General features: G+C 55.8%; 408 protein-coding genes, 8 tRNA genes, 3 rRNA genes and 22 pseudogenes (1 of these 441 cut by a window edge). 172 read left to right on the plus strand and 269 right to left on the minus strand.

The window, feature by feature from the left end:
- Positions 1-854, plus strand: partial view of an organic solvent ABC transporter permease gene (locus tag RVM24_RS06965; protein ID WP_431475157.1) — the 3' portion only. Its footprint begins 265 nt before the window's first position; 854 of the gene's 1119 nt are visible here — the last part of the coding sequence; the start codon falls outside the window, past its left edge; it ends in the stop codon at positions 852-854.
- On the opposite strand, the gene RVM24_RS06970 is transcribed toward RVM24_RS06965, so the two are convergent.
- From RVM24_RS06970 to RVM24_RS06980, 3 genes are all read right to left on the minus strand, one after another.
- A complete protein-coding gene (locus RVM24_RS06970) occupies positions 844-2151 on the minus strand; it encodes an HD-GYP domain-containing protein (protein ID WP_106695902.1) in 1308 nt (435 codons plus the stop codon). The two genes, RVM24_RS06965 and RVM24_RS06970, sit on opposite strands and share 11 nt — an antisense overlap.
- A 177-nt stretch (positions 2152-2328) precedes the next feature.
- Positions 2329-2925, minus strand: a complete 597-nt coding sequence (locus RVM24_RS06975) for a hypothetical protein (protein WP_431475158.1) — start codon at positions 2923-2925, stop codon at positions 2329-2331.
- 74 nt (positions 2926-2999) lie between these two features.
- Positions 3000-3278, minus strand: a complete 279-nt coding sequence (locus RVM24_RS06980) for a PilZ domain-containing protein (protein ID WP_058091120.1) — start codon at positions 3276-3278, stop codon at positions 3000-3002.
- 180 nt (positions 3279-3458) lie between these two features.
- Between RVM24_RS06980 and RVM24_RS06985 the strand changes: the two genes are divergently transcribed.
- On the plus strand, positions 3459-4472 hold the full coding sequence (locus tag RVM24_RS06985; protein ID WP_138437558.1) for a Fe(3+) ABC transporter substrate-binding protein: 1014 nt from the start codon (positions 3459-3461) through the stop codon (positions 4470-4472).
- A gap of 167 nt (positions 4473-4639) precedes the next feature.
- The gene (locus tag RVM24_RS06990) at positions 4640-6328 is read left to right on the plus strand and encodes an ABC transporter permease (RefSeq protein ID WP_061332109.1); all 1689 of its coding nucleotides are present in this window, start codon (positions 4640-4642) and stop codon (positions 6326-6328) included.
- Positions 6329-6415: 87 nt separating this feature from the next.
- On the opposite strand, the gene RVM24_RS06995 is transcribed toward RVM24_RS06990, so the two are convergent.
- A complete protein-coding gene (locus tag RVM24_RS06995) occupies positions 6416-8083 on the minus strand; it encodes an AMP-binding protein (protein WP_061332107.1) in 1668 nt (555 codons plus the stop codon).
- A 252-nt stretch (positions 8084-8335) separates the two neighbouring features.
- On the opposite strand from RVM24_RS06995, the gene RVM24_RS07000 reads away from it, so the two are divergent.
- From RVM24_RS07000 to RVM24_RS07010, 3 genes are all read left to right on the plus strand, one after another.
- Positions 8336-9310, plus strand: a complete 975-nt coding sequence (locus RVM24_RS07000; protein ID WP_152438302.1) for an ABC transporter substrate-binding protein — start codon at positions 8336-8338, stop codon at positions 9308-9310.
- A gap of 66 nt (positions 9311-9376) precedes the next feature.
- Positions 9377-10279 carry an ABC transporter permease gene (locus RVM24_RS07005; protein WP_431475159.1) on the plus strand — a complete coding sequence of 301 codons (903 nt, stop codon included), beginning with the start codon at positions 9377-9379 and terminating at the stop codon, positions 10277-10279.
- A gap of 9 nt (positions 10280-10288) precedes the next feature.
- Positions 10289-11083 carry an ABC transporter ATP-binding protein gene (locus RVM24_RS07010; RefSeq protein WP_061332101.1) on the plus strand — a complete coding sequence of 265 codons (795 nt, stop codon included), beginning with the start codon at positions 10289-10291 and terminating at the stop codon, positions 11081-11083.
- Positions 11084-11147: 64 nt separating this feature from the next.
- Here the strand turns inward: RVM24_RS07010 and RVM24_RS07015 are convergent, their stop codons facing one another.
- Complete coding sequence (locus RVM24_RS07015) at positions 11148-11957, minus strand: DUF6160 family protein (RefSeq protein ID WP_152438303.1); 810 nt, start codon at positions 11955-11957, stop codon at positions 11148-11150.
- Between the two features lie 573 nt (positions 11958-12530).
- On the opposite strand from RVM24_RS07015, the gene RVM24_RS07020 reads away from it, so the two are divergent.
- The 5 genes from RVM24_RS07020 to RVM24_RS07040 all read left to right on the plus strand — a co-directional run bounded on the left by RVM24_RS07020 (position 12531) and on the right by RVM24_RS07040 (position 18265).
- Positions 12531-14669 carry an adenosylcobalamin-dependent ribonucleoside-diphosphate reductase gene (locus RVM24_RS07020; protein WP_061332097.1) on the plus strand — a complete coding sequence of 713 codons (2139 nt, stop codon included), beginning with the start codon at positions 12531-12533 and terminating at the stop codon, positions 14667-14669.
- Positions 14670-14699: 30 nt separating this feature from the next.
- A complete protein-coding gene (locus RVM24_RS07025; protein WP_058091128.1) occupies positions 14700-15398 on the plus strand; it encodes an NrdJb in 699 nt (232 codons plus the stop codon).
- Between the two features lie 325 nt (positions 15399-15723).
- Complete coding sequence (locus tag RVM24_RS07030) at positions 15724-16734, plus strand: hypothetical protein (RefSeq protein ID WP_230714193.1); 1011 nt, start codon at positions 15724-15726, stop codon at positions 16732-16734.
- Positions 16731-17786 carry a DUF262 domain-containing protein gene (locus RVM24_RS07035; protein ID WP_230714191.1) on the plus strand — a complete coding sequence of 352 codons (1056 nt, stop codon included), beginning with the start codon at positions 16731-16733 and terminating at the stop codon, positions 17784-17786. The genes RVM24_RS07030 and RVM24_RS07035 overlap by 4 nt, the downstream gene beginning before the upstream one ends.
- Before the next feature lie 110 nt (positions 17787-17896).
- A complete protein-coding gene (locus tag RVM24_RS07040; protein WP_230714189.1) occupies positions 17897-18265 on the plus strand; it encodes a hypothetical protein in 369 nt (122 codons plus the stop codon).
- A gap of 45 nt (positions 18266-18310) precedes the next feature.
- On the opposite strand, the gene RVM24_RS07045 is transcribed toward RVM24_RS07040, so the two are convergent.
- A complete protein-coding gene (locus RVM24_RS07045; RefSeq protein WP_058092935.1) occupies positions 18311-19564 on the minus strand; it encodes an IS256 family transposase in 1254 nt (417 codons plus the stop codon).
- Between the two features lie 793 nt (positions 19565-20357).
- Between RVM24_RS07045 and RVM24_RS07050 the strand changes: the two genes are divergently transcribed.
- The 10 genes from RVM24_RS07050 to RVM24_RS07095 all read left to right on the plus strand — a co-directional run bounded on the left by RVM24_RS07050 (position 20358) and on the right by RVM24_RS07095 (position 28388).
- Positions 20358-20903, plus strand: coding sequence for a DUF6624 domain-containing protein (locus RVM24_RS07050; RefSeq protein ID WP_431475160.1), 546 nt, complete (start codon positions 20358-20360; stop codon positions 20901-20903).
- Positions 20904-21244: 341 nt separating this feature from the next.
- Positions 21245-21778 (plus strand): GNAT family N-acetyltransferase, encoded by a 534-nt coding sequence (locus RVM24_RS07055; protein ID WP_230715977.1) that lies wholly within the window; start codon positions 21245-21247, stop codon positions 21776-21778.
- Positions 21779-21838: 60 nt separating this feature from the next.
- Positions 21839-22222 (plus strand): tautomerase family protein, encoded by a 384-nt coding sequence (locus tag RVM24_RS07060; protein ID WP_431475161.1) that lies wholly within the window; start codon positions 21839-21841, stop codon positions 22220-22222.
- Between the two features lie 80 nt (positions 22223-22302).
- The gene (locus RVM24_RS07065) at positions 22303-23604 is read left to right on the plus strand and encodes an IS1380 family transposase (RefSeq protein WP_431474077.1); all 1302 of its coding nucleotides are present in this window, start codon (positions 22303-22305) and stop codon (positions 23602-23604) included.
- 316 nt (positions 23605-23920) lie between these two features.
- Positions 23921-24646, plus strand: coding sequence for a hypothetical protein (locus RVM24_RS07070; RefSeq protein ID WP_286921813.1), 726 nt, complete (start codon positions 23921-23923; stop codon positions 24644-24646).
- 121 nt (positions 24647-24767) lie between these two features.
- Positions 24768-25670 (plus strand): class A beta-lactamase, encoded by a 903-nt coding sequence (bla, locus tag RVM24_RS07075; protein WP_431475162.1) that lies wholly within the window; start codon positions 24768-24770, stop codon positions 25668-25670.
- A 102-nt stretch (positions 25671-25772) separates the two neighbouring features.
- Positions 25773-26234 (plus strand): hypothetical protein, encoded by a 462-nt coding sequence (locus RVM24_RS07080; protein WP_286921812.1) that lies wholly within the window; start codon positions 25773-25775, stop codon positions 26232-26234.
- A 55-nt stretch (positions 26235-26289) separates the two neighbouring features.
- Positions 26290-26832 (plus strand): DinB family protein, encoded by a 543-nt coding sequence (locus tag RVM24_RS07085; protein ID WP_286921811.1) that lies wholly within the window; start codon positions 26290-26292, stop codon positions 26830-26832.
- Positions 26833-26903: 71 nt separating this feature from the next.
- The gene (locus RVM24_RS07090) at positions 26904-27806 is read left to right on the plus strand and encodes a glycosyltransferase (RefSeq protein ID WP_286921810.1); all 903 of its coding nucleotides are present in this window, start codon (positions 26904-26906) and stop codon (positions 27804-27806) included.
- A 45-nt stretch (positions 27807-27851) separates the two neighbouring features.
- The gene (locus RVM24_RS07095; protein WP_286921809.1) at positions 27852-28388 is read left to right on the plus strand and encodes a zf-TFIIB domain-containing protein; all 537 of its coding nucleotides are present in this window, start codon (positions 27852-27854) and stop codon (positions 28386-28388) included.
- Positions 28389-28443: 55 nt separating this feature from the next.
- Here the strand turns inward: RVM24_RS07095 and RVM24_RS07100 are convergent, their stop codons facing one another.
- Genes RVM24_RS07100 through RVM24_RS07110 form a run of 3 tightly spaced genes read right to left on the minus strand, consistent with a single transcriptional unit; the run spans position 28444 to position 29684 of the window.
- Positions 28444-28680, minus strand: coding sequence for a tautomerase family protein (locus tag RVM24_RS07100; RefSeq protein WP_061332810.1), 237 nt, complete (start codon positions 28678-28680; stop codon positions 28444-28446).
- A 3-nt stretch (positions 28681-28683) separates the two neighbouring features.
- Positions 28684-29058: a nuclear transport factor 2 family protein gene (locus RVM24_RS07105; RefSeq protein WP_061332808.1), complete on the minus strand. Its 375-nt coding sequence runs from the start codon at positions 29056-29058 to the stop codon at positions 28684-28686.
- Positions 29055-29684 (minus strand): glutathione binding-like protein, encoded by a 630-nt coding sequence (locus RVM24_RS07110; protein WP_061332806.1) that lies wholly within the window; start codon positions 29682-29684, stop codon positions 29055-29057. The genes RVM24_RS07105 and RVM24_RS07110 overlap by 4 nt, the downstream gene beginning before the upstream one ends.
- A 175-nt stretch (positions 29685-29859) precedes the next feature.
- Here RVM24_RS07110 and RVM24_RS07115 point away from each other — a divergent pair, with 175 nt between their 5' ends.
- Both RVM24_RS07115 and RVM24_RS07120 read left to right on the plus strand, forming a co-directional pair.
- Entirely contained in the window at positions 29860-30171 is a 312-nt protein-coding gene (locus RVM24_RS07115; protein WP_197463848.1) for a winged helix-turn-helix transcriptional regulator, read from the plus strand.
- Positions 30172-30292: 121 nt separating this feature from the next.
- A complete protein-coding gene (locus tag RVM24_RS07120) occupies positions 30293-31036 on the plus strand; it encodes a hypothetical protein (RefSeq protein ID WP_431475163.1) in 744 nt (247 codons plus the stop codon).
- Between the two features lie 146 nt (positions 31037-31182).
- On the opposite strand, the gene RVM24_RS07125 is transcribed toward RVM24_RS07120, so the two are convergent.
- Both RVM24_RS07125 and RVM24_RS07130 read right to left on the minus strand, forming a co-directional pair.
- On the minus strand, positions 31183-32565 hold the full coding sequence (locus tag RVM24_RS07125) for a PepSY-associated TM helix domain-containing protein (protein ID WP_431475164.1): 1383 nt from the start codon (positions 32563-32565) through the stop codon (positions 31183-31185).
- Positions 32566-32605: 40 nt separating this feature from the next.
- Positions 32606-32989 carry a DUF2946 domain-containing protein gene (locus tag RVM24_RS07130; protein ID WP_431475165.1) on the minus strand — a complete coding sequence of 128 codons (384 nt, stop codon included), beginning with the start codon at positions 32987-32989 and terminating at the stop codon, positions 32606-32608.
- 201 nt (positions 32990-33190) lie between these two features.
- Between RVM24_RS07130 and RVM24_RS07135 the strand changes: the two genes are divergently transcribed.
- The 9 genes from RVM24_RS07135 to RVM24_RS07175 all read left to right on the plus strand — a co-directional run bounded on the left by RVM24_RS07135 (position 33191) and on the right by RVM24_RS07175 (position 40953).
- On the plus strand, positions 33191-33874 hold the full coding sequence (locus RVM24_RS07135) for a DUF899 domain-containing protein (protein WP_431475166.1): 684 nt from the start codon (positions 33191-33193) through the stop codon (positions 33872-33874).
- 234 nt (positions 33875-34108) lie between these two features.
- Positions 34109-34570, plus strand: coding sequence for a carboxymuconolactone decarboxylase family protein (locus RVM24_RS07140; RefSeq protein WP_431475167.1), 462 nt, complete (start codon positions 34109-34111; stop codon positions 34568-34570).
- A gap of 112 nt (positions 34571-34682) precedes the next feature.
- The gene (locus RVM24_RS07145; protein ID WP_431475168.1) at positions 34683-35333 is read left to right on the plus strand and encodes a helix-turn-helix domain-containing protein; all 651 of its coding nucleotides are present in this window, start codon (positions 34683-34685) and stop codon (positions 35331-35333) included.
- A gap of 207 nt (positions 35334-35540) precedes the next feature.
- Positions 35541-35912, plus strand: coding sequence for a hypothetical protein (locus RVM24_RS07150; RefSeq protein WP_431475169.1), 372 nt, complete (start codon positions 35541-35543; stop codon positions 35910-35912).
- A gap of 104 nt (positions 35913-36016) precedes the next feature.
- Positions 36017-37015, plus strand: a complete 999-nt coding sequence (locus RVM24_RS07155) for a serine hydrolase domain-containing protein (RefSeq protein WP_431475170.1) — start codon at positions 36017-36019, stop codon at positions 37013-37015.
- A gap of 3 nt (positions 37016-37018) precedes the next feature.
- Entirely contained in the window at positions 37019-37930 is a 912-nt protein-coding gene (locus RVM24_RS07160) for a histone deacetylase family protein (RefSeq protein ID WP_431475171.1), read from the plus strand.
- A 143-nt stretch (positions 37931-38073) separates the two neighbouring features.
- Positions 38074-39411, plus strand: coding sequence for an NTP/NDP exchange transporter (locus tag RVM24_RS07165; protein WP_431475172.1), 1338 nt, complete (start codon positions 38074-38076; stop codon positions 39409-39411).
- Positions 39398-40345: an aldo/keto reductase gene (locus RVM24_RS07170; RefSeq protein ID WP_431475173.1), complete on the plus strand. Its 948-nt coding sequence runs from the start codon at positions 39398-39400 to the stop codon at positions 40343-40345. Before RVM24_RS07165 ends, RVM24_RS07170 begins: the two co-directional genes overlap by 14 nt.
- 122 nt (positions 40346-40467) lie before the next feature.
- Entirely contained in the window at positions 40468-40953 is a 486-nt protein-coding gene (locus tag RVM24_RS07175; RefSeq protein ID WP_058090570.1) for a GNAT family N-acetyltransferase, read from the plus strand.
- A gap of 52 nt (positions 40954-41005) precedes the next feature.
- Here RVM24_RS07175 and RVM24_RS07180 read toward each other — a convergent pair whose 3' ends face one another.
- Entirely contained in the window at positions 41006-41884 is an 879-nt protein-coding gene (locus RVM24_RS07180) for a metal-dependent hydrolase (protein WP_431475174.1), read from the minus strand.
- Between the two features lie 126 nt (positions 41885-42010).
- Positions 42011-44065, minus strand: coding sequence for a dehydrogenase (locus tag RVM24_RS07185; protein ID WP_431475175.1), 2055 nt, complete (start codon positions 44063-44065; stop codon positions 42011-42013).
- Between the two features lie 147 nt (positions 44066-44212).
- Here RVM24_RS07185 and RVM24_RS07190 point away from each other — a divergent pair, with 147 nt between their 5' ends.
- The gene (locus tag RVM24_RS07190) at positions 44213-45232 is read left to right on the plus strand and encodes a class I fructose-bisphosphate aldolase (RefSeq protein WP_058090567.1); all 1020 of its coding nucleotides are present in this window, start codon (positions 44213-44215) and stop codon (positions 45230-45232) included.
- 6 nt (positions 45233-45238) lie between these two features.
- On the opposite strand, the gene RVM24_RS07195 is transcribed toward RVM24_RS07190, so the two are convergent.
- The 8 genes from RVM24_RS07195 to RVM24_RS07230 all read right to left on the minus strand — a co-directional run bounded on the left by RVM24_RS07195 (position 45239) and on the right by RVM24_RS07230 (position 54153).
- Positions 45239-46222 carry an MBL fold metallo-hydrolase gene (locus RVM24_RS07195; RefSeq protein WP_431475176.1) on the minus strand — a complete coding sequence of 328 codons (984 nt, stop codon included), beginning with the start codon at positions 46220-46222 and terminating at the stop codon, positions 45239-45241.
- A 95-nt stretch (positions 46223-46317) separates the two neighbouring features.
- Entirely contained in the window at positions 46318-47295 is a 978-nt protein-coding gene (locus RVM24_RS07200) for a tRNA dihydrouridine synthase (RefSeq protein ID WP_431475177.1), read from the minus strand.
- Positions 47296-47428: 133 nt separating this feature from the next.
- Positions 47429-49600 (minus strand): catalase/peroxidase HPI, encoded by a 2172-nt coding sequence (katG, locus tag RVM24_RS07205; protein ID WP_072677118.1) that lies wholly within the window; start codon positions 49598-49600, stop codon positions 47429-47431.
- A gap of 387 nt (positions 49601-49987) precedes the next feature.
- The gene (locus RVM24_RS07210) at positions 49988-50206 is read right to left on the minus strand and encodes a DUF2835 domain-containing protein (protein WP_061332772.1); all 219 of its coding nucleotides are present in this window, start codon (positions 50204-50206) and stop codon (positions 49988-49990) included.
- Between the two features lie 13 nt (positions 50207-50219).
- Complete coding sequence (gene htpG, locus RVM24_RS07215) at positions 50220-52112, minus strand: molecular chaperone HtpG (RefSeq protein ID WP_061332770.1); 1893 nt, start codon at positions 52110-52112, stop codon at positions 50220-50222.
- Positions 52113-52492: 380 nt separating this feature from the next.
- Positions 52493-52927 (minus strand): PaaI family thioesterase, encoded by a 435-nt coding sequence (locus RVM24_RS07220; RefSeq protein ID WP_058090563.1) that lies wholly within the window; start codon positions 52925-52927, stop codon positions 52493-52495.
- Positions 52924-53394 (minus strand): PaaI family thioesterase, encoded by a 471-nt coding sequence (locus tag RVM24_RS07225; RefSeq protein ID WP_431475178.1) that lies wholly within the window; start codon positions 53392-53394, stop codon positions 52924-52926. Before RVM24_RS07225 ends, RVM24_RS07220 begins: the two co-directional genes overlap by 4 nt.
- Before the next feature lie 18 nt (positions 53395-53412).
- Positions 53413-54153, minus strand: coding sequence for a DUF599 domain-containing protein (locus RVM24_RS07230; protein WP_431475179.1), 741 nt, complete (start codon positions 54151-54153; stop codon positions 53413-53415).
- A 229-nt stretch (positions 54154-54382) separates the two neighbouring features.
- Between RVM24_RS07230 and RVM24_RS07235 the strand changes: the two genes are divergently transcribed.
- From RVM24_RS07235 to RVM24_RS07250, 4 genes are all read left to right on the plus strand, one after another.
- Complete coding sequence (locus RVM24_RS07235; protein ID WP_431475395.1) at positions 54383-55618, plus strand: M48 family metalloprotease; 1236 nt, start codon at positions 54383-54385, stop codon at positions 55616-55618.
- A gap of 161 nt (positions 55619-55779) precedes the next feature.
- Positions 55780-56325, plus strand: a complete 546-nt coding sequence (locus tag RVM24_RS07240; protein WP_058090560.1) for a hypothetical protein — start codon at positions 55780-55782, stop codon at positions 56323-56325.
- The gene (locus RVM24_RS07245) at positions 56325-57512 is read left to right on the plus strand and encodes an iron-containing alcohol dehydrogenase (protein WP_061332764.1); all 1188 of its coding nucleotides are present in this window, start codon (positions 56325-56327) and stop codon (positions 57510-57512) included. The genes RVM24_RS07240 and RVM24_RS07245 overlap by 1 nt, the downstream gene beginning before the upstream one ends.
- Positions 57513-57683: 171 nt before the next feature.
- Complete coding sequence (locus RVM24_RS07250; RefSeq protein ID WP_230715039.1) at positions 57684-58463, plus strand: substrate-binding periplasmic protein; 780 nt, start codon at positions 57684-57686, stop codon at positions 58461-58463.
- 4 nt (positions 58464-58467) lie between these two features.
- Here the strand turns inward: RVM24_RS07250 and RVM24_RS07255 are convergent, their stop codons facing one another.
- On the minus strand, positions 58468-60954 hold the full coding sequence (locus tag RVM24_RS07255; RefSeq protein ID WP_230715037.1) for an ABC transporter permease: 2487 nt from the start codon (positions 60952-60954) through the stop codon (positions 58468-58470).
- Positions 60954-61673: an ABC transporter ATP-binding protein gene (locus RVM24_RS07260; RefSeq protein ID WP_058090592.1), complete on the minus strand. Its 720-nt coding sequence runs from the start codon at positions 61671-61673 to the stop codon at positions 60954-60956. Before RVM24_RS07260 ends, RVM24_RS07255 begins: the two co-directional genes overlap by 1 nt.
- A gap of 69 nt (positions 61674-61742) precedes the next feature.
- Between RVM24_RS07260 and RVM24_RS07265 the strand changes: the two genes are divergently transcribed.
- Positions 61743-62402, plus strand: coding sequence for an arylesterase (locus RVM24_RS07265; RefSeq protein WP_230715035.1), 660 nt, complete (start codon positions 61743-61745; stop codon positions 62400-62402).
- Here the strand turns inward: RVM24_RS07265 and RVM24_RS07270 are convergent.
- The gene (locus RVM24_RS07270; protein WP_230715033.1) at positions 62345-63223 is read right to left on the minus strand and encodes a YheT family hydrolase; all 879 of its coding nucleotides are present in this window, start codon (positions 63221-63223) and stop codon (positions 62345-62347) included. The genes RVM24_RS07265 and RVM24_RS07270 overlap by 58 nt on opposite strands.
- Positions 63224-63391: 168 nt before the next feature.
- Between RVM24_RS07270 and RVM24_RS07275 the strand changes: the two genes are divergently transcribed.
- Positions 63392-63467, plus strand: a tRNA-Asn gene (locus RVM24_RS07275).
- A gap of 52 nt (positions 63468-63519) precedes the next feature.
- Here RVM24_RS07275 and RVM24_RS07280 read toward each other — a convergent pair.
- Complete coding sequence (locus tag RVM24_RS07280; protein WP_230715031.1) at positions 63520-64809, minus strand: M18 family aminopeptidase; 1290 nt, start codon at positions 64807-64809, stop codon at positions 63520-63522.
- A gap of 115 nt (positions 64810-64924) precedes the next feature.
- On the opposite strand from RVM24_RS07280, the gene RVM24_RS07285 reads away from it, so the two are divergent.
- Positions 64925-65410, plus strand: coding sequence for a hypothetical protein (locus tag RVM24_RS07285; protein ID WP_286922095.1), 486 nt, complete (start codon positions 64925-64927; stop codon positions 65408-65410).
- Between the two features lie 105 nt (positions 65411-65515).
- Complete coding sequence (locus RVM24_RS07290; protein ID WP_431475180.1) at positions 65516-66121, plus strand: outer membrane beta-barrel protein; 606 nt, start codon at positions 65516-65518, stop codon at positions 66119-66121.
- 162 nt (positions 66122-66283) lie between these two features.
- Here RVM24_RS07290 and rlmKL read toward each other — a convergent pair whose 3' ends face one another.
- Complete coding sequence (rlmKL, locus tag RVM24_RS07295) at positions 66284-68458, minus strand: bifunctional 23S rRNA (guanine(2069)-N(7))-methyltransferase RlmK/23S rRNA (guanine(2445)-N(2))-methyltransferase RlmL (protein ID WP_061332752.1); 2175 nt, start codon at positions 68456-68458, stop codon at positions 66284-66286.
- Positions 68459-68783: 325 nt separating this feature from the next.
- Between rlmKL and rmf the strand changes: the two genes are divergently transcribed.
- The gene (gene rmf / locus RVM24_RS07300) at positions 68784-68996 is read left to right on the plus strand and encodes a ribosome modulation factor (RefSeq protein ID WP_058090550.1); all 213 of its coding nucleotides are present in this window, start codon (positions 68784-68786) and stop codon (positions 68994-68996) included.
- 180 nt (positions 68997-69176) lie between these two features.
- Here the strand turns inward: rmf and RVM24_RS07305 are convergent, their stop codons facing one another.
- Positions 69177-70202 (minus strand): quinone-dependent dihydroorotate dehydrogenase, encoded by a 1026-nt coding sequence (locus RVM24_RS07305; RefSeq protein WP_374814895.1) that lies wholly within the window; start codon positions 70200-70202, stop codon positions 69177-69179.
- Between the two features lie 403 nt (positions 70203-70605).
- On the opposite strand from RVM24_RS07305, the gene RVM24_RS07310 reads away from it, so the two are divergent.
- Complete coding sequence (locus RVM24_RS07310) at positions 70606-71769, plus strand: cation diffusion facilitator family transporter (protein WP_286922091.1); 1164 nt, start codon at positions 70606-70608, stop codon at positions 71767-71769.
- 13 nt (positions 71770-71782) lie between these two features.
- On the opposite strand, the gene RVM24_RS07315 is transcribed toward RVM24_RS07310, so the two are convergent.
- Entirely contained in the window at positions 71783-73282 is a 1500-nt protein-coding gene (locus RVM24_RS07315) for a RimK family protein (protein ID WP_138437592.1), read from the minus strand.
- 198 nt (positions 73283-73480) lie between these two features.
- On the opposite strand from RVM24_RS07315, the gene rimI reads away from it, so the two are divergent.
- Positions 73481-74596: a ribosomal protein S18-alanine N-acetyltransferase gene (gene rimI / locus RVM24_RS07320; RefSeq protein ID WP_230715016.1), complete on the plus strand. Its 1116-nt coding sequence runs from the start codon at positions 73481-73483 to the stop codon at positions 74594-74596.
- Here rimI and uvrB read toward each other — a convergent pair whose 3' ends face one another.
- Positions 74597-76654, minus strand: coding sequence for an excinuclease ABC subunit UvrB (gene uvrB / locus RVM24_RS07325; protein ID WP_431475181.1), 2058 nt, complete (start codon positions 76652-76654; stop codon positions 74597-74599). It abuts the gene before it with no gap.
- A gap of 191 nt (positions 76655-76845) precedes the next feature.
- Here uvrB and RVM24_RS07330 point away from each other — a divergent pair, with 191 nt between their 5' ends.
- Positions 76846-78030: a pyridoxal phosphate-dependent aminotransferase gene (locus RVM24_RS07330; protein ID WP_431475182.1), complete on the plus strand. Its 1185-nt coding sequence runs from the start codon at positions 76846-76848 to the stop codon at positions 78028-78030.
- Positions 78031-78101: 71 nt separating this feature from the next.
- A tRNA-Asn gene (locus RVM24_RS07335) sits at positions 78102-78177 on the plus strand.
- A 522-nt stretch (positions 78178-78699) separates the two neighbouring features.
- Here the strand turns inward: RVM24_RS07335 and pyrF are convergent.
- From pyrF to purU, 12 genes are all read right to left on the minus strand, one after another.
- Positions 78700-79410, minus strand: coding sequence for an orotidine-5'-phosphate decarboxylase (pyrF, locus tag RVM24_RS07340; RefSeq protein ID WP_431475183.1), 711 nt, complete (start codon positions 79408-79410; stop codon positions 78700-78702).
- A 30-nt stretch (positions 79411-79440) separates the two neighbouring features.
- Positions 79441-80610: a lipopolysaccharide assembly protein LapB gene (lapB, locus tag RVM24_RS07345; protein WP_061332744.1), complete on the minus strand. Its 1170-nt coding sequence runs from the start codon at positions 80608-80610 to the stop codon at positions 79441-79443.
- Complete coding sequence (locus RVM24_RS07350; protein ID WP_061332743.1) at positions 80610-80912, minus strand: LapA family protein; 303 nt, start codon at positions 80910-80912, stop codon at positions 80610-80612. Before RVM24_RS07350 ends, lapB begins: the two co-directional genes overlap by 1 nt.
- A 70-nt stretch (positions 80913-80982) precedes the next feature.
- Positions 80983-81279 (minus strand): integration host factor subunit beta, encoded by a 297-nt coding sequence (locus tag RVM24_RS07355; RefSeq protein ID WP_061332742.1) that lies wholly within the window; start codon positions 81277-81279, stop codon positions 80983-80985.
- A 132-nt stretch (positions 81280-81411) separates the two neighbouring features.
- Entirely contained in the window at positions 81412-83103 is a 1692-nt protein-coding gene (gene rpsA / locus RVM24_RS07360) for a 30S ribosomal protein S1 (RefSeq protein ID WP_058090540.1), read from the minus strand.
- A gap of 131 nt (positions 83104-83234) precedes the next feature.
- The gene (gene cmk, locus RVM24_RS07365) at positions 83235-83915 is read right to left on the minus strand and encodes a (d)CMP kinase (protein WP_061332741.1); all 681 of its coding nucleotides are present in this window, start codon (positions 83913-83915) and stop codon (positions 83235-83237) included.
- Positions 83915-86143: a bifunctional prephenate dehydrogenase/3-phosphoshikimate 1-carboxyvinyltransferase gene (locus RVM24_RS07370; protein ID WP_156471763.1), complete on the minus strand. Its 2229-nt coding sequence runs from the start codon at positions 86141-86143 to the stop codon at positions 83915-83917. Before RVM24_RS07370 ends, cmk begins: the two co-directional genes overlap by 1 nt.
- Position 86144: 1 nt before the next feature.
- Positions 86145-87269 carry a histidinol-phosphate transaminase gene (gene hisC / locus RVM24_RS07375; RefSeq protein WP_061332739.1) on the minus strand — a complete coding sequence of 375 codons (1125 nt, stop codon included), beginning with the start codon at positions 87267-87269 and terminating at the stop codon, positions 86145-86147.
- A gap of 33 nt (positions 87270-87302) precedes the next feature.
- Positions 87303-88400, minus strand: coding sequence for a prephenate dehydratase (gene pheA, locus RVM24_RS07380; protein WP_061332738.1), 1098 nt, complete (start codon positions 88398-88400; stop codon positions 87303-87305).
- A 2-nt stretch (positions 88401-88402) separates the two neighbouring features.
- Positions 88403-89485, minus strand: coding sequence for a 3-phosphoserine/phosphohydroxythreonine transaminase (serC, locus tag RVM24_RS07385; RefSeq protein WP_061332737.1), 1083 nt, complete (start codon positions 89483-89485; stop codon positions 88403-88405).
- On the minus strand, positions 89482-92055 hold the full coding sequence (gyrA, locus tag RVM24_RS07390) for a DNA gyrase subunit A (protein ID WP_138437600.1): 2574 nt from the start codon (positions 92053-92055) through the stop codon (positions 89482-89484). The genes serC and gyrA overlap by 4 nt, the downstream gene beginning before the upstream one ends.
- 126 nt (positions 92056-92181) lie before the next feature.
- Positions 92182-93036 carry a formyltetrahydrofolate deformylase gene (gene purU, locus RVM24_RS07395; RefSeq protein ID WP_058090533.1) on the minus strand — a complete coding sequence of 285 codons (855 nt, stop codon included), beginning with the start codon at positions 93034-93036 and terminating at the stop codon, positions 92182-92184.
- A gap of 140 nt (positions 93037-93176) precedes the next feature.
- Here purU and ggt point away from each other — a divergent pair, with 140 nt between their 5' ends.
- The 3 genes from ggt to ftsH are packed head-to-tail and all read left to right on the plus strand — an operon-like array spanning position 93177 to position 97131.
- Positions 93177-94940 (plus strand): gamma-glutamyltransferase, encoded by a 1764-nt coding sequence (gene ggt, locus RVM24_RS07400; protein ID WP_431475184.1) that lies wholly within the window; start codon positions 93177-93179, stop codon positions 94938-94940.
- A gap of 44 nt (positions 94941-94984) precedes the next feature.
- Positions 94985-95233, plus strand: a complete 249-nt coding sequence (locus RVM24_RS07405) for a YkoF family thiamine/hydroxymethylpyrimidine-binding protein (protein WP_061332734.1) — start codon at positions 94985-94987, stop codon at positions 95231-95233.
- Positions 95230-97131 (plus strand): ATP-dependent zinc metalloprotease FtsH, encoded by a 1902-nt coding sequence (gene ftsH / locus RVM24_RS07410; RefSeq protein ID WP_431475185.1) that lies wholly within the window; start codon positions 95230-95232, stop codon positions 97129-97131. The genes RVM24_RS07405 and ftsH overlap by 4 nt, the downstream gene beginning before the upstream one ends.
- 13 nt (positions 97132-97144) lie before the next feature.
- Here ftsH and RVM24_RS07415 read toward each other — a convergent pair whose 3' ends face one another.
- The 7 genes from RVM24_RS07415 to RVM24_RS07445 all read right to left on the minus strand — a co-directional run bounded on the left by RVM24_RS07415 (position 97145) and on the right by RVM24_RS07445 (position 103610).
- Positions 97145-98002, minus strand: a complete 858-nt coding sequence (locus RVM24_RS07415) for a universal stress protein (RefSeq protein WP_431475186.1) — start codon at positions 98000-98002, stop codon at positions 97145-97147.
- Complete coding sequence (locus RVM24_RS07420; RefSeq protein ID WP_431475187.1) at positions 97992-100391, minus strand: Lon protease family protein; 2400 nt, start codon at positions 100389-100391, stop codon at positions 97992-97994. Before RVM24_RS07420 ends, RVM24_RS07415 begins: the two co-directional genes overlap by 11 nt.
- 9 nt (positions 100392-100400) lie before the next feature.
- Complete coding sequence (gene yghU, locus RVM24_RS07425) at positions 100401-101273, minus strand: glutathione-dependent disulfide-bond oxidoreductase (protein ID WP_061332729.1); 873 nt, start codon at positions 101271-101273, stop codon at positions 100401-100403.
- A 225-nt stretch (positions 101274-101498) separates the two neighbouring features.
- A complete protein-coding gene (locus tag RVM24_RS07430; RefSeq protein ID WP_286922077.1) occupies positions 101499-101702 on the minus strand; it encodes a hypothetical protein in 204 nt (67 codons plus the stop codon).
- Positions 101703-101769: 67 nt separating this feature from the next.
- Positions 101770-102471, minus strand: a complete 702-nt coding sequence (locus RVM24_RS07435) for a class I SAM-dependent methyltransferase (protein ID WP_431475188.1) — start codon at positions 102469-102471, stop codon at positions 101770-101772.
- A gap of 197 nt (positions 102472-102668) precedes the next feature.
- Positions 102669-103094 carry an N-acetyltransferase gene (locus RVM24_RS07440; protein ID WP_286922075.1) on the minus strand — a complete coding sequence of 142 codons (426 nt, stop codon included), beginning with the start codon at positions 103092-103094 and terminating at the stop codon, positions 102669-102671.
- Between the two features lie 69 nt (positions 103095-103163).
- Positions 103164-103610 carry an NUDIX hydrolase gene (locus RVM24_RS07445; protein ID WP_286922074.1) on the minus strand — a complete coding sequence of 149 codons (447 nt, stop codon included), beginning with the start codon at positions 103608-103610 and terminating at the stop codon, positions 103164-103166.
- A gap of 125 nt (positions 103611-103735) precedes the next feature.
- Between RVM24_RS07445 and RVM24_RS07450 the strand changes: the two genes are divergently transcribed.
- Together RVM24_RS07450 and vapC are read left to right on the plus strand one after the other, a co-directional pair.
- Positions 103736-103930 carry a type II toxin-antitoxin system VapB family antitoxin gene (locus RVM24_RS07450; protein WP_138437612.1) on the plus strand — a complete coding sequence of 65 codons (195 nt, stop codon included), beginning with the start codon at positions 103736-103738 and terminating at the stop codon, positions 103928-103930.
- Positions 103927-104328 carry a type II toxin-antitoxin system VapC family toxin gene (gene vapC, locus RVM24_RS07455; protein WP_138437613.1) on the plus strand — a complete coding sequence of 134 codons (402 nt, stop codon included), beginning with the start codon at positions 103927-103929 and terminating at the stop codon, positions 104326-104328. Before RVM24_RS07450 ends, vapC begins: the two co-directional genes overlap by 4 nt.
- Positions 104329-104412: 84 nt before the next feature.
- Here vapC and RVM24_RS07460 read toward each other — a convergent pair whose 3' ends face one another.
- The 3 genes and pseudogenes from RVM24_RS07460 to RVM24_RS07470 all read right to left on the minus strand — a co-directional run.
- Entirely contained in the window at positions 104413-104763 is a 351-nt protein-coding gene (locus RVM24_RS07460) for a VOC family protein (protein ID WP_431475189.1), read from the minus strand.
- Between the two features lie 96 nt (positions 104764-104859).
- Positions 104860-105354 carry a hypothetical protein gene (locus tag RVM24_RS07465; RefSeq protein ID WP_431475190.1) on the minus strand — a complete coding sequence of 165 codons (495 nt, stop codon included), beginning with the start codon at positions 105352-105354 and terminating at the stop codon, positions 104860-104862.
- Positions 105355-105422: 68 nt separating this feature from the next.
- Positions 105423-106010: pseudogene (locus RVM24_RS07470) on the minus strand (IS3 family transposase); the annotation flags it as partial.
- 234 nt (positions 106011-106244) lie between these two features.
- Here RVM24_RS07470 and istA (RVM24_RS07475) point away from each other — a divergent pair.
- Positions 106245-107789, plus strand: coding sequence for an IS21 family transposase (istA, locus tag RVM24_RS07475; RefSeq protein WP_431474019.1), 1545 nt, complete (start codon positions 106245-106247; stop codon positions 107787-107789).
- A gap of 14 nt (positions 107790-107803) precedes the next feature.
- The gene (gene istB / locus RVM24_RS07480; RefSeq protein WP_011783959.1) at positions 107804-108559 is read left to right on the plus strand and encodes an IS21-like element helper ATPase IstB; all 756 of its coding nucleotides are present in this window, start codon (positions 107804-107806) and stop codon (positions 108557-108559) included.
- Positions 108560-108631: 72 nt separating this feature from the next.
- Here the strand turns inward: istB (RVM24_RS07480) and RVM24_RS07485 are convergent, their stop codons facing one another.
- From RVM24_RS07485 to RVM24_RS07575, 19 genes and pseudogenes are all read right to left on the minus strand, one after another.
- On the minus strand, positions 108632-108895 hold the full coding sequence (locus RVM24_RS07485; RefSeq protein WP_431475191.1) for an IS3 family transposase: 264 nt from the start codon (positions 108893-108895) through the stop codon (positions 108632-108634).
- A 20-nt stretch (positions 108896-108915) separates the two neighbouring features.
- On the minus strand, positions 108916-109200 hold the full coding sequence (locus RVM24_RS07490) for an IS3 family transposase (protein ID WP_022993518.1): 285 nt from the start codon (positions 109198-109200) through the stop codon (positions 108916-108918).
- Between the two features lie 656 nt (positions 109201-109856).
- A complete protein-coding gene (locus RVM24_RS07495; protein WP_431475192.1) occupies positions 109857-110228 on the minus strand; it encodes a hypothetical protein in 372 nt (123 codons plus the stop codon).
- Positions 110229-110322: 94 nt separating this feature from the next.
- Positions 110323-111502 (minus strand): annotated as a pseudogene (locus tag RVM24_RS07500) (IS3 family transposase).
- A gap of 77 nt (positions 111503-111579) precedes the next feature.
- The gene (locus tag RVM24_RS07505) at positions 111580-112092 is read right to left on the minus strand and encodes a hypothetical protein (RefSeq protein WP_431475193.1); all 513 of its coding nucleotides are present in this window, start codon (positions 112090-112092) and stop codon (positions 111580-111582) included.
- A complete protein-coding gene (locus tag RVM24_RS07510) occupies positions 112089-112421 on the minus strand; it encodes a hypothetical protein (protein ID WP_138437615.1) in 333 nt (110 codons plus the stop codon). The genes RVM24_RS07505 and RVM24_RS07510 overlap by 4 nt, the downstream gene beginning before the upstream one ends.
- Before the next feature lie 146 nt (positions 112422-112567).
- A complete protein-coding gene (locus RVM24_RS07515) occupies positions 112568-112870 on the minus strand; it encodes a type II toxin-antitoxin system RelE/ParE family toxin (RefSeq protein WP_061332717.1) in 303 nt (100 codons plus the stop codon).
- On the minus strand, positions 112858-113115 hold the full coding sequence (locus tag RVM24_RS07520) for a type II toxin-antitoxin system Phd/YefM family antitoxin (RefSeq protein ID WP_431475194.1): 258 nt from the start codon (positions 113113-113115) through the stop codon (positions 112858-112860). Before RVM24_RS07520 ends, RVM24_RS07515 begins: the two co-directional genes overlap by 13 nt.
- Positions 113116-113393: 278 nt before the next feature.
- Positions 113394-113627 (minus strand): hypothetical protein, encoded by a 234-nt coding sequence (locus RVM24_RS07525; protein WP_431475195.1) that lies wholly within the window; start codon positions 113625-113627, stop codon positions 113394-113396.
- A gap of 122 nt (positions 113628-113749) precedes the next feature.
- Positions 113750-114148, minus strand: coding sequence for a DUF6930 domain-containing protein (locus RVM24_RS07530; RefSeq protein WP_431475196.1), 399 nt, complete (start codon positions 114146-114148; stop codon positions 113750-113752).
- A 1229-nt stretch (positions 114149-115377) separates the two neighbouring features.
- Positions 115378-115719: a hypothetical protein gene (locus RVM24_RS07535; protein ID WP_431475197.1), complete on the minus strand. Its 342-nt coding sequence runs from the start codon at positions 115717-115719 to the stop codon at positions 115378-115380.
- An 88-nt stretch (positions 115720-115807) separates the two neighbouring features.
- Positions 115808-116107, minus strand: a complete 300-nt coding sequence (locus RVM24_RS07540; protein WP_016914159.1) for a helix-turn-helix domain-containing protein — start codon at positions 116105-116107, stop codon at positions 115808-115810.
- The gene (locus RVM24_RS07545; RefSeq protein ID WP_286250317.1) at positions 116100-116414 is read right to left on the minus strand and encodes a transcriptional regulator; all 315 of its coding nucleotides are present in this window, start codon (positions 116412-116414) and stop codon (positions 116100-116102) included. The genes RVM24_RS07540 and RVM24_RS07545 overlap by 8 nt, the downstream gene beginning before the upstream one ends.
- A 243-nt stretch (positions 116415-116657) precedes the next feature.
- Positions 116658-118229, minus strand: coding sequence for a transposase (locus RVM24_RS07550; protein WP_431475198.1), 1572 nt, complete (start codon positions 118227-118229; stop codon positions 116658-116660).
- Between the two features lie 153 nt (positions 118230-118382).
- Entirely contained in the window at positions 118383-118814 is a 432-nt protein-coding gene (locus RVM24_RS07555; RefSeq protein WP_431475199.1) for an acetyltransferase, read from the minus strand.
- A 97-nt stretch (positions 118815-118911) separates the two neighbouring features.
- Complete coding sequence (locus RVM24_RS07560; RefSeq protein ID WP_405338793.1) at positions 118912-119331, minus strand: GFA family protein; 420 nt, start codon at positions 119329-119331, stop codon at positions 118912-118914.
- Between the two features lie 97 nt (positions 119332-119428).
- On the minus strand, positions 119429-119815 hold the full coding sequence (locus RVM24_RS07565) for a RidA family protein (RefSeq protein ID WP_431475200.1): 387 nt from the start codon (positions 119813-119815) through the stop codon (positions 119429-119431).
- Positions 119816-119926: 111 nt separating this feature from the next.
- Positions 119927-120334 carry a VOC family protein gene (locus RVM24_RS07570; RefSeq protein ID WP_354449542.1) on the minus strand — a complete coding sequence of 136 codons (408 nt, stop codon included), beginning with the start codon at positions 120332-120334 and terminating at the stop codon, positions 119927-119929.
- A 55-nt stretch (positions 120335-120389) separates the two neighbouring features.
- Positions 120390-120803, minus strand: coding sequence for a GNAT family N-acetyltransferase (locus RVM24_RS07575; RefSeq protein ID WP_354449541.1), 414 nt, complete (start codon positions 120801-120803; stop codon positions 120390-120392).
- 117 nt (positions 120804-120920) lie between these two features.
- Here RVM24_RS07575 and RVM24_RS07580 point away from each other — a divergent pair, with 117 nt between their 5' ends.
- Positions 120921-121946, plus strand: a complete 1026-nt coding sequence (locus tag RVM24_RS07580; protein ID WP_431474888.1) for an IS110 family transposase — start codon at positions 120921-120923, stop codon at positions 121944-121946.
- A 363-nt stretch (positions 121947-122309) separates the two neighbouring features.
- On the opposite strand, the gene RVM24_RS07585 is transcribed toward RVM24_RS07580, so the two are convergent.
- The 3 genes from RVM24_RS07585 to RVM24_RS07595 all read right to left on the minus strand — a co-directional run bounded on the left by RVM24_RS07585 (position 122310) and on the right by RVM24_RS07595 (position 123237).
- Positions 122310-122594, minus strand: a complete 285-nt coding sequence (locus RVM24_RS07585) for a hypothetical protein (protein ID WP_431475201.1) — start codon at positions 122592-122594, stop codon at positions 122310-122312.
- Positions 122595-122665: 71 nt separating this feature from the next.
- Positions 122666-122959 (minus strand): HigA family addiction module antitoxin, encoded by a 294-nt coding sequence (locus RVM24_RS07590; RefSeq protein WP_431475202.1) that lies wholly within the window; start codon positions 122957-122959, stop codon positions 122666-122668.
- Complete coding sequence (locus tag RVM24_RS07595; RefSeq protein ID WP_031211838.1) at positions 122959-123237, minus strand: type II toxin-antitoxin system RelE/ParE family toxin; 279 nt, start codon at positions 123235-123237, stop codon at positions 122959-122961. Before RVM24_RS07595 ends, RVM24_RS07590 begins: the two co-directional genes overlap by 1 nt.
- A gap of 138 nt (positions 123238-123375) precedes the next feature.
- On the opposite strand from RVM24_RS07595, the gene RVM24_RS07600 reads away from it, so the two are divergent.
- Complete coding sequence (locus RVM24_RS07600) at positions 123376-124401, plus strand: IS110 family transposase (RefSeq protein WP_058091130.1); 1026 nt, start codon at positions 123376-123378, stop codon at positions 124399-124401.
- Positions 124402-124753: 352 nt separating this feature from the next.
- Here RVM24_RS07600 and RVM24_RS07605 read toward each other — a convergent pair whose 3' ends face one another.
- The 11 genes and pseudogenes from RVM24_RS07605 to RVM24_RS07655 all read right to left on the minus strand — a co-directional run bounded on the left by RVM24_RS07605 (position 124754) and on the right by RVM24_RS07655 (position 132405).
- Positions 124754-125170 (minus strand): VOC family protein, encoded by a 417-nt coding sequence (locus RVM24_RS07605; protein WP_431475203.1) that lies wholly within the window; start codon positions 125168-125170, stop codon positions 124754-124756.
- A gap of 109 nt (positions 125171-125279) precedes the next feature.
- Positions 125280-125456 carry a DUF6429 family protein gene (locus tag RVM24_RS07610; RefSeq protein WP_431475204.1) on the minus strand — a complete coding sequence of 59 codons (177 nt, stop codon included), beginning with the start codon at positions 125454-125456 and terminating at the stop codon, positions 125280-125282.
- Positions 125456-127021 carry an IS66 family transposase gene (tnpC, locus tag RVM24_RS07615; RefSeq protein WP_061333257.1) on the minus strand — a complete coding sequence of 522 codons (1566 nt, stop codon included), beginning with the start codon at positions 127019-127021 and terminating at the stop codon, positions 125456-125458. The genes RVM24_RS07610 and tnpC (RVM24_RS07615) overlap by 1 nt, the downstream gene beginning before the upstream one ends.
- 75 nt (positions 127022-127096) lie before the next feature.
- Positions 127097-127432 (minus strand): IS66 family insertion sequence element accessory protein TnpB, encoded by a 336-nt coding sequence (tnpB, locus tag RVM24_RS07620; RefSeq protein WP_061333258.1) that lies wholly within the window; start codon positions 127430-127432, stop codon positions 127097-127099.
- Entirely contained in the window at positions 127429-127803 is a 375-nt protein-coding gene (gene tnpA, locus RVM24_RS07625; protein ID WP_061333259.1) for an IS66-like element accessory protein TnpA, read from the minus strand. Before tnpA (RVM24_RS07625) ends, tnpB (RVM24_RS07620) begins: the two co-directional genes overlap by 4 nt.
- 250 nt (positions 127804-128053) lie before the next feature.
- Positions 128054-129245 (minus strand): annotated as a pseudogene (locus RVM24_RS07630) (IS3 family transposase).
- 257 nt (positions 129246-129502) lie between these two features.
- Positions 129503-130635, minus strand: a protein-coding gene (locus RVM24_RS07635; RefSeq protein WP_431475205.1) for an IS3 family transposase whose coding sequence is annotated in 2 segments (ribosomal slippage) — positions 129503-130365 and positions 130365-130635 — 1134 coding nt in all. Because the reading frame shifts where the segments join, the coding sequence is not laid out codon by codon here.
- A gap of 65 nt (positions 130636-130700) precedes the next feature.
- Positions 130701-130964, minus strand: coding sequence for a glyoxalase (locus tag RVM24_RS07640; RefSeq protein WP_431475206.1), 264 nt, complete (start codon positions 130962-130964; stop codon positions 130701-130703).
- A 125-nt stretch (positions 130965-131089) separates the two neighbouring features.
- A complete protein-coding gene (locus RVM24_RS07645) occupies positions 131090-131500 on the minus strand; it encodes an immunity 70 family protein (RefSeq protein WP_061334055.1) in 411 nt (136 codons plus the stop codon).
- Positions 131501-131612: 112 nt separating this feature from the next.
- Positions 131613-131921 carry a hypothetical protein gene (locus tag RVM24_RS07650; protein WP_431475207.1) on the minus strand — a complete coding sequence of 103 codons (309 nt, stop codon included), beginning with the start codon at positions 131919-131921 and terminating at the stop codon, positions 131613-131615.
- A gap of 100 nt (positions 131922-132021) precedes the next feature.
- Positions 132022-132405 carry a hypothetical protein gene (locus RVM24_RS07655; protein ID WP_431474407.1) on the minus strand — a complete coding sequence of 128 codons (384 nt, stop codon included), beginning with the start codon at positions 132403-132405 and terminating at the stop codon, positions 132022-132024.
- 136 nt (positions 132406-132541) lie between these two features.
- Between RVM24_RS07655 and RVM24_RS07660 the strand changes: the two are divergent.
- From RVM24_RS07660 to RVM24_RS07680, 5 genes and pseudogenes are all read left to right on the plus strand, one after another.
- Positions 132542-133153 (plus strand): annotated as a pseudogene (locus RVM24_RS07660) (IS110 family transposase); the annotation flags it as partial.
- 134 nt (positions 133154-133287) lie between these two features.
- Positions 133288-134754 carry an IS21 family transposase gene (gene istA, locus RVM24_RS07665; RefSeq protein ID WP_374787886.1) on the plus strand — a complete coding sequence of 489 codons (1467 nt, stop codon included), beginning with the start codon at positions 133288-133290 and terminating at the stop codon, positions 134752-134754.
- On the plus strand, positions 134751-135506 hold the full coding sequence (gene istB / locus RVM24_RS07670; protein WP_374813366.1) for an IS21-like element helper ATPase IstB: 756 nt from the start codon (positions 134751-134753) through the stop codon (positions 135504-135506). The genes istA (RVM24_RS07665) and istB (RVM24_RS07670) overlap by 4 nt, the downstream gene beginning before the upstream one ends.
- A 76-nt stretch (positions 135507-135582) precedes the next feature.
- Positions 135583-136005, plus strand: a pseudogene (locus RVM24_RS07675) (transposase); the annotation flags it as partial.
- A gap of 838 nt (positions 136006-136843) precedes the next feature.
- Positions 136844-138006, plus strand: a protein-coding gene (locus RVM24_RS07680; protein WP_431475208.1) for an IS3 family transposase whose coding sequence is annotated in 2 segments (ribosomal slippage) — positions 136844-137099 and positions 137099-138006 — 1164 coding nt in all. Because the reading frame shifts where the segments join, the coding sequence is not laid out codon by codon here.
- Positions 138007-138214: 208 nt separating this feature from the next.
- Here the strand turns inward: RVM24_RS07680 and RVM24_RS07685 are convergent.
- The 5 genes from RVM24_RS07685 to RVM24_RS07705 all read right to left on the minus strand — a co-directional run bounded on the left by RVM24_RS07685 (position 138215) and on the right by RVM24_RS07705 (position 145940).
- On the minus strand, positions 138215-139786 hold the full coding sequence (locus RVM24_RS07685) for a transposase (protein WP_431474885.1): 1572 nt from the start codon (positions 139784-139786) through the stop codon (positions 138215-138217).
- Between the two features lie 600 nt (positions 139787-140386).
- Positions 140387-143998 carry an ATP-binding protein gene (locus RVM24_RS07690; RefSeq protein WP_286250320.1) on the minus strand — a complete coding sequence of 1204 codons (3612 nt, stop codon included), beginning with the start codon at positions 143996-143998 and terminating at the stop codon, positions 140387-140389.
- A 371-nt stretch (positions 143999-144369) separates the two neighbouring features.
- A complete protein-coding gene (locus RVM24_RS07695) occupies positions 144370-144768 on the minus strand; it encodes a hypothetical protein (protein WP_431475209.1) in 399 nt (132 codons plus the stop codon).
- Positions 144769-144851: 83 nt separating this feature from the next.
- Positions 144852-145232, minus strand: coding sequence for a hypothetical protein (locus RVM24_RS07700; RefSeq protein WP_431475210.1), 381 nt, complete (start codon positions 145230-145232; stop codon positions 144852-144854).
- Positions 145233-145331: 99 nt separating this feature from the next.
- Positions 145332-145940 (minus strand): hypothetical protein, encoded by a 609-nt coding sequence (locus RVM24_RS07705; protein ID WP_431475211.1) that lies wholly within the window; start codon positions 145938-145940, stop codon positions 145332-145334.
- 364 nt (positions 145941-146304) lie between these two features.
- Here RVM24_RS07705 and RVM24_RS07710 point away from each other — a divergent pair.
- Positions 146305-146583, plus strand: a pseudogene (locus RVM24_RS07710) (site-specific integrase); the annotation flags it as partial.
- A gap of 24 nt (positions 146584-146607) precedes the next feature.
- A pseudogene (locus RVM24_RS07715) lies at positions 146608-146808 on the plus strand (tyrosine-type recombinase/integrase); the annotation flags it as partial.
- Here the strand turns inward: RVM24_RS07715 and RVM24_RS07720 are convergent.
- Positions 146805-147140, minus strand: coding sequence for a 4a-hydroxytetrahydrobiopterin dehydratase (locus tag RVM24_RS07720; RefSeq protein ID WP_061332708.1), 336 nt, complete (start codon positions 147138-147140; stop codon positions 146805-146807). The pseudogene RVM24_RS07715 and the gene RVM24_RS07720 overlap by 4 nt on opposite strands.
- A gap of 126 nt (positions 147141-147266) precedes the next feature.
- Here RVM24_RS07720 and imuA point away from each other — a divergent pair, with 126 nt between their 5' ends.
- Genes imuA through RVM24_RS07735 form a run of 3 tightly spaced genes read left to right on the plus strand, consistent with a single transcriptional unit; the run spans position 147267 to position 152496 of the window.
- Positions 147267-147956, plus strand: coding sequence for a translesion DNA synthesis-associated protein ImuA (imuA, locus tag RVM24_RS07725; protein ID WP_061332707.1), 690 nt, complete (start codon positions 147267-147269; stop codon positions 147954-147956).
- 5 nt (positions 147957-147961) lie between these two features.
- Positions 147962-149380: a Y-family DNA polymerase gene (locus RVM24_RS07730; protein ID WP_431475212.1), complete on the plus strand. Its 1419-nt coding sequence runs from the start codon at positions 147962-147964 to the stop codon at positions 149378-149380.
- The gene (locus tag RVM24_RS07735; protein WP_374787841.1) at positions 149380-152496 is read left to right on the plus strand and encodes an error-prone DNA polymerase; all 3117 of its coding nucleotides are present in this window, start codon (positions 149380-149382) and stop codon (positions 152494-152496) included. The genes RVM24_RS07730 and RVM24_RS07735 overlap by 1 nt, the downstream gene beginning before the upstream one ends.
- Positions 152497-152754: 258 nt before the next feature.
- Here RVM24_RS07735 and RVM24_RS07740 read toward each other — a convergent pair whose 3' ends face one another.
- From RVM24_RS07740 to dbpA, 4 genes are all read right to left on the minus strand, one after another.
- Positions 152755-154077 carry a sodium ion-translocating decarboxylase subunit beta gene (locus RVM24_RS07740; RefSeq protein ID WP_061332704.1) on the minus strand — a complete coding sequence of 441 codons (1323 nt, stop codon included), beginning with the start codon at positions 154075-154077 and terminating at the stop codon, positions 152755-152757.
- 13 nt (positions 154078-154090) lie between these two features.
- Entirely contained in the window at positions 154091-155869 is a 1779-nt protein-coding gene (gene oadA / locus RVM24_RS07745; RefSeq protein ID WP_061332703.1) for a sodium-extruding oxaloacetate decarboxylase subunit alpha, read from the minus strand.
- A gap of 41 nt (positions 155870-155910) precedes the next feature.
- A complete protein-coding gene (locus tag RVM24_RS07750) occupies positions 155911-156162 on the minus strand; it encodes an OadG family protein (RefSeq protein WP_061332702.1) in 252 nt (83 codons plus the stop codon).
- Between the two features lie 223 nt (positions 156163-156385).
- Positions 156386-157759 carry an ATP-dependent RNA helicase DbpA gene (dbpA, locus tag RVM24_RS07755; RefSeq protein ID WP_431475213.1) on the minus strand — a complete coding sequence of 458 codons (1374 nt, stop codon included), beginning with the start codon at positions 157757-157759 and terminating at the stop codon, positions 156386-156388.
- Positions 157760-157863: 104 nt separating this feature from the next.
- Between dbpA and RVM24_RS07760 the strand changes: the two genes are divergently transcribed.
- Complete coding sequence (locus tag RVM24_RS07760; RefSeq protein ID WP_319634287.1) at positions 157864-158400, plus strand: DUF2058 domain-containing protein; 537 nt, start codon at positions 157864-157866, stop codon at positions 158398-158400.
- Positions 158401-158646: 246 nt separating this feature from the next.
- Here RVM24_RS07760 and RVM24_RS07765 read toward each other — a convergent pair.
- The 6 genes from RVM24_RS07765 to alaS all read right to left on the minus strand — a co-directional run bounded on the left by RVM24_RS07765 (position 158647) and on the right by alaS (position 163439).
- A tRNA-Arg gene (locus tag RVM24_RS07765) sits at positions 158647-158723 on the minus strand.
- A gap of 20 nt (positions 158724-158743) precedes the next feature.
- Positions 158744-158820: transfer RNA gene (locus RVM24_RS07770), tRNA-Arg, on the minus strand.
- Positions 158821-158878: 58 nt separating this feature from the next.
- A tRNA-Ser gene (locus RVM24_RS07775) sits at positions 158879-158968 on the minus strand.
- A gap of 125 nt (positions 158969-159093) precedes the next feature.
- Positions 159094-159291: a carbon storage regulator CsrA gene (gene csrA, locus RVM24_RS07780; RefSeq protein ID WP_022989559.1), complete on the minus strand. Its 198-nt coding sequence runs from the start codon at positions 159289-159291 to the stop codon at positions 159094-159096.
- 171 nt (positions 159292-159462) lie between these two features.
- Positions 159463-160701 carry an aspartate kinase gene (locus RVM24_RS07785; protein WP_072677054.1) on the minus strand — a complete coding sequence of 413 codons (1239 nt, stop codon included), beginning with the start codon at positions 160699-160701 and terminating at the stop codon, positions 159463-159465.
- 107 nt (positions 160702-160808) lie between these two features.
- Positions 160809-163439: an alanine--tRNA ligase gene (alaS, locus tag RVM24_RS07790; RefSeq protein WP_431475214.1), complete on the minus strand. Its 2631-nt coding sequence runs from the start codon at positions 163437-163439 to the stop codon at positions 160809-160811.
- Between the two features lie 159 nt (positions 163440-163598).
- Here alaS and RVM24_RS07795 point away from each other — a divergent pair, with 159 nt between their 5' ends.
- Complete coding sequence (locus RVM24_RS07795) at positions 163599-164156, plus strand: RDD family protein (RefSeq protein ID WP_431475215.1); 558 nt, start codon at positions 163599-163601, stop codon at positions 164154-164156.
- A gap of 19 nt (positions 164157-164175) precedes the next feature.
- Here the strand turns inward: RVM24_RS07795 and lptG are convergent, their stop codons facing one another.
- Together lptG and lptF are read right to left on the minus strand one after the other, a co-directional pair.
- Complete coding sequence (lptG, locus tag RVM24_RS07800; protein ID WP_431475216.1) at positions 164176-165237, minus strand: LPS export ABC transporter permease LptG; 1062 nt, start codon at positions 165235-165237, stop codon at positions 164176-164178.
- The gene (gene lptF / locus RVM24_RS07805) at positions 165230-166333 is read right to left on the minus strand and encodes an LPS export ABC transporter permease LptF (RefSeq protein ID WP_244178167.1); all 1104 of its coding nucleotides are present in this window, start codon (positions 166331-166333) and stop codon (positions 165230-165232) included. The genes lptG and lptF overlap by 8 nt, the downstream gene beginning before the upstream one ends.
- Positions 166334-166559: 226 nt before the next feature.
- Between lptF and RVM24_RS07810 the strand changes: the two genes are divergently transcribed.
- Together RVM24_RS07810 and RVM24_RS07815 are read left to right on the plus strand one after the other, a co-directional pair.
- Positions 166560-168050: a leucyl aminopeptidase gene (locus RVM24_RS07810; protein ID WP_106693712.1), complete on the plus strand. Its 1491-nt coding sequence runs from the start codon at positions 166560-166562 to the stop codon at positions 168048-168050.
- Positions 168040-168549 carry a DNA polymerase III subunit chi gene (locus RVM24_RS07815; RefSeq protein ID WP_431475217.1) on the plus strand — a complete coding sequence of 170 codons (510 nt, stop codon included), beginning with the start codon at positions 168040-168042 and terminating at the stop codon, positions 168547-168549. Before RVM24_RS07810 ends, RVM24_RS07815 begins: the two co-directional genes overlap by 11 nt.
- A 66-nt stretch (positions 168550-168615) precedes the next feature.
- Here the strand turns inward: RVM24_RS07815 and RVM24_RS07820 are convergent.
- The 3 genes and pseudogenes from RVM24_RS07820 to RVM24_RS07830 all read right to left on the minus strand — a co-directional run bounded on the left by RVM24_RS07820 (position 168616) and on the right by RVM24_RS07830 (position 171338).
- Positions 168616-169904, minus strand: a pseudogene (locus RVM24_RS07820) (ISL3-like element ISPpu12 family transposase).
- A 21-nt stretch (positions 169905-169925) separates the two neighbouring features.
- Positions 169926-170438 carry a signal peptidase II gene (gene lspA / locus RVM24_RS07825; protein WP_004863699.1) on the minus strand — a complete coding sequence of 171 codons (513 nt, stop codon included), beginning with the start codon at positions 170436-170438 and terminating at the stop codon, positions 169926-169928.
- Positions 170439-170441: 3 nt separating this feature from the next.
- Entirely contained in the window at positions 170442-171338 is an 897-nt protein-coding gene (locus RVM24_RS07830) for a cation transporter (protein ID WP_072676343.1), read from the minus strand.
- Positions 171339-171433: 95 nt separating this feature from the next.
- On the opposite strand from RVM24_RS07830, the gene cadR reads away from it, so the two are divergent.
- The 4 genes from cadR (at position 171434) to RVM24_RS07850 (ending at position 176612) form a co-directional block, all read left to right on the plus strand.
- Positions 171434-171841, plus strand: coding sequence for a Cd(II)/Pb(II)-responsive transcriptional regulator (gene cadR / locus RVM24_RS07835; protein WP_004364961.1), 408 nt, complete (start codon positions 171434-171436; stop codon positions 171839-171841).
- 446 nt (positions 171842-172287) lie between these two features.
- Positions 172288-175140: a valine--tRNA ligase gene (locus RVM24_RS07840; protein WP_431475218.1), complete on the plus strand. Its 2853-nt coding sequence runs from the start codon at positions 172288-172290 to the stop codon at positions 175138-175140.
- A 4-nt stretch (positions 175141-175144) separates the two neighbouring features.
- On the plus strand, positions 175145-176029 hold the full coding sequence (locus tag RVM24_RS07845; protein WP_230714629.1) for a ketopantoate reductase family protein: 885 nt from the start codon (positions 175145-175147) through the stop codon (positions 176027-176029).
- A gap of 25 nt (positions 176030-176054) precedes the next feature.
- Complete coding sequence (locus RVM24_RS07850) at positions 176055-176612, plus strand: cob(I)yrinic acid a,c-diamide adenosyltransferase (RefSeq protein WP_138435524.1); 558 nt, start codon at positions 176055-176057, stop codon at positions 176610-176612.
- A gap of 32 nt (positions 176613-176644) precedes the next feature.
- Here RVM24_RS07850 and RVM24_RS07855 read toward each other — a convergent pair whose 3' ends face one another.
- The 4 genes from RVM24_RS07855 to RVM24_RS07870 form a co-directional block, all read right to left on the minus strand.
- Positions 176645-178675, minus strand: a complete 2031-nt coding sequence (locus tag RVM24_RS07855) for a methyl-accepting chemotaxis protein (RefSeq protein WP_061332691.1) — start codon at positions 178673-178675, stop codon at positions 176645-176647.
- A gap of 115 nt (positions 178676-178790) precedes the next feature.
- A complete protein-coding gene (gene ampE, locus RVM24_RS07860) occupies positions 178791-179678 on the minus strand; it encodes a regulatory signaling modulator protein AmpE (protein WP_374814631.1) in 888 nt (295 codons plus the stop codon).
- Positions 179679-180299 (minus strand): 1,6-anhydro-N-acetylmuramyl-L-alanine amidase AmpD, encoded by a 621-nt coding sequence (ampD, locus tag RVM24_RS07865; RefSeq protein ID WP_374814681.1) that lies wholly within the window; start codon positions 180297-180299, stop codon positions 179679-179681.
- A gap of 96 nt (positions 180300-180395) precedes the next feature.
- A complete protein-coding gene (locus tag RVM24_RS07870) occupies positions 180396-182717 on the minus strand; it encodes a DUF1631 domain-containing protein (RefSeq protein ID WP_431475219.1) in 2322 nt (773 codons plus the stop codon).
- 224 nt (positions 182718-182941) lie between these two features.
- Between RVM24_RS07870 and nadC the strand changes: the two genes are divergently transcribed.
- A complete protein-coding gene (gene nadC / locus RVM24_RS07875; protein ID WP_431475220.1) occupies positions 182942-183781 on the plus strand; it encodes a carboxylating nicotinate-nucleotide diphosphorylase in 840 nt (279 codons plus the stop codon).
- A gap of 21 nt (positions 183782-183802) precedes the next feature.
- On the opposite strand, the gene RVM24_RS07880 is transcribed toward nadC, so the two are convergent.
- The 5 genes from RVM24_RS07880 to RVM24_RS07900 are packed head-to-tail and all read right to left on the minus strand — an operon-like array spanning position 183803 to position 187554.
- Positions 183803-184129, minus strand: coding sequence for a YqcC family protein (locus RVM24_RS07880; protein ID WP_431475221.1), 327 nt, complete (start codon positions 184127-184129; stop codon positions 183803-183805).
- Between the two features lie 10 nt (positions 184130-184139).
- Positions 184140-184937, minus strand: coding sequence for a ParA family protein (locus RVM24_RS07885; protein ID WP_431475222.1), 798 nt, complete (start codon positions 184935-184937; stop codon positions 184140-184142).
- Between the two features lie 39 nt (positions 184938-184976).
- Positions 184977-185675, minus strand: coding sequence for a DnaA regulatory inactivator Hda (gene hda / locus RVM24_RS07890; RefSeq protein WP_061332686.1), 699 nt, complete (start codon positions 185673-185675; stop codon positions 184977-184979).
- Entirely contained in the window at positions 185672-186232 is a 561-nt protein-coding gene (locus tag RVM24_RS07895; RefSeq protein WP_431475223.1) for a CDP-alcohol phosphatidyltransferase family protein, read from the minus strand. The genes hda and RVM24_RS07895 overlap by 4 nt, the downstream gene beginning before the upstream one ends.
- 20 nt (positions 186233-186252) lie before the next feature.
- Positions 186253-187554 carry a DUF2066 domain-containing protein gene (locus tag RVM24_RS07900; RefSeq protein WP_330165892.1) on the minus strand — a complete coding sequence of 434 codons (1302 nt, stop codon included), beginning with the start codon at positions 187552-187554 and terminating at the stop codon, positions 186253-186255.
- 191 nt (positions 187555-187745) lie between these two features.
- Between RVM24_RS07900 and purM the strand changes: the two genes are divergently transcribed.
- The 3 genes from purM to RVM24_RS07915 all read left to right on the plus strand — a co-directional run bounded on the left by purM (position 187746) and on the right by RVM24_RS07915 (position 190291).
- Complete coding sequence (gene purM, locus RVM24_RS07905; protein WP_061332683.1) at positions 187746-188810, plus strand: phosphoribosylformylglycinamidine cyclo-ligase; 1065 nt, start codon at positions 187746-187748, stop codon at positions 188808-188810.
- Positions 188807-189469, plus strand: coding sequence for a phosphoribosylglycinamide formyltransferase (purN, locus tag RVM24_RS07910; RefSeq protein ID WP_374814636.1), 663 nt, complete (start codon positions 188807-188809; stop codon positions 189467-189469). The genes purM and purN overlap by 4 nt, the downstream gene beginning before the upstream one ends.
- Before the next feature lie 72 nt (positions 189470-189541).
- Positions 189542-190291 carry a DUF3108 domain-containing protein gene (locus tag RVM24_RS07915; RefSeq protein WP_374814638.1) on the plus strand — a complete coding sequence of 250 codons (750 nt, stop codon included), beginning with the start codon at positions 189542-189544 and terminating at the stop codon, positions 190289-190291.
- A gap of 23 nt (positions 190292-190314) precedes the next feature.
- On the opposite strand, the gene RVM24_RS07920 is transcribed toward RVM24_RS07915, so the two are convergent.
- The 4 genes from RVM24_RS07920 to apbC form a co-directional block, all read right to left on the minus strand.
- On the minus strand, positions 190315-191586 hold the full coding sequence (locus RVM24_RS07920; protein WP_061332680.1) for a valine--pyruvate transaminase: 1272 nt from the start codon (positions 191584-191586) through the stop codon (positions 190315-190317).
- Positions 191587-191651: 65 nt separating this feature from the next.
- Positions 191652-192251 carry a YjaG family protein gene (locus tag RVM24_RS07925; RefSeq protein WP_061332679.1) on the minus strand — a complete coding sequence of 200 codons (600 nt, stop codon included), beginning with the start codon at positions 192249-192251 and terminating at the stop codon, positions 191652-191654.
- The gene (gene dcd / locus RVM24_RS07930) at positions 192248-192814 is read right to left on the minus strand and encodes a dCTP deaminase (RefSeq protein ID WP_011784457.1); all 567 of its coding nucleotides are present in this window, start codon (positions 192812-192814) and stop codon (positions 192248-192250) included. The genes RVM24_RS07925 and dcd overlap by 4 nt, the downstream gene beginning before the upstream one ends.
- Positions 192815-193114: 300 nt before the next feature.
- Complete coding sequence (apbC, locus tag RVM24_RS07935) at positions 193115-194215, minus strand: iron-sulfur cluster carrier protein ApbC (RefSeq protein WP_431475224.1); 1101 nt, start codon at positions 194213-194215, stop codon at positions 193115-193117.
- 180 nt (positions 194216-194395) lie between these two features.
- On the opposite strand from apbC, the gene metG reads away from it, so the two are divergent.
- From metG to nth, 8 genes are read left to right on the plus strand one after another with little or no spacing between them, the layout of a single operon-like run.
- Entirely contained in the window at positions 194396-196432 is a 2037-nt protein-coding gene (gene metG / locus RVM24_RS07940; protein ID WP_374814641.1) for a methionine--tRNA ligase, read from the plus strand.
- 24 nt (positions 196433-196456) lie between these two features.
- On the plus strand, positions 196457-197038 hold the full coding sequence (gene rsxA, locus RVM24_RS07945) for an electron transport complex subunit RsxA (protein ID WP_058090326.1): 582 nt from the start codon (positions 196457-196459) through the stop codon (positions 197036-197038).
- Between the two features lie 15 nt (positions 197039-197053).
- On the plus strand, positions 197054-197632 hold the full coding sequence (gene rsxB, locus RVM24_RS07950; RefSeq protein WP_061332676.1) for an electron transport complex subunit RsxB: 579 nt from the start codon (positions 197054-197056) through the stop codon (positions 197630-197632).
- Complete coding sequence (gene rsxC, locus RVM24_RS07955; RefSeq protein WP_431475225.1) at positions 197632-199458, plus strand: electron transport complex subunit RsxC; 1827 nt, start codon at positions 197632-197634, stop codon at positions 199456-199458. Before rsxB ends, rsxC begins: the two co-directional genes overlap by 1 nt.
- Positions 199459-199479: 21 nt before the next feature.
- Positions 199480-200532: an electron transport complex subunit RsxD gene (gene rsxD / locus RVM24_RS07960; RefSeq protein ID WP_286921494.1), complete on the plus strand. Its 1053-nt coding sequence runs from the start codon at positions 199480-199482 to the stop codon at positions 200530-200532.
- Positions 200533-200535: 3 nt separating this feature from the next.
- Positions 200536-201237: an electron transport complex subunit RsxG gene (gene rsxG / locus RVM24_RS07965; protein WP_106693695.1), complete on the plus strand. Its 702-nt coding sequence runs from the start codon at positions 200536-200538 to the stop codon at positions 201235-201237.
- Positions 201238-201239: 2 nt separating this feature from the next.
- Positions 201240-201956: an electron transport complex subunit E gene (locus RVM24_RS07970; protein ID WP_061332672.1), complete on the plus strand. Its 717-nt coding sequence runs from the start codon at positions 201240-201242 to the stop codon at positions 201954-201956.
- A 20-nt stretch (positions 201957-201976) separates the two neighbouring features.
- Positions 201977-202615 (plus strand): endonuclease III, encoded by a 639-nt coding sequence (gene nth, locus RVM24_RS07975; RefSeq protein WP_138435509.1) that lies wholly within the window; start codon positions 201977-201979, stop codon positions 202613-202615.
- A 55-nt stretch (positions 202616-202670) separates the two neighbouring features.
- Here nth and RVM24_RS07980 read toward each other — a convergent pair whose 3' ends face one another.
- The 17 genes from RVM24_RS07980 to RVM24_RS08060 all read right to left on the minus strand — a co-directional run bounded on the left by RVM24_RS07980 (position 202671) and on the right by RVM24_RS08060 (position 221434).
- Entirely contained in the window at positions 202671-203246 is a 576-nt protein-coding gene (locus tag RVM24_RS07980; protein WP_058090333.1) for a chalcone isomerase family protein, read from the minus strand.
- Positions 203247-203441: 195 nt separating this feature from the next.
- Positions 203442-204440 (minus strand): RNA polymerase sigma factor RpoS, encoded by a 999-nt coding sequence (gene rpoS / locus RVM24_RS07985; RefSeq protein ID WP_106693692.1) that lies wholly within the window; start codon positions 204438-204440, stop codon positions 203442-203444.
- Between the two features lie 193 nt (positions 204441-204633).
- Positions 204634-205389 (minus strand): peptidoglycan DD-metalloendopeptidase family protein, encoded by a 756-nt coding sequence (locus RVM24_RS07990; RefSeq protein WP_286921490.1) that lies wholly within the window; start codon positions 205387-205389, stop codon positions 204634-204636.
- A 312-nt stretch (positions 205390-205701) separates the two neighbouring features.
- Complete coding sequence (locus RVM24_RS07995) at positions 205702-206679, minus strand: DUF368 domain-containing protein (RefSeq protein WP_374814649.1); 978 nt, start codon at positions 206677-206679, stop codon at positions 205702-205704.
- The gene (locus tag RVM24_RS08000; protein ID WP_061332668.1) at positions 206679-207335 is read right to left on the minus strand and encodes a protein-L-isoaspartate(D-aspartate) O-methyltransferase; all 657 of its coding nucleotides are present in this window, start codon (positions 207333-207335) and stop codon (positions 206679-206681) included. Before RVM24_RS08000 ends, RVM24_RS07995 begins: the two co-directional genes overlap by 1 nt.
- Positions 207332-208102 carry a 5'/3'-nucleotidase SurE gene (surE, locus tag RVM24_RS08005; protein ID WP_061332667.1) on the minus strand — a complete coding sequence of 257 codons (771 nt, stop codon included), beginning with the start codon at positions 208100-208102 and terminating at the stop codon, positions 207332-207334. The genes RVM24_RS08000 and surE overlap by 4 nt, the downstream gene beginning before the upstream one ends.
- An 11-nt stretch (positions 208103-208113) precedes the next feature.
- Complete coding sequence (gene truD / locus RVM24_RS08010) at positions 208114-209178, minus strand: tRNA pseudouridine(13) synthase TruD (protein WP_374814651.1); 1065 nt, start codon at positions 209176-209178, stop codon at positions 208114-208116.
- Positions 209175-209654, minus strand: a complete 480-nt coding sequence (gene ispF / locus RVM24_RS08015; protein ID WP_061332665.1) for a 2-C-methyl-D-erythritol 2,4-cyclodiphosphate synthase — start codon at positions 209652-209654, stop codon at positions 209175-209177. The genes truD and ispF overlap by 4 nt, the downstream gene beginning before the upstream one ends.
- 45 nt (positions 209655-209699) lie before the next feature.
- Entirely contained in the window at positions 209700-210401 is a 702-nt protein-coding gene (ispD, locus tag RVM24_RS08020; protein ID WP_431475226.1) for a 2-C-methyl-D-erythritol 4-phosphate cytidylyltransferase, read from the minus strand.
- 143 nt (positions 210402-210544) lie between these two features.
- A complete protein-coding gene (locus tag RVM24_RS08025) occupies positions 210545-210817 on the minus strand; it encodes a septum formation initiator family protein (protein WP_022990067.1) in 273 nt (90 codons plus the stop codon).
- Positions 210818-211016: 199 nt separating this feature from the next.
- A complete protein-coding gene (gene eno / locus RVM24_RS08030) occupies positions 211017-212312 on the minus strand; it encodes a phosphopyruvate hydratase (RefSeq protein ID WP_022990066.1) in 1296 nt (431 codons plus the stop codon).
- Positions 212313-212515: 203 nt separating this feature from the next.
- Entirely contained in the window at positions 212516-213361 is an 846-nt protein-coding gene (kdsA, locus tag RVM24_RS08035; RefSeq protein WP_374814655.1) for a 3-deoxy-8-phosphooctulonate synthase, read from the minus strand.
- 2 nt (positions 213362-213363) lie between these two features.
- Positions 213364-214992, minus strand: a complete 1629-nt coding sequence (locus RVM24_RS08040; RefSeq protein WP_106693685.1) for a CTP synthase — start codon at positions 214990-214992, stop codon at positions 213364-213366.
- A gap of 88 nt (positions 214993-215080) precedes the next feature.
- Positions 215081-216418 carry a tRNA lysidine(34) synthetase TilS gene (tilS, locus tag RVM24_RS08045; RefSeq protein WP_374814657.1) on the minus strand — a complete coding sequence of 446 codons (1338 nt, stop codon included), beginning with the start codon at positions 216416-216418 and terminating at the stop codon, positions 215081-215083.
- On the minus strand, positions 216402-217355 hold the full coding sequence (accA, locus tag RVM24_RS08050; protein ID WP_061332660.1) for an acetyl-CoA carboxylase carboxyl transferase subunit alpha: 954 nt from the start codon (positions 217353-217355) through the stop codon (positions 216402-216404). The genes tilS and accA overlap by 17 nt, the downstream gene beginning before the upstream one ends.
- Before the next feature lie 102 nt (positions 217356-217457).
- Positions 217458-220940, minus strand: coding sequence for a DNA polymerase III subunit alpha (gene dnaE, locus RVM24_RS08055; protein WP_374814659.1), 3483 nt, complete (start codon positions 220938-220940; stop codon positions 217458-217460).
- Positions 220941-220942: 2 nt separating this feature from the next.
- Positions 220943-221434, minus strand: coding sequence for a TlpA family protein disulfide reductase (locus tag RVM24_RS08060; protein ID WP_374814660.1), 492 nt, complete (start codon positions 221432-221434; stop codon positions 220943-220945).
- 69 nt (positions 221435-221503) lie between these two features.
- Here RVM24_RS08060 and arsC point away from each other — a divergent pair, with 69 nt between their 5' ends.
- Genes arsC through RVM24_RS08080 form a run of 4 tightly spaced genes read left to right on the plus strand, consistent with a single transcriptional unit; the run spans position 221504 to position 224717 of the window.
- Positions 221504-221857: an arsenate reductase (glutaredoxin) gene (gene arsC / locus RVM24_RS08065; protein WP_286250432.1), complete on the plus strand. Its 354-nt coding sequence runs from the start codon at positions 221504-221506 to the stop codon at positions 221855-221857.
- 19 nt (positions 221858-221876) lie between these two features.
- Positions 221877-222482, plus strand: coding sequence for an NAD(P)H:quinone oxidoreductase (gene wrbA, locus RVM24_RS08070; protein WP_230714624.1), 606 nt, complete (start codon positions 221877-221879; stop codon positions 222480-222482).
- 41 nt (positions 222483-222523) lie between these two features.
- On the plus strand, positions 222524-222883 hold the full coding sequence (locus tag RVM24_RS08075; protein ID WP_061332656.1) for a DUF2069 domain-containing protein: 360 nt from the start codon (positions 222524-222526) through the stop codon (positions 222881-222883).
- A 28-nt stretch (positions 222884-222911) separates the two neighbouring features.
- The gene (locus tag RVM24_RS08080; protein ID WP_138435498.1) at positions 222912-224717 is read left to right on the plus strand and encodes a GspE/PulE family protein; all 1806 of its coding nucleotides are present in this window, start codon (positions 222912-222914) and stop codon (positions 224715-224717) included.
- Positions 224718-224724: 7 nt separating this feature from the next.
- Here RVM24_RS08080 and RVM24_RS08085 read toward each other — a convergent pair whose 3' ends face one another.
- The 8 genes from RVM24_RS08085 to smrA form a co-directional block, all read right to left on the minus strand.
- Positions 224725-225786, minus strand: coding sequence for a DUF3080 domain-containing protein (locus RVM24_RS08085; protein WP_138435497.1), 1062 nt, complete (start codon positions 225784-225786; stop codon positions 224725-224727).
- Between the two features lie 11 nt (positions 225787-225797).
- On the minus strand, positions 225798-226490 hold the full coding sequence (gene mtnC / locus RVM24_RS08090; protein ID WP_106693675.1) for an acireductone synthase: 693 nt from the start codon (positions 226488-226490) through the stop codon (positions 225798-225800).
- Positions 226487-227047, minus strand: coding sequence for a 1,2-dihydroxy-3-keto-5-methylthiopentene dioxygenase (locus RVM24_RS08095; protein ID WP_374787563.1), 561 nt, complete (start codon positions 227045-227047; stop codon positions 226487-226489). The genes mtnC and RVM24_RS08095 overlap by 4 nt, the downstream gene beginning before the upstream one ends.
- Positions 227044-227670 carry a methylthioribulose 1-phosphate dehydratase gene (locus RVM24_RS08100; protein WP_431475227.1) on the minus strand — a complete coding sequence of 209 codons (627 nt, stop codon included), beginning with the start codon at positions 227668-227670 and terminating at the stop codon, positions 227044-227046. The genes RVM24_RS08095 and RVM24_RS08100 overlap by 4 nt, the downstream gene beginning before the upstream one ends.
- Positions 227671-227758: 88 nt before the next feature.
- Complete coding sequence (locus tag RVM24_RS08105; RefSeq protein ID WP_431475228.1) at positions 227759-229957, minus strand: molybdopterin cofactor-binding domain-containing protein; 2199 nt, start codon at positions 229955-229957, stop codon at positions 227759-227761.
- 1 nt (position 229958) lies between these two features.
- The gene (locus RVM24_RS08110; RefSeq protein WP_061332650.1) at positions 229959-230447 is read right to left on the minus strand and encodes a (2Fe-2S)-binding protein; all 489 of its coding nucleotides are present in this window, start codon (positions 230445-230447) and stop codon (positions 229959-229961) included.
- A gap of 39 nt (positions 230448-230486) precedes the next feature.
- Positions 230487-230750 (minus strand): hypothetical protein, encoded by a 264-nt coding sequence (locus RVM24_RS08115; RefSeq protein ID WP_286921477.1) that lies wholly within the window; start codon positions 230748-230750, stop codon positions 230487-230489.
- Entirely contained in the window at positions 230737-231318 is a 582-nt protein-coding gene (smrA, locus tag RVM24_RS08120) for a DNA endonuclease SmrA (protein WP_286921476.1), read from the minus strand. The genes RVM24_RS08115 and smrA overlap by 14 nt, the downstream gene beginning before the upstream one ends.
- Before the next feature lie 197 nt (positions 231319-231515).
- Here smrA and RVM24_RS08125 point away from each other — a divergent pair, with 197 nt between their 5' ends.
- The 9 genes from RVM24_RS08125 to RVM24_RS08165 all read left to right on the plus strand — a co-directional run bounded on the left by RVM24_RS08125 (position 231516) and on the right by RVM24_RS08165 (position 243795).
- Positions 231516-233432, plus strand: a complete 1917-nt coding sequence (locus RVM24_RS08125) for a putative nucleotidyltransferase substrate binding domain-containing protein (protein ID WP_286921475.1) — start codon at positions 231516-231518, stop codon at positions 233430-233432.
- 14 nt (positions 233433-233446) lie between these two features.
- Positions 233447-234154, plus strand: coding sequence for a 3'-5' exonuclease (locus RVM24_RS08130; protein WP_106693665.1), 708 nt, complete (start codon positions 233447-233449; stop codon positions 234152-234154).
- 210 nt (positions 234155-234364) lie between these two features.
- Complete coding sequence (locus RVM24_RS08135; protein ID WP_058090360.1) at positions 234365-234628, plus strand: DUF4212 domain-containing protein; 264 nt, start codon at positions 234365-234367, stop codon at positions 234626-234628.
- 6 nt (positions 234629-234634) lie between these two features.
- Positions 234635-236404, plus strand: a complete 1770-nt coding sequence (locus RVM24_RS08140) for a sodium:solute symporter family protein (protein WP_106693663.1) — start codon at positions 234635-234637, stop codon at positions 236402-236404.
- Positions 236405-236507: 103 nt separating this feature from the next.
- Positions 236508-237014, plus strand: coding sequence for a hypothetical protein (locus RVM24_RS08145; RefSeq protein WP_286250458.1), 507 nt, complete (start codon positions 236508-236510; stop codon positions 237012-237014).
- 27 nt (positions 237015-237041) lie between these two features.
- Complete coding sequence (locus tag RVM24_RS08150) at positions 237042-240560, plus strand: PAS domain-containing hybrid sensor histidine kinase/response regulator (protein ID WP_431475229.1); 3519 nt, start codon at positions 237042-237044, stop codon at positions 240558-240560.
- Entirely contained in the window at positions 240557-242200 is a 1644-nt protein-coding gene (locus tag RVM24_RS08155) for a response regulator (protein WP_431475230.1), read from the plus strand. The genes RVM24_RS08150 and RVM24_RS08155 overlap by 4 nt, the downstream gene beginning before the upstream one ends.
- Complete coding sequence (locus tag RVM24_RS08160) at positions 242197-242877, plus strand: sensor histidine kinase (protein WP_431475231.1); 681 nt, start codon at positions 242197-242199, stop codon at positions 242875-242877. The genes RVM24_RS08155 and RVM24_RS08160 overlap by 4 nt, the downstream gene beginning before the upstream one ends.
- Positions 242878-243042: 165 nt before the next feature.
- On the plus strand, positions 243043-243795 hold the full coding sequence (locus RVM24_RS08165) for a response regulator (RefSeq protein WP_431475232.1): 753 nt from the start codon (positions 243043-243045) through the stop codon (positions 243793-243795).
- A gap of 57 nt (positions 243796-243852) precedes the next feature.
- Here the strand turns inward: RVM24_RS08165 and rrf are convergent.
- The 9 genes from rrf to RVM24_RS08210 form a co-directional block, all read right to left on the minus strand.
- Positions 243853-243966 (minus strand): 5S ribosomal RNA (gene rrf, locus RVM24_RS08170).
- Between the two features lie 106 nt (positions 243967-244072).
- Positions 244073-246964 (minus strand): 23S ribosomal RNA (locus RVM24_RS08175).
- Positions 246965-247274: 310 nt separating this feature from the next.
- Positions 247275-247350 (minus strand) — tRNA-Ala (locus RVM24_RS08180).
- A gap of 117 nt (positions 247351-247467) precedes the next feature.
- Positions 247468-247544, minus strand: a tRNA-Ile gene (locus RVM24_RS08185).
- Positions 247545-247789: 245 nt separating this feature from the next.
- Positions 247790-249330 (minus strand): 16S ribosomal RNA (locus RVM24_RS08190).
- Together the 16S, 23S and 5S rRNA genes with 2 tRNA genes alongside form the textbook arrangement of a ribosomal RNA operon.
- Positions 249331-249826: 496 nt before the next feature.
- Complete coding sequence (gene purT, locus RVM24_RS08195) at positions 249827-251029, minus strand: formate-dependent phosphoribosylglycinamide formyltransferase (RefSeq protein WP_431475233.1); 1203 nt, start codon at positions 251027-251029, stop codon at positions 249827-249829.
- A 22-nt stretch (positions 251030-251051) separates the two neighbouring features.
- A complete protein-coding gene (locus RVM24_RS08200) occupies positions 251052-251234 on the minus strand; it encodes a DUF1289 domain-containing protein (RefSeq protein ID WP_072676999.1) in 183 nt (60 codons plus the stop codon).
- A gap of 2 nt (positions 251235-251236) precedes the next feature.
- A complete protein-coding gene (locus RVM24_RS08205) occupies positions 251237-251764 on the minus strand; it encodes a gamma carbonic anhydrase family protein (RefSeq protein WP_431475234.1) in 528 nt (175 codons plus the stop codon).
- A gap of 17 nt (positions 251765-251781) precedes the next feature.
- On the minus strand, positions 251782-252363 hold the full coding sequence (locus RVM24_RS08210; RefSeq protein WP_061333144.1) for an NUDIX hydrolase: 582 nt from the start codon (positions 252361-252363) through the stop codon (positions 251782-251784).
- A gap of 95 nt (positions 252364-252458) precedes the next feature.
- Between RVM24_RS08210 and RVM24_RS08215 the strand changes: the two genes are divergently transcribed.
- Entirely contained in the window at positions 252459-253007 is a 549-nt protein-coding gene (locus tag RVM24_RS08215) for an NUDIX hydrolase (RefSeq protein ID WP_061333143.1), read from the plus strand.
- On the opposite strand, the gene RVM24_RS08220 is transcribed toward RVM24_RS08215, so the two are convergent.
- The gene (locus tag RVM24_RS08220) at positions 253008-253319 is read right to left on the minus strand and encodes a YqfO family protein (protein ID WP_061333142.1); all 312 of its coding nucleotides are present in this window, start codon (positions 253317-253319) and stop codon (positions 253008-253010) included.
- A 434-nt stretch (positions 253320-253753) separates the two neighbouring features.
- Positions 253754-257659: a phosphoribosylformylglycinamidine synthase gene (purL, locus tag RVM24_RS08225; protein ID WP_431475235.1), complete on the minus strand. Its 3906-nt coding sequence runs from the start codon at positions 257657-257659 to the stop codon at positions 253754-253756.
- A 253-nt stretch (positions 257660-257912) separates the two neighbouring features.
- On the opposite strand from purL, the gene mltF reads away from it, so the two are divergent.
- Positions 257913-259445 carry a membrane-bound lytic murein transglycosylase MltF gene (mltF, locus tag RVM24_RS08230; RefSeq protein WP_286921706.1) on the plus strand — a complete coding sequence of 511 codons (1533 nt, stop codon included), beginning with the start codon at positions 257913-257915 and terminating at the stop codon, positions 259443-259445.
- Between the two features lie 21 nt (positions 259446-259466).
- Here mltF and RVM24_RS08235 read toward each other — a convergent pair whose 3' ends face one another.
- On the minus strand, positions 259467-259961 hold the full coding sequence (locus RVM24_RS08235) for a regulatory protein RecX (protein WP_431475236.1): 495 nt from the start codon (positions 259959-259961) through the stop codon (positions 259467-259469).
- A gap of 146 nt (positions 259962-260107) precedes the next feature.
- Between RVM24_RS08235 and RVM24_RS08240 the strand changes: the two genes are divergently transcribed.
- Complete coding sequence (locus RVM24_RS08240) at positions 260108-262573, plus strand: DUF349 domain-containing protein (protein ID WP_431475237.1); 2466 nt, start codon at positions 260108-260110, stop codon at positions 262571-262573.
- 2 nt (positions 262574-262575) lie between these two features.
- On the opposite strand, the gene RVM24_RS08245 is transcribed toward RVM24_RS08240, so the two are convergent.
- Positions 262576-262839 carry a late competence development ComFB family protein gene (locus RVM24_RS08245; protein WP_058090209.1) on the minus strand — a complete coding sequence of 88 codons (264 nt, stop codon included), beginning with the start codon at positions 262837-262839 and terminating at the stop codon, positions 262576-262578.
- Between the two features lie 190 nt (positions 262840-263029).
- On the opposite strand from RVM24_RS08245, the gene RVM24_RS08250 reads away from it, so the two are divergent.
- The 4 genes from RVM24_RS08250 (at position 263030) to RVM24_RS08265 (ending at position 269623) form a co-directional block, all read left to right on the plus strand.
- Positions 263030-264238, plus strand: coding sequence for an acetyl-CoA C-acetyltransferase (locus tag RVM24_RS08250; RefSeq protein WP_431475238.1), 1209 nt, complete (start codon positions 263030-263032; stop codon positions 264236-264238).
- Between the two features lie 29 nt (positions 264239-264267).
- Positions 264268-266418, plus strand: a complete 2151-nt coding sequence (locus RVM24_RS08255; protein WP_431475239.1) for a 3-hydroxyacyl-CoA dehydrogenase NAD-binding domain-containing protein — start codon at positions 264268-264270, stop codon at positions 266416-266418.
- Positions 266419-266684: 266 nt separating this feature from the next.
- Positions 266685-268859, plus strand: coding sequence for a carboxy terminal-processing peptidase (locus RVM24_RS08260; RefSeq protein ID WP_431475240.1), 2175 nt, complete (start codon positions 266685-266687; stop codon positions 268857-268859).
- Positions 268860-268864: 5 nt separating this feature from the next.
- Complete coding sequence (locus RVM24_RS08265; RefSeq protein WP_138436155.1) at positions 268865-269623, plus strand: helix-turn-helix domain-containing protein; 759 nt, start codon at positions 268865-268867, stop codon at positions 269621-269623.
- On the opposite strand, the gene mtnA is transcribed toward RVM24_RS08265, so the two are convergent.
- Positions 269612-270667 carry an S-methyl-5-thioribose-1-phosphate isomerase gene (mtnA, locus tag RVM24_RS08270; protein ID WP_061333134.1) on the minus strand — a complete coding sequence of 352 codons (1056 nt, stop codon included), beginning with the start codon at positions 270665-270667 and terminating at the stop codon, positions 269612-269614. The two genes, RVM24_RS08265 and mtnA, sit on opposite strands and share 12 nt — an antisense overlap.
- A gap of 194 nt (positions 270668-270861) precedes the next feature.
- On the opposite strand from mtnA, the gene RVM24_RS08275 reads away from it, so the two are divergent.
- The 8 genes from RVM24_RS08275 to rdgC all read left to right on the plus strand — a co-directional run bounded on the left by RVM24_RS08275 (position 270862) and on the right by rdgC (position 276672).
- Positions 270862-272190, plus strand: a complete 1329-nt coding sequence (locus RVM24_RS08275) for a TRZ/ATZ family hydrolase (RefSeq protein ID WP_374787700.1) — start codon at positions 270862-270864, stop codon at positions 272188-272190.
- 23 nt (positions 272191-272213) lie between these two features.
- Positions 272214-272930 (plus strand): bifunctional 2-polyprenyl-6-hydroxyphenol methylase/3-demethylubiquinol 3-O-methyltransferase UbiG, encoded by a 717-nt coding sequence (gene ubiG / locus RVM24_RS08280; protein WP_061333132.1) that lies wholly within the window; start codon positions 272214-272216, stop codon positions 272928-272930.
- Positions 272920-273585, plus strand: coding sequence for an HAD family hydrolase (locus RVM24_RS08285; protein ID WP_374787701.1), 666 nt, complete (start codon positions 272920-272922; stop codon positions 273583-273585). Before ubiG ends, RVM24_RS08285 begins: the two co-directional genes overlap by 11 nt.
- 65 nt (positions 273586-273650) lie before the next feature.
- Positions 273651-274403: a YciK family oxidoreductase gene (locus RVM24_RS08290; protein ID WP_374787702.1), complete on the plus strand. Its 753-nt coding sequence runs from the start codon at positions 273651-273653 to the stop codon at positions 274401-274403.
- Entirely contained in the window at positions 274403-274636 is a 234-nt protein-coding gene (locus tag RVM24_RS08295; RefSeq protein WP_374787703.1) for a glutaredoxin family protein, read from the plus strand. The genes RVM24_RS08290 and RVM24_RS08295 overlap by 1 nt, the downstream gene beginning before the upstream one ends.
- A 12-nt stretch (positions 274637-274648) precedes the next feature.
- Positions 274649-275419: a peroxide stress protein YaaA gene (gene yaaA, locus RVM24_RS08300; RefSeq protein ID WP_072676986.1), complete on the plus strand. Its 771-nt coding sequence runs from the start codon at positions 274649-274651 to the stop codon at positions 275417-275419.
- Between the two features lie 26 nt (positions 275420-275445).
- Complete coding sequence (locus RVM24_RS08305; protein ID WP_058090221.1) at positions 275446-275646, plus strand: DUF2788 domain-containing protein; 201 nt, start codon at positions 275446-275448, stop codon at positions 275644-275646.
- Positions 275647-275745: 99 nt separating this feature from the next.
- Positions 275746-276672 (plus strand): recombination-associated protein RdgC, encoded by a 927-nt coding sequence (rdgC, locus tag RVM24_RS08310; RefSeq protein WP_072676985.1) that lies wholly within the window; start codon positions 275746-275748, stop codon positions 276670-276672.
- A gap of 15 nt (positions 276673-276687) precedes the next feature.
- On the opposite strand, the gene RVM24_RS08315 is transcribed toward rdgC, so the two are convergent.
- Complete coding sequence (locus tag RVM24_RS08315) at positions 276688-279435, minus strand: GNAT family N-acetyltransferase (RefSeq protein ID WP_374787704.1); 2748 nt, start codon at positions 279433-279435, stop codon at positions 276688-276690.
- 207 nt (positions 279436-279642) lie between these two features.
- Between RVM24_RS08315 and RVM24_RS08320 the strand changes: the two genes are divergently transcribed.
- Positions 279643-280569, plus strand: a complete 927-nt coding sequence (locus RVM24_RS08320) for a histone deacetylase family protein (RefSeq protein WP_072676983.1) — start codon at positions 279643-279645, stop codon at positions 280567-280569.
- A 15-nt stretch (positions 280570-280584) separates the two neighbouring features.
- Here the strand turns inward: RVM24_RS08320 and RVM24_RS08325 are convergent, their stop codons facing one another.
- Positions 280585-281511 carry a flagellar protein MotY gene (locus RVM24_RS08325; protein WP_374787705.1) on the minus strand — a complete coding sequence of 309 codons (927 nt, stop codon included), beginning with the start codon at positions 281509-281511 and terminating at the stop codon, positions 280585-280587.
- 159 nt (positions 281512-281670) lie between these two features.
- Here RVM24_RS08325 and pyrC point away from each other — a divergent pair, with 159 nt between their 5' ends.
- Positions 281671-282702, plus strand: a complete 1032-nt coding sequence (gene pyrC / locus RVM24_RS08330) for a dihydroorotase (protein ID WP_431475241.1) — start codon at positions 281671-281673, stop codon at positions 282700-282702.
- 37 nt (positions 282703-282739) lie between these two features.
- Complete coding sequence (gene rnt, locus RVM24_RS08335) at positions 282740-283405, plus strand: ribonuclease T (protein WP_072676981.1); 666 nt, start codon at positions 282740-282742, stop codon at positions 283403-283405.
- A gap of 57 nt (positions 283406-283462) precedes the next feature.
- Here rnt and RVM24_RS08340 read toward each other — a convergent pair whose 3' ends face one another.
- On the minus strand, positions 283463-285448 hold the full coding sequence (locus RVM24_RS08340) for an SDR family oxidoreductase (protein WP_431475242.1): 1986 nt from the start codon (positions 285446-285448) through the stop codon (positions 283463-283465).
- Positions 285449-285826: 378 nt separating this feature from the next.
- Between RVM24_RS08340 and RVM24_RS08345 the strand changes: the two genes are divergently transcribed.
- The gene (locus RVM24_RS08345) at positions 285827-286126 is read left to right on the plus strand and encodes a hypothetical protein (protein ID WP_061333122.1); all 300 of its coding nucleotides are present in this window, start codon (positions 285827-285829) and stop codon (positions 286124-286126) included.
- Positions 286127-286162: 36 nt separating this feature from the next.
- Positions 286163-289015 carry an insulinase family protein gene (locus RVM24_RS08350; RefSeq protein WP_431475243.1) on the plus strand — a complete coding sequence of 951 codons (2853 nt, stop codon included), beginning with the start codon at positions 286163-286165 and terminating at the stop codon, positions 289013-289015.
- On the opposite strand, the gene RVM24_RS08355 is transcribed toward RVM24_RS08350, so the two are convergent.
- Entirely contained in the window at positions 289012-289653 is a 642-nt protein-coding gene (locus RVM24_RS08355) for a TIGR04282 family arsenosugar biosynthesis glycosyltransferase (RefSeq protein WP_431475244.1), read from the minus strand. The two genes, RVM24_RS08350 and RVM24_RS08355, sit on opposite strands and share 4 nt — an antisense overlap.
- Positions 289640-290359 (minus strand): TIGR04283 family arsenosugar biosynthesis glycosyltransferase, encoded by a 720-nt coding sequence (locus tag RVM24_RS08360; RefSeq protein ID WP_431475245.1) that lies wholly within the window; start codon positions 290357-290359, stop codon positions 289640-289642. The genes RVM24_RS08355 and RVM24_RS08360 overlap by 14 nt, the downstream gene beginning before the upstream one ends.
- A 94-nt stretch (positions 290360-290453) precedes the next feature.
- On the opposite strand from RVM24_RS08360, the gene RVM24_RS08365 reads away from it, so the two are divergent.
- The 5 genes from RVM24_RS08365 (at position 290454) to RVM24_RS08385 (ending at position 293200) form a co-directional block, all read left to right on the plus strand.
- A tRNA-Arg gene (locus RVM24_RS08365) sits at positions 290454-290530 on the plus strand.
- A 294-nt stretch (positions 290531-290824) separates the two neighbouring features.
- Complete coding sequence (locus RVM24_RS08370; RefSeq protein ID WP_431475246.1) at positions 290825-291082, plus strand: hypothetical protein; 258 nt, start codon at positions 290825-290827, stop codon at positions 291080-291082.
- Between the two features lie 15 nt (positions 291083-291097).
- Complete coding sequence (locus tag RVM24_RS08375) at positions 291098-291313, plus strand: hypothetical protein (protein WP_431475247.1); 216 nt, start codon at positions 291098-291100, stop codon at positions 291311-291313.
- A gap of 291 nt (positions 291314-291604) precedes the next feature.
- Positions 291605-292876, plus strand: coding sequence for a hypothetical protein (locus RVM24_RS08380; protein ID WP_431475248.1), 1272 nt, complete (start codon positions 291605-291607; stop codon positions 292874-292876).
- A 42-nt stretch (positions 292877-292918) separates the two neighbouring features.
- Positions 292919-293200, plus strand: coding sequence for a hypothetical protein (locus RVM24_RS08385; RefSeq protein WP_431475249.1), 282 nt, complete (start codon positions 292919-292921; stop codon positions 293198-293200).
- 143 nt (positions 293201-293343) lie between these two features.
- On the opposite strand, the gene istB (RVM24_RS08390) is transcribed toward RVM24_RS08385, so the two are convergent.
- Positions 293344-294099 (minus strand): IS21-like element ISSpu5 family helper ATPase IstB, encoded by a 756-nt coding sequence (gene istB / locus RVM24_RS08390; RefSeq protein WP_061334047.1) that lies wholly within the window; start codon positions 294097-294099, stop codon positions 293344-293346.
- Between the two features lie 11 nt (positions 294100-294110).
- Entirely contained in the window at positions 294111-295652 is a 1542-nt protein-coding gene (istA, locus tag RVM24_RS08395; protein WP_061334049.1) for an IS21 family transposase, read from the minus strand.
- Here istA (RVM24_RS08395) and RVM24_RS08400 point away from each other — a divergent pair.
- Positions 295630-296964 carry a hypothetical protein gene (locus tag RVM24_RS08400; protein WP_431475250.1) on the plus strand — a complete coding sequence of 445 codons (1335 nt, stop codon included), beginning with the start codon at positions 295630-295632 and terminating at the stop codon, positions 296962-296964. The genes istA (RVM24_RS08395) and RVM24_RS08400 overlap by 23 nt on opposite strands.
- A gap of 110 nt (positions 296965-297074) precedes the next feature.
- Here the strand turns inward: RVM24_RS08400 and hsdR are convergent, their stop codons facing one another.
- The 9 genes from hsdR to RVM24_RS08445 all read right to left on the minus strand — a co-directional run bounded on the left by hsdR (position 297075) and on the right by RVM24_RS08445 (position 310135).
- Entirely contained in the window at positions 297075-299477 is a 2403-nt protein-coding gene (hsdR, locus tag RVM24_RS08405; protein WP_431475251.1) for an EcoAI/FtnUII family type I restriction enzme subunit R, read from the minus strand.
- Positions 299474-300478: a virulence protein RhuM/Fic/DOC family protein gene (gene rhuM, locus RVM24_RS08410; RefSeq protein WP_286921677.1), complete on the minus strand. Its 1005-nt coding sequence runs from the start codon at positions 300476-300478 to the stop codon at positions 299474-299476. The genes hsdR and rhuM overlap by 4 nt, the downstream gene beginning before the upstream one ends.
- 9 nt (positions 300479-300487) lie before the next feature.
- Positions 300488-301798 carry a restriction endonuclease subunit S gene (locus RVM24_RS08415; RefSeq protein WP_431475252.1) on the minus strand — a complete coding sequence of 437 codons (1311 nt, stop codon included), beginning with the start codon at positions 301796-301798 and terminating at the stop codon, positions 300488-300490.
- Positions 301795-303270, minus strand: a complete 1476-nt coding sequence (locus RVM24_RS08420; RefSeq protein WP_431475253.1) for an N-6 DNA methylase — start codon at positions 303268-303270, stop codon at positions 301795-301797. The genes RVM24_RS08415 and RVM24_RS08420 overlap by 4 nt, the downstream gene beginning before the upstream one ends.
- A gap of 94 nt (positions 303271-303364) precedes the next feature.
- On the minus strand, positions 303365-303790 hold the full coding sequence (locus RVM24_RS08425) for a hypothetical protein (protein WP_431475254.1): 426 nt from the start codon (positions 303788-303790) through the stop codon (positions 303365-303367).
- Between the two features lie 61 nt (positions 303791-303851).
- Positions 303852-306227 (minus strand): DEAD/DEAH box helicase, encoded by a 2376-nt coding sequence (locus RVM24_RS08430; RefSeq protein WP_431475396.1) that lies wholly within the window; start codon positions 306225-306227, stop codon positions 303852-303854.
- A gap of 449 nt (positions 306228-306676) precedes the next feature.
- A complete protein-coding gene (locus RVM24_RS08435) occupies positions 306677-308341 on the minus strand; it encodes a tetratricopeptide repeat protein (protein ID WP_431475255.1) in 1665 nt (554 codons plus the stop codon).
- Between the two features lie 288 nt (positions 308342-308629).
- Positions 308630-309169 (minus strand): PEP-CTERM sorting domain-containing protein, encoded by a 540-nt coding sequence (locus RVM24_RS08440; protein WP_431475256.1) that lies wholly within the window; start codon positions 309167-309169, stop codon positions 308630-308632.
- Positions 309170-309361: 192 nt separating this feature from the next.
- Positions 309362-310135 (minus strand): SDR family oxidoreductase, encoded by a 774-nt coding sequence (locus tag RVM24_RS08445; protein WP_431475397.1) that lies wholly within the window; start codon positions 310133-310135, stop codon positions 309362-309364.
- A gap of 160 nt (positions 310136-310295) precedes the next feature.
- Between RVM24_RS08445 and RVM24_RS08450 the strand changes: the two genes are divergently transcribed.
- Positions 310296-310970, plus strand: coding sequence for a spermidine synthase (locus tag RVM24_RS08450; RefSeq protein ID WP_431475257.1), 675 nt, complete (start codon positions 310296-310298; stop codon positions 310968-310970).
- Between the two features lie 64 nt (positions 310971-311034).
- On the opposite strand, the gene RVM24_RS08455 is transcribed toward RVM24_RS08450, so the two are convergent.
- Complete coding sequence (locus RVM24_RS08455; protein ID WP_431475258.1) at positions 311035-312066, minus strand: hypothetical protein; 1032 nt, start codon at positions 312064-312066, stop codon at positions 311035-311037.
- Positions 312067-312280: 214 nt separating this feature from the next.
- Between RVM24_RS08455 and RVM24_RS08460 the strand changes: the two genes are divergently transcribed.
- The gene (locus RVM24_RS08460; protein WP_374787769.1) at positions 312281-314125 is read left to right on the plus strand and encodes a diguanylate cyclase domain-containing protein; all 1845 of its coding nucleotides are present in this window, start codon (positions 312281-312283) and stop codon (positions 314123-314125) included.
- A gap of 6 nt (positions 314126-314131) precedes the next feature.
- Here the strand turns inward: RVM24_RS08460 and RVM24_RS08465 are convergent, their stop codons facing one another.
- Genes RVM24_RS08465 through RVM24_RS08480 form a run of 4 tightly spaced genes read right to left on the minus strand, consistent with a single transcriptional unit; the run spans position 314132 to position 319885 of the window.
- Positions 314132-314755, minus strand: coding sequence for a condensin complex protein MksE (locus RVM24_RS08465; protein WP_374787768.1), 624 nt, complete (start codon positions 314753-314755; stop codon positions 314132-314134).
- Positions 314756-314765: 10 nt separating this feature from the next.
- Positions 314766-316175, minus strand: coding sequence for a hypothetical protein (locus RVM24_RS08470; protein WP_374787767.1), 1410 nt, complete (start codon positions 316173-316175; stop codon positions 314766-314768).
- Entirely contained in the window at positions 316168-319110 is a 2943-nt protein-coding gene (locus tag RVM24_RS08475; protein ID WP_431475259.1) for a hypothetical protein, read from the minus strand. The genes RVM24_RS08470 and RVM24_RS08475 overlap by 8 nt, the downstream gene beginning before the upstream one ends.
- Positions 319103-319885: a Wadjet anti-phage system protein JetD domain-containing protein gene (locus tag RVM24_RS08480; protein WP_061333113.1), complete on the minus strand. Its 783-nt coding sequence runs from the start codon at positions 319883-319885 to the stop codon at positions 319103-319105. Before RVM24_RS08480 ends, RVM24_RS08475 begins: the two co-directional genes overlap by 8 nt.
- Positions 319886-319944: 59 nt before the next feature.
- Here RVM24_RS08480 and RVM24_RS08485 point away from each other — a divergent pair, with 59 nt between their 5' ends.
- Positions 319945-320592, plus strand: coding sequence for an MBL fold metallo-hydrolase (locus RVM24_RS08485; protein WP_286921664.1), 648 nt, complete (start codon positions 319945-319947; stop codon positions 320590-320592).
- Positions 320593-320616: 24 nt separating this feature from the next.
- On the opposite strand, the gene RVM24_RS08490 is transcribed toward RVM24_RS08485, so the two are convergent.
- Positions 320617-322233, minus strand: a complete 1617-nt coding sequence (locus tag RVM24_RS08490; RefSeq protein ID WP_431475260.1) for a methyl-accepting chemotaxis protein — start codon at positions 322231-322233, stop codon at positions 320617-320619.
- Positions 322234-322500: 267 nt separating this feature from the next.
- Here RVM24_RS08490 and RVM24_RS08495 point away from each other — a divergent pair, with 267 nt between their 5' ends.
- Positions 322501-323163, plus strand: a complete 663-nt coding sequence (locus tag RVM24_RS08495; RefSeq protein ID WP_061333111.1) for a hypothetical protein — start codon at positions 322501-322503, stop codon at positions 323161-323163.
- A gap of 27 nt (positions 323164-323190) precedes the next feature.
- Here the strand turns inward: RVM24_RS08495 and RVM24_RS08500 are convergent, their stop codons facing one another.
- Positions 323191-323814 (minus strand): L-threonylcarbamoyladenylate synthase, encoded by a 624-nt coding sequence (locus RVM24_RS08500; protein ID WP_286250543.1) that lies wholly within the window; start codon positions 323812-323814, stop codon positions 323191-323193.
- Positions 323811-324167, minus strand: a complete 357-nt coding sequence (locus RVM24_RS08505) for a BolA family protein (protein WP_342630680.1) — start codon at positions 324165-324167, stop codon at positions 323811-323813. The genes RVM24_RS08500 and RVM24_RS08505 overlap by 4 nt, the downstream gene beginning before the upstream one ends.
- A 148-nt stretch (positions 324168-324315) precedes the next feature.
- Here RVM24_RS08505 and RVM24_RS08510 point away from each other — a divergent pair, with 148 nt between their 5' ends.
- The 4 genes from RVM24_RS08510 to RVM24_RS08525 all read left to right on the plus strand — a co-directional run bounded on the left by RVM24_RS08510 (position 324316) and on the right by RVM24_RS08525 (position 331551).
- On the plus strand, positions 324316-326460 hold the full coding sequence (locus tag RVM24_RS08510; RefSeq protein ID WP_431475261.1) for a DNA topoisomerase III: 2145 nt from the start codon (positions 324316-324318) through the stop codon (positions 326458-326460).
- Positions 326461-326591: 131 nt separating this feature from the next.
- Complete coding sequence (locus tag RVM24_RS08515; protein ID WP_106695239.1) at positions 326592-327320, plus strand: response regulator transcription factor; 729 nt, start codon at positions 326592-326594, stop codon at positions 327318-327320.
- Complete coding sequence (locus tag RVM24_RS08520; RefSeq protein ID WP_431475262.1) at positions 327313-328950, plus strand: FecR domain-containing protein; 1638 nt, start codon at positions 327313-327315, stop codon at positions 328948-328950. Before RVM24_RS08515 ends, RVM24_RS08520 begins: the two co-directional genes overlap by 8 nt.
- A 33-nt stretch (positions 328951-328983) precedes the next feature.
- Positions 328984-331551, plus strand: a complete 2568-nt coding sequence (locus tag RVM24_RS08525) for a CHASE2 domain-containing protein (protein WP_431475263.1) — start codon at positions 328984-328986, stop codon at positions 331549-331551.
- Between the two features lie 14 nt (positions 331552-331565).
- On the opposite strand, the gene RVM24_RS08530 is transcribed toward RVM24_RS08525, so the two are convergent.
- The gene (locus tag RVM24_RS08530; RefSeq protein WP_227510239.1) at positions 331566-331859 is read right to left on the minus strand and encodes a fibronectin type III domain-containing protein; all 294 of its coding nucleotides are present in this window, start codon (positions 331857-331859) and stop codon (positions 331566-331568) included.
- A gap of 616 nt (positions 331860-332475) precedes the next feature.
- On the opposite strand from RVM24_RS08530, the pseudogene RVM24_RS08535 reads away from it, so the two are divergent.
- Positions 332476-333583 (plus strand): annotated as a pseudogene (locus RVM24_RS08535) (IS3 family transposase); the annotation flags it as partial.
- Between the two features lie 94 nt (positions 333584-333677).
- Positions 333678-339146 (plus strand): hypothetical protein, encoded by a 5469-nt coding sequence (locus RVM24_RS08540; protein WP_061333104.1) that lies wholly within the window; start codon positions 333678-333680, stop codon positions 339144-339146.
- Here RVM24_RS08540 and RVM24_RS08545 read toward each other — a convergent pair.
- Positions 339134-339997: a hypothetical protein gene (locus RVM24_RS08545; RefSeq protein WP_431475264.1), complete on the minus strand. Its 864-nt coding sequence runs from the start codon at positions 339995-339997 to the stop codon at positions 339134-339136. The genes RVM24_RS08540 and RVM24_RS08545 overlap by 13 nt on opposite strands.
- A gap of 944 nt (positions 339998-340941) precedes the next feature.
- Between RVM24_RS08545 and RVM24_RS08550 the strand changes: the two genes are divergently transcribed.
- Positions 340942-342258 (plus strand): IS1380 family transposase, encoded by a 1317-nt coding sequence (locus RVM24_RS08550; protein ID WP_061333766.1) that lies wholly within the window; start codon positions 340942-340944, stop codon positions 342256-342258.
- A 321-nt stretch (positions 342259-342579) separates the two neighbouring features.
- Here the strand turns inward: RVM24_RS08550 and RVM24_RS08555 are convergent, their stop codons facing one another.
- The 9 genes from RVM24_RS08555 to RVM24_RS08595 form a co-directional block, all read right to left on the minus strand.
- Complete coding sequence (locus RVM24_RS08555) at positions 342580-342894, minus strand: MbcA/ParS/Xre antitoxin family protein (RefSeq protein WP_061333767.1); 315 nt, start codon at positions 342892-342894, stop codon at positions 342580-342582.
- Between the two features lie 4 nt (positions 342895-342898).
- On the minus strand, positions 342899-343138 hold the full coding sequence (locus tag RVM24_RS08560) for a hypothetical protein (RefSeq protein ID WP_061333770.1): 240 nt from the start codon (positions 343136-343138) through the stop codon (positions 342899-342901).
- Between the two features lie 28 nt (positions 343139-343166).
- Positions 343167-343487, minus strand: coding sequence for a hypothetical protein (locus RVM24_RS08565; RefSeq protein WP_227510303.1), 321 nt, complete (start codon positions 343485-343487; stop codon positions 343167-343169).
- Positions 343456-343803, minus strand: coding sequence for a metallophosphoesterase family protein (locus tag RVM24_RS08570; RefSeq protein ID WP_227510304.1), 348 nt, complete (start codon positions 343801-343803; stop codon positions 343456-343458). The genes RVM24_RS08565 and RVM24_RS08570 overlap by 32 nt, the downstream gene beginning before the upstream one ends.
- Entirely contained in the window at positions 343800-344012 is a 213-nt protein-coding gene (locus tag RVM24_RS08575) for a hypothetical protein (RefSeq protein ID WP_061333772.1), read from the minus strand. The genes RVM24_RS08570 and RVM24_RS08575 overlap by 4 nt, the downstream gene beginning before the upstream one ends.
- On the minus strand, positions 344005-344706 hold the full coding sequence (locus RVM24_RS08580) for a metallophosphoesterase (protein ID WP_197463894.1): 702 nt from the start codon (positions 344704-344706) through the stop codon (positions 344005-344007). Before RVM24_RS08580 ends, RVM24_RS08575 begins: the two co-directional genes overlap by 8 nt.
- 131 nt (positions 344707-344837) lie before the next feature.
- On the minus strand, positions 344838-345260 hold the full coding sequence (locus tag RVM24_RS08585) for a hypothetical protein (RefSeq protein ID WP_061333776.1): 423 nt from the start codon (positions 345258-345260) through the stop codon (positions 344838-344840).
- Positions 345261-345333: 73 nt separating this feature from the next.
- Entirely contained in the window at positions 345334-345501 is a 168-nt protein-coding gene (locus RVM24_RS08590) for a hypothetical protein (protein ID WP_227510305.1), read from the minus strand.
- Positions 345501-345740, minus strand: a complete 240-nt coding sequence (locus RVM24_RS08595) for a hypothetical protein (RefSeq protein WP_061333778.1) — start codon at positions 345738-345740, stop codon at positions 345501-345503. The genes RVM24_RS08590 and RVM24_RS08595 overlap by 1 nt, the downstream gene beginning before the upstream one ends.
- Positions 345741-346101: 361 nt before the next feature.
- On the opposite strand from RVM24_RS08595, the gene RVM24_RS08600 reads away from it, so the two are divergent.
- From RVM24_RS08600 to tnpC (RVM24_RS08615), 4 genes are all read left to right on the plus strand, one after another.
- Complete coding sequence (locus RVM24_RS08600; RefSeq protein ID WP_061333779.1) at positions 346102-346725, plus strand: hypothetical protein; 624 nt, start codon at positions 346102-346104, stop codon at positions 346723-346725.
- A gap of 118 nt (positions 346726-346843) precedes the next feature.
- Positions 346844-347161: an IS66 family insertion sequence element accessory protein TnpA gene (tnpA, locus tag RVM24_RS08605; RefSeq protein WP_061333781.1), complete on the plus strand. Its 318-nt coding sequence runs from the start codon at positions 346844-346846 to the stop codon at positions 347159-347161.
- A complete protein-coding gene (gene tnpB / locus RVM24_RS08610) occupies positions 347158-347502 on the plus strand; it encodes an IS66 family insertion sequence element accessory protein TnpB (protein ID WP_061333783.1) in 345 nt (114 codons plus the stop codon). Before tnpA (RVM24_RS08605) ends, tnpB (RVM24_RS08610) begins: the two co-directional genes overlap by 4 nt.
- Positions 347503-347529: 27 nt before the next feature.
- On the plus strand, positions 347530-349182 hold the full coding sequence (tnpC, locus tag RVM24_RS08615) for an IS66 family transposase (RefSeq protein WP_197463895.1): 1653 nt from the start codon (positions 347530-347532) through the stop codon (positions 349180-349182).
- A gap of 132 nt (positions 349183-349314) precedes the next feature.
- On the opposite strand, the pseudogene RVM24_RS08620 reads toward tnpC (RVM24_RS08615), so the two are convergent.
- Positions 349315-350423, minus strand: a pseudogene (locus tag RVM24_RS08620) (IS3 family transposase); the annotation flags it as partial.
- 53 nt (positions 350424-350476) lie between these two features.
- On the opposite strand from RVM24_RS08620, the gene RVM24_RS08625 reads away from it, so the two are divergent.
- On the plus strand, positions 350477-350713 hold the full coding sequence (locus RVM24_RS08625; RefSeq protein WP_227510306.1) for a hypothetical protein: 237 nt from the start codon (positions 350477-350479) through the stop codon (positions 350711-350713).
- Between the two features lie 31 nt (positions 350714-350744).
- Here RVM24_RS08625 and RVM24_RS08630 read toward each other — a convergent pair.
- From RVM24_RS08630 to ltrA (RVM24_RS08790), 33 genes and pseudogenes are all read right to left on the minus strand, one after another.
- Positions 350745-351101 (minus strand): annotated as a pseudogene (locus tag RVM24_RS08630) (IS1634-like element ISCARN23 family transposase); the annotation flags it as partial.
- Between the two features lie 115 nt (positions 351102-351216).
- Entirely contained in the window at positions 351217-351609 is a 393-nt protein-coding gene (locus RVM24_RS08635) for a ketopantoate reductase family protein (RefSeq protein ID WP_227510307.1), read from the minus strand.
- Positions 351610-351688: 79 nt separating this feature from the next.
- Complete coding sequence (locus RVM24_RS08640; RefSeq protein WP_061333794.1) at positions 351689-352132, minus strand: GlcG/HbpS family heme-binding protein; 444 nt, start codon at positions 352130-352132, stop codon at positions 351689-351691.
- Between the two features lie 5 nt (positions 352133-352137).
- Positions 352138-352824 (minus strand): hypothetical protein, encoded by a 687-nt coding sequence (locus RVM24_RS08645; protein ID WP_061333796.1) that lies wholly within the window; start codon positions 352822-352824, stop codon positions 352138-352140.
- A gap of 37 nt (positions 352825-352861) precedes the next feature.
- Entirely contained in the window at positions 352862-353053 is a 192-nt protein-coding gene (locus tag RVM24_RS08650) for a 2-hydroxymuconate tautomerase (RefSeq protein ID WP_061333798.1), read from the minus strand.
- 9 nt (positions 353054-353062) lie between these two features.
- Positions 353063-353857: a 2-oxo-3-hexenedioate decarboxylase gene (gene dmpH, locus RVM24_RS08655; RefSeq protein ID WP_061333800.1), complete on the minus strand. Its 795-nt coding sequence runs from the start codon at positions 353855-353857 to the stop codon at positions 353063-353065.
- Entirely contained in the window at positions 353854-354891 is a 1038-nt protein-coding gene (dmpG, locus tag RVM24_RS08660) for a 4-hydroxy-2-oxovalerate aldolase (protein ID WP_061333802.1), read from the minus strand. The genes dmpH and dmpG overlap by 4 nt, the downstream gene beginning before the upstream one ends.
- 12 nt (positions 354892-354903) lie before the next feature.
- Positions 354904-355839, minus strand: a complete 936-nt coding sequence (locus tag RVM24_RS08665; protein WP_061333804.1) for an acetaldehyde dehydrogenase (acetylating) — start codon at positions 355837-355839, stop codon at positions 354904-354906.
- Positions 355840-355863: 24 nt separating this feature from the next.
- Positions 355864-356649, minus strand: coding sequence for a 2-oxopent-4-enoate hydratase (gene dmpE, locus RVM24_RS08670; protein WP_061333806.1), 786 nt, complete (start codon positions 356647-356649; stop codon positions 355864-355866).
- A complete protein-coding gene (locus RVM24_RS08675; RefSeq protein WP_061333809.1) occupies positions 356649-357509 on the minus strand; it encodes an alpha/beta fold hydrolase in 861 nt (286 codons plus the stop codon). The genes dmpE and RVM24_RS08675 overlap by 1 nt, the downstream gene beginning before the upstream one ends.
- A gap of 7 nt (positions 357510-357516) precedes the next feature.
- Complete coding sequence (locus RVM24_RS08680) at positions 357517-358977, minus strand: 2-hydroxymuconic semialdehyde dehydrogenase (protein WP_061333811.1); 1461 nt, start codon at positions 358975-358977, stop codon at positions 357517-357519.
- 46 nt (positions 358978-359023) lie between these two features.
- The gene (locus tag RVM24_RS08685) at positions 359024-359947 is read right to left on the minus strand and encodes a catechol 2,3-dioxygenase (RefSeq protein WP_061333813.1); all 924 of its coding nucleotides are present in this window, start codon (positions 359945-359947) and stop codon (positions 359024-359026) included.
- Positions 359948-360020: 73 nt separating this feature from the next.
- Positions 360021-360281 carry a 2Fe-2S iron-sulfur cluster-binding protein gene (locus RVM24_RS08690; protein ID WP_431475265.1) on the minus strand — a complete coding sequence of 87 codons (261 nt, stop codon included), beginning with the start codon at positions 360279-360281 and terminating at the stop codon, positions 360021-360023.
- A gap of 12 nt (positions 360282-360293) precedes the next feature.
- Positions 360294-360431 carry a hypothetical protein gene (locus tag RVM24_RS08695; protein WP_156471795.1) on the minus strand — a complete coding sequence of 46 codons (138 nt, stop codon included), beginning with the start codon at positions 360429-360431 and terminating at the stop codon, positions 360294-360296.
- An 835-nt stretch (positions 360432-361266) separates the two neighbouring features.
- A complete protein-coding gene (locus tag RVM24_RS08700) occupies positions 361267-362268 on the minus strand; it encodes a hypothetical protein (RefSeq protein WP_061333819.1) in 1002 nt (333 codons plus the stop codon).
- A 97-nt stretch (positions 362269-362365) separates the two neighbouring features.
- Positions 362366-363079, minus strand: a complete 714-nt coding sequence (locus RVM24_RS08705; protein WP_061333821.1) for an ABC transporter ATP-binding protein — start codon at positions 363077-363079, stop codon at positions 362366-362368.
- Positions 363076-363852 carry an ABC transporter ATP-binding protein gene (locus RVM24_RS08710; RefSeq protein ID WP_061333823.1) on the minus strand — a complete coding sequence of 259 codons (777 nt, stop codon included), beginning with the start codon at positions 363850-363852 and terminating at the stop codon, positions 363076-363078. Before RVM24_RS08710 ends, RVM24_RS08705 begins: the two co-directional genes overlap by 4 nt.
- A gap of 1 nt (position 363853) precedes the next feature.
- Positions 363854-364810, minus strand: a complete 957-nt coding sequence (locus RVM24_RS08715; protein ID WP_061333825.1) for a branched-chain amino acid ABC transporter permease — start codon at positions 364808-364810, stop codon at positions 363854-363856.
- Between the two features lie 13 nt (positions 364811-364823).
- On the minus strand, positions 364824-365687 hold the full coding sequence (locus tag RVM24_RS08720; protein ID WP_061333827.1) for a branched-chain amino acid ABC transporter permease: 864 nt from the start codon (positions 365685-365687) through the stop codon (positions 364824-364826).
- 107 nt (positions 365688-365794) lie between these two features.
- Positions 365795-366967: an ABC transporter substrate-binding protein gene (locus RVM24_RS08725; protein WP_061333829.1), complete on the minus strand. Its 1173-nt coding sequence runs from the start codon at positions 366965-366967 to the stop codon at positions 365795-365797.
- Positions 366968-367235: 268 nt separating this feature from the next.
- A pseudogene (locus tag RVM24_RS08730) lies at positions 367236-367406 on the minus strand (transposase); the annotation flags it as partial.
- A gap of 108 nt (positions 367407-367514) precedes the next feature.
- A complete protein-coding gene (istB, locus tag RVM24_RS08735; RefSeq protein ID WP_061334047.1) occupies positions 367515-368270 on the minus strand; it encodes an IS21-like element ISSpu5 family helper ATPase IstB in 756 nt (251 codons plus the stop codon).
- Between the two features lie 11 nt (positions 368271-368281).
- Entirely contained in the window at positions 368282-369823 is a 1542-nt protein-coding gene (gene istA / locus RVM24_RS08740; protein ID WP_061334049.1) for an IS21 family transposase, read from the minus strand.
- A 177-nt stretch (positions 369824-370000) separates the two neighbouring features.
- Positions 370001-370477 (minus strand): annotated as a pseudogene (locus tag RVM24_RS08745) (transposase); the annotation flags it as partial.
- A 578-nt stretch (positions 370478-371055) separates the two neighbouring features.
- Positions 371056-372093, minus strand: coding sequence for an IS110 family transposase (locus tag RVM24_RS08750; RefSeq protein ID WP_061333416.1), 1038 nt, complete (start codon positions 372091-372093; stop codon positions 371056-371058).
- 181 nt (positions 372094-372274) lie between these two features.
- Positions 372275-373228: an AraC family transcriptional regulator gene (locus RVM24_RS08755; protein ID WP_431475266.1), complete on the minus strand. Its 954-nt coding sequence runs from the start codon at positions 373226-373228 to the stop codon at positions 372275-372277.
- A gap of 154 nt (positions 373229-373382) precedes the next feature.
- Entirely contained in the window at positions 373383-374534 is a 1152-nt protein-coding gene (locus RVM24_RS08760; RefSeq protein WP_156471779.1) for an IS1634 family transposase, read from the minus strand.
- Between the two features lie 285 nt (positions 374535-374819).
- Positions 374820-375605, minus strand: a complete 786-nt coding sequence (locus RVM24_RS08765) for a 1,6-dihydroxycyclohexa-2,4-diene-1-carboxylate dehydrogenase (RefSeq protein WP_061333417.1) — start codon at positions 375603-375605, stop codon at positions 374820-374822.
- Positions 375606-375615: 10 nt separating this feature from the next.
- Positions 375616-376629, minus strand: a complete 1014-nt coding sequence (gene benC, locus RVM24_RS08770) for a benzoate 1,2-dioxygenase electron transfer component BenC (protein WP_061333418.1) — start codon at positions 376627-376629, stop codon at positions 375616-375618.
- A gap of 68 nt (positions 376630-376697) precedes the next feature.
- Positions 376698-377192, minus strand: coding sequence for an aromatic-ring-hydroxylating dioxygenase subunit beta (locus RVM24_RS08775; RefSeq protein WP_061333419.1), 495 nt, complete (start codon positions 377190-377192; stop codon positions 376698-376700).
- A 3-nt stretch (positions 377193-377195) separates the two neighbouring features.
- Entirely contained in the window at positions 377196-378554 is a 1359-nt protein-coding gene (gene benA, locus RVM24_RS08780) for a benzoate 1,2-dioxygenase large subunit (protein WP_061333420.1), read from the minus strand.
- A 212-nt stretch (positions 378555-378766) separates the two neighbouring features.
- Positions 378767-380135: pseudogene (ltrA, locus tag RVM24_RS08785) on the minus strand (group II intron reverse transcriptase/maturase).
- Between the two features lie 456 nt (positions 380136-380591).
- Positions 380592-381869 (minus strand): group II intron reverse transcriptase/maturase, encoded by a 1278-nt coding sequence (ltrA, locus tag RVM24_RS08790; protein WP_061333421.1) that lies wholly within the window; start codon positions 381867-381869, stop codon positions 380592-380594.
- 989 nt (positions 381870-382858) lie between these two features.
- Between ltrA (RVM24_RS08790) and RVM24_RS08795 the strand changes: the two genes are divergently transcribed.
- Both RVM24_RS08795 and RVM24_RS08800 read left to right on the plus strand, forming a co-directional pair.
- Complete coding sequence (locus tag RVM24_RS08795; RefSeq protein ID WP_061333422.1) at positions 382859-384175, plus strand: IS1380 family transposase; 1317 nt, start codon at positions 382859-382861, stop codon at positions 384173-384175.
- A gap of 232 nt (positions 384176-384407) precedes the next feature.
- Positions 384408-385013 (plus strand): annotated as a pseudogene (locus RVM24_RS08800) (IS630 family transposase); the annotation flags it as partial.
- A gap of 53 nt (positions 385014-385066) precedes the next feature.
- Here the strand turns inward: RVM24_RS08800 and RVM24_RS08805 are convergent.
- From RVM24_RS08805 to RVM24_RS08825, 5 genes and pseudogenes are all read right to left on the minus strand, one after another.
- Positions 385067-385609: a YqiA/YcfP family alpha/beta fold hydrolase gene (locus RVM24_RS08805; protein ID WP_061333423.1), complete on the minus strand. Its 543-nt coding sequence runs from the start codon at positions 385607-385609 to the stop codon at positions 385067-385069.
- A 165-nt stretch (positions 385610-385774) separates the two neighbouring features.
- Positions 385775-387144, minus strand: a pseudogene (gene ltrA / locus RVM24_RS08810) (group II intron reverse transcriptase/maturase).
- A gap of 545 nt (positions 387145-387689) precedes the next feature.
- Positions 387690-388643 carry a TraI domain-containing protein gene (locus tag RVM24_RS08815; RefSeq protein WP_061333425.1) on the minus strand — a complete coding sequence of 318 codons (954 nt, stop codon included), beginning with the start codon at positions 388641-388643 and terminating at the stop codon, positions 387690-387692.
- Complete coding sequence (locus RVM24_RS08820) at positions 388630-389853, minus strand: tyrosine-type recombinase/integrase (RefSeq protein ID WP_061333426.1); 1224 nt, start codon at positions 389851-389853, stop codon at positions 388630-388632. The genes RVM24_RS08815 and RVM24_RS08820 overlap by 14 nt, the downstream gene beginning before the upstream one ends.
- Positions 389846-390079, minus strand: a complete 234-nt coding sequence (locus RVM24_RS08825) for a hypothetical protein (RefSeq protein ID WP_008170356.1) — start codon at positions 390077-390079, stop codon at positions 389846-389848. The genes RVM24_RS08820 and RVM24_RS08825 overlap by 8 nt, the downstream gene beginning before the upstream one ends.
- Positions 390080-390207: 128 nt before the next feature.
- Between RVM24_RS08825 and RVM24_RS08830 the strand changes: the two genes are divergently transcribed.
- Both RVM24_RS08830 and RVM24_RS08835 read left to right on the plus strand, forming a co-directional pair.
- Positions 390208-390465 (plus strand): helix-turn-helix domain-containing protein, encoded by a 258-nt coding sequence (locus RVM24_RS08830; RefSeq protein ID WP_061333427.1) that lies wholly within the window; start codon positions 390208-390210, stop codon positions 390463-390465.
- Between the two features lie 329 nt (positions 390466-390794).
- Positions 390795-396320 carry a site-specific integrase gene (locus RVM24_RS08835; RefSeq protein ID WP_058091378.1) on the plus strand — a complete coding sequence of 1842 codons (5526 nt, stop codon included), beginning with the start codon at positions 390795-390797 and terminating at the stop codon, positions 396318-396320.
- On the opposite strand, the gene RVM24_RS08840 is transcribed toward RVM24_RS08835, so the two are convergent.
- A complete protein-coding gene (locus RVM24_RS08840; RefSeq protein ID WP_058091377.1) occupies positions 396298-397158 on the minus strand; it encodes a hypothetical protein in 861 nt (286 codons plus the stop codon). The two genes, RVM24_RS08835 and RVM24_RS08840, sit on opposite strands and share 23 nt — an antisense overlap.
- Positions 397159-397422: 264 nt before the next feature.
- On the opposite strand from RVM24_RS08840, the gene RVM24_RS08845 reads away from it, so the two are divergent.
- On the plus strand, positions 397423-397674 hold the full coding sequence (locus RVM24_RS08845) for a hypothetical protein (RefSeq protein ID WP_058091376.1): 252 nt from the start codon (positions 397423-397425) through the stop codon (positions 397672-397674).
- 159 nt (positions 397675-397833) lie between these two features.
- Here RVM24_RS08845 and RVM24_RS08850 read toward each other — a convergent pair whose 3' ends face one another.
- Genes RVM24_RS08850 through RVM24_RS08865 form a run of 4 tightly spaced genes read right to left on the minus strand, consistent with a single transcriptional unit; the run spans position 397834 to position 399810 of the window.
- On the minus strand, positions 397834-398301 hold the full coding sequence (locus tag RVM24_RS08850; protein ID WP_082888517.1) for a nucleotidyltransferase domain-containing protein: 468 nt from the start codon (positions 398299-398301) through the stop codon (positions 397834-397836).
- A 4-nt stretch (positions 398302-398305) separates the two neighbouring features.
- Positions 398306-398545, minus strand: coding sequence for a hypothetical protein (locus tag RVM24_RS08855; RefSeq protein WP_058091375.1), 240 nt, complete (start codon positions 398543-398545; stop codon positions 398306-398308).
- Positions 398546-398575: 30 nt separating this feature from the next.
- The gene (locus RVM24_RS08860; RefSeq protein WP_068351597.1) at positions 398576-399208 is read right to left on the minus strand and encodes a metallophosphatase domain-containing protein; all 633 of its coding nucleotides are present in this window, start codon (positions 399206-399208) and stop codon (positions 398576-398578) included.
- Positions 399205-399810, minus strand: coding sequence for an exonuclease domain-containing protein (locus RVM24_RS08865; protein WP_412535733.1), 606 nt, complete (start codon positions 399808-399810; stop codon positions 399205-399207). Before RVM24_RS08865 ends, RVM24_RS08860 begins: the two co-directional genes overlap by 4 nt.
- Positions 399811-400074: 264 nt before the next feature.
- Between RVM24_RS08865 and RVM24_RS08870 the strand changes: the two genes are divergently transcribed.
- The 7 genes from RVM24_RS08870 to RVM24_RS08900 all read left to right on the plus strand — a co-directional run bounded on the left by RVM24_RS08870 (position 400075) and on the right by RVM24_RS08900 (position 405891).
- Positions 400075-400317 carry a hypothetical protein gene (locus tag RVM24_RS08870; protein WP_374815468.1) on the plus strand — a complete coding sequence of 81 codons (243 nt, stop codon included), beginning with the start codon at positions 400075-400077 and terminating at the stop codon, positions 400315-400317.
- Positions 400314-401168: a metallophosphoesterase family protein gene (locus tag RVM24_RS08875; RefSeq protein ID WP_068351594.1), complete on the plus strand. Its 855-nt coding sequence runs from the start codon at positions 400314-400316 to the stop codon at positions 401166-401168. Before RVM24_RS08870 ends, RVM24_RS08875 begins: the two co-directional genes overlap by 4 nt.
- Before the next feature lie 101 nt (positions 401169-401269).
- Positions 401270-401605: a HipA N-terminal domain-containing protein gene (locus tag RVM24_RS08880; protein WP_058092321.1), complete on the plus strand. Its 336-nt coding sequence runs from the start codon at positions 401270-401272 to the stop codon at positions 401603-401605.
- A gap of 5 nt (positions 401606-401610) precedes the next feature.
- Positions 401611-402573 (plus strand): type II toxin-antitoxin system HipA family toxin, encoded by a 963-nt coding sequence (locus RVM24_RS08885; RefSeq protein ID WP_156471740.1) that lies wholly within the window; start codon positions 401611-401613, stop codon positions 402571-402573.
- A gap of 330 nt (positions 402574-402903) precedes the next feature.
- Positions 402904-403407, plus strand: a complete 504-nt coding sequence (locus RVM24_RS08890) for a hypothetical protein (protein ID WP_061331783.1) — start codon at positions 402904-402906, stop codon at positions 403405-403407.
- Positions 403376-404538 (plus strand): IS3 family transposase gene (locus tag RVM24_RS08895; RefSeq protein ID WP_156471739.1). Its coding sequence is split into 2 segments (ribosomal slippage): positions 403376-403631 and positions 403631-404538, totalling 1164 coding nucleotides; the frame shifts between segments, so codons are not numbered across the junction. Before RVM24_RS08890 ends, RVM24_RS08895 begins: the two co-directional genes overlap by 32 nt.
- A 138-nt stretch (positions 404539-404676) precedes the next feature.
- On the plus strand, positions 404677-405891 hold the full coding sequence (locus RVM24_RS08900) for an IS256 family transposase (protein WP_058092339.1): 1215 nt from the start codon (positions 404677-404679) through the stop codon (positions 405889-405891).
- A 656-nt stretch (positions 405892-406547) separates the two neighbouring features.
- Here RVM24_RS08900 and RVM24_RS08905 read toward each other — a convergent pair.
- The 7 genes and pseudogenes from RVM24_RS08905 to RVM24_RS08935 all read right to left on the minus strand — a co-directional run bounded on the left by RVM24_RS08905 (position 406548) and on the right by RVM24_RS08935 (position 418107).
- Positions 406548-407679, minus strand: a pseudogene (locus tag RVM24_RS08905) (IS3 family transposase).
- Between the two features lie 65 nt (positions 407680-407744).
- Positions 407745-410000 (minus strand): AAA family ATPase, encoded by a 2256-nt coding sequence (locus RVM24_RS08910; protein ID WP_431475267.1) that lies wholly within the window; start codon positions 409998-410000, stop codon positions 407745-407747.
- Between the two features lie 83 nt (positions 410001-410083).
- On the minus strand, positions 410084-410983 hold the full coding sequence (locus tag RVM24_RS08915; protein ID WP_227510129.1) for a hypothetical protein: 900 nt from the start codon (positions 410981-410983) through the stop codon (positions 410084-410086).
- A 170-nt stretch (positions 410984-411153) separates the two neighbouring features.
- Positions 411154-412005, minus strand: coding sequence for a hypothetical protein (locus RVM24_RS08920; protein ID WP_058092328.1), 852 nt, complete (start codon positions 412003-412005; stop codon positions 411154-411156).
- A gap of 413 nt (positions 412006-412418) precedes the next feature.
- Entirely contained in the window at positions 412419-415541 is a 3123-nt protein-coding gene (locus tag RVM24_RS08925; protein ID WP_058092329.1) for an efflux RND transporter permease subunit, read from the minus strand.
- The gene (locus RVM24_RS08930; protein ID WP_058092330.1) at positions 415538-416833 is read right to left on the minus strand and encodes an efflux RND transporter periplasmic adaptor subunit; all 1296 of its coding nucleotides are present in this window, start codon (positions 416831-416833) and stop codon (positions 415538-415540) included. The genes RVM24_RS08925 and RVM24_RS08930 overlap by 4 nt, the downstream gene beginning before the upstream one ends.
- A 5-nt stretch (positions 416834-416838) precedes the next feature.
- Positions 416839-418107 (minus strand): TolC family protein, encoded by a 1269-nt coding sequence (locus tag RVM24_RS08935; protein ID WP_227513210.1) that lies wholly within the window; start codon positions 418105-418107, stop codon positions 416839-416841.
- 266 nt (positions 418108-418373) lie between these two features.
- Between RVM24_RS08935 and RVM24_RS08940 the strand changes: the two genes are divergently transcribed.
- Together RVM24_RS08940 and RVM24_RS08945 are read left to right on the plus strand one after the other, a co-directional pair.
- The gene (locus tag RVM24_RS08940; RefSeq protein WP_058092332.1) at positions 418374-418658 is read left to right on the plus strand and encodes a hypothetical protein; all 285 of its coding nucleotides are present in this window, start codon (positions 418374-418376) and stop codon (positions 418656-418658) included.
- Positions 418659-418807: 149 nt separating this feature from the next.
- Positions 418808-419068, plus strand: coding sequence for a hypothetical protein (locus RVM24_RS08945; RefSeq protein ID WP_058092333.1), 261 nt, complete (start codon positions 418808-418810; stop codon positions 419066-419068).
- A 132-nt stretch (positions 419069-419200) separates the two neighbouring features.
- Here RVM24_RS08945 and RVM24_RS08950 read toward each other — a convergent pair whose 3' ends face one another.
- The 4 genes from RVM24_RS08950 to RVM24_RS08965 are packed head-to-tail and all read right to left on the minus strand — an operon-like array spanning position 419201 to position 421638.
- Positions 419201-419623 (minus strand): c-type cytochrome, encoded by a 423-nt coding sequence (locus RVM24_RS08950; protein WP_227513209.1) that lies wholly within the window; start codon positions 419621-419623, stop codon positions 419201-419203.
- Entirely contained in the window at positions 419620-420285 is a 666-nt protein-coding gene (locus RVM24_RS08955) for an isoprenylcysteine carboxylmethyltransferase family protein (RefSeq protein WP_058092341.1), read from the minus strand. Before RVM24_RS08955 ends, RVM24_RS08950 begins: the two co-directional genes overlap by 4 nt.
- Entirely contained in the window at positions 420278-420526 is a 249-nt protein-coding gene (locus RVM24_RS08960) for a DUF2933 domain-containing protein (RefSeq protein ID WP_076657267.1), read from the minus strand. The genes RVM24_RS08955 and RVM24_RS08960 overlap by 8 nt, the downstream gene beginning before the upstream one ends.
- Positions 420527-420567: 41 nt before the next feature.
- Positions 420568-421638 carry a YncE family protein gene (locus RVM24_RS08965; protein ID WP_058092334.1) on the minus strand — a complete coding sequence of 357 codons (1071 nt, stop codon included), beginning with the start codon at positions 421636-421638 and terminating at the stop codon, positions 420568-420570.
- Between the two features lie 188 nt (positions 421639-421826).
- Between RVM24_RS08965 and RVM24_RS08970 the strand changes: the two genes are divergently transcribed.
- Entirely contained in the window at positions 421827-423119 is a 1293-nt protein-coding gene (locus RVM24_RS08970) for a hypothetical protein (RefSeq protein WP_058092335.1), read from the plus strand.
- 60 nt (positions 423120-423179) lie between these two features.
- Here the strand turns inward: RVM24_RS08970 and RVM24_RS08975 are convergent, their stop codons facing one another.
- The 9 genes from RVM24_RS08975 to RVM24_RS09015 all read right to left on the minus strand — a co-directional run bounded on the left by RVM24_RS08975 (position 423180) and on the right by RVM24_RS09015 (position 431804).
- Positions 423180-423638 (minus strand): hypothetical protein, encoded by a 459-nt coding sequence (locus RVM24_RS08975; RefSeq protein WP_058092336.1) that lies wholly within the window; start codon positions 423636-423638, stop codon positions 423180-423182.
- Between the two features lie 176 nt (positions 423639-423814).
- Positions 423815-424201: a DUF302 domain-containing protein gene (locus RVM24_RS08980; protein ID WP_058092337.1), complete on the minus strand. Its 387-nt coding sequence runs from the start codon at positions 424199-424201 to the stop codon at positions 423815-423817.
- A 24-nt stretch (positions 424202-424225) separates the two neighbouring features.
- Positions 424226-426586 (minus strand): heavy metal translocating P-type ATPase, encoded by a 2361-nt coding sequence (locus tag RVM24_RS08985; protein ID WP_068351591.1) that lies wholly within the window; start codon positions 426584-426586, stop codon positions 424226-424228.
- On the minus strand, positions 426579-426806 hold the full coding sequence (locus RVM24_RS08990; protein WP_022990675.1) for a hypothetical protein: 228 nt from the start codon (positions 426804-426806) through the stop codon (positions 426579-426581). The genes RVM24_RS08985 and RVM24_RS08990 overlap by 8 nt, the downstream gene beginning before the upstream one ends.
- 27 nt (positions 426807-426833) lie before the next feature.
- Positions 426834-428186: an APC family permease gene (locus tag RVM24_RS08995; RefSeq protein WP_076657265.1), complete on the minus strand. Its 1353-nt coding sequence runs from the start codon at positions 428184-428186 to the stop codon at positions 426834-426836.
- An 11-nt stretch (positions 428187-428197) separates the two neighbouring features.
- Entirely contained in the window at positions 428198-428551 is a 354-nt protein-coding gene (locus RVM24_RS09000) for a hypothetical protein (protein WP_058092398.1), read from the minus strand.
- 158 nt (positions 428552-428709) lie between these two features.
- Positions 428710-429459 (minus strand): copper resistance protein B, encoded by a 750-nt coding sequence (locus tag RVM24_RS09005; RefSeq protein WP_058092399.1) that lies wholly within the window; start codon positions 429457-429459, stop codon positions 428710-428712.
- A complete protein-coding gene (locus RVM24_RS09010; RefSeq protein ID WP_058092400.1) occupies positions 429456-431189 on the minus strand; it encodes a copper resistance system multicopper oxidase in 1734 nt (577 codons plus the stop codon). Before RVM24_RS09010 ends, RVM24_RS09005 begins: the two co-directional genes overlap by 4 nt.
- 87 nt (positions 431190-431276) lie before the next feature.
- Positions 431277-431804: a cupredoxin domain-containing protein gene (locus tag RVM24_RS09015; protein WP_058092401.1), complete on the minus strand. Its 528-nt coding sequence runs from the start codon at positions 431802-431804 to the stop codon at positions 431277-431279.
- 204 nt (positions 431805-432008) lie between these two features.
- On the opposite strand from RVM24_RS09015, the gene RVM24_RS09020 reads away from it, so the two are divergent.
- From RVM24_RS09020 to RVM24_RS09030, 3 genes and pseudogenes are all read left to right on the plus strand, one after another.
- A complete protein-coding gene (locus tag RVM24_RS09020; RefSeq protein WP_058092402.1) occupies positions 432009-432674 on the plus strand; it encodes a response regulator transcription factor in 666 nt (221 codons plus the stop codon).
- Positions 432661-434016, plus strand: a pseudogene (locus RVM24_RS09025) (ATP-binding protein). The gene RVM24_RS09020 and the pseudogene RVM24_RS09025 overlap by 14 nt, the downstream one beginning before the upstream one ends.
- 209 nt (positions 434017-434225) lie before the next feature.
- Positions 434226-434912, plus strand: coding sequence for a response regulator transcription factor (locus RVM24_RS09030; protein WP_004581714.1), 687 nt, complete (start codon positions 434226-434228; stop codon positions 434910-434912).
- A gap of 123 nt (positions 434913-435035) precedes the next feature.
- Here RVM24_RS09030 and RVM24_RS09035 read toward each other — a convergent pair whose 3' ends face one another.
- The 3 genes from RVM24_RS09035 to RVM24_RS09045 form a co-directional block, all read right to left on the minus strand.
- On the minus strand, positions 435036-435764 hold the full coding sequence (locus tag RVM24_RS09035) for a TorF family putative porin (RefSeq protein WP_004581713.1): 729 nt from the start codon (positions 435762-435764) through the stop codon (positions 435036-435038).
- A 529-nt stretch (positions 435765-436293) separates the two neighbouring features.
- Positions 436294-436524: a hypothetical protein gene (locus RVM24_RS09040; RefSeq protein ID WP_004581712.1), complete on the minus strand. Its 231-nt coding sequence runs from the start codon at positions 436522-436524 to the stop codon at positions 436294-436296.
- A gap of 357 nt (positions 436525-436881) precedes the next feature.
- Entirely contained in the window at positions 436882-438183 is a 1302-nt protein-coding gene (locus tag RVM24_RS09045) for an IS1380 family transposase (RefSeq protein ID WP_431474077.1), read from the minus strand.
- Between the two features lie 214 nt (positions 438184-438397).
- On the opposite strand from RVM24_RS09045, the gene RVM24_RS09050 reads away from it, so the two are divergent.
- Both RVM24_RS09050 and RVM24_RS09055 read left to right on the plus strand, forming a co-directional pair.
- Positions 438398-439330 (plus strand): hypothetical protein, encoded by a 933-nt coding sequence (locus tag RVM24_RS09050; RefSeq protein WP_227513206.1) that lies wholly within the window; start codon positions 438398-438400, stop codon positions 439328-439330.
- A 6-nt stretch (positions 439331-439336) separates the two neighbouring features.
- Entirely contained in the window at positions 439337-439765 is a 429-nt protein-coding gene (locus RVM24_RS09055) for an ATP-binding protein (RefSeq protein ID WP_227513205.1), read from the plus strand.
- Between the two features lie 87 nt (positions 439766-439852).
- Here the strand turns inward: RVM24_RS09055 and RVM24_RS09060 are convergent, their stop codons facing one another.
- From RVM24_RS09060 to RVM24_RS09075, 4 genes and pseudogenes are all read right to left on the minus strand, one after another.
- On the minus strand, positions 439853-443050 hold the full coding sequence (locus RVM24_RS09060; RefSeq protein WP_068351588.1) for an efflux RND transporter permease subunit: 3198 nt from the start codon (positions 443048-443050) through the stop codon (positions 439853-439855).
- 14 nt (positions 443051-443064) lie between these two features.
- Positions 443065-444315, minus strand: coding sequence for an efflux RND transporter periplasmic adaptor subunit (locus tag RVM24_RS09065; protein WP_068351585.1), 1251 nt, complete (start codon positions 444313-444315; stop codon positions 443065-443067).
- Positions 444316-444339: 24 nt separating this feature from the next.
- Positions 444340-445557 carry a TolC family protein gene (locus RVM24_RS09070; RefSeq protein WP_058092801.1) on the minus strand — a complete coding sequence of 406 codons (1218 nt, stop codon included), beginning with the start codon at positions 445555-445557 and terminating at the stop codon, positions 444340-444342.
- Between the two features lie 333 nt (positions 445558-445890).
- Positions 445891-447190, minus strand: a pseudogene (locus RVM24_RS09075) (IS1380-like element ISMaq4 family transposase).
- Between the two features lie 144 nt (positions 447191-447334).
- Between RVM24_RS09075 and RVM24_RS09080 the strand changes: the two are divergent.
- Entirely contained in the window at positions 447335-448648 is a 1314-nt protein-coding gene (locus RVM24_RS09080; RefSeq protein WP_058091787.1) for an ATP-binding protein, read from the plus strand.
- 159 nt (positions 448649-448807) lie between these two features.
- On the opposite strand, the gene RVM24_RS09085 is transcribed toward RVM24_RS09080, so the two are convergent.
- The 5 genes and pseudogenes from RVM24_RS09085 to RVM24_RS09105 form a co-directional block, all read right to left on the minus strand.
- Positions 448808-449473: a hypothetical protein gene (locus tag RVM24_RS09085; protein WP_227510125.1), complete on the minus strand. Its 666-nt coding sequence runs from the start codon at positions 449471-449473 to the stop codon at positions 448808-448810.
- 38 nt (positions 449474-449511) lie between these two features.
- Positions 449512-450219 (minus strand): hypothetical protein, encoded by a 708-nt coding sequence (locus RVM24_RS09090; protein WP_227510124.1) that lies wholly within the window; start codon positions 450217-450219, stop codon positions 449512-449514.
- Between the two features lie 73 nt (positions 450220-450292).
- Positions 450293-450751, minus strand: coding sequence for a hypothetical protein (locus tag RVM24_RS09095; protein WP_227510123.1), 459 nt, complete (start codon positions 450749-450751; stop codon positions 450293-450295).
- Between the two features lie 270 nt (positions 450752-451021).
- Positions 451022-451690, minus strand: coding sequence for a hypothetical protein (locus RVM24_RS09100; RefSeq protein ID WP_227510122.1), 669 nt, complete (start codon positions 451688-451690; stop codon positions 451022-451024).
- Positions 451691-451938: 248 nt separating this feature from the next.
- Positions 451939-452271 (minus strand): annotated as a pseudogene (locus RVM24_RS09105) (porin); the annotation flags it as partial.
- A 91-nt stretch (positions 452272-452362) separates the two neighbouring features.
- Between RVM24_RS09105 and RVM24_RS09110 the strand changes: the two are divergent.
- A protein-coding gene (locus RVM24_RS09110) for an IS3 family transposase (RefSeq protein WP_156471733.1) occupies positions 452363-453525 on the plus strand; the annotation gives its coding sequence in 2 pieces (ribosomal slippage) (positions 452363-452618 and positions 452618-453525; 1164 coding nt in all).
- 30 nt (positions 453526-453555) lie between these two features.
- Here RVM24_RS09110 and RVM24_RS09115 read toward each other — a convergent pair.
- Complete coding sequence (locus RVM24_RS09115) at positions 453556-453840, minus strand: KR domain-containing protein (protein WP_058091789.1); 285 nt, start codon at positions 453838-453840, stop codon at positions 453556-453558.
- 184 nt (positions 453841-454024) lie between these two features.
- Between RVM24_RS09115 and RVM24_RS09120 the strand changes: the two genes are divergently transcribed.
- The 10 genes and pseudogenes from RVM24_RS09120 to RVM24_RS09165 all read left to right on the plus strand — a co-directional run.
- A complete protein-coding gene (locus RVM24_RS09120; RefSeq protein WP_058091790.1) occupies positions 454025-454921 on the plus strand; it encodes a cation transporter in 897 nt (298 codons plus the stop codon).
- A gap of 4 nt (positions 454922-454925) precedes the next feature.
- Positions 454926-455441, plus strand: a complete 516-nt coding sequence (gene lspA, locus RVM24_RS09125; protein ID WP_011786687.1) for a signal peptidase II — start codon at positions 454926-454928, stop codon at positions 455439-455441.
- Positions 455442-455538: 97 nt separating this feature from the next.
- A complete protein-coding gene (locus RVM24_RS09130) occupies positions 455539-456447 on the plus strand; it encodes a cation diffusion facilitator family transporter (protein ID WP_008169406.1) in 909 nt (302 codons plus the stop codon).
- 75 nt (positions 456448-456522) lie between these two features.
- Complete coding sequence (locus RVM24_RS09135; protein WP_041657040.1) at positions 456523-457482, plus strand: bile acid:sodium symporter; 960 nt, start codon at positions 456523-456525, stop codon at positions 457480-457482.
- A gap of 44 nt (positions 457483-457526) precedes the next feature.
- Positions 457527-458165, plus strand: coding sequence for a DsbA family protein (locus RVM24_RS09140; protein WP_058091791.1), 639 nt, complete (start codon positions 457527-457529; stop codon positions 458163-458165).
- A gap of 22 nt (positions 458166-458187) precedes the next feature.
- Positions 458188-458793, plus strand: a pseudogene (locus RVM24_RS09145) (cytochrome c oxidase assembly protein); the annotation flags it as partial.
- A 205-nt stretch (positions 458794-458998) separates the two neighbouring features.
- A complete protein-coding gene (locus RVM24_RS09150; protein WP_058091792.1) occupies positions 458999-459406 on the plus strand; it encodes a TetR family transcriptional regulator in 408 nt (135 codons plus the stop codon).
- 330 nt (positions 459407-459736) lie between these two features.
- Positions 459737-460033, plus strand: coding sequence for an ArsR/SmtB family transcription factor (locus tag RVM24_RS09155; RefSeq protein ID WP_058091793.1), 297 nt, complete (start codon positions 459737-459739; stop codon positions 460031-460033).
- A gap of 55 nt (positions 460034-460088) precedes the next feature.
- A complete protein-coding gene (locus RVM24_RS09160; protein ID WP_058091794.1) occupies positions 460089-461099 on the plus strand; it encodes a zinc-dependent alcohol dehydrogenase family protein in 1011 nt (336 codons plus the stop codon).
- Positions 461100-461195, plus strand: a pseudogene (locus tag RVM24_RS09165) (transposase domain-containing protein); the annotation flags it as partial.
- Positions 461196-461373: the final 178 nt, after the last annotated feature.

Below are 461373 nucleotides of genomic sequence, written 5' to 3' on the forward strand. Positions count from 1 at the left end.
AATACGTAACCTTTCTCGAATTTCTGCCAGAGACCCGGGACGCCCTCAACACCCCCGGCGTGAATGACGAGGAACTTCGGGATCACACCATCAGCGAACAACAGCAGCTCAACAACATCACCCTGCTGAACATGACGCGGTTTCTGATGGCCCTGAACTGGACAGAGAATGTACCTGAAGGCTCAGGCATTGATATACGCACAAGAGTCGTCGACCAGTTAAACGCCGCCCTGGACAACCCGGACCTGCCCAACGCCCTGAATTTTAACGTCAACCAGGCGGAGTTCACCGCAGAAGACTCACCCGCCAATCAACTACTGGCGCAGATCTGCTTCTACCCGGAGGACGACGAGCTTTGCTCCGCCCCACCCACAGACGACGACATCAACAACGCACCGCCACGGCCGGAAAACGACGACGACATTGATCCGGATACCGACTACCGGGAAGACCTGGATAACCTGCGTAACCGGATTCTCCAGGCCGTACGGACCCTGGAAGATGCAGACAACGAACGGGCCAGAACCTATCTACGCCGGGAGCTGAATGCCATCACCCGGGAAATCGGGCGCCGCTATTACCTGGCAGACCATAAAGCCAACCATGCCGCCAGCGACACCGAAATCAAGACGGTTGCAATCCGCAAGATCGGTGGGGAGCCAGAACTAGCTCAGTTGGAGGCAATCAGCAAACGGGAGCAGGATGTCGTTGTCCACTCCTGGAGCTGGCAAGACGCAGACGTAGACTACTTTGTGGCCGGGCCCAGTGGCGGAGAATCGGAGCTGCTTATCAACTTCAGACCAGGCAACACCTACCGCTGGGTACGCAAACAATTGCGGGTTGTTATCGATTGATCAGACTGTTCAGCGACCACCGGAATTCGCCACCGGTAACATCGTAAAGGGCTGGGTCCAATCCCTCTGTTCCGTGGGGCAGGCAGTCCCTTACAGTCACCGCTTCAGAGGCGGGACGGGATTGGTTGAATTTCGCCAGATCAATAATCCTGGCGGTTTTCAGGGGCTGGCAATCCGGGCCTTGCATCACCATCACCCGGGGCCATAGACGACGCTCTGGCGAGTGGGAAACCACCACACCCCGCTGGCCGTCGGACAGCTCCACCAGTGAACCGGTCGGGTAGATACCAATGGCCTGAATAAAGGCCTCAACCAGGTCCTCCTGGAATTCGATATTGCGCATGTCGTACAGCAGGGAAACCGCTTTAGCGGGGGTCAAGGGCTGCTGATCATCACGGGGTGCCGTCATCGATTCAAAAAACTCAGCGATGCCAGCCACCTTGGCCAGCAGCGGAATACGGTCTCCACGGATCCCCTGCGGGAAACCGGAACCGTTGTGACGTTCCCGATGCCCCTGCACCACACTCATCACCGCACGTGACAAGCCGGCGTGTTCAAGCAGTTTCACGCCCCGGGTTACGTAGCTACGATACTCCGCGTATTCCTCCGGCCCGAGTTGATGCTCACGCATCAGCAGGTCTTTCGGCAGCTCGGTCTTGCCCACCTGAGACAGCAAACAACCGGTGCCAAGATGGTTCAGCAGGCCCTCATTCAGACCAAGCTGACGACCACAGACCAATGCCCAAACGGCGGTATTGATCGCATGGCGATAGATGTAATCGTCATACTGACGGGTGCGGCTCAGCCACAACAACGCATCCGGCTGGCGGGCAACACTTGCCACCATTTTACGGGCCACCTCGGCAGCCGGCCGAAGATCCGGCATCTGGCCAGATTGAGCTGTCGCGAATGTCTCCTTAAGCGCTTTCTCAGCATCCGCCAGCAAGCGGCGGGAAACCTTTACTTCTCTCTTGAGCGTGGTGGCGGTCTGGTAGATGACTGGCTCACGAATACTCAACGGAGCCAGTTGCAGCTCCTCCCGGCCGTTGGTACGGCTGGTGGACGCCTTACGGAAGGATTTTCCGGTCTCTTTACTCAGGGCGGCAGAATCCCGGCTCTCAGCCACATCGACCATCACCCACTTACAGTGGGAAACCAGCGCCCGAATGTCGTTCTGGGAGCGGATATAGAAGCCCTGAATGGGGAACGGGGTCTGATGCCACGGCCGATCCAGGTCAGACACGAACATGCCGACCTCCAGATCATGAACCGCGATTTTCTTCTGCTGGACTCCCACCGCACACCTCAGAAAACTGGATTATTGGATATCAACCAGTTTGCCACTCTGGTTAAAAGACACCATTACAGTTTGGTATCCAAACACCACAGAAAGGAAACAAGGAGTAACGCAAGTTATCAAACCGCAACGAAATGTAGCATCGTGAACGGCATCACAGGCTGAATGCCACACTCGTCAGTCTTCTTTACACTCACTTTCGTTGAACGATGGCAGGCGGGCGCTGAGCGTGCCCCTGGGAACTTTTCTGGCGTGAACGGTATAAGCAACCGGCGACGGACGCAGATAATCCATGTTTACCTCGTCATCACCCCGCTTAACCACTACAGATTCCGGCCGGCAGCTCACCAGCAGGCCGAAACTCGACCCTATATCGGCGACACCCTGCAGGGTCGCTCCCTGCTCAACCGCTACACACACATCCTTGCCCGTAGCCGGCTGGCCAGTGGCTGCGATTCGGTCTTTCCCAGGCTCACCACAGGCCCTGATACCCTCGCCACAGGCGCCGCTGTCACTGTGGTTCTGGTCAGTGATACGCCACACCCTTTCGCTGCACTGGGTTTCCAGCCGGATAGGCGTCGCCTTGTTGTTGGCCAGCCACCAGCCGGGGTATTCGGCACTTTGCCAGGACACCCTCACCTGGCGGGTTTCGCCTGCGGAGGTCTCGGCCGGGAACATCGCATAGTGTGTGTAGTAACTGGCGCAGCCGTTCAACACAAGCAATGAACACAACACCGCCACTAACCCGGAACGCCCTGAAAAAGCGAAAGTCATCAGTAAAGCCGTCCTTTTCAAAACTCAGACTCGAAGGCTTCCATTATCGGGATTGGGCGGGGACATTCCACGGACTATTCATCATTCTGGTCAAACTGCAGGCCAAAACCGTCGTTGGTCTGCCGCACCACCACCATATCGAGTGTAGGTGCCGGCACCGGCAAACCCTGCACCTGCACGGTTACCTTGTCGCCTAACTGCGGCGCAAAAGGCTCGTCGTTGAGTACGATGAATACGCCTCCGTCCGAGATATCCCGGGTTGAAAACACGAATTCACCAAACTGTTCGTGTACCACCTTAACTTTCGCACTCAAAGCGGTGCGGCTGTGCACTCTGCGATCGTTGTCTACCATACCCCGGGAACCCTGCTTTTGGCCTGTTTTTTATAGTGTTATCAAGCATAACACCATTTTTACACAAATATCCCTCCGGCGTTATTGACTCAAACCGTGATAGCAATGAGAATAGTTGTCGTTTTTAACTGCCTGTGAGTTTATCTATCAGGTGAGCCAGACAAAAGGAAGGAAAACACTATGCGAATGAAACTAGCAGCCGCTGTTGCCATCGCCCTGACCGCCACACCGATGGCTGCCACCGCCGATGGCGAAGTAAACATCTATTCCTACCGCCAGGCTTATCTGCTGGAGCCGCTGTTGAATGCCTTTACCGATGAAACCGGCATCAAGACCAACGTTGTCTTCGCCAAGCAGGGTCTGGCAGAACGTCTGGAACGTGAAGGCCGTAACAGCCCGGCCGACGTGGTTATGACGGTCGATATCTCCCGCATCAACGAGCTGGTTGAAAAAAACCTGGTCGCGGAAGTAGACAGCGACACCGTTAACAAGAACATTCCGGAAAACCTGCGTCACCCGGACGGCAAGTGGTTTGCCCTGACCACCCGTGGCCGCCTGATCTTCACCTCCAAAGACCGGGTTGAAGAAGGCGAGATCAGCACCTACGAAGACCTGACCGATGCAAAATGGAAAGGCCGTATCTGCACCCGTAGCGGCAAGCACCCGTACAACGTAGCGCTGGTGTCTTCCATGATCGCCCATCATGGCGAAGAAAAGGCTCAGGAGTGGCTCCAGGGCGTTAAAGACAACCTGGCACGCAAGCCCCAGGGCGGTGATCGTGACCAGATCAGAGCTATTGCCGAAGGCGTGTGCGACCTTGCCCTGGGTAACAGCTATTACTACGGCAACATGCTGATGGACGAAAACCAGCGCCCGACCGCCGAGCAGGTCAACCTGGTGTTCCCGAACGCTAACGATCGTGGCACCCACGTGAACATCAGTGGTATTTCTCTGACCCAGAGTGCGCCCAACAAGGACAACGCCATCAAGCTGATCGAGTTCCTGTCCTCACCGAGCGCACAGCGCATCTACGCCGAGGCCAACTCTGAGTACCCGGCAAACCCGGAAGTCAAGCCAACCGGCATGGTTGCTGAGTGGGGCGAAATGAACCCGGACACCCTGTCGTTGCAGGAAATCGCCAACAACCGCAACGCAGCCGTTCGCCTGATTGATCGCGTCGACTACGACGGCTAACCAATTGGCGCCGACATCAGGCGCCTATCAGAAAGGGTACCAACAGCACGTTGGTACCCTTTTTAGTGTCTGTTTCAGAGACAGAAATGACCCCCGTCATTGCAGTGAGCCCCCTCAGTATCTAAAATCGCAATTCTTCTCATCACCACTTCCATAACGGGACAAGCATGACCGAGGTCGTTTCCAGTGCCAATCCGGGGCTTTCGCAACCACTTCTGGCCAAACGCACCTCGAAACGATGGATGATCAGTGCCCTGATCACCACGGCCATCGTCGCTTTACCGGTCTTCTCTGTGCTTTACCTGGCCTTGTTCCCTGATGAGAACATCTGGCCACACCTGATGGAAACCACCCTGCCCCGCTACCTCACAACCACCATCAAACTGATGATTGGCGTGGGCATCCTCACATTGATCATCGGGCTTTCCACCGCCTGGGCGGTCACCATGTGCGAGTTCCCGGGGCGAAAATTCTTCGAGTGGGCCCTGCTGCTGCCCTTTGCGGTGCCGGCCTACGTGATTGCCTACGTTTATACCAGCCTGCTCGACTACGCTGGGCCGGTCCAGAAAGCCCTACGGGAATGGTTTGGCTGGCAAAGCGCCGCAGACTACTGGTTCCCGGAAATTCGCAGCCTGGAAGGGGCGGTCCTGATGATCGGCCTGGTGCTGTACCCTTACGTTTACCTATTGGGCCGCGCTGCCTTCATGGAGCAATCGCCGTCGCTGTTTGCGGTCAGCCGCAGCCTTGGCCATTCGGCCATCAGTACGTTTTTCCGGGTAGTATTGCCCATCGCCCGGCCCGCCATCGCGGTAGGCTTGTCACTGGTACTGATGGAAACCCTGAACGACTTCGGCACCGTCGACTTCTTTGCCGTACAAACCCTCACCCTGGGCCTGTTCGATACCTGGATGAACCTGGGCAACCTGGGCGGAGCGGCCCAGATCGCCACCACCATGCTTATGTTCGTGGTGATCCTGGTGACACTGGAACGCTACTCTCGCCGGCGCCAGCAACAATTTGCCGCCCGCGATAACCGCGACCCCATCCACCGCTTTACCATGTCTTTTCCGCGGCAGATGATTTGCCTGGCCGTATGCGCCGTCCCACTGGTATTCGGGTTCATCATTCCGGGCGCCACCCTTGGCTACTACGCCTGGGAATACTTTGATGAAAGCTGGAACCCGAACTTCATTCGCAACACCTTTAACAGCCTGTTCCTGTCTGGTACCGCAGCGCTGACCACCCTGCTGATTGGTGTTACCCTCGCCTACAGCCGCCGGCTGCACAATACCCGGGGCATGCAGGTGCTGATGCGCCTTTCCAGCCTGGGTTACGCCATGCCCGGCGCGGTGCTTGCGGTTGGGGTCATTATTCCTTTGGCCGGTTTCGACAACTGGTTCGATGGCCTGATGCGGGATTACTTTGGCTTCAGCACCGGCCTGCTGCTGAGCGGCACTGCGTTTGCCCTGGTGTTTGCCTACACGGTTCGCTTTTTGGCGGTTTCCGCTGGCAGTGTGGAAAGCGCCCTGCAAAAAATCACACCCAGCATGGACATGGCCTCGCGCTCGCTGGGTCACACACCCGGTAAAACCCTGGTGAAGGTGCATCTGCCCATGCTCAGGGGCACCTTGGTGACAGCGGCCCTGGTGGTGTTTGTAGACTGCATGAAGGAACTGCCCGCCACCCTGATACTGCGTCCATTCAACTACGAAACCCTGGCCACCTACGTGTACCAGTTTGCTTCCGATGAGCAGCTGTACCACAGTGCACTGCCCTCCCTGATCATCGTGCTGGCGGGCATCATTCCGATCATTCTGATGAGCCGGTCCATCTCCAATTCCAGGACCATGACCTGATTTCGGCTGGCTCAGTTGCGGATTCAGAAACAAGAAGGCCCGGCAATTTGCCGGGCCTTCTTGTTTACCGCGTAGAGCGTTCTGCCATTACTGCCAGATAACCGGCTGCTTCTTCGCGTACCAGCTATCCACTTTCTCCTGGTAAGCGTCTTCAACCACGTTACGCTTGAGCTTCAGCGTCGGGGTCAGGAAGCTGTTCTCGATGGACCACTCATCGCTGACCACAGTAATGAACGCCAGTTGCTCGTGGGGATCAACGGTTTTGTTCACGTCTTTGATCAGCTGAGTGAAGCTCTCTTCAATTTCCTTGCGGAAGCTTTCATCGGCCATCTTCGGGCGAATCTCCTCACCCAGCAGCACCAGGGCATGGGGCTGGGTCTGGTTGGCACCAGACACACACACCATTTCAATGGCGTCATGGGACATCAGACGATTCTCAATCGGCGCAGGGGCAATGTACTTGCCCTTGCTGGTCTTGAAGATCTCCTTGATGCGGCCCGTCAGCTTCAGGCGGCCCATCTCATCGATCTCGCCCTTGTCGCCGGTCTTCAGGAAGCCATCCTCGGTAAAGGTTTCCTTGGTTTTCTCTTCGTCCTTGTAGTAACCCATCATGGTGGCCGGGCTCTTCACCAACACTTCGCCCTGCTCGCTGATTTTCACCTCAACACCCGGCAGCGCCTCGCCCACGTAACCGGTACGGGTACGGCCCGGCTTGTTCATGTGCGAATAGGCAAAGTTCTCAGACATGCCGTAGCCTTCCAGCAGCTCCAGGCCCAGGTTGCGGTACCAGTCCAGCACATCGTTGGACAGCGGCGCGGAGCCGGAGCCAGCCAGCTTGACCTTGTCCAGGCCAAGGCCTTTGAGGACTTTCTTCTTGATCAGCTTGTTGACCAGCGGAATCTTCAGCAACCGCTCGAGCTTCTGCTTGGGCACCTTCTGCAGCACACCGTGCTGGAACTTCACCCACAGGCGCGGCACAGACAGGAACAGCGTCGGCTGCGCCCGCTGCAGATCCTGGACAAAGGTATCCAGGGACTCAGCAAAATACAGATGGAAGCCGGCATACAGAGAGCCCAACTCTACAAAGGTACGTTCGAACACGTGGGCCAGCGGCAGATAAGACAGCATGCGCTCTTCGGGGCCCACACCCAGAGTCTCAATGCCACCAGCAGCGGCAAACGCCATATTTTCGAAGCTGAGCATTACACCCTTGGGCCGACCAGTACTGCCAGAGGTGTACACAATGGTTGCCAGCTCTTCCGGCTCACGGTGCACCTGACCTTCCAGCGGCGGGTACTTGGCCACGATGTCGTCCCAGGTCTCGAAATCGTTGGGGGGGCTCAGGGGGTAGGAAATGCAACGCACGGAATCCGGAACGCCCGGCTTCATGCTGTCCCAGTCGTCCAGCTTACCCACAAACAGAACCTCGCATTCGGCGTGGTTCAGGATGTAGTTGACGGTATCCGCATTCAGGGTCGGGTACAGGGGTACGGATATATGGCCAGCCAACCAGATTGCCCAGTCGGTCATGATCCATTGCGCGCAGTTCTTCGAAATAAGACCAATACGGCTCTTTTCCGGCAGGTTAAGGGACTTCAGGTAAGACGCCATCCTGCGGGCTTCATCAATTGCCCGGCCCCAGGTGTATTCAACCACCTTGCCGTTGCCAATCGGCTGAGTCATGTAAGGGGAATCAGCTTTCGTGGCTTCCCAGTGGTACAGCATATCGAGGGGAAGTTTGTTTGTTGTGTCCATGGACCTTCCTAGTTTGTCTTTATAGTTGGGGGGTATCGTATTATTAGACTTTCGTAGCCTATTTCAACACACCCCTGCACGTCAAAACGTGACAAAACCAAAATATCTGCATTTCAGACAAATGCGCAATAGCAACTGATAAAGTATCGCCCATCCCTACCCCGAAACCTATATCCCTGTGGTAAACTTGCGCACTTTCATTTTTCCGCCCCGGCAAACGGGGACCTCAGTCACTGACTCGGAGATGGGCATATGGCCAAGAAGACCTTGCGCACCCTGATCGGCGCTTCGCTGCTGGCAGCAGCAAGCCTGGTTCAGGCTGAAGAAACCCGTGTAGTTGCCATCACGCAGATTGTTGAGCACCCGGCACTGGATGCCGCTCATGAAGGCATCAAAGATGAACTGGCCGAGCGCGGCTACCGCGTGGGTGAAAACCTTCGCCTGATGCACGAAAGCGCCCAAGGCAACTCAGCGATTGCCTCCCAGATTGCCCGCAAGTTTGTGGGTGAAAGCCCGGACGTGATTGTTGCCATCGCTACCCCGTCTGCCCAGACCGTAGCAGCCGCAGCCCGCAACATTCCGGTTGTCTTCTCAGCAGTGACAGACCCCGTGGCGGCCAAACTGGTCCAGAGCCTTGAGACACCGGGCGCCAATATCACAGGCGTAAGCGACATGCTGCCTATTGAGAAGCATTTGGACATGCTCCAGCGCATCATGCCGGATGCCAAGCGCATCGGCACCGTTTACAACCCCGGTGAAGCGAATGCCGCCGCCCTGATTGATCTGCTTGAAGAGCGCCTGGCGGCCCGCGACATGCAACTGGTTAAAGGTGCTGCCACCAAGACCTCTGAAGTGCTGGGTGCGGCCCGCTCGCTGGTCGGCAAGGTAGATGCCATCTACCTGACCACCGACAACACCGTGATCAGTGCCGCCGAGGCGGTCATTTCCGTTGGCGAACGTTCCAAGATTCCGGTATTCGCGGCAGACACCGCCACTGTTGAGCGTGGCGCGGTTGCCGCTCTCGGTTTCAACTACTACAACCACGGCCGCCAGACCGGCGCCATGGTTGTGCGCATTCTGGAAGGTGCCGGCACCGCCGACATGCCCGTTGAAACCATGGAAGAGCTGGACCTATACGTAAACCCGGCCGCCGGTGAGCGCATGGGTATTACCCTGTCCGAAGACCTCATCCAGGACGCAAAAGAAGTCGTCAAAAGCGACAAGTAACGCCTGACCAACACGGGCGGACCCCACAAGGGCCCGCCCGTTTTCTTTCACGGTGATTAACTACCCATGCTCAGTGAAATTGCATTCTACGGTGCTCTTGAAACCGGCCTGATCTACGGCCTGGTTGCCTTTGGTATTTACCTCTCTTTCCGTGTTCTCGACTTCCCCGACCTGACAGTGGACGGCAGCTTCCCCCTGGGTGCCGCTGTGGCCGCCGTTCTGATCCTGGAAGGCTGGAACCCGTGGGTTGCCACCGGCTTCGCCGTGCTGGCAGGCATGGCGGCAGGTGCTGTAACAGCCATCCTGAACGTCAAACTCAACATCCTGAACCTGCTGGCCTCCATCCTGACCATGATTGCGCTGTACTCGGTAAACCTGCGCATCATGGGCCGGCCGAATATCGCATTGCTATCAGAAGAAACGGTGCTGACGCCCTGGTATTCCCTGGGCCTGGAGTTCCATCAGGTACCGGTGATTCTGTTCCTGATCGTTGTGGCGGTATCCCTGGTGCTGCTGTGGCGCTTCATGAAATCGGAAACCGGCCTGGCCATGCGCGCTACCGGCTCCAACGCCCGCATGGCGCGGGCACAGGGCATTGCCACCGGCGGTATGATTATCCTCGGCGTAGCCCTGTCTAACGGCCTGGTTGGCCTGGCCGGCGCCCTGTTCGCCCAGAGCCAGGGCGCCGCCGATGTCACCATGGGTGTGGGCGTGATTGTTATTGGCCTGGCTTCCCTGATTGGCGGCGAGGCGGTACTCACCCCGTCTACCGTTATGCGTGCCCTGCTGGCCTGCGTGATCGGCGCCATCATCTACCGTTTGGCCATTGCCTTCGCACTGAATGCAGACGTACTTGGCCTGCAGGCCCAGGATCTGAACCTGATTACTGCGGTACTGGTTACCCTGGCGATTGTTCTGCCCGGCGTTCGTACCAATCTCACTAACCGCTTCAGCCGCAAAAAAGCCTGAGGAGGCACTATGATCAGCGCAACCGATCTACGGCTTACCTTCGGCAAGGGTACGCCACTGGAAAACCCGGCACTGCGGGGTATGAGCCTGACCGTTAACCAGGGTGAGTTTGTGACCGTTATCGGCAGTAACGGGGCCGGCAAATCCACCTTCCTGAACGCCCTCTCGGGCGAGGTGATGGTGGACAGCGGCCAGATTATTGTCGACAACCAGGACGTTACCCGCCTGCCCACCCACAAACGGGCTTCGCGAGTGGCGCGGGTGTTCCAGGACCCCCTGGCCGGCACCTGTGAGAACCTGTCCATCGAGGAAAACCTGGCACTGGCCATCAAGCGCGGCCAGCGCCGTGGCCTCACCACAGCGGTAAAAGGCAAGTACCTGCCGCAATTCCGGGACAGCCTGGCCACGTTGAAGCTGGGCCTGGAAAACCGCCTGGGCGACAAGATGGGCCTGCTCTCCGGTGGCCAGCGCCAGGCCGTTAGCCTGCTGATGGCCAGCCTGACACCGTCCAGCATCCTGCTGCTGGACGAGCACACCGCTGCCCTCGACCCGAAAACCGCCAACTTTGTTCTTGAGCTCACGCAAAAGATCATCGAAGAACAGAAGCTGACCGCCCTGATGGTCACCCACAGCATGAAGCAAGCTCTGGAAGTGGGCAGCCGCACGGTCATGCTGCACCAGGGCCAGGTGGTGTTCGACATTGCCGGTAAAGACCGGGAAGGCCTGGAAGTAAAAGACCTGCTCGGCCTGTTCGAGAAACAGCGCGGGCTGGAAGTGGACGACGACAGCCTGTTACTGGGCTAAACCATTTCCGCAATAAAAAACGGGGCCACGAAGGCCCCGTTTTTTATTGCACAGTTTAAAGCCGTTAGTGGCCGTAAATGCGCATCGAGGTATTGGTAATCGCCAGGTCGTCCAGCATGACCGACCCAATCGACGTGCCACCAATCAACACACCACCAATGCTCAGGTCAGCCCGGAAGCTGTCCATCTCGATGGCCAGAACCTCCGTACCGGCCGCATTGGCACCCTTGAAGATATCCAGATCCACATTGGCGAACAGCCGCAAAGGCTGGGGCGCCTGCAGATCATAATCCGCTCCGGTGAGCCGGAGATCCCGGATACCCATGGCCAGGAACGGAATGTCAAAGTCCAGGTCATCAATGGCGAAATCCGTTAACAGCCTCAGGGTATCCGTGGCGGTATCCACCCGGATGGTGCCAGAGCCAATCAGCATGTCCATCTGGAAGTTATCCATAATGGTGGTGCTGCCATCGGTGCCGGTCAGGTCCCAGGCCCCGGTGGTGATGCGCATATCCACAGCCCCGAAGGTCATCGGGAGAATGTTGATGATGGCATCGCCGTCATTGGCAATGTCGATATTGATCCGCACGTTGTCCAGCTTGTCGCTGGGCCCGGCTCCCGTCAGGTTAAAGCCCAGTTCCGGGAACAGGTCGATACGGTTGGCACCACCCACAGAGATATCGTTAATCACCAACGATCCCTCATCCGTGTAGATAAACCGATCAATATTCAGCCGGGTTTCCAGCTCAATAGTGACACCCGCCTGACCGGTGATGTTACCCATCGAGATTTCATCCAACGGCTGGAACGCCATGGCGGCAGGGGCGGCCCCCGCAACACACAGCGCTAGCATGGTAGGTTTCAGGCCTTTCATTGTTCTTTTCCTTTTATAGTAGTTATCACTTCCTGTGGGCCACTGCGGTGTTACGACGCCACCCTCATACTCTACCGACACGTCGCATCTCGATACGTGCAGACATCACAAAAACTTGCACATCACAACAATTTTCACTGAACGCTTTTTAACCACAACATCTAGTGATTCCCCCGAAATCACGCTGAACGCCCGCACAGCAGGGATTTTGCGCGTTGCAAGTATTCTTCCATTGATTTTCTTTGCACTCAAAGCTCATTCAATAGTTGCTCTCTTATTCACAGACCACTATATCCTGTTATACTTCACGAACAAGAAGCCCATATATAGGGCAAATAACAACCACACAGCCCGCCGCGCGGGCGCCGGGAAAGCCGGCAAAAGCAACTCCGACAGCAAGATAAAGGCAATTCACCGGCTCTGAACAGGCGGCACCTTCCGCCAGGCAAATACCATATCTAGTGTTTTTGACCAAAAACAGGCCGGCAGTAAGAACGCAACACCATTAAAAAAGGGGCATGGCGCCGGGGACGGCACCATCAAAACGAGACATACTGGAAACCGAGGGTGGCAATGAACGCTAAGGCACAGGCAGTGATCACAACGATTCCCATGCAGGAAGCGTCGCTTGATATCTGGCACAGCAAATACCAGCTGAAGACCAAAACAGGCGAAGCGGTCGACAAAGACATCAACGCAACTTACGAGCGCGTTGCCAAGGCCTTGTCGGAAGTGGAGAACAAGAATGTACGCAACAAGTACATGAAGGAGTTTCTCTGGGCCCTGCAAAACGGTGCCATTCCGGCTGGCCGGATCACCTCCAACGCCGGTGCGGAAGCCCACAAGCCTGCCACCTCCACCATCAACTGCACGGTATCCGGCAGTATCCAGGATTCCATGAACGACATCCTGGAGAAAAACCACGAAGCGGGCCTTACCCTCAAGGCCGGTTGTGGTATCGGTTATGAGTTCTCTACCCTGCGCCCCCGCGGTGCCTACGTCGCTGGTGCCGGCGCCACCACCTCTGGCCCGCTGTCGTTCATGGATATCTTCGACCGCATGTGCTTCACCGTGTCTTCTGCCGGTGGCCGCCGCGGTGCCCAGATGGCCACCTTCGATGTACACCACCCCGACGTCATCGAATTCATCCAGGCCAAGCGTGAAGACGGCCGCCTGCGCCAGTTCAACCTGTCTCTGCTGATCACCGAAGACTTCATCGAAGCCGTACGCAACGGTGACGACTGGCACCTCTCCTTCCCTGTCACCAAGAAGGAAGTGGAAGACGAAGGCCTGGACCTGAACAACGCCGAGCAGTTCCTGTACCGCGATTTCCCGGTTCAGGACGGCTACGTGGTAAACGAAGAAGGCAAGGTGGCCTGCCGCATCTACAAGACGGTGAAAGCCCAGTTCATCTGGGACACCATCATGACCAGCACCTACGACTACGCCGAGCCGGGCTTCATCCTGATCGACAAGGTCAACCAGATGAACAACAACTGGTTCTGCGAAGACATCCGCGCCACCAACCCCTGTGGCGAGCAGCCCCTGCCCCCTTACGGCAGCTGCCTGCTGGGCTCCGTGAACCTGACCAAGTTCGTGGACTACCCGTTCACCGACAAAGCCAGCTTCAACTACGAGAAGTACCGCAAGGTAGTGGGCATCTTCACCCGCATGCTGGACAACGTGGTAGAAATCAACGGCCTGCCGCTGGCAGAGCAGCGCCACGAAATCACCTACAAGCGCCGCCACGGCATGGGCATCCTGGGCCTGGGTTCCACCCTCGCCATGCTACGCATGCCTTATGGTTCTGACGAATCGGTGCAGTTCACCGAAGACGTGGTTCGGGAAATGGCCGTGGAAGGCTGGCGCCAGTCCCTGGCCCTGGCTGAAGAGAAAGGCCCGGCCCCGATCATGGAAGACGAGTTTGAAATTACCCCCAAGATGATGAACAAGTGCCCGGACCTGGCCAAAGACGGCTACAAAGTGGGCGACATCCTCAAGGGCAAATTGCTGCACGCCAAGTACAGCCGCTACATGCAGCAGATTGGCCACGTAGAGCCGGAACTGGTGAAAAAGCTGGCCGAAAAGGGTGGCCGTTTTACCCACCACACGTCCATCGCGCCCACTGGCACCATCAGCCTGTCGCTGGCCAACAACGCCAGTAACGGCATCGAGCCAAGCTTCTCGCACCACTACGCCCGGAACATCATCCGTGAAGGCCGTAAAACCAAAGAGAAAGTGGACGTGTTCAGCTTCGAGCTGCTGGCCTACCGCCACCTGGTTAATCCCGGCGCTATGCCCTTCTCCGAAGACGAAGACAAAAAGCTGCCCAGTTACTTCACCACCTCCGATGACGTAACGCCCACGCAGCACGTAGATATTCAGGCAGCGGCACAGAAATGGGTAGATTCCTCCATTTCCAAAACCGCCAACGTGCCCACAGACTTCGCGTACCAAGACTTCAAAGGCATTTACCTGTACGCCTACGACAAGGGCCTGAAAGGCTGCACCACCTTCCGCTTCAACCCGGAAGCCTTCCAGGGCGTACTGGTTAAAGAGAAAGATCTCGAGAACACGCTGTACGAGTTCACCCTGGATGATGGCAGCAAAGTGACCCTCAAGGGCAACGAACAGGTAGAGTACGACGGCGAAACCCACACCGCCGCCAACTTGTTTGATGCGCTTAAAGAAGGCACTTACGGTAAATATTGATCCCGGGAACCGACAGACAGGACAACGAACATGACAGTGAAAATCAGCAACAAGATTGTCGGCTACCGAGTCAAGAAAGCCGACACCGAAACCCCGAACGAGCACCAGGCACCGGTGATAGCTGAAACCAAGCCGGTGGAGATGAACGAAAACATCGAACGGCCGGATTTCTTGCTGGGCACCACCTACAAGATCAAACCGCCGGTGGCCGAGCACGCGATGTACATTACCATCAATGACATCCTGCTGAACGAAGACACCGACCACGAAAGCCGGCAGCCATACGAAGTGTTCATCAATTCCAAATCCATGGAACACTTCCAGTGGGTTATCGCCCTCACCCGCGTAATCTCTGCGGTATTCCGCAAAGGTGGCGACGTAACCTTCCTGGTGGAAGAGCTGCGCAGCGTGTACGACCCCAACGGCGGCTACTTCAAGAAAGGTGGCGTGTTCATGCCCTCACTGGTTGCCGAAATCGGCGCCGTGATCGAGAAGCACCTGAAGGCCATCGGCCTGCTGGAAAGCGACGAGCTGAGCGAAACCACCAAGCGCATCCTCGCCGAGAAACGCGCCGAGTTTGAAGCCAGCCAGAACAAAGCCACCAACGACGACAGTGGCAGCGACTACCCCGCCAACGCCACCATGTGCGGCAAGTGCAGCACCAAAGCGGTGATTGTGATGGACGGCTGCGCCACCTGCTTGTCTTGCGGCGATAGCAAGTGCGGTTGAGGTGATTGACCGCTGAGTGACGAAAAGGCCTGGTTGCGGAAGCTGCCGGGCCTTTTTGTTGGGCGGGAAATTAACACCGTTTCGTGATTGGTGAAAATGCGGCTACGTTGATATTACTAAGCGGGATCGGGATTGCTTCTTTTTTAGGGGTGTAGTTACATGATCATTAACATTTTTTGACATCGGTTACGAGATTTTTTGTATTATTGATGCGGAATAATGAAGCGCTCGGACAATTACAATAAAGACAACTGCTATCTAATACCCTGTTAGGGCTACGAAGAAACCCTTCGAAAAATTGGTGTTTGCGGAAGGTCAGATTTTAATGAAAGTAATTTTGGTTGCAGGTAACGGACTCTCGCTCTCGATGCTCTCGGATTGCTCCGAGAGTGAGATCGACCTCTTAAACCTCTTCAGATGTGGTGCAGACGTCCCATGGCCAGCCGACGGGACACCGGGTTTCCTTAGTTATGAGCATTGCCCAAATTTGTGGGCGCTCGGAGCTAGGCCAAACTCAACAAAGGAAGAGTCTTATCAGGTAATTGAGAAAATCATCACGGCTGTTAATGCCTGCTGTATGGCCGATCCCGCGACTTTAGATGACGGAATTTACATCAGGGCCTATAAGGAACTGGTATCTTATCTTAGATACCTTTTTGTTTATTATGACGATATCCTAGTGAGCAATGATTTTTTCAAAAAATCAATCGAGTCGTCCGTCATTAACTTAATAAAGGAAATTGAGTCAAGCGAGAGTGTCGATTCATTAGATGTTATTACCTTTAACTATGATGCAATGTTAGAGCGATGCTTACACGAGGCTGACGTTAAATTTTCAATACCTAGGTTAGGTGAAGAAAAAACAGCAAAGTTTTCGTTACACAAACCTCATGGCTCTATTACTTTTTGCGGCCATACTTCAGTTGACAGCTCTGCTTTTGAAATCAATTATTCAGCTCAGTTTACTGAAGGTGGGCTAGAAGATATCTGTGTGCGGTATGACTCACTATCAGAAAATTATCCTATGGTTGGGATGTTACCACCAGCAGGTGAATCGGAACGATATAAGCACCGGTGGATAAGAGAGGTCTGGGATAGTGCAATCGAAGCAACATCCAGTCTCGGAGAACATGATTTAGTTATACTGTATGGGTTAAGCTACTGGCACGTAGATAGGAAAGAAATTGATTATCTACTCGCAAATATATCAAGGCGGGCTAGAGTGATTTCAGTGAATCCCTATCCAAATGAGCAGTTTGATGCAGTCTGCTGCAGCCTTTTCCGTTCATATCAATCTTATTCCCACCCCAATTCGCTTAGGAAGGTGTTCAAATGACTAGCAAGATGCTTGACCGCCGTACTGCAACATTGTCAATTGCTGGATTCCATGAGCAAAACCAACTATCGAAATTTAATTACAATCCACCGTACCAAAGAAGATCGGTTTGGAGTGACGAAAAGCAAAGCTATTTTATCGATAGCCTCTTAAGAAACTTTCCAATTCCACCGGTTTTTTTACATCGAAAGATCGATGAAGATACCGGCAAGACCACTTTTGATGTAATTGATGGTAAGCAGCGATTGACTGCTATTGGCCGGTTCATTGCGGGTGAAATTTCAGCTTCAAACGAGTACGGCAGTGAAGAAGATGACGATATACTTAGTGGAGTAACTTTTTCGGACCTTGGGAAAAGAGAAGATTTGAAAAATTATAAAACCTCTTTCTGGAAATACGATTTACCTATTGAATATATAGATCCTTCTGATGAAGGCTTAATTGAGATGGTTTTTGACCGGCTCAATCGAAACGGTGAACCATTGAAAGGTCAAGAGCTAAGAAATGCACAGTATCATAGCAGTAATATAACAGCCGCTGTTGATGTGCTTTCAGAAACCCCTTTCTGGAAAACTAGACTGGAAGTTACAGACAGAAATCGCATGGAAGACAAGGAGTTCTGTGCTGAGTGTTTGCTGTCCGTTTATATGAATGATGTCATAGGTTCTAGCCAAAGAATTTTGGATGATCTTTACGAGCGGCATGCTAACTCAGATTTTACCGATGCTTCAAATAGTGCAAAAAGCTTAACCTCGCAAATAGCTGACATCGGTATTGACTATGCACAATATAAAATTATGGGTGTTTCACACCTCTATGGTATATGGGGGCTGGCACTCACTCTCGCTAAACATGGTGATTCTATTTCGAACTATTCAGACGAACTCATTGAGTTTTTCGCGGCATTGAGAGATAGATCCATCGAGGATGATGAAATCAAATCGGAGTATCGAAAAAGCATGAACTCTCGAACTAAAGAACGATTTATGAGAGTGAAACGTGTCAATTCGCTTCTTCAAGCTTGTAATAGAGGCGACTTGGTTACGAGGTAAAAGCCCTAACCAATGTAAAGTCTACCGGTACTCTACGCTGCGCTCCCCACCGGCGGCTTACCCGAGGTGTTATACGCCGAAATTTCTGCACGAGAATAGGATCCATACTAATGTATAGAACCCTAGCATTTTCCTTTTTGACTCTTTTGTCTCAAGGAGCATTTGCGCAATCAAGTCCAGCCATTGATCTGAAAAATCAGGCTAGTGAGGCGAGATCATGCGTCAAAGGATTTTCTACTGCAAGCCAAATGCTGGGAAAAGACCGCTACAAAGGCCCCGACAATGTAATGGCTCTATCTTTAGTAAAAACTCTATGCGCATCTGACAGTTTAGTAGTGTCTTTCTATAGCGCTCAAAGAAATAGCAAAAACGCTAAACCACTTGATGAAATCAAGAGCTCTGTCGAAGATATGATTGTAAATTGGTTCACGGAAGATGTTGAGGTCCTGCAAGCAGCAGAAAAGACAGCTAATCAATAATGTATAACCCGGCAAAGAGTTATTGTCAAATCTGGTGTATGACCATCAGGCAGCGTTCCTGTCAGATTGATCTTCCACCTGTATTCCATCCTGAAACTGTACGTTATCCACGACCAGCTTCAGTTGGTCGAACCCCTTGATCCGCTTCCAGCGTTTCTGGGCGGATTGGAGCAGTTTGAACACCATCGATAACGTGGTGTCCCGGTTGCCACAGGAGCGGCTCCGCTTGGTTCTGAGCCTCACCGTGGCAAACGTGGATTCAATCGGATTGGTGGTCCGCAAGTGAATCCAGTGAGTCGCCGGAAAATCGTAGAAGGCCAGCAGCTCATCCCGGTCCTTCTCCAGGTTTTCCATGGCCTTCGGGTACTTGTCTCGGAATCGTCTCAAGGTGCTGTCGAACGCCTTGTGGGCGCTGTCTCGGGTCTCCGCCAGGTAGATTTCATGCAAGGCTGACTTCACCTTCGGTTGTACCGACTTGGGCAGCTTGTCCAACACGTTGGCGGTCTTATGCACCCAGCACCGCTGATGCCGGGTGTCCGGAAACACCTTGCTCAGAGCCTTCCAGAAGCCCAGTGCGCCGTCGCCAACAGCCAGCTTGGGCGAGGGCTCCAAGCCACGTTCCCGCAAATCCGTGAGTAGCTCTCGCCAGCTGGCTTCGGACTCCCGGTGGCCGTCCTCGACAGCCACCAGCTCCTTGTGACCATGCTCGGTCACGCCGATGATCACCAGCAGGCAGAGCCGGTCATCCAGACGGACGTTGCTGTACACGCCGTCAGCCCACCAGTACACATAGCGTTTCTGACTCAGGTCCCGTCGCTGCCAGCCCTTGTGCTCATCAAGCCACTTCGACTTGAGCCGGGAGACCGTGTTCGCCGACAGGCCATTGGCCTGCTCGCCGACCAGCGCGCTCAGGGCCTCCTGGAAGTCACCGGAGGAAACGCCACGCAGGTAGAGCCAGGGAATCAGTTCCTCCAGACTCCGGGCGCGCTTCAGGTACGGTGGCAGCAGGTGGCTGTTGAAGCGAATACCGGAGCCACTGCGATCCCGGACTTTGGGAACCTGGACTTCTACGTCGCCGACGCCTGTCTGAACAGCGCGTTTGGGAAGGTGCCCATTACGCACCACAGCACGGCGGCCATCCGGCGTCTTGACGTCCGCGTACTGCTTCAACAGGCTCTCCAGCTCCGTCTCAACGGCCTGTGCGATCAGGTCCCGGGCACCCTGCCGGATCAACTCGTGCAACGGGTCGTTGCTGGCTACCTCTGGTTGTGAAAGAGCATGCAGGTTAGACTCGGACATGGCGTATCATTCCTCTGTTGGTTGTGATCTTGGCGGTGATCAACCAACAGGATACGCCACCCCTTCAACCTGCTTCCATACACCAGAAATCACCATAACTCCCCGGCAAATCACGGCTTTTTCGTTGCGGCACTGCCGCCATTGCAAAGCCGCGCGTGTTGGCGGCATAAATCTTATGAGGAGTTTTGATTGTTCCCTAAAGTTTTGGCGATAGTGGTTTCGTTACTAGTGACGGCATCTTATGTAATCGGGTTTATTTACGATGCCTCATTCTTGGAGGAGTTTGGGATCAACTACTACGAGATGATAGGTTCACCGTTGGACTACCTCTCAATAGGTGGAATGTATCTTCTATTCTCGTACTCGAAAAACTTGAGCTACTTGGTGTTTGGGTTGGGGATAATCGGAATATGCTATGTCCCATTAAAACGGAAGCTCTCGCGCCGATCAGTCGAAAATTATGTGGACATTGAGAGTGTTCCGTATGTGACATTAAGTCTTCTTCCGCTATTTCTACTGTTTTTTCTACCGATCGTTTCTGACGCACAAACTGCTGCCAGAGAGGTGAAAACTAAGCAGGAAGACTCTGTCTGTCTAGAAGGAAAGCAACAATGCCTGCAAGGCTCGGTTCTCAGATATCGAGAATCGAAGGTCATTTTTTTTGAGTCGGAAGCGGCAGAAACCAGAGTGTTTCCAGATAGGGTAATAATAAGCATCAAACAGGGTTAACCAATCATGGAAGTCCAAAGCGTGAGACGCGCCGCTCCCTTTCGATTTAACTGCGAAGGAGTCCATGAATCAAATTCTTGCGGATCTGCTAGTTGCGATGATGATGGAGGACCAGCGGTTGTTGGAGCAACTCTTTAATTCCGGAGAGCTGCCATCTGAGTCATATCATCCCCGGATGAAAGCCCTACATGAGCACAATGCTTCCCAATTGAAAGAAATTATTGGTACTCACGGCTGGCCTGGCGTTTCGTTAGTCGGAGAAGATGCTGCCAAAGCTGCCTCGTTGGTCGTCCAGCACTCTGTTTCAGATCCCGAGTTTATGGATGAGTGTGTGTCCTTACTAGAGGATGCCTTTGCGAAAGAGGATTTAGCGGGCTGGCAATTTGCATTTCTTCAGGATCGGGTGCTTACGCTATCTGGCAACCGTCAATACTACGGTACCCAGTTTGATGTTAATGAAAACGGTTGGCCAACACCGTTTCCTATTGAGGATTTTGCTACGGTTAATGAACGCCGTGCGCGTCTTGGGCTTAACTCCATAGAGGAGCGCCTGGAACAAATGACTGTGCAGGACCGGAAGCGTCGTGCCGATATTCAGCACCCCGGTTAACCCGACGCGGCACTCGGACGCCCTTGTCTCCGCTTCGCTACGCCAAGAACGCCGGTGCGCTCTGCGTAATTCACTACATAGATGATGAGCCGTGAGTAAGATTTTGAATTTACTGCTAGTGAGTATTTTCGTGGCTGGGTGTAGTAGCAAAGCAGTGTATGACAATATGCAGCGGAATAACCGACAGGAATGCGTCAGCGCGCCACCCGCTCAGTATGAAGAGTGCATCGAACGTTCCAGTAAGTCATACGAAGAATACAAGAGGGATCGTGCGGAGGTGCTCAAGTCCGAATAATAGTGCTTCTGGCGCTCACGCCAGCGCTATGCACAGGGAGAGATCAGTGCCACTGTTTGAAACAGAGAGGTTGGTTGCAAGGAAGCTATCCCATCAGGATGTTCCGGTGCTCACCGCCATACTCAGTGATCCGGAAGTCATGAAGTATTCCGTACGTGGAGTTTACGACGAAGAAGCTACCCGAAAGTTCGTTGATTGGTGCCTTGAGTGTTACGCCTCTCATGGAATCGGGCCATGGGCTCTGTATGAGAAAGAATCAGGCGAATTTATCGGCTTCTGTGGCGTTGGGCCGGAGTTGGTTGGCGAAGTTGAAGAAATCAATCTGGGTTATCGCCTGGCGCGCAGGTTCTGGCATCATGGGTATGCGACAGAGGCTGTCAAAGGTGTTCTCCGGTATGCTTTCCGGAAAAAACACTGTGAGTCGGTCATTGTTATTATCGAGCCGGAGCATACAGCCTCAGTTAGGGTAACGGAGAGGGTCGGGTTCGGAGACTTCGCGCTTCAAGAGTTTCATAACCGACTGGTGCGGGTGTATCGAATGACATGCGAAGATTGGGCATTGCACAACAAATTGTTGTAGTGCGCCCATTACCACTGGTTTTGGGAGATAAGGACATCCGTAAACATTGCAGGAGGCATCGTGATAGTCATCTATGGAATCAAAGAACATCTTAATCCGATCAAGGCTCAGCTCTCCGAGGTTATTCACGGATGTATGCAGTCCGTACTCGGTATGCCGGAAGACAAGCGGGCTCATCGTTTTATCCCCATGGAACCCGAGGACTTTTATTACCCCGGGGGCCGGACGCCCGCCTACACGGCCATCGAGATTAATATGATGCAGGGCCGAACGCCCGAGACCCAGAAAGCTCTGATCAAGGAGCTCTTCAGCAAGATTGAGTCCCTGACTGGCATCTCACCCGTGGATGTTGAGATCACGATCAAGGAACAACCGCCCCACTGTTGGGGCTTTCGGGGCATGACTGGAGACGAGGTGCGTGACCTTAACCCGAATTTCTCATGAGGGGATAAAAGAAAGCGGCTGAAAGTGTTAAAATTTCAGGACCTTACACCATCAATCAACACCAACAACCGCTATCCAAAATGGTACCTGAAAAACTGACCTTCTCGCCACTGTCTCGCCGTCAAATTGAAGCCGATTTCTCCGGTGGCCATATCACCTCCGATGCCGGCCTGCTCCTGCTTCGCGAAGTCGACAATCAACACCAGCTCACTCAGCGCCTGGCTACGGTTCTGAACGATGCCCGTAATCCGGTACTGGTTCGCCACAAGCTTCAGACCATGATCCGGCAACGGGTCTTTGGCGTGGCCGCGGGGTACGAAGACCTGAACGATCACGAGGCGCTACGCGCTGATCAGGCACTTCAGACCGCGACCGGTGAAGAGGCCATTCTGGCGGGCAAATCGACCTTGTGCCGCATGGAACAGCGCGTAGACCGGCAGGCCGTGGTCAAGGCCCACGAACTGCTGTGGCATCACTTCATTGAACAGCACGAGACTCCACCCAAGGAAATTGTGCTGGACTTCGATGGCACTGATATTCCAGTGCATGGCGACCAGCCCGGCAAGTTCTTTAACGCCTACTACGATCACCATTGTTACTTCCCACTGTACGTGTTCTGCGGTCGTCATCTGCTGGTGAGCTACCTGCGCACCAGCAACCGAAGCGACAGCCGCCACAGCTGGGCCATTCTGGCCTTGCTGGTGAAGTTCATTCGGCAGTACTGGCCGGATACCCGCATCGTGTTCAGGGGTGACAGCGGCTTTTACCGTCCCCGATTGCTGAGCTGGTGCGACCGGAACAACGTGGACTATCTGGTCGGCATCAGCAAGAACAGCCGGCTGCTCAAGGAGGTAGATGTAGCCTCGATGCTGGTTCGCAAGGCTCACAACGAACTGGGTGAAAAAGTCTGCGCCACCTACCGGTTCCAGTACCAGGCCCGAACCTGGAAACACCCCCGCTGGGTGATCGCGCGTCTGGAGGAGGGCGAACTGGGTGCCAACCCCAGGTTCATTATCAGCTCCCGTTACGACGACGGCGTTAAACTCTACTACGAGCAATACTGTGCCCGGGGTGACATGGAAAACCGGATCAAGGATCAGCAGTTGTGTCTGTTCGCAGATCGCACCTCCAGCACGCGGTGGTGGACCAATCAGTGGCGGCTGCTTCTGTCGGGCTTTGCCTACACGTTGTTCGAACGATTACGGGCCCACCTGAAGAAGACACCCTTCGAGAGAATGAGCGCCAGTAACCTGCGGCTGAAGCTGATCAAGGTGGGCGCGGTCATCATTCGCAACACTCGGCGCATACGGGTGTTGATGAGCGATGCCTATCCTTACAAAGACGAACTCTCTGACCTGGTACGTCAACTGGTTCCGGGATAGAAGCCCGGGCTCCCCCGGCCCGACTCAATGGGGGAAAGGGGGCCGTGTGTCCGGACAACAGAAATTGATCAGTTATTAATCATTCGCGGCCGCAAATGAGCGATAATGGCGGTAACCTGCACAGTCTGCGAGACTTGCCGGGGACCTATGAGAAATCCGGGTTAAGTACTCGGTCAATGTGTAACAATGTTGTCAACGTGACGTCATTGCTAGTAAGGCTTCACCGCCAGTAGTGGCGCGTGTTGACAGGCGAAAATGGGACTGCGTTGATTTTACTTATCGGAGTTTCGTCAGCCAATTTAACGGAGAGGACTGCATGACAAGGATCAGTTTAATAATCGGTATGACCTTTACCTTCCTGCAAGGTTTTGGTTTAGCTGTATCAGCTGAAGAAAACATCAAAGCTATGCCAATAATTATGGCTATAAAAGAAACCGAGTCCCCAGAGAATAGGATGGCTCGGCTAGGAAGAATTGATAATCTAGTGGAGAAATACAAATTAAACCTAAATGAAAAGTACATTTATACTGGTGAAGGCTTAGCTGGCAGTCTTCATAATCTTGGAGTGGTATATAAAATATCGGACAACGGATCTTCGAGCAATGTCATACAACTAAATTTTCGAAACGGCTTCGGCAGAAAAAAAGTCGTAGCCAATTCTAAGTTGATACCCGAGGCCAGCTTATCCAGAAATGATTACAATCAAAGAATTGCATCTCGTGTAATACTGAAAGACGAGCCAGGGTCTAAGGCCAGAAAATACTATAAAGATTGGTATGATGAATATTTTTCCTTGAGAGCTACTCTAGCTAAAAAGGTCTTGGATACTGGCAGGTGTGATACGGTTGTCAGCGCAGATATGTACCTAGTCAATGGAAATTCCTTCACAGCGTTTTGCGGTAATGGTTTTCGTTATAGCCAGAACGAAAACCAAATAAGGAATGATAAACCGTTAGATAGCGAGGTAGTATATTGGACGGCAACAGGGATCACTGTGCCTGATCAAGAACCCCATCCAAATCCAGACTTATACACCCAATAAACTGGGCGCGCATCGACAACTCCACTTAATTAACAAAAAACCGGCGATAGGAAAAGGAATTCATAACAACCGATTGGTAAACCGATTGAACTTCCCCCACTTCAGTGGACACGCATAGCCTATGATGAAGGTTGAACCGTTGATGAAATTTCATACGCTTATCGCAGCTACTTTACTTACCCTGTTCACCTCAGTTGCCGCTGCTGACCAACATAACGCCCTGATTAAAACAGTCGAGAAAGTCGCTGACGACCTGGAGGCCCATGTTGGCTTTGCTGCTTATGACCTGGAGTCGGGCCAGAGGTGGGAATATCGCGCTGATCAGCGTTTTGCGATGTCCAGCACGTTTAAAACCCTGGCTTGTGCCTCCCTGCTCCATCGGGTCGATACGGGACAGGCGAACCTCGGCAGAAAGGTGCATGTTTCAGAATCCGATCTCGTGTCCTACTCGCCCATCACGGAGAAGCACGCTGGTGGTGAGGCGATGACCCTGTCAGATCTTTGCGAGGCCACACTGACAACGAGCGATAATACGGCCGCAAATCTGGTTTTACGAGAATTGGGCGGGCCAGAAGCAATAACCTCGTTTGCGAGGCATTTGGGAGACGACGTAACGCGTCTCGACCGGTGGGAAACGGAACTGAATGAAGCGTTACCAGGCGATAACCGAGATACCACAACGCCAAATGCGATGGTCAGGAATCTTCAAACCTTGCTGTTGGGTGACGCCTTATCCGAACCGTCCAGAGAGCAACTGCGTGATTGGCTCGAGGGCAATCAGGTTGCGGACGGGCTTTTTCGGGCTGCTGTACCAGAGGGCTGGACTGTCGCAGATCGAACCGGGGCGGGAGGTTTCGGGTCGAGGTCTATTACGGCCGTCATCTGGCCACCTGAGCGCCAACCTATCATTGTGGCGCTGTATCTGACTCAGACGGAGGCTTCCTTCGAAGAGCGGAATGCGGCAATTGCTGAGATAGGTGAAGCGATTGTGTTGACGGTGCCGTTTGCCCCCAGCCGCCGCTAAGGGTTCATCTATGGAGCTAAGTAAGCCGGCTTGATAGAATTTTCGTGACATTGGGATAATGCCAAAGAGTCATCCGCGAACCGGCAACAGGAAAAGGAATTCATGTCAACAGATTGGAAATTGGTTCGTAGGCTCGTAAATTCTGCGCTTGATGCCTGCGAAGCTTTGGATCACTTAGAAATTTCGGATGATGAACGAAGCACCCCTGTTCGAGCTACCAACAGACAGACCACCGGCACGGTATGGGACGCTTTACAGAGTGCGCATATCTTCCCGGAAAACGTTCGGTATATGGTTATTAGGGGCCGAGGGCAGTTAGGCGACTCCGCCCCATTTGTTCAACCGGTCAGCCGCGTACTCCAACAAACGGGATTGCTGGCAGCTGAACTCGTTGGTTCGCAGCAGCTGCAAGCACCAATAAAGGGTATCGACTTCTACTCACCAGAAAGGGAACAATCCCTGGAATCGGTAATCGAGAACCTTGCAACATGGTACAAGAGCCATCTGGTGCCCAATGTTGAGATCGCGCTTGCCAATGCGCGTGGCGGTGACCACTCGCCATAACGGGCGTTGCAACCTGATGCAGTAAAGTTGGCACTTTGAATGAAACGGAATTCCAATGAACGTGAAAAACCATTTTGAATTGCTCGCCACATACAATCAGTGGATGAACGCAAAGGTCTATGAGGCGGCGGGAAAGCTGTCGGCCGACGAATTAACGAAAGACCGCGGCGCTTTCTTTGGCTCGATCCTGGGCACCCTGAACCATATTCTCGTTGGCGATACCATCTGGCTCAAGCGTTTTGCTACTCACCCGTCGTGCCAGGAATCGCTGCGAGGAGTCGCGGGCCTTGATACTCCGACTAGCCTGGACCAAGTTCTCTTTGGTGATATTGGGCGCTTAACTGAGCATCGAATCTGGCTGGATCGACAGATCATCGATTGGATAGCTCAGCTTACCGAAGAAGACCTGGATGTAGTTCTCACCTACCACAACACCAAAGGGGTTCCGGCAAAAAAGCGGTTTTCGAGCCTGGTGCTTCATTTCTTCAACCACCAAACTCATCATCGTGGGCAGGTGTCGACGTTGCTGTTCCAGGCAGGGGTGGATATCGGGGTGACTGATCTATTGGTTCAAATTCCGGAAGAGTCTCAAGCATGACCCATCGCTTCAGTTCCGCGGCCTCCCCTGCGGCACCTCAGCCCCGCAATGGGCACCAATAAGGACAGCTTGTGCCTGCGTCAGCCCCCCTGGTCAGCATCATCACCCCCACCTTCAACCGTGAGCGCACCATCACGCAAGCGGTCGAGTCTGTGTTGGCCCAGTCATATCCCCACTGGGAGCTGATCATCGTTGATGATGGCTCCCAGGATGGCACCAGCGAGAGTCTGGCCAGTTACCTGGATGATGACCGCATCCACTACCATTTTCAGGAGAACCAGGGCCAGAGCATTGCCCGGAATCTGGCGCTTCAGTACGCCCAGGGAGAGTTAGTCTGTTTTCTCGATTCTGATGACCTGTGGGTTCCAGAGAAGCTGGAGCGGCAAGTGGCGCTGATGGGGGCTCACCCGGAGGTGGACGTGCTTCACAGTGATGAAATCATGATCGATGAACAGGGCCGCGAGTTGTCCCGCAAGAATATGCGCCGTTACTCCGGGCGGATTGCCCGGCAGATGCTGGTGGACAACAGCGTGAGCATCAACACGGTCATGGCGCGGCGGGAATGTTTCGATACCATGGGCGGGTTTTCCGGCCGTTACGGCGTTGCCGACGATTACGACATCTGGCTGCGTTTTTCGGCCCGGTTTACGTTCACTTATGTACCCGAGTATTGGGGCTATTACCGGGTGATGGCAGATCAGATTTCCAGCGACAAGAAACGCCGATTTGCCGCTAACGAAGCGATCATTCGTGATTTTATCGAGGAGTACGGAAGCACGCTCGAACCCGGTGACATCCGCTGGGCTCTGGCACGCTTCTATTGCCGGAAAGCCCGTCATTTTGCATCAGTAGGAGACTCTGCGACGGCCTGGGGCGCGGTTGCTCAGGCGTTGCGGTATGCTCCCCTGGATTCGGTGGTATGGCGCGCGGTTTATCGGGTGATATTTCCCCGCCGTGGTGCGAGACAAGATTAACATTGGCAGCCTCTCAGACTGGCTTTCATCAAAAAAGGAATGACCATGAAATGCCCCAAATGCAGAACCACTGACCTGACACCCACCAAAATTGAGGATGGCCTCCCGGTTATGGGTTGTCCAGGCTGTGAAGGCGCTTCTCTGTCACTGCTCTACTACCGCGACTGGGCGGAAAGAAATGAGCCCGTCGAGCAGAGCGATCACTTTGATGCAGATGTAACCGTCGAGAACGATGCTAAAACCGCCCTCTCCTGCCCCAAGTGCAGCAAGCTGATGACCAAGTACTCGGTATCCAGCGAGCACAAGAACCGTATTGATCTTTGCGGTTTCTGTGATGAGGCCTGGCTGGATGGCAGCGAATGGACGTTGCTCAAATCCCTCGAGCTGGCACACAAACTTCCCAAGGTCTTTACCGACCAATGGCAGCGAAAGGTGCGGGATGAAAAAATGGAGAGCAAAAAAGTCGACCGTTTGAAGAGGCTGGTTGGGGAAAGCGATACCGCAAAGGCCGTAGAAGTCAGGGATTGGCTGAAGAACCACGAGAGAAAGATGGCTATTGTTCAGTTTATTGGCTCGGAATAACGGTGGCGCGGTTATCGCGCCACCTTGAGCACACTCGTTGTGAAGGAATCATGGCTCATTGATCGGTGGTCTTCGTGTCACCATCCAGGTTAGCTTTCCTGCGCCTGTATTCATTTACCGGAAGACCGCCGATCCCCCAATTCTCCATGTCGACCTCATCAATGACAACCATCGTGGCTGCCGGTGTTTTTTGCAGCACTTCAACAAGAAGATTAGTTACTCCTTCAATCAGGGACGCTTTCTGTGATTCTGTTACGCCTTCACGTGTAACCTTGATATTAACATAGGGCATTGCTCACTCCTTGTTTTCAATGATTTGAAATATTTTGGCGATAATAAGCCAGCGACCTTCGGTACGGACCAGTGACAGCATGTCTAGAAAGTCCCTCTCACCGATGGAACAACGAACTCGGGCAAACGCTGTGTTTTCTCCTGCAACCTCAATGGCCTCCACGATGTCTCTACGCTGTTCATTACGAGACGCCGGCGAACGGCGTGACGCAATTACCTTGCGGTATTCGGGCATGCTCCTGTGGAGCAACGGCGCCTCGTCAGCCGTGGCGTATATTGCCTGGGGGTGGAAAACCGCATCGAATTTTTCAAGATCACAGAAATACAATGTGTCGAAGTACTGGCCTAGCACCTCGTGGATTTCTGAGAAGGCACTCATTGCGCCCCTCCCTCAGGCAGCAACCCTTCCGCCTCAAGCGCCTTCACTACACTCGGATGTGAGCCGAGCCGCTTCCAGAATGCATAGGTGGATGGCCATGGGCTTAGCGAGAAAGAAATGAATTGGGACCAGTTGAGAATTACGAATGCATAGAAGTCCGCAACACTGAGTTGCCCGCCCAGAAGGTTGGCACCGGTATGCGAGAGCCGGGCTTCGATACGGTCGACCCGCTTCGCTATTTTGGATTCTGCCACCTGTCGCTCTTCAACCGTAAGCTCCTCACCTGAGAAAAACGGGCTGAATGCCTTATGTAACTCTGATGACAAGAAGGCGAGTAATTCACGCAGGCGCGTACGTTCGAAAGAGCCTTCCTGCGGGGCTAAGCCTTGCGCTGGAACAAGATCCGCGAGGTATTCAAGAATTGCGGGATTCTCAGTGAGTACCACGCCGGGCTCCAGTTCCAAGGCGGGCACGTAGCCGTTCGGATTGATATCACTGTACTTCAGCCCATTCTCTGTGACGCCCTGAGCGGTATCGGTTCGCTCAAGAGAAAAGGCAATGCCCAGTTCGTTGAGTACGATGTGCGAGGCCATGGAGCAGGCACCAGGTTTGTAGTAAAGCTTCATGCGTTGTGATTCCTTATGTTTCGTGGTCGACACACCAAGGATATCCATTGGTTATGTAATTACTAGAAGTAACCAGGCATTTATAGATAGAATTGGGTTACCTCAAGGAAACCTGGTTACTCTCATGTCGCTGAAAGTTCGTCTAAACAAAAGCCCGGAACCACCGGAGCCGTGCATGCTGACTGAGTGCATGGCTGTCATCGCAGGGGCTTGGGCGCCGAATGTAATCTGGTGTTTGCGCGCCGGGCCACGGCGCTTCAATGAGCTCAAAATCGACATTCCGCCTGTTTCGGCAAAGGTGCTTTCTACCCGGCTGGCCGAGTTGACGAAACGCGGCGTGGTCCAACGTAACGTCCGGGATACGTCACCACCGTCGGTTGAGTACGAGTTAACGGAGCTTGGTCAGGAGCTGGTCCCTGCTCTGGATGAAATCGTTAAGGTTGGTCACAAACTGAAGGCCAAGGGGTATCTTCACGGCAATGAATGAATCGTTGCTTAAATGGCGTTTTGCTCTCTGAAATTCCCACGAACCGCAATCACCTTCTATAGTTAAGTTTGCCACTAGCGCGGAGATTGACCACCACAAAATATCTGATCAAGGATTGATAATGGACAGCGTTATTGACCTTCTCAACGAACGAGCAACAGAACTTCTAGAAGGTGCGCGCGCATTAGACACTGAACTTAGCGACAGTGACAGCGAACCAAGCATTGAAGTAGCGGCCGAACAGTTCCGACACCTCTGTGAAACTCTGACTTTCATCGTATCCCAACTTGAACAAAGGGATTCATTGCTCCATCGATTGGTTCGCACGATCGACGGTGTGAAACTAAGTCATTCAGTCGAGAAGCTATCAAAATATCTCGCGGATCATCGCGCAACACTCATCCGCCTTCAAGTTCCGGAACATCTCGTTTCAGGAACTATTGATGCGCTCTCATTCGAAGCAACCAATGGAGAAAACGCCCTCGACCAGCCGCAATCACTGGGATTTGATGATGCATTGGAGCCACTACGACAGCTCCGCAATGTGGTCTGCGAGATCGCGAACTCAGCCGAGGTGGCAACGATAGTTGCGGATCACCGTATTCTCAAACAAGTGGCTGCTGGCTGTATTGGAGCCGCAACCGTCATATTGGATATCACGGCGGCAATCACCGCCGCACCAAGCGACCCAAGCGCTTGGGTTCTATTCAAGGCTGTGAAGTCCATTTGGGGCGGTGGTAATTCCATTTATAAAGCCGTTCGTGAGTTGCGCGGAATGTTGACAACAATCCTGCAGCATTCAAGGACTGAAAGTAATCAAGAGAAGCTCAGGCGTATCAGGCCCAGAAGACTCAAGAAGGAGTGATGAAGTTAACTGTTTCCGGCAGGCAGAGGAACCGTATTGATCTATGCGGATTCTGTGATGACGACGGGCTGAATGGCAGCGATTGATCATTGCACAACTCATTGGCTCGGAATAACGGTGGCGCGGTTGTCGCGCCACCGTGAGGATCAACTCGCTGACTTCTTCGCTGAACCGGTCAGGCTCAGGATTGCATCAACCATCAGGAAGACCAGTAGACTAACGCCCATCACAGGCGCAAACAGCCCCAGGGCGACTGCGATACCTGCCATGGTTACCAGCGCCAGTGGCGATGCCTTTCTGAGTTCAGCGAATACCCGCCGTGGGTTTGGCCTGGTATGGGCGGTGCGTGCGGGGCGGCGCAGCCACCAAATGCGATAACCCAGTACGATCAGCACACACAAACCCAGCGCACAGGCAGCCACAAGTAATTGGTTTGGCAGTCCAAAAAGAATCCCCATGTGGGCATCAATGCCCCATCGTGTGAGTTTCGCGGCCAGCGGAAAGTTCTCGAATTTCACGTGATCAGTCACGGCCATCGATCGGGGATCAACAGCCACCATATCCACCTGGGTTGGCCAGCTACGATCAATTTCCCTGACGACCCAAGCCCGCTCCGGGGTAGTGCCCGGCCGGATTTCGAGAATGCTGGCGTCAATCCCTGCTCTTCGCGCGCGCTCCAGTACGGCATCGTAAGTGGAGGCGTTATCACCACTGCCCGGCACCGGCCCCGCCACCTCGTGCCCTGCGTGTTCACCGTGGGAGTGGCTCACCTCGCTGGAAACCGCGTCAAGCTGGGTATCCAGTCCTGGTGTGGCCCAATTCAGCTGGGTGCGTAGCTCGGCGATGTTGGCGCCGGCCCATTTCGACCAGGTAAGCCCGGTAACAGAAAAGAACAGGAATGCGACCAATAACACCAGTCCAATCCGGCTGTGCCAGTTGCGTAGGCTGCTGTTCCTGGTGATCTGTCCGTTTTTAACCACTGAACGCCTTCGCCACCACAGCGCCAGTCCGCCCAGTGCCACAAGCCACAGCCAAGACGCAGCCAGCTCACTGTAATACCTGCCGGGTTCTCCGAGGTGTAAGTGTCGGTGGACGTAGTCAATCCAGATGCGAAAAGGCAGCGTGCCACTCGTTCCATAGACCACCAGTTCGCCATGGATACCCAGGTTGACCGGGTCAACAAACACCGCTTTGTGTTCAAAGGGCTGAAGGCCGTCAACCAGAAACATAACCCGTGTGGTCTGCCTTTCCGCAGGTGCAGGTCGAACGGCAGCCAGGGTGGCGTCGGCGCCTATATGCGCCCGGGCCGCGGTAATCTGATCGGCCAGGGGCTGAGGGTTACCGGTGGTGTTGGTGGTCAATTCAGTTTGATAAAGCCAGTTCTCTATCTGGGGTGTCATCGCAAACAACGCGCCGGAGAGCGCTGCCACAAAAATAAACGGCCCAACAAGAAGGCCTGCGTAGAAATGCAGACGCAAAAGCAAAGCATAGCCCCAGCGCGGTGCGCCGGTGGACGGGGAATCGTTCATGGTCTTCCTCAATACAGAGTTTTAAGGGAATGTGTAACGTTCAGACCATGATCGGTGGTGCGCGTACCGGCGCGTTCGGGAAACGGGGGATACCACGGGGAAATAAATTCAGGCGACCCAGGACAGCATGGGGACTGGCAATACTCCCGGTAGATACTGATGTACTCTGCTGAGACAGCGCAGGTAACTTGCTGAGGAGCACGCAGTAGCCACACTCTCCGTGGGCCAGATGCTGTAGCGGGTCGGAATGATCAGTTTCTTCTGACGGCGGCGAACTGTTGTGGTGGCCGTGGTGGCCGGAGTGAGCATTGGGCGCTTCGTGCTGTCCTGACTGCGCTTGAGTAAGCAGGGGACCTAAATAGATCAGCACCATGGACAATAAAGCAATCCATGCAGGCCATCGATTGTGGCGTTGTGCTGTCAAATGTCACCTGTTTACCAATGTGAATGGCTAACTATTCTAGCAAGGCTCAAAGCCGGTGCCAGCAGAACATGCATTTCCACAATAATGGCAGTGGGTGCTATGGTAAAGGTTCATCAGGCCTGCTTCCTTTCAGTGCTTGGTCGCCAGCGGGCAACCGGCAGGTTGTGGGGGCAGGCTCATCCAGCAAGAGGGACCTTACATATGCCGGACGCCAAACAACCATTACCGCCAATTGTTTCGAATAAGGAATGGGAAGCCGCCCTCAGCCAGTTACTGGTTAAAGAAAAAGAGGCCACCAGAGCGCGGGATGCCTTGAGCGCTGAACGCAGAAGGCTGCCAATGGTCAAGGTAAAGAATGATTACCTGTTCCAGGGCGAAGAAGGCAGTGTGTCTTTTCTTGACCTGTTCGGCGGGCGCCGCCAGCTCATTGTTTATCATTTTATGTTCGCACCCGACTGGAAGGCCGGTTGCGACGGATGCTCCTGGCTCGCCGACGCCATGACCCACCCTGCCCATTTGCATGCCCGCGATACGTCGCTTGTGATGGTGTCACGCGCACCTTACCAGAAGCTTGCGCAGTACAAAAAGCGTATGGGCTGGTCGATGCCCTGGTACTCGTCTTTCGAAAGTGACTTCAACTATGATTTTGGCGTAACGACAGCTGACGGAGAAAGGCACGGCGCAAGCGTATTCCTTCGTGACGGGAATGATGTATACCGCACTTACTTTACGGGTGCCCGTGGCGTCGAGTACCTGGGTAGCCTCTGGACGTATCTGGATTTGACTCCGTATGGTCGCCAGGAAACCTGGGAGGATTCGCCGGAAGGTTGGCCACAGACAAAGCCGTATGTGTGGAATCGTCGTCACGATGAATATGACTTGTGAGGATGCACCGCAAACAGGATACCGGTGTCAGGTAATGGCCAAAATGACCTTTATCGTTTTTATCCTGGGGCTCTACCTTCCATTGGATTGGCCTAGACTGAACAGCACTTTTACTTGTGCTCGTCGTTAAAACGGGTCGCATTACTGGGATCATCGCTAGTGTCGAAAATCTTCAATACCGATCCCGGGCCATTTATTACCGTGTAACTCCACAACAATTGGAGGACATGGATCATGACGGCACGCGCGAATTACATCGGCCTGGCGCCGAAAGCCATGCAGATTCTGATGAATCAGGAAGCATATTTGAGGGAGCAGTTCCGGGCGTCAGACACCCTCAGCACGGCTGTTTGGGAGCTGGTAAAGCTAAGGGTGTCGCAAATCAATCAGTGCGCCTTCTGCATCGACATGCATAGCAAAGATGCCAAGGCGCAGGGTGAAACCCCGGAGCGAATGTTGGGCTTGAGCGCCTGGCACGACATGCCTTTCTATTCTCCCATAGAGCGAGCTGCGCTTGATTGGGCGGAGCATCTTACCTATGGCAAACCGGTAGACGACCAGAAATATCAGGATGTAGTGAAAGCTTTGGGTGAGCAGGCTCTGGTGGATTTGACCATCGCGGTTAACGCCATCAACAGTTGGAACCGGATTGCCAAAACGTTCAAGCCAGAGGTAGGCAGCTATAAACCACAATAGCCTTTCCAGACCAGCGTTCGATTTTCAGCTGTCCTGCCCGTCAGGACAGTTGTCGGCGTTTGTGCAAGGGATTTGGTCAGCGTCGGTATCCGGGCTGGCAAACGAGCCGGTGGTGAAGTTGCTGCATTCTGAGGCGTGCAGCAGCATCTGGTTTAGTCTGGCGGGTGACGTGAAGATCGGCGACACCCCCATTCCGGAGGGTGTCATCCTGCTACCGGTTGAGAAGGTATCAGAGAATGTTTCCCTGTTTCCCAAATCGCAGCTCGCGGGTATTCGGTTTCAACCCGCGATTGGCTATGCGGTAATCGGGCAACACTTTGATCAGCCCACGGCCCTGACCGCAGACCCAGCGCATCTACCCGGCCTTAGCCAGCTCTACTCCAACCTCAAGTCAGACCATGACAACGTAAGCCGGGTGAACACTCTGCAACGATGGCTGAGCAGGCATTTCCGTCTCACAAAGACCATCCCCGGGCCGCTGAAGCAGGCCCTGGAAAGCTTCAACGAAAACGCAACACCGGGGATGCTTAACGAACAAATCAGCATCAGCCAGCGGCATGTGGAGCGGCTTTTCAAACACTGGATGGAAATGACACCCAAGCAGTACCAGCGCATCCTGCGGGTGAAACGAGCCATCGACTACATCCGCGAGCACAGCCGGGCAAACCTGGCAGAGGTTGCCCATCAGTTTGGCTTTAGTGATCAAGCTCATATGACGAGGGAGTTCCGTGCCATTGCGCGCATTACGCCCGGGAAGGTGTGAGGTATAGCTAAGAGACCAGGCGACCTTGAGTTGGGATTCAAAACAGAATAACTTGGGTGTTTCTGGGTAATCACCATATGGAGTTCAATCATGCAAAGGATCGCGTCATCCGTCTTCACTCTACTTGGCCTTACCGCACTGGTACTGTTTCCCGGATTTACACATGCCGGCGGCCCAGCTCCCGAACACTTCCTAGATAGCAGTTCGATGATTTTGGAGATTCGCTATTGCGAATGCCAGGCGACAGAGCCCGATGGCAGCCCTTCGGAACTGCGCCCGGAGTTTCTGGAACGTTCTCACCTCTTGCGGGTAGGTCTTGCCGATGAAGGCCGGGGGTACGCGTCTTCACCGGAACTGACGATTGGCTTCAAGTTAACGCCACTGCCGGAATCCCCTGGCGCTTTCGCCTTCAACTTTGCCGGCCGTTATGCGGCAGGAAATCAGAGCAGCACCGGTAGCGGAGAAGTGTTGCTAAGCGGCGACCAGTGGATCAACCTTTTCGGTTCACATCATGAGGGCCAGCAAGGCTCGCAACTCAGTGGTGTTGCGGTGAGATTGGTCGAAGTGGGCGATTTCTGAGGCGAAATCGATTAGCGGAAGTGAGCCCCTTCTAATCTTGTAGCGTAAAGTCGTTATCCAGCAATGATTTTCACGTTTACATCAACGAAGGGTATCCCAACGCTATGCAGAGGTTATCCAGGTGGGCTCGAACGTTTCTGATCCTCGCTATCCCCTCACTTTCCTACGCACAGCCCACAGATTGGCAAGCCGAGGTCGAGCAAGAAGCCGCACAACTTGACCGCCTGCACACCCTGATTGTTGCCCACAAGGGTGAAGAAATTCTGGCACTGGATTTACGGGGCCAGGGCCTGGATACACCCGTCAACATCAAGTCTTTGTCTAAAACGGTGTTGGCTGCGCTGGTGGGTATGGGTATCGAAAACGATGTACTCGAGGGAACCAATCAGCCTGTGGTAGAAACTCTGGGCAACCGGGTACCTGCATCGGCTACCGAGGGTATTGAGCGCATTACCCTCGGGCACCTGCTGTCTTTACAGGCAGGTCTGCAGCGTACCTCTGGGGCTAACTATGGGCCCTGGGTGGCCAGTAACAACTGGGTAAGCCATGTGCTCACCCGGCCGTTCGTGGATGAGCCAGGCGGGCGCATGCTGTATTCCTCAGGCAGCAGCCACCTGCTCTCTGCAGCTTTAACAGAAAGTGCTGGTCGCAGCACCCTTTCCCTGGCTCGGGAGTGGCTGGGGAAACCTCTGGACATAGATATCCCGCCCTGGGACCAGGACCCGCAAGGGGTTTATTTTGGCGGTAACAACATGCTGCTCTCACCTCGTGATTTGGTAAAAGTCGGCGAGCTGTATCGCAATAACGGGCGTGTGGGCGACCAACAATTATTCCCGGAGAACTGGGTAAATGAATCCTGGAACGGTCGCGGCGAATCCGCTTACACTGATGATCCCTATGGCTACGGCTGGTTCCTGCGGCCCATGGCGGGTGAGATGGGGTATTACGGGCGCGGTTTTGGCGGCCAGGTGCTCTATGTAGTGCCGACCCTGGAACTGACGGTAGTGATGACCTCAGACCCGGCCCCACCGTCGCCGGGTTCCCGTTACCTGCGCCAACAGTTTCAATTAATTGAAGACCACATTATTCCGGCACTGCCCTAGCGAATGACCATACCCATCGTTCACCACCCGGATTACAGCTTTCCTTTCCCGCAGAAGCACCGCTTCCCCATGGAAAAGTTCGGGCTTCTGGCGGAATATATGCGATCCACGGGGCTGCTCATGCGCCGCAACAGCTTCCGCCCTGCCCCTTGCCGCCAGGGCTGGCTGACCCAAACCCATTGCCCGGATTACCTTGCCCGTTTTGCGCAAGGCCGGCTGACGGCGCGGGAGCAAAGGCAAGTGAACCTGCCGTGGAGCACCGGCCTGGTGCGGCGTACATTTCTGGCGCCCTCCGGTACAGTGCTTGCCGCGCAGCTTGCCTTACAGCACGGCATTGCCTGCCATCTTGCTGGCGGCACCCATCACGCCCATTTCGATTACGCCTCCGGGTTCTGCATCCTCAATGACCTGGCAATTGCTGCCAACGTGCTGCTTGGGCAAGAAGGCATCAAAAGGGTGCTGGTCTTCGATGTGGATGTGCATCAGGGGGACGGCACTGCAGCCCTGCTCGCCAACACACCCAGGGCATTCACCTGTTCCATCCACTGCGAACGTAATTTCCCCTTTGAAAAACAAATGAGTGATCTGGACGTGGCGCTGCCCGATGGCATGGGTGATGAAGACTATCTGACGGTTGTTCACGAAACCCTGCAACAGGCGTTGGCGCTGTCCAAGCCAGACATCGTGCTTTACGACGCCGGTGTGGATGTGTACGAGGGCGATCCCCTTGGCAAGCTCAACATATCGGAGCAAGGTATTCGTCAGCGGGACCGGCTTGTGCTGGGGGAACTCAAGCGCCGGGGTGTTCCCGTGGCTACAGTGATTGGTGGTGGCTATGATGACAACCGGGCCAACCTCGCAAGACGGCACGGGATTGTGGTGGAAGAGGCCTGTCGGGTATTTACGGGCAGCTGATGAGGAAGCGATGCTGTCTCCACCCCATCCAGCGGAACTTTGGCCTATGATTACCATCAGAGTCCCTTAAACGCGATAACAAGAATTCACAGCCGCAGGGAGCACCAACTCGCATTTCCCCCGGCCCCATCGGGAGCCAACACGTGCGCCACCCGTTTCAGGAAGCCTTCAACATTCGCCGCCACGAGATCATTCCGGTGTTCCTGGCTGTGTTCTATTTTTTCTGTGTACTGACGGCGCTGATGGTATTGCGCCCTGCCCGCGAAGCGTTGGGGATGCAGGGCGGCATTGATGCAGTGCGCTGGCTGTTTGTTGGCACCGCAGTGATAACGCTGGCCGTTAACCCGGTCTTTGGCTGGCTGGTCAGCCACCTGCCTCGCCGCTTGTTTATAACCGCTACTTACCTGTTTTTCAGTTTCACCCTGCTGGTGTTCTTCAGCTTGATGACGCTAACCCCGGAGGTGATCGGGGTGACCACCGGGCAGGTGTTCTATGTTTGGTTCAGCGTGTTCAACCTGTTTGTCACCATGGTTTTCTGGGCCTTGATGGCCGACCGTTTCTCGTTTGACCAGGGCAAGCGTTTCTTTGGTTTGATTGCAGTGGGGGGAACCCTGGGCGCCATATTTGGGCCATGGTTGGCGGGGCGACTGGCAGAGCCTATAGGCACTCCGGCTCTGCTGCTGGTCTCGGCCGGGTTTCTGGTGCTGGCGCTGATTGCGGCGTGGGTGCTCACCGGCCTGCAACCCCATAACCCGGCAGAACGCAAAGACCCGGAAGATCCGCCCGCCGTTGATGAACATGAACGCATTGGTGGCAGTGCCTGGGAGGGCTTCCGGGCAGTGTTCAAGTCCCGGTATTTGATGGGGATTGCCGCCTATGTGGTGATTCTGGCCATCATGGCGACGTTTATCTATTTCACCCGCCTGCATATGGTGGCAGCCATGGAAGACAGTACAGACCTGCGCACCACCATGTTTGCCCGCATCGACCTGATTACCCAGGTGGCGACCCTGGTGATGCAGGCGCTGGTGGCCGGGCACCTGATGAAGCGTTTGGGGGTTTCCCTGACCCTGGCCTTGCTGCCGCTGACTGCTGCCCTGGGCTTTATCGGGCTGGCCATTGTTGGCTCCTTTGCGGCGCTGGTGGTGCTCGAAGCCTCGTTCCGGGCTGTTCAGAGAGCCTTGATGCGGCCCGCCCGGGAAACCCTGTTTACCGTGACCACACGGGAAGAAAAGTACAAGGCAAAGGCGTTTATCGACACCTTTGTTTACCGGGCCGGTGATGTGGTCGGCGCCCAGACCGAAGGCCTGCTGGCCCGGCTGGGCATGGGCCTGGCGGCCATTGCCACCGTGGCTGTGCCACTGGCCCTGGTTTGGGCCGGCCTGGCGCTCTGGCTGGGTAAGAGCCAGCGGCAGAAAGCCATTGCGGCTTCACCAATGATCCAAGGAACACGAGGAGAACCACGCCATGATATCCCGTAGAGCTTATCTGAAACTGGCCATGGCCGCCGGCGTTACACTGGCAGCCAGGCCCAGCCTGCTATGGGCTGAGGCAGACCGCAAACTGGAGCTGATTACCCGCCCCATTCCCTCATCCGGCGAGCGTTTGCCGGGGATTGGCCTTGGCAGTTCCGCAACTTTTTCCAGCACTGCCCGTAGTGAAGACCTGGATGCACTTCGGGAAGTGCTGGGAGCCCTGGTGAAGGAAGGCGGTACCGTATTTGATACCGCCCCCAGTTATGGTGCTTCCGAAGCAGTCGCTGCGCGTATCGCCAATGAGCAGGGCATCGCCAACAAGCTGTTCTGGGCCACGAAACTGAATGTGGCGGGGCGCGGCGGTGGCAAGGCAGACCCGGATCAGGCACGGGCGCAACTGGAAACGTCATTCGAGCGGATCGGAAAAGACCCTATTGATCTTATCCAGGTGCACAACATGGCGGACATTCCCACGCAGTTGGGCATGCTTAAGGAATACCGGGCTGAAGGCCGGGTGCGTTATATCGGCGTGACCACCACCTTCCCCCAGCAGTACCAAGGCCTGGAACGGGTAATGGAGCAAGAGCCCATCGATTTTATCGGTGTCGACTACGCGATTGACAACCGCACCATGGAGGAGCGCATTCTGCCTCTGGCGCGGGACAAGGGTATTGCTGTACTGATCTACGCACCCTTTGGTCGCACTCGCCTGTGGGACAAGGTTCGGGGCAAAGAGGTGCCGGGGTGGGCGGCAGAGTTCGATGCCCATACCTGGGCCCAGTTCTTCCTCAAGTTTGTGCTGGCACACCCGGTGGTGACCGCTGCCACACCCGCTACAAGCAGAGCTCGCCACATGATCGACAACATGGGCGCAGCAATGGGCCGGGTGCCGGATGATGAGATGCGACAACGGATGATTGCGCACATGGAAAGCCTGTAACAAGGCGCTTGACTAAGGCAATTCAAAGGCTGGATTTTCCTGCGGTTGTCGGTATGCTGACTGGAGTAGCGGGTTTATGGATTATTAACCCGCGCTCCAACACAGGTACACACTGAGTCATCATGAGCACAATCACGTCGATCACTATTCGCAAGTACCGTATTCAGGATCTGAGCCCGGTGGTTCGCCTGTTTACCGATTCCGTGCATGAACTCACGGCCGGCGCCTATGACGAAACCCAGCGGTTTGCCTGGGCCTCCCGTACGCCGCACCTGGATACCTGGCGGCAAAGGCTGGAGTCACTGGAAACCCTGGTGGCGGAAGAAGGCCAGGACCTGGCCGGGTTTATCTCCTACGATGACGACGGCACCATTGATCTGGTGTTTACCGCCCCAAACTATGCCCGCCGTGGCATTGCCTCCACGCTGTATCATGAGGCGGAACAGCAACTGATTGCCAAAGGCGCAAAAGAGTTGAAAACCGAAGCCAGCGTAGTGGCCAAGCCCTTCTTTGAACGCCACGGTTTTGAGGTGGTGGATGAACAACGGGTGACGGTTCGCGGGGCACAGTTCCTGCGCTACAACATGCGCAAGGACCTGACGGCATAATCAGACGGGCAGCCATTGCGGCTGCCCCCTCAACGAATGCAAATGGTGCTGTTCAGCCTTGAAGTGAGGCCGGCAACCAACGCTTCTTGGCCTTATCCACCAGATCCCGGGCATCGTTGTCCCAGGGGTGGAAGGTCGGGCTGTAATACTTCAGGTAGGACGGAATCAGTTTGCGGAAGACCCCCGGTTTGCCCCACATGTAGTTCAGGCCCTTGGCCCAGGATTTCAGGTTGCCCAGCTGGCCATCGGCTTTCATCAGTTGGATCAGGTGAATGCTGCTGAACAACGGAAACATCACGCTGACAAACATCATTTCCGTTACGCGAATGAACTCACTGCCGCCCACGCTTTTATAGACATCAAATGCCACGGCCTTATGTTCGGATTCCTCAATGGCGTGCCAGGCCCAGACCGGTGCGATGCGAGGGTCCATCTCATCCAGGGCATCGTATTTCAGCAGGAATTCTTCGGCCATCAGGGCGGTAAAATGCTCCACTGCCACGGTGTGGGCCAGCTGTCTCTCCGGTGTGAAGCGCTTACGCATCCAGTTCATAAACCACTGCACTTCCCGCTCCAACCGGCTGAGGTTAACCCCCCGCTCTTCGAGGAAGCCGTTCATCATTTTATGCTCTTTCGAGTGGTGAGCTTCCTGGCCGATGAACGCGCGAATCGCTTTTTTCAGTTCAGGGTCGGTAATCTGGTTCTGGTAGTGGCGAACGGTATCAATGAAGAATCTCTCTCCCGGCGGGAAGCTGGCAGACAACGCCGCCAGCAAAAGGGTTTTTGCCGGGTCGTTGTCCCACCAGTACCTTGGCAGGTCTTCCGGAAACTCGAAATCCGGGCTGCGCACTTCCGGTAGAAATCCAGGGGGCGTTGCGGTCCGGTAAGCTGCATTGCTGGTTTTCTTGATCTGTGACACTGGCGCGTTCATGGCAGAACTCTCCCGAAGCCATTTGGTTATTGCGTAGTCAACAGGCTACGCTGCTCCGGGAGTGGGCGGCAGGTGTTTGTGGGCCAAAATCCTCCGTTACCCGCACACTTCAGGCCTTTGCCTGGTTCAGGCCGGTTCGGTGGCGTGGGCGGCCAAGGTGCGCACTCTCTCGAAATCTTCCTCGGTAAACACCCCGTTAACGCCGGATACAGCCGCCAGCTCCATGCCGTGTTTCAGGCCCAGTTTGTATATTTCCCGCACCTTTTCCCATTCAATGTTCCGGCCCAGGGTGAAATTCTCGAACCTTGCCTCGAGCGCCAGCACGATGGTTTCTGCCAGGCAGGCATAGGCAATGCCCTTGGGCAGGCCGATGTCTTTCATTTTCACGATGCCAGGCAGTTTGATCTCTCCAGATTCAATCACCAGCACATCGGGCCGCTTGGCCACGTCTTCCGCCGGTATATCCAGGGGCCTGGCCACGTCTGTGATCACGCAACCGGGTTTCACCTGCATGATGTCCAGAATACGTTTACCGGCGCCGGAGGTGGCAGTGACCACCATGTCCATATCACCCAGGTCACGGTTGGTGGTGGCGGCCACATGTACGATGGCGCCGGGGGTTTCCTGTTCAATGCTTTCTTTAAGGGATAACAACTTGGCCGCTTCCGGTGCCACCAGGTAGATTTCATCCACGGCCTTGGCCAACAACCGGGCGCAGACAGAGCCGATAGCGCCAGTGGCGCCGACAACCATGGCTTTGCCGGCCATCTTCCCGCTCTTGCCAATGCTGACACGGCCAATCCTCTTCGCCGCATCGTGGGCCGCCCAAAGTGCGCCCGAGGCGCTGTAGCTGTTGCCAGTGGTGATGGGCAGCGGTGCCCGCTTTGCCACGGTGATCCCCGCATCGCCCACTACCTTGGTGAACGCCCCCAGCCCCATGATCTGGGCGCCCAGTTTCTTCGCCAGATTCGCCGCCGCCAGCAATCGGCTGTAGGTGAATTCCGGGTCGTGGGCCATGATTTCCCTGGGTGTGCCGCCTACGGTGATCAGCCAGCCTTCCACCTCATCGCCGGTGGGCGACTGGATGCCCGAAACCTTGGAGTAAACAAACGGAGGAGTGTAGGCAATGGCCTTTTCCACAAGGTTCATCACCGCCGGTGGCGACACGCTCGCTACCCAATCCAGGGGCGGGGTTTTGGTCAGGTAGTGCTGAGACAACGGGTGAATCACAAAGGCAAAGCGGTTGATCCGACGGTAGCCGTTCGGGTACAGGATGCGGGGCTCTACGCCCAACTGTTCAATCACGTCCAGGAAATCGTCCGCACCCAGTTGCTCCGGTGTGCGAGACAGAGCCGCGCTGATCATCGCCTCCATCACGTTGACCCCCACGGGGCGACCTGCCAGCCAGGGGCTGTAATCCACCACCATGGCCACGCGCCGGGAGCGGAACCAGTCCAGGGCGGATGCGGTGACTCTGGAGGTAATCACAGTTTTGCCATCCAGTTCCTTCTCGGAAAACACTTCAAGATCACCCATGGCGCCAACGATCACATGGCAGTCTTTTACCGCCTCATGCAACGAGCCGCTGATCAGCTTCTCCCCCATGCGGTACAGGGGGCTTCGGTGCAATCGTTCTATAACCCTGACGGCGTTGGGGCTGAACATCACCGGGGCCGTGAGCTTGGTATAGGCTTCGAGCTGGTTCAGCGAATTGAGTAGCCGGGGCACGCCAAAGTCCAGGTATGGATCGGCGAAGAACAGGTTGTCGGTATGCTCAGACAAGGCCCTGGCAATGCGGAATCCGGCCTGGCCATTGAGGAACAACACCCGGGCGTTATCGAAAAAGTGGCCCAGCTCCGTCTGGGTATGGCGAACCGCCCATTCCTGGAGGATGCCCCGCAATCCCGCCCCGGTGGTGATCGGTTTGTCTGGCACGCAGGCTTCCAGCCTGGCGGTATCCGGGTGTTCAAGCTGCTCACGGCCCACCTGGTAGTGGTCGTGAATCATGCTCAGGCCAATGGCATCAGCCTGTGCGCGAATCGAATCGAGAACAGCCTCGGCGCGATCAAGATTGCCATCGGTGCCCACTCGCACCACGCGAAACGTATGACCCAGAAATTCGGTTTCCAGCTCATAGTCGTACTCAGACGATCCCTGGCTGACGCTGACGACGGTTTTCATGGCGGGCTCCAGTATGATCTTGTTATGCCTTAAGTCTAGAAGCTGCGATGCGTTCCCGCCTTAGCCCAGATCAAATAACAGCCGGGCTTTTTGAGACTACACTGAATACATCTCGACCACTGCAGAATCAGCAACCAAGGAGGAGCCATGAGCGTTAAACAGGAGCTGTTAGCCACCATTGCCGACCTGGTCCAGCCGGGCAAAGGTATTCTCGCGGCAGATGAGAGCGCCCCAACCATTGCCAAGCGGTTCAAGGCGGTGGGCGTTGAATCCACGGAAGCCACCCGGCGCGAATACCGCAGCATCATCTTTTCCACACCAAGGCTTGGAGCGCACGTAAGCGGCGTTATTCTGTACGAAGAAACGCTGGAGCAACTGAGCCTGGACGATGTGGCCATCCCCAAGCTGCTGGCCAGCCAGGGCATTGTTCCTGGCATCAAGGTGGACCAGGGCAAAGGCCCGCTGGTAAACGCCCCGGGCGATGAAATCACCTACGGGCTGGATGGCCTTGGCACGCGCCTCGAGCACTACAAATCCATGGGCGCGCGCTTTGCCAAGTGGCGGGATGTGTTCCATATCTCCGACACCCTACCCTCGTTCCAGGCGATCAAATCCAATGCCGAGGTGCTGGCCCGCTACGCCGCCGTATGCCAGTCCATGGGCATAGTGCCCATTGTGGAACCGGAGGTTCTGATCGATGGCAACCACAGCATCGAACGCGCGGCAGAAGTCAGTGAAGATGTGTTGCTGGAAGTGTTCAAGGCACTGCACCGCCACCGGGTGGACCTGGAAACGATGGTGCTGAAACCCAGTATGGTGACACCGGGCAAAGAAACGGGCAAAGCCAGCCCGGAACAGGTTGCCGAAGCGACCCTGAGCGTGTTCCGGAGGGTGGTGCCGGCGGCTGTACCGGGCATATTCTTCCTATCCGGTGGCCAAACCCCGGAGGAATCCACCGAAAACCTGAACGCCTTGAACAGCATGGGTTATCACCCCTGGGAGCTTAGCTTTTCCTACGGCCGGGCCCTACAGGAACCAGCCCAGAAAGCCTGGGCCGGCAAACTGGACAATGCAGACAAAGCCCAGGCGGCCATGAAAAAAAGAGCCAGGCTTAATGGCCTGGCCCGTTCCGGCAGTTACTCTCCAGAGCTGGAGAGCTCTGACTAAAGCGCCTCAATTACAGCCGCTGATGCAACCGGCCGCACCATTGAATGCCATGGTCCGGCCACTAAGGGGCACGTGGACGGCCGCAGACACCAGTTCGGTGAACCGGGCCGTGCGCGTGCCGGCTACCACCTTGCCGTTCTCGGTAGCGGCTTCATTGGCGTGCGAGGCGATCACCGCAGCCGGGCTGATCAGGTCGTTGATCACATAGGCCGCTTCCGTGGGCCCGGTGGTGAAGGTATCACCAATGTTTATAACCACCAGTTGCGCGCCGTAGTGCTCCTTCACCACAAGCTTCTGCTCTGCAGTAATGCCGGTGTCGCCAGACAGGTATACGACGAGCCCGTTAGAGAATGTCAGCACATAGCCAGTTGGTGGCCCAACACTGGCACTGACCCCGGCAGCGGCCAGGTAATCCGCCAGCGGGCCGGTCAGAAACGACGGCGAAACACCGTTGCTGTGCACGGCCGGAACCGTGGTAATGGAGACGCCACCCACATCCCGACTCCCGCCAAAACGAACCAGAAGTGACTTACCGGGATCACCGCCGCCCTCTTTCAGCTTGGCGGCAAAGAACGCGGGCATCTCACTGCCAGTGACGATGGTTGAATTCTTTTTCAAGGCGATATCAACGGTATTGGACTGGGGCAAGCTGGAAACCGAGGTCTCCGGGTTGCCACAGCTCCCTTGATTGGTTTTGTCGATTCGCTGGTCGCCCACGTGGTCCCCGTGCATGTGGGACACCAGGATAACGTCGATATTACCCAGGCGTTGGTCGTCCGGGCCGGCGACGGTGCGGCCGGCATCGTACAGAATGCGGGTGCCGTTCGGGTCTTCAAAGATCAGTGCGCGGTCGCGGCTGCAGAATTCACCATCGTGGCTGCCCAACGGGGTAACTTTGACCACAGCGTCGTCGGCCTGGGCTGAAGCGGTCAAAGCCAACCCTGCCGCCATTACCAGGCCAAGGGGCAAGTGGCGTTTCTTTGTTTTCATCGTGCCATCCCTCTCGTTTTTCAAAACCGAAAAGATTTACGACAACTACACCGATTCGTACCAGTGTAGTCGAGGGGGAAAGCACGGGGGGAGAGTCAGGCAGCGTTGGTGCGCTGGGTGGGTAAGTCTACCGGCTGGCCCAGGCAAGCCAGCATGGGCGCCACGTCCCGGAGCTTCCGAGCCTGGGGCCAAAGCGCCTCGGCTTCGGCAAAGCCCTGGCGCAGGTAGTTAAGCCACTGTTTGATGCGACCGGTCACGTATTTGTCTTCCAGGCGGGTTTGCAGGGCTGCCGCATATTCACGCACAAGGGCAACCGCTTCCGGCCAGGCCATGGGTTCGATAGAGTCACCCTGCTGTGAGGCTTTGATCTGTGCCGCCAGGTCTGGCCGGGAAATCAGGCCACGGCCAATCATCACATCATCGCAGCCAGAGACTTTGCGGCAGCGCCAGTAGTCTTCCACTGTCCAGATTTCGCCGTTGGCGATGACGTGGCTTTGGACCGCTTCGCGCACTTTGGCAATCTCTTCCCAGTAGGCGGGCGGTTTGTAGCCATCCACTTTACTGCGGGCGTGGATCACGATCTCCGATGCCCCGGCGGCTTCCAGTGCCTGGCCACAGGCCACACCCATGGAGCGGTCGTCGTAGCCCAGGCGCATCTTGGCGGTTACCGGAATATTGGCAGGTACTGCTTTGCGCACGGCCTCGGTGATGTCATACATCAACTCTGGCTCCCGCATCAGCACGCAACCACCTTTGTGCTTGTTGACGGTTTTGGCGGGGCAGCCAAAATTGATATCCACCTGCCCTGCTCCCAGTTCAGCGGCCTTGGCACCGTGGCGGCCCATCATTTCGGCGTTTGAACCCAGCAACTGCACGGCCACGGGTGTGCCCACTTCGGTCAGCGCGTTGTTGTAAAGTTCCGGGGCGTACTTGTAGAAAATCCGGGGCGGCAGCATGCCGTGGGTCACGCGAATGAATTCGGTTACGCACCGGTCGATCCCGCCCACTTTGGTCAGGGTTTCGCGGATGGGTGCGTCGACCAGCCCTTCCATCGGGGCAAGGATGATTCGCATGAAAGCTCCAGATACTGAGAAGAAAAGATCAAAGACGGCTGATCAAAAATCAGGCGGAGCGGATTGTAAGGAATTCGGGGGCAAATAGGTAGCCGGGCATCCCGAAACAGGATGCCCGGCTGGTTACTGCAGCTTACTTCTTAACGTCGAAGCGGTCTGCGTTCATTACCTTGGTCCAGGCGGCTACGAAGTCTTTCACGAACTTGGCTTCGTTGTCGTCCTGGGCGTACAGCTCTGCGTAGGCACGCAGGATCGAGTTGGAACCGAACACCAGGTCAACACGAGTCGCCGTAAACTTGGTATTGCCGCTCTTGCGATCCACGATGTTGTAGGAGTTCTTGCCTGTCGGCTCCCAACGGTTAGCCATGTCGGTCAGGTTCACGAAGAAGTCGTTGGTCAGCTGACCAACGCGATCTGTGAACACGCCGTGCTTGGTGCCACCGTAGTTGGTACCCAGCACCCGCATACCGCCCAGCAGAACCGTCATCTCCGGCGCAGTCAGGCCCATCAGCTGGGCACGGTCCAGAAGCATCTCTTCCGGTTTGACCACGTAGTCTTTCTTCTGCCAGTTACGGAAGCCATCAGACAGCGGCTCCAGCGGCTCGAACGATGCCGCATCGGTCATTGCGTCGGTGGCATCGCCACGGCCTTTCAGGAACGGCACGTGCACGTCATGGCCAGCGGCCTTGGCGGCCATCTCGATACCCAGGTTACCGCCCAGCACGATGACATCAGCGATGCTCGCGCCGGTGTCGGCTGAGATTTTCTCATAAACCTTCAATACCTTGGCCAGGCGCTGCGGCTCGTTGCCTTCCCAGTCTTTCTGAGGGGCCAGGCGGATGCGGGCACCGTTGGCGCCACCACGCATGTCCGAGCCACGGAAGGTGCGTGCGCTATCCCAGGCGGTGGTGATCAGCTCGTTCAGGCTCAGGCCAGCGTCAGCGATTTTCTCTTTGACCACTTCCTCAATGTAGTTAGTCTCGCCCTGGGGAACCGGGTCCTGCCAGATCAGGTCTTCAGCGGGAACGTCCGGGCCGATGTAACGGGACTTCGGCCCCATATCCCGGTGTGTCAGCTTAAACCAGGCACGGGCGAAGCAGTCTTTGAAGTACTCCGGATCTGCCATAAACTTCTCACAGATGGCGCGGTACTTCGGGTCCATTTTCATGGCCATGTCGGCGTCGGTCATCATCGGCTTGACGCGGGTCTTCATGTCGGTCGGGTCAACCGGCATATGCTCTTCTTTGATGTCGACCGGCTCCCACTGGTTTGCGCCAGCCGGGCTCTTGGTCAACTGCCAGTCGTAACCGAACAGCAGGTCGAAATAACCCATGTCGAATTTGGTCGGGTTGGTGGTCCAGGCGCCCTCGATGCCGGAAGTGATGGCATTGGTGGCCTTGCCCTGCATGTTGGGGTTGATCCAGCCGAAGCCCTGATTCTCTACATCTGCTGCTTCCGGTTCCGGCCCAAGCGCGTCCGCATCGCCGTTACCGTGCGCTTTACCCACGGTGTGGCCACCGGCGGTCAGTGCAGCGGTTTCTTCGTCGTTCATGGCCATACGGGCGAAGGTTTCGCGAACCTGCTCACCGGTCTTGAGAGGATCGGGATTGCCGTTTACCCCCTCCGGGTTCACGTAAATCAAGCCCATTTGAACCGCGGCCAGCGGGTTTTCCATGGTGTTTGGCTTGTCTACGCTCTCGTAGCGACTGTCAGAGGGCGCCAGCCACTCTTTCTCTGCGCCCCAGTAGATGTCTTTCTCGGGGTGCCAAATGTCCTGACGGCCGTAGGAGAAGCCAAAGGTTTTGAAGCCCATGGACTCATAGGCAATGTTACCGGCAAGGATAAACAGGTCGGCCCAGCTTACCTTGTTGCCATACTTTTTCTTGATCGGCCACAGCAGGCGGCGGGCCTTATCGAGGTTGCCGTTATCGGGCCAGGAGTTCAGAGGAGCAAAACGCTGGTTGCCGGTGCCACCGCCACCACGGCCGTCGGCCAGCCGGTAGGTGCCTGCCGCGTGCCACGCCATACGGATCATCAGACCGCCATAGTGACCCCAATCTGCCGGCCACCAATCCTGGCTGTTGGTCATCAGCTCGTGCATGTCCTTTTCGAGCGCTTCGTAATCGAGTTTTTTGACTTCTTCGCGGTAGTCGAAGTCTTCGCCCATCGGGTTAGTCTTGCTGTCGTGCTGGTGCAGGATGTCCAGATTCAGGTTCTCCGGCCACCAGGCCGCCACATTGCCCTGCTCCTGCGTATTGGACCCGTGCATGACCGGGCACTTACCACCACTATTATTCTCAGACATCGTATTCTCCTGTTTCTGCGTCATTGGCAAAAAAACATTTCACGATCAAGGGCATCACTAAATATAGATCATTCACAGGCCGCTGCTTGAATGTTTACTACCGCCTGTATAGTGAATCCCTATGGACTTCCCGCAGCCCGGGCAAAGCGACAGAACGATCACTGGGCGATTGCGTAATCCTGATAGTAGTCCACCAGAATCCCGAGCAAGTCCTTCCATGCTACCGGTGCAAATTCAATTGACACTGACATGGCGCAACTCCTTGATTGCGAGAACACCTTCACCTTAACGCGGGGGAGCGACCAACAGACAATTAATTAAAAATAAGCTTTTGAAAGTTTTTCTTTATCGTTAAAGGCACAGGAAGGCCAGTCTTGAAGGGGGGCGTTACAAACGCTCGATAGAGGCAAACTTGCCCTGATCGTCAAACAGGATACGAAAACTGCCCTGAATGCCGTCCTTGAGGAAGAATCTGGAAAGGATACGGGCCGGGAAACGGACAGAGCGTCCGTCCCGGGCCGTGGTGCGAACATCGGTGGCAACGCCCTGATAGAGCTTGATCCACTCATCAGGGCTGATGCTGATGTCCACAATAATCTGCTGCATGGTCAGGGCCGGCTCAGTTAGCCAGCTCCAGCAGCAGACGGTTCAGGCGGCTGACATAGGCGCCGGGATCTTTCAGTTGCTCGCCACTGGCCAGGGTGGCCTGGTCGAACAACACTGCAGACAACTCGCCGAAGCGCTCATCTTTGGCTTCCTGCTCCAGGCGCTGCACCAGAGGATGGTCCACGTTGATTTCAAAGATCGGCTTGCTGTCGGGCACTTTCTGGCCAGCAGCTTCCATGATCTTCTTCATCTGGGCGCCCATATCGAACTGGCCGGTTACCAGGCAGGCGGGTGAGTCCGTCAAACGGTTGGTTACCCGAACCTCCTGCACGCGGTCTTCCAGCGCTTTCTGGATGCGCTCGATCAGATCCTTGTGCTCCTTGGCGGCTTCTTCCTGGTGCTTCTTGTCTTCCTCGGTTTCCACTTCACCGAGATCCAGATCACCACGAGCTACGTCCTGGAACTGCTTGCTGTCGTACTCGTTGAGGTAACCCATCATCCACTCGTCAATACGGTCAGACAGGATCAGAACCTCGATGCCCTTCTTGCGGAACACTTCCAGGTGCGGGCTGCTCTTGGCCGCCATGAAGTTGTCAGCGGTGATGTAATAGATCTTGCTCTGGCCTTCCTTCATCCGGGCGATGTAGTCATCCAGGGAAACGTTCTGGGTAGACTCGCCGGTATGGGTGGAGGCAAAACGCAACAGGCCGGCAATTTTCTCGCGGTTGCTGAAGTCTTCTGCCGGGCCCTCTTTCAGAACGGTGCCAAACTCGTCCCAGAAGCCCTGGTATTCGTCGCCGTCTTTCTTGGCCAGCTTGGACAGCATATCCAGTACCCGCTTGGTCAAGGCAGTGCGAATGCTTTCTACCGTGCTGTCGTTCTGCAGAATCTCCCGGGACACGTTCAGGGACAGATCGTTGGAATCGATCACACCCTTGGTGAAGCGCAGGTACAGCGGCAGGAACTGCTCGGCATCGTCCATGATGAACACGCGCTGAACGTACAGCTTCAGGCCACGGGGTGCCTCCCGGTTGTACAGATCAAACGGCGCGCGCTTGGGGATATACAGCAGGCTGGTGTAGTCCAGCTTGCCTTCCACTTTGTTGTGGGACCAGGTCAGCGGGTCTTCGAAATCGTGGCCGATGTGCTTGTAGAATTCTTTGTACTCTTCGTCCTTGATCTCGTTACGGGGCAAGGTCCACAGGGCGGTGGCGTCGTTGACGGTTTCCTCTTCGCCCTTCTTGTCTTCTTCCTCTGACTCGGCCTTCATTACGACTGGGAAGGAGATGTGGTCGGAGTACTTCTTGACCAGGCTGCGCAGTTTCCAGCCATCGGCGAATTCCTTGGCGTCGGATTTCAGGTGCAGAACAATCTCGGTTCCACGCTGCTCACGGGTCACCGGCTCGATGGTGAACTCGCCATCGCCCTTGGATTCCCAGTGCACACCTTCTTCTGCCGGTGCGCCGGCACGGCGGGTGAATACGTCGACTTTGTCGGCAACAATAAAGGCGGAGTAAAAGCCCACACCAAACTGGCCAATCAGCTTGCTGTCTTTTTTCTCATCACCAGACAGTTGCTTGAGGAATTCGGCGGTGCCAGAACGGGCGATGGTGCCGAGGTTGGAGATAACGTCGTCACGGGTCATGCCGATGCCGTTGTCGGCCAGGGTAATGGTGCCGGCGTCTTTGTCGTAATCAAGGCGGATTTTGAGGTCGGAGTCGCCTTCGTAGAGTTTGTCGTCTTTCAGGGCGGCGAAGCGGAGTTTGTCTTCGGCGTCTGAGGCGTTAGAGATAAGCTCACGAAGGAAGATTTCCTTGTTCGAGTACAGAGAGTGGATCATCAGGTGAAGCAGTTGCTTCACTTCGGTCTGGAATCCCAGGGTCTCTTTGTTTGTTTCTACCGTCATGGCTGTGTTTTTCTCCTGCTCGGGTCTTAAAGTTCGGGGGAGCGGCGTGGTCAGGTAGTCCTTTCCAAAACACGCTCCTTGCGGCACATCCATGTGGCGCTTGGGCTCCGCCATCCATGGCTCCGCACAGTTTTGGAAAGGACTACCTGACCACACCACCAGACTACTCAGTTAGGCCGGCTTTGCACGGAGTCTGGGCTAGCGTGTGGGGGTGCCCTTCCGAAACCGTGCGGAGCCATGGATGGCGGAGCCGAGCGTACACGGACGTATTCACAGCGTGTTTCGGAAGGGCACCCCCACACGCTTGCCTGCACCGAGGCCAGATCTTGAACCAGAGATGGGGGGTCGACCGGGGCATTTCAACCCCAGTCAGAACCAATTCAGTCTTCGAGGAGGAAGTGGGCCCGGGCCGTGGCAATGGGTTGGGAACGGGACTTCTGCCAGGCCGAGATCATCACATTGGCAACCCGGTTGCCCTGGCGGGTCAGGCGGCATTCGGCATAGGTTTCCCGGTTAAGGCCCGCGCGCAGGTAGTCCAGGGAAAAGTCGACAATTCTCGGCATCCGCAAGGTGTCTTGAGACATGATCAGGTAGATCGCTGCCGACATTTCCATGAAGCCACCAATCACCCCACCGTGAATCGCCGGCAAAATCGGATTGCCCAGGTTCTCTTCTTTCTTTGGCAACCGGAAAATCAGGTCGTCTCCAAAGCGGTCGCATTGCAAACCAATCCAGGTGGCGTAGGGAATGCTCTCCAGCATGCGGGAGAAGTCGCCGGTTTGCTGGGTGTATTTGAGGATTTCCGGGTCGGTCATTCCTCGCCTCCGGTGATCAGGTCTCGGTAGGATTTCGGGGTGGCTTCTTTGCCGATTCTCATGAACGTGCCAACACAGTTGGCAATGGTTTCACCGCCTTCCTGATAGGCCTCGCAGCGGGTGAAGATGATGTTCTTGGTGATCTTGTAGGTTTCAGCCCGGGCGTAGACAGGTTTTTGGGGTTCGGCCGGGCGCATGTAGTCCACCCGCAAATCCAGGGTTGGGCAAAGTTCGAAGTCTTCCAGGGCACAGATCATCACGGAGCCGGAGGCGGTATCCATTAATGTGGTAATGGCACCACCGTGGATAACGCCGGTATCCGGGTTACCAATGATCCTGTCGCTGTACGGCAGTTCCATGACCAGATAACCCTCGCCAGCTTCCTTTGCACTCAGGCCCAGTTGACGGGCCTGGTTGAGGGTGTTCACAAACCGGTTAACCCGGTTGATTCGGGTTTCATCATTCATTAAGGAAAATCCTGAAAATCAGCTTTTCGAGGTGGTTTCTGCCGCCTGTTTGACGGGTACCGGTTCTTCGAACACTTTACCGGCCCGCAAGGCAGTCAACGCATCAGACTGGAATTCTCGGCGGTAAAGTACGATGACCACCAAGGTAGAAGCAGCAATGAACACAAGTGGATGGATAAACCACGCCACTACCGCAAGCGCGTAGTAATAGGACCGCAACCCGAGGTTAAACGCGTCCCCTGCCAGGTTGCAGATGTTGCCGGCACTGCGGGCAAAGGCCTCCCGGGCGGCGGGGCTGGTTTTGGTGTCGTCCGGTAGGGGCGCGCTGCCTATCATCACCGCCACAAAGTTGTACATGCGCATAGACCAGGTGAACTTGAAGAAGGCATACACGAACACCACCAGCAACACCACCAACCGCAGCTCCCAGATTTCCCGGCTGGGTACGGCGCTGAAGGGCATGGTGGCGAACACTTCCATGGCCTCACGGGTATAGCCGAGTGCAGTGATGATACCGGCCAGTATCAGCAGGCAGCTGGATGCGAAGAAGGCGCCATTGCGTTCGAGGTTACCGACCACGGAAGCGTCCGATATCCGGTTCTCCCGCTTGAGCATTACCCGCATCCAGTCTTCACGGTACATATCCAGCGTGTTCGAGAGGCAGGCGCGAGTACTTGCCCGATTTCGGGAATACCAGGTGTAGCCTACCCAGCACACCAGAAACCAGAACAATGCGATGAGTTCCAGGTAATAGCCCATGCGTGGTTGTCGATCCGTTGTAACGTATATGGCAGAGAGGTTGCGTGACAATGATACGCGAAGGTGCATGAACCGGCCACAACCCGGGTGGTCTGACACTAAAACACCGGTCGTACTGTGCTATATAATGAAACACCCAAATCAACAATTGCGCGTCCACGGAACCGGTCGCCCAAAGGAGTCGGATGTGAACCCCGGACAAATTCTGAGACTGACGTTACTCTCGGTGATGTTTCTTGCCATTGCGGGCTGTGCCGTAAACCCGGTCACCGGCAAAAAGCAGCTGTCTTTGATCGCTGAAAGCCAGGAATTGGCGCTCGGGGCCGAGCACTACACCCCAACCCAGCAAACCCAGGGTGGGCAGTTTTATCTGGACCCGGAATTGACAGTCTATGTTCGCGAGGTCGGCATGAAGCTGGCTCGGGTTAGTGATCGCCCCGATTTGCCGTACGAGTTTGTGGTACTCAATAGCAGCGTACCCAATGCCTGGGCTTTGCCTGGGGGCAAGATCGCCATCAACCGGGGCCTGCTGGTCAAGTTTGAGGATGAGGCCCAGTTAGCCGCGGTGATGGGGCATGAGATTGTCCACGCTGCTGCGCGGCACAGCGTGCAACGCATGCAACAGGGCATGCTGATCAGCGCTGGCGTAGCCGGCCTCGGTTTTGCGCTGTCGGATAACGAATGGGCCGGGCTGATTATGGGCGGCGCGGCCGTGGGCGCCCAGCTGGCTCTCGCACAGTACAGCCAGGGTGATGAGCTGGAATCCGACCACTACGGCATTCGTTACATGAAAGCCGCCGGTTACGACCCTCAGGCAGCGGTTGAGCTGCAAGAGCTGTTTCTGGAATTATCCCAGGGCCGGCAGAGCAGCTGGCTGGACGGCATGTTCGCCACCCACCCGCCTTCAGCCAGGCGGGTTCGGGAGAACCAGGCCCTGGCCTCAGAGCTGGGAACCGGTGGCTTCCGGGGCCGCGACATTTACCAACGGCGCATTGCCAAGCTGAAAGAACTCCAGCCCGCCTACGATGCCCACGATAAGGCCATGGAACTGGCATCCAAAGGTGATATGAAAGCCGCCCTTGATGCCATCAACAAGGCGATAGAGCTGGAACCGCGCGAGGCCATGTTCTTCGCCCTCAGGGGGCGGATCTACAAAGAACAGAAGCAAACAGAGAAAGCCCAGGCGGATTTCGACAAGGCGGTGTCGCTGTACCCGGAGATGTTCCAGTACCAGCTATACAACGGCCTGAACTCACTAGCCATGAATAATCTGGACAAAGCCCGTGGGCACCTTGAACGGGCCAATCAGGTGGTGCCCACTTCAGTTGCCTATCTGCGGCTTGGCGATATTGCCAGCCGTCAGAACCGTCGGAATGACGCCATCGGGCATTACTCGAAAGCCGCCGAAGCCGGTGGCGATGTGGGTGAGGAAGCAAAAAGAAAACTAGCCGATCTGTCCCAATAGCATACACCTGGCGGGGACAAAAACCGGGGGCTAAAAGCTCCCGGTTTTTTTATGGCCGAGCCATTTGCCACGTTGACGCAAAAAAGCCGTCACAGATTGCATTGACATTTAGAGCAATAACTCTAAAAATCAGTCAAACAAACAACAATCGGATGGCGATCATGCTCGTAAAGCGACTTCAACCGATGATTTCCCACGCAAGACGGTCCTATGTGGAACTGATGTTCCAGGTAATGGGCCGGGCCCTGCAGGCAATCAGCGAAGTAGACGAACAAACCCGAAACGAAACTCGCGCCCTGCCCGAAGGATTTCTGTTTGAAATGCAGGTGATGCCCAATGGCCCCAAGCTGATCGTTGAGCACACCGGAGATGGCAAACTGCATTTCCACGGCGACAGTGCTCCCCGGCCGGTGGACCTTTCCATTCAGTTCAAGCATATGGCTCATGCGTTCCTGGTACTGTCATTCCAGGAAAAGACCTCGGTGGCCTTTGCCAACGACCGCATGCTGGTAGATGGTGATGTCAGTTACGCCGTGCGTATGACCCGGGTGCTTAACCGCCTGGAGTCGTTCATCCTACCGAAACTGGTCGCGCAGCGAGCGGTCAAGGAATACCCGGCCAACCTGCATCTGCCTGAAAAACTGATCAGCGGAGCCCGCATTTACCTGAAAGTCGCCACCAACTTTGTCGAGACAGTGAGAGCATAATGACCAACAAATACTACGAGTTCTTCTGCCCGGTAAAAGTGATTGCCGGCAAAGCCGCCCTGGAACACATTCCGTTTGAATTGACCGGCCTGGCCGCCAAGCGTCCAATGATTGTTACCGATAAGGGCGTTCGGGCGGCAGGCCTGCTTGACCCTGTGATTGCCGCTTGCGAAGAAAGCGGACTGGAAATCGTCTCTATTTATGACGACGTACCCCCGGATTCCTCCACAACGGTTGTTCGCGATATCGCCACGGTTTACCGCAAGGAAAAGTGTGATTCCATTATTGCCGTGGGCGGCGGTTCCGCCATTGATACCGGCAAAGCCGTGAACATTCTGGTCTCCGAAGGTGGCGACGACATCGCCAGGTACAGTGGCGCAGGTATTCTGAAGCATCCCCTGAAGCCGTTCTTCGTGGTACCAACCACAGCCGGAACGGGCTCTGAAGTCACATCCGTTGCCGTGATTACCGATGAGAAAAAAGGCGTGAAGCTGCCGTTCACCTCATCGTTCCTGTTGCCGAATGCGGCGATCATCGACCCACGGATGACGCTGACCCTGCCTCCCCATATCACCGCCGCAACCGCCATGGATGCCATGACTCACGCGGTCGAAGCGTTTACCTGCATGGCCAAGAATCCGCTGAGCGATGCCTACGCCACGGCTGCTATCAAAAAGGTGAGCCAGTCACTTCTGTCGGTAATGGACAACCCCAAAGACGAGAACGGGCGGCTTGAACTGGCCCAGGCCTCTACCATGGCCGGCATTGCCTTCTCCAACTCCATGGTTGGGCTTGTACACTCCCTAGGCCACGCAACCGGCGCGATCTGCCACCTGCCCCATGGCCTGTGCATGAGCCTGTACCTGCCGTATGTGCTTGAATTCAATATTGAAAGCATCCGTGAACCCCTGGGTGAACTGCTGCTCTACCTGGAAGGCCCGGAAGTATTCTCGGCAACTCCTGCAGCCCGCCGTGCCGAGGCCAGCATTTCCGCCATCCGCAAGCTCAGGGACGCCCTGCATAAACGCTGTGAGCTGCCCCGTACCCTGAAAGAAACCGGCAAGGTGCTGGAGAGTCAGCTGGAGGCCATCGCCGAAATGGCGCTGGACGACGGCTCCATCATGTTCAACCCGCGGGAAGTCACCAAGGAAGATGCCCTTTCGGTGCTGCGGCGCGCCTGGGCCTGATCCGAGTTAGCTGGGCTGACCCATCGCCCGATGGGTTAGCCTAAAGTCAGATTCACAATGATTGATTTATAGGAGGAAGTCGTTACTATTTAGCAACGTTCTGGCAGGGAGTTGGCCGGGTAAGTTTGATCGTTATACCGCAGTGGCCTGCAACAACCTGAGTTTCTTTGAATGAAAGATCTATTGTCCAGAGCATCGCTTTTTTCACGCCGTAGCCTTGCCATTCTGACGGCGGGCCTGTGCCTGTCCATGGCAGCACACAGTGGCGAAGACCAATCCGGGACCTTCCGTTTCAACATATCCCCCAACGGCTACCCCCCATACCTGATCGTGGATGGCGAGAAGCCCTCCGGCATCATGTGGGACGTGGCCGCACTGATTGTGCCGCGCCTCGGTTACAATCTTGAGTTCATGAAAATTCCAAGAAAGCGGGTCGACCAGATGCTGGCCGACGGTTTCCTGGACGGCACCCCCCGTGCCATCGAATGGACGGAAGAGCCCGAACAGTTTCTGTTCACCAACCCGGTTGTCCATGTAGAAGAAGTGTTCTTCTTCGCAAACGGCGCCGAATTTGAGTACAACCACCCGAGCGACCTGTTCGGAAAAACCGTGGTTACTCACCTGGGCTACATGTACCCTGCCCTTGATTCCTACTTCGAAAGTGAACAAATTCGGCGTTTTGACGTCTCCCGTGACCGGGATATGTTCCGGTTTCTGCTGCACGGCGAACGGTTTGACACGGCCCTGGCTGACCGACTTGTCGGCCAGTGGATTCTGAAAACCGAAGGCATGGCAGAACATTTCAGCAGCTCCGAGACTGCCATCAGCCAGTATGGTTTCCGGATCATGGTTCGCCCGGAGTGGACGGAGTTCGTGCAGGCCTTCAACGAAGAGCTGCAGAAGATTCGCGAGAACGGCGAGCTACAGGCCATTCTCGCTAACTATCGCTGACCAACTACTCCAGCCGCCGCAACAGCAGCATGGGTGACACACTCAGAACCGGGCGCAACTGCCAGCGCCCGAACAATGCCAGCAGCGCTGCACTGATGAAAGGAATGGGCAACATCACCTGCCAGTGCCAGCGGAAAGTACCCTCAAACATTCTGACTTGAAGCGCATAGACCGCCGCCTCTGCCGCCAACACACCCATAATACCCGCGACGAACCCCAGCAGGGCAAACTCCAGCATGGTACTGCGGGCAAGCAACGACTGCTGGCCGCCCAGGGTGCGAAGCAAAGCGCCCTCCCGTTGACGATCCCGTAGCGTGGCACTGACCACCGCCGCCATGACCACCAGAGCCGCCGCCAGGATCAGCGCAAGAATGGCTTCAATGGCCTGGGTAACCTGGCGCACAATCTGCTGGATACGCTCGATGATATGATCGATCTCCAGAACCGAGACGGTCGGGAACCGGCGTGAAAACTCATTGAGCGCCACCTTGTTACCCTCATCCAGATGGAAACTGGTAATCCAGGTACCGGGCATATCCGTCAGGCCACCGCCGGGCGGGAAGGCCATGTAAAAGTTGGGCTTCATGCTGTCCCATTGCACAGTACGAATACTGGTGACCGGTTCTGTCACCGTTTCCGAACCAATGGTGAAGGTCAGGCGATCCCCCATGACCAGCCCCATGCGTTCCGCCAGCTCTGCCTCAACCGACACGCCGATGGTGTCACCGGGGGCAAACCACTCGCCGGCAACAATCTCATTATCTTCAGGCAGTTCTGCCATCCAGGTCAGGTTCAGTTCACGGTTCAGGGCACCAATGCGTTCATCCTTGCTCACGGCCTCCAGAACCGGCTGATCATTCAGTTCCGTCAAGCGCCCGCGCACCATGGGATAGACCGTATCCAATGGGGCGTCACGCTCTGCCCAGAAGGCTTCCACTTCGTCCACCGCATCCGGTGCGATGTTAATCAGGAAGTGATTGGGGGCATTATCCGGTAACTGGGCCTGCCAGTCGTCGAGCAACGAGGTGCGCACCAGGATCAGGGTGGCCGCCAGCATCAAGGTCATGGCAAACACCGCCATTTGCGCCATGCTGGCCTGCCGATGCCGGTAAAGACCTACCAGGGCCAGGCGCCAGGCATTACCGCCGCCCCGTACACGGCGCAGGATGGCCACCATAAACCCACCAACCAGCGCCAACACCGCCAATAAGAGAGCCAGGCCGCCCAACAAGGCAAACACCAGAGCAACCTCGCCCGCGTATAACCAGACCAGACCAAACACGGCCAGAATGGCAATCGCAATATCGGGGATCGCGTCTCGCCCACTTTCCCCGGGCTGCGCCCGCAAAACACGCATGGCAGCCACATTACGCAGCCGGCGAATGGGCGGATAGGCAAACGCGAACAGGGAAACCAGGGCCGTGAGCAAGGCCGGCACCAGGGCCGAAGGCGCCAGATGGAAATCGACCGGTTGCTCCAATACGTCACTCAACAGGCGAACCAGAATCCAGAACAGCGGCAGCGCCACCAGAAGACCGCCAATCACCCCGGCGATACCCCACAGCGCCAACCGGCGCAGGTAAAGGCCGCCAATTCCCCGGCTAGACAGCCCCAGGGTTTTAAGAAGTGCCACGGTATCTCTCTGAGACAAGGCGTACTGACGGCTGGCAACCGCCACGGCCACCGCCGCCAGCAGAACCGCCAGGCTGCCACCGAGCAACAGGAAACGTTCAGCACGCTCAAGGGACCGGGAGAAGGTTTCGCCATCGCGCACACTTTCCCATTCATGGCTCGGTTCGAGGCGTGGCTCCAGCCATTGATAGTAGTCGTCAAGCAAGTTGTCAGGCCCGGCAAACAGATACACATATTCAGCACGGCTGCCTTCCTGTATCACGCCGGTGCCGGGCACGTCGTCCACATGAATCATCACGCGGGGCGCCAGGGAAGACAGCCGGAAGCCGCCGTCCGGCTCCCGTATCAGCAGGCTGGTGATCTCCAGTTCAAGATTGCCCACCTCGAGCGTTTCACCGATTTCCAGCTCCAACAATCGCAGCAACCGGGGGTTAACCCAGATCTCGCCCCGCCCGGGGCCGGCCCCTACGGTTTGGCGCGGGGCATCAGAACCTGGCTGGATTTCGATCTCGCCACGCAAGGGGTATTCGTCGCTCACGGCCTTGACCGACACCAGCTGGAACCCACCTTCACCGAATACCATCGTGGAGAATTCAATCAGCTGACCGGTCTCCAGGCCCCGATCACGGGCTTCGTCAATCCATTCAGCCGGCACTGGCCGGCCATTTTCCGCCTCAAGCTGACGGTCCGCGGCCAGAAAGGAGCTGGCCGAAGACACCAGGGTTCGCTGCAGCTGGTTGGCGAACAGGGCAATGGTGGCCACGGTGGCCACGGCAATCACCAGGGCCACCAACACAACCCGTACATCACGTTCGCGCCAGTCCCGGCGCACCGACATCAGTTTTTTTGCAGCCGCCATCAGTCAGCCAACTCCCGGGCCGCTTCCGGCTCTGTCAGCACACCGGCTTCAATGTGAAGTTGCCGGCCACACCGGGCTGCCAGGTGTTCATCGTGGGTGACCATGACCAATGTAGTGCCCTGCTCCCGGTTCAGGTCCATCAGCAGATCCGACACCGCCTGGCCCGTGCGGTTATCCAGATTGCCGGTGGGCTCATCGGCAAACAGGATCACCGGGTCTGAAGCAAAGGCCCGGGCAATGGCGACCCGCTGCTGCTCACCACCAGACAATTGCCGTGGCGTGTGGCTCAGGCGCTCACCCAACCCTACACGCTCCAGCAGCTCTTTGGCCCGCGCCTCCGGCGATTCCATCCCCGCCAGTTCGAGGGGCAGCATGACATTCTCCAGCGCGCTCAGCGCCGGCAACAGCTGGAATGACTGGAACACGAAGCCAACCCGGCTCGCCCGGAGCTGGGCGCGTTGGTCTTCCGTCAGGCTGCTGATTACAGCACCGTCCAGCTCTACTTTACCTTCGGTCGGGGTGTCCAGCCCGGCAAGCAATCCGAGCAAAGTGGTTTTTCCGGAACCGGAGCGGCCAACAATGGCTACGGACTCTCCCCGATTGATTTCCAGACTGACCCCCTGCAAGATCGTCAACGTATCAGTTTCCAGGCTCACCCGGTGAGTAAGGTCGGTCACCCGTAACATGGGGTTTGTGGCGGCTAGCTTGGGGTCCGTCATCTGGTTCACGGTGGCTCCGTTGTCTGGTGCTGTGTTTTATTGAATCTGTAAAGGGTATACGAATTTACTATGCATACGGTATCGGCGTTGGTCAGATCATTTGCCCTCTCAGCACTGATGTTGCTGTCGCTCTCCGCCCTGGCCAGCCAGAACACACTACTGGTGGTCGGCGACAGCCTCAGTGCCGCCTATGGCGTGCCGTCCGACACCGCCTGGGTTCAGCTGCTGAGGGACAGGCTTGATGAACAAGGCCTGAACTGGGACGTTGTGAACGCCAGCATCAGCGGCGAGACCACCGATGGCGGGCTTCGGCGATTGCCTGACCTGCTTCAGAAAAACCAGCCAGACGTTGTGATCATCGAGCTTGGCGGTAATGACGGCCTGCGCGGCTTTCCGCCGGATGTGATCGAATCCAACCTGGCTGACATGATCGAGCAGGTACGGGATATCGGTGCCACCCCGGTGCTGGTGGGCATGCAGATTCCACCGAATTACGGCCAGCGTTACACCCGCATGTTTGCGGACATCTTCCCGAAGCTGTCTGACCGCTACGACACGCCTCTGGTTCCCTTTTTTCTTGAAGGCATTTACAACGAGGATGGGTTAATGCAGGAAGACGGCATTCACCCCACCGAGGCTGCCCAGCCGGTACTGCTGGACAACCTATGGCCTCAACTAGAGCCATTAATTCTGGACAGGAACCCCAGCGCCCTGCGCTCAGACCAGTAATAACCATCACGGGCGTGTTCAACAAACCCCACATGCCCGCCCCACTTTGGCGCTTCAACGGTAACGTAGGCGCCGAGAACCTTACGGCCTTCCGGGAAACACCGGGCTGACAGGAAGGGATCGTCTACCGCATTAACCATCAACGCCGGTACCCGTATGTCCTTCAACCGAAACAGTGCCGAGCAGCTGGCCCAGTAGTCCTGGGCATCCCGGAAGCCATGCAGGGGTGCGGTGTAGCGGTTATCAAATTCGTGAAAGTTGCGGATGTTGTCGAACCCGGTTACGTCAATCAGGTCCGGAAACCGACGGGCCTTTTCCTGCATTTTGCCGTGCAGATCCCTCAGAAAGCGCTGCATGTAGATCCTGCGACTGGGCAGGGCCAGCATATCCGCGCTGCCAGCCAGGTCTGCGGGCACTGAGTAGGCAACGGCACCGCTGATGCGACTATCAACCCGCTCGCCCTGCTGGCCGAGGTAAAGCAGGGTGAGGTTGCCGCCCATACTGAAGCCAGACAGGAACAGGTTGCTGTAGTGGCCTTCCAGCGCGTGGGACACCACCGTATGCAGGTCTTCCGTGGCGCCGCTGTGGTAGAACCGGGGTTGGTGGTTCATCACCCCTCCGCAAGATCGGAAGTTCCAGGCCAGCACATCCCAGCCATCCGCCATTAATGCCCGCGCCAGCCCGAGCACATAGGGGCGCCTGCTGTGGCCCTCCAAACCATGGGACACGATGGCCAGGCGGTCACTGCCCTGACGGTACCAATCCAGGTGCAGTTCGTCGTTATCCGGCGTGGCCAGAACAGCGGTTTCCGGCTGTGGCATAGCCACGTTCCGAAACAGCGTTGGCCACACAGACTGGATGTGCCCGTTACGTAACCAGACCGGTGGGCGGTAGCCCGATTGACTGCGCTTGTGCAAATTTTGACCTTTCTTTTCAGGGGGTTGACGAACACTATTAAAGAACTTAATATGCCCGCCACTTGATGCTGTTCCCCGATAGCTCAGTTGGTAGAGCAACGGACTGTTAATCCGTTTGTCCCTGGTTCGAGCCCAGGTCGGGGAGCCACTTATTCCGAGAAAGCCGCTGATTCAACATCAGCGGCTTTTTCATTTCTACCTCAGAAAACCTCTTCCCGCTGCATGAATTCCCTCAGGACCTGATACAGGGTATAGCCATCCTGGCTACCGATCATTTCCCGAATAGAGTGCATGGCAAACTGCGGCACACCGATATCCAGCGTGGTCACGCCCATATTACCGGCGGTCAGCGGCCCGATGGTGCTGCCGCATCCCATGTCACTGCGCACGACAAAGGTCTGGTGCGGCAGGCCAAGCTCATCACTGATATGCCGGTACAAAGCGGCCGACCGACTGTTGGTGGCGTAGCGCTGGTTGTGGTTAACCTTGATGACCGGCCCCTGGTTCAGGATCGGGCCGTGGTTTTCATCGTGTTTGTCCATGAAGTTAGGGTGCACGCCATGGGCGTTATCCGCAGAGATCATCATGGAGCGGGCAATCGCCCTACCCTTGCCAGCGCCACACCAACGCTCCAGCACGGCTCCCAGGAATGGCCCCTGGGCACCCTCCGCCGACATGCTGCCGACTTCTTCGTGATCATTGCACACCAGCAGCGCGGCTTCATCACCAGAGGTGTTCAACAGCGACTGCAAACCGATATAGCAGCTCAACAGGTTATCAAGCCGGGCAGAAGCCAGAAACTCTTCACGCAGCCCCACGAAAGACGCGCCCTGGGCATCGTAGAAACTCAACTCATAGCCCAGCACCTTACGAATCTTCAGGCCGGATTCACTGATCAACTGCTCACGCAGCAAGTCAGCGAATGACGTTGTATCGGTTTCCGGCAGTTGCATAACCACCGGAGGCAGGTCTGTCTGGGCATTCACCGACCGATTGCTGTTGGCTTCCCGGTCCAGGTGAATGGCCAGGCTGGGAATAATCGCCACCGGCTTACGGAAGTCCACCAGAGTGTCCCGAACCTTACCGTCCTCATCCAGAACCGTAACCCGGCCGGCCAGCGACAGATCCCGGTCAAACCACGGGTTCAGCAACACGCCGCCGTATACTTCCACACCCAACTGGAAAAAGCCCTTGCGGCGGATTTCGGGGTTTGGCTTTACCTTCAGGCAGGGGCTGTCGGTATGGGCACCCACCATCCGGATGCCGGAAGTCACTACGTCATTCTGGCCGGTACGGAAGGCAATAAGGGAGGAGCCATTGCGAATGGCGTAATAGCCCCGGCCCTGCTCCAGCGCCCACTCTTCCCGCTCATCCAGCTGCTGAAAACCGGCGGCATCAAGCCGGGATTTCATGGTACTGACTGCATGCCAGGGTGTTGGTGAGGCATTCAGAAATTCAATCAAGTCATTATTAAATTCAGTGTGTTCCATGATCTTCCTGATTGCATGATAATGGCTGCTACAGTATGGCATGAAGCCGGCCCAGCTCCTACCAGGCTGCCGGTTAGTCCCTATACGCACCCACTGATCAACGCCGGAGCCCACTGTGTCGATACCCCGATTCCTGGACATCGAATACTGTCAGACTGACGACGCCCTGTTCCCCGTCGCCATGGCCTGGTCGCTGGCAGACGGCCAGATGAAAACCGTGGTTATTGCCCCGGAGGAAGCCTGGCTGCCAGATGACGGCGACCTGGGGGACTTTGACCTGCTGTACCTCGAAGAACAGGGCGTGCCACTGCTCGAACTGGTTCAGGAACTCCATCAGGACCTGCCAGACCAGACCGTATACGTGGATGGTATAGACCCGGATGAAATTCTGATCGACCTGATTTTCAGTGCCGTCAGCCAGGATGCCCCTTTCGAGATTGCTCCAGTTTCCGAACTGATTATCGGCATCGACAGCGACACCCTTGAAGACCGCCGTCGGCAACTGATGTTCGACGAAGGCCTGGAACCACAACTCCCGGAGAATGGCGTTTACGCCCTGCTGATGCTCGCGCAGGAGGAAGGTCTTCTGGCTGACCTGTAACCGGGCCGGCTGACACGGGGAAGTGTGACCGGCGTCTGCGTAACAAAGCGTTACACAAGGCAGAATCTGGCGTCAGCAACGTTACTGACAGGAAGCCGGATAATAATGAACAAGGTCGCACTACGTTTCCTCAGCTCCAGCCTGATGGCCATCAGCCTCGCCCCATTGACGGCACAGGCACAAGATACTCCTCGTTCTGACAAGCGCTACGTTGGCCTACTGGTGACCGCTCTGGAGCACCGCTCTATCGGTGAGCGCACCAAGGAGGATGCCTGGGGCCAAGCCGGTACGCTGGTTATCGGTGGTCACCTGAACGACCTGATTCACGCCGAGATCCGTCTGGGTGGCGGCTTCAACGATGCCGATGTTTCCGGTGGCGACCTGACCCTGGCTGTCGATTACTTCGCCAGCTGGTACATGGGCCTGCACTACCCGATTACCGATTATGCCAACGTGTATGCGCAGGCCGGTTTTACCCACGTAAAAGGCGAGGCAACCCTGCCCAACCGTGAGGAAAGCTACAACGCGCAGTTCCGGGATCTCGAGGGCGATTACCCCGACAGCAGTTTCAGCATCAGCTGGCTGGCCGGGGTGGACTTCGAGGTGTTGAGCAACACCTTCCTGGTGTTTGAGGGTGGGCGGTTGTTCAAAGACACTGGCAGTAGTGCCAATACGTTTCAGTTTTCTACGGGGCTGCGTTACGAATTCTGACCCGCGTTGGATTTCCAACGAATCCAGCGCCAGAGTCTGGCGAGGCAGGTGGGGCCTTCTTTCCTGGAATCTCGGAGGCCATGGATGGCCGGAGCGAAGCGCACATGGATGTGCTCGTAGCGTTTCCAGGAAAGAAGGCCCCACCTGCCTCCTCCCCCGATATCAGGCGCGGTGCTGAATGTGCCAGCAGCGGTGAATCTTCTGATTTCTCTGGAAGTCTTTATCCAGCGTACTGGCGGTCACTTCCTTCACTTCGAATTCTGCCGCCAGGTCTTCGTCCAGTTTAAACTTCCGAAAGTTGTTGGAGAAGATCAACAGACCATCGCTGGATAACCGCTCCATACACTGACGAACCATGGTGCCATGATCCCTTTGGATATCCAGAACACCGGCCATTCGGGCGGAATTGGAGAACGTGGGCGGGTCCATGAAGATCAGGTCGAAGGTCTGGTTGGCGGTTTTGCGGTCCGCCAGCCAGGACAGGCAGTCCGCCTGCTCTACCACGTGCTTGCGCAGGTCGGCGCCGTTCAGGGCCAGGTTGTCCTGGGCCCAGCTCACGTAGGTTTTTGACATATCCAGGCTCAGGGACCGGCTGGCGCCGCCAACGGCTGCGTGTACCGTGGCTGCGCCGGTGTAACAGAACAGGTTCAGAAAGCGTTTGCCACGGGCATGCTGCTGAATCCAGTGGCGCACCGGGCGGTGATCCAGGAACAGGCCGGTGTCGAGGTAGTCTTTCAGGTTTACCTTCAGGGTGCAGCCGTGTTCGTGCACGTTGAAGTATTCGCCGGTTGCGGCCTGTTTCTCATACTGTTTGGTGCCGGTTTGACGCTGGCGTTGTTTGCACACCAGATTCTCGGGGGCAACGTCCAGCACCTCCGGTATGACCGCCAGAGCCTCGGCCAGACGTTCCCGGGCGGCTTTTTCATCGATAGACTTCGGGGCCAGGTACTCCTGCACGTGCACCCTGCCATCGTATAGGTCGATGGCCAACGCGTATTCAGGCATATCGGCATCGTAAAGCCGGTAGCAGCTGACATTCTGCTTCCGCGCCCACTGGCCGATGGTTTTCAGGTTCTTCTTAAGGCGATTACGTAGCATGTCTGCCCGTTCGGGGTTGGCGATGCGTGGCATAACCTGCCCGGGCGCAGCCGGGTCTCGCGGTGTGCGGGCGTTTTCAGGCTGCACCTCGAACAACAACAGCTGCGCTGGCAACTTGCCATTAAACAATTTGTATTGCTTGAAGCTTCGCAGGCCAATGGATTTACCGAATTCCGGTGCACCGGTGAACACGGCCAGGCGCCACCCCGGCAGTTCACGCAAGACGGTTTCACCGAGGGTTTGATAAAGCGCGGCCAGCTCTTTGCGCTCGCTCAGGCGTTCACCATAGGGAGGATTGGTCAGCACCAGGCCCTTATCCGCCCAGTCCAGCTGCCGCTCAAACGCCGATACCGGCCGGGGCTCTACGCTTACGATGTTGTCCAGACCAGCCCGGCGCAGGTTGTTGCGGGCCGTGTCGATCACCCGGTCGTCCTGATCGAAACCGGCAAACGCCGGTATGCGCTTGTTTTTGCCTTCATGTGCGCGGCGCTCGACTTCCTGGCGCAATGCCAGCCAAAGTTCCGGCTGATGCCCTGGCCATTTTTCAAAACCAAAACGCTCAATCTTTCGGCCCGGCGCAATGTCCAGCGCCATCAACGCTGCTTCAATCACCAGCGTTCCGGAGCCACACATGGGATCAACAAAGTCGCCGCCGGCGGCGGCAATTTCCGGCCATCCGGCCCGCAGCAGCAACGCGGCCGCGAGATTTTCCTTCAACGGCGCAAGACCCTGTTCAGTACGGTATCCCCGCATGTGCAAGCTATGCCCGCTAAGGTCCAGCCCAACCGACAGCCGCCCCCGGTTCAGGCGAGCAGAGATGGTGACATCCGGATCTTTTGGTGCGACCGAGGGCCGCGGCAGGCCTGCGCCCCGAATGCTGTCTACGATACCGTCTTTGACTTTCTGGGCACCGAACTGTGTGTTCCGAATTTCTTCGTTCTGCCCCAGGAAAGTCACTCGAAAGCTGCCGTTGACGGGAATGTGCGATTGCCAGTCCAAAGACACCACGCCCTCATAAAGTTCGTCAGCACTACGGGCATCCACCTCAGCAATGTGCAGGATGACCCGGTTGGCCAGCCGGGACCACAAACAGGCGCGATATCCGGCTTCCAGCTCCCCTTCTACCCAGACGCCCGCCGGCGCGTTGCGCACATGAGCCAGGCCAAAGCTTTCCAGCTCATCGGCCAGGAGATACTCAACACCCTTGGGACAGGTTACGAAAAAGACATGCTTGGACAAAATCAACTCCTGGTTTTCTGGATAGAGCCGGTAAGCCGCCGGAATAGCAGCAAAACCCGAATTCGGGCCGTCATCGTTATTTCACAAACCTATAAGAAAAGCTTCATATAGATGAAATAAATAGTGTACATCCGCGCAAGGTTCGTCTTACCTTGTAGTTGACGCGTCGTTCTGGAAGCCAACATAACCGTGCTTCCGTTAACAGGATCCTGACTGCTCTGGCCGGAACTGGCAATAGTGGGTTATCCCGGACGGGTGCCTTCTTTACCATGGCCACGGCAGATGTGTACACGCTTGTTCTGTTAATCCATCAGTGAGGAACGGCATGAAAAGACAGAAGAGAGACATGTACGCTCGTGCATTCAAGCGGGGTTATCTCGCTGGCGTGTCCGGCAAATCCAAAGACAGCTGCCCGTTAGACCAAGCAGAGGTGCGCCAGGAATGGCTGAACGGGTGGCGAGAAGGCCGCACAGATAACTGGGAGGGCATGACCGGCGTCTCCGGCATCCACAAACTTGCCAACGTAACCGCAACGTGACCGCGGTGTTGGCATACCCCGTTTAACCTGATCTCTTTTTAGTTGTAGCTACACCACAATCTGACGCAGTAACCAGAGCAACCAAAACGGGGCCTCCCGCCCCGTACCATGCGAAGAAGCGCTACGGGGTTCGTTCCCCGCAAGGGCCCGCTCAGCGGGCCCGCCTTCTTTCTGGCCTCACTACTTATGCTGTTCTTTCCTGATCGCTTCTACTGCTTCGTTAATCAAAGCTGGGCCTTTGTAAATAAAGCCGGTGTAGATTTGCACCAGTTTCGCCCCTGCCCGGATTTTCTCGGCCGCACTCTCGCCATCAGTGATACCGCCAACGCCAATAATCGGTATTCTGTCCCCCAACTCGGCGTACAACCCCTGAATAACCCGTAAAGACGCCTCGCGCACCGGTGCACCACTCAAACCGCCAGCTTCCTGCTCGTGCTTGTGTCCTTGAACCGCTTCCCGGCTGATAGTGGTGTTTGTGGCAATCACACCATCCAGGCCCGCCTCGAGTAATGCCCCGGCGACAAAGCGAATGCCTGCATCATCCATATCCGGGGCAATCTTCACAGCCACCGGTACATAACGACCAATATTTTTCTCGCAGATCGCCTGTTCGTCTTTGATCGCGTGCAATAGCTGCTTCAACGAGTCGCCGAACTGCAGATCACGCAGCCCCGGGGTATTTGGCGACGACACGTTTACCGTGATGTAGTCGGCATGGGGGTAAACTGCGGCGATGCCCTTACGGTAGTCCTGTTCGGACTGCTCGTTCGGGGTATCTTTGTTCTTGCCCACGTTAATGCCCAGGATACCGCGATAACGACGCTTCTCAACATTGCTCACCAGATGACCAAGGCCTTCATTATTAAAGCCCATGCGGTTGATGATGGCCTGGTTTTCGGGCAGGCGGAACATCCGCGGCTTGGGGTTGCCCGGCTGTGCCAGGGGTGTGACGGTGCCCACTTCAATGAACCCGAAACCCAGGGTTCCCAGGGCATCCAGGTGGTCAGCATTTTTGTCCAGGCCGGCGGCCAGGCCTACCGGATTGGGGAACTCCAGCCCCATGACATTAACCGGGCACGGCTCCGGGCGCTTTGAAATAATATTTATAATGCCGGTTTTGTAGGCCAGATCCAGCCCCCTGAGGGCAGCATTATGGGCCTGTTCCGGGGGCAGCCGGAAAAGTAAATTACGTAGCATGCTGTACATCTTGGAGCTCCTTGCCGAGGGGTGGCCGGAGTATACCGGAAGTTTTCCACACCATCCTCCCGAACCTTCAATACAACGTAAAAGCCCATGCCTCAGCGGCTGGCGGGGCTTTTCCACGGAATCTGTGGATAACTCTGTTGAAAATGTCGGGGCAAGCGTCTCGACCCCTTGATAACTGCGCCAGCCTACAAATTGATCATTTTTTGATCAGTTAATTTTTATTTTAAAATCAATGACTTAAAAAGACAAAATAACCATTTGACGACTTTGGTTACAAAGTGGTAGTGGGTAACGACTTTGTCATCATGTGCATAAATCGACCTGCGTTTCCCGATTAATTCTCCCCAAATTTTCCATTCCTGCTGCTATACTGGCTACCAACAGAATGATCGGAGCCTGAGCCATGGATCAGCCCCCAAAGGCCCATCTACGGACTGACAAGGACTTGCAACAGGAAAAACACGCCGCCTCCCGGGTCACCATTATTGGCATGGTCCTGGATGCAGTCCTTGGTGTGATAAAAATTATTGGCGGCACTCTTTTTCATTCCCACGCCCTGGTGGTGGATGGCATCCACTCGTTTACCGACGTTGTCTCCGACTGGGTTGTTCTCGCAGTGATGCGGCTGTCACGTAAAGGCCCGGATGATGACCATCCCTACGGACATCAGCGCATCGAGACGCTCGGCACACTCCTGCTGGGGAGCATACTGATCGCCGTGGGCGCAGCCCTGGCCTGGGAGAACATTCTGCGCCTGGTCTCCGGAGAGGATCTCGCGGTACCGGGCTGGCCGGTTCTGGTTGCTGCGGGGATATCGGTCGCCTCCAAGGAATGGATCTACCGTTATACCCGCCATGTGGGCATCAAAATTCGATCCGACCTGCTGATCGCAAACGCCTGGCACAGCCGGACAGACGCATTTTCATCGGTCGTTGTTCTGGTTTCCACTGTCGGTGCAATGGTCGGATATGTTTGGCTGGATACCCTTGCCGCTGTGGTTATCTCCGGCATCATTATTCATATTGGCTGGAAATTCACCTGGGACAGCGTCAAGGAACTCGTCGATACCGGACTGTCTGCGGAAGATACCCGGGTGTTGCGAGCCATTGCCATGGACACAGACGGCGTGCGTAATGTTCACGAGCTACGCAGCCGGCGTATGGGTCACGACATACTACTGGATGTCCACCTGGTTGTTCGGCCTGAGATAAGCGTTTCTGAGGGACACCAGATCGGCATGAAGGTGGTTTCCGGCATGAGGGACGCCATCGATAATATCCGGGACATCAACTTTCATATCGATGCCGAGAACGACGAACACACACCGCATCAGACCGACCCACACTTACCCAGCCGCGAGGATATCCGCCACCTGCTGTCGCAGCAGCTCGGTGAGCTGCCACCACATAGCCGGCTGAGACTGCATTACCTCAAAAACCGGGTTCATATCGAAGTCTTCCTGGACGAACAGCATCCCGCACCCGCGTTGACCACCGAAAGCGTCCGGGAGGTGCTGGCACCCTATCCCTGGTTTGGTTCAGTCCGGGTTTGGGTGTCTGCAAGCTGATCAAGCGCCGGTATTACCGGCGCCGGTTTTCTTCCATGCGGGACAGGAACTCCTGCATTACCAGGGTATAAAGCTCGCCGCCCAGGAATTTGTCTTCCACACCGGAATCGATGCTGGGGTTGTCGTTTACCTCAATGACGGCCACCCGGTTGCCGGCCTGTTTGATGTCCACCCCATACAGTCCATTACCGATCAGTCGGGTGGAGTTCAGCGCCGCCTGGATGACATTCCGGGGCACCTCATAGGTAGGCATGGTTTCAAACCCGCCGCTTTCCACCGCCGCGCCACCGTGTTGGTAGATCTGCCAATGCCCCTTCACCATCATGTATTTGCAGGCATAGATGGCGCGGCCGCCCAACACACCAATGCGCCAGTCGTAATCGGTGTAGAAATACTCCTGGGCCAACACCAGTGCTGATTGCTTGAACAGCTCTTTAAGGCCCGCCCTCAGCTCTTTCTCATCCTTGGCTTTGGCCACGCCCCTTGAGAAGGCGCCGTCCGGAATCTTGATGACCACCGGGAAACCCAGCTCACTGACCACCTGATCAACCGCATCTTTCTGATCTTTGGACAGGATCAGTGTTTTTGGGGTTGGCACCTTGTTGTTCTTCAGCAGGTCCGCCAGGAACACCTTGTTGGTGCAACGCAGTATCGAGACCGGGTCATCAATAACCACCATACCTTCCGCCTCTGCCTTGCGGGCAAACCGGTAGGTGTGATGATCAATCGCGGTGGTTTCCCGAATGAACAGGCCATCGTATTCCGGCAACCGCATGTAGTCCCGACGGGTAATTCTTTCTACATTGATACCCAGCTTTCGCCCTGCCCGCTCAAATCTTTTTAGGGCGGCCTCATCACTCGGGGGCATTTCCTCTTCCGGGTTCACCAGCATGGCCAGATCAAAACGATAGCGCCGACGCGTTCTCGGCTTGCGCCAGATCATGCTGCTGAAACGGTCGAGCGCCGCCGCAAACACATCCTGTTCGCGCTCATCCAGATCCGCCGGGGCGGCCGGTTTCATGGATTCGATCTGCCACTGCTTGCGGTGGCGGAACACCACTTCCAGAATTGGGCAGGGAAAGCGCTCAAACAAGGCCCGGGCTACCGGCTTGAGATCCGCATGCTCTGCCTGGCCAAAATAGGTGCGAATGCGCACTTCGTGGGTGGCATCCCGCTCATCAGTGGCCGGGTCAATTTCCCGGGCTTCCTGCTCCAGCCACTGAATGACACTGTGATCCAGCTCCTCCAGCTCCAGCGAGAACAAGCCCTTGCGGCTCAAATCGTTCAAGGTCATCACCGAGGGCACCACATGGTGGCCCCGGGCCTCTGCCAACAAAGAACAGTAATAACCCCGGCTCAGGTATTTCGCGCTCTGGCAAAGGTTGATCACACGCACCCGGCTATTGGCGGGGGCGGAAAAATTCAGATACTGATCAAAGGTCAGTACATCCTCGCTGGGGTAATAGGGTGACCAGTCTTTGGCACGGTCCACAACGATTAACAAACGGGACATTAAAGGCGTTCCTCCCTGAAAGGTTCAGCCGGGTAATGGGCGCAACAATACGCCGCTGTGACGTCTGGTACAATCCAGGCTGGATGCGTGCTTTTACGCATGATCGCCCGCTATCGAAACCAACCTGTCTCTACCATAATAGCTGCGGTGGAAGTGCTCGCCAGCTTCTGCGATTTTCGCGACCGGGATTTGTTAACCATGCATGATGTTTTGCTTCGACAAGCAGTCGCCGACGATCTGACTGCCCTGGTGCAGTTGGAAAATCGTTGTTTTACCGATGACCGTATTTCCCGACGCAGTTTCCGACGGTTCCTGGAAATGCCACGGGACCGCCTGATAGTGGCGGAGCAAGGCTCCGAGCTGGTGGGCTATTGCCTGGTGCTGATGAATGCCGCCACCCGTCTGGCACGGATTTATTCAATCGCGGTATCGCCAACCGTGCGCGGCAGGGGCGTGGGCGAGCAATTGGTGCGGGAGGCAGAGAAGGAAGCCGTAGAAGCAGACCGCATCATCATGCGCCTGGAGGTTCGGGAAGATAACGCCGGTGCCATCAATCTATACAAACGATTGGGCTATCGCCAATTCGGTACCTACCGGGACTATTACGAAGACCATGGCGATGCCCTGCGCTTCGAACGGCGTATTCTCTATTACGAGCCTTCCCGGGAGTATCTCCCGGTACCCTATTACCCCCAAACCACCGAGTTTACCTGCGGCCCCTCTGCCCTGATCATGGCCATGGCTGCCCTGGACGAAGACCAGCAGCTGAACACCCTGGAAGAATTGAAGATCTGGCGAGAGGCCACGACGATCTTCATGCTCGCCGGTCACGGTGGCTGCGGGCCCCATGGCCTGGCCTTGTCAGCATGGCACCGAGGCTTTGAGGCCAGCGCCTGGATCAGTCAGGAAGGCGCCCTGTTTAAGGATACCGTGCGTAACGACGATAAAAAGCGGGTATTGGAACTGGTGCACGAAGGCTTCCTGCACGATATTGGCCAGACCGGCATCCAGCTGCACCATGACCCACTGACCCTGGAAGCCATGGAAGCCGCCCTGCACGAGGGCCGCATCCCGGTCATCCTGATCAGTACCTGGCAGCTCAACCGCAGTCGTGTACCCCACTGGGTGACCGTGTGCGCTATGGATGAAGACTTTGTGTACCTGCACGACCCGGAGATCGATACTGACGTGGGCGAGACCGTCGCCGACAAACAATATTTGCCTGTCGACAAACGGGTATTTGGCAAGATGTCCAGCTACGGCCGCAACCAACCCTTGCAGGCGGCCGTGATCGTCGGGCCGAAACGGCCCTGATCAGCCGGTACGAATCGCCGCTTCCTTGAGTTCGGAGATCTGGTCCCGCAATCGCGCTGCGGTTTCGAAATCCAGGTCGGCGGCGGCCTTGTACATGTCATCCTCCAGGCGCGTCACTTCCTTGAGCAACTCTTCCGGAGAGCGCTTGCCTGCCTTGACCATATAGCCTTCCGCCTCTTCCGCGGCCTTCTGGCCCGGACGTTCCGCCTTACGGCGACCGCGCCCACCGCCAGTGGCTCCCTCCATGACATCGGCGATCTTCTTGTTCAGGCCTTTCGGGGTAACACCGTGCTCTTCGTTATGGGCCGTCTGCTTCGCTCGCCGGCGTTCGGTTTCGTCAATGGCCCGCTGCATGGAACCGGTAATGCGGTCCCCGTACAGAATGGCTTTACCGTTGAGGTTACGGGCGGCACGGCCGATGGTCTGGATCAACGAGCGTTCGCTGCGCAGGAAGCCTTCCTTGTCTGCGTCCAGAATCGCCACCAGAGATACTTCCGGCATATCCAGGCCTTCCCGCAACAGGTTGATGCCCACGAGCACATCAAACTCGCCCCGGCGTAAATCCCGGATAATCTCAACACGCTCTACGGTGTCGATGTCTGAGTGCAGATACCGAACGCGAATGTCGTGTTCCATAAGGAAATCGGTAAGGTCTTCGGCCATGCGCTTGGTCAGGGTAGTGACCAGCACCCGCTCCTCCACCGCCACCCGTGCGTGGATTTCCGAGAGCAGGTCATCCACCTGGGTAGACGCTGGCCGCACCTCGATCACCGGGTCCAGCAGGCCGGTCGGCCGAACCACCTGCTCTACCACCTGGCCGGCGTGCTCCGCCTCATAGTTACCCGGCGTGGCCGACACGAAGATCATCTGGGGGGCAATTCGCTCCCACTCCTCAAACCGCATGGGCCGGTTATCCAGTGCCGACGGCAGGCGAAAACCATACTCCACCAGCGTTTCCTTCCGGGAACGGTCGCCCTTGTACATGGCGCCGATTTGCGGAATGGTCACGTGGGATTCGTCCACCACCAGCAAGGCGTTCGGCGGCAGATAATCAAACAGGGTGGGTGGCGGCTCACCGGGCGCCCGGCCAGACAAATAGCGGGAGTAGTTCTCGATGCCGTTGCAGTAACCCAGCTCCATCATCATTTCCATGTCGTAGCGGGTGCGCTCCTCAAGGCGCTGGGCCTCCACCAGCCGGTGGTTATCCCGCAACTGCTGCAAACGCACGTCCAGCTCCGCCCGGATATTCTCGACCGCATCCAGCACCTTCTGCCGGGGCGTCACATAGTGAGACTTCGGATAGATGGTTACCCGTGGCACACGGCGCAGTACCTCGCCGGTCAGCGGATCGAAGTAGCTGAGGTTCTCCACTTCATCGTCAAACAACTCGATACGAATGGCTTCCCGCTCCGATTCCGCCGGGAACACATCAATCACATCGCCCCGAACCCGGTAGTTGGCGCGGTGGAACTCTATGTCGTTACGGGTGTACTGGAGCTCTGCCAGCCGGCGCAGAATCGAGCGCTGATCTATCTGATCACCCCGGTCAAGGTGCAGCATCATCTTCAGGTAAGATTCCGGATCACCCAAACCGTAGATGGACGACACCGTCGCCACGATGATCGCATCCGGCCGTTCCAGCAACGCCTTGGTGGCAGACAAACGCATTTGTTCAATGTGTTCGTTGATGGAGGCATCTTTCTCGATGAAGGTATCAGACGACGGCACATAGGCTTCCGGCTGGTAGTAATCGTAGTAAGACACGAAATACTCCACCGCGTTATCCGGAAAGAACTCCTTGAACTCGCCGTACAGCTGCGCCGCCAGGGTCTTGTTATGGGCCATGATGATGGTGGGCCGCTGCACGTCCTGGATCACATTGGCAATGGTGAACGTCTTGCCTGAGCCAGTCACCCCCAGCAACGTCTGGTGCGCAAGCCCGGAATGAATGCCGTCCACCAGCCCGGCGATCGCCTTGGGCTGGTCACCGGCCGGCTGATATGGGGAATCAACTCGGAACACACCTTCACGGGAAACAGTGGCTGATTTACTGGCCATAACTGGCGATTAACCTCCGGGTTCGGCGCCGGCCGCAATACGGCACAACCCCTACAAGAAATTTAGTGTTCTGGCTGCTTCATGATACCATCTGTGCGATCGACGGCTGGGAGAAAAACAGCCAGCACCTTTGGCTCCATAGTTGCCCGGCCGATCGCAGCCCATAAGACGCAGCTTTAAGGAGCTCAAGTTTGGACCTTCAACTTTCCAGCCGAGTACAGGCGATCAAGCCTTCCCCCACCCTCGCAGTCACCAACAAAGCCGCAGAACTCCGCGCGGCCGGTCAGGATATTATTGGCCTGGGTGCTGGCGAGCCGGACTTCGACACCCCCGAGCACATCAAACAGGCAGCCATTGAAGCCATTAACAACGGCCAGACCAAGTACACCGCCGTTGATGGTACGCCGGCCCTGAAGAAAGCGATTATTGCGAAGTTCAAACGGGACAACGGCCTGGAATATGAAGCCAACCAGATCCTGGTAAGCAGTGGTGGCAAACAGAGCTTTTTCAACCTTGCCCTGGCCACATTGAACCCGGGCGACGAAGCCATTATCCCTGCGCCTTACTGGGTTTCCTACCCGGACATGGTGCTGGTGGCTGAAGGCAAGCCGGTGATTATCGAAACCTCTGCCGAGACCCGCTTCAAGATCACCCCCGAGCAGTTGGAAAACGCTATTACCGAGCGCACCCGCCTGTTTGTGATCAACAGCCCGTCCAACCCCAGCGGCATGGCTTACACCCTGGAAGAGCTGCAGGCGATTGGCGAGGTGCTGAAAAAGCACCCGAATATCATGATTGCCACCGACGACATGTACGAGCCGATCCTGTGGACTGGCAAACCGTTCTGCAACATCCTGAACGCCTGCCCGGAGCTGTATGACCGTACCTTCGTACTGAACGGTGTGTCCAAGGCCTACTCCATGACTGGCTGGCGTATCGGCTACGCCGCAGGCCCGGCGAAGATCATCGGCGCGATGAAGAAAATCCAGTCCCAGAGCACCTCCAACCCGGCCTCTATCTCCCAGGCCGCCGCCCAGGCAGCCCTGGACGGCCCGCAGGAGTGTGTGGGCGAGATGGTCAAGGCGTTCAAGGAACGCCACGACTGGCTGGTAGCCGCCCTGAACAAGCTGCCTGGCGTTGAATGCCTGAATGGTGACGGCACCTTCTATGTGTTCCCAAGCTTCCAGGGCGCAATCAATGCCACTGACGGCGTGAACACAGACGTTGAGTTTGCCGAGAAGCTGCTGACCGAAGCGGGCGTAGCCCTGGTTCCGGGTTCTGCCTTCGGCAGCCCGGGCCACATGCGTCTGAGCTTTGCCACCAGCATGGATAATCTGCAGAAGGCGGTTGAGCGTTTGCGGAAGGCGCTTGGCTAAAAATTTTTAGTCAGAGGGTTGACGAGGCGGTATAGCCAACTTAATATACGCGCCTCGTCACATGACGACGTTCCCCGATAGCTCAGTTGGTAGAGCAACGGACTGTTAATCCGTTTGTCCCTGGTTCGAGCCCAGGTCGGGGAGCCACTATTCCGAAAGCCCGCTAGCTCTTTGAATTAGCGGGCTTTTTTTCGTTCGCTCTCGTTTGTTTCTATTGCCTGCAACATTTGGCGGTTTGCCGAACTCCCGCCCTAGCCTGCTTGTTTTGGTGGCGTGTCAGGGTGGGATAGCCTTTCCAAAAAACGCTACGAGCACATCCATGTGCGCTTCGCTCCGGCCATCCATGGCCTACGAGATTTTTGGAAAGGCTATCCCACCCTGACACTCAGCGAACGCAAGTATAGGCGATCAAGAATCGGGAACCTGGGAACAGAAAAAAGCTATTACCACTGAAAAGAATCCAGAAAGCTCCTTCAACGTACTTTGACTACACCTCCATTTGCCTGAAGGGCGCGGATGGGTGTCCCTCCCGAAAATCTCGGAGGCCATGGATGGCCGTAGCGAAGCGCACATGGATGTGCTCGTAGCGTTTTTCGGGAGGGACACCCATCCGTGCCCGGTCCGCCACCTCGGAAGGCTAGGGCCAGGACCTGGGACAGAGCCCGAAAGTCAGACCGAAACCACCTCAGCGTGAATCGCCTCCAAGGCGGCCAGAGGGTCGGGCGCCTGGGTAATGGGGCGGCCGATGACGAGGTAGTCAGAGCCGGCTTTGAGGGCGTCGGTTGGGGTCATGATGCGCTGTTGGTCACCTTTATCGGCGGTCAACGGGCGGATTCCCGGGGTGATTAGCTGGAAGTCGGCGCCCTGCTCTGTTTTCAGTCTGGGCGCCTCCTGGGCGGAGCAGACGACGCCGTCCAGGCCGCAGTTTCTGGTCAGGGTGGCCAGGCGGGAAACGTGGACCTCTGCGGAACCGGTGATGCCGATACCGGCCAGGTCCGCATCGGACATACTGGTCAGCACCGTGACGGCGATCAGCAGCGGCTTATCCGCCCCGAACGACTCCAGGCGCTCGCGGCAGGCAACCATCATTTTCTCACCACCCGAGGCATGCACATTTACCATCCACACACCCAGATCCGCCGCCGCAGCAACCGCCGCGGAAGTGGTGTTCGGGATGTCGTGGAATTTCAGATCCAGGAACACGTCAAAGCCCCTGCCCTGCAGTGATTTGACCAATTCCGGGCCGGAACGGGTGAACAACTCTTTGCCTACTTTCAACCGGCATTTGGCCGGGTCCAGCTGATCAGCCAGCGCCAGGGCCGGGTTCTGGGAGGGGAAGTCCAGGGCAACGATGATTTTCGGGTCATTAAGGTTTTGCACGGTCAGGTTCCGGTTCAAAAGGTTAAAACATTATTCGGCTTCAACGCCCTGGATGGGACGCACCGTTTCCCACTGCTTACAGCTGGGGCAAAGCCAGTGCAGCTGCTGGCCTGAGAAACCGCAACTGACGCAACGGTAAACCGGCCGGTTGGCGAGAATCAGGTGGCCAATACGGCTGACAAGGCGGCCTTCGTCTGTGGTCATGCCTTTTTCATAGCCGGCCATTTCCACCAGCCGGAGCAGGCCACGAACAGAAGGCCGAATTTCCAGCTCCTGCCGGAGCAGATCAATAGCAGCGGGGCGACCAAAGGAACGCTCCACCGATTCCACCAGCGCCAGCAACAAACTGGTACTCGGATACTGCTCATAGAGTTTGCGGAGTTTTTTGACCAGCCTGCCTACATCACCGTGTTCCCGCTCGAGCTTCATCAGGCGGTCGATGGCCTCCGGACCAAACTCCGGGTTCTGTTCAAACACCTTCAGGCTTTGATTGCCGGCTTCGCGGAAGTTGCCCTGGCGGATCTGCTGTTTCATCAGCAACAAGGTTGCGCGAACACAGGAGCGGTCGTAGTCGAGGGCCTCCTTGGCCAGTTTCTGGGCAGTCCAGCGATCGTCTTTGGCCAGGGCCGCATCGGACAACTCGCAGGTAATGTACGCCAGTGTTTTGACCATCGCAGGATCTGCGTCGCTACGGGTAAGGGTCTGTGCCACCTGGGCAGCCTTTTCCCACTCCCGCTCCTGCTGATACAGCTCGATCAAGGCCGTAGCAGCGCGGCGGCCGTACTCCCGGTCTCCCATCAACTGATGCAGCAGGGCTTCCGCCCGATCGTGCAGGCCGGCATTGAGATAATCCATTGCCAGCTCCAGGGTAACCTGGGGCGTATAGCGCGCCGGCAGTTCGGGCCGGGCCAGCAGGTTTTGGTGGATCAGAATGGCGCGATCGGTTTCGCCCTTATTGCGGAAATGGCTCCCGATAGACAGATGCAGGCTAACGGTATCTTTATTGACGGCCAGGGACTGCACAAAGTTGTCCACAGCCTGGTCAGAGTAGTTGGTAAACAGGAATTGCAGACGGTCGCGAACGGAATCTTCATCGGAAATGGCCCGGGAGCGGCGCTTGCCCTGGCTACCAAACCTGCCGACCACCCAGCCGGCAGCGACCGCTACCGTCAGAAGCAGCCACTGTAGAACTATTTCCATCAAATTGCCCGGTCGTTCTGTGCCCTGGATTTCTCTAATGCGTGCTCAGCACGCTCGAGTCTTTTTTTGAGAGTCCGCCGGGACACCGACGTACGGAATGTGGCAAGTAAGGTAATCAACACCCCCACAAGGGCGCCAATCACAAACGACATGATAATCCAGACGGCAACACCATGGGGCTGCGTTTCAAACAACAGGAAATTGAGCGAAACGGCCATCTGATTGTTCAGAGAAAACACCAGCGCCAGGAGTATCAGAACCAGAACCAGAACGGTGATTAGGATCTTCTGCAGTCCTGCCATGTCAATATCTCTCCAGACGGGCGCCAGGCCCGATAGTGCGGTGTTCCATCAGCATTGCCTGGAACCGGGTTTAAAAACCCTTCTTCAAGCTGTCATTCACCTGCTCACGCAATTCTTTGCCGGGCTTGAAGTGCGGAACATACTTGGCAGGCAGTTGCACCGCTTCACCAGTTTTCGGATTACGCCCGGTTCGGGCTGCCCGGTGGTGCAGGGAATAGCTGCCAAATCCCCTGATTTCAATACGCTGACCATCGGCAAGGGCCTGAGACATATGCTCGATGATGGTCTTAACCGCTAACTCCACATCCTTGACGGAGAGCTGTGTTTGCTTGGAGGCAATCAGTTCAACCAGTTCGGACTTCGTCATGAGGCGTTTCCCTCTGTCATTATTATTCCGCAGTCAATTACCGGGTCCCAGTGCCTCTAGTTTAGCCAAACCAGAAAAAAACACAAAAAAAACGGGCTCTTAGAGCCCGTTTTTTTGATGCCAACCGGAAAATTAATCCTTATTGGCGTTTTGCTGCTGCATCTGCTCTTTGATCAGATCACCGATGGTGGTCGCACCAGAGGATTCTGCAGTTTTGCTACGTACGTTTTCCAGAGCCTGCTTGTCGTCTTCAACGTCTTTGGACTTGACAGACAGGTTGATTACGCGGTTCTTGCGATCGATGCTGATGATCTTCGCTTCAACTTCTTCGCCTTCTTTCAGAACGTTACGCGCGTCTTCAACGCGGTCACGGCTGATTTCAGAAGCCTTCAGTACCGCCTCAACTTCCTCGTTCAGGGCAATGGTAGCGCCTTTGGCGTCTACTGCAGAAACAGTACCCTTAACGATGGAGCCCTTGTCGTTCAGCTGAACGAACTCGGCGAACGGATCGCTTTCCAGTTGCTTGATACCCAGGGAGATGCGCTCGCGCTCTGGATCAACAGACAGGATAACGGTTTCAACTTCGTCGCCTTTCTTGTACTCGCGAACGGCTTCTTCGCCAGTCTCGTTCCAGCTGATGTCAGACAGGTGAACCAGACCGTCGATGCCACCGTCCAGGCCGATGAAGATACCGAAGTCAGTGATTGACTTGATCTTGCCGGAGATACGGTCGCCCTTGTTGAACTTGCCGGAGAAGTCTTCCCACGGGTTGGCAACGCACTGCTTGATGCCCAGGGAAATACGACGACGCTCTTCGTCGATATCCAGGATCATCACTTCAACTTCGTCGCCTACCTGAACAACCTTGGACGGATGGATGTTCTTGTTGGTCCAATCCATTTCGGATACGTGAACCAGACCTTCAACACCCTCTTCCAGCTCGGCAAAGCAGCCGTAGTCAGTCAGGTTGGTAACGCGTGCAGTAACCTTGGCACCTTCAGGGTAACGGGCCTTGATTTCTACCCACGGATCTTCACCCAGCTGCTTCAGACCCAGAGATACGCGGTTACGCTCGCGATCAAACTTCAGGACCTTAACATTGATTTCGTCGCCCACATTCACGATTTCGCTCGGATGCTTGATGCGCTTCCAGGCCATATCGGTGATGTGCAGCAGGCCGTCAACACCGCCCAGATCTACGAACGCGCCGTAGTCGGTCAGGTTCTTGACGATACCCTTGATTTCCAGACCTTCGGTCAGGGTTTCCAGCAGAGCTTCGCGCTGCTCGCTGTTTTCAGCTTCCAGAACGGCGCGGCGGGAAACAACCACGTTGTTACGCTTCTGGTCCAGCTTGATAACCTTGAATTCGAGTTCTTTGTTCTCCAGGTGCGCAGTGTCGCGAACCGGACGAACGTCTACCAGGGAACCCGGCAGGAAGGCACGGATGCCAGCCAGATCAACAGTGAAACCACCTTTGACCTTGCCATTGATAATACCCTTGACCACTTCTTCCGCTTCGAAGGACTTCTCAAGTACCTTCCAGGCTTCAGCGCGCTTGGCCTTCTCACGGGACAGACGGGTTTCACCGAAACCGTCTTCAACTGCATCGAGAGCCACATCGACAACGTCGCCGATAGCTACTTCCAACTCGCCTTTTTCGTTCAGGAACTGGGAGGCGGGGATAACGCCTTCGGACTTCAGTCCGGCGTTAACGGTGACCCAGTCGTTATCGACGTCTACAACGGTTCCCTGAACAATGGAACCTGGTTGCATATCGATTTCTTTCAAACTTTCTTCGAAAAGATCCGCAAAGCTCTCGCTCATTATGTGCCCTATATGATCAACGCAAGTGTGCTCCGTGCCGCCAGCAACACGGTCTGTTAACGATTTCCGGAATCAGCCAGCGGCTGGCAATTTAGCGCTGTTTCCGGCATTCCAACAACAAAAAGGTGTAGTCAGGCCTGACCTGCTGCGGCCATACACCTGTCTAACACCTCTTCTATACTCAAACCCGTAGAATCAATGACTTGCGCATCATCTGCAGGCTTGAGAGGGGCCGCTGACCGGTTCATATCCCGATCGTCACGCACCCGTATCTCTTCCAAAAGGGCGTCAATGTTAACATCGACCCCTGCTTGCTTCAACTGATTATAACGGCGCCGCGCCCGCTCCTCGGCACTGGCGGTCAGGAATATCTTTACCGGCGCATCGGGGAAAACCACCGTTCCCATATCCCGACCATCTGCCACCAGCCCGGGCAGCTGCCGAAAATCCCGCTGGCGTTGCAACAGCGCATCCCGCACCGGCTGTATCACCGCCACCTTTGAGGCATTGTCGCCACAGGTTTCAGTGCGGATTTCCGAGGTTACGTCCTCACCTGCCAGCACCACCTTTACCGGGTGGCCTTCGCCGGTGGGCTCGAAAGCCACATCCAGGGTGGCCGCCACCTTTACCAGACCGGCTTCGTCATTCAATGCCACGCCCTGTCGCATAGCCGCCAATGCCGTCAACCGATAAAGCGCCCCACTGTCGAGCAGATGCCAGCCAAGCTTTCTGGCCAGCATCTGAGTGATGGTACCTTTACCGGAACCTCCGGGACCATCAACGGCGATTACCGGTGCCTTGCTTTGGGTCATTAAAACTCGCCTTCTGTACTGATTTGAATGCCAGTCTGTTTGGCCAGGTCAACAAAGCCCGGGAACGACGTAGCCACATTTGCACAATCGTTGATGCGGATAGGGCCAGTGGCTCGCAGAGAGGCAACGGCGAACGACATGGAGATCCGGTGATCTTCATGGCTTTCAACCGTGCCGCCACCAATGGTCTGGCCGCCCTCGATGACAATACCATCCGGAGTAACCGTGGTTTCAACGCCCAGAGCCGCAAGCCCGTCCGCCATGACCTGAATCCTGTCACTTTCTTTTACCCGAAGCTCTTCTGCCCCACGCAACACGGTGCGGCCCTTGGCGCAGGTTGCAGCAATAAACAGCACCGGAAATTCGTCGATCGCCAGCGGCACCTGGTCTTCCGGAATATCAATACCGCGCAGCTCTGCGGACCGAACACGCAGGTCAGCCACGGGCTCGCCGCCAATCACCCGCTCTTCGAGTACCTCAATGTTGGCACCCATCTGGCGAAGGATATTGATCACCCCTACCCGTGTCGGGTTCATGCCAACATGGCGCAGGGTCAGGTCGGAATCCGGTGCGATACTCGCCGCCACCAGGAAGAATGCCGCCGAGGAAATATCCGCCGGCACGTCAATGGCGCAGGCAGTCAGCTTGCCACCACCGGTGACGCTGGCTGTGGCACCATCGCGGTGAACGTGGTAACCGAAGCCCTCCAGCATTCGTTCGGTATGGTCACGGGTCGGTGCGGGTTCAGTTACCGACGTCACGCCTTCGGCGTACAGGCCCGCCAGCAGCAGGCAGGACTTGACCTGGGCACTGGCAACCGGCATTTCATAGTGGATACCGGTCAACGGGTTACCGCCGCGGATCCTGAGCGGTGGGCGACCACCCTCGGCGGTATCAATCACCGCACCCATCGCACGCAGCGGGTCAGCAACCCGGCCCATTGGGCGCTTGGACAAGCTGGCATCGCCGGTTAACTCGGAGTCAAACGGCTGCGCCGCCAGCAGGCCAGAGAACAGGCGCATAGCCGTACCGGAGTTACCCAGGTACAGAGGGCCGCGCGGTGCCTGGAGCCCGTGCATACCCACGCCATGAATGCGCACGAAGCCGTCTTCCGGGCCCTCAATGGTTACGCCCATATCCCTGAATGCCTGCAAGGTGGCCAGGCTGTCTTCGCCTTCCAGAAAGCCCTTCACCTCGGTAATACCTTCGGCCAGGGCACCCAGCATGATCGACCGGTGCGACATGGATTTGTCACCCGGAACCCGAATGTCACCCCGAACGGTACCGCCGGGCTGCATAGAAAAAATAACCTGCTTGTCGGTATTGTTAGTCACGTAAGCCTGTCCTGAAAGCATCTTCGAAAAATGTTCCCGCGCCGCTTTGGCGCGACTGAAAACCCGCAGCAGGGTTGCGCCATCGCCATTGGCAATGGCCGCCCTGAGCTGATCCAGGTCTTGGGTAAAATGATCAATCACGCGCAACACGGCATCGCGGTTTGACAAAAAAATGTCATGCCACATTACCGGATCACTGGCGGCAATGCGGGTGAAGTCCCGGAAGCCACCGGCGGCGTACCGGAAAATGTCCATATTCTGGTCTTCGCCCGCCAGGGTGTCCACCAGGGAAAAAGCAATGAGATGGGGCAAATGACTGGTGGCCGCCAACACTTCGTCGTGATACGCCACCGACATGGTCAGGACCGTTGCACCGGTGCCCTCCCACAGAGCCGTTAGCCCTGAAAGCGCCGCCGCATCGGCATCGTCGGCCGGGGTCAGAATGACTTTGTGATTGGCGAACAGGTCCGGGTTGGCCGCCCGGATACCACTTTTCTCTGAGCCGGCAATCGGATGCCCGGGGATCACTCTTGGCGACAGTTTGCCGAATACGGCTTTAACATCTGCGACGAAACTGGACTTGGTGCTGCCGACATCGGTCAACACTGCGTCACTCGCCAGCCAGGGTCTTATCTGTTCAAGCACCACCCGCGTTGCCCGCACCGGCACGGCCAGGACCACCAGATCACTGCCTCGCACCGCCTGTTCCAGGGTGGTCGCTGCCTGGTCAATAACACCGAGGTCCACGCCCAGTGCCGCGTCTTCCGGTTTTTGATCAAAGCCCACGACAACCCGCGCCAGGTTGTGGCTGCGAATGGCGCTGGCGAGGGAACCACCTATCAGCCCAAGGCCAATGACAGCAACACGCTGAAAAAGAGGCTGGTTATCAGCCACCTCAGCCCCCCTGCCCGGCAGCCGCCAGGGACTGGGACAAGGCATCCAGGAATCGCTCGTTTTCCTCTGGGAGCCCCACCGACACCCGCAGGTGAAGCGGCATGCCATAGCCGGCAATCGGGCGAACAATCACACCATGAGACAGTAGCGACTGATAGATTCCCTGGGCCTGATCACCCACTTCAACGGCAATAAAATTACCCGCAGATGGGATATAAGGCAGGCCTATTAATTCAAAGGCTTCCGATAGCTGACGCAGGCCAGCCGCATTCACTTCCCGGGAACGATTCAGATAGGCTTCATCCTGCAAAACCGCCGTGGCCGCCGCAAGGGCGACCGAGTCAACATTAAACGGCTGCCGCACCCGGTTCAGGATATCAGCAATGGCGGGCGAGCTTATGGCATAGCCAACCCGTAACGCGGCCAGGCCCCAGGCTTTGGAGAAGGTGCGACAGACGATCAGGTTCGGATAACGTTCAAGTAGCTTGATGCCATCCGGGTATTCCTCGCCGGTCAGGTACTCGCAGTAGGCTTCATCCAAAACCACCAGCACCCGCTCCGGGATTTTATCCAGAAACGACTCAATGGCTCTGGCGGTATGCACGGTTCCGGTAGGATTGTTGGGGTTGGCCACAAACACCAGCTTGGTGCGTTCGGTCACCGCCGCCGCCATGGCATCCAGATCGTGCCCCCACTCTTTGGCGGGAACCGGCACCCCTTTGGCACCAATGGCCTGGGTAACGATGGGATAAACCGCAAAGGCATATTGGGAAAACACCACTTCACTCTCGGTGTCGGCAAAACAGCGGGCAATCACCTCGAGCACATCATTAGAGCCGTTACCCAAGGTAATCTGATCCATACCCACGCCGAACCGGTTGGCCAGTGCCTGTTTCAGCTCAAAGCCGTTGCCATCAGGGTACAGGCAAAGTTCTTCCAGCGCTTTACGAGCGGCCGCCAGGGCCTTCTCGCTGGGCCCCAGAGGGTTCTCGTTGCTGGCCAGCTTGATGATCTCCGCGGGATTCAACCCCAGTTCCCGGGCAAGCTCCTCAATGGGCTTACCGGGCTGATACGGAGACAGAGCCTGAACACCTTTTACCGCAAGACTCTGGTAATCCACTGCCATTCAACTTTCCTCCCGTTGAGGTCTGTTCAGGAATCAAAGCACGCCGATGGGATAGGAGCCCAGGCGCTTCAGCTCCACGGCTTCCTGGTCGATTTCTGACAACACTTTCTTTACCTGCTCATCTTCCACGTGCCCCTCGAAATCGATGTAGAACACATAGGCCCAGGTACCACTGGGCGACGGCCGGGTTTCGATGCGAGTCAAGCTGATGCCATGGCGATGGAAAGGCTCCAGCACCGCATACAGGGCGCCAGGTTTGTTGCGCATGGACACCAGTACGGATGACTTGTCCTGGCCGCTGGCCGGCACCTCTTCGCGCCCGATAATAAGGAAGCGGGTGGTGTTGTCCGGGCGGTCCTCAATGCTGCTGGACAGCTTTTCGAGGCCGTACAGCTCGGCGGCCATATCGCCGGCAATCGCGGCGGAGCCGGGCTCCTCCGCCGCACGGCGGGCTGCTTCCGCATTGCTGGAAACGGTGATTCGCTCAATGCCGTAGCGGTGCGTATCCAGCCACTGGCGGCACTGGGCAAACGACTGCTGATGGGAATAGATGCGGGTAATGTCCTGGTCTTTGTGTTTGGGGGCGACCAGCAAATGGTGGTGTATGCGCAGCTGCACCTCACCGCAAATCTTCAACGGCGAGGAAATAAACATATCCAGCGTGTGGTTGACCATGCCTTCGGTGGAGTTCTCCACCGGCACCACACCGTATTGGGCCGCACCGGATTCCACCTCACGGAACACTGCGTCAATGGCTGGCAGCGGGACGCTGATAACCGAATGGCCAAAGTGTTTGAGCGCCGCCGCCTGGGTAAAGGTGCCCAAGGGCCCCAGGAACGCGATGTGCATCGGTTTTTCCAGCGCCAGGCAGGCAGACATGATTTCCCGGAACAATCGGGCCATCTCTTCGGCCGGCAGCGGCCCCGGGTTCTGCTCCTTGATGCGGCGCAGCACCTGGGCTTCCCGTTCGGGACGGTAGAAGAACACGTTCTGGCCAGGATTGGCAGCCATCTTCACATTGGCCACTTCCTGGGCACACTTGGCGCGAGCGCTGATCAACTGCATGATCTGCTGATCAAGGCTGTCTATTTCGTCCCGCAGTTCGCCCAGGCGGGTCTTCTCATCCGTCATGATCAGCCCCGCTCCTTCGCAAATTCCGCCATATAGTCAATCAACGCATCCACGCCCTCTTCCGGCATGGCGTTGTAGATACTGGCGCGCATACCACCCACAGAGCGGTGCCCCTGCAAGTTGAGCAACCGGCGCGCTTCTGCACCTTTCAGGAACTCACCATTGAGAGTATCGTCCGCCAGGGTAAACGGTATGTTCATCCAGGAACGGAAGCGCGGCTCAATGGGGTTGGCGTAGAAATCATTGGTGTCGATAAAGTCATACAACTTCCGGGCTTTACGGGCGTTGATTTCGCCCATGGCCTTGACGCCGCCCTGCTCTTTCAGCCATTTGAACACCAGGCCAGACAGGTACCAGGAATAGGTGGCCGGGGTGTTGTACATGGAGCCGTTATCCGCGATGACCTGATAGTTCATCATGGTCGGCGTTTCCTTACGAGCCTTACCCAGCAAGTCTTTGCGGATAATGACCACCACCAGGCCCGACGGCCCGATGTTCTTCTGGGCGCCAGCGTAAATCAGCCCGAACTTGTTGATATCCACCGGGCGAGACAGCATGGTGGACGACATATCCGCCACCAGCGGCACCCTGCCGCTGTCCGGAATGAAGTCGTATTCCAGGCCACCGATGGTTTCATTGGGGGTGTAGTGCAGGTAAGCGGCGTCGGCACGGGTGTTCCAGGTTGACTGATCCGGAATGGAGGTAAACCCGCCATCCTCGGAGCTGGCCACCACATTCACGTTACCATAGCGCTTGGCCTCAGCAATGGCCTTTTTGGACCAGATACCGGTGTTCACGTAATCGGCCGAGGACTTGTCACCCAGCAGGTTCAGCGGAATGGTGGAGAACTGACTGGAAGCTCCACCCTGCATGAAGAGTACGGCGTAATCATCTGAAATGCCTGCAAGTTCCCGAAGGTCCTTCTCAGCCGCATCGGCAATGGCCACAAACTCGTCACTACGATGGCTCATTTCCATAACCGACATACCGGTGCCACGCCAATCCAGCATCTCGTCACGAGCCTGCTTCAGCACGGCTTCCGGCAAGGTGGCCGGTCCGGCACAGAAATTAAACGCCCTGCTCATTCTTCGGTTTCCTCGCCTTCTACTTCGACGTCGTCGTCATCAGACTCTGCAATACGCTCCACACCCACCAGGCGCTCATCTTCCTGAGACAGGCGAATCAGGCGCACACCCTGGGTGTTGCGGCTGAGCACCGAAACCTCATCAGTGCGGGTACGCACCAGGGTGCCCTTGTCGGAGATCAGCATCATCTCGTCGCCTTCAAACAGCTGAAGCGCCGTCACCAGGTTGCCGTTACGCTCTGAACACTGCATGGCGATAACGCCCTGACTGCCACGGCTGTATGCCGGGAACTCATCAATGGCGGTACGCTTGCCATAGCCGTGCTCACTGGCAGTAAGAATCACACCGCCTTCCTGCGGGATGATCAGGGACACCACATGGTGGCCTTCCGGCATCTTGATACCACGTACACCACGGGCGGTCCGGCTCATCGGGCGTACCTGCTCCTCCTGGAAACGAACGGCTTTGCCCGCAGTGGAAAACAGCATCACTTCGGCGGAACCATCGGTAATGGCCGCGCCAATCAGGGTATCGCCTTCGTCCAGGTTCAAAGCAATCAGACCACTGCTGCGCGGACGGGAGAAGTTCGGCAGCGGGGTTTTCTTGACCACACCGGCAGAGGTGGCCATCAGCACAAACTGATCTTCCGGGTAATCCCGCACCGGCAGGAACGTAGTGATACGTTCATCTTCTTCCAGCGGCAGAATGTTGACCATCGGCCGACCACGGGAACCACGGCTGCCCCGGGGAATCTCGAACACCCGCAGCCAATACACTTTGCCACGGTTAGAGAAACACAAAATCGTATCGTGGGAGTTGGCCACCAGCAGCTTCTCGATAAAGTCTTCGTCTTTCATCGAGGTTGCCGCCTTGCCCCGGCCTCCACGGCGCTGGGCCTGGTAATCTTCCACGGCCTGGGTCTTGGCGTAACCGCTGTGGGAAATGGTGACCACCAGGTCTTCTTCATCAATCAGGTCAGCAATGGTCAGGTCGCGCTGCGAGCTGGTGATCTCGGTGCGGCGTTCGTCACCGAACTCGGCTACCACGGCTTCCAGCTCTTCACGGATGACCTGCATCAGGCGGTCCGGGTCTGCCAGGATTTCCAGCAGGCCGGCGATCTTCTCGAGGATGTCCTTGTACTCGTTCTGGAGTTTTTCGGTTTCCAGACCGGTCAGGCGGTGCAGACGCATATCCAGAATGGCCTGGGTCTGCTCCGGAGACAGGTAATACAGGCCATCGCGCAGGCCGTAGATCTCCGGCAGATCATCCGGGCGGCAGGCGTCTTCACCGGCACGCTCCAGCATGGCCAGAACATCACCCGGCACCCAGCCCTTGGACATCAGCTTTTCTTTGGCTTCCACAGAGCTCGGTGATGCCTTGATCAGCTCGATCATTTCATCGATGTTGGCGAGGGCAACCGTCAGACCTTCCAGGATATGGCCGCGCTCGCGGGCCTTGCGCAGCTCATAGATGGTCCGGCGCGTCACCACTTCACGGCGGTGGCGAACGAACGCATCGAGCATTTCCTTCAGGTTCAGAATCTTCGGCTCGCCGTTGATCAGCGCTACCATGTTGATACCGAACACGGTTTGCAGCTGAGTGTGGGCGAACAGATTGTTCACGATCACTTCGGGGTTTTCACCACGACGAAGCTCGATTACCACCCGGATGCCTTCCTTGTTGGATTCATCACGCAGCTCCGTGATGCCTTCCAGGCGCTTTTCCTTGACCAGTTCAGCAATCTTTTCGATCAACCGGGCCTTGTTCAGCTGGTACGGCAGTTCGGTGATGATGATGGCGTCACGATTGGTTTTCTTGTCGTGCTCAATCTCGTGGCGGGCGCGGATGTAAATGCGGCCACGACCAGTGCGGTAGGCTTCAACGATACCGGCACGGCCGTTGATGATGCCCTGGGTCGGGAAATCCGGGCCCGGAATGAACTCCATCAGCTCGTCGATGGACAGGTCCGGGTTATCAATCAGCGCCAGACAACCATTGACCACTTCGGTCAGGTTGTGGGGCGGAATGTTGGTCGCCATACCTACGGCAATACCGGAAGAACCATTGACCAGCAGGTTCGGTACACGGGTAGGCAGGACTTCCGGAATACGCTCGGTGCCGTCGTAGTTGTCGACGAAATCCACGGTTTCCTTGTCCAGGTCCGCCAGCAGCGAATGGGCAATTTTCTCCATGCGGATTTCGGTGTAACGCATCGCGGCGGCGTTGTCGCCGTCGATGGACCCGAAGTTACCCTGACCATCCACCAGCGGGTAGCGTAAGGAGAACGGCTGGGCCATACGAACAATGGTGTCGTAAACGGCTGAGTCACCATGGGGGTGATATTTACCGATAACGTCACCCACCACACGGGCGGATTTCTTGTATGCCTTGTTCCAGTCGTTACCCAACTCGGACATGGCGAACAGCACCCGACGGTGCACCGGCTTGAGGCCGTCACGCACGTCTGGCAGAGCCCGGCCGACGATAACGCTCATGGCGTAATCTAGGTAGGACTGCTTCAATTCGTCTTCAATATTGACCGGCAGGATCTCTTTGGCTAACTCACCCATCGAGAAAGGTTCCTTTGCGTTATCTGGAAGTCGTACCGGGGCCGTTTCCGGGCCCCGTCTTTATTCTTCAACAAGCCGCCAAGCATACCACAGTCCACTGCCCCGAGGGGCGACTGTGGCACAGCCTTAATCGAACACTACGGTCTTGTTTTCGTAGGTAATCACGCGGTCTTCGATATGAGACCGAAGACCACGGGCCAGCACGTTCTTTTCAACGTCTTTGCCCAGGCGAACCATGTCTTCAATGGAATCGCTGTGGCTGATGCGAATCACGTCCTGCTCAATGATCGGACCTTCGTCCAGGTCCTGGGTCACGTAGTGGCAGGTGGCCCCGATCAGCTTCACACCCCGACTGTAGGCCTGGTGATACGGGCGGGCCCCGGCAAACGACGGCAGGAAGCTGTGGTGAATGTTGATCACCTTGCCAGCGTACTTTTCGCAAAGCTCCGCCGGCAGAATCTGCATGTAACGGGCCAGCACCACCACGTCGGCATCGTACTTCTGGAAAAGCTCTTCAATGTGAGCAAAAGCTTCTGCCTTGTTTTCCTTACTGACCGGTATATGGTGATAGGGAATATCGTGCCATTCCACCATCCGGCGAAGGTCATCGTGGTTGGAAATAACCGCCACCATTTCGGCGTTCAGTTCCTTGCTGTGCCAGCGGTGCAGGAGGTCCGCCAGACAGTGTGATTCTTTGCTGCACATCAGGATGACGCGTTTGGGCCGGGCGGAATCGGCGATGTGCCAGCGCATGTTGAATTCGCGGGCAATCGGTTCGAACGCGGCGCGGAACTGATCAAGCCCGAAGGGGATCGACTCAGCCTTGATCTCGTGACGCATAAAGAACCAGCCAGACTGAGTGTCTGAATGGTGGCTCGCCTCGGTAATCCAGCCGTTGTAGGTGGACAGAAAATTACTCACCTTGGCAACAATCCCTACCCGGTCCGGGCAGGAAATAACAAGACGATAGGTATGCTCCATTAAGCCTTTCCTTAACTTGAATCCGGGAAAGCGGGTGCGCCGGAAAACCACAGACATCCGCCTGCGGTGGCGTGCCTGAGCGCACCGGTAAAAATGACCGGCTATGATAGCCTATCTGGCAGCCAGAAACGAGGAATCCAATGACACACAGAGTGATCCACAGCCCCCGGCCAAGAATTCCACTGAGGCGCCTGTGGGGCCTGACAACAGCATTGATAGCGTTACTGGTACTGAATGCCGCCTACGCCAGCAATCAGGCCATCCTTGAGGGCGAGCGATTCCACCCGGTTCAGGCCACTCAGGGCATGGTAGCCACCAGTCACACCCTGGCCAGCGAGGTGGCCCTGCAGGTTCTCAAAGACGGTGGCAACGCCATGGATGCCGCGGTCGCCGCCGGTTTTGCTTTGGCGGTAACCCAGCCCCGCTCCGGCAACATCGGTGGTGGCGGCTTTCTTTTATATGCGCCCGGTGACGGCAGCGCGCCAGAAGCCATCGACTACCGGGAAACCGCCCCGGCCGGCGCCAGCGAAACCATGTTCCAGGATGACGAGGGCAACGTCATCAGCCAACGCAGCCGCTTCAGCCACCAGGCCGCTGGCGTTCCCGGCACGGTCGCCGGCCTGGCCCTGGCATTGGAACGACACGGCACTCTCTCATTAAAGGAAGCCTTGGCCCCGGCCATCCAGCTTGCGCAAGAGGGCTTCGTGGTTCCCCATCGTTTCACCGAAGGCCTGGAACAAGCCAGAGAACGCCTGCAACGCTGGCCCGCTACCAAGGCGACCTTTTATAAGGAGGACGGTTCGGCACCGCAACCAGGTGAACTATTCAGACAACCCGACCTGGCTGACACCCTTAAACGCATTGCAGAGCATGGCCCAGCGGGTTTTTACCAGGGGAAGACCGCCCAGTTGATTGTTGATGAGATGCAACGCCACGATGGCCTGATCACCCTGGATGACCTCAAAGCCTATCGGCCCGCCGTCCGGCAACCGGTACATGGCCAATATCGTGGTTACGACATCTACTCCATGTCGCCACCCTCCTCCGGCGGCACCCATATCATCCAGATCCTCAACATCCTGGAGGGCTTCCCTATCTCAGATATGGGCCACAATTCCGCTGCGACCATTCATCATATGGCCGAGGCCATGAAACTGGCCTACGCCGACCGGGCAGAATACCTGGGCGATACCGATTTCGTGGATGTCCCCCTGAACGGGCTGACCAGCAAGGCCTATGCGGCTGAGCTGAGAAAGGGCATCAACCCCAAAAAAGCACGGCCCGCCAGCGACATTAAACCCGGCCAGCCGGCTGCCTTCGAAAGCCCCGAGACAACGCATTTTTCCGTAGTCGACCGCTGGGGCAATGCGGTATCCAACACCTACACCATCAACTTTAGCTATGGGTCCGGCATTACCGTGGCCGGAGCCGGCTTCCTGTTGAACAATGAAATGGACGACTTCAGCGCCAAGCCCGGAGAACCCAACGCCTACGGCCTGATTGGCGGCAAGGCCAACAAGATCGAACCGGGCAAACGCATGCTCAGCTCCATGTCTCCGACCGTGGTGCGCAAAGACAACCGCAACGTCCTGGTAACCGGCAGCCCGGGCGGCTCCCGCATTATCACCACCACCCTGCAGGTTCTGATGAATGTGATAGACCACAACATGAACATCCAGACCGCTGTTGCCGCGCCCCGCATCCACCATCAGTGGCTGCCTGATGAAATCCGCATGGAACAGGGCATCAGCCCGGACACCATCCGCCTGCTGGAGGCCAAAGGCCATGAGGTCACCACCAGCGCCGCCATGGGCGCTATCCAGAGTATTATGATTGGAGACGATGGCACCCTCTACGGCGGTGCCGATCCACGCCGGAGCACGTCATCGGCGATGGGCTTTTAACCGGGCGGGAATTGACCCGCCTCAGACTGTTTGGGAGGCAAATCATGTATCTTTCTGTACAGCTGAGCTGTTATCCGCTTAAAGACGATTACAAGCAACCGATCTGGGATCTGATTGATCGCCTGAAACAAACCGGCCTGGAAGTCTATCCTGGGCGTATGAGCACCGAAATTTTCGGCGACTATGATGAAGTAATGACTGTGCTGTCCGATACCATGAAGTGGTCTTTCGAAACCTACGGAAAATCGGTGTTCGTGGCCAAGATCATGGAGGGCGACCGGAGGCCGAGATGACCAACCCGAACGAACCAGGCAAACCCGATAACAACGACAAGCCTCAACCAGCCATACCGAACCAGTATTCATTCCTGTGGCTGAGCGCTGCCTTTTTCCTGATGTTTTTGTGGCTACAGGACACCGGTCGCCCGCAGCAGCAGGAACTGGCCTATTCCGAGTTTAAAGAAGCGGTACTGAACGGGCAGGTGCAGGAAGTCACCCTGCGCAACGAAGAAATCCGTGGCCGGTTTACCGAGGCCGGTGCCGCCCGGTTCAGTTCCGATACCGGGCGCAGCACAGAGAATTTCCTGACGTTACGGCCACCGGTTGACGATCCGGATCTGCTGTCATTGCTGGAGCGGCAAGAGGTTGTCATTCGTGGTGCGCCATCGGGCCGGCCCTGGTGGCAGGACCTGATTCTTGGCTTCCTGCCCTGGATACTGTTGCTGGCGCTGATGTTCTGGTTCTGGGGGGCGGCACAAAAACGAATGACCCAAGGTGGCGGACCATTCGACTATGCCAAGTCCCGGGCCCGCCGGGCTCGCAAGGAAACCTCAACTACCACCCTGGATGACGTGGCAGGCATAGAATCCGCCAAGCGCGACATTGCGGAGATCATCGACTTCCTGAAATCGCCCGAGAAATACCGGCGCCTCGGGGCGGTCATGCCCAAAGGCGTGCTGCTGGTGGGGCCGCCTGGAACCGGTAAAACCCTGTTGGCGAGGGCCATTGCTGGCGAGGCGGAAGTACCCTTCTTCAGCATCAGCGCCTCGGAATTTATCGAGATGTTTGTTGGCGTGGGTGCCGCACGGGTTCGGGACATGTTCCAGAATGCCCGCAAGGAGGCACCCGCACTGATCTTCATCGACGAGCTGGATGCCATTGGCCGCTCCCGGGGCGCAGGCCTGGGCGGCGGACACGATGAACGGGAACAGACCCTGAACCAGATCCTGACCGAGATGGATGGCTTCGAAGCCCACGAGAATGTTTTGGTGCTGGCAGCCACCAACCGCCCGGACGTACTGGACAGCGCCCTGCTCCGCCCCGGCCGGTTCGACCGCAAGATCACCCTGGATCGCCCGCACAAAGAGGCCCGGGAAGCCATCCTCAAAGTGCACGTGCGCAAAGTGCCGCTGGCCGCCGATGTGGACCTTGCGCAGTTATCGACCCGCACCACCGGTTTCTCCGGCGCAGACCTGAAAAACCTGGTCAACGAAGCGGCCCTGACCGCCGCCAGGGAAAATCTGGACGAGGTTAACGCCCACTGCTTTGAGCAGGCCCGGGACCGACTGATTCTGGGCGAGGAGCGGGATGCCCAGCTAACGCCGGAAGAACGGGAAGTGGTGGCCTACCACGAGTGCGGACACGCCATCATGGCCTATTACATGCCCAAGGCCGACCCACTCACCAAGATCACCATTATCCCCCATGGCATGGCCATGGGCGTAACCGAACAAACTCCTCGGGAAGACAAATACAACTACACCGAAAGCTACCTGCGGGATCGCATCAAAGTGATGCTGGGCGGCCGCTCCGCCGAGAAAATCATCTATGGCGAAGTCAGCACCGGTGCCCAGAACGATCTTAAAGAAGCCACAAAATTGCTGCGCCGAATGATCGGCCAGTGGGGCATGAGTGAGAAAGTGGGCCCACTGGGACTGGGTATCGGTGAGGAGCATGTATTCCTGGGACGGGAGATGGGTGCCCCCCGGGAGTACAGTGAAAAGCTGGCCGACCTGATTGATTCGGAAATCCAGTCGCAACTCATGGACCTGGAATCCTACACCGTCAACTTCCTCAAGGAACACCGCAAGGAGTTGGACGCCTTGGCCAAGGCGGTGATGAAACACGAAACCCTGTCAACCGAGGAAATCACCGAGGTGTTGAGCAAAGCCGGCGACCGGAAAATCGCATGATTCTCCTCTGGCTTCAGGGTGTTACCGTCACCGGCAGGTTCATTTCAATCAGCAGGGTGTCTGCACCCTGCTCACGGAACAGACTGCACTGCCGGCTAAGCACCAGTTGCGAGGCGCCTTCCTCCCTGATCACCCGTGCAACAGCTCCGGCACTGGCCATGGGCAAGAAACTGACCCGGGCGGTAATACCTTCGCTTTCCATATAGGCCCGCAAATCCTCGGTGATACGCTCATCACGGCCGGTTTCGGTTCGCACCAGGATCGTCAACGGCTGCCGGTTATGCCTTGCCAGCTCAGCGCCAACCCTGACAGCCCGATGGTTCGCCCCTTGATCGTGATTCAGCAACACCACAATGCGATTTCGGGACCGCATGGGCGGATCGGCCCACAACAACACATCCCCGAGCGCCTGGCTCACCAGAACCCTGGCCGTGGACCCAAGGCGAGAGCCCGGACTGCCAGACCAGCCCACGCGGCCTAACACCAGCAAATCCCCCGGCCGCGCCAGATTCAGTACTTCATCTGCCACACGGCCACGACACAAGGTTAGCGCCTGGGCAAGCCCCCGTTGCGCCATGGCACGCTCCAGCGATCTTTTCGCCTGCTCAGCCAGCGAGCGCATCCGGGCCTCAATAGCCGCAAGGTCCATTGGCCGCGCGACGCCGGAATTTCTGCCCACTTCCCTTGTGAACCCATAACCCGCGCTACGCAACAGGTTCACCTCTTCGACGAACACCCCCAGCACTTCGGCTTTGCGCGCATGAGCAATGTCCGCCGCGGCTTCCAGAGCCGCCAAACTTAACCTTGAACCATCCAACAGAATCAGCACCCGGCCCACTGGCTCAACCGGTAGCTGTTGCTCAGCGGTCACCGTTCTTGCCTCCGCTGTCGTTATCCTGGGCGTCTTCCTTCTTTTGCCCTACCTTTGCATACTCAGCCAAACGATCAGCCACGCGACGGTTGAAGCTCCCATCCGGATAACCGCCCTCATCATCAGGCGAGCCTGGCGCCATGCCGGTCATCAGCTCAATGGCCTGATCAATGTGGGTCATCGGGTAAATAGCAAACACGCCCTCCCTAACCGCCGTGCGCACCTCTTCATTCAACATCAGGTGCTCAACGTTACTGGCGGGCAGCAAAACGCCGTGGCCATTTACCCCACCGTTTTTCTTGCAGACATTGAAGAAACCCTCGATTTTCTCATTCACCCCACCCACTGCCTGAACCTCACCGTGCTGGTTCATGGAGCCGGTCACCGCCAACGACTGTTTCAACGGCACACCGGTAATAGCCGATAACAACACGCAGGTTTCCGCTACCGAGGCGGAGTCGCCTTCCACGCCCCCGTAGGATTGCTCGAAGGCCAGGCTCGCAGACAGGGATAAATCACCCATGGGCGCATAGCGGCCTGCCAGAAAGCGGGACAAGATCATCACCGCCTTACTGTGAATGGGCCCGCCAAGTTTCGCCTCACGCTCAATATCCACCACCTGGCCTTTGCCGGGCCGGGCGGTGGCCGTGATGCGGGTAGGCTGACCAAAACGGGTGGCACCTATCTGCAACACAGACAAGCCATTCACCTGCCCCGCCTGCTCACCGTCTGTGGCAATCATCACCACACCCCGGTAGATCTGCTCCAGGCTTCGTTCCCGAATGCGGCTGGCGCGGAACTCCCGCTCATCAATCGCCTGTTGAATGTGCCCGATGCCAATGTGCTTGCTGTCGGCACGGGCAGCCCAGTGATTTGCCTCGCTGAGCAGGTCTTTCAATACGCGGTCATGGGCGGTCAGTTTATTCTGGTCACCAGCCAGGCGACTGGCATGCTCAATCAAACGCCCCACGGCGGGCTTGTCCATTGGCCGGGCCTTTACAGATTTGGCCATGGTGGCAAGCATTCTGGCGTAGAGCTGATAGCTCTCTCCATCCCGGTCCAGATCATCCTCAAAATCTGCCTCAACCTTGAACAGGTCCAGGAAGTCCGGGTCGTAGTGTGCCAACAGGTAATACAGGGTCCGGTCGCCCACCAGCACCACTTTCACTTTAAGCGGGATCGGTTCAGGCTGCTGACTGACGGTAGTGGCAAGGCCGTACAGGCGCTCCAGGGATTCAATACGAATTTCATTGGAAAACAGAATACGCTTCAGGCTTTCCCAGGCCATGGGCTGGGTCAGAATGCGGCGGGCATCCAGGATCAGAAAACCGCCATTGGCCCGATGCAGCGAACCGGCCCGGATCAATGTGAAATCCGTGTACAGGTTACCCTGGTGAGCACGATGCTCAATTTGACCAGTCAGGTGCTGGTGATTGGGCAGGTCCTCATACACCACCGGAGCCCCCTGCGTTTCCGAATTGTCCACCAACAGGTTCACCCGGTAACGATTGAGCAACCCGGCGGGGGCGCCGTTTTCACTATCCTGGAAGGCTTCCGCGTGTTCTACCACGTCTTCCCGAACCGCATCCAGGTAGGCAACCACCTCCGGCAGGTGAGACCACTTCTCGCGCAATTCGCCAATGGGGCCGCCCAGGGTCAGCTGAACCATCTCTTCGTTCAGAGCGTGGATACGCTCCCGCACTTCCTTGCGCAGCCGCGGCACTTGCTGGATAGCCTGCTGCAGTTTCTTCTGCAGGTCTTCAACCTTGGCCTCCACCAGCGCCTTCTCATCATCAGAGAAGGTCTTGTATTCCTCCGGCTCAATCACTTCGCCGTTACGCATGGGCGCAAAGGTAAAGCCGGCCGGAGTTGTGATCATGGCAATGTTGTTGGCGTTGGCTTCTTCCTGAATGGCGAACAGGCCTTTCTGCTGGCGACGGGTCACCTCTTCCTGAAGCTCCTGAATGCGAGCCTGATACTCCTCACTTTCAAAGGTAGCCGGAATAGCCGTTTTAAGTTCTGCCGCCAGGTCACTCATATCACGCTTGAACTGCCGGCCTTCACCCGGCGGCAACTCAATGGCGTTCGGCTTATCGGATTGCTGGAAGTTGAAAACATGGCACCAATCAGAAGGCACCGGCTGTCCTGAGGCATGTTTATCGAGGAACTGCCTGACCAGTTCATGCTTGCCGGCCCCGGACGGGCCGAGCACAAACAGGTTAAAACCATTGGCCTCCATGCTGGCGCCAAACTCCATCGCGCGCAGCAGGCGCTCCTGCCCAAAAGGAAGTTCCAGTTCCTCCAGCGTTGCCGTTGTCTCAAAGTTCAACTTGTCCAACGGGCAACGGTGGTAAATCTGGTCTTCGGTTAACGCCGCAGGTAGCGCCATTGTTCCTCCTTACTTTTCGCCGTCCAGCTTGTCCTGGGTACGCAAATCAAAGTCACTGGCATCATGCCGCTCGTGCAGCTGGGAAGACAGCTCACCCCAGGCCCGGTTTACCATGCGGCCACGCTGCACTGCGGGGCGCTTGGCCAGCTCATCTGTCCAACGCAAAATGTTCGTGTAGGTGTGGGCCTCCAGGAACTCCGCCGCCTCGTACACCGTGTTCTTCACCAGCGAGCCATACCAGGGCCAGATTGCCATATCGGCAATGGTATATTCATCACCGGCGATGTACTGGTTATCCGCCAACTGGCGATCCAGCACATCCAGTTGCCGCTTCACCTCCATGGTGTAACGGTTGATCGGGTACTCGTATTTTTCAGGGGCATAGGCATAAAAATGCCCGAAACCACCACCCAAAATCGGTGCGCTGGCCATCTGCCAGAACAGCCAGTTCATCGTCTCTGTGCGCCGGGCCCGGTCTGTTGGTAAAAAGGCACCGAACTTTTCCGCCAGATAGAAAAGAATAGATCCGGATTCAAACACCCGCACGGCCGGGTTCTCGCTGCGGTCCAGCAACGCCGGAATCTTGGAATTCGGGTTTACCTCAACAAACCCGCTGCTGAACTGATCTCCTTCCATGATGTTGATCAGCCAGGCATCGTACTCTGCCTCTTTGATACCCTTCTCCAGCAACTCCTCAAACATCACCGTCGCTTTCACGCCATTGGGCGTGGCCAGGGAATACAGCTGGAATGGATGCTCCCCCACCGGCAACGCTTTGTCGTGGGTAGGCCCGGCAACGGGACGATTAATGTTGGCAAACCTGCCACCGTTACTGCTGTCCCATTTCCAGACCTTTGGAGGCGTATAGGTTGAATCACTCATGTTTGGTCTCCGATTGACGGTGAGTAAGCTATTGGCCGACTTTACCTGATTGCCCCTGCCGTTAGCACCTGTGTTCGCATTGAGAATGCGCCGGATCAAATCCGGGAGATATCACTGGGCTATACTGGTGGGACTCAAGGAAGGCGACCGGGTTGAGCGGCACATCGGGGCATGGGCTGTATAATAGGAATGGGGTCAGGGTTCATTAAACCGCTCAGAAGCCAATCAACCCTCCCCAATCACCGCCTCACGCTCCCGCTTGTACTCTTCGTATGTCTTACTGGAGCGCTCTATACATTCCTCATATTGGGCAGGAGGGGCACTGTTACATTCCTGTCGATTATTGTGCTGGATATTGTCATACACAGCCTTGCTGCTGCACCCAGTCGTCACAACAAATACGGCAAAAACAATCCAGATCTTCTTCACGATGTATTGCTCCTTCTCAGCATAGCGCGCGGCGGAAAGCCGTCACCGCTCCGCCATTCGTTGGCATCTATGTTTTTCTAGCGACTAAGAATATCGATTCATGACTGGTCTGCCACTCTCGTTCAATAGTAAATCCTGATTTCAGTAGCTTGGAAGTAAGCTGACTCTTGGTAAGTCGGCTGACATAAGGAGCCAGACCGAACAACTGCATGCCAGAGATCATCAACCGAAAAACCAAGTTGATTTCTGCGATTAGCGATGTGCTGGAAACAAAAACACCACCTTCTTTTAGAAGTCGACGAATGTTAACAATTGCGCCATCAACATCCTCCAAAAGATGCAACACATTGAGCCCCAAAACAGCGTCGAAGCTTTCATCCTGAAATTCGAGGGTGTCTAGCGTGCCTTGCTGAAAAGTGACATTTTCAGCACCCGCCTCGGCGGCTTTTCGTCGGGCCGCCTCTATCATCTTGCCGGATATATCCGTCGCGACAACGTGTTTCACATAAGCGGAGTGCCAAATAGCGGTCGCGCCACTGCCACATCCGAACTCGAGTACCTTCCAGTCCGATTTCAGGAACGCTTGAGTAATGGCCAACTTCTGCTGATATGTAGCTTCATCTTTGATAGGGCTTTTTATGTATTTCTCTGCACAGTTGTCCCAAAATTTCTTTGAATCTTTCATGACGCTTGCATCCCAGTCGCGCTTCGGACCCATATGACTTGCTAAGTGTTTACGTATCGCAGCCAACGTAAACTTCACTGCCATGTATTTCGCCGAATCAAAAAGGTTCGTGGTCCTCAGGGCCAAAGAACCGGCCCCATCAATGGTGACTGTAGGTTCAGGCTCTTCCTTTTTTCCGAACAGATTTTAAAAAAATTGCACTGTATTTCCTCAGTCACTTAACACCGTGGTAATTGGCGGCAACGGAGCGCAGCGGATTACTTATCCGACCGAAGAACATTTTAGGAGTGATACTCCATGATCAGTTCAGGGTGACCAGTATGCTCGTCGACTTGCTCATCAAGGAAAATAAACCCATGTTTTTCATAGAAATTGAGACCAGGAACATTCTCTTTGTAAACGGAGAGCCGCAAGCTGTCTCGCCTATTTTTAGCGTCATCAAGCAATGCCGTTCCCATTCCCTTGCCCTGTGAATCTGGAGCTACAAAGATCGCAGCCAGAGTGTTTCCGTATAGGCTATAGAATCCGTTAATTTTCTTCTCATATTCCAGTACAAATGTCTCCGATGCAGGAATGTATACATCCCGCATCTCACTGACCTTTGACTCCCAAAATTGAGGTTCGATGAAATTATGAGCTTCGATCGAAGCAGTAAGCCAAATCGCTAAGACTTGATCGATATCAGCTTGCCTATACTCGCGAATCATCTGACTATTTCCTATTACTCACACCATCTGGCTCATTTGCGCCACTTTGCGCTCAAATGGAGCTACTTGTTAATCGCTTTCACGTAGCACGGAACGAAGTAAATCAGGAATCCACTCTGGCTTGAACTGAGACGCTTTTTCTTCTCGCATTTCAGCTAAACTCCACCATCTCCATTTTTGAATGGTACTCTTTTCCTCATCCGTCCATTTCGCTGCGAATACATCTGCACCTGAGGGCCATTTAACTAAGAAGTATTTTTCGAGCCAGCGAGCTGGTACCGACCTCGCTACTGCGTATACTTCATCACGATCTCTTAGCACCTCTCCAACGTCCTGTATTAGCCCCGTTTCCTCATAGAGCTCTCGCTTAGCAGCATCGACATAGCCTTCGCCAGGCAACAGCTCTCCTCCCACTGTTGCCCAAAACGGAGACTGGTGCTCGTCATTGTATAAAAACAGCAATAACCGTCCTGATTCGTCAACGATTATGAGCCGTGATGATTTTCTTGTTTCCATTGTCTACAGCTCCATGACCGCTTCGAACGTTTAACGCCCTGCTCACGCTGTGCAGCCGATTGTTGTGCTCTCTTTGAAGTGCTAGATTGTGTATAGAAATCGAACCTTATACACATAGGTGCCCTATGAGAACGAACATCGTAATTGACGACCAATTGATGGCCGAAGCCCTCAAAGCCTCCGGCTACAAAACCAAAAAAGAAGCCGTTGAGCAAGGCCTGAAACTTCTGGTCCAACGTAGCAAGCAGCAGGAGATTCGAAAGCTGCGAGGCAAGATCAAGTGGGAAGGCAACCTGGATGAAATGCGGAGCGCTGGATGACAGTGGTTGATACCAGTGTCTGGATCGACTATTTCAACGGTGTCAAAAACCCGCACACTGACCTGTTGGATGCCTCAATAATTCACGGATCCGTCGCTATAGGCGACCTCATATTTCTGGAAATCCTGCAAGGCATCCGCGACGACAAACACTATCGTCAGACCAAACAAAGCTTGCTCTCGCTGGAACAGTATGAAATGTTTGGCAAAGACATGGCAGTTGTTTGCGCTGACAATTACCGGGCACTCCGCAAAAAGGGCATCACAATCCGAAAAACTGCCGACGTGATCATCGCGACCTTCTGCATAGAGAAAGAGCTACCACTGCTGTTTCTAGATCGCGACTTTATCCCTTTTGTCGATCACCTTGGACTTGAGCCTGCTCTGAGAGAAGCCTAACGCGGAGCGGACCGGCGACCTTGACGAAGCGAAGCGGAGACAAGGGCGTCCGAGTAACGCGAATTGTTAGAGCAGGCCCGATGGTTACTCATGCTGTAAGACATTGATGAGCTTGCCGAAAGGGTCACGGATGTAGAACCGGCGGACACCCCAAGGCTCAGTTACCGGCCCGTACTCAATCTTTATACTTTCGTTTTTCACCCGCTCCAAGGCGGTCTCCAAGCTATCAACTTCTATAGATAGATCGGGAACGGGTGTGCCAGAGCCACCTTCTGAGGCAACACTTATCTGAGTGGTCATTTCCTCGCCTGAGCTATAGGTCCTTATCCACCCGTGATCCATCACGACCTTGAGCCCAAAAATAGCTGAGTAAAATTTCTCTGCATCTGAGGGATTGGCTGCCGCAATGTTTGAGACTATGCGTTTTACCTTCATTTTGCCTCCCGTTGGCTGCGGCTCGTCTAGCTTGGACTTACCCCGGTGCAGTGGACACTAGATCGGGGGAAATCCAGAACGAATTGCAACTGTTGGTTAGGCATCGGTTCCAAATTTCCCCATAAGCTTCTTGGCCGCTTTAAAGTTTTCAGCGGCAACCAAGCACATGATGGCAATCAAGAGCAGAGAGCCGGAGAAAGCAACCATAGGCAACTCACCTAAGGCCGAAATGCCTTTAATGTACACGGGGATGAGCCCCAAAAACGCGGTGATGAAATACCAAAAGTAATACCATTTCACTCCGTGTTTTTGGGCAAACCTACTCTTGAACCGGCCTTTCCATTTGTAGTGGTTTTCATCTAGCCTGAACTCCACAAATCCTGCGGCATCAGACCTTTCGTTTATTGATGAGCTTGGGTCTTTGCTGCTCAGGAGTAGCTTTATTTCTTCGACCGGATAAACTTTTCCGGTAAGCGCCAAGAATCCCTTTTCAAGGCTGAGTCTGTGTATGCTCTCGTTGTCCAAGTCACTGATGAACTGTTTAGAAAATTCGTACTCATCTCGCCTTTTACTGGAACGAGAAACGACCACTGAGGTGGACCCAATCAGTTGGACAACCTGATGGTGTCCCTAAGCTATGATCCGGTTGTTTCCCTGGCTCAGGCTGCCAGAGATATGGGTTGCCCGTAGTACACCTCATCGGGCGTTTGGTAATCAAGGGTTTGGTGGTACCGGGTCTGATTGTAATGCCGGAAGTACCGGTGGAGCGCCTGCTTCAAGTGTTGACCATCCTCGAAGGCAGTGAGGTAGACGCACTCGTGTTTGACGCTGCGCCAGAGCCGTTCCACGAAGATGTTGTCATGGTAGCAGCCCTTGCCGTCCATGCTGATTCGGATGCCATGCTCTTTGAGAACGCTTGTGAAGGCCTCGCTGGTGAACTGGACGCCCTGATCGGTGTTGAAGATTTCCGGCGTTCCATGGCGCTGTAGAGCCTCCTCCAGGGCATCGACGCAGAAGTCTGTGTCCATGGTGTTGGAGATCCGCCAGGACAGCACCTTGCGGCTGTACCAGTCGATGATGGCAACCAGATACATGAAGCCCCGCGCCAGCGGCACGTAGCTGATGTCAGTTGCCCAAACCTGATTGGGACGATCGATCTTCAAGCCCTTGAGCAGGTACGGGTACACCTTGTGCCCGTCGCCCGGAACACTGGTTCTTGGTCGCGGGTACACGGCCTGAATGCCCATGGTGCATATTCCGGCCCATCGTGACCGCCCATTCCGTTTGAACGTGACCGCCTGTTCCGGGTGATCGTGACCGCTCATTCCGTTTTATCGTGACCGATTTCGGGTGTTTTTCCGGAATCGCCGGTCACGATGCCGGAATCACCGGTCACGTTCCTCCGGAATCACTGCCAACACGCTGGAATTCTTCAACTTTATCCGGCATACCCGTTTCTTTTTCATCACGAGGAAGGGCGGATGCCGGCAGCGAGGATTTCCATGCGACAGATCATCGAGGTCTTGCGCCTCAAGTACGAAGCGGGCCTGAGCCATGAGCGCATTGCCCGTGCCTGCGGACTCTCCAAAGGCGTGGTCGGCAAGTACGTCAGCCTGGCCACCGCGCAGGGCATCACCTGGCCGTTGCCGGAGGGCACGGATGAAGTACGGTTAGAGGCCCAGCTGTTCCCGGCCAAGACACCCCCATCTCGATTTGCTGAACCCGACTACTTCCAGGTCCACCAGGAACTCAAGACCAAGGGCGTGACCCTGCAACTGCTGTGGGCCGAGTACGTGGAACGTCATGGCGACAAAGCCCGCCGGTACAGCCAATTCTGCCATCATTACCGGCTCTGGCGAGGCCGGCAGCGGCGCAGCATGCGCCAGGTCCACCGGGCCGGTGAGAAGATCTTTATCGACTACTGCGGTCCCACCGTGCCGGTGGTGGACCGCAGCACCGGCGAGATGCGCAAGGCCCAAGTCTTTGTGGCCGTGCTGGGCGCGTCCAGTTATACCTTCGCCGAGGCCACCTGGAGCCAGAGCCTGCCGGACTGGATCGCCTCTCACCAGCGGATGCTGGCGTTCTACGGCGGGGTAGCTGAGCTGTTGGTGCCCGACAATCTGAAGGCAGCGGTCACCAAAGCGGACCGATACACCCCGAAGATCAACGAGACCTACGCAGAACTGGCGACCCATTACCAGACGACGGTATTACCGGCACGCCCCTACAAGCCTAAGGACAAGGCAAAGGCCGAAGCCGCTGTGCTGCTAGTTGAACGCTGGATCCTGGCCCGGTTGCGGCACCGAACGTTCTTCTCACTGGCCGAACTGAACTCGGCGATTGCAGACCTGCTACCGGCACTGAACCAGCGCCCGTTCCAAGGGCGCTCCGAGAGCCGCCAGAGCCTGTTCGAAACACTGGATCGACCCGCGCTGAAGCCACTGCCGGCAACGCCCTACGTCTACGCCGAGTGGCGCAAGGCGCGGCCAGGCATCGACTACCACATCGAGATCGACAAACGGCTGTACAGCGTGCCTCACGCTCTGGTGGGTGTGAAGCTGGATGTTCGGGTTACCGATACGTCCGTAGAGGTCATGCACAAAGGCCAGCGGGTGGCTCTGCACCCTCGGCATGGCAAGGGCCGCTTCGTCACCTTGACCGAGCACATGCCCAAGTCCCATCAGGCCCATCAGAACTGGTCGCCGGGGCGGTTCCTTAACTGGGCCACTGACATCGGTCCCGCCACGCTGGACGTGGTGCAGCGACAGCTCAAGGATCGCCCTCATCCAGAGCATGGTTACCGGTCATGCCTGGGTCTACTGAACCTGAGTCGACGTTACAGCCGTGACCGGTTGGAGCAGGCCTGTAGTCGAGCACTGGCTATCAACTCGGCCAGCTACCAGAGCATCAGCTCGATCCTGAAACAGGGGCTGGATCAGCTCCCGTTACCCCTGGCCGAGGAAGAACCGGAACTGGCCGATCTGCCTGTTCACACCAACGTTCGCGGTCCCCACTACTACCACTGATCCCGGAGAAACTGATGCTGACTCAAAACACCCTCGATACCTTGCGACAGCTCAAGCTGACCGGCATGTGCGATGCCCTGGAACAGCAGCGGGCACAGCCCGACACCCACGACCTGGCGTTCGAGGAACGCCTGGCCTTGCTGATCGACCGGGAGGTGCTACATCGTGAAAATCGCCGTCTGGATCGGCTGCTGAAGGCGGCCCGGTTGCGGGTCCCTGCCTGCGTGGAAGACGTCGATTACCGCCATCCACGGGGGCTGGAGCGCTCCCGTATGGCGGGGCTGGCCAGCTGTGACTGGATCCGCCAATCCCTGAACCTGTGCATCACCGGCCCGACCGGTTGCGGCAAGACCTGGCTGGCCTGCGCCCTGGGCAACCAGGCCTGCCGGCAGGGGCTCTCGGTTCGCTACTTGCGCGTGCCGCGGCTGTTCGAGCAGGTGCGCATCGCCCACGGCGATGGCAGCTACGCACGGCTGATGAACCAGTTGCTGAAAACCGACCTGCTGATCCTGGACGACTGGGGGATGCAGAAGGTCACGGCGCAACAGCGTCAGGATCTGATGGAGGTGATCGAAGACCGGCACGGGCGAGGCTCAACGCTCATCGCCAGCCAGTTACCAACCGAACACTGGCATGACTACATCGGCTCCGCCACGCTGGCTGACGCCATCCTGGACCGGCTCCTGCACGGTGCTCACCGACTCAATCTGAAGGGGGAATCACTGCGAAAAGCCAAAGCACAAAATACGGAATCAGTTGACCCATCGTGACCGCTCAGAGTACAAAACTGACTCCAGCGTGAGGGCCGTGTGCAAATCGGTCACGATCCCCGGAATGACCGGTCACGTTCGCCGGAATACGCACATGGTGCGCATCAGCCGCTGCACCCGCTTCCGGTTGATGCGGTAGCCCTGGTGATGCAAGTGGACCCGCATCTTGCGAGAGCCATAATACGGCGTTTTCAGGTGCTGCTGATCAATCAGGTACATCAGATCCAGATCCTCCTGACATTGCTCACGAGGGACGTAGTACACCGATGAGCGGCTCAGCTTGAGCAGCTCGCACTGGCGCGAAAGACTGACTTGGGGATGACCACGCTCGATCATCGCCAACCGCTGTTGACGGCTTACTGATCGAGCTTGCGCGACAAAAAATCGCGTTCCACCGTCAGTCGGCCGATCTCCCGGTAAAGCTCGTCTGTGCTGGGCTCATCGGATTGCTTGCCGGCCTTCCTCTTGCCTTCGAAGAGGTCGGGAGCGTTCTCCAGCAGCTCGCGCTTCCAGGTACTGACCATGGTGGGGTGAATCTGGAAACGGGCGGCAATTTCGGATGTGGTCTGGTCACCCTTGAGGGCGGCCAGAGCAACTTTGGACTTGAATGATGCGCTGTATTGCTTGCGTTTCTTGCTCATGATTCTCCTCCTTGTGGAGATGATGAATCAGAGCTTAGGCACCTGTCCAAAATTTGGGGGCCACTTCACACCTCAATGATGATTTTGTATAGGGCAAATAGGCTGACTAGTATCCCAACTATCTTTACTGCGAGTTCCATATTTTCCTTGCCTAATGCTTGGCACAGCGGACATTTTGGAGCGACGCAGGAGCGGAAAAACGTTCCGACTGCTGCCACCGGTTATGAAGACGACTAGCACGCACTACTGAACCACGAAAATATGGTACGTATACCGATCGCCAGAACAACGAGCACTGTGATACCTACTGACCAACCTATAATTTGGGAACCACGACTCACGTCATACTTTTGGTTTTCAAAGAATGACGTATCCAAGCATCGAACTCCAACGAACTCACCGGAATCTATTTGTGACTCCCCGTTTTCGAGCGCTTCACTGATGGCCAGTTTCAGCTTTTCCAAGCCTTCACGATTTCCGACCAGAAAGTCTTCGTGCTCCGGCCAATCACTTCCGTGACAAGCATGATCCTGCGCTTGTTTAGTGCTCATACTCACCTATTATTCATAACGCGAAGGTAACAGGCGCCGGAGCGCCAGCGGTGGAGACCAAAAGCGGCACGCTTTTGGTCTCCGGTTGAACGCTTGGTTACCTGGTTAGAAGGATTCATCTTCATACTCTGGATTCTCGAACGATAAAAAGCTGCCGGACTGAGCCTCTTCATACGTGGCTGTTGTGCCGTCATAGCAGTAATTCCCGTACTCGTGATAAGTATGAACGATAATGCGCTCATCGCTGTCTCTTGGAATTAAAGGCCCCTTCGCTAGACTTAACAGCACAACCTGTCTTTCTTGATTCTCGAGAATGCTAATGGGCTTGTTGCCGCTGCGTATCTCACACAAAGCTATGGTGCGCAGAGACTCTGGAAGCCTCTCCCATAGATCTTGTGCAGCGGCCTCAATAAATCCGTCACCTGTCCAAATTAGCTGTGTGTATTGCAGGGTGGAACCGAGGTTATGAGTTTCCATCTCTACCTTCTAACGCGGAACTCACCGGTGGCCTTTACAGAGCGGAGCGGCGTAAAGGCCATTGGACTTCCCCCAATAAAATGGACACGCCCCATCAGTTAATTCCCTCGAACTCTATCGGAGTCCGGTAACCAAGGCTACTGTGCAGCCGTAGGCTGTTATAAAAGCATTCAATATAGTTACATATATGTTTCCGTAACTGCCGCATTGTCACGAAGCTGGTGGCATGCAGCAATTCTCCCTTCAACGTCTTGAAGAAGGACTCCACCTCCGCATTATCCGTGCACTGTCCAGGTCGGTTCATGCTGTGTCGTACCCGATGCTGATTCAGCAGCGCCTGGGTCTTGTGAGCGCGATATTCGATGCCACGATCCGTGTGGAACAACAGATTGGGGCTGGCTTTCGCGATATAAAAGCTTCCCTTAGGGTTGCCTTAGTAAAGTCTGCACTCAGGTTTTCGCCCAATCGCCAGCTGATGATGCGTCGTGAGTAGAGGTCCAGCACTACCGCCAGGAACACATACTTCTTTCCCAGCTTGATGTAGGTGACATCGCTGCTCCAGTGCTGATTTACAGCAACCGGCTTATCCGCATCTAGCCGATGATTTGGAAGGGCTTTTAAATCCTCTCTGAGCTTTGTCATACGGCGGTATACGCGCATGACTCGAGCTTTCATACCCCATTCCTGCATTAACCGGGCAACCCGATTCTCACCAACCACTTCGCCTTCATGGCGCAGCGCCTGATACACCCTGGGACTGCCGTAGCGCCCCTTGCTGTCGTTGTAGACTCTACGGACCTTCAACAGCAAATCGGCATTCGCAGCGGCTCTCTGGCTGGGCTTCCGGCTTGCCCAGGCATAGTAACCAGAGCGGGAGATGCTCAGGTGGCGACACAGAGCCTTTACCCCATGTTCTCCCCGGTGTTTCCAGACGAATCTGAACGCTTCCGTCGTTCCTCGGCCTGAAAACGTTGAAACTTTTTTAGGATGTCGTTTTCCTCCTGAAGCTCCGATACTCGGCGTTTCAGGCGATTGATCTCATCCCGCTCCTTCATCAGCTCTTTGGCTCCCGCCGGAGCTTTCTTGACCCGTTTCATGGCGAACTTTCCCTCTCTGTATTCCTTTCGCCAGCGTGACAGCATGAAGGGGTGAATATCCAGCGCTTCCGCTACCCCTTTCACGCTCCGGTGCGCCTGGTAGCTCCATTCCACTGCTTTGACTTTGAACTCGACACTATAGCGTTGGGTCTTCTTCCCCGTGAGCATCTTTGGCATCGCTCTTCTCCTGTTGCGGAGTTATCGATGCGTGTCCACTGAAGTGGGGGAAGTCCACATCCGTGTGCAGCGAATTGTTATGGCCTGTTCGCGGACTCCAATTTTTCGATTATCGGAATATTACGAAAAGGCTTCTGAAAGTACGGTATTGACTCTAGCTCTTCCCGCATACTTTCCGGCAATTGAAAATATTTTTCTTTGAGCGCCCACGTTTCTTTTCCATACATCAGCGGTTTAACGCCAGCGATTAAATCCTCCACCTCGGTGTGAGCTGTGGATGCTTCCAGCATACCGATTGTGTATGCCAAGTCAGTGAGGTGCGGCTTTTGACACTCTTCAGCCATCGCCGCACTTCGAGTGATGAGGAAAACACGAACGTCCTCATACTCATACTGTCTCAGCAAATCCAACACCTCGGAATCTGGCATGGCTCGCGCCGAAGCAATTGAATCACACTCCACGATAGCGGCCTCCAGCCGCTGTATGCTTGTCTCAATGTACTGCAAAGAAACTGGCTTGCCATCCTCCGCTTGGCACGCTGCCGAAAACAAGCCCAGACAAACGACTATAGCTGTTCTCAAGATTTTCATGGCTGGCACCCCGCCTCGACGGCCCGCCAGAACTGTGTCTGCTCATAGGACAAGCCCGCCCGTAAACGCTGCATCTGAGAGATAGTTTCGATTCGTTTTTTAACCATTGGTGAGATTCGGGTCATTGCGTCGGCAAACTGTACCCAATCCGTTGAATGGATGTTGTATGCAGCCTGCGCGGAATTATTACCAAGAAAGATTGTGGTCATAACACCAGTGGGCAACATGATTTCCAGCATATTTCCGTTACGCTGGGCTTTTCGGATGGCTTCGATGGCTTCCAGATCTTCAGAGTCCAGCCGAAGTCCAGAAATGGTCGGACATTCCATACGTCCCTTTCTCCTTTCCTTGGGTTAGCTAAGAACAAAAAATACTATCTCAAATCGCGGCAATGCTCAAAAGCCATAACGCCGAAGCGCACCGGTGACTTTGACGTAGCGAAGCGGAGACAAAGGCATCCGAGTCACGCGCCTGGTTAGCTGTTCCCAAGCATGTACGCACGAAGCTGCCGCTCCTCTCGCATGACATAGAGGACGAGAACCCGCTTCTTATCCTCACGATAAAAAATGCGACACGGTGGAACCACTACCTCCCTGTATACCGAATTAGGGAGCTCTGGAGGAATCCGTCCGGATTGGGGAAAATCTTCCAAACGCTCGGTCTTATCGAAAACTTCCTGGACCAGATGACTTGCGGCAACAGGATTATCCAGAGCAATGTACTCAGCTATGGCATCCAGTTCTTGAAGGGCAGGCTCCGTCCAGATTACTTCAGCCATTTACTCATTTTCTCCCTGGCCTCACTTTGGCTGTACGTTCTTCCCTCAAGTACAGCACGCTCTCCCCGTGAGAGCCCCTCAAGCAGCTCAAGTCGGCTCTGCATAAACTCATAATCCTGCACATCGACAAGATATGCCGATGGCTGACCATGCTCCGTGATCAGTATCGGCTCCTTAGACAAGTGCAGATCTGCCAGAATCTTTGTGGCTTGGCGCTTGAGGTTCGTAACAAGCTCAACTTTCATGGGCTCACCCTAAATCAGACTAATAGTGACACTATAGTATCACTTTTCAGGTGGGGCAATCACAGCTAACGCCTGCAGCATGCGCGGCTTTGGAATGGAGGCGAAGCCGCAATGGAAAAGGCGTCGCCGTACCTGCGTTTGTTATGACTTGTTCTGGCGTGATGAAAAGTAAAATCCCACCACAGACCCGATGATGGCACTACCGAATGCCAGAAGCTCTGAAAAATATTGGCTCTTGAGCAATGCAGCGCCCGAAATCATTACCAGCAAAAAAATGGTTAAAAATATACTAGCATCGGCGCAATGCGTTTATTCATCCGCTCCGTCAGTGGCTCTGCTTGCCCGATACCACCACACGAACCACACATCAGGCCACGCTGGCCGCGCTGCTGCCAAAAAGGAAGATCATGCTTTTTAGCACAAGCCAGACATGAAGCTTTGTCCTCGCCATTTGTGCAGGTGCCAGTACCCGAGCAATGCTTGCATTCGTAAAGGGTGGATACCACTTCCAAAATCGACTACTCCTTAGTCATAACGCCGTTGTTCAGCGGCAGCCTTGGCAGAGCGAAGCGGCGACAAGGCTGTCTGGTGGAGGGCCGTTAGGCCCGGAACGAACTGAAACACTTGGTTAGATTTACTGGACCCTTCCACCTGAAACATGGGCCGCGAAACCCTCCCTCGCTTCCCGCGTGATGGCGGATAAATTTTTGCCTGGAACTCGCTCAACATCAATTCCCATGGCCTTAGCAACTTTAGCCAGATCATCCGCGTCGTACTCAGACGCTACAAACAATTTTTGCGGTCTTGAGCCAGCTTGGCCTTCAGCGTCGGCCAACAATTTCCGTGATAAGAATTCCGGCAAACCAGGCAGGCTTACTTGAACAAGCTCCATGCCAAAGATCATCCCCGTTGCCACCTCCATGATGGCCATGGCGTTGAAATCACCATCGGCCTCCGTCAGCACCGGCGCTTCGTTCAATTGGAAAAGCAGCCAAGCTTCATTGTGGGCAAAATCAGACGGTTCAATTGGCAAGGTACTCTCCTGATTTTTGAATCTAACGCCAATATTAAGCGGCCGGCTTGGCGGAGCAACGCGTAGGCAAGGCGGTCCGGTGGAGGCCCGCCAGGGCCGGAACGAACTGCAACTACTGGTTATGTGTAAGCCTGCTTAATCGCAAAAGCATAGTCCAAACTGCTGAGAACTAAAGGCTTCCACTTGCAGAGAAACCATCTAAACTTACTAGTGACAAGCTCGAAATTTTCGACATAAGGCTCATTCGCCCATATGTAGATATTCTTGTAGACCTCTCGATCAGTGTCAGAACCAAAAGAGTCCATTAGCAAAGTGCAGTAACTTTCCCGGTCTGAGGCAGCTACAAGCATAAAAGTCGCTCCACATTCGAAACTCGCCGAGTGCTTATCGTATGTGGCCCTGACCTTCTCATCACTGGGGAACCCATTCAGAGCATAGATATAAAGTCCGTTCTTCGTAAGTCGGATTTGCTCGCAATGCAGCCACACGATTCGCTGAGAAAAGCCGTGTTTCTCAAGCTCCACTCGGAATTCTTGTAAGAGACTGTCACCATTCATAAAGACACATAACGCAAAGCTAAGCGGCGGCCCGTCAGGGACGTCCGGTGGACGGCCGTTAGGCCGGGAACGTACTTAAGCGATTGGTTATGTGTTTTGCCCACGATTACGGTTTTCCCGAAGTTTCTCTCGCACCTCCTCCCTGTGCTTTTCATAGTTCAGATCGAGAGTCTTGAAGTGACCTAGCGCCACCGTGGTAGCCACAATTGCGGTAGACGCAACCCAAGTAACCTTATCCTCAAATAACCTCGTCATTTCGAAAACGGTCCCGCCTGGTTCCAAAAATCTCAGATCAAATATCGCCGCCATGTTGTCAGACAGTGTTATTGCCGCCCCAAAAAAAATTACCACTACGAAAAACCTGCCGAGCCAATGGAAAAGGTGTACGGCGATATCAATAGACTTGATCGCGACGTCGATACACCAAAATAATGCTCCCTGAGCAAATAGCAGTACATTGCTGGACCATTCGCGAACCCAGGAGGGTGCGAAGAGTAAATACCATATTAGCAGGCCGAATGGCCCTAATACCTTGATTGCGCTAACTATTATTTCCATGATTTCAACACATAACGCCGATATTCAGCGGCGGCCTTTGCGTAGCGAAGCGGAGAAAAGGCCGTCCGGTGGAGGCCCTTCAGGGCCGGAACGAACTGGAATGTATAGTTAGAGTCATTCAGGCTCAAAACCCGGAAATCCATTGTTGGAATACTCTTCGAGTGACCCAGGCTTGGCTCCTCGAACCGTCCAGCTCGAGAGGTAGTCGGGGTCGACAACAAATTCTCCAGTCGACCTGAGACGATACTCGCCCTCATCCGCTGGCAGGATATTCGAGAAATCGGGAGGCAAGTAGAACTCGGTTCCGCTGCCATTTCTCTTTATGATAATACCGCTCCCATCTACGTGGGTGATAGGACCATATACTTGCACTTGGCCAATAAGCTGCTCTTCATCATCCATTAAAGTGATTCCGACGAGCAAAATCTTCCCTATCAAACTTCCAATTTCTTCCATTTTTTAAAACTCTAACGCCCGCCAACATGCGCGGCTACGAAATGAAGGCGAAGCCGCAATGCAGTAGGCGTCGCCGTGATTGGCCTTGTTAACCCCTGAGCTCGAGGTCTTCCCGAATCACCTCCGGATGGCGAAACGCAATCTCGATGAGCGCTTTTGCCGGCCCGGAAGGTTTACGTCGCCCCTGCTCCCATTCCTGTAGCGTGCGCGGGGAAATGTGGAGCACCTCGGCAAACTCTCGTTGTGTAAGGCCAGTCTTGCCGCGCGCCTCTGCGACCTCATTTGGCTCCACACGACTGACTCGTGCGGCTTTGCCTGCTTTCATTTCTTTAACAGATTGGAGCAGCTTGTTACCAAGCTCCTCAGCACTCAGAGTCTCATTACTCATTTTCCAATACCTCACGAATCGACTTCAGGATATGCGCGGGTATGTTCTCCTTGACGGCCTTCTTGTAGATCACCAACAACCAGATCTCACCATTTGCCAATCTGGTGAAGTAGATGACTCGCACTCCACCACGCTTCCCTGAACCCGCCACCGACCAACGAACCTTTCTACATCCACCGCTACCTGGAATGGGATCGCCAATTTCCGGATTGGCTGCCAGCCAGGCAAAGAACGCATTCCGTTCCTCCTCAGTCCAGATCTTTCTGGCATCTGATTCGAATGTAGGGGTTTCGATGATGGTAAACATGATGATCAATATACGTCATTGACGGAGTTTTGCAAGGTGGCGGGTGGAAGGGTTAACGAGGCTGTAGAAAAACCCGATTCCGAGCCGTCCCCAGCACCTGGTTTCTAAAATTTTCTTAGCGGCCATCAGGTAGCCGATTATCATCGTTCCGATTATCAGCCATAAGTTTCGGTCCTTTTGACGGTGTCGGTGCCGGTATAGCTGGCATCCAGCAGACACATTTGTAACCGTCTGATCCCGGCATCACGCTGCTAACCGCCCGTAATTCGCCAACTTCTCAATATTGTGCACCAGGCAGTATAGCTGCCATTGGCCTTGCACCTTCTTCTTGCCTCGCAAGCTGAAGCGATTCAGCCGCTTGTTCGTACCGATGTTGCCGAACACCGGCTCCACCACCGACATTCGGTGGCTGTATATCTCTTTGCCCTGTTGGCTGTCGACCCGGTGCTTCATCCAGTCCGTGTAGTTCGGCAGACGCTTGTTCTCAATGGTGAACGAAACCTGTCGGCCAGACCCATTTCGGTGGTTAGCGGATGCAGGGTTCTGCATGCATTGGTGCTTCTTGGGGCAGTGGCGACATTGCAGCAATCGACCTTCGAAGTGCACTCGGACCTTGCCATTCTCGGCTTCCCTTTGACCCCGATAGGTAAGCTCTTCGCCAGTCGGGCAGACGCAGATCAGGTTCACGGGATCGAACTGGAATTCACTGGCCGGAATGATGTCTTTCCAACCTTTGTCCGGCAGGTTTTGATGCCGCTTGCCGTACTTGTCTTTCTGGTTTGTGAACTTCGGGTCCCGGCTGCGGAACTGGTTGTCTGGCACAAAGCCGTTGATCTGACGGTCATGCAGGTACTGCATGTTGGCCTCGTTGGCGAAGCCGGTGTCGGCAGTGACAATAGCACCAGACTGGTAGATGTTGTCAGCGATACCCAGTTTCTTGAAACGGGCTTCGACGGTTTCCAGTACCGGTTGCAGGGTGTGATGTTCCTGGCCTTCGCCAAAGGCCTGGGCGTCGATGATGATTTGGTGTTTCTTATCCACCGTGGCGACCCCATTGTAGCCCTGGATCGTGCCTTTGCTGGTGGTCATCTTGGCGCTTTCGTTATCGGTGACGTTGCTCTTCACTTCCTTGCTCCGTTTCCCCCGGCCCATCCGTGGGCGGCTCGTCTTTAGGAAACGATCAATCTTTTTAGCGGCCTCATCCAACGACAGAATGGTCTTCGCTCGGCGGATGTCGCGGTCCAGTTCGGCCTCGGTGTCTGCCTCGTCCCGCTCGTAATGCGCCCTGAGGTGATGTCGGATCAGTCGTCGCAGTTTCTCCCGCTTCTCGCCCAGCTCTTTAAAGGTGCCGGACCATTCCTTGGCCGCGTTGGAGGACATTTTGCAGCCGTCGATGGCAAACAGCTCGTTACCCAACAGACCTTCTTCGTGGCACACCAGCAGAACTTGTTCGAACAGCGCTTCGATCTCATCGGCGTGGCTGCTGACAAACTTGGCCAGGGTCGTGAAATGCGGAACGGTATCGCAGGAGAGAGCTTTGAAGAGGATGTTGGTCTCGCAACACCACTGCATTTCGCGACTGGAGGTGATGCCCTTGGAGTAGGCAAACAGGATGATCTTCAGCAGGATGGCCGGATCGTAGGCCAGCCGGCCAGTGTCTTCGTTGCGGTACTTGGGATGAAACACCGTCAGGTCCAGCTTGTGCTCGATCAGGTAGTGCACCGCGTGTTCAAAGGTGCCGGGCTGGAGCTGTTCGTGGTAGTTGATGACGACCATGGTGTCCTGGTCGTAGTTGTAGTGCTTGAAGCGGGGCATCTGACCACTCCTTGTCCGTTTGCCTGATCCTATCAAAACACAGGGGGATTTCGGGGTTTTTCTACAGCCTCAACGCCGCCAGCACGCGCGGCTTTGTAGTGAAGGCGAAGCCGCAACGAAAAAGACGTCGCCGTGCCTGGCCTTGTTAAATTTTTATAGCGCCATATGCAACAGCGGATAAGGCTTACCCTGACCATCGACTGGTGACCGATCTATCACTTTAAAGCCAATATGCTGATAAAAACCTACCGCCTGTTCATTCTGCTCGTTTACATCGACCTTTGATGCTCCCTGCTCTTTGATAGCATGGGCCGCTAACATGGCACCAATGCCTTTTCCGCGTGCATCAGGTGAGATGAACAACATCTCAATATTACCGTCATGTACTCCACAGAATCCCTGAATTTCACCGTTACCGTTTTTAGCGCACCTTAAATCAACTGCGTCAAAATACTGCCCCAGAATTAACGGCTTTAACTCCTGTAGATCATCTTCAGACAGAAAATCATGCGTTGCCCTGACCGACGCTTCCCAGACTTCTATCAGATTAAGGTGATCTGCTTTTTCTACGATCTCAATATTCATCAGTAAACCCAATTGAAAATTTAACGCTTTTGTTTAGCTGCGCACATGTAGCGCAGCGAAATGGGCGTCCGGTGTAGGGCCGGAGGCCCGGAACGCACTACAACAATTTGTTAAGTGATTCCAGGCTCTCAGGGCCGCCCTCCAATCGAACGCACTCAGCGGATTCTTGCTCCCATGGCGCGGCGGAAGCTGTGTGGAGGTGAACAGAAACCCTTGATACGTCGAGTTCATCGAGCAAACCGGCTGGAACCCAAACCATCCCGGTGCCCCGCAGGCTATTTGGAACCGGACTCCCACAACTTGAGCAAAAATCGCTCCGGAAACCACTTGGCTTTTGGTACGACCGGATCTCGCTTTGACCTGAGACCCAACGAAAACTAGAACCCTGCACAAATGTGGCAGCGTTAGCGGCAGCCCCTGTGGCTTTGCGGCACAGCGAGCAGTGACACTGATAGAGATTCCGTATCTCCCCATCAATTTCGAATTTCACGCTTCCGCAGAGACACTCACCTTGCATCGATCAATCCTTTGGCACTTAACGCCAGCCATAAGCGGCGGCCCGACAGGGACGTCCGGTGGAGGGCCACCGGCCCGGAACAGACTTAATGGCTTTGTTATACCTGACCCAGGACACAATCGATCTCCGTTTCTACAAGCCAGTCCGGATTGATGAAGCGGCTTACTTCAACAAACGTACACGCGGGCTTTATTGCAGAAAATAGCTCACCATGTGCTTTGGCGGCTTCCTCCCAACGAGAAATGTCAGTGAGCATGATGCGAGTTCTAATTATATCTGTCGGTTTTCCTCCAGCCTCTTCGATAGCCCGAATAGACAGTTCCAAGCAATACTTGGTCTGCCCATAAACATCCCCAACGCAGGTAGTTTCACCATTCTCTATGGGTGCCGTGCCGGCGACAGAAATCATGTTTTCAACTCTGCATGCTCTGGAAAACCCAATCGGTTCTTCCAAAGGAGAGCCTGAACTTACCAGTTTTCTCATATGCTCCTCCATGAGGTATAACGCCGCGCACACCGGCGCGAGCTTGCGAGCGTCCGGCAGCCGGAGGCTGCGTAGTGCTGCGCTTGGTTATGTGTTGACTTTTCCGCCACGTTAATCCGTTAGGTTGAGTTGCCAAGACACTCCATACCTATCCTTCAGCCACCCAAACTTCTCGCTAAAGCCATAGTTATCCAAAGGCATCAGCTCCGAGCCGCCGTCGGCTAAGGCCCGAAAAGCCTCCTCGATTTCGTTCGAGGACTCACACTCGACATACAATGACATGGAGGGAGTAAAACTAAATTGGTGATCAAGGTGACTGTCCAGCGCCATTAACTCAGTTCCGTTTATCGTAAACCGAGCCATTTTGGTAGAACCTTCTGGTTCATGCTCACCGGCTCCGTAGCGCTGAATATCGGTGATCTGTGAACCAGGAAATAAAGAAGTATAGAACCTAATTGCCTCCTCGGCTTTCCCGGCCTGCTCTCCGACAAACATGAGCGAAGTCGTGATGGATTTCATCTGCTCCTCCAATCCGATGGGTACACATAACGCCACCGCGTATTGATGCGCCTTGTTATAAATCAGTGACTTTGGTGCTCATGAGAGCACTGTTTCCAGTGAACCCAAACTGCTCGTAGAGCCCTTGTGCATCTCGGGTTTGCAACACCATCTGGGTTCCCTTTATGGCCGGGTGCACTAGCAAACACTCCATGATCCACTTACCGAGGCCGCTACCGCGAAATTTGGGTTCAACCACAATATCTGCCACCCAGGTAAAAGTAGCACTATCGGTGACTGCCCGCCCAAAACCGATCTGTGTAGAACCATGATAAAGGCTGAAGCAGATGGAGCCTGAAACCATGCGATCTACGATTTCTCGAGGGCGGCGGCCACCCCAATAGGTTGCGGCAAGCAAGCGGTGGACGACATCCAGTTGCACCTTGGATCTGTCATCAGTGATTAGGTAGTCGTCCTTGCGCCATTCCATCGATGGCTACTCCCTGATTTATAACGAATGATATGGACTCCCCCTGCTCCCACGGCATCAGTCATGTGCCACATTGAAGGTGTCTGGCATCTTCAATCCGAAGCAGGAGGAGTCACCATGAATGTTACAACCATTGGCATCGATCTGGCGAAAACTGTGTTCAGTATTCATGGCACCAATCAACACGGCAAGGTCGTGGTTCGCAAACGGCTCAATCGCCCTAAACTGTTGGCGTTCTTCGCACAACTGCCACCATGCCTGGTTGGCATGGAAGCCTGTTCCGGTGCCCATTACTGGGCTCGGGAGTTAACCAAACTCGGCCACGATGCCCGGATCATTGCGCCCCGATTTGTCGCTCCGTATCGCAAGAGCAGCAAGAACGACGACAACGATGCCGAGGCCATCTGCGAAGCCGTCAGCCGGCCCAATATGCGCTTTGTTCCAGTCAAGACTGAGGACCAACAAGCGGTACTGTGCCTTCACCGCATTCGCCGTGGGTTAACCAAAGAGCGCACAGCCCAGATCAATCAGATTCGCGGGCTGTTAGCCGAGTTCGGACTGATCATCCCCCAGGGGCGCTATCATGCCCGACACCGGATTCCCGAAATCCTGGAAGATGCCGAAAACGGTTTGCCCATGCTCGCACGGCGTTTACTCAACAACATCAACCAGCGCATTCTCCAGCTCGATGAAGAGATCCTGGCCTATGACCGGGAAATCGAAGCCATGGCCCGGCGCGACGAGCAGGCCAAACGGCTAATGGCCATTCCAGGAATAGGACCACAAACTGCCACCGCGATCTTGGCCAGTGCGCCCGATCCCAGACAGTTCAAAAGCGGACGACACTTCGCCGCCTGGCTGGGGCTTGTACCCAGGCAGTACTCGACCGGAGGCAAGCCCCGGCTGGGTAGAATCACCAAGCGCGGGGACAAGTACCTGCGAATGTTGCTGATCCATGGCACCCGAGCGGTGATTGCCAAACTCGCCGACAAACACGATCAACTCAGCGAGTGGGCTAAAGAGTTGGTGGAACGCCGCGGCTACAAACGAGCCGCCGTAGCATTGGCCGCCAAGAATGCCCGGATTATCTGGGCGCTGTTGATGAACCAAACCGAGTTTAAAACACAGCCTATGGAGGGCTGATAACCAGGCACCAACGACAGGCAGAACATGCCTGCCAGCCGAGTCTAGCAACGGCAAGCGATGACGGAACGGTCAGACCGAGAGTGATTGAACCTGTTAAGCCTTGCGGCTGATACAAGCCGACTAACGAATGAGGTCATCACTCACACGCATCATCATCCTGGCCCGGGCAAAAGCGCCCAACAAGAGGCCGAATGTAGAGCTGCAGTCTCAAACCGCTTCGAAATCAAATGGCGTTGCTTGACCGCAGGGGGAGTCCATGTAGCCCTGGTTTAGCGGCGCCCATGAAGCGCAGCGAAATGGGCGTCCGGTGGAGGGCCGAAGGCCCGGAACGAACTACAACAGATTGTTAAAATTTCTCGATCAGGCCAGCTTAAAGTACACCAACGCCCCAACTGGAATCACAATGAAAAAGTACAGGGTAAGGCGGACCCAATCCCTCGCCATAGTCCAGATAAACGCTGGCAAAAATACGTAAACGCCCACGCCAAGGTAGAAAGACCACAGAACTACGGCGTCGTCTGCGACCCGCGCAGCCAAATTATTGCCTGTGGCGGCATAGGAAAGCATCACGATCACAACAACCGCGGTAAATATGTAAAAACCTCTCGCCCAGAGGCGGAAAACTCTATCTGCTGTATCGCTCATCTAAACTTTTAACGCTTGGCTTTGCGGCGTGCCGGAGCGCCAGCGCAGGCGCGTCCGACAACAGCCACTGGTTAAGCTGCTTCGAAGTCCAGGCGATGAATACCATCCAGATTGACTGTGCCGCGAGCCACCCATAGGTCGTACATATCTTGCATCGCCAACCAGCTCTCAGGAGTACGCCCGAGAACCTTAGACAGCCGCAAAGACATTTCAGGGCTAATGCCACTATCCCCTCTGAGCAGCCGAGACAAAGTAGAAGGTGAAACACCCAGACTGGAAGCGAGCTGACGAGAGCTGATACCGAAAGGCTCCAGGTACACCTCGCGAATGAATTCACCAGGATGCGGCGGATTATGCATAGTCATTAGTGATAATCCTCATAATCAAGAATGTAGGCGTTGCCGTCCTGGAATTCGAACGTCATGCGCCAGTTTCCGTTAACCCTAATCGACCATCGGCCTTTGTCTTTGCCCTTCAATGGATGAAGCCGAAAACCAGGGATATCCATGTCTTCCACTGAAGTCGCAGTATCCAGAGCAGCCAGCTGCATACGCAGCTTCTTGGCATGGTCGGGTTGTATGCCAGACGTGTGCCCGGTCGAGTAGAACCGCTTCAGTCCTTTGTGGCGGAATGATTTAATCATAAGGGAATTTTAGCATGTTGCGCACCACGCAACAACAGGGCTTAACGAATGATATGGACTCCCCCTGCTCCCACGGCATCAGTCATGTGCCACATTGAAGGTGTCTGACATCTTCAATCCGAAGCAGGAGGAGTCATCATGAATGTTACAACCATTGGCATCGATCTGGCGAAAACTGTGTTCAGTATTCATGGCACCAATCAACACGGCAAGGTCGTGGTTCGCAAACGGCTCAATCGCCCCAAACTGTTGGCGTTCTTCGCACAACTGCCGCCGTGCCTGATCGGCATGGAAGCCTGTTCCGGTGCCCATTACTGGGCTCGGGAGTTAACCAAACTCGGCCACGATGCCCGGATCATTGCGCCCCGCTTTGTCGCTCCGTATCGCAAGAGCAGCAAGAACGACGACAACGATGCCGAGGCCATCTGCGAAGCCGTCAGCCGGCCCAATATGCGCTTTGTTCCAGTTAAGACTGAGGACCAACAAGCGGTACTGTGCCTTCACCGCATTCGCCGTGGGTTAACCAAAGAGCGCACAGCCCAGATCAATCAGATTCGCGGGCTGTTAGCCGAGTTCGGACTGATCATCCCCCAGGGGCGCTATCATGCCCGACACCGGATTCCCGAAATCCTGGAAGATGCCGAAAACGGTTTACCCATGCTGGCCCGGCGTTTACTCAACAACATCAACCAGCGCATTCTCCAGCTCGATGAAGAGATCCTGGCCTATGACCGGGAAATCGAAGCCATGGCCCGGCGCGACGAGCAGGCCAAACGGTTGATGGCCATTCCCGGCATCGGCCCACAAACAGCCACTGCGATATTGGCCAGTGCGCCGGATCCCAGACAGTTCAAAAGCGGACGACACTTTGCCGCCTGGCTCGGGCTCGTGCCCAGGCAGTACTCGACCGGAGGCAAGCCCCGGCTGGGTAGAATCACCAAGCGCGGGGACAAGTACCTGCGAACACTATTAATCCACGGCACTCGAGCGGTGATTGCCAAACTCGACGACAAACACGATCAACTCAGCGAGTGGGCCAAAGGGTTGGTGGAACGCCGCGGCTACAAACGAGCCGCCGTGGCATTGGCCGCCAAGAATGCCCGGATTATCTGGGCACTGTTGATGAACCAAACTGAGTTTAAAACACAGCCTGCAGAGGGCTGATAACGGGCAACAACGACAGGCAGAACACGCCTGCCAGCCGAGTCTTGCAACGGCAAGCGATGACGGAACGGTCAGACCGAGAGTGATTGAACCTGTTGTGCTTTGCGGCTGATACAAGCCGACTAACGAATGAGGTCATCACTCACACGCATCATCATCCTGGCCCGGGCTGAAACGCCCACACAGAGGCCGAATGTAGAGCTGCAGTCTCAAACCGCTTCGAAATCAAATGGCGTTGCTTGACCGCAGGGGGAGTCCATGTAGCCGAAGCACAGCGGCGCCCTTTTAATGGAGGCGCAGCCGCAATGAAAAGGTCGCCCGGCGGCCCTCGGCCGCGAACTGCTGCGATTGGTTATGCGGGTTCATCGGAAGGACCGACCCAGAAAAACGGATTGTGTGCGATTTCCCAAAGATAGCCGTCAGGGTCTGAAAAGTAGCCTGCATAGCCACCCCACTCCGTCTTTCGGGCGGACTTCGTGACAACAGCGCCCGCGGAAGCAGCCTGAGACATGACCTGGTCAACTTCATCTTCTGAACTTACATTGTGCGCCAGACTGAACCCAGCGAAGCCTCCGGAAACTGCACCTACCTGCGCATCTTCCGCTAGTGCGTCACGACCGTACAAACCCAGCCATGTGCCGTTTAAAGTAAAAAAGGCTACTTCCGGCGGAGAGTCCATTCGGGGAAAGCCAAGCCCCCTTTCATAGAACTCAGTCGAACGCTGTATATCACTCACGCCCAAAGTAATCATACTGATCCGTGGCTTCATGATTCCTCCCTGCATAACGCTGATGGTAACCGGCGCCGGAGCGCAGCGGAGAGAACCAAAAGCGGCACGCTTTTGGTGTCCGGTTGGTTAAAAGGCCTGGCACTCAAGTTCACGAGTCCTTGGCGAAAAGTTTCTGGAACAGGCGCTCTGACTCTTTTAGACCGTCCTCAGTGAACAGGACAGACTTGGCCTTACCAACCGGGTTCTCAATGAGACCCTTTTCATGAAGCCTATTCATGGCATCCCAATCAAAAGATTTCCACGCCCGACGTAAGCGTCCGGCCATCACACCTTGTCAGGTATAGCCGGGGTCCAGTTGTGGGGCAATAGCTCGTTGATGGCGTTGTTCTTCTGCGTCGGCAGTCGGGTCAGCACATCCTTCAGATAGGCATACGGATCATGCGCGTTCAGCTTGGCCGACTGGATCAGCGTCATCACCGCAGCCGCACGCTGACCACTGCGCAGTGATCCCGCGAACAGCCAGTTGCTGCGCCCCAGCGCCCAGGGTCGGATCTGGTTTTCCACCCAGTTATTGTCGATGGGCACAGAACCATCGTCCAGATAGCGCGTCAGCGCTGCCCAACGTTTGAGGCTGTAATCCAACGCTTTGGCGGTGCCGGAGCCATCCGGTACTTTCTGGCGATGCGCCAGCATCCATTGATGCAGGGCGTCAGCAAGTGGTTTGGCTCTGGTTTGTCGGATTTTCCGGCGCTTATCCGGCGGCAGGTCTTTGGTATCCCGCTCGATCTCGTAGAGTCCGCCGATGTAGTCCAATGCTTTGGCTGCCAGTTCGCTTTTGTTGGCTTCGTGCAGGTCGTAGAACTTGCGCCGGGCGTGGGCCATACAGCCGATTTCAGTGATGCCATTACCGAACCCGGCCTTGTAGCCGGCGTAGTCGTCACAGACCAGCTTGCCCTGCCAGTCACCCAGGAAGGTGCGGGCGTGTTCACCCGCCCGGCTTGGGGCGAAGTCATAAACGGTGGCTTTCAGATCCGAGAACGGTGTGGTGCAGTAGGCCCAGACGTAGGCCTTATGGGTTTTCTTCTTGCCCGGAGCCAGCATGCTGACCGGCGTTTCATCGGCGTGCAGAACGTTGTGTTCCAGCAAGGCGTTTCTCAGTGCATCGACCAGGGGCTGCAACTGCACACCGCAGGCACCGACCCATTCGGCGAGTGTGGAACGGGGTATTTCCAGGCCAGCACGGCCGAAGATACGTTCCTGACGGTACAGAGGCAGATGGTCCGCGTACTTGGCCACCAACACCTGAGCCAGCAGGCCGGCGGTGGGGATGCCCTTGTCGATCACCTGCGGTGGTACCGGTGCCTGGACCAAGGTCTCGCACTGGTTGCAGGCCCACTTGCCCCGGATGTGGCGTTCCACCGTGAACTCACCGGGGACGTAGTCCAGCTTCTCACTGACGTCTTCGCCAATACGCTTGAGCTGGCAGCCGCATTGGCAGTGGGTATTGTCCGGTTCGTGGTGGATCAGGGTACGGGGCAGTTCCGGTGGCAGCGGGGTGCGCTTAGGCTTCTGCTTGGGCTGGGCAGCCTTCTGCTCCTCAGTCATCGCCTGGTCCAGCTCGGCTTCGATCGCCGCCAGGTCGCTGTCGATCAGCTCATCCAGGAGCTTGCCCTGAACGGCATCGAGTTGCTCACTGCGGCGGGCGAACTTGTGACGTTTGAGGATGGCGACTTCGTGGGTCAGTTTCTCGATGACGGCATTCCTGCGCACCAACTCCCGCTCCTTCCGGCCCAAGGCTTGATCCTTGGCGTCCAGGGAGTCCATCAGTTCCGTCGCCAGAGCGCGGAGCTGATCGGCTGAGAGTTGGTTGATATCGGGGCGCTGAGTCATGCCGCCTAGTATGCCAAGCCCGTATGCCACAAGCGATTCGCGGTTCTGGTTATAGCGAGACCGCAGGGCTTGTGGTTACAGGATAGAGATCACGCCTTCAGCGCCTATGCGCTGCCAGGGCAGGCCCTGAACGAGGGCGGACAACTGTTCTTCGGTCAGGCGCAATTGGTCACCACGCCAGGCTTCGCCCCAGTGGAATTTGCCCCGGTTCAGCCTGCGGGCACACAACCAGATGCCGAGCCCATCATGGATCAGCACCTTCATCCGATTGCCTCGCTTGTTGGCGAACAGGTAGGCGCAATGGGGTTTGGCCGAACCGAATACCTGAATAACCCGCGCCAGGGCCTTGTCGGGCCCGGCCCGCATATCCAGCGGTTCGGTGGCCAGCCAGATCTCGTCAATGCGGATCATCCCAACAGATCCCGAAGCAAAGCCGCACACTGATGGGCTTGCTCCGCAGGCCACTCCACCACAACCGTGCCGCCGGCGCGGGGGATTTCGATGCGGATGGTGCTACATTGACTCGAGACTGACGGAGTGTCCGGCACAGGCGCTGCGGCTGGCAGACGGACCGGAACGAATCCAGGTGTTTCCGGTGTTTTACCCGCTCTTCGCGCTTCGCTCATCCAGCGCCGGACCATGTTGGCGTTGAGGCCATTATCCAGCGAAATCCGGGAAACAGACGCTCCGGGCTTCAGGCATTCGGCGACGATACGAGCCTTCAGCTCTTTGGAGTAACGACGACGTTTTTGGTAGGGCTTGGTTACGCTTATGTTGGTCATATTAAGTGTCCACTTAAAAATAAGTGGACACTATCCTGACGGCCGCAGCGCCTGGCTCAAGATGGGTTTACCGGACGGTTACCGCCCGACCACCGTCATGCAAAGTCAGGTACAGCAAAGCCAATACGGCCTCATCGATTTTCTCTTCATCAATCTCCATGGCTCATCCTCTGGTGATGTGCCCTTTTAACGCAAAGCTCAGCCGCCGAGGTACGAGGTGGACTTCCCCCAATAAAATGGACACGCCCCATCAGTTAATTCCCTCGAACTCTATCGGAGTCCGGTAACCAAGGCTACTGTGCAGCCGTAGGCTGTTATAAAAGCATTCAATATAGTTACATATATGTTTCCGTAACTGCCGCATTGTCACGAAGCTGGTGGCATGCAGCAATTCTCCCTTCAACGTCTTGAAGAAGGACTCCACCTCCGCATTATCCGTGCACTGTCCAGGTCGGTTCATGCTGTGTCGTACCCGATGCTGATTCAGCAGCGCCTGGGTCTTGTGAGCGCGATATTCGATGCCACGATCCGTGTGGAACAACAGATCGGGGGCTGGCTTTCGCGATATAAAAGCTTCCCTTAGGGTTGCCTTAGGGTTGCCTTAGTAAAGTCTGCACTCAGGTTTTCGCCCAATCGCCAACTGATGATGCGTCGTGAGTAGAGGTCCAGCACTACCGCCAGGAACACATACTTCTTTCCCAGCTTGATGTAGGTGACATCGCTGCTCCAGTGCTGATTTACAGCAACCGGCTTATCCGCATCTAGCCGATGATTTGGAAGGGCTTTTAAATCCTCTCTGAGCTTTGTCATACGGCGGTATACGCGCATGACTCGAGCTTTCATACCCCATTCCTGCATTAACCGGGCAACCCGATTCTCGCCAACCACTTCGCCTTCACGGCGCAGCGCCTGATACACCCTGGGACTGCCGTAGCGCCCCTTGCTGTCGTTGTAGACTCTACTGACCTTCAACAGCAAATCGGCATTCGCAGCGGCTCTCTGACTGGGCTTCCGGCTTGCCCAGGCATAGTAACCAGAGCGGGAGATGCTCAGGTGGCGACACAGAGCCTTTACCCCATGTTCTCCCCGGTGTTTCCAGACGAATCTGAACGCTTCCGTCGTTCCTCGGCCTGAAAACGTTGAAACTTTTTTAGGATGTCGTTTTCCTCCTGAAGCTCTGATACTCGGCGTTTCAGGCGATTGATCTCATCCCGCTCCTTCATCAGCTCTTTGGCTCCCGCCGGAGCTTTCTTGACCCGTTTCATGGCGAACTTTCCCTCTCTGTATTCCTTTCGCCAGCGTGACAGCATGAAGGGGTGAATATCCAGCGCTTCCGCTACCCCTTTCACGCTCCGGTGCGCCTGGTAGCTCCATTCCACTGCTTTGACTTTGAACTCGACACTATAGCGTTGGGTCTTCTTCCCCGAGAGCATCTTTGGCATCGCTCTTCTCCTGTTGCGGAGTTATCGATGCGTGTCCACTGAACTGGGGGAAGTCCAGCGTCCGAGTGACGCGTCTTGTTAGAGCATGTCCGATAGCTATTCATGCTGTAAGACATTAATGAGTTTGCCGAAAGGATCACGGATATAGAACCGACGAACACCCCAAGGCTCAGTGACCGGCCCGTACTCTGAGGTGGACCCAATCAGTTGGACAACCTGATGGTGTCCCTAAGCTATGATCCGGTTGTTTCCCTGGCTCAGGCTGCCAGAGATATGGGTTGCCCGTAGTACACCTCATCGGGCGTTTGGTAATCAAGGGTTTGGTGGTACCGGGTCTGATTGTAATGCCGGAAGTACCGGTGGAGCGCCTGCTTCAAGTGTTGACCATCCTCGAAGGCAGTGAGGTAGACGCACTCGTGTTTGACGCTGCGCCAGAGCCGTTCCACGAAGATGTTGTCATGGTAGCAGCCCTTGCCGTCCATGCTGATTCGGATGCCATGCTCTTTGAGAACGCTTGTGAAGGCCTCGCTGGTGAACTGGACGCCCTGATCGGTGTTGAAGATTTCCGGCGTTCCATGGCGCTGTAGAGCCTCCTCCAGGGCATCGACGCAGAAGTCTGTGTCCATGGTGTTGGAGATCCGCCAGGACAGCACCTTGCGGCTGTACCAGTCGATGATGGCAACCAGATACATGAAGCCCCGCGCCAGCGGCACGTAGCTGATGTCAGTTGCCCAAACCTGATTGGGACGATCGATCTTCAAGCCCTTGAGCAGGTACGGGTACACCTTGTGCCCGTCGCCCGGAACACTGGTTCTTGGTCGCGGGTACACGGCCTGAATGCCCATGGTGCGCATCAGCCGCTGCACCCGCTTCCGGTTGATGCGGTAGCCCTGGTGATGCAAGTGGACCCGCATCTTGCGAGAGCCATAATACGGCGTTTTCAGGTGCTGCTGATCAATCAGGTACATCAGATCCAGATCCTCCTGACATTGCTCACGAGGGACGTAGTACACCGATGAGCGGCTCAGCTTGAGCAGCTCGCACTGGCGCGAAAGACTGACTTGGGGATGACCACGCTCGATCATCGCCAACCGCTGTTGACGGCTTACTGATCGAGCTTGCGCGACAAAAAATCGCGTTCCACCGTCAGTCGGCCGATCTCCCGGTAAAGCTCGTCTGTGCTGGGCTCATCGGATTGCTTGCCGGCCTTCCTCTTGCCTTCGAAGAGGTCGGGAGCGTTCTCCAGCAGCTCGCGCTTCCAGGTACTGACCATGGTGGGGTGAATCTGGAAACGGGCGGCAATTTCGGATGTGGTCTGGTCACCCTTGAGGGCGGCCAGAGCAACTTTGGACTTGAATGATGCGCTGTATTGCTTGCGTTTCTTGCTCATGATTCTCCTCCTTGTGGAGATGATGAATCAGAGCTTAGGCACCTGTCCAAAATTTGGGGGCCACTTCACTCAATGCCGATGTTTTCGCTCTTAACCCTCTCCAGCGCTGCATCTAAACAGTCAACCTCTATGGATAGATCAGGAACGGCTGTTCCGGAACCTCCCTCGGAGGCGACACTTATCTGTGTGGTCATTTCTTCGCCAGAGCTATAGGTCCTGATCCACCCGTGATCCATCACTACCGTTAGCCCAAAAATGGCGGAGTAGAACTTATCAGCTTCCGAGGGACTGACTGCCGCAATGTTGGAAACGATACGTTTTACCTTCATATTTCCCTCCTGCAGGCTGTGGGCCAAATAGCTCTAACGCTGAATATTAAGCGGCGCCTTCGTAGCGCAGCGTAGTAGGCGTCCGGCGGACGGCCGCGAGGCCGGTAGCGAACTTGAATGATTTGTTAGCCAAGTTTCGCGTCCTTCTGCTTATCTACTGATAACTGCAAGACCTCTTCTAGTAACGCAAACAAATCCCGACCAGTGCTAGAGACAAAGTAATTACCAAGACTCGTGATATCAGGGGATATGCTGGTACCCCATGGCGGTTGAGCATCTCGGTTTTCTATGTCCCACACAACATCTGAAGGTGGAATCCTATCGAGCACCGCCTTTGCGTCACGAAGCTCTTCGAGCGCTGCAGCTGCATGGGAGTGGGGCAGATAGCCTTGATAAAGCTCGTTCATTAAATGGGGGTATCGACTGCCCCAACCATGTGGTTCACAGTGAATGGTGACTGTAGAAAAAAATGAGTGAACAAAACTTCCGGCACCAATTTCAGCGGTAATTGATCCTACCGTAATCCCTACTGCCATGACTTCTCCTATTGGCTAACGCCAATATTCAGCGGCGGCCTTTGCGTAGCGAAGCGAAGAAAAGGCCGTCCGGTGGAGGCCCGTCAGGGCCGGAACGAACTGGAATGAATGGTTATGCATGTTTCCCATACCGCTCCATTAACTCTTTTGCCAGCGCCTCACTACTGACACCAGATTGATAACCTGACCACAGGAGTTGGAAAAGCTCCGAAGATTCCTCTCGATCAAATATGGAGGCCACATCTTGCTCGAACAGCTCTGCTAACGTGAAACTTGAGCCTCCGAACCCCCAGCCTGATCCTTCGGTCACGACAAACGGTTTCGATTCTCCCGGGCTGACGGAAAACACCTTGGGGTACTGACCGTGATGACCGCCTTCCCAATCTCCATTAATAGTGACGAGCTCAATATAGTGATTCACTGCCCACCTAGTGCATAACGCTGCCAGCATGCGCGGCTTTGTAGTGAAGGCGAAGCCGCAACGAAAAAGGCGTCGCCGTGCCTGGCTTGGTTAAAGGGTGCTAGTGAAGCAGAGAGTTATGCGCTCTACCAAAAGCTACGAGGGCTATTACCAGGCCAAGCATCAATGGGATAGCCAACCACAGACTCATGTTTACAGCCAATGTTGTTAGACCTATAAAAAATGAGGTAAACCCAGCAGTAGTAACCAAGGAATGAATGCTCTCTGCTTTTTCATCCTCTTTCTTGGCATCCGCAATCAACTTTCCGATTGCCGTTGCCGCGACCAAGGTCAACATGGCGAACAGGAAAAGGCACGCCGAAAAGATTTTTAAGCCAGCACTGCTTGTATTCACCGAAGGAACAAACACGAATAGAGCCAATGATGCCGCGGCTGCACCAGAGGTCATCCATTGAAAAAAATCTCGATACTTCTCAAATTTCATGATCCACCTTTAACGCCGAAAGCAGCGGCGCGTTCAGCGTCCGCTGCCTTGACTTGATACTGATTGAGCCTTCTCCCCAGCCCAGCGGTTACCCGCTAAGCTGGAAGGCGACCAAGCACTACAAGGGAGAAGACTCATGAACTTTTACCATAGCACCCACCGCCATTATTGTGGAATCGATCTGCATGCCCGCAGCCTGTATGTCTGCATCATCGACCAACAGGGCGAGGTACTTCTGCACAAGGAAATCAAAGCGCGCCCAGAACCGCTACTGGCCCTGCTCGAACCGTTTCGTGATGATCTGGTGATCGGTGTCGAATGCATGCACTGCTGGTACTGGATATCAGACCTGTGCGAAGAACACGGCATTCACTTTATCCTGGGCCATGCCTTGTATATGAAGGCCATTCACGGTGGTAAAACCAAGAACGACCGTATCGATTCTTTCAAAATCGCCATGCTCATGAAGGGCGGCAATTTCCCCCTGGCCTACGTTTATCCCAAGGAGATGCGGGCAACCCGGGATTTACTGCGCCGACGCACCCGCATCGTCCAGCACGGAGCCATGCTCAAGGCCCATGTGGTCAACACCACGAGCCAATACAACCTGCCGCCCAACAAGGTCAACCTGAAGAATGTGGGGGCCCGGGAACAGGTTCAGGCGGCCTTTGCCGGGCAGGATGTTCAGCGCAACATCGATCTCGACCTGGCCATCATCGAATGCTATCACCGGGAACTCAGCAAGCTGTTCGGCGACAATTAGGATGACCGGTTAGCGACAATTATCTTGGCCGGTTGGGTGTAACAATTGGCCCCTTGTTTTCCATGGTGGAGCAATGGGTGCCAGGCCAACACATAACCAACCGACAAGAGGAGCTGTTCATGCAGCACCGACAAAATGGCGCAAGCCAGGAAGTGGCTGCCGCCAAGGCGGGCATTTCCGTTCGATCCGGACGACGCATCGAGACGTCAACACAAAAACCCCGCGTTAACACCGAGCGGCAGTGGCGCACCCGAGAAGATCCACTGGAAGCCGTTTGGGAGACAGAGTTGCTCCCCTTGCTAGAAGCCAAGCCGGATTTGACCGGAACAACCCTGCTTGATTACTTGCAAGAGCAGTATCCTGAGCACTACGACCAGACCATTTTGCGCACACTGCAACGCCGGGTGAAGCAATGGCGAGCACTGCATGGGCCGGAGCGAGAGGTCATTTTTCGCCAACAGGCCGTTGTCGCACAGCAGGGATTCTCTGATTTTACCCACCCCGATAACCCGATTACGATTCAGTCCAAGGCCTTTCCACACCTGCTCTATCAATTTCGACTGGCCTACAGTGGCTGGCGCTCGGTCACCGTGGTTCAGGGCGGTGAGAGTTATGCGGCTCTGGCGACGGGATTGCAGCGAGCCCTACAGCAAGCGGGTGGCAGCCCTGTTGAGCACCGCACGGATAGCCTGAGTGCGGCACGCAATAACCGGCAGAACGTGTGGACTGACGCTTACAGCGAGCTGTGCCAGCATTACCGCATGACGCCCACCCGGAATAATCTGGGGCAGTCCCATGAGAACGGTGTCGTGGAGTGTGCCAATGGCTCGCTCAAGAAACGCCTGGCACAACAGCTGTTACTGCGCGGCCACAATGACTTCGAGAGTGTCGAACAGTATCAGGCGTTTATCGATTGTGCTGTCGACAAACTCAATCGGCGCAACCGAGCACGTGTGGTTGAAGAGCAGGCCGCCTTGCAGCCACTGCCGGAGTTTACAGCCGCCGAGTATCAGACCCTCCATCTCAAGGTGACGCGCAGCTCAACGATCGAAGTCCGCCGCGTTGTCTACACGGTGCCATCGCGCCTGATTGGCGAATCGATACAAGTCAGGCTGCATCACGACAAGCTGGTGCTGTTCGTTGGTCAGCAGCCTGCATTGACCCTGGTGCGTGTTTACCCCAAGCCTGGCGAGAACCGTGCCCGCAGCGTCAATTACCGGCACGTGATCTGCTCGCTGGCCTCCAAGCCACAGGCTTTCCGTTACTCTCAGCTGCGTGATGACCTGCTGCCGGACGACAACTACCGCGAACTCTGGCAACTCGCGGATGAGCATCTTGAACCCCGTGAAGCCTGCAAGTGGATCGTGACAACACTGCGGCTGGCCTTCGAATACGATGACGAGCAATCACTGGGGGAAGACCTGTTGATAGAAGCCCGGGCCGGCCGGTTCGCGTCAATTACCGAGATCCAGTCACGCTACCTTGGCGGTAATCCCGACCTCGAATTCTCGGCTTCAAGTCAACACACCCTGGTCAGTTATGACGACTTGCTGTCTTCGATCCGCAGCCAGGAGGCGTCGATATGACCGACTCCGTCGCCTTACTGCTTAAAGAACTCCGCCTGCCGGCCTTCCACCGTCACTATCAATCGCTCTGGGAAACAGCCGTTGAAAAGAACTGGTCACACCCGGATTACCTGGCCGCCCTGTGTGAGTACGAACTCTCAGACCGCTACCAGCGTCGTACCCAGAAATGGCTACGGGAGGCAAAGCTTGCGGCCAACAAAACCTTCTCGGCGTTGGATCAGAGCGGCTTTAGCCGCCCCTGCAACGCGGCACTGGCCAAGCTGCAACAAGACAGTGACTGGGCACACCATGCCGACAATGTGCTGTTGATCGGCCCCAGTGGCACCGGCAAAACCCACATCGCCAATGCCCTGGGCCATCAACTCACCGAACAGGGGGTGCGCTGCAAGCTGTTCCCGGCCATCGCCCTGGTTCAGCACTTGCAGCAGGCTAAGCGCGATCTTGATCTGATGACCGCCATGACACGACTGGACAAGTACCGGGTCATCATCATTGACGATATTGGCTACGTGAAAAAAACGGATGCAGAAACCCAGGTTCTGTTCGAGTTCATCGCCCACCGCTATGAGAGTGGCAGCCTGATCGTCACCGCCAACCAGCCATTCAGCGAATGGGATCAAATCTTCCCGGATAACATGATGACCGTAGCCGCCGTAGACCGCCTGATACACCACGCGACAATTATCGAATTAGAGGGGGAAAGCTACCGACGACAGCAACAGCTTAAGCAAGCTTCAAAGAGCAAAAAGTAAGACCACCCAACCGGCCATCATAGTTGTCGCGGACCGGACAAGATAGTTGACGCCAGACAGCAAGCTGGAAGAACACCTGGAACGGCAAGCCAAACAACATGATCCCGCTTCCCTGAGTGTGCTGAGGACCATTCCCGGTGTGGGGCGCATCCTGGCGCTGACCATTCTCTACGAAGTCGGCGATGTTCAACGCTTCGAATCGGTCCAGAAATTTGCTTCTTACGCCCGGCTCATCAAGTGCAAAGCCGAGTCTGCCGGCAAGGTCTACGGCACCCAGGGCAACAAGATTGGCAACGCCCATCTGAAGTGGGCATTCTCGGAGGCCGCCGTGCTGTACCTGCGGGGTAATGACAAGGCCCAGCGCTATCTACAGAAACTCCAGAAACGAATGAGCAAACCCAAGGCGCTGTCCGCGCTGGCCCACAAGCTGGGCCGGGCTGCCTACTTCATGCTCAAGCATCAGAGGGTGTTCGATGAACAACGATTCCTGAAGGGTTAGTCACGCCACGGGGTGAGCATGACGTCTAACTGGATCAAACAGGATGATGACCGAAAGCCGGGTGTCCGCTGACTGGTACCCGATACCGAACCGGCCTTCTATCACCGCCGTTGAAGCCAGTCGCTTTGATTAGCCACCCCGTGGGCGTGCCTTAATACCATGAGCCAGTGCGCTTACACCGGTCCTGAGCCTGAAACTAACTGGAGCCATGCAGCCCGTCGTTTGAATAGTGCCAGTGACCGGTTAACCGATGAATGTCTGGTGCCCCTGACCCACCGATGGAACGACCGGTCAGGCCGTGGTCTAAAGCCACGTAAGAGAGCCCCTATATGTGTTTGCTGTGAGTGCCTGACAGCCCCGCGAGACTGACGAAGCAGGCGTTCTCGCTCATGGATTTAGGTTGGCCGCTGGCGCGGCCAAAAAAATCACTATTGCCTATTGATTCCGAGAAGGCTCATATGGGTTAACTGATTAATCTGCCCGAATTATCGCCGTAACTGCTGACTCTGGAACCTTTATCTTGTCTCCGTGGGACCAGCCTTGGTATTCCCATCTGGGATCTGGGCCAATACCCACTAGTTCACCGCTAACGAGATCGGGGCGCATTCTTCGACAAGGATATAGAAGTCTGTGGAATCTCCCGCCCGAATCGTCACGGTGTCATTTGGTCTCGGCGGCCCCTGGTTCAATTTCGCATCGTTGCCAACAAACATTCGGCCGAATTTAGGCGGAAGCGGATTTTCAAACTCCTTGTAAATGGCATATTCCTTTTGTAGTGGTTCAATGATTCCGGACACCAACGTAGGTGGTAAGATCGCCACCATAAACGAGGTGTCTGATGACCAGAAAGCGACGTTCTTTTTCTCCTGAGTTCAAACAGGAAGCAGCCAGCTTGGTGCTGGATCAAGGTTACACGATTCCGCAGGCCAGCGTGTCTCTGGGAATTGGTGAAAGCGCTGTTCGGCGTTGGGTTCAACAACTGACGGACGAGCGTAAGGGCGTCACTCCGAAAGGCAAGGCGTTAACCCCGGAGCAGCGACGTATTCAGGAGCTGGAAGCCCGTTGCAATCGCCTGGAGCGAGAGAAAGAAATATTAAAAAAGGCTACAGCTCTCTTGATGTCGGACGAGATGAATCGTACGCGCTGATAGACCGGTTGGGGGAGCAGGAGCCAATTGAACTGGTCTGTGAAGCGTTTGATATCAGTCGTTCCAGCTATTACGAGTACCGCCAACGGCGGAACCGTGTAGATGTGGAGCGCCTGGCCCTGAGGGCTCAGGTAAACCGCCTGTTTACCAAGAGCCGCAGCTCTGCCGGCAGTCGTACAATCAAAGGCTTGCTCCGCGAGGAAGGCGTTGTCGTTGGTCGCTTTAAAGTTCGACGACTGATGAGCGAGTTGGGGCTGATCTGTAAGCAGCCAGGCCCTCATGCCTACAAGCAGGCTACCGTTGAACGACCAGATATCCCGAACCATCTGGACCGGGAGTTTGCAGTAGAACGGCCTAACCAAGTCTGGTGTGGTGACATCACCTACATCTGGAGCGGCCAGCGATGGAGCTATCTGGCTGTGGTGCTGGACCTATATGCCCGGCGAGTTGTTGGCTGGGCAATGTCATCCAGTCCGGATGCGGACCTGGTTGTAAAAGCTCTGGATCACGCCTGGGAACAGCGTGGTCAGCCAGAGAAAGTCATGTTCCACTCGGATCAGGGCAGTCAGTACGCCAGTCGCAAGTTCCGTCAGAGGCTCTGGCGCTATCGAATGACACAAAGCATGAGCCGGCGTGGCAACTGCTGGGACAACGCTCCGATGGAGCGACTGTTCCGAAGCCTGAAATCTGAGTGGATACCGGCCCTGGGTTATCGAAATCTGCCTGAGGCAAAAAGAGATGTTGGTGGCTATCTGATGGACTACTACAACCGGCAGCGGCCTCACGCATTCAACGGCGGCATTTCGCCTGTTGCAGCTGAGGAAAATCTTAAAATACTGTCCGGGATTAGTTGACCACTACATTTTGACAGTTAACGAGGCTGTAGAAAAACCCGATTCCGAGCCTTCCCCAGCACCTGGTTCCTAAAATTTTCTTAGCGGCCATCAGTTAGCCGATTATCATCGTTCCGATGTTCAGCCATGAGTTTCAGCCCTTTTGACGGTGTCAGTGCCGGTATAGCTGACATCCAGCAGACACATTTGTAACCGCCTGATCCCGACATCACGCTGCTAACCGCCCGTAATTCGCCAACTTCTCAATATTGTGTACGAGGCAGTATAGCTGCCATTGGCCTTGCACCTTCTTCTTGCCTCGCAAGCTGAAGCGATTCAGCCGCTTGTTCGTACCGATGTTGCCGAACACCGGCTCCACCACCGACATTCGGTGGCTGTATATCTCTTTGCCCTGTTGGCTGTCGACCCGGTGCTTCATCCAGTCCGTGTAGTTCGGCAGACGCTTGTTCTCAATGGTGAACGACACCTGTCGGCCAGACCCATTTCGGTGGTTGGCGGATGCAGGGTTCTGCATGCATTGGTGCTTCTTGGGGCAGTGGCGACATTGCAGCAATCGACCTTCGAAGTGCACTCGGACCTTGCCATTCTCGGCTTCCCTTTGACCCCGATAGGTAAGCTCTTCGCCAGTTGGGCAGACGCAGATCAGGTTCACGGGATCGAACTGGAATTCACTGGCCGGAATGATGTCTTTCCAACCTTTGTCCGGCAGGTTTTGATGCCGCTTGCCGTACTTGTCTTTCTGGTTTGTGAACTTCGGGTCCCGGCTGCGGAACTGGTTGTCTGGCACAAAGCCGTTGATCTGACGGTCATGCAGGTACTGCATGTTGGCCTCGTTGGCGAAGCCGGTGTCGGCAGTGACAATAGCACCAGACTGGTAGATGTTGTCAGCGATACCCAGTTTCTTGAAACGGGCTTCGACGGTTTCCAGTACCGGTTGCAGGGTATGATGTTCCTGGCCTTCGCCAAAGGCCTGGGCGTCGATGATGATTTGGTGTTTCTTATCCACCGTGGCGACCCCATTGTAGCCCTGGATCGTGCCTTTGCTGGTGGTCATCTTGGCGCTTTCGTTATCGGTGACGTTGCTCTTCACTTCCTTGCTCCGTTTCCCCCGGCCCATCCGTGGGCGGCTCGTCTTTAGGAAACGATCAATCTTTTTAGCGGCCTCATCCAACGACAGAATGGTCTTCGCTCGGCGGATGTCGCGGTCCAGTTCGGCCTCGGTGTCTGCCTCGTCCCGCTCGTAATGCGCCCTGAGGTGATGACGGATCAGTCGTCGCAGTTTCTCCCGCTTCTCGCCCAGCTCTTTAAAGGTGCCGGACCATTCCTTGGCCGCGTTGGAGGACATTTTGCAGCCGTCGATGGCAAACAGCTCGTTACCCAACAGACCTTCTTCGTGGCACACCAGCAGAACTTGTTCGAACAGCGCTTCGATCTCATCGGCGTGGCTGCTGACAAACTTGGCCAGGGTCGTGAAATGCGGAACGGTATCGCAGGAGAGGGCTTTGAAGAGGATGTTGGTCTCGCAACACCACTGCATTTCGCGACTGGAGGTGATGCCCTTGGAGTAGGCAAACAGGATGATCTTCAGCAGGATGGCCGGATCGTAGGCCAGCCGGCCAGTGTCTTCGTTGCGGTACTTGGGATGAAACACCGCCAGGTCCAGCTTGTGCTCGATCAGGTAGTGCACCGCGTGTTCAAAGGTGCCGGGCTGGAGCTGTTCCTGGTAGTTGATGACGACCATGGTGTCCTGGTCGTAGTTGTAGTGCTTGAAGCGGGGCATCTGACCACTCCTTGTCCGTTTGCCTGATCCTATCAAAACACAGGGTGATTTCGGGGTTTTTCTACAGCCTCAACGCTCGGCTCTGCGGCTGGGAAAAGTGGAGGCGAAGCCGGAGCTTTTACCAGTCCGACAGAAGCCATTTGTTAGCTCTTTGGCTTTAGTGATTATATTTATCAATATAAAAAACACTCTAATTTCGACTAAAAATTATACTGCTTTGATTGATATTAGTTCAATTCCGAGAAATTCCGTTACTTCGTCGTCAAGATCAAAGTCATCACTATCAAGGGCGAAGTATACTCTTCCTTCATTTGTATCCACTAAGAACTCCTAGAGAGCTAACATTTTAATACTGAGCCTGCGCGTTTTCTGCCTTACCCTGCGTATCATATCGCAACGGCCATTCCATAATGGCTTGATCTTGGACCATTTTCTCCCGAGCTGTCAGTAGTAAGGGGCAACATATACTGTTGCTCTGTCCGCCAAGCCGCTTCAATTACCAGCATTGCAAGAGTTGGCCCGAAGCGGTCGTTCGGTGTGTGGCGCTCCAGGCGGGGTAACGCCGACGCCGAGACAGTGCGGAATTTTGGAAGCCGCTTATCAGCGTCTATAGAGATTCACTTTTATATCATTATTGAATAATTTACTCTCACTCCATGACGAAATAATGTTTCTTGAGTCAAGCCACCTAACCAACTCTATATTCTCGGAACTGTTCTTCAGTTTCGGCGCCATATACCCAGTTTTTATTTCGGAAAACGGTCGCGGTAGATTGGCCAAGACTTGACGCACTTCATTATCATTTAAATGAGCATGACATTTATTTAGAAGTGAGATTTGCGTCTCTATAGGTCTAGAATGCTCAATTAAAGATCGTACTATACCGACATCAAGGTCGAAAATTTCGACGTCGGTATTTTGAATGATTGGACCAATAAGTGCTGCTCTGTTGGGTAAATTTACGAGTGCTCCAAGGTCCATCAACTCAACTATCCGGAGTTTGGCTGCATGATCAATTTCAGATCGAAGAAGATCTTCCAAGAAATCTTCGTCCAGCGCAAAGCTGTCTGGGTCCGCCAAATATGTGTCGATATTGGCCGCGACAAATAGTACCTGCAAGTCCCTATTGTCAGTGAGCGCGTCGAGACTCTCCTTAGTGAATGTGATTTTTCCTTCATCTATCAGGATTCGAAGCTTGGCTGGCTCGAGTCCTTCGGGTGGCTTTTTGAACGAGTTCGGCAGGGCGTGAGCATATTCTCTGTAGGCGGCATGAGACAGCGAGCCTGCCCCGACGAGGAATTGACGCAGCTGCAGTGAATCTGAGTCACTTGGTATGGGGTATTTCAGGATAGCCGCACGGACAACATCCCGATCAAGATAGCCAACCAGGCTATCTGCTTCGAACCCTTCACCTTCCATAAAATCAAGACAGTTCACCCAAGTTGGTTCGATCACATTTAGCTTGAACAGCATTGCGTGCAATCTCTCGGGCACATCTTCTAGAGTTGGCAGCAGGGTCGTCTGCCGTTCAAGAAACTCCCGAAGATCATCCTCATCAAGCGTATCGTGGCGAACCACGGCAAGAATAGCAGGCGCATCCTCTTTAGAATTTTCTTCAAGCTCCAAAAGTACATCGATAAAGTAGCGGTCGAAATCGCGTTCGACCCGCTTCATCAAGGTTGTGTTATTCGTCGAACGTATGGCCGTGAAGTTCCGCTCGCGTAGTGGCTCGAGATCGTTCTCTCCCAAAATCGCTTGGTAGACGTACTCCAGGTTCGGGATCGTGAGTTCGAAAAGCCCCTCCTCGAACATGACGCGTACAATTTCAGAGTGTTCTTTGATTGCAGCCAGATCTTTGATCTCAAAGTCGAGACATGCAAGGCGTTCCGGTTCTAGTTCGGGTGAATTCACCAGAATCTCTGGAAGGTTCGCCGAAACAAATTCCGGTAACTCATCAAAATCCCTTGCGAGCGTTTTGAGCGAGGTTTCCGGTAGGTTCGAGACCAGTTGGGTGACGTGGGAGATATTGTTAGGGCTGGCAATGACAGTTGGGACTAGACTTTTCCAAGCTTTGACTAGTCCCGAAAGAAGTCCTACAACATCGCGGCCGCTGGTGTAATAGGCATCGAAAAAGTCCTCGCAGCTCTCGAATTCGGACGAGAGAAACTCGAAAAGCTTCTGCGTTTGGTCGAGGTAACTGCTCCGGTCACCCAGGAGACTATCGACAAGCTTGACGTTCAAGACATAGCTTTGCCGGAAGTCTTCATCTCGCATCGCTGCGATGACCTCTTTCGGATTGTCGATCGGAAAACCCGGCTCAGGCGTGACGAATGCCCGTATCTGGATCAGAAACTTATTGTCATTGGGCGACAAACGGCCTGAGTGAAAGAGTGAAGTGTATTGGTAGTAGGTATCGTCGAGATGGCCTTCCAGAATCAGAAAACGGGCAAGCTCTCCGTTTTCCCCGAAGTTCCCGAAAAGATCCTGCACGTGGTCGGCGTTCAAACGCAACAGCTCGTTGAGCTTAGTCGTGCGAAGCGCTGCGATCTTTGATCTTAGGTCGCGTATTTGGCGCAAGCTCTTGTTCTTATTATCAGCCGCCTTGCTTTCGATCTCCTCCTTGCGTTGCTGGTAGGATTTCTGGGAGTCCACCTCGCTTTGCAATTTGGAAACATCGACCTGATGTTGTTGACCATTGATGTTGCGGCCGATAAGACGGGAAGCCTCTATAAGTTGCTCAAACGCATCGTGGCTGACCAACTGTGGAAGGGGGATCCATTGTGACCCATCAATACGAACGCTGTTAACATTCGCTGGAAGCTTCTCAATCAGAGCCATAGCGTAGATTTGCCGCAACTCTCTCAGGTCCGAAGGCGTCTGTCGCTCGGCGACTTCAAGCCGCTTTTCGAGTTCCGCGATCTCGGTCCTATACGTGGCCTCACCATGCCCAATGAGCTCGTCTTGGCGGTTCAATATTTCAGCGAGAGTCCCCGCGCCGCGGTGCAGTTGCTCAAAGTCCCTTGGATAGACGTTTTTATAGATCAGGATCGCGAGGAGCTTGTTGGCGTCGAGCAGATTCTCTCCATCAGTTTCCAAATTAGCCACATAAATGGCGTATTCATTAAAGATGTTCTGAATCAACCTCAGGTCGTTCAGGTATCGTGAGACCTCTCTCAGAAACTGCCGATCAAGGCGGCCGTCGAGCTCAAGTCTCCTTCCCTGCTCCAATACCATGTCGATCGAATTCGATGTGTTGATGATCGGTATGACGGGAATGATGAATTCGAAGAACTTGGTTCGATCGGTGTTGACAAACATGTCGTCGCGCAGGGCGTAGAGGAATCTGATGGTGCGTTTCACGCCTGCGTTCTCGTTCACGAGGCTATTAATTTCGCGCAGTGTGACGAAAATTTCGGCATTTTCAAATCGATCTATATCCTCAATGACTACAAGGTCGTAATCGGTTGATTGGAAGAAGTAGACTATTTCGTCTAGGTGACGGTTCAATATGGACGCCTGGTCATCATGTGCAGGCTTTATCTCAACGTCCTTCAACGAGATGCTCTTGAGTGACAGACCGAAGCTCGCGACATAAAAATGATGCAGTGTCACCCAGAGGAATGTTGCCGCGAGCACGAAGGTCCCCAGGTTGAGCCAATTGCTGAGCGCGAGCGGAACGAAAAAGGGGCCGCTGATGATGTCTTCTCGCTGATGAAACACGTACCAAAGCGCGAGAATTCCAAGCATTATGTAAAGAGATTTAAAAATCGACCAAACACCGGGCGACTGAATTCTTTTGAACCGCGATAGCGGAAGCTTGTTTGCGTCAGCACCATACAGCATCTGCTGCAGGATGCTTCTCTCAATCTCTTGACGGCTCACCTTCTCGCCCCCGGAATCGGCCTCGGGAACGAACGCAGCAAGAGAAATATGAAGCGCAGGCCGCCGATACTTCTTCAAGAAGGATTGGATGATGCTGCTCTTTCCCGACCCATAGGGACCCGTTAGGGCAATGTTGGAGACCTTCGCATTGTTCGTCGCAAACAAAATCGCTTCGGAATATACGCCAGCCTTGTCTGCCTCATCAGTTGGCGCGAGGTCCACGAACTTCGATTGCATGTCGGCGGAGCGGTCTTTGCTTTCCAGCCAAGACACGATGCTATAGAGGCTATTGGCAAGCCAGCGTGTTAGTGAGGTGATGGTCTTTATCATACGATGCTGAACTAACCTAACCTTCAAGAAACGAAAATGCACGAAAGGCTGACTTAAATCAGCCCACTTTTGCCTGGGCACTCTTGCTTATTTAAATTCTATGTTTGGATTTGGACGTCCGATTGAACCTAAGGTTTCATATTGAACCACTCAGATCGCTGATACCAGTGACCGTCGAATCACCATTTCGGATCGATAGCGAGTCCGTCCCGCCCCTTCTAACGTCCGCTCTGTGCGCGAAGCTGCTTCCATTACCAGCATTGCAGGAAGTGGCCCATACCGGTCGCTAACGCCCGGCTTTGGGGCGGACTTGTAGCCGCGCAGCGGCGGAAAGGCCGTCCCAGCCCCGAAGGGGCGACAACAGCCGCTTGTTATGCATACTCCCTCTCGACTTCACCAAGAACGGACTTGAGCTGACTCCCTTTGAAGCCAGCAGTGCTACCGCATGAACCGCAAACAAAAGGCATGAAGTCCTCCAGAGCAAACATACCGCCACTACACTTCAAGCAATATGGTGAATCTTCAAATCCGCCAGAAGGTTTACGTTTAAATTTCACACCCTTGTATTCTATATACGCCTGCTCAATTTTCTGTGTATTAACTTGAGCCTTCATAAGCTCCAGCTCCTGACGAAGAAGCTCGTTCTCTTTTTCCGAGTTTTCGAGCTTTTCCTCAAGAGCTTCATACTTGTCATTTATGAGCTCCAGCCTCTCCTTGAGAATTGCTGATGAGCCATGCTCATTAATCAGCTTCTCTATCATAGATAACATGACTGACTCCTCGTCTTTGCATAACGCCTTGAATAAGCCGCCGCTTGGAGCGTCAGCGGAAAACGGTCGGCATGATTCATTGGTTATGTGTCTTGTTCCAGCAGTGTAATCAGTTCGAAATCCTCAGGCTTCAGTTTAAGTAAGTCGAGGCTTTCTAGGATATTTGAAGTATCGATTTCATATCCTTTGGCACGAAAATAATCAGCGTGTGCTCTCGGTATTTCTGTGCCACTAGATCCGTCATGACCTGAACCATCTAGGTTGACTGAATACAGTTGCCTTCCCCTGCCTTTAGGCTTTGCATATGTGTGGGCGTGTTTTTGTGTCATCGTGTTCGTGTTTGCGGGATCTTCCCGATATGAGCACTTAGTTCCAGGTATGTTCTTATATGTCTTGTGCTCAAAAAGATCCATTAGTCTCATTGTCCCGTCCTTTTCTTTCAGAAAATCTTTGAACGACTTCATTTGACCCTCTCATAACGCTGAGGTAACTGGCGCCGGAGCGCCAGCGGAGGGAACCAAAAGCGGTACGCTTTTGGCGTCCGGTTAACCGCCTGGTTAGCCCTAAATTTCAAAGCACTTATCTAGCGATGGAACAGCCAAGAACGCGCGCTTTGCGCGATAGGCCATTTGCTTCAATCTGTACGCGAATTCGACACACTGTTGTTCTAAGTTTGGCAGCTCTTCATCGAACGGTGGATCAGTTGACGCCACAAGTACAAGAGTACAATCACTGTAGTCCTTGAGTGCTTTGTTTTCTGCAGTACTAGCAATCCAAGGTTTCAGTGCGTCCAACTGGCTCCCAAAATCACAAACCCGAATATGACCGAACCCCCGCTCTTTCAGGAGACGGTTATTTTCTGCGTTAGCCTGGCCATCATGCGGTTTAGCGATTTCAATTTTATCCAGGGGCTCACCCTCGCCGTCGAAAACTTCAACGTCATAACCTTGGTTTCCAAGCACCGGAAGAAATAGCGTCTCAGGCGGATAAAGTAAGTGAGCGAATTGTGAGAGCGGCCAGACCTCGTTGATAAATTCTCTGTAGCGACCTTCGCCGCCCTGAGCGCGTCGCAACTCTTCTGGGCATGACTCAACTCGTTCGCGAACTTCTTTCACGAATGCTCTCAACTGGTCTGATGTCCTACGCTGCTCAATTTCCACTGCCGAGATCATCGCGGTGCTTCCTTTAGGGCTAACACTGAAGCATTTAATGGTCGTGCGTTCGTATAACTCCACCCAAAATGCACCCAAAATTTCATGCTTTTTCTTTCAAAAACAAAAGGATAAAAGCATTTTACAACGGCTACCGCCGGAGTTACACGCCCTCTTTCGAGCCACCCCAGCCCCTACATAGGGGCGTATAACTCCACCCCTGAAAATCCTAGTTTCTAACCATATCAGAAGGTTACAAACATTTCCTATCCATTTTTCCGGAGTTTTGCGAACGCGTTCGTATAACTACAGCCTCTATCAGGGATTGACAAATTTCCACACCAATATACTGTATATCCATACAGGCAAAGAGAGAGTTCAGGATATGGATATCCGCATCCCTATTTCACCGCAATCTACCCGTTTTCTTGATCAACTCAGGAACTTTATCCGGCTACGGGGCCTGGCCTATAAAACCGAGATAACCTACGTTTTCTGGATTAAACGCTTTATCCGGTTCCATGGCCGAAAACACCCGGGAACGATGGGCGCTGCGGAGGTAGAGGCATTTTTGTCACATCTGGCATCGCAGGCAAATGTCAGCGTGGCTACCCAGCGAGTCGCACTGAATGCCCTGATTTTCCTGTACCGGGAGTTTCTGGGTACACCCTTGGAAGAGCTTCAGTATGAGGCAGCCAGTATTCACAAGCCCGCCGGGATCCACACCTTCAGGCACAGTTTTGCTACGCGGCTTCTGGAAGCAGGCTACGACATTCGCACCATCCAGAAGCTACTCGGCCATTCCGATGTCCGTACCACCGAAATCTACACCCATGTTGTCCGTAAAGGCGGCTTTGGTGTGCGCAGCCCGGTGGACGAGGCCTTTTAATAAAGCTCGTCTGTTCTGGCGGCCATAATGAAATCATTTTTGTGCAAACCGCCGATTTTGTGAGTCCACCAGCGCACGGTGGCTTTGCCCCACTCCAGCAGAATCGCGGGGTGATGGTTTTCGGCTTCGGCCAGGTCCGCCACTTTGTTGGTGAAGGCTTGCGCTTCCACGAAGTTCTTGAAGGTGAAGACCCTGCGTAGCTGTTCCTCGCCGTCTACCATCACATCTTCCCAGTCTGGGATCACGCTCAGCAGTTCCTGCTTCTCCTGGCCGGTCACTTTCGGTGCGTCTGAACGGCAGGCTTCACAGGCGTGTTGGCTCAGTTTTGTCATGGCTGTTTCTCCTCTCCTAGTTACTGTGTCCAGCGTGGGTGGCGTGAGCGGTTTTATCAAGTGGGTAGTTGAAATTCCGCCCCCACAATAATACTGTATATATAAACAGTGTTCAGAGATTTCCCCATGAGTGACCTTCTCAGCAGTCTTCTGCAGGATGCCCGCGTATGGCAGGGCCACAAGCACAGAAAAACTACGCAGCCAGCAGAGCCGACAGGCTATCAGGTTCTGGACAATCAACTGGGTGGCCTTGGTTGGCCCCGGGGCGCGTTGAGCGAATGCCTGCTGGATGCCCTCGGCATTGGTGAGTTGCACCTTGTTTTGCCATTAATGCAGCGCTTGTCTGAGCAGGGCAAGACCGTTTTCTGGCTGAACCCGCCACACACGCCCTATGCCCCTGCCCTGGCCCGGGAAGGCGTGAATCTGGACCATCTGGTGGTGATCAACACAGACGATCAGGGCGATTTCCTGTGGACACTTGAGAACTGCCTGCGCTCACCGGTAACCGGGCTGGTGCTCGCCTGGCCTGGCAAGCTTGCCAGCCGGGATATCCGGCGGCTACAGCTGGCATCAGAAGCCGGCGGCAATGTGTGTGTGCTGTTCCGTAGCCGCCGGCAGGCGGATCAAAACTCACCTGCGGCTTTGCGCCTGGAACTGGTGCCAGGGGATCACCAGGACCTCAAAGTAAATATCATCAAACGCCGTGGCAGCTGGCCTGGCCAGCGTTGTTCCCTGGCGTTAGGGCACCGGGCAGACATCACCACTCAGGATTCATCCCGTGTGGTTCAGGGGCCGTGGCCCCGTTCGCAAGGGTAAGCTGCATGCTCTGGCTTTACCTGCACTTCCCGCATTTGCTGCTGGACCACATCCACCGGAATCAGCCATCCACAGGAGCCCTGGCGATTGTGGATGGCGCCGGGCATACCGTGGTTCAGGCCTGCCCAAACGCCAGGGATCTTGGTATTGAAGCCGGTATGCGCCTGAAGACTGCCCTGGGCCTGGCACCAGAACTGAGCATCATGCGTACCGAAGCCAGGCAGGAAGCCTGGCTTTTGGAAGACCAGGCGCGCTGGCTATACCGCTATGCAGCACACATTACCCTCTCACCGCCAGACGGTATCTGGGCAGAAGTCAGCAGCCTGCAGAAACTGTATGGCGGCTTGCCTTCTATCTGGCAAACCGTGGAGCAGGCGCTGGCCGAACGTAAACTGACCGCCTGGGTCGCCATTGGCCATACGCCCCTGGCCGCACAGTTACTGGCCCGGGCCGGCAAAGGGGAATGCACGGCAGACAAACACCACATTCTTACATCGGTGGGAAGCCTGCCCTTGCCGGCCGCAGGGTTTGATGAAAAGTCCTGCACCCGCTTACAACGCCTGGGGCTGAACACCCTGGCAGAGGTGTTTGCCCTGCCCCCCACAGAGCTGGCCCGGCGACTGTCACCAGAACTGCTGGCCATGGTCCAGAAAATCCAGGGCACCCGGCCAGACCCAAAAGCCCCCTGGCAACCACCCCACAGTTTCCGGCAAAAAGCCGACTTCATTCACGAAGTGGAGCACACCGAGGGGCTGCTGTTCTCACTACAGCGGATTCTGTCAGAACTGGAGGAAGACCTGTGCTGGCGCCAGCAAGACACGGATACCCTGTTACTGATTCTGCAGCACCGGCATCAGCAAGCCACCCGTTTACGCATTCGCACTACCGGGCCGGAACACCGGGCCGAGATGTTTCTGAAACTGATACGCCTGAAGCTGGACCAACCCCCCTTGAGCGCACCGGTCACCGGCCTGATTCTGGCAGTCAAACGCTTCACCGGCCGGGAAGCCCCGTTAGGCCGGGACCTGTTGGGCGAAACGGAAGACCTGGACGAAGCCTGGCACACACTGATCAGCCGCCTGCAAGCTCGCCTGGGCGAACAGTCCCTGAAACGGCTTGCGGCCAGGGCTGATCACCGGCCCGAATGTGCCTGGTCTGCCAACAATCCGGGCAAACCCGGTAAACTCCGGCCACAGGCTTCAGTGACACTGCCACGGCGTCCCTTGTGGCTCCTGAAGGCTCCCCGGCCTCTGGCTCAGCCCCCGGAAACCTGGCATTCCGGCCCGGAGCGCATCAGCAGTGGCTGGTGGGATGGCCAGCGGGTTCACCGGGATTACTACATCGCCCAGTTGCCGGGCGGCGAACTGGCCTGGGTGTTCCGGGATGTTCAGGGTGGCTGGTTCATACACGGATGGTTTGGCTGATGGCTACCGGCTACGCAGAGTTATTCTGCTTCAGCAATTTCACCTTCCTGACCGGGGCCTCACACCCCCACGAGCTGGCCGAGCGTGCCCTGGAGCTGGGCTACAACGCTATCGCCATCACCGATGCCTGCTCCGTTGCCGGCATTCCCAGAGCCTGGGCTGCCCTGAAAGGCAGCCCGGTAAAGCTGATTACCGGTAGCTGGTTTGAACTGGAAGATGCGCCCCCCGGTGGTGCAGCTCCCAGCTTTATACTGCTGGCCCAGTCCCGCAAGGGCTACGGCCAGCTGTGCCAGTTGATCACCACCGGCCGGCGCCGGGCAGAGAAAGGCCAATATCAGCTGTTTACCCGGGATATCGAAACCCAAGAGCTGGATAACTGCCTCTGCCTGTGGCTACCACCGGCATCGTCGGCTGCCAGCTACGAGCAAGCCGAGGTTTGTGGCGAATGGTTGCAACGGTTGTTTGAGCAACGCCTGCGCATTGGCGCTACCCGCACCCTGGAAGCGGGCGAAGAGCAACAGCTGGCTCGTGTACGCAAGCTGGCCGATCAGCTCAAACTTGCCATTGCCGCAACCGGCGAAGTACACATGCACGCCAGGGAGCGCCAGCCCCTGCAAGATGTACTCACGGCACTGCGCCATCACTCCACGGTCGAAAACGCTGGCCACTGCCTGTTCCAGAACGGCGAGCGTTACCTGCGTCCGCTCCCGGTACTGCAACGCCTGTTCCCCCAGGCCTGGCTTCAGGAAACCGTCAACATTGCCAACAGCTGCCGTTTCGAGCCCGGCAGCCTGCGCTATGAATACCCGCCTGACCTTGTACCGAAGGGCGAAACCCCGGCGGCCTACCTAAAACGCCTGACCCGGGACGGCGAACGCCGCCGCTACCCCAGGGGCACGCCCATGAAGGTGCAGGCATTAATCCACAAAGAGCTGGGTTTGATCTCGGAGCTCAACTACGAGCATTACTTCCTCACCATCCACGACATCGTGGCCTTTGCTCGCAGCCGCGGTATCTTGTGCCAGGGGCGAGGATCGGCCGCCAACTCGGCCGTCTGTTACTGCCTGGGCATCACCGAAGTGAACCCCGCCAAGGTGGAGCTGCTGTTCGAACGTTTCATCTCGAAAGACCGGGACGAGCCACCGGATATCGATGTGGATTTTGAGCACCAACGGCGGGAAGAAGTCATCCAGTACATCTATCAACGTTATGGCCGGGAACGGGCGGCACTGGCGGCAACGGTTATCCGCTATCGCCCCCGCAGCGCCATCCGCGATGTCGGCAAGGCCCTGGGGTTCGACGCCGCACTGGTGGAAAAGCTGCTCGATGGCATCGACTGGCGCGACAAGGCCACCAACTGGCGCCAGCAAATTCTGGATAAAGGGCTCACCCGAAACCCGAAAGTGGCAGACCAGTTCTTTACCCTGGTCAACACAATACTGGGCTTCCCCCGGCACCTGTCCCAGCATGTGGGCGGGTTTGTGATCAGTGCCGGGCCATTGGCTGAACTGGTGCCGGTAGAAAATGCTGCCATGGAAGGCCGCACCGTGATCCAGTGGGACAAAGACGACCTGGAAAGCCTGGGATTGATGAAGGTGGATGTACTGGCCCTGGGCATGCTCACCGCCATCCGCAAGGCGCTGGCCTTAATCAGCGAGGAAAAGGGCCAAACCTTCACCATCCAGGATGTGCCCCAGGAAGATCCGGCCACCTACGTCATGCTACAAAAAGGCGACAGCATCGGCGTGTTCCAGGTGGAATCCCGGGCCCAGATCAACATGCTCCCGCGTCTGAAACCGGAAACCTGGTATGACCTGGTGATTGAAGTGGCCATCGTCCGCCCCGGCCCTATTCAGGGCGACATGGTGCACCCTTACCTGCGCCGAAAACACGGCCTGGAAGCGGTGGACTACCCGAACGACGCCGTCCGCCAGGTACTGGAACGTACCCTGGGTGTGCCGATCTTCCAGGAACAGGTCATCAAACTGGCCATGGTGGCGGCAGGCTTCAGCGCCGGCGAAGCCGACAAGTTGCGCCGCGCCATGGCCGCCTGGAAATCCCACGGCGACCTCACCCCGTTCCGGGACAAACTGATCAGCGGCATGCTGGAACGGGGCCACGATCCGGACTTCGCCGAACGCTTATACCAGCAAATCTGCGGTTTCGGCGGCTACGGCTTCCCGGAATCCCACGCCGCCAGCTTCGCCTTGCAGGTGTACGTCTCCGCCTGGATCAAACGCCACCACCCGGCCGCCTTCTACTGCGCCCTACTCAACAGCCAGCCCATGGGGTTCTACTCCCCCAGCCAGTTGGTACAGGATGCCCAGCGCCACCAGGTAACCGTGCTGCCACCGGATGTGAATCACAGCGCCTGGGAACACACCCTGCAAGGCAAGGAAAAACACCTGCGCCTCGGCCTCAGAATCATACAGGGCCTGTCCTCCAGCGGTGCCGAACGCATTCAGCAGAACCGCCCCGTAAGCGGCTACCAAAGCGTCGCCGAGCTGCGCACCCGCGCGGGCCTCAACCAGCGCGACATGGAACTCCTCGCCGGCGCCAACGCCATGCCCGGCTTCACCAGCAACCGCCACCAGGCTTACTGGCAGTTACTCGAACACGAAGAACCGGCAGGACTCTTCGCCAACGAAACCATGGCCGATTACACCCCGGAGCCCTGCCACCTGCTCCCCGAACCCACCGAAGGCCAGAACGTACTGGCCGACTACAGCAGCCAGGGCTTAACCCTACAAAGGCACCCCCTCGCCCTGCTCCGCGAACAAGGCCACCTGCGCTACTGCCTCACCGCCGACCAACTCAAAACCACCCGCCCCGGCATCCCCGTACAAGTCGCCGGCCTCGTCACCGGCCGCCAACGCCCCGGCACCGCCTCTGGCGTCACCTTCGTCACCCTCGAAGACGAAACCGGCAACATCAACGTCGTCGTCTGGCTAGACACCGCCCGCCGCCAACGAAAACCGTTACTCACCGCCCGGTTGTTACACGTAAAGGGGATTATCGAAAAGGAGGGAGATATCGTTCATATCATGGCCGGAAAGCTGTCTGACCTGAGCCATCTGATTAACGCGTTACCGGTCAGTTCCAGAGATTTTCACTGAACAGCTGGGAACGACCACCACAATGCAAACTTTTCCGCACTCTTAAGGCTGACAACTCGGAGCTCAGAAGCAGCAGGGTGGCGGGGCTTTCCAAAAATGTGCGGAGCCATGGATGGCGGAGCCCAAGCGCCACATGGATGTGCCGAAGGAGCGTTTTTTGGAAAGCCCTGCCACCCTGCTGCCAGCACCAAACTAGCAGGCTACAAAAAAGAAAACCCCGCCGAAGCAGGGTTCTCTCAATACAGCAGCGAACAACAATCAGCCAAGCAGTTTGATCATCACACCCGCTGCAACCGCAGAGCCGATAACACCAGCCACATTCGGGCCCATCGCGTGCATCAGCAGGAAGTTCTGCGGGTTCGCCTCCAGGCCAACCTTGTTGGACACCCGCGCCGCCATCGGCACCGCAGACACCCCGGCAGAACCAATCAACGGGTTGATCGCTTCCTTGGTCACCTTATTCATCAACTTGGCCATCAAGATACCGGCAGCGGTACCAACCGCGAAGGCCACCATGCCCAGCACCAGGATACCCAGAGTCTGGCCATCCAGGAACTTGTCCGCCACCAGCTTGGCGCCAACAGACAGCCCCAGGAAGATGGTCACAATGTTGATCAGCGCGTTCTGGGCCGTGTCGCTCAAACGCTCGACCACGCCACACTCACGCATCAGGTTACCGAAGCAGAACATACCCAGCAGCGGAGCCGCATCCGGCAGGAACAGAACCACCGCGATCAGTACCACGATCGGGAAGATGATCTTCTCTTTCTTGCTCACCGGGCGCAGCTGCGACATCTTGATGGCGCGCTCTTTCTGGGTGGTCAGCGCCTTCATGATCGGCGGCTGGATCATCGGCACCAACGCCATGTAGGCGTAGGCAGAGACCGCGATAGCACCCAGCAGATGCGGAGCCAGAACGCTTGATACGTAGATCGACGTCGGGCCATCCGCACCACCGATAATACCGATGGCCGCTGCTTCACGAATGGTGAACTCAAGAACACCGGTCCAGTCCAGCAGCGCCGCACCAATCACGGTACCGAAGATACCGAACTGAGCGGCGGCACCAAGCAGCAGCGTCTTGGGGTTAGCCAGCAAGGGGCCAAAATCGGTCATCGCGCCAACGCCCATGAAGATCAGCAGCGGGCCAATGGTAGAACCGATAATCACCATGTAGAAGCTGTGCAGCATCCCGTGGCTGTAACCAAGGCTTTGAGCGATGGAATCCGCAGCACTCACCGTGCCGTAGCCAGCCGACTCATAGGCTTCCTTGAAGGCCGCCTTTACCTCAGGGGTAACTGTCTGGCCAGCCTGATAGGCTACATCTAGTGTGCTCGCCAATGCCGCATACACTTCCGGCTTCGCGAAATGGATGGCGTTCTCGGCCGCAGACAGGGCAAGCCCTGCCTCCGGAATATTCGCCAGAATGCCACCGAACCCAATGGGTACCAGAAGCAATGGCTCAAACTTCTTGTTGATCGCAAGATAGAGAAGCACAAGGCCAACGATGATCATCACCACCTGGCCCGGCTCTATGTTGAACAGGCCACTACCTGTCCACAACGTCAGTAACTTTTCCATGGAATGCTGGCCCTTATGCGATTGTCAGCATTTCATCATCAACGGAGACGGCGTCCCCCTCCTTGATGAAGACTTCACCGATGGTACCGGCCTTGGGTGCGCGAACCTCGGTTTCCATTTTCATGGCTTCGAGGATAATCAGCACATCGCCCTCTTCCACGGTATCACCCGGAGAAACGTGAACCTTCCAGATGTTACCGCCCAGAGGCGCCACCACAGGCTCGCCCTCACCGGCAGCCGGAGCTGCAGCAGCGGCAGGCGCAGAGGCGCCACCCTGGCCTTCAATCTGGCTGATCTCACCACCTTCGTTAACAGCAACCACGTACTTCTTGCCGTTAACTTCCACGGTGTAAGTCTCAGGGCCAGCGGCCTTCTTGGCGGGGGCAACGTCATCGGCACTCGGTACCGGCTCAAATGCATCCGGATTACCGCGGTTTTCCAGGAACTTCAGGCCAATCTGCGGGAACAAGGCGTAGGTCAGAACGTCATCAACTTCCTGCTCGGCCAGTTTGATGCCCTTCTCTTTGGCGATGTCCTTCAGCTCAGCGGTCAGCTTGTCCATTTCCGGTTCAAGCACATCCGCCGGGCGGCAGGTCATCACTTCCTTGCCATCCAGAACACGATCCTGCAATTCTTTGTTCATGGGTGCCGGCGCTGCGCCGTACTCACCCTTCAGGATCGCAGCCGTTTCCTTGGAGATCGACTTGTAACGCTCGCCGGTCAGAACATTCAGTACCGCCTGGGTACCGACAATCTGAGAGGTTGGGGTCACCAGCGGGATGAAACCCAGGTCTTCGCGAACCTTGGGAATTTCTTCCAGAACCTGATCAAACTTGTCGCTTGCGTTCTGCTCACGCAACTGGTTTTCCATGTTGGTCAGCATGCCGCCCGGCACCTGGGCAATCAGGATGCGGGAATCGGTTCCACGGAGGCTGCCTTCAAATTTGGCGTACTTCTTACGCACTTCGCGGAAATAAGCGGCAATTTCTTCCAGCAGGTTCAGGTCCAGGCCGGTGTCACGGTCGGTACCTTCCAGAATGGCCACGACTGCCTCAGTGGGCGAGTGGCCGTAGGTCATACTCATGGAGGAGATTGCGGTGTCCACGTTATCAATGCCGGCTTCCGCAGCCTTGATGGCGGTGGCGGTAGACATGCCGGTGGTGGCGTGGCACTGCATGTGGATCGGGATATCCAGCTCTTTCTTCAGACGACTGACCAGCTCATACGCTACGTAGGGCTTGAGAATGCCCGCCATGTCTTTGATCGCGATGGAATCGGCACCCATGTCGGCCACTTCTTTCGCCAGCTCTACCCACATGTCGACGGTATGCACGGGGCTGGTGGTGTAGGCAATGGTGCCCTGGGCATGCTTGCCGGTCTTGCGAACGGCTTTGATGGCACGGTCCATGTTACGAGGATCGTTCATCGCGTCGAAGATACGGAACACGTCAACGCCATTTTCGGCGGCACGCTCACAGAAACGATCAACCACATCATCCGCGTAATGGCGATAGCCCAACAGGTTCTGACCACGCAACAGCATCTGCTGTTGGGTGTTGGGCATGGCTTTTTTCAGCTCGCGGATGCGCTCCCATGGGTCTTCGCCCAGGTAACGGATACAGGAATCAAAGGTAGCACCACCCCAGGACTCCAGAGACCAGAAACCGACTTTGTCGAGTTTCTCGGCAATGGGCAGCATGTCATCAAGCCGCATACGGGTGGCAAGCAGGGATTGGTGGGCGTCACGCAGAATTACGTCCGTAATCCCCAGCGGTTTCTTGGTATCAGTCATCGTGTCAGCCTTCTGTTAAAAGGTTCTAATCGTGCAACGGGTCACTTCTTGTGGCGTGCCCGGTATTGTGCAATCGCCTTCTTGATGGCCTCGGCGGTGTCAGGATCAACCGACGCGGGCGCCTTCGGCTTGGCACGTGGCGTTTTGGCCGGGGTTGCCGGCTCTGGCGGCGCAAACCGTCCAATGAGTTTGGACATGAGCAGTGTCGCGAATACCAGAACAACCAGGAACGCGAACACAAAGCCCATACCAGCAATCATCAACTCGACGGCTTGTGACATCAGCTCATTCATATCGAATAGCTACCTGTATTGATTTGTGTGATTTCCCCGCTTCGCCGCCTTCAGCCGTCAGACCAAAGTCTAATGGCTGGAACGAACAAATCGGGAGGCAAAATCCTGCGTAATTTACCGTTTTCATTGATCAGGAGCAACCTGAAGTAAACATTTCTATAGGGACTTTCCGAGCTTCCTGGCCTGATCTGACACTCACCCGACCGGTCTCCAACAACCGGAATCAAGCATAACGAACCCTGATTTTGCGGCCTTTGACCTTTCCTTTCTCAAGCCGAGCCAAAGCTTTATCTGCCCAGGCTTCATCAACGGCCACAAAACACTGGAAATCGAACAGATCTATTTTTCCCACTGCCGTACCCGGAATACCCGCATCCCCGGTCAAAGCGCCCAACACGTCGCCAGGGCGCACTTTGTCTTTTCGACCACCGGCCAGGCACAGGGTTTTCATGGCCGGGCGAACCGGGCGTAACGTTTGCGCCAGCAGGCTTTCGGAATCGCCCCAGACAACAGACGCACCCCGGGCTGATTCAAGCCGCGAGACTTTATGGCCCTGGCTGGGCGCGCACAGCGTAATCGCGTGCCCCTGTTCACCGGCACGCCCAGTACGGCCAATGCGATGGGTGTGTACTTCCGGGTCGCGGGCAGGCTCGGCATTGATCACCAGGGGCAACGCTTTGATATCCAGGCCACGAGCAGCCACGTCGGTGGCGACCATAACCGTACAACTCTGATTGGCGAATTTGACCAACGTGCTGTCCCTGTCTTTCTGCTCGAGATCCCCATGCAGTGACATAGCCGCAAAACCGAGTGCCTCAAGCTCCTGCGCCAGCTCGTCGCAGTCCCGCTTGGTTGTACAGAAAACCACAGACGACACCGGCTGATAATGAGACAACAGGGCTGCAACTGCGCGAACTTTCTGGTCTGGCGATATTTCGTAGAACACCTCAGAAATACTGCTGGTAGCGTCTTCTGCCTCGATCCTGACGTCCACCGGCTCAACCTGGAAGCGCTCGCTCATGGCCCGGATCGGTTCTGGCCAGGTTGCGGAAAACAGGAGGGTTTGTCGGGCGGCCGGCGTTTGCTCAAGAATGGACAACACCACCTCTTCAAACCCCATATCCAGCATTCGGTCTGCTTCGTCCAACACCAGCGTGTTCACGCGGTCCAGGGTCAGCGTACCCTTGCGCAGGTGGTCATCAACCCTGCCCGGCGTGCCTACCACGATATGGGCGCCATGACTGAGCGAGCCGATCTGGGGCCCTATGGGAACACCCCCACAAAGCGTGAGCACTTTCACGTTGTCTTGTGCCCGCGCCAGCTCTCTCAGAGCCTTGGCCACCTGATCAGCCAGTTCCCGGGTCGGGCATAACACCAGCGCCTGCACCGCAAATTGTTTTGGTTTCAGTCGTTCCACCAGCGGAATGCCGAATGCAGCCGTCTTGCCACTGCCGGTCTGCGCCATGGCAATCACATCCTTGCCGGCCAGCGCTGGTGGCAATGCCTTGACCTGTATGCCTGTCGGCTGCTCAAAACCTAACCGCTGCAGATTTGCCTGCATGGCCGGAGACAGCCCCAGTTCCTTAAAAGAAGACATAGAAAAATCCACGAGGTAAATGTTTGTGGGTTATTGCGGGAATAACGTCGGCGTATACTAGAGGTTCATAGATTGCAGTTTATCACGAATCCATGGAGTCACTGATGGCGTCTTTGCAGGACCAACTACTCAAGGCCGGACTGGCCGACGAAAAGAAAGCCAAAAGCATACGAAACGAAAAGCGCAAGCAACGCAAACAGCAACCCAAAGGTGCGGTTCAGGTGAATGAAGCCGAGGAACGCGCTCGCCAGGCCCGCCTTGAAAAGGCCGAGCGTGACCGCCAGCTGAATCTGGAACGGCAAAAGGAGGCGGAAAAGAAAGCCATTCAGGCTCAGATTCGGCAACTGATTGAAACAAACCGGCTGGACCGCAGCCGGGGCGAAACGTCTTACCAGTTTGTTGACGGAAAGAAGATCAAGAAAATTCTGGTGGATGACACCATGGTCGACCAGCTCTCCCGTGGCCGGCTTGCGATTGTGGCAATTGGAGATAACTACGAAGTGGTCCCGGACAAAGTAGCCCGTAAGATTATGGAGCGAGACGAAACCGCCGTGATTTCGATGCACGATCGCAAGCAGGATGATGCCGGAGAGGACGACCCTTACGCGGGGTATGAGATTCCGGATGATTTGATGTGGTGAAAGCAAAACGCCCCAGCTTGTGAGATATACAAGCTGAGGCGTTTTGGTCTTTATTTGGCGCGGCTGGGAGGATTATTCGGGCCTACGGCCCTTACCCCTTCGGGGCCGTCGTCGCGCTGCTCCGACGTTCCTCAGCACACTGCGTGTGCTTCGGTCGAACCTCTTTCGGTTCAAATTCTCCCAGCTATACAAAGCAAAACGCCCCAGCTTGTGAGATATACAAGCTGAGGCGTTTTGGTCTTTATTTGGCGCGGCTGGGAGGATTCGAACCTCCGACCGCCTGGTTCGTAGCCAGGTACTCTATCCAGCTGAGCTACAGCCGCTTAAAACAGGTTTGCGATAGTGGCGCGGCTGGGAGGATTCGAACCTCCGACCGCCTGGTTCGTAGCCAGGTACTCTATCCAGCTGAGCTACAGCCGCGCATCTTTCGCATTGGTTGAATGCTGCTTCAACCTGTTCTCGTTTCCCCAAAAGGAAATGGCGGAGAGGGAGGGATTCGAACCCTCGGTACGATTGCTCGTACGGTTCCTTAGCAGGGAACTGGTTTCAGCCACTCACCCACCTCTCCTTGAGAACGGGGCGTATACTACCATAATTTTTCTGTTTTCATAGGGTTGACACGAGTTTTTTCTACTCGATTTTCCCCACCATCAAAAAAGCCGCTCAGGTTTCCCGTGAGCGGCTTTTTATCGATCAACGATTGCCCGGTTCCGGCTCGTCTGAGCCTTTTTCGGACTGAATCCGCTGATAGATTTCTTCACGGTGAACCGCGACGTCTTTGGGCGCGTTAACACCGATACGTACCTGGTTCCCCTTCACTCCCAGAACGGTAACGGTAATCTCGTCGCCGATCATCAGAGTTTCGCCAACACGGCGGGTCAAAATCAACATATCCCTTTCTCCCTATTCCAAACCAACCTGTTCCGACAACAGAATGTTGTACTTATAGCTTTTATAAAGAGATCACCGATCATACTAAAGACGCAATAATACTTATACCCCTTCGCATCTCGATAGCTATTATCAATGACTCAAAAAGGCGCGCTTGCGAGCATCCTGCTGTTAAGCGCCCTCGTCCACCCCGGCCTGATCCAGCTCAAATGCACTGTGCAGTGCACGAACCGCCAGCTCGAGATACTTCTCATCGATCACCACCGAAATCTTGATTTCCGAGGTGGAGATCATCTGAATATTAATACCTTCTTTGGACAGCGCCTCAAACATTTTAGTTGCCACGCCAGCGTGCGAGCGCATGCCTACGCCCACAATACTCACTTTTGCAATCTTGCTGTCGCCACCCACTTCGCCAGCGCCAATTTCGCTGGAGATACCACGCAGAACTTCCTGGGCCCGTTTGAAGTCGTTACGGTGGACAGTGAAGGTGAACGCGGTTTTATTATCTTCGCCCACGTTCTGCACAATCATGTCCACTTCAATATTGGCATCGCTGACCGGCTTCAGAATCCGCAGGGCACTGCCCGGGGTATCCGGCACACCGGAAATGGTCAGTTTGGCTTCATCACGATTGAAAGCAATGCCGGAAACAACCGGTTGTTCCATGGCGTTCTCATCCTCAAAAGTAATCAGAGTGCCTTCACCTTCCTGGAAGCTGGAAAGCACTCTTAATGGAACATTGTATTTACCTGCAAATTCGACGGCGCGAATCTGGAGCACTTTCGAGCCCAGGCTGGCCATCTCGAGCATTTCTTCAAATGTAATTCGATCGAGCCGGCGAGCACTGTCTACCACCCGCGGGTCGGTTGTATAAACACCGTCCACATCCGTGTAGATCTGACACTCGTCAGCCTTCAGGGCAGCCGCCAGTGCCACCGCGGTAGTGTCTGAACCACCGCGACCGAGCGTAGTGATGTTGCCGTGCTCATCGATACCCTGGAAGCCCGCAACAACCACTACCCGGCCGGCTTCCAGATCTTCGCGCATGCGCTGCTCATCAATCTGCTTGATCCGCGCCTTGGTGTGACTGCTATCCGTCAGGATGCGCACCTGTGAGCCGGTGTAAGACCGGGCATCACAGCCACGCTTCTGCAGCGCCATAGACAACAACGCGATGGTCACCTGCTCACCGGTAGACACCAGTACGTCCATTTCCCGGGGTACCGGATCTTCCATAATGTTGTTGGCCAGGGCGATCAGCCGGTTGGTTTCTCCGCTCATCGCCGAGACCACAACCACCACATCGTGCCCGTCTTTACGGAACTGACACACCTTGTCAGCCACCGCCTCAATCCGCTCGGTTGTGCCAACGGACGTACCACCAAATTTCTGAACCAACAGAGCCATGTTTTGCCAAACTCCGAACCGGGGACTCAAAGCGGAACACCGATTGCCCGCCCATCAAATAAAGCGGGCGGAATTATAAACCTCCGCCCGCGTCCAAAAACAGTTGCTTAACCGATATTTTGTTCAACCCAGGCCGGAACGCCTGCCAGGGCATCCGCCAGCTTGGACGGGTCGTTACCGCCACCCTGTGCCATGTCCGGACGGCCACCACCTTTACCGTCCACTTGCGCCGCCAGATGCTTCATCAGATCGCCCGCTTTAATACGACCAGTGGCAGACTTGGTAACCCCGGCAACCAGGGTAACCTTGCCGTCGTCTACAGTGGCCAGAACCACCACACCTTCGCCCAGCTTATTCTTCAACTGGTCGGCGGTTTCCATCAGCGCCTTGCGGTCAGCACCTTCCAGCTCTGCCGCGACCACTTTGAGCCCGGCCACCTCTACGGCATTTCCAGCAAGATCACTGCCTGCGGAACTGGCGAGCTTGGCCTTCAGGGTATCAACGTCTTTTTCAAGCTGGCGGTTGCGGTCGAGGACCTGCTGAACCTTGTCCACGACGGTCTCACGGGTGCCTTTAACCAGGCGCGCCGTTTCGCGCAGGGTTCGTTCAGTGGCGTCCAGCCATTCCAGCGCACCAAACCCGGTCACCGCCTCAATACGGCGAACACCAGAGGAGATACCGCTTTCCGAGGTTATCCTGAACAGACCAATATCACCGGTGCGAGACACGTGAGTACCACCACAAAGCTCCACGGAATAACTATCGGTGCCCATGCTCAACACACGCACCACATCACCGTACTTCTCACCGAACAGGGCCATGGCGCCTTTCTCTTTGGCAGACTCCATGTCGGTCACGTCCACCTGAACCGGGGTATTCTCCAGAACCTGTTCGTTTACCTGACGCTCGATCTCTTTCAACTGTTCCGGGGTGACCGCTTCAAAATGGGAGAAATCGAAGCGCAGTTTGTCCGGATCTACCAGCGAGCCTTTCTGGGTGACATGCTCGCCCAGAACCTTGCGCAGTGCTGCGTGCAGCAGGTGCGTGGCGGAATGGTTGCGCTTGGTACGCTCACGGCGGGCGTGATCAATCCGGGCATCCACTTCCAGGCCCGGGAACAACTCGCCCTCTACCAATGTGCCCACGTGCAGGTGGTTGTCGCCTTCCTTGCGGGTATCGGTTACCTGGAAGCGACCACCGCTCCAGGTCAGCAGGCCGGTATCACCCACCTGGCCGCCGGATTCCGCGTAGAACGGCGTGCGCTCCAGCACCACCACACACTCGTCCCCAGCCTCGGCGGTTTTCTCTTCACCGTTGACCAGAACCGTGCGGATGCGCTCATGGCCGTCAATATGGTCGTAGCCGGTGAACTCGGTCTTACCGTCAATGGTGATGCCGGCGGCGTTGTAATCGATGCCGAACTTGCTGGCCGCGCGGGCACGGTCACGCTGGGCGTCCATGGCCTTTTCGTAGCCTTCGTAGTCCAGGGTCAGGCCACGCTCACGGGCGATGTCGTTGGTCAGGTCTACCGGGAAGCCGTAGGTGTCGTACAGGGTAAATACGGTTTCACCAGGAATTTCCGTACCCTTCAGTTCGGCGATGTCCTGCTCCAGCAGGCGCAAACCCTTGTCCAGGGTCTTGGCAAATTGCTCTTCTTCCTGCAACAGCACCTTTTCGATCTGTTTGCGGCTGCTGACCAGTTGTGGGTAGGCCTCGCCCATCAATTCCACCAGGGCGCCGGTCAGTTTGTAGAAGAACGGCTGGGTTGCGCCCAGCTTGTTACCGTGACGGGCTGCACGGCGGATGATCCGGCGCAGTACAAAGCCGCGGCCTTCGTTTGACGGCATCACACCATCGGCAATCAGGAAGGCACAGGAGCGAATATGATCCGCCACCACCCGCAGCGACGCTTCGGTGGTCGCCGCACCGCCCAGAATTTCAGATGCAGCCTTCAGCAGATCCTGGAACAGGTCAATCTCATAGTTGCTGTGAACGCCCTGCAGCACAGCCGCAATCCGCTCCAGCCCCATGCCGGTATCCACGGAAGGCTTGGGCAGGTTCAGCATCTCGCCATCGGCGGTGCGGTTATACTGCATGAACACCACGTTCCAGATCTCGATGTAGCGGTCGCCGTCTTCTTCCGGGCTGCCGGGAGGTCCGCCAGCCACATCCGGGCCGTGGTCGTAGAAAATCTCGGTACAGGGGCCGCAGGGGCCGGTGTCGCCCATCTGCCAGAAGTTATCGGAAGCGTAGCGGCCGCCTTTGTTGTCGCCGATGCGAATAATCCGTTCAGCCGGAACGCCAACCTCTTTGTTCCAGATATCAAAGGCTTCGTCGTCTTCGGCGTACACGGTTACCCAGAGCTTTTCCTGGGGCAGGTTCAGGTGCTGCTCACCGGTCAGGAAGGTCCAGGCAAAATTGATGGCTTCACGCTTGAAGTAATCGCCAAAGCTGAAGTTACCCAGCATTTCGAAGAACGTGTGGTGGCGGGCGGTGTAGCCAACGTTTTCCAGGTCGTTGTGTTTACCACCGGCGCGCACGCACTTCTGGGATGAGGTCGCTCGGGTGTAGTCGCGTTCTTCCCGGCCCAGGAAGGCATCCTTGAACTGGTTCATACCAGCGTTGGTAAACAGCAGTGTGGGATCGTCTGCCGGCACCAGCGAACTGCTCGGCACAATGGTGTGACCCTGCTGCTTGAAATATTCCAGAAACGCCTGTCGCAACTCTGCGGTTTTCATAGACCTTTGATACCTTTCGACCTTTAACACCTTGCCTGAAACCCGCCGGAATAGCCGGCAAGTCCGCGATTGAAATACGAATACTTACATGCGTGTGCAAATCCGCTACTCTAGCACACGCCGAGAACAGGAAAAACGTGAAACCTCACAGGAGACTCCATGCCCCGAAGCTTTCATAACGCCGAGGAACTTTTACCGCCAGCCACCGCACTGAAGCGGGCCCTGGCCATTACCTACGATGGATTGATCAGTATTGCCGTGCTGCTGGTTGCCACCTGGGCTTACACCATGATCGCAGGCTGGATTACCGGCTGGGAACAGTACGAACAGATGGCGGAAGCCGGCGAACTCGAGGGCGGCCCGGGCCTCACCTTCACCCTGTTCCTGGTGCTCTACCTTTTCTTCGCCTATTTCTGGACCCGTATCGGCCAAACCCTGGGCATGCAGGTATGGCGCATTCGAATCGAGAACCTGGATGGCACGTCCGTCAGTTGGACCCAGGCCCTGCTCCGTTATGGCAGCGCAGCGGCAGTCATCGTGTTGACCATGATTGCCGCCTACTACGTCGGCTCCCTGACGCTCCTGCTCACGGTGCCCGCTGTGATCGCCCTGTTCTACCCAATCAACGGCTTGTCGCTGACCGATCGCGCATCCAACAGCGTGGTTGTAGCCGTGCCCGCACCGGACAAATCAAAAACCGCCAAAAACAAAAAGTAATGCGCCCGGGCCGGCTATCTCAGCCGGCCCGTCTCATCAACACAGCCCCCACCAAAGCGTTCACCAGAATCGGCACCAGCACCGCCAAGAGCGGATTAAACCCGTATACCATGCTCATGGGCCCCAATAAATCCTGCATGTACTTGAACAACAGGCCCACCAGCAGGCCGGTGAACACGCGGAACCCCATGGTTACAGAGCGCAACGGACCAAAGATGAAGGAAATGGCCACCAAGACCATCACCGCCGTACCCAACGGCATCAACGCCTTTTTCCAGAATGCGAGCCAATAACGGGCCGCCGTCAGCCCCTGTTCGCCCAGATAGGTGGCGTAGGTGTAGAGGCCGGCCATGGAAAGGTTTTCTGGTTTAACGATCAACACACTCAGCACTTCCGGTGACAGCCCGGTCTCCCAGCGCAAGGCGGCATGCTCATTGCGCAGGGTGCGTTCGTCCTCAATGCGAGTGGACACCACCTTCTCCAGCAACCAGTGATCACCCTGGAAAATCGCTCTTTCAGCAAAGCTGGACACTTCCAGCTGCCGGTCGCCTCCAAAACGGAACAAAGATACGCCGTGCAATACGCCGTTTGGCTGAACGGCATTCAGGTGCATGAACGTGTTCCCCTCCCGGTGCCAGACACCGTGGGCCGACGCAACATTCCTGCTCGCCCCCAGGGCCACAGCTTTGTCGCTCTGCGCCATGCGCTCCGTGGTCGGCGCAACGTATTCACCGATGGCCAGCCCCAACACAACAACCACCAGGGCTGGCTTCATCGCCGACCAGACAATCCTGCGAATGGAAACACCGGCAGCCCGGATAACCGTCAGCTCCGAAGAGCTGGCCATGGCACCTAGCCCTACCAGGCACCCCATGAAAGCACCCAGCGGCAGATAATCGTATATTCGCCTTGGCAAGGTCAGAAATACATACCAGAGCGCCTGCAGGGTCTGGTAATCGTTTCGGGTGTCGTCCAGCTCGGCAATAAAGGCGAAAATCACATCCAGTGACAGCACCACCATCATCACCAGGAACATCGCACCGCCCACCGTGCGCATGACGTAACCATCGATTCTACGCATGGGCACGGGCCTCCTTTTCCAGGCGCCGCTTATAAAGCCAGGCAGGGCCAAACTGCAACCAAAGCCCCAGCGCCAGGAAAATCACATGCACCCACAACATGCCTATCCACTCCGGCACCTTGCCATCCGCCAGGGCATCCCGCGCTACAATCAGCAACCCGAGGTAGGTGATGTAAACCAGCATCGCCGGTAGTAGATGGAAGAAACGGCCCTGGCGCGGGTTAACCCGACTAAGACGGACCGCCAGCAGGGTCACGATCGGCACAATCAACGGTAGCGAGAAACGCCAATGTAGCAGAGCCCGGTCCTCCGGCTTATCCGATTGCCAGAGCGCCCTGGTGCTGATGCCCTCCTCGAGCTCCCGGTTACCTGCTTCTCCACCCATGATCTTAAGGCCATAGGCTTCGAACCGGGTAACATTGTAATCAAGTCTGCCAGGTTGCCCCTGAAACCGCCCACCGTTCTCCAGAATCAGGAACCGGCTACCGGTTTCCTGATCGATCAACTGGGAACCAGACTCGGCGGTGATCAGAGTCACGCCTTGCCCGTTACGATCATACTCGGCGATGAATACTCCCTGGAGCTGCCGCTTATCTTCGCTCAGGGCCTCGGTGTAGGTAACCCGGCTACCAGACGTAAAATCCTGAAATCGCCCCGGCGCCAGCATCTCGAACTCTGTGGCGGTGCGCGCTTCGTTGAAGATAGCCTCCACCTGCTTCATACCCCACGGCGACACATACAGGCTCATGCTGGCCACAACCAGCATCACCGGTACACAGCCAATCAGGGTTTTCGCCAGCAACTGCCTGTCGCTGACACCACAGGCGAACAACACCGTCATTTCGCTTTCAAGGTACATCCGCCCGTAGGCCAGCAGGATGCCGATAAACAGCCCCAGAGGCAGAATCAGCTCCAGGAATCCCGGAAAGCGGTAGGCCATGATGGAAAACAGAACGCCGGCGGGAATCTCGCCTTCTGCGGCATTGCCCAGGTACTTGATAAAGCGACCACTCATAAACACCAGCAACAGGATGCCGGAAACGGCAACCATGCTGACCATGATCTGGCGAATGAGGTAACGGAAAACGATGTTCAAATCAGTCTCTCTGGCAGCGCCGAAGCGTGAGATGGTCGATAACGGAAACTGCGGGTATTCTATGTAACCTTGGCGATGAATGACAGTATAAGCCTGATACGATAAAGCCATCGTAACGATACAAGCCTGCCGCTTGATTAATCGAGCTTTTGCCCCAATCCTATGGGCATCGGATGAACAACGCCTACCACATTCAACAAAGCACAACCTGACAACGGGAGTTGCCATGAATTTCAGCCTGAGCAGCAAAGCCATCACCGCCACCAAAACCGATTGCCTGGTTATCGCGGTGCCTGAGAAGGGCGAGTGGCCGGAAACCACAAAAGCAGCAGACGAAGCACTGGGAGGGCTGATCAAGCAACTTGAAAAAGCGGGCGACCTGACTGGCAAAAACGCGTCTGTAAACACCCTGCCCCTGGTCGATCAACCATGGCAGCGCGTGGTTGTGGTCGGCACCGGCAAAGACAGCGACCGCACGCCAGCCAACTTTCGCAAGGCACTGATCGCCATGATGGGAGCCCTGAAAGACGGCCCGTCCAAGAGCGCACTGATCTGCCTGGCCGACACCAGCCTGCAGGGTGAGGACGCCGTCAGCTCCGAAGAAGCCCGCCTGAACCTGATCGGGCGTGTTCTGGAAGACCAGCTCTACACCTTCACCGAATTCAAGAGTGAAAAGCCAGCTGCCCGTAAACTCAAGAAGGTGGTGGTGCAGGCTTCCGGTTCCGCTAAAGCCTTGAAAGACGCCTTCAACCAAGGCCTGGCTACCGGGCGCGGCATGAATTACACCAAAGATCTGGGCAACACCCCGCCCAACATCTGCCACCCGGTCTGGCTCGCCGAGCAGGCCAAGAACATGGCCAAGGAATACGACTGCATCAAGACCGAAGTGCTTGATGAAAAGCAGATGGAAAAGCTGGGCATGAACACCATCCTTGCGGTGGGCAAAGGCTCCAAACAGCCCCCGCGCCTGATCGTAATGGAATACCGGGGTGGCAAAGCCAAAGACAAACCCTACGTATTGGTGGGTAAAGGCATCACCTTCGATACCGGCGGCATCAGCCTTAAGCCCGGCGAAGGCATGGATGAAATGAAATACGACATGGGCGGCTCCGCCAGCGTGTTCGGCACCATGAAAGTGCTGGCCGAAACCAAACCCAAAATCAACGTGGTTGCCGTAATCGCCGCTGCCGAAAACATGCCTGACGGCGGCGCCTCCCGCCCCGGCGACATTGTCACCACCCTGAGCGGCATGACCGTTGAAATCCTCAACACCGACGCCGAAGGCCGCCTGGTGCTGTGCGACGCCCTCACCTACGTGAAAAAATTCGACCCGGAAGCCGTGGTCGACATGGCCACCCTCACCGGCGCCTGTATCATTGCTTTGGGTAACCAGGCCACCGGCCTGCTGTCCAATAACGACGAACTGGCACACGAACTGCTGGCCGCTGGCGAACGCACCGGCGACCGCGCCTGGCGCCTGCCGCTGTGGGACGAATACCAGAGCCAGCTCGACAGCAACTTCGCCGACATGGCCAACATCGGCGGCCGCCCCGCAGGTACCATCACCGCCGCCTGCTTCCTGAGCCGCTTCGCCAAAGACTACCGCTGGGCCCACCTGGACATCGCCGGCACCGCCTGGAACTCCGGCAAAGCCAAAGGCGCCACCGGCCGCCCGGTCCCCCTGCTTGTCGACTACCTGATGACCCATGCAGGATAACCAGCCAACCCCACCGGAACCCGGCAGCCCCACTGCCGGCCCCTCCGGCCGGGACGATAAAAACCAGCGCTACTGGTTCCACATCCTCGCCCAGAACACCCCAGCCGCCCGCAACCTCCACGCAGCCAAACTCGTGGACAAAGCCTGGCAGCAGGGCGACCGCGTGTGCATCCTCTGCGACACCGAAGAACAGGCCCAAGAACTCGACGACCTGCTGTGGAACATCGCCCCCGATGCCTTCATCCCCCACAGCATCGCCCAAGACCCAACCACGCCCTGCCCCGACCCCGTCGGCATCCTCCTCTACCCGCCGGCCGCTGTAGACTGGGATACCGTTATCGTCCTGTCCTCAACACTGCCCGACGATGCCGACCAGTACCGCCGGCTGGCTCTAGTCGCCCACAACGACCCGGCCGTGTTGAACCAGGCTCGGGGGCACTACAAGCAACTCAGGGCTATGGGAATTGAGGCTCGGGTGCACGACATGCGAAAGCGTTAATTTTTTTAGGGTATACGGATTTAATGGTTGATGGGGCACCTTCACCCCATCAATCTGATACCACCCTCAGATGGTTGATAGATCGACTCCGTAGTTGAGTTCCTCTGCGAAGTCCGGCAGTCCGTAACCGATGGTTTTCTTGTAGAAAGGAGAGACCTTCGCAGTCGGTGCCTTCTTCTTGTGCTTCGTGGTGTAGAGCATTCGTGCCCGCATCACCTCGAAGGAGTAACCGCGCCCTTCACGGTTCTTGTCCTTGGCCAGTCGGTTGATGGACTCCGTGTAAGCGTTGGTGACGGGCATGTCCGTCTCGAAGTAGGTCATGGTCTCTTCGCGCCAGTTTCCCACTGCCCTGACCAGATCGCTCCAGACTTCCTTTTGGCCCTTCGGGATGGTGGCTATCCACTCGTCCAGGGCGGCTTCTGCCTGGAGCCGTGTGGTGGCGTCCCAGATGCCGTAGAAGCGCTCCTTGTGCTCGTAGGCGGCCAGCAGTTGCGGGAACGCGCCTGTCCAGGTCTCCATGATGAGGCGCTCCCGGTCTGAGACTTCGTGAGCGCGTTTCAGCAGGATTTTCCGGTCTCCCTTGAGAGTCCGGCTCTGGGACGGTTTCAGCTCCTTTCTGAGGCCCTTGCGCACTCTCTCTAGGGCATCGTTGGCCATGCGCACCACATGGAACTTATCGACCACGATACGGGCCTGGGGCAGCACAGCCTTGACCGCTGCCCGGTAGGGGTTCCACATGTCCATGCTGACGATCTCGACCTTCTGCCGGTCTTTCAGCTTCATCAGGTAGTTGGTCACCACGTCCTGGCGGCGGGTGGCCAGCAGGTCGAGCAGGGTTCGCTCCTCAATGTTGGTCAGAATGCAGCGGTAGCGCTTGTTCAGGTATAGCTCGTCAATGCCCAGGATGCGGGGCGTCTCGAAGCGGTGCCAGCGCCCCAGGAACTCGGCGCGGGCGTTGAAGATGTCGCGCACCGTCTTCTCGTCCAGGCCGGTCTGTGCCGCCACAAAGGTGTAGGGGTGGTTGAAGGATTCCTTCTCCACGTACTCATGCAGCCGCAGTGTCATACGGAATCCGTCTACCATCTCCGGTAGCTGGGGCCTGAATGTTGTCTTGCAGGCCCGGCAGGTGTATCGGCGGCGGACCACCCAGAGAGTGACCCGCTTGCCGTGGATGGGCAGATCACGATAGGGAACGTCACGCTTGCCGAACCGTACGAACTCACCCTGCACGCCGCATTCCTCGCAGGCGATGGGATCGGGCACGTCCACCTGGAAGTGCATTTCGTCGTCGGTTGATTTGCAGCCCAGTACTTGGTATTGCGGAGGTGAAGGATGTTGTCGGGAAGTTCGGTCATGGTGTTGTATAGGCGTAGGTGTCAGTCAGATCCATCCGGCTCGGCATTGGTGTTTGCTTTTTTACCCAACAAGCTGCTGGAAACGAAAAGTAAGGCACCGAGGACAATTGCAATATCAGCCAGGTTGAAGGCCGGCCAATGCCAGTCTCGCCAATAGAAATCAAAGGAATCCACAACATAGCCGCGAAAGACCCGGTCAATCAGGTTGCCCATGGCGCCACCGAGGATAAGACTGTAAGCGATGGCTTCTCCTTTATGACGATTTTCAAGGATCAGCTTGATCAGAAAAATCGAGACCACTACCGCGATTCCGATAAAAAAGTAGCGCTGCCAGCCTCCACCATTCGCAAAAAGACTGAATGCGGCACCGGTGTTCCATAGGTGCACCCAGTTAAAGAACGGGGTCACCGAAACATACTCGCCATAGGCCATTGATTGCTGCACCAGCCACTTTACAGCCTGATCAGACGCTGCCAGCAGGCCCGATATGGACAATAGGGCATACGGCGAGAGCTTTTTGCCAATAATGAGCATTATTTAACCCTTCAACGCCAGAATGCGTCTGGCACCGTTAAGTACAATGACCCCCGCGATGGTGCCGATAATCAGATCCGGATAATTGGACCCGGTCCACGCGACCAGGGCGCCGGCGGTGATGACCCCCAGGTTGATCACCACGTCGTTGGCCGAAAATATCCAGCTAGCCTTCATATGAGCTCCGCCCCCTCGATGTTTGGATACCATCAGCAGACAGGCGGTATTGGCAATCAATGCGACGAATGCGATGGCTATCATCACCAGCGATTCAGGCTCACTACCGAATACAAAGCGCCTCACCACCTCTACGAGTACGCCAACAGCCAAAACCAGTTGGACCACACCAGCAACGTGCGCAACACGGACCTGCCTTTTCACGCTATGCCCAACCGCATAAAGAGCGAGTCCGTACACTGCCGCATCAGCAAAATTGTCCAGGGACTCTGCAATGAGGCCAGTTGACTGAGCCATCAGACCGGCAGTCATTTCCACCACGAACAGAAGTGCATTGATGCCGAGCAACCAGCGCAGGGTCCCGGATTCTTGCTTAGCAGAAGCTGCCGAAAACTCGGCGGCCTTGATGGTCTCCGGATTTGCAGCGACGGTTTCCTGAAGCGAGGCGCCTAGCCCCAAGGTCTTCAGTTTCGAGGTGACGGGCTCGACCTCGCCGTCATGCACGACCTTCAGCCGGCGGTTCGACAAGTCGAAGGACAGCGCCCGAATCTCCTCAAAGCCGTTCAGGGCTAGGCGAATCATTCGTTCTTCTGATGGACAGTCCATCTTCGGCACGGCATAAACACTGACCCATCTCCCTGGCGCCTCGGAGGAGGCCTGTATATCGGTATCCGCTGCGGACGTTGCATCACCGCCACAGGCGCCACCACAGGATTTGCTCATGATACGACTCCACTTGAACAATGTTGTGGTACCATTTAAAACTATAAAGCTACTATAAGGTCAATAGAGTAAAGAATCCGTTGGGGAGGAGGCTGATGCGCATTGGTCAGTTGGCGCAGTTGGTAGGGGTCGAAACACAGACGATCCGCTTCTATGAACAGCAGGGCTTGTTGCCGCCGCCTGATCGGCAGGACAACGGTTACCGTGTCTATACCGAGAAGCATGGTGAGGGGCTGGCCTTCATCCGTCGCTGCAGAATCCTGGGCCTGTCACTGGCTGAGATTCACGAACTACAGAGCTATCAGGACGACCCTCATCAGCCTTGTACCGCCGTCAACGCCTTGCTCGATGATCACATCTCTCATGTGCGGTCGCAGATAACCGCTCTGCAAGCGCTTGAGAAACAACTCGTTTCACTGAGAGCGAGTTGCAACGATGACCGGGAAGTTGAGGCGTGTGGGGTTCTTGCTGGAATTAGCGAAGGAAACATGCACCAGCAGTAGGTGAAGCATCAACCAGATAATCCGATGAGATGCCGGTCTGTCTCACTCTCATGCAAAGGTAAGATCAACCATTTAATCCGCTTACCCTTTTTTTATTAGCCACGGACACTCACGGACTTACACGGACAAGAAGCAGATTTGGCAATCTGATTGAAGCAAAGAGTTGAGGGGCGGACAGCACAAGGCCATATCTGTGGGGTTGGGGACAGGCTTTCCAAAAATTTCGTAGGCCATGGATGGCCGGAGACAAGCGCCACAGGGATGTGCCGCAAGGAGCGCTTTTTGGAAAGCCTGTCCCCAACCCCACACCGCACCGATCTAGCAGGCTACCGAAACCGAAGCCCCAACGAGCCTCGAAGGTTCGCCGCAACCAAAGCGACCATGTATAATCGGCCCACTCAGAATTTCCCTATGTGAATCAACCAAAACGGTCACTGCATAATCCCATGGAAAAAACCTACCAGCCAGAAAACATCGAGCGCCAGTGGTACGAAAACTGGGAATCCAAAGGCTATTTCCGCCCCAGCGGCGAAGGCGATTCCTACAGCATCGCCATCCCGCCACCCAACGTGACCGGCAGCCTGCACATGGGCCATGCGTTCCAGCACACCATCATGGACACCCTCACCCGCTTCAAGCGCATGCAGGGCCGTAACGCACTGTGGACCGTCGGCACCGACCACGCCGGCATCGCCACCCAGATGGTGGTCGAGCGCAAACTGGCCGCAGAAGAAGACAAAACCCGCCACGACCTGGGCCGGGAAGAATTCATCAAGCGCATCTGGGACTGGAAAGAACACTCCGGCGGCACCATCACCCGCCAGATCCGCCGCCTCGGCAACTCCGTCGACTGGGACAACGAACGCTTCACCATGGACGACGGCTTCTACAAAGCCGTACAGGAAGTGTTTATCCGCCTGTACGACGAAGGCCTGGTGTACCGCGGCAAACGGCTGGTGAACTGGGACCCGAAACTGCACACCGCCATCTCCGACCTTGAAGTCGAGAACAAGGAAGAGAAAGGCTACTTCTGGCACCTGCGCTACCCGCTGGCAGACGGCCAGAAAACCCAGGACGGCAAAGACTACGTCATCGTAGCCACCACCCGCCCGGAAACCATGCTCGGCGACACCGCCGTCGCCGTCCACCCGGACGACGAACGCTACCAGCACCTGATTGGCCAGCACGTACTACTGCCGTTGGTAAACCGCCGCATTCCCATCGTGGCCGACCACCACGCGGACCCGGAAAAAGGCTCCGGCTGCGTGAAGATCACCCCAGCCCACGACTTCAACGACTACGCCGTGGGCAAGCGCAACAACCTGCCCATGATCAACGTCATGACGCAAGACGCCAACATTCGCGAGGTGGCCGAAGTCTTCAATGCCGACGGCACCGAGAATTCCGAGATCAACAGCGCCCTGCCGGCCGCCTATGCTGGCCTGAGCCGGGAAGCGGCCCGCAAGCAGATTATCGCCGACATGGAACTGGCGGGCCTGGTCGAAAAAATCGAAGACCACGTGCTGAGCGTGCCCCGCGGTGATCGCTCCGGACTGATCATCGAACCGATGCTGACTGACCAGTGGTTTGCCGACGCCAAGACCCTCGCCAAGCCGGCTATTGAAGCGGTAGAAGATGGCCGCATCCAGTTCGTACCCAAACAGTACGAAAACATGTACTTCGCCTGGATGCGCGACATCCAGGACTGGTGTATCTCCCGTCAGCTCTGGTGGGGCCACCGGATTCCGGCCTGGTATGACGCCGATGGCAATATTTACGTAGGCCGGAGCGAGGCGGAGGTGCGCAGCAAACACCAGCTTTCAGACACACTGGAACTCAAGCAGGACGACGATGTACTGGACACCTGGTTCAGCTCCGCCCTGTGGACCTTCGGCACCCTGGGCTGGCCGGAAATCACCGAACGCCTGAAAACCTTCCACCCCACCGACGTACTGGTGACCGGTTTCGACATCATCTTCTTCTGGGTTGCCCGGATGATCATGATGACCATGCACTTCATGAAGAACGAAGACGGCACCCCACAGGTACCCTTCCATACCGTGTATGTAACCGGCCTGATCCGGGACGAGCACGGCGACAAGATGTCCAAGTCCAAGGGCAACGTGATCGACCCGCTGGATATGATCGACGGCATCAGCCTGCCCGAGCTGCTGGAGAAGCGCACCGGCAACCTGATGCAGCCGAAGCTGGCCGAAAAAATCGGCAAGCGCACCGAGAAAGAATTCCCCGAAGGCATCGCCGCCCACGGTACCGATGCCCTGCGCTTCACCCTGGCGGCCATGGCCACCACCGGCCGTGACATCAACTGGGACATGAAGCGCCTGGAAGGCTACCGCAACTTCTGTAACAAGCTGTGGAACGCTGCCCGCTACGTACTGATGAACACCGAAGGCGAAGACTGCGGCGTGAACGACGAGCCGGTGGAGCTATCCCTGGCCGACCGCTGGATCATCAGCGAGCTGCAGCACTGCGAGCAGGAGGTCATCCGCCACCTGGACCAGTACCGCTTCGACCTGGCCGCCTACGCTCTGTACGAGTTCATCTGGAACGAATACTGTGACTGGTACCTGGAACTGTCCAAGCCGGCCCTGAGCGACGACAACGCCAGTGCCGAGGCCAAGCGCGGCACCCGCCGTACCCTGGTTCGCGTGCTGGAAGCTGTACTGCGCCTGGCACACCCGATGATGCCGTTCATCACCGAGGAAATCTGGCAGCGCATTGCGCCGCTCGCTGGCAAACAGGGCGACAGCATCATGCTGCAACCCTACCCGCAGCCAGATGCCAGCAAGCAGGATGCGGAAGTCGCTGCCGATATCGAATGGCTCAAGGGCGTTATTCTGGCCGTGCGCAACATCCGTGGCGAAATGAACATCTCTCCGGCCAAACAGGTTCCGGTACTACTGAAAGGCGGCAATGCTGATGATGAGCGCCGCCTCAACGCCAACCGCCAGTTCCTGATATCCCTGGCCAAGCTGGAGAAACTGGAATGGTTCGAGGGCGACAAGGCTCCCATGAGCGCCACCCAGTTGGTGGGCGAAATGGAAGTGCTGGTGCCCATGGCCGGCCTGATCGACAAAGATGCCGAGCTCAAGCGCCTGGACAAGGAACTGGAGCGCCTGAACAAGGAAATCGGCCGCCTGGAAGGCAAGCTGAACAACGAGAAGTTTACCGCCAAGGCCCCGGCTGAAGTGGTCGAGAAAGAGCAGGAGAAGCTGAAGGATGCGCAAGGCAGCCTGCAGCGGCTCAGCGCACAACGGGCTGAAATCGAGGCCATGTAAGGCCATGATTGCCATCCTCGGCGCCGGCTCCATGGGCCGGCTCTGGGCCGCAACGCTACCTGCCGGGCAGGTAGCGTTTGTGCCCCGCCCGGGCAAGGCGCCCGACCCCGCCTGCTACCGTTTTCAACCCCTTGAAGGCGAATCCTTCAGCGTCACTGTTCCCTGGCTACAACGCGGTCAGTCACCTGAATTGTTGTTGGTGACCACCAAAGCCGGCGATACCCTCGAAGCCCTCAAAGATGCCCTGCCCTCGATTGCCAGTTCGACACCCATTGTGCTGTTCCAGAACGGCCTGGGCAGCCAACAGCAGGTTTCAGAAACCTGGCCGCAACGCCCGGTGCTGGCCGCCTCCACCACCGAGGGCGCCAACCGTCCGGAGCCAGCCCTGACGGTTCACGCGGGCCGTGGCGCCACTTGGGTAGGTGCTTTAAACACTGTAGGGCAGCCTCTGGTGGGCCGGGTTGCGCAGCAACTTGCCGAAAGCGGCCTTGAGGTTCACCCTGAACAGGACATACTTGGCCGACTCTGGCAGAAACTGGTGATCAACGCCGGCATCAACGCCTTTACCGCCGTACTGGATTGCCCCAACGGCGAGATACTGGAGCGACCGTTTTACCAACAGTGGATTAACCCCTTGTGCAGGGAAATCAGCCACCTGTTGGCTGCCGCCGGGCAACCGGAACATACGCCGGAAGCTCTGCGCGAAAGCATTGAGGCGGTGGCCCGCAGAACCGCCGCCAACACCTCCTCTATGCGCGCAGATGCGCTCGCAGGGCGCCCTACGGAAATCGACTTCATTAACGGTTATCTGGCCAGGCTTGGCCAGCAGCACGGCATTGCAACACCGGTGAACCAAATGCTCACCGAACAGGTACAACAACTGAACTGATCATTTATCAACGGGAGTACAATTCATGGGCAACCGCCTGTCTAAGATCTACACCCGCACCGGTGACGACGGCTCTACCGGCCTGGCCGATGGCAACCGCATCGCCAAGAATGCCCAGCGCGTGGAAGCCATGGGCATGGCGGATGAACTTAACTGCCACATCGGAGTGTTGATTGAAACGCTACCAGCCGGTGACAGCCTGATCGAGACGTTCCGGCGGATTCAGCACCACCTGTTTGATCTTGGCGGCGAGTTCGCCATCCCTGGCAGCAAGGTCATCAGCGACGACCATATTGATTGGCTGGAACAGACCCTGGATGAGCATAATGCCGGCTTGCCGCCATTGAAGAACTTCATTCTGCCCGGAGGTTGTCCTGCAGCCGCACAATGCCATCTGGCCCGGGCCGTTTGCCGTCGTGCGGAGCGGGTGGTGGTAGCGCTGGGCCACGAAGATTCCATCAATACCGCGTCCCGTCACTACCTGAACCGGCTGTCTGACCTACTGTTTGTCATTGCCCGCGTGCTGGCCCGCCGGGATGGCAGCCAGGAAATTCTCTGGGAACAAAAAAAATCCGGCCTCTGAGGGCCGGATTTTTCTGATCAGAGGCAACTGCCTTATACCTTGAACGCCTCTACCAGCCGCTGAAGCGATGCCGTCAACTCCGACATCTGGCGGGAAGACGCCAGCGTCTCTTCGGCGTTGGAAGCGGTGCTCTGCCCCAATTCGCCGATACGCTCCACGTTGGCATTCACATTCTTGGCCACCGCAGACTGCTCTTCTGCGGCCTGAGCAATCTGGTGGCTCATGTCGACAATCTCGGAGATACCCGAAGCAATGCGGTCCAGGGCTTCTGTCACCTCGCCGGATTTCTGAACCGTTTGCTCCGTGGCATCGTGGCTGGAGGTCATGGCAGAAACCGCCTCTTTAACACCACCCTGCAGCCGCGAGATCATACCCTCAATCTCTTCAGTCGATTTGTGGGTGCGCTGAGACAGTGAACGCACCTCATCAGCCACCACCGCAAAACCCCGACCCTGTTCACCGGCCCGGGCCGCTTCAATGGCCGCGTTCAGAGCCAAGAGGTTGGTCTGCTCGGCTATGGCCTTGATCTCGACCAATACCTGGCTGATGTTGTCGCTGTCTGAACTGACCCTGTTTATCACCGCTACCGCACCAGCGATTTCTTCCGCAAGACGGTTAATAGTTTGCACGGTAGCCGCCACAACCTGTCGGCCCGTCTCGGTATCACGCTCTGCGCTACCGGCGCTGTCCGCTACCCGATGGGCACTCTCAGTCACCTCGTTGACCGCCTCCACCATCTGCCCCATGGCTTCGTTTATCTGGCCGGTCTCTTCCATCTGGCGGGCAACCGCTTCACTGTTGGCTGCTGCAGTCTCATTAACCCTCACCGCCTGACTGTCAACATCATTCGTGGTCCCGCTGACAGAGCGGATCAGTTCGGCAATCCGGTCCGTCATATTATTGAATTCGGTGGTCAGCTCGCCCAGCTCATCACGATTGTTAAGCTGGATGTGCGCCGTCATATCACCAGCGGCGACGCTGCGAGCTGCCTCACTAAACCGGTTGATGGCGGTTCTTACTGACATAAAGAAGCCAATGTAGAGGTACACCACAAGAAGCATCACGCCGATCAGAGCCCCTACAATCAACCTGCGCTGGCCGGTCTCCCGCTGCAGTCGCTGTTCAAGGTTGCCGGAAACCACACTGAAAATGCTGTCATTGAGTGAATCGTAGTAGTCCAGCTGGGAGGATACGGTGGCGTCAAATTCCTGCCAGGGCTGTTCCAGACGCATCGGGGTGATGATGTTCAGGTCCAGCTGCTCGCGCAGCGCCATCAGGCTTTCATCGACCCGCGTCACAGCGCCGCCGGCTCTGCCTGAAAGTTTGGGAGAGGTTTCAACCGCAACCGACAAGGCAGGCGACAACAGGGAGCTGCGGTTGGTCAGCTGGTCATAGATTTCATTCAAAATCTCGCTCAGGTTATAACCCACCTGGCCATCCACCAGGGCAAAGATACCGTAAGATCGGGCCCTGCCAACAACGGTCCTCGCCTCAGGCAGCGCATTACGCACCAGCCCAAGCAGCAACAAATTTTCCCGCGAGGCGTCTTGTCCAAGTCCCGAAATTTCAATCGTAGCCGGCAACAGGGCCAGCACCTTCTGAACAAACTCGTGGTAATACTTGAACTGAGGGTCTATGTTGCCCTGGTAGTTGTCGTCCTGCTTCAGTTGCTCCCACTCCGCCTGCAAGGCCAGAACCTGATCCTTCCAGGAACCAGAGGTATCGAACGAGCGGTTGTTCCCCGCAAGGTCTGAAAGCAGGCCATCAATCAGCTCGGCAGCCTCACCTGCCTTACCCAGGAGTTCGTCTTCATCCTTGAGCACACCCGGCGCCTGGTAGTCGCGGTAAGCCATAGACGAAGACAACAGCTGGTCTACCTTGCGAAGTTCGGCAAGGCCCTCGATACCGCGAGTCATGGTTTGAACGGATTGATTGAGGCTGGAAATAACCAACCACGACAGGACAATGATCGGGCCCAGGAACAAGATGCTGATTAGGCTGAACTTGTAGACCATGGGCAACCGATTCATCAGGCTAACAGCTGGATTGATCAAATATTTCACGGCGCCCTCTCGCTGATTCTAATAACTGAATCTTTATTCTTTGTTTGATTATCGCCCAAGGTCGGAAAAACTTAATCACCTTTAAGTGTTATTCTGTAATGTTTTATGACACTCCTCAGACCACCCCGGCAATGACCAGCAACGCGGCAACGCAGATCCACACCAGCATGCTCCGGTTCAACAATCCCCGTATGGCCGCCAGGCTACGCCCGCCAAAACTTGTCCACTCATCCGGGTGCAACCGCGCAAACTGGGCTGGATCAAGCGCATAACCGGTTAACGACCCGTTTGCGGAAATCATGAGGACTTCCGAGGTTTTTCTTCCAAAACCGGGCAGGACTTTCTTCGCCTCCTTCGACCAGCCCGCGAGATCACCGGCCAGCCCCAGCGTGCAGGACAGTAGGCGAGCAGGAATCCAGCTGGCCAGGTTGGCCAGAGTCCGGAATCGGGCGCGGGCCGCTTGCTGCGGCCATTGCTCAGACAACGCCACCAGGCCTCGGGCAACCAGGGCAGCACCTATTCCACCCACCACATACCAGAAAGCCACCAGAAAGAACCGCTCGAAAACCCCGATCACCAGAGCCTTGGATAACGACAGATGCATGGCCTCTGGTGACAGCGCGGCGCCCCGCTCTTCCGGTGGCAACCGGTTCTGGATATGTCGCCAGGCAGCCTGCATGTCGCCCCGACTCCAGGCTTCCGAATAGTCACGTAACTGATGCCGCCAACCCGGCGCGCCCATCAGCAACACCAGCACGATCAGCTCTAGCGGATAGGCCGCCAGCCTGAATCCATACCATTCCAGCAAACACACAACGCCCACCAACACCAGTCCGGGCAGCAGAACCCAGATCAGCCCGGAGGTAATGGCATCCTCCTTTCCGGCCTGAATTTTCGCGCCCCGGTGAAACCAGGCACGCCAAAGCACGTCGCCATCAAGCCGGTTCCGGCTATCCAGCTGACGCCGAATAAGGTAGGCCAAAAGAAACACGACAAACACCATTCAGGCGATCTCCTCATGGGCCAACAGCCGGGAAAAATACCGCCAGTCGAACGCTGGACCAGGGTCAGTTTTCCGGCCAGGCGCAATATCGCTGTGGCCGGTAATGCGCTCGGTGCTGATTTCGGGCCAGGCCATCATGGTCAACCGCGCCATGTCTGCGAGTGTCCGGTACTGTTCGGGCGTATAGGGAACATCGTCTGCCCCCTCCAGTTCGATACCGATAGAGAAATCGTTGCACTCTTCCTGGCCGTCAAAACAGGACCGGCCGGCATGCCAGGCCCGGTCCAAACAACTGACAAACTGCACCACTGAACCATCGCGACGCACCAGGGCATGAGCGGAGACCTGCATGGCGGCGATGGATTCAAAATAGGGATGGGCGGCTGGGTCAAGCCGGTTGCAGAAAAAGTCTTCAATCTCCGTTCCCCCGAATTGCCCGGGAGGCAGGCTGATGTTGTGAACCACCAGCAGGGAAATGGCAGAGCCCTCAGGCCTTGCACCAAAATTCGGCGAGGGCACCCATCGGCTGCCAGGGTAACGGCCGGTCAGCCTTAACTGTTCAGCCTGGCTGGAGAGGGAGTCGTTGTTATGCTTGTTGTCGTGATTGAAAGGGTCAGAGATTGGCAAGGCGTATCCACTGTCGCTTTATGATGTTCAATCGATTGAATCACAAAGCGACGGTGGATGCTATGGATGGAACGGTGCGGATTCGCGCCTTCAATCCTTTCGACTATGGCGAAGGTTATCGATGATGGATTCCAGCGCCCGATCAAAAATCAGGCCGTCGTCCAGAAGCGTAATAACGCCGTCCTGCAGCGCCACCGCCAGATCATCCCGATGGTACTCTGCCACCTTGGCGCCGCTGCGATTAACAAAAATGTACTTTCCGGTTGCCTTTATGAAGGCCGCCAGTTTGCAGCGAACACGGTTATCATCGCGCACCATCTCGATCCACGAGCCAACCCTGAGCTGATCTGCCCGGGCCAACCATTCCGCCGCAACAACCGAGGCAGACGGCGCTTCTTCAGCAGCCACCGGCGCTTCCGTTGCCGGCTGCGCGTCACTTTGAACGCTCTCCGCCACGACCGGTTCGGTTTCAGATTGCGCGATTTCCTCTGGGGCACCGGCATCCACCGGAGGTTCCGGTGGCGCCAGCATTTGCTCCGGCTGATCCAGCTCCTCTTCGGCCAGGGCAGGGTCTTCCGGCGCCTTCTCGACATCACTGACCGGAGCTGTTACCAGTTTCTGGAAAACATCAACATGAGCCAATTCCAGGTCACGAATGGCAGCGTCGGTTGAGAACGGGTCCCAGGAAATTTCCTGCAAAGCACTGCGAAGGTCCTCGACCACCTCCGGTATTGCTCGAAGCAGCTCAGAGCGGGTTTCATCCGATACCGGCCTTGGGTCCACACTCCAGATCAGTCGCTCGGTTACCGCGCAGGCGGATTGCCACTGCTCGCTTTCTTCGCCCTGACGCAGTACCACCCATTGCAGGTAACGAGTCCAGGGCTCGCTGAGAATCTGCATCACCGCAGCTGGTATTTCACGGCCGGCTGTTTCTTCCTGAATGAGGTTGGTGGCCGCCTGGCTTGCACGTTCCTGGCGAGCCCGACCTTCCTCAGCGTCCCGAAGACGCTGCTCAACCAGCTCACGACGGCGCCGGTCCAGATCCATAAAGTGCCCGAAATCCTTGAGCAACTCCTCGAACAATTCGACATTGTCGGTGAACTCATTCAGGACACGATCAACCACTTCTTCAATTTTTTCCCGGAGCGGGTCCCGCATGCCCTGGCGCTTTTCGGACCAGCCAATGGCCGACAGTGCGAGTTCATTCAACAATTTGCGAACCGGATGACCGCCACGATTGAAGAAATTACGATCGCTCAGGGCAACCTTCAGGACCGGAATCTGCAAGCGCCCGATCAGCGCCTTCATCACCGGATGTAATTGCCGATCTTCCAGTATGAAATCAAACAGCATCGAGACGAGATTGACGACATCGCCGTCCACCTGGCCCAAAGTAGCTTTCTTGCCGCCCGGCTCCTGCAGGACCGAGACAATCTGCTGGCGCAATGGCACCACTTCTGCCCCGGATACCTGGGTGAGAGAACCTTGCAGATCACTGAGCCGGGCCATCAACCCGCCAGTATCGAGTGTCACGCCACCCGCGGGCAGGCCGCCCGCGGCGGACGATGTCTCTCCCTGATGCAGCAGCGCACTCAATTCCGAAAACGTGGGGAAACTGGCAGCACCACTCGACCCGTGCTCGGCACCTGCCTGCCCTGGCGACAAAGCCGGGGCTCCAGCCTGTGGCACCGGCCTCTTCGGCTGGGGCGACGAACCGCCGACAGGTGCCCGGCGCATATCTGGCAACACGCCTTCGGCTACCAGGGTTTTATTGGCCTGGTCATACAGGGCTGCAAGCTTATCCACCAGCAGGCGCTCAAAAAGCTTGAGTACAACCAGCTTGGCACGAATATCGATATCCAGGTCAGAACAGGCCTCGGCAATTCCGCCACAGATAACCTCGGGGCTCAGGGGCATCTGATCATCAGACATCTGAATCTCGGGCATCAGGTGGCGCACGCGAGCGGCCAGCATCCGGACCGGCTCCTGGTAACGATTGCGCAGCTTGGTCACCAGGTTATCAATGGCGACCTGTTGCTCGAGTTCGGAGTGATCCAAAAGGCTCAGGGAATCCTGATCGACTTCCTCAAGGGCAGAACCGGAGTGCGAGGGTTTGAAGCGCCCAAAGTCATTGAAGGCCTGGCTGACATACTGAAGCATCGAGACCGCCATGGATTTGCGGCGCAGTCTGAGCTCCCGCATGGCATCGAAATACGCTGTCTGGTCCTGATTAGAGCCAGCCCGATCCGCAAGGGCGAACAGGCTGTCGTCTGCCTGCTCGAAGAAAGACCCCAGCACAGATTTCAGAGACTGACCGGATGCGTCACGTAACCGTATAAGAGCAGGCGGAAGCGAAAACCGGCCCACCGGTTTCTGGCCGGATAAATGGACAACCTTGTTATCGTGCGCCATGGAGATGCTCCGGTGTTGATCGGCAATATCGCTGGGAATTTCTATTAATGACATGATACGGCCGATCATCGTCACCTTGTGTCAGAATTTGTCACCTTTTGTGTAACAACGACCTGCGTCACATTTTAGCAGTTATTGGCCAGGGCATTTTGCGAAACGGCAGGCTGGCAGTAGAATTGCCGGGCTCGCAGATTTCAACTCATCCAGACCGCCGGAAACCCGACATGATCGCCCCTGAACTGCTCCGCCAGGCCCGAATTGAATCCGTTGCCCAAAGCCTTCGCGAGGACATTGGTGACGGCGACATTACCGCCATGCTGATTCCGGCGGACAAAACCGCAACCGGCCGGGTGATCACTCGCGAACCGGCACGCCTGTCAGGACGAGCCTGGGTTGAGGAGGTATTCCGCCAGGTAGACCCCGCCATGGAACTGACCTGGTTCTTCAAGGACGGCGATGATCTGGCGGCCGATGACGTTATCTTCCGGATGGCTGGCCCGGCCCGATCACTCCTGACCGCAGAGCGAGCCGCCCTTAACTGGCTGCAAACACTGTCTGGCGTTGCCACCACCTGCGCAGCCTACGCGGCGAAGGTCGCCCATACCGGTGTGCGATTACTGGATACCCGGAAAACCCTGCCAGGCATGCGCCTGGCGCAAAAATACGCGGTCACCTGCGGGGATTGCCACAATCATCGCCTGGGTCTGTGGGATGCCTTTCTGATCAAGGAAAACCACATTGCCGCATGCGGCTCGATTGCCAACGCCATCAGTGAAGCCCGGCGCATTGCACCGGGCCGCCCGGTGGAGGTAGAAACGGAATCGATGGACGAGCTGAATCAGGCCCTGAGCGCGGGCGCCGACATCATTATGCTGGATGAATTCTCACTTGGGGACATGGTTGAAGCCGTGCGAATTACCGCCAGCAAGGCAAAACTGGAAGCTTCCGGCGGCATCAATGCCCAGACATTGGTACCGGTGGCGGAAACCGGGGTGGATTACATCTCCATCGGCGCCCTGACCAAAGACGTCAGAGCGATCGACCTCTCCATGCGGCTGGACTGATTCCACCGCCTGGCGTCGAACTCAACGACCAGACAACAACCGGTCTATCTCTTCCAGCGCCTCAACAAGGCGCTGGCCTGACTGCGCCCGCCCCAGGAAATGCTCTTCCGCCATGGGCGCAATGCCAGATACCGAGGGTAACGGTTGCCCCGCCTCCACCAGCGCTTTCATTTTCTGTAAGAAGACAAACTGCAGCCACTGGGTGAACTCCATAGTGTCGAGACAGAACGGCTGGGTGCTCCGGAACGCATGCTCCGGTGGTGGGCTCGCCTCCCAGACGTCCATCCGCCGGAGCTCAATCTCGATTCTCAGCAGGCTGTCGGTTACCTGGTCCACTCGATTACTCATGGTCACCCGATCAGTCGGCCAAGGGCTCAAGTTCAACCGACTCACCATGCAATACCCGGTACAGGTCTTCAAACTGGCGGGTCAATGCGTGCTTGGGTGCCATATAAATCAGCGGCTGCCGGCTTTGATGGGATTCTTTCATTTTCACCGAGCTGGATAGCCGCACCGGCAACACTGGCAACCCCTCCTCCGTGAGTTCTTTCACCAACTGTTTGGGCAGGCTGGCACGCGGCTGGAACTGGTTGGCAATGATACCCTCCACCACCAGCTCCTGATTGTGATCTTCCTGCAGCTCTTTGATTTCATGAAGAATGTTGTACAACGCCTGGCGTGAGAAATCATCACAGTCGAAAGGAATCAAACACCGCTGAGCCGCAATCAAGGCCGAGCGGGTGTAGAAATTCAGGGCGGGCGCGGTATCGATGTAGATCTCATCGAAAGAATCGCTGAGCTTTTTCAGAAATTCACGAAGCTTGTAGATCTTGTGCTTGGCTTCGAGTTTGCGCTCCAGGAAGTCCAGCTCCGGGCTGGACGGCAGAACAAACAGATTATTGAAAGATGAGGCATGCACAAACTCATCCGGGCGGCGGGTGAACATACTGAAGGCAACGGTCTGCTCCAGAAGATCCGCTGCGGTATCTTTCAGTTCAGATGCCGGCTTACCCAGCAGATAGTGTGTTGAGTTACCTTGCGGATCCAGATCCACCACCAGGGTGCGCTTGCCCCGGGCCGCGCTGATTGCCGCCAGGTTACAGGTGATGCTGGACTTACCCACACCGCCTTTCTGATTGAATACAACCCGTCTCATGTCGTCTCTCCAATGGCCTTTATCGTTATAAATCCGTCACTACCATCCCATTACCGACTTCACAAACGGAATGGTCAATCTCCGCTGGGCCTGCAGGGAGTTCTCATCCAGCGTGTCCAGAATCCCAAGCAGTTGACCAAGGCGGCGCGGAGCCCGGCGCATGATAAATCCGGCCACATCATCGCTCATCACCAGACCACGCTGCTCGGCCCTGGCCATCAAAATTCTTGACCGGTCTTCATCCCGGTAAACACCAAGCTGAACCAGTAAGCCGTGTGCCAGCCGGGAACCAAGGTCAGCGAGACCGAACGGCAACGCCGCCGGCACCTCCGACAGGGTCACCATCAACAGCCCCTGGCGGTCCAGAATCCGGTTGTACAGATGGAAAACGGCTTCCTCCCAGTGCGCATCACCCGCTATCAGGTCAAGATCATCCAGGCAGACCACGTCATGCCCTTCCAATCCCGCAAGCGCCTCAGGCCCAAACGGCATCAACTCACCGATACTGATACACACAGCGCTCTGGCCCCGCTGCTCGGCAAAATGACAGACCGCTTGCAACAAATGGCTTTTGCCGGTATCGGAGTCGCCGCAGATCACCACAACAGGTGCTCCGGCCGGCTGCGTGCAAACCGCCTCCAGCCGGAGCGCCGCATCTCGATTGCGATCGCCATGGAAGTTATCAAACCGGGCGTCGTCACGGAGCTTCACCCCGAGAACCATCTGTGACGTGGTCATGAGCGTTTGGCTCTCCAGGCGCGCGCACCCCAAATCAGAATGTAATGGCAGCCGCTGAATATGGCCGACAAGGCAACCAACCATATACCAACGTCCATTACCCAGGGCTGTATTGGCAAGTCCGCCATCAGAATGATAATCGCCAACGCCACGAGAATCTGAATAAAGGTATTGATCTTGCCCGGAATACTCGGCTCCATCTCAAAACGGCCAACACCATAGTGATACATCAATGCACCGCCGACAATGACCAGATCGCGACCAAGCACCAGTGCGAAGAGCCAAAGCGGAATAATTCCGGTGATGGTCAGCATCAGGTAAGCGGTGATCAGCAATGCCTTATCAGCCAGCGGATCGGCAATGGCCCCAAGCCGGGAACGCCAGTTAAACTGCCGTGCCAGAAAGCCGTCCAAAGCATCAGTTGCGGCAGCAAGAAAGAAAATCAACAGCGACTGGCGATAATTCCCCTCCAGCAATGCCCACGCGAACGGAATAATGAGCAGTATCCGCAGGAATGTCAGGGCATTGGGAATCCATCGCCAACGCTGCAAAGTCACGCGCAGACCTCCGCCGTCGCCTAGCTGCCGCCACCACGGACAACCGGAGCCGGCTGCCAGCGATAGTAAAGCACCTGGTACAGGGATTCGAACGCCTGCTCGGCATCCTGTTCGTCGCCGTCATCGAGCGGCTGGTAAACGAACATGGCACCCTCCGGGTACTGGTCGCCGGCCTCGCCCGGTTCCTCAGCACCGTTCGGTTCGGCAACTGGCGCTACTGCGGTCGCACTGCGCGGTGCCGGTACGGTTTCCTCTGGCTGCCCGTCCATGACCACAAAGCGGGGATCAAGCGCAATGTACTCTTTCAGCTGGTCCAGTTCCCCTGTGAAGGTCACCTGAACGGTCATACGCTCATTACGCACCCGGGAAGCACCCACAGACACCACTGGCGTAAAGCTGTTCAGTGCTTTTCCGACATTGCCGTAGTCCGCTAAGGAATTGACGCCCTCAAGCACGATATCCACTCGCGGCGCCTCACCTACCTCGCCGGCAGCAACCGCGTAGCGGCTGGCATAGGCATCGGCCCAGCGACCAACAGCACGCCGTGCCAGTTCTTCCGGGTCTGCCGCGGTCACCGATTGCTCCGAGGCATCCATGCTCATACCGTCGAATACCCAGCCTGCGCGCCATTGACCACCAGAGCGACTAATACGCATCAATGCCAGGGCATCATGAGACAGATCCGACGATGCCTCCTTTATACGGCCCACAAACTGGCCCCAGAGATCCGACAGCAGCGCCCGGTCTCCCTGGACACTCTGCGGCGGGAAGGCCAGGGGTAAGCCGCGCTCTTCCGCTGCCGCCAGGAACGCCCTGCGCCAATCAGCAACGGCGCTGTCACCCTGTTCGCCATCATCCGCTGCTGCAGTCAGCAGCTTGCGTTCACCGCGGTCTTCAATAGCAGCCCAAACCAGTGTGAGTGGTCGATTTGCACCCCAGACCGGGGCATTAATCGAAGCCAGGGCGCGATTGACGCCAACCGCCCCAAAGCTCATCTGCAACCTGGACTCCCCACTCTCACGACGTACCTGGTAGGACAGCAGCAGGGATTCTGCATCTTTGAGCACATCGTCTATGCCCTCAAGTTGCAGTACGTCCCGCGTACCGGAAACCCTGACCATCACCCGCCGCAAACCCTCGGCATAACCTGCCTGAAGATCATTCGTGCCAGTACCGTCGACCGCTACCTCAATATTATACAATCCCGACACCGTGACTGCCGACGCAGTCCCGGCCAACAGCATTGACAATGCCCCGGCCATCACCAGCCACAGAGTCATTGCCCGGAAAGTCCGAACGTCATTTTTTTCCGTTCCAGTCATGTAACACCCTGCCGTTCCCATGATTGGCGCACAGGATACACCATCACCACAGGCGTGAGTAGCAAGGCCCCGTTGCAGGTTGGCAATGATGTACCCTGAATATTTGCACGCATTGCCGAATTCCGGTTGGAGCGCCCGTGCGCACCTGTTAAAATCCGCCGCCTGACCCACAGGCCAACGGTTACATTTCCATGAGCGAACAGAAGCCTTCCCTCACCTATCGCGATGCCGGCGTTGATATCGACGCAGGTAACGATCTGGTCAACCGCATCAAGAACACGGCAGCCCGTACCCGCCGCCCCGAAGTCCTCGGCGGGCTTGGCGGCTTCGGCGCCATGGTTTCCATCCCGGCCGGTTACCGTGAACCTGTACTGGTCTCGGGCACCGACGGCGTTGGCACCAAACTGCGCCTGGCCATGCAACTCGAGAAGCACGACAGCATCGGCATTGATCTGGTCGCCATGTGCGTGAACGATTTGATCGTAGGCGGCGCAGAGCCCCTGTTTTTCCTGGATTATTACGCTACCGGCAAGCTGAACGTGGATATTGCCGCCCAGGTCGTGGACGGCATCGGCAAGGGCTGCGAGTTGTCCGGCTGTGCACTGGTGGGTGGCGAAACCGCCGAAATGCCGGGCATGTACGAAGGCGAAGACTATGACCTGGCCGGTTTCTGTGTGGGCATTGTAGAGCGTAGTGAAGTCATCGATGGTAGCCGCACCCAGCCGGGTGATGTGATGCTGGCCCTGGGCTCCTCCGGCCCGCATTCCAACGGCTACTCACTGATTCGCAAGATCATTGAAGTCAGCGGTGCCGACCTGAGCCAGCCCATGGGCGACAGCACCCTGGCTGACGCTCTGATGGCGCCCACCCGCATTTACGTGAAGAACATACTGCAACTGATTCGTGAAGTGGACGTGCGGGCCCTGTCTCACATCACCGGCGGCGGCCTGCCTGAGAATATCCCCAGAGTGCTGCCGGCTGGCACAGTTGCCGCCATCGACACCCAGAGCTGGGAACTGCCACCGGTATTCCAATGGCTGCAAAACTCCGGCGGTGTCGCCAGCGAGGAAATGTACCGCACCTTTAACTGCGGTATCGGCATGATTGTCTGCGTTCCCGCCGACCAGAAAGAGCTGGCCATGGATGCCCTGAATGCCATGGGCGAGAAAGTATGGCAGGTAGGCGTCATTGAAGCGGCCAGCTCAGCCGATGATGAGCCGAAAGTGCGCTACGCACCGGGACTACTCACAGCATGAAGGCTGATCCCGCGCCACTCCCGACCATCCTGGTACTGGCCTCCGGCAGCGGCACCAACCTGCAGGCGTTGATTGACGCCTCGCGGGACCGGGACTTCCCGGGCGACATTGTGGCCGTAGGCTGCAACAAACCCGGTGCCCTTGCCCTGGAACGGGCAGCCCAGGCGAATATCAAAACCTTTGTGATCAATCACAAGGACTATGGCAGCCGTGAGGAATTCGACGGCGCCCTAATGGCCGAGATCCGCCGCCACAACCCGGATCTGATTGTGCTGGCAGGCTTCATGCGGATTCTGACCGAAGACTTTGTTCGGGCCTTCCGCGGCAAGATGCTGAACATTCACCCGTCCCTGCTGCCAGCTTATACCGGCCTGAACACGCACCAGAGAGTACTGGAAGCTGGCGACAAAGTGCATGGCGTGTCCATCCACTTTGTGACGGAAGAACTGGACGGCGGGCCGGTGATTGCCCAGGCCGAGGTAGCCGTGCAGGAAAACGATACGCCTGACTCACTGGCGGAGCGGGTTCAGCAACAGGAGCACGTGCTATACCCGATCGTGGTTCGCTGGTTCTGTGAAGGCCGGATTCAACTGGCGAGTGACGGCGTGCTCTTTGATGGCGCCCCCCTGTCACAACCCATGCGCTTACCCGCCAGCTGAACAGATTGTCATCCCCCTCGGGCTTTTGAAAAGCTACACTGTCGCAAACACATACAGTGAAAGAGGCTCCGGATGAAGACACTCAGAGCGTCCTTGCGCATCGTTACCTGGCTGGCCGGACTCTGGTTCGGTTTGGTCTCGATAACTGTTGCCGCCGCCGATACTCAAGACACGACCCCAGCCCTCTTCCCCCACGAGGCCACCTACTCTGCGTCCATGTCAAAAGGCATCAGCCTCAGTGGCGCTGGCAAACGCAGCCTGACCGATCAGGGCAATAATGTGTGGCTGTATCGCACAGAGGTAAGGTCGTTTATTGCAGATATAGACGAATCGGTGGTCCTTCTCTGGGAAGATGACCGCGTGGTTCCGCTTCGCTACCGCTACAGCCTCAAAGGCCTGATGATTCGGAATCGGGAGCAGTCCATAGATTTCGACTGGCAGACAGGTATTGCAACAGGGAAATACCGAGGCAAATCCTTTGAACTGGAACTCCAGGACGGGGCGCTGGACCCACTGGGCTTCCAGCTACAGATGCACCAGGATCTAAAAGCCGGTGAACGGGATCTGACCTACAACATCATTGATAAAGGCCGTTATAACGAGGATCGTTTTGCGGTTGTTGACGACGACAGCACCATCAACACCAATGGCCAGACAACGCAAACCCTGAAGGTGGAAAAGGTGCGAGGCGAGGATTCCAAGCGCCAGACGCTGATGTGGATAGATCCAAACCAGGGCCACCTGCTGCTCAGATTACTGCAGGTGGAGCCGGATGGCAGCGAATACGAGCTGAAGCTGAAAGACGCGACCATTCGGGACTGATTACCCGTCGAGCGGCTCCGGCCCTAGCGGCCGGATTCCGCCCAGACCACTTTGACCTCATCTGCGATAATCCTCAGCCCTTCTGCCACCTGCGCGTCGTCCTGAGAGTAGGTTACGCGCAGGCATTCGTGACGGTGGCGCCAGTCATCCTCTGGCAAGCCCGGGAAGAAATAGTGGCCAGATACCACCAGCACCCCTCTCTGCTTAAGCCGCTGATAAAGCTCCAGGCTGGAAATCGGCAGATCAGGAAACCACAGCCACAGGAACATGGCGCCTTCTGGTTTGTGGATGTACCAGCGGCAACTGTCCTCACCCATGGCGTCACGAAACGCCTCCACAGCTCTTTCCATCTTGGCTTTATAGAACGGACAAACCACATCACGGCTCAGTGACAGGATCTCACCAGAGCGCACCAAAGGCTCGGCCAGCATGGCACCAAAACTTCCGGTCGCCAGGTTCATGATGGCGTTAATGCCAGACAACGCCTTGATAATCGGCTCCGCCGCAATCACGATACCAGTGCGAGCCGCCGGCAGACCCAGCTTGGACAAACTCAGGCACAGAATAATCTGCTCGTTCCAGGTGGGCTGGGCGTCCACAAACAGTAGGCTCGGGAAGGGTGTGCCGTAGGCGCCATCGACAATCAACGGAATATCGTGTTGTCGGGCCAACCCCTCCAGCCTCGCCAGCTCTTCATCAGTAATCACATTGCCGGTCGGGTTGGTGGGGCGGGATACGCAGATGGCGCCGGTTTCACCGGTCACTTCCACCGCATCAAAATCCACCCGATACTTGAACTCATGGGCGTCGGTGAAGGAAATGTCGGGCCTTACCGCCTGAAACAGACCGGGCTCGATACCAGCATCGGCATAGCCAATGTATTCCGGCGCCAGGGGCAGCAGGATGTGTTTACGGTGGCCATCGCCATAGTCGCCGCCAAACATGTTGAACAGCATGAAGAACGCCGCCTGGCTGCCATTGGTCAGGGCGATGTTCTCGGGCTTCAGCCCCCAGTTGTATTCCTTGTTCAGCAATTCCGCCAGCGAGGCGATAAATTGCTTCTCACCCTGGGGGGGATCATATATCCCGACCAGCCGGCGCATCTGCCCCTCATCTGCCGCGATACCCGCCAGAATTTCCTGCACCCGCTCCTGAATCTCGGGAATATGCCCGGGATTACCGCCTCCCATCATGATCATCCCTTCACCGGAGGCCATGGCGTTACCCAGGTCATCCATCAGGGAAGTGATACCGGCGTCGGCGGTGAACTTACGACCAAAAGCAGAGAGTTTCATGGCGCTGATCCGTTCTACAGGCAATTCAATAGGTAGCTGATAAGTGTAGCGTGAGCCGGAGCGGCTCAGCTATCGAGGGAAATACCGAGATTGCTGACGCCGTCGCTGGCGGCATCCGCCTTGAGTTCGGCGATAAAGTCTTCCAGTGGCGTGCGCTGGCGCTTGAGGGCCAGCACGGTGTCGCGTTGGAAGATTTTATCTTCCTTGAGCAGCGGATGCTGTTCAAACAGGCGCACCAACTGGTCTTCATCCAGCTCTTCACCCTCGGACATTTCAACGAAGTCCATTATGGTCCTGGTGGCCAGCTGGGATGCGTCGGTTGCGCGGTGTTTGTTGGGGTTCAGGCGGTTGAGCAGTGCCTGTTCCAGCAACTGGCAAAAGTCGAAGGCCGGGTAAACACCGTAAGCGTCGTAGTCGTCAACGTTGGGGCTCAGGCTCTCGAGCTTGGTGAGCAACTGGGGGATGGCCGCTTCGGTGGCCTCCTGCTGGAGTGTATCCCAGGCCAGGTCAAGCAGCTGGCGCATTTTGCCACCGCTTTTCATGCCAACGGCGTCAGCGAACAGGGCGTAGTTGGGGAAGGCCCGTTCGGCCAGGGCCAGCAGGAAGGCGCATTCGCGCCAGCCCTGCAGTTGTGAGACGGCTTTAAGAAACTGGTTGGCGTTCATGTCCTGGGCAGGGTCACGCCGGTCTGGCCAAGGTACTTGCCGCCCCGGTCTTTGTAGCTGGTTTCGCAGATTTCGTCGGATTCGAAGAACAGCATCTGGGCGACGCCTTCGTTGGCGTAGATTTTCGCTGGCAGGTTGGTGGTGTTGGAGAATTCCAGGGTGACCTGGCCTTCCCACTCTGGTTCCAGCGGGGTAACGTTCACGATGATGCCGCAGCGGGCGTAGGTGCTTTTGCCCAGGCAGATGGTGAGTACGCTTCTGGGGATGCGGAAGTATTCCACGGTGCGCGCCAGGGCGAAGCTGTTCGGGGGGATGATGCAGACGTCGCCGGTGTAGTTGACGAAGCTGTTTTCATCGAAGTTCTTTGGGTCTACGGTGGCGCTGTGGACGTTGGTGAAGATTTTGAATTCGTTGCTGCAGCGTACGTCGTAGCCGTAGCTTGAGGTGCCGTAGGAGATGACGCGGCCCTTTTCGCTTTCCCGAACTTGGCCGGCTTCGAAGGGTTCGATCATGCCGTGTTGTTCGGACATCCGGCGGATCCACTTGTCGGATTTGATGCTCATGGTGAATTCTCGTTTCCAGCTGGGAAAAATTGGGGCGTAGTTTACCTTGTACTTCAGTGACTGTCGAAGCCTCGGCGTTCGTGCTCGCTGTAGCCTGTGAGCTTGGAGTCAGAGGAAGTGAGGGGCGCTTTCCAAAAAACGCTACGAGCACATCCATGTGCGCTTCGCTCCGGCCATCCATGGCCTCCGAGATTTTTGGAAAGCGCCCCTCACTTCCTCTACGCAGACTGCTCAGGAATCGCCTTACGACGGGCCTGATTAATCAGACAGGCTTAGGGCAAGACTAACTGAACAGGCGGCTCAGTGTTCCGTTACAGAAACACTGGAGATAGTCCCACCAAGGTTCCGCTCCCGGGTAGACAGCTCCGCCCCTACCCTTCTGGCGATATCGAGGTACCGCCGGGCCACTTCGGAATCCGGTTCAGCCGCGACGGTCGGGGCGCCGCTGTCGGTTTGTTCGCGGATGGTCATGTGCAGGGGGAGCTGGCCCAGGAGGTTGGTTTCGTATTCTTCTGCGATGCGTTCACCGCCGCCGTGGCCGAAGAGGGGTTCTTCGTGGCCGCAGTTGGAGCATATGTGCACGCTCATGTTTTCGACCACGCCCAACACCGGGATGTCGACTTTGCGGAACATTTCGATGCCTTTTTTGCCGTCCAGCAGGGCGATGTCCTGGGGGGTGGTGACGATGACGGCGCCGGTGACCGGGACTTTCTGGGCCAGGGTGAGTTGGATGTCGCCGGTGCCGGGGGGCATGTCGATGATGAGGTAGTCGAGTTCATCCCACAGGGTTTGCTGGAGCAGCTGCATCACCGCGCCACTGACCATGGGGCCGCGCCAGACCATGGGGGTTTTGTCGGTGGTGACAAAGGCCATGGAGTTGGCTTGCAGGCCGTGGGCCTGCATGGGGACGAAGTATTTGTTTTCTCGCACGTCCGGGCGTTTGCCTTCGGGTACGCCGAGCATCATGCCGATGCTGGGGCCGTAGATGTCGGCGTCGAGGATGCCAACCCGGGCGCCTTCGGCCTGCAGGGCCAGGGCGAGGTTGACGGCGGTGGTGGATTTGCCGACGCCGCCTTTGCCGGACGCCACGGCGATGATGTTTTTCACGCCAGGCACGGCCGGGAGGTCTTTGTTGGTTTTGTAGCTGTGGATCTTTTGGGCCACGTGAACTTCAGCGCTTTCCACGCCATCCACAAATTCCAGGGCGTTGGCGACGATCTGTTTCAGGCCGCCGGCGATGCCCTTGGAGGGGTACGGCAGTTCCACCATGAGGGTGACCTTGCCGTTGTCGTCGGCGGTCAGGCTTTTCACGGCACCCAGTGCGTACAGGTCCTTGTTGAGATAGGGGTCTCGGTATTCTTTGACGGCAGTTTCTAGGGCCTGTTGGGAAATCTGGGTCATCGGGGTCTCCGGAATAAGCTGATAAGCTTGAATGCAGGTGAAAAATGATGGCTTGGAAGGTATCATCTGTGCCCGTTTCTGACCATATGGGGTCTTTACCTGGAACAATCAATTGCGATTGTCGCCGAAACCCCGTTTTTGTCTTTCCAACCCGACTCAACATAAGGTTCGGACATCACCATGACGCAAGCGAGCAAGCAACAGCGCGATATCCTGGTTACCAGCGCCCTGCCCTACGCCAACGGGCCCATTCATCTGGGGCACCTGCTGGAATACATTCAGACCGATATCTGGGTGCGCTACCAGAATATGCGTGGCCACAACTGCTACTACGTTTGCGCCGACGATGCCCATGGCACTGCCATCATGCTGCGGGCCGAGCGTGAGGGGATTACCCCGGAGCAGCTGATTGACCGGATTCGCCAGGAGCATCAGGAAGACTTCGCCGGCTTCCACATCCGTTTCAACAACTACTATTCCACCCATTCGGAGGAGAACCAGTTTTTCTCCGAGTACATTTACCGCCAGATCCAGCAGAACGGGAATATCGCCACCCGCAATATCACCCAGTTCTATGATCCTGAAAAGCAGATGTTCCTGGCGGACCGTTTCATCAAGGGCACATGCCCCAAGTGCAAGGCGGAAGATCAGTACGGCGATAACTGCGAAGCCTGTGGCGCCACCTACACCCCTGCCGAGTTGATCAATCCCCGCTCTGCGGTGTCGGGCGCTACGCCGGTTGAGAAGGAGTCCGAGCACTATTTCTTCAAGCTACCGGAGTTCCACGATTTCCTGAGCAAGTGGACCCGCAGTGGTGCCCTTCAGCCGCAGGTGGCCAACAAACTGGCCGAGTGGCTGGATGCGGGCCTGCAGGAGTGGGATATCAGCCGGGATGCGCCCTATTTCGGGTTCGAAATTCCTGACGCGCCCGGCAAGTATTTCTATGTCTGGCTGGACGCCCCCATTGGTTACCTGGCCAGCTTCAAGAACCTGTGTAACCGCGAAGGCATTGATTTCGAGCATTTCTGGAAGAAAGATTCCACCGCCGAGGTGTACCACTTCATCGGCAAGGACATCATCAATTTCCACGCCCTGTTCTGGCCGTCGATGCTGCACGATGCCGGCTTCCGCACGCCAACGGCGGTCTGGGCCCATGGTTTTGTCACGGTCAACGGCAAGAAGATGTCCAAATCCCGCGGCACCTTCATCATGGCCCGCACCTACCTGGACCATCTGGACCCGGAATACCTGCGCTACTACTTCGCCGCCAAGCTGACCGGTGGCGTGGATGACATGGACCTGAACCTGGAAGACTTCGCCGCCCGGGTGAACTCGGACCTGGTGGGCAAGGTGGTGAACATCGCCAGCCGCAGCGCCGGGTTCATCACCAAGCGCTTTGACGGCAAGCTGGGCAAGGTCACCGAACAGGACAAGCTGAAAGAGTTTATCGACGCCGGCGAGCAGATTGCCGAGTTCTACGAAACCCGAGAGTTCGGCCGCGCCATGCGCCGGATCATGGAGTTGGCCGACATTGCCAACCAGTACGTGAACGACGAGCAGCCATGGGTGATCGCCAAGCAGGAAGGCCAGGATGACAAGCTGCAGGCCATCTGTACCAACGCCATCAACATGTTCCGCCTGCTGATCACGTATCTGGCACCGGTGCTGCCCAAGATGGCCCAGGCCTCCGAATCGTTCCTGAATGACCGGCTTAACTGGAATCGCCGCCATGAACTTCTGGAAGATCATGGTATCGACAAGTTCAAGCCCCTGATGAACCGGGTCGACATGGTGCAGATCGAGAAAATGCTGGATGCCTCGAAAGAAGAGCTGCCAGCGGCACTGGGCGACACCAATAAACAGCCTGCGCAGGATCTGGAGCCAATTGCAGACGAGATTGAGTTCCCGGATTTCGCCAAAGTGGATCTTCGCGTGGCAAAGATTGTCAAAGCCGAACATGTTGAGGGCGCCGACAAGCTTCTTCGCCTGACTCTTGATGTGGGGCATGGCGAGCGCAATGTGTTTGCTGGTATCAAGTCAGCTTACAAACCGGAGGATCTGGAAGGCCGTATGACCGTGATGGTGGCCAACCTGAAACCCCGCAAGATGAAGTTTGGCATGTCCGAAGGCATGGTCCTGGCGGCGGGCCCCGGGGGTAAAGAAATTTTCATTCTGTCGCCCGATTCCGGTGCCACGCCCGGCATGCGGGTCATGTAAGCAGCAACAGGCAGAGACACTCCGATGACAGAGTATTTGCTGATACTGGTCAGTACCATTCTGGTGAACAACTTCGTGCTGGTGCAGTTCCTGGGGCTGTGTCCGTTCATGGGGGTTTCCGGCAAGCTGGAAACCGCCATGGGTATGTCCCTGGCCACCACGTTTGTGCTGACGCTGGCATCGGTGTGCAGTTACCTGGCGTATACCTATCTGCTGGAACCCCTTGATCTGGCGTTCCTGAGAACCATCACGTTTATCCTGGTGATTGCCGTGGTGGTTCAGTTCACCGAAATGGTGGTCCGCAAGACCAGCCCCCTGCTCTACCGCGTACTGGGCATTTTCCTGCCGCTGATCACTACCAACTGTGCGGTGCTTGGCGTGGCCCTGTTGAACATCAACAAGAACAACAACTTCGTTGAATCGGTTTTGTACGGCTTCGGCGCTGCTGCAGGCTTCTCGCTGGTGCTGGTGCTGTTTGCCGCCATGCGGGAACGGATTGCCGTATCTGATGTACCAGTGGCCTTCAGGGGGGCGTCTATCGGCTTGATCACCGCAGGCTTGATGGCGCTGGCATTCCTGGGTTTCACTGGCCTGGTTGCGGTCTGACGGAGCGGTTGATTTATGTGGACAAGTTTCCTGATAGCCGTTGTGGTGCTGCTCGCCCTGGCTCTGGTGTTCGGCGGATTGCTGGGCTTTGCTTCTGAGCGCTTCAAGGTTGAAGGTAACCCCCTGGTCGAGCAGATAGATGCTCTGCTGCCTCAAACCCAATGCGGCCAATGCGGTTTCCCCGGCTGCCGCCCCTACGCCGAAGCCATCGCCAACGGTGATGCCATCAACAAATGCCCGCCAGGCGGTGAAACCACCATCAAGGCGCTGGCCGACCTGCTGGATGTGGAACCTCAGCCGCTGGACGCCGAACATGGTGTGGCTCAGGCCAAGCGGGTTGCGGTTATTCGAGAAGACGAATGCATTGGCTGCACCAAATGCATTCAGGCTTGCCCGGTGGACGCCATTCTTGGCTCCGCAAAACATATGCACACCGTTATTGAGAGCGAGTGCACAGGCTGTGACCTGTGTGTGGAGCCCTGCCCCGTGGACTGTATTGACATGGTCACCATTGAGCCAGACATACGAAGCTGGACCTGGTCTCCCCCGGAACCAACCATTATTGCTACTGATCGCCAGGGAGCCCGTGCCTGATGACGCAACTATGGGATTTTTCCGGCGGTGTTCATCCGTCTGAAAACAAACACCAGTCCACCAGCCGCCCCATTCGCATGGCCGGCATACCGGAACGTTTGGTACTGCCGCTACAACAGCACATCGGTGAGCCGGCTGAAGTCATTGTTGAGGTTGGCGAGCGTGTACTCAAGGGCCAGAAGATTGCCGATGTCACTACTGGCATGGGCGTGCCGGTGCATGCGTCTACATCTGGCGTTATCGAAGCCATTGAACTGCGACCGGTTCCTCACCCTTCTGGCATGTCTGACTGGTGCGTGGTGCTGAAACCCGATGGCGAAGACCAGTGGTGCCAACTTGAGCCCATCGGCGATTATCACAAACTGGACCGGGAGAAGGTACTGCACTTGATCCGGGAAGCGGGCATTGCCGGTATGGGCGGCGCCGGCTTCCCTACCGACATCAAATTGCGCCCGCCCCGGGATCGCAAAGTCGAAACCCTGATTCTCAATGGTGCAGAGTGCGAGCCGTACATCACCGCCGACGACATGACCATGCGCGAACACGCCACAGAGGTCGTCAATGGCTTGAAAGTGATGGCCTGGATTCTTCGGCCGTCCCGCTGTGTGGTCGGTATCGAAGACAACAAACCCGAAGCCATTACCGCCATGCGGGAAGCGATTCAGGGCACCCAGATTGAGATTGCGGTGATACCCACGAAGTATCCGTCCGGCGGGGAAAAACAGCTGGTCCAGATTTTGACTGGCCTGGAAGTGCCCAGTGGAGGCATTCCCGCCGATATCGGCGTGATGTGCCAGAACGTCGGCACCGCAATGGCGGTGTCCCGGGCTGTTTTCGAAGGCAAGCCCTTGATCTCCCGCATTGTCACAGTTACTGGCAAGGCCGTTGGTGAGCCGGGCAACTTCGAAATACTGGTAGGGACACCGGTCAGTTACCTGCTTGAGAGTGCCGGGCTGCAAAAGAGCCAGCTGAACAGGCTGGTGCTTGGCGGGCCGATGATGGGGTACACCCTCACCACAGACACCATACCGCTGGTTAAAACATCCAACTGCATCATTGCCGCCACTGTTGACGAGTTGCCCGCACCACCACCGGAACAGCCCTGTATCCGCTGCAGCCAGTGTGCCGAGGCCTGCCCGATGGAACTGCTACCCCAGCAGCTTTTCTGGTACTCGAAGGCCTCGGAATTCGAGAAAGCGGAACACCTGAACCTGTTTGATTGCATCGAGTGTGGCGCCTGCTCCTACGTCTGCCCAAGCTCCATTCCCCTGGTTCAATACTACCGCTACGCCAAGGATGAGATCCGTAAGCAGCGTGCGGAGCAGCTGAAATCCGATCACGCCCGCGAGCGCTTTGAAGCCCGCCAGGCCCGGTTGGAGCGGGAACAGCAGGAGAAAGAGCTGCGGCGCAAAGAACGGGCAAAGGCGGCCGCCGAAGCCCAGGCCCAGAAACAGGCCGAAGCGGAACAATCGGTTGCCGAGGGTGAAGCCACCGATGAGCGGGCGGCAAAGGCGGCGCTGGTGCAACAGGCCCTTGAGCGCAAGAAAGCCAAGGCTGCCCAGACAGCGGAACCGGCGCCGGCAGCTGCGCCCGCCGCTGAACAGCCCGATATTGAAACGCTGGAAAAGCAGCTGATGCAGGCCGAAACCAAACTCAGCACCATGCAGGGCATGCTGGAGGAAGCCAGGGCCCAGCAGGCCGACAACGTGGAGAAGCTGGAACGAGCTGTGGCCAAGAATCACGACCGGGTGGAACGGGCCCGCGAGGCCCTGGCCGAAGCCCGGGGCCAGATGGCCACCAACACCTCGGATGCGTCCTCCGAGTAACCCACTGCAGGCTTATCGTTTATGGCATTAGTTCAACAGTCATCACCCCATGCCCGAAATGCCCGGCCGACATCCCGGGTTATGCTCTGGGTTATTCTGGCGGCCATACCTGGCCTGATCGCCCAGACCCTGTTTTTCGGTTGGGGCAACCTGATCAATGTGGTCTGGTGTATCGCCCTGGCCCTGGCTTCAGAAGCGGCGATCCTGAAACTGCGCGGCAAACCCATTTCGTTCTTCCTCAAAGACAATACCGCCGCGGTAACCGGTCTGCTGCTCGGCTTGTCGCTGCCACAGTTCGCGCCCTGGTGGGTTTCCGCCATCGCGGTGATTTCCGCCATTGTCGTAGCTAAACAGCTATACGGCGGGCTTGGGTCGAACCCATTCAATCCGGCCATGGTGGGCTATGCCCTGGCACTCATTTCCTTCCCGGTGGCAATGACCACCAACTGGGCCCAGGCGGCAACCCTGTGGGGTGGCGCACCGGGTTTTGGTGAAACCCTGGCCACTATCTTCTCCGCCAGCCAGACCACCATCGATGCCTGGACCATGGCGACGCCACTGGACGAATACAAACACAAGATCGCCACCCACACCGCCGCCGAAGTGCTGCAGCACCCAACCTTTGGCGACCTGGTTGCCCGTGGCTGGGAATGGGTCAACCTGGCCTTTCTGGCTGGCGGCCTGTTACTGATCTGGCTCCGAATCATCACCTGGCATATACCCGTCGCTTTCCTGGCCGCCATCGTTGTGATGAGTCTGGCATTCGGTAGCAATGCCGACCTGTACGCACCATTACAACTTCACCTGCTGGCCGGCGGCACCATGCTGGGTGCTTTCTTTATCGCCACCGACCCGGTCTCCGCCGCCACCAGTCACCAGGGCAAGCTGATCTATGGCGCCGGCATTGGCGTGCTGGTTTATCTGATTCGAACCTGGGGCAATTACCCCGATGCAATAGCCTTCAGTGTGCTGCTGATGAATTTCGCGGTGCCGTTTATCGACCACTACACCCCGCCCAGAACCTACGGTCATCACAAGGCCAAGCGTGGCGTGCCCAGCAAGAGTGGAGGTTAAGCGATGAATGCCATTACGACCTCTATCCGTCGCAGTGCCATCGGCCTCGGGCTGTTTGCCGTCATCACGGGTGGCACCATTGCCCTGACCCAGGGCATCACCAAAGACCGCATTCAGGAACAGGCCGAGCGGGCCGAAGCGCGCGCCCTGTTTGAGATTATCCCCGAACACCAGCACGACAACGATATGCTGCGCGATGTCATCACTCTGCCCGCCAATGCTCGCCAACCGGGCAGTGAACCGGTCAAAGCCTGGGTGGCCCGGCGCAATGGCCAGCCAATTGGCATGATCCTGCCAGCCGTTGCTCCGGATGGTTATTCCGGCGAAATCCGATTGCTGGTAGGCATTGATCTGGACGGCCGCATACTGGGTGTGCGGGTCACTAACCACCGGGAAACCCCGGGGCTCGGAGACCGTATTGAAACCCGGAAATCCGACTGGGTGTACAGTTTTGATGGTCGCTCGCTGGGCAGTCCGCCCGCCGAGCAGTGGAACGTAAAAAAGAACGGTGGTGTGTTTGACCAGTTTACCGGTGCCACCATCACGCCCCGGGCGGTGGTCAAAGCCGTACAGCATTCGCTGGTCTACTTCCGCCAGAACCGGGATATTATCCGGGAGCGGCTGAACGAACCACCCGCGCCCAGAAACCGAACCCTGACTCCGGAAGCCATTGCCGGTGAATCCACTCCTGCGGAGCATTCCTGATCATGGCCACTAAATCATCCGCTGAAATCATCAGAGACGGCCTGTGGACCAATAACCCGGCCCTGGTTCAGGTGCTCGGCTTATGCCCGCTGCTGGCCGTAACCAGCACCGTGGTGAATGCCATTGGCCTCGGTATCGCCACGCTGATGGTTCTGATTGGCTCCAACCTGTCGGTCTCCATCATCCGTAACTTCGTCAACGAATCCGTCCGCCTTCCGGCGTTTGTGATGATCATTGCATCGTTTGTAACCTGTGCCGAATTGTTGATGCAGGCCTTCACCTACGAGCTTTACCAGATTCTTGGCATTTTCATTCCGCTGATCGTGACCAACTGCGCCATTCTTGGCCGTGCCGATGCCTTTGCATCCAAGAACCCGCCGCTACCGGCCCTGCTGGACGGCGCGATGATGGGCCTCGGCTTTCTGGCGGTGCTGGTGGTACTGGGTGGAATGCGGGAACTCGTTGGCCAGGGCACCCTGTTCGCAGACATGCATCTTTTGCTGGGCCCCATGGCGAGTGATTGGGTGATCCGGCCCTTTGAACACTACCCGGATATGCTGTTTATGGTACTGCCGCCGGGGGCTTTCGTTGGTCTCGGCTTGCTGATTGCACTCAAGAACGGCATTGACCACCAGATCAAAGAGCGCCGGAAGGCGGCAGAGCCCGCAAGCACCAGCGCAGGCAGTAAACGGGTACGGGTAACCGGCACCATTTCCTGAACAATGAATTTTGAGCCACCATGAACAAACAGAAGCGCATTGAGATTTTCACCCGGCTACGGGACGAAAACCCCAATCCCACGACAGAGCTGAACTACAGCACGCCGTTTGAGTTGCTGATTGCCGTGATTCTGTCTGCTCAGGCAACGGACGTAGGGGTGAACAAGGCCACCGATAAACTGTATCCCGTCGCCAACACACCCGAGGCCATCTACGCCTTGGGCGTGGACGGCCTGAAGGACTATATAAAAACCATCGGCCTGTTTAACAGTAAAGCCGAGAATGTCATCAAAACCTGCAAGATTCTGATGGAGCAGCACAACAGTCAGGTACCGGACAACCGTGAGGCCCTGGAAGCCCTGCCCGGCGTTGGTCGTAAAACCGCCAACGTGGTTTTGAATACAGCATTCCGACAGCCTGCAATGGCGGTTGATACCCATATTTTCCGGGTTTCCAACCGCACCGGTATTGCGCCGGGCAAAAATGTGGTCGAAGTTGAGAAACGACTGATGAGGCTGGTGCCTAGAGAGTTTCTGATGGATGCCCACCATTGGCTGATTCTGCATGGCCGATACACCTGTACCGCCCGCAAGCCCAAGTGTGGGGCCTGTCTGATTGAAGATCTTTGCGAATTCAAGCAGAAACGGGACTACCAGTAATCCAACATTAAAAAAGCCGGCAAATGCCGGCTTTTTTGCAGGCAAACAGATTGCTTCAGCGTTTGCCCAGCATCTTCTCTTTCAGGTCTTTCTGAGCCGGCTTGTCAGACAGCCAGATACCAAACAAGGCTTTCTTGAACTCCAGGTCGCCCACGGTGTCGCGCTGTTCACCGTTTTTAAGCACCTGAACGCCCTGCTCCGGCACATAGACCAGATCGAAGACATCGCCTTCTTTGATCTCTTCCTGGAATACCGCCATGAACTGGTCTACCTCAGCTTGAATACCAGACAGGTCACCACCGGTGGACGCCTGGAATCCCTCCATAGTGGCTTCCGTCATGCGCTCGCTGGTGATCATGCCAGAGGTGATATGCAGGGTAATGGCCTGGGGCTCATCGGCATCAATAACCGCTTCAGCATCGGCCACTTTCTCCGGTACATAAAGGCCACCAACGTACAGATTCATAAACCACTTGGAGCGAGTTCCTGCGCCATTAAGCTGCAACTCCTGCCCCATGGCAGAATAGGTGTCCGGCACATCGACACCGCCAACATTCAGGGCATAAGCCGGTGCAGCCAAAGCGCCTGTCAGCAGCAGAGATGCGAAACCTGTGATAAGCGTCTTCTTCATAGTCCTTTCCTTTCGATCATTATTATTGAATGTTTCATTCGTCCCCGGATTCGACACCCTATTCCCGCCGGGAGACGACATTCTAACAATGAAAATTAGAGGCCTATCGCCACCTGGTTCTCAATTGCTGCCACATTTAACAAAAAAGCCAGCCATGTTGCCATGGCTGGCTTTTCCTTTTCCCTGGCTCCGGGGCTATTTAAACAGCAAGCTACCAGACAAACCTTCTTTTTCCAGAATTTCCCTGAGACGCCGTAACGCCTCAACCTGGATCTGGCGCACTCGTTCACGGGTCAACCCGATTTCCTGGCCCACCTCTTCCAGGGTACTGATGGGGTAACCGCGCAACCCAAAACGGCGGGAAAGCACTTCCTGCTGTTTGTCGCTCAGCTGGTCAATCCACTTTTCCAGGCAGGAACACATGTTGTTGTCCTGAAGCAGATCCGCCGGGTCCAGAGCGCCCTCATCGGCGACGGTGTCCAACAGCGATTTGTCGCTGCCGGCACCAATCGGCGTGTCCATGGACGCCACGCGCTCATTAAGGCCGAGCATGCGCTTCACATCCGCCACCGGCTTGTCCACCATGCGTGCGATTTCCTCGGCGGTGGGCTCGTGGTCCAGCTTCTGGGTCAACTCCCGGGCTGCCCGAAGATAAAGGTTCAGCTCCTTGACCACGTGGATGGGCAGGCGGATGGTGCGGGTCTGATTCATGATCGCCCGCTCGATGGTCTGGCGAATCCACCAGGTGGCGTAGGTTGAAAACCGGAAGCCCCGTTCCGGATCGAATTTTTCAACAGCCCGGATCAGCCCGAGGTTACCCTCTTCAATCAGGTCCAGCAGGGTGAGACCGCGATTCACGTAGCGCCGGGCGATTTTAACAACCAGTCTCAGGTTGCTTTCAATCATCCGCTTGCGGCCAGACTCTTCGCCTTTGCGGGCCAGCCGCGCGAAGTAGACTTCTTCCTCGGGAGTGAGCAGTGGTGAGAAACCGATTTCATTAAGGTACAGCTGCGTGGCATCGAGCTGCTTCTGACTGGTGAAATACTTTCCCTGGGTGGGAAAGTCGTCTTCCGCTTCTGCCATCGCGTCGTCTGCTGATGGCTTTTCAGGCTTGTCTTCCGCTAACAGATGATCGTCTGCGTCATCCAGATCTGCAACACGATCGATAATGATGTCTTCTTGCTCTGCTGACATGGTGTACCCCGCCTCTCAATAATCCTGTTTCGCCCGATACTTCTTGTTATTGCGGGCTGGTTCCGGTTGTGGTTTTCTTCAGGACATTAGCTTGTTGGCTGGCAATCACAGTTGCCGTTTTTATTTTTTACTTTGCGGTTTTCTGTCAGGCCTTACTGGCAATCACCTCAGAAACATCCAGCTTTCTGATCAATCAACGTCTTGGCAGGTATCTGGCCGGGTCAACCGGGTTGCCGTTCTTGCGAATCTCGAAATGCAACATCGGTTTGTCTGTACCAGAACTGCCCAGTTCCGCGATTACCTGTCCGGCTTTTACCTCCTCTCCTTCCTGCACCAAAATCTTCCGGTTGTGGGCGTATGCGCTCAGGTAGTGCTCGTTATGATTTACGATAATCAGGTTTCCGTAACCCAGCAACCCATTACCGGCATACACCACACTTCCACTCGCCGCCGCCTTCACAGCATCACCGGGATTTCCGGCAATATCAATACCTTTGTTGACTTTTCCTGACTCTGAAAAGTTTGCAATAACGGTGCCAGAGTGAGGCCAGTTCCAGCGAATGTCTGACGCCACCTGGCTACCCGTGCGTGCCTGAGGCGCTGGGGCCGGTGCTCTGGCAGCAGGTTTGGACGCTGTGGGCGCTGGTGCCCTGGTGCTGGAGGTGGTGGGCCTGGGAGCAGGCGCGGATTGTCTGGGCGGAGAGGACGCCTGGGCAGTCTGGCGAATGGTGCCCTTCCTGTCCAGCCGCAGCACCTGCCCTGCTTTGATGTTCCAGGGTGGTGCAAGGCCGTTGGCATCCCCCAGTTCCCGATAGTCCCGGCCATAACGCCAGGCAATGCCGTATAGCGTTTCCCCGGGTTTCACAACATGGCTACCCCAATACACAGGGGGGTTGTAGAGGTCGTCGCCATAGATCGCGTTGGTGTTGCAGCCGGATAAGCCAAGCATTGCCAACAGCAGCAGGACAGCAGATACCACAACGGGCAGACCAGTGCGCCGCCGGCAGAACGCTTCCGTAGCAGGCGGGAGCCTGGTCGGAAGAACAGCTTGAATGTGCCGGCTAAAGAGAATCACGTAATAACAAACGCCTGATTATGATAAATCTATCTAAGAAACTGATCACTTTCGATGCAATTTCTCATGTTTCAGGACTAACTTACTAATATATTGCACATTTTATAATCAATTCCAAGTTACTCTGCGCACAGGTTTGTTACCGTCCGGAACGACATTTTGTGCGTCAGGTAACACTTTTATCGGTCAGGGCGCGACATTCTGGTGCCGTCGGGCCGATATCCGCCCAAACCATTCCAACGCAAGCACAACGACCAAACCCGCAATGGCCATGGCGATGGCCAGCATTATCTGCGGGTCCTGGCCATACAGGCTGGCCCAGGTTTCCGGGCCTACCGGAGCCTGGCTCACAGCGACTTGTTCACCAGCACTGTTGGTGCGCCAACTCAGGGTTTTCTGCCATGGCCATACCTTGCTCAGCGCCCCCACCATAAAGCCCGTCAATAGCGCTAATACGGTATCGTGAAAATGCCGGAACGCCAGGGTGATTATCCGGGCAACAGACAGAAGTCCAATCAAGCATCCTGCAGCAAACAATCCCAGATGGGCCAGCTCAACGGATTTTATCGCGGCCAGAACCGGCGCATACATCCCGATAATCAACAACAGAAAACTGCCAGAGACGCCGGGCAGGATCATCGCACAGATAGCCAGTGCCCCCGCACCCAGGAAAGCAATGCCCGTCGGCGACAGCTCACTCGCGGGCAATGTGGTTACCCACCAGGCAAACACGATGCCGCACGCCAGCGGAATCAGCAACACCGGCGCTACCCGGCGAACCTGCTGCCCTACGTGCCAGACAGAGGCAACAATCAAGCCGAAAAAGAAGCTCCAGATTAACACCGGGTGAGTATCCAGGAGCCAGGTGATCAGCGAGGCCAGGCTCACAATACTGGTCAACACACCGGCCAGAAGGCACACCAGGAAGGTACCATCCACCGAGCGCCAGAAGCCGGCCACATCCCCTTTGAGCAGTTTCCGGACAAAGGCCACCGGTGTGGCGCTGATGGCTTCCAGCAGGCGGAAATAGATGCCCGTTATGAACGCAATGGTGCCGCCAGACACCCCCGGCACGATATCGGCCGCGCCCATGGCCATACCCCGCAGGAATACCGCTACCGGATGATGTTCACGGTTTGTTTCGCTATCGGGCGTCGTCTGCATCAACGAACAACCCCGCCCAGCAAGGGTACAAAATGAACAGGCTCCAGTTCGCGCCGCTCAAAACGTTCCCCACGGCGAATGATCTCCACCAGAACCTGCTGGTGCTCGCCAACCGGGGCGATCAGTACACCACCATCGGCTAGCTGATCGAGCAATTCCTGCGGCACGTCTACCGGCGCAGCGGTCACGATAATGCCGTCAAAAGGCCCCCGCTCGGGCCAGCCCATACCACCATCCGCATGCTTGAGCATGACATTGCGAATATTGAGCTGCCGCAGACGGTCCCGGGCTCGCTCCTGCAACGGGCGTATGCGTTCAACGCTGTAGATGTCATCGAACAACTGCGATAACACCGTGGTCTGATACCCGGAACCGGTGCCCAGCTCCAGCACCCGGGCCGGCTGATGCGCCAGCAGCAGCTCCGTCATGCGGGCAACAATGTAGGGCTGGGAGAGGGTCTGGCCATAGCCGATGGGTAGTGAGGTATCCTCGTAGGCGCGGTGGGCAAGGGCTTCGTCCAGAAAGATGTGCCGGGGTACCTGACCAATCACCTCCAGTACCCGGTCTGATTCAATGCCAGCTTCCCGTAACCGCTGCACCAGTCGCAGGCGGGTGCGCCTGGACGTCATACCGATCCCTTCAAGTTGAGCGATCACGATGTCGCCCCCCTGGCACCTTCCAAACCATCTACCCAGTCCCGCAGCCCCGGCAGCGCTTCGTAACGGGTCATATCAACGTGGACAGGGGTAATGGAAACATAACCCTCACGTACCGCATGGAAATCCGTGCCAGGCCCGGCATCGCCGCCGCGGCCTGCGGCACCAATCCAGTAGCGCTGCTTGCCTCGGGGACAAGTCATCGGAACCGCCCCTTCTGCCCTCTCCCGATGGCCCAGGCGAGTTACCTGGATACCGGAGAGTTCGTGCCAGGGCAGATCAGGAACGTTCACATTGAGGATAGAGCGAGGCCCCAAAGCCAGGGCCCGCTTGTCTTCCAGCAGCAAACGAACCACCCGTGCGGCGGTGTCATAATGGAAATGGCCATCGTTAACCAGTGATACAGCAATAGCCGGTAGCCCAAGGTGACGACCTTCAGTGGCCGCAGCTACCGTTCCGGAATAGATAATGTCGTCGCCCAGGTTGGCGTGGGTGTTGATACCGGACACGACTCGATCAAAAGGCTGATCGAACAGGCCGTTCACCGCCAGATGCACGCAATCGGTGGGCGTACCATCAACCGAGTGAAACCCGTTGGGGTGCTCTTCCACCGTCAGCGGGCGGCTTAACGTCAAGGCATTACTGGCTCCGCTGTGGTCACGGTCCGGCGCAACCACCTCCAACACACCAAGGCCCCCAAGGCCTTCAAACAGGGCCACAAGACCCGGCGAATGCACGCCATCATCATTGGACAACAAAATACGCACAGTGTTCTCCGCTAGCTTTCTTGCTTATTATCACGGCTGAGGCTCATGTCCTGCAGCTCAAAAATATCTCCCAGCACCGTGGTGGCATACTGCCCCGGTGGCAGGAAAAACTGTATCCGCAGGGCATTGTCATCCTGCCACTGCCAGTTCATTTGCTCAGGCCGGGTTACCAGGGCCCGACGCTCCGGTTTCATGCGGGTGCTGAGAAACAGCCGCTCAAACTCCGGGTGCTCTGACACCACTGCCCGCTCAAGCTCCGCCAATTCTCCAGTTGCCAGAGTGCCACCATCGCCCCACAGTGGCCCGGTAGGCTGGCCGTCTTCAGAGGGCTCTCCGGGCACACCGTTGAACCAGTTGCCCGCTTCAACCCGAGCAGCCAGGACTTCGTTAAACAACCAGGAACGTGCCGCCGAAAAGTACAATACGTTTTTCGAACCGCTTCCGCCACCGCCGCGACGGCCGCCTTTCTTCCGGTTCAATCGGGAAGGGTCAAGATTCACTGCCCGTTCCAGATTGCCGCCGCCAATGCCAAACCGCTGCGGCCCGAAATAATTCGGGGCTCCCCGCTCGCCAAGCAACGTCAGCGCCTGCTCAATGTCCACTCTATTGCCGTTGACTTGCCTTAACATCAGGTCAAATTCATTGCCCAGATGCTCGCCTCGGCGAAGCTTGCGTGCATGGCGGCCACTCGCCAACACCGGCCACCGGGCACCAATGGCTTGCAGCAGCGCAGCATCCTCGGATTCCCGGCCCGGGCAGTAGAGACTGAACCATTGCTTGGTAACCGCATGGCGATCCTTCAAACCACAAAAGCCCACCTCAAACGCCTTGCAACCCGCCAGGGCCGCCAACTCCCGGGCAACATACTCGGTATTGTCGCCAGACTTCTCAAGACGCACGCACAAGTGCTCACCGGCCCCTCCATGCACGGAACCTGGCAATTCAGAATCTGGCCAGAGTCTCTCTGTAACCCGGAAATCCTCAGGAACCGACTTTAACTGCGCCTTGCCCGGGCGCTTACCTGAAGATGTGGGCCACTCAAGACGCCAACGGGGCGAACCGTTATCCTGACTCACATAGCCACCGGTTCGAGCAAACACACTGCCTGGCAGGCAATGCCCTCACCGCGCCCGGTAAAGCCAAGCTTCTCCGTGGTGGTGGCTTTCACACTCACCCGATTCACCGGCACCCCCAGATCCTCAGCAATATTGAGACGCATCGCCTCCACATGAGGTGCCATCTTCGGCGCCTGGGCAATAATCGTGGTATCCACATTCACCACGGCAAAGCCTTCCTCCAATACCCGCTGCATCACCCGACGCAACAGATCCCGGCTATCGGCCCCCGCCCACTCGTCGCTGGTGTCCGGAAAAAAATGCCCGATGTCACCCAGCGCCACCGCACCGAGCAGGGCATCCGCCAGTGCATGCAACAGCACATCGCCATCCGAATGGGCTTTCAGGCCATGACTATGGGGAATCTCAACACCACCCAGAATGACAGAACTGCCCTCACCAAAGGCATGGACATCAAAGCCCTGACCAATGCGCATCATCGTCTCCGAGAAAAACAGAAATAGACAAGAGGCGGGAAAACCCTACAGCCGACCCAGAATAAACTCGGCCAGCGCAAGGTCCGACGGCACCGTAACCTTCAGATTATCCGGCCGCCCTTCCACCAGAACAGGCATCTTACCGGAAAACTCCATCGCAGAGGACTCATCGGTAACCCCGTGACCACTTTCCAGACAGGATTCAAGAGCGGCCCTGAGCGCACCAAACCGAAACATCTGCGGCGTCAACGCCCGCCACAACCGACTCCGATCCACCGTCTGCGCCACCTCTGGCGGAATGCCGTCATCCGCCAGCTTCAAAGTATCCGCCACCGGCGCCGCCAGCAGTCCGCCAACCGGGTGCTCAGAAAGGGTATCAATCAGATTGGAAAGATCATCGGCATGCAAACAAGGCCGCGCCGCATCGTGCACCAGCACCCAATCCGACTCATCCGCCTGCTCCGCCAGCGCATGCAACGCCGAAAGCACCGAATCCGCCCGCTCCTTGCCTCCGGTACAGGTCTGGATTCGATCATCCTGAGACGACTCACTATCCAACCACCAGTGATCCGCCGGACTCAACGGCACCATACAGCCCTTGAACGGCGCGTTGTCCAGTAAACGGGAGAGGGTAATATCTAGGATAAAGCGGTTATTGATCTTGAGGTACTGCTTGGGACATTCAGCTTTCATGCGCTGGCCGATGCCGGCGGCAGGAACAACAAGCCAAAGAGATGGTTTATTCATGATCGCACGCACAATGTTTGGAGAAGTGACGGGGGTGTCCTTTCCGGGAATGTCTGTGGCCAGGGATGGCCACAGTCAAGCGCACATGGATGTGCTTGTAGCGTTTCCCGGAAAGGACACCCCCGGCGCTTCTAACTCCAGAACTAATTCTCGACGACCAGAAAGAATGTCTCGTCTTCGCGAATTAGCCCGAGATTCATACGGGCACGTTCCTCCACGGCCCCCTGCTCGTTGCGAAGGTTCCGCACCTCCGCATAAAGCCGGTCATTACGCCCCGCCAACCCGGCATTCTCCGCCCGCTGCTCAGCAATCGCCTTCTCCAACGACCAAACCTGCGCAAAGCTACCCTCCCCGACCCACAGGCGAACCTGCAGCAGGAGAATCAGCACTACCAGAATGGCCCAAAGCGTTTTCATGCCAAATCAGCTCAGAAAATAACCAGATTTATCGAAAGAGTCGAAGGTCAAGTATAGACCTTATAGTAGATTAGCAACAAATTCTTGTAAGTCACTGTACAAAAAGGCCATCGTGTCCGAATTTTCATCCGGAACGCGATGGCCCTAACATTTTGTTACTTACCAGCGCGCGCTGGCAGACTCAAAAATGTCGCGGGTATTAACCCTGACCCTTGATCTCGCTCAGGCCACGGTAAGGTGCCTTACCTTCCAGCGCCTCTTCAATACGCAGCAGCTGGTTGTACTTGGCAACCCGGTCTGAGCGGCACAGAGAACCGGTCTTGATCTGGCCGGCGCAGGTCGCAACCGCCAGGTCAGCAATGGTGGTGTCTTCCGTTTCACCGGAACGGTGAGAAATCACCGCCGTGTAACCGGCGTCCTGAGCCATCTTGATGGCATCCAGAGTTTCAGACAGGCTACCGATCTGGTTGAACTTGATCAGGATGGAGTTACCAACGCCCTTCTCGATGCCCTGCTTCAGGATCTTGGTGTTGGTGACAAACAGATCATCACCAACCAGCTGCACCTTGCTGCCCAGCTTGTCAGTCAGGATCTTCCAGCCATCCCAATCGCTTTCGTCCATGCCATCCTCGATGGACACAATCGGATAACGCTCACACAGGCCAGCCAGGTAATCGGCGAAGCCTTCGGAATCAAAGCTCTTGCCTTCACCAGACAGCTGATACTGACCGTCTTTGTAGAACTCGGAAGAGGCACAATCCAGCGCCAGGGTTACGTCTTTGCCCAGTTCATAGCCAGCGTCTTCAACAGCTTGCTTGATCGCAGCCAGGGCCGCTTCATTGGACGGCAGGTTCGGCGCAAAACCACCCTCGTCGCCCACCGCTGTGTTCAGGCCCTGAGACTTCAACACTTTCTTCAAACTGTGGAAGATCTCGGCGCCTACACGCAGAGCCTCTGCAAAGCTCTTCACAGCAACCGGCTGAACCATGAACTCCTGGATGTCCACGTTGTTATCCGCGTGCTCACCACCGTTCAGGATGTTCATCATCGGTACCGGCATGGAGAATTCGCCGGGAGTGCCGTTGATATCAGCAATGTGCGCATACAGCGGCTTCTTCAGAGAAACAGCAGCCGCCTTGGCCGCTGCAAGGGAGACTGCCAGAATGGCGTTGGCGCCCAGGTTGGCCTTGTTCTCGGTGCCGTCCAGATCCAGCATAATCTGGTCCAGACCACGCTGATCCGCAGAATCTTTACCGACCAATGCATCACGAATCTTGCTGTTTACCGCATCAACCGCTTTCAGGACGCCCTTACCCAGATAACGAGAAGCATCACCATCACGCAGCTCCAACGCCTCGCGGGAACCGGTGGATGCACCAGAAGGCGCACAAGCGGTGCCGATGGTGCCGTCTTCCAGAATAACATCGGCTTCAACGGTAGGGTTGCCGCGGGAATCCAGAACCTCACGGGCTTTGATGTTGGCAATCTTGGTCATTCCAGTGAATCTCCGTTTGTTCAATATCTTAAAGGTTATAAATTAGTTAGATCGAGAGCGGGCGGGGATGGCTTTATGAAACTGTGCGGAGCCATGGATGGCGGAGCCCAAGCGTCACATGGACGTGCCGCAAGGAGCGTGTTTCATAAAGCCATCCCCGCCCGCTCGGTTCCCCCCAAGCAAACAAAAACGAACACCGCCAATCAGGCGGTGTCGATAGGTTTAAAACTTTTTACCAGGTCGTCTACAGCTTTCACCCGCTGCAGGAACGGCTCCAGCTGGCTCAGGCGCAAAGCGCACGGGCCGTCGCACATGGCCTTGCCCGGGTCCGGATGGGCCTCCAGGAACAAGCCTGCCAGGCCTTGAGACATACCCGCCAGCGCCAGGTCGGTAACCTGCGCACGCCGGCCACCAGCTGAGTCTGCTCGTCCACCGGGCATTTGCAACGAATGGGTCACATCGAACATCACCGGCACATTCATCGATTTCATGATGCCAAAGCCCAGCATGTCCACCACGAGGTTGTTATAACCGAAGCTGCTGCCGCGCTCGCACAGGATAACCTTGTCGTTGCCGGCTTCTTCACACTTGGTGATGATGTGCTTCATTTCCTGGGGCGCCAGGAACTGGGCTTTCTTGATGTTGATGACCGCGCCAGTTTTAGCCATGGCCACCACCAGATCGGTCTGGCGGCTCAGGAATGCCGGCAACTGGATGATGTCACAGACTTCCGCCGCAGGCGCTGCCTGCTCCGGCTCGTGCACGTCAGAAATGATCGGCACACCAAACTTGCTTTTGATGTCCGCCAGGATCTGCAACCCCTTCTCGAGGCCAGGGCCCCGGAAGGAGTTGATGGACGAGCGGTTGGCCTTGTCGAAGGACGCTTTAAAAACATACGGGATGCCAAGACGACCGCAGACATCCACGTACTTTTCAGCAACCTCAAAGGCAAGTTCACGGGACTCAAGTACGTTCATACCACCGAACAATACGAACGGGTTGTCGTTGGCAACCTCAATGCCCGAGACGTTTACCTTGCTCTGCGCCATGCTCAGGATCCTTTCCGGTTGGCCAGTGCCGCCTCAACAAAGCCCTTGAACAGCGGGTGGCCATCGCGCGGTGTTGAGGTGAATTCCGGGTGGAACTGGCATGCCACGAACCACGGATGTTCCGGCGCCTCAACGACTTCAACCAGTTTGCCATCTGCGGAACGACCAGAGATTTTCAGGCCGGCTTCCTCAAGGCTGGGCAGGAAGTGGTTGTTGACTTCATAGCGGTGGCGATGGCGCTCGCGAATGGTTTTCTTGCCATAGCAGGCAGCGATCGTGGAGCCGTCTGTCAGTATGCAATCCTGCGCACCCAGGCGCATGGTACCGCCCAGATCAGAAGCCTCGGTGCGCGCTTCGGTAGCACCACTGGCATCCAGCCATTCGGTGATCAGCCCAACCACCGGCTCCGGGGTGTGCTCGCGGAATTCGGTACTGTGGGCGTCTTTCAGGCCGGCCACGTTGCGGGCGTATTCGATAACCGCCACTTGCATACCCAGGCAGATGCCCAGATACGGAACCTTGTTTTCACGGGCGTACTGAACAGTGCGGATCTTGCCTTCCACGCCCCGTTCGCCAAAGCCGCCCGGCACCAGGATGGCATCGGCGGATTCCAGCACACGGGTGCCATCACGCTCGATGTCTTCGGAGTCAATGTAGTTGATATTGACCTTGGTGCGGGTCTTGATGCCGGCGTGCAGCAGGGATTCAATCAGCGACTTGTACGCATCCAGCAGCTCCATGTACTTGCCGACCATGGCAATGGTGACTTCCTGCTGCGGATTCATCAACGATTCCACAACGGCATCCCACTCGCCCAGATCTGCTTCACGGGCATCCAGGCCGAAGCGCTCGATGACCAGCTGGTCCAGGCCGTATTCGTGCAGCATGCGCGGAATGGCATAGATGGACTTGGCGTCCTGCATCGGGATAACCGCCCGCTCTTCCACGTTGGTGAACAAGGCAATCTTGCGACGGGAGCTGGCATCCACTTCGTGCTCGGAGCGGCACAGCAGGATATCCGGCTGCAGGCCGATGGAGCGCATTTCTTTTACGGAATGCTGGGTCGGCTTGGTTTTGATCTCGCCGGCGGTCGCGATGTAAGGTACCAAAGTGAGGTGCATGAACAGCGCGCGCTGCGAACCTACTTCCACCTTCAGCTGACGACAGGCCTCCAGGAACGGCAGGGATTCGATATCCCCGACCGTGCCGCCCACTTCAATCAGGGCCACGTCGGAGCCGGCTGCGCCTTCCACCACACGGCGTTTGATTTCGTCGGTAATGTGCGGGATCACCTGCACGGTACCGCCAAGATAATCACCGCGACGCTCTTTACGGATAACTTCTTCGTACACCCGGCCGGTGGTGAAGTTATTGCGCTTGCTCATGGGGGTACGAATAAAGCGCTCGTAGTGGCCCAGGTCGAGGTCGGTTTCCGCGCCGTCTTCGGTGACAAAAACCTCACCGTGCTGGAACGGGCTCATGGTGCCGGGGTCCACGTTGATGTACGGGTCCAGCTTGAGAATAGTGACCTTCAGGCCGCGTGCCTCGAGGATGGCTGCCAGTGAGGCAGACGCAATACCTTTGCCTAAGGAGGACACGACACCGCCGGTGACGAAAATATAACGCGTCATGCAGATTCCGTGATTATCTGGTTCGGTGAAGGAGGGAGATTGTTCATCTCAAGATGGGTCGCCAGACTACCAGAAAGCCCCCCTGTACTCAATCACAATCCCTCTCCACAATCAGCCGCCAGCCGGCGGCAGGGGCGCTTCCCGAGTATTGTTCAGAACACCACAAATCGCCAACGGCAATCAGCTCACTGGCACCGGGTGTTTCGTGGTAAACCAGCGGCAGTAAAGCCCTCTCCCAGGGCGGCACTCCTTGTTCCTGCAACCAGGTTTTCAACGATCGAGAGTGCCCGCCCTCCTCAAAGCGAAGCCTTTCGCCGCCCTGCCTCGTAGATACCCGTATTGGCGGGGGCGCTGCTTCCGGTGTAGTGGCTGTTGGCGTGAGCCGTAGTGTCCAGGGGCCCCATTGCAGCGTGCGGCCGGGCTCAAGGCCAGCGGAGTGCGCCGGCACTTCCACGTTTGGCACCAGGTACAGGTAGCCCCGATATCGCCGCAAACTGAAACCATCACCACGAATCTCCGGCGTCCGGTCTTCGCCGGCCTGAACCAACTCCGCCAGCGACTGATCCCAATCTGCCAGGGCAGGCATTTTCAAACCCTGCCGGTGAATCCACCATCGAACCAGATTTCTCTGCTCCAACGGGCTCAGGGCCTGAATCGACGCCAGCCGGAGCTGACCTGAATCAGAACACATCTGCCACTGCAGTTCCGCCAGCCGATGACTGAGCGTATCGCTTTCGGCGCAGGCCCTGGCACTGTGCTCCACCCGTTTCAGCAGGCCAGGCCAGCGTTCCTTGAGCCCCGGCAGCACAGCGTGGCGCAGGTAATTGCGATCAAATGCCAGGCTGGTATTGCTGGGATCTTCCACCCAGGAGAGACCGACATCCCGGGCAACCTGCTCCAGCCGGTCACGGCTTACCGCCAGCCAGGGTCGAAACAGGGCTCCCTGGCCAAGACGGCGGCTTTCAGGCATGCCCGCCAGACCCGTTACACCGGTTCCCCGGAGCAAACGAAACAGCACCGTTTCGACCTGATCGTCTGCGTGGTGGGCCATCAACAACAGGTCGCCAGCCCCCAGTACCCGCCGGAACACATCATATCGGGCCAGCCTGGCCGCCTCCTCAAGACCACCGGAGCCGGACTCGCCCACTGCAACGTCCACACGCTCAACCAGGAGGGGAACCGCCAACCGCTCACAGAGCGACCTGCAGAACTGCTCAGTCTGCGAGTGATTGGGCTGGAGTTGGTGATTAATGTGCAGAGCACAGACATTGCGGTGACAGGCTGCCGCCACATACAACAACAAGGTGGAATCCAGGCCACCACTGAGGGCGACCAGGATACGGGAGCTGTCAGGGAGTGAGCTGACAGGCCCGCGCAAGTCGTCGGGCCAGCCAGATTCCCGGGCGGTGTTACCGCCCGCTTTCATATTTGGTAAGGCGCTCGTACCGGCGGGACACCAGCTCGTCCAACGGCAACCGGCTCAGTTCCGCGACCCCCTTGGCCAGCCTGGCCTTCAGGGTTTCCGCCATTTTCTCCGGGTTGCGGTGAGCACCGCCCAGGGGCTCTTCAATCACATTGTCGGCAACACCCAGTTCTTTCAGGCGCTGGGCGGTAACACCCATGGCTTCAGCGGCCTGAGCCGCGTACTCGGCGCTTTTCCAGAGAATGGAAGCACAGCCTTCCGGCGAAATAACGGCATAGGTGGAGTACTGCAGCATATTCAGCTGATCACACACACCAATGGCCAGGGCACCACCGGAACCGCCCTCACCGATCACTGTAGAGATAATCGGCGTTTTCAACCGGGACATGACCGCCAGGTTGAAGGCAATGGCCTCACTCTGGCCACGCTCTTCGGCGCCGATACCAGGGTAGGCACCCGGCGTGTCAATGAAGGTGAGGATTGGCATCTTGAAACGCTCGGCCATTTCCATCAGGCGCAGGGCCTTGCGGTAACCTTCCGGGCGAGGCATGCCGAAGTTGCGCTTGACCTTGTCACGCACTTCGCGGCCTTTCTGATGGCCGATCACCATCACCGGCTTGTTGTCCAGCCGGGCGGTACCACCAACAATGGATAAATCGTCGGCGTAGCGGCGATCGCCGTGCAGCTCGTCGAAATCTTCGAAAATCAGATCAATGTAATCCTGGGTGTAGGGCCGGCGCGGGTGCCGGGCCAAACGGGCGACATCCCAGGACTGCAAATCAGAAAATATGCTTTCTGTCAGACTGACACTCTTCTTCTTCAATCGACTGATTTCATCGGTGATATTGATGTCGGTGTCGTTGCCCACCATGCGAAGCTCTTCAATCTTGGCTTCCAGGTCGGCGATCGGCTGTTCGAAATCAAGGTAATTAGGGTTCATGATGTTCCATCATTTGATTGCCAGGCAGGTTTCACCCCACCAAAACCAGAATTTGGGACAAAGATAGCAGTGCAACCGGCACAGCTAAAGCGGACATTGGTATTAATCATAGACCAGTTCCACGGACTTCTCGCCTACCAGGTGCCTGAGCTCGAACAACAGGTTGTCATCCGGCTGCACCCGCCAGGACTCACCCAGCTCAATCCGGGTGCTGGCCTCGGCACTGCTGTATTCGATCCACACCGGGCTGCCTTCGTTGCGGAACGGGCGCAGGGTATCGTCCAGTTTGTCCAGCAGCCCGTTCTGCAGCTGTTCCGCATGCAGGGCCAACCTGATGCCACGGCTGAACTGCTGCCGGGCGGTAGCCACGTCCATCACTGAGCTGACGCGCATTTTCATTTGCCCGGAGTAGTCATCGTGGCTGACCTGCCCCTCCACAACGATCACCTGATCTGATTGCAGCAGTTCCCGGTTCTCGAAAAACGCCTCGGAGAACAGGGTAGCTTCGATGCGAGCGCTACGGTCATCCAGGGTAATAAAGCACATGGTGGACCCGGTGCGGGTTTTCATGGTGCGCTGGGCAACCACCAGGCCAGCCACCCGCTGGGGTGACTTGTTGGGCTTCAGATCCGCGATGGAGTTACGGACAAAACGCCGGACTTCCCGCTCGTATTCATCAAACGGATGACCCGTAAGATAGATACCCAGGGTATCCTTCTCGCCCTTTAGGCGTTCTTTTTCAGGCCATTCCCGCACGTGGGCCACATCGGCGTAGGGGTCTTCACCCTCACCGCTGCTCTCCAGCATTTCGCCAAACATATCCATCATGCCGGCGGCATCGTTTCGGGATTGCTGGTCTGCCTGCTGCACGGCCTTGTCGATACTGGCCATCAGCTGCGCCCGCCCGGCACCCAGTTTGTCCATGGCCCCGGCCCGGATCAGCGCCTCCATGGCGCGCTTGTTGACCTTCTTCAGATCAATCCGGCGGCAGAAATCGAAAATATCCTGGAATGGGCCGTCTTTGGCGGCCTCCACGATGCTATCAATCGGGCCCTCGCCCAACCCTTTGATGGCGCCTAGACCATAAACAATCTGCCCGTCGTCATTGACGGTAAAGGTGTACGCGGAACGGCTGACGTCCGGCACCAGCAGGTCCAGCTTCATGTTCCGGCACTCTTCCACCAGCGTGACCACCTTATCGGTGTTCTGCATATCGGCGGTGAGTACCGCGGCCATGAATTCGGCCGGATAGTGGGCCTTGAGCCACAAGGTCTGATACGACACCAGAGCATAGGCGGCGGAGTGGGATTTGTTGAAACCGTAGCCGGCGAACTTCTCCACCAGATCGAAGATGTTCTCCGCAAGGGTTTCATCGATGCCATTATTGGCACAACCCTCCAGGAAGAATGCCTTCTGCTTGGCCATCTCTTCCGGCTTTTTCTTACCCATGGCCCGGCGCAGCATGTCGGCGTTGCCGAGGGTGTAGCCCGCCATCACCTGGGCAATCTGCATGACCTGCTCCTGGTAGAGGATAACCCCGTAAGTGGGCTCCAATACCGGCTTCAGGCCTTCATACTGGTAATCCGGATGCGGGTACGACAACGGCTGCCGACCATGCTTACGGTCGATAAAGTCGTCTACCATGCCCGACTGCAGCGGCCCGGGACGGAACAGGGCCACCAGGGCGATCATGTCTTCCAGGGAGTCCGGCTGCAGGCGCCGGATCAGGTCTTTCATGCCGCGGGATTCGAGCTGGAAAACGGCGGTGGTTTCCGCCTTTTTGAGCAACTCGAAGGAGCGCTTGTCGTCCAGCGGGATGGTGGCAATGTCCAGTTCTGATTGACCCTGAGCCTGCCGGCGCGGGTTAATCATGTGCAAGGCCCACTTGATGATGGTCAGGGTGCGCAGCCCCAGGAAGTCGAACTTCACCAGGCCCGCGTCTTCCACATCGCCTTTGTCAAACTGGGTGACCAGGCTGCCGCCTTCGTCGTCGCAGTAGAGCGGCGAGAAATCGGTAATTTTGGTAGGCGCAATCACCACGCCACCGGCGTGCTTGCCAGCGTTACGGCACACACCTTCAAGCTTGAGGGCCATCTCCCAGATTTCCTGGGCTTCTTCGTCCTGCTCCAGGAACTCCTTGAGCTGTGGCTCCTGCTCGATGGCCTTGTTGAGGGTCATGCCCACTTCAAATGGAATCAGCTTGGACAGCTTGTCGGCCAGACCGTAGGACTTACCCTGTACCCGCGCCACATCCCGCACCACCGCCTTGGCCGCCATGGTACCGAAGGTAATGATCTGTGAAACCGCTTCCCGGCCGTATTTCTCAGCCGTGTATTCAATCACCCGGTCCCGGCCTTCCATGCAGAAATCGACGTCAAAGTCGGGCATGGACACCCGTTCCGGGTTCAGGAACCGCTCGAACAGCAGGTCGTACTCCAGTGGGTCCAGGTCGGTAATCAGCAGCGCGTAGGCCACCAGGGAACCGGCACCGGAACCCCGGCCGGGCCCTACCGGTACGCCGTTGTTCTTGGCCCATTTGATAAAGTCCATAACGATCAGGAAGTAGCCGGGGAAGCCCATCTGAATAATGATGTCCAGCTCGAACTTCAGTCGCTTGTAATATTCTTCCCGCTTCTGGTCATACTCCGGATCATCCTTGCTCAGGATGGTTTCCAGGCGCATCTCCAGACCTTCTTCGGACACATGCCGGAAGTACTCGTCCATGGTCATGCCATCGGGAATCGGGTAGTTCGGCAGGAAGTATTCGCCCATCCGGACCTTAACCGAACAGCGGCGGGCAATCTCGACCGTGTTTTCAACGGCCTCGGGGATGTCCGAAAACAGTTCGATCATCTCTTCGGCGCTGCGAAGATACTGCTGGTCGCTGAATCGCCGGTCCCGACGGGGATCATCCAGTGTGCGGCTCTCACCGATACAGACCCGGGCCTCGTGGGCTTCGAAATCGTCCGCCGTCAGGAAGTGCACATCGTTGGTTGCCACCACTGGCAGACCCAATTCGGCCGCCAACTCAACGCTCAGGTGCAGACAATCCTCATCACCTGCCCGCTCGGTACGCTGCAGTTCCAGGTAGTAGCTGCCCGGATACAGATTCTTCCAGTACTGGGCCCGTTCCCGGGCGAGTTCCGGCTTGCCCGCCAGCAGGGCCTTGCCCACATCGCCCATTTTGGCGCCGGAAAGCGCAATCAGTCCCGCCGCGCGGGCTTCCAGCCAGGCCTTCCGGATAATCGGCTTGCCATAGCGCTGACCCTCGGTGTAGCCAAGGGAAATGATTTCGGTAAGGTGCAGATAGCCTTTCTCATCCCGCGCCAGCAAGGTGAGCCGGAATGGGTTTTCCGGCTCGTCCGGGTTTTCCAGCCAGAGATCGGCACCGATAATCGGCTTCACACCAGCACCCATAGCCGCCTTGTAGAAGCGCACCAGAGAGCACATATTGGATTGTTCGGTGAGACCCACCGCCGGCATGCCCAACTCGGCCACACGGCTGATCAGTGGTTTGACCCGTACCAGGCCATCCACCATAGAGTATTCAGAGTGTACGCGAAGATGTACGAACGTCTGTGCCATGGTCAGCTACCGATCAGTTGCATCAGATCTTCTTCGGTTTGGGGACCAAAGCGTGTTTCTATCAGTTTGCCCGCCGGGTCCACCACAAAGGTGGCGGGCAATGCCATCGGCGTTTTCCAGCCAAAATCGGGGCCCGGATCCTGGCCAAGCATGGTGAATTCGATACCCATTTTCTGGCCCAGGTCCACAAGTGCCGCGCCTTCAACACCGTCAAAATTGACGCCCAGCACCGAAATTCCCGGTGACTTGTCGAGGTGATTCAATTCAGGAATCTCCTCCAGGCAGGGCTTGCACCATTCGGCCCAGTAGTTCACCAGCACCCACTGGCCACGGTAACTGTCCCAGTCCACCGCCACACCATCGGCACGTTGCAACTCCGTTCTCTCGCAACCCGCCAGGGCCAGCACCATAATAGCGGCTGGAATCAGCAGCACGAGCCTGGGCCATTCAGAAACCTTGGGGCGGGGGACGGACGGGTACCGAGGGTACTGCAAGGTAAATCCTCCTGTTAGACTACGGCCCTCATTAAAGACCGTACTCATCACTGTTAACCGGGCATGACCATGACAGAACCAACCCGCATTTTCCATAACCCACGGTGTTCAAAATCACGCCAGACCCTTGAGCTGCTTCAGCAAAAGGGTGTCGAGCCGGAGATTATACGCTACCTCGAGACACCACCGACAGAGCAGGAACTGTTACACATTCTTGATCTTCTGGGTTGTGAACCCCGCCAGCTGATGCGTACCAAGGAATCCGAGTACATAGAACTTGGCCTGAACGCCCCGGAACTGACCAGAGAAGAGCTGGTCAAGGCCATGGTAAATACCCCGAAACTGATCGAACGCCCTATCGTTCTGGCCAATGGAAAGGCAGCCCTCGGGCGTCCGCCAGAGAACGTACTGGATATTCTTTGAGCCATCCCCTGGAGCAGACATGAGCAACGCTACACCGTACGTTCTTGTGCTTTACTATAGCCGCAACGGCCAGACCGCCGAGATGGCCAACCAGATTGGCCGCGGCGTCGCCCGAGCGGATGGCATTGAGGCGAAAATCCGCACGGTTCCACCAGTGTCACCAGACACCAGCGCCAGCATGCCCCCGGTGCCGGACAGCGGCGCCCCTTATGCCACCCGTGAAGATCTCGCAAACTGCGCCGGGCTGGCCCTGGGCAGCCCTACCCGGTTTGGCAATATGGCGGCCCCGCTCAAACACTTTCTCGATGGTACCGGCGATTTGTGGCTTAACGGCAAGCTGGTTGGTAAACCTGCTGGCGCCTTCACCTCTACCGGCAGCCTGCATGGCGGCCAGGAAACCACGCTGCTGACCATGATGATGCCATTGCTGCACCACGGCATGGTACTGTGCGGGCTGCCTTACTCCGAGAGTGCCCTGAATGAGACCTCGACCGGCGGCACGCCTTACGGCCCCACCCACTGGGCAGGTACCGGTGCACAGCAGGCGCTGAGTGACCATGAAAAGGCCCTGTGCCAGGCCTTTGGTGAGCGCCTTGCCCGGCTGGCGCTCAAACTTGCCGGTTGATCACCGCCAGCATCCAAACTTTCAACCACCCGGAACCTTTTATGCTCAAAAATGAAAAAGCAAAAACCACGGCCCGCATAACCATTGCGCTGTACCTTGCGGTATTGGCCACACTGCTGTTGACAACATTCTATCCAGCGCCAGTGGAAGGCGTGTCCATTCCCCTGATGTTGACGGTGAAACTGTTACCCCTGCTGGCGTTTGCAGTACCGGTATTCCGGGGGCACAATCGCGGGTACATCTGGATGGCCTTCGTGGTGATTTTTTACTTCACCCAGGCCGTGGTCTCCGCCTGGCTGAGCGAAGGCGCCCCAGGCCCGATGATTCTCACAGTGCTTACATTCCTACTGTTCACCGTCGCCATGGTTCACCTGAAAGTAAACCGGCCGGTTGCCAACTGAGTGCCCATAACACCCGGAGAGCACAACGATGGCTGATCAAACGCCCCCCATGCCAGCACCACCACATCGGCACACCCTCACCCTGCGAGACATCTGCTCTGCCCTGGTGGAAAGTGGCGAAATCAGCCAGCAGGATGCTGAGAAGGTGCTCACGGCCAACCTGGGGGCCGCTACTCAGGACGGACGAACTTCTCCGCGGCACCCCCTGGAACTGGTTGCCATTGCCGGCATTACCAGCCTCAGGGATGGCCGAACCCTGGATCTTGATCGGCTGACCAGCTGGCTGGCCCGATGGGCGGGCCAGGATTACTACCACATAGACCCGCTCAAGATCGACACGCCGGCCATCGCCCGGGTGATGTCCTACGCCTTTGCCCAGCGCCACGGCATTCTGGCGGTAGAGATACGCCAGGATGAAGTGCTGATTGCCAGCACAGAACCATTCAAGACCGAATGGGAAAGCAACCTTCGACAGGCCATTCGCAAGGACATTCGCCGTGTCGTTGCCAACCCGGAAGACATCCGGCGCTACACGGTGGAGTTCTACCAGCTCGCCAATTCCGTGAGCAAGGCCAGCGGCAGCCAGGCCCCGGGTGCCGCCAGCAATCAGAATTTCGAACAACTGCTGGACATAGGTACCAACGAAAACCCGGATGCCAATGACCAGCACGTGGTCAAGATTGTCGACTGGTTGTTGCAGTATGCCTTTGACCAGCGCGCTTCAGACATTCACATCGAACCACGCCGGGCGGTCACCCAGGTGCGTTTTCGTATTGATGGCGTGTTGCATAACGTCTATGAGTTTCCGGAACATGTCGGGGTGGCTGTCACCAGCCGTCTGAAAATTCTGGGGCGCCTGAATGTGGCCGAGAAACGCCGGCCCCAGGACGGCCGGATCAAAACCCGAAAACCGGATAACAGCGAGGTGGAGTTGCGCCTGGCCACCATGCCCACCGCCTTTGGCGAGAAGATGGTGATGCGGATTTTTGATCCGGAGGTGCTGCTGAAGTCCTTCGAGCAGCTGGGCTTCAGTAAAGAAGACCGGGAGCGCTGGCAGGCCATGACCGCCCGCCCCCATGGCATTGTACTGGTGACCGGCCCTACCGGTTCCGGCAAGACCACCACCCTGTACTCCACCCTCAAACAGCTGGCGTCGCCGGAACTGAACATCTGTACCATTGAAGACCCCATTGAGATGGTGGAGCCAGCGTTCAACCAGATGCAGGTGCAGACCAATATCGACCTGACGTTCGCCCACGGCGTTCGGGCCCTGTTACGGCAAGACCCGGACATCATCATGATTGGTGAAATCCGCGACCTGGAAACCGCCGAGATGGCGGTACAGGCAGCGCTGACCGGCCACCTGGTGCTCTCCACCCTGCACACCAACGACGCCCCGAGCGCCATTACCCGACTGATGGAACTGGGCATCCCGCCCTACCTGATCCGGGCCACGGTGCTTGGGGTGATGGCCCAGCGCCTGGCCCGTACCCTGTGCCCCCACTGCAAGGCTCCGGGTGAGGCCGACGAGCAGGCCTGGCAAACACTGACCCGCCCCTGGAAAGCGCCGGTTCCCCGTCAGTTCTATCATCCGGTGGGCTGCCTCGAATGCCGCAATACCGGCTATATGGGCCGCGCCGGGGTCTATGAAATCATGACGCTCTCCGACCACCTGACCCGCCAGATCAATGATCACTGCGAACTCGAGCAGTTAAGGCTGGACGCCTACAAAGAAGGCATGAAATCCCTGCGCCTCAGTGGCGCACAGAAAGTGGCCGCCGGCCAGACCACGGTGGAAGAAATCCTGCGGGTGACCCCGGAAAGCCAGCGCTGAACCCGCATCAACCCGGGCGCAGACCGCACTGCTCCAACAGTTCCTGCCAGTGCCGGGTGTGCTGCATCATGGCCTGGTCCAGCTCCCGCCAGAGGCTGACTTCAGCATCGGCTGACAAATGACGCTGGTACCAGTCCTGAAAGCTCGCCGGCATAACGGCAGTTTGCTGGTCCGCCAGCTCCGCCAGAGCCCCGATCAGCGAATCCCGGGCCCGGCTGACATCGCTCATGTAGGGCTGGATTTCACCAATGTACACATTGAAGAAGAAATTTCGGACGATTTCTGATTGATTATTCGGCCGGCCATTCAGACATAATGGACGCTCATCAAGGCGCGCTTTCAGGGTCTCTGTTCCTGCATTGAGGGTTGCAATCAACAGCCGGGCGCTGTTGATCACCTGCCCGGCGCGAAACTCCGATTGCCAGCGTTGGTGCACTCCGCCAAGTGCATCGAGGGGAACATCGAGCTGCTGGACCGACAAATCGGATACGGCCCGGTTCAACTGGCCCAGGTCCCGCACCAGATCAGACACCGGGTTTCCCTCCGCGGCCACCGGATAAAACCCTTTGGACAGAGTCAACAAGCGCTCAATCTCTTCCGTTCCCCAGGTCGCATTCCATATGGCCACCGGCAATGATGCCCGCTTGCTCTCGACCGCATCCTGGAGGGTTTTCTCCAGGCGCTCGTCGTCGATCTCGGCCATGCAATCTTCCGCGGCTCGGATAAACCGGACTTCATAACGCAGCCGGTTAAGAGGCTGCATCACCCGGCCCATCACCGAGTTTCGCTCGCCAACCACATACTGAAGTTCACACCCGTACAGCGACAGAAAGTCCAGCATGCCCAGATCCAGCTCAGGCATATCAAGTACACGTTCGCGGCGACGGGGTACGGTGGAGGCAGGGGGAAGATCAGAGGGAACCGATACCGATGGCGTATCCAGCACCCGGGCAAGGCGCTCCAGGTACTCTTCCATCATCGGCTCGGCTTCGGAGAACGGATTGCAGCCGGCCAGAAACAAGGCACAAACACCCGGAATAAGCCATTTCAGACATGAACTACCGGGCATTCGACCACCTCCTAACGTTTACGCAGTAGCGCGTCTACCTCCGCAAAATCACGGGCAACAGGCCGACCAGTGTCAGGAAGCTCCCCATCACGCACCAGCCAGACGGTTTTAAGCCCAGCTTCCTCAGCCGCCGAGAGCTCGGCTTCCACGTCCGACAGGAACAGAACGGTCGCCGGCTCTACACCCAGCTCGGCAAGAATATTGCGGTAAGACTGTGCTTCTTTTTTGCCGCCCACACCGGTATCGAAGTATCCGGAGAAAAACGGCGTAAAGTCGCCTTCGTTACTGAAACCAAAAATCAGTTTCTGTGCCTTCACGGAACCAGAGGAATATACGAACAGCCTTAGGCCCCGATCATGCCAGCGCTGAAGATAATCCGCCGCATCCGGATAGATATCGCCCTTCAGCTCTCCGCTGTGATATCCCTGCTCCCAGACCATGCCCTGCAGTGCTTTGAGCGGCCCTTCTTTGCGATCCTCGGATATCCAGGCCTGGAGGACATCAATCAGGCCCTCCACATCTTTACTGTCGACACCACTTTTTTCTGCGACCAGAGCCAGCTGTTCAGCCACAGCCGGCGTGGTGTGATGGTTCGTGCGGATAAATTCCGGCAAGTGTTTACTGGCGTAGGGAAACAGCACATCGTGCACGAATGAGATCGAGCTGGTCGTGCCCTCTATATCGGTCAGAACTACCCGAATCATCCTGCCACTCCCGCAAGCCCTTCGTAACGGGGCAGTCGACTGGCGATATCCTCGCCGGTAAAGCTCGCAACCCAGCCTTCCGGGTTGGTGAACAGGCGAATGCAGGTGAATTGCGGCTCTGGCCCCATATCAAACCAGTGGCGTGTGCCATCCGGTACACTGATCAAATCGTTCTGCTGGCACAGCAGGGCATACACCTGGTCGCCAAAGTGCAGATAGAACAGGCCCTGGCCCCGCACGAAAAACCGCACTTCATCCTCGCTGTGGGTATGCTCGTCCAGAAACTTCTGGCGGAAGGCTTCCTTTTGCGGGTTGTCCGGGTTCAGGCTGACCACATCGGCCGTCTGGAAACCGCATTCCTGCTTCAGGCGCGCAACCTCTTCACTGTAGGCTTCCAGAATCTGCTCCTGGCTGGCATCCGCCGGCAGATCACGGGTTGGCCACTGTTCGAAACGCACTCCGTGGCGGGCGAGCGCATCACCGATAGCCCCCGGGTCGGTCATCACGGTGTGGGCCTCGTCCGGCTGGCTCTGGTGAAATATGCTCAGGGTAGTCATGGGCGGACCCTCATGGTTTCAAGTTCACATTCAAAGAGAAATTCGAAGGCTTCGACATGGCGCAGGCAATCCGCCATGGTCTTGCCCCAGGTATACAGGCCGTGGCCGCGAATCAGGTAACCGGGTTGTTCAGGATGGGCCAGAAACCAGGCCCGGGTGTCCTCGGCCAACGCCGGAATATCCTGAGTGTTGTCGAAAACCGGAATGCTCAGTGCACCCTCATGGGTCTCAACACCGGAAAACGCCTTCTGCAATTCGTAGCCTTCCAGCTCCAGCGCCTGACCCGCAGCAATCAGCCGACTCAATACTGTGGCTTTTACGGAATGGGTGTGCAAGACGGCACCAACCTCCGGGAACACCCGGTAAAGCACGGTATGCAACAGGGTTTCTGCGGAGGATTTGCACTGGCTTTGGACTGGCCGGCCGTCAAGATCAACCACCATGACGTCTGCGGCGGTCAGCTGCCCCTTATGGCGGCCAGACACCGTAATGGCCACATGATCACTGTCGATCCGCGCAGAATAATTGCTGCTGGTGGCAGGCGACCAGCCACGGCCGTAAAGGAACTGACCTGCATCCACGATGGACTGAGCCGCTGTGGTGTATCGGGTTACATCAAACACACGCAATCTCCCGGTTGAAACGTGCCCTGCCGGGCAAGCGATGGCCGCCATTATAGGACGGCCATCGCTCCCCGAAAACCGCTTTGGCTCAAGCCGTCAACGGCAGGCGGCGCTGGCGCTTTCCGGTCAGCGCAAACAGGGCATTGCCCAGGGCGGGAATCACCGGGGGCACGCCCGGCTCACCCACACCGGTCGGGTCTGCCTCACTGTCAACAATATCCACCACCACTTCGGGCGTCTGGTGCATCTGCATCAGGCGGTAGTCGTGGAAATTGCTCTGCCGGATCTCGCCGTTGTCGAAGTTGATCTCGCCGTAGAGCGCGGCGGTCAGGCCAAACAGGATGCCACCCTCGATCTGGTCTTCAACAATCCTGGGATTAACCACCTGGCCGCAATCCACGCTGCAGATCACCTTGTACACCCGTATTTCACCGTTCTCGATTCCGGCTTCAACCACTTGGGCCACATAGGTACCAAAGCTCTTGAACAAGGCGAGCCCCCGGGCACGACCTTCCGGCGCTGGCTGGCCCCAATCCGCCAGCCGGGCTGCGCGCTCTAGCACCTCGCGATGGCGCGGCTCGGCATCCAGCATTTTCAGTCGGAATTGCAGCGGATCTTCACCGGATTCGTGGGCCAGCTCATCCATAAAGGTTTCCACCGCAAACCCGTTGTGGGAATAACCCACCGAACGCCACCAGGTGATGGGCACACCGGGATCGGTGTGGGTATGACGAACGCTGACGTTCTGCACCTGGTAGGGGTATTCAATGGCCCCTTCAATGGCCGAAATATCTTTCGGTGTGGCAATGCCCTCAGCCATCAGCCCTACCCGCCCCAGGGTGTCGTAGAGGAACTTGGGCGCCCAGGGATACTGTGCGGGTGCGGCATTGCGCACGTACCAGTCCAGAACCTGCGGGCCGACGATCTGATGGTGCCAGCCGGTCAGTTCGCCGTCGTTCAGGCTGCCTTTCATACGATGCAACATGGCAGGGCGCAGGAAGCCGTGGCGAGTGTCTTCTTCCCGGGACCAGATCAGCTTGACGGGAACCTTCAGTTGATAGGCCACAGCGGCAGCTTCTTCGATATAGTCCTGGGTGAGGCGACGGCCAAACCCGCCGCCAAGAAATGTGGTGTGGATGTTTATCTTGCCCGGTGACAGATCGGTATGACGAGCTGCGGCAATGCGACCCAGGTCTGGCGCCTGGGTGGGTGCCCAGACATCCATTCCACCGTCGCGATACCAGGCCGTGGCGTTCATCGGCTCCATGGTGGCATGAGCCAGGTAGGGCTGCTCATACTCGGCCTCTACCACCTGTTTTGCACGCTCGGCTGCCTTTTCTACATTTCCCTCACTGCGTTCTTTGACCCCGGGGTCTTTGCTGGCTGCCTGTCGGTAACTTTCAAAAACAGCTTCCGTATTGGTGTCCAACGCGTCGGAGAAATCCCACTCTACTCGCAATTTCTGCTGGGCCTTTCGTGCCTGCCAGTAGCGCTGGGCAACCAGGGCAACGCCGCGTTCCGTGATAAATGCATCGGTTACACCTGGCATACCGATGACGTCATCGCGGTTGAAGCTGCTGGCCTTGCCGCCGTAACGGGGGCTTCGGGTCATCACCGCATAGACCATGCCCGGAAGCTCAACGTCCATCCCGTAGACGGCGGTACCCGTTGCCTTGGCACGGGCATCCAGCTTGCCGCCTTTGCGGCCGATGTATTTCCATTCGGCGCGGGGTTTGAGGGGCACCTTGCCCCGGATAACTTCCCGGTCCGCCAGCTCCACCAATTGGCCGTAACGTAACGAATCAAGTCCGTTAGGATGCACCACCCGGCCATCCTGGGTAGTGCACTGGTCCGCGTCTACTTCCCACACCCGGGCAGCCGCCATCACCAACATCTGCCGGGCCTGCGCGCCGGCAACCCTCAGCGGCTCCCAGCTTGTGGCCAGGCTGGTACTGCCGCCGGTCAGCTGCAAACCAAACAGGGGGTTTCGGTATTCCGGCGCCACCGGGGCAAACCTGACTTTAATCCTGCTCGGCTCCACATCCAGTTCTTCAGCCACCAGGGTGGTCAAACCGGTGTAGGTGCCCTGCCCCATCTCAACCCGGGCCAGGGTAAAGATGATTTCATCATCACGGGTCAATTCCAGCCAGATATCCGGCTTCCACTCTCCGGTCTCGGGCTGGTACCCGGTCTGGACAGAGGCGCACCCCGGGATAGATACCGCCAGTATCAAGCTGCCTGAAGCACCCGTGCTGACTTTCAGAAAATCACGACGATTCATGGTCATGTCAGGCGTCCTCCCCGGCGGGCTGGTAATGGCCAACCGAACCGGCAACCGCCTCGACGGCGGCGACAATACGGGAATAGGTACCGCACCGGCACAGGTTTCCGGTCATGGCGGTCACAATGTCCTGACGAGATGGCGACGGATTGTTGTTCAGAAGGTGCGCTGCGGTCATGATCTGGCCCGACTGACAGTATCCGCACTGGGGAACGCCCTGATCAATCCAGGCCTGTTGCAACGGGTGCAACTGGCCATCTTCGGACAAACCTTCGATAGTGGTCACGGAAGCGCCGTCTACCGACGCCACCGGTGTTGAACAGGAGCGCGCTGGCTGACCGTTAACATGAACCGTGCAAGCGCCGCACAAGCCGGCACCGCAACCAAACTTGGTGCCCTTGAGCCCAACTTCATCCCGAATCACCCACAACAGAGGCGTATCGGAATCAACATCAACTGTGTGCCTTTGGCCGTTAATCGTCAGGCTGAATGCCATGGGCCTTTCCTTTTATTATTTGCTGGAAGACGAATTCGTTCACTTGATCACTTCTTTGCCATCCTGGTCTACCCAGATCTTGCGGTCACCGGTATTCATTTTGCCATTGGAATCCCAGACTTCACGATCTTTGGTGGCACTCTCCACCTTGCCGTTGTCGTCCCAGATCACCCGGTCTTTGCAACCCGCCAGAGTGAACAGGCCGGCCAGAACAATCACCATCAGAGAACCCTTTTTCATCATCAGTAACCTCATCCGCTGTTTGAAATGCAGTACCGTGATTCTTTGATCAACGGCTGCCATGTAACTCCCGATTATTCTGTTTGTCCCGGTCGCTCTTGCGAACCATGACATAGACCGCGCCGGTTCCACCATGGTGTTTCTGGGCCGAGTGAAAGGCCAGTACGCTGTCCAGTTCCGGAAGCCACTTCGCCAGGTAGCTTTTCAACTGGGCAATGCCATCGGGGTTGCGCTCACCCTTACCGTGCAAAATGATGACTGAACGCAAGCCGTAGCGCACACAATCGTTGATAAACGCAAATACCTCCCGGCGGGCTTCCTCAACGGTCATCCGGTGCAGATCCAGCCTGGCCTCGATCGGGTACTGCCCCAGCCGGAGCTTGCGGAACACACCATGCTGAATACCGGGCCGCATCCAGCTAAGGACGTCATGGGCCGTCAGCGGCTCAACCATGTCAGAAGTCAGCGGGTTCAGGTCACGAACCGGCTTTTCAACGGCCGCTTTCTGCCGTTCCAGATGCCCGGGCGTCAGCTCCCTGGGGGTCGACACTTCGGCCCGATTGGGTTTCCGAATACGCCGGACATCCTTCATCTCTTCAAGAAACGCCAGGCGTTCATCTTTACTGGTCATGAGCTATCTATTTCTGGATTGACGAATGTCAGAACTCTACCACCGTGCCGGGCTACCATAAAGAAAAGCCATGAGACACGTTTCGACCAAAATCGTAGGGCATAACATGGCTCCGCTGAACTACACTGCAAGCGGACAACAATAACTACGGAACAGCGGCGAAGGCCGACCAACTCCGACCCACGACGGATTGCGATATGGCAGCAGCGAACCAGGACACATCCCGCCCCCAGAACACCCGAGCCATCATGACATTTCTGCGGGAACATGCACCTTTTTCCAGCATGGATGACACCCACCTGGCCCATTTTGCTGAACATGCCACCCTGAGGTTCTACGCCGATGAAGACGTGGTGCTCTCGCCAGATGACGGCGTAGTAAGGCGCTTTTACATCGTTAAACAAGGCCGTATTCGGGGCGAACGCCACAACGAAAAAGAGGATCGGGCAGAAACCACCTTCGAAATCAGCCAGGGCGAATGCTTCCCCCTCGCGGCCCTGATTGGCGAGCGCCCTACCCGCACCCTGCACCGGGCCTCCGGAGACACCTTCTGCCTGAGCATTGAACAAAAAGCGTTCATCACCCTGTTCTCCGAAAGCGAACCCTTCCGGGACTTCTGCCTGCGCGGTGTCAGCAGCCTGCTGGATCAGGTCAACCAGCGCATCCAGTCCAAGGCGATGGCCTCGATCGGGTCCAGCAATAGCCTGGATACCCCGCTTGAACGTTACGCCCTGCGCAATCCCATCGTTTGCTCGCCTGACCTGCCGGTGCGCAAGGCGGTGGCCCGCATGCATGAGAATAATGTCGGCAGCATCATTATTACGGATGACAACCGCCACCCCAAGGGCATCTTCACGCTGCGCGATTTGCGCACCATGATTGCCGAGGAACGAGGCCCCCTCGACACCCCTATCCGGCAGGTCATGACAGCAGATCCCTGCTGTTTACCCTCAACAGCCGATGCCTTTGAAGCCGCCATGTTGATGGCCGAGCACCACTTTGCACATCTGTGCGTGGTCGATGAGGAAAATCATCTGATTGGGGTGGTCTCCGAGCGGGACCTGTTCTCCCTCCAGCGCGTGGACCTGGTGAACCTGGCCCGGACCATCGGTACAGCCACCCACCTGCGCACGCTGGTGAGCCTGCGCACCGACGTTTCCCGCCTGGTGGATTCCATGCTGGCCCACGGCGCGGACTCCGGGCAGGTGGTCAAGATCATCACCACGCTCAACGATGTGACCGTTCGGCGGGTACTGGAACTGAACCTGAAGAAAAACGATCCCGGTATCCCTTTCACCTGGCTGACCTTTGGCAGCGAAGGCCGGCAGGAGCAAACACTGCTGACCGACCAGGACAACGGCATCCTGTTCGAGACGCCCGAGGGCATGACCGAGGACCAGGTTAGGGAAAAACTGCTGCCGTTCGCACGCAAGGTGAATGATGAATTGGCCGAGTGTGGCTTTACCCTGTGTAAAGGCAACATCATGGCAAGCAACCCGAAACTGTGTCTGAGTGATCGGGAGTGGGATGACTGGTTCGTTCGGTTTATCGACGCCTCCACCCCCCAGAATCTGGTGTACTCATCCATCTTCCTCGATATGCGCTCAGTATTCGGGCCAACGGAGCCATTGCACCGATTGCTGGAGAAAGTTCTGGACAGGATTCGCAAGAACGCCCTGTTCCAGAAGATGCTGGCGGGCAATGCGCTGCAACGCAAACCACCTCTCACCATGTTCAGGAACTTTCGCTATCTGAATGACGAGAAAAAGCATTCTCTGGACCTGAAACGACAAGGCCTGGCGCCGTTTGTCGAATCCGTCCGGGTATTCGCCCTGGCCCACGGGGTGGAAGCTGCCAATACGTTGGAGCGAATGGACGCCCTGTCCCGAAAGGGGGTTTTCGACGCCAAAGATGCGAACGCGTGGAAAGAGGCGTACAGCCTGATCCAGGCCATCCGTATGCGTGCCCACCAGGAGATGCTGGACAGGGGCGAGGAACTGACCAACTACATTGATCCGGACGACCTGAACCCGCTCGACCGACGCATCCTGCGGGAGTCTTTCCGCCAGGCTCAAAGGCTGCAGCAAAAGCTGGAAGTCACTTACCAACTCTAGGTACCGGAAACACCATGCTCGACTACATCAAGCAATGGCTGGCACAGCGAAGGGGCGGCGCCGTTGGCAATCACGATCCTGAGAACCTGCCCACGCCGAAAACGGTGAGCGACCAGCCGCTAACCCGGTGCCGCCTGATCGTACTGGACCTTGAGACCACCGGACTGAATGCCTCGAAAGATGAAGTCATCGCCATCGGCGCTGTGGCTATTGAGGGCGGGGTCATTCACCTGAATGATCAGTTTGATCTGATCCTGCGCCGACCGGAGCTCGATATCCGGGAAACCGTGCTGATCCATGGTATCGGGCCGGAGGCCCTGACCCAGGGCCACGAAACCGAAGATGCCCTGCTCTACCTGCTGGAGTGGATGAACGGCGACCCAATCCTTGCCTACCACTCCGCATTCGACCAGAAATTCCTGGAAAAAACCCTGAAAGCCCAGCTTGGCTACACCATCCCCCACGTCTGGATGGACGTTGCCGAGCTACTACCGGCGATATTCCCAAAAGCAGAAACCAAGGGGCGCAGCCTCGACCACTGGGCCGACTTCTTCAAACTCGAAGTTAGTGAACGGCATCACGCCGCTGCCGATGCCCTGGTGACCGCAGAACTGACACTCATGGCCCTGAACCGGGCGCAAAAAAATGGCGTCAAGAACCTGAAAGAACTGGCGGAAAAGCTGCATTATCAGCGCCGTTTACAGAACATGCACCGCTACTGACAACCTGCTTCAGCGCCTGATGTCCTTGACCAATTACAAGGCAAGTTACTGAGAGTTAGACCATTTGCCAATATCCATAATTCCATTGACCAGTAAAGTCGGAGAAGACAACAAGTCGGAGAAGTACTACATGAATAATAAATTCTCTATCCGCAACACCCCACAAGTAATCCACCCAACCTCCACAACAACAATACAGGAGTGATGTGTATGTCAGGTCATAGCTACGACGCTGAGAACTACTGGAAGGCGAACTTGCGCCTGATATTCGGGAGCCTGATTATCTGGGCCCTGGTGTCTTATGGCTTCGCCATTCTGTTACGTCCCATGCTGGCGGGCATTCCGGTCGGTGGCACCGATCTCGGTTTCTGGTTCGCCCAGCAAGGCTCCATTCTTACCTTCATTGCCCTGATCTTCTTCTACGCCTGGCGTATGAACAAGATCGACGAGCAATTCGGCGTACATGAGGAGTAAGACACCATGAGCCAATTTGCAATCAACCTGCTTTTCGTCGGGGGTTCCTTCCTCCTGTATATCCTGATCGCTGTGTGGGCGAAAGCCGGCAGCACCAGCGATTTCTACGTTGCCGGCGGCGGCGTTCACCCGGTCACCAACGGTATGGCGATCGGTGCCGACTGGATGTCTGCCGCGTCCTTCATTTCCATGGCGGGCCTGATCGCCGCCGGTGGTTATGCTAACTCCACGTTCCTGATGGGCTGGACCGGCGGTTACGTTCTGTTGGCCATGCTGCTGGCTCCTTACCTGCGTAAGTTCGGCAAGTTCACGGTTCCCGAATTCATCGGTGATCGCTATTACAGTCCAAACGCACGTCTGGTGGCGGTAATCTGCTTGATCGTCGCGTCTGTGACCTACGTAATTGGCCAGATGGCCGGTGCTGGTGTTGCCTTCTCCCGCTTCCTGGAAGTAGAGGCTACCAACGGCCTGATGATCGCTGCGGTTGTGGTCTTTATCTACGCCGTGCTCGGCGGCATGAAAGGCATCACCTACACCCAGGTGGCCCAGTACTGCGTTCTGATCATCGCCTACACCATTCCGGCGGTGTTCATTTCCCTGCAGCTGACCGGCAACCCGATCCCGATGTTCGGTATGTTCTCAACCCATACTGAATCCGGCCTGCCATTGCTTGAAAAACTGAACATGGTGGTCACCGACCTTGGCTTCCGGGAATACACGGCGGACATCGACAATAAACTGAACATGGTTCTGTTTACCCTGTCCCTGATGATCGGTACGGCTGGCCTGCCCCACGTTATCATCCGTTTCTTCACCGTTCCCAAGGTAGCTGACGCTCGTTGGTCCGGCGGCTGGGCCCTGGTCTTCATCGCCCTGCTGTACCTGACTGCTCCGGCTGTTGCTTCCATGGCTCGTCTGAACCTGATGACCACCATCTACCCGGAAGGCACTGCAGCCCAGCCCATCGAATATGATGCGCGTCCTGCCTGGATTGCCACCTGGGAAGAAACTGGCCTGATCAAGTTCGAGGATAAGAACAACGATGGCCGCATCCAGGTGTATAACGACGGCAACGCCGATTTCGCAGCCACCGCAGCAGAGCGCGGCTGGGAAGGCAACGAGCTGTCTGTTAACAACGACATCTTGGTACTGGCCAACCCGGAAATCGCCAACCTGCCCGGCTGGGTTATTGGTCTGATTGCTGCCGGTGGTCTGGCTGCGGCTCTGTCAACGGCGGCAGGTCTGTTGCTGGCTATTTCTTCGGCGGTGAGTCACGACCTGATCAAAGGCCGAATCAACCCCAACATCACCGATAAGGGCGAACTGTTGGCGGCACGGATCTCCATGGCCGTTGCCATCGTCGTCGCCACCTGGCTAGGCGCCAACCCGCCCGGGTTCGCGGCACAGGTGGTCGCTCTGGCCTTTGGTATCGCTGCGGCCTCCCTGTTCCCCGCGCTGATGATGGGTATTTTCTCCAAGCGTGTGAACAACATAGGCGCAACCCTGGGCATGTTGTCCGGTCTGATCTTCACACTGGTCTACATCTTCATCTACAAGGGCTGGTTCTTCATTCCGGGCACCAACAACCTGCCGGATACCGCCGAGTTCTGGGTGCTGGGTATCTCCCCGCTGTCCATCGGTGCGGTTGGTGCTCTGGTCAACTTTGCGGTAGCCTTCGGGGTATCCAAAGTGACTGCCGAGCCGCCTGTTGAAATCCAGGAGCTGGTTGAAAGCGTCCGTTACCCACGCGGTGCCGGCAGCGCTCAAGACCACTAAGCTGAAAGACAGCCTGATTCATTGAAACTAATGACGGGTTGAGACCGAACGGGCTTCCTCACTGAGGGAGCCCGTTCTTTTTTGAGTTAAGGAATCCAATCCTATGTTCTGGACTTTTGTTGCCACTATTGTTTGCGGTCTCGGGGCTGCAGGCATCGCCATGGGCATCCGCGCCGCCACCGCAAAGCGTGCACCCCGATGGATCATTCCAGTGTTTGCAGGTGCCGGCATGCTCGGCTACCTTGTTTATGGCGAATATTCTTGGTATGACCACAAGCGATCATTACTCCCTGAAGAAGCGGTTGTCGTGGCGACTGAGCAGGAGAAGATTTTCTTCCGTCCCTGGACCTTCGTATTTCCCTATGTCACCGCCTTCTCCACCGTCGACACGAGTGATTTCCGCCGGGACACCAGCGACAACGATATTGTTCGCTTCACCCTCTACCGATTTGAGCAAACCGTGACAGACGCCGTATCACACCGGGCTCACCTGATCCATTGCCAGAGCCGGGAGCTGGTTCCCCTTGGTTCAGATGGCGTGCCACGGGTGGACAATATGAAGTTGCTGACCGCAAACGATCCTCTTTACAGAACCGTGTGCGGTAACTGACATCGGATAACCGGATAACAACAAAGCATGATTAGCGCCTGGCTGCTGATAGTTATATCCATTAGCTACATTTCCCTGTTGTTCGTCATTGCCTGGGCGGGTGACCGACACCCGGGATTGTATCGACGCAGGCTGGCGCGAACCCACATCTACGCTCTATCACTGGCGGTCTACTTTACCTCCTGGACATTCTACGGTGCCGTGGGGCGAGCCACCCAGGAAGGCTTTGCCTTTCTTCCCATCTACCTGGGGCCGCTACTGGTATTCCTGTTCTTTGCACCGCTTCTGCGGCGTATTATTTACATCAGTAAACGCAACAACAGCACCTCCATTGCCGACTTTATCGCCTCCCGTTACGGCAAGTCCCAGGTGCTGGCGGCCATGGTGGCCATCTTTGCCCTGATTGGCAGCGTTCCTTATATCGCCCTGCAACTCAAAGCCATTGCGCTAGGCTTTAACGTACTGACCGAGGGGGGAATCGGCTACCAGGAACTGAGCACGGCTGCCTGGAATGATTCCGCCTGGTACATCACCCTGGCGCTGGCCGTCTTTACCGTGTTATTCGGCACCCGACACCTTGAATCAACCGAGCATCATCGAGGCATGATCCAGGCGGTCGCCTTTGAATCACTGATCAAACTGGTGGCCTTCATCGCCGTTGGCCTGTTTGTTGGTTACGGCCTTTATAATGGTTTTGGAGACCTGTTCAGCCGGGTGAAACAGGCCGACCTGGTGGGCACCCTGACCACCAGTTCCCTCGAGACACCTGCGTTCCTCACTCAAACCCTGGTCGCCATGCTGGCGATTGTCTGCCTTCCCCGCCAGTTTCACGTCATGGTTGTGGAAAATGCTGATCACCGTGACTTTGAGACAGCGCGGTGGGCCATGCCGATTTACCTGGTCATTGCCAGCGCCTTTGTTCTGCCCATTGCAGCTGCCGGACTACTGAACTCCGATCTCGCCGGCGGTGATCCCGACATTATCATCCTGCAACTGCCCATCGTAGCGGGTGAGCAGTGGCTGGCCGTGCTAGCCTTCCTCGGCGGCGGCTCAGCCGCAGCGGCCATGGTTATTGTCTGTTCTGTGGCCATTGCCACCATGGTCAGCAACGAAATCATCATGCCCGGGCTGTTGCGTTTTTTCCGGCCCGGCATGAACCGCAGGACAGACCTGAGCTTCCTTCTGCTCACCATTCGCCGGGTGGCCATCTTTGTCGTGCTGTTTACCGCTTACGGTTTTTACCGGATGGCGGGCGCCGATTACAGCCTCACCGCTTTCGGCCTGCTGTCCTTTGCCGCCGCCGCCCAGTTTGGGCCAGCCCTGGTGGGCGGCATCATCTGGCGGCGCGGGAATTTTACCGGGGCCGCCTGGGGCCTCGGTCTTGGCTTCCTGATGTGGTGCTACACCCTGCTGTTGCCAGCCCTGGTGTCCACCGGCTGGATTGCCGACACGCTGATCGAACAGGGGCTGTTTGGCCTGAACTGGACCCGCCCGACAGCCCTGTTCGGCTCTGAGCTGGACCAGATCAGCCACGGCATTATCTGGAGCCTCGGCATTAACACCGGCACCTACATCCTGCTGTCACTGGTAACCCGGCAGCGCATCCGCGAACGAATCCAGATTGCCGCCTTCTTCCATGAAGCCCAGCCAAAACCGGAAAGCGCACAACATCAGAGCTGGCAGGGCGAAGTCCTGACCTCCGATCTCCAGGCCCTGACCGATCGTTTCATGGGTGAGGAACGCTCCGAGAGCGTCTTCCGCAATTACGAGCGCCGCAACGCCATCAGGCTGTACCCGCACCGGCCCGCCTCTACCCACCTGATGAAATACATCGAGCGCCAACTGGCCTCGGTTATTGGTGCGTCTACAGCCCGTGTCGTCCTGGAGTCCACCCTGACCGGGCGGGATATGCAGATCGAGGATGTGGTCAGCATCGTAGATGAAGCGTCTCAGGCCATGACCTTCAGCCGCGAGCTGCTGCAATCCGCAATCGAGAACATCAGCCTGGGTGTATCTGTGGTCAATCATCAACAGCAGTTGGTGGTTTGGAACCACCGCTACCTGGAGCTGTTCAATTACCCGAAAGGATTTGTCCGGGTTGGCCGGCCGGTTGAAGACCTGATGCGTTACAACCTGACCAACGCCAACCTGTCCGCAAGGCGCATAGATGACATCATCGACAACCGCTGCAACAGCATGCGAGAGGGCAAACCCATGTCCTACGAACGCCAGCGCCCGGATGGCACCGTTGTCCGGGTGGATGGCAGCCCCATCCCCGGAGGTGGCTATGTCACCACGTTCCAGGACATCACAGCCATGCGTCGCACCGAGCAGGCCCTGAAAGAGACCAATATCTACCTGGAGCAACGGGTACGGGAACGTACTCAGGAACTGCAGGTGATAAACGAACAGATGCTAAAAGCAAAATCGGTCGCGGAACAGGCCAACCAGAGCAAGACCCGGTTTCTTGCCTCGGCCAGCCACGACCTGCTTCAACCATTGAATGCGGCACGGCTGTTCACCTCCGCCCTGTCAGGCAAGGTTATTGAAGGTGATACCCGTGAACTGGTTGAGCACATCGACAGTTCACTTGGGGCCGCGGAAGAGATCATCAGTACCCTCCTCGATATCTCCAAACTGGACGCCGGGGCACTCGAACCGGATATCGGCGTATTTCCGGTCAACGAACTGCTCCGCCACCTGGCGACGGAGTTCTCTGCTATCGCCAAAGACCAGGAACTGGACCTGCATGTTGTTCCGAGCAGCGCCTGGGTGCGATCAGACGTCAAGTTGCTACGCCGGGTAGTCCAGAACTTCCTGTCCAACGCTATTCGCTACACGGCCAGCGGCAAGATCCTGATGGGCTGCCGTCGGCTAAAAGGCTACCTGCGCATTGAGGTCTGGGATACCGGCCCAGGAATGTCCGAAGACCAGCTTACCCATGTTTTCGAGGAGTTCCGGCGCTTCCAGCATGGCCGTGACAAGAAGGGGTTGGGTCTTGGCTTGGCCATTGTGGATCGCATCAGCGGAATGCTGAACCACCCGGTCACCGTGCACTCGGTTCAGGGTAAAGGAAGCGTTTTCGGTATCACCGTACCACTTGCGCCGCCAGACCTGAGCCGCGCCGAATCCAATAAACCCGGCACCAGTACAAGGCGGGTATCCAGTCTGGGTGGCTTGCATGTTCTGTGTATCGATAACGATCCCGCCATACTGCAGGGTATGGTCGCGTTACTGGGTAACTGGCAGTGTGATGTGACTGCAGCCGAAAGCCTGGAAGATGCCCTGGAAAAACTGGCAGACCGCCTACCGGATATTATACTTGCCGATTATCAGCTTGATGATAACCGCAATGGACTGGATGCCATGGACAGCATCAGAGACAAACTTGGCCATGGCATACCGGGCATCCTGATTACCGGTTATATGGCGCCAGAGGTACGCGAAGACGCCGGAAACCGCGGCTATCAGGTTCTCTACAAGCCGGTTAAACCGGCGGCACTGAGAGCGCTCGTCAACAAACTACTTAAACAGAAGCGCGCATGAACCAGACCGACAGGAAAGACGCGATCAACCCCTTTGGAAAACTCACCTTCCTGGTGATTGATGATTTCGAAAACTTCCGTCTATCGATGCGCCAGATGCTCAGAAGCTGTGGCGCAGACAAAATCGAGCTGGTGGCTAACGCCACCCCGGCCATCCAGTACTGCACGTACAGCCACGTGGATGTTGTCCTGTGCGACTACAACCTGGGGGAAGGCAAGAACGGCCAGCATATTCTTGAAGAGCTCCGACACAAGAAGCTTCTGAGCCGTTCCTCCCTGTTCTTGATGGTGACCGCCGAAACGTCCAAAGAGATGGTCATGGGCGCCCGTGAATACCAACCGGACGCTTACCTGACCAAGCCGCTGAACCGGGCCATGCTGGAGAAGCGCCTTGGCGCTCTGGTTCAGCAACGTAATGCCTTGCTACCGATTACCCGTGAAATGGATCGGGAGAACTACCCAGAGGCCATTTCGCAATGCCTACAGCTTCTGCCCAAACAACCAAGGTACAAAACCTGGCTGATGAAAACCCTGGGCGAACTGTATTTCACCGTCGGCGATATGTCACACGCCCTGAAAGTGTATGACGAGGTACTTGCGCAGCGGGAGCTTTCCTGGGCTCGGCTGGGCCGTTGCAAGGTATTGTTGGGTAACAGAAACTTTGACGACTCGGTGGAAGGCTTGAAAGCACTGATCGCCAAACACCCTGATTACATGGAAGCCTACGACCTGTTGGCCGAAGGGCTGGAAAAACAGGGCAAAGTGGTACAGGCGCAGCAAATCCTGGAGAAAGCCGCAGAGCACTCACCAAACGCCCTGCTGCGCCAGAAACACCTGGCGCTACTGGCCAGTACCAACCAGGACATAGACACCGCCTCACAGGCTTGGCGGCAGACCGTGACGCTGGGAACCTATTCGATTCACGATAACTCTGAGCACTACCTGTCGCTGGCCCAAAGCCTCTCCGACCTCAGCGAAGGGCATCCGGAAGCCGAAGGTGCGGAACATGCGGCAGAGGCCCTGAGCGTGCTGTCAAAAATGGAAAAGCGGTTCTCCGACGACGACAGCATTGGTCTGAAAAGTCGTATTGTGCAGTGCCGGGTTCACGCCGGGCAGGGCAACCAGAAAGCTGCAGAAAAGCTGCTAGGCGACTTACAGGCGGAATTGGAAACACTGGAAGACATCCCTGCGGATCTGGGCCTCGACTATGCCAAGACCCTGTTCAGGTTGGGGCGGGATGAAGAGGCCAAATCGTTGCTGTCGGATCTGGCGGCCCGTTACGGTGACAACCCGGAAACTCTGCAGAAAATTGAAAACCTCCTCGATGAACCCGTTGGCTTCCGCCAGAAAATAGAGGCCCGTGGATACAACCGGGATGGAATCAAAGCATTCGAATCCGGCGATCTGGACGGTGCGGTAGAGGCTTTCAACCGAGCCTTGGCGATCGTACCGGACCATGCCGCCCTGAATCTCAACCTGATTCAGGTGTTACTGAGAAAGTATGACCAGGCTCCTGACGATCATAGCCTGCTCACTACCTGCACGGAACGCCTCAGGCGGCTCGAAGGTCTGCCTGAACAACACAGACAGCACCGCCGTTACAGCGCACTGGCCAGAAAACTGAAAGGACTGACTGCATGACTGACCACAATATCGACTTTTCAATGGTGCTGGCTTCCGCTGTGCATGACATGAAAAACTCCCTGGGCATGCTGCTGAACACCCTTGATGAACTCCGTACCGAGCATGAAGAGTCACTGTCCGGCTCCAGCAAGTTCAACATGCTGCAGTACGAGGCCGAGCGCATGCACAATGACCTTGTGCAGCTTCTGGGCATCTATCGGCTAGGTGAGAACAATCTGTCAGCCCATATTGATGAACACTTTGTACCGGATTTTCTCTCCGAGCACATGGCACGACACGTTCCCCTGCTTGAGGGCCTTGGCATTGATTACGCCATCGAAGCCGATGGCATTAATGGTTTCTTCGATGACGATCTGCTTACCGGGGTGCTTAACAACACCATCAATAACGCCATCCGCTATACCAAAACCAGAATACGCCTGACCGCCCGGGAACAGGATGGCTATCTCGTGATTGGTGTGGAAGATGACGGCACAGGCTATCCGGAGAGCATGCAACATACCGGAACGCTCAGCTTCAAATCTCTCGACTTCAACAGTGGCAGCACAAGCCTTGGTCTTTTCTTCGCGTCTTCCGTTGCCAAGCTGCATACGGAAGGCGACCGCACAGGTTCGATAACGCTACACAATGGAGGGAAATATGGTGGCGGGGTGTTTGAAATCTGGCTGCCCTGATCTCATTTTCCTATAAAAATCAAAAGAGCGTCGCAAAACTGACTTTCTGGCGCCCTCTCCCCTGTATATTTTTTGAACTCCGCTTATAGTGCGACAAGCAATCCTGCATTACTCATGCAGCTACAGAATCGTGATGGCGGAGCAAGGACAGGGAGAACACTTTCAATGGCACGGGCGCATGCACTGATTATCGAAGACTCGTCGACTGCCAGGATCATCCTGGCCAGACTGCTCGAACGATCAGACATCAGTAGCAAAGGAGTCTCGACTGCAGAGGAAGCATTCTCGCTACTCCAACACGAGTCCTATGACGTTATCTTTCTGGATCACCTTCTACCGGGCATGAATGGATTCCAGGCTCTGGAGCAACTCAAAGGCCAGCCACACACACGCGACATACCGGTTTTCATGTACACCTCACAGAACGCCGAGCGCTATATTGACGAAGCAAAGACCCTTGGCGCTGCTGGCGTTATTCGCAAGCAGATTGATCGCGAGCACCTGCAGAAAACTCTGGATACCCTGCTGGTTAACAGCCCGGAGCCCGAATACAGCGAGGCTTTCAGAATCGCCGTCGAGGAAACGGGCCGAACAGCGCATGAGAATACCGAGCAGGCCACCCGTAAACTCACCGGCCGGATGTCGACCCTGGAAGTAGCCTACGAAGAGCTCGAGGAAGAGTTAAGGGAGCTCAGGCAAGCCAGCGAAAACGCCCAACGCCAACACACCGATCGCATCAACCGTCAAAGCCGAAGCATCCGATGGCTGATGGCGACGGCAGTGTTACTGGTCGTAGCGCTAGTATGGGTTAGTAGCTGGCAGGCCAACATCCTGGACAATCACATTGAGCACACCAATGAACAGTTTGAATTGATGCACAGCATTGTAGGTGGGGTGATCGAATTGATCAGCCGATAACGGGCCCAAAATAAAAAAGCCCCAACATCAAGGATGCTGGGGCTTTTGGTATTAAGAGCCTGACGATGACCTACTCTCACATGGGCGAACCACACTACCATCGGCGCTGGTCTGTTTCACTTCTGAGTTCGGGATGGGATCAGGTGGTTCCAGACCGCTATGGTCGTCAGGCAAAACGGATGATCACTGGGAAGGACGAGATGGAACGTGATGTTGATTTCTATGGAGCCTGGCGTTTGCCCTGCTCTGCGTTATCCGCAATTGTCTTGGGTGTTATATAGTCAAGCCGCACGAGCAATTAGTACTGGTTAGCTCAACGCCTCACAGCGCTTACACACCCAGCCTATCAACGTCCTGGTCTTGAACGGCTCTTCAGGAGGCTCAAGGCCTCAGGGAGATCTCATCTTGGAAGGGGCTTCCCGCTTAGATGCTTTCAGCGGTTATCCTGTCCGAACATAGCTACCGGGCAATGCGTCTGGCGACACAACCCGAACACCAGCGGTTCGTCCACTCCGGTCCTCTCGTACTAGGAGCAGCTTTCCTCAAATCTCCAACGTCCACGGCAGATAGGGACCGAACTGTCTCACGACGTTCTAAACCCAGCTCGCGTACCACTTTAAATGGCGAACAGCCATACCCTTGGGACCGGCTTCAGCCCCAGGATGTGATGAGCCGACATCGAGGTGCCAAACACCGCCGTCGATGTGAACTCTTGGGCGGTATCAGCCTGTTATCCCCGGAGTACCTTTTATCCGTTGAGCGATGGCCCTTCCATACAGAACCACCGGATCACTATGACCTACTTTCGTACCTGCTCGACGTGTCTGTCTCGCAGTCAAGCGGGCTTGTGCCATTACACTAACCGTACGATGTCCGACCGTACTTAGCCCACCTTTGTGCTCCTCCGTTACGCTTTGGGAGGAGACCGCCCCAGTCAAACTACCCACCACACAGTGTCCTCAACCCCGATAAGGGGTCAGAGTTAGAACCTCAAACATGCCAGGCTGGTATTTCAAGGTTGGCTCCACCGGAACTGGCGTCCCGGGTTCAAAGCCTCCCAGCTATCCTACACAAGCATGCTCAAAGTTCACTGTGAAGCTATAGTAAAGGTTCACGGGGTCTTTCCGTCTAGCCGCGGATACACCGCATCTTCACGGCGATTTCAATTTCACTGAGTCTCGGGTAGAGACAGCGCCCCCATCGTTACGCCATTCGTGCAGGTCGGAACTTACCCGACAAGGAATTTCGCTACCTTAGGACCGTTATAGTTACGGCCGCCGTTTACCGGGGCTTCGATCAAGAGCTTCGCACGAATGCTAACCCCATCAATTAACCTTCCGGCACCGGGCAGGCGTCACACCCTATACGTCCACTTACGTGTTTGCAGAGTGCTGTGTTTTTAATAAACAGTCGCAGGGGCCTGGTATCTTCGACCGGCTTCCGCTCCACCCGCAGGGGCTTCACGTACACACCGGCGTGCCTTCTCCCGAAGTTACGGCACCATTTTGCCTAGTTCCTTTACCCGAGTTCTCTCAAGCGCCTTGGTATTCTCTACCTGACCACCTGTGTCGGTTTGGGGTACGGTCTCGAATAGCCTGAAGCTTAGAAGATTTTCCTGGAAGCAGGGCATCAATGACTTCGCGCCCTTGGGCACTCGTCGTCGCGTCTCAGGATTGTGGACCCGGATTTGCCTAAGTCCACTCCCTACTCGCTTAAACCGGGACAACCGTCGCCCGGCTCACCTAGCCTTCTCCGTCTCTCCATCGCAGCTATCCAAGGTACGGGAATATTAACCCGTTTCCCATCGACTACACCTTTCGGTCTCGCCTTAGGGGCCGACTCACCCTGCGCCGATTAGCGTTGCGCAGGAACCCTTGGTCTTCCGGCGTGCGGGTTTTTCACCCGCATTGTCGTTACTCATGTCAGCATTCGCACTTCTGATACCTCCAGCATGCTTCTCAACACACCTTCGCAGGCTTACAGAACGCTCCCCTACCCCGCATACAAAGTATGCAGCCGCAGCTTCGGTGACCAGTTTGAGCCCCGTTACATCTTCCGCGCAGGCCGACTCGACTAGTGAGCTATTACGCTTTCTTTAAAGGATGGCTGCTTCTAAGCCAACCTCCTAGCTGTCTGAGCCTTCCCACATCGTTTCCCACTTAACTGGTACTTTGGGACCTTAGCTGGCGGTCTGGGTTGTTTCCCTCTTCACGACGGACGTTAGCACCCGCCGTGTGTCTCCCGGATAGTACTCACAGGTATTCGGAGTTTGCATCGGGTTGGTAAGTCGAGATGACCCCCTAGCCGAAACAGTGCTCTACCCCCTGTGGTATTCGTCCGAGGCGCTACCTAAATAGCTTTCGGGGAGAACCAGCTATCTCCGGGCTTGATTAGCCTTTCACTCCGATCCACAAGTCATCCCCTGGCTTTTCAACGACAGTGGGTTCGGTCCTCCAGTGCCTGTTACGGCACCTTCAACCTGCTCATGGATAGATCGCCCGGTTTCGGGTCTATGCCCAGCGACTAATTCGCCCTATTCAGACTCGGTTTCCCTACGGCTCCCCTAAACGGTTAACCTCGCCACTGAACATAAGTCGCTGACCCATTATACAAAAGGTACGCCGTCACAGAACAAGTCTGCTCCGACTGCTTGTACGCATACGGTTTCAGGGTCTATTTCACTCCCCTCACAGGGGTTCTTTTCGCCTTTCCCTCACGGTACTGGTTCACTATCGGTCAGTCAGGAGTATTTAGCCTTGGAGGATGGTCCCCCCATGTTCAGTCAACGTTTCTCGTGCGCCGACCTACTCGATTTCACTGGACTCAGGTTTCGGATACGGGGCTATCACCCACTATGGCGGCACTTTCCAGAGCCTTCTCCTACCAGTTGTCCAGCTTAAGGGCTGGTCCCCGTTCGCTCGCCGCTACTTAGGGAATCTCGGTTGATTTCTTTTCCTCGGGGTACTTAGATGTTTCAGTTCCCCCGGTTCGCCTCTTACACCTATGTATTCAGTGCAAGATACCTGGCCGAAACCAGGTGGGTTTCCCCATTCAGAGATGTCCGGATCACAGCTCGTTTGCCAGCTCCCCGAACCTTATCGCAGGCTTCCACGTCTTTCATCGCCTCTGACTGCCAAGGCATCCACCGTATGCGCTTAGTTGCTTGACTATATAACCCCAAGACAACTGATCACGATTCAGCATCCTTTACCAGGCAAGCCTGATACAGAACCCTGTTTCGAGACAGCCACTTGAAGCAATATAACAACCACTTCAACGACAACACCGGATAACGCTTGAAATCGCTATCACTTTGAACAGTTTCTCTCGGAGATAATGAGAGAAATCTATTCGTGTTCTATCTCGTCCAATTTGTTAAAGAGCAAATCTGACCCAGTGATCAGAAAGGAAGGCTTCATCGATATGAAACATTCGTTTCTGTACACTGCTAACCCATCTTCGGTTAGTCAGTAAATATTTGGTGGAGCTAGGCAGGATCGAACTGCCGACCTCCTGCGTGCAAGGCAGGCGCTCTCCCAGCTGAGCTATAGCCCCAGAATCATTCTTGAGCTCTGCTATCGTCAATAGACCAGAATTTTGCTGATCTAGGCGTCGAAGTGCGCCGCATAGCCTGCTATGCAAGTGCTTCGACAACGACGAGCAGTGAAATTCTGGTGGGTCTGGGTGGACTTGAACCACCGACCTCACCCTTATCAGGGGTGCGCTCTAACCACCTGAGCTACAGACCCGGTTTTGCTTGTCTTCGAACCGCCTGGACTGCGTTGCAGCTTTCGCTCAATCGGTCACGTACGTGTGTACGCTCCCTCTTTCACTCAACCTGCGCCTTGCCAGCCGATCCGAATCCGGCGCCAAACCCCGAGACTGACTCAGTGTTTGTGGCAAACCGATATCGGGCCTGCATAGACCCTTTTGCTCTCTTTATTAGCCAACCAAGTAATTCGTGTGGACTCTGACCGAAGCGTTCGGCTTCGTTTAAGGAGGTGATCCAGCCGCAGGTTCCCCTACGGCTACCTTGTTACGACTTCACCCCAGTCATGAACCACACCGTGGTAATCGTCCTCCCGAAGGTTAGACTAACTACTTCTGGTGCAATCCACTCCCATGGTGTGACGGGCGGTGTGTACAAGGCCCGGGAACGTATTCACCGCGACATTCTGATTCGCGATTACTAGCGATTCCGACTTCACGGAGTCGAGTTGCAGACTCCGATCCGGACTACGACGCGTTTTAAGGGATTGGCGCACTCTCGCGAGTTGGCAGCCCTCTGTACGCGCCATTGTAGCACGTGTGTAGCCCTGGCCGTAAGGGCCATGATGACCTGACGTCATCCCCACCTTCCTCCGGTTTGTCACCGGCAGTCTCCCTGGAGTTCTCAGCATTACCTGCTAGCAACCAGGGATAGGGGTTGCGCTCGTTACGGGACTTAACCCAACATCTCACGACACGAGCTGACGACGGCCATGCAGCACCTGTCTCAGAGTTCCCGAAGGCACCAATCCATCTCTGGAAAGTTCTCTGGATGTCAAGGCCAGGTAAGGTTCTTCGCGTTGCGTCGAATTAAACCACATGCTCCACCGCTTGTGCGGGCCCCCGTCAATTCATTTGAGTTTTAACCTTGCGGCCGTACTCCCCAGGCGGTCAACTTAGTGCGTTAGCTGCGCCACTAAGACTTCAAGAGTCCCAACGGCTAGTTGACATCGTTTACGGCGTGGACTACCAGGGTATCTAATCCTGTTTGCTCCCCACGCTTTCGCACCTCAGTGTCAGTGTTGGTCCAGGTAGCCGCCTTCGCCACTGGTGTTCCTTCCTATATCTACGCATTTCACCGCTACACAGGAAATTCCACTACCCTCTACCACACTCTAGTCAGACAGTTCGAAATGCCGTTCCCAGGTTAAGCCCGGGGCTTTCACATCTCGCTTACCTAACCACCTACGCGCGCTTTACGCCCAGTAATTCCGATTAACGCTTGCACCCTCCGTATTACCGCGGCTGCTGGCACGGAGTTAGCCGGTGCTTCTTCTGCGAGTAACGTCAATCCCTGAAGGTATTAACTTCAGAGCCTTCCTCCTCGCTGAAAGTGCTTTACAACCCGAAAGCCTTCTTCACACACGCGGCATGGCTGGATCAGGGTTGCCCCCATTGTCCAATATTCCCCACTGCTGCCTCCCGTAGGAGTTCGGGCCGTGTCTCAGTCCCGATGTGGCTGATCATCCTCTCAGACCAGCTACGGATCGTCGCCTTGGTAGGCCTTTACCCCACCAACTAGCTAATCCGACTTAGGCTCATCCAGTAGCGCAAGGTCCGAAGATCCCCTGCTTTCTCCCGTAGGACGTATGCGGTATTAATCCGGGTTTCCCCGGGCTATCCCCCACTACTGGGCAGATTCCTAAGCATTACTCACCCGTCCGCCGCTCGTCAGCGGGGTGCAAGCACCCCCTGTTACCGCTCGACTTGCATGTGTTAAGCCTGCCGCCAGCGTTCAATCTGAGCCATGATCAAACTCTTCAGTTTAAATCATACAAGAACCCGAAAGTTCTTAATTCTTGCTCAAGACAAAACTCAATTTCGACGAGTCACTGTCCTGATATTTCGTATCCGAAATACCTCGGCCAGCGCCCACACGAATTACTTGGTTAACTTTTTAAAGAGCGTTTGAGCTGTTGCTCAATCAAGGCCGCGTATTCTACATCGTTCCGCTGCCCTGTCAACCGTTTATTTTTCGCTGTTTCCGCTTCCGAAAACCGCCGAAAAACTGCCCGGCTTACTGCCTGTTTCGAGGTGCGCATTCTACACTGAACCGCCTTCCTGTCAACCGCTTTCTGAAGAATCTTTCGAACTTTTTCTTCAGTGCTTTCAAGCAGTTATCGCTGAGGTTTTGCCTCTTCTCAGTGGCCAGCCCCTCAAGCGAGATGCGCATTCTACAGACCTCAGCCGAGGAGTCAACGGTGGATTTGAACTTTTTTCGGAAGGTTCCTTTCCAGCCCTCACAAAGCCCTTATCCAGTCTCTCAGTCTAGCTCCATTTTAACCTGCTGCGCTACCTTGATTGCACGCTGGCGCGCTTCTTCTATGGTACTGCCTTTAGCGAGGGCAACGCCCATACGTCGACGCCCTTTCAACTCCGGCTTACCGAACAGGCGAACCTGGGTATCAGGCTCTGCCAGGGCATGTTCCAGCCCCGAGAACACCACGTTACCGGAATCTCCCTCCGGCAGGATGACCGCCGACGCGGTTGGGCCCTGCTGGCGAATGGCAGGGATGGGCATACCCAAAATGGCGCGGGCATGTAACGCGAACTCCGAAAGGTCCTGGGACATCAAGGTGACGAGGCCAGTATCGTGGGGTCTGGGAGAAACCTCCGAGAACCATACCTGGTCACCCTTAATGAACAGCTCAACACCGTAGATACCGTAGCCACCCAGATTCTCTACCACTGCCCGTGCAATCTCTGTTGCTCGGGTAAACGCCGCATCGGACATAGGGTGTGGCTGCCATGACTCACGGTAATCGCCGTCTTCCTGCCTGTGACCAATTGGATCACAGAATGAAATACCATCGCGATGCCTGACCGTCAGCAAGGTGATTTCATAGTCGAAGTCCACAAAGCCTTCGACGATCACCCTACCCTTGCCAGCCCGACCACCGGTTTGGGCGTACTCCCAAGCAGCCTCTACCTCCGCTGTACTCTTCACCGTACTCTGCCCTTTACCGGACGAGCTCATAACTGGCTTCACCACCAATGGCACCCCGACCTCATCAATGGCAGCCAGATACTCTTCCCTGGTACCGGCAAACCGGTACTTGGAGGTGCTTAGCCCAAGCTCCTCAGCCGCAAGCCGGCGGATACCTTCGCGATTCATGGTCAGATTAACCGCCCGGGCTGTGGGCACCACGTTGTAGCCTTCTTCCTCCAACCGGACCAGCTCGGCGGTGGCAATCGCCTCAATCTCCGGAACGATCAGGTCCGGCTTCTCCGCTTCAACGATGGCGCGCAACGCTGCACCATCCAGCATATCGATAACGTGGCTCCGATGCGCAACCTGCATGGCGGGCGCATTCTCGTATCGGTCGACTGCAATCACTTCTATGCCGAAACGTTGCAGCTCTATAACCACCTCTTTACCGAGCTCCCCGGCACCGCAAAAAAGCACACGGGTAGCCGATGACTTCAGAGGCGTGCCGATACGCACCGTTCTGTTTGAACCAGTCATATAGTTTGATGTCCTGTTACTGTCAGAGTGCGACCTGCTTTTCCCGTTCCGCCACTTTCAGCAGAACCTCCCGTCGCTCGTCATTACTCATGGTGGTCCAGCGGAGGATTTCATCCCCTGTGCGCTGGCAACCGATACACATGTCATTTTCATCCAGCGCGCAAACATTCACGCATGGCGATCGAACCTTGTCGGCCACCTTCATCTTCAGATATCCACCTTTGTCAGTGTCGACAGGTAGCGCTCTGCATTTTTTACATAGTGCATTGCGCTGAACTCGAGCATCTTTTTCTGGTTATCGTTGAGTTCGCGGCGAATTTTCCCTGGAGAGCCCACTACCATCGAGCCATCCGGCACTTCCATACCCTCTGGGATCAGAGTATTTGCTCCGATCAGACAGTGTTTGCCAATCTTCGCGCCGTTCAGAATCACCGCATTGATCCCAACCAGGGTGTAGTCGCCAATCTGGCATCCGTGCAGCATGGCTTTGTGGCCAACAGTCACCCCACGCCCAAGGGTTAGCGGAATGCCCGGGTCGGTATGCAGTACTGAGCCATCCTGTATGTTCGATTCGGGGCCGATCGTAATCAGTTCGTTATCACCACGAATGACAACATTGAACCAGATACTCGATTTTTCCATCAGCTTTACGCGCCCGATCACCGAGGCGTTGTGGGCGACAAACTGGCCATCGCCTTCTTTTTCTGGCTGGTATTGATCAATTCTGTAAAACATCAATCTCTCCGGCTAATTCAACGGGGTGGCTCGAGAATATCGATTCCGGCATCGTACACAGCATTCAGAAAATCGACCAGCACCACCGCCGACAACCCCCATATCTGATACTGCTGCCAACGATAGCAGGGCACGTAAAGAGTGCTGTTCAGAAAACTGAGCGTGTCGGTACGCTCCCTTCGATCTTCCAGGAGCCAGGAGATCGGAACACGGAAGACACTTTCGATCTCGTGGGGGTTCGGCTCCAGGGGATGATCGCCAGGCACAACGCCCACGTATGGAGTGACAAGAATACGGTGCAACGACATAACCTGACTTAACGGCGCAATGACCTTTACCTGATCCGGGGGCAGACCGATTTCTTCGTGGGTTTCACGCAGTGCGGTTGCAATCAGGGAGGCATCGTCAGGATCCCGCTTGCCGCCGGGATAGGCCACCTGACCCCGATGTGTTTTGAGGTTGGATGACCTCAGGGTAAAAATCATCTCCGGATCACGCTCGTTATCCGTAATGGGCACCAGGATACCGGCTTCAGGGTAGTCCAGTGCCAGTTGTCTGGGCGCGTAATTCGACAATCGCTCGGTTAACAGGTCTTGCACTCTTTACTCCGGCAACTTCCTGATATTGAGTGAGACACAGGCAGTCCGGATCGTTAAACTGACTACCAACGGACACTCAGTATACGGGGAAAACGATGAAGTATTGCAGCACTTGCGGCCAACCGGTTGAGCAACGCATTCCCGAAGGCGACAATCGGCACCGTTATGTTTGCATCAGCTGCGAGACCATACATTACCAGAACCCGCGGATTGTCGCCGGTACGGTTCCCGTATGGGAAGGCAGAATCCTGCTATGTCGCCGAGCCATCGAACCCCGGTATGGCTATTGGACGCTGCCGGCAGGCTTTATGGAAAATGCAGAAACGACGATAGAAGCAGCAGCCCGGGAAACCCGCGAGGAAGCACTGGCGGATGTGGACATTCAGGGGCTTTACTCCATCATTGATGTTCCGCACATCAACCAGGTCCACATGTTCTACCGTGCCACACTTAAAGACGGCCTATTCGGCGCCGGAGAAGAATCGCTGGAATCAAAGCTGTTCGAACCCGGCGATATTCCCTGGGATGAGATATCTTTCCCCACGGTGCGCAAGACCCTTGAGCTGTTCCTTGCGGATATGAAGTCTGAATCCTACAACGTCCATGTCACCGATATTCGCCACCCAATGGCGAAAAAAGCCTGATCAGAACGTTTCCAGGCGATACACCTCATAGGCGGGCTCCTCGTAAGGATGGGCCTGCTTGAGTGCATAGACTGCAGGCTTGATAAGCTCGTCGCTACACACCAGTTCCACCTTGAATTCCCTAACACGCTCAAGCTCTCCCTGGCTTCCCAGAAACGGATCGCTCCCCGCCAGGGGTCGGAACTGCCCCTCGCCTTCACACTGCCATGCGCAGCTGTCGTAATCCCCGATTTTTCCCGCGCCAGCATCAAATAATGCCTGCTTGGTTTGCTCAAGATGGCTCTCCGGTACGAAGTAGCAAAGCTTGTACATAGTCACCCTCAAATTGGTCAACTTTTATCCGGAACAAGGCATTACAAACTTACCCACAGAATCTGTGGATAACTCTGGGGAAAGTTTTTGGGAATCGGCCTCCAACCCCCACAGTTACTGACCTCCCCTCAAATTGGCGACAAAATCGCCCATTTGTTTTTATTTATATTTTTCAATATCTTACGATGCTAGAGCAAAAAATGAACGCAATTCTTGGACTTTGTTCACAGTTCAGCCAGCAAAGCACCAGGAATGTGCATAAAGTTCTCTAGTCAAGGCCTTGACTGACAAATTTCAGAACTTTTAGAGATTTTATTTGCTCACTTTTTGCGCAGCAAGCCTCATCATTGAGCATAAAAAAACCGGTCCGAGAAATGCCCCGTCAGGGACACTCTGCAGACCGGTTTCCACCACGCCCGGATTGACTGGCTTAATCAGCCAAGCCAGCGCCTCGCATTCCTGAACATGCGGATCCAGGGACCATCTTCCTGCCAGTCATCTGGCCGCCAGGAGTGCTGCACCGCCCGGAAAACACGCTCTGGGTGCGGCATCATGATGGTCACCCGGCCATCCCGGGAAGTAACACCAGTAATGCCAGCCTCTGAACCGTTGGGGTTGTACGGATACCGCGCGGTCTGCTGGCCCCGGTTGTCCACATACCGCATGGCCACCAACTCGCTGTCTGCAAGGGACTGAGCCGAATTACCAGAGGCAAACTCCACTCGACCCTCACCATGGGCAACGGCAATCGGCATGCGAGAACCGGCCATGCCATCAAGGAACGCAGACGGTGACTGCGCCACCTCCACCATGACCAGGCGGGCCTCAAACTGTTCGGACTGGTTACGTACAAAACGCGGCCAACCTTCGCTTCCCGGAATCAGTTCATGCAAGTTGGAAAGCATCTGGCAACCATTGCAAACGCCCAACGCGAGAGTGTCCTGACGGTTGAAGAAGGCAGCAAACTGATCTCGCACCCGATCATTGAACAGAATGGACTTGGCCCAACCCTCACCGGCGCCCAGAACATCGCCGTAAGAGAAGCCACCACAGGCAACCAGGCTCTGGAATGTCTCGAGCGTAATGCGACCGGACAGCAGATCGCTCATATGGACGTCTACTGCCTCGAAACCAGCCCGATCAAACGCTGCAGCCATTTCAACCTGGCCGTTAACGCCCTGCTCCCGAAGCACCGCAACCTTCGGGCGTGCACCGGTACTGATATACGGCGCAGCAATATCTTCATTGATGTCGTAACTAAGCTCAACACTCAACCCCGGGTCGTTCTCGTCCAGCAGGTTGTCGAACTCTTCCTGGGCACAGTCCGCGTTATCCCGCAGCGACTGGATACGGTAACTGGTTTCCGCCCACAGACGCTGCAGCTCGGTACGGGATTCATCCACCACGGTGTCACCACCGAATGTCAGGCGCACGCGGTCCTTGTCATTCAGTGTGCCCACAACGCTTGTATGGTCGCCCAGGCCGGCGGCCGAGAACTGCTGCAGGACAAAGCTGGTGTCGTCACGGCGAACCTGGATCACAGCGCCCAGCTCTTCGTTGAAGAGCTCACGGGCAAACTGGGAGCTGTCTTCGGCAAGACCATCCAGCTTGATGTCCAGACCTGTCCGGCCTGCAAACGCCATTTCCGCCAGCGTGACAAACAGACCACCGTCTGAGCGGTCATGGTAAGCCAGCAGCTTGCCGTCGGCGTTCAAGCCCTGCACGACTGCAAAGAAAGCCTTTATATCTTCCGGATCATCCAGATCAGGCGCTACCGCGCCAACCTGACGGTACACCTGCGCCAGTGCAGAGCCACCAAGGCGATTCTGGCCGGCGGCCAGATCAATCAGAATAAGGTCTGTTTCACCGGCATCCGATCGCAACTGCGGAGTAAGTGTACGGGCAACGTCGGTTACCGGCGCAAAACCACTGACAATCAGAGACAGCGGTGCGGTAACACTCTTCTGCTCACCGTTGTCCTCTTCCCAGGTGGTTTTCATCGACATGGAATCTTTACCCACCGGGATGGTAATACCCAGGTCCGGACACAATTCCATGCCAACCGCTTTTACGGTCTCGTACAGGTTCTCGTCTTCACCCGGGTGACCAGCCGCGGCCATCCAGTTAGCCGATAAACGAATGTCCGAGAGCTTACCGATTGCCGCCGCCGCCAGGTTGGTAATCACTTCACCTACGGCCATTCGGCCTGAAGCCGGAGCGTCAATCACCGCCAGCGGCGTGCGCTCGCCCATGGCCATAGCCTCACCGGTGCGTACGTCAAAGGATGCCGCAGTAACCGCCACATCGCTGACCGGCACCTGCCAGGGCCCAACCATCTGATCACGGGCGACCAGCCCGGTGATGGTTCGGTCACCGATGGTAATCAGGAAGCTCTTGGAGCCCACCGACGGCAAGCGGAGTACGCGACGAATGGCGTCGTGCAAATCGATCTTGGTGGAATCGAAGATCGGTTTGGTAAACGACGAACGCGCAACACTGCGATGCATTCTCGGCGGTTTGCCAAACAACACTTCCATTGGCAGGTCGACAGGCTTGTCATCAAAATAGGAGTCACCCAGTTCCAGATGATGCGCTTCGGTAGCTTCACCGATCACGGCATAAGGACAGCGCTCACGGCGGCAAAGGGCATCGAACAAGTCCAGATTTTCCGGTGCCACGGCCATCACGTAGCGTTCCTGGGATTCGTTACACCAGATTTCCAGGGGTGACATGCCCGGCTCGTCACTCGGGATGTCACGCAATTCGAATTTGCCGCCCCGGCCCCCATCTTTGACCAGTTCAGGCATGGCGTTGGAGAGACCGCCCGCGCCCACATCGTGGATGAAGCAAATCGGGTTGTCTTCCCCCATCTGCCAGCAACGGTCAATCACTTCCTGGCAACGGCGTTCCATCTCCGGGTTGTCCCGTTGAACCGACGCAAAATCCAGATTCTCATTGCTGGAACCGGAATCCATGGAGGACGCAGCGCCACCTCCAAGTCCGATCAACATGGAAGGACCGCCCAGCACGATCAGTTTGGCGCCGACCGGGATATTGCCCTTCTCGACGTGATTCTCGCGAATGTTACCCAGGCCGCCGGCAATCATGATGGGCTTGTGGTAACCACGCACTTCTTCACCCGCCGCACCGGGAACCTTCTCTTCAAAGGTACGGAAGTAACCCGCCAGGTTGGGCCGGCCAAACTCGTTATTGAAAGCGGCACCACCGATGGGACCTTCAATCATGATATCCAGCGGCGAGGCGATCCGGTCCGGCTTGCCATAACCAAACTCCCAAGGCTGCTCGTCGCCCGGAATATTAAGGTTGGAAACGGTAAAGCCTGCAAGGCCCGCCTTGGGCTTGGAACCACGACCGGTCGCACCTTCATCGCGGATCTCGCCACCGGAGCCTGTTGCGGCGCCGGCAAAGGGTGAGATAGCAGTCGGGTGGTTATGGGTTTCCACCTTCATCAGAATATGCACCGGCTCCCGGTTATAACTGTAAACACCGGTTTCCGGTGCCGGGAAGAAACGGCCCGCCTCGCTACCAGTAATAACTGCAGCGTTGTCCTTATAGGCAGAGAGCACACCTTCGCTGTTCATCTCGAAGGTGTTCTTGATCATTGCAAACAGGGATTTTTCCTGGCCTTCGCCATCAATATCCCAGGAGGCGTTAAAGATCTTGTGGCGGCAATGCTCCGAGTTTGCCTGGGCAAACATCATCAGCTCGACGTCCGTCGGATCACGCTCAAGGTCGGTGAACGCCGTTACCAGGTAATCGATCTCGTCGTCGGCCAGGGCAAGGCCGAGGCGCCCGTTTGCCTCAACCAAAGCACCCCGGCCACCGGCCAGCACCGGCACCCGGCCGAGGGGCCGGGGCTCGTCATGACTGAACAGCAACTCGGCGCCACCCGTCTCATGGAATACTTTCTGGGTCATGCGGTCATGCAGCAGGGTTGCAATTTTTTCTCGCTGTTCGAGGCCAAGCTTGCTGGAGGAGCGAACGTAGTAAGCGATACCGCGTTCAATTCTGCGAATCTGTCGCAGGCCACAGTTGCGAGCGATATCGGTAGCCTTACTGGACCACGGAGAAAGTGTGCCTGGGCGCGGGACCACCAGAAACAAAACACCATCTGGCTGCTCCAGTTCGACACTGGGTCCGTAGGTCAGAAGGCGATCAAGTATTGCCTGTTCCGCATCGGAAAGGTCGGCATCGAGATCCACAAAGTGCATGAATTCTGCGTACACATGCTCCACATCAGGAACAAGTTGCTGAATCCGGGAGTGCAGCTTTCTGGAACGGAAAGGCGAGAGCGCGGGAGCGCCGCGAAGTTCAAGCATGATATCAACCTGTATCGCGCGAATCGGGGGACGTCTGAAAGGCCGCCATGATACTTGAAACCGAACGCAGGATACAGCGCAAGGTAGGTTCTTTAGCGGCTGTACAATTAACATTGTTTTGCACAGTAATTAATCAGTTTGATTGACCCCGCTGACGTCTCAGGGGATCATTGGCCAGAAGCATGGAAAGCCTCAGGCATCATAAAACAGGAAAAACAGTGACCCGGTCACAACCTCCTGAACATTGAGCTATATGGAGATCAGGGATTTGTCGCGATTTTTCAGGCATCTTCGCAGTACCAGTTTTCCGCTGGCGTTAGTGTTGACCACAGCATTGTCCGCGACCGGCTGTTCCCGCCCGACCACGCTCCAGGAGGTCAGGGACGTGGGTGTGCTTCACGTGATTACCCGCGTAGCGCCTTCCATCTACTACGAGGGCCGAGACGCACCAACCGGATACGATTACGAGCTTGCCAGCCGGTTCGCTGAAGAACTGGGGGTCGAACTGCGTGTGCGGGTGGCCGAAGACAATACCGAGATTCTCTCCGTACTCTCGCGTAACTACGCCCACATCGGCCTCGCCGGCATGGCGGAGCAACCCGATTTTGAAAGCAGGTATCGCGCAGTTCCCATCGGCGTGCAGGCGCAATCGGTTGTGGTTTATAACCGTGATTTCCCCCGTCCAGCCTCACTGGCCGACCTTGGCGGTGAAACCCTGCACCTGCTCGCTGACAGCAACCATGAGCACCTGATTGCCGATGACCCGGAAGGCACCCAGGTTCACCGGCACATCCATCCTGGGCTGGATGCTGCGGGGCTGCTGGCGAGGGTTGAAACCGGAGAAATTGCCTACGCTGCCGTTTCATCGAATGAGCTGGACCTGAACCATGTCTACTTTCCGATGGTCAAGGAAGGCTTTGCTCTAGGTGAGCCCAGAGACCTGGTGTGGCTGTTCCCGATCGCCCAGGACGAAACGCTGGCAAACGCTGCCAAAGATTTTCTGGAGCGGGCCAGGGGCAATGGCTCGATGGCCCAACTGGCAGAACGCTTTTACGGCCACCTCGACCGTTTGAACTATGTGGGCGCGCGCACATTTATGCACCACGTGGAAAATCGCCTGCCGAAGTACCAGTCGCTGTTCCAGAATTACGCAAGAGACATTGACCTCGACTGGCGACTGCTGGCTGCGATCGGTTACCAGGAATCCCACTGGCGCCCGAACGCAGTGTCACCCACCGGGGTTCGGGGCTTGATGATGCTCACCCGCACCACCGCCAGCTACATCGGCATCAACAACCGCCTTGATCCTGAAGAGAGCATTGAAGGTGGCGCCCGCTATTTCAAGATGGTGCACGCCAAGATCCCCGAGCGTATTCCGGAGCCCGACCGCACCTGGTTCGCCCTGGCATCTTACAATGTCGGGTTCGGCCACCTGGAAGATGCGAGAAGGTTGACGGAATCCGCCGGAAGAAATCCGGATCGCTGGATGGATGTTAAAGAGTTTCTACCGCTGCTGGCCCAGAAAGAGTGGTACACCAAAACCCGCTTTGGCTATGCCCGCGGCCACGAACCGGTGGTGTACGTTCAGAACATTCGCCGGTATTACGATGTACTCACCCGCATCACGGAGCCCGACCAACCCAAACCTGACGCTGATCAGGAAGTGGTGTGGCTTGATCGGCAGTCTGAAGAAGCAGCCGCACAGACAGAATCACCTGAGACGCCGGGGCCGGATTTGCGGGCAGCCTTGCCGCCGGAGCTGGGGATGATTCCACCCACTCTGTAAGTGGGCAGTTGCTCCCCAGACTCACCACGAGAGCCCATCGCCCCATTCTTCCTCACGTGCTTCCAGCGCCCGCTCTACCTGAGTCGCGGAGAAGCCTCTGCGACTCAGGAATCGTGACTGCCGTAGCTTCTCCGGCAAATCATCGTCCAGCCGCCCCAGACCGTAACGTTTGGCACGCAAGCGAACAGCCCGCTGGCACCAGTCTTCCTCTGAGACTTCATCGAGACATTCCGGAGTGAAATGAACGCCCCGCTGTTGCAGCTCTGCCAGAATCCTCAAGGGCCCATAGCCAAGGTCCATTCTCTGCCGGGCATACACATCGGCAAAGCGCTGATCGCTCAGCCAGCCTTCGTGCTCATACTCGTCGAGAACAGTATCAATCAGATCGCCTTCAATATGCCGTTGCCGCAGTTTTAATGCCAGCTCGTAACGACTGTGCTCTCGGCGGGCGAGCAGGCGCAGTGCCGCAGAGCGGGCTTTGTATTCCGGGTCCTGATCTTTTTCGTGTTTTGCCATAAAGCCCCTTCCCGCAAATGCATCCAAAACGCTAGACTAGCGGCCGATTCTTTCAACTACCCGGCCCACGCCTGTGAGCCGATGAACGGTGGCGGCCCACTTTGCCGCCACTGCTGACTGGTTTCAATCCCGAAGGATACCTTTGTATGGCTGCATTCATTCAGAAACTGTTCAAGTCTCGCAAGGCCAACCCGGCAACCGCACCCCGGACACCGGCAAAATCTGAACCCAGTCAACCCTCACAGGAAGAAACCAGGCAACTCCTGAAAAACCAGCAGGAACAACAACTCGGAAGCAACCCGGACCAGGCCCAACTGACCACATTGGCGATTGACGGGGTGACCGCAGCCATCCGACTTGAAGCTGCCGCCGCTCTTACAGATGAGACCCAGCTACAGCAGGTCCAGAAACAGGCCAAGGGCCGGGACAAAAGTGTTTACCAGGCCGTCAAGCAGAGCCTTCAAAGCCTGAAGGCACAGCAAGCTGCCGAAGCCGCCGTTCGCCAGCGAATCAAAACCCTGATCGGCCAGGCTGAAGACCAGGCCGCCAGTGAAGACCTCAAGCTCTATCAGGCGCGGCTGGAGGCACTGCAGGATAACTGGAGTGAGGTCCAGTCAAGCGCCACAGCAGAGCAATCCCAGCAGTTTCTGGAAGCCGTGCACCAGTGCCGGGAGCGCCTGAAACAGATGGAACAGGCGCGGCAGGAGGAGGCACGCCACCGGGAACAGGCGCTTCAACGCTCAGAGACACTGGCCCTGCTTGAGCAGACCCTGAACGACCTGACTTCCCAGGAATCCAGCACCCTACCCTCCCTATCCGCCCTGGATGCCCTGCAGAAGACCCAGGAAAACCGATGGCTGGAAGCCACCCGGGATACCCAGGTAGAGAAGCAGGAGCAAAAAGATTACGAATCGAGAATGCTGGCACTGCGCAACTATCTCAGTGCGGTTCGACGGTTTACACAGGCCAGGGACACTCTCTCAGAACTAACACAGGTAGCAGGTACTGAAGAGGCTGACGATGGCCATCGTCAGAAAGCCCTGGCGCTGCTGAAGGAAATTGAGTGGCCATCAGACTTCCCCCAGCCAGCTGAGCTTGCGCCGGTTCGCAAACTGGCGGGCAAACCACGGCCAGCTCAGCCGGCCGGCGGCAACCGGGACGAGCAGAAAGCCGCCGCCGAGGCACTGCACAACACCCTTCCGAAGCTGGAATCGGCCCTCGAGGCCAAGCAGTTCAAGGAATCCAAGCAGCTGCTCAAGCTCGCCCAGAACCAGTTCCAACAATTGGACGGTCGCCAGCGCAAACAGCTTCAGGCCAGGATGCAACTGCTCACCGGCCAGTTCCGAGAGCTGAGCGACTGGCAAGGGTTTGCGACAGAACCCAAACAACTCGCCCTCTGTGAACAGATGGAGCACCTGGCGGATCAGCCCATTGAGCCGGAGATCAAAGCCGAGCGCATCAAAGAACTGCAGAACGAATGGCGCGACTTGGGTGGCTCATCCGACCGGTCGCTCTGGAGTCGTTTCAAAGCGGCGTCCGATACAGCTTACGAGCCCTGCAAAGCCTACTTTGAGGCAAAATCGGACCTGAAACAGGCCAACCTGCACACGCGGGAAGCGATCTGTGACCAACTGGAGCATTTCCTGGCCAATGCAGACTGGTCGGCCATCGACTGGAAGGCGGCCGAGCGCATTCACCAAACCGCCCGTCAGGAATGGAAAAGCGCCTGGCCGGTGGATTTCAAAGACAATCGCCTGGTTCAGAAGCGTTTCGACGAGCTTCTCAAAAAACTGGAACGTCCTCTTGACGATGAACGCCTGAAGAACGAAGCCCTGAAGCAGACCATTGTTGACCGCGCAAGGGCACTGATCGAGCACGAACCCCTGCAGGAAGCCATGGAGCAGGCGAAGGCACTGCAAACCGAATGGAAAGCCATCGGCATTACCCGCCACCGGGAAGATCGCAAAATGTGGCAGGCATTCCGCAAAGCCTGTGACCAGATTTTTGCGCGCCGGGATGCCCAGCGTTCAGCACGTCAGCAGGCGGCAGAAGAGGCGGACCAGGCCGCACAGGCCGTGCTGGCCCAATACCAACACCTGGGCGCAGAAGCCGATGACGCCGTGCTGAGTGACGCCCGGGGTGCGGTAAAGCAGATTGCCGGCGGCGGGCTTTCGGGTGAGGTTAAAGAACGGGTTCAACAGCTGCGGCAACGGCTGGACAGGATTGCCCAGGCCAGAGCAATGGCCAATACTCTCGAGTCCTGGAAAACGCTGATCACCGACAAGGCCCAGGGACGCCTGGCCGACGATGCCCTGCCATCCCATTGGGCCAAATTGTGCAACGGGACCGACCGATTAGCTGGCAGAGATCTGGCCATACGGGCCGAAATTCTGGCGGGCGCACCCACTCCGGAACAGGACCAGCAGCGCCGGATGGAAATTCAGGTTCAGAGGCTGGCAGAGGGGCTTGGTAATGGTGAGACCGAAACGCCGCTCAAAGAGCTGGAACGACTGGTGGCCCTATGGTGCAGCCAGCCTGGCGGCGATGATGTAACGCCGGAAAATGCCGACCGTCTGAACCGGGCGCTGGATGCCATGCTTGCGTCAGACTGAACTCAGTCCCGCTGGTGCTCACTGACAAAATCCCTGGCCTGCTTCACCGCGGCCAGGGATTTTTGTTTCATCTCTTTCAACTCTTCATCCGCCAGATAAAACATCATATCAATCGTGTGCCGATAGTAGCGGGCGGGCAACCGGTTCAAAGCCACACACATCACGTCTGTCAGGTAATCCGCCGTGTCCGTTTCCTGCCGAGTGGCATCAATGGCGTCCAGCACCAGCCGTTCGTAGAAGTTGTCGATCGCGTCTCTCAGTGACATAACCACACCTATGCCTGCTTGCTGATGATCTACTCTTCAACATAGAAGGCGAACCGCCTGCTGTCATTGTGACTGAGCAATTTAGCCAATGGGATTGGCAGCGCCTGTCATTACCCAGCGCAGCGAGTAACCGCTATGGTTACTGCTCTGAATCTAACGTGCCCGGAAAACAATCAACAGAGGAACAACCATGACAACCGAGGCGTACATCTTCGATGCCGTTCGCACCCCCCGCGGCCGCGGCAAGAAAGACGGTTCATTGCACAGCGTCAAACCCATCAGCCTGCTGACCACCGTGCTCAAAGCGCTGCAGGCGCGCAATCAGCTGGATACCGCCCAGGTGGACGACATCGTGATGGGCTGCGTCACCGCCGTGGGCGACCAGGGTGCCGACATTGCCAAAACCGCCGCACTCGCCGCCGACTGGGATGAGAAAGTGGCCGGCGTTACCCTGAACCGTTTCTGCGCCTCCGGCCTGGAAGCCGTTAACCTGGCTGCCATGAAAGTGCGTTCCGGCTGGGAAGATATGGTGGTTGCCGGTGGTGTAGAGGCGATGTCTCGCGTTCCGATGGGCTCCGATGGCGGCGCCTGGGCGACCGACCCGGAAACCAACCTGCATACAGGTTTCATGCCTCAAGGTATCGGCGCCGACCTGATCGCTACTCTGGAAGGCTTCACTCGTGAAGATGTCGATGGCTTTGCCGTGAAATCCCAGCAAAAAGCCGCCAATGCCTGGAAAAAGGGGTACTTTGCCAAATCCATCGTGCCGGTTACTGATCAGAACGGCGTGGTGATCCTGGACCGCGACGAGCACGTGCGCGGCAACACCACCGTGGAATCCCTGGCCGGCCTCAAGCCCTCGTTCCAGATGATGGGCGAGATGGGCTTTGACGGCGTAGCACGGGAAAAATACCACTACGTGGAGAAGATCAACCACGTGCACCACGCCGGCAACTCCTCCGGCATTGTCGACGGTGCCACCGCCATGCTGATTGGCAGCGAAGCCAAGGGCAAGGAACTTGGCCTCAAGCCACGCGCCCGCATCGTAGCCACTGCCGTTACCAGCACCGACCCCACCATTATGCTCACCGGCCCGGCCCCGGCTGCCCGCAAGGCACTGGAGAAAGCCGGGATGACCGTGGACCAGATCGACCTGTTTGAAGTGAACGAAGCCTTCGCCTCGGTGGTGATGCGCTTCCAGAAAGAACTGTCCGTTCCGGACGAGAAAGTGAATGTAAACGGCGGCGCCATCGCCATGGGCCACCCGCTGGGTGCTACCGGCGCCATCATCCTCGGCACTCTGCTGGATGAACTGGAACGCCGTGAACTGCGCTACGGCCTGGCCACCCTGTGTGTGGGCGGCGGCATGGGCATTGCCACCATCATCGAGCGCGTCTGAACACCACTTTCAAAAAAAAGGAACCGACCATGAGTGCCATCCAATACGACCTGGGTTCAGACCAGATTCTGACCCTGACCATTGACATGCCAGGCCAGTCCGCCAATACCATGAATGGCGAATTTCGGACCGCCCTGACCGACACCGTCAATAAGGTCAAAGGTGACCTGGACAACATCAAAGGTATCATTCTCGCCTCCGCCAAGAAGACCTTCTTCGCCGGCGGCGACCTGAACGAACTGTACAAAGTCACCCGCGAGCAAGCCAAAGAATTCGAAGACATGGTCAACGGCCTGAAAGCCGACATGCGAGTGCTGGAAACCTGTGGCAAACCTGTGGTGGCTGCCATCAACGGCACCGCTCTGGGTGGTGGCCTGGAACTTGCCCTGGCCTGCCATCACCGCGTTGCCATTGATGACGACCGCACCCAACTGGGCTTGCCAGAGGTGACCTTGGGCCTGCTACCCGGCGGTGGCGGTACCCAGCGTCTGCCCCGGATGATCGGCCTGGAAGCCGCCTTCCCGTTCCTGATGGAAGGAAAGAAGGTTAACCCCAAAGCAGCCCTGAAAGCCGGAATCGTGAATGAACTGGCCAGCTCACCGGACGACATGATCGCCAAGGCCCGGGCCTTCATCGAAGCCAACCCCAAGTGCCAGCAGCCCTGGGACCAGAAAGGCTTCCGATTCCCCGGCGGCGCCCCGCACCATCCTGCCATGGCGCAGAAGCTGGCCATCGCACCCGCGATGCTCAAGCAAAAAACCAAGGGCTGTTACCCTGCCCCTGAGCGGATTCTGGCCGCCGCCGTGGAAGGCGCCCAGGTGGACTTCGACAACGGCAGTCTGATTGAAACCCGTTACTTTGCCGAGCTGGCCACCGGTCAGGTGGCCAAGAACATGACCGGCACCTTCTGGTTCCAGCTCAACGCCATCAAGGCTGGCGGCAGCCGCCCGGACGGTGTTGAAAAAGAAACTTTCAAGAAAGTCGGGGTATTGGGTGCCGGCATGATGGGTGCCGGCATTGCCTACTCCACCGCCAGCCGCGGCATTGAGGTGGTGCTGAAGGATGTTTCCGTGGAAAACGCGGAGAAAGGCAAACGCTACTCCGAAAACCTGCTGGCCAAGAAAGTCAGCCGCGGCCGCATGACCGAAGCCCAGAAAGACGAGGTGCTGGCCCGCATTAAAGCCACGGGTTCCGCCGACGATCTGGAAGGTTGCGATCTGATCATCGAAGCAGTCTTTGAAGACAGCGATCTCAAAGCCAAGGTAACCCAGGAAGCCGAGCCGAAAATGGTGGCCAACGGCATCTTTGCCTCCAACACCTCCACCATTCCCATTACCCAGTTGGCCAAGGCTTCTGCCAAGCCGGACAACTTCATCGGTCTGCACTTTTTCTCCCCGGTGGACAAAATGCAGCTGGTGGAAATCATCGTTGGCGAGAAAACCTCCGATGACACCCTGGCTCGGGCGTTCGACTACGTGCAGCAAATCGGCAAGATCCCCATTGTGGTGAACGACAGCCGCGGCTTCTTCACCTCCCGAGTGTTCGGTACGTTCGTGAACGAAGGCATCAGTATGCTGGCTGAAGGCATTCATCCCTCAAGTATCGAGAATGCAGGGCTTCTGGCCGGCATGCCGGTGGGGCCACTGGCGATCTCCGACGAAGTCAGCATGACGCTGATGCAGCACATCCGCGCGCAGAGCAAGAAAGACACCGAAGCCGCCGGCGGCACCTGGCAGCCACACCCGGCCGAAGCGGTCATCGATGCCATGGTCGACACCCATGGTCGCAAGGGCAAAGCCGCCGGTGCCGGTTTCTACGAGTACCCGGAGAAAGGTAAAAAGTACCTGTGGCCGGAACTGGAGAACCTGTTCGTAGACCAGGCCAAGGCTCGCAGCGCCCAGCTGCAGGACCTGAAAGACCGCATTCTGTTCATGCAGGCGATCGAGACCATCCGTTGTCTCGAGGAAGGCGTGCTGAGAACCGTGGAAGATGCCAACATTGGCAGCATCTTCGGCATCGGCTACGCCCCCTGGACGGGCGGTGCCATCCAGTTCGTCAACCAGTATGGAGTTCGTGCTTTCGCTGAACGGGCACAGCAGCTGGCGGACCAGTATGGTGAGCGCTTCACGCCACCAGCACTGCTTCTGCAGAAGGCAGAAAACAACGAGTCCTTCGCCTGACCCAACCGGCCGGAGGGATTCCTCCTCCGGCCATTTTACGCCCCCTCCTCCTTACTTCCTGCAACCTGCCCCAATCTGAAAAGATAGGCAGCAACGTATATGGACATATTGTCACGAAGCGATACCCATGGCCTATGGCAACAGGTGTAGCGGTTGCCTACAATAAATTCATTACGGGTCAGAGCCGTCGTCACAGTCATCGGCGTCTGAACATGTTAGGCTGAAATCCGATTGTTCAGCCGTCCAGTATCGTCAGGTATGCATTTATGGCCATTGCGGAAAAACTCATGCAGCGTCACACCAAGCCATCCAGAGCCAGCAGGGTGGGCGCTTGCACAGCACTGACACTCTCTTTGCTGATGTCTGGCATGTCCGTCGCGCAGGCAAAAATTGACGACACGGCGGTTTACCAGCCTGTGGCCCCAACCATTGACCAGGCCCGGGCCAACATCCTGATCGCTCGCCAACTGCAATTCACACATTTTCGTAATCTTGGCATCAGTGATGAACTGTCTGGCGATGTTTTCGATGCGTACCTGAAATACCTGGATGGCCAGCGCATCTATCTGTCCCAACAGGATATCGACCTGCTCGCCAAGGCAAAATCCCGGCTCGGTTCCGCCCTGAAAACAGGCCAGCTTCAGCCAGGGTTCGAGATCTACAACCTGGTCCAGCAGCGCATCATCGAGCGGCTTCAGTTTGCCCTGAACGTTATTGATAACGGCCTGGATGAGCTTGATTTCAACACCGATGAGCGCATTCGGGTGGATCGCTCCAAGGCCGACTGGGAACCAGACCAGGAAGCCCTCGATGCCCTCTGGATCAAGCGAATCAAGAATGCCGTACTGGCCCAGCGCCTGAACGGTACGGAAGACGACACCATCAAAGACAACCTGCGCCGCCGGTATGAAGGTCAGCTGAAACGCGCCTACCAGGCCCGCAGCGAGGATGCGTTTCAGGCGTATATGAATGCCTTTGCCGGCATGTGGGACCCGCACACGTCCTATTTCTCACCGCGCACGTCTGAAAACTTCAACATCAATATGAGCCTGTCACTTGAGGGCATCGGTGCGGTCCTGCAATCCGACAACGAATACACCAAAGTGGTTCGCCTGGTGCCGGGTGGCCCCGCCGCCAAGCAGGGCCAACTGCAAACGGCAGACCGTATTATCTCCGTGGCTCAGGAGGGCGAAAAGCCGGTAAACGTCATTGGCTGGCGTCTGGACGAGGTGGTTGACCTGATACGTGGTCCCCGTAACTCCACCGTTACCCTGGAAGTGATCCCTGCCAACGCCGCCGACGAGAGCGTCACCCGCACCATTGCCATCAGCCGGGATGAAGTCAAACTGGAAGAACAAAGCGCCAGCAAGGACATCATCGAGCTGGACCGTTCCGGCGAAACCTACCGTGTTGGCGTGATCACCATTCCGACCTTTTACGCCGACTTCCAGGCCATGCAGGCCGGTGACCCCAACTACAAGAGCACGACCCGTGACGTTCGCAGGCTTCTGGACGATCTCAAGGAACAAGGTGTTGACGGCGTCGTCATGGACCTCCGCAACAACGGTGGCGGTGCCCTGCATGAGGCCAATGACCTGGTAGGCCTGTTTATCGACAAGGGCCCCACCGTGCAGATTCGTAACGCCAATAATGATGTGCAGATTCTTAACGACGAAGACCCCTCGGTTGCCTACGACGGCCCCCTGGTGGTTTTGGTGAATCGCATGAGTGCCTCGGCCTCGGAGATCTTTGCCGGCGCCATTCAGGATTACGGCCGCGGCCTGGTGGTGGGCTCTCAGACGTTCGGCAAGGGTACGGTTCAAGCCGTGCGGCCACTAAACCACGGCCAGCTGAAGATCACCCAATCCAAGTTCTATCGGGTGTCTGGTGGTTCTACCCAACATAAGGGTGTCATTCCGGATATCGAGATTCCGTCACGGGTCGACACGTCGCGAATTGGCGAAGACGCGCTGGATCATGCCCTGCCCTGGGACCAGATCGAAGCCGTGCCCCACACCCGGTACTTTGATTTCAGCGGTGTTATTGACGAGCTGCGCAAGCGCCATGAAGCCCGTTTCTCGGCCAGCCCCGAATTCAGCCTGCTGGAGCAGGAAATTGAGTTCCTGACCAAGCAACGTGAAATGACCTACGTCAGCCTCAATATGGATGAACGCAAGGCACACCACGAACAGATTGAGAGAACTCGGCTGACCATTGCCAACGCACGTCGGGAACTGCGCGGAGAAGAGCCGTTCAAGACCCTGGAAGAGCTGGAACAATGGCAGGACGAACAGGCCGCAGATCTCGACAGCACCGATGAAGAGCTGGACTTCGTGATCCGCGAGGGTGGTCATATCATGGCCGACCTGCTCGAGCTTGATCAGCGTACCGCGTCTATCCTGAAGCCAACACAATTTGCCGCCAAGGCTGAAGCCAGATAATCGCCATGGCTGACCGGGCAACGAAGGATCAACCGGAAAGCAGCCAACGGGCCCGCGTCCTGCAGGACATGCTGCTGGACGCCCTGCATGCCATGCGTTCCATGGAGCAGGTGGAAAGCATTGAACAGCCCGGCGGCCGGAATAAAACCTCCGACGGCATTATCGATCGCATTGTGGGCTTTACCGGCTCGGCACTCCGCCTGGGTGCCCGGGCCACCGACACCTCATTGCGGGTGGGACGGGCCCTGGTCAATTCCCAGGACCAGCTGCGAACCATGCTCGCTGCCGGCCAGTCCCTGAAAGACATCCGGGAGGTGGCCGGCCTCACCCTGTCTGAGATGAGCGAGGCGCTGAATCTCAAGGATAAGTCCCTGCTTGAGGCCATCGAAAACGGCACCTCTACCCTGTCTTTCGAGCTGATTCTGCGCCTGGCGGCGCTGATCGCCAGGAACGACCCCATTCCGTTCATCATGCGTACCACCCGGAACTATAATCCGGAGGTGTGGCAGATTCTGAACGATTGGGGCATCGGCCGCATTCCCCTGCAGTTCGAGCGGGAAAGGGAATTTATCAATATCTTCCGGCGCCACGATGACGCCCGCAATCTCTCGGACGAGGGGTTCCGTAAGGTATTGGAGTTCACCCGCCATAGCTTCGAGATGTCGATGCACTTTATCGAACAGCAGGAAGCCGAGATGGAGGAGCTGAAGGCAAGCCTGCAGCCCTCCGGACCTACAGAGAAAAAAGCGCCCTCAAGCAAATAATGCACGCATACCGGTGATGTTCGGATTCCTGACAGCGCCTTTTTCTGTAACAATCGCATCAATCAGGCTGGCTGGCGTCACATCAAACACCGGGTTGAACACCTCCACGCCAGCCGGTGCCAGCGGAATTCCCCGAATTTCCCGCACCTCGGTGCCATCACGTTCTTCGATAGGAATATCCTGGCCGGACTCCAGCGCCATATCCACTGTGCTGGAGGGTGCCACCACCATGAAACCGACCTTGTGATGGCGGGCCAGAACGGCCAGATTGTATGTACCTATCTTGTTCGCCACATCGCCATTGGCGGTAATCCGGTCGGCCCCAACGATCACCCACTTAACTCTGCCGGAAGCCATGATGGCCGCCGCTGCGCCATCGGCGTTCAGGGTGACCGGAATTTTGTCGCGGGTGAGTTCCCACGCCGTCAGCCTGCTGCCCTGCAACCAGGGCCGGGTTTCGTCCGCGTACACCCGGCTCAGCAGCTTTTCCTCGTGCAACCGGCGTATCACGCCGAGCGCCGTGCCATAGCCGCCGGTTGCCAGGGCACCGGTGTTGCAGTGCGTCAGCACCGACATGGCCTTTTCAGGCGCCATGACCTCCAGCGCATGGTCCGCCATGGCAAGGTTCGCCGCCAGATCTTCCTCATGAATGCGCACTGCTTCGGCGGCCAGCTGACGGGTGGCTTCGGCCAGGGATTCACAGCGCTCAAACACGCCTTTCATGCGCTCAAGAGCCCAGAACAGGTTAACCGCCGTTGGCCTGGATTGCGCCAGCTCGTCAATGGCCTTGTGCACCTCTGCCCGCCAATCGCCTGCGCCCGCATGCCTGGCGGCCAGGGCAACACCATAGGCGGCACTGATGCCGATCGCAGGGGCTCCGCGCACCACCATATCGGTAATGCACTGGGCGACACCGGAAGCGCCTTCCGCTTTAATCCAATGCTCTTCTGCAGGCAGCAGGCGTTGGTCCAGCAACTCGAGGCTATCGCCATGCCAGCGCAGAGCCACGGTGCCCATCGATCGATTGGCAGTGTGTTTTGCCATAGTCAACTCCATTCCGGTGGCTGAAAGCCGCCAGTATAACGCCAAGGCGCCCGTTTGCCTGCCCGGTTTGAGCATCAATGCCCTTCTGGCAAGGCATGACCTTGCCGTCGGGGTAGTTCTGCCATCGGCAGCTGGTTATACTTTGCAGCTGAATTTCAGGGCTTGGCCAAGCCCCACAACACAAAGGCAGGTTAATGACGGCAGACACCATCACTGCAGCCGATAGTCGAATCAACGCCCGCTGGCTGATTCCCGTAGAACCCTTCGGCGTTGTACTGGAGCACCAGGCGGTGATCCTGCGGGGCAGCCGCATTGCAGATGTGCTGTCGCAATCAGAAGCAGACCTGAAATACCGCACCCGCGAGACCGTCAACCTTGACCGGCATGTGGTCCTGCCCGGGCTGATCAACCTGCACGGTCACACCGCCATGTCGCTGTTCCGGGGCCTGGCCGATGACCTGCCGCTGATGACCTGGCTGAACGACCACATCTGGCCCGCCGAAGGCAAGTTCGTCAGCGAGCCGTTTGTGCTGGACGGCACGCGGCTGGCGATGGCGGAAATGCTGCGCACCGGTACCACAACCTTCTCCGACATGTACTTCTTTCCGGAAGTGACGGCCCAGGCGGCCCACGACGCCGGTATGCGCGCCCAGGTCTGTTTTCCGCTGATGGATATGCCCACGGTCTGGGGTTCCGGGCCGGACGAATACCTGCGCAAAGGGGCGGCCCTGATCGAACAATGGCAGGGTGACGAATACATCATGCCGGCGATTGGCCCCCATGCCCCCTACACGGTCTCTGATCAGCCGCTGAAAGACGCCGTCGCCCTGGCTGAGAGAACCGGGGCGGCCATCCAGCTGCACCTGCACGAGACTGCCTTCGAAATAGATGAAGCCATGAAAGCCACTGGCTCACGCCCCGTTACCCGGATGGCAGAACTAGGGGTTCTTGGCAGGAATACCCAATGCGTGCACATGACCCAGATTGACGATTCCGACCTGGAACAACTGGTGCGCTCAGGGGCCCACATCGTGCACTGCCCGGAATCCAACCTGAAGCTGGCCAGCGGCCTGTGCCCGGTGCAGAAACTGATGGACCACGATATCAATGTCACCATCGGAACAGATGGCGCCGCCAGCAACAACGATCTGGACCTGTTCGGTGAACTGAAAACCGCAGCCATGGTCGCCAAGGTGGTCGCCGGGGATGCCTCGGCATTGTCAGCCCACCGGGCGCTGGAAATGGCTACCCTGAACGGCGCCCGAGCGCTTGGCCGGGAGCAGGAGTTGGGCTCCCTGGTAGCAGGCAAGCTGGCCGACCTGATTGCCGTGGACCTGAGCGACCCCTTCCTGCAGCCGGTCTACGACCCGGCATCTCACCTGGTTTACAGCAACCATGGTCGGGCAGTAAGCCACAGCTGGATTCACGGCGTACCTCAATTACAGGACGGTCGCCTGACCCGTATCGACGTGCCTGACCTGATGCTTCGGGTCAGTGAATGGCGGCAACAGATTCTCAGTTAACCTTTTCACCCAGGTGTAGCACCATGAGCAACCAGAACGTAGACCAGAACGAGATTGCCAAGTTTGAGGCTCTGGCCAGCCGTTGGTGGGACCCCACCAGCGAATTCAAGCCATTGCACGACATCAACCCTCTGCGCCTGAATTACATTGACGAGCGGGTAGCCCTGGCCGGCAAAAAGGTGCTGGACGTCGGTTGCGGCGGTGGCCTGTTGTCGGAAGGCATGGCCCTGCGCGGCGCCCATGTAACCGGTATCGATATGGGCGAAGCACCCTTGTCAGTCGCCAAACTTCACGGTTTGGAATCGGGCGTGAACGTTGATTACCGGCAAACCACCGTCGAAGAGCTGGCGCGTGACCCGGAACATGCCGGCCAGTACGACGCCGTCACCTGCCTGGAAATGCTGGAGCATGTGCCGGACCCAGCTTCGGTTATCCGCGCCTGCGCCGCCATGTTGCGCCCGGGTGGCCACATGTTTGTCTCCACGATTAACCGGAACCCGAAGTCTTTCCTGTTTGCCATCGTGGGCGCGGAATATGTGCTCAACATGCTGCCCAAGGGCACCCATGAGTGGAAAAAGTTTATCCGGCCTTCGGAGATGTCCGACCACTTGCGCCATGCTGGCCTGGAAGTCCAGGAACTCACCGGCATGACCTACAACCCGCTAACCAAGGTGTACAAACTGGGCCGGGATGTCGACGTCAACTACCTGATGCACGCGCGGGATATTCGTGAAGACTGACGCTCTCCCTTCAGCCGTACTGTTCGATCTGGACGGCACGCTGATTGATACCGCCCCGGATTTCATCCGCTGTCTGAATATGCTGCGGCAACAGCACAAGCTGGAGGCCTTACCGGCGGAGCATATCCGGCGTTCGGTATCTAACGGCGCCCGGGCGATGATCCGGGTCGGCTTTGGCCTGGAGCCGGAACACCCGGATTACCTGGAAAGGCACACGGCGTTTCTGGACCTGTATGAAGCAGGTGTCGCCATCGAAACCACCCTGTTCGAAGGCATGGACGAGTTGCTGCTTGATCTGGAAAGCCGGTCTATTCCCTGGGGCATTGTCACCAACAAGCCCGCCCGGTTTGCCATTCCCCTGATCGAAGCCCTCGGGCTTGCAGAACGATGCGCCACGCTGATTTGCCCGGACCATGTGACCGAGCGTAAACCTCACCCCGAACCGCTGTTCCTGGCATGCCGTGAGATTGGCGCAGAGCCGAAACAGGCGATCTACGTGGGTGACCACGAACGGGACATTGAAGCAGGCCGGAACGCAGGTATGCGTACCATCGCCGTTCGCTACGGCTACATCGAGCAACCGGAATCGGTTGACCTGTGGCAAGCCGATATCATCGTTGATACCGTCAGCGACCTGGCAAAGCTGTTACAATAGCCGCCGATTCATTTTCATCACCGGCCCCAAGCTGGCCAGTAACCGCCTGAACACGGAGACAGGTTATGCAAGATTACCAGGCACCCGCCGATCTTCTGAAAGACCGCATTGTCATGGTAACCGGAGCCGGTAGCGGCATCGGCCGCGCCGCTGCCAAAGCCTATGCTGCCCATGGCGCCACCGTCATTCTGGTTGGCCGCACCGTAGGCAAGCTGGAAGAGGTGTACGATGAAATTGAAGCCGCCGGCCACCCGCAACCGGCCATCGTGCCGATGAACTTCGAGGGTGCGGCGGTCAAGGAATACGAAGAGCTGGCGATGACCCTGGAAGAGAACTTCGGCCGGCTTGATGGATTGCTGCATAACGCCGGCATTCTGGGCTCCCGCAGCCCGGTAGAGCTTTATGATCCAGAAATCTGGAACAAGGTGATGCAGGTAAATGCCACTGCCCCGTTTTTACTCAGCCGGGCGATGATTCCCCTGCTGCGTAAATCCGATGATGCTTCCATGATTTTTACCTCGTCTGGCGTTGGTCGCCAGGCCCGGGCTTACTGGGGTGCCTACGCGGTATCGAAATTTGCGGTTGAAGGCCTGAGCCAGTTGCTGGCCGACGAACTGGATGACAACCGCCACAACATCCGGGTAAACAGTCTGAACCCCGGTGCCACCCGTACCAATATGAGAGTGCTGGCTTATCCGGCGGAAAACCCGAGCCAGAACCCGGCGCCGGAAGAACTGATGCCGGTGTACCTGTACCTGATGGGCAAAGACAGCCAGGGTATCAACGGCCAGCAAATCGACGCGCAGCCGAAGAAATAATGGAACTCCTGTTTTACACCACTTCCCAGTGTCATTTGTGCGAGCTGGCAGAAGCGCTTTTGGTCAGCACACCCATGCCGGAGCCGATCCCTGTGGATGTGGTAGACATAGCCCAGTCTGAAGAACTGGTTGAGCGGTACGGCACACGCATTCCGGTGCTGCGCCGTAACGACACCGGCGCGGAGCTGGGCTGGCCGTTCACCAGGGACCAGTTACTCACGTTTCTGCAATGAGGATCCGCTGACATGCTGATGATCATCTCCCCCGCCAAGACATTGGACTACGAGAGTCCGTTGGCGACGGAAACCTACACTCAACCGGATTTTCTGGACGACGCCTGCGAGCTGATCGACCAGCTCAAAGAACTGGAGCCGCATCAGGTCAGTAACCTGATGAGCATCAGCGACAAACTCGGCCAGCTCAACGCCGACCGGTTCCGCACCTGGCACACGCCCTTTACACCGGACAATGCCCGCCAGGCGATCCTGGCCTTCAAGGGCGATGTCTATACCGGGCTGGACGCCGAAAGTTTTTCTGAACAGGATTTCGCCTTCGCCCAGAAGCATCTGCGCATGCTTTCCGGCCTGTACGGCCTGCTTAAGCCGCTGGATCTGATGCAGCCATACCGCCTGGAGATGGGCACCAGGTTCGAGAACCAGCGAGGCAAAGACCTGTACGCTTTCTGGGGCAGCAAGATTACCGAAGCCCTGAACGAATTGCTGGCGCAAGACGACCAGGTGCTGGTAAACCTTGCCTCCAACGAGTACTTCAAGAGTGTGCAAAAGAAGCAGCTCGACGGCCGCCTGATTACGCCCCAGTTCAAGGACTGGAAAAACGGCCAGTACAAGATGATCAGCTTCTACGCCAAGAAGGCCCGGGGCCTGATGTGCCGTTACGCCATTCAGAACCAGATTACCCAGGCCGACGACCTCAAGGGCTTTAACCTTGAAGGCTATTATTTCAGTGAAGACCAATCCGATAAAAACAATTGGGTTTTCCTGCGGGATGAACACTAACCGTACCTGTTGATATCGGAGTAACCATGAACGAAGCAGTCTTCTCCCAGATCGCCATGCTGGTGTTTCTGACGGGCCTTATTGTCTGGATGGGTTTCATCGTTTGGGACCTGGCCAAAAAATCCCAGGCCGGGAAGTTCGGCACCATTGCCCTGTTTACCGTGCTGGGCGCCGGCGTAGTGGGCTTTATCGTGAAAACCGTGCTGGTAGAGATCATGCAGATCTGATCTGCCCGGATAGCCGTCACTTTACGGCCACCACCGTGTGGCCGTATCATCCTCTGCCCTTTTGCAACGCTCCGAACAAACAGCAAGGATTCAGCCCCAATGTGGTTTCGTAACGCCCGGATTTTCCGTTTCACCAAGCCCTTTGATATCACCGCCGAAGCCCTGGAAGAAAAGCTGCAAGCTGATGCTTTCAAGCCCTGCGGCCCCCAGGAAACCACCCGCCAGGGTTGGGTGCCTCCCCTTGGAAAACACGGTGAGCAATTGGTGCACAGCGCCAACGGTTACCACCTGATCGCTCTGCGCAAGGAAGAGAAGATTCTGCCGGGCCCTGTGGTCAAGGAAGCCGTAGAAGAGCGGGCCGAGGCCATCGAGCTGGATCAGGGCCGCAAAGTGCGCAAGAAGGAAAAAGAGGAAATCAAAGAGCAGGTCATGCTGGAAATGCTGCCCCAGGCGTTTTCCCGTAACCGCCGCTGCTTTGCCTACCTGGCACCGCAGGACGGTGTACTGGTGGTCGATGCTGGCTCTGCCAAGCAGGCGGAAGATCTGGCATCCACCCTTCGAAAAAGCCTGGGTTCGCTGCCCGTTCGCCCACCGGCAGTAGAGCAGGCACCTGCCTTCACCTTCACCGGCTGGCTGACGGAAACCATCGATCACCCTGCCAATATCGTGCTGGGCAGCGAATGCGAACTCAAGGATCCTTCAGAAGACGGCGGCGTGGTGCGTTGCAAGGGCCTGGACCTGAAAGCCGATGAAATTCGCAACCACCTGGAAACCGGCATGCAGGTCACCAAACTCGCGCTGACCTGGGATGACAACGTGTCTTTCGTTCTGGACGAAGAATTGGGCATTCGCCGGCTGAAATTCGGTGAAACCCTGCAGGACCAGTTGGATGATGTGGATGTGGACGACGCCCTGGCCAAGTTCGACGCCGCCTTTACGCTGATGACCCTGGAACTCTCCCGAATGATTCCCGGGCTGCTGGAAGCGCTCGGCGGTGAAGACCGCTCTGCCATCGTCGAGGAATAAGGCCAAAGGGGGTACTTACAGGTGCCCCCCTTTCCCCAGCCGCTCTTTTTGCCAGTCTTTCACCGGCTCATTCAGCACCAGTCGTAGATCCATCACTTCTTCTTCCGGGTTGTACTTGATTTCAAAACCCAGATGCTCTGCCAACTTCAGCATTGGGCGGTTATCCGCCAGCACGTTGCCGATCATTTCCATGGTGCCCCGGGCACGGCAGTAGTCGATCATCTTCTGCATCAGTGCCACGCCCAGCCCCTCACCTTTCATCCGATCGTCCACCATCACAGCAAACTCACAGCGCAGGTTGTCTGCGTCTGTCCAGGTGCGAACAGTGCCCAGGGTTTCCTCTCCCTCACCGTCCAGCCGCGGTGCATTGGCGATAAACACCATTTCACGGTCGTAATCGATCTGCACCATCTGGGCGACGTCTTCCCGGGAGAAATGTTTTCGGTACTGGAAGAACCGGTAACGAATGGACTCAGGTGACTGATGTTCGTGGAATGAACGGTGGGCCGGCTCATCTTCCGCCAGCACCGGGCGGATAATGACTCGCCGACCGGATTTTGGCAGCACAATCCACTCTTCCAGCTCTTTCGGGTAGGGCTGGATAATGGGCTTGCCTGGCTGGTCGTCGAGGTCAATGGCAATGTTCACCGCCACTGCACCCTGCTCGTTAAACAGCAAGGGGGATATCTCCAGGCCCCGGATCTCGGGGATATCCACCACGATCTGGGACAGGGTTACCAGGGTTTCCGACACCGCCCGGATATCTTCCTCCGGCTTGAGGCTGTGCTCTTTCAACAGCTTGTACATGTAGGTTCGGCGCAAGAGCTCCCGGGCCAGAACCATGTTCAGCGGCGGCAGGGCAATCTGGCGATCGGTCATGATGTTGATCTGAGCCCCCGCTGCACCGCACACCACCAGCGGGCCGAACAAGTTGTCCCGAGTGATCCCCACACTGAATTCAATGCCGCCCACATGCTGATACGAACGCTGCACGGCAAAACCGAGAAATCCGCTGCGGGGGAAGTGCTCCCTGTACTCATCCATCAGGAAGCGGCAGCTATCGATAATGGCTTGCTCACTGTTGAGCTTTTTGACCGTGCCTTTGTAACGGCGCTGGGTAGGGCTCAGGTCCAGAAACGGAAAGCAGCCCTGTTCATGCACCACCGTAATATCAATGGGCCGGCGCTCCACCGCAAACACCTCAAGCACTTCTTCGACATCGTCACAGTAAACGGTGTCGATGGTGTTGATGCCATAATCACAGATCACCCGCCGGGCTTCGCGGTTGGACAGATGCCTCCGGCCATCGCTCAGTGCCCGGGCCACGAGTTTCCGGGTATTGGCACGGTCGGCGAAATGGTCGGTGAAGGATTCCGGTGTTTCTGTCAGCAGCCTCTGCACCCGCTGGTGACGAACGTGCTGCATAAAGGCCATGACCGCCTTCTCCGGATTGAAGAACGACGGCAGGCCGGCACGATAAAATTCTTCACGGGAATCCATCACCGTGCTCTGCCCCAGCCAGCAGGTGAAAATGTTCAGCCGTGTGCCCTTGGAAGCCTGCACCACCGCATCGGCAATCTGCAGGCTGTCCTCGATCAGGGTTGGTGCATACATCACCAACACGTTGGCCACGTTCGGGTCTTTGGCGAGAATCTTGATCGCCTTGCCATAAAGTTCTGGCGTGGCGTCGTAGTTGAGGTCGATCGGGTTTTTCCGGGTCCAGTAGGCCGGCAGCAGCTCCGCCAGGGCATCAACGGACTGCTCCGACAGTTCCGCCAGTTCGCCGCCCAGGTCGGCCAACCGGTCCACCGCCAGCACACCGGGGCCAACCCCGTTGGCCATGATCGCCAACGATTCGCGCCGCAGCGGGCGCATTCGGGTCAGGGTTTCCAGGGCATCAAACATCTGGCCCAGGCCGTCCACCCGCAACACACCGGCTCTCTGGAGCATGGCATCGTAAATCGGGTCACTGCGCTTGATGCCGGCCGGTAACTCATGGGCGAACCACTCCGACTCCGGCACCCGGCCGGATTTCACCGCAATGACCGGTTTGGTCCGGGAGGCTACCCGTACCGCCGACATAAAGCGGCGGGGATTGGGAATATTTTCGATGTGCAAAAGGATAGCGCGGGTCTGGGTGTCCTGGGCCAGGTAATCGATCAGGTCGTCGTGATCAATGTCCATGCCGTCGCCCAGTGTCAGGAAGTAGGAAAACCCGACACCCCGGGCAAAAGCCCAGTCAATCACCGAACTGGCAATGGTGCCGGACTGCCCCACAAACGCCACCCGTCCGGGAATGGCGCCCATGTGTGCATAGGTGGCGTTAAGATGACGTGCCGGCACCATCAGGCCGATGGTATTGGGCCCCAATACCCGAATGCCGGTTTCCCGGGCCGCGTCCCGCACCGAATACATCAACGGCTGCCCGGTTTTACTGTGGGTACGTGACATACCGCCGGTCATCACAATGGCGGTACGCACACCACATTCGCCGAGCTTTCGAATCATTTTTGGCACAGTATCCGGTGGCGTACAGATAATGGCCAGGTCCGGGCTAAAATCCAGTTTCGAGACCTTCTTGACGCAAGGAACCCCGTGCACGTTGTCGTAGTCAGTCTGGTTGACCACTACCAGGCGGCCCGGATAGCCACCACCCAGCAGGTTCCGGAGCACCATACCACCGAGGTTCTCGGCCCGTTCGGAAGCACCAATCACAGCAATGGATTCAGGATTGAACAGGCTTTCCAGATAGCGGGTACTCAAGGTGACTCTCCCTGACCATGGGCGACGAAGATATGGATAAGAATCTCAATAAAACAGGATACTTATCAATGTATAACTTATCTTAGATGGGTATTTCCTGATGTAAATCCGATATCACAACCATTAGACCAAAGAAATACGACAAACTTCGGTTTTCCCTGATAACATGGCCGGAAAAATAAGCATATTCGGGTTCAGGCTAGACGTATGACCACGGCATTTTTTTCCCACGATGACTGCATGAAGCACAATATGGGCCCGGAGCACCCGGAATGCCCTGAGCGAATCTCCACCATACTCGCGTATCTGGCAGACACTCACCTGGAACGGGATCTGGACTGGGTTCGACCAGAAGAAATTACCCGTGACCAGCTGTTAACGGTGCACCCCGAGACTTACCTTCAACAGCTGGATATGATGCAGCCTACCCGGGGCCGGGTGTTTACCGATCCGGACACCGCCATGATGCCGGATACCCTGCGCGCCGCCCGATTGGCCGCCGGCGGCAATATCCAGGCGGTCGATATGGTGATGAGCAGCCAGGTAACCAATGCGTTTGTCTGCGCCCGCCCACCCGGGCACCATGCCGAGCGCTCGAAATCCATGGGGTTCTGCTTCTATAACAACGTGGCACTGGCGGCCATGCGCGCCCTCACCTTCCACCACCTGGAACGGGTTGCGATCGTTGATTTCGATGTGCATCAGGGCAACGGCACGGTAGACATCGTCAGCGGAGACGAACGCATACTGATGTGCTCCAGCTTCCAGCATCCGTTCTATCCGCACTCCCATGTGCATCGCCAGGCGGACAACATTATCAATGCGCCGATCGAGGCCAACTGCTCAGCTCTGGACTACCGTAAAGCGGTGGAAGCAGCGTGGCTTAAGAAATTGCAGGATTTCCGCCCGCAGCTGGTACTGATTTCCGCCGGCTTTGATGGCCACAAGCTGGACCCGATGGCAGAACTGAATCTGGAAGTGGACGACTATCGCTGGTTGACGGAAATGCTGATCAGCGTGGCCCATGACCACGCAAATGACCGGATTGTGTCAACTCTGGAGGGGGGATATCACCTGAAAGCGCTGGCCGAAAGCGTCACCGCCCACCTGGACCTGCTCAGCACGGTTTACTGAGAAGTCCCGCTCCATTCAGCCCGAGAAATCCATACCCGGGCCGTTCGCCTGCTGTAACTCCGGCCGCTCGCCCTGCCGTTGCAAGCGAATGGTGGTACGGCGATTATCCGCATGCCGGCGGGAAACCGGGAACTGGTCACCGTGCCCACGCACAATCAGAAGGTCATCATCGATACCGCGGGATCGCAGATAGTCCGCCACCACATTCGCCCGCTCTTCGGACAGCGCCCGGTTATCGATGCGGCTGCCAACACTGTCTGAATGGCCGTCCACAAATATCCGCTCAACGGTGGAATCCGCCATTACGTAGGTCACGATGTTATCCAGCAGCTGCCTGTCGGTATCAGACAGGCTGGTACTGCCGCTGACAAACGGCACTCGGGAACGACGAATCTGGTCGTAGTTCACCGGCAGCAGGCTGGATACGCACTCCCGGTAGCCCGAGTACGGGCCTGAGAAATTAACGTTGGAAAGTTGAACCCGCACGGGCCGGTCATCATAACGGGCGGCTCGTGTGACGGTCGGGCGCATCCCCTGCAACAAACCCTGAGTCATCAGGGTTGCCTCACGACTGCTGACCGTGACCGCCCTGGGCTGGTCAGAGACCGTTACCGAGCCGATGGCCCGGGGCGCCACGCCAGGACGCCAGGCTGGCGCTTCCACCACTAGCTGGCCGCGACCGGGGCGCATCACCGGTATGTCGGATTCCAGATAGAAACTCAACGCTTCGCCGGCCCGATGGCGGAAAACCGCCCTGCCGTATCCCGGTACCTCGTGTACCAGAGAACACTCAAACACGGATTCCGACAGGTACCACTGGCTGTTCTCAATGCCGGCACCGTAGCTTGTCGCCAAAACAGGCGTAGCCGCCACTGCAAACAAAGCCGACGCGCCTGCAGCTGCCAGCTTTTGATGAAGTATATGGCGAAGCGAATAAGTCATTGTGAGAGCGCCTCGAAAACCGGGTCTGTTTTCAACATGACTGTTTAACGGCGATCAAAATGATTACTTGAGCCACAAAGGGACTGGAATAGCAAAAACATTCCCATCCGCCTTCTGATATAATCCGCAAAATTTTTTGGCTGCTTTGCGGATACCATCATGACCAGAACACTCACCATCACCCGACCCGACGACTGGCACCTGCACGTGCGCGACGGTGCTGTGCTGAACAGCGTGGTGCCGGCCACGGCCGCCTGCTTTGGCCGGGCAATCATCATGCCGAATCTGGTGCCACCGGTAACCGATGCGGCCGCCGCCATGGCTTATCGTGAGCGTATTCGGGCAGCTGCCGGCAGCACCGGCTTTGAACCGCTGATGACACTGTACCTGACGGAAAGTATGACCCCCGAAACCATTCGGGAAGCCAAGGCCGCCGGTGTTGTCGCTGCCAAACTCTACCCCGCGGGCGCCACCACCAATTCCGAGTCCGGCGTTACCGATATCCGCAATATTTACCCGGTTCTTGAAGCCATGGCTGAGTGCGGCATGCTGCTTTTGGTTCACGGCGAAGTGACGGACGCCGACATTGATATCTTCGACCGGGAAAAAGTGTTTCTTGATCGGGTCCTGAGCCCAACCATCGAGGCCTTCCCGACCCTGAAAGTGGTGCTGGAGCACATCACCACGGCGGATTCCGCCGAGTTTGTGCGCGACCATACCGGCGGCAACCTGGCCGCCACCGTGACGCCACAGCACCTGATGTACAACCGGAATCATATGCTGGTGGGCGGTATCCGCCCCCACCTGTATTGCCTGCCGATCCTGAAACGGAACAAGCATCAGCTGGCGCTGCGCGAAGCGGTTGCCAGCGGCGATCCTCGGTTCTTCCTAGGCACAGATTCCGCACCCCACGCCCGCGACAAAAAGGAAGCCGCCTGCGGCTGCGCCGGTTGCTACTCTGCCTACGGTGCCATTGGCCTGTACGCAGACGTCTTTGAGGAACTCGGCATTCTCGACAAACTGGAAGCCTTTGCCAGTTTCAACGGCGCCGACTTTTATGGCCTGCCACGAAACACCGATGCCATTACCCTGGTACGTGAGCCCTGGACCATGCCAGAGCAACTGCCGTTGGCCGACGGTAACATCGTACCCTTGAAGGCCGGTGAAACCGTTCACTGGCGCATGGCGTAACTCATTATTCATTCATAACACGAACATCGGAGTTCGAGTGTCAGAAGAAAACAAGCCGCCACATCCTATGTCCCAACGCTTCCGTGGCTTCCTGCCGGTGGTTGTCGATGTTGAAACCGCCGGTTTCAATCCGGAGCGAGACGCCCTGCTCGAAATTGCCGCCGTCATACTGACCATGGACGACGATGGCTTGCTGCGCCGGGGGGAAACCCACGTGCAGCAGATTGACCCCTTCGAAGGCGCCAACCTGGAACAGTCTGCCCTGGACTTCACCGGCATCGACCCCTGGAACCCGGAACGTGAGGCAGTCCCTGAGCGGGAAGGCCTGAGCGAAATATTCTCCCCGATCCGCAAGGCGGTGAAAGCCCACGACTGCAAGCGTGCGGTTCTGGTCGGCCACAACGCCACCTTTGACCACAACTTTGTGTTTGCGGCTGCCTTGCGGGCCGACATCAAACGCAATCCGTTCCACCCGTTCTCCACCTTTGACACAGCAACTCTGGCTGGCCTGGCCTATGGCCATACGGTGCTGGCACAGGCCTGTAAACTGGCGGGCATCCCTTTCAGCAACAAGGAAGCCCACTCCGCAGCCTACGATGCAGAAAAAACCGCTGACCTGTTCTGCGGCATCGTGAACCGCTGGAAAGAGCTGGGCGGTTTTCCGCCGCCGCTCATTGAGCCAGAGGAAGAAGCGACAAGCTGATAACCGCCAGAATCAAAAAAACCCGCCGAAGCGGGTTTTTTCTTACCTGGAGACAGCTTACCAGTAGATACCTCGCATAATGGCCGCGAACGCCACCTGCTCGGTCGACACCTTGGGCTTTTCACCCGACTTGCTACCAGCGGCAGACGGAGAATCCGGGAACATCCGGTAACCGGTGTTCATGATAATCTCCCCCATCTTCGGCGCCAGGGCGTGCAGAACCTGGGCAAAGACACCCAGGCGAGTAGCAATACGCTTCGGCCGGTAAACGATGGCATCCGCCACCATCTGCGCAGCTTCATCCGGTGACAGCGTGGGTACCGAATCGTAAATCTTGGTCGGCGCAATCATCGGCGTTTTCACCAACGGCATGTTGATGGTGGTGAACGTCAGATTACGGTCAGACCACTCCGCCGCCGCACACCGGCTGAAGGCATCCAGCGCTGACTTGGACGCCACATAGGCCGAGAAACGTGGCGCGTTGGTCAGTACCCCAATGGAGGAGATATTCACCACATGGCCACGGCGGCGCTCAAGCATCGCCGGGGCAAAGCCCATAATCAGCCGAACAGAACCGAAGTAATTCAGCTGCATGGTGCGCTCAAAGTCATGGAAACGGTCGAACGACAGGGAAAGTGAACGACGGATAGACCGGCCGGCATTGTTCACCAGCACATCCACGTGGCCGTGATTGTCCAGAACCGTCTTCACAAACCGGTCGCAATCATCCATGTCGGAAAAATCGCACTGGTAGGCGTGGATATTGCCGCCGCGGGCTTCCAAATCGGCTGCCACTTCGTCCAGGGTTTCCTTGGTACGGGCACCAATCACAAGGATGGCACCGGCTTCCGCCAGCTTCTGGGCAGTTGCCAGGCCAATACCGGAAGTGGCACCGGTGACAACACACACCTTGCCTTCCACTGTTCCCTTCAGGGTGCGGTCCTTGAACAGATCCGGGTCCAGGTTACGCTCCCAGTAGTCCCAGATCACAGGCGCATAGCTTGGCAGGCGCGGCACGTCGATACCGGTGCCTTTCAGCGCCCTTTCAGTTTCACGGGCATCGAAACGGGTCGGATAGTTGATGAACGACATTACCGATGGCGGAATGCCCATATCATCCAGAACGGCACTGGCGATGCGCTTAACCGGTGGCAGATTCTTTATGCTCTGGCGAATGAACGGGGGAATAAAGCCAAACATCCGGGAATCAATACGCATCCCCATTTTGGGAGCGTGGCCCGCCTCGCTGAAGATATTGAGGATTTCACCCACTTTATAGGGATCAGAGTCCACCAGATGGAAACACTTGCCGTCTTCCCCTTCGAGATGGGCAATGTGATCCATGGCGTTCACCACGAAATCGACCGGCACAATGTTCAGGCGGCCGCCTTCAATACCAATGGTGGGAACCCATTGCGGCAAGGCATAGCGAATCTTCTGGATCATCTTGAAGAAGTAGTAAGGGCCGTCAACCTTGTCCATCTCGCCGGTTTCGGAATGGCCAATCACCATGCCGGGGCGATAGATACGGAACGGCACCTTGCACTCATCCCGCACCACTTTTTCGGACTCATGCTTGGTGCGCAGATAGGGGTGGTCCAGCTTCTCGGCTTCCTCAAACATGTCTTCCCGGAAGGTGCCCTTGAACAGGCCTGCCGCCGCTATGGATGACACATGGTGGAAGTGCTTGGCCGCCATGGCCTCAGCCGCCTGAACCGCCGCCCGGGTGCCCTCGATGTTGGTGGCCGCCTGGGACTCTTCATCGGCGCCCATGTCATAGACCGCCGCCAGATGGAAAAAGTGATCGACATTTCCCTTGAGGGATTTCAGGGTCTTGGCGTCGATTCCGAGGTTCTTGCTGGTCAGATCACCAATGACCGCCTTTACCCGGGACTCATCCACACCCCACCGCTCGCGCAGTTTTTCGAGTTTGCCCTGGGACTGTTCACGTACCAGGACATACACGGTACCGCCTCGGGCGAGCAGCTTTTCAACCAGAAAGCGGCCGATAAACCCGGTACCGCCTGTCAGGAAATAATTCATAGGTACTCCATCCTGCCTGTTGCTCTGTTGTTGTCATTACACCAGCACGAGTAAGACTAAAGTCTTACCTGCATTCCATTGGCCGGCATTGTACTTAATTGCAACTTTCATGTATCGAACTTTTTTAGAGCTTTTGCTCTGTAACCCTTTGTTTTTGTTAGAGCCTTTACTCTAAAAACCGGCCTTCCGCCTGGCAGAAAATGTCCCTGTTGCCGACACACTGAGTTTGAGATTAGCACAGTAAGCACCTGCTGCGAGCCTTGCGACCACAATTACCGATGGGCAATGCAAGGCTCGCCCGGCAATGCGATAATCGGGAACTTACCGCGCCAGACGGCGTCACTAACTAGCCACGATCCTGAGAGTTACCAGACCAGCATGCAAAACGACAGCCCCAATACCGAACGCTACATTGCCATCGCCCGCGCCTGCCTGAAGGCCATCAACGACACCGCCGCTAACAGTGGTAGTCGGGAGGAGAAGATCCAGGCGGTCTATCAGGCGATCGACAAAGCTTTCCAGGCGGAGTTTTCCGAATATCGGCAATCCGTTGCCATCATGGCAACCGTACTTGAACGTATCGCTTCGGGCGAACTGGACGCCGACAAAGCCGCCAGCCTTGCCCGCAAAACCCTGGACCAGCAACCCGCTGGCACCCAATCCGGGATCATGCACTGAGCAAACCCCCCACTTTGACCGGACAGAAGAGGCACCATGACAGCTGACCGCCCCGTGTTCCAGAACCTGTACCGTTTCCAGTTTGTTTTGTTATTTTTACTTGGCAGTGTGCTGCTCAGCCCTCTGGCTGTTGCCGGCGCATCGCCGACCAAAAGCCCCAACGACCCTAACGAATACCGGTTTCTGGAACTGGACAACGGCCTGCGGGTGATTCTGGCCTCAGACCCCGAAGCCGACAAAGCAGCCGCCTCAATGAATGTCGCCGTTGGCAGCGGCAACGACCCCGCCGACCGCGAGGGTCTGGCACATTTCCTGGAACATATGCTGTTCCTGGGAACCGAGAAGTATCCGGACCCGGGCGAGTACCAGCAGTTCATTCGCAGCCATGGCGGCAGTCATAACGCCTTTACCGCATTTGCCGACACCAACTATTTTTTTGATGTCGAGGCAGAATTCCTTGAGCCGGCCCTTGACCGCTTCGCCCAGCAGTTCTCCCACCCGCTGTTCACACCAGAGCTGGTCGACCGGGAACGCAATGCCGTGCACTCGGAGTACACCGCCAAACTCAAGGAAGATGGCCGCCGGTTCCTGTCTGTTCTGAAGGCCGGGGGCAACCCCGATCACGCCTTCAATCAGTTTGCCGTCGGTAACCTGACAACCCTGGAAAACACTGAAGAGAACCCCCTGAGACCAGACCTGATCCAGTTCTGGCAGGACCAGTATTCCGCCAACATCATGACACTGGCAGTTTACGGCCCGCAGCCCCTCGACCAGTTAGAGCAGATGGTCCGGGAACGCTTTATCGCCATCGAAAACCGGAACCTGAAGGCCAAGACACACCCACAGCCGCTGTACGTTGAGAGCAGATTGCCCGAACGCATCACTGCTGAAACCCTGCGAGATTCCCGCAGCATGACGCTGTCGTTCCCGATCCCATCGCAGCGGGACAATTACCGGACCAAACCGGCATCCTATGTGGCCAATCTACTGGGCCACGAGGGCCCCGGCAGCCTGTTTGACACCCTCAAACAGGCGGGCCTGGTGGAGTCGTTGTCCGCCGGGCTGGGAATGGATACCGGGGATCATGCCACGCTGGACATCCGTATGTCTCTCACGCGCGAAGGCCTCGAACGGCAGGACGAGATCATCGCGCTGGCGTTTCGGTACATCGATAAGGTCCGGCAATCCGGAGTTAACGAAGACCGCTTCGAGGAAATGAAACAGCTTGCGGTGATTGACTTCCGGTTTCGCGAGCGTAGTGAGCCGATGCGCGAAGCCATGCGCCTGGCCAGCCTGTTACGGGACTATCCACCGGAAGATCTGTTGAGCGCGCCCTGGCTGATGGATCGTTACGCTCCGGAACAGTACAAAGCGCTTCTGGAACGCCTGACGCCCGATAACCTCAAAGTCTGGGTGTCTGCCCCCAACCAGAATTTCGAAGCGCCGCAGTTTACGCAGTGGTATCAGACACCCTGGCAGAGAGCGCCGCTCAGCGTCGAAAGTGAGGTAGAGTCCACGCTGGCTGAGCGCCTGGCCCTACCCGCCGCCAATCCGTTTGTTCCGGAAAACCTGGAGCTGGTGCCCGGAAACACCATGGCCCAGCCAGTGCTGCTGGACGAACTGGATGGCCTGGCTGTCTGGTACGCCAGGGACACCCAGTTCAACACGCCCAAAGCCAACGTGTTTATCAGCCTGCGCACTCCGCAGGCGAGATCCTCCGCCCGCAACGAGGTGCTAACCCAATTGCTGGTGGACGCCATCGATACCAACCTGAACGCCTGGGCCTATTCTGCGCGGCTGGCCGGGCTGGACTACAGCATTTACCCACATCTTCGGGGTGTGACCATCCGGGTGGGTGGCTATAACGACAAGCTCTACAAGTTGGTGAACCGGATTCTGCTGGAATTTGCGGATCCGAAGTTTACTGAGCAGCGTTTCGACGTTGCCCGGCAGAGACTGATCGATGGTCTTGAGAACAAAGCCAAAGACCGGCCGGTTCAGCAAACCTCGGAATTCATTCAAACGGCCCTCATCGATGGCACCTTTCCGGTACCGGATAAACTCGCTGCCGCGCGTGAAGTCACCCTGAACGAACTGGAAGCCTTTGGCACCCGCCTGGTTGCACAAACAGACCCGGTAATGCTGGCCCACGGCAACCTGACGGAGGCAGCGACACTGAATATGGCACGGCAGGTTCAGGCCATGGTATTGAACAATCGGGAGCGCACCACGGTAGACCGCTCGCGCATGCGCCAGCTGCCGCAGGGTCAAACCCTGGCGACGCTGACTCTGGAACACCCGGATACCGGCTATACGCTGTACTTGCAGGGGCGCGACACCTCCTATGAGGAGCGGGCAAGGTTCCGCCTGCTGGCGCAGATTCTGAGCAGCCCCTTCTATGAGGACATCCGTACCAACCGCCAGCTGGGCTACATCGTTTACGCCACCGCTTTCGAGATACTGGAAACACCGGCACTGGGGCTGGTTGTGCAATCTCCGGAAGCAACGGCTGAAGCCATTGACCAGGCGGTGATGGAATTCGCTGAAGGGTACGCAGACCGCCTGGCAGAGTTAACGTCTGAGCGACTGGCTCGGGAGAAACAAGCGGTGATCAGCCAGTTGCTTCAGCGAGACCGGCAGTTAGGTGAGGTGTCGGGCCGTTACTGGCGGGAAATCGACCGGGGGAACACCGCCTTCGACAGCCGGGAGCGCCTGGCGGAGGCCATTCAAAAAGTCACCCTGGATCAGCTGAAAACGACCTTCCTCAACGCCATGATAGAGCGCCAAAGGGCACTGCTGGTGGTTACGGGCGATGATGGCGAGAACAGCCGGTCCGTTCTTGACCGACTGCGCCAGCGGGATGCCGTGCCAGCCCGAGTAGAACGCTAACGTTCGCCAACCATACGCCGGAAGCGCTGCCAGTCTTCCGGCTCGTCCACATCCCAGCGGGGTTCCAGCAGGTAAACGCTGAGCCCCGCAGCATCCATCCTCTGCAGGGTTTGCTGCATAACATCTGGCGTACCCCAGGCAATACCTTCCAGCGCACCGGGCGCCAGCCTGCGAGCACCGATTAACACATAACCACCATCATCCGACGGGCCCAGCACCACATCGTAATGCTCCAGAGCCGCTACCGCGGAGCGCACATAACCGGGGTCTACTGAAGGACAATCACTGCCAATCACCACGGCCCGGTGATGAGATGCAATACCCTGGCCCAACGCCCTGGCCATTCGCTCCCCCAGATCGCCACCTTGCTGAAAAGACTGGGTCAATTTGGCTGCTTCGATATTGGCCAGCAAGGGAGCAGCTTCTTCAGGCGGCTGATCCAACGGACGATCCCACCAGAAGCTGACGTCATAGCCCGTGGCACACAGATTATCCAGTACCTCCAGACTCAGGGTGATATGAGCCTGTAGCGCGCCCTCAATCCCGAGGGCCGGAATTAACCGGGTTTTGACCCGGCCCGCCTGCGGCCACTTGGCAAACTGCATGAGAACCGCCGGTGAATGATCAGTGTCTAGCATGGCGCACGTTCCTCCGCCAAAGGGCAGCCAGGGATTCGGGACTGTCGCCCCGCCAATAACGCCAACGCAGGCGCCACATCAGCACAATTGTGGGCCACACACCGCCCTGCTCCCAGCGCCGGCTGTCGGTAATTACCGCCGAAGAAATACAGTAAGGGCGTGCCACCAGTTTCAGGCGTTTGGACAACTCCACGTCTTCCATCAATGGCATGGCGCGATAGCCACCCAACGCCTCGAACACGTCCCGACGCACGAAAATACCCTGGTCCCCCGTGCAAACGCCGGTGAGCCGGGAGCGCCTGTTCATAAACCAGGCGATCACCGAAAACATGACGTGCCGGCCGCTCAGGCGAACGTCAAATCGCCCCCAGGGGCGACCAAGGCGTTGGCTTTCACTTAACTGTTCGAGGGCATCGGGGGGAAGGCGCGTATCCGCATGCAGGAACAAAATCAGGTCGCCACGGGCGGCGGCAGCACCCGCGTTCATTTGCACTGCCCGCCCAGGTTCAGATACCAGCAACCGGTCACACAACGGGCGCGCCAGGTCAGCGGTGTTATCCGGGCTGCCGCCGTCGACCACAATCAGCTCGTGGCCGGACTGCCGGACGGGCTGTAGCCTCTGCAAAATCTCTTCAATACCGGCCGCCTCCCGCCACACGGGCACGACCACGCTCAAAGACAAAGCAATCCGGGAATTGGCATCCATAAAAGCGACAGACCAAGAGAACAAGGCCCAACCATAACCGGACACCCCTTGAGCCACAAGCCCTTGCCGGCTATCATACCGCCTCTTCTGAAATGCCCCCGTAGCTCATCTGGATAGAGCGTCCCCCTCCTAAGGGGAAGGTAGCAGGTTCGAGTCCTGCCGGGGGTACCATCCCATCAATAAAATCATATATTTAGCATTAGTAAATCAGCTAACCCACCAACCTACCCCTCAACCCTAAAACGATCAATTTTTAGCCATAACCTTTCGTTCCCCAGCCACATAATTTCTTAGACTTGCGACCGCCGTTTCCCAATGCCGGAGATATCTCTCTGTTTTGGCGAATATTCAAGCACACGGTCCGGCCAAAATCTATTTGCTTGCTAGAACGACGAAATGGGGTAACGTCGAAATAGGTCTCGAACGGCGTGACCAATTCAACAGGCAAGCAGAGGATATTCCAAAATGATGAAACACTTGATTGACCAGATTACCGACCTGCTCAAACAGGCCAATGGTCTGGCGGAGACTCTCGACAACTTCCAGCTGAGCAAAGCCGAAGTGCGGGTGTCGTGCACGGACGGGACCAGCCTGATAATTGGCGACAATCTCCAGAATTACAGCGATGGCACCACCTGTGACAGCTCCTTGTCACACCTGACACCAGCGACCGCCAGCGCGGCGGACCAACTGGGCACTATCAAAAAGAACGTCTGGTTCTGATCGGAGGGATTCAGTATGGATTTCATGAAAAAGACTCAGAACCTGGCCGCGACGCTCACCAAAGAATTCAATTGTGAGGAGATCAATCTCACCGTCCAGATGCGACGGGGCGAGGACTGGATTACGCTCGATCTTTTCCAGAATTCTGAGGAGCCAAATAAGTTCTACGCGACCGTTGACCACTCTTCCAGCCAACACCTCCAAGTTGGTGCGGACAGAACCGTCCACTGAGCAAAGCGGCCCATCCTCCAACACCCAAGATGGGGGGGGGAGGAGGATGGGTCCTAATTCGCGCAATTCAGAAAGCTCTGACGCCTCCCCCTCCAATACTTACCTCCTTTAGCCCCTCCGAATCACCTTGCGACTGCCCCCATTGATACCAAGCCAACCTACACTTTAGCCTGACAAAAAATATATTTGGCAGCCAATTAACTTTTTACTTGCACAAACGCCAAACCGCCATTAAAGTTAATAGTGTGCTTGGCAACCAAATACACTTTTGACTTTTACCGAGGGCACGACATGGAAAGCCTGAGTCGCGAAAAACTTCAAAGAATTGCTCAAGACTTTATCAACAATGAGGTCACTGACGTCATCAACCTGTTCCTTGGCCAGGATCGGACAGCGCTCGCGCTGGACCTTGGTAACCATAAATCCAGAGATCTCTCCGGCGGTAGCAGAGAACAGTTCGATATTGAACTATTGCTTGACCGCTGTTTCGAGTTTGCTGTCGAACGTCGTCAGGGCGGGGATGACCAGGCGGATCAGGATTCACTGCGGGCACTGGTAGAGTTCAACGTCGGTGATATCGTGATCGATTCGACTTTAACTGAACGCCTAGAAACTCTCGGTTTACTCCTGGATCTCCATGAGGCGGTAATGGCCTTTGAGTACGGTGAGGATGACGACACCCTCACCAGAGAGCAAATCGCCCTTTTGAGTGGGCTGGCGGTGGAAACAGTGCGCCTGGCGGGCTTCGCAGAAGGTGAAGACAAGCTCCCGCAAGAGCGTCCAGGAGTCGCCCGGAAAGCCGATGTGCAGCGCTGGCTGCTTCACAAAGGCAAGTACCGTGAATTCCAATGGCTGCCTACCTTCGTTCTGAAACCAGAAGCCCCCTCACCCTCTGCTCGGGAATTGGCTGAAACCATCCATCACCAAGCTCTGAGACAGCTGGATAAAACCAGCGAGGTTTACTCGCTTCTCCCACTTGAACATCGGCCTGGCTTTGAGGCCTACCTGAAAGCCAAGGCATTTGACCCTGACAACCTCCAATGGGTAACCCCGGAGAACGCCGAAACCTTGGGCATTGCTTTGATGATCGACCCATGCTGGCTATTTGAAAGCCTGGACTTCTGGGCATCAGAAGCCAGACGCCGCCATATGGTTAACGAGCTCGCGGAGCAGATGGCTCGCAAATCGCCACCGAAAGCACCGTCTGGGGTAGTTGCGGATAAAGAGACCATCAGGGAGGTTCTGACAAACCATCCCTCGATTGAGAAGCACCCTGCCCAGCGCAAGCCCAATACAAAAATTGACGGCTACCGGGTCATTGGAGGGATTGCGTTCGCTCACCAGCATGAAGGGAAGACTCAATTTCTTTGGGTTCCGGATGAGATCGCAGTGCGAGACACCTTGATAGTCAAACACTATCCGGCAGTAGGCTCTGATGAGCCAACCACCCGCCACAGTGGCCTGGCGAAATTTCCCGAACTCGGTCGGGCTGGCATCAACAAGATCAAAGTCAAAGATAGTGACTCATTCAACGAGATACTGAATCTCTTGGTGGCTCATTAACGCGAGAGTTTAAAACCACTACGGGCAGGGAGAGGCTTTAACATGACAAACGTCAGCTACGAACTTACGGAACATGGACGCAAACGAGCTGTCCAGCGAGCCATCTCAGACATCGTGCTCGATGTCCTGCTGGGATGTGGCGAAATGCAGGAGCAAAAAGGCGGGACTTCATTTATTGAGCTCGACCGACGGGAGCGAAAAGCACTTATCAAATCCCTGAAACAGCTCCTCCGGGCACTAACAAATGATGCCCCGCCGTTTGCCGTTATGGGCGAAAGTGGTCGCGTCATTACGGTTGGCCACAAATACAAGCAACAACACTAAGAATGGAGCAAAACGCCATGGAACACACAAACTTCAATTTGCGTAAACCGCTGAAGGTTGCCACCCATTCCACGTGAAGCCTGCCACCCGGACCGGAGCAAGGCTGCCACCCATCGGAGCGTAGCGACGCGGGGTTTCTCTTCTTACTCCGAAGTGTCGGTGGCCGTCAACTTTGCCTGCTGTTTTCGCATGGACTCGCCCCGCAGATTGATCTTGTAGGCGTTGTGAACGAGCCGGTCCAGAATGGCGTCTGCCAGCGTGGCGTCACCGATGATGCCATGCCATTCCTCGATGGGCAGTTGGCTGGTGGCGATGGTGGCGCGCCGGCCATGTCGGTCTTCCAGCACCTCCAGCAAGTCTCGTCGGTTCTCTGCGCTCAGCTTCATCAACCCCCAGTCATCCAGGATCAGCACGTCGACCTTGGCCAGGCTGGTCAGGAGCTTTGAGTATTGGCCATCGCCCTTGGCGATGGCCAGCTCTCGTAGCAGCCGGGTCAGGCGGACGTACTGGGCGGTGTAACCCTCTCGGCAGGCTTTGTGTGCCAGTGCACAGGCCAGCCAGGTTTTCCCGACCCCGGTGGGGCCGGTGATGAGCACGTTCAGGTGTTCCTTCACCCACTGGCAGCTGGCCAGACTCTGGATAAGCCCTTTATCCAGGCCCCGCGAGTTCCGGTAATCAATGTCTTCGAGGATCGCGGCGTGTCGCAGCTTGGCCCGACGCAGCCGGCTGGTCATACGCCGGTTGTCTCTTTCGGTCATTTCCCGGTCGACCAGCAGGCCAAGGCGCTCCTCGAAGCTCAGGTCGGTAATGTCGGGGGTAGCCGATTGATCCGCCAGGGCGGCCGCCATACCAGTCAGCTTGAGGGCGTGGAGCTTATCCAGTGCGGGATGTTTCAACATGTCAGGTTCCTTCAGTGATAGTAGGCGGGGCCGCGGATGTTGTCGTGTGTGTCGGGTAAGGCCAGTTCTTGTTGCTCTTCCAGGGGCTGCTGATCCAGACGGTGTTTGAGGATGGATTCGATGCTCTTGTATCGGCAACTGCCCAGCATCAGGGCGCGTTGGCAGGCGCGTTCTAATCGTGCCTCGCCGTAGCTCTGGCCCAGCCGGAGAATGCCCAGGCAGGACCTATAGGCCTGCTGAGGGTGCTTTCTCGCCCCCAGCGCGGCGCGGATGAGCTTTTCAGTTGCCGGTCCGATCTTGGTAGCCCACGCGATCAGCCGTTCCGGTGACCACTCGCCGGCCTGGCGATGGGATTCCGGCATGTGCGCGGCGATGGTGGTGTGCCGTCCCTTCTGGTCTGAGCGCCGGTGGCTGGCGATCCGGTTGCCTCGGTGGAAGCATTCGATGGTGTTATGGGTGATCCGGACCTCCACTTCTTTCTTGATCAGGGTATAGGGCACCGAGTAGTAATGGCCATCGATGGCGACGTGGTAGTCGATGTGTACCCGGGCTTTTTTCCACTCGGCGTAGACATACGGCTCGGCGGGTAGCGGTTGTAGAACCGGCTGGTCCAGCTGTTTGAAGTGATCAAGCCGGCACCCGGGCAACTTGCGGAAGGGGCGGCTATTGAGCTTCTCCAACAGCTCACGGATGGTGGCGTTGAGCTGCCCCAGGGAGAAGTGTTGACGGTGGCGCAGGGCCGCCAGTATCCAGCGCTCGACGATCAAGACGCCGCCTTCCACCTTGGCCTTGTCACGGGGCTTGCGAACTCTTGTCGGGACAACGGCCACACCATAATGGCCAGCCATATCCTGATAGGTCGGATTGAGGTCCGGCTCGTAGCGATGGGCCTTGCTGACGCCGGAGCGGAGGTTGTCCGGAACCACCAGTTCCGGCACGCCGCCCAGGAACTCGAAGGCTCGGGTGTGGGAGCCGATCCAGTCCGGCAGGGTCTGGCTCCAGGTGGCCTCGGCGTAGGTGTAATTGGACGCGCCCATCACCGCCACAAAGACTTGCGCCTCATGGATCTCACCGGTGGTGCGGTCAATAACGGGCACCGTGTGCCCGGCATAGTCCACGAACAGCTTCTCACCGGCCCGATGGTCCTGCCGCATCACCAGATCCAGCTTGCCTTGCCAGGCCCGGTAATGGTCGCAGAACCAGCTGTACTGATAACCGTCCGGGTTGGCTTGCCGGTACTCCTGCCAGAGCAGGAACAGGGTGACATTCTTGCCCGTGAGTTCGTCGCGGATGTGTTGCCAGTCGGGTATACCTCTGGCCTGTGCCGGCAGATCCGGTGGTGGCGGGAACAACCGCTGCTCCAACTGAGCGTCACTCAGATCCTCTGGCAACGGCCAGCCAAGATCCTCTTCGGCGGCACGCCGCAGATACTCGCTCACGGTGGGGCGGCTGATGCCGCAGGCTGCGGCAACCTGCCGGTTGCTCAGCCCTCGCTCCCACTTGAGGCGAAGGACTTCTTTGATTTTACGCATGGATAACCTCTTCGCTGGCATCTGGCCCTCTCCGGATGAAAAGGAGCAGAGTACCGTTAGTTATCCCGCGCCGGACGTTTTGATGGGGAAATCAGGCAGCTTGCCAGGGTGGCAGCTTTGCCGTGGAATCAGTGGCAGCTTTCGTGTGGAATGGGTGGCAGGCTTCGTCTGGAATCAGTGGCAACCTTGGTCTGGAATACGCAATTCTCTGGGACAAGTTGCAATCAACGGAGCAGATCTCCCGAAGGAACTGCTTCTATCCGAAAACGGAAGGTACGCGACCTACTACGCTCCTTTCGAGTTCATCAATGAATCTGCCAGGGTAGTCATCTGCGGGATAACTCCGGGCATCCAGCAAGCCACAATTGCCATTAAAGCAGCTCAAGAAGGGCTTGGGCAGGGTCTACTAGCCGAGGAAGTGCTTAAACACGCCAAACACTCCGCCAGCTTTGCCGGAGCCATGAGGCGCAACCTGGCTGAAATGATGGATTTTATTGGTCTGCAGCATTGGCTGGGTATTGATAGTTGCGGGGACCTCTTCCAAACCCGACAAGACTTGGTGCATTTCACATCCGCGTTGCGGAATCCGGTTCTCGACCAAGGTCAGAATTTTTCCGGCGGCAGGGCCATGATTTCAAACAGCTATCTTTGGGATCAAATACAGACCGGACTGGTGGCAGAAATAAATTCACTGCCAGATGATTGTGTGTTTATTCCTCTAGGCCAGGGTGTTGATGCGGTATTCGAGAAACTTGCCAGTGAAGGGGTTATCGATCGAACTCGCGTGCTTTCGGGCCTACCTCATGCTTCCGGGGCAAATGCGGAGCGGATTGCCTACTTTTGCCAGCGTAAGGAGCGGGACCAACTCTCGGACAAGACCAACCCTGACAAACTCGACGCGGCTCGCAAAGGAATCCTTGACCAAATAGCCATACTCTCCGGCAAGCAGAACATTCCAACCAGTAAGAAACTCGAAACAGCACAAGCCTCTGTTCAGACACCAGAAGCACGTCTAGCCGTAGCGAGCGATGAGTTCCCGACAGCAAATCGTAGAGAGATTAAACGGATCTATGCCATCGGCAAGGTGAAAGGTGAACCTACCCTTTTCATTGCCAAGCACGACCGTTCCGGACGGTATGTGCTTAACCGGAAAAAGTCATCACCGACAGCCGGGAACACGACAAACCGGGCTGAGAATAAAGTTTACGCCGCAACACTTGAGGAGGCCGCCAAGCTGCTTGAGTCCGGTGAATTCTTGATAAATCTCGTCACCGACAAGGGCATCAGGGCGTTACGGAGCTACAAATCAGTTACGATAGACTTTGAATCTTAGTTTCAGCGGTGTAGCTAGCGCATCGCCAGAAAGTACCGAATAGCCCCGGCACAGCCAAAGCGTTGTGTGATTGCCACTTGTCGTCAATATCGCCGCCGGGTTTTCGGCTGCTAATAAAGCTCCCTCTGGAACCCTACAAACACTTCCCGGATATTACCCACCGGCCCCAGTTCACGCACGGCATCGCCAATACTGTGATACTTCAGCTCAATCAGCTGCGGCAGTTTATCCGGGTCCAGTTCCGTCACGCCTCTGGCGACGTAATGGTCCAGCACAAACTCCAGAAACTCGTGCTGCTGATAATTATGTTGGCTGTAGATTTGCTCCTTGTGAGCGGCCACACGCTCTGATCGGCTGATGGGAGGCATATTGAATGCAATAAAGGCCAACACGTCATAGATATCGCTGTTCTCGGCTTCAATCATCTTGCCGATCTCCCTCAGCTGCTCCAGGCCATACCCTTTTTCTTCAAGCCCCTCCAGCAGCTTCTTGCGGGTATCTGGCTTGCTCCAGATCTCACGCAATCTTTCCTCGTCGGCAAACCATTCCGGCAAGTCACCGTAAAGGCGCTGAACAAACTCGGCGGCGGACATCGGCTTACCATCCGGGCTCCAGAAGCTGGTGGCGCTCATGTGCTGAATCGTTCTTTCCTTGCCATCCGCCAGTTTGACCTTCACCTTCTTTTTCTTCTGGCAAACACAGGGGCTCTGGCCGCATTCCGGGCAGGGTTCCGGTGGTTCTTTCTCACAAATGCAGGGCCGTTGATCACAGACCGGGCAAGGCTTGGGTGGCTCGACGGCGCATTTGCACGGGGTTTCGCCGCATTGTTCGCATGGCTCTGGCGGGATCGGGTCGCCATCCCACTCCGGATCATTGAAGTGCTCGTGGGCACGCACGAAGTCGTAGATGGTGAAGTAATCCTTGCCGTCGAACAGGCGCGTACCCCGGCCGATAATCTGCTTAAACTCAATCATTGAGTTCACCGGGCGCATCAACACGATGTTCCGGACATTCCGCGCATCGACACCCGTGGACAGCTTCTGAGAAGTGGTCAGGATGGTTGGAATGGTTTTCTCGTTATCCTGGAACTGCTTCAGGAAACGCTCACCCTCTGCCCCGTCATCAGCGGTGACCCGCTCGCAGTAATGAGGGTCTTTGCTGGTTTTCATCTGGTTGATCAAATCCCGGATCGCCAATGCGTGCTCCTGGGTGGCACAGAACACGATCGTTTTCTCGCGCTGGTCGATCTGGTCCATAAACACACGGGTCCGGTATTTCTCACGCGCCTCAATCTCGATCAGCCGGTTAAAATCGGGTTCGGTGTAGCGCTTGCCCTCTTCGATCTCGCCTTCAACCACATCGTCGTCACTGGTGTAGATGTAATCATCCAGCGTGGTGGCAATCTGCTTGACCTTGAAGGGTGTCAGGTAGCCGTCGTTAATGCCTTCCTTCAGGGAATAGACATACACCGGCTCACCGAAGTAGGCGTAGGTATCGGCGTTGTTATCACGCTTGGGTGTTGCGGTGAGACCAAGCTGAACCGCGGGGCTGAAATACTCCAGAATACCCCGCCAGTTGCTTTCATCGTTTGCACCACCCCGGTGACATTCGTCGATGATGATGAAATCGAAGAAATCCGGTGGGTAGTCGCCAAAATTCGGTGCCGGGTCGCCATTCTCATCCCGACCGGTCATGAAGGTCTGGAAAATGGTGAAGAAGATGCTGCCATTCTTTGGCACACGCCCCTTCTTGCGAATGGTCTCGGGATCTATACGAACCAACGCATCCTGTGGGAACGCAGAGAAATCATTGAACGCCTGATTGGCCAGGATATTCCGGTCTGCCAGAAACAGAATGCGTGGCCGGCGACCGGGTTCTCCAGACATCTGGGCCGACCGGCTCCAACGGGCATGAAACAGCTTCCAGGTAATCTGAAAGGCAATGGCGGTTTTGCCCGTGCCAGTGGCCAGGGTCAGAAGCACACGGTCGCGCCCTTCGGCAATGGCCTCCAGAGCCTTTGTAATGGCGTTATGCTGATAGTAGCGTGGCTCCCAGAAGCCACCCTTGTCTTCAAACGGCACGGTACCGAAGCGCTCACGCCAGATATTATGGTCCGCAAACGTCTCGGCCCAGAGTTCTTCCGGTGAAGGGTAGCTCTCTACCGGGCCTTCCTTACCTGTGGCCAGATCCACGCGGTAGATTCCGTCACCGTTGGTGCTGTAGGCAAAACGAGCCTGCAGTCGCTCTGCATAGCGTTTGGCCTGGGCCAGTCCTTCGGTCACCGGCAGAGCGCGCTTCTTGGCTTCGATAACCGCCAGCTTCTGACCTTTGTAGATCAGTACATAATCGGCAATATCCGACTGGCCACGCCGGCCGCCTCCCTGAAGCCGCCCCGGCGCAATCACTTCCCGGCGAATACGGCTCGCATCCACGACTCCCCAGCCGGCATTTTTCAGTGCCGGGTCGATCAGTTCAGCGCGGGTTTCAGCTTCATTGAGTGCTGTGTGGCTCACTCACCCTCCTCGGCCAGCATGTTCATGATCAGACGGATCATGGTGTCTTTGTTTGCAGGGTCGGACTCAGCCACCAGCAGCGTCAGCGCTGCAAGCCCTACATCGTTCACCACTGGCTCTCCACGGGCGTTAAACAGCCGACTGTTACGGTGAAGAAAGTCCACAAACAGAAAAGCCGCGCTTCGCTTGTTGCCATCAGAGAACGGGTGGTTCTTGATCACAAAGTACAACAAATGTGCCGCCTTTGCCTCCACACTGGGGTAAGCCGGTTCTCCGAAGACGGACTGGTCCAGATTGCCCAGCAGCGAAGCCAGGCCATCCCCCCGGTCACGGGCGAACAACTCAGTAGCCTCGCCCCTGGCCATTAACTCGCCCTTCAAGCTATCCAGACCTGCCCGGGCTTCCTCCAGGGACGGCAATGTGCCGCCGGCCTGCGCCTGTGGATCCGTGAGCAGGCCCTCGTCGTAGCGCTGCAGAAGAAGAAAGGTCTGGGCATAGCGGCTGACAATGTCCACCAGGCCGCGTCCGCTGTCCGTATCCAGCGCGGGACTTTGGGCGGCCTTGCGAACCAGAGTCAGAGCCGCTTCCAGTTCCTGGGCATTTTCTTCAAAGCGCTGGCGGTTCAGGGTCCAGCCCTGGGTGAGGTGCTCACGCAGGATACGAGTGGCCCATATCCTGAACTGGGTAGCACGGGCAGAACTGATTCGATAGCCCACGGAAATCACCGCGTCCAGACTGTAGTGCTTCCGATTACGCTTGACCTCTCGACCACCCTCCGATTGAACTTGTAAGAAATCCTTACAAGTTGCCTCCTCCAACAGCTCACCCTCCGCATAGATATTCTTCAGGTGCATGGTGATGTTCTGGGGTTTTACGCCAAACAAAGTCCCGATTTGCGCCTGAGTTAACCACAGAGTTTCCTGATCAGCATCCAGGCGCACTTCGACCGCATGATCGGCGTTTTCGTATATGACGATGGGGGTGCTTTTTTCTTCAGTCATACCATTTCTCTATCCTTGAGAGTTTTCACTTGAAATCCGTTGCATGGCCGGTGGCTTGACTAATGCAACGGCCTCATCCATTTGCCTCTCGACAAGCTCGTCTGTTAGTTCGCCGGAGAAGGCTTTCTGAAGCAAAGACTGTTTTAACTCCATCAGCGCTGAACACTTTTGCTCATACACTGATTGCAGACGCAATATCTCGTTATATAACTCACCGACCCTAGCAACAACCCTTCTCTGCTCGTCGATACCTGGCAACCAGACCGGAAGCTCTTTAATGATCCCCATATTCAGGCCCGCCATTATCGATCCCTTTGCCCTCGACTCAAGAAACTGCCTAGCAACGGGATGATAAAGGAAGTAAGCATGCAGGAATTCAGGGAGGCAGATGTTTTTATCAAGGGAAATGCAACACAGATGCTTGGTGTTGATTGCTGTAGGTACATCCTCTGGTACTATGGCGCATCTACCACACGTTCCCATAATCGTTATGAGAACATCTCCCGGTCGCACTGTATATCGCTTGAGCTGCTCGTACTTTTCTTCAGAAATATACCGCTTCTTTCCCCACATGAACCTGTTATTGACAGCATTGTCGATGCCTAAAACAGCGATACCGCTGTCTACAAACTCTCCGTGCAGAAGTTGACTACCGAAAGGTCCAGTTCTGATCGCCCCCTTCTCAGGTAAAGCACACGCAGATACATTCGTTTTTTGCCAGCCTTGTTTTTCAGGATCGCCAAAAATCACTTCGCTAGTAAATTTCTCGAATAACTCCCGAGCATTGGCTAGGTTCTTTTCGGTGTTGGCGATCGCCGCGTCGATGCCCGTGAAGGCTTCATCTAGGATAGTGACGATACGCTTTTGTTCTGAGATCGGGGGCAAATGGATAGGAATGCTTTGGAACTTAGACTTATTCACTATCGGAACGGTTGTTCCAGACGCTAGATCATGGAGGTTCTTCTTGAAGCCGGGGGACTGAACGAGAAGATATATAAACTCCGGCAGAGCCCTATCCGTATTTGGCTTGATAGAGTTTATTTGCTGATTGGTGGCAAGCTCGACTTCCGATATGCCAACTTTTCCAAGGTTGCCGATGCACGAAACTAGAACTGAGCCTACCGGCAAAACTCTTGACGCTGCAGCACCCGACTCGCTCAACCAATCCTGGCTCGACCAGATGCCAGCCCCATTCAGTTCTGGAGGCTTAACCAATGGCATATAATCACCAAACATCTCTTTATTCGATTTTGAAGGCGTTCCACCGGTAACAATTTCGAACAAGTCCCCCAGTTGACCCGTCGTCCAATCAGGTTTCATAACATCCCCCGAATCCCTTCCAGAATTTCCTCGCTTTCCTTATCCAGCGTCTCAATCTCATTGATGATCACTTCCGGATCACGGAGTGGTGCTTCCTCGGCTTTGTTCGGGTTTTTCACAGATAGGTCGAAGGTTTCCGTATCCACATCGTCGATGCTGACGGTCCAGGAATTGTCGGACGGCCCAAAATTCACCTGCCGGGCAACAAAGTCTTTAAGATCGTCATCATTCAGAGGGTTGGTTTTGCCTAGGCTGCGGCCGGGGTCGAGCTGGTAGTACCAGATGTTATGCGTGGGTGCGCCCTTCTCGAAGAACAGAACCACGGTTTTCACGCCGGCACCAAGGAAGGTACCACCAGGGCAATCCAGAATGGTGTGCAGGTTGCAGCTTTCCAGCAGCTCCTTGCGCAGGGCTCTGGAGGCGTTATCGGAGTTCGACAGGAAGGTGTTCTTGATCACCACCGCCGCACGACCGTCTGCCTTCAGGTATTTGATGAAGTGCTGCAGGAACAGGAAAGCCGTTTCCCCGGTCTTGATGGGGAAGTTCTGCTGAATCTCCTTTCGCTCTTTGCCGCCAAACGGTGGGTTGGCGAGGATAACGTCGTAGCGGTCCTTTTCCTGAATCTGACACAGGTCTTCAGTCAGACTGTTGGTGTGGACGATATTGGGCGTTTCGACACCGTGCAGGATCATGTTCATGATCCCGATCACATAGGGCAGACTTTTCTTTTCCTTGGCGTAGAAGGTACGGGTCTGGAGCGTTTCCAGGTCCGCTGTAGAAAGCCGGCGATCATCCCCCTGCCCGTCCGGGCCGTAGCGGAGGTAATCGTGGGCTTCACACAGGAACCCAGCAGATCCCGCTGCCGCATCGTAGATGCGCTCGCCAATCCGGGGGTTGATCACTTTGATCATGGCGCGGATCAGTGGCCGTGGCGTGTAGTACTCACCACCATTTCGCCCTGCATTGCCCATGTTGCGGATTTTGGCCTCATACAAATGGGACAGCTCGTGCTTTTCCACCTGTGAGCCGAAGCTGAGGGAGTCAATCAGCTCCAGCGCATCACGCAAGCTGTAGCCGCTGGCAAACTTGTTACGAATCTCGCCAAAGATTTCACCAATCTTGTATTCGATGGTGTCCGTTCTGGAAGCCCTCTCCTTAAAGCCCCGCAGGTAGGGAAACAGTTCAAAGTTGACGTACTGGATCAGGTCATCGCCGGTGAGCGCATTGTCATGGTCAAAGCTGCCATCGGCTTTCCTGGGCGCGGCCCACCTGGACCAGCGGTGGTCTTCGCCAATAATGAACTGGTAGGACTGGCCGCGCAGCTCGGCTTCCTGTGAACGTTCGAACTCCAGGTCGTCCATATACTTGAGGAACAGCATCCAGGAGGTTTGCTCGGTGTAATCCAGCTCCGTTGCGCAGCCGGCCTCTTTCCAGAGGACATCATCGATATTTCTGAAGGTTTGTTCGAACATTGAGTTTCCGTTTAAGAATTGGCATCCAATTGGGGTGACTGATAGTGCTTGATTCGCGGGATTTTTCCAAGGTCGTTTCTGCCCCAACTCCAGGTCAGATACCGACAAGCTCGATGTGCAGCGAATGCTTTGATTTGAGCATCTTCAGGAACAGGACATCTAAACGCGCCTGGAGCGACCGGATGCCAGCCTCTTCACTGATGAATACCAGCTTGGTCAGGCGCTGCTCCGGGGCCTGATACTCGTTATAGGTGAGCACCTTCACCAGATCTTTGTAGAACTCGTGGTGGGTATTTTTGCCGGAAACTTTGAGTTCATAGGCAATCCTGGTGCCCAGATCCACCACGTCGATTCGCTCATTGTTTGCTTTGGAAACCCTTACCTCACTCAACACGCCCTCGTTACAGACTGCCGCCTGCCATTCCCTGGTAATGGTTTGCGCAGATTTTGTGTGTGCGGATACATCGCCTTCGTGAAGACGGTGCTTGAGGTGAACTGCTCGAAGAGTTTCTATGATCATAAGCTCCGGTACCGAATACACCCCAACTCTTTATTCATTTCACCCAATCTGCTCTCTCGGTTTAAACCAACCAGGCACCGGCGACCCACTGGTTATTCTCCGGGTGCAAGTGAATATTACTCACTGCCTCCAGCCTCTTGTCCGCAGCTAACTCTGCCTGCTTAAACAGGGCCTGATTCTCTTCCCGGACGGGCGTGAGCGTTCCAGTGATAGCGGTTGTTTTTAACCATTCAGCAAATGCATCTGGGTTGGTCTGCACATCTCCGCTAGGTTTGACCCAATAGGCGGTGTATTCCTGCCGCATTCTGCTTCCCTGGTCGTTCTGCCACCTGAGGAGACTGGTTAACAGCGCTCCACCCTTGAGTGAGTGATTCTCTATAACTGCACTCAGGCCCATAAAGTCGTAGCTCTTTGCCTTTCTGAGCAGGTACTGCATCAAAAACGAATCCAGATCCAGCATGTGCGTGTTTGGCCGGTTGACCACCAGGTCCCGATCCAGAGTCACTTCATAGCGGCTCCGCTCCACGCCGAGTTCATGCTGAACTGCCTCCGAAAGCCGAATATGAAAAAGCCGCCCCTCATGGGTTGTCTCAACAACCTCTATGCCCAGAATGCTGAACATACCCACTACAAACGCCACGCCGTGCTCGTGGTCAATCCTCAAGCTGCTGCCGGTTTCATTCGGGTCGAAGCCTGCAGCATGCTCGAAGAGTTCTCGTTGCTTCTCAGTTGCCGCTTTCGCCCTTTCCAGTGCCTCGGAAATTCGCTCCTGAGTTCGAGTGATACCCTCAACGGTGGCCTGCTCAAGAATCTGATTAACGTCTAGCAAATCCGCCAGCTCGCCAAGAATGTCGTCGCGAAGCTGTTCATTGTATTCGGTACTTACCCCAGCCAGATCGTCTACAACCTGGTCGATGCGGGTGTACATTAAGTCCATCACCTGCTCATCAGCGGTATCTGGTGAATGAAGATTAAAGACAACTACCCGCTTCTTTTGACCGTACCGGTACAAACGACCAATGCGCTGAACCAGGCGCATGGGGTTCCAGGGTAGGTCAAAGTTCACCATGATGTGACACTTTCGCTGGAGGTTAATACCCTCTCCGCCTGCCTCTGTAGAGATAAGAAAATTAGCAGTATCCTCAAAGCGGGCTATGGCATCTCGCCGCTGGGGATGCGGCATGGAGCCGTTGATTAACTCCACACTGCCATCGCCAAAGCGAGTTTCCAGCGCTTCCCGGATATAGGCTTGTGTAGTTCGGTACTCGGTAAAGATCAGAACCTTCTCGTTAGGATTACTGCCAAGGATTTCGGTTATCAGTCGATCGATAAATCCTTGAAGCTTTCTGTCATCGCCACGCAAGCCATGAGCTTCTGCGATAAGTGCGTCCAGTAGTTCGAGCTCTCCCTCGAAAAACTCTTTGGCATCTGTGTAAAGCTGCTCTTCCCACTCCCCGAAAAAGCGCTGATCCTGATTTTCTATCTCGTCGAACTTGATACCATCGAGCATCTCTCCTTCAAGTCGAGCCTTACGATTGATCAGAGCCTGATGAATCGCCGCAACGCTTGAGGCGGCCAGCTTACGGTAAACCGTCATAACAAAGCCAATGGCGTTGCCTTTGAATCCCAGCGCTGCGCCGGCTGCGTAGCCCTTCTTCAGGTAGTCCTGGAGTTTTTTATCAAACTCCTTGGCAGCATCGGATACATGTACCGGTAATGAGGTGGTGGTTTTACCTTTAAACAGGAAGTTCCCCTCCGCATCCGTTACATCCGCTTTGTTGTTGCGGAAAACCATCTCTCCGATGATTTCGGGGTTTAGCGCCAGCGTGGTGATTTCTTCCTTGCGCTCCGGATGAAGCAACTCCAGGAGTGCCTGGAATTTGTCCTGCATACCCTGGTGGGGCGTAGCGCTCAATAGAATCAGAGCATCCGTGTTGCGGCGGAGATGCGCCGCCAGCTGAAAGCGTTGGGATGCATCCAGTTTCATTCCGTACTGTCGCCGGCTCAGTCGGTGGGCTTCATCAAAAATGACAATATCCCACTTTCCAGCTTGCTGGATCTGTTCCAGGTTCTCGGGGCTCTTCAAGCGATCAATGGAAGCGATAACGAAATCGAACATCTTCCAGTGGCGGGGCTCATTGATCATAAAGTCCTCACCGTAAATCTGGAATTCCCCCATTTTGAACTTGTAGTTGAGTTCTTCCTGCCACTGCTTGGTCAAACCTGCCGGAGTAACCAGCAGCACCCGCTTGAGGTGTCCTCTTTGTTTGAGAGCGGCGAGGAGCATACCGGTCTCAATCGTTTTTCCGAGACCTACATCATCGGCAATCAGCCAATTCAGGTGGCCAGATGCGAGGATGTGGTGAACCAAGTGGATCTGGTGAGGCAGTGGATCAATTTCCAGATTCGACAGGGAGCCGGTGTTCTCATTCCACATTTCCAGGGCATGCGCCAACGATTTGAGCCTGAAACGCTCGGCGCCGTCCTCCGGCCCCGTATCGCCGAGAATGAAGCGATGTCTCGCACCCTTTATCTGTCGGAGGTTCTCGTACGGCAGCCACGCCTGACGACCCAACTGAAGGAAGTCGACGAGTGCCTGGTCTTTTCCACCGATTGTTCTTACTCGCTGAATTACCCCCTCACCGAGAGACCCCCTGACACGCGAATTGGGTAAGTCCTGTACTTCCATCTGCGGCTTGAGACCACTCCGAAGGTTATCCAAAGATTCAACAGAAACCTGGCCGGATTTCTGCCATTTGACGGTGATGATCACATCATCGCCTCGATCTACAGAGTCAACGACACGACCCACGACTTCTTCGCCTGTCGACGATACCTTTTTTACCCAGCAGTTTTTGACGGGCAGAAGACGACTGCTACCTTGCTTCACTTTTTATCCTTATCTTCGTCAAATGCTTCTTTCGGAAGAACTTTAAACTTGTTCTCCATTCCCGGCATGGCGAACCCGCTGTCTGCACCTAGCTCCCGGAGTTCACCCCTCATGGTAGATATTTCACTCAACAGCTCCGGGCTATCCACACCCCACTCTTCTTCGAGTGGAAAGCTGAAGAAAAAACCAAGATTACCGGGGAGGGTTCGTCTACTCGCACCAATTCGATACCGGAGGTACTTGAGAAATGCGTGGAAGTGGCGGCGCAACCGGTCATTGAAATACCATTCTTCGAAGAGCTCCTCGATGAAAGCTTCAATTTCGAATTCATCTGGAATGGATGGGAAGCAACGGATAAGCCTCAACACATCTGCCCAGCTGAAATTCTTGTAAACAGCCTCGGCCTGCATAAACGGCGCGTTGGAACGCATTCGGAATGTGGTCCAGAGATATTCATTACTGAACCAGATCGAGCGGACCTTTTTCGCCAAGACAATCTGCTCTGGAACTGCACCTCGTTCGATCTGGTTTTCGATCGCTATACGAGCTGCGCCCCAACCACTTTCCACGAAGATCGATTCAAGCAGTGGCAGATACTCCCTATCCCATCCCACTCGTTCCAGGACATCCACGGCAGCCTGTCGAGCTCTCTGTTCTCTAGGGATACCTTCAAGCGTGAGGTCTTCATCGGTGTTTTCACGACTCGCCTCTTCCTCGAAGTCGTCGAGGTCTTCCCAGCCAAAATCCTCAGACTCAAAGTCATCCAAGGGGTAGTCTTCTACCGCCTCAGTAACCGGATCAATTTCGTCAATATCGTCTTCGAAATCGGCCTCAACATCGACGATGTCGAGAATATTGTTTTCGTCATCTGGCAACTCAAGGCTATCTTCGGATCTTTCCGACTCATCATCCCTTTCGAAGGAAAGACCCAATTGGGTTTCTGAACGATCTGGCGTTTCCGCCTGTTTGGGAGCGGAGATCTCATCGGATGCAGCCTCATCCGTTACCTCTGATCGGGATTCAATTGCCTCAGGGACGTCTGAATCCGGCGTACCGGCATCCGAATCAGCTCTACCAGACTCATCGAGCTCGTTTTCCTCAGCCGCATGAGGGAAATCAACGGGAACAGCATCATTTTTCTTCGCGCGCCCCCTTCTGATGATCGTAATTTGAGGTTCGGAATCATCAGGTGTTTCGGGCGTGTCTCGTTTCTCGGGCTGTCGCTTCAAGTGGAGTGTGCCCGATCTCTCCCGATGCTGAGCCTCGTCTTGCACGGGCTCAGCTCTGACTTCGTCCAACGGAGAAAATTCATCGTTTGATGAATCTTCAGCTAACTCTTCAATATAATCCGCGTCTGCGTCGCTAAAGGCTTCTGGTGAGTAATCGCCATGGGTAACGGGATTCGGGACCGGGTTAGTTTTGGCGAGAGATCGTCGCAAATAAACAACCGCCTTCTCCGGCTGGCGATCCAGAAGATAAACCCGCCCCAGTGCGCTGAGAAGAGACGTACTATCAGGGGAGTTGGAGATCGCTTCTTCAAGGAGGTCGATAGCCGCCTGACGCAACCCCTGGGTAACAAGCTGGTTGACTTGAGTCAGTAAGGATGTCGTCGTTTCGGTCGACTTTCGACCGACATCACTGTGTTTGTTGGTCCCTAACACCAAACAACTCCCTCTACTGCTAGCGACTCTCTACTCGGCAGACAACTGAACATTGCCGATATTCCGGAGTAACCGATTATTGGTCACAGAATTTGATGCAAAAGCATAGCCTGCGACCTTGTTGTTGTAGCCTCAATACTGATTGATTCAGCGGACTTTTCCAAGCATTGAAAAGGCTTTCAGATCAGTTTAACGGGCTCACACAATTAAAATAAAGAGGGGGGAGGCATTCATTGTCTCAAGTCAAATGACCTCTATAGTTTTAATCTTACTGACTCTTGATGACATTCAATTAGCAGCTGTGGACCGGCTCCATCGATATCCAACTATCCCCAGCAAACCCGCAAGCAACAGCAATAGACTGGAAGGCTCGGGGACCTTGACCGGCGCAATCTTCTTAAGGCGACCAGTCAGCCAGTAGTAGTCCCCAGAGTCCCGATTACCGACGTGCGCACCCTCAAACGGTGCGGTTAGGTGCAGGTTGTCAAAAATATCCTTGCCAGCCTCGAGGTAAAACAGGTCGAGGAAAAGGAAAAACTCGAAGTTGTCCACCACAAAGGGTTCGAATCCGTTCTCGTAAAGGGCGTCGGTATCGGATATCGGTTGGTCATACATCAACGGTACAAGCCCAGTCCAACTGAACGTTATGGGGTCACTGGTAAACTGAACAGAAACCAGGCCACGCAGCACCGAATCAACCTCGATGATCGCGGTGGCATTATGACTCTCATATGGGTTCGTGATGGGGTGGTCGTAGCTGTAGGTGATTAGCGCGGCGTTTGCGGCCGGCGCCAAACAGGCAAGCACAATTATCAGTAGATTCTTCACGCGTTCAGTCCCTCGATTTGCCTATAATCCATCAAAGGCATTCCAAGCAATTATTGAACCATGGCACGGATTGCCGAGGCTTCGGGAAGTCAGCAGGATCGCACGCGCAAAAACTGTAAAATATTCTGACATCCAGTGCCGAAAGCAACAGACTCCAGATAACTTTCGCGAGTTAATCGCGAGCTGCCCAAGTCAATCCTCATAGATCATCTTCCGGGTCATCCCGCCATCCACCACAAAGTTCTGGCCGGTGATGAATGCGGCCTCCGGCGAGATAAGGTAAGCCACCAGCGACGCGATATCTTCCGGGGTGCCCACACGGCCTGCCGGGTGTTGCCGGTGATCTGAAGCTTGCAGTGGCAGAGCGGTTTCTGCGCTGCCCTGCCAGTCCCGGGTATCAATCCAGCCGGGGCTGATGCAATTCACACGAATGTCCGGGCCAAGGCTCACCGCCAATGCATGGGTCAGGGCCACGAGGCCGCCCTTGGTAGCCGCATAGGCCTCGGTATCCGGCTCAGACTGCAGCGCCCGGGTAGATGCCATATTAACGATGGCACCTTGAGCTTTCCGAAGATGTGGAACCGCGTATTTGGTCACCAGAAATGGCCCGGTCAGGTTCACATCCAGCCGGCGCTGCCACTGCTCAAGGCTCAGTTCTTCTACCGGCCCGTTATCCGGGTCGGCGATGCCTGCGTTATTAATAACCGCATCAAGGCCTCCGGCCCAGTCCAAAGCTTGGGCAATCACCCCTGCAACCGCCGGCTCGCTGGCAACATCGGCATGCACGAAAAGAAGGTGACGCGGGTAGCTGGCAACCAATGCCTCACCAGCGCCTACGTCGGTGTCACAGAAAACCACCTGCCATCCGGCTTTCACCAGATGAAGCACAATGCCCCGGCCAATGCCCTTTGCACCGCCGGTTACCAGGACCACCTTTTGCTTTGGTTCCAATTCAGTCTCCAAAATGGGGTCTGACCCCAAGACATTTGATGCGGCCAAATGCACGGGGGTCTGACCCCGATGATTTGATTGCCGCAGTGTAGCAGGAATTGATGGATACGGTTTTGGCTGAAGCCTGTCCCAACAGGTTAGAATGCCCTACAGCCCCATTACCCGGAAACCAACTATGGCCCGCTTCAACGAAATTGGCACCGCAACCATCCCCGGCAACGGAACCCGCTTGCGCCTGCTGCAGCGAAATGACGAGTTTTCCATCAAGATCGCCGGGGCGCCTGGTGAACTGATGAACAGCCGGTTGCATGGTTCTGAAGATGCCCTGGCCACGCTGGCCTGTGAACGCCTGAGCCATCTGCCAGAGCCGAATATTCTGATTGGCGGGCTGGGGATGGGTTTTACCCTGGCGGCAGCATTGGCATCAACCGGTGAAAAAGCGCGGGTGACGGTGGCGGAGCTGGTCCCGGAAGTTGAAACATGGAACCGTGGGCCCCTGGGCTCGGCGGCCGGCTATCCGCTGAACGATGCCCGAGCCCAGGTACACATAGGCGATGTAGCAGAACTTCTGAAGCAGGGTGATGGCAACTGGGATGCCATTCTGCTGGATGTCGATAACGGCCCGGAAGGCCTTACCCGCAAGGAAAACAACTGGATCTACTCACCCGAAGGCATTGCTGCTGCCCAGAAATCCCTGAGCAATGACGGCATTCTGGCCTACTGGTCCGCCGGCCCGGAACACGCTTTCACCGAACGCCTGCGCCGGGCTGGTTTCTCAGTAGAGCCAGTTGTTGTGCGCGCCCTGCGCCCCGGCAAGGGAGCCAGGCACACTATCTGGCTGGCCTGGTAATTTGGGGTCAGACCCCAGAACATTTCACCGCTTCAAATGTCTTGGGGTCTGACCCCAAAATTTATTACTGCACTCGGGAGCGCCTGGCGGGAACGAACCACAGGCAAACCCGCGTAATCCAGCGTAACAGCAACAGGAGCGGCAGCAGAATCAGGAACCAACCGGGCACCTGCACCATCCAGGGCGGCACCCCGAGTACTTTGGCCGCGCCGGCGAACAGGTCGTTCAGCACCAACGGGTGTCGAACGGCCACATAGGCCAGGGCAGCCACGGCGGGCCATTTAGCATGACCAACCATAACCGAGGCCATGCGCCCGGCCCGGGCAAGGCGGGTGCTGTAAGCCGCTGAACGGGCAGTGACGGTAGAAGCCCGCGCCGTGGTGGCTGCCGCCCTGCCCGCTTTCAGAAACTTCACCGCACTGCCGATAACAATGGCATCCACGGCGGCCCAGCCCACATCGCTGGCACGAATGGGCTGATCGGTGCGATAACGGGATTCCAGGGTGCGAATGCCGCTGGTAAAGAACTGGGTAACGCCTTCGGTGATGCGATCGGTCCAGATCCACTCGACATTCCCGTCCGGGCCCACCACAAACTGACCGGTGAAATCCTGCCCTTCCTTGTTGGCAAAATTGACGGCATACCAGGCGCGCTGTTCGGGTGTGAGGGTTTGGCGGGTTCCGGCCACGCGATTCATTACTTCGATGGACCGAACTGGGTTCTGGTAGAAGTGAATCACAGGGGGAACCAGATACTCACCGTGGGCTTTCAAGGCATCCTGGAACTCGGGTTCCTCCCCGAATAACTCCATCAGAAACCTGGTGTGTTCCGGGTACACCTGCAGCGCCGCCTGGGCCTTCAACAACAGCAGGCGGTCGTCCCGATAATCAAGCAGCAGGGCCTGCACCGGCAGTGGCTCGGCAAGCACCGTCGAACCTGCGCCAAATACATCCTGGGCATGCAGGCGTACCAGCCGCTCTTCCACCGGTTGCGGCTGAAACCGAACCGCCACCAGCACGGCAACAGCCAGCGCAATCAGTGCCAGCCAGAGCACACTCCGGCGACGGTGGGTTCTGAACAGCACAGGCTCTTGCATCGAGTACTCCCGGCAACCTGAAAGGTTTTAGTCTACACGGAACGCCGGCACCATAGGAGTCATACATCGCTAACCGCTGTCCCTTCAAGGAACACAGGAGAGTGCAAGCCATTTGACCCGTAGCAGTTAATTACATAAAAGTACCGCAATCCGCTTTACGGTTTGCAAGAAACGGATACCATAGCCTCAGGTAGTGCTTTTCGGACCCGTCTTGATGGATATTTTTGAGCAGAAACGCCGCATCATCACCACCGCCATTGTTGCCGTGGTTATGACGGGCATCATTATTGCCGCAGTGGTTTCTGCTCCACTGATCAACCAGATTCACACCCAGGCGGCACAGACAGCTGGGGGCGTTGCAGACGCGAAAGCAGAGAACGTCAGAGCTGTTTTTGATCAGCACCAGGACCTGGCCCGCCAGACCGCCAGCCGGTCAGAACTGGCAAAGGTGCTGGGCCAATACGCCAAAGGTGAGGTTTCGGCCGGTGTTGTGCACACGTTTTCCCGCCCGAGACTGCAAGACGCAGCCCGAATCATAGAAGACCTTGCCGTATTAATCCGATACGACGCTGCCGGCAACGAACTGGTCAGGGTCGGGCCCTGGGCCAATGATCTACCTGCGGATATCCCTCTCTCCGATACCCTGGACATCAATGCATTCGCGCTGGTGTCCGGCGAAACCAGCGGCCCGCTGCTGCAGGCAGCAAGCCCAATACTAGCCGAAGGACGGGTGGTAGGTTATGACCAGCTTCTGTTCTCGCCGGACTCTCTGACGCGGGTCTTCCAGGGTCAGCCGGATTCATCACTTTGTCTGCTCGACAACCAGAGAACCAAGCGCGTTATCCTGAACCCACAGACGGATCAGATCGAGCTGACGGCCCCTGGGGGCTGCCTGGCTGTCAGGCAGGGAGTGTCCACCCGAGACCGCTCCGGTGCTTTCCGGGCAAGGCTTGACGATGGTTCCAGAGTGCTCACGTTCCACCGGCCACTGGCGGGTTATGGCTGGGAACTGCATATGTACACCCGAACCTCACGGGTTTTCGCCGACGTTATCGTTGATATCATGATCAGTATTCTGGCTATCCTTATGCTCTCTGCGCTGGCGGGGTTGCTGGTCTGGAGGTCACTGAAACCGATTGTCGGCGCGATGGTAAAGCAAACGTCTCAGATCGCCCGTTCCACCGAAGAGCTGCGGCTGGCCTACCAGGTGTTCGAACACACTCATGAGGCGATTCTGATCACCGATGCAAACTTTATGATCGTTCGGGCCAACCCTGCTTTTTCCGACATTACCGGTGAAGCAAACAGAGCGTTACATCGCAAGCCACTGACAGACTTTCTGGACTGTCAGAAAGGAAAAGGTGTTGTTCTGGAGGAGATTCGGAAACAGCTGGTCACGGTGAACGCCTGGCAAGGTGAGGTCTGGCTGAAGGGCCATCAGGGCCTCACCATTCCCAACCTGATGACGGTGTCACCCGTCAGAAACAAAAATGGCCAGATCCGGCAACTGGTGCTGACCTTCAGCAATATCACGGAGCGGGTACAGGCCGAGAAACAGATGATCCGGCTTGCCCATTACGATGAACTGACCGGCCTGCCTAACCGGGTGGCGCTTGAGAACCACCTGGAGCAGGCCATTCAGCAGGCGCGCCGGGACAACAGCCATTTTGCCCTGATGTTCCTGGATCTGGATAAGTTCAAGCCAGTGAATGATAACTATGGCCATCAGGTGGGTGACGAGCTGCTACGTAATGTTGGCAAGCGTCTGAAACACTGCATTCGCAGCAGCGATGTGGTGGGCCGGCGAGGCGGCGACGAGTTTGTGGTGATTACCGGGCCGTTACATGGCGATGATGACGCCAAGCCTATTGCCGACAAAATCGTCGCCGTGCTTAACGAAACCTTCCACATTCAGGAGCACAACATCCAGATAGGCGCCTCGGTGGGCGTTGCGCTCTATCCGGATGATGGCATGGCGGCCGAAGACCTCCTGAAACAGGCGGACGCCGCCATGTATCGCGTTAAAACCAGTGGCCGTAACGCCGTGGCCTACGCCTGAAACCGCTCAGGCCTGCTCATATTCCTGCACCAGCTGGCCGAGAAAATACAGGCCTGCCGAGCTGAGAAAATACCGTCCGGCACCAGCCCGGAACACCAGATTCCGCTTTTCCAGATAATCCAGGGCCTCAGTGAGGCCTTTCTCGAACCGGGCCGCCCGGAGAATGTCCTGGTACTCGTCGTCTCCGGCCATAGCTTCAAGGTCCTGCTCATTCAGGCCGGCGTCTGGCCGCCCCAGGTAATCCAGATCCCTCCCGCTGCGGGCAAAGTAACGCCCAATCAACAACAGCACCACCTGCACCCTGAACGCATTCTCATCGTGCTCTTCACTTTCGTCGTCACTGCTCTCCTTCAGGAAGAAAAATGCGCCGGTTTCGTTGAATACAAGCTCACTGCCCAGGTGTTCGTAAAAGGTGCGGAAGTGGGATAAGTGGTTGTACAGCAGGTTGTATAGTGGATTGGCCCGCAGCTCCGAGCGGTTGTTGTCCCACACATCCCGCACGATCACCCGGCCGGCCTGAAACTCCCGGTAAATGGCGGTGCTGTGGGCGGGCAGGATCTGCTCGAAGCTGCCGACTGGCGCTGCGCTCAGGCTGTTTTCCGTCTCGGTCATGTCAGAAAGATCAGGCATGGCTTGGCTCTTATTTGATATCGGTTACGCCGGGTTCAAGCCGGCGTTTTCGGTAGACGAATTGCTCGCTGTCCGGTGCCTGTTCAAGGGTACGGAAGCGGTTGGTGGTGACCACCTGCATTCCCTCAGGTGGCGAATTCACCAGCCGGTTCAGGGCTGCCAGCAAATCCGGAAAACGGTAGCCGGGAATGAAACCATCCAGCCGGCCGTGCAGCTCCCGCACCAGGTCTGCCGTGGGCCGCAGCTCCAGCGTTTCGAGCCACTGGTAAAGCTGGTTGATGCGCTGAACATCGATCCGGCTGTGGCGACCGCTGCCATCCACTTCCTGCAGTACCGGCACTTCCGCTTTGCGGCGCAAATCCGTCAGGCGCAGGTCCAGTTCGCTGAACAACAGCTGGTAGTAGCTGGACGACTGGCCAAAGGCATAATGCTTCGGCCGCTGTTGTGCCCGCAGGCCCACCAGGAACCCGGTGCTGCGGGCAAACGCCCCACCTTCCAGCCACTTGCGGCGCAGGCTGAGGGTTTCGGTATCCCCCTTGAGCGCTCGCAGCTTGCCATAGAAGTGCTCCATGGCATTGTACTGGGCCATGCCCCGGCGGGTCTTGCGCAGGAAGTGCTCCACCTCCTGGGCCACTGCCTGAATGGGTTTATAGAGCGCATTCAGGCTGAGGGATGAGCGGAATATCTGGTCAGCCAGGCTGTGATTGTCGTTGGTCTCCAGCAACCGCACCATAGCCTCCAGGGTTTCGAATAAATTGCTGCCATCGGGCAGCCGGGTGTCCGGATTCAGGAAGACCAGGGTGGGTTTGATGTGCCGGTCGTAAAGGGTCACGATCTGCTCAAACAGGTTCTGGCGAAACTCCAGGTACTTTTCCGGTGCCCGGCTGGCATCACCAGACAAGTCCGCCAGCTGGGCACTGATGGTTTGCATACGCAGCACGTTCTGACGCAACAGGCCGATGAGCTGGCTCACCCGTTCGTTCAGGTCGTCCCGCAGTTCGGTGTAATTCGGGTCTGCTTCACTGAAACTGCTGGTTTCCAGACGATTACGCACATCCCTCAGGGTCACCAGGTGGCCCCGCAGGCGGGCGTCGGTCAGCTCCTGGTAGAGCGAGGCGTTACAGGCGCGCATCAGGTTGATCAGGGCGTCCTGGAACACCAGCCGGCGCTCGCCGTCGGCTTTGATGATGTCTATGATCAGGCCGCTACGGAACAGGTTCTCGGTGTTCAGGGCCAGCCGCACCCGCTCCCGGTCGGCCTTGCCCAGATTACCGGTATAGTCCATCACCTCGCCCACCAGGTCGCTTTCACGAATGTAGCGGGCTTCGTTCCGGTCCATGCGTTCGATCATCCGGAACAGGATCTTCGGGTGCTCGAACAGCAGCCGGGTGGTATCCAGGGTGCTAAAGCGCTTACTCATCCACCGGCTCCAGCAGGCTGTTCTGGGTCTGGTCCGCCCAGTGGCTCAGCGGTTCGCCGCCGGTGAAGCCTTCGGCGCCGCCCCAGAACACCAGAGTGCGCTGGGGGCTGTATGGCCGCGCGGTGCGCATCTGCCCCACTTCCAGGTGCCGACCAATCAGGTAGATCACTTCGGCACTGGCACTGTGAGTGGCGGCGGAGAACAGGTTGAAGCCCTGTCTGCGCAAGCGTTCCAGCAGGGACGGCATCTGACTGATGTCTACGCTCGCCAGCTCATCCAGCACCATGGGGAACGACAACTGCACACCCGGGTACAGCACCCGCTTGAGCAGCCGGTACACCAGTTCCAGGTTGATCAGCGCGGTGGTGGAGGTGGACTGGCCTTTCTTGTCCAGGTTCGCGGCGTTTTCCTTGCGGGTGCGGTAGGAAATGCCGGTGATCACCTTGTCCATGGTCAGGCGCTTGCTGCCGCCCTGCTCGCCGAAAAAGTCCGCCACGAATACCCGCAGTCGGTCGTAAAAGGCATCGGACTGCAACTGGTTGCCGTACGGGTCGATGTTGTTGGCTTCTTCCACCAGGTTGCGGAATTTCGGGTCGGTGTGGATGTCCACCCGAATTTCCACCAGGTCGTTGATGCGAACGCCGTCCAGCTCCCGATTGAGCTGGGCTTCAAAGCGCGCAATGTGTTCGTGGTTGGATTTCAACGCCTGGCGGTAGCTGGCCACGGTCTCGTTGTGGATGGCAATCTGCTCTTCCAATACCTGCCAACGCTCGGCCATACCGGCGAACAGGTCCGCAAGGCTCTTGAAGGTTTCACGAATAATGGACGACGCTGGGCTATCTTTCTGCAACTCGCCGTCGCTGTCCTCGTGGATGCCCAGATAAACGAACTGGCGCAGGTGATCGAGTATGTTGCGGCGCCGTTCTTCCAGATCGTCCAGCTGGGTTTGCAGGTCGTCAAAGGCGGCAGCGGAGACTTTCCCAATGGCCAGTGGCTGTTCCGCGTCCACCGCTTTCAGGTGCGGGAAGCGGTGTTCAACGGTGCCTACGCTACGGCTCAGGCCCGCCAGCTCCCGCTCCCGTTCCTCGATGCGGTCTTTCTCGGCCTTGGCCTTGGCGGCCTTCTGTTGCACCGCGTCCTGTTTCTCCTGTTCCAGGCGGGCTTGCTCATCCAGTTTGGCGAGCTGTTCTTCCGCCGCCAGCTTTTCCTCCGTCGCGTCTTTCAGGGTAGTGGCCGCCGCCGGATAGCGCTGTAGCGTTTCCAGGTCTTTCTCAATAGCGCGGATTTCTTTTTCCGTTCGCTCAATCAGCCGGGGCCGGTCGTGTTCCTGATTGGCGGTGTCCGCAAGCTCTGAACGTTCTCTTTCAAGGCTGTTTCGTTCACTTTCGATGTGATGCCGCTGTTCGGCAAAGTTGGTGTGGCGAGCGGGTTGGCTCTGGTATTCGGCGTCAAACCAGTCAAAACCCTGATCGTTGGGTATGAACAATCGCGCGAAGGCTTCAATAGTGGACTTGCTGTCCGCATCCAGATCCTGACCCGGACTGGCCATCATCAACCGGGGATCGACAGCACGAAGCGGCGCGGCGGTGGCTTCGTCCAGCTGGTTCTGCAACTGCCACTGCTGCTTGCTTTCCCGGTCTCTCAGACTTTCCAGCTGTCGTTCCAGGTCCAGCTTCTTGCGCTGTATCTGTTCCAGCCGAATCTCTGCCTGGGCGGCGCTTTTCAGGGCCGCCAGGTGGCCACGTTTGCCCTCGAGTTCTTCCTTCTGGATGTCCTCGATTTCCTGCAGGGTCATCTCGCCGTATTGCGCAACCAGCAGCTCGCCGTCTTTCTGGCTCTGCTCCGCCTGCTTGATGCGTCGGTCAGCGGAGCGGATCTCGCCTTTCAGTCCGCTGACTTCCTGTTCCAGTTTTTTCAGGGTTTTCAGCACGTGGCGCAGGGTGTCGTTCTGTTCGTTAAAGGCGTCTAGCGCCACCCGCCGTTTGGCGCCGATGTCCGCCAGGGCACTGGCCACGCCGTCCCGAAAGGCGGCAAAATCGTGCTGGCTGCGCAGCAAAGTCTGATAGGCCTGGTAGTCGCGGTTCAGCTTCTCAAACCTTGGTCGCTCTTTCTCGATTCGGTTGAGCTGGCTTTGCTGCTGTTTCAGTTGGTCATGGCGATTCAGGAAGTCGTCGATGTTGAAATCGAAGGCATCATCGGCGAACTTCTTGTCCGCTTCGATGATGCTGGCCACGGCATTGGCCATGGCCTGGTCGTCGGCCTTCATCTCGAACAGCAACAAAATCAGTGTGCGCAGGGACTGCACCCGGCGCTCGTCGGATTCCCCCAGGGGCAAGACGGAATAACGCACGGCGTCAGCGTTCATCAGTTCGCTGCTGTAGAGCATGGATTTAAGCTTGGCGGGGTCGTTCACCAGCCGGGTGTCTTTGGACAGCTTTTTCAGGGCCTCCGACAGCCGGCTAAACGACAGCTCCGGCACCGCCTGGCCAATGCCGTCTTCGTCGTCGCCATTCCAGAACAGCGGCCGAAGCTGGTCGTAGCTCACCGGCACAAAGGCCCGGCCATAGCTGAGCTGGCTGGCGTTGTCCCGGTATAGAATCTGGCAATGGGTGCCCGCCGGGTTCTCCGCTTCCATGATGAGAAAGCTGAACTGGCTGGGGAAATAGTGCTGGTAGCTTTCTTCGTTGGTGTAGAAGCTGCCCGCGCTGGCATTGCGGAAGGCGAATTTCTTGCGGCTGTTCTTGAAGTTGTTTTCCGGCAACAGGAACAGGCGCAGGCTGTTTAGAAGGCTGGATTTACCCAGATTGCCCGGCCCCAGAATCAGGCCATGGTTATCCACCGGAATTTCCACATAACAGAAGCCGGCGGAATCCACCAGCACCAGGCGGCGAATGCCGAAGTTAAAGGTGCTCGCGCTCGCCTGTGAATCACTCATCCAGAATCATCTCCTGTTCCATGAATTTGCCGGTGGCCCGGAAAGCCTGCGCCAACGACACAAACCCCAGATCTTCCGCCAGCATGATGGCCTTTGTAAACCTTTCGGTGGCGTCCGGGGTTTTGCGGAAGCGGCTCAGCCAGAGCTGCCAGTCAGCCGGCTGCAGATAGCAGGCCTTGTTGCCCAACGCCGATCGCACCGATGCAAACATCTGCAGGCCGCCGGCATCGTAATCAAAGGCGCAGAGCACCTCATCGTAACCGGCCAGCCAGTTCAGGTCTGCCGTGCGGGTAATCCGGTTACCTCCGCCAAGTACTACATCACAATCTTTCAGAGCCACGGGCTCGCCAAGGCACTCCCCGGTAAAGGCCAGCATCTGGCGGTAATGATAAAAATTGCGTTCGTTTTCCACCACCAGCACCCGGGATGCAGGCGTATAAGCAATATCCACCGAATCCCCGGCAATCACTACCGAGTCCGGCCGGTGGCCGGTCAAGGCGTGATGATACACCAGCAGGAAACTCACCTCGGTGCCATGGCGGTGGGAATCGCCCTTCCTCGCCGCATCTACCCGGCTCACCGGGGCTGCAGCCTGCTCCCGAAGCGCCTCAAAGGCAGCCTCATCCAGAACGGTTACCCGCCAGCGGTTCGGCCCCGCCTTTTCCGTTGAAAAAAGCTCACGATGTCGCTGGCGCAGGACATCCGGCAACTTTTTCAGAAAGGCCTCGTAGTTAATGGCCTGGCCCTGAAGGATTTTCTCGAGGTAGTTGTTCAATGGCTCACCTGTTGTCGCCTTGGTAAACTTGTCAGAAAGTTTACAACCCGAGGCAGATTATGTCCCTGAAGTACCGCGTGATTCCCGTCACTCCCTTTGAACAGAACTGCACCCTGCTCTGGTGTACCGAAACCCATAAAGCAGCGGTCGTAGACCCGGGCGGGGATCTGGATCGCATTCGGGCAGCAGCGAAAGCCGAAGGCGTTACCCTGGAGAAAATTCTGCTCACCCACGCCCACATTGACCACGCCGGCGGCACCGCCGAGCTGGCAAAGTCGGAAGGGCTGCCCATCGAAGGCCCCCATAAGGAAGATAACTTCTGGATCCAGGGCCTGGCCATGCAGGCGCAGATGTTCGGGTTTCCGGCGCCGGAGGTGTTCACGCCCAACCGCTGGCTGGAGGACGGGGATACGGTGACCGTTGGCAATGAAACCCTGGAGGTGTTGCACACTCCGGGCCACACGCCGGGCCATGTAGTGTTTTTCCATCGTGGATCAAAGCTGGCCCAGGTGGGTGACGTGCTGTTCAATGGCTCTATCGGCCGAACGGATTTCCCGAAAGGCGACTACAACACTCTGATTCATTCCATCCGGGAAAAACTGTTCCCCCTGGGGGATGATGTGAACTTCATCTGCGGCCACGGCCCTATGTCCACTTTCGGCCAGGAACGGGCTACCAACCCTTTCGTGTCGGATCACCGGGGCTGAGCGCCCCGGTGCCAGCGGCCGGAATCAGTGTTGTGACAACCGGAACTGCTCGATGGTCTTACGCAGAGTTTCGGCCATAGCCAGGAGGTCACCGGCAATGCGGGCGGTTTCCTGGGCGTCGCTGGAGGTTTGCTCCGCCGAACGGCTGATTTCGATCACGTTGTGATTGATGGATTCCGACACATCGCTCTGTTCGTTGGCCGCGCTTTCCATTTCTTCGTTCAGGCCAGTGATCTCGCGCACCGCCGCCGCAATGGTCTGCAATTCCGTTTCCACTTTCAGAATCGACTCCACCTGATGCTGCGCCAGTTCAGAGGCATGGCGCATGGTGCCCACGCAATCCACCACCTCTTTCTTCAGGCCATCTATGGTGTGGCGAATCTCCTCCGTGGACGCCTGGGTGCGGGACGCCAGCGCGCGCACTTCATCAGCCACTACGGCAAATCCACGGCCCTGCTCACCGGCACGGGCGGCTTCAATGGCGGCGTTCAGTGCCAGCAGGTTGGTCTGGTCTGCAATCTCGGAAATCAGCTCCAGACGGGTGGCCATCTCGGTGGTGCGCTGATCCAGCTGTTCGATTCGCTGGGCACCGCTCTGCACCTCGGTGTTAAGTGTCTCAATACCCTTCACGGCGTTGTGGGCCAACTGCTCACCGGTCTCCGCCGCCTTCGCTGTGTCTGCGGATTTGCGAGCGGTATTCACCGCGTTCTCCCGCACCTGAACTGCGGATGCCGCCATCTCTGTAGTGGCACTGGCCACCTGGTCGGTGTTGTCACGTTGAGCAAGCACTTCACGTTCCGTGGTTTCCGCCTTGCCGGCAATGGTCCGTGCCGCTGATTCAACCTGGGCAGCGTTGTCCATCACCGTATGCATGCTCTCCCGAATCTTCGCCACCATTCGGTTAAAGGCGCGGGACAGTGAACCGATTTCATCGTTGCGGGTAACGTCCAGCTCAATGGATAGATCCGAATTCCGGGATATTTCATCCATCCGGTCATGGAGCCTGCGCAACCGGGAAAACACCAGCCGCCCCAGGACCAGCGCGGTCAGGAAGAAAATCACAACGAAAATGACCACCTGAACACCACCACCCACCAGCAACTGCTGCTGCAGGCGGGCGTCGCTCTGGGCCAGGGAATAGTCCACCCGGATGGCACCGAGAATCTCCCCTTCCTGGGCCTGGTGGCAGCCGAGGCAATTCACCCCCTGATAGTCTGCCTCGGCAATAACCGGCTCAATCAGGGTATAAACCCGGCCCTGGTCATTTGCCGAGTAGAGCTCCACCCGCTCGCCACGCAATGCTCGAAGATCTTCAGGTTCGCGACGTCTCTCCTCCGCATTGCCGGCGCCGTACATCGCATTCAGTTGATCGCTGCGCACCACCCGAATATCCAGAACATCCTCGGAAGCCTTCGCCCGATCACGCAGTACCTGCCGGTTGTTGATGGTACCGGTGACCATCATGGTGTTGAGTCCGTCAAAGTAGGATTTTGCCAGCCCATCCACATACTTGTGGCTGTATTCCTCAAGGTGCGCGCGCTGCGAATGGGCGCTGTAGACAACCGTAAACGCCAAAATGATGGAAAACGCAACGGCCAGGGCCGCAAGCAGCAGAAAACGGATCGAGTGTTGTTTTTTCATGGTACCCCGGCAGCGGAAGATCAACTGAACAACCATCTGTTATGACGGCAGTTTCGGGCATAACTTTATAGACATACGTCAATTTTTATATGACCCAGATCAGCCCGATGCGATCCCTATGACACTCGTTGCAAAGTTTTACATTTCCGCGCAAGTACAGACTGCCGAACCTCAAGAACAACCTGGCCCAAAACCTGCTTATTACTCACAAACACAACCCATAAACGGATTTCCGGCAGTTATTTACCGCCGAGGAGGAAATACACCATGTCTTTGCTGACATCCCTGATACAAGCCAGCACACGCTTTCAGCAAGCCATGGACAGCCGCCAGGCACCGGCAGCCAACCCTGATGGTGAGAAACCCGCTGCCACGAAGCAACCCGAAGCCGCCGGTAGCCCGGGTGATGACCGCTTTACCCCGTCCGGGCAGTCAGAGCTGGACCCCGGCAGCCTGAAAGCTCGCAAGCTCCCACTCGGCCAGTACAAACAGACCGTTGCACAGGATCTTTCCTTTGTTCGTGAAACCCTCCGGCACAAACTTGCCGAGTACAACCTGCACCCGGCAACGGCCCTGAGCGTGGGAAAAGGTGAGAACGGCAATGCGGTAGTTGAGGGGAAGCTGCCCGAGGAGCTTCGCGAAAGAATTGAAATGGACCTGAACAACAACCGGGGCTTCCGGGAAGCCTTCAGTCGGCTGAGCGTCAGCGAACCGACACTGCACTTTATGGATAACGCCCTGAAGCTCAATCAGGCCTACGGCGTGAACAACTCCCTGCTGGATTCACTGCTCAGCGACAACCAGCAGTTCAACGGATTACAGGATGTCATCCACCGTTACGACAGCCTGAAACGCAACGCCAACAGCGGCCAACCCGACTTCGGTAACAGCGTACAACGCTACGCCTTCAACCTGAACACCCGGGCCTGATACCCGGGTGGCATTGGTCTTTGACCGTTAAACCTGAAACGGGGCGGGATCGCCCTTACCAACCCGGGTGACCTCGGGCGCATCCCCAAGAAAGTTCACCACTGTAGTCGCTTCCATCCCACAGAACCCGCCATCAATGATCAAATCCAGCTCGTGTTCCAGAACATCCCGGATTTCATAGGGATCGGTCATCGGCTCAGTTTCATCGGGCAGAATCAGGGTACTGCTCATGATCGGCTCGCCCAACTCGCCCAGCAGCTCCCGAACAATCTCGTTATCCGGCACCCGCACACCAATAGACCGACGCTTGGGATGCAACAACCGGCGCGGCACCTCACTTGTGGCTGGCAGAATGAACGTATACGGCCCCGGTGTGAACGTCTTCAGCAAACGGTACTGAGTGTTATCCACCTTGGCGTACACACCAATATCCGACAAATCCCGGCACACCAGCGTAAAGTTATGCTTGTCATCCAGCTTCCGGATACGCTTGATACGATCCGCCGCCTGCTTGTCACCCAGGTGACAACCCAGCGCATACCCGGAATCCGTGGGATACACAATCACCCCACCCCTACGAAGAATATCAACCGCCTGGTTGATCAACCGCTTCTGCGGATTCTCAGGATGGATCTGGAAAAACTGACTCATGAATTCACTCCCTGTCCCAATTTTGCAGCCATGGCGTCATCGCCCTTAGACCCACCCATACAACCGGGCGAATCCGGCGCCGCCTGACCACTGGCCGCCCACTCCTCCGGCGTATACAAATGCAACGCCAAAGCATGCACAGGCCCCGCCAGCTCATCCGCCAACACTTTATAAATGGCCTGATGCCGCTTAACCTTCATCTGACCGGCAAATTCCGGCGACACCAGCGTCACCTTGAAATGGGTTTCCGAATTCGGCGGCACCGAATGCATATGGCTCTCGTTCTCCACAGCCAGCAGCTGCGCGGCAAACCCGTCTTTAAGTTTTGCTTCAATTGCGTTCTGAACTTTCATAACTACTCCACAACCGTCCGTTTAAGTCACCACAGCCGCCTCCCCCAACACAACCAGTCTACTACACAACAAACGATAAGCCCGAAGCCCTTGACACAAAAGCCCCAAACAGACACATTCCGATGCCACTCAGCGAACCGCCAACACCATGCATCTGTACATCGCCGAAAAACCCAGCCTGGCCAGAGCCATCGCCGCCGCCCTCCCCGGCCCGCACCAGAAAGGCCAGGGTTGGATTCGATGCGGTCAAGGCCCGCAAGCGGCCACTGTCAGCTGGTGCATAGGCCACCTGCTGGAGCCGGCCGAGCCCGCGCGCTACAACCCGGCATGGAAAAAGTGGCGCCAGGAAGACCTGCCCATGTTCCCGGAACAATGGCAGCTTATCCCCAAAGACAGCGTAAAACAGCAACTCAAGGTGCTCGAATCCCTGATTCGACAGGCCGACATGATCACCCACGCCGGCGACCCCGACCGAGAAGGCCAGCTCCTCGTCGACGAAGTGCTGCGTTACGTTGGCACCACCGTTCCGGTCAAGCGGGTACTGATTAACGACCTGACTCCCAGCGCCGTTGCGCGCTCCATTCAGGCACCGAGAGACAACAAGGAATTCCGCCGGCTATCCCATTCTGCCCTGGCCCGACAAAGGGCCGACTGGTTGTATGGTATCAACCTCACCCGGTTCTACACCCTGAGCTACCAGCAACAGGGTCAGGACGGCGTTTACTCGGTTGGCCGAGTACAAACACCGGTGCTTGGCCTGGTTGTGGAACGCGATAACACCATCAAGAACTTCGAGCCCAAGCCCTGGTACCGCATTGAAGGCCAATTCCAAGCCTCCGAAGAGGACGCGGACCAACGCCCGTTTACCGCCCGCTGGCTGCCGGATGAAGCCTATGAGGACCGCCTGGACGAGGAGAAGCGCCTGCTCAGCCGAGAGGTAGCTGAGCAAATTGCCCATGCCGTGAACGGTCGGCCCGGCACCATCGCAGAGTCCCGCTTCCGGGACCGGCCCGAACCACCGCCCCTGCCGCTGTCCCTGTCGGCACTGCAGATAGAAGCTGGGCGACTGTTCGGGATGGGAGCCAAAGACGTGCTGGACACCGCCCAGAATCTGTATGAACGGCACCAGTTGATCACCTACCCCCGGTCCGACAACCGTTACCTGCCCGAGGAACATTTTCATCAACGGGAGCAGGTGATTCGCGCCATTGGTCGGGTATCCGGCGAGCTGGAAGCGCTTACCGGGCAACTGGACAGTAACCGGCGCTCCGTGGCCTGGAACGACAAACAGGTGGACGCCCACCACGCGATCATTCCGACCGTCCGCCCTACCCCGAATGGCAAGCTGACGGCCGCCGAGGAAAAGATCTATAACCTGATCAGCCGCTACTATCTGATGCAGTTCGCCCAGGATGCAGTTCACCGTGAGGGAAAACTGACGGTGCAGGTTCAGGAACACAGATTCCGGGCCACCGAGACGGCGATACTCACCCCCGGCTGGAAAGCCCTGGAGCTGAAACTTCGGGAGAACAACAACGAGCCGGAAAAACCACCGCTGCCAAGGCTGGAGAGTCGTGAGCCGGTCACCTGCAGCAACGCCACGGTAACCGAACGCAAAACCCAGCCACCCCAGCACTTTACCGATGCCACCTTGCTGTCGGCGATGACCAACATCGCTCGTTTCGTGGCGGCCCCGGAACTGCGTAAAACCCTGAGGGAGACCGATGGCCTTGGCACGGAAGCCACCCGCGCCGCCATTATCGACACACTGTTCCGGCGAGATTACCTGTACCGGGAAAAGCGATTCATCCGCGCCACCGACAAAGGCAAGGCGCTGATTGCGGCGCTGCCGGACACTATCCGTACCCCGGACCGTACAGCGGTCTGGGAAGCAACACTGGAGAGCATCCGCCGTGGCGAAGACGACCCCAGGGCATTTCTGGAGTCGCTAAAGCAGGAAATCCGCGAATTCATTCATCGGGCGCCCGATGCGACCGGAACTCCGGTCAGCGAAACGTCGGTGCATTGCCCAAAGTGCCGGGCGCCCATGGTCGAGCGGGAAGGAAAATTCGGACGTTTTTTTGCCTGCACCCGCTACCCAAAATGTAACGGCACGCGCCCTCTGGAAGACAGTGCACCGGCAGACGGAACCGGGCAGAAACCCGTGCCCTGCCCCCATTGCTTTTCACCCCTGGTGAGGCGCCAAAGCAAAAAAGGCTGGTTCTGGGGCTGCAGTAATTTCCCCGCCTGCCGACAAACAGTGAACGACGCCAACGGCAAGCCTGCGCTGTAGTTACGGAATTCTACATATCACTACTGAACGCAGCCTCATTTTTTGGGATACTTGGCCTCTAATGCAGAGGATTTTCACTCCGCTCTGTGCCAAGACCACGAAATCGGCAACACCATCGAGGGCCAAGCTTAATGCGCATTGCTCTGCTGGAAGACGAACACGAACAAGCGCAACACATTCAAGCCATTCTCTCCGAGAAGGGTCATCACTGTGACAGCTTCCCCACCGGTCAGGCCTTTCTCGGTGCCGTTCTGCACCGCAGTTATGACCTGATTATCCTGGACTGGCAGATTCCAGACATGACCGGTATCGACGTACTGGAGAATGTGCGCGCCCAGCTGGACTGGCCCATTCCGGCCATTTTCCTGACCCAGCGGGACAGCGAGGCCGACATCGTCCGGGCGCTGGATGCCGGCGCCGACGACTACCTGTCAAAACCAGCCCGGGCGGCCGAGCTTACCGCCAGGATCAATGCCCTGGCCCGCCGCAGCAACCCCGACAGCGACAAAGAAGTGCTGGTTTACGGTCCGTTTGAAGTTAACACCCGGCAACGAATCATCCTGCTGCACGGTGAACCGCTTACCCTGACCGACAAGGACTTCGACCTCACCCTGTTCCTGTTTCAGAACCAGGGCCGGCTCCTGACCCGCGAGATGCTGCTGGAACGCGTGTGGGGCCTTGCCCGGGATATCAACACCCGGACCGTTGATACCCACATGAGCCGGTTACGCCGTCGGCTGGGTGTAAACCCGGAGAACGGATTCCGCATCAAGACCATTTACCAGCGCGGCTATCGCCTGGAAGCGATCAAAGCCACTGAAGCTGACGAGCCCCGGGAAGACAGTGCAACCAATGCTTGACCGCAAACGCCAAAGCGTCACAGGTTTGCTCCTGTTGATTGTAACCAGCCTGCTGCCCGGCGTGGCTGCCGCCGAGATATCGGTTGCCCGAGGCTCTTCTTCCGCCGCGCCCGCCCAGCAATCGGAAAGCGCCCCGGAATGGGTGTATACGCTCCGCTCCGGTGAGACACTCAGCGACATCGGCCAGTCCTTGCTGATGGACCGGGTAACCATTGACCAGGTGCTGCAATACAACAACCTCCCCGGTAACGCCAGACTGTCTGCCGGGGAACAAATCCGCATTCCTCTGGCCTGGTTGAAGCGCCAGCCCGAGCCTGCCAGGGTTAGCTCCGCCAGCGGTAATGTTATGCACGTATCTGGCACCAGCGGCCAGAAAACGCCACTGACCGAAAATTCTGTCATCCGGGTGGGCGATGAAGTGATCTCCTCTGCCGGCACCGCGACTATCGTCCTGGCTGATGGCTCTGAGCTGCGCATGGCGCCCAATTCCAGACTCATTTTCAACCGCCTCACCCAATACGGCAAAGCCGGCATGGCAGATACCCGTGTTCGCCTCCAACGGGGCGAGGTGCATACCCGAGTAAAACCGGTGCTGGAAGATGGTGCCCGATTCGAAATCGAAACCCCGTCAGCGGTCGCCGCTGTTCGAGGTACCGTGTTTTCCATGCAGACATCCGCCTCTGGCAGCAGCGTACAGGTAACCGAGGGCGTGGTTGATTTCGGCCAGCCGGGCCAGGTACGCCGGATTCCTGCGGGCTATGGCGCCAGCGTATCCACCGCGAGCGCCATCCCCATGAACATCCGCCGGCTACCACCGGCCCCGGTGCTCAACCCCATCACCCCGGTTCTCACACAGCTACCGGCTGAACTCAGCTGGCAGCAGGACGGCGCCAACCGGTATCGCGTCGATATTTTTGAAGAGGATGGCGGCACCTGGCTACAAAGTCGGGAAATGCCTGGCCATCGCTTTGACATTAGCCAGCTGGACAACGGGCGCTACGAACTCCACCTGGCCGCACTGGATCGTCAGGGCATCACCGGAATGCCGGCCATCACGTCGATCGAAGTTGACCTGCAGGCACGAACGCCCGATCTGATTTCGCCAGAACCCGGCGAGAGCGTGAATGACGACATGCCAGAGTTCCAATGGCGCCTGAACGGTACCAACGAAGTTGCTCGGGTTGAAATCGCAGAAGATGAAGAATTCAGACGGCTGATTACCTCCAGTGAATGGGCGCCAGACAACCGAGCCCTCCCCTCCCGACCGCTAAGCCCCGGCCAGTACTACTGGCGAGTGGTCAGCGAGGCCGGCGGTAACTCCGTGGCCGCGTCCCAGCCCCGGGCACTGGTTGTGAACGGCACTTTGCCGCCGGTACGAATCATCAGCATCAACTACCTGGACAACCAGGTGCGCGTGTTCTGGGAGAAGGTGGATACCGCAAAAGACTATCGCCTCCAACTCGCGGAAGAGCCCGGATTCAACAACATTATCAAGGAAGCAAACGTGGCAGATACCACAGCGGCCTTGCGTCTGATTCCCGGAAGAAGGTATTTTGTGCGCGTCAAAGCTCTTTCTGATGGTCCGCTGGCAAGCCGATGGGGCCCGGGGAGGGAGCTTTACCTGGATTAAACACCTCCACAACAAGAACGAACCGCACGGCCCATGAGAAGGGATTGGTTAACCTTAAAGACGACACCCTGGTCTCTGGGCTTGCTGCTCACAGGCATCCTGCTATTACTCCAGATAACCACCCTGGAAGAGCGCATCAATTTCTGGCTTTACGACAAGGCCATCACCACCTGGTCCGCGCCCATTGATGACAACCTGGCTCTGGTGGGCATCGATGAACACAGCCTGGACGCGCTCGGGCGCTGGCCCTGGGACCGAAACCTCCATGCCCGGCTGATTGACCAGCTTGCCGATGCCGGCGCGGAAGTCATTGTGCTGGACATCCTGCTTCCTGAACCCTCCCCCAGCGACCGGGCCCTTGCAGACGCCATGGAGCGCCATGGCCGGGTTGTGCTGCCCATACACTACTCGCCGGCAACACCAAAACAACGGATGGCCGAACAACTGCCCGCACCGCTGCTGGAGAAGACAGCTTCTGCACTTGGGCACGTGCATGTTGAGCTGGAAGACGATGGCGTGGCCCGCGGCCTTTACCTGTACAATAGCCTGGGCAATCATCGCAGGCCCGCGCTGGCACTGGCGGCACAGGATCGGGTCAACCCCAGCGGCCACGCACCTGATGCACCTGCCTATACCAACGTCCGCAGCGAGTTCCGCTTTGTGCCACTGGCCGGCGGAGCAGATACAATCCCTGCCCATTCCTACGTCGATGTGCTGAACGGCGCGGTACCCCTGGAGACCTTCGCTGGCAAGACCGTCTTCATCGGAGCCACCGCGGTCGGTTTTGGCGATATTCTTAGTACACCGTTTTCCGGCCTCGGCAGGCCCATGAGTGGCGTTGAGTTCCACGCCAACGTGTATTCTGCCAGTCGCCAGAACACACTGATCTCCTCCGCACCTGGCTGGGCCTCCATTGCACTGGCACTGGTTATCCTCCTTGGCCTCGCCAACTCCCTGCCACGGCTCAAGCCCGCAGCCACCGTCCTCGCTTGTAGCGTCAGTTTTGCTCTGGTGTTGGTCACCTACTTTGTGGTCCTACGCAGCTTGCATTACCACCTGTCGGCCGCCAATGCCTTATTGTTGCCCATGATCGCTTTGCCGGTGGCCAGCGGCCTTCGGCTTGCGATGGCCAACCGTTTCCTGAACCGTCAACTGGATGACTTGGCCAGAACACCGCAACTTGCCTTGCCAGACCCTTCACGCAGGCACCCTCACCAACTTCTTGAACACCTGAGCGCGCTACTCCAGCCCCAGGGTTGGCTGCTGGCGGAAGGCAGAGACCTGCTGGCAGTCAAAGGAATGACACTGGCCGATGTCCCGACCAACATCCAAGTCGGGCAATGGAGTCATCATGGCAACCAGAGCTGGATACGCCTTATTCGCGGCGGCAGCGGGTACCTGCTCGGGCTCACCCTGCCGGATGACCTGAGCCGGGAAGTTATCCAGCTGTACTTGCAGAACCTTAAACTGGAAGACCCAAGCGCGCCCGCCCTTGAGCCGGGCGCCCAGGAGAACCTGTCCCGGCGTATTGAAAAAGTCCGAACCGCCACCGAGCGCCTCAGCCAGATGCAGGCATTCATCAGCCACAGCTTCGAGCGCATGCCAGACGGCATCATCGTAACGGATGAGCTGGGTGTTATCCGCTTCGCCAACCGGCACATTGAAGCCTGGTTCCGGGAGCCCATGCCGAGCCTCAGCGGCTTACCCCTGACGCGCCTGCTGGAAGGCCATGACCCAAGGGACGCGGCGCCCTGGTATGAAACCGTGTCTGAGACGCTGACCCTTCGGCAAAGCCGAACCGTTGACCTCAAAATTCACAACAAGGATTTCCTGATTCACCTGGCACCGTTCGCATTGCCAGACAGCAATCAATTCGGAATCATCGCCAACATCTCGGACATTTCCGAGCTTCGGGAGCAGCAGCGGCAGCATCGGGAAGCCATCGACTTTATCTCTCACGATGTTCGCTCTCCGCTGGTGTCTCAGTTGGCATTGATTGAGCAACTGAAACGAGACCCTAGCCATATTGATGAGCGCCAGCTTGAACAGCTGGGCAGACTGGCCCGGCGCAGCTACCACCTGGCGGAAGAATTTGTACAGCTGGCGCGGGCAGAGCAGCTGACGGAAACCCGGTTCTACGAGTGTGAGTTTCTGGCGATTGTAGAAAACGCACGGGACAGCGTGTGTGAGCAGGCACAGGAAAAGCAGATAAGCCTGCAGGTGATTGGCACCGAAGACCTCTGGCTGAAGGGGAATGCGGAATTGCTGGAGCGGGCAGTCATTAACCTGATGACCAATGCAGTCCAATACAGCCCACCGGGATCTGCGATCACGGTTCAGGTATACCGCGCTGGCCACCTGGCATGCCTCGCCATCGCCGATGAGGGTAGCGGGATAGATCAGGCAGAACTACCGATGCTGTTCGATCGCTACCACCGGCAGAAGCGCAGTGAGCTGGCAGGCACCCACGGCACCGGGCTGGGCCTGTCGTTCGTGAAAACCGTTGTTGAAAAACATCGGGGCGACATCTCTGTTGAATCCACCGCAGGCGAAGGCACCACTTTCATCCTGAAACTGCCCATTGCCGACCCGATGCCATGACTTGCTCACGCCCCTCAGGAGCGAATGGTCTTGCTGACAGGCGCTGAGGGCTCACTGACCAGGCCCTGCTTATCTTGCACCTGAATCGTGAAGTACCAGGTACCGGAATCCAGATTGTCCACCGTGTAGCTCATCTCCGGGTAGACGTCGGCCTCGCCAATGATCACCTCACCAGACAGATTTTCAACGTCCTGACCATAACGGATTACGTACTTGTCGAGCTCGCCCATGGCAATACCGTCGCCGTTGACCCGGGTAGAGGGTGCTGACCAACTCAGGACGGCTGCACGGACCGGCTCAGGCTGCACACCCGAAGGACCTGACCCTACATTACCGGAGGTATTGGAGCCCGAGGTATTTGCATCACTCCCGGCATCGGAACCGCCTCCGCCACAGCCGGTGAGAAGAACTCCTAGTAAAAACGCGGCAATCCATGCCTTTGACATTTTGATGACGCGTTTCATTGGCTATCTACACCATTTTTCCGTCGACTTTGTGAAATTCTATAAAATCGGATCGGATGATGATGCGAATGACGTCATTTTTGAAGTTATAAAATTGTCATTTTTTTGACTTTACAGTTGATGAAAAATTGTGCAGGCGATCAGACAAAACGCCAAACGCGGATTGTATAAAAGGTGGGCTCAGGAGGTTTTCGGGCACAGAAAACGAAAAAGGCCGACTAAAAAGCCGGCCTTTTTCTGATTGGTAGCGGGGGCTGGATTCGAACCAACGACGGTTATGAGACTGATGATTTAGACCCACTTTTTTTGGGCAGAAATGCTGTTATTTGTCTTAAATTGATGTGTGATCTAGAATTTTGGGTAAAAGGGGGAGTGGAGACTAAGTACAATAATGAAGTGGACCCCAAAATTTGGACAGGTACCTAAGCTCTGATTCAATATCTCCACAAGGAGGAGAATCATGAGCAAGAAACGCAAGCAATACAGCGCATCATTCAAGTCCAAAGTCGCTCTGGCCGCCCTCAAGGGGGACCAGACCACATCCGAAATCGCTGCCCGTTTCCAGATCCACCCCACCATGGTCAGCACCTGGAAGCGTGAGCTGCTGAAGAACGCTCCCGACCTCTTCGAAGGCAAGAAGAAGGCCGGTAAGCAATCCGGTGAACCCAGCACTGACGAGCTTTACCGCGAGATCGGCCGACTGACGGTGGAACGCGATTTTTTGTCGCGCAAGCTCGATCAGTAAGCCGTCAACAGCGGTTGGCGATGGTCGAGCGGGGTCACCCCAAGTCAGCCTTGTGCGCCAGTGCGAGCTGCTCAAACTGAGCCGCTCGTCGGTGTACTACGTCCCTCGTGAACAGTGTCAGGAGGATCTAGATCTGATGTACCTGATTGACCAGCAGCACCTGGAAACGCCGTACTATGGCTCTCGTAAAATGCGTGTCCACCTGGAACGCAAAGGCCACCGGATAAACCGCAAGCGGGTGCAGCGCCTGATGCGCACCATGGGCATCCAGGCGGTGTATCCACGCCCCAGAACCAGCACTCCGGGCGATGGGCACAAGATTTATCCGTACCTGCTCAAAGGGCTGGAAATCGATCGCCCCAACCAGGTTTGGGCAACGGATATTTCTTACGTGCCGCTGGCCCGGGGCTTCATGTACCTGGTCGCTATTATCGACTGGTACAGCCGTAAAGTGCTGTCCTGGCGGGTCTCCAACACCATGGACACAGACTTCTGCATCGATGCTCTGGAGGAGGCCTTACAGCGCCATGGACCGCCGGAGATCTTCAACACCGATCAGGGTGCCCAGTTCACCAGTGACGCCTTCACAGGCGCTCTCAAAGATCATGGCATCCGGATCAGCATGGACGGCAAGGGCTGCTACCATGACAACATCTTCGTGGAACGGCTCTGGCGCAGCGTCAAACACGAGTGCGTCTACCTCACTGCCTTCGAGGATGGCCGGCACTTAAAACAGGCGCTCCACCGGTACTTCCGGCATTATAATCAGACCCGGTACCACCAAACCCTTGATTACCAAACGCCCGATGAGGTGTACTACGGGCAACCCATATCTCTGGCAGCCTGAGCCAGGGAAACAACCGGATCATAGCTTAGGGACACCATCAGGTTGTCCAACTGATTGGGTCCACCTCATAATGCCAAGTAACGACAAGCAGAAATGGCACGGGGCTGATCAATCAGACAACGATGACTTGACCTTAAGGCATCCAGGCCCTCACCTTCAAGCCATCCGTTCCTGGGCTGAACAAAACAACGTCTCGGACATCTTCAACGCCATAGCGCTCACCTTTGGCTTCACTGAAAACTTCACGATCATCGGAAACCTGTATCGCGAACTCTCTAACCCGGACTCAAAGGCCATTCTGCATCAGTGGGTTGACAATCCCTACATCAGCCACCTAAACAGGCTTCTTTTCTCATTAAACCAAGATAAAGACTTTGCCAATAACTATTCCGGTCTTCACCAGGGCGTATCAAGAGGCAACACGAAAACCATTCTGCGGTCGGCAGGAGCAGATCTGAAAAACGAGCATTTTCTGCTCGAACTGGTTATCCAACCACAGCCCCCTTCCGACAATAAACTACTCGACCGATTACGAAGAACTCTAAAAATATGGCTGATCGTACAGGCACTGGAAAGAACCGCAGAGCATAACTGCCCACACGATAACCAGATTCAGCAGGTCGCCAGCACACTCTGCCTCCCCGGAGAGAACAGCAAATGGACACTTATTGACAACATTCTTGAAATGTCATTGAAAGCCTGCCCGTCAGACCACTACTCCTACTCCCAATTCAACCTGGCCATCCGACACGCTGCATCTCAGTTAATTGCCAGATACTCAGGGCCAGAAACCCGTAAAGAGCTGCTGCTTCTTAAAGCCATCCAACGGGTTGCAGAGGGCCAACTCAACCCCACCAGAGTTCAAAAAACAGAGACCGCTTTTCAAACTTCCTTTACAAACCTGCTCAAAGCAACAGAGAGCGCATTGGATCTGAGTAGCTCGGCGGGGGGGCCTCAACTTCTTGCCTATTCAGACAGCGAAACAGACTCTGCTGATGAAGAAGCCCTGCAACAAATGCTGCTGTTCGGCATCAACCCGGAAGAAACACCAGAACAGCAGAAACTCTCGGGCCGAAGCATACTAATGCAGACGGCAGAACTGTCGAACTATCTTCCCTGGTCATGGGAGAAACCTCTTCCCCCAGAAGCTCATCAACTCGATCAGTGGATTAACTGCACTCTGGCTGATGACCGTCCTGAAGACAAACTGGGGGCTGCGTTAGTCTGGCTGGCCGTTCATCTTGAACGCTCCTTGGAGTTCATACAGGAAATTGAAATAACGGATGACTTACGCGATGAATGGAGCATTTCCCAAGACCTAGTAACAGCCCATAGGGAACGACCAAGGCGACACAGCTCTTGGCTTCCGGATGCCGAAGCTCAACCTCTGATCGAACCCTTCCAAGACAGTCTCCGCGTCACTCTGCCAGAGCAGATACAGAGCGTTCTCCGAGAGGCTACTCATGTTTTCCCAGACATCTCCACTCTGCGGCAACTATGGGCGAGGGCCAGCCCTCTTGCTCTAACAACCTGGTTCAGGCAACACGCAAATCGGCATTTCCCGAGACTCACCAGCGCCAAACTCGCTAACGCACAGTCCCAAAGTGTTTTCGATCAGTCGGGCGATCATTCATTGGCCCGCATACTTTCTGCCCACCCTCGAGCAGCGCTACCAGCAGCTTGTGGGTACGCCAACTGGAGCATCGCTCAAGTCCAAAACGGATTTGGGCTTCCATTGCAGAACCCCGCATTAGGCGATGAGAGGACCAATCTCCTCGGGAGTCTCCTTACGCCACTCGAGTCCATTTTGGTCGAGGGCGTTCGGGAAGCCACCCAAACAGTGCTGGATAGCTCGCAAGGCGACCCCATCATTTTCCACAACCATCTGGTCCAATACACTGTCACGGCACTGAATGCCGCAACCGGTTGCCGTAACCTGTCAGAGCCTTTCGAGTCGATCGCCCACTTTTGTGATCACCCTCCGGCCGTCTTTATCAACGATAAATCTGACGACGGCCTTCATTGCGGACGAATGGTTCCGCTTGCAGGTGGCGCAAACAGGCTATTGGCGGACTATCTTGAGCACCTTCGTCGGTTTAAGGCGAGCCTTCCAGATCAACACAAAAACCTTGCACATCGCATCCAACAGGTTCTGGAAGGAAACTCCGACACCCTGCCCCTGTTCTTCCTGCTCGATAGCCATGGTGCCTGGCATCCCTTAAACGATTTAGCTGTCCCAGGGACGGAACTCTTCTCGTGGCCTCTCCCAAAGAACTTGTTTCGGCACAGGTTTGCCCAGCAGCTGGCTCGAATGAACGTTCACCCCGAAGTCATAGACGGCTGGATGGGCCATGGGGAGCGGGGAACAACCTCCTACAGTGATCACTCGGCGATGTGTTGGCGAGAGGACCGTGAACGGTATAAGGACGCCCTGGACGACTGCTTTGACCGGCTAGGTTTTATGGTGCCGCTACCCAAAGCCAGCTACGGCATCACTGCTCTTGAACCCAAACAAACCGTTGATACTTACCGGGAGCCTGATTGTTTTGGCCAGGCACGGCGACACACGGAACGGCTCCGAGCTCGTGATCTGGCACGCTCTGCAGCCCGGAAAGAATTGGACTTGGCGCTAGATGCCAGGCCAGCAAGCGATGAGCACGAACTAAACCAAAGCGACGTTGATGGCCTGGTAAAAAGGATGATCACCCGCGAAAACGGGATGCCGCACCCTCAGGCGGCTGTTCGGATGGAAGTATTGGTCCAATGGCTGGAGGAACACAGTCCCCATACACGACAATTCATACGACATAGAACATTGAGGCTAGGCTCCGAACGCTCACTGGTCAGAGACACTTGCCCCAAAGCGCTTCAAATCATGCCTAATCTTGAACGGTGGGCACAGGACACCAAGCAGGCCATCCGGCAAGCCCGACTTTCAAAGTCTGATAGTCTGGCTCTGGCCACAGCATTCGTTGCAATCGAAAAGCGCATTTCCTATCTCGGACTGCTGGAAGATCTGGTTCAAGGAAAAAATTTCCGGGTCATACAACACAAGCAACGAGTGTACGTGGAATACTCCGAGTCCTTGGAGCTAGAAAATTACAATCAACCGGTTCAACGGCATCAGATCGACCACACCACCGGACGACTGCTGGCAAAAGGACTCGGAATCAAAGACAGCAAGGATCTCGACACAGCACCCTGCCCGAAGTCGTTACAATCACTGGCCACAATACTGGCGGAAACCAGACACCTTGATGATGTAAAAAGAAACGAGCGGTCGGTAGGCGCGCTGTTAAAAGAGCTGAGCCGGTTAATTGAACAGGCCAACCTGATTGACCTTCCAGGTATGGTGGCAGGCGCTCTCAGCAATAGAAACCCTCCTACCAGCCTGTGCTTGTACGATTATTTTCGTCTGACAGAAGGTCAACGATATCAGCCACCGGAGTCCGCTCCAGAGCAGAGCCTACCAGACACTGAAAATTTACCCCCGATTCCAGCATCAGCCTCTGGCACTTATCCAGAACCTTTTTACGACTCGGCGAAAGCTTTTCTTGGAGGGCTTCAGGACATCCTGAACCAGTACACAAAAGCCAAGTCGCGAGAGATAGCAAAACAGGTCGAACAGCACTGCCGGGCCCATACTCACTCTGTCAGCAGTGCCGTCTTACTACTTGGCTACTGGGTTGCACACCGAACCAGAAAAGGTAAAGGTCGAGCTAACCACGCGCACAAAGCCTACGCGGCTGGGTCTATCAAACGGTACTTAGGTGAACTGTCTGGCCCATTTTGTGGTTTCGCCTACAAGGCGGATTTGCTGTTGATGGCCGAGGAGGACGTCACTGAGCTTTGCGCCAAAATGCTGTCTCACTGCGCTGACAAACTGAAAGATCTGCCGTACTTCTCGGCACGCCTTATTGAGTTCTTCGACTGGGCGAGTGAGCGCGGAGTATCCTCTCCCGACTGGGACGAACTTGATCTCGGCAGTGTCCGACGCTCGGTTCGCCCCAGGCTCTTTTCAGAAAGCGAGTACCTCCAGGCCCTCCAACTGCTCCTGCATCCTGACACCGATGATATCGAACGGGGTATGCAAGCCGCCTTTGTACTTCTGTTAGGTTTCCGCTTCGGGCTCAGGGCTCAGGAGGCTATTGGCTTACTCCGCTCGGACTGGTGCGAAGCCGCTGGGTTGACCTGGGTACTGGTTCAAAGCAATTCCATACGTGGCCTGAAAAACAGCGTCCACAGCCGGCGGGCTGTACCGCTGGTATTTCAACTGAGTGCTGTCGAGCGGTCACTGGTTACATCAATACTGACACGATATACGACCAGGCTGGGTAAGGCCGACAATAAGCCGATCCTTGCCGACAAAGAGGGCAACCTCACGCCGTTTGCGGGACCCATTCCATCGGATATTGCCCGGACGCTTAAATTGGTGACCGGAAACACCCGCATGAGCCTGCACCAGGCCCGCCACGGATTTTGTAATGTGCTAAGCAGTGCCTTGTTTGAGATAGACACACCGCTTGCGCAACAACTCACTGAATCGGTCGATAGGGAGAGCCTCCGAAAAATACTGCTCGGCAACCACGGGCTGCCGTCAAGACGCGGCTCTATGGCGATCGCCCGGGCGCTCGGGCACCACTCGCCTCGAACGCAATTTCGCTCCTATAACCGCATGATGACAGAGTGGGCAGACAGGCTCACTCCGGTAACCACCCACTACGCCGGCACTATTTCAAAGGCCCTCCAGATTGATCGTTGGCCTGTTAAATCCGCCAGTGAAGTGGAGAGTCCCGCCCCCGCCATTTTTGCACAGCGAACCAGACTCATGCCCCTTATAGTGATGGAAGCTCTTAGGCTGATGGCGCTTGGGTACGCGGCTCGTGGAATCGAACCGTTGCTTCGCCTGCCACCAGGAGAACTTGCCGATGTGGAAACTCTGGTTGACCGGATAAATGCAGGGCTGCGGTTCAAAGTCTATGACCCGGAACAAATGAAAAAGACATTCGTGTATGGCATCAAATTGCCGAAGTATATACTGAAATCTCGCCCGGCTGGCGTTTGGCCCCGACTGCTACATATGTGCGACGAGCTGCACAACTGTGAGGAACTGGACACCGACCGACCGCTACCTTCTCTCGCCCAGGCATCAAATCTCGTTGGTAGAAATGGCCACTTGCTGATGAACGAGGTCGAAGATGCTCACCTTATGCGGCTTCTGGTGGACGCGTTCAAAATCCCCGAGCATTCGTACAAAGTCGTCATAAAGAGCAAACCGGATTATGCTCCCCGAGCTCAAAGAGTGGTTCTGGCAGGTGAATTTTTACCGGCAGCCGCCTCGCTACAATTGGATACCTTCAACGAGGATTACGACAAAAGCTACACAAGAGCGCGCTCTTACGCAGGCTTAGTACTCACCAGCCCTATGGCTACCCAAATCCATGATCGCCTGGAGTTGGTACTACTTTACATTGCAATTGCAGCGGCCTACTGCCCGAGACCCGCACCACTGACACCGTTACGCACCTACCCCAACTGAAGGTCGAAGCTCTCCGCGGGGTCCACCGCCACTTCTTCCAGCTCAAGAAGAGTCAATACCGTTTTTTGCTTTCTGGCTTCTTGTTGGCTCACCGCTTGAAACCTAACCAAACTGCGATTTGCATAGGCTCGTGCGAAGACACGAAGGTACTCCAGGTCGTGGCACAAAATCTCAGTTCTTCCCTCGAGTTCCGAGGCGTCCTCATCGTTAGCGCCGGGTGTCACCCACAGGGTCACCGTACTTTTTTGCTCATCAAACCCTAGCGGCCTGCCCGTTGCTTGCACGGTTCCAAGAGCTTTTTGCTCGACCGTCAACGACGGCATGACACCTTGTACCGTTGCCCCACTTAGATCTTCATAGCCAAACCTCACCATGACGCCCTGCTTGATCGAGCGGTTGGCAAATTTTGCTGCAATCCCTCGGCCTGATGATCGCAGAAACTCTTGCTCCTTTTCCGAAAGAATTGGCGCATCCTCCGGTTCACCCAATATCCTCTGTGGGATCAAATCCCTAAATACAAATCGAGCCGCAGTCCTAAATACGTCCACCTCCGAAGCCGTAGCCCCAGGTCCTGCCAGCCTCACAACGTAGGTTGCCGGGAATTCGACATCGTGCGTTGGTTCAATCCTGAGACGCCACTCAACGGAAGTCGCCGCCAATTTCCTCATATCCCGAAAATCGCTAAGAGCCGAAACAATAGCGTCCTTGAGCTGCTTTTGGGCCGGCAGGACTATTGAGGACTCTTCCTCAAACTCAAGCGCTCCTCCTGCATTGAAGAAGTGAGGTGCGCTTGCCGGGTGTAATACTACGATTGTGCCGTCGAACGAAACGGAGCCTTCATGAATACCCATAAGATTTTGTTTCCCCATGCTTTCCCATCTATGTTTTTTCGCTAGTGACCCAAACGATATCGCCACCATTGCTCCGTGACTAAGCTCTCACCGCATCTTGTCCGGTTAGCCGGACTTTTGTTGCCTGCCGCATGGTTTTGCGGGTGAGGTTATTGCCTACCTGCACCAGCTCGGTCGATTACCACTCAACCATTCTTCTACCACGCTCCAGGCTCGAATTGGGCAAGCAGCTCTAAACAATGGCAATGTCGGGTCATTTAGGCGACACCCATGATCTGCCAAGACAAACCATGGGCATCACGCATTCATATTTTTTCAGAGAAAAAAGGGGAGGGGGCGTCGAAAAGGTGTGTTTTTTGCGCGCCTTTCAGCAAGCGGGCGGAAGATCAGGCAGGTTTTATTGACTTGCTCACTCAAACTTCGCATCTACAATGAGATTGGACGCCGGTCAATTGGAGCAGCAGAATAGACTGCATTGGGGCAATGCGCTTGACGGACCCCATGATAGAATTCCTGAACTCAAATCCCAGAAATGAACAGTAGGCCAAACATGTGGGACAACTTTTTCGTATGGCTTTTGATCTTCTCGGTGATCCTAGCCGCGGCGGCCACACTGATTGGCGGCTTGGCACTCAGATCACATGCCAGGCTCTGGCGGGAAATCCACAAATTATCCGAGTCCTCCGATTCAAACTGACACCACCAAAATCAATCTTGAAGCGGATCTCAAGCCGATCACGTGTTTGACACCCGGGCGTTCTTAGAGTCGGTAAGAAAATCGATCAATACGGACGGCAGTCTTCCGCAGTTGCAGTTGACGGCTTGATTAAGTCCTAAATCCGTGACTTCAACGAGCTAAAGTCGCGCCCCAAGCCTGCAATAGCAGGATCTTGAGCGATATAATAGCCCCTGACATTCATTCACCCAGTCAGTGATTTTGGCTCATGCGTACCTTCACCCTCCAGCAATCCCGAACCGAAGTCTATACACCCAACGGTGGGCTGGCTCTGGTTGGCCACTGCCTGAATCGACATACATCCCTCACCAAAACCGCCCGCACCATCGTTAAGCGGCACGGTATTCCGAACATTGAACTGATTCGGACCTACCTGGGCTTGATTACGCTGGGCAAAAGCGATTTTCAGGCGGCTGAGCCGGTTCGCACGGATCCGTTCTTTAAATCCGCTCTGGGCATCAAGCAGTCGCCTTCCTCGGCTCGATTGCGCCAGCGCTTTGATGAAGATGCCAAGGCCCTGACGCCCCTGTTGGACGAGGCCAGCGTCGAGTTTCTTCAGTCCGTCGGGGCCCCGGTATCCCCCCTGCCGATGGGCCACGTAGCCCTGGATATGGATGTCTTTCCCATCGATAACAGCCAGACCCATAAAGAAGGTGTCAGCTACACCTACAAGGGCTACGACGGCTACGCGCCGATGGCCGCCTATCTGGGACAGGAAGGCTGGTGTCTGGGATGCGAACTGCGCCCGGGCAGCCAGCACGCCAACAAGGGATTTCTCGACACCCTCAAACGGGTGTTACCCCGGGCTCGATCACTGACGGATAAACCCATTCTGCTGCGCCTCGACAGCGCACACGACGCCCGTGCCAATCGCGACTTCCTCCGTAAGCAGGACCGGGTCGACTTCCTGATCAAGTGGAACCCTCGCAAAGAAGATCCGCTCGTCTGGGCGGAGAAGGCCCAGGCCCGCAAAGCCTGGTCACTGGAGCGTCACGGTAAAATGGAAGCGCTGCTCTCAGAGGCGATTCCGGACGAGCCCGGTCTGCGTCGCATCGTAAAGGTGACCGTTCGTACCAGCGATGCCCAGGGCCAGTGGTATCTCGAACCGGAAGTCAGCCTCGAAGGCTGGGTGACCTCTTTGCCAGCCGATGTGGCCGATGAGCAGCAGGTCATGGCGCTGTACAGTGATCACGCCACCAGCGAGCAGTTCCACAGCGAGTTCAAGACCGACCTGGATCTGGAGCGACTGCCGTCCGGCAAATTCGACACCAACAATCTAGTCATGGCGTTTGCAACGATGGGGTACAACGTATTGCGCTGGATGGGCCTGAGGCTGACCGGCCCGGATGCGCCGGTTCGCCATCCGGCCAAGCGTCGCCGCCTGAGAACCGTGATGCAGGAAATCATGACCCTAGCCTGCCGCCTGGTGCACAGCGGCCGGCAGTGGACTCTGCGATTTGGCCGACACTGTCCGGGCTTTACGGTTTATCACGATCTTTATCAGGGCCTTGCTTCTTCCGGATAAGCCGACTTCAAAACTGCAAAAAAACGGCCTTCCCTGGCATCGCATGCCGGGCCAGCCTGCTATTGTCTGAAGATCACTTTCTGGTTATGTATTGACCAACCTCGGACTATCCGTCGCTTTTGCTCTTTGCATCCCGGCCTCAATAACCAGAATTTCGCCCGGTTCTCGTCCGTGTTGGCGCATGGGGCCACCTGACGGGTGTAGTGGTGAGTGGAGTCACTGATTCAGGTAAGTGGTCAGGAAGCACACTGGAAGGTAAAGACGGTTTCCTTGAATGCCAGAGAGGATCCAAGAGCAATATGGCGACCGGCGACAGCATGATCAACTGAAGTCTCCCCACGCAATTTTCTGGATCGCAGAAGCTACTGACGCGCAGCCCTCATCAGTACCCAGCAAGTCGAAAGGTTTTTCACCATCGAGCGCCGGAACAGGGCTCTGTAGCCACTTGAATGCAAGCTCCGGGGATTCAAAAACCCGTATCCCCTGGAGAATAACATCCGCCGCTTGCTGTGTGATTTCCTGCTCCAGGCCAACTTTCACCATCTGATCCCACTGCCGAAATGCCTCTGGCATTGGAGCACTCAGGTCACATTGGGCCACCAGATCACTCAAACTGTAGCGTTTACGATCTGTCATTGTCTTACCTTCTACTTCCTTTTCGGCCGCGTATCACCGCGGCTTGCATCACTCCAGTCTGCTGATTGGAGAACCTGTCGAGTGGTTGGTATTCACCATCCCACTCCTGAGCATGTCGGTACCGGACAACCTGTGCTGAGGTGAGCTCGACAATATCATCGAACCCCGTTTCGTACCCCTCAACCAGGACAGGCGTTTCCGGCGGCAGTAACTTCAGATGTTCAATCAGTTCTTCCGCTGTCATTCAAACTCCTTGGTCAAATATGACCTTGTCATATCTCTACCACGACAGGCTCATTGCTGGGTTCGTAGCGAGCGGTACAGGTGCTGGCATTGATCAGTTTCGTGCTTCCCCGCCAGTATTCCCCGTAGCCCTCGTGGATATGGCCAAAGATGTGGGCTTTGAGTGAGAGTTGCTGAATTCGGTGAAGCAAATCAACGCATCCGACATTCTGGCATTTGAATCCGAGGTTTGCCTCATCGCCAATGCCTTTCGGTGGTCCGTGGGTGATCAGCACATCAACGTTGTCCGGAATGAGCTGCCATTTACGGTGCAGCGGCTCACCACGATCCAGCATAAACGCCCAGTCCATAAAGGTGGGTGTCCAGGGTGAGCCCCAGAACCAACCGCACACCCTCAATCTCGACGCCACTGTCTTCCAGGTAAATAGCATTCGTTAGTGCCTGCTGTGCCCATTCCAGAGTTTCCTGAAATGCCCAGTCGTGATTACCTGCAACCACAATCTTATGGCGATGCGGCAGCGTTCCGAGCCAGTCATTGAGGTCTTCGATGTTCTCCAGTGTGCCCTGACCCAGACTATCGCCCGCATGAACAAGCACGTCGCCATTGGGAATCTCCGGAATACGACGGTGCATGCTGTGGGTATCTGAGATACAGACCAGCTTCATTCTGTGCACTCCTGTGGCGTTAACAGTTCTGACTCCAGGCGCCAATCCACATAAGGAAGCAATCGGACCATGTTGCGCGCATCGTCCACACCGCAACCGAACTCAATAATTTCAATATTGTGGACACTTTGCGGCTCACCCTCCGGGTTAAACCGGGACACCCAGCAGGTAGCCTCGAGATCAACGATCAGCAATTTGCCGTTAGTCATTTCGCGGCGCCTTTGCCACCAGTGCTAATACTTGGTGAACCGGCATCAACGGCACCCGACCGGTATTTGCCAGAGTATCAATCCAGAGCTGATTGCCCTTCTGAATCATCTCGTCAGTACCAATGTGGCCTGACACCACGGCCGAGATACCCGAAATGGCATGATCCGCCCCCTGCGCCCGGTTCCAGGGCCAGGTGCATTCAATGGCAAAGCGCTCTGAGAAGGGACTGTCCTGAACGGTGCACCAGTCGTCGAATGGGCTTTGGGCATGCACCAACCCCAGTTGGCCGTTCTCGCATTCCAACGTGATGGTGAGTGGCATCTGGTAACGACAGCGGGTTGCCAGGCCCGTATAGGACACCTCGTCCAAGGTCGAGGCCCATTCCCCGCCCATTCCTCGATGCTTGTATCGGCTTCTGATATCTTCAGCGCCAGCGATAAACATCAACTCATGGTTGCCCATCACGCTGTGTACCCAGTCCGTTGTCAGCACCCACTCCAGAAGGGCCCGGGATTCGGGCCCGCGATCAATGGTATCTCCCAGCAGAAACAGGCGATCAACCACTTTGTTGAAACCAGCATCCGACAACGCGGCTTGCAGAGCCTTGAACTCGCCGTGAAGGTCACCACAGACCCAATCCACTCCGGTCGGATTGGCGGCAAAAAATCGGTGTCGGGTCAGTCGCATGCTCATCAACAAATACCACATGTAGGCAGATTACCTTTTACCAACAACAACATATGGCTATAGGCTAGCAATGCCGATCAAAAAACACCAGCGTTGATATGAGCCCGGAAATCTCAGGGAGAAAGCGCTGGTATGGTTCAGCTAGTCCAGGGCTCTGCGCTCAACCAGTTCCGCATGGCGCCCCCACGTTCTAACTGGCCAGATCGCTCCCATTCCCAAACCCAGCCGATGATGCGGTCAAAATCCACCACATCATTGATGTCGGTCGGCTGGACGTTGGGCACCATCCGATTGTTCTGTTCAATGTGATAATAAAGTAGGTCAAAAACGGCGCGTTCGTAGCTGGCGCACCTAAACAATGTCACCGGTAGCCCTGACAGGGCCAGAAACTCCGATATATCTACAATCTCTTGTTCTCCGAACAGGAAAGAGGTATCCGGGTAGTTATGACCGGCGATAGCCCAGACAGCGGGTGCCCCCATATCGTGCCAGAAAGGTTTTAAGCGCGCCGGGTGGAGAGTACAGAGTGCAGTCAGCCCGGTGATGTATGGAATCGGCATTGTTATCGCTCTAACATGGCCTGTTAACCTGCCCGCTTTGCATCAAAGTAACGCCGAGTTTTCATAAGATGCTTCAGGGGGCCTTGCGTGTGGCAACTTCTGATACCTGGTTAGCGTGCTCTGGGATACCCTCCCCGATCATCTGCATCATTTCTTCCTGAGTGCAGCCCCACTCACGACAGATACCAAAGAACCCTCTGAGAGCCACATGCCCTTTGGCTTTTTCGTCATCGAGGGCCATTATGTTCGTCCCTTCTCGGGCTGCTCTCGATCTTCCATAAAGTCGTCACTGACGCCTTCAGAGTCGAAATACTCGTCCCAAACCGGATCGGTCGGCCGGTCATAGCGCTTGACCGAACCTTTGAGGCGTTCCAGAGGCGTAAGCTCCCGGGGCAACGGCTCTGCCAACTCATCGGCATGGGCGGTTTGGGGATTGAGGCCCTCCAGAAGCTCTTTTTCGGTTGGGCGTTTCATCGTCATGGTAACGTACTCCATGGGCACAAAAGGGGCAGATCAAGAAACCATAACCCGCTTTGATCACGTGGTCGAGTCAGGGTCAAAGTGCAACTACGCAACAACCTGATGTTAGTTTATGCCGCTGTCTCTTGATGGTGAGTGGAAACGGGGAAGAACCTATCTGAAATAATGGCCATGAAGGTAGCGGTGATCGGCGTGATAAGCCGTAACTGAGTAAGTTATCGTAAGATCCAGACTACGATATTATCTGACTCCAGAATGCCATAAGGGAACTCGCACCAATGCAGTGCAGAATTCGGAGCCGACCCCGGTTACCAATTTAGCGCCAGCTTTGTGTTGCTGATCCGAATGGAGGGTTTGAGACGTGCAATCAGACGACAAAATTCGTAATCAGCTTGTCACCGAGGTGAGTCAAGACTATTTGGCCTACATTCTGTCTCAAGACATCCAGAGCAGCATTTCGAATTCGCCGCCCGATAACAAAACTCGTCAGAAGAGCCAGCCTTTATCGCCAAAAGAAAAGGACATTCTCAAAGCCGGCGGAGCGCGGTTCACAGACGCTGACAGCCATGCCATCGAAGAAATAACCCGCCGCCAGATCCAGCAGCTCCTGAATGAGGTGCGCGACATTATTAAGCAGGCGCTTACTCTGGACGAGGTAGCCCAACGTCTTTCCGTATCAAAAGAACAGGTTCGCGGTCTTCTTGCGAAGACACCCCCGGGGCTTTACACATTTAAGTCTCCCAGCGGAGTGCTGTTGTTTCCGCGTTGGCAGTTTACAGAGGAAGCCACTCTCCCCCATCTTCAGATCATTTTGCAGAACATTGGCCCAGGTGTGAACCTGCTTACCCTGAACCGGTTTATGACGACCGAAAACGGTGATCTGCTGCTCGGCAACCGCTGCCTAAGCCCAAGGGATTGGCTCGCCTCAGGCCATGATCCCTCAGAAGTTGAGATACTCGCCAGAGACATCTCCGGGCAGGTATGATGATCACCCAGCACTAGATAACACGGAGGCACCATGGATATGACAGCAGCGCTCATCGGTTACGGAAGCTTTGTATTGTCGTTACTGGCCATTGGTGTTGCTGGGTATTGGAAGGCCGATGCTCTGGAAGCTTGGGCAACTCGGAGGTTTAAAGCACCGTACTCCAGAACAGTGGCAAGCCCTGGTTGATCAGCAGCGTGACAGTGGCCTGTCAGCGTCGAAGTTTTGCAAACAAGAGAACATTGGTTACGCCAGCTTCTGCAACTGGCGCAAGCGCCTGGCCGACCCATCGACCGATGAGCCATCAGGTTCCGGGGAAGCCAGCTTTCTGGATCTGTCATCACTGATGGGTAGCTCTACATCCTCCGGTGCAGGCTGGCACATCGTGCTCAGCCTCGGCAATGGCGTCGAACTGCGGCTGAGCCAGAACGGATGATCGGGCTCGATAGTCAGGCCCGGATCTGGCTGTGCACCGAGCCTACCGACATGCGCAAGTCGTTCCGGGGCCTGAGTGCCCTGGTCCGGAATCAGTTGAAGCACAACCCGCTCAGCGGTCAGTATTTCGTCTTCATCAATCGCCGCAAGACCCAGATGAAGATGCTGTATTTTACGGCCACCGGTTACTGCCTGTGGGCCAAGCGTCTGGAGCAAGGGCAGTTCCGGGTGCCGTTATCCGCCTCCGGGCAGAAGCCTCTGACCCTGACGGATCTGCAGTTGCTGATCGATGGCATTGAGGTGCAGAAATACCGCCAATTCAAGCGTTTTCAGGGGGTATAGGGGCGGAATTCCGGTATAATACCCACCATGAATTCAACGGCTTCTGCACCCCAATCCAATGCACCTTCCTACTCGGCCCTGGCCGAGGAGAATGCATTGCAGCGCGAGCAGTTGGATGCTCAGGCGGAAGCTATTCGGCAGTTGAAACACCAGCTGGACTGGTTCAAGAGGCAGCTGTTCGGCCCCAAATCCGAGAAGCAGGTGTATGACCTGCCAGGACAGGACAGCCTGTTCCAGCCAGATGAAGCGCCACTCCCGGAAAAGCCTGCCGAGGAAGAAAAGCGCACCGTCAAGGCCTATCAGCGCGGCACCGGCAAGAAGCAGCGCGATGACGATTGCCTGAACGATACCGGCCTGCGTTTTACCGCCGATGTGCCGGTGGAAGTCGTTGAGCACCTGCCATCAGAACTGACCGGGCCGGACGCCGACCAATACGACATTATCGGCACCAAAACCACCTACCGTCTGGCCCAGCGGGCCTCCAGCTACGTGGTGCTGAAGATGGAGCGCCCGGTATTCCGGCGCAAGGGTACAGACCAGAAGTCTGTAACAACACCGGCTCCGTTCAACGTGCTGGATAACAGCCTGGGGGACGTTAGCTTGCTGGCCGGGTTGCTGGTCGATAAATTCCAGTTCCACCTGCCGCTGTATCGCCAGCACCAGCGCATCCAGCAGGCCGGCATTACCGTCAGCCGCAGTACCCTGACCAACCTGGTCAAGCGTGCCATCGACCTGCTTAGGCCCATTGTGGATGCCCAGACCGACAACGTCCTGAGAAGCCGGGTGCTGGCCATGGACGAAACCCCCATCAAGGCCGGGCACCAGGGCCGGGCAGGTCCGCAAAAAGGCAAGATGAAAGCCGGCTGGTTCTGGCCGCTGTACGGCGATGCCGACGAGGTGGTGTTCACCTACTCACACAGTCGGGGGCGTGCCCACATCGAAGCCACCCTCAGTGACTCGTTCAGCGGCACCCTGATCAGTGACGGCTATGCAGCCTACGCCCGTTATGCCGCGGCCCAGGCCAACGTCACCCACGCTCAGTGCTGGGTGCACAGTCGCCGTTACTTTATCGAGGCACAGAAGGAACACCCGGAGCCGGTCGCCGAAGCTCTGCAACAGATCGCGGCACTGTACAAAAACGAAGAAAAGATCCGCACCCAGAACCTGACCGGCGAGAAGAAACGTCAGTACCGGTTGGAGCACTCCAAACCGGTGGTTAGCGACTTCTTCCAGTGGTGCCGGGATCAGTTGGAGCAAGGTGGTCTGCTGCCCAGTGACTCACTGACCAAAGCCCTGAACTACGTGCTCAGCCGGGAAGCCAGCCTGACCGTGTTCCTGGAAAACCCGGATGTTCAGCCAGACACCAACCACCTGGAACGGGCCCTGCGCCCGATCCCGCTGGGCCGCAAAAACTGGCTGTTCTGCTGGACCGAACTGGGCGCGGAACACCTGGGCATCATCCAGAGCCTGATCAGCACGTGCAAACTGCACGATATTAACCCCTACACCTACCTGGTGGACGTACTGCAGCGCATCAGCCAGCATCCGGCCAGAGACGTGGCCGATCTGACGCCACGCCTCTGGAAACTCCGGTTTGCCGACACCCCGTTACGGGCACTGATCGACCCGCGTCATACTGACTGGCAGAACAAACAGCCGGAGACCGTTCATGCGCATTGAAGACATGAGCATCGACCAGTTAATGGAACTGAATCGCTACTGAGGTGGACCCAATCAGTTGGACAACCTGATGGTGTCCCTAAGCTATGATCCGGTTGTTTCCCTGGCTCAGGCTGCCAGAGATATGGGTTGCCCGTAGTACACCTCATCGGGCGTTTGGTAATCAAGGGTTTGGTGGTACCGGGTCTGATTATAATGCCGGAAGTACCGGTGGAGCGCCTGTTTTAAGTGCCGGCCATCCTCGAAGGCAGTGAGGTAGACGCACTCGTGTTTGACGCTGCGCCAGAGCCGTTCCACGAAGATGTTGTCATGGTAGCAGCCCTTGCCGTCCATGCTGATCCGGATGCCATGATCTTTGAGAGCGCCTGTGAAGGCGTCACTGGTGAACTGGGCACCCTGATCGGTGTTGAAGATCTCCGGCGGTCCATGGCGCTGTAAGGCCTCCTCCAGAGCATCGATGCAGAAGTCTGTGTCCATGGTGTTGGAGACCCGCCAGGACAGCACTTTACGGCTGTACCAGTCGATAATAGCGACCAGGTACATGAAGCCCCGGGCCAGCGGCACGTAAGAAATATCCGTTGCCCAAACCTGGTTGGGGCGATCGATTTCCAGCCCTTTGAGCAGGTACGGATAAATCTTGTGCCCATCGCCCGGAGTGCTGGTTCTGGGGCGTGGATACACCGCCTGGATGCCCATGGTGCGCATCAGGCGCTGCACCCGCTTGCGGTTTATCCGGTGGCCTTTGCGTTCCAGGTGGACACGCATTTTACGAGAGCCATAGTACGGCGTTTCCAGGTGCTGCTGGTCAATCAGGTACATCAGATCTAGATCCTCCTGACACTGTTCACGAGGGACGTAGTACACCGACGAGCGGCTCAGTTTGAGCAGCTCGCACTGGCGCACAAGGCTGACTTGGGGGTGACCCCGCTCGACCATCGCCAACCGCTGTTGACGGCTTACTGATCGAGCTTGCGCGACAAAAAATCGCGTTCCACCGTCAGTCGGCCGATCTCGCGGTAAAGCTCGTCAGTGCTGGGTTCACCGGATTGCTTACCGGCCTTCTTCTTGCCTTCGAAGAGGTCGGGAGCGTTCTTCAGCAGCTCACGCTTCCAGGTGCTGACCATGGTGGGGTGGATCTGGAAACGGGCAGCGATTTCGGATGTGGTCTGGTCCCCCTTGAGGGCGGCCAGAGCGACTTTGGACTTGAATGATGCGCTGTATTGCTTGCGTTTCTTGCTCATGATTCTCCTCCTTGTGGAGATATTGAATCAGAGCTTAGGTACCTGTCCAAATTTTGGGGTCCACTTCATACATCTGCCGGCGCATTGATGAATTGCGGGACCAGGAAAACCTGCAGGCGCTGAGTCAACTGCGAGTCGGCCTGAAAGTGACCTTCGAGGGCCGGGAAGGTCCGCTGCTGGGGATCGTCACAAAAATCAACCGCAAGAGCGTGATCGTGTTAGCCGAGGATGGCACCAAACAATACAAGGTGTCGCCCGGGTTGCTCAGGCCTCTGCGTGATGTGGGGTAGGATGGTCAATCACGTCTTGGAATGAACGGTTACGATTGAACACCATGATCCGCAGGAGCCGCTCGGCATCGAACTGGCGCTTGCTACGCAAGACACGCCGGAAGGCGTTATCCAGGCCGAGCTCTTTCCAGAGTGACGTCAGCAGCCAGGTATCACCCACGGAACGCGCCGGCGCGAAGTCGGTCTCGCCGGTGCCTTCCTCGAGCGTCGGCTGGCCGGTGACGCGCAACAGGCCGTTGATCAGCGCGCTGGATTCCCCAGCCGTAACGGCCTCAAGACGTCCCAGCGTCGCGATCACGCGTTGGCGCGGTTTGCCGGCCTCGTCGCGGTAAGACTAGACGAGCTTCACGTAGCGGCGCGGGCCGGATTTGGTGACTTTGACGAACATGTCACCACTATAAATCGCTTAATCTGTGCCTGGCAATGTATCAAGAGAAAAACGTGTCACTACAAAGAATTCGTGCAGAAATGGCTAAGTCACTGAATTCTCATGCCATGAGTGCCTATTTCAGGCCAGAATCGGACTGGAAGTGTCGAACTCGGGGGGGGGCGTTATCAACGCCATTCTGAAGTGACACCACCGGTACGGAACCGGAACGCAGCCAGTCGCAAAGTTCGGTCATGACTGCGTCAGTCGCCGTGGATTTGAGGGCAATGGTAACCAGATCAAAATCATTCGGGTGGTAATCCCGGATGAGTTCCTGATGATTACAGGCAGGAAGACCATGCCGGAGCACCTGCCCTTCATAATCAACGGTCAGGCCATCCGCTTTCAGTGCCTGAAGGTGATTGCCGCGAGCTGTCAGTACAACCTGGTGGCCAGCTTCAGCCAGCCTTGCGGCGTAGTAGCCTCCGATACCGCCGGCACCGATCATCAGAATCTTTAATGCAGCCACTGCAACCTCGATACGTCAGGATGTTGGTCAGAGAGAGTTCAGGGACAGCTGCCCAGAGTATATCAGGCCCGCAGCGCCGTCAGCTCGCAAGCACCTGCGCCGCAAACCGGGCGCATTCGATGTCTTCATCTTCGCTGCCACCAGATACCCCAATGCCGCCCACCAGAAAGCCCTTCCAGTACAGCGGCACGCCGCCGCCAATCACGGTGAAATCACCGGCCTTGGTGAGGCCTTCAAGCACTCTCGCGGGAGCCGACGCGAGCATATTTTCCAGATCAACCGTGTTAACGCCCATACCTGCGGCCGTGGTGGCTTTTTTCTGAGCCAGTTCGGAGGACACCAGGAACGACCCGGCCATTTTAATGAACGCCAACTGGCGCCCGGACGTATCCACAATTGATACCGTCGCCTTGATGCCCAGCTCTCCGGCCTTGTTAATGGCCGCCTGAAGCAAACTTAGCGACGCTTGTTCAGTCAAAGAAAACGAGGGTTGTGCGAGTGTGAGTTCCTGGTTGTTATCCATGGTTGCTATCTCATCCAGCCAAATCCGGACAGCATCTGTGCCGCATTGTTCATGCCACTACTGAACATCCGTTGGGGAAACTGCGAGCCCCCCAGGGTAAACGCGGCATTGAGCAGGCACACCGTCGGGTCATCCAGGCGATTGGTTTGGGCGGAGCCCGCAGCATCACCCTTGAACGACATCACGGCGCCCCACTGCTGATCCTGTGCCCAGGCACTGAGCAATTCCCTCAAATGCCGGTCGTGCAGGGAAATACCGTCTGGCTCTCTATGGCAGGCCTTGTCATCGAGGCAGATCACAAGGACATCCTGCTCCCGAAGCACCTCCAGACACCGCCCGACTCGCCGGTATTCAAGTTCACTCAGACCGGTATTGAGGATCAGCTCCGTTAACTCCCCCGGCTCCTCTGCCAGAAGCACCCGGAACAACTGGTGCCTGCTCGATACGTCCCGTGAATGCACTTCCGGCTCAAAACCCTGGTCTGAGAGCAGCGTCTTTATCCTGCCCGCGGTGGAGCCGTTGCCTTTAAGCTGCAGGATTTCCGGGGCTTTTTGATCGGCACGGGAGCTGATCACCACCACGCTTTTGTACTGCTTGCCCCAGATCATCCGGGCAGGCCCGGAACAGGCCTGTTCCCGGGACTGGATGCTGTCAGCGTCGCAGGAGACAAATAACACTGGAAGTTTGCTCATGTGCCTTCTCCTAAAAATCCGCAATCATCGCCGGGGCTTATCGCCCCAGCTTTTTTGCTGACTGCCCGCCGATGCCGAAATGTTGCTTCGGCATTTCGTTGAGAATGACACGAACACTTTCAACCGGCGCGCCGAGAGAACGGACAATGGCGTCTGTCACCTCGTGGATCAGCGTCTCCTTTTGCTCGTCCGTACGGCCTTCCAGAATGTTGATTTGAGCAACGGGCATAAAACCTCCTTATGCGAACCGGGCCGTGACCGTTCCCAGGCCCTGGTAGCGAACGCTGATGTTGTCACCGGCTTCCACCGCAATCGCCGCGGTGATGCCGCCGGTCATGATGAAGGTACCGGCCGGAATGTGCTCACCGCGCTCAGCCAGCAGGTTGGCCAGCATGGCCACGCTGGAGGCCGGATGGCCCAGCACCGCAGCACCGGCGCCGACATCCACAACCTCACCGTTCTTCTCAACCACAACACCCAGGGTTTTCAGGTCCAGGTCGGCCACGTTGGCCATGGTGCCACCGGTGATGAAACGGCTGGAGGAGGCGTTATCGGCCACCACGCTCACCAGGTCAAACTTGAAGTTCTCGTAGCGGGAATCGATCACTTCCACCGCCGGAATCACGAAATCCGTCGCCGCCAGTACGTCACCGATATGACAGCCCGGGCCATGCAACGGTGCCTTGGTCACAAAGGCGATCTCGGCTTCGATTTTCGGGTGGATCAGCTCTTTGGTGTTGACCACACCGCCGTCCGGCACGCTGAAATAGTCCGCCAGGAAGCCGTAGATCGGAGTTTCCACGCCCATCTGGGCCATCTTGGCCCAGGAGGTCAGGCCCATTTTCATGCCCACAACCTTGTTGCCGCGAGCTTCCTTACGGCGGCGAATTTCCCACTGCACGTCGTAGGCGTCTTCGAAGGTCATGTCCGGATAATCATTGGTGACCTTGGTGATGTCGCGGGCGTTCAGTTCGGCGTTTTCTACGTGCTCGGCCAGGGCCAGCATCTGGTCATTGTTCAGGGTCTTGCTCATGCTTTTTGCTCTTCTTGCGCCTTCAGCAGGTCCAGCGCCACGTCCACGATCATGTCTTCCTGGCCACCCACCATCCGGCGCCTGCCCAGTTCAACGAGAATATCCACAGTCTTCAGGCCATACTTCTGTGCCGCTACTTCGGAATGGCGCAGGAAGCTGGAGTACACACCGGCATAGCCCAGGGCCAATGTTTCGCGGTCGACACGAACCGGGCGGTCCTGCAGCGGACGAACGATGTCGTCGGCCGCATCCATCAGGGCGTACACGTCGGTGCCATGGTTCCAGCCCAGCTTGTCGAAGGCGGCGATGCACACTTCCAGCGGCGCGTTGCCGGCACCAGCGCCCATGCCGGAGAGGCTGGCGTCAATGCGGTCACAGCCTTCTTCCACCGCCACCATGGAGTTGGCCACACCCAGGGCCAGGTTGTGGTGGGCGTGAATACCGGTCTGGGTTTCCGGCTTGAGTACGTCTTTCAGGGCGCGGAAGCGATCCCGAATGTCGTTCATGTTCATGGCGCCGCCGGAGTCGACCACGTACAGGCAGGTAGCGCCGTAGTCTTCCATCAGTTTTGCCTGTTCAGCCAACCCTTGCGGGGTTTGCATGTGGCTCATCATCAGGAAGCCGACGGTGTCCATGCCGAGCTTTCGGGCGTGCTCGATGTGCTGTTTGGACACATCCGCTTCGGTGCAATGGGTGGCCACTCGCACGATTCTGGCGCCGGCCTTGTAGGCGTTGTCCAGGTCGTGGACGGTACCAATACCCGGCAGCAGCAGGGTGGCGATCTGGGAATGGGTGACCACTTCGGCCACCGCCTCGATCCATTCCAGGTCGGTGTGGGCACCGAAGCCGTAGTTGAAGCTGGAGCCTTGCAGGCCGTCGCCGTGGGCGACTTCGATGGAATCGACTTTCGCCTTGTCCAGGGCCCGTGCGATGTCCTGCACGTTCTTGATGCTGTACTGGTGACGGATGGCGTGGCTGCCGTCGCGCAGGGTCACGTCGGAGATGTAGAGTTTCTTGCCAGGGTTAACAGTCATGGTTCAATCTCCTCAGTTGATCAGTGACTCGGCGATGCGCTCAGCGGTGCCCAGGGCAGCGGAGGTCATGATGTCGAGGTTGCCGGCGTAGGCCGGGAGGTAATGGGCGGCGCCTTCGACTTCCAGGAAGATGGAGGTTTTCAGGCCACTGAAACGACCCAGGCCCGGGACGTTCATGGGCTGGTCTTCCGGGATCACGTCAAACTGCACTTTCTGCTTGAGGCGGTAGCCGGGCACGTAGGAAGACACGGCTTGCACCATTTCTTCTACCGACGCTTCCACTTCCGCCTGGTCGGCGGCGTCGGACAGCACGTACACGGTGTCGCGCATCAGCAGCGGCGGCTCGGCCGGGTTCAGGATGATGATGGCTTTGCCCTTCTGGGCGCCGCCGACCACTTCAATGGCCTTGGAGGTGGTTTCGGTGAACTCGTCGATGTTGGCGCGGGTGCCGGGGCCGGCAGACTTCGAAGAGATCGAAGCCACGATCTCGGCGTAGTGCACTTTCGCCACGCGGGAAACGGCTGCGACCATGGGAATCGTCGCCTGGCCACCGCAGGTGACCATGTTGACGTTTCCTTCCTGCAGGTTCTGCTCCAGGTTCACCACCGGGACGCAGTAGGGGCCGATGGCTGCCGGCGTCAGGTCGATGATCTTGAGGCTTTCCTTATGGCCCCGCAGGAACACTTCGTTGTGCATGTGGGCGCCGGCGGAGGTGGCATCAAACACGATGTCGATGTCGGCAAATTCCGGCATCTTCACCAGGCCATCCACGCCTTCGTGGGTGGTGGCTACGCCCATGCGGTTAGCGCGGGCCAGACCGTCGGATTCCGGGTCGATGCCGACCATGGCGCCCATTTCAATGTGCTTGCCGTTACGCAGAATCTTGATCATCAGGTCGGTGCCGATGTTGCCCGAACCGATGATGGCGGCTTTCAGTTTCTTGCTCATAATCTTGTCCTCTTTCGGTCCGGATCAGACAAAGCGCACAGACGCGCTGCCAATCCCGCCAATGTCCACACGCATGGTGTCACCGGCTTTCACCGGCTCCAGCGGTACCAGGGAGCCTGACAGGATGACTTCACCTGCCTTCAGGGAAATGCCGAACTCACCCAGGGTGTTGGCCAGCCAGGCCACGCAGTTCACCGGAGAACTCAATGCAGCCGCGCCGGCACCGGTGCTGATGATGGAACCGTTCTTTTCCACCACCATGCCGCAGGTCACCAGGTCAACATCCCGGGGGGAGACGGCGTTGTCACCGAGCACAAACAGGCCACAGGAGGCGTTGTCGGCGATGGTGTCCTGAATGGCGATCTTCCAGTCCTGAATTCGGGAATCGACGATTTCGAAACAGGGCATGACGCATTCGGTGGCCGCCAGCACATCGGCGTTGGTCACGCCCGGACCGGTCAGGTCTTTCTTCAGAATGAAGGCGATTTCGCCTTCGGCACGTGGGGCAATCAGGCGGTCGCTGATAGGCACCACTTCACCGCTGTTGAACACCATGTCGTCGGTCAGGTAACCAAAATCCGGCTGGTGTACGTTCAGCATGTTCATCACCGCCTTGCTGGTGACGCCGATCTTCTTGCCGATAACCCGGGCACCGGCCTGTTGCCGGCGCTCAAGCATGCGCAGGGAGATGTGATAGGCATCGTCAATGCTGATGTCTTCGCCACGGCTGGTCAGCGGCGAAATAGCTTCCCGCTTGACCATGGCTTCGTACAGTTCGTCGCCAAACTGCTGGATCTTCTGCTTATCCATTACTTGTCTCCGGCAGCGGCCTGATCCGCTTCGTTCAGGAAATCGTTGACCAACCGGGCGAACCGGTCGGCGTGTTCAATCTGGGTCCAGTGGCCGCAGCGGCCGAACACGTGCAGCTGGGCACGATCAATCAGTTCCGCCAGCTTGTAGGAGGCATCCAGTGGAATGACTTCGTCTTCGCGGCCGTGGATGATCAGGGTTTCGTGTTGCAGGGCGCGGATGTCGTCCTCATTGCTGGCCAGTCCATCCACCCAGCGCTGGCGCGGGGCCGGGAACATGGCGGCAAAGGATTCCTGGAAGCCGGGGCGAACGCTGGCCTGATACCGCATTTCTGCCAGTTCGTCGGTCAACAGCCCCTTGTTGAAGGCAAATACATCCATCAACCGGCGCATGGTTTCCAGCGAGGGCTGGTAACCCCAGACTTCGTCCAGCCCCTTGGTGATCGGGAAGCTGACACCGACAGACCCCATCAACACCAACCGGCGAACCCGTTGCGGGTGTTCGATAGCCAGAGCCAGAGCGAGACCACCACCGAAGGAGTTACCCACCAGGTCCACCTGTTCCAGGCCCAGTTCATCCAGCACACCGATGGCGTGTTTCACCCAGCGTTCACGGTTGTAGACCTGGTCTTCGGGGCGTTCGCTGTAGCCGAAGCCCAGCATGTCCGGGGCGATCACCCGGCGATGCTTTGCCAGCTCGGGAATCACCAGGCGCCAGTTGGCCCAGGCGGTCACGCCGGGGCCGGAGCCGTGGATCATCATCAGCGGAAATCCGCCTTCGCCGTGATCGTGCAGGTTGGTCCGGTAGCCGGCGGCGGTAATCTCGCGTCCGATTTCCGGGCTGTCTACAGGTGCGTTCATGGCTACCTCACAATTTGATACAGACGTTCTTCATTTCGGTATAGAACTCCAGGGAGTGCACACCGCCCTCGCGGCCGATACCGGACTGCTTGCTGCCACCAAACGGTGTGCGCAGGTCCCGCAGGAACCAGCTGTTCACCCAGATGATGCCGGCTTCAATCTGTCCTGCTACCCGGTGCGCACGGCTCACGTTCTCGGTCCAGATCGCAGACGCCAGGCCGTAAGGCAGGCTGTTGGCCAGCTCAATCGCTTCTTCTTCGCTTTCGAACGGGCGAATGTGGCAACAGGGGCCGAAGATTTCGTCGGTAATCACCGCCGAATCATCCGGCAGGCCGGTCCAGATGGTAGGCTGCACCCAGGCGCCACCGGCATACTCTTCCGGCATGTCGGGCACACCGCCACCGGTCACCACCGTGGCGCCGTCGTCCACCGCTTTCTGGTAGTAGGACAGCACCTTTTCACGGTGCTTCAGGCTGACCAGCGGGCCGAAATTGGCCTTGTCGTCATCGGGCGGGCCGATACGCAGTTTTTCCGCTTCCGCTTTCAGGCGGGCGACAAACTCGTCAAAGATGGAACGTTCGACATAGACTCGTTCAGTGCCCAGGCACACCTGGCCACAGTTGACGAACGCAGAGCGCATGGTGCCTTCGATGGCCTTGTCCATGTCGCAGTCGGCAAACACCAGGCCGGCGTTCTTGCCACCCAGCTCCAGGGAGATATCCCGGATGCCCTTGGCGGCCGCCTTCATGATCACTTCGCCAGTGCCGGTTTCACCGGTGAAGGTGAAGCCATCCACGTCCGGATGGGCGGTGAGGAAGGCGCCGGCGGAATCGCCGCCGAAGCCGTGCACGACGTTGTACACGCCATCCGGTACGCCGGCTTCCTTCATCACTTCACCCAGCAGAGCGGTGGTGGTTGGGGTTTCTTCGGAAGGCTTAACCACCACGGTATTACCACAGGCCAATGCAGGGCCCACTTTCCAGGTCATCAGCAGCAACGGCAGGTTCCAGGGACTGATCACACCAATCACACCCTTGGGACGGCGCACGGCGTAGTTCAGCGCACCGCTGCCATCAGGTGTGGCCATTTCAAAGGATTCCGCCGGCACGTTCTTGACCATGTCGGCGAAGACTTTGAAGTTGGCCGCACCCCGGGGGATGTCGATGTGGCTGGCCATGGACTTGGGCTTGCCGGTGTCCAGGCACTCCGCCTCCAGAAACTCGTCAAAGCGGTCATTAATGCCGTCGGCCACCTTGTGCAGAATCCGGGTGCGCTCGTCCAGGGTCATCTTGCCCCAAGGGCCTTTCAAAGCGGCTCTGGCCGCTTTGACGGCCGCATCCACTTCATCGCGGCCAGCCTCATGAACCTTGGCAATCACCTTGCCGTTCACCGGGTTGACGTTGTCAAACAGCTTTCCGTTGGCAGAGCCGACGTATTGGCCGTTGATGTAGTGTTTGATCTCTTTCATTACGGCCTAATCCCGTAAAGTTGCATCCTGTTTAGGCGTTCCCAGATCAGGTCAACACCGTCAAGAAACGCTCGTTCAGTACCCGATCGTGGTAGAAAATGGCCTTACCAAGTTGTTCGGCCTGCCAGGTCACGGGTTTGTGGTCCGGGTAGAAGTAATCGCCGCCACAGAACACTTCGTTGCGGTTGCCGGACGGGTCAAAGAAGTAAATGGTCTTGCCGTGGGTCAGACCGTGACGGGTTGGGCCGATATCGATGGAGGTATCGGTCATGGAGATCAGGTCCGCCGCCCGCAGCACGTCTTCCCAGGTTTCCAGGAAGAAAGACGCGTGGTGGAACTTGCCCTTCTCTTCATGGTGAATGAAGGCAATGTCGTGCTCTTTCATGGACACCGTCAGGAACTGGGCGATCCGGGTGCCTTCCGGGTCGAGCACCTGCTCGGCCAGATCGAAGCCCAGAACATTCACGAAGATGTCGTAAACGGCGGCAAGCTCCGGTCCGTAAAACAGGCAATGGTCGAAGCGCACGGCCTTCATCCCTTGCAGGCCGCGAGGCCAGGCTTCAGGGTTGACGCTGGAAACGCCCCACTTGCCGGTATACTTCTTGTCGGCATAGAGCTCAAAGGCATGGCCGGAGGGGACGGTGAAACGCACGCGGCGGCCGCAATCCTTCAATTCTTCCGCCGGCACCTGCTCCACCTCAACACCGTAGGCGACCAGGTCTTTCTCCAGTTTGACCAGGGTGTCTTCATCCAGCACCTTGAAGCCCATGAAGTCGCAGCCGGGCTCGTCTGCCTCACGCAGTACCAGGGAGAACTTGTCTACCTCGGTCCAGGCTTTCAGGTACACCCGCCCCTGGTCGTCACGATCGGTTTCGATCATGCCCAGCAGCTCAGTGTAGTGTTTGACGGCTTCGCCCATATCGAGAACCCGGATCTGTACGTGGCCGGGACGCATTACACCTTTTTTCATGACAATCACCTCAACGGTTTTGTTGTTGTTTGCTTGGCAAGCGCCACCTCCGGCAGAGGCATACACTCGATGGTCAAGTCACTCCGCGGGTAGATCCGGCAAGCCAGGACCTCCCCTTTTCAACAGCTTCAGGAGGGGCATGCACTTTGCTCATCTTGCCGCACTCGAAATCCCCCTCCCGAACCCGGATCTTGCAAAAGCCGCAGCCACCACCCCGGCAGCCCACGGGCACACACTTCAATCCCCGTTGCTCCATAGCCTTGAGCACACTCTGGCCTTCCTGGCAGGTAAAGTGGTCACCCGTTGAGCGGTTGAACACCTGGAACCCGTCCATATCGCCTCCCGGTCAGATCTTCTTGGACAGGGCTGAACGCTGGGTGTCTTCCGCACCGTCAGCCGCTGTCAGGAATTTCTCCATGAAAATGATCCCTTCTCCGCCATGCAATCGTTTGCCGGAGCGTACAACGTCAGTAATGTTGGCCACGACGACTCCGATGTGAGGGACAAGACTCTGCGTATCGTCGGAATCAATGTGAATATTCATTCCGCAGAGTCTTTCGTTCCCATTAATGGACTGATAGTTTTACTGAATTCCAATAAGTTTGATGTAATAAAAAACCATCTATTTCTCCAATTGCTTCCAGGTACTAGGTCTGCCCAACCGTTGCAAAAGATACCTCGTCGGGTTACGCAGTTAATTGTTCGGCTATTCGGCATCGCAGAAGGTGATATTAGCGTTGGTAGCAACCAACCCTCGTAGAGTCGCCACAGGCTAAACTATCCCCGATTTTGAAACCTATGCAGAGCTTTACCAACCCTTCATAAACCAGTTTATGATTTATTACTAATGAGGAACAAAGTAGCCGAACAATTAAATATTTCAAGGTTGGCGTGTTATAGGAGTACAAAACGCCTAAATAACAATTAGTTATGATCGCCTTGAATTTTTCGAGTATTATATTGAGCTGTGTCCGGATATAAAGTTTCGCATTAGTAATAATAACCACATTTTACCCGAATGAAGCCGCCTCCATCGGAGTAATTTCACGACCAATCATACGTTGTAGCGCCCCACTTACATAAACAACCTTATCGTCAAACCTTTTCACAACTTTACTCGCTAATTTTTGAAATACTTGTCAAAGCCAAGCGTTAAGCCGCCTATCCCTGAAATACTTTCTGGACACCATCGTTCGTAAACGCCAACCTTGAACTGCCGCGATAATCAACCGTATGACGGGTAGTCCGACAGAATGGTGGAGGGAAGAAACTCTCCCTCCTACCGAATGGCACAACGTAGTCAATTCTGAACGATAAAATCAGAACGAGTACTTGGCCATCACCTCGACCTGCTGCCCCTCCGGAATCAACGGGCCGAAAACCAGGCTGTGCTTGCGCCACTCAACCCCAACTTCCAGTTCAGGAATAATGTTGTGGATCAGGTTGACTCGGTGGCCTTCATAATTGCTATCCGCCTGATCGTCCACCTCAACCTTTGTGTAAGCGATATTGGCACGCCACTGGGCGTTGAAGACATAGCGGAAACCGGCATTCAGGCCGGTCTGACTGACCGCGTCACCGTTTTCAACATCGTCGGACATGGAACCGTTCACACCGACACCAGAAAAGGCACCCAAGCCTTCACCATAGTGAGCGTTTAGATTCAGACTATGCCGATCAAACATGAACTGGGCGCCGATAGCGCCGCCAGCGACGAAATCGCCATTGTCCACTTCCCGCCCACTAGCGGTCAGGATAATCTTGTGACCACCGTCCAAGTTGAGATTATAGTTAACGGCAAGATCGGGGATATCAGCGTTATTGTAGATCGGATCCTGAGCAGTCACCCGGAATCCCGCAAATTCATAGCTAGCCAGAGTGGTACGGAAGTTCAGGCCAGCCAGCGTGCCACGCGGACCACCTAAGAAGTCGAGATAGTCGGTATGGGCGACGGCCCAGAACTGCCCCGTCCAGGTCTGCCCCACAGTTACATTATCAATTTTGATAAAAGCATGCCTAAGGCGCCAGTCGTTGTCCTCTCCCGGAAAGTCGCCCCCATAAAAGTCCCCTTCCACGAAGCCTACCACGGTGTGACCCTGCTTCTGGGTGACGGTTTTAAGATTGAAACGGGTTTGGTTGGCCCGGCCAAAGAAACGGCTGTCACCGGTTTCAGGGTCCTCGAAGATGCCTTCGGCCTTCACGAAGCCGCCGATGCTGAAGCTGGTGTCATTGTAGGTTCCGAGATCTACCGCCTGAGCGGCGGGTGCGGCGCTAAGACAAGATGTGATTGCCAGCGCGATAAGAGAGTTACCATAATTCATTGTTTTGTCCTCACGTATTATTGTGTAAGTAAACTATCGGTGATTCAGGAAAGGTTAAATATCCGATTTATGAATATTTCTATCCATTTTTTTCGAGTCACAGACTCAGTGCGGCTTCGACCTTTTCTTGGCTCTTATCAAGTTCCTCTGAGCATCCGTCAAAGTGCACTCTACCCTTGACCAGAACTAAATGCCGGTCACACAGTTTCCTGAGCGCCTTGATATTTTTATCCACTACTATGGTGGAAATGCCGGATTCCCGAATGGTGGCGATAACGCTCCAGATATCCCGGCGGATAAGTGGTGCTAGACCCTCGGTCGCCTCATCCAGAATCATCAGACTCGGATTCGTCACTAGCGCGCGTCCGATTGCAAGCATCTGCTGCTCGCCGCCGGAAAGTTCAGTGCCCAGATTGGACAATCGTTCCTGCAGTCGGGGGAAGGTCTCAAGCACACGATCATAATCCCAGCTTGTCTGGTCATCGCTGTTAGGCCTTGCGGCCATCTGCAGGTGTTCCTTCACGGTCAGGTTATGGAATATACCCCGATTTTCAGGAACATAAGCGATACCCAAACGCATACGCTTCCAAGTGGGGACCTTACTGATGTCCTCGCCGCAAAAATACACGTGACCGCTTCGGGGTGGCACGATGCCGAGAATGGACTTTAGCGTGGTGGTCTTGCCCATGCCGTTGCGACCCATCAGACTCATGGACTCTCCCTTGTCGAGCCGGAACGACAAGTCATGTAGTATATGGCTGCGCCCGTAAAGGGTGTTGATGTTGCTGACTTCTAGCAGTGCCGCGCTCATGCCGCATCCTCCTCTGCATCATCGTCTTCCCCACCCAGATAGGCTTCTTTCACCCTGGAGTCGAACCTTACTTTGTCGACCGTGCCGGTGATCAGATGACGGCCGTTGTCCAGTACCGTGAGCTGGTCGGAGAGCTCGAAAATGGCTTCCATGTCGTGCTCCACCAGCACGATGCAATATTTTTTCTTAAGTTCCTTGAGCAGCTCGATAATGCGCAGTGACTCCTCATGACCCATGCCGGCCATAGGCTCGTCCAGCAACAGAATGCAGGGATCGGTGGCCAGAACCATGGCGATTTCGAGCTGCCGCTGCTCGCCGTAGGAAATCTCGGCGGCAATGGTGTTAGCCCGACCCTCGAGACCCACCTTTGCCAGCGCCTGCTCGGCGGCTTTGCGCACCATCTGATTGCTGTGTCGAGAGGCGAATAGGTTGAAGTTACCGCCAAATTTGCGCTGCGCCGAGATGGCACAGTTCTCGATGCAGGTCACTTCCGGATAGATGTTAGTCTTCTGGAAACTGCGACCGATGCCCCGGCGCACAAATTTCCACGGTTTTAGCGTATCGACACGTTGGCCTTTGTGAAAGATACAGCCGGAGGTTGGTTTGAGCGTGCCGCAGAGAATGTTCAACAGAGTGCTCTTGCCGGCGCCGTTGGGGCCCACCACACCATGCAGTTGCCGGTCCCGGAACTGCAGACTGATGTCGCTGAGGGCCTTGATGCCGCCCCAGTGCTTGCTGAGGGCTTCGGTTTCCAAAACGATGTCGTTATCCATGTTATTTCTCCAGAAGCTTTTCGAGGTAGCCGGCAATGCCTCTGCGCAGCACGATGACCATCAGGATGATGGCGGAGCCCATGAACAGCAGCCAGTCTTCGGTCAGGTGCTCGAAGAAGTACTGCAGGCCTTCATAGGTGAAGGTACCAAGTATGGCGCCGTAGATGGTGCCCAGACCGCCCAGAATGGACATGACTAGCGCCATGCCGGACATCTCCCAAGCCAGAAAGGACGGGTTCACAAAACCGTATTGAAGGGCAAACAGGAAGCCGGCATAGGCGCCGAGAGTGCTCCCGATGACATAGCATGTCAGACGGAACGCGAAAATATTATAGCCTAGAGCCTCGGTGCGATCTGGGTTCTGCTTGGTGGCCTCGACGATTCGGCCGAAGCGCGAGCGCAGCACCACCTTGAAGAACACTAGGGTGTTGAACAGGGAAAACAGCGCCAGGTAGTAGAAATGCTGCGGATCATCCAAGTTCAGGAAGCTGAGGCCGAAGATATTGGTTTCTGGCTTCATGAAGATGAATACGCCATCATCGCCCCCGTAGTGTAGAGAGTCGAAGAAGTAATAGAACGCCATCTGGGAGATGGCCAAGGTGATCATAATGAAGTAGATACCCCTGGTGCGGAGCACCACTGCGCCGATAACTAGGGCGATCAAGGCGGCAATGCAGCAGATGTAGAAAGTGTACACCCAGAAATTCACTGCCTCGTATTCCGGTGAGAGGATGACAAACAGGTAGCCACCCAGACCATAGAACAGCGCGTGACCCAGAGTGATCAGGCCAACCCGACCGACCAGAAAATCCAGGGACATCACAAAGATCGACAGAATGATAATGGTGGTCACCTTGCCCACAAAAAATGAGTTCGACTCTAGGAAAAGTGGCATGAACAGAGCCACCATGAAGAACATCGGCACAATGATGCGCTCAGTGCGTTTCTCGAAAATCATGAAGGGCTCCCACTTACTTGGCGAACAGACCTTGGGGCTTCAACAGAAGCACCAGAATCATAAAGATGTAGATAATCATGTTGGATATGCTCGGCATCAGGACCGCGGCAAAGGTGCTAATCAAGCCCACCAGCAGGGCGCCCACGAAAGCACCCTTGATGGAGCCCATACCCCCGATCACCACCACCACGAAACATGTGATCAGCACACTTTCCCCCATTCCGGGAACGATGGAGCTCATAGGCGCAGCAATGATGCCGGAGACGGCGGCGAGCATGACCCCGATGGCGAAAACAATTGTGTAGAGGCTTTTGATGTTCACACCCAAGGCCTCCACCATCTCGCGGTTGGATTCCCCAGCGCGAATCAGCATGCCCAGGCGGGTACGGGACACCACGTAATACAGTACGCCAGCGATGGCCAGGCAAACCAAGGCCGCGAAAATGCGGTAAATGGGGTAGCTGGTGTTGTCGGTAAATGGAATGCCGCCGCTCAGGGCGACCGGTACAGCCACACCGTAGGGATCGTTGCCGAACAGGATGCTCTGCAACGAGTTGAACACGAAGATAATACCAATGGTCAGCAGCACCTGATCTAAGTGGTTGCGGTTATACAGCTGCCGGATCAGCAGACGTTCGATCAGAATGCCAAGACATAGGGCAATTACGGCTGAAAGCACCGCCGACACGGTGAAACTGTCGGTTACGGTAGTGAAGTACCACACCAAGTAAGCGCCCACCATGTACATGGAGCCATGGGCCAGGTTAAGGATGCCCATAACGCCGAATACCAGCGTCAGTCCGGAGGCAATCAAGAACAGCAACAAGCCGTACTGAAGGCCGTTGATGAGTTGTACGAAGAAGAGTTCGGTTGTCATAAAGGTACCCAAGGATGTTGCAGCGGACCCGGGCCGGGTCCGGAAGGGTGGTATGCATGGGTGACCCCGGACGGTGCCAGCCGGCCGGGGTAGGGTTTAACGGCGTATCAGAGATTGCAGCCGCGGGCAGGATCTTCCAGCGCTTCTGCCGCGATGCCCGTCACCACGTTCACGCCATCCATCACTTCCCGCAGGTAGATGTTCTGCACCGGGTTGTGGGCCCGGGAGAAGGTGAAGTCGCCACGGGGGCTGTTGATGGTCAGCTTCGCCATAGTGTCGATTACCGCCTGCTTGTCGCTGACATCACCGTTGAGCTGGTTGATGGTATTGACGATAGCCAGGCCGGCGTCATAGCCCTGAACCGCGTATATGTCAGGGTAGTGGCCGTACTCGGTTTTGAAAGCCTCTCGGAATTCCTTGTTCTTGGGCACGTCCAACTGCTCCGCATAGTGCAGTGTCGTGATTATACCCTCAGCAGCTTCACCCTGGGCTTCCAGCGTACCTTCGGTGAGGAAACCAGAACCCAGCAGTGGGATCTTGCCTCGCAAACCCATCGCGTCGTAGTCCATTACGAACTTAGTGGCCCCACCCCCAGCAAAGAACACGAACACGGCATCCGGTTCCTGGGCGGCGATGTCACTGATATGCGGTTGAAAGTTAGTCGACGGGAAAGGCAACAACACTTTTTTGACCACGTTGCCCCCGCCAGCCCTAAAGGATTCTTCGAAGGCTTCAAGGCTTTCCCTGCCCATGCCGTAGTTCCAGCTAATCAGGTAGACATCTTTATAACCTTTTTCAAGCGCCACATTGCCCATAGGGTATGACGGTTGCCAAGAGGAGAAGGACGTACGGAAAATATTTGGTGAACACAATGAGCCGGTTGCAGCAGAAACACCAGCGTTTGGAATAATCATCACGGTGTCCTTGCCCCGCAAAACATTTATCATCCCCATGGCTACGCCAGAATGAGATGGCCCAACAATAAAATCCGATTTGTGTTGAGATAAAAGGGATGTTGCTAATTCAGACGCTCTCGACGGCTTGGCTTCCGTATCAAGCGTAACGACGCTGATCGACACACCCAGAGGGTTATCGCCATACTCCTTTACTGCAAAGGACAACCCATCGAGTGCAGACCGCCCTGGCCCTGCATATATTCCGCTCAATGGCAGCATTACTCCAACTTTTACTTCGCTCGATGCGAATGCAGTATTAGCCACTATCATGCTCAGAAAATATCCCAATACAAGTGTTATTAAAGATATCTTAGGCTTGTTCATATTTTTAACTCCAATTCTTGTTTTATTGAGATTCTATTAGAAAACGTTACAGCCTTGAGTTGATATCCGTTTTGTGCAGAGGGTATCCTTACAATGCAGTTGCTTAGCCCGGATTTCTCATAGCCACCCAGCAATCTTCACAGATCGATTCCTTTAGCACCAGAGCCCAGCAATCAGGCTTGATCTGGTGATTATTTGATCACTCCCCAGCGTTCAGACGCACCACCCCCTTACCCCCATTGAGCCGGGCCGGGGGAGCCCGCAGCTTCTATCCGGGAACCAGCCGACGAACCAGATCCGTGAGTTCGTCTTTGTAAGGATAGCTGTCGCTCATGAGCACGCGGATTCGCCGGGTGTTGCGAATGATCACGGCACCGACCTTGATCAGTTTGAGCCTCAGATTGCTGGCGCTCATTCTCTCGAAGGGCGTCTTCTTCAAGTAGTGCGTAAACCGCTGAAGGTTGCCACCCATTCCACGTGAAGCCTGCCACCCGGACCGGAGCAAGGCTGCCACCCATCGGAGCGTAGCGACGCGGGGTTTCTCTTCTTACTCCGAAGTGTCGGTGGCCGTCAACTTTGCCTGCTGTTTTCGCATGGACTCGCCCCGCAGATTGATCTTGTAGGCGTTGTGAACGAGCCGGTCCAGAATGGCGTCTGCCAGCGTGGCGTCACCGATGATGCCATGCCATTCCTCGATGGGCAGTTGGCTGGTGGCGATGGTGGCGCGCCGGCCATGTCGGTCTTCCAGCACCTCCAGCAAGTCTCGTCGGTTCTCTGCGCTCAGCTTCATCAACCCCCAGTCATCCAGGATCAGCACGTCGACCTTGGCCAGGCTGGTCAGGAGCTTTGAGTATTGGCCATCGCCCTTGGCGATGGCCAGCTCTCGTAGCAGCCGGGTCAGGCGGACGTACTGGGCGGTGTAACCCTCTCGGCAGGCTTTGTGTGCCAGTGCACAGGCCAGCCAGGTTTTCCCGACCCCGGTGGGGCCGGTGATGAGCACGTTCAGGTGTTCCTTCACCCACTGGCAGCTGGCCAGACTCTGGATAAGCCCTTTATCCAGGCCCCGCGAGTTCCGGTAATCAATGTCTTCGAGGATCGCGGCGTGTCGCAGCTTGGCCCGACGCAGCCGGCTGGTCATACGCCGGTTGTCTCTTTCGGTCATTTCCCGGTCGACCAGCAGGCCAAGGCGCTCCTCGAAGCTCAGGTCGGTAATGTCGGGGGTAGCCGATTGATCCGCCAGGGCGGCCGCCATACCAGTCAGCTTGAGGGCGTGGAGCTTATCCAGTGCGGGATGTTTCAACATGTCAGGTTCCTTCAGTGATAGTAGGCGGGGCCGCGGATGTTGTCGTGTGTGTCGGGTAAGGCCAGTTCTTGTTGCTCTTCCAGGGGCTGCTGATCCAGACGGTGTTTGAGGATGGATTCGATGCTCTTGTATCGGCAACTGCCCAGCATCAGGGCGCGTTGGCAGGCGCGTTCTAATCGTGCCTCGCCGTAGCTCTGGCCCAGCCGGAGAATGCCCAGGCAGGACCTATAGGCCTGCTGAGGGTGCTTTCTCGCCCCCAGCGCGGCGCGGATGAGCTTTTCAGTTGCCGGTCCGATCTTGGTAGCCCACGCGATCAGCCGTTCCGGTGACCACTCGCCGGCCTGGCGATGGGATTCCGGCATGTGCGCGGCGATGGTGGTGTGCCGTCCCTTCTGGTCTGAGCGCCGGTGGCTGGCGATCCGGTTGCCTCGGTGGAAGCATTCGATGGTGTTATGGGTGATCCGGACCTCCACTTCTTTCTTGATCAGGGTATAGGGCACCGAGTAGTAATGGCCATCGATGGCGACGTGGTAGTCGATGTGTACCCGGGCTTTTTTCCACTCGGCGTAGACATACGGCTCGGCGGGTAGCGGTTGTAGAACCGGCTGGTCCAGCTGTTTGAAGTGATCAAGCCGGCACCCGGGCAACTTGCGGAAGGGGCGGCTATTGAGCTTCTCCAACAGCTCACGGATGGTGGCGTTGAGCTGCCCCAGGGAGAAGTGTTGACGGTGGCGCAGGGCCGCCAGTATCCAGCGCTCGACGATCAAGACGCCGCCTTCCACCTTGGCCTTGTCACGGGGCTTGCGAACTCTTGTCGGGACAACGGCCACACCATAATGGCCAGCCATATCCTGATAGGTCGGATTGAGGTCCGGCTCGTAGCGATGGGCCTTGCTGACGCCGGAGCGGAGGTTGTCCGGAACCACCAGTTCCGGCACGCCGCCCAGGAACTCGAAGGCTCGGGTGTGGGAGCCGATCCAGTCCGGCAGGGTCTGGCTCCAGGTGGCCTCGGCGTAGGTGTAATTGGACGCGCCCATCACCGCCACAAAGACTTGCGCCTCATGGATCTCACCGGTGGTGCGGTCAATAACGGGCACCGTGTGCCCGGCATAGTCCACGAACAGCTTCTCACCGGCCCGATGGTCCTGCCGCATCACCAGATCCAGCTTGCCTTGCCAGGCCCGGTAATGGTCGCAGAACCAGCTGTACTGATAACCGTCCGGGTTGGCTTGCCGGTACTCCTGCCAGAGCAGGAACAGGGTGACATTCTTGCCCGTGAGTTCGTCGCGGATGTGTTGCCAGTCGGGTATACCTCTGGCCTGTGCCGGCAGATCCGGTGGTGGCGGGAACAACCGCTGCTCCAACTGAGCGTCACTCAGATCCTCTGGCAACGGCCAGCCAAGATCCTCTTCGGCGGCACGCCGCAGATACTCGCTCACGGTGGGGCGGCTGATGCCGCAGGCTGCGGCAACCTGCCGGTTGCTCAGCCCTCGCTCCCACTTGAGGCGAAGGACTTCTTTGATTTTACGCATGGATAACCTCTTCGCTGGCATCTGGCCCTCTCCGGATGAAAAGGAGCAGAGTACCGTTAGTTATCCCGCGCCGGACGTTTTGATGGGGAAATCAGGCAGCTTGCCAGGGTGGCAGCTTTGCCGTGGAATCAGTGGCAGCTTTCGTGTGGAATGGGTGGCAGGCTTCGTCTGGAATCAGTGGCAACCTTGGTCTGGAATACGCAAGTAGGTCCGCAGTCGCTCGAACAGTGTGTAGGCGAACCCTGACAGAATCAGCCGCCACTGATTGGTCCACCACTGTGTGCTGGAGGTGCGATCCGCAAACAGGCACAGCTGCTGGTCTTTAATCCGGTTCTCCATGTCACCCCGGGCGCAGTACTGCTCGTAGTAGAGCTTGAATCCATCGTCGTAACGGGAACTGATGATGAACCTTGGATTGGGTCCTAGTTCGCCTTCTTCCAGACGCGCCACCACCCAGCGGGGGTGTTTCCAGGTTCGGGCCTGATACTGGAACCGGTAGGTGGCGGAGACTTTTTCACCCAGTTCGTTGTGAGCTTTGCGAATCAGCATCGAGGCTACATCTACCTCCTTGAGCAGCCGGCTGTTCTTGCTGATGCCCACCAGATAATCCACATTATTCCGGTCGCACCAGCTCAGCAATCGGGGGCGATAGAAGCCGCTGTCACCCCGGAACACGCACATTCGCAACACCCGGCGAATCCGCGTGCTCATGAGCGACAGCTATCCTTACAAAGACGAACTCACGGATCTGGTTCGTCGGCTGGTTCCCGGATAGAAGCTGCGGGCTCCCCCGGCCCGGCTCAATGGGGGTAAGGGGGTGGTGCGTCTGAACGCTGGGGAGTGATCAAATAATCACCAGATCAAGCCTGATTGCTGGGCTCTGGTGCTAAAGGAATCGATCTGTGAAGATTGCTGGGTGGCTATGAGAAATCCGGGTTAGGGCAAGTGGGTCGATTTAACACGTATGGACTCCTCCTCTTTTGCAAGCACTTTGTTCGATCGCGATGAAGGTACGACTGCCTACGTGTATCCGGTCTCTCCAATGATGCCCTATAGATGAGCATCGGACCCTGATGGGCTATCCGCGCGCCGGTTCCCATACGCTTACACGAGCTTTGGGCTCCGCGTCCATAAAGGGGTTTCCCAACGCCGGTCCGACCTGTTCGCCATCAATCAAAATGCTGTGCAATCGTGGTGTGGGCCTCTCCTACAGGTTTTCAGGTTGTTTCTCAGGCTCGCTGCTTAGCCGTCACTCAAGCAGCAGCCGTTGCAAGTCCTTCGTCGTAGGTTGATTCATTGTGCACCAGCGCCCAGGCAATGCGGGCTGTTTTATTGGCCAATGCCACCGTGGCCACATTGACGTGCTTTCGTGACGCCAGGCCTTTAAGCCAACGACTGAGGCCGTCGTCTTTACCATCAACATGTCGCAGCACGGCCCGTGCCCCGTGGACAAGCAATTTGCGTAAGTAACTGTCGCCTCGCTTGCTGATCCCTAGCAGACGATCCCGGCCTCCAGTACTGTGCTGTCTGGGCGTTAACCCGATTGATGCGGCAAAGTCCCGCCCTCGGCGAAACGCCTTGCCATCTCCTAGAGCACCGGACAAGGCACTGGCCGTCAGTGGTCCTACGCCGCGCAGGGTCATCAAGCGTCGCGCCACAGGGTCCTGCTTGACACTCTCGGCAATTTCTTCGTCAAGTGCCACAATGCGATCATCCAGGTATCGGAGATCTTCAGCCAGCCCATTGAGCAGGATTCGGAATCTATCACTAAGCCCATTCTCTGCGTCCTCCAGCCATCTTGATAAGGCGTTGCGCATCTGCTGTATGCCCACCGGGGCCACGATGCCATACTCACCAATCAGTCCCCGGATCTGGTTTGCCTTGGCAGTACGCTGGCTAACCAGCTCTTCACGGATGCGGTGCGCTGCCTGAACATCCTGCTGGGCAGCGGTCTTCGGAGCGGCGTAACGCATGTTCGGGCGGCTCATGGCTTCGCATATTGCCTCAGCGTCCACACGGTCATTTTTGTTACTTTTGACGTAGGGTTTGACAAACTGAGGTGCAATCAGTCGCACTGGATACCCCCGCCTTTGGAGTTCACGAGCCCAGTGGTGAGCAGAGGCACAGGTCTCCATACCAATTTCCGTACCGACCGGCACTTTGCGGCTGAGCGCATTCAGCCACTTATTTCGAGAATATTTGCCTTGCCATCGAGTTTGACCGTGGCGGTCTACGCCATGGACGTGGAACACTGATTTGGCAATATCAACACCGACGCGGATAATGTTCATGTGGACTTCTCCTCATCTCCTCGATGGTTGATTGTTCACTCACCATTTTGGCACGTAGATGCCGGTTAGGTGAGGAGGAGTCCATCCCATTGCTTACATTCCCATTAGTAACAGGAAAATAACGTCTGAAATTCGAGTTTGCTGCTGCCTTGAAACAACATCGACAAAAATCGCCGGTTATTCAACAGACCTTCCTTAAAGTTTTTGAAGGCGATTCACCAAACAACCTTTTGTAGTCAGAGGACAGCCGACCTAAGTGAGAAAATCCATAATCTAGAGCAACCTCCGTAACATTCCTTACTGAGCCGTTTAGCAAATCCTCTCGAACTCTATTAAGTTTTTGATTCTTTATATAATTTTTTGGTGTTGTCGATAATGTCTTAGAAAACAAAGAATAAATCGAACGAACACTAAGATTTGAAATCTTACTCAACTCATCTATGGTGATGTCTTTTTTTATATTTTTTTCTATATATCTAGAAATTTCTTCTATCTGAGGATGAGGTCTGTTGAGGTTTTTTTCAATCGGAACATTATTATCGAATGTACAAAGTATTTTGTTTATCACAGCTTCTTTATAAAAGTCAAAAGCACCAAAAATCTCTGCGTCACACCCTCCAGCTTCCAGTAAAACTGCCTCAAAAAGTTTAACTAATGATGGAAATCTTAAAAGGTTTACTGGTCGTCGCGCGAAACGAACACCTGGCTTCGGGAGACAACCTAGCTCAGAAAGAACAGTAGTCTGAATGGAGCTTTCAGGTATATTAACAATTAACTTTTCACAGTCAGAAGAATATTCAAGTATTATTAACTCGAAAGGATTCAGCATTATAGCATCACCCACCCCTAAGAGAACTCCCTCATAGCCAAAAGATACATAACACGTGCCCCTTGTAATTATCTGCAAGTGAAATACACTTTCGAGCTCAGGACTTTTTACTCTCACCTCGCTACCATAAGAAATTGAGGTTAACCCAAGTCCTGAAAATTCCTTGAAACCCAAACGTGACCGAGCAGCATCACACTTTATCACCTCTAAAGTATGACGACCAACCTTTTGATTCACAAATTCTGAAACAGCTTCCGGGCGAGCAAAATTAAAACGCAGTGGAAGGCTAAAGATTTCCAGAGTCATTTTAACCTCCTTTTTTTATTTTAAATTTTTATTGATATTAGTCAAATTTAAAAGATAATACAACAGAGGAGTTTACGCAATGCCTGAATCCCGAGTTCGACAGATAGAAGCGTAAACTACTGATTAGCCTGAAAACGCGTTGTCAAAATTGGCACTACAAGCGTGATGCAGCAGGAGCCGGCAGGCCAATCGCCTCGAAAAGGTCGCGTTGTTCAGGCTTCAATTTGGTCAGGCCGCTCGCCGTCTCGCGACGGTGAAGCAGGACCTGGTGGAACTGGATCTTGCGGGCAATCTCCAGTGCCCGCGTCGGCGACAGCGGATGATTGCTCGCCTTCAGCCGCATCCTGAGCACCCGGTAAAGCACCAAGGCGAGGAAGCAGATCAGGGCATGAGCGCGGATGCGATCCGGTAGCCGGTGGTAGACCGGCGCGATCTCGATGTCGCTCTTCAGTACTCGGAAGCCGCGCTCGATGTCTGCCAGCGCGCGGTAGCGCTCTACGATCTCCAGCGGGTCGTGGTCGGCCATGTTGGTGACTAGCAGCAGCTTGCCGTCCATCATCCTAGCGCGATCGAGCGCGCGCTGATCCAGGACATAGTTGAACGTCTCGGCGGTCAGATCGACCTTCAGGATATGCCCGAGGTGAGCATCGGTCACGGCCTTGTAGAACCTGGCGGTGACGCCGGCATCGGAGAGCTTTCTGCCGCGATAGCGACGCCCCGGCACCGCCAGGATGAATTCCAGTTGAGTGCGATCCAGTGCCTGGATCTGCGTTTTTTCGTCAACTGACAGCACCAGCGCGTTATCAGGCGGATTCAGATACAAGCCAACGACATCGAAAACCTTCTCAGCAAAGTCCGGATCATTGCTTATTTTGAAGGTTTTTAGCCGGTGCGGTTTCAGGTCAGCAGCTTTCCAGATCTGATGCACTTGCCAGCGACTGACACCGGCATGTTCGGCCATCAACCGGACGCTCCAGTGGGTAGATTCCTTGGGCAGCTTTTTGACCGTGTCATCAAGAATTGACTTGACCTTTTTCCGGTCCAGCTTCCTGGGCTGTCCGGGCCTTGGAGCATCTTGCAGGCCACTCAGGCCCTGCTCGATATAACGGTTACGCCACTTGAAAACGGTGGGCGTACTGGTCTCCAGTCGCTCGGCCACCGTTTTCGGTGATTCGCCATTATTCAGAGCCAGAACGATCCGAGCGCGTTGAACAAGATTCTGACTTAATGTGCTTGTCCGTAACCAGCTTTCCAGCTCTAACTGATCATTTACGGTAAGATTAAAGGGTGCTGGTTTCCGCGCCACAAAAGGATCGCCAAGCCGGTGAAAAACGACCTGAATTATAGCACATTTACGCTAAGGAATTACCCGGACGGGACACTAGTCACACTTACTAATGCGAAACTTTGTATCCGGACACAGCTCAGCATAATACTCGAAAAATTCAAGGCAATCATAACGGATTGTTATTTAGGCTTTTTTTACTCCTCTGAAACGCCAAACTTGAAATATTTAAGTGTTCGGCTACTTTGTTTCCCATTAGTAAGGCAAATGGCTTGACCTAAGCCCTGCTTGGTTTGGATTAAACGGTCAGCCCTGATACCCCCCCCCCACCGGCAGTACGGCACCGGTAATGTAGGAAGCTTCATCAGAAGCCAGAAAGAGTATGGCGTTTGCCTGTTCTTCCGGAAAGCTATAACGCTTCATGAATGTCGAATCGATAGTTTGGTCAACAATTGCCTGATACCACTCCTTCTCCTGCTGACTCATGGTTTCATTGTTGCGCGGAATCCTTCGTTCACCCACATCGGTTCCGCCTGGCGCCACCGCATTGACCCTGATACCGTGTTTTGCATTCTCAAACGCCATGCACACGGTCATAGCGTTCACACCTCCTTTCGCCGCTGCATAAGGCACTCTGTTAAGTGATCGGGTTGCGAGGGAGGACACATTGACGATCACACCACGCTGTTGCTTCTGCATTTGCGCCAACACGGCGTGACAGCACCAGAGGGTCGGGAACAGGGAACGGCGAATCTCGGCTTCGATCTGACCCTCTTCGTAGGCTTCATAGGGCTTGGCCCAGATGGTACCGCCTACGTTGTTGACCAGGATGTCGATGCGACCGAAATGACTGACGGCTGCATCCATCGCTTTGCAGGCCCCGGCATACAGCTCCAGATCGGCATTTATGATATGGACATCAATAGCTCCTGCAGTCAGGGCCTCTTCGGCCACCTCTGCAACAATTTCAGAGCGGTCCACCAGCACCAAAATAGCTTTCTCGGCGGCCATCTGAAGGGCTACAGCGCGACCAATTCCCTGGGCCGCCCCGGTGACAATAACTACCTTGTTTTCAAAGCGTTCAACTCTCATGGAATCCTCCTCATTTACTGGCTGCAAACTTTTCATAATGGAAGCTGGCTGGCTGAATGCCATTTTCCTGCATGTAGCTACTCACCGCTTCCACCATAGGCGGCGGACCGCAGAGGTAGATATCCACATCATCGCCATGCAGATGATCAGGATTCAGATGGTTAGTGACATAGCCTTTTCGCGGCCAGTCGCTCTCTTCTGAAGCGACGCAGGCGCTGAAGCTGAAGTTATCGATGGCCGCAGCAAATGCTTCTAATTTTTCTATCTCCACCAGGTCGTTGTCACGGGTAACACCATATATCAGATGGATCGGGTACTGACTGCCGTCCTGCTGAATCTTCTCCAGCATCGCCAAAAAAGGCGCCAGACCGGTACCGCCAGCCAGCATTAAAATTGGACGCTTGATATCGCGAAGGTAGAAGCTGCCAAAAGGACCGCGCAGGACGATGCTGTCGCCGATACTCGCCTTTTCAGTCATATAAGTACTCATCAGACCATCAGATACCACACGCATCAGAAAAGAAACCGAATCGTCAACCGGGTTGACCAAGGAGCTGAAGGAGTAAGATCGGGACTGGTCAGAACCCGGAACCAATACGTTGACATACTGCCCTGGCAAAAAGTGCATGGCTGACAACTGATCACCGGCAACAGTAAAAGACAGCGTGGAATCGGAGAGACGATTGATGCCGGACAGTTTGGCATGTACATCCACCTGCCGACCCTGTACACAAACTTCGGATGATGCCGGCACAGTAACCACACAGTCCGATTCTGGAATCATGCGGCAAGTCAGCACATAGTCCTGTTTTGCTTCCTGTTCGGACAGCGCATCCTCTACATAACCATCCATCTCATAGCGACCTGATTCGCAATGACATTTACAGGTACCACAGGCACCGTCACGGCAGTCTACTGGAATATTGATCCCGGAACGATAGGCGGCATCCGCAACCGTTTCCATCGGCATTGGAATAATGAAATGGGTTACACCGTCTTCAAAGTTAAGTGCTACTTTATACATTGTAATGTCTCAGTCCCCTCTAAGGGTGTCAACGACACCCCGAGGGAAGTTCATCATATTGGCTGGGATCAAAGGTGATAGATATCAACAACCTGATGGATACAGTCATTCTTAAGCACGATCTTCTTGCGCTTGATCTTCAGCTTGCCGTCTTCGCTACGGACCAGAATGACGAACGCGCAACCAAAGTAGGTATTCACGGTATCGTGGCGAACGCTGTTGGTCACCCAGTTGTAGCGTACTTCAGCGTCACTGTCTGATGCGGTGGCCACTTCCAAATTACTCAGCATATGCAGGGTACGCGGCTCTGGCTGTGAACTAGAGCTGGAACGACCGGTCTGGAGGCGAAACACTCGGTCTTCCAGACCGTCACGGCGAGCATAGTACATCAAGGAGATTTCGGACTGAGGATCCTCGGTCAACTCACCGTCAACGTCCCAGCTCGGCACCCAGTATTCGGCATCCTTGGCATAGTGCTCAAGCCACTGGTCATAGTCCTTGTCATCGAGGCAACGCTGTTCGGAATACAGAAAATCACGGATTTCGTCGTAGCTGATATTCATGAATTACTCCCCCTTTTCCTTGCGTACCGCTTCCGCCATCACTTTCTTCCAGTACTGATGCTGAACGATGTAGAGCCCCTCATCCTCAGACTTGACACCACTCATCACAGGATGCAAACCGATCTCCTTAGCCTCCTCATCCTGACCGTCGATCCAGTGCTCGGCACCACGGGACATGTCATTCCAAGGCAACTTCATACCATTGTAACCTTCTTGACAAGCGCGGAACTCTTCCAGATCATCTGGGGTTGCCATGCCTGAGGCGTTGAAGAAGTCTTCGTACTGACGGATCCGATGCGCACGCTCTTGCGCAGCTTCGCCCTTAGGCCCGAAGCAGTAGATAGTCACTTCGGTTTTGTCGACGGAAATCGGACGGAAGTGACGGATCTGTGTGCTCATTTGATCCATAAGGAACATATTCGGGTACAGACAAAGATTGCGCAGCTTGCCGATCATCCAATCGGCACGACTGGCACCGAAACGCTCAACGAGCTCATCACGACTTTCATACAGGGAACGATCCTGGGGGTTAGGCCAGCTCAGCCACAGCAGAATATGGCCGTGTTCGAAGGCATAAAAACCGCCTTTTTGCTTGTTCCAAGAGGAGACATCCATCGCCTTAACATCATCTGCAGACATGCCAGTTTTACGGCGAGCGGTGGTGGCAACGTAGTTCCAGTGCACTGCGGAAACATGGTAACCATCGGCACCGTTTTCGGCCTGCATTTTCCAGTTACCGTCATAGGTATAAGTCGACGCACCGCGCAGCACTTCTATACCTTCCGGCGACTGATCAACGACCATATCGATAATCTTAGCCGCTTCGCCAAGATGTTCAGTCAGAGGCTTGACATCGTCGTTCAGCGAGCCGAACAGGAAGCCGCGGTAATTCTCCAAGCGGACCCTTTTCAGGTCGTGAGAGCCATCGCAGTTGAAGGACTCCGGGTAACCGGCGTCGTCGGGATCCTTGACCTTGACTAGCTTGCCGGAGTTATTAAAGCTCCAGCCGTGGAACGGACAAGTAAAGACGGCCTTGTTGCCCACCTTCTTGCGACATAGCACAGCACCACGGTGACTGCAGGCGTTAACAAAGCAGTGTAGCTCACCATCCTTATTGCGGACGACGACGACGGGCTGACGACCAATGTAACTTGTAAAGTAGTCATTTGGATTGGCGACCTGGCTCTCGTGGGCCAAATAGACCCAGTTGTTTTCGAAGATATACTTCATCTCCATTTCGAATAGATCAGGATCGGTGTACATGTCGCGTCGAACTCGATACAGGCCTTTCTCTTTATCGACGTCCATCATGTTATCGACGTCTATCATGCCCCTATCTTTTGCTATCAGATTGTCTTGCATGGTGATACCCTCCTTATTGACCTTTTTCACTGTAAATAAGGATGCCTGCACTCAATATCCAGCTAGCGTATATCTTTGTCCCTTATCTGCAGAGGGTGCACTTTAATGTGCACTATCAGTTTGATAGGAGGGGGGGGGGAACCAATAGGTTCCGCCCCTCCCACACCACCCGGCATGCGGGTCCGCACCGGGCGGTTCGAGAAGTTGAGGTTTCACGAGAGTCTCGGCACTCCCAACCGATCGAAGTAGGCAATGGTCAGCACATGATGGATGGCAGAGCGACTGTTATGCCACCAGCGACGACTCAGCGCCGCCACGGATTCCGCAACCCAGGAACTCGCGCCTAAGCGGATCAGCTCCCGGTAGATCGTCTTGCCCCGTCGCCACTGCCGAAGGTGGAGCATTCTCAGACGACGACGTATCCACTCATCCAGTGATCGCCAGATGCGTGGCGTTTGCGCCAGCCTGAAGTATCCTTTCCAGCCAAGCAGATAGCGGCGGAGATTCTCCACCACCTGTGCCATGCTGCGCCCCCCCTGATCCTCGGGTCAGTTGCCTGACTCTGAGCTTGAACGCCTGTAACGCCTTGGTGGATACCGCGCGTCGGACCTCCCCGTCCCTCGTTTGCCACAAGGCATAGCCGAGGAACTTACGCCCGAACACGCGGGCGACTGCACTTTTGGATTCGTTGATCACCAAGCGCAGTTTGTCGTAACACCGGCGTAGCAGGCGCATCACCCGTTCTCCCGCTTTGTGACTGCGAACGTAGACGTTGCAGTCATCGGCGTAACGGGCGAAGCAGTGCCCCCGGCGTTCCAGCTCTTTATCCACATCGTCCAGCAGAACGTTGGCCAGTAACGGCGACAACGGCCCGCCTTGCGGCGTGCCCTCATGCCGATCCATGACCACGCCACCATCCATGATACCCGCGTTGAGATACGCACGCACCAGCCGGATGACTCCGGGATCGTTTATGCGTTTTTTCAGGCGGTCGATCAGGATGTCGTGGTTAACCCGGTCGAAGAACTTCGACAGATCAACGTCCACCACGATATGGCGGCCTTGCTGGGCGTAGCGCTGCGCAGCCAGAACCGTATCCTGGGCCCGTCGGCCCGGGCGGAAGCCGTAGCTGTGCTCGCTGAAGGTGGAATCAATCAGAGGTTGCAGCACTTGTAGCAGTGCCTGTTGAATCAGACGGTCGGTGACGGTGGGGATACCCAGTTCCCGCTCACTGCCGTCCAGTTTCGGGATGCCTACCCGACGGACGGGTTGTGGTTGGTAGGAGCCGCTCAGCAGCTGCTGGCGAAGCTCCGGCCACACCCATCGCAGGTGTTCCGCGGTTTGGGTAATGTCCAGCCCGTCCACACCTGCCGATCCTTTGTTGGCCTTCACGCGCTTCCATGCCCGTTGCATATTCTCTCGTGCGAACGCCTGCGCAAGCAGGTTTCGCCCTGCGCCCTCCGGTTCTCGTCGCGGGAGTCCTGCTTCATCACTGGTCACGGCCGGCAAGGCTTCACCTTCCCTTGTTGCAACCCGCCCCGCTGGCGCGGGCATCTGATGCGTTACAGCGCTCATCGACAAGGCGTTTGACGCTCCTTCTCGTTCAGCCCTTCGCCCTGTGTTAGCGGCTACTATGGCCTCTGCTGACTTCTCGCTCCGCGTGACCACGTCGCCCTTTCAGGCATGAGGCGAGATCTCCCCGGGTAAGAACACACTCCTTCACCGCACAACCGCCGGATTTACACCACTTCGCCTTGGCCACAAGAGCTTCGCGGCTTCTTGCCCGCTCGCCCTGCTTGGCAGTGCCTCGTATCCGATTCTTGTTCATCGGCTCACGGTTTATGCTCCACGCTTCCTCCCCACGGTCGGTCGCCCTTCCGCAGTTGCGCTTCACTTCGTTCGCTGTGGCCAGCTCACGGGAGGACTTGCACCTCCAGGAGTGCGCCCGTGCCGGGCGCACATCAAGTAGGGTGAGGCGTCACCGCCTCATCCCTCTCACAGAACCGTACATACGGGCCACGTATACGGCTCATGCCATTAACTTACCCCGAATTCGGGGACAGTGATGCCGGTTCTGACCTTGGTCGGATCCACCAACCGTAAGTCATTATGCAGATAGGCATTCGGGATTGCATGGTGGGCCAGCGGTGAGGCCGCATTGCGCCAGCTTTGCATCTTGATGTACCGAAACGGAGGCTTGTAGCCCAACTGTTTCAGCCTCCGATGCAACCGGCCCGGTCTCTTCCACTGTTTGAGCTGGATGCAGCGCAGTCGCCGTCTTAACCAACTCATAACCTGCTTTAGCACCCGCGCACAGTTAGCTACCCGGAAGTAGTTGACAAAGCCCCGTAGCACCGGGTTCAGCTCGCGGATGATCGCCGCAAGTCCGACGCCCCGGTTTCGCCTGGTCAGCGCCTTCAGCTTCTGCTTGAGTGTCACCACCTTCTTGTCCTGGATGCGTGTGTAGTTCGTGTAGATCACCACACCCAGGAACTTCACCCCCTCATCGCTGTTGGCGATGTGGGTCTTGGTGGCGTTAACTGTCAGCTTCAGCTCCCCTTCCAGGTAGCTTTGGGCCACCCGTAACGCATTGCTCGCCCCAGCTCGGGAGGCGCAGAGGATCAGGATATCGTCTGCATAGCGGACAATCCGATGCCCCCGCGCTTTCATGAACTGGTCGAAGGCGTCCAGGTAGACGTTCGCGATCAGCGGACTGATCACGCCGCCCTGCGGGCTGCCCAACGTCGTGTCTTCAAGGTGGTACCCCACCATCACGCCGCTTTCCAGGAACTGGCGCAGCAGTGACAGAACACTGCCGTCCGTGATCCGTCGGCGGAACTGACGGATGATCAGGTCATGGTTCAGGGTGTCGAAGCATTTCGACAGGTCCATATCCACTACCCATGTCCGTCGGTAGCGGCGGACGAATAACTCCGCCTTGCCGATGGCGTGGTGACCACTGCGGCCCGGACGATACCCGTAACTCGACGGGTGGAAGTCCGGCTCGAAGATCGGTTCGATGATTCTGCGCAACGCCTGTTGCACAACCCGGTCCCGAACCGTTGGAATGCCCAGCAAACGTTCACCACCGTCGTCCTTGGCGATGGCCACACGCCTGACCGGGTGCGCCCGATAGCGCTTTTCCTTCAGTTCGAGTAACAGGCACGACAGCTCCACCTCCAGATTCGCCTCAAACGCACTCAGGCTCTGCCCATCGATTCCGGCCGCACCCTTGTTGCGCTTGACGTGCCTGAAGGCTTCATACAAACGCTGTTTTGACAGCAGCTGTCCGTACAAGCTGTAGTAGGTCCTCATGCCTGCTCATCTGTGTGATGACGACTTCGAGGATCGGCCTGGCTGCTGGTCTGTTTCAAACGATCCGTCCGGGTACTAGCACTCTGGCAATCTGCCGCCACGGTCTCGCTCTACTCCCTTGTTCGGTGAACACCAAAGCGACTGCGTTCCCGCAGCACCTCGATGCACATCCCCGCCCCGTCGGGCAGCTTGTGAACGCAGCGTCCACCTATCGCTCGTCGTCCGTCATGCTCGTTAATGACTTCCGCCCTTCGCATCCAACCAGAGCTTTTGACCCTGATCGGCCCGCTGAACCTCCGCCAGCGGTCATTCCGGTTTTGCCCTCCACACTGTTACCAGGCTTCTCGGGCCGGAACTTCGTCACTACTACGGCTTCATCTGCCACCTCACACCCGCTGCGGCCTTGGCTTTCACCTTGAGCCTCAGCGTCCGGTCGAACCGGATAGGGTGCCAGGCTTCCCCGGTTACTGCACCGGCTCCCTGTTAACGATGCCACCCTCAAACACAGCCCAGGTCTGACTGAGTATCGGGCGTCGCGCTATTTTGCACGCTTACCCACCTGGACTGCCGAAGCAGGTTCACTTGCGTTGTGTACCGTTAACCTCCTATAGCTTCCTTCAGACCCTGCCGTTAGCCAACAACGCCCTTGCCAGTCGGATTGTCTTCCCCTCAGCCGGGGTGACGCCACCTTCTTTCAGGTGGCCGGGTTTGCCGGCTTCGCCGGGCAAACAAAAAGCCCCCCCCCTTAACAATAAGGGAGGGGAGCAGGTCTCCAAGGAGATCAACAACGTCTTACCAAGCCAATAATCTCTAAATCAGCTTGCAATCGAAATCCTTTAACTGCAACTATTATCCAAGCGCTGCAAAAGGTTTGAAACCTGAATCCGTGAATCCAACGAGCTGAAGTCGCGCCCCAAGCCTGCAATAGCAGGATCTTGAGCGATATAATAGCCCCTGACATTCATTCACCCAGTCAGTGATGTTGTCTCATGCGCACCTTCACCCTCCAGCAATCCCGAACCGAAGTCTATACACCCCACGGCGGACTGGCCCTGGTGGGCCACTGCCTGAACCGGCACACGTCGCTGATCAAAACCGCTCGCACGGTCGTCAAGCGCCACGGTATTCCGAACATTGAGCTTATCCGCACCTACCTTGGCCTGATTACGCTGGGCAAGAGTGATTTCGAGGCGGCCGAGCCGGTACGAACAGATCCGTTCTTCAAATCCGCTCTGGGCATCAAGCAGTCGCCATCTTCAGCCCGTTTGCGCCAGCGATTTGATGAAGATGCCCAAACCCTGACACCACTGCTGGATGATGCCAGCGTTGAATTTCTTCAGTCCGTCGAAGCGCCGGTGTCACCACTGGCGATGGGCCACGTTGCCCTGGACATGGATGTCTTTCCCATGGACAACAGCCAGACCCACAAAGAGGGCGTCAGCTACACCTACAAGGGTTACGACGGCTATGCACCCATTGCCGCGTATCTGGGCCAGGAAGGCTGGTGCCTGGGTTGTGAGCTACGCCCTGGCAGCCAGCACGCCAATAATGGATTTCTCGACACCCTCAAACGGGTTTTGCCCCGAGCCCGGGCATTGACGGACAAGCCCATCCTGCTGCGCCTGGACAGTGCACACGATGCCCGCGACAACCGCGACTTCCTGCGCGAGCAGGAGCAGGTCGATTTCCTGATCAAGTGGAACCCTCGCAAACAGGATCCCTTGGCTTGGGCAGACAAGGCCCAAGCCCAGAAAGCCTGGTCGCTGGACCGCGACGGCAAGATGGAGGCGGTTCTGTCAGAAGACCTTCCCGATGAACCCGGTCTACGCCAAATCGTTAAGGTCGCTGTTCACACCAGTGATGCCGCTGGCCAGTTGTACCTGGAGCCGGAGGTCAGTGTTGAAGGCTGGATTACGTCCCCGTCTGCCGATGTGGCCAGTGAGCAACAAGTCATGACTCTGTACAGCGATCACGCCACCAGTGAGCAATTCCATAGCGAGTTCAAAACCGACCTGGACCTGGAACGCCTGCCTTCGGGCAAGTTCCACACCAACAACCTGGTCATGGCCTTCGCAGCGATGGGTTACAACCTGCTGCGCTGGATGGGGCTGAGACTGACGGCCCCGGATGCGCCGGTACGCCATCCGGCCAAGCGACGCCGCCTGAGAACGGTGATGCAGGAGCTGATGACCATGGCCTGTCGCCTGGTGCACAGCGGCAGGCAGTGGATCCTGCGCTTTGGTCGGCACTGTCCGGGGTTTGCCGTTTACCGCGACCTCTATGGAAGCCTTGCCTCCTCCGGTTAAACCAGTTTGACAACAGTCGCCACCTTAAAGCCACCCGGAAAACCATGCCGGGGCAATCCGCTATTGCCTGAACACCATCTGTTGATCACAAAACAGCCAGTTTATGGCAGCTGGTCGACTTTGCACTACACCTTTCAGCTATTCATGGGTCTAATCTGTTCAGATTTTGCCCGTATTACCCCAGCTTGCGCTTTGCGGGGTATATTGGCCTGCGAAGTCACTGATTCAGGTGTATATGAATCCGCCTGACCGGGCCCTGGTCCTGTGTGTGGACGAGAAAAGCCAGATACAGGCGCTGAACCGCACTCAGCCGGCGCTTCCGCTGTCGTTTGGTTACTCCGAAACAACCCGAACACACGACTACGTTCGCCATGGCACGACAACTCTGTTTGCGGCCCTGGACGTTGCCACTGGTAAGGTTATCGGACGCCTTCACAGGCGACACCGTACCAAAGAGTTTCTGGCGTTTTTAAAGGAGATTGACCGGGAGGTTCCGGAGGATCTGGATATCCACCTGGTCATGGACAACTACGGGACCCACAAGACCGAAAAGGTGCGAGCCTGGTTCGCCGCAAGGCCCCGCTATCACGTGCATTTCACGCCAACATCAGCATCGTGGGTCAACTTGGTAGAACGATTTTTCGGCCTGATCTCAGAACGTTGGATCAAGCGCAACTCGCACTGCAGCACTCGCGAACTGGAGGCTTCTATTAAAGACTACCTGGCCCGATACAATGACGATCCCAAGCCTTTTGTCTGGCGTAAGACAGCGGATCAAATCATTGAATCAATTGCTCGTCTATCCGATAAGCTTAATAACTGGACGAACTTTTGGTAAGGCACACTAGTGAAACCCAGTCTCCTTGCGGTTAACCTCATCATGCCAGAGCGTTAATCCTGCACATGCTCCCGAATCAGCTCCAGCGCCTCTTCCATATGTTCAAACCGGTGGCTGCCACCCTCAAAGCGATGAACCGGAAAATAATCCCCAAGCACCCTGGCGGTGTCTTTCCACGGAAGCAGTTCATCCCCCTGGTCCAGCAGCACAAGCCCGCTGCCATAGTGGGTGAAAGGGTAGTAGCTTGAAACCACGTCGTCTGTCAGTTGATAGGCCTGGCCCTGATGATCGACACCCTGCCCTATCCAAGGTCTGAGACTTTGGGCAGGCTCCGTCACCGGATTGATGGCCACAACCGGAATGCCGGTTTCAGCTGCGAGAATACCTGCCAGCCATCCTCCCATTGAAGTTCCAACCAGAAGATCCGGGTTCACTCGCATCAGCTTGTCCAAGCTCTCTTCGATAATGTCTTCCGAGCCTTGGGTGTAGTCGATGTCGTGACCATAGACAGGGCCAAGCCTGGCGAGCGTTTTGAGTTTGTCGCTGGTGATATAGAAGCGGCTGGCGAAGCCGTGGAGGTAGTATATTTTCAGCATATCCTTCGCTCGGAACGCAATGTTTTTCCTGACCTTAGCACCGTTGGGGAGTAAATGCCTGCTCCATAGCCTAAGTGCTGCCCCTACGCACCGTGAGAGTAGGAGGGGGAGTTGCCTCCCCCGTCCTCTCACACCACCGGGCATACGGTTCCGTACCACGGCGGTTCACGGTTGGCTCTGAAGCCGAACCATCGTATCCAGCAAGCTTACCAGAGACAGGCCATTGAACACCTTCTTGGGCAGCGCCGCGTTCATGTGAGACGCGCCACTGTTCCACCAGGGACCACGGCCATTCGTTGCGCTCATCCAAGCCCGTTGCTCCGTCAGACCGAGCCGCATCAGATTGCGCGCCCGGGTATGGGCCCGCTTCCATTGCTGCCATAGAATCAGGCGATGTCGCCGCCGTATCCAGCCATCCAGTGCCTCCACCGAGCGTTTCGAGGCCGTCAGGCGATAGTAATTCGCCCAGCCTCGGAGAACCGGGTTCAACTTCTGGATAGTTGTCGTCAGCGACTGCCCGCGAGATCGCTTAAGCAGCGGACGCAGCTTGGCCATGAAGGCCTTCAGGCTCTTCGGTGCAACCCTCAACCTTGCCTGCCTTTTATGCCAGCTTACGCTGTAACCCAGAAAGCTCCGGCGCCATGGGCGATCCACAGCACTCTTGTCTGTGTTCACTTTCAGGCGCAGAGACCGTTCCAGGAAGTGGGTGACGCTGGTCATGATCCGCTCACCGGCTCTTCTGCTGCGGACATAGATGTTGCAGTCGTCCGCGTAGCGGCAGAACCGGTGTCCCCGTCTCTCCAGCTCCCGGTCCAGTTCGGTCAGGAGCACGTTGGAGAGCAAGGGTGAGAGAGGGCCACCTTGCGGTGTCCTTCTCGTCTCGGGCTGACCAACCCACCTTCGAGCATGCCGGCTTGCAGGTAACGTCGGATCAGGGTGAGTACCCGTCGGTCGGTGATGCGACGGGCCAACAAGCCCATCAGCACATCGTGGTTGACCCGGTCGAAGAACTGGGCCAGATCCAGGTCGACCACCCAGCGGTGGCCGTCATTGATGTGCCGTTGCATCGCCTTGACCGCCTGGTGGGCACTTCGACCAGGGCGGAACCCGTAGCTGTGATCCGAGAAGGTCGTCTCCAGCATTGGGCTTAGTGTTTGGTGAAGCGCCTGTTGGATCAGGCGATCCTGCACCGTCGGGATACCCAGTATCCGTTCGCCGCCTTGCGGCTTGGGGATACTGACCCGGCGCACCGGCTGGGGATGGTAGTTCCCGGCCAGCAGCCGCTCGCGCAGCGCTGGCCAGTGCTGTTGCAGGTGACCCTTCAGGGCTGAGACCGGCATCTGATCGATACCAGCGGCACCCTTGTTAGACACCACCCGCTGATACGCACGCATCAGGTTCGGGCGCTCAAGCACCCGTTCCATCAGCGCATTCGGCTCCGCGTTCGTCCACGAGTGAGCCCCCGCGTCTGCCTCGACACGGACTTCAGTATTTGCCGGGTTCCGCCCGACCCCTTCCTGAAGGCCCTGACCCATCCGAGTCGCTTCTGTCTTCATAAGCACTTCACGAGAACTCACCGCCTACTGGCGGCCAACCATGTTCGGTCCTTCAGTACGCGGTGACGCACCTACTATGACCTCGGCTGAGTTCTGGCTCCCCATCCCCACCCCTCGCGGGGTAAGTAGCACAAAGGCAGAGAACCAGACTTCCCAGGGTAAGACACGTGACCTTCACACTTATGCCCGCCGCATCTACGTCCACACCTTCCGTGCAAGTATCGGGCTTTGGCGATATTGGCCGCCTTACCCGGTGTGACCGCCTCCTATGCGATTTCTGTTCGTCGGGCCAGTGCTTTGCCTGCGGCTTCCTTCAGATTCCACCTCGCGGTGGACACCCTTGCCGTCCGGCTAGTGGTTCCCCTTGCCGGGCCCACAGGGGAATTGCACCCCCAAGTCATCCGGCCAGCACCACCTGTACCGGAACAGCGCCCGTCAAGGCGCTACGCGCCATGCCTGGCGCACCAAAACAAAGGGGTGTGGCCCCAACATGCTCACACCCCTCACTGTAGTTTCCATCAGCCTCATCCATGAGCTTCTATCGATGGCCGCCAATAGGTGTTGTTTCCCAGCCTTCCAAAACCGATTGGTTGGCGCTTTCGATAGGCCTTCCGCTGATTGTCAGCCATGGCACTCTGGGCATCGGCGTCCCGAACATAGCGGGCAAGCGTCATGACAGGGTTGACTCCGTAGCGTGCGCCGGGTGAGGCGCAAGTCCAGATGTGCCTGAGTGCAAGCGCTGCATCAGGGTCTACCTTGTCGAGATACGCCAGACCGTAGGCGCAGGCCTCCAAGGTCATGTCGGCGTGGTCGCACAACCGTGCGGTTGCGGTCGGCTTACCCCACGTATCATAAGTGTAGGTCTTGCCAATATCGTGCAACAAGCCAGCGACGAAGCCGAGCTCCTGGAGTTCTCGAGGCATATCGGGTTCATTGGCCTTGGTCATAACCAGTACGTTCTTCGCAACGTCCAGGGAATGAGCCAGCAGCCCGCCGGGTTCGTTGTGATGGTAATGCCTGCTCGCCGGCGCTTTGAGGAAAACCTCCAATCGGTCACGGCGCTCCAAGACTCGCTTAATGAACATCTGTAACGGGGCTGATCGCAAAGAACGTACCGCAGCCACCAGCTGATCCAGTGACTCCGGCTTCGGGCAGAATGTTCGTGGCAAAGTCTGCAATGCAGGCAAGTTGACAACGTCTGCCTGTAACGGGCGGCGGATATCGTTCAGCAGGATCTCACTTTCCTCCGCACCAACACACACCTGACCTTTGACCACAACCAGATCCATGTGACCCAGGTGCTCTGGAATCAATATAGAACCCATTACCGCCAGAACCACGATGTCGCTGACACAGCTGCTCAACCGAAGCTTCAGGTACGGAATACCTTCATCATCAAAGCAAGCAACACGCCCCGTTAATCGGTAGGTGCCTTTGAACGTCTCCTGGGTCAACGGTCGCAGATCATTCAGTTTCACCACCTACCTCCTTATCGTTTTCAATGACCCGGCTCTGAATTAGGCGCTCAAAGGCACTGCCATCCATCCGAGTCAGGTTTGGGATATAGCGGGAATACACTTTGAACAGCATTTCCGTGGAGGAATGGCCGAGGGTTCTGGCCACCCATTCCGGGTTCTCACCGGAGGCAAGGAGCAGTGTCGCCCCCGTGTGCCGCGTCTGGTAGGGACGACGTTTCTTTAATTTGAGATGCTCCAGCAGCGGGTACCAGACACGCTTGGTTACATTGTTATGGTCCAGTGGCTCTCCCAGCCGATTGCAGAACACGAACTTACTGAGCTTGCCAGTCGCCTCGTACTGGGCCTTGAGCGCACCGTACACCGGGCCAAACATGGGGATTTCCCGCTGAGAGCCATCCGTTTTGGTATACTCGGTCTGACCATGGATGAGGGTTTCTCGTACCAGGATTTCCCGTTTTTCGAAATCCACATGTTCCCACTTGAGGCCGTCAACTTCCCCGGTGCGCAGGCCTGTGTAGAAACGCACCAGATAGTAGTTACGGTAATCTTCCCTGACCGTTTCGAGGATCTTTTCTACCTCATTCAGGGAGAACGGCTCGATGTGCACCTTCTGCTGTTTGAGCGGTTTGATGTTCAGATAGGGATTGGTGAAGTCAAACCGCTCAGCCGCCTCCGTCAGAATCATCCGCAGAATGGTCATGTGGCTGTTGATGGTTTTGGGCGCTATCAAACCACTCGCTCCCCTTCCCTTCCTCCGAGCCATCTTGTTACGCGCAGCCAGAATGTCCGGCTTGGAAATCTCGCCTACCCGTTTATCTTTGAAGGCTGGCTTCAGAGAGCTGGCCAGAATGGACTCCACATTGCGAGTGTGGGAGTTCCGCCACTGGATTTTCGATTCCAAGAACCACTGGTCAGCGAAGTCTGTGAACAGAGGAGAAGTAGATTCTGACTGACCAAGAACACCCTCACCATTTTTGGGAAGGACCCCAGCGTCCTCCAGCTTTTTAAGGTTTTTGCTTCCCGGAAAGAACTCGGCGTAGTCAAAATCCCCGACCAACATTTTGGCTTCCATTCGCTGGATCAATGTCTCCAGCTGCTTACGGTTGCGGGCGGTGTCACTCAATAGAGTCTGCTCCCTGCAGCGTATTCCTCGGTACCGGAAATCGATAAAGAGCTTTTTTGTATCGACGCGTGCTCGCACCTTAGCCATGACAAACACCTCCGCTCGCCATCGGGATGGCCAGATTGTTTTGAGCCATGCTGAGCATGTCCTCCTCAATAATCTCCCAGATGTAGAGGATTTTTCGGCCGCCAAATGGACGGATATAATGTTTACCTTCTAACAGGACGCTGTCTTTCAGACACTGACGGATGGTCCGGGGGTCATACTTGATACGCTCTGATAGCTCTTCAGTTGTCAGGTACGTGTTATTCATGAGAACATCTCCTTTCGCCAATCAATGATCAGTTGACAACTTTTGTTATCACTTGATCATCAATATACGTCCTATTTCGATAATTGCAAGTGGCGTTTGATACTTTTTTTTATCAAAAGAGCAGAGAGATGATCCGTTTCCATTTGAAGGAATTGATAGCAGATAAGGAATTTGCCGAGAAACGACGAATCACTATTGGTGAAATTGCTAAGGACACCGGCATCAACAGGATGACTCTGTCGAAAATCATCAATCATCCCGGCCACAGCACAGTGACGGACAACATTGATAGGCTATGCACTTATTTCGACTGTTCGGTTGAGCAATTAATCACGCACATCAAGGAAGTCTCGGACGAGTCGGAAAGATCTGACGGCGTAAAGTGACTTTCTTTCTTGGCATGAGGGCGGAAGCTAATGCCCCGTGCCCCGGAAGACTTACGGTCAACAACGAAGAGGGGCCAAAATATCCAAATCGGAAATTGGCACGCATAGGGCACGATGAGGGCACGGAGAAAATTTCAGGGTCAGAAAACAAAAAAGGCAGATCAGTAAGTAACTGATCTGCCTTTCTTTTATATGGTAGCGGGGGCTGGAGGTTATGAGAAGGACAGCGATAGCGACTTATAAATAGTCGCTAAAATACCTAAGATTGCATTAAATCACATGATAAGTGATGATTGCTCATAATTTCGCCATGGCATTAAGAGCAATCAATGACAAAAGAAGTGGCGCAGGATTGGCACAGATCTTCGGTGGCTGTTGCGGACAATATGACCTTAAGGCTCGGAGAGCGCTTTGGTGACCTGTGTCATTGGGCGGTAGATCAAGGACTGGAGTTTCCGGTCGAGCTGAGTTTCCACATCCTAGGCTTAGACGAGTTCACGGTTGGCTTTGAAAACCTGGTGCAGGAGTTACGGCATCCTGAATCCGAGTCCATCCTCTCAGACTGGTCATTCAACCCAGTTGTCCACGAGCTGAAGAAATTCGCTGACGGGTTTGCCTCTGATTCAAGGTTACCCAAACTCTACCCCAGCATTGGGCACGGCGGGGGTGCTAAGAGGAACAAGCGACAGTTCAAAGATCTCGCAAGCCGAACTTTTTTGTTGAGCTTGATTGTTAACCCGCTGGCCGCTAACACGGATGAAGAAGTCTTTTGTAATCGACGGCGCTTGCGTATCTGGCTCATTGGTCAAGCAGCGATTCGGCTCATTGATTTTGATTGTGTTGCAGATACCTCCGTTAGCAGTGCGGCCAGGTTCTTACAAGCCGACTCGCTCGACAGTCGTTGGGCATTGATTGACGAGTTACTGGGTAGAACAAAGAAGCTGATCGGCTCCGCTCCAAATTCCTTTGAGAACTTCACCTCTGCAATGGAGAATGCGGCAGGTGTGATGAGGGAAGTAAAATCTCGCCCGAAAAGCCATAACGAATTTCTCAATGCGATACTCTCCATCGCGAGCGGCTCGTATCACCAAATCGAATCGCGAACTTCAGCAAAAACCACTGCGATTCCCCTTCATTTAAGACCCAAGCCCTCCCCGATTGATGAGTTGCCGTTCGAGTCTGGAGACTCGACGTACAGTGTTATCCCCTCGGTTTCTGATGACGATGAGGGCGAAACCTTTTCGTACGTCACCGAAGTTGATCCAACGGATAGTGCGGCCCAGCAAACTCTCAGCTCCGGAAGTGTGTTCATGCAGACGATGGAGCTGGCCCATTATCTGCCGTGGACCTGGGATAGCCTTTTGCCTCCTGAGGTTCAGTTGGTCGAGTCCTGGGTTGAGCGCACATTGCAAACGATGGACAGGAGAGACCGGTTTGGCGGTGTTCTGGTTTGGGCAGCCATGCAGTTATCTCGGTCACTTCAGCTGGTTGAGCGAATACCAATTGGAACCGAGATGACCGATGAATGGAGTCTGAGCCCAGACTTCATGTTTCTGAAGCGGCGATCGCCGAGACGCCACAGTGCGTGGCGTCCTGATGAGGTTAGTCGGAATCTCGTCGAGCCATTCCGTGACGATCTAACCATCATCGTTCCAGAAAGGATTAAGCAGTCCCTGGAGTGGGTGGTTGATGCCAACGAGTCTAGTACGGAGCTAACCCTAGGGGCGGTTTGGAGTAGGCTGTCGGAGATCAAGCTGGAAACCTGGTTCAATGGCCAGGCTGAGAAGCACTTTCCTCGGGTCACCAGCGCAAAGTTGGCGCAATGCAAAGGTCAGCAGTTATTCGGTCGAAGCGGCGACTTCAGCTTTTCGAGGTTGTTGGCGTCACATCCGAGAAGCGCACTTCCGGGAGCTTGTAGCTACGCTACTTGGGACGTTAAAGCGATCGAAAAAGGCTTACAGCTAGAAGTAACGCAAGGGCCCAACGAGCAAGATTCCATTCATGTGATGGGAAGTCTTCTGGCCCCCCTTGAGTCGGTTCTGTCCGAGGAAATTCAGCAAGCCACGGAAAAGCTCGAGCAAGCAAGAGGACGAGGGCTTGTTTTTTATCACAATACGATGGCCCAGTACGTTGTAACGGCACTTTACGCTGCAAGCGGCGCCCGCCCGTTGAGGGATCCGTTTGAATCGATTAATCACTTCTCGTTTTCGCGCCAGTGCGTCTACATCAACGACAAGAATGATGACGGGCTTCATAACGGTCGTTTGGTGCCATTACCGCAGGCTGCGATGGAGTTGCTGACGCTCTATCTTAATCATCTGAACCACTTGAGTCAGGCTATCGGTACCCACCGCCCAGAGTTTGCGGAACAAATTGCTGAAACGGCCCAAAGACGTCCGGCCATGCCAAGCATACCGTTGTTCTTTCTTCTTGATGATCATCTTCGCTGGCACTCCATGGCTGATGCAGCTGATCTGGGTTGTTCGCTGTTCAACTGGGGGCTGCCCAATAACTTGTTTCGCCATAGGTATGCCCAGCGGCTATTGAAAGAAGGGGTTGACCCGGAAGTCATCGAAGGGTGGATGGGGCATGCGGAACGCGGGGCGGCAAGTTATGGTGATTTTTCCGCCCGATGTTGGGCAGAAGACGCTAAGAACTATCGCGAAGTGATTGAACAGGTGGTCCGTTCACTGCCATTTGCGCTTCCAGCATCAGTCCAGCAGCCTCCCCTGCTGTTTCTAGCCGAAACCCCACCAGGAAGCTATAGAGAGCCCGAAGTGTTTGGGCAGAGAGCCAGAGCCCGTGAGCGAAAGAAAAAACTCAAAGCCGCGATTCAACAAGCCCGTGCAGATATTGAGCTGATCCTGAATGGGCGATCACTCAACGAAATCCGTGATGACGAACTGGTCCGGCTGAGTAATCGGATGCTGCTGAGAGAAAACCACCTGCCGCACCCGCAGGCCAGTGTTCGTTTTCGGGTCTTTACCAAGCTCATGACACAACCCGAGCAAGAGACCGATTCTATAACTGAGCCCGAAGGTGGCGACCAGAAAGTACGGGATGGCGCGCTGGCCTCTGGCGCAGCAAGGCAGAAAATACTGAAAAAACGGATCATCAAGGTCAGCGATGAGCGATCATTGATGAGTCCAGACATTGCAGCGTCTCTGACGGTGTGTGACCGCTTGCAACACTGGGCTGAGTTAACAAACAGATCCTCTTACAAGGCGAAGCTGTCGAAAACCCGTGCCCTTTGCCTGGGCGCCGTGCTGTTGTCGGTGGAAAAGCGGCTCGGATACCAGCAGTTATTGCTCGATGTGATCAAGGGAGAGAATTTTCGTCTGATTCAACACAAGCGTCAGTATTTCTTTGAGTACAGCGAAACACTTACGTCCGATGATTTCGTCACGCCGGTTCAGAGGCTTGAGATCAGTTTTAAGGTCGCCAGCTTGCTGGCCCACGGGCGGGGTAAGAAGAACGGAGCCACTCTGCCGGCGCCCAAGGAGATAACCGAATTCAAGGGCCTGTTGGCGATCTATCATGACAACCATTCAGGTCATCCTGATCCATCAATGTTGGAACTGATTGACTGGCTGTGCAATGTCATCAATCAATCCAACCTAGCTGATATGCCTGGCATCGTTGCGGCAGCGTTGAGTGACCGCGCGCCACCCACCAGTGTTTCTCTATGGGATTTCGCCCGCATCCTTCATGACCGCGTTATTGATTTGCCAAGTGACGAGGCTCAGGCTGCCGAACTTCCGTCAAGACTTCCAACGCGCCTACGAGATCAGGAAACCGATAAGACTCGACTCCAGGAAAATGCCAAAACCTTCACTCAACTCGTTACGGCTGCGTTGAATGATTATGAGCCGAGACAGTCCAAAGCCCTTGAGTGCGATAAAAGTATTCAAACGATTTGCGAGAACTACCGCGGCTTGATCAGCCCGAGCATGATTCTCAGTGGTCTATGGATTGCCGATCATGCTCGGCGTGGAAAGGCTAAATGGCGAAAGAGATTTGATCCTTTCGCAAAGAACACGTTGACGACTTATTGGAGCTTGCTGTCCCCGGCCGTTCGGGGCTTGCTGTATGACGTTGATTTGGTGGGCCTCGACAGCGATGAGATCACGGAACTGTGCGCTGAAATGCTGGAGTACAAATCTCTAACATCCCGGTACACCGGAGCGTTCGGGAAAAGACTCAAGGATTTTTTTAATTGGGCCTCACGGTACGGCGTGGCCTCTCCTGAGTGGGGTGAGCTGGATATCGCCAGTGATTATCGGTCGGTGAGCCCTGGGCTGATCACTGAAACTGAGTACCAGGCTGCGCAACAGGTCATTCAGGAAGACTGTAATCTGAAGGTCGATGATAAGAGGATGCTGGGATTTGTTCTTCTCCTGACCTACCGATTTGGCTTGCGAGCCAAGGAGGCAATCAATCTATTGCGCAGAGATTGGTGCGAAGACGACCGATTCCGCTGGGTTTTGGTTCAAAATAATCAATACCGAAAACTGAAAAGCAAACCAAGCCGCCGCGCTGTGCCTTTGCTCTTCTCGCTGTCTGAGATCGAGCAGGATCTCATTGATAGTGTTCTGGCCCGCTATCAAACGATTGCCTGGCCAGAAACCAACCGGCCCATTCTCTGTGAAACCTCAGACAAAGGGGTTCCGGTGCTCACCAGTCTTGCGCCGCGGATATCCGAAGCGTTGATTCGTATTCTTCGCAGTGTAACGGGCAATCCCACACTGGTTCTTCATCACAGTCGCCACAGTTTTTACAACCGGATCGTTCCAGCGCTGTTCGGCCTCGATAGCCCTCTGTCGTATAAGCTGACGGACGCGCTCGATCATCCCGCCCTAAAACGTTTGATACTGGGTGAGGCGGTTGGCGTCTCACGTCGCAGTGCAATGGCAGCAGGCCGCTTGATGGGGCATCGCTTTCCGAGTACAGGGCTCAAAAATTACTGTCACCTGGTGACGGATTGGATCGATCAGTTGACTCCGGTTGTCCACCAGCGGACCCACAAACTATCCGGAGCTGTTCAAATCTCCGAACTGCCAACGAGACCGCCAACAGCATCTCCGGAGATGGTTACTGCGCTGGATTACCCGGCCCCTACTTTAGGTGCCCTCTTGAGAACGCTTCGGCTTGTGGGGTTGGGGCAACGCTACGAGCGGGCCGCAGAGCTCATGAAGATTCATCCTAACGTTCAGGCGCAGTTGAAGTCGGTCATCAACCTCGCAAATGATCGCATGAGGTTTAGTTCACCCACTGACAAAAACGTAAAACTGAAGGGTGAGGATTGTCCTAATGCTCTGCTGGAGACCCTTTCGGATCAAGCCTGGAGTAGATTGATCCATCACGCTGAGTCTTTAAGTGAAGAAAAGGTCCTTGGTTGGAGCGGTGTCTCGGCCGATTACCTGGATGAACTTCGCTACATGGTGAGCCCAAATCGCCAGCTGCTCATGTACCAGGCTTCACATTTCGCATTGGCAAAACACGTTACGGATTTGTTTCAAGTACCGAGTAGTCAATTTAAGGTTGTTGCAAAAAATGGACACGCGGAGATCATGACCGAAATGCGGGCTGCTGGTTTCGATGTGCATCCGGACTCCTCAATCAGATTCAACCTGGATGGCTTTCCAGTGTATATGAATGATCGACGCACGAATGCTCGCGTGACCGACTATGGCGGCCTGATACTCTCGCGATCTAAGACTGGAATTGTGCGCAATTCGTTTGAGCTCGCTCTGGCATTTCTCGCTGTCGGTGTACTGATCCAAATAGACCCCGGCACCATCAGTACCGCCCAGGGCGACAGTCAGTGGCGCTCTACAGCGCCAACTGACTGCTAGCGATTTTTGTCTGAACCTCCCCCTCGGTAACTGGCCGGATATCCTTCACGTAGCGTCTGACAACGCCTCTGAGGTCTTGTCTCTTGCACACGGTTACCTCAATAGCCTTGATGGGCGCGAGAAAAGCTTCAGCAGCGATGCGCAGCTGGTTTTCCTGTTCAGCGGTGTATGTGTCTGTGCGGTCCGTCTGAGGTTGCCCCATATCGTTGAGCTTCCGAAGAAAGATGGATAAATCGTCCGCTTTGATCCCATCGGATAGTGCCAGAAAAACCTCGTCACTCGAGTCTATGACCTCCGATAGGGCCGGTTTGATTTTGCCCTGAATGGGAAGTGATTGGAGACCTGAATTGGGAAACGAACACTCAAACGGTGCGGTGATTGTCTGATTTTTATGTTGTCGACGGTACTCTGTGGCTGCCGCCCCCACAAACTTGCGTTGCTGGGCGGTAAGATTGCTCGAGGGCGGTGAGAAAATATCCGCTCCGAACTCCAGAATTGACGAGGTAAACTCTAACAGTACCTGACGCAGCTGCTCTATCGTATAATCGCCGACGTGCCCTGATGCCGAGTTTACGAGGAGAAGGATAAAAAATGGGTCTGCCGGATCCCAAGCTTCTATTAAGCAGTCTTGGGATGTAAATGTCAGTTCGTTCTCCAACATGAACGTTTCGGCATAATCCTCAAATAACGCACGCACCCCTCCGAGGAAATTATCGAGCGCAGGATTTTTGGTGCGCTTCCGATTAATACTGTAAACATGATCTGAAAGTGGACTAAAGGCGCTGTTTTTTAGTCGGATGGACGTTATGATGCTTCCTAACGAATGAAGTTCCTGCATGCATGATCCTCAACATTGGTAAACTTGGGAACACTTTGAATTTTCGTCTGTGTATAGACTTTTAACACACGCAGTGAGCCCACTGAGGAGTGGACGGCCATACGCAGGCGTTCTTGTGTCGTTTTGGAAACTTTGGGGTTTTTCCGCACATTTTTATGGGATGTCGAACATCGAATGCAGCAATGTTGAACGGTGTCATTCCCAATCTGCTATGGATAAAACTGCTAAATTTGGGCGAAGATCAGGATTGAAGGCCTCCCTCCGATGGATGATCCCGCAGAGAAGACTGGCAACATCGAAAACTACATCCGGCATTTAGCCCGGCAGAATGGCGTGACTTATCAGCGACTACCTGATGACGACATTGCCACGGTTGCCACTCGCCTCACAGGCGACGAAGTTGTCACTGACGATGTTGAGGATCTGATTGTTGCTCTGCGCAGAGCCAACGTGATCAGTGGCGAGCAGATGGTGGAATTGCTAGGTCGTTATTTGCGAAACACCTACAGCTCCTGAGGAGTGGTTGGGTCCCATACAAACTTAAGCGGCGTTGTGCCTATTAAGGCCCGAATGGGGAATACTGCGATCGATCTTCTCGGACGCTCGTGTCCCATTTTACAAGAGCTCATTTTTCGTGGACGTGCCTTAAGAGAAGCCAGGAATTGTCGGCAGGTGTCATCTCTGCCAGAGAATAATGCCATCCCGTGCGACGGCATGAAGCAGTTCAGGATTGGAGTAGTTGTCTGGATTACACCACTCACTCTCCCAAACCGGCAGGGCCTGAATCAGAACGCCGGTTTCAGTGAGCACCTCAAACGCCAGGGCAGCCATCGCCAGCTTGGTATCTACGAAATCACCGGGCTGTCCAACCAGAATAACCGCTACGTCCGCGTCGCTTTCGTCGTGATAATCGCCTCGGGCTCGGCTGCCAAACAGGATCAGTTGAACGGCGTCGAACTGATCGGTCAGTTTGTCGCGAAACACCAGCACTGCATTCCGGATATCCACTTGGTCACCCATCACGGTTTGTTCCAGGCCAACCGAGAAGGCTTGGTCCCACTCCCGAACTACCTCTGGCATGGGCGCGTTAGGATCACACTGAGCTATGAGATCATCCAGGTGATAGGTCTTTTTCTCTGTCATGACGTCACCTCCGGTGGCCTCGGCGACCATGGATCACCACAGCTTTCAGCCTTTCGGTCTCTGTATTGGAGAACCGGTCCAGCGTCTGATATTCGCCATCCCACTCCTGAGCATGCCGGTAACGGACAATCTGTTCGGGGGTGAGCTCGACAATGTCATCAAAGCCGGTCTCGTAGCCCTCAACCAGCACCGGTGTTTCCGGCGGTAGCTTTTCTAGCTGTGCGATCAGTTCTTCGGCTGTCATATCACTTACCCCTATTCAACTTTGGCCACCTCAAAGATCAAAGACAATCGGCGCATTCCTCGGCTCATACCGTGCGTTGCAGGTGCTTGCATTGATCAACTTTGCTTGTCCCTGCTGGTATTCCCCGTAGCCTTCATGGATGTGGCCAAAAATGTGCACTTTGAGTGCAAGTTCCTGAATGCAGGCCAGTAGATCAGCACAACCAACGTTCTGGCTTTTGAATCCCATATTGGCTTCGTCACCAATGCCTCTGGGTGGCCCATGAGTGATCAGCACATCAGTATCGCCCGGAATGAGCCGCCATTTCTGGTTTAGCGGTTCGCCCCGCTCCAGCATAAACGCCCAATCCATGAACGTGGGTGTCCAGGGAGAACCCCAGAATCGGACACCTTCGATCTCGACGCCGCTGTCCTGCAGATAAATGGCGTTGGTCAGGGCTTGCCGTGCCAGTTCCGGGGTTTCCTGGAAGGCCCAGTCGTGATTCCCGGCAATCACGATCTTATGCCGGTGCGGCAACGTTCCCAGCCAGTCGTTAAAATCTTCGATGTTCTCCAGCGTGCCTTGCCCCAAACAGTCACCCGCATGAATGAACACATCGCCGTCTGGGATCTCGGGGATTCGCCAGTGCAGACTGTGGGTATCTGATATGCAGACCAGCTTCATTCGGAGATCTCCGGTGGAGTTAACAGTTCGGACTCCAAAGACCAATCCATAAACGGTAACAGCCTCACGATATTGCGGGCATCGTCTACCCCGCGATGGTGGTTGCCCTCAAAGGTCAGGTCGTGGAATGCCAGGGCACTGCTCAGCCCGGTCTTTTTCTTCAGGCCCGTGGTACGGCGCCACAGTCTTTTGAGGTTCAAGTGTGGGTAGTTCAATGGCAAAGGCCTGGCATCGTCTAATTGACTTTGTGCCAACAGATGCAAGCGATCGTAATTCCCCCAGCTGCACCACAGGAAATCCTCCGACGGGCTTCCAAGCCATTCGTTCAGTAACTGAATTGCCCGTGGGAAATCCGGCGCCTCAACAACCATCGCCTGCGTGATGCTGGTGAGCTCCGTACAGAATCCACTGAGAACCCGGTATCGAGTGGGGCGCACCAGAAACGACTGGCTATCCAACACCTGCCCTTCCCGGGTGGCCAACGCACATCCGAGCTCAATGATCTCCATGTTCTCGACGCTCTGTGGCTCGCCATCGGGCGTGCGCTGGTCGCCCCAACAGGTAGCTTCCAGATCGATCACGAGAAGGGTTTCAGGTTTCATCACTCGGGCACTCGCACGGTGTGGCTGATTTTTGGGCCGTTGCCATCAGACATTTGTGAAGGCGTCACCCGACTTTAACCCAAGATGCCTCAAAAAAATCTCAAATACAATTGTATGCGTTGAGCATACTTGTTGATTTTATTGCCTTTTTCAAAAAATCATTTGTAGATTTTTTTTGCCGGGCGGCCTATCGTTAAAGGAGCGTTTTCTGGCGCGCCCATCGTTGGCGAGAGACCGAAAAATGATTCCGGATGGAGATAAAGAATGGTCAAGCGGCTCACAGAGGGCGTATTGCTAAAAGGTCTGAATGCCCACACAGTTCATGCGGATGAGCTGGCTCAGCCCCTTGAGCAGGAGCTCACACCATTGGAAAAGCTCCGTGGGTCGGTGAAGAAGTATGACCACCCGACCGACCCGGTCTGGGATGAGTTCTTTGAGGGTGAAGGCGTCAGCGAGGATTTTATGAAGGAGCGCGATCAACCGTCGAACCGAGAGCGTGATGAGTGAATAGCCAGTCGCGTCACGAAGGCTCGCTCGTCATTACGGGCATCGAGACCACACCCTTTCACGAACTGCCTTACCGAACCAGTGGCGCTCGGCAACCTCAACGATGCCGGCTGTCCTTCCACCGAGCCTTTGCAAACGGCATTCCGCCGGGCATTCGATCGTTGGTGTTCGTGTCGGATCTGCAGGGCCGCGAAATTGGGGGTGCCAATCGATTGCTTGGTGAGGTCGTCGCCGATGAACTCAACACCTTAGTGGAAACTGGCCAGACTCCGCGGCCGGACGCCATCTTCGTTTGTGGCGATCGTTATGACTACCCGGACTGCCATAAACGCGGCGGTTCTGGGCCCGTGGATGCAGTGTTTGAAGCATTTACCAAGGCGGCGTTACGCGTGGTCGGCGTTCTGGGCAACCATGATGAATTAACCGACCCCCAGCGGCTTTCAAATGCAGTCGATCTTCTTGATGGCGATGTTGTTGAGGATGTCTATGGGCTCACCGTTGGTGGCGTGTCCGGTATCGTTGGCGATCCACATCGCAGTCAACGAAGAAGCGCTGAGTCGTTCTTACAGGTGACGGAAAGTGTGACGGATAAAAAGCCCGATATCCTTCTGCTCCACCAAGGGCCAACCGACCCGAGTCGCCCGGACCGACGGGGAGATCACGATCTTGAGCTTTCCCTACGCTCTGGTTTTGAGGGCCTGACAGTGTTCGGCCATACACGATGGGAGGAGCCCTGGCTGATTCCGATGGGGGAGGGGCAAGTATTAAACGTGGACGGGAGAGTAGTTGTAGTGGTGCCAAACCAGGACACCGGTGAGCAAGAGCAGGACGAACGGTCTTCTAAAGCGTAAGGTCGATGACAAAGCAGCTGGCGTAGGCCTAGTCAAAAGAGCGGCCACGACAGTCGTAGATTAGAAATTTTTGGTTGTTCCGAAGAGATGGAGATACCCGCTTGCCCAACAACATCAATGCTACCGTGAAATTCCACGACCGTATCGCGGGTAAACTTTCGCGGCGGGGCGGACTTTTCACGTTTCAGTACGATCCAGAATTTCTTGCCGGCGCCTCGGAGCCACTGAGCCTGAGCCTTCCCCTTCAACTCGAGCCATTTGTATCTGACACGCTCCATGGTTTCTTTAGCGGTTTGATCAGTGAGGGCTGGCTCCGGCGGCTACAGTCTTTCTCACAAAAGATTGATGAAACCGACGAATTGCGACTGCTGGTCAACAATGGCCGTGATCTCTCGGGAGCTGTAACCATCGAACCGCTTGAGAACGCACTATCGTGAATTGCTTGACCTGCCTGCAACCGCTCCCTGAAGGCCATTACATTCAGCATCATTCATCCTGCCTGGAAACGCTGTTCGGCAGCAGCACACTCAATATCGAGCTGGCCGCGGACAGACGAGCGCTCACACAGTCCCTGCCATCGTTTGCTTCGGGTTATTCAATCGCGGGCGTCCAAATGAAGTGCCATCTCACCATCAACGATGGCGGGCTTAACCTGGCTGACGTGGGCGGAACTTTTATCCTCAAGCCATCGCCGGAACGGTACCCTTTTGCGGCCGAGAACGAGCACGCCTCAATGGTGCTGATGAGGAACCTTGGATTCGACGTGCCACCGTGCTCCCTCCTCTCATTGGGCGACGGCCACAAGGTCTTCGTCATTCGACGCTTCGACAGAACAACTGATGGTAAAAAGATCCACCAGGAAGACGCGATGCAGGCACTTGGGGCTTCTAACCTGCGATCTGAGAACAAATACACCGCCGCTAGCTATCAGGTGGTACTAGAGCTGGCAATTAAACATGGCGGTTTGCCTTCCGGCCTGGAGCTTTTCCGCAGGTTGGTCTTTAGCTACCTCATTGGCAACGACGATCATCATATGAAAAACATTGCCTTCGTGAAACAACCATTCAGATTGGCTCCGGTATACGATGTTCTTGCCTCGTCCTTGTTCTCGAATTCACCTCTGTCGTCGACCATGGCTCTAAGTTTTTTGACCCATGGCGAACCGGAGTACTTACAACAAATGGGAAATGGGTTTTATTCCGGCGGGGACTTCGTTCAATTGGCCGAGGCGGCCGGGCTGGATGCGCCAGTAGCTCGAGAAACCATCCTCAATCTTGTCGCAAAAATTAAAGCTGAGGCACCAAAAACAGTTCAGACCTCCCTCATGCCACCAGACATGAAAGATCATTATTTAGATCTGGTTAAACGCCGCGCACGGTTCGTCGAACTTTTAGATCTCGGATAACAGCCCTTGCGCATACCGTTCCCAAACTCAGGATCCGGATTTCTCCAACTCTGGGTAGACCTAAATAGGGGACCGGGTTCATTCGGCGTTTCCTGAAGGCCCAGGACCGGATTATTTCTCGATGCGTTAGACGCCGCAGAAAGGTAAGAAAGGCCTACATATACCCTTCGAAGCACACTTCTCGATCTTGCGATCAATAAAGACCGCCTGCCAGCCCCGCTGAAGCTGTCAGAAAACGGGCGCTTTGCCACCTACTATGCTCCGTTTGAGTTCGTTAACAGTTCAGCCAAGGTGGTCATTTGCGGGATTACCCCTGGTATTCAACAAGCAGTGATTGCGCTACAAACCGCAAAGGAAGGACTCCAAGCAGGTCTGCCGACTGGCGAGATACTCGAACGTGCCAAACACTCAGCCAGTTTTGCCGGAGCAATGAGACGCAATCTGACGGAAATGATGGACTTCATTGGGCTACAGCGCTGGCTGGGTTTGAAGAGTTGCGGAGACCTATTTCAAACTCGACAGGACCTGGTGCACTTCACCTCCGCATTGCGGAATCCAGTTCTTGATCAAGGGAACAATTTCTCGGGCGGCCGAGCCATGATTTCAAGCAGCTACCTTTGGGATCAAATCCAGACCGGTCTCGTGACGGAGATCAAATCGTTGCCTGAAGACTGCGTGTTCATTCCTCTCGGCCAGGGTGTCGATGCCGTATTCGAGAAACTTGCCAGTGAAGGGTGTAGTGGTTCAATGATTCCGGACACCAATGTAGGTGGTAAGATCGCCACCATAAGCGAGGTGTCTGATGACCAGAAAACGACGTTCCTTTACTCCTGAGTTCAAACAGGAAGCAGCCAGCTTGGTGCTGGATCAAGGTTACACCATTGCCCAGGCTTGTACGTCCTTGGGCGTAGGTGAAAGTGCTTTGCGGCGCTGGGTTCAACAGCTGACGGATGAGCGAGAAGGCATTACCCCAAAGGGGAAAGCTTTGACCCCGGAGCAGCGACGGATTCAGGAGCTGGAAGCCCGCTGCAAGCGCCTTGAGATGGAGAAGACCATACTAAGAAAGGCTACCGCTCTCTTGATGTCGGACGACCTGAATCGTACGCGCTGATAGACCAATTGAGTGAGCAAATGCCTGTTGAAATGGTCTGCAATGCGTTCGATATCAGCCGCTCCAGCTATTACGAATACCGCCAACGGCGGAACCATATAGACGTTGAGCGTCTGGCTCTGAAGGCTCAGGTAAACCGCCTGTTCACTAAGAGCCGAAGCTCTGCCGGCAGCAGAACAATCAAGGGCATGCTCAATGACGACGGCGTTGTCATCGGGCGCTTTAAGGTTCGACGATTGATGAGTGAGCTGGGACTGGTCTGTAAGCAGCCAGGCCCTCACGCCTATAAGCAGGCCACCGTTGAGCGACCGGATATCCCGAATCACCTGGATCGTGAGTTTGCGGTAGAGCAGCCCGACGAGGTCTGGTGTGGTGACATTACGTACATCTGGAGCGGCCAGCGATGGAGTTATCTGGCTGTGGTACTGGATCTGTACGCCCGGCGAGTTGTTGGTTGGGCCATGTCATCCAGTCCGGATGCGGACCTGGTTGTAAAAGCTCTGGATCACGCCTGGGAACAGCGTGGTCAGCCAGAGAAAGTTATGTTCCACTCGGATCAGGGAAGTCAGTATGCCAGTCGTAAGTTCCGTCAGAGGCTCTGGCGCTATCGAATGACACAAAGCATGAGCCGGCGCGGCAACTGCTGGGACAACGCCCCGATGGAAAGGCTGTTCCGGAGCCTGAAATCCGAATGGATACCGGCCCTGGGATATCGGAACTTGCCCGAGGCAAAAAAAGATGTAGGTGGCTATCTGATGGACTACTACAACCGGCAAAGGCCTCATACGTTCAACGGTGGCATTTCTCCCGTTGCAGCAGAGGAAAACCTTAAAATACTGTCCGGGATTAGTTGACCACTACAAAAGCCCGAAGGTCTACCAAGGTAAGCCCAATGATTGCCTAACACGAATCCTCGCGAGCCTGTAAACCAAATTGTGTAACTGCCCACGACTGAGTAATCTTTTCAAAAGGATACCATCGTGGGTACACAAGTGGACCAAGAAAAACTCAAAGCTATGGCTGCCGAGCTGGCCGAGGACATCAAGTCTGAAAAAGATCTCGGAGCCCTCACACAGCAGCTGGTCAAGCTCACCGTCGAGACCGCACTCAACGCCGAACTGGATGAGCATCTTGGATACGAGAAGCACGCTCTTGAAGGCCGTGGCACCGGCAACAGCCGTAACGGCTATTCTGCCAAGCGCCTGAAGGGCCAACACGGCGAAGTACCGATACAGGCTCCCCGTGACCGGGACGGCTCCTTCGAGCCTCAGTTCGTCCGTAAAGGTCAGTCCCGCCTGACCCAGATGGATGACCAGGTCCTGGCTCTTTACGCCAAGGGCCTGAGCACCCGGGATATCGTGGACGCCTTCAAGGAAATGTACGACGCCGACATCTCGGCCACTCTGGTGTCCAAGGTGACGGAGCGAGTGATCGATCAGGTTCACGAGTGGCAGAATCGCCCTGTTGATCCGATCTACCCCATCGTCTATCTGGACTGCATCGTTCTGAAAATTCGTCAGGACAAGAGGGTGATCAACAAGTCCCTATACCTGGCCCTGGGCATCAACATGGAAGGCCAGAAGGAGCTGCTAGGCCTCTGGCTGGCCGAGACCGAAGGCGCGAAGTTCTGGTTGTCGGTACTGACGGAACTGAAGAACCGTGGTCTGGAAGACATCCTGATCGCCTGCGTGGACGGCCTCAAGGGCTTCCCGGATGCCATTGCTGCTGAGTACCCTCAGACCAAGGTGCAGCTGTGCATCGTGCACATGGTTCGCAACTCGCTGCGCTACGTGTCCTGGAAGGACTACAAGGCCGTGACGGCCGATCTGAAACAGATCTACCAGTCTGCCTCGGAACACGAAGCCCGGCAGGCGTTGGAGGCCTTCGGGGAACGCTGGGACGGCCAGTACCCTCAGATCTCCCGATCCTGGCACAGCCACTGGGACAACCTGATCACCATCTTCGAGTATCCTCCGGCCATCCGGAAAGTGATCTACACCACCAATGCCATTGAGTCGCTGAACAGCGTCATCCGCAAAGCCACCAAGCGCCGCAAGCTGTTCCCCAGCGATGATTCGGCACTGAAAGTGGCCTTCCTGGCGATCCAGCAGGCCTCAAAGAAATGGACGATGCCGATCCGTGATTGGAAGCCGGCATTGAATCGCTTTATTATCGAATTCGGTGACCGTCTGGACGGTCACCTGTAATGGGATGGGCAGTTACACAGATTTATTTACAGGCTCACCTTCCAGATGCAGGGCGGGCTGATTGATCTTCCTGCTCCTTGCGCTGCGCAAACCGTAAATCTACCCAGCCTTCCGAAGCTAGTATGCTGCGTCGAATGTTCGCTCTTGTTTAGCTGACGTCCAGGAGCAGTCTTGGTCGCAAAGCGAACATGCAACTTAGAGATACCGCCCAAAATTTTCGGCGCGTTTACGCGTCCGTAGCATTTGAGTGTTATGCATGCTTACGCGTGTCAAAGATATGCCTACCGAATAGCTTCACGGAACATCCTACTTCCTTCCAACAATTGCAGTTTCAATATTTTTTATCGCGTTGTATCGGGTCACGAACATTGCCTTATCCGTGTTTACGTAGGCGTTTCTCGGATCGTCGTGTTCGGTGATGCTCAGTTTCTCGAAAAGATCTCTCAGGGACTGAGCCTCACTCGGAAGGAGAGGAACGACCTTCGTAAACTCACTGAACGCTGACACCTGTTGGCTCTTCTGCTTGAATTGATGCCTCTGTTTGTTAAATACGTGCGTATTCACAACCGCTTCGATAAGCCGGCGCATTGAGGTGGACCCAATCAGTTGGACAACCTGATGGTGTCCCTAAGCTATGATCCGGTTGTTTCCCTGGCTCAGGCTGCCAGAGATATGGGTTGCCCGTAGTACACCTCATCGGGCGTTTGGTAATCAAGGGTTTGGTGGTACCGGGTCTGATTATAATGCCGGAAGTACCGGTGGAGCGCCTGTTTTAAGTGCCGGCCATCCTCGAAGGCAGTGAGGTAGACGCACTCGTGTTTGACGCTGCGCCAGAGCCGTTCCACGAAGATGTTGTCATGGTAGCAGCCCTTGCCGTCCATGCTGATCCGGATGCCATGATCTTTGAGAGCGCCTGTGAAGGCGTCACTGGTGAACTGGGCACCCTGATCGGTGTTGAAGATCTCCGGCGGTCCATGGCGCTGTAAGGCCTCCTCCAGAGCATCGATGCAGAAGTCTGTGTCCATGGTGTTGGAGACCCGCCAGGACAGCACTTTACGGCTGTACCAGTCGATAATAGCGACCAGGTACATGAAGCCCCGGGCCAGCGGCACGTAAGAAATATCCGTTGCCCAAACCTGGTTGGGGCGATCGATTTCCAGCCCTTTGAGCAGGTACGGATAAATCTTGTGCCCATCGCCCGGAGTGCTGGTTCTGGGGCGTGGATACACCGCCTGGATGCCCATGGTGCGCATCAGGCGCTGCACCCGCTTGCGGTTTATCCGGTGGCCTTTGCGTTCCAGGTGGACACGCATTTTACGAGAGCCATAGTACGGCGTTTCCAGGTGCTGCTGGTCAATCAGGTACATCAGATCTAGATCCTCCTGACACTGTTCACGAGGGACGTAGTACACCGACGAGCGGCTCAGTTTGAGCAGCTCGCACTGGCGCACAAGGCTGACTTGGGGGTGACCCCGCTCGACCATCGCCAACCGCTGTTGACGGCTTACTGATCGAGCTTGCGCGACAAAAAATCGCGTTCCACCGTCAGTCGGCCGATCTCGCGGTAAAGCTCGTCAGTGCTGGGTTCACCGGATTGCTTACCGGCCTTCTTCTTGCCTTCGAAGAGGTCGGGAGCGTTCTTCAGCAGCTCACGCTTCCAGGTGCTGACCATGGTGGGGTGGATCTGGAAACGGGCAGCGATTTCGGATGTGGTCTGGTCCCCTTGAGGGCGGCCAGAGCGACTTTGGACTTGAATGATGCGCTGTATTGCTTGCGTTTCTTGCTCATGATTCTCCTCCTTGTGGAGATATTGAATCAGAGCTTAGGTACCTGTCCAAATTTTGGGGTCCACTTCACATTTTTCCAGCCATGGACTCCTTCTGGTCTTTAGTAGGCTCTCCGGAAATGGCGAGAATGGTATCGATACCGGACTTCAAATCGTCAATGCTTTCGCTGTATTCATCCAGCGCAACGCAACTTTCTAGGACATAGACAGCCGTATGGCCATTTAATCCAGCTCTATTCATAGTTGTTTGTATCTGAACAAAAAATTCCCAATTATGGGTGAGAACAACGACCTGCCGAGCCGGATACTTTTGAATCAAATCGCGCAGACGATTGGAATAGTTACCAATGTAATTATAATCAAAGCTAGAGATTGGATCGTCAAAGACAATTACTTGCTGCTCACAGGTTTCTAGCTCCGCAAAGAACAGGGCAAGTGCGTGAATTCGTTGCTCGCCTTCGCTCAGTACAGCTTCGATTTTTTGACCAGCGACATGGTGATCTACTGTGACAGCTCCGTCACCACCGACATCTTTCAGCTCGACACCAAAGGCACTCATCTCTCTTTCAGCTAGCGCAAGATACTCATCGTTCAAGCGAGCCTTGAAATCTTCCACAACAAGCTCTTTGTGGGCCTTTTTGGCTGTGGAAGTGATTTTCCGTAGTACCGTCGCGAATGTCGGCAGATTTGAATCCCAATAATCAGCATTTTGTGAACGACGATATGCCTCCTTAATGAGATTAATATTCTCCGCGATTTCCTTTCTGTAAAGAAGAGCCTGGCAGTCTGTGGAAACTTCACTCAACTGCCGAAGAAGTTCGTCGCGGTCTTTCCGGGCGTTCTCGATTAGTCCTTCTTTCTCCTCGACGCTTCTCGAAACTTCATCGACGAAGGCTCGGAGCGAGGCTGCGGCAGCCTCGCCCGCCTGGTCGATTAAGTCTCCCTTCTTGAAGCGTTCTTTTATTACCTTACCGATAGACTTGATGGGCTCGATTCTCTCCGGCGGTAAGACGGAGTCCTTGGCCCAATTATCAGGCACAGAATCAGCAACCACTTTGAGGTTCTTATCTGCGGTTTCGATTACCTTTCGGAGTTGAGTGATGGCAGCATCCAGTTCTCCGGTAAGAAGATCGGCGTATTGCTTGAATAGCTCAAGCTCGTTTGCTTCCAACGCTTGTTTGCACAGTGGACACACTTCTGGCTCCGGTGAGTGGAGATTGCACACCTCATTGGCAGGCCGGATAAGTGCCATCAGTTTTTCTAAACTTGCACCTGTGGGAATTAGAGCTCTCGCCAGAACTTCCAGTTCTTCCTCTTTTTCCTTCAGAGTTCTAGCCTGAACAACCGGATCAATTTCGATAAGCATCTCGGATGCGATGAGAATTGGATGAATCTCCCCATCCAGGGCTTTCAGTGCAGAGAGCTCACCCTTGAGCAGCTTAAGCCCTTCTTCTGATGTCGCTTTTTCTAACTCCGCCTTCTTTTTGAGCTTCTCTTCAAGTTCGCCATCTTTCGTATAGGCTTCACCAGATTCTATCTGCGCTTTTAGCGTCGCAGTATTCTGACTACTCAAGGTAGCAAGTGCTGTTCCTGCAAATGTCGCAAACTTTGTGCGGACCTGGTTTTCTGTCCCTGCGAGTAGCGCTGCATTTTCATTTTGCATTCTTTGTAGCTCTGCACGCAGTTCCTCACAGTGTTTCTTAGCGGTTCCAAAGACATCTAATTTAAAGGGGGCGAGCTCAATAATCCTACCAGGTTGGACAGAGTTCTTGATGTTGTGAACAGCGACTCCCGAATCGAAGTACTTCAAAGCGCCCGCGCGGGAGCCGTAACTGCCGGGTGAACTCCAATTCTGAATAGTTGAATCTGACGTGAACTTGAAATCGAACGAAGGACTCGGCGCCGTTGTCGCACGAACGTCATGAAGTGGTCGTTTCGGTGCATCATTCGAAGCTAGTATCTGTAATGCATCACATAGACTAGATTTCCCGCTTCCATTTGCTCCGAAAACAATACTCACCCGCTTTGGAAACGAAGCCGCGAGCGAATCACCTAGGCGTTTGAAGCCGTGAAAAGGCCCAATAATCTCAAGCCGATCAGTGGTTATCGCTGCGGCCCCAGCAGGGGCTGCAACGGTCGGAGGCGCAGGTTGGCGGAGATAGCTTGCCCGTTTTGTAAAAAGCTGAACAAGGGTATCCAAGTCGAAAGGACTGAGAGTTGTTATTCCAGAAGCAGCCGCATCACAGATCATCTCCAGCCACGGGATACCCTCTGAATGCCCAAGATTGCGTAAGTATCCAATTGCGTCGGGATAAGTTGACATTTAGGTCCTTTTTACTAAATTGCATAACGCCTTGGCGTTGTCGCGTACCGGAGCGATAGCGTAGGTTCGACACCAGTCACTGGTTATGCTCTATCAGTTTGGATTCCAAGATTTAGCTCGAAACCTTTTTCGAAATTGAAGTGAAGTGGCGTGGTAATATTGCCCAGATACGTATATATACAGCGAGCCTTGTTGATAATGCCTCTGTCAGCTGAAAGTAGCGCATTGCAGTATGAAGCCATGCCAGTATGCTGACCATCAGACATTATATTTTTGATTTTCTCACGCTTCGCCAAGCCTTTGTCAGGGCTGATACCTATCATATTCAATACAATATGGGCACCACAGATCGCACCGTGTTGTGTATGCTGCACGCCCTCAATGCCGGGAATCGGCTCAAACCCAAAGAACTGATCTTTATTCACACTTGGAATTGCAGGTCCTATGAGGTTCCACACCTCATCGATAGGAGAGAACGTTTTTTCAATTCTTTTTCTCTCTTCACTCGAAACGCCTAAAGCTGCCCGTGTTTGGTCAATAGGGACACGATCTTTTAAGTGTTGCTCAACTACACCAGCCATTTCCTCAGAAACGGTATGTGCTTGGCTAATCAGATCATGCTTACGTTCGTCGTCAACCGCACTGGTTAGGCGATCAATCTCTTTCCGCAGCTGATCTGGAGTTTGTTGCAACTCATCAAAATTATCAGCTCCAAACGAGCGAATGAGGTATTCGATAGAGTGATCATTGGAGCCTTCAAACCCTGATATGGCTTCCAGATGCCTCTCGTACCTTTCATGGGGGTCAACGTAGTCTCTTAATCTAATATTCCCCACAGACTGGAAATCCTCGTTCAGGACATCACACACTTCAACAGCTTTCAGTACTTTCATGCCGTGCAGGGCATCGGTATTGCCGTTCCGATATATCTCATCGAGGTGAGCGTACGAGTAAACCCAAATGAAACGTTCTGGATCGACCATAGATATCTCTCCACAAGCGACATACCGAAAAACGTTCATATCGGCGTAAATAGTTGGCCGCTGTGTGACAAGATAGGAGTTCATAGTTAAATGCCCAATTCTTCTTCAAACATAATGCCAAAACGAAGCGGCGCGTTTCACGCGTCCGTCTTCCGTGATTTGTTAGGATATCATTCCGAAAATGCAGACTTTGAATGCATAGCCTCATACTTCTTGTATTCTTTTCCCCAACTAGTTTCGTTCAAGAAGTAGGACATCAAACGCTCCATTTCAACAGGCTCCGTTGATAGCACTTTAAACCTGGAATCCAGTGGTTTTCTTCGCGGAACCCGGTGCTCAAATAGCCCCGAAAGTAGCTTGTTCTGGGCTTCAATCTGTAAATCGATCACATAGCATCCGATCTCGTCCATGGCTCGCCGATATTCTTCTACAAGTCTCTCTAATTCTGAAAGCTGGTCAGCACTGACAGGTGATGCGGGAATCGGTCTAGGAGTTTTCGATGGTGCATCATGTGGGGGATCAGTTGGAAGGATGATGATGAAGCGATTAAAAAGCTCATTCGAAGCGTTTCGGGCATCATGATTAGCGGAGTTCAAGGCCGTTTGGAACAGCTCAATTTCCGGAAACACTATCGACCAAGCTTCAAATTCTTGAATCAACGCAATTAATGCATCATTAGCGGCACTGTGCAGATGTGAAAACTCAATCGCTCTCTCCCTTGGGAATGGGAGTGGTATGTTCTTTTTGATCGAATTTTGGAAAACCTCAATTCTCGATGGAACATTAACTGCGTACATCATGGCGGTGACATTGGTACGAGTAACATCCCTTAATCGCAAAGTAAGCGTTTTGTAGATTTCGACCTTCAACGCTTCTTGCGCATTTCTCTTCTGTAGCTCAAGCGAACTCCTGTGTTGTCGACCGATCTGCCATACCAAAACAATCGCACCTACAATGATGCCAATCAGCGTTAGCAAATGACCAAATAGATCAACCGAATTCGACTGAATCCAGTCCCACATGTCGCTTTCCTTTTATCCTAAAAGCAGTTGGGCAGCGCGCTTTATCATTGCAGAAATTTGACTGCGTCATTATTACTGACTTTGAACCATAAATCGCTCTGCACATAAATTGATAAAACAATAGCTTAGCCGAGCATGGCCATCTCTGCCATGTAATCATTTCGAGTCTGGAATTTGCTCTGCCAATCATACTGGGTGAAATGGCTGTGATTAGCTTGGAGGCGCTGGGGAAAGCCCTGCCCCGAATGTTCGCTTATGTTTAGGAGCACAGCCTGGTCGCAAAGCGAACGTTCAGGCAAATAGATTTTGGAATATGCGCAGTAGACGGGTAGGCACCCTGCGAATGATCGTGATAACCGGTAAAGACGTGATAGCAAGGTGCCAGGCTGAATCCTGGCACCTTGCTATCGGCGTTACTCACCAAGAGTTCGCTGTTTCCAGAGATAAAAGAGCACAGGAATCACCAGCAGCGCCAGAATGACAGCGGAAATCATACCGCCCACCATAGGTGCCGCAATCCGGCCCATCACCTCCGACCCTGTACCGGTGCCAATCATAATGGGCACAAGCCCCCCGATAATGGCGGCCGCCGTCATCATGATTGGCCGAACCCGCATACCGGCACCTTGTAGTACGGCATGGCGGAGGGTTTCTCGCCTTGGCGTCAGCCCTTTGTCATCACACGTTTCCAGCATTGCGTTATAAGCCTGATTCAAATACACCAGCATGATCACCCCAATCTCTACCGCAACGCCCGCCAGCGCAATGAAACCGACACCGACGGCTACCGAAAAATTATAACCAAGCAGATACATCAGCCAGATAGCACCGATCATCGCAAACGGTAGCGTGCCCATAATAATCCCCACTTCGGCAAAACGGCGGAAGTTAAGAAACAGCAGGATGACGATGATGGCCAGCGTTAACGGCACCACATAGGTCAGTTTTTCCTTCGCACGGAGCATGTACTCATACTGACCAGACCAGTTGATTGAATAACCGGGAGGTAGATCCAGCTCTTCACTCACGGTAACCATGGCCTGTTCAACATAGGTGCCTACGTCGACACCCTCAATATCCACAAAGGTCCAGCCGTTCAGGCGGGCATTCTCACTCTTAATGGCCGGCGGGCCATCCTCCACGCCGATCTCCGCCACATCTGCCAGGGCAATGCGCTGGCCGGATGCGGTCACGATGGGCAGTTGCTCCAGCTTCTCGGGCGAATCCCGGTAGTCTTCCGGATAACGAAGATTAATGGGATACCGCTCAAGTCCCTCGATGGTTCTGGAAACGTTGATTCCACCAATAGCGGAGGCCACTACCTGCTGAACATCAGCGATATTCAGCCCATAACGAGCGGCACGCTCACGATCAATATCCACCTTGATGTAGCGGCCCCCAGCGACTCGCTCAGAGTAAACGGAGGCTGTACCGGGGATGTCGACCATGACTTCCTCAAGGCGTTTACCGATGTTCTGGATGACGGTAAGGTCCGGACCGGCAATCTTGATGCCCACCGGCGTTTTAATACCCGTTGCCAGCATATCGATGCGCGTGATGATCGGCATAACCCAGGCATTGGTTACCCCCGGGAACCGAATCAGAGTATTGAGCTCCTGCTTCAGCTTTTCGGTGGTCATGCCTTCCCGCCATTGATCCCTCGGCTTGAGCTGGATGAAGGTCTCGATCATCGTCAATGGAGCCGGATCGGTAGCGGTATCCGCCCGCCCCACTTTGCCGAACACGGTTTCGACTTCGGGTACGGTGGCAATCAGCTTGTCCGTTTGCTGCAACAGTTCCCGAGCCTTACCAATGGAGATGCCCGGGTAGGTGGTGGGCATGTACATCAGGTCGCCTTCATCCAGTGGCGGGATGAATTCACTGCCGATTTTGGTGGCTGGCCAAAGGCCCACAGCCAATGCCAGCAACGCAACAATAACCGTCGTTTTCGGGAAGCGTAACACCAGCTTCAGCACCGGCATATAAACGCCAACCAGCAGGCGGTTCACGGGGTTCTTGTGCTCCGGCAGCACCTTGCCGCGAATGAAATAGCCCATCAGCACCGGCACCAGCGTCACCGCCAGGGCCGCACTCGCCGCCATGGCGTAGGTTTTGGTGAACGCCAGGGGAGAAAACATCCGCCCTTCCTGCGCCTCCAGGGCAAACACCGGCACAAAACTGACGGTAATGATCAGGAGCGAGAAAAACAGCGCGGGCCCGACCTCAGAGGCTGACCGTGCAACGACTTCCCATCGGTTCTCAGACGTTAACGGGGTTCGCTCCATGTGTTTGTGCATGTTCTCGATCATTACAATAGCACCATCAATCATGGCGCCGATAGCGATGGCAATCCCCCCGAGTGACATGATGTTGGCATTGATGCCTTGCCAGTGCATGACGATAAAGGCCGCCAGAATACCCACGGGAAGGCTGAGAATCGCCACCAGCGACGAGCGCACGTGGAACAGGAAGACGATGCACACCAGGCCCACCACCAGAAACTCTTCAAGCAGCTTGAAGCCGAGATTATTGACCGCCCGCTCAATCAGACCAGAGCGATCGTAAACCGTCACCACCTCGACGCCTTCAGGCAAACTGGATTTCAGGTCTTCCAGTTTCGCCTTCACGCCATTAATGGTTGCCTGAGCGTTCTCACCAAAGCGCATCACCACAACACCGCCGACGGTTTCACCTTCCCCATTCAGTTCGGCAACCCCACGCCGCATCTGCGGGCCAACTTCAACGGTGGCCACATCTTTCAGCAATATGGGGGTACCGTTGTCATCGAGTCCTAATGGAATCGACAGAAGATCCTCACGGGATTTTATATAGCCAGACGTGCGCACCATGTATTCCGCCTCGGCCATCTCGATGACGGAGGCGCCCACTTCCTGGTTGCCTCTCTTGATGGCGTTCTGGATGTGAGCCAGAGGAATTCCCAGCGCCCTGAGTTTTTCCGGGCTGACCTTGACCTGGTACTGCTTCACCATACCGCCTAGCGCAGCCACCTCAGAGACACCCGGCACCGTTTGCAGTTCGTACTTCAGGAACCAGTCCTGCAGGCTGCGCAACTGGCTTAGGTCCTGGTTCCCAGTGCGGTCTACCAGCGCATACAGGTAAACCCAGCCAACTCCGGTAGCGTCTGGCCCGAGCTGAGGCCTTGCAGAGTCTGGAAGGCTGGGCGCAACCTGGGACAGGTATTCCAGTACCCGGGAGCGGGCCCAGTACATGTCGGTGTCTTCATCGAAGATCACGTAAACATAGGAGTCACCGAAGAACGAGTATCCCCTGACCGTTTTCGCGCCCGGTACCGAGAGCATGGCTGTCGTCATCGGGTAGGTCACTTGGTCTTCCACCACCTGCGGCGCCTGGCCCGGGAAACTGGTTTTGATAATGACCTGCACATCGGACAGATCCGGCAGAGCATCCACCGGCGTTTGTTTCAGCGAATAAAGGCCGAGCCCTGTGATAAGCAACGTCGCCAGCAACACCAGGAAGCGGTTACGAATAGACCAGTGAATAATAGCGGCAATCATGACTCGCCTCCGCCATGGCTCATGGTGCTGTGATCCATGCCTTCATGATCCATCCCCTGCTCATCCATATCCTGAGGCGATGACATCCGTTGGAAGTCCGAGGTTTTGCTGGATTCCGAATCGATCAGGAACTGGGCGGATGTGACCACCGTGTCGCCTGGCGAGAGGCCATTGAGTATTTCCGCATACTTGTCGCCGACGCGCCCAACGTTCACGTTAACCGACTTGAAGGCGCCCTCTTCCATCGACAGAACCAGTCGATCGCTCTGTCCGGTGCGGATGACCGACTCCCGTGGCACCAGAAACTGCCGCTGTCCCCGTTCGCCCTGAACATCCAGGCGAGCGAACATGCCTGGCATCAGAACACCATCATCGTTATCAAAGCGCATCCGCACTTGCGCCGTCCGGGTTTTCGGGTTCACTTCGGGGTAGACGTAATCCACGTTTCCGCGCCACTCGCGACCGGGCATGTAATCCAGCGTCATCTGTACCCGATTACCAGCCTCTACGGCGGAAAGCTGGCTTTCAAACACTTCGCCGATCACCCAGACCTCATCCAGTGCGGCAATCGATAAAACCCGGTTTCCGGGCTTGATGAACATACCCTCACGAACATTCAGATTCTCGATCACCCCGGAACCCGGAGCGTAAACCGTCATGGTTCTCTGGACTTCGCGCTTCTGGCGCAGTTGGCTGATCAGACTAGCCGGTACGTTCAGCGCCAACAATCGCTCGGTAGCAGCATCAACCAGTCTCTGATTGCCACGGTTCATCGCGAGAAGCAGTTCTTCCTGCGCATTCACAAGGGTGGGCGAGTACAGCGTGTACAAAGGCTTGCCTTGCTCAACAGGCTCGCCCTCGGCTTTGACATAAAGCGCGTCGATCCAGCCTTCAACACGAGGGTGCACGTGGGCCATCTCGTCTTCGTTGTACTGCACGTAGCCTACGGTAGTAATGTTGTTAGGCAGGCGCCCCTGAATCACCGGCTCCGTTCGAACCCCAAGGTTGTTGACGACCGTTGGTGAAATTCGGACCGTGCCGGCTGGATCCTCAGCTGACCCACCCTCCTCGTATACGGGGATCAGATCCATCCCCATCGGGGATTTTCCGGGTTTGTCACTTTTGAAATTGGGGTCCATCGGGGCTACCCAATACAGCGGCTCCTTTGGGCCAGAAGCGGCCATTTCAGCTGCAGGCGTCGAAGTCGCGTCAGTGTCAAGCCAGTACGTGGCCCCTGCACCGGCGAGGCCGCCGAGCAATACAAAGCCCAAAGGGCGAGCAAAATTAGCCATGATGGTCAGTCCTGGTAACGATTCAGTGAAAAGGAAGGTATGTCGGAAGTGTCGGACGTCAGATAACGGAAACTCGCCAGATTTTTGGCCCGCTCGGCCATCATCTGTATCAATTCAACCTGGGTATTAAGCTCTGCAATTCGCGCTCGTACCGCTTCGGCGAAGTCGCCGTCATCGTTGTTGTAAGCAGTCAATGCTGCGCTTGCCTGCGCCTCCATTTGCGGCAGCAGGGTCTGTTCATAGAGCTCTATGCGGTCATCCAGTCGTTCGATCCGGGCCACGGCCGCACGGGCTTTGGCCTGAAGTCCCCGGATCTGCAAAATACGTTCTGTTTTTGCCGCCTCCAGTCGCGCCACTGATGCATTCAGTTTTCGATCCTGCCGGTTGCCTGTAAAGATCGGGAGATCAAAGCCAATGCCTACAGAAAACAGGTCGGCCCTGTCCTGACCGTTTGGTGCCCGCTCCCTGTATCCATATTGTGCAGATACTGACCATTCCGGCTTGTAGGCCTGGCGAGCCAGGTCAACGTCAACACTCTGGGCATCAATCAGCTGATCAGTCGCGCGGATTGACGGATGACGGATCAGTGCCTCTGCGGATGTTTCAGCCCAGCCCAGAGGAAACACTCTCAGCAACTCGTTGGGTACATCTTTACTGACAGCCAGCTTGGCCTGGTCCGGGCCTATCCACTCTGCCAGCTCCGCGCGGTTCGATGCCTGTTGCGAATGCAGCACCGTCAGCCGGTCCTCAAGTCGCGTCAGTTCCAGCGAGGCACGGATAACATCCTGCTGCCTGGAACCCATGCTTGCTGAGGTATACCCAGCCTCTGCGACATCCTCTAACTGTTGAAACAGAGCACGATTATCTTCAATCAGTTCGATGCTTTGCTGGGTTCGCCAGACCTCAAGCCAGAGATGCGCTACCGATTCCATGACCTGCGCCCGGCGGTTCTCGCGCCGAAAAGGCTGAACGCCTGCCATTTCCTGCTTTTTTTCACTGGCCAGCTGACGGCTATCACCTCGCGGAATTCGCTGGGTAAATCCAATGGTGGCCTGAGTCATTGCCTCCTGTCCGGTATCGAAAGTATCCGTGGGCAAATTCGCGGCACCAAGCGTCATCCGGGGGTCCGGGAGTGCCCCATCGGCAACAGCTTCTTCCAACAGAGCATCTTGCATCTGCACACTCTGACGCAGCCAGGGATCGTTCTCGATGGCCGCATCAATCGCGCCGGTTAACTCAAGTCTGGGTGCCGTCCAAGCGGGCAAACTGGTCAAAACCAGAGCACCGAGAAAGGCCGGCTTTATAAGGTGAGGAAGAATGGACAACGTTATATCTCCATTGAAATGTTTCTGACTCGCAATCTTATAGCAATTATCTGAAACCAAACTGAATTGCAGAACGAAAATGCACAATTTGATTTACATCAAGATACTGTTATTCCTGAAAAAAGTTACTTTATTTTAAATTGTTTTGTTTCTTTCAGGATCAATTCAGAAACCGATGTTTTAATTAACTCATCAACCAACTAGGAGGTGTAAAAATGAAAAATTTACTTATATTTGCAGCAGCAGTTACTGTTTCAACGTCCATACTCGCCGGCAACATGTCAGACAATAAGGACATGAAGGCCATGCACAGCCAAATGATGGACAAATCATCCATTGAAGAAATACTTAAGAATGAAGAGATGCAGCGCTTACACAGAGACATGACACGTAATGCGATGTCCGAAGGGGGCTTTGAGGCTCGCGTGCAAATGATGACGGAAGAAGGCCGGGCTTATCACAAAGCTCTGAAACAAAGGCAAAAAAATACCGCAGGGTAATCCCTGCGGTAAAGTCAACTCGTGGAGACGCAAGCGCCGGCTGGCTCGGGCTTCGAGCAGTCGACGTCCTGATCGCGCTCAAGTAAATCACAGAAAACTGAAACTGAACTGAATTTCTTGAACGGTTTAAGGCAATTAAGGAGAACATCATGAAAAAAATCATTATCGCTGCCGCAGCTGCCACTTTATTTTCTACCATGGCCACTGCCAATTCAGGATTGGCCGACCGGTTCAACGAGGCGCGAAGCTATCCGCAAAAAACAACTGAGAGCACTATGGATACTGGCGCAATGACCAATCATCATAAGCAGATGAAAATGAATATGAGCAAGTCAGATATGGAAAATCAGCATAAAAAAATGCATATGGAAATGAGTGCAGCGAAGTTAAAGAGCCATCATGATTCATAAAGTATAAGAAGTTTGGAATCCACGCTCTCAAACACTGAAAATATTAGCAGCGAAAAAGCCACGTTAAAAACGTGGCTTTTTATTTTATATTTAAAAGGGTCGAATAGACTAAATTTTCCCAAAAGCTAAAGCTTACATCCCGCTCCTTTCAAACCATGCATCATATATCCGCTTATCCCATTTGCTCTGGAAGAAGGCGATAGCGGCTTTTTGATCGTCTTTAGAAAGTATACCTCCGAAGGCAGGCATTTGTCCGCCCATGGGAGCGCCACCTTGAGCGATTGTGCCCATCAGCATGTCGAATGGATGGTGCCAGGCGTGGCCTGTTCCGTTGAGTGGCGGCGGCGGAAAGGAACCATCCGCTAGCCGCTTTCTCCAATTGAAGGCGCCTTGAGCGTTGGATCCATGACAGCTTGCGCAGTTGTTGTCGAACACCACTGCGCCGCGCTCGACCTCAGCCTGTGTGTACCAGCGGTCATCCACCGTCTGTTTACCGCAGCCGCTGATTAGTGCGACTGCAAGAACGCCTACTGAGATAGTTGCCCCATGCATCATTCTTGTTCCTCGATTTGCTTGCGCCTCAAATTCCTCAATTGCGGAATAAAACGGGGAGTTCTGGCTGCATAGGCCCGCCAATCGGAGCCGAACGCTTTTTCTGTTTCACGCTCCTCGTGAATAGACAGGCGCGAGTACATCCACACCAGCACCGGGAACATGGCCAGCGTCAGCAGCGTTGGCCACTGCAGCAGAAAACCGAACATGATGAGCACGAAGCCGGAATACTGGGGGTGGCGAACGTGGGCATACAGGCCGGTTGTGGCCAACTGCCCTGCCTTTTGCGCGGCATACAGGGTACGCCAGCCAGCCGCAATCAGATAAAACCCGAGGCCAATAAACACTGTGCTCAAGAGATGAAACGGCCCAAAGTGTGGGGAACCCTTCCAACCAAACAGCATTTCCAGCAAGTGGCCACTGTCGTGAGCCAACCAGTTCACGTCGGGATACTGGCTCTGCAGCCAGCCGGAGAGGAAGTAGAGCGTCAGCGGGAACCCGTACATCTCGGTGAACAGTGCCACCAGAAACGCGCTGAAAGCACCAAACGAACGCCAGTCCCGGCGGGTCTGCGGTTTGAAAAAACTGAAGGCGAAGAATATGAAAATCGCCGAATTCAGCACCACTAGGCTCCAAAGGCCATAATCCGATGCACCATCAGTCATCACGCTGCTCTCCACTCTTTCCCGGTTGCTCTGCCTGGTGGTTATGTCCTCCATGTCCTCCATGTCCTCCATGCCCTCCGTGCCCTCCGTGCCCTCCGTGCATAAAAATATGGATCAGCGGACAAGCAAGCAGTATCAGCCAGGGCAAGGCGCCAAGCAGATGAACCTTGTGTTCTCCCCAGAGTAAAACCAGTGCGATAACGGCAAACATTGCCAAGGTAATTTTAAAGCGTCGATCCATGAGCGGTTCCTTTGCGAAAAAGCCAGTGTCAGAACAGGGTACTAGTGGGCCTCAAGGGATATCTGATGGCCTATGCCGCTCAGCGCGATCTCATCAACCACATCGAGGGATTCCGGGTCGAGCACCCAAAGCTTGTTCTCTGCCCGACTGGTCACCAGTAGCTGGCCATCGTAGGGAGAGACCGCAAGATGATAGGGCGCAGGAGCCAGCGGCCTGGTGTGGCGGGCGCCGCTGGCTAGCTCAATCCGGACCACTTGGTTGCCGCCCTGGCTGGTGGCATAGAGGGTCTGGCCATCTGCGCTCAAGCCAACGCCATGGGGCGCCTCCCCAACCTCGTACCGGTTCGCCACCGCGCCTTTGGCAAGCTCAAGGACAAGAACCTGGCCGGATGCAGCATCATTCACGTAGAGCCGCTGGTTGCCGGGGGCAAGCACCATATGCTCTGGGTTGCCGCCAACTCGCAAATTGCGCTCGACGAACCAGTGCTCGGTATCCACTTCGCTGACCGTGCCATTACCGGTATTGCTGACCAGAAGGGATTGGCCGTCGTCGGTTTGCACCAGATAGTTGGGGGCCGGCCCCGTCGCCACAGTTTTGACCAACTGACCGGAATCCAGATCCACAACGCTGATACTGCCACTGGCAGGATGCGTGGAAACGGCATAGCGACCGTTGGAAGTCACCAGCACATGGTGCACCGGCCCCGGCACTTCCAGTTTGCGGTCAATCGTCTTTGTGGCCGTGTTCACCAAATAGAGCAGCCCGGTACTCCCTGCTTCCAATTCAGTAGACTGCCCGCCCCCATGATGAGCGGCGTGTTCATCTTCTGAAACGCCTTCGGGGCGACTAACCGGCTCCTGACGATCATGCGCCGACAAACTACCCACCACCAGATGCCGGCCATCCGGGGTCAGTGCCGAACCGTGGGTATTCAGGGTGCCGCCAATGGACGACGTCACCTTGCGGTTTTCCAGATCAATAACGCCGACGGCATCCGCTGTGCCCATGGGAACAAATGCCCGGTTCGTGTCTGCGGCCACCATCAGCGAAAAACTCATAGCGACACTGGCCGTGATACCAGCAATACACTGCTTGCGCAACGAATGGTTCATAGCGTGCCCTTTTTGGTCAGAGGGTTTCAGTAAGATCTCCTCGCCCGGTAAGCAAGATCCCGAACAGGCATGGTCATTACTTGGCAGTCCATCACACCAAGCTGAAACAGGCCTGAAAACAGTTGCGAAACATGCATTCGTTTGACCAGAATCAAGGTGGAACGATTCACAATGACCATGGACGACCAATGCAAGACGTGCCCCAGGAAAACCAGCGAACAACCAAAACCCACGCCGACCAGCTCAACCGGCAGTGTTACTGCATCACCCTTGACCGAAAAGCGCTCACTGACAGCCTCCAGAAGCAGTTTTCAGACACTGGGAACGGGGCACCGGCCACTCCCGAGATCCATCATCTCTTTTCAAACACGCCGGTTTTTGTTCCCCAGGCTGACATCGCGACGATGGAGCGGATTGTTCAGGCGATCGAATCCGCAGCCGAGCTTCCGCCCTATAAGGAAAAAGCTCTGTCCTGGGCGCCGGACATCGCCGGTTTTGATCCAGGCCCCATCGGGGCGTTCATGGGCTACGACTTTCACCTGGGCGAGAACGGGCCTCAGCTGATCGAAATCAACACCAATGCCGGCGGCGCATTTCTGAACACGGTATTGGCCCGGGCTCAACACCGATGCTGTGACCCGTCCCAGCAGACCGCTGGCACCAACCGTGCATTGGATGGGTTCGAGGACGCGGTGTTTGCCATGTTCCAGCAGGAGTGGCAACGGCAAGGTGGCGACTCGACGCCCGGTTGCCTGGCCATTGTGGACGATGCCCCTGAATCCCAGTTTATGTTCCCAGAATTCCAACTGGCCCAGCAGTTATTCCAGGCCAGAGGCATTGAGACCTTGATCCTCGATCCATCGGAGCTTGAGTATGTTGATGGCGCTCTGAGCGCCCACGGCAAGCCTATCGGCATGGTGTACAACCGCCTGGTGGATTTTGCCTTGGAGGCCCCGGCTCTTGGGGCGCTGAGGCGCGCCTACCTCGACGGCGCGGCGGTCGTCACGCCCAATCCACGCGCCCATGCGCTGATGGCCGACAAACGGAACCTGATCCTGCTATCTGATGCCCAAACCCTGCGCGACTGGGGCCTGAGTGAAACCGAGGCAGGATTTCTGGATAGAGCTGTACCGAAGACCCGGCTGGTTTCAGCAAGTGATGAGGCGGAGTTGTGGAGCAACCGGCGTAAACTGTTTTTCAAACCGGTAGCGGGCCATGGCAGCAAGGGCGTCTATCGGGGCGAAAAACTAACCCGCCGCGTTTTCGAAGAGATCCTGAAGGGTGATTACATCGCGCAGAACTTCGTTCCCGCCGGAGAACGCACCCTGAGAGTGGATGGCACGGTCACCACCAGAAAGGTCGATATCCGTTTGTACACCTATGCCGGGCAACATCTGCTTGCCGCTGCCCGTGTGTACCAGGGCCAGGCCACCAACTTTCGAACGCCGGGAGGTGGCTTTGCGCCCGTCTTTGAGGTGTGAAGGTGAGCCTCAATTGGAAACATTCAAAGGGATTAAGCCGTCAGCAAAAGTGCTCGGATCTCATAGATCCTGCATTCGGCCAACCTGACGAGCCAGTCTCATCGACTCATTTTCCTCCATCGCCAAAAGAGATTCGAACAGCTCTTTTGCTTCTGGAATTTCGGCTTTTCCAATCAGCGTTTTGTAGAGATCAATAATCTGATCATGAAAGTCGAACACTTCCCGGCAGATACCATCAAAATCAAGCTTCGCGTAAGGCTCGTCGCAGGTTCGATGAGTTTTGATCGGATTATGGGACAGGTAGTCGTACACCCGAGTTTCCAGTGCCTTCTTATCCCCTTGGTGCTCAAACTCGTTCACGATCCGCTCTATGTCCGATTCATGAGCTGCCAGATAATCCAAAAGCGCACGGGCCCGTTCTTCCTCGTGCTTTGTTGCGCAATGGGACAGACAGCTCGCCAGATGTGAGTGCAGATCGCGCGTCCAGTCGATCAGTTGTCCAAAAGTCTTTATATCCATATCTTTTTTCCTTTTTTCTTCTCCATAATATGACTGACATCAAATAGGTATCCCGTCGTCAAATGAGGAGTCCTATTTGCATTTCCAGTGTTCAGTTGGGCTATGCGCTCGCCTGGCTAATTCGCTAATCCATTGCAAACCGCAGGCACTGCAGCAAATCGACGCCTCTACCGGCTTCAGATCGATTCCACAACCTCAGAGAGCATATCCCTGACCTTCCCGGCAACCTGCTTGAGCTCGTCATTATCGATGGCGCTCATGGAAGCCAATGGATCCACTGCACTTACCTCAATGCCCTCCGAAACCTCACGAAGAATAACGTTGCAAGGCAGCATGGCACCCACGCGAGGCTCCACACCGATGGCTTCCCAGGCCATGCCAGGATTGCAGGCCCCGAGAATCCGATAGGCCAACATATCCTTGTCAAGCTTTTTCTTCATGGTGGCTTTGACATCAATTTCTGTCAGCACACCGAACCCGTGATCAGTGAGGGCCTGACGCGCTCTTCTGTCCACGTCCTCGAAATCGACATCTTTGATAACTTGATCGATCGTGTATGACATAGCTACCTCCAATGATTCAGAAGTTCATTGCTTTGACCCGAGTTTCACCACCCTCAAACGCAGCGCATTCACGATCACGCTGACCGAGGACAGCGACATGGCGGCCGCTGCAAAAATGGGCGACAGCAGTATCCCGAAAAACGGGTACAAAACCCCTGCCGCTATCGGAACACCGGCGGAGTTGTAAACGAAGGCGAAAAACAGGTTCTGACGGATATTGCGCATGGTCGCCAGAGACAAACGGCGCGCCTCGACAATGCCCATCAGGTCGCCGCGTAGCAGCGTAATGCCGGCGCTTTCGATGGCGACATCGGTCCCGGTGCCCATGGCCACACCGACATCCGCCGTTGCCAGTGCAGGCGCATCGTTTACGCCGTCACCCGCCATCACGACAACACAGCCTTCGTCTTTCAGGCGCTGGACGATCTTGCCCTTATCTTCCGGCAGGACTTCCGCTTCCACTTCGTCGATATGCAGTTTTCGGGCAACTGCTTCAGCTGAAGTGCGGTTATCGCCGGTCAGCATGACCACCCGGATGCCGTCTTTTTGCAGCGCGGAAATAGCGGCTTCGGTGGTTTCCTTGACCGGATCGGCAATCGCCAGCAACCCTGCGACGTTTCCGTCGACAGCAGCAAAAATCACGGTAGCACCATCTTTTCGGAGCTGGTCGGCGTCGCCGTCAAATCGCGTGGTGTCGACATTTTCCGACTCCATGAGAAGGCGGTTACCAAGTAGCACCCGCTTGCCGTCTATTCGACCGGTAACCCCTTTACCATTCGGAGAGTCAAAGTCTTCCGCATCCGGAAGCTTCAGGTCCATGCCCTTGGCTTTATCGAGTATGGCGTGAGCCAGTGGGTGCTCACTGCCTTTCTCCAGGCCGCCTGCATAACGCATGAGACTACTGTCATCGAACCCGTTGGCCGCGACAAGCCGGGTGACTTGCGGCTTGCCCTCTGTCAGCGTGCCGGTTTTATCCACCACCACGGTGTCCACCTTCTCCATACGCTCCAAGGCTTCCGCATCGCGAATCAGAACGCCACTTTGAGCACCGCGTCCGACACCCACCATGATGGACATGGGCGTCGCCAAGCCAAGTGCGCAAGGGCAGGCAATGATCAGAACACTGACCGCTGCAATCAGCCCGAACGCCATAGGCGGCGTGGGCCCGAACAATGACCAGGCTATAAAGGCGATAATGGCGATCACTATCACCGCTGGCACGAAATAGCCCGCGACCTTGTCGGCCAGCCCCTGAATCGGTGCACGGCTACGTTGGGCGCTGGCCACCATCTGCACGATCTGAGACAGCATGGTGTCCCGGCCGACCTTGTCCGCCCGCATGATGAAACTGCCCTGCTGGTTGATGCTACCACCGATCACCTGGTCGCCGGATTTTTTGCTGACTGCCAAAGGCTCACCGGTCACCATGGATTCATCCACGTTGGAGCTGCCTTCAAGCACCTCGCCGTCCAACGGCACCTTGTCTCCCGGACGTACCCGCAAGCGGTCACCGACCTTGACCTGATCAAGCGACACATCGGATTCGCTGCCATCGTCGTCCAGTTTTCTGGCCGTCGCCGGTGCCAGATCCAGCAGGGCCTTGATGGCACCAGAGGTTTTCTCTCTGGCACGCAATTCCAGCACCTGCCCCAGCAGCACCAGCACCACGATGACAGCAGCCGCCTCGAAGTAGACGGCGACCGACCCGTCTTCCTGCCGGAAGGCGCCTGGGAAGATCTGCGGCGCCAGGGTCGCCACCAGGCTGTAGATCAGCGCGACGCCGGTACCAATGGCAATGAGCGTAAACATGTTCAAGTTACGGCTAACCACGGATTTCCAACCCCGGACGAAGAAGGGCCAACCGCACCAGAGCACCACAGGCGTTGCCAGCACCAGTTGAATCCAGTTGGACATCTGCGGGGCTATAATGTGATCGAGTCCGGTGAGGTGCCCACCCATCTCCAGTACCAGTACAGGCAGGGCCAGCACCAGGCCGATCCAGAATCGGCGGGTCATGTCTTTGAGTTCTTCCGAGGGCCCGTCGTCCAGGCTTACCTGCTCGGGCTCTAGGGCCATGCCGCAGATTGGGCAGTCCCCTGGCCCTTGCTGCCGAATCTCGGGGTGCATGGGACAGGTATACATAGTGCCCGGCGCTACCGGCTCTTGCTGTTTCTTTTCCCAATCGAGGTACTGCTCAGGGTCCTCGTCGAATTTGGACTGGCAACGCGACGAGCAGAAGTACCAGGTTTTACCGCCATGCTGGCTGCGGTGTTCCGCGGTATGCGGATCGACTGCCATGCCGCAAACCGGATCCTTGGCGGTGTGCCCGCCAGGTTCTTTATCGGCGTGGTGATCGTGGTCATGGGCGTGATGGTGCTCAGCCATTCTGATCTCCTGTTTTATCGGCGGGCCAGTCTGCAAATGCAATGAAATACAGCAGAACCAGATTGACGATAGGGATCAGTATCAGTACACCCATCCACCCCGGATACCCCGTGCGCTGGCAAATACGCCAGGCCGGAATGACGACCACAATGGCAATCACCAGCATCCACAGCCAGTGGCCTGCCCACATGGTGTTCCCGAACATGTTATCTCCCATCATGGCAATAGCCTCTCTTCCTGATTCAGATTAATGATGATGCGCATGACTCTCTTCCTGTTTCGCTTGCGCCGATTCCGGTGATCTTTTAAGGAAAATCTGCTCGGATACTGCAATCACGATCATGGTCACGACTGCCACGCTGATGACGAACGGGTCCGTATTAAGCTTTACCCAGACGAAGCCGCCCAGCGCCAAAAGATCCAACAAGATGGCTGTTGCTGGCACCCAGGTGTTGGCCTTGATGTCTTTGCGAAGATAGCGCAGTACACCCCAGTGAATGGCAATGTCCATAATCAGGTAAAACACGATACCCAGCGCGGCAATTCGTGACAGATCAAAGAAGGCGGTGAGGATCAGCCCCAGGACAACGGTATACACCAGTGTGTGTTTCTGGATGCTGCCGGGCATGCCAAAATGCCGATGTGGTACGAGCTTCATCTCCGTCAGCATCGCCAGCATGCGGGATACCGCGAAGACGCTGGCGAGAATACCGCCCGCCGTGGCCATCATGGCAATAGCGACAGTAAACCAGACACCGTAATCGCCGAGAGCGGGACGCGCAGCAGCAGCGAGGGAGTAATCCTGCGTTTCGATAATTTCAGCCAGTGACAGGTTGCTGGCGACCGCGAAGCCCACCAGCGTGTAGATCACCACGCAGGCGGCAATGGAAATCACGATGGCGCGCCCGACGTTTCGCTTTGGGTCTATTACTTCCGAACCACTGTTGGTGATGGTCGTAAAGCCTTTGAACGCCAGAATCCCCAGTGCGGTTGCGCCCAGGAAGTTGCCCAGCGCTCCGGCTTCACCGGGCTCCGAAAAATCAACCGAGATTGAGTCGGCAATCCAGACCCCGACCAGACCGAAAATCAGTATGCCGCCGATTTTCAGGATCCCGATAAAGGAAGCCACCCCTTGAATCATCCGATTGCCCAGCAGGTTGATCAGAAAGGCCGCAAGAATGAGCGCCACGCCGAGAATGGGCACCATGCGGCCACTGTCATCCCCGCCGAATAGTTGCATGGTGTAAGAGCCAAAGGTGCGGGCCAGGAAGCTCTGGGCGATCACCATGGAAAAGTACATCAACAGGGCGTTGAAAGCCGTTGGCAGCCGGTTTCCGTAAGCTTTATGCAAGTACATACCAATGCCCCCGGCCGACGGGTAGGCGTTGGAGATCTTGATGTAGGAATAGGCGCTGAAGCTCACAATCACCGCCGCAGCGAGAAAGGCCAGCGGGAAAAGTACGCCGGTCATCTGGGCCATCTGCCCGGTCAACGCAAAAATACCGGCGCCAATCATGACGCCGGTACCCAGCATGACGGTTCCGGGCAGAGTGAGGCTGCCTTCCTGATAGCGAGTGGTTCGATCTTCCTCCCTGTTCATTCAACCTCCTGTTATTTTTTCATGGGTGGAATCTTGGAACAGCAGAACGGCTCATGCTTGGCATTTGCCCGGACGTTGTCGTCGGTAACCCGGTACCAGGCCAGTTTGCGCCGGGTCCACCATCCGGTTTTCAATCGGCCACCGCAGGCCTTGACCAGTTCCAGTAATTCATCGACAGACCAGTGGGTTCCGTCATATGTCACCCGCAATGTGCCATTCGGTTTACGCTCGGCGAAATCAACGCAGGGGTGGTGGTTAAGATCGTGGATGAGATCCTCCCACTGACCTTCTCCCATCCCCTCGATGGCCAATTTCCGGCGCAACAAAAACTGTTCCTGATTGGTTGCTTTGTGTGCTTTGGTCATGGGGCGACACCTCTCTTCCAGATAACTTCTCTCTGGATCAAAACACTTCAACCTGAACTGCGACTGAAAACAGACACAGACTTCCCGTAGATTTGTGTTGAATCAAATCTTAGACGAAAACGGGCCATGGGTTTCCCCATGGCCCGTTAGCATCAACGTCAGAAGGCGATTCGAGCGCCGATCACGACAAACCAGTCTTCTGTGCCGCCGCCGCTCGCCTCGGCCAGGTCAGCGCTATCGCCATACTTACGCTCGTGCACCACACCCACGTAGGGTGAGAACGCACGGTCTATCAGGTCGTAGCGGAGCCGGAGGCCGGTTTCGGTGGAAACCAATCCTTTGCCGATGCCAATTTCCCTGTCTTCACTGAACGCTACCGTCGCATCCAGCGTTGCGGAAAGGATCCAATAGTTAGTGAGCAGCAGCTCGTACTCTGCGTCAAGTTCAGCGGACGTCTCACCTTCATTGCTCACATACAGGTTGGCGTCAACCTCAAACCATTGCGGTGCAAGCCCAGCGACACCCAACACGGCATAAGTGCGATCCGGTCCCTCGGGGGTGTCGAAGCGAACACCCGCTTTGGCGTCGAAGAACTTGGAAATGGGGATCTGGCCGACCAGCTGGTTTTCCAGTGATTCGTAGGCCCGCTCCTCCAGGCTGTACTCACCTTTTGAAATCCACCGGAGTTTCAGCTCGTCGGTGCCGTAGAAGGCATCCGCATTCCAGACGCCCAGCTCCTCGTCATCGTCGCTGTAGCGGTACTCAAATTCCTCGAATTGAACGCCCCAGGTTGTGAGCGGCTGTTTACGAGCCGTGGTGTCGGAAATCATTTCCTGAGCTGTCACCGCCGTTGAGACACCAATAGAGGCAAGAAAACTGACGGCGACAAGTGATCGAATACAACTCATGCCTCACCTCCATCTTCAGCAATCACGTCTGTTTTGGCCTGCGTTGAATCTGGCCCACCTTCAATAATTACCTTGAGGAACATACCAGCGGCCGCGTGATAGGACAGGTGACAGTGGAACGCCCACTGGCCGGGCGCGTCGACCTCGGTTTCCATGTAAACCGTGGTGCCCGGGTTCACGTTGATTGTATGTTTGATCGGGTTCCACTGGCCGGCGCCAACGTCCAGAATCGACCACATGCCGTGCAGGTGCATGGGGTGTGTCATCATGGTTTCATTCACAAACTTGAAACGGACCCGCTCACCGTATTTGAGACGAATCGGATCGGCGTCTTCATACTTGACGCCATTAATGCTCCAGATGTAACGCTCCATATTACCGGTCAGGCGAAGCTCTATTTCCCGGGTCGGTTCCCGGTCTTCGTACAGCGGATCCTGAGCCTTCAAGTCAGCGTAAGAGAGGAACTTGCCGCCATTGGCCGCTGTGGGCACAAGGCCACTTCCCTTGGCATAAAAGGGATCGCTTGGGCCTTCTTTTCCCATCACCATGGAACCATGATCCATGCCGGACATGTCAGAATGATCCATATCTTCCATGTTGGAGTGATCCATTCCGGACATACCTTCCGAGCTGTTCATATCCATGTTCCCATGATCCATGCCAGACATGCTGCCATGGTCCATGCCGGCCATACCGCTCATGTCAGCCATGGTCAGGCGCGCCGGTTCGCGCAGTTGCGGCACGGCCGCTTCCATACCCTCTTCGGGGGCCAACGTTGCCCTGGCATAGCCGGACCGCCCCATGGATTCAGCAAAAATGGTGTAGGCCTGCTTGTCTCTCGGGCGAACGATCACATCGTAGGTTTCCGCCACACCAATCCGGAATTCGTCCACATTGACCGGCTGAACGTTGTTGCCATCAGCCTGGACAACCGTCATGTCCAGACCAGGAATCCGGATGTCGAAGTAGGTCATCGCAGAAGAGTTGATGAATCGCAGCCGAATGCGTTCGCCCGGCTCAAAGAGTCCCGTCCAGTTCTGGTCCGGGCCTTTGCCGTTGATCAGGCCCGTAAAGCCATGGATATCCTCAACGTCCGCTTTCATCATCCGCATGCCACCCCAGGCCATACGGTCACTGACGGTGTTCATCAGGCCATTTTTTGACACGTCCGAGAAAAACTCGCCAACGGTTTGCTGCTCGCGATTGTAGTAATCCGGCATCATTTTCAGGTTGCGCATGATGCGGTCACCGGAATGGGGGTGCTTGTCAGTCAGCTGCACCACGTATTCACGATCGTAGCGGAATGGCTCACGGCCCTCGGGCTCGATGACAATGGCACCATAGGCGCCGTCCGGCTCCTGAAAACCAGAGTGGCTGTGGAACCAGTAGGTGCCTGCCTGCTGGATAGGAAATTCATAGGTAAAGGTTTCACCCGGCTTGATGCCTGGAAAGCTGATACCAGGCACACCGTCCTGATCAAAAGGAAGGATCAGGCCGTGCCAGTGAATGGACGTCATCTCGTCCAGGTTATTGGTCACGTTGATCTTTACGTTTTCGCCTTCTTTGAAGCGCATCACCGGTCCCGGAGATGCGCCATTGTATCCAATGCCTTCTTTCACGAAATCGCCAGTATCAATTTTTACCCGGTCGACCGTCAGGTCGTACTCACCGGCCATAACCATGGCTGGCATCAGCAGGCTTAAAAGTCCTGTCAGTAGGCGTGTTTTCATCTTTTTCTTACTCCAAACTGCACTTCGTTGAAGCAGGGCTGGAAAACAGTCCCAACCCGTGCATTCGCGGGTTTTCAGTACGCATGTTTACTCAAAGTTAACGTCACCGTACATGCCGGCCTGGTAGTGGCCTGGCACGTTGCAGGCGAATTCGATATTGCCTTTATCAGAAAACTTCCAAATCACTTCTTTGCTTTGGCCGGGCTCCAGCAACACGCTGTTCGGGTCGTCATGCTTCATGGTTTTGCCATTGCCCATATCCATGTTCATCATGTCCTGGTTGAGCTTGCCGCCCTGGATCACGCCATGCTCAACCATCATCATCATTTCCTCTTGATGAGCTTCATGCATGTCGGGAGTGCCAACATTGAACTCATGCACGAGGTTTCCTTTGTTCTCCACCACGAAGCGAACGGTTTCACCAGGCTTCACACTGATTTCTTCGGGTTCGTAGTAGTTGTCGTACATTTCCACTGTAATAGTGCGAGAGGCTTCCGAGGCTTTACCCGGTTCGCCGCTGCTGGCACCATGGCCACCGCCATGAGCACCGGCGGCGAGGGTCGCTGCGGACATTGACATGGCAGCGGCTGCAACAATCAACTTGGATGCGTTCATCTTGTCTTCTCCATTGATAAAGTGGCCGGAAATCCCGGCGTCGGTTAGCTCTGAGCAAAGAGCGATGCCAAAATACGAATCACACCATCGCGCATTAACCTGAATTCTCGCTGAAAAATACCAAACTATTTTGTCGTTCAGGCTGAATTCAGGTTGATCGGCGACACTCCAAGACTATTTCTTGGCTCAGAGAAGGAATGTCCGATGCGATTACTGCTCGTTGAAGATGACCGTTTGCTGGCTGAAGGATTACGTGGTCAGCTTGAAAAGGCAGGGTTCAGCGTTGATACGACCTACACCGCCAAAGAAGCCGCGATTCTGGGCGAGCAGGAGGACTATCGGGCCGTCGTTCTGGATCTTGGCCTTCCTGACGGCAATGGATTAGACGTATTAAGGAAGTGGCGAAAACATCAGGTCGTCTGTCCGGTGCTTATTCTGACCGCCAGGGGCGACTGGCACGACAAGGTGGAAGGCCTTAAAGCTGGAGCGGATGACTACCTTGCAAAACCCTTTCAGACCGAAGAACTCATCGCCCGGCTTAACGCCATTGTGCGTCGAAGCGAAGGTCGCATTCATTCAATGGTCAAAGCCGGACGCTTCGAACTGGATGAGAATCGTCAAAGCCTGAAATCCGAGGATGGCACGGAGCACAGCCTCACCGGCACGGAATTTCGCCTGCTGCGCTGTCTGATGAGCCGTCCCGGCCATGTGTTCTCGAAAGAACAATTAATGGAACAGCTTTACAACCTGAACGACAGCCCGAATGAGAACGTCATCGAAGCCTATATCCGCAGACTGCGAAAACTGGTTGGCAACGACACCATTGCAACCCGTCGCGGCCAGGGGTATCTGTTTAATGACGCGGTTTAGCAAGCCCAGATCCGTCAAAGGCACCTTGCTTTTATTGCTACTGCCAGCGGGCATTGCGCTAATGGGGCTTGCATGGCTGGTTCACGGCCTCTTACTGGACCGGATGTCCCGGGAATTCGTCGAGACACGTCTCAAGGATGAGGTCGCCTTTCTGGAGCATCAGATTCGTGATTCTGGCGGTCAATTGGACAGTCTCCAGACTGGTGACTATTTTCAGGAAGTCTTTCACCACGCCTTCGCCATACATTCTCCGTCCAGAACGATCATTTCCCCGGATTCCTGGGCACCGGTGTTAACGTCGTTAATAGAATCAGCAAAGGATGGGACCGTTCGTGTTCGGGATGCGGACACCGTCGAAGGCCCAAAGAGCATTCTTGCGTACCGAAAGTCGTTCCGGATCGGCGATACGCCGATTGTAGTGATCGTGTCCGAGGATCTTGGCGCACTGAAACGCAGCCAGGCAGAGTTGCACGGGTGGACGGCCATCGTCTCTATTCTGCTGATTCTGCTGTTGGTCGTTGTGATCTGGTTCGGTATCAATCTGTCCATGCGCCCTGTCGTCGAACTGAAGGCCACGCTGAAGCGACTTCAGGATGGCAAGGTCTCGCGGATTCATGTCCAAGCACCTGAGGAATTTCGACCGCTGGCCCAGTAGCTCAACCAATTGCTCGACTCGCTGGATCAACGCCTGGAACGATCAAGGGATGCGCTGGCGAATCTGTCTCACAGCGTCAAAACCCCCATTGCGGCCGTCCGGCAGATTCTTGAGGACACCAGTCGTCCGCTCTCCAACGATCTCCGCCTTCAGATGACCGCGAGACTCAATGACATCGACAAACAGCTTGAAGCCGAGATGCGCCGAAGTCGCTTTGCAGGGCCACAGGTTGGGAAAAGCGCTTACCCTCTGAAACAGGCACGGGATCTAGTCTGGATGCTGGGGCGACTATACCCGGAAAAGTCCTTTGAACTGTCGAGCTCCCTGCCGGAGGACGCCCGCTGGCCGATCGAGGAGCACGACCTGAATGAAATCATGGGCAACCTTCTGGACAATGCAGGCAAATGGTCGGAACGATGCGTGGAGCTGTCACTCGTTCAACACTCCGGAAATCTGCAGATCGGCGTAACAGACGATGGGCTCGGCGTCGCGGACGCTGAAATCGGCAATCTGGGTCGACGGGGGTTGCGGCTGGACGAGCAGACCCCAGGCCATGGCCTTGGGCTGGCGATTGTTCGAGAAATTGTCGAACGCTACAGTGGAACCCTCAACTTCTCACCTGCTCCGAAAAGTGGGTTGTCCGTGATAGTTGACCTTCCCAGGGCGGTCCCGGTGATCAATCGTTGACCCGGCCACCTGGTATGTGGTTAAGCGATCACATGTGGATAGTGTTTGTATAGAAAACTTTCCTCACCGTAATGCCTTTTTCAAGCTAGATTCAGCTTCGTCTGTTGTTATAGCGGGTCGCTTGAAGTCCGGTCTCTTAGCTAATTTTGATTTGCTCTCGAGAAGGGCGACAGCCACAATTTTCCAACATCCAGAGACGGCGCTTATAGATGAAGGTTCTAATTGTCGAAGACAACGCGGTACTCGCAGAAAAAATCTCCGTTTGGCTTGCGAAGGAAAACTTTACTGTAGATGTTGCCCAAAACGGAAAAGAGGCAAATTTCTTCGTAGAGACAAGCAGTTATCAGGCGATCATTCTGGATATAGGACTGCCCGACGAGAACGGGCTTTCTTTGATGCAAAAATGGAGAAGCAGTGGCAGAGATGAAGCTATTCTTATTCTAACTGCCCGCTCCAACTGGACAGAGAGAGTTGAGGGCTTGAATGCCGGGGCAGACGATTATCTTCCAAAACCCTTCGAATTCGATGAACTAAAAGCTCGACTTAGCGCCATAATACGAAGAAAAGACGGGCGAGCAACTGATAAGATCATCGTGGATGGTTTTCTACTTAATGCAACCTATAGAACCCTAACAACTCCCGATCATAAAGAGTTCAGACTAACCGCAACGGAGTACCGCCTTTTACAATGCTTTCTTCGCTCTCCTGACAGAGTTTTCTCACAGGACGAACTTGTTGAAGCACTCTATAATATCGAAAGGTGCCCAACCAGAAATGTCGTTCAAGTCTACATAGCCAGGCTCAGAAAGATACTCGGAAAAAAACGAATAAAAACATTGAGAGGACAAGGATATTACTTTGCAAGAGATTCTCTTCAAAAAAGGGTTGAAGCTTAAATGATTTTACTGTGATTTAACCATTTTCCTCAAGGACCAGGGCTCGCCAGATAAATGCGCTGGCCCACAAACCGGGCCAGCTTTCTCAACGATTAACCATTTCGGTGAAAAATACCAAATAGATTAAAAAGACTTAGTCCAGCCCAGCCAAAACTTCGGGTCGTCCGAACTGACCGAACCAAGTGCGTTACTTGAATCGATATCAGCGTACTCCAGATTAACACTAAAAGCTCCAAAGCTTCCCGCATCTTTGGTGACGTTAACAGCTGCATGTCCGTAGCTCGCCTCGCCAATAGACGCCTTGCCATCATCAGTGAAATCATAATAGCCAATCAAAACACCTGTGCTGAAATCGTCTTCCAGTGGCACATCAACTGATGCGTAATAATAGATATCGCCTGGAACGAACAGCCCTTCGCCGCTTACGTCGCTGTTTGCTGTGTAAGCAACACCTATAGATACAATGCTGTAACTCAACTCTCCGTATATTTCGCCAAAATCAATAGATTCAGGAGCATCAGGGTAAGAGTAATAAATGTAGCCAACATCGTAACCGATATCCTCAATTACACCGGAGAAGCCAGCATAAAGATCAAGCTCGTAGCTCGTCCCATCGCCGAAATCCACATTGGAGCCCCAGCCGCCAACATAAAGCCCCGACGCATGTTCGTAGTCAAGCCCGCCTTGCGTCGCCGTTGAGCCATCTGTTTGTGTCACACCGCGAAATAAGTAGTTGCTTGTTATGCCCAAATTAGCACTAACACCTGCGCTGGCAATTAACGGGACCGCTTGGAGAGTTACGAGCAAACCAACACTTAGCAAACAATCTTTAGTCGAGATACGTCTTTTCATCGTTTTTACCTTCTATTTGGGCAGCTTAGTTATTTGCGCATTGAATAACGCACCTATAATGCATACACGTTTTGTGCCACCTTTTAAAAAACTTATTCTATGAGCAATTATTGTCAAATCAGGGCCGCAGTTCATAAAAATGATTAAATATTTAACAATTCAATGCAATAAGCACTCTGCTTCAAGTGTTGCATTGCTCGTCGATAGTGCGCTCATCAATAATGCGCACCAAATAGGAACAAGAATTGAAAAAACGATGACTAAAATAGAACTATTTTTAACTTGGTAATTCTAGATTAGATATGGTTTTATGAAAAATCGAGGGAGGTCTGAATTAGCCATGAATACTGCAAAATATCTTAGTTAAGAATGCAGCTTTCCAACATTTTGCGCTCTGTCTTCCTTACGAGATTCATCAATACTAAAGCGCGACTTTCGCAATTTTGGGAAAATTAACAAAAATCTACCATTAAATTAATCTTGGAGCCACGTAATTGCCCGTCTGGCTCCAAGTAAACAACGATAAATGTTATTGCTTTTCCAAGAGATCCCCAATCAACTCTTTAATCAATCTATGTTCTTCCTTCAGTTTTTTGATGGTCTCGCTCTCTTCCACACGATACTGGGAGGAACGTTCATCTATGCTCTTATTAGGATAGCTTCTTGCCTCGTTGTATCTGTCCGCTTGCCCTCCTGCGTGGGCTATAGAAGCACCACTTGCCACGAAAGAAGCTACTATAATCATGGATACTTTCTTCATAAAACGGCTCCGACATTTTTTTCAATTAGACCAGCAACATTCAATGGCCTTGGGTGTTTAGTAGAACATCGAAACTTTAAACACACTTGAAAATATATGCTGATGAAACGTTTTTTTCAGCGGCTACCACAAGCTCAAAAGCCATTTAGGTCGGCTTTGATTTGATGACACTAAATCAAGTTATTCAAATGCCTAACCCGGATTTCTCATAGGTCCCCGGCAAGTCTCGCAGACTGTGCAGGTTACCGCCATTATCGCTCATTTGCGGCCGCGAATGATTAATAACTGATCAATTTCTGTTGTCCGGACACACGGCCCCCTTTCCCCCATTGAGTCGGGCCGGGGGAGCCCGGGCTTCTATCCCGGAACCAGTTGACGTACCAGGTCAGAGAGTTCGTCTTTGTAAGGATAGGCATCGCTCATCAACACCCGTATGCGCCGAGTGTTGCGAATGATGACCGCGCCCACCTTGATCAGCTTCAGCCGCAGGTTACTGGCGCTCATTCTCTCGAAGGGTGTCTTCTTCAGGTGGGCCCGTAATCGTTCGAACAACGTGTAGGCAAAGCCCGACAGAAGCAGCCGCCACTGATTGGTCCACCACCGCGTGCTGGAGGTGCGATCTGCGAACAGACACAACTGCTGATCCTTGATCCGGTTTTCCATGTCACCCCGGGCACAGTATTGCTCGTAGTAGAGTTTAACGCCGTCGTCGTAACGGGAGCTGATAATGAACCTGGGGTTGGCACCCAGTTCGCCCTCCTCCAGACGCGCGATCACCCAGCGGGGGTGTTTCCAGGTTCGGGCCTGGTACTGGAACCGGTAGGTGGCGCAGACTTTTTCACCCAGTTCGTTGTGAGCCTTGCGAACCAGCATCGAGGCTACATCTACCTCCTTGAGCAGCCGGCTGTTCTTGCTGATGCCGACCAGATAGTCCACGTTGTTCCGGTCGCACCAGCTCAGCAATCGGGGACGGTAAAAGCCGCTGTCACCCCTGAACACGATGCGGGTATCCGGCCAGTACTGCCGAATGAACTTCACCAGCAAGGCCAGAATGGCCCAGCTGTGGCGGCTGTCGCTTCGGTTGCTGGTGCGCAGGTAGCTCACCAGCAGATGACGACCGCAGAACACGTACAGTGGGAAGTAACAATGGTGATCGTAGTAGGCGTTAAAGAACTTGCCGGGCTGGTCGCCATGCACTGGAATATCAGTGCCATCGAAGTCCAGCACAATTTCCTTGGGTGGAGTCTCGTGCTGTTCAATGAAGTGATGCCACAGCAGTTCGTGGGCCTTGACCACGGCCTGCCGGTCTACGCGCTGTTCCATGCGGCACAAGGTCGATTTGCCCGCCAGAATGGCCTCTTCACCGGTCGCGGTCTGAAGTGCCTGATCAGCGCGTAGCGCCTCGTGATCGTTCAGGTCTTCGTACCCCGCGGCCACGCCAAAGACCCGTTGCCGGATCATGGTCTGAAGCTTGTGGCGAACCAGTACCGGATTACGGGCATCGTTCAGAACCGTAGCCAGGCGCTGAGTGAGCTGGTGTTGATTGTCGACTTCGCGAAGCAGGAGCAGGCCGGCATCGGAGGTGATATGGCCACCGGAGAAATCGGCTTCAATTTGACGGCGAGACAGTGGCGAGAAGGTCAGTTTTTCAGGTACCATTTTGGATAGCGGTTGTTGGTGTTGATTGATGGTGTAAGGTCCTGAAATTTTAACACTTTCAGCCGCTTTCTTTTATCCCCTCATGAGAAATTCGGGCTAAGAACGATAAGACCAAGCCAGACCGATCTGAAGACCAGAGCGTCCCTCGCTCCGGCTCGCACCCGTTGCGGCACGCTTCGATTCCAACTATGCTTTCCGATCAGAGCACCTCTATGTGCCTTCAACTGAAGCCTTCCGCTCAATCGACAAAAGCACCTTCATGACAGCGCAGAAAAGCATCGGAAAAACTGTCCTCCAATATGGCATCGCTTTCAGCCTCTTGTATTTTTTACTAATTTTTTTCTCGCACACTTATGTAATAGAGCAGCTTTCGAACGAGTCCAGAAAACATCGCCTTGACAAGGAGGTGGAGAGTTTTCAAACCATCATTGAAAACGAAGTTCCGACGCCCGACGAGATTGGCAGCATGATTGATCGATTCCAATTGCTACTGGAGCACGCCCTCGTCGTCGAAGTGAAAGACGGAAGCATCATTGCCAGTAGCAACATAGATCAAACAACGTTGCGAATGGTTTCAAGAAAGCCGGCGGGCTTTGTAGAAATATCCCAAGGTGCAGATGGCCTTCTTGGATTGAAACGAGGTTTCGGAATTGACAGCCCGCTTTCGTCAGTCACCATCCTGGAAATGGAAAGTGGACTCGCCGAGCGATCCAGTGGGGCTCACCTGACCTTGCTGGCTGCCTCCGCATTATTACTTGTTGTTCTCTTGGCTCTGGTAGGCACCATTACTTACCTCGCTTTGAAACCGATCGAACACATCAAGGAAGACATGAGGAGACTGCAATCTGGCAAACAACCTCGTTTGAATCCTGACGCACCAGAGGAGTTCAGTCCGCTGATCAAACAGTTCAATAACCTACTTGAACTAGCAAGTCGTCGCCTTGACCGCCACCGCCGCCTCAATTCCGATCTTTCTCACATGGTCAAGACCTCGATCTCTGCCAATCTCGCAATCTTGTCAGACACTGGTTCATTACCTCCGTCCCGCGACGACATAGAGTTCATGACCTCCAACCTAAAGGATCTAAGCCGGTCCTTGAACTACCGCATGAGCAAGGCAGATATCTCCGGCAGGCAGATGGGGTAAACATGTTTGCCGATTGAAATAGCGAACAACGTCATTTCTGTCATGGAAAAAATCTTTCCCGATAAGAGTTTCCGTATTAATACATCCTTGCCGAATAACTTCAGTTGGCCCATGGAGCGTCAGGACCTATCAGAGTTATTCGGTAACCTGCTCGAAAACGGCGGGAAATGGAGTCAGGCTGAGATTGACGTTTCAATAAGCCAGACCGATTCCGGGCTAACGATAGAAGTTGCAGACGACGGCCCTGGGATTACTCCAGAAGCGGCCTCAAAAGTGATGGATAGAGGTTCCCGGCTTGACGAAACCGTTTCTGGATTTGGATTGGGACTGTCCATCGTGTCCGAAATACTAGAAGACAATTTCGGACGGATGAACATTGGCCCCTCAGAAACAGGGGGCGCCAGAATTACAGTTGTGCTTCCTTTCCCAGAGTAGAGCACAACCATAATTCCTCCGCCCCGCTATGACGGAGGGATTACCCTCCCCTGCTCGCGATCAAAACTGTGTATTTCCACCTCTCTTCTACCGTTGCATATCATCGAGTTTAGACCTTGAGAAGCGCGTGAATAGAGCCGGCAAAACAAAAAGCGTTAGGAAAGTCGCAGTCACGAGGCCACCTACAATCACGCTGGCCAATGGCTTCTGGATTTCCGCACCCACGCCCGTCGACAATAGCATCGGTATCAAACCGAGTGCCGAGGTTATTGCTGTCATCAAGACAGGACGCAAACGGGAGACGGCACCTTCAAACACCGCAGTATCCACGTTCAACCCATCCTGTATTCGCTGATTGATGCTTTCGACCATTACGACCCCGTTAAGCACCGCCACACCAAACAGTGTGATAAATCCAACGGAACTGGGCACCGAAAGATACTGGCCGGAGATCCAGAGTGAAAAGACGCCACCAATAACGGCAAGCGGCACGTTGACCAGAATCAACAGCGCTTGACCAACCGAACTGAAAGCAAAGTACAGCAACAGCGCGATCAGGCCCAGAGATACAGGTACCACAATGGTCAATCGCTTCTGAGCTCGTTGCTGGTTTTCAAACTGACCACCAATATCCACCGAATAGCCGGGGGGAAGGTTCACTTCTGTCGCGATGGTATCCTGAATATCGGCAACCACACTGCCCATGTCACGACCCTGCACATTAGACTGAATGACCACACGGCGCTGAACGTCATCGCGGCGCACCTGAGGCGGGCCGGACTCAATAGACACATCGGCCACATCACCGAGTCTCACCCAGGCTCCGGACGGCGCCTGTAACCTGAAATCGGCAATGGCATCCCGGTCTTCCCGGAAACGTTTGGCCAGACGCACATAGATATCGTACCGCTCATTTCCGTTGATGATCTGGCCCGCGGCGGCACCACCCAGTCCATCCCGGACGACACTCATCACATCAGACACGGCGAGTCCGTACCGGGAAAGTGCCTGACGGTCAGGCTGAACCACCAACTGCGCTTCACCAGCAATCTGCTCCATGGCCACGTCTCGTGTTCCCTGAACTGTTCGGACCGCCGCTTCAATCTGCTGGCCTTTCTCCGCCAGTACGTCGAGATCCGGGCCAAAGAGTTTGATGGCCAGTTGCGCGCGGACACCTGACAGCAATTCATCAACCCGAGTCGCGATAGGCTGAGAAAAGTTAAACAGTAGCCCCGGGTGCTGTTCGAGCTTCGCCTCAAACAGGGCCTGCAATTCATAGCGATTACTGGCGCTGGTCCACTCGGCTGTTGGCTTGAGGCCAATGTAGATTTCGATGTTGTTGACGGGCTCCGGATCGCCGCCTATTTCCGGTCGGCCCGCCCGGGACAGCGCGTAGGTCACCTCTGGAAACTCCATCAGCATGGCCTCCAGTTTCGGCGCCACTTCAAGCGCGGTATCAAGGCTTGATGAGGGGGCTAGCGTTACCCGGAGGTTAATGGTCCCCTCTTCCAATTCGGGGACAAACTCAGTACCGAGTCGCGGCACGACCAAGGCCGCCAGCACAACAAGGACAGCTGCTGCACCGACAACAGAGCGGGTGTGTTTCAACGACCAGTCAAGGCCCTTGCGATAAAGCTTTTCGAGGGGCTTTAAAATGAAACTTTCCCGCTCCCGAATACCCTTGCGAAACATAAACGATGCCAAGGCCGGCACAACCACCAGAGCAACGATCACAGCGGACACGATGGCCAACATTATGCTGATCGCCATTGGCTGAAAAAGCTTGGCTTCCACACCTTCAAAGCTGAATAAAGGCATGAAAACGACCAGGATAATCGCCGTCGCGAAAAAAATTGGTCGCGCCACTTCCCGGCCTGCCTCCTGCAGTCGAAGCGCAATGCCATGGTCATCGTGTGACGCGTCCAATGGGTCAGGGTCGTTTTTCACCAATTCATCCCGACGGGCGTCATGCTCAGCATCAGGATGGGTCAGATGCTTGAACATGTTCTCAACCATAACAACAGAGCCATCCACCAGCATGCCGATTGCCACAGCAATACCGCCCAGAGACATCAGGTTGGCCGAGAGACCGAACCAGGCCATGATCATCAGGGCAATCCCGATGGAAATCGGTATTGAAAGCAGCACCAGCGTTGTTGCCCGCAGATTCATCAGGAACAGGGCAAGCACGATCGCAATAAACACAAAAGCCAACAGAAGCGCATTGGTCACCGTCTCTACGGCCTTGGTCACCAGATCCGCCTGGTTGTAATAGGGCTCAAAACGAACCCCACTCGGAAGCGCCTGATTTATGCGATCAATGCGGGCCTCGATGCCGTCGATGGTGGCTTTTGTGTTGGCCCCCATTCGTTTGAGTACAATGCCAGAAACCACTTCACCCAGTTGTTCAACCTGACCGGCTTCATCCTTCCGGGTCATGGTTACCGCACCCTGGCGAATTTCAGTGCCCAGCGCTACCTCGGCGACATCGTTCACTGTCACTGTAATGCCATCACTGGTTTTAACGGGCACCTGACGGATCTGCTCGAGCCCCTGCTCGCCATTACCCAGCCAGCCCATACCGCGAATAACCAACTGCTCCTGCCCGCGGCCCATATACCAGCCCCCAACATTGGAGTTGTTGTTCTCCAGGGCTTCCATGACATCGTTCTGTGATAAGTCATAGGACAGCATTCGCGCCGGGTTCAGGTTAACCTGGTACTGGCGGACCTCTCCGCCAAACGACAGGATTTCCGTAACCCCTTCAGCCGGTATCAGCAACAGTTTGACCAGCCAGTCGTGCAAGCTGCGCAATTCCATTGCGTCGTACCCCGAATCCGGGTCCGCTATCAGCAAGTACTGGTAGACCTGGCCAAGACCGGACGTATTCGGCCCCATTTCAGGCACCCCGACCCCGTCCGGAATCAGCTCCCGCGCGGCCTGCAACCGCTCGAAAACCAGTTGGCGCGCGAAATAGATATCCGTGCCCTCTTTAAAGACCACGGTGACACCAGACAACCCGGTTTTGGAGATGGACCGAACCTCCTCAACATCCGGCAACGCATACATCACCGCTTCAATGGGATAGGTGATCAGCTGCTCGACTTCCTCAGCCGCAAGTCCGGGCGCCTCTGTATTAACAGCGACCTGGACGTTTGTAACGTCGGGGAAAGCATCAAGATTCAGTTTTGGTATCTGAAACGCGGCCGTGGCGATAAGCACTGCAAGCGCAATAAGAACCAACAGGCGGTTCTGAACCGCCCAGTCGACAACTCGGTTGAACATAATGGCTCCCGGAATCAGTGGTTGTGCGGATCAAAGCCGCCTTTGGCAATCTCAGAGGCCACAAAAAATGCGCCCCGCAAAACGACTCGTTGGCCCGCAGCCAGGCCGGAAACCTCACGGAGCCCGCCAATTGAGCGGCCCAGTTCCACTTCCACGGGTTCATACTCGCCTTCGGCCTCTTCCACATAGACCGTCCAGTCGCCGTCCGCGCCACGCATCAATGCAGTCTCCGGCACGGCAAGCACCGGCTCGCTGGTCTTAAAACGAAAATACACATCTGCGAACATTCCTGGATGAAAACGATCTTCAGGATTGTCCAGCTCCAGCCTGACAATCCGCGTGCGGGTCACAGGATCAATGGTGTGGGCTTCCTGGGACACCGTTGCCACGCCCACACGACCCGCTGCCCTGACTTCGGCTTCCGCGCCCTTCTCTAGAACAATGTCGGAGCTTGCTGGCAGATGGGCTTCTACCCAAAGCTCACTCTCATCAGCAAGAGTCACCAGCGGCTGGCCAGCCTCAACTCTTTGTCCTTGCTCAAACTCATCGGTCAGTACTGCACCATCCACGCGAGCCCTGAGCATGTATTCACCGAGACTATCCACCCCGCTGGCCTTCAACGCACCAATGTCATCATCGTTCAGCCCGTAAGCAAGCAGAGTCGCCCTTGCTGCTTCAATGTTGGCTTTCGCTGTATTGAACCGCTGATCGCCAACCACGGAACGACCCAGCCCGCTGATTCGCTTCCATTCAGGAAAAGCCTTCCTGTAATCCGCCTGCGCCTGTGCCACCGTCTCACTGAACAGGGTTACCAGCGGCTGGCCCTTGGTTACGTGCTCACCCAGTTCCACGTGACGCCGCAGCACCACTGAGGCAACCCGGGGGGACACGTGATAGCTGGTATAGCCGTTGGTCAGCAGCTCACCGGGAGCGTAGATTTCATAGTCAACGTGCTTGCTTTCGAGGGTTGCTACTTCAATGCCGGCGAGCTCTTTCTGTTTGGCATTGATGCTTGCGGTAGTTGATTCTTCATGACCACCATCGCTCTCCTCTTCGTGGCCATGACCTTCTTCCTCTTCATGCTCACGTTCTTCAGCATGCCCGCCCTCATGCTCATCCTCTTCACCGGTACCTTCTCGATGATCGTCGCCACCGGCGGCATGATCATGGCCCGCCTCGTTATGCGCATCTTCCTCGGCCTGCACCAATGAAGGGGGAGCTATAAACAGCGTCAATACAAATACTGAAATCAGAGTTTTTTTCATGATGACTATCCAGTTTCCAGAATATTATTGGAAGGGGGTGATCAGTTCGCCAGACTGGCTCAAGAGTTCAATCAGGCCCAGCTGCGCCAGCTTTTCCAGTTCAATACCGGTTTTCAGGCTCTCCGCGCGCTGGCCTAACGCCTGGAGATACTCAGAGGTGGAGAGGTCGCCGACCTGCCACTGCTTCTCAAGCAAATCGGCACTTCGCTGTACACGCCCCTGGGATAGTTCTTTCCATCGACGAAGTTGCTTGTCGTATCGCTTCCAGGAAGCGCGAGCGCCTGCCAGGTCATATTGTTGTTTCCGGTAGAGCGCCTGAAACCGCGCTTCGGCCTCCAGAGCCCGTCGATTCGCGGCCCGGATTTCAGCGCTGTAGTTATTACGGACGTTCAGAGGGATCGAGAATGTCAGGCCAACCACGTTCTCGCCGCCGTCACGCCCTCCGCTCAGCCCTACTGTCGGCGATGCTGTGGCTTTGCGTCTCGCAACCTCTGCCTCACTTTTCAGCACCTGCCACTCGGCTCGAGCGACTGCAATTGACGGGTGTGACAGCAGATCAGCCTCACCAATCTGGGACTCCAGCGCTGGCCATATATACTCGGGGATTCCCCCATCCTGAGGCCTCCAGTCCGGCAGACGTTCTTGAACCTGAGTTTCTGCCCGATCAACTGCGGCCTTTGCCTGGGCGACTTCGCTCAACTGACGGGATAGATTTAGAAACAGAAGCTCTGCATCGGCACGCCCCAGATCACCTGCCTGCTGGCGCTGTTCAACCTGGTCCAGCAAAGCATCCAGGCGCTGCTGTTGGGATTCAGCAATTTCCTCAAACAGCGTAGTGGCGCGCCACTCGACAAGCGCAAACAATGATTCAGACGTTTGTGTCAGAACTGCTTCGCTCAAGCCAGCTTGCGCAGACAGCCTGATCAGCTTTGCCTTCTCCTGTAATGCGCCCTGTTGATCAGACCAATCGATCGTTTGTGACAGCCCTGCCTCAAAGTTATTCTCACTGCCCGTTCTGTCTGCTCCTACGGACAACTCCGGGTTATACAGCGGTTGTTCGCTTGCCTCAGCGTCCTCTTTCCGCGCTGCCGCCTGCTCTGTCGCTGCCAGTACCTCCGGGTGCTTGCTTATCTGGCCAGTGAGCCAATTCGCCCAATTAACAGTCTCAGCTTGACCGAACAGAGGAATGGACAATAGTACTGAACACAGCAACGCCCGAGGCGAGTGCTTGCTTGCCTTCATCGACTTTCTCCCGAAGCGATTAATAGCCAAAAATCATAGGTGTAAGGCGCCTATGACGAGGCAGGAAAAGATCGAGATAATAAGTGCAAACTTTGAAATGAGTTTGAATTCGGAAAAACAGTTCAGATATGAGTCGCTAAAAACTCTTTGTAGCGCTTCTCAATGAGGCTAACCCGGATTTCTCATAGGTCCCCGGCAAGTCTCGCAGACTGAACTGGTTACCGCTATGGCCGGTCGGTTTCGGCCATGCCTGCCCAATAAGTGATCAATTCCCGTTGTCCGGACACACGGCCCCCTTTCCCCCATTGCGTCGGGCCGGGGGAGCCCGGGCTTCTATCCCGGAACCAGACGGCGTACCAGGTCAGAGAGTTCGTCTTTGTAAGGATAGGCATCACTCATCAACACCCGTATGCGCCGAGTGTTGCGAATGATGACCGCGCCCACCTTGATCAGCTTCAGCCGCAGGTTACTGGCGCTCATGCGCTCGAAGGGCGTTTTCTTCAGGTGAGCGCGTAATCGCTCGAACAACGTGTAGGCAAAGCCCGACAGAAGCAGCCGCCACTGATTGGTCCACCACCGCGTGCTGGAGGTGCGATCTGCGAACAGACACAACTGCTGATCCTTGATCCGGTTTTCCATGTCACCCCGGGCACAGTATTGCTCGTAGTAGAGTTTAACGCCGTCGTCGTAACGGGAGCTGATAATGAACCTGGGGTTGGCACCCAGTTCGCCCTCCTCCAGACGCGCGATCACCCAGCGGGGGTGTTTCCAGGTTCGGGCCTGGTACTGGAACCGGTAGGTGGCAGAGACTTTTTCTCCCAACTCCCCGTGAGCCCTGCGAACCAGCATCGAGGGTACGTCCACCTCCTTGAGCAGCCGGCTGTTTTTGCTGATGCCCACAAGGTAATCCACGTTATTCCGGTCGCACCAGCTCAGCAATCGGGGGCGATAGAAGCCGCTGTCACCCCGGAACACGATGCGGGTATCCGGCCAGTACTGCCGGATGAACTTCACCAGCAGGGCCAGAATGGCCCAGCTGTGGCGGCTGTCGCTTCGATTGCTGGTGCGCAGGTAGCTCACCAACAGGTGACGGCCGCAGAACACGTACAGCGGGAAGAAACAATGGTGATCGTAGTAGGCGTTAAAGAACTTGCCGGGCTGGTCGCCATGCACTGGAATATCAGTGCCATCGAAGTCCAGCACAATTTCCTTGGGTGGAGTCTCGTGCTGTTCAATGAAGTGATGCCACAGCAGTTCGTGGGCCTTGACCACGGCCTGCCGGTCTACGCGCTGCTCCATTCGGCACAGTGTTGATTTGCCCGCCAGAATGGCCTCTTCGCCAGTCGCGGTCTGAAGTGCCTGGTCAGCGTAACGTTTCGTGATCGTTGAGGTCTTCGTACCCGGCAGCCACGCCAAAGACCCGCTGCCGGACCATGGTTTGAAGCTTGTGACGAACCAGCACGGGATTACGGGCATCGTCCAGCACCGTAGCCAGGCGCTGAGTGAGCTGGTGTTGATTGTCGACTTCCCGAAGCAAAAGCAGTCCGGCATCGGAGGTGATGTGACCACCGGAGAAATCGGCTTCAATTTGACGGCGAGACAGTGGCGAGAAGGTCAGTTTTTCAGGTACCATTTTGGATAGCGGCTTTTGGTGCTTGGTGAACGGTGTAAGGTCCTGAAACTATAGCACTTTCAGCCGCTTTCTTTTATCCCGTCATGAGAAATCCGGGCTAGATTTAGTCGATAACAAATTCTAACCACCTGCTTGGCAGACAACATGTCCAGAAAACAACAACGCCCTTCAATAAAACGGAAACTGCTTACTTTCCTGACACTAACGGGTTTCGCGTGTACCGGGCTAATATTCTTCTCGCACACCCTTTTAATCGACTATATCCATGACGAGCTTCACAGACAGCAGCTACAGGCTGCAGCTAACCAGCTCTCAAAGATACTAACAAATGATAAAGAAGAAATTACAAAATCCTCTCTCAGAAATTTTTCATTGTCTCAATATTCTGTCCACATCGAAGACAGTCAAGGTCGGAGTTTTACAAGCGAGAACATTAAACCGAAATTACAGGTGGTAGAATCGTTCAGAAAGCCTGGAATTTTTCACATATCGGATGATGGTCGATCAATCCTTGGCTACTACAAAATATTTAATAACAGACAAAATAAACTAAGCGTTACTATAATTGAAAGAAGTTCCTACTCCCCAAACACACTTGACAAAATCCACGTTCTTATATGGATCATATCTTTTACAATTCTCGTTACGATATCAATGATCATATTTATTGGTGTAACTATCGCACTAAAACCTTTAAAAATGATGAGCGCCCAATTAACTTCGCTTAAAAAGGGTGAGCGTAATAGACTGGATGAGGGCGTACCTGAAGAATTCGATGAACTTGTCAAACATCTTAATCGTCTATTAGAGTCGTACGACAAAAAACTTACCCGTTCACGCCACCTAGCCGCAGATATTTCTCATAGCTTAAAAAACCCCCTTGCCGTCATAAACTCCATGATCAATGACGAAGCCATTCCCACCACACTCGCGAGTCAAATTAAGTCTCAACTGTCTGAAATGCACGAGCTGATCGACACTCAAATGAGAAAAACCGAAATGTCCGGTCAGTACATTGGAAAGGCGACACCAATCATTGAGAGAGCTCTGGCACTGGTGGACGTAGTCAGTCGAATTTATCCTTACAAACAGATCCATCTTCAAGAAACATTACCCAGAGAGCTTGTCTGGCCAATTGATGAGCGTGATTTTAATGAGATCTTGGGCAATGTGCTTGATAACGCTAGCAAATGGTGCTCTCAGGAAGTGCATTTACACTTGAAGCTTAACGATGACACTTTGACTATTCTTGTTGAAGACGACGGCCCAGGAGTGGCTTCACACCAGCTTGCCGATCTTACCAGGCGCCAGAAAAGACTGGATGAAACAACCCCTGGCTATGGCCTTGGTCTATCAATCGTTCAGGAAATCATAAATGACTACGGTGGCGCCATGCACTTCTCAACATCACCTAAAGGCGGTCTTCGGGTTCTAATCGAGCTTCCCAGAAGCATTTGACGACTACAAGGGCAACTTATCCAGCTTTAGTCAGCGACCAGCAGGCATAGCACCCCGATACACCAACGTCTCAACGTCAAAACTGTCGCTTTGAACTGAGTTTTCATCAGGCGACATAAAGAATAACCCTGTATTGCCTGATATGGGGGACACCGGAGCCTACGTTAGAAGACTTGTTGACTGCGTTTTGGGAGATTTCCCGAATCTCAGTGTCAACCAATCAACTCGCGTCTCATAAACACCTATCCTATCTTCGGCTGCACTGGATTCCTGTGGAATCCCAATATTAACTGCACCCTCACCAGAGCGTACTAGGAGGTTCGGCAAAAACAGTGTTTGCCTCGGACTAAACACCAGCTCAGGCGACACGTCGTAAGTCATACTCGTGCCCGCCACCCGGTTTCCAATCTCATAGCCCAGACGGGGCCCCTCAGTGCCAGCAGGAAAAAATGAAACCTCCCCTTGAGAGACGGTCACCATATTCAAAGGTCCCGATTTGCTCTGAACAACGGCATCGATTACCCGAAACACTGGCGTGTATCGGCTTAATTTTTCATGATCGACCTTATCAAGATCAGGCCCGTTTGGTGAGATTGATATTTGATAAACCTCTGAACCAAACCCCTGATCTGAGTAGAAAGACTGCCCGAGAATAGTTTCCCGGCGGCCGTCAGCATCCAAATCCTGCAATCCCAATATTAAGGGAATGAAACCGATGGCTTCGGCCTTCCCCTCGGCCAACTGGATCAAAGAACTTGAAACGCGACGGCCATTCCACTGATTCAAAATGAGGTAGTATGAGTTTTCTGAAACGTACCAGTCCATTCGGATGACTTTCTCCCGACGGGGCACCTCAATGGACGTCAGGCTCTGAACAGCCCCCCTCTGGAATCAACATGAAAAAAGCTGAGTTTGTTTCCATGCTCCGCCGCAAAATAGTAATCGCTGCCAGAACGAAGCGCGGACAACGACTTTGCGTTGATGGGCAGTCTGGCAAATGGAGATGCTAAAGCCTCCTCCTCAACCGAACCTACCCGATGTGCTTCAGCATCGGTCTGTACGATGCCGACCAACCAGGTGTTATTGTAGGTCGCAACGGCTTGACCTCTCCCGGTAACTTGAAAGCGCACCAATGGCACATCGTTTGACGCCTCTGGCTCGTCCCGCCACAAAAGATCAGGAAATCGGGCTTTCAACGCCGGCGTTACCGGCGTGGGATCGCCGACTCTGTCAGTAAACACCGCCGGAATACCGTAGAAGCGTTTCGATACAGCGCCAACGGAGGGCATCGCTCCAAACAGCACTTTCCCTACCACCCGATCCTTTCCGATACTCTCGATACCGATGACTGCAAGGTTTTTTTCCGGGATGCCTGCATCGCCAGGCTCCCGCAACACAACAAATAAATCACCCACCTCAACACTAGTATCGCCAACTTTGAGGGAAAGCACTTTTTGATCACGATCTACCTGAGTGACTTCTGCCTTTGCTGGATGCTCGCGCTCAACCGCCTGTACCGCGCCAGCTAGTAGTAGCATCAGGAACACAAATACTGCAGAACGAGTAATCATAGGAAAAAGCCACTTAATGCGGATTCATTTCGTATAACGAAAACGGGGTGGCGCTCCCACCACCCCATTTTTGTTAGAACTTGTACCTTACCCGACCGGCAACATGAACAATGTCCTGATCGCTTTTGCCGTCCTGCAAGGCAGTTTCCTCCAGCGCATCCATGGCATCACCTGATGCAAGGTATGCAGCTTCTGCCGACAGCTCCAGCGAAGGGTGTGGGAAGTAGGAGACCTTGGAGCCAAATTCCAGCCCCAGATCTTTTGAGCACGATCCATCTGCAAGTGCAATATCCTCAGCCAAGCGGTTGTAGACCATCATTCCGCTGACCGTAATATTGGCCGCTAGTTTATGATCGAGCTGAAGCTTGTTCATGAAATACCCTTTGTCGAGGATATAGGGCGTTTCGGCGAAGTAGTCATCGCTCGTCATGTTTTCCTGAAAAATCATACTGTCGCTGAAGTCGACATCCGTGGCGATGAAGGCGTCGAAGTCCGCATCTTGCTCATTGCCATCACCCGATGCGTAGAGCACGGTGTACGTCAGTTCGTTTGGCCCAAATTGCAGCCAGAGCTCGCCGCGTCCCAGAAAGGTCGTAGTTCGTATTGGGATTCGTAGCACCATTCAAAGGGACGAAATTGACACCCTCTATTGTGCCGCTTTGGCCAATCACCGTACCCTTCACGAACATGCGTCCCAGCGACGTTTCCTGATCATAATCCAGCTCCACCCCAACGCTGGAAACGGAATATTTGGAGTTATCAGCGATACTCTTCAGTTCATATTCCCTGCTATTTACCGTACCTACTCCCTCAGCAATTGATCATTCATCTGATAGAGGTAGAAAAGGCCCGCGCTCAGGTTCGGTGAGTAACGCTTGTTCAGGTTGATCGCGAAGTTGTCCGCGCCATCCCAGCCTTCGTCCTGTTCTGAGTCGACGCCGCTCTCATTGGAAGAGTCACCTCGCCCCCATAACAACTGATAGTCAAATCCAGAGCCCAGTGAGCCTTTCCAAACAGCGGCTGTGGCGGTTTCAGTCCAGACATGTCGGTTCACTGACACTGGCTGCAAGCCCAGCGAGACGCGCTGGTCTAGCGTGTTGGGCACCAAGAAATCCACATAAGCCCACCGTGTTTCGATGTTCACACCATCACCGGAATAGTCGCCACCCGACCCCTCACCGTAGCGGATGCCACCAATCTCCGTCGCGAATACACCGGTAACTTTCTTGTCGTCGGAAGTTGCCTTCGCCCAGAAGCGATATTTGACCTCGCCGAAGCTCTCGGTCGGCTCGTCATCTTTCAGCGTACCGCCACCTGAGTTACCACCAGCAAACCAGTCTCTTTGATTGGTGTAGGCCTGAAAGCGGTTATCCATATCACCGTGGAATTCAACCTCCGCTGCCGTCGCGGCCCAACTTCCCGACAGTGTTGTCATCCCTGCAATCGCAGTGGCCAGAATGTTGCGTTTCAACGTATTCCCCTCCAGTTTCTTTCTTAATTGTTTGTGATATCCGATTCGTACGGATCGTGGCGCAAATCTTAAAACCAGCTAGAACAACGAACTAAAGGTCAAAAAAAAGGCGAGAATGAAGCATTCCCGCCATTAAATAACCTTAGTTAACTCACAAGTAGACTCTCACACGAACCTTAAATGAGCTTGAAATCCGGAAAAGATTTCAGATACGTCGGTCCCCCTGTATTCAGCGATCACGCTCGACTCTACATGGAAAACTTATGCTCGAAGCCCACACCAAATGTGGAGTCCTCAGAGTCGGCCAAGTCCGCCTCCACCTGAGACACATACGCATAGACCTTACTCTTGCTCGCCAGTTTATAATCGAGCCCCAAGGCCAGCAGGGTTAGCTCCTCGTTTGTTGTCTCGGCTTCGGTCAGTCCGTACTGTGCCTTGATCTTCCAACGCTCAAGATTAACGGCACCACCAACCAGATAAGACGTATCTTCTCCAGGGCCATCGCTTTCTTCTGCCAACTGGTAAACTGCGCCGATTTCGAAGTTGCTTAATCGGACCTTCCCTACGGTTCGCAGGATATTGAGACGACTATCGCCACTTGAATCTGTAGTGGTTCAATGATTCCGGACACCAACGTAGGTGGTAAGATCGCCACCATAAACGAGGTGTCTGATGACCAGAAAGCGACGTTCTTTTTCTCCTGAGTTCAAACAGGAAGCAGCCAGCTTGGTGCTGGATCAAGGTTACACGATTCCGCAGGCCAGCGTGTCTCTGGGAGTTGGTGAAAGCGCTGTTCGGCGTTGGGTTCAACAACTGACGGACGAGCGTAAGGGCGTCACTCCGAAAGGCAAGGCGTTAACCCCGGAGCAGCGACGTATTCAGGAGCTGGAAGCCCGCTGCAATCGCCTGGAGCGAGAGAAAGAAATATTAAAAAAGGCTACAGCTCTCTTGATGTCGGACGAGATGAATGGTACGCGCTGATAGACCGGTTGGGGGAGCAGGAGTCAATTGAACTGGTCTGTGAAGCGTTTGATATCAGTCGTTCCAGCTATTACGAGTACCGCCAACGGCGGAACCGTGTAGATGTGGAGCGCCTGGCCCTGAGGGCTCAGGTAAACCGCCTGTTTACCAAGAGCCGCAGCTCTGCCGGCAGTCGTACAATCATAGGCTTGCTCCGCGAGGAAGGCGTTGTCGTTGGTCGCTTTAAAGTTCGACGACTGATGAGCGAGTTGGGGCTGATCTGTAAGCAGCCAGGCCCTCATGCCTACAAGCAGGCTACCGTTGAACGACCAGATATCCCGAACCATCTGGACCGGGAGTTTGCAGTAGAACGGCCTAACCAAGTCTGGTGTGGTGACATCACCTACATCTGGAGCGGCCAGCGATGGAGCTATCTGGCTGTGGTGCTGGACCTATATGCCCGGCGAGTTGTTGGCTGGGCAATGTCATCCAGTCCGGATGCGGACCTGGTTGTAAAAGCTCTGGATCACGCCTGGGAACAGCGTGGTCAGCCAGAGAAAGTCATGTCCCACTCGGATCAGGGCAGTCAGTACGCCAGTCGCAAGTTCCGTCAGAGGCTCTGGCGCTATCGAATGACACAAAGCATGAGCCGGCGTGGCAACTGCTGGGACAACGCACCGATGGAGCGACTGTTCCGAAGTCTGAAATCTGAGTGGATACCGGCCCTGGGTTATCGAAATCTGCCTGAGGCAAAAAGAGATGTTGGTGGCTATCTGATGGACTACTACAACCGGCAGCGGCCTCACGCATTCAACGGCGGCATTTCGCCTGTTGCAGCTGAGGAAAACCTTAAAATACTGTCCGGGATTAGTTGACCACTACAGATACAGCCTTGAACCAGATTCTCAATAGCAGACATGGAAAGATCGCATGCCACAATAACGATATTCTTGCTCATGCGAGCATTGCCTGGCTTGCGCAGCATCAGCCACATCAATTGAACTGGCGCTGAAACGCCCTGTGGCACCGGCTTCGCGATCTAACTGTTCCGCCCGTTTGCGCCCTTTGTCCAGCGACCGGCCTGCCAGGACAATGTTGCCTTCGATCCGTTGCCCCAAGAGTGTTGCAATAGCCGCCCCTGCAGCTCCATAGCCACCAAGGATAAGAACGCTCTTGTTGCTCTGTCTCATCGTTGCTCAAACTCCTTTTTGACGTACTCCAGTTCAACCCTTTAGTTACTACAGGGTCAAGCCGCAAGCCGTCGAATCGCGGTGGATTAACCAGTGTCGTCAAAAACTAACGACTTAACGTTGACCCTGTAGTGACTACAGGGTTTTAAATAACGGAACTCGTGCAAGAACCGGAGCCGCGAAAATGAGCAAACCCTGCGATGGACCGTGTGGCAGCGAAGATTCTGTCGTAAACAATGAGTTTCAGAGACCCGTCACCGCCGAAACAGGCAGCCAGCTCAGCACCTACAGCGTGCCAAAAATGGATTGCCCCTCAGAAGAGCTAATGATTCGAAGGGCTCTCACGGGTTTTGACAACATTCAGTCACTCTCATTCGACCTATCGAATCGAAAGCTGGAAATTATCCATCAAGGCGAAACCGGACCTATTACCAACAAACTGGAAACCCTGGGTCTGGGGGCTTCCTTGCAGAAGACAGAAGACGCCAGCCCTGAGTCCGTCAGGGCGGCTGAATCGTCTCATGCCAACGAGACTGAGGAATCCGGCACTTTATGGATACTGCTGGCAATCAACGGCCTGATGTTTCTGGTCGAGATGACGATGGGCCTGATCGCGCAGTCTGCTGGCCTAATTGCAGACTCGCTAGACATGCTTGCCGACGCTGCCGTCTACGGTCTTGCTCTTTACGCCGTTGGGCACGGCATCAAAATGCAGGTCAGAGCTGCGCATGTGGCTGGCATTCTCCAGCTTATCCTTGCCGTCGGTGTACTGGTTGAGGTTGGCAGGCGTTTTCTGTTCGGCAGTGATCCCCAGTCGTCAATGATGATGACCGTCGCCTCTGTTGCTCTCGTTGCCAACATCAGCTGCCTTCTTCTGATCGCAAAACACCGTGAAGGCGGTGCTCACATGAAAGCCAGCTGGATCTTTTCGGCCAATGATGTGGTTATCAATCTGGGAGTTATCCTTGCGGGGCTTCTTGTTGCCTGGACCGGTTCAAACTATCCGGATCTGGTTATTGGCGGCGTTGTGGGAGGCATTGTATTCATTGGTGCCAAGCGCATCCTTGCACTAAAAGGATAATTCGATGTCTGAACACCGTGCTAGTTTTTCTACGTTTATCTTTCTCGGCTTTTCCACACTGGTAGCGCTGGCCGACCAGCTTATTAAATGGCTCGTCCAGCAATCCATGGCTTACGGGCAATCGGTTGAGATCACTCCTTTCTTTAATTGGGTGCACGTATGGAATAAAGGCGCTGCCTTTAGTCTCTTCGCCGATGGCGGGGGCTGGCAGCGATATTTTTTTATTGCGATAGCCGTTGTCGTCTCGGCTGTTCTGGTCAAATTGATGCGGGACAGCCATAAGCGAACAGAAGCCCTGGCCTATGCGATGGTACTTGGCGGTGCATTCGGAAATGTCATCGACCGAGTTTTCCGAGGCTACGTTGTCGATTACCTGGATTTCCATTGGCAATCTTGGCATTGGCCGGCGTTCAACCTTGCCGACGTGTTCATCCTCCTGAGCGTGGCCATGATTTTGGTCACGGGCTTCACAGCCGAGAAAGGTGCCGGGAATAACATGGAAAATCGCCAGAATGGCTAGTTTTCGCGCGGTCGCAACACTCGCTAAGCCCTCTGAGCCAGGCTTAGCGAGTGTTGCGACTACGTTTAATTGAACAGCAACGACCAAGGAGAAAACAATGGGCCACGAGCATGCTCACATGTCACCGGATACTAAGGATAAGAGAGTTGCAGTAGCTATCTGGGCGAACGGTATCCTAACCTTGGCTCAGATCGCTGGAGGGATCTTCGCTGGCAGCTTGGCGCTGATAGCCGACGCTATACACAACTTTTCGGATATGGCGTCACTATTTATCGCATTTGCGGCGCGGAAGATTGCACGCCGCCCGGCCGACTCGAAGATGACCTTTGGCTACGGGAGAATTGAGGTTGTTGCGGCACTCATAAATTACACCACTTTGATAATGATCGGGGCATATTTGATCTACGAAGGTGGCATGCGATTCATAGATCCCCCGGAAATCAAGGGGTGGTGGGTAGTTTGGCTTGGCATTATCGCATTGGTAGTGGATGGTTTGACCGCGCTGCTTACTTACTCCATGCAAAAGGACAGCGTCAACATCCGTGCGCTGTTTCTACACAACTTGTCTGATGCGTTTGCGTCAATTGCAGTCGTTGTAGGCGGCGCCCTGATTCTCCTGTACGACATGCGTTGGGTTGATCCCGCGATCACAATTGGTATCGCAAGCTATATTCTCTACCTGGGTCTAACGGAAATCGGCGGAACCATCCGGACACTCATGCTGGGTAGTCCATTGGATATCGACACAGATTCTGTCATCGAGGCTTTATCAAACGTAGAAGGCGTTTTAGACCTTCACCACGTACATTTCTGGCAGATGGGTGAGCATGATGCCTCCCTCGACGCCCATGTGGTGGTCGAAATAAGTGCCTGGAATGAACTTGAAAAAGTCAAGGGTGGGATAAAACGAACTTTGGAAAACGAGTTCGGCATCACTCATTCAACATTGGAGTTTGAACATCCTGATCACAGTCACAAAGATGCCCATACTTATGGCCATGGCTAGCAGGGCTGCTGAAAAGGGTACCGTGTGGCAGATATGCTGCGAATGGCCGACATTCCACTCGGTTACGAGCACGCCATGCGAGACGTAATTGAACGCCACCAGGTCTGGGCCTACCTCATCGCTGTTGTTTTCGGACTGTCTGTGGATTGGACATCATCCCTCGGTGACAGTGTGCCGGATTACTTAATCTGGGGGTTGCTCGGAGTTCTGCTCTACGCCACATTTACTCAAACACCGTTGACCCACCTGTCTGATATGTTCCGGGACCGTCGGTTCATGGGTGCCTTGCTCACCGGAAATTTTCTGGTCATGCCGGCGATCACTGCCTTGCTGATATTGGCGCTGCCGGACAATGACGCGCTGAAGTTGGGAGTGCTTCTGGTATTGCTGATGCCCTGTACCGACTGGTTTGTCACCTTCACTCACCTAGGCAAGGGGGACAGCACCCGAGCCATTGCGGCAACACCGGTTCTGCTGATTGCTCAACTGGGTCTTCTTCCACTTTACCTCTGGCTTTTCATGGGTAATCAGTTCGACGTGAATCTTGAGCTTGGGCGGCACCTCCTGCCGGCCTTTGGCGGGCTGATTATTGTCCCGCTTATCCTGGCATTTCTGACTGAAAAATGGGCCGAAAACTCCAGAAAAGCCATCGGGTTCATTCGCTTCATGGGTCTGATGCCGGTCCCTCTGCTGACAGTCGTACTGTTCATCATCTCAATGACACAGGTCAGCCAGATCGACAGTACCGGCTCACTTATCTGGCCCTTGATGATTCTATTTCCGGCCTATCTTCTAGCTGCGGCTCTGGTTGGAAAGGCTCTGCGCCGGGTCTTTCGATTACCGGTAGAAACCGGTCGCACCGTCATCTTCAGCCTAGGAACACGCAACTCCTTCGTGGTTTTACCTTTGGCACTGTCAATGCCAGAGGCCTGGGCTGTGGCCGTCGTGGTGATTGTCGTCCAGTCTTTGTTGGAACTGTTTGGAATGATGCTTTATCTGCGGTGGGTGCCTAGTCGGCTGCTACCGGACACCTGAATAATCTGAAACCCGTAAACTCATTTAAAATAGGAAGATCTCCCGTGCAAACCCGAACCCTGGTCATCAGTCTCCTTCTTTTTTGTCTGGTTGTCTTTGCTGGTGCTTTTGTTATTTACGATCGCTCCCAGGGCACTAATGAACCCGCCGTTGTTGAAAAAACGCCACTGGTGAGGGATTACTCTCCCGTTATTGGCCCTGAGGACGCGCCGGTAACCATTGTCGAGTTCTTCGACCCATCCTGCGAAGGTTGTCGCGCCATGCATCCCTATGTGAAACAGATTCAGGCTGCCTACCCGGACAACGTGCGTCTGGTACTGCGCTACGTATTGTTTCACAAAGGCTCGGAAGAGGCCGTCAGAATCCTGGAAACCGCCCGTGAACAGGGGGTCTATGAGCCGGTACTGGACGCTGTTATGGAAGCACAACCGAAATGGCACGATGATCCAAAGGTCGCCGCAGCATGGGATGCGGCGGAGTCAGCCGGACTTGATGTCGAAGCCGCTCGGGCCGGTATGAACTCACCCGAGATTGACGGCATTATTCAACAGGATGCTGCGGACGTTAAGGCGGTTGGAATTTCCGGAACCCCAACATTCTACGTTAACGGAGACACCTTGAGCCGCCTGGGGCCTCAGGAACTGTACGACCTGGTGACATCCAAGGTAGGGTCACTGAAATAACAACAAAACAACCGGCAACGCTATGTCACTGCTTGACTACCTTTTACCCTACGATTTCTCGCCGCTGACCGTGCTGAGCTACATGCTCGTGATGGGGTTCTATGGCGTCGGGCTAATTCGGATGCCGGATCAGGATCGGCCTGGCTCGCTACGGATTTTTGCGTTCACCCTGGGGGTGCTGATCTGTTATGCGGTGATGCAGACGCGCTTCGATTACTACGCGCAATACATGTTCTTCGTCCATCGGGGCCAGCATCTGATTCTTCATCACATCGGGCCTATCCTTATCGCCCTGTCCAATCCGTTGCCGGTCCTGCGGTTCTGGTTTGAAAAAATCCGCCCGGGCTGGAGGCGCGCGCTACGGCCTCTGGGTTGGGTTTATCAGGTTCTGCAACAGCCCTTTATCGCCCTTTTCCTATTTGTTGGGCTCATTTATTTCTGGCTGTGGCCATCGATCCATTTCGACGCCATGCTCAGCCGGGAGCTGTACTGGGTCATGAACTGGAGCATGTTGCTGGATGGTCTTCTCTTCTGGTGGTTGATCTTTGACCCAAGACCGCCGGCGATCACCTCATCGTTGGGGTATGGCAGACGCATGTTGGTTCTGGCTGCCGCGTCGGCAATACAATGGAAAGAACGCGCTGTGGCGGCTGCGACAGCTCTGTGATTGGTGTCCAGCACGCTGGGGTCTACCAAGGTCTCTTCAACAACCTAAAAGGATTGTTGGACTGTAAAGACATCGGCGAAGGTGGTCGACAGCGCGTTCTGCGTGATTTGGATCGTTGTCGGAATGTACTGGAACAGCTTGAATTTGAACCTGAGACCGCTGACGAATGAAAACAACACGCAAGACATCCGACAGTCGAGAGCGAGATCTACGTCTTGCGTTAGCTCGCATTCAACGTGGCCGACCCCATACAGGTGAGACCAAAGTCACTATTGCCGCAGTAGCTCGTGAGGCGGGCGTCTCAACGGCGTTGATCCATAACCACTACCCGAATGTGGCCGAGGCAATCCGCGAGGCTCAGGGCCGCTCCAGTCGTGCCCAACGCGACGTAAAGCATCAGGATCTCATAGCGGAACGCGAGAAAAATAAACTGCTCCGCCAAGAACTAGAAGAGCTACGCCTGAAAACCGCTGACCTCGCGTCGATTAATGAAGTTCTGATGGCAGAACTGCGAGCCCTAAAAGCAAGAAGCGGTGACCTTAAAATAGTAGCCCTGCCCTCCCACAAAACGTGACCCACAGATCAAACGGCCTGTAATTTTTGTTCCGAGCCGCCAGATGCGAAATTGCATTTCACGTGACCACCTTTGCATTCGACCTGACCACCGATTGCATCGGATTTGACCAGCACGCTTAGTGGCCATGACCGACAGAGAACGGCCAGAAGCGGACGTTCAAGCATAGACCGGGGATGTCTACCAGAGCGGGGTAGTCCAAGCAGTCATTCAATGCGTCTACAAAAGTAGGGGCGATTCAGCTGGATGCGTTTTTTTGATTTCAAACCCTTGCGAAGGGTAATAGATTACTTATTGAACATTTCGTAAAAAAGCGTAACATTGCCGACCATGATACTTGAACAGCTCAAAGCCCTGGGCAATGACACTCGCATGCAAATGATGGAGTGGCTCAAAGACCCACTCAGTAATTTCCCACCTCAGGATCATGGCGATCCTGCGATAGGAGTGTGCGTAACCCATTTGCAGCACAAGGCCGGGCTTTCACCTTCTGCCGCGTCTGCACATTTAGCTATCTTGCAACGTGCAGGCTTCGTGCTAACCACCCGCATCGGAAAGTGGACTTACTACCGGCGCAATGAGCAGGCGATTGATGACTTTGCGGGTAGGTTGATCATCGAATTGTAATTTTTAAACTTTCATTTCGTTATTTCGCGTAATTAGAAAACATAAGGAAACCCCTATGAGCAGCAAAGCTATCTTCGTCCAACCCGGTGGCGGCTATGAAAAGGTTGTGGTTGGCAGCAGCGAAGTCCGAGCCGCAGCGCGTGGCGAAATCACCGTACGCCTTCACGCCAACTCGCTCAACTACCACGACTTCGCGGTGGTCACCGGTATATGGGGCCCTGCCGAAAAACGCATCCCCATGGCCGATGGTGCAGGTGAAGTCATTGCTGTCGGCCCAGATGTCACTGAATTCAAGGTGGGTGACTCGGTCGTCAGCACCTTCTTCCCGGAGTGGATCAACGGTGCGCCACTGGTTGAAGGCTTTGTTAGCGTGCCAGGTGATGGCATTGACGGCTACGCTCGCGAGCAAGTGACGGCCAAAGCCACATCGTTCACCCTCGCGCCTACTGGCTACAGCCATGCTGAAGCGTCGACGCTTACCACCGCCGGCCTTACTGCATGGCGCGCCCTGATGGCCGATGACTCACTCAAGCCGGGCGACACCGTGCTCGTCCAAGGCACTGGTGGCGTTTCAATTTTCGCCCTGCAGTTCGCTAAAATGGCCGGTGCTACCGTCATTGCTACCTCTTCAAGCGACGAAAAACTTGAACGTCTGAAAGCGCTAGGCGCTGATCATGTGATCAATTACCGCAGAGACCTTAACTGGGGCGAAACTGCACGCGCTCTAACGGGTGGCCGTGGTGTTGACCACATCATCGAAGTCGGCGGCCCTGCGACGCTTGAGCAATCGATGATTGCAATTCGGGTTGCTGGTCACATCTCCGTCATCGGGATATTGAGTGGCGTAAGCGGTGCAATGAATTTTGTACCGGCACTGATCAAGCAAGTGCGTCTGCAGGGTGTATTGGTGGGTAGCCGCAGCCAGCAGCAAGACATGATCCGAGCCATCAATGCTAATGGCATGCGCCCGATTATTGATCGTCATTTCCTTTTGAGCGAGATTGTCGAAGCGTTCAAGTATCAGGAAACCAACCAGCATTTCGGCAAAATTTGCCTGGATATCTAAGCATGCATGAATGGGCATGATCCGTATGCCTATCTCAAAGATGTGCTGACACGGCTGCCGACGCAGCGGACGAGAGAGATTGGCCCATTGCTGCCTGTCGCAACCGGCAGCAATGGGTCGTCTTCTGCCGGTCATGATCAAGAAGCGTGCTGGTCGAATCCGGCCCAAAGGACTGGTCAGGTCGGATGCAAACGGGCGGGCAAGTCTGTGTAATACCCAGCCAGAAACTCGATTGCCGCGTGGAGTCCTGCCATGCCCTTCCATGCCTGATCTT

It is taken from the genome of Marinobacter sp. KM021, assembly GCF_050707965.1.
Lineage (GTDB): Bacteria > Pseudomonadota > Gammaproteobacteria > Pseudomonadales > Oleiphilaceae > Marinobacter > Marinobacter shengliensis.

Coding starts and splice junctions, on each gene's coding strand:
- RVM24_RS08680 (WP_061333811.1), bottom strand. CDS start 358,977: ATGAAAGAGATCAAACACTACATCAACGGCCAATACGTCGGCTCTGCC.
- RVM24_RS08715 (WP_061333825.1), bottom strand. CDS start 364,810: ATGATTTTCGAGAAACGCACTGAGCGCATCATTGTGCCGATGTTCTTC.
- RVM24_RS07980 (WP_058090333.1), bottom strand. CDS start 203,246: ATGAAGAAGACGCTTATCACAGGTTTCGCATCTCTGCTGCTGACAGGC.
- RVM24_RS08155 (WP_431475230.1), top strand. CDS start 240,557: ATGAACCAGACCGACAGGAAAGACGCGATCAACCCCTTTGGAAAACTC.
- RVM24_RS08590 (WP_227510305.1), bottom strand. CDS start 345,501: ATGGCCCTCGATGACGAAAAAGCCAAAGGGCATGTGGCTCTCAGAGGG.
- istB (WP_011783959.1), top strand. CDS start 107,804: ATGCTGACTCAAAACACCCTCGATACCTTGCGACAGCTCAAGCTGACC.
- ltrA (WP_061333421.1), bottom strand. CDS start 381,869: ATGAGGACCTACTACAGCTTGTACGGACAGCTGCTGTCAAAACAGCGT.
- RVM24_RS07025 (WP_058091128.1), top strand. CDS start 14,700: ATGACAGTGAAAATCAGCAACAAGATTGTCGGCTACCGAGTCAAGAAA.
- RVM24_RS07280 (WP_230715031.1), bottom strand. CDS start 64,809: ATGGAACACACTGAATTTAATAATGACTTGATTGAATTTCTGAATGCC.
- RVM24_RS08490 (WP_431475260.1), bottom strand. CDS start 322,233: ATGAAAAAACAACACTCGATCCGTTTTCTGCTGCTTGCGGCCCTGGCC.
- RVM24_RS08690 (WP_431475265.1), bottom strand. CDS start 360,281: ATGGACGGGTTCCAGGTGTTCAACCGCTCAACGGGTGACCACTTTACC.
- RVM24_RS07040 (WP_230714189.1), top strand. CDS start 17,897: ATGTATAGAACCCTAGCATTTTCCTTTTTGACTCTTTTGTCTCAAGGA.
- RVM24_RS08430 (WP_431475396.1), bottom strand. CDS start 306,227: ATGTGGAATGAGAACACCGGCTCCCTGTCGAATCTGGAAATTGATCCA.
- RVM24_RS07035 (WP_230714191.1), top strand. CDS start 16,731: ATGACTAGCAAGATGCTTGACCGCCGTACTGCAACATTGTCAATTGCT.
- RVM24_RS08830 (WP_061333427.1), top strand. CDS start 390,208: ATGATCCGTTTCCATTTGAAGGAATTGATAGCAGATAAGGAATTTGCC.
- purM (WP_061332683.1), top strand. CDS start 187,746: ATGAGCGAACAGAAGCCTTCCCTCACCTATCGCGATGCCGGCGTTGAT.
- istB (WP_374813366.1), top strand. CDS start 134,751: ATGACCGACTCCGTCGCCTTACTGCTTAAAGAACTCCGCCTGCCGGCC.
- RVM24_RS07600 (WP_058091130.1), top strand. CDS start 123,376: ATGAATGTTACAACCATTGGCATCGATCTGGCGAAAACTGTGTTCAGT.
- RVM24_RS08960 (WP_076657267.1), bottom strand. CDS start 420,526: ATGGATCGACGCTTTAAAATTACCTTGGCAATGTTTGCCGTTATCGCA.
- RVM24_RS08305 (WP_058090221.1), top strand. CDS start 275,446: ATGAACGAAGCAGTCTTCTCCCAGATCGCCATGCTGGTGTTTCTGACG.
- RVM24_RS08025 (WP_022990067.1), bottom strand. CDS start 210,817: ATGAAAACGCTTTGGGCCATTCTGGTAGTGCTGATTCTCCTGCTGCAG.
- RVM24_RS08145 (WP_286250458.1), top strand. CDS start 236,508: ATGTTCTGGACTTTTGTTGCCACTATTGTTTGCGGTCTCGGGGCTGCA.
- RVM24_RS09085 (WP_227510125.1), bottom strand. CDS start 449,473: ATGGACTGGTACGTTTCAGAAAACTCATACTACCTCATTTTGAATCAG.
- purN (WP_374814636.1), top strand. CDS start 188,807: ATGAAGGCTGATCCCGCGCCACTCCCGACCATCCTGGTACTGGCCTCC.
- RVM24_RS07510 (WP_138437615.1), bottom strand. CDS start 112,421: ATGGAATGTCCGACCATTTCTGGACTTCGGCTGGACTCTGAAGATCTG.
- RVM24_RS08505 (WP_342630680.1), bottom strand. CDS start 324,167: ATGAAAGTTCAGAACGCAATTGAAGCAAAACTTAAAGACGGGTTTGCC.
- ggt (WP_431475184.1), top strand. CDS start 93,177: ATGACACACAGAGTGATCCACAGCCCCCGGCCAAGAATTCCACTGAGG.
- RVM24_RS08555 (WP_061333767.1), bottom strand. CDS start 342,894: ATGACAGATCGTAAACGCTACAGTTTGAGTGATCTGGTGGCCCAATGT.
- RVM24_RS07695 (WP_431475209.1), bottom strand. CDS start 144,768: ATGTTATCTATGATAGAGAAGCTGATTAATGAGCATGGCTCATCAGCA.
- RVM24_RS07100 (WP_061332810.1), bottom strand. CDS start 28,680: ATGCCCTATGTTAATATCAAGGTTACACGTGAAGGCGTAACAGAATCA.
- RVM24_RS07795 (WP_431475215.1), top strand. CDS start 163,599: ATGCCCCGAAGCTTTCATAACGCCGAGGAACTTTTACCGCCAGCCACC.
- RVM24_RS07150 (WP_431475169.1), top strand. CDS start 35,541: ATGATTTTGGAGATTCGCTATTGCGAATGCCAGGCGACAGAGCCCGAT.
- rimI (WP_230715016.1), top strand. CDS start 73,481: ATGCATGATGTTTTGCTTCGACAAGCAGTCGCCGACGATCTGACTGCC.
- RVM24_RS08140 (WP_106693663.1), top strand. CDS start 234,635: ATGAGCCAATTTGCAATCAACCTGCTTTTCGTCGGGGGTTCCTTCCTC.
- RVM24_RS08455 (WP_431475258.1), bottom strand. CDS start 312,066: ATGCAAGAGCCTGTGCTGTTCAGAACCCACCGTCGCCGGAGTGTGCTC.
- RVM24_RS08160 (WP_431475231.1), top strand. CDS start 242,197: ATGACTGACCACAATATCGACTTTTCAATGGTGCTGGCTTCCGCTGTG.
- gyrA (WP_138437600.1), bottom strand. CDS start 92,055: ATGGGTGAGTTAGCCAAAGAGATCCTGCCGGTCAATATTGAAGACGAA.
- RVM24_RS08700 (WP_061333819.1), bottom strand. CDS start 362,268: ATGAATTATGGTAACTCTCTTATCGCGCTGGCAATCACATCTTGTCTT.
- tnpB (WP_061333258.1), bottom strand. CDS start 127,432: ATGATCCGCATTGACGAGATCTGGCTGGCCACCGAACCGCTGGATATG.
- RVM24_RS08640 (WP_061333794.1), bottom strand. CDS start 352,132: ATGGATAACAACCAGGAACTCACACTCGCACAACCCTCGTTTTCTTTG.
- cmk (WP_061332741.1), bottom strand. CDS start 83,915: ATGACCCAAAGCAAGGCACCGGTAATCGCCGTTGATGGTCCCGGAGGT.
- RVM24_RS07290 (WP_431475180.1), top strand. CDS start 65,516: ATGAACAAGGTCGCACTACGTTTCCTCAGCTCCAGCCTGATGGCCATC.
- RVM24_RS08840 (WP_058091377.1), bottom strand. CDS start 397,158: ATGCAGGAACTTCATTCGTTAGGAAGCATCATAACGTCCATCCGACTA.
- RVM24_RS07785 (WP_072677054.1), bottom strand. CDS start 160,701: ATGGCTCTGTTGGTTCAGAAATTTGGTGGTACGTCCGTTGGCACAACC.
- RVM24_RS08465 (WP_374787768.1), bottom strand. CDS start 314,755: ATGCCTGATCTTTCTGACATGACCGAGACGGAAAACAGCCTGAGCGCA.
- RVM24_RS07520 (WP_431475194.1), bottom strand. CDS start 113,115: ATGAAAGTTGAGCTTGTTACGAACCTCAAGCGCCAAGCCACAAAGATT.
- RVM24_RS09060 (WP_068351588.1), bottom strand. CDS start 443,050: ATGTTCAACCGAGTTGTCGACTGGGCGGTTCAGAACCGCCTGTTGGTT.
- RVM24_RS07240 (WP_058090560.1), top strand. CDS start 55,780: ATGCTCGTAAAGCGACTTCAACCGATGATTTCCCACGCAAGACGGTCC.
- RVM24_RS09005 (WP_058092399.1), bottom strand. CDS start 429,459: ATGAGTTGTATTCGATCACTTGTCGCCGTCAGTTTTCTTGCCTCTATT.
- RVM24_RS07700 (WP_431475210.1), bottom strand. CDS start 145,232: ATGAAGTCGTTCAAAGATTTTCTGAAAGAAAAGGACGGGACAATGAGA.
- RVM24_RS07305 (WP_374814895.1), bottom strand. CDS start 70,202: ATGTACAGCATGCTACGTAATTTACTTTTCCGGCTGCCCCCGGAACAG.
- RVM24_RS07440 (WP_286922075.1), bottom strand. CDS start 103,094: ATGATTCGCGAGTATAGGCAAGCTGATATCGATCAAGTCTTAGCGATT.
- dmpE (WP_061333806.1), bottom strand. CDS start 356,649: ATGGATAAGCAGAAGATCCAGCAGTTTGGCGACGAACTGTACGAAGCC.
- RVM24_RS07105 (WP_061332808.1), bottom strand. CDS start 29,058: ATGAGTGCCTTCTCAGAAATCCACGAGGTGCTAGGCCAGTACTTCGAC.
- RVM24_RS07610 (WP_431475204.1), bottom strand. CDS start 125,456: ATGGCCGGACGCTTACGTCGGGCGTGGAAATCTTTTGATTGGGATGCC.
- RVM24_RS07705 (WP_431475211.1), bottom strand. CDS start 145,940: ATGATCTCGGCAGTGGAAATTGAGCAGCGTAGGACATCAGACCAGTTG.
- RVM24_RS08650 (WP_061333798.1), bottom strand. CDS start 353,053: ATGCCCGTTGCTCAAATCAACATTCTGGAAGGCCGTACGGACGAGCAA.
- RVM24_RS07900 (WP_330165892.1), bottom strand. CDS start 187,554: ATGACTGGAACGGAAAAAAATGACGTTCGGACTTTCCGGGCAATGACT.
- RVM24_RS07560 (WP_405338793.1), bottom strand. CDS start 119,331: ATGCAAGGTGAGTGTCTCTGCGGAAGCGTGAAATTCGAAATTGATGGG.
- serC (WP_061332737.1), bottom strand. CDS start 89,485: ATGAGCAGGGCGTTTAATTTCTGTGCCGGACCGGCCACCTTGCCGGAA.
- RVM24_RS07245 (WP_061332764.1), top strand. CDS start 56,325: ATGACCAACAAATACTACGAGTTCTTCTGCCCGGTAAAAGTGATTGCC.
- cadR (WP_004364961.1), top strand. CDS start 171,434: ATGCGCATTGGTCAGTTGGCGCAGTTGGTAGGGGTCGAAACACAGACG.
- RVM24_RS07235 (WP_431475395.1), top strand. CDS start 54,383: ATGTTTCTTGCCATTGCGGGCTGTGCCGTAAACCCGGTCACCGGCAAA.
- RVM24_RS08520 (WP_431475262.1), top strand. CDS start 327,313: ATGCTTGACCGCAAACGCCAAAGCGTCACAGGTTTGCTCCTGTTGATT.
- lspA (WP_011786687.1), top strand. CDS start 454,926: ATGTCTGAACACCGTGCTAGTTTTTCTACGTTTATCTTTCTCGGCTTT.
- RVM24_RS08420 (WP_431475253.1), bottom strand. CDS start 303,270: ATGTTCGAACAAACCTTCAGAAATATCGATGATGTCCTCTGGAAAGAG.
- tnpC (WP_061333257.1), bottom strand. CDS start 127,021: ATGACTCAGCGCCCCGATATCAACCAACTCTCAGCCGATCAGCTCCGC.
- RVM24_RS07885 (WP_431475222.1), bottom strand. CDS start 184,937: ATGAGACGGGTTGTATTCAATCAGAAAGGCGGTGTGGGTAAGTCCAGC.
- RVM24_RS08080 (WP_138435498.1), top strand. CDS start 222,912: ATGGCTGATCAAACGCCCCCCATGCCAGCACCACCACATCGGCACACC.
- RVM24_RS08345 (WP_061333122.1), top strand. CDS start 285,827: ATGCAAAACGACAGCCCCAATACCGAACGCTACATTGCCATCGCCCGC.
- RVM24_RS09000 (WP_058092398.1), bottom strand. CDS start 428,551: ATGACCAAAGCACACAAAGCAACCAATCAGGAACAGTTTTTGTTGCGC.
- RVM24_RS08325 (WP_374787705.1), bottom strand. CDS start 281,511: ATGACTTATTCGCTTCGCCATATACTTCATCAAAAGCTGGCAGCTGCA.
- kdsA (WP_374814655.1), bottom strand. CDS start 213,361: ATGGCGCAGAGCAAGGTAAACGTCTCGGGCATTGAGGTTGCCAACGAC.
- benC (WP_061333418.1), bottom strand. CDS start 376,629: ATGTATAAAGTAGCACTTAACTTTGAAGACGGTGTAACCCATTTCATT.
- RVM24_RS07005 (WP_431475159.1), top strand. CDS start 9,377: ATGCTCAGTGAAATTGCATTCTACGGTGCTCTTGAAACCGGCCTGATC.
- RVM24_RS08200 (WP_072676999.1), bottom strand. CDS start 251,234: ATGAAGGTGGCCGACAAGGTTCGATCGCCATGCGTGAATGTTTGCGCG.
- RVM24_RS07015 (WP_152438303.1), bottom strand. CDS start 11,957: ATGAAAGGCCTGAAACCTACCATGCTAGCGCTGTGTGTTGCGGGGGCC.
- RVM24_RS07450 (WP_138437612.1), top strand. CDS start 103,736: ATGAGAACGAACATCGTAATTGACGACCAATTGATGGCCGAAGCCCTC.
- RVM24_RS08495 (WP_061333111.1), top strand. CDS start 322,501: ATGTCTTTGCTGACATCCCTGATACAAGCCAGCACACGCTTTCAGCAA.
- tilS (WP_374814657.1), bottom strand. CDS start 216,418: ATGAAAGCGGGCGGTAACACCGCCCGGGAATCTGGCTGGCCCGACGAC.
- rdgC (WP_072676985.1), top strand. CDS start 275,746: ATGTGGTTTCGTAACGCCCGGATTTTCCGTTTCACCAAGCCCTTTGAT.
- RVM24_RS08550 (WP_061333766.1), top strand. CDS start 340,942: ATGCGTACCTTCACCCTCCAGCAATCCCGAACCGAAGTCTATACACCC.
- RVM24_RS07085 (WP_286921811.1), top strand. CDS start 26,290: ATGAACGTGAAAAACCATTTTGAATTGCTCGCCACATACAATCAGTGG.
- RVM24_RS08075 (WP_061332656.1), top strand. CDS start 222,524: ATGCTCAAAAATGAAAAAGCAAAAACCACGGCCCGCATAACCATTGCG.
- ftsH (WP_431475185.1), top strand. CDS start 95,230: ATGACCAACCCGAACGAACCAGGCAAACCCGATAACAACGACAAGCCT.
- RVM24_RS08665 (WP_061333804.1), bottom strand. CDS start 355,839: ATGAGCAAGAAACTGAAAGCCGCCATCATCGGTTCGGGCAACATCGGC.
- ampE (WP_374814631.1), bottom strand. CDS start 179,678: ATGGTGTTTGTCGTGTTTCTTTTGGCCTACCTTATTCGGCGTCAGCTG.
- RVM24_RS07045 (WP_058092935.1), bottom strand. CDS start 19,564: ATGTCCGAGTCTAACCTGCATGCTCTTTCACAACCAGAGGTAGCCAGC.
- istB (WP_061334047.1), bottom strand. CDS start 368,270: ATGTTGAAACATCCCGCACTGGATAAGCTCCACGCCCTCAAGCTGACT.
- RVM24_RS09160 (WP_058091794.1), top strand. CDS start 460,089: ATGAGCAGCAAAGCTATCTTCGTCCAACCCGGTGGCGGCTATGAAAAG.
- RVM24_RS08775 (WP_061333419.1), bottom strand. CDS start 377,192: ATGAATATCAGCTACGACGAAATCCGTGATTTTCTGTATTCCGAACAG.
- RVM24_RS08245 (WP_058090209.1), bottom strand. CDS start 262,839: ATGTCACTGAGAGACGCGATCGACAACTTCTACGAACGGCTGGTGCTG.
- RVM24_RS07740 (WP_061332704.1), bottom strand. CDS start 154,077: ATGGAAAAGTTACTGACGTTGTGGACAGGTAGTGGCCTGTTCAACATA.
- RVM24_RS07155 (WP_431475170.1), top strand. CDS start 36,017: ATGCAGAGGTTATCCAGGTGGGCTCGAACGTTTCTGATCCTCGCTATC.
- RVM24_RS09120 (WP_058091790.1), top strand. CDS start 454,025: ATGAGCAAACCCTGCGATGGACCGTGTGGCAGCGAAGATTCTGTCGTA.
- RVM24_RS09150 (WP_058091792.1), top strand. CDS start 458,999: ATGAAAACAACACGCAAGACATCCGACAGTCGAGAGCGAGATCTACGT.
- RVM24_RS07270 (WP_230715033.1), bottom strand. CDS start 63,223: ATGCCACAGCCGGAAACCGCTGTTCTGGCCACGCCGGATAACGACGAA.
- RVM24_RS07505 (WP_431475193.1), bottom strand. CDS start 112,092: ATGAAAATCTTGAGAACAGCTATAGTCGTTTGTCTGGGCTTGTTTTCG.
- RVM24_RS08930 (WP_058092330.1), bottom strand. CDS start 416,833: ATGGCTAATTTTGCTCGCCCTTTGGGCTTTGTATTGCTCGGCGGCCTC.
- rsxB (WP_061332676.1), top strand. CDS start 197,054: ATGTGGACAAGTTTCCTGATAGCCGTTGTGGTGCTGCTCGCCCTGGCT.
- RVM24_RS08415 (WP_431475252.1), bottom strand. CDS start 301,798: ATGAAACCTGATTGGACGACGGGTCAACTGGGGGACTTGTTCGAAATT.
- RVM24_RS07535 (WP_431475197.1), bottom strand. CDS start 115,719: ATGGAAGAAATTGGAAGTTTGATAGGGAAGATTTTGCTCGTCGGAATC.
- hisC (WP_061332739.1), bottom strand. CDS start 87,269: ATGGCAGTGGATTACCAGAGTCTTGCGGTAAAAGGTGTTCAGGCTCTG.
- RVM24_RS08835 (WP_058091378.1), top strand. CDS start 390,795: ATGACAAAAGAAGTGGCGCAGGATTGGCACAGATCTTCGGTGGCTGTT.
- RVM24_RS09035 (WP_004581713.1), bottom strand. CDS start 435,764: ATGAAAAGACGTATCTCGACTAAAGATTGTTTGCTAAGTGTTGGTTTG.
- RVM24_RS06980 (WP_058091120.1), bottom strand. CDS start 3,278: ATGGTAGACAACGATCGCAGAGTGCACAGCCGCACCGCTTTGAGTGCG.
- RVM24_RS07605 (WP_431475203.1), bottom strand. CDS start 125,170: ATGAAGCCACGGATCAGTATGATTACTTTGGGCGTGAGTGATATACAG.
- RVM24_RS07760 (WP_319634287.1), top strand. CDS start 157,864: ATGGCGTCTTTGCAGGACCAACTACTCAAGGCCGGACTGGCCGACGAA.
- RVM24_RS09045 (WP_431474077.1), bottom strand. CDS start 438,183: ATGGTACCTGAAAAACTGACCTTCTCGCCACTGTCTCGCCGTCAAATT.
- RVM24_RS08215 (WP_061333143.1), top strand. CDS start 252,459: ATGAAGTATTGCAGCACTTGCGGCCAACCGGTTGAGCAACGCATTCCC.
- RVM24_RS08950 (WP_227513209.1), bottom strand. CDS start 419,623: ATGATGCATGGGGCAACTATCTCAGTAGGCGTTCTTGCAGTCGCACTA.
- RVM24_RS07135 (WP_431475166.1), top strand. CDS start 33,191: ATGCCGGACGCCAAACAACCATTACCGCCAATTGTTTCGAATAAGGAA.
- RVM24_RS07540 (WP_016914159.1), bottom strand. CDS start 116,107: ATGAGTAATGAGACTCTGAGTGCTGAGGAGCTTGGTAACAAGCTGCTC.
- RVM24_RS07495 (WP_431475192.1), bottom strand. CDS start 110,228: ATGGAAACTCATAACCTCGGTTCCACCCTGCAATACACACAGCTAATT.
- RVM24_RS08850 (WP_082888517.1), bottom strand. CDS start 398,301: ATGACAGAGAAAAAGACCTATCACCTGGATGATCTCATAGCTCAGTGT.
- RVM24_RS08115 (WP_286921477.1), bottom strand. CDS start 230,750: ATGGCAGCCGTTGATCAAAGAATCACGGTACTGCATTTCAAACAGCGG.
- RVM24_RS08255 (WP_431475239.1), top strand. CDS start 264,268: ATGAGTGCCATCCAATACGACCTGGGTTCAGACCAGATTCTGACCCTG.
- tnpC (WP_197463895.1), top strand. CDS start 347,530: ATGAATTCAACGGCTTCTGCACCCCAATCCAATGCACCTTCCTACTCG.
- RVM24_RS08915 (WP_227510129.1), bottom strand. CDS start 410,983: ATGGTCGATCCAGAACGTTTCATTTGGGTTTACTCGTACGCTCACCTC.
- RVM24_RS09130 (WP_008169406.1), top strand. CDS start 455,539: ATGGGCCACGAGCATGCTCACATGTCACCGGATACTAAGGATAAGAGA.
- RVM24_RS08910 (WP_431475267.1), bottom strand. CDS start 410,000: ATGTCAACTTATCCCGACGCAATTGGATACTTACGCAATCTTGGGCAT.
- RVM24_RS08870 (WP_374815468.1), top strand. CDS start 400,075: ATGGTCAAGCGGCTCACAGAGGGCGTATTGCTAAAAGGTCTGAATGCC.
- RVM24_RS07840 (WP_431475218.1), top strand. CDS start 172,288: ATGGAAAAAACCTACCAGCCAGAAAACATCGAGCGCCAGTGGTACGAA.
- RVM24_RS09015 (WP_058092401.1), bottom strand. CDS start 431,804: ATGAACGCATCCAAGTTGATTGTTGCAGCCGCTGCCATGTCAATGTCC.
- RVM24_RS07445 (WP_286922074.1), bottom strand. CDS start 103,610: ATGGAAACAAGAAAATCATCACGGCTCATAATCGTTGACGAATCAGGA.
- rmf (WP_058090550.1), top strand. CDS start 68,784: ATGAAAAGACAGAAGAGAGACATGTACGCTCGTGCATTCAAGCGGGGT.
- metG (WP_374814641.1), top strand. CDS start 194,396: ATGACGCAAGCGAGCAAGCAACAGCGCGATATCCTGGTTACCAGCGCC.
- RVM24_RS07730 (WP_431475212.1), top strand. CDS start 147,962: ATGCTCTGGCTTTACCTGCACTTCCCGCATTTGCTGCTGGACCACATC.
- nadC (WP_431475220.1), top strand. CDS start 182,942: ATGATCGCCCCTGAACTGCTCCGCCAGGCCCGAATTGAATCCGTTGCC.
- RVM24_RS07255 (WP_230715037.1), bottom strand. CDS start 60,954: ATGGCGGCTGCAAAAAAACTGATGTCGGTGCGCCGGGACTGGCGCGAA.
- RVM24_RS08475 (WP_431475259.1), bottom strand. CDS start 319,110: ATGAGTGATTCACAGGCGAGCGCGAGCACCTTTAACTTCGGCATTCGC.
- RVM24_RS09080 (WP_058091787.1), top strand. CDS start 447,335: ATGTCCAGAAAACAACAACGCCCTTCAATAAAACGGAAACTGCTTACT.
- RVM24_RS07120 (WP_431475163.1), top strand. CDS start 30,293: ATGGACAGCGTTATTGACCTTCTCAACGAACGAGCAACAGAACTTCTA.
- RVM24_RS07565 (WP_431475200.1), bottom strand. CDS start 119,815: ATGAGAAAACTGGTAAGTTCAGGCTCTCCTTTGGAAGAACCGATTGGG.
- bla (WP_431475162.1), top strand. CDS start 24,768: ATGATGAAGGTTGAACCGTTGATGAAATTTCATACGCTTATCGCAGCT.
- mtnC (WP_106693675.1), bottom strand. CDS start 226,490: ATGATTCGGGTAGTTCTGACCGATATAGAGGGCACGACCAGCTCGATC.
- rsxD (WP_286921494.1), top strand. CDS start 199,480: ATGGCATTAGTTCAACAGTCATCACCCCATGCCCGAAATGCCCGGCCG.
- RVM24_RS07435 (WP_431475188.1), bottom strand. CDS start 102,471: ATGGCAGTGAAGTTTACGTTGGCTGCGATACGTAAACACTTAGCAAGT.
- RVM24_RS07545 (WP_286250317.1), bottom strand. CDS start 116,414: ATGTTTACCATCATCGAAACCCCTACATTCGAATCAGATGCCAGAAAG.
- csrA (WP_022989559.1), bottom strand. CDS start 159,291: ATGTTGATTTTGACCCGCCGTGTTGGCGAAACTCTGATGATCGGCGAC.
- RVM24_RS07550 (WP_431475198.1), bottom strand. CDS start 118,229: ATGCCCCGCTTCAAGCACTACAACTACGACCAGGACACCATGGTCGTC.
- RVM24_RS07125 (WP_431475164.1), bottom strand. CDS start 32,565: ATGAACGATTCCCCGTCCACCGGCGCACCGCGCTGGGGCTATGCTTTG.
- vapC (WP_138437613.1), top strand. CDS start 103,927: ATGACAGTGGTTGATACCAGTGTCTGGATCGACTATTTCAACGGTGTC.
- RVM24_RS07175 (WP_058090570.1), top strand. CDS start 40,468: ATGAGCACAATCACGTCGATCACTATTCGCAAGTACCGTATTCAGGAT.
- RVM24_RS07810 (WP_106693712.1), top strand. CDS start 166,560: ATGAATTTCAGCCTGAGCAGCAAAGCCATCACCGCCACCAAAACCGAT.
- RVM24_RS07095 (WP_286921809.1), top strand. CDS start 27,852: ATGAAATGCCCCAAATGCAGAACCACTGACCTGACACCCACCAAAATT.
- smrA (WP_286921476.1), bottom strand. CDS start 231,318: ATGACCAGTAAAGATGAACGCCTGGCGTTTCTTGAAGAGATGAAGGAT.
- RVM24_RS07870 (WP_431475219.1), bottom strand. CDS start 182,717: ATGGCGCACGATAACAAGGTTGTCCATTTATCCGGCCAGAAACCGGTG.
- RVM24_RS08500 (WP_286250543.1), bottom strand. CDS start 323,814: ATGAGTCAGTTTTTCCAGATCCATCCTGAGAATCCGCAGAAGCGGTTG.
- RVM24_RS08350 (WP_431475243.1), top strand. CDS start 286,163: ATGACAGCTGACCGCCCCGTGTTCCAGAACCTGTACCGTTTCCAGTTT.
- RVM24_RS07020 (WP_061332097.1), top strand. CDS start 12,531: ATGAACGCTAAGGCACAGGCAGTGATCACAACGATTCCCATGCAGGAA.
- RVM24_RS07595 (WP_031211838.1), bottom strand. CDS start 123,237: ATGATTAAATCATTCCGCCACAAAGGACTGAAGCGGTTCTACTCGACC.
- RVM24_RS07260 (WP_058090592.1), bottom strand. CDS start 61,673: ATGACGGACCCCAAGCTAGCCGCCACAAACCCCATGTTACGGGTGACC.
- dbpA (WP_431475213.1), bottom strand. CDS start 157,759: ATGTCTTCTTTTAAGGAACTGGGGCTGTCTCCGGCCATGCAGGCAAAT.
- RVM24_RS07970 (WP_061332672.1), top strand. CDS start 201,240: ATGGCCACTAAATCATCCGCTGAAATCATCAGAGACGGCCTGTGGACC.
- RVM24_RS08265 (WP_138436155.1), top strand. CDS start 268,865: ATGGCTGACCGGGCAACGAAGGATCAACCGGAAAGCAGCCAACGGGCC.
- RVM24_RS08940 (WP_058092332.1), top strand. CDS start 418,374: ATGAAAAATTTACTTATATTTGCAGCAGCAGTTACTGTTTCAACGTCC.
- RVM24_RS08375 (WP_431475247.1), top strand. CDS start 291,098: ATGGATTTCATGAAAAAGACTCAGAACCTGGCCGCGACGCTCACCAAA.
- RVM24_RS08980 (WP_058092337.1), bottom strand. CDS start 424,201: ATGTCATACACGATCGATCAAGTTATCAAAGATGTCGATTTCGAGGAC.
- RVM24_RS07315 (WP_138437592.1), bottom strand. CDS start 73,282: ATGTCCCGTTTGTTAATCGTTGTGGACCGTGCCAAAGACTGGTCACCC.
- RVM24_RS08725 (WP_061333829.1), bottom strand. CDS start 366,967: ATGAACAAGCCTAAGATATCTTTAATAACACTTGTATTGGGATATTTT.
- RVM24_RS07310 (WP_286922091.1), top strand. CDS start 70,606: ATGGATCAGCCCCCAAAGGCCCATCTACGGACTGACAAGGACTTGCAA.
- lspA (WP_004863699.1), bottom strand. CDS start 170,438: ATGCTCATTATTGGCAAAAAGCTCTCGCCGTATGCCCTATTGTCCATA.
- RVM24_RS07080 (WP_286921812.1), top strand. CDS start 25,773: ATGTCAACAGATTGGAAATTGGTTCGTAGGCTCGTAAATTCTGCGCTT.
- RVM24_RS07925 (WP_061332679.1), bottom strand. CDS start 192,251: ATGAACGCCAACCAGTTTCTTAAAGCCGTCTCACAACTGCAGGGCTGG.
- RVM24_RS07180 (WP_431475174.1), bottom strand. CDS start 41,884: ATGAACGCGCCAGTGTCACAGATCAAGAAAACCAGCAATGCAGCTTAC.
- RVM24_RS07690 (WP_286250320.1), bottom strand. CDS start 143,998: ATGATAAAGACCATCACCTCACTAACACGCTGGCTTGCCAATAGCCTC.
- RVM24_RS08580 (WP_197463894.1), bottom strand. CDS start 344,706: ATGAGCATGCGACTGACCCGACACCGATTTTTTGCCGCCAATCCGACC.
- purL (WP_431475235.1), bottom strand. CDS start 257,659: ATGCTTGAACTTCGCGGCGCTCCCGCGCTCTCGCCTTTCCGTTCCAGA.
- RVM24_RS08340 (WP_431475242.1), bottom strand. CDS start 285,448: ATGAATTATTTCCTGACAGGCGGTACCGGGTTTATCGGCCGCTTTCTG.
- RVM24_RS07735 (WP_374787841.1), top strand. CDS start 149,380: ATGGCTACCGGCTACGCAGAGTTATTCTGCTTCAGCAATTTCACCTTC.
- RVM24_RS07065 (WP_431474077.1), top strand. CDS start 22,303: ATGGTACCTGAAAAACTGACCTTCTCGCCACTGTCTCGCCGTCAAATT.
- RVM24_RS08250 (WP_431475238.1), top strand. CDS start 263,030: ATGACAACCGAGGCGTACATCTTCGATGCCGTTCGCACCCCCCGCGGC.
- eno (WP_022990066.1), bottom strand. CDS start 212,312: ATGACCAAGATTGCCAACATCAAAGCCCGTGAGGTTCTGGATTCCCGC.
- RVM24_RS08955 (WP_058092341.1), bottom strand. CDS start 420,285: ATGACTGATGGTGCATCGGATTATGGCCTTTGGAGCCTAGTGGTGCTG.
- RVM24_RS09070 (WP_058092801.1), bottom strand. CDS start 445,557: ATGAAGGCAAGCAAGCACTCGCCTCGGGCGTTGCTGTGTTCAGTACTA.
- RVM24_RS07515 (WP_061332717.1), bottom strand. CDS start 112,870: ATGGCTGAAGTAATCTGGACGGAGCCTGCCCTTCAAGAACTGGATGCC.
- RVM24_RS08925 (WP_058092329.1), bottom strand. CDS start 415,541: ATGATTGCCGCTATTATTCACTGGTCTATTCGTAACCGCTTCCTGGTG.
- RVM24_RS08460 (WP_374787769.1), top strand. CDS start 312,281: ATGGATATTTTTGAGCAGAAACGCCGCATCATCACCACCGCCATTGTT.
- RVM24_RS09010 (WP_058092400.1), bottom strand. CDS start 431,189: ATGAAAACACGCCTACTGACAGGACTTTTAAGCCTGCTGATGCCAGCC.
- dmpH (WP_061333800.1), bottom strand. CDS start 353,857: ATGAGCAAGACCCTGAACAATGACCAGATGCTGGCCCTGGCCGAGCAC.
- lapB (WP_061332744.1), bottom strand. CDS start 80,610: ATGGAAATAGTTCTACAGTGGCTGCTTCTGACGGTAGCGGTCGCTGCC.
- RVM24_RS07050 (WP_431475160.1), top strand. CDS start 20,358: ATGAATCAAATTCTTGCGGATCTGCTAGTTGCGATGATGATGGAGGAC.
- RVM24_RS08290 (WP_374787702.1), top strand. CDS start 273,651: ATGCAAGATTACCAGGCACCCGCCGATCTTCTGAAAGACCGCATTGTC.
- dnaE (WP_374814659.1), bottom strand. CDS start 220,940: ATGGCACAGACGTTCGTACATCTTCGCGTACACTCTGAATACTCTATG.
- pyrC (WP_431475241.1), top strand. CDS start 281,671: ATGACCAGAACACTCACCATCACCCGACCCGACGACTGGCACCTGCAC.
- RVM24_RS06995 (WP_061332107.1), bottom strand. CDS start 8,083: ATGGACACAACAAACAAACTTCCCCTCGATATGCTGTACCACTGGGAA.
- RVM24_RS07070 (WP_286921813.1), top strand. CDS start 23,921: ATGACAAGGATCAGTTTAATAATCGGTATGACCTTTACCTTCCTGCAA.
- RVM24_RS07815 (WP_431475217.1), top strand. CDS start 168,040: ATGCAGGATAACCAGCCAACCCCACCGGAACCCGGCAGCCCCACTGCC.
- RVM24_RS08275 (WP_374787700.1), top strand. CDS start 270,862: ATGACGGCAGACACCATCACTGCAGCCGATAGTCGAATCAACGCCCGC.
- RVM24_RS08235 (WP_431475236.1), bottom strand. CDS start 259,961: ATGGCAAAACACGAAAAAGATCAGGACCCGGAATACAAAGCCCGCTCT.
- RVM24_RS08400 (WP_431475250.1), top strand. CDS start 295,630: ATGGATAACCTCTTCGCTGGCATCTGGCCCTCTCCGGATGAAAAGGAG.
- RVM24_RS08765 (WP_061333417.1), bottom strand. CDS start 375,605: ATGAGAGTTGAACGCTTTGAAAACAAGGTAGTTATTGTCACCGGGGCG.
- rsxA (WP_058090326.1), top strand. CDS start 196,457: ATGACAGAGTATTTGCTGATACTGGTCAGTACCATTCTGGTGAACAAC.
- RVM24_RS07110 (WP_061332806.1), bottom strand. CDS start 29,684: ATGAAGCTTTACTACAAACCTGGTGCCTGCTCCATGGCCTCGCACATC.
- RVM24_RS08575 (WP_061333772.1), bottom strand. CDS start 344,012: ATGACTAACGGCAAATTGCTGATCGTTGATCTCGAGGCTACCTGCTGG.
- RVM24_RS07580 (WP_431474888.1), top strand. CDS start 120,921: ATGAATGTTACAACCATTGGCATCGATCTGGCGAAAACTGTGTTCAGT.
- RVM24_RS07915 (WP_374814638.1), top strand. CDS start 189,542: ATGAAGACACTCAGAGCGTCCTTGCGCATCGTTACCTGGCTGGCCGGA.
- rsxC (WP_431475225.1), top strand. CDS start 197,632: ATGACGCAACTATGGGATTTTTCCGGCGGTGTTCATCCGTCTGAAAAC.
- RVM24_RS08540 (WP_061333104.1), top strand. CDS start 333,678: ATGCCAAGTAACGACAAGCAGAAATGGCACGGGGCTGATCAATCAGAC.
- RVM24_RS08965 (WP_058092334.1), bottom strand. CDS start 421,638: ATGAACCATTCGTTGCGCAAGCAGTGTATTGCTGGTATCACGGCCAGT.
- RVM24_RS07190 (WP_058090567.1), top strand. CDS start 44,213: ATGAGCGTTAAACAGGAGCTGTTAGCCACCATTGCCGACCTGGTCCAG.
- RVM24_RS08685 (WP_061333813.1), bottom strand. CDS start 359,947: ATGAAAAAAGGTGTAATGCGTCCCGGCCACGTACAGATCCGGGTTCTC.
- RVM24_RS07575 (WP_354449541.1), bottom strand. CDS start 120,803: ATGGAATGGCGCAAGGACGACTACCTAATCACTGATGACAGATCCAAG.
- benA (WP_061333420.1), bottom strand. CDS start 378,554: ATGCAAGACAATCTGATAGCAAAAGATAGGGGCATGATAGACGTCGAT.
- RVM24_RS07355 (WP_061332742.1), bottom strand. CDS start 81,279: ATGACGAAGTCCGAACTGGTTGAACTGATTGCCTCCAAGCAAACACAG.
- RVM24_RS07850 (WP_138435524.1), top strand. CDS start 176,055: ATGGGCAACCGCCTGTCTAAGATCTACACCCGCACCGGTGACGACGGC.
- RVM24_RS08130 (WP_106693665.1), top strand. CDS start 233,447: ATGCTCGACTACATCAAGCAATGGCTGGCACAGCGAAGGGGCGGCGCC.
- RVM24_RS07010 (WP_061332101.1), top strand. CDS start 10,289: ATGATCAGCGCAACCGATCTACGGCTTACCTTCGGCAAGGGTACGCCA.
- RVM24_RS08355 (WP_431475244.1), bottom strand. CDS start 289,653: ATGCTAGACACTGATCATTCACCGGCGGTTCTCATGCAGTTTGCCAAG.
- istA (WP_061334049.1), bottom strand. CDS start 369,823: ATGCCAGCGAAGAGGTTATCCATGCGTAAAATCAAAGAAGTCCTTCGC.
- RVM24_RS09040 (WP_004581712.1), bottom strand. CDS start 436,524: ATGAAGAAAGTATCCATGATTATAGTAGCTTCTTTCGTGGCAAGTGGT.
- katG (WP_072677118.1), bottom strand. CDS start 49,600: ATGTCTGAGAATAATAGTGGTGGTAAGTGCCCGGTCATGCACGGGTCC.
- RVM24_RS09030 (WP_004581714.1), top strand. CDS start 434,226: ATGAAGGTTCTAATTGTCGAAGACAACGCGGTACTCGCAGAAAAAATC.
- RVM24_RS07250 (WP_230715039.1), top strand. CDS start 57,684: ATGAAAGATCTATTGTCCAGAGCATCGCTTTTTTCACGCCGTAGCCTT.
- RVM24_RS08920 (WP_058092328.1), bottom strand. CDS start 412,005: ATGTGGGACTGGATTCAGTCGAATTCGGTTGATCTATTTGGTCATTTG.
- oadA (WP_061332703.1), bottom strand. CDS start 155,869: ATGACTGATACCAAGAAACCGCTGGGGATTACGGACGTAATTCTGCGT.
- RVM24_RS07160 (WP_431475171.1), top strand. CDS start 37,019: ATGACCATACCCATCGTTCACCACCCGGATTACAGCTTTCCTTTCCCG.
- tnpA (WP_061333259.1), bottom strand. CDS start 127,803: ATGACCAACATAAGCGTAACCAAGCCCTACCAAAAACGTCGTCGTTAC.
- RVM24_RS07920 (WP_061332680.1), bottom strand. CDS start 191,586: ATGAAACTCTCTGCTTTTGGTCGTAAGTTCACCGCCGACGCCGGTATC.
- RVM24_RS08260 (WP_431475240.1), top strand. CDS start 266,685: ATGGCCATTGCGGAAAAACTCATGCAGCGTCACACCAAGCCATCCAGA.
- RVM24_RS06990 (WP_061332109.1), top strand. CDS start 4,640: ATGACCGAGGTCGTTTCCAGTGCCAATCCGGGGCTTTCGCAACCACTT.
- RVM24_RS07640 (WP_431475206.1), bottom strand. CDS start 130,964: ATGAAGGTAAAACGTATCGTTTCCAACATTGCGGCAGTCAGTCCCTCG.
- RVM24_RS08570 (WP_227510304.1), bottom strand. CDS start 343,803: ATGAAGCTGGTCTGTATCTCAGATACCCACAGCATGCACCGTCGTATT.
- RVM24_RS07420 (WP_431475187.1), bottom strand. CDS start 100,391: ATGGCGCTACCTGCGGCGTTAACCGAAGACCAGATTTACCACCGTTGC.
- hda (WP_061332686.1), bottom strand. CDS start 185,675: ATGACCACGTCACAGATGGTTCTCGGGGTGAAGCTCCGTGACGACGCC.
- RVM24_RS08565 (WP_227510303.1), bottom strand. CDS start 343,487: ATGGACTGGGCGTTTATGCTGGATCGTGGTGAGCCGCTGCACCGTAAA.
- RVM24_RS08865 (WP_412535733.1), bottom strand. CDS start 399,810: ATGAAACCTGAAACCCTTCTCGTGATCGATCTGGAAGCTACCTGTTGG.
- RVM24_RS08675 (WP_061333809.1), bottom strand. CDS start 357,509: ATGAACGCACCTGTAGACAGCCCGGAAATCGGACGCGAGATTACCGCC.
- apbC (WP_431475224.1), bottom strand. CDS start 194,215: ATGACCCAGATTTCCCAACAGGCCCTAGAAACTGCCGTCAAAGAATAC.
- RVM24_RS08125 (WP_286921475.1), top strand. CDS start 231,516: ATGGCAGCAGCGAACCAGGACACATCCCGCCCCCAGAACACCCGAGCC.
- rsxG (WP_106693695.1), top strand. CDS start 200,536: ATGAATGCCATTACGACCTCTATCCGTCGCAGTGCCATCGGCCTCGGG.
- RVM24_RS08295 (WP_374787703.1), top strand. CDS start 274,403: ATGGAACTCCTGTTTTACACCACTTCCCAGTGTCATTTGTGCGAGCTG.
- RVM24_RS08705 (WP_061333821.1), bottom strand. CDS start 363,079: ATGAGCGCGGCACTGCTAGAAGTCAGCAACATCAACACCCTTTACGGG.
- RVM24_RS08385 (WP_431475249.1), top strand. CDS start 292,919: ATGACAAACGTCAGCTACGAACTTACGGAACATGGACGCAAACGAGCT.
- RVM24_RS08370 (WP_431475246.1), top strand. CDS start 290,825: ATGATGAAACACTTGATTGACCAGATTACCGACCTGCTCAAACAGGCC.
- RVM24_RS06975 (WP_431475158.1), bottom strand. CDS start 2,925: ATGACTTTCGCTTTTTCAGGGCGTTCCGGGTTAGTGGCGGTGTTGTGT.
- RVM24_RS07460 (WP_431475189.1), bottom strand. CDS start 104,763: ATGAAGGTAAAACGCATAGTCTCAAACATTGCGGCAGCCAATCCCTCA.
- RVM24_RS07490 (WP_022993518.1), bottom strand. CDS start 109,200: ATGAGCAAGAAACGCAAGCAATACAGCGCATCATTCAAGTCCAAAGTT.
- RVM24_RS08820 (WP_061333426.1), bottom strand. CDS start 389,853: ATGGCTAAGGTGCGAGCACGCGTCGATACAAAAAAGCTCTTTATCGAT.
- RVM24_RS09155 (WP_058091793.1), top strand. CDS start 459,737: ATGATACTTGAACAGCTCAAAGCCCTGGGCAATGACACTCGCATGCAA.
- purT (WP_431475233.1), bottom strand. CDS start 251,029: ATGACTGGTTCAAACAGAACGGTGCGTATCGGCACGCCTCTGAAGTCA.
- RVM24_RS08320 (WP_072676983.1), top strand. CDS start 279,643: ATGACCACGGCATTTTTTTCCCACGATGACTGCATGAAGCACAATATG.
- RVM24_RS07195 (WP_431475176.1), bottom strand. CDS start 46,222: ATGAAAACAAAGAAACGCCACTTGCCCCTTGGCCTGGTAATGGCGGCA.
- yaaA (WP_072676986.1), top strand. CDS start 274,649: ATGCTGATGATCATCTCCCCCGCCAAGACATTGGACTACGAGAGTCCG.
- RVM24_RS08970 (WP_058092335.1), top strand. CDS start 421,827: ATGCAAGACGTGCCCCAGGAAAACCAGCGAACAACCAAAACCCACGCC.
- RVM24_RS08040 (WP_106693685.1), bottom strand. CDS start 214,992: ATGACGCGTTATATTTTCGTCACCGGCGGTGTCGTGTCCTCCTTAGGC.
- RVM24_RS08860 (WP_068351597.1), bottom strand. CDS start 399,208: ATGAAGCTGGTCTGCATATCAGATACCCACAGTCTGCACTGGCGAATC.
- pheA (WP_061332738.1), bottom strand. CDS start 88,400: ATGACGGATGAGAAGACCCGCCTGGGCGAACTGCGGGACGAAATAGAC.
- accA (WP_061332660.1), bottom strand. CDS start 217,355: ATGAACCCTAATTACCTTGATTTCGAACAGCCGATCGCCGACCTGGAA.
- RVM24_RS07210 (WP_061332772.1), bottom strand. CDS start 50,206: ATGCAGCAGATTATTGTGGACATCAGCATCAGCCCTGATGAGTGGATC.
- rpoS (WP_106693692.1), bottom strand. CDS start 204,440: ATGTCAGCAGAGCAAGAAGACATCATTATCGATCGTGTTGCAGATCTG.
- rhuM (WP_286921677.1), bottom strand. CDS start 300,478: ATGACTGAAGAAAAAAGCACCCCCATCGTCATATACGAAAACGCCGAT.
- RVM24_RS08995 (WP_076657265.1), bottom strand. CDS start 428,186: ATGAACAGGGAGGAAGATCGAACCACTCGCTATCAGGAAGGCAGCCTC.
- istA (WP_374787886.1), top strand. CDS start 133,288: ATGCAGCACCGACAAAATGGCGCAAGCCAGGAAGTGGCTGCCGCCAAG.
- RVM24_RS07880 (WP_431475221.1), bottom strand. CDS start 184,129: ATGAGTAATCGAGTGGACCAGGTAACCGACAGCCTGCTGAGAATCGAG.
- RVM24_RS08525 (WP_431475263.1), top strand. CDS start 328,984: ATGAGAAGGGATTGGTTAACCTTAAAGACGACACCCTGGTCTCTGGGC.
- rpsA (WP_058090540.1), bottom strand. CDS start 83,103: ATGAGCGAGAGCTTTGCGGATCTTTTCGAAGAAAGTTTGAAAGAAATC.
- RVM24_RS07570 (WP_354449542.1), bottom strand. CDS start 120,334: ATGAAATCCATCACGACTTCGCTCATGTTTGTCGGAGAGCAGGCCGGG.
- RVM24_RS08135 (WP_058090360.1), top strand. CDS start 234,365: ATGTCAGGTCATAGCTACGACGCTGAGAACTACTGGAAGGCGAACTTG.
- RVM24_RS08545 (WP_431475264.1), bottom strand. CDS start 339,997: ATGGGTATTCATGAAGGCTCCGTTTCGTTCGACGGCACAATCGTAGTA.
- RVM24_RS08205 (WP_431475234.1), bottom strand. CDS start 251,764: ATGTTTTACAGAATTGATCAATACCAGCCAGAAAAAGAAGGCGATGGC.
- RVM24_RS07995 (WP_374814649.1), bottom strand. CDS start 206,679: ATGCAGACGACGCCCGATAGCGAAACAAACCGTGAACATCATCCGGTA.
- istA (WP_061334049.1), bottom strand. CDS start 295,652: ATGCCAGCGAAGAGGTTATCCATGCGTAAAATCAAAGAAGTCCTTCGC.
- RVM24_RS08425 (WP_431475254.1), bottom strand. CDS start 303,790: ATGATCATAGAAACTCTTCGAGCAGTTCACCTCAAGCACCGTCTTCAC.
- yghU (WP_061332729.1), bottom strand. CDS start 101,273: ATGAGTGATTCAACCTATACGCCTCCAAAGGTCTGGAAATGGGACAGC.
- RVM24_RS07030 (WP_230714193.1), top strand. CDS start 15,724: ATGAAAGTAATTTTGGTTGCAGGTAACGGACTCTCGCTCTCGATGCTC.
- RVM24_RS09065 (WP_068351585.1), bottom strand. CDS start 444,315: ATGAAAAAAACTCTGATTTCAGTATTTGTATTGACGCTGTTTATAGCT.
- nth (WP_138435509.1), top strand. CDS start 201,977: ATGAACAAACAGAAGCGCATTGAGATTTTCACCCGGCTACGGGACGAA.
- arsC (WP_286250432.1), top strand. CDS start 221,504: ATGACAGAACCAACCCGCATTTTCCATAACCCACGGTGTTCAAAATCA.
- RVM24_RS07555 (WP_431475199.1), bottom strand. CDS start 118,814: ATGAATATTGAGATCGTAGAAAAAGCAGATCACCTTAATCTGATAGAA.
- RVM24_RS08990 (WP_022990675.1), bottom strand. CDS start 426,806: ATGATGGGAGATAACATGTTCGGGAACACCATGTGGGCAGGCCACTGG.
- RVM24_RS09020 (WP_058092402.1), top strand. CDS start 432,009: ATGCGATTACTGCTCGTTGAAGATGACCGTTTGCTGGCTGAAGGATTA.
- RVM24_RS08855 (WP_058091375.1), bottom strand. CDS start 398,545: ATGACAGCCGAAGAACTGATCGCACAGCTAGAAAAGCTACCGCCGGAA.
- RVM24_RS08805 (WP_061333423.1), bottom strand. CDS start 385,609: ATGCTGAAAATATACTACCTCCACGGCTTCGCCAGCCGCTTCTATATC.
- RVM24_RS07225 (WP_431475178.1), bottom strand. CDS start 53,394: ATGAATGATGAAACCCGAATCAACCGGGTTAACCGGTTTGTGAACACC.
- RVM24_RS08975 (WP_058092336.1), bottom strand. CDS start 423,638: ATGGATATAAAGACTTTTGGACAACTGATCGACTGGACGCGCGATCTG.
- RVM24_RS07720 (WP_061332708.1), bottom strand. CDS start 147,140: ATGACAAAACTGAGCCAACACGCCTGTGAAGCCTGCCGTTCAGACGCA.
- RVM24_RS08585 (WP_061333776.1), bottom strand. CDS start 345,260: ATGCCGATTCCATACATCACCGGGCTGACTGCACTCTGTACTCTCCAC.
- RVM24_RS08515 (WP_106695239.1), top strand. CDS start 326,592: ATGCGCATTGCTCTGCTGGAAGACGAACACGAACAAGCGCAACACATT.
- RVM24_RS07750 (WP_061332702.1), bottom strand. CDS start 156,162: ATGAATGAGCTGATGTCACAAGCCGTCGAGTTGATGATTGCTGGTATG.
- ubiG (WP_061333132.1), top strand. CDS start 272,214: ATGAGCAACCAGAACGTAGACCAGAACGAGATTGCCAAGTTTGAGGCT.
- RVM24_RS08220 (WP_061333142.1), bottom strand. CDS start 253,319: ATGTACAAGCTTTGCTACTTCGTACCGGAGAGCCATCTTGAGCAAACC.
- RVM24_RS09115 (WP_058091789.1), bottom strand. CDS start 453,840: ATGAGACAGAGCAACAAGAGCGTTCTTATCCTTGGTGGCTATGGAGCT.
- RVM24_RS08450 (WP_431475257.1), top strand. CDS start 310,296: ATGGCCCGCTTCAACGAAATTGGCACCGCAACCATCCCCGGCAACGGA.
- purU (WP_058090533.1), bottom strand. CDS start 93,036: ATGGAGCATACCTATCGTCTTGTTATTTCCTGCCCGGACCGGGTAGGG.
- RVM24_RS09135 (WP_041657040.1), top strand. CDS start 456,523: ATGCGAGACGTAATTGAACGCCACCAGGTCTGGGCCTACCTCATCGCT.
- RVM24_RS07115 (WP_197463848.1), top strand. CDS start 29,860: ATGCTGACTGAGTGCATGGCTGTCATCGCAGGGGCTTGGGCGCCGAAT.
- RVM24_RS07265 (WP_230715035.1), top strand. CDS start 61,743: ATGCATACGGTATCGGCGTTGGTCAGATCATTTGCCCTCTCAGCACTG.
- RVM24_RS07655 (WP_431474407.1), bottom strand. CDS start 132,405: ATGAAATTTGAGAAGTATCGAGATTTTTTTCAATGGATGACCTCTGGT.
- RVM24_RS07845 (WP_230714629.1), top strand. CDS start 175,145: ATGATTGCCATCCTCGGCGCCGGCTCCATGGGCCGGCTCTGGGCCGCA.
- RVM24_RS08360 (WP_431475245.1), bottom strand. CDS start 290,359: ATGGATGCCAATTCCCGGATTGCTTTGTCTTTGAGCGTGGTCGTGCCC.
- RVM24_RS08095 (WP_374787563.1), bottom strand. CDS start 227,047: ATGACTACCCTGAGCATATTTCACCAGAGCCAGCCGGACGAGGCCCAC.
- dmpG (WP_061333802.1), bottom strand. CDS start 354,891: ATGACTGTTAACCCTGGCAAGAAACTCTACATCTCCGACGTGACCCTG.
- RVM24_RS08470 (WP_374787767.1), bottom strand. CDS start 316,175: ATGAGTAAGCGCTTTAGCACCCTGGATACCACCCGGCTGCTGTTCGAG.
- RVM24_RS08560 (WP_061333770.1), bottom strand. CDS start 343,138: ATGACAGCGGAAGAACTGATTGAACATCTGAAGTTACTGCCGCCGGAA.
- istB (WP_061334047.1), bottom strand. CDS start 294,099: ATGTTGAAACATCCCGCACTGGATAAGCTCCACGCCCTCAAGCTGACT.
- ispF (WP_061332665.1), bottom strand. CDS start 209,654: ATGCGCATTGGTCAGGGCTTTGATGTCCATGCCTTTGGTGAGGGCAGT.
- RVM24_RS07485 (WP_431475191.1), bottom strand. CDS start 108,895: ATGATCGAGCGTGGTCATCCCCAAGTCAGTCTTTCGCGCCAGTGCGAG.
- RVM24_RS08845 (WP_058091376.1), top strand. CDS start 397,423: ATGGATGATCCCGCAGAGAAGACTGGCAACATCGAAAACTACATCCGG.
- RVM24_RS07685 (WP_431474885.1), bottom strand. CDS start 139,786: ATGCCCCGCTTCAAGCACTACAACTACGACCAGGACACCATGGTCGTC.
- RVM24_RS08795 (WP_061333422.1), top strand. CDS start 382,859: ATGCGCACCTTCACCCTCCAGCAATCCCGAACCGAAGTCTATACACCC.
- imuA (WP_061332707.1), top strand. CDS start 147,267: ATGAGTGACCTTCTCAGCAGTCTTCTGCAGGATGCCCGCGTATGGCAG.
- RVM24_RS08105 (WP_431475228.1), bottom strand. CDS start 229,957: ATGACCATGAATCGTCGTGATTTTCTGAAAGTCAGCACGGGTGCTTCA.
- RVM24_RS07350 (WP_061332743.1), bottom strand. CDS start 80,912: ATGGCAGGACTGCAGAAGATCCTAATCACCGTTCTGGTTCTGGTTCTG.
- RVM24_RS06985 (WP_138437558.1), top strand. CDS start 3,459: ATGCGAATGAAACTAGCAGCCGCTGTTGCCATCGCCCTGACCGCCACA.
- RVM24_RS08750 (WP_061333416.1), bottom strand. CDS start 372,093: ATGAACATTATCCGCGTCGGTGTTGATATTGCCAAATCAGTGTTCCAC.
- RVM24_RS08110 (WP_061332650.1), bottom strand. CDS start 230,447: ATGGCATTCAGCCTGACGATTAACGGCCAAAGGCACACAGTTGATGTT.
- tnpA (WP_061333781.1), top strand. CDS start 346,844: ATGCTCTGGAAGCTTGGGCAACTCGGAGGTTTAAAGCACCGTACTCCA.
- RVM24_RS09090 (WP_227510124.1), bottom strand. CDS start 450,219: ATGATTACTCGTTCTGCAGTATTTGTGTTCCTGATGCTACTACTAGCT.
- RVM24_RS07585 (WP_431475201.1), bottom strand. CDS start 122,594: ATGAGCGATACAGCAGATAGAGTTTTCCGCCTCTGGGCGAGAGGTTTT.
- RVM24_RS08985 (WP_068351591.1), bottom strand. CDS start 426,586: ATGGCTGAGCACCATCACGCCCATGACCACGATCACCACGCCGATAAA.
- lptG (WP_431475216.1), bottom strand. CDS start 165,237: ATGCGTAGAATCGATGGTTACGTCATGCGCACGGTGGGCGGTGCGATG.
- RVM24_RS08755 (WP_431475266.1), bottom strand. CDS start 373,228: ATGACTCTGGAAATCTTTAGCCTTCCACTGCGTTTTAATTTTGCTCGC.
- RVM24_RS07220 (WP_058090563.1), bottom strand. CDS start 52,927: ATGACCGACCCGGAAATCCTCAAATACACCCAGCAAACCGGCGACTTC.
- wrbA (WP_230714624.1), top strand. CDS start 221,877: ATGAGCAACGCTACACCGTACGTTCTTGTGCTTTACTATAGCCGCAAC.
- ispD (WP_431475226.1), bottom strand. CDS start 210,401: ATGAATAAACCATCTCTTTGGCTTGTTGTTCCTGCCGCCGGCATCGGC.
- RVM24_RS07170 (WP_431475173.1), top strand. CDS start 39,398: ATGATATCCCGTAGAGCTTATCTGAAACTGGCCATGGCCGCCGGCGTT.
- RVM24_RS07830 (WP_072676343.1), bottom strand. CDS start 171,338: ATGAGCAAATCCTGTGGTGGCGCCTGTGGCGGTGATGCAACGTCCGCA.
- alaS (WP_431475214.1), bottom strand. CDS start 163,439: ATGAAAACCGCAGAGTTGCGACAGGCGTTTCTGGAATATTTCAAGCAG.
- RVM24_RS07645 (WP_061334055.1), bottom strand. CDS start 131,500: ATGGCAGTAGGGATTACGGTAGGATCAATTACCGCTGAAATTGGTGCC.
- RVM24_RS08165 (WP_431475232.1), top strand. CDS start 243,043: ATGGCACGGGCGCATGCACTGATTATCGAAGACTCGTCGACTGCCAGG.
- RVM24_RS07200 (WP_431475177.1), bottom strand. CDS start 47,295: ATGCGAATCATCCTTGCCCCGATGGAAGGGCTGGTCGACGCACCCATC.
- RVM24_RS07405 (WP_061332734.1), top strand. CDS start 94,985: ATGTATCTTTCTGTACAGCTGAGCTGTTATCCGCTTAAAGACGATTAC.
- RVM24_RS08710 (WP_061333823.1), bottom strand. CDS start 363,852: ATGGATAACGACATCGTTTTGGAAACCGAAGCCCTCAGCAAGCACTGG.
- RVM24_RS08485 (WP_286921664.1), top strand. CDS start 319,945: ATGTCCCTGAAGTACCGCGTGATTCCCGTCACTCCCTTTGAACAGAAC.
- RVM24_RS08825 (WP_008170356.1), bottom strand. CDS start 390,079: ATGAATAACACGTACCTGACAACTGAAGAGCTATCAGAGCGTATCAAG.
- RVM24_RS07140 (WP_431475167.1), top strand. CDS start 34,109: ATGACGGCACGCGCGAATTACATCGGCCTGGCGCCGAAAGCCATGCAG.
- RVM24_RS08240 (WP_431475237.1), top strand. CDS start 260,108: ATGGCTGCATTCATTCAGAAACTGTTCAAGTCTCGCAAGGCCAACCCG.
- tnpB (WP_061333783.1), top strand. CDS start 347,158: ATGATCGGGCTCGATAGTCAGGCCCGGATCTGGCTGTGCACCGAGCCT.
- RVM24_RS07230 (WP_431475179.1), bottom strand. CDS start 54,153: ATGGGCTATTACCTGGAACTCATCGCATTGTTCTGGTTTCTGGTGTGC.
- RVM24_RS07590 (WP_431475202.1), bottom strand. CDS start 122,959: ATGACTATGCATAATCCGCCGCATCCTGGTGAATTCATTCGCGAGGTG.
- istA (WP_431474019.1), top strand. CDS start 106,245: ATGCCGGCAGCGAGGATTTCCATGCGACAGATCATCGAGGTCTTGCGC.
- RVM24_RS08645 (WP_061333796.1), bottom strand. CDS start 352,824: ATGAGCAAACTTCCAGTGTTATTTGTCTCCTGCGACGCTGACAGCATC.
- mltF (WP_286921706.1), top strand. CDS start 257,913: ATGGAGATCAGGGATTTGTCGCGATTTTTCAGGCATCTTCGCAGTACC.
- RVM24_RS08510 (WP_431475261.1), top strand. CDS start 324,316: ATGCATCTGTACATCGCCGAAAAACCCAGCCTGGCCAGAGCCATCGCC.
- RVM24_RS08085 (WP_138435497.1), bottom strand. CDS start 225,786: ATGCCCGGTAGTTCATGTCTGAAATGGCTTATTCCGGGTGTTTGTGCC.
- RVM24_RS08380 (WP_431475248.1), top strand. CDS start 291,605: ATGGAAAGCCTGAGTCGCGAAAAACTTCAAAGAATTGCTCAAGACTTT.
- RVM24_RS07990 (WP_286921490.1), bottom strand. CDS start 205,389: ATGCTTGGCTTATCCGGCTGCAACACCAACGCGATCTATGGCGACGAC.
- RVM24_RS07000 (WP_152438302.1), top strand. CDS start 8,336: ATGGCCAAGAAGACCTTGCGCACCCTGATCGGCGCTTCGCTGCTGGCA.
- dcd (WP_011784457.1), bottom strand. CDS start 192,814: ATGAGCATCAAATCCGACAAGTGGATCCGCCGGATGTCCGAACAACAC.
- uvrB (WP_431475181.1), bottom strand. CDS start 76,654: ATGGCCAGTAAATCAGCCACTGTTTCCCGTGAAGGTGTGTTCCGAGTT.
- RVM24_RS08720 (WP_061333827.1), bottom strand. CDS start 365,687: ATGACAACCGAACTCTTCTTCGTACAACTCATCAACGGCCTTCAGTAC.
- htpG (WP_061332770.1), bottom strand. CDS start 52,112: ATGACGGTAGAAACAAACAAAGAGACCCTGGGATTCCAGACCGAAGTG.
- RVM24_RS07185 (WP_431475175.1), bottom strand. CDS start 44,065: ATGAAAACCGTCGTCAGCGTCAGCCAGGGATCGTCTGAGTACGACTAT.
- RVM24_RS08595 (WP_061333778.1), bottom strand. CDS start 345,740: ATGACGATGAAACGCCCAACCGAAAAAGAGCTTCTGGAGGGCCTCAAT.
- RVM24_RS08150 (WP_431475229.1), top strand. CDS start 237,042: ATGATTAGCGCCTGGCTGCTGATAGTTATATCCATTAGCTACATTTCC.
- mtnA (WP_061333134.1), bottom strand. CDS start 270,667: ATGGCAAAACACACTGCCAATCGATCGATGGGCACCGTGGCTCTGCGC.
- RVM24_RS08945 (WP_058092333.1), top strand. CDS start 418,808: ATGAAAAAAATCATTATCGCTGCCGCAGCTGCCACTTTATTTTCTACC.